287 protein-coding genes, 5 pseudogenes and 1 riboswitch (1 of these 293 cut by a window edge) are annotated in these 325,374 nt (G+C 47.3%); of the genes and pseudogenes, 191 read left to right on the top strand and 101 right to left on the bottom strand.

The window, feature by feature from the left end; translation table 11 throughout:
* The first annotated feature begins 584 nt into the window (after positions 1 to 584).
* The 16 genes and pseudogenes from rpmH to ACKKE8_RS31580 all read left to right on the top strand — a co-directional run bounded on the left by rpmH (position 585) and on the right by ACKKE8_RS31580 (position 15,781).
* Complete coding sequence (gene rpmH, locus ACKKE8_RS31655; RefSeq protein ID WP_007720125.1) at positions 585 to 719, top strand: 50S ribosomal protein L34; 135 nt, start codon at positions 585 to 587, stop codon at positions 717 to 719.
* 159 nt (positions 720 to 878) lie between these two features.
* Positions 879 to 1,847 (top strand): hypothetical protein, encoded by a 969-nt coding sequence (locus tag ACKKE8_RS31650; protein ID WP_409176475.1) that lies wholly within the window; start codon positions 879 to 881, stop codon positions 1,845 to 1,847.
* A 142-nt stretch (positions 1,848 to 1,989) separates the two neighbouring features.
* A complete protein-coding gene (rnpA, locus tag ACKKE8_RS31645; protein ID WP_015894104.1) occupies positions 1,990 to 2,370 on the top strand; it encodes a ribonuclease P protein component in 381 nt (126 codons plus the stop codon).
* Positions 2,371 to 2,374: 4 nt separating this feature from the next.
* Complete coding sequence (gene yidD / locus ACKKE8_RS31640; protein ID WP_205669431.1) at positions 2,375 to 2,599, top strand: membrane protein insertion efficiency factor YidD; 225 nt, start codon at positions 2,375 to 2,377, stop codon at positions 2,597 to 2,599.
* 38 nt (positions 2,600 to 2,637) lie between these two features.
* Positions 2,638 to 3,396, top strand: a complete 759-nt coding sequence (gene yidC / locus ACKKE8_RS31635) for a membrane protein insertase YidC (RefSeq protein ID WP_409176474.1) — start codon at positions 2,638 to 2,640, stop codon at positions 3,394 to 3,396.
* A complete protein-coding gene (jag, locus tag ACKKE8_RS31630; RefSeq protein ID WP_007720132.1) occupies positions 3,393 to 4,022 on the top strand; it encodes an RNA-binding cell elongation regulator Jag/EloR in 630 nt (209 codons plus the stop codon). Before yidC ends, jag begins: the two co-directional genes overlap by 4 nt.
* A 290-nt stretch (positions 4,023 to 4,312) precedes the next feature.
* Positions 4,313 to 5,689 carry a tRNA uridine-5-carboxymethylaminomethyl(34) synthesis GTPase MnmE gene (gene mnmE / locus ACKKE8_RS31625; RefSeq protein ID WP_047070294.1) on the top strand — a complete coding sequence of 459 codons (1,377 nt, stop codon included), beginning with the start codon at positions 4,313 to 4,315 and terminating at the stop codon, positions 5,687 to 5,689.
* A gap of 16 nt (positions 5,690 to 5,705) precedes the next feature.
* Positions 5,706 to 7,604, top strand: a complete 1,899-nt coding sequence (mnmG, locus tag ACKKE8_RS31620; protein ID WP_409176473.1) for a tRNA uridine-5-carboxymethylaminomethyl(34) synthesis enzyme MnmG — start codon at positions 5,706 to 5,708, stop codon at positions 7,602 to 7,604.
* An 11-nt stretch (positions 7,605 to 7,615) separates the two neighbouring features.
* Positions 7,616 to 8,332 (top strand): 16S rRNA (guanine(527)-N(7))-methyltransferase RsmG, encoded by a 717-nt coding sequence (gene rsmG / locus ACKKE8_RS31615; RefSeq protein WP_409176472.1) that lies wholly within the window; start codon positions 7,616 to 7,618, stop codon positions 8,330 to 8,332.
* Between the two features lie 214 nt (positions 8,333 to 8,546).
* Positions 8,547 to 9,206: pseudogene (locus ACKKE8_RS31610) on the top strand (MgtC/SapB family protein).
* Positions 9,207 to 9,842: 636 nt separating this feature from the next.
* Positions 9,843 to 10,700 carry a nucleoid occlusion protein gene (noc, locus tag ACKKE8_RS31605; RefSeq protein ID WP_409176471.1) on the top strand — a complete coding sequence of 286 codons (858 nt, stop codon included), beginning with the start codon at positions 9,843 to 9,845 and terminating at the stop codon, positions 10,698 to 10,700.
* A gap of 499 nt (positions 10,701 to 11,199) precedes the next feature.
* Positions 11,200 to 11,958, top strand: coding sequence for a ParA family protein (locus ACKKE8_RS31600; protein ID WP_015894094.1), 759 nt, complete (start codon positions 11,200 to 11,202; stop codon positions 11,956 to 11,958).
* Complete coding sequence (locus ACKKE8_RS31595) at positions 11,955 to 12,800, top strand: ParB/RepB/Spo0J family partition protein (protein ID WP_409176470.1); 846 nt, start codon at positions 11,955 to 11,957, stop codon at positions 12,798 to 12,800. Before ACKKE8_RS31600 ends, ACKKE8_RS31595 begins: the two co-directional genes overlap by 4 nt.
* A 15-nt stretch (positions 12,801 to 12,815) precedes the next feature.
* Positions 12,816 to 13,970, top strand: a complete 1,155-nt coding sequence (locus ACKKE8_RS31590) for an aminotransferase class V-fold PLP-dependent enzyme (RefSeq protein WP_409176469.1) — start codon at positions 12,816 to 12,818, stop codon at positions 13,968 to 13,970.
* Positions 13,971 to 14,000: 30 nt separating this feature from the next.
* Positions 14,001 to 14,714 carry a DUF554 domain-containing protein gene (locus tag ACKKE8_RS31585; protein WP_409176468.1) on the top strand — a complete coding sequence of 238 codons (714 nt, stop codon included), beginning with the start codon at positions 14,001 to 14,003 and terminating at the stop codon, positions 14,712 to 14,714.
* Positions 14,715 to 14,881: 167 nt separating this feature from the next.
* Positions 14,882 to 15,781, top strand: coding sequence for a diacylglycerol/lipid kinase family protein (locus ACKKE8_RS31580; protein WP_409176467.1), 900 nt, complete (start codon positions 14,882 to 14,884; stop codon positions 15,779 to 15,781).
* A 90-nt stretch (positions 15,782 to 15,871) separates the two neighbouring features.
* On the opposite strand, the gene yyaC is transcribed toward ACKKE8_RS31580, so the two are convergent.
* Entirely contained in the window at positions 15,872 to 16,477 is a 606-nt protein-coding gene (yyaC, locus tag ACKKE8_RS31575; RefSeq protein ID WP_409176466.1) for a spore protease YyaC, read from the bottom strand.
* A 214-nt stretch (positions 16,478 to 16,691) separates the two neighbouring features.
* Between yyaC and ACKKE8_RS31570 the strand changes: the two genes are divergently transcribed.
* The 4 genes from ACKKE8_RS31570 (at position 16,692) to ACKKE8_RS31555 (ending at position 18,964) form a co-directional block, all read left to right on the top strand.
* Positions 16,692 to 16,973, top strand: coding sequence for a DUF3343 domain-containing protein (locus ACKKE8_RS31570; protein WP_409176465.1), 282 nt, complete (start codon positions 16,692 to 16,694; stop codon positions 16,971 to 16,973).
* Positions 16,970 to 17,845 carry a mechanosensitive ion channel family protein gene (locus ACKKE8_RS31565; protein ID WP_409176464.1) on the top strand — a complete coding sequence of 292 codons (876 nt, stop codon included), beginning with the start codon at positions 16,970 to 16,972 and terminating at the stop codon, positions 17,843 to 17,845. Before ACKKE8_RS31570 ends, ACKKE8_RS31565 begins: the two co-directional genes overlap by 4 nt.
* 15 nt (positions 17,846 to 17,860) lie before the next feature.
* Entirely contained in the window at positions 17,861 to 18,070 is a 210-nt protein-coding gene (locus tag ACKKE8_RS31560; protein ID WP_007720174.1) for a DUF951 domain-containing protein, read from the top strand.
* Positions 18,071 to 18,184: 114 nt separating this feature from the next.
* A complete protein-coding gene (locus ACKKE8_RS31555) occupies positions 18,185 to 18,964 on the top strand; it encodes an Ig-like domain-containing protein (RefSeq protein WP_409176463.1) in 780 nt (259 codons plus the stop codon).
* 219 nt (positions 18,965 to 19,183) lie between these two features.
* Here ACKKE8_RS31555 and ACKKE8_RS31550 read toward each other — a convergent pair whose 3' ends face one another.
* The gene (locus ACKKE8_RS31550; protein ID WP_017246824.1) at positions 19,184 to 19,270 is read right to left on the bottom strand and encodes a YjcZ family sporulation protein; all 87 of its coding nucleotides are present in this window, start codon (positions 19,268 to 19,270) and stop codon (positions 19,184 to 19,186) included.
* Positions 19,271 to 19,627: 357 nt separating this feature from the next.
* Here ACKKE8_RS31550 and pepF point away from each other — a divergent pair, with 357 nt between their 5' ends.
* Entirely contained in the window at positions 19,628 to 21,538 is a 1,911-nt protein-coding gene (pepF, locus tag ACKKE8_RS31545) for an oligoendopeptidase F (protein WP_409176462.1), read from the top strand.
* A gap of 65 nt (positions 21,539 to 21,603) precedes the next feature.
* On the opposite strand, the gene ACKKE8_RS31540 is transcribed toward pepF, so the two are convergent.
* Positions 21,604 to 22,227, bottom strand: coding sequence for an NAD(P)-dependent oxidoreductase (locus ACKKE8_RS31540; protein ID WP_409176461.1), 624 nt, complete (start codon positions 22,225 to 22,227; stop codon positions 21,604 to 21,606).
* A gap of 214 nt (positions 22,228 to 22,441) precedes the next feature.
* On the opposite strand from ACKKE8_RS31540, the gene ychF reads away from it, so the two are divergent.
* The 10 genes from ychF to ACKKE8_RS31490 all read left to right on the top strand — a co-directional run bounded on the left by ychF (position 22,442) and on the right by ACKKE8_RS31490 (position 31,364).
* On the top strand, positions 22,442 to 23,542 hold the full coding sequence (gene ychF / locus ACKKE8_RS31535; RefSeq protein WP_376895160.1) for a redox-regulated ATPase YchF: 1,101 nt from the start codon (positions 22,442 to 22,444) through the stop codon (positions 23,540 to 23,542).
* 143 nt (positions 23,543 to 23,685) lie between these two features.
* Positions 23,686 to 23,973: a 30S ribosomal protein S6 gene (rpsF, locus tag ACKKE8_RS31530; RefSeq protein ID WP_007720183.1), complete on the top strand. Its 288-nt coding sequence runs from the start codon at positions 23,686 to 23,688 to the stop codon at positions 23,971 to 23,973.
* A 29-nt stretch (positions 23,974 to 24,002) separates the two neighbouring features.
* Positions 24,003 to 24,482 (top strand): single-stranded DNA-binding protein, encoded by a 480-nt coding sequence (locus tag ACKKE8_RS31525; RefSeq protein WP_016739386.1) that lies wholly within the window; start codon positions 24,003 to 24,005, stop codon positions 24,480 to 24,482.
* Between the two features lie 40 nt (positions 24,483 to 24,522).
* Positions 24,523 to 24,753 carry a 30S ribosomal protein S18 gene (gene rpsR / locus ACKKE8_RS31520; RefSeq protein WP_016739387.1) on the top strand — a complete coding sequence of 77 codons (231 nt, stop codon included), beginning with the start codon at positions 24,523 to 24,525 and terminating at the stop codon, positions 24,751 to 24,753.
* A 101-nt stretch (positions 24,754 to 24,854) separates the two neighbouring features.
* Positions 24,855 to 25,763 (top strand): DUF2232 domain-containing protein, encoded by a 909-nt coding sequence (locus ACKKE8_RS31515; RefSeq protein ID WP_409176460.1) that lies wholly within the window; start codon positions 24,855 to 24,857, stop codon positions 25,761 to 25,763.
* 4 nt (positions 25,764 to 25,767) lie between these two features.
* Positions 25,768 to 27,705: a DHH family phosphoesterase gene (locus ACKKE8_RS31510; protein ID WP_007720189.1), complete on the top strand. Its 1,938-nt coding sequence runs from the start codon at positions 25,768 to 25,770 to the stop codon at positions 27,703 to 27,705.
* Positions 27,706 to 27,731: 26 nt separating this feature from the next.
* Complete coding sequence (gene rplI, locus ACKKE8_RS31505; protein ID WP_409179235.1) at positions 27,732 to 28,175, top strand: 50S ribosomal protein L9; 444 nt, start codon at positions 27,732 to 27,734, stop codon at positions 28,173 to 28,175.
* A 24-nt stretch (positions 28,176 to 28,199) separates the two neighbouring features.
* Positions 28,200 to 29,549 carry a replicative DNA helicase gene (dnaB, locus tag ACKKE8_RS31500; RefSeq protein WP_048035469.1) on the top strand — a complete coding sequence of 450 codons (1,350 nt, stop codon included), beginning with the start codon at positions 28,200 to 28,202 and terminating at the stop codon, positions 29,547 to 29,549.
* A gap of 181 nt (positions 29,550 to 29,730) precedes the next feature.
* Positions 29,731 to 31,017, top strand: coding sequence for an adenylosuccinate synthase (locus tag ACKKE8_RS31495; protein ID WP_144618396.1), 1,287 nt, complete (start codon positions 29,731 to 29,733; stop codon positions 31,015 to 31,017).
* Between the two features lie 131 nt (positions 31,018 to 31,148).
* Complete coding sequence (locus ACKKE8_RS31490) at positions 31,149 to 31,364, top strand: hypothetical protein (RefSeq protein ID WP_020477510.1); 216 nt, start codon at positions 31,149 to 31,151, stop codon at positions 31,362 to 31,364.
* Positions 31,365 to 31,430: 66 nt separating this feature from the next.
* Here the strand turns inward: ACKKE8_RS31490 and ACKKE8_RS31485 are convergent, their stop codons facing one another.
* Positions 31,431 to 31,886, bottom strand: coding sequence for a hypothetical protein (locus tag ACKKE8_RS31485; RefSeq protein ID WP_409176459.1), 456 nt, complete (start codon positions 31,884 to 31,886; stop codon positions 31,431 to 31,433).
* Between the two features lie 173 nt (positions 31,887 to 32,059).
* Between ACKKE8_RS31485 and ACKKE8_RS31480 the strand changes: the two genes are divergently transcribed.
* The 6 genes from ACKKE8_RS31480 to ACKKE8_RS31455 all read left to right on the top strand — a co-directional run bounded on the left by ACKKE8_RS31480 (position 32,060) and on the right by ACKKE8_RS31455 (position 39,265).
* Complete coding sequence (locus ACKKE8_RS31480) at positions 32,060 to 33,556, top strand: peptidoglycan DD-metalloendopeptidase family protein (RefSeq protein WP_409176458.1); 1,497 nt, start codon at positions 32,060 to 32,062, stop codon at positions 33,554 to 33,556.
* A 207-nt stretch (positions 33,557 to 33,763) separates the two neighbouring features.
* Positions 33,764 to 34,474, top strand: a complete 711-nt coding sequence (gene yycF, locus ACKKE8_RS31475) for a response regulator YycF (RefSeq protein WP_409176457.1) — start codon at positions 33,764 to 33,766, stop codon at positions 34,472 to 34,474.
* Positions 34,471 to 36,294: a cell wall metabolism sensor histidine kinase WalK gene (walK, locus tag ACKKE8_RS31470; RefSeq protein WP_409176456.1), complete on the top strand. Its 1,824-nt coding sequence runs from the start codon at positions 34,471 to 34,473 to the stop codon at positions 36,292 to 36,294. Before yycF ends, walK begins: the two co-directional genes overlap by 4 nt.
* Entirely contained in the window at positions 36,291 to 37,673 is a 1,383-nt protein-coding gene (locus tag ACKKE8_RS31465; RefSeq protein WP_409176455.1) for a YycH family regulatory protein, read from the top strand. Before walK ends, ACKKE8_RS31465 begins: the two co-directional genes overlap by 4 nt.
* On the top strand, positions 37,660 to 38,433 hold the full coding sequence (locus ACKKE8_RS31460; RefSeq protein WP_106656840.1) for a two-component system regulatory protein YycI: 774 nt from the start codon (positions 37,660 to 37,662) through the stop codon (positions 38,431 to 38,433). Before ACKKE8_RS31465 ends, ACKKE8_RS31460 begins: the two co-directional genes overlap by 14 nt.
* Positions 38,434 to 38,476: 43 nt before the next feature.
* Entirely contained in the window at positions 38,477 to 39,265 is a 789-nt protein-coding gene (locus ACKKE8_RS31455; protein ID WP_015894070.1) for an MBL fold metallo-hydrolase, read from the top strand.
* Here ACKKE8_RS31455 and ACKKE8_RS31450 read toward each other — a convergent pair.
* The gene (locus ACKKE8_RS31450) at positions 39,260 to 39,496 is read right to left on the bottom strand and encodes a hypothetical protein (RefSeq protein ID WP_409176454.1); all 237 of its coding nucleotides are present in this window, start codon (positions 39,494 to 39,496) and stop codon (positions 39,260 to 39,262) included. The two genes, ACKKE8_RS31455 and ACKKE8_RS31450, sit on opposite strands and share 6 nt — an antisense overlap.
* Positions 39,497 to 39,776: 280 nt before the next feature.
* Between ACKKE8_RS31450 and ACKKE8_RS31445 the strand changes: the two genes are divergently transcribed.
* From ACKKE8_RS31445 to ACKKE8_RS31375, 15 genes are all read left to right on the top strand, one after another.
* Entirely contained in the window at positions 39,777 to 41,012 is a 1,236-nt protein-coding gene (locus tag ACKKE8_RS31445; protein WP_409176453.1) for a S1C family serine protease, read from the top strand.
* 572 nt (positions 41,013 to 41,584) lie between these two features.
* Positions 41,585 to 41,827 carry a CxxH/CxxC protein gene (locus ACKKE8_RS31440; RefSeq protein ID WP_409176452.1) on the top strand — a complete coding sequence of 81 codons (243 nt, stop codon included), beginning with the start codon at positions 41,585 to 41,587 and terminating at the stop codon, positions 41,825 to 41,827.
* A 4-nt stretch (positions 41,828 to 41,831) separates the two neighbouring features.
* On the top strand, positions 41,832 to 42,311 hold the full coding sequence (rlmH, locus tag ACKKE8_RS31435; RefSeq protein WP_409176451.1) for a 23S rRNA (pseudouridine(1915)-N(3))-methyltransferase RlmH: 480 nt from the start codon (positions 41,832 to 41,834) through the stop codon (positions 42,309 to 42,311).
* Positions 42,312 to 42,528: 217 nt separating this feature from the next.
* Positions 42,529 to 44,571 carry a DNA methyltransferase gene (locus ACKKE8_RS31430; protein ID WP_409176450.1) on the top strand — a complete coding sequence of 681 codons (2,043 nt, stop codon included), beginning with the start codon at positions 42,529 to 42,531 and terminating at the stop codon, positions 44,569 to 44,571.
* A gap of 1 nt (position 44,572) precedes the next feature.
* Positions 44,573 to 47,152, top strand: coding sequence for a DEAD/DEAH box helicase family protein (locus ACKKE8_RS31425; protein WP_409176449.1), 2,580 nt, complete (start codon positions 44,573 to 44,575; stop codon positions 47,150 to 47,152).
* Positions 47,153 to 47,502: 350 nt separating this feature from the next.
* Positions 47,503 to 47,994, top strand: a complete 492-nt coding sequence (locus ACKKE8_RS31420) for a hypothetical protein (RefSeq protein ID WP_409176448.1) — start codon at positions 47,503 to 47,505, stop codon at positions 47,992 to 47,994.
* A 1-nt stretch (position 47,995) separates the two neighbouring features.
* Complete coding sequence (locus ACKKE8_RS31415; protein WP_409176447.1) at positions 47,996 to 48,253, top strand: hypothetical protein; 258 nt, start codon at positions 47,996 to 47,998, stop codon at positions 48,251 to 48,253.
* Positions 48,254 to 48,271: 18 nt separating this feature from the next.
* Positions 48,272 to 48,424, top strand: coding sequence for a hypothetical protein (locus ACKKE8_RS31410; protein WP_409176446.1), 153 nt, complete (start codon positions 48,272 to 48,274; stop codon positions 48,422 to 48,424).
* 123 nt (positions 48,425 to 48,547) lie between these two features.
* Positions 48,548 to 48,733: a hypothetical protein gene (locus ACKKE8_RS31405; RefSeq protein ID WP_409176445.1), complete on the top strand. Its 186-nt coding sequence runs from the start codon at positions 48,548 to 48,550 to the stop codon at positions 48,731 to 48,733.
* Between the two features lie 119 nt (positions 48,734 to 48,852).
* Positions 48,853 to 49,350, top strand: a complete 498-nt coding sequence (locus ACKKE8_RS31400) for an HGGxSTG domain-containing protein (RefSeq protein ID WP_409176444.1) — start codon at positions 48,853 to 48,855, stop codon at positions 49,348 to 49,350.
* A 145-nt stretch (positions 49,351 to 49,495) separates the two neighbouring features.
* Positions 49,496 to 49,969 (top strand): DUF4365 domain-containing protein, encoded by a 474-nt coding sequence (locus ACKKE8_RS31395; RefSeq protein WP_409176443.1) that lies wholly within the window; start codon positions 49,496 to 49,498, stop codon positions 49,967 to 49,969.
* A 222-nt stretch (positions 49,970 to 50,191) separates the two neighbouring features.
* Positions 50,192 to 51,001, top strand: coding sequence for a recombinase family protein (locus ACKKE8_RS31390; RefSeq protein WP_409176442.1), 810 nt, complete (start codon positions 50,192 to 50,194; stop codon positions 50,999 to 51,001).
* Positions 51,002 to 51,030: 29 nt separating this feature from the next.
* Complete coding sequence (locus ACKKE8_RS31385; RefSeq protein WP_157696755.1) at positions 51,031 to 51,201, top strand: IDEAL domain-containing protein; 171 nt, start codon at positions 51,031 to 51,033, stop codon at positions 51,199 to 51,201.
* A 412-nt stretch (positions 51,202 to 51,613) separates the two neighbouring features.
* Positions 51,614 to 53,035, top strand: coding sequence for a hypothetical protein (locus ACKKE8_RS31380; RefSeq protein WP_409176441.1), 1,422 nt, complete (start codon positions 51,614 to 51,616; stop codon positions 53,033 to 53,035).
* Positions 53,036 to 53,187: 152 nt separating this feature from the next.
* Positions 53,188 to 54,876 (top strand): recombinase family protein, encoded by a 1,689-nt coding sequence (locus tag ACKKE8_RS31375; RefSeq protein ID WP_409176440.1) that lies wholly within the window; start codon positions 53,188 to 53,190, stop codon positions 54,874 to 54,876.
* A gap of 73 nt (positions 54,877 to 54,949) precedes the next feature.
* Here the strand turns inward: ACKKE8_RS31375 and ACKKE8_RS31370 are convergent.
* Together ACKKE8_RS31370 and ACKKE8_RS31365 are read right to left on the bottom strand one after the other, a co-directional pair.
* A pseudogene (locus ACKKE8_RS31370) lies at positions 54,950 to 55,273 on the bottom strand (zinc-binding dehydrogenase); the annotation flags it as partial.
* Positions 55,274 to 56,315: 1,042 nt separating this feature from the next.
* Positions 56,316 to 56,960: a hypothetical protein gene (locus ACKKE8_RS31365; RefSeq protein WP_409176439.1), complete on the bottom strand. Its 645-nt coding sequence runs from the start codon at positions 56,958 to 56,960 to the stop codon at positions 56,316 to 56,318.
* Between the two features lie 1,002 nt (positions 56,961 to 57,962).
* Here ACKKE8_RS31365 and ACKKE8_RS31360 point away from each other — a divergent pair.
* The 5 genes and pseudogenes from ACKKE8_RS31360 to ACKKE8_RS31340 all read left to right on the top strand — a co-directional run bounded on the left by ACKKE8_RS31360 (position 57,963) and on the right by ACKKE8_RS31340 (position 62,632).
* The gene (locus ACKKE8_RS31360) at positions 57,963 to 58,496 is read left to right on the top strand and encodes a hypothetical protein (RefSeq protein WP_409176438.1); all 534 of its coding nucleotides are present in this window, start codon (positions 57,963 to 57,965) and stop codon (positions 58,494 to 58,496) included.
* A gap of 576 nt (positions 58,497 to 59,072) precedes the next feature.
* The gene (locus tag ACKKE8_RS31355) at positions 59,073 to 60,746 is read left to right on the top strand and encodes a DUF6138 family protein (protein WP_409176437.1); all 1,674 of its coding nucleotides are present in this window, start codon (positions 59,073 to 59,075) and stop codon (positions 60,744 to 60,746) included.
* Positions 60,747 to 60,824: 78 nt separating this feature from the next.
* Positions 60,825 to 61,322 (top strand): imm68 putative immunity domain-containing protein, encoded by a 498-nt coding sequence (locus ACKKE8_RS31350; RefSeq protein ID WP_409176436.1) that lies wholly within the window; start codon positions 60,825 to 60,827, stop codon positions 61,320 to 61,322.
* A 165-nt stretch (positions 61,323 to 61,487) separates the two neighbouring features.
* Positions 61,488 to 61,978, top strand: a pseudogene (locus ACKKE8_RS31345) (DUF4303 domain-containing protein).
* Positions 61,979 to 62,209: 231 nt separating this feature from the next.
* The gene (locus tag ACKKE8_RS31340; RefSeq protein WP_409176435.1) at positions 62,210 to 62,632 is read left to right on the top strand and encodes a tetratricopeptide repeat protein; all 423 of its coding nucleotides are present in this window, start codon (positions 62,210 to 62,212) and stop codon (positions 62,630 to 62,632) included.
* Positions 62,633 to 62,789: 157 nt separating this feature from the next.
* Here the strand turns inward: ACKKE8_RS31340 and budA are convergent, their stop codons facing one another.
* Positions 62,790 to 63,647 (bottom strand): acetolactate decarboxylase, encoded by an 858-nt coding sequence (budA, locus tag ACKKE8_RS31335; RefSeq protein WP_409176434.1) that lies wholly within the window; start codon positions 63,645 to 63,647, stop codon positions 62,790 to 62,792.
* Between the two features lie 33 nt (positions 63,648 to 63,680).
* On the bottom strand, positions 63,681 to 65,705 hold the full coding sequence (locus tag ACKKE8_RS31330) for a methyl-accepting chemotaxis protein (protein WP_409176433.1): 2,025 nt from the start codon (positions 65,703 to 65,705) through the stop codon (positions 63,681 to 63,683).
* Positions 65,706 to 65,877: 172 nt separating this feature from the next.
* Here ACKKE8_RS31330 and ACKKE8_RS31325 point away from each other — a divergent pair.
* Positions 65,878 to 65,972, top strand: a pseudogene (locus tag ACKKE8_RS31325) (23S rRNA (pseudouridine(1915)-N(3))-methyltransferase RlmH); the annotation flags it as partial.
* Positions 65,973 to 66,123: 151 nt separating this feature from the next.
* Here the strand turns inward: ACKKE8_RS31325 and ACKKE8_RS31320 are convergent.
* A complete protein-coding gene (locus ACKKE8_RS31320; RefSeq protein ID WP_409176432.1) occupies positions 66,124 to 67,167 on the bottom strand; it encodes a zinc-binding alcohol dehydrogenase family protein in 1,044 nt (347 codons plus the stop codon).
* 125 nt (positions 67,168 to 67,292) lie between these two features.
* Here ACKKE8_RS31320 and ACKKE8_RS31315 point away from each other — a divergent pair, with 125 nt between their 5' ends.
* From ACKKE8_RS31315 to ACKKE8_RS31300, 4 genes are all read left to right on the top strand, one after another.
* Entirely contained in the window at positions 67,293 to 67,670 is a 378-nt protein-coding gene (locus ACKKE8_RS31315; protein WP_409176431.1) for a winged helix-turn-helix transcriptional regulator, read from the top strand.
* A gap of 345 nt (positions 67,671 to 68,015) precedes the next feature.
* Entirely contained in the window at positions 68,016 to 68,843 is an 828-nt protein-coding gene (locus ACKKE8_RS31310; RefSeq protein ID WP_409176430.1) for a helix-turn-helix transcriptional regulator, read from the top strand.
* A gap of 86 nt (positions 68,844 to 68,929) precedes the next feature.
* A complete protein-coding gene (locus ACKKE8_RS31305) occupies positions 68,930 to 69,913 on the top strand; it encodes an ABC transporter substrate-binding protein (RefSeq protein ID WP_409176429.1) in 984 nt (327 codons plus the stop codon).
* 20 nt (positions 69,914 to 69,933) lie between these two features.
* A complete protein-coding gene (locus ACKKE8_RS31300) occupies positions 69,934 to 70,260 on the top strand; it encodes a cupin domain-containing protein (protein ID WP_409176428.1) in 327 nt (108 codons plus the stop codon).
* Positions 70,261 to 70,466: 206 nt separating this feature from the next.
* Here ACKKE8_RS31300 and ACKKE8_RS31295 read toward each other — a convergent pair whose 3' ends face one another.
* Complete coding sequence (locus ACKKE8_RS31295; protein ID WP_409176427.1) at positions 70,467 to 70,832, bottom strand: hypothetical protein; 366 nt, start codon at positions 70,830 to 70,832, stop codon at positions 70,467 to 70,469.
* Between the two features lie 240 nt (positions 70,833 to 71,072).
* Here ACKKE8_RS31295 and ACKKE8_RS31290 point away from each other — a divergent pair, with 240 nt between their 5' ends.
* A complete protein-coding gene (locus tag ACKKE8_RS31290; protein WP_409176426.1) occupies positions 71,073 to 71,651 on the top strand; it encodes a TMEM175 family protein in 579 nt (192 codons plus the stop codon).
* A 780-nt stretch (positions 71,652 to 72,431) separates the two neighbouring features.
* A pseudogene (locus ACKKE8_RS31285) lies at positions 72,432 to 72,574 on the top strand (YdeI/OmpD-associated family protein); the annotation flags it as partial.
* Positions 72,575 to 72,872: 298 nt separating this feature from the next.
* On the opposite strand, the gene ACKKE8_RS31280 reads toward ACKKE8_RS31285, so the two are convergent.
* On the bottom strand, positions 72,873 to 73,106 hold the full coding sequence (locus ACKKE8_RS31280) for a hypothetical protein (RefSeq protein WP_409176425.1): 234 nt from the start codon (positions 73,104 to 73,106) through the stop codon (positions 72,873 to 72,875).
* Between the two features lie 261 nt (positions 73,107 to 73,367).
* Between ACKKE8_RS31280 and ACKKE8_RS31275 the strand changes: the two genes are divergently transcribed.
* The 5 genes from ACKKE8_RS31275 to ACKKE8_RS31255 all read left to right on the top strand — a co-directional run bounded on the left by ACKKE8_RS31275 (position 73,368) and on the right by ACKKE8_RS31255 (position 76,846).
* Positions 73,368 to 73,937, top strand: coding sequence for a hypothetical protein (locus ACKKE8_RS31275; protein ID WP_409176424.1), 570 nt, complete (start codon positions 73,368 to 73,370; stop codon positions 73,935 to 73,937).
* Positions 73,938 to 74,003: 66 nt separating this feature from the next.
* On the top strand, positions 74,004 to 74,474 hold the full coding sequence (locus tag ACKKE8_RS31270; RefSeq protein WP_409176423.1) for an SMI1/KNR4 family protein: 471 nt from the start codon (positions 74,004 to 74,006) through the stop codon (positions 74,472 to 74,474).
* A gap of 72 nt (positions 74,475 to 74,546) precedes the next feature.
* Entirely contained in the window at positions 74,547 to 75,572 is a 1,026-nt protein-coding gene (locus ACKKE8_RS31265; protein ID WP_409176422.1) for a hypothetical protein, read from the top strand.
* A 53-nt stretch (positions 75,573 to 75,625) separates the two neighbouring features.
* Positions 75,626 to 76,102, top strand: coding sequence for an SMI1/KNR4 family protein (locus ACKKE8_RS31260; protein ID WP_409179234.1), 477 nt, complete (start codon positions 75,626 to 75,628; stop codon positions 76,100 to 76,102).
* A gap of 18 nt (positions 76,103 to 76,120) precedes the next feature.
* Positions 76,121 to 76,846 carry a hypothetical protein gene (locus ACKKE8_RS31255; protein ID WP_409176421.1) on the top strand — a complete coding sequence of 242 codons (726 nt, stop codon included), beginning with the start codon at positions 76,121 to 76,123 and terminating at the stop codon, positions 76,844 to 76,846.
* Between the two features lie 31 nt (positions 76,847 to 76,877).
* Here ACKKE8_RS31255 and ACKKE8_RS31250 read toward each other — a convergent pair whose 3' ends face one another.
* Entirely contained in the window at positions 76,878 to 77,819 is a 942-nt protein-coding gene (locus ACKKE8_RS31250) for a YndJ family transporter (protein WP_409176420.1), read from the bottom strand.
* Between the two features lie 291 nt (positions 77,820 to 78,110).
* On the opposite strand from ACKKE8_RS31250, the gene ACKKE8_RS31245 reads away from it, so the two are divergent.
* On the top strand, positions 78,111 to 79,937 hold the full coding sequence (locus ACKKE8_RS31245) for an assimilatory sulfite reductase (NADPH) flavoprotein subunit (RefSeq protein ID WP_409176419.1): 1,827 nt from the start codon (positions 78,111 to 78,113) through the stop codon (positions 79,935 to 79,937).
* 33 nt (positions 79,938 to 79,970) lie between these two features.
* Entirely contained in the window at positions 79,971 to 81,692 is a 1,722-nt protein-coding gene (gene cysI / locus ACKKE8_RS31240) for an assimilatory sulfite reductase (NADPH) hemoprotein subunit (RefSeq protein ID WP_409176418.1), read from the top strand.
* Positions 81,693 to 81,782: 90 nt separating this feature from the next.
* Here the strand turns inward: cysI and ACKKE8_RS31235 are convergent, their stop codons facing one another.
* On the bottom strand, positions 81,783 to 83,162 hold the full coding sequence (locus ACKKE8_RS31235; protein WP_409176417.1) for an SMI1/KNR4 family protein: 1,380 nt from the start codon (positions 83,160 to 83,162) through the stop codon (positions 81,783 to 81,785).
* A 154-nt stretch (positions 83,163 to 83,316) separates the two neighbouring features.
* Here ACKKE8_RS31235 and ACKKE8_RS31230 point away from each other — a divergent pair, with 154 nt between their 5' ends.
* Positions 83,317 to 83,763 carry a DUF4375 domain-containing protein gene (locus ACKKE8_RS31230; RefSeq protein ID WP_409176416.1) on the top strand — a complete coding sequence of 149 codons (447 nt, stop codon included), beginning with the start codon at positions 83,317 to 83,319 and terminating at the stop codon, positions 83,761 to 83,763.
* A gap of 44 nt (positions 83,764 to 83,807) precedes the next feature.
* On the opposite strand, the gene ACKKE8_RS31225 is transcribed toward ACKKE8_RS31230, so the two are convergent.
* Positions 83,808 to 84,356, bottom strand: coding sequence for a hypothetical protein (locus ACKKE8_RS31225; protein WP_409176415.1), 549 nt, complete (start codon positions 84,354 to 84,356; stop codon positions 83,808 to 83,810).
* A 326-nt stretch (positions 84,357 to 84,682) separates the two neighbouring features.
* On the opposite strand from ACKKE8_RS31225, the gene ACKKE8_RS31220 reads away from it, so the two are divergent.
* From ACKKE8_RS31220 to ptsP, 7 genes are all read left to right on the top strand, one after another.
* Complete coding sequence (locus ACKKE8_RS31220; RefSeq protein ID WP_409176414.1) at positions 84,683 to 86,182, top strand: malate:quinone oxidoreductase; 1,500 nt, start codon at positions 84,683 to 84,685, stop codon at positions 86,180 to 86,182.
* Between the two features lie 215 nt (positions 86,183 to 86,397).
* On the top strand, positions 86,398 to 87,363 hold the full coding sequence (locus tag ACKKE8_RS31215; protein WP_409176413.1) for an ABC transporter substrate-binding protein: 966 nt from the start codon (positions 86,398 to 86,400) through the stop codon (positions 87,361 to 87,363).
* 201 nt (positions 87,364 to 87,564) lie between these two features.
* A complete protein-coding gene (locus tag ACKKE8_RS31210; RefSeq protein ID WP_409176412.1) occupies positions 87,565 to 88,320 on the top strand; it encodes a DeoR/GlpR family DNA-binding transcription regulator in 756 nt (251 codons plus the stop codon).
* A complete protein-coding gene (pfkB, locus tag ACKKE8_RS31205) occupies positions 88,317 to 89,228 on the top strand; it encodes a 1-phosphofructokinase (protein ID WP_409176411.1) in 912 nt (303 codons plus the stop codon). The genes ACKKE8_RS31210 and pfkB overlap by 4 nt, the downstream gene beginning before the upstream one ends.
* A 16-nt stretch (positions 89,229 to 89,244) precedes the next feature.
* Positions 89,245 to 91,152, top strand: a complete 1,908-nt coding sequence (locus tag ACKKE8_RS31200) for a fructose-specific PTS transporter subunit EIIC (protein ID WP_409176410.1) — start codon at positions 89,245 to 89,247, stop codon at positions 91,150 to 91,152.
* A gap of 18 nt (positions 91,153 to 91,170) precedes the next feature.
* Positions 91,171 to 91,431: an HPr family phosphocarrier protein gene (locus ACKKE8_RS31195; protein WP_409176409.1), complete on the top strand. Its 261-nt coding sequence runs from the start codon at positions 91,171 to 91,173 to the stop codon at positions 91,429 to 91,431.
* A 59-nt stretch (positions 91,432 to 91,490) separates the two neighbouring features.
* A complete protein-coding gene (gene ptsP / locus ACKKE8_RS31190; protein WP_409176408.1) occupies positions 91,491 to 93,218 on the top strand; it encodes a phosphoenolpyruvate--protein phosphotransferase in 1,728 nt (575 codons plus the stop codon).
* Between the two features lie 80 nt (positions 93,219 to 93,298).
* Here ptsP and ACKKE8_RS31185 read toward each other — a convergent pair whose 3' ends face one another.
* Positions 93,299 to 96,412 carry a S8 family serine peptidase gene (locus ACKKE8_RS31185; protein WP_409176407.1) on the bottom strand — a complete coding sequence of 1,038 codons (3,114 nt, stop codon included), beginning with the start codon at positions 96,410 to 96,412 and terminating at the stop codon, positions 93,299 to 93,301.
* Between the two features lie 231 nt (positions 96,413 to 96,643).
* On the opposite strand from ACKKE8_RS31185, the gene ACKKE8_RS31180 reads away from it, so the two are divergent.
* The 3 genes from ACKKE8_RS31180 to ACKKE8_RS31170 all read left to right on the top strand — a co-directional run bounded on the left by ACKKE8_RS31180 (position 96,644) and on the right by ACKKE8_RS31170 (position 100,310).
* A complete protein-coding gene (locus tag ACKKE8_RS31180; RefSeq protein ID WP_409176406.1) occupies positions 96,644 to 97,732 on the top strand; it encodes an ankyrin repeat domain-containing protein in 1,089 nt (362 codons plus the stop codon).
* A 385-nt stretch (positions 97,733 to 98,117) separates the two neighbouring features.
* Positions 98,118 to 99,593: an RtcB family protein gene (locus ACKKE8_RS31175; RefSeq protein ID WP_409176405.1), complete on the top strand. Its 1,476-nt coding sequence runs from the start codon at positions 98,118 to 98,120 to the stop codon at positions 99,591 to 99,593.
* A gap of 336 nt (positions 99,594 to 99,929) precedes the next feature.
* Positions 99,930 to 100,310 carry a hypothetical protein gene (locus ACKKE8_RS31170; protein WP_409176404.1) on the top strand — a complete coding sequence of 127 codons (381 nt, stop codon included), beginning with the start codon at positions 99,930 to 99,932 and terminating at the stop codon, positions 100,308 to 100,310.
* A gap of 49 nt (positions 100,311 to 100,359) precedes the next feature.
* On the opposite strand, the gene ACKKE8_RS31165 is transcribed toward ACKKE8_RS31170, so the two are convergent.
* The 8 genes from ACKKE8_RS31165 to ACKKE8_RS31130 form a co-directional block, all read right to left on the bottom strand.
* The gene (locus tag ACKKE8_RS31165) at positions 100,360 to 100,800 is read right to left on the bottom strand and encodes a hypothetical protein (RefSeq protein ID WP_409176403.1); all 441 of its coding nucleotides are present in this window, start codon (positions 100,798 to 100,800) and stop codon (positions 100,360 to 100,362) included.
* 124 nt (positions 100,801 to 100,924) lie between these two features.
* Complete coding sequence (locus ACKKE8_RS31160; RefSeq protein ID WP_409179237.1) at positions 100,925 to 101,140, bottom strand: hypothetical protein; 216 nt, start codon at positions 101,138 to 101,140, stop codon at positions 100,925 to 100,927.
* Positions 101,083 to 101,205, bottom strand: coding sequence for a hypothetical protein (locus tag ACKKE8_RS31155; RefSeq protein ID WP_409179233.1), 123 nt, complete (start codon positions 101,203 to 101,205; stop codon positions 101,083 to 101,085). Before ACKKE8_RS31155 ends, ACKKE8_RS31160 begins: the two co-directional genes overlap by 58 nt.
* A 703-nt stretch (positions 101,206 to 101,908) precedes the next feature.
* Positions 101,909 to 102,301 carry a VOC family protein gene (locus ACKKE8_RS31150; protein ID WP_409176402.1) on the bottom strand — a complete coding sequence of 131 codons (393 nt, stop codon included), beginning with the start codon at positions 102,299 to 102,301 and terminating at the stop codon, positions 101,909 to 101,911.
* A 53-nt stretch (positions 102,302 to 102,354) separates the two neighbouring features.
* On the bottom strand, positions 102,355 to 103,215 hold the full coding sequence (locus ACKKE8_RS31145) for a helix-turn-helix domain-containing protein (RefSeq protein ID WP_409176401.1): 861 nt from the start codon (positions 103,213 to 103,215) through the stop codon (positions 102,355 to 102,357).
* A complete protein-coding gene (locus tag ACKKE8_RS31140; protein ID WP_409176400.1) occupies positions 103,212 to 104,099 on the bottom strand; it encodes a TIGR01777 family oxidoreductase in 888 nt (295 codons plus the stop codon). Before ACKKE8_RS31140 ends, ACKKE8_RS31145 begins: the two co-directional genes overlap by 4 nt.
* Before the next feature lie 85 nt (positions 104,100 to 104,184).
* Positions 104,185 to 104,823 carry a GNAT family N-acetyltransferase gene (locus tag ACKKE8_RS31135; protein WP_409176399.1) on the bottom strand — a complete coding sequence of 213 codons (639 nt, stop codon included), beginning with the start codon at positions 104,821 to 104,823 and terminating at the stop codon, positions 104,185 to 104,187.
* Positions 104,820 to 105,389, bottom strand: coding sequence for a hypothetical protein (locus ACKKE8_RS31130; protein ID WP_409176398.1), 570 nt, complete (start codon positions 105,387 to 105,389; stop codon positions 104,820 to 104,822). The genes ACKKE8_RS31135 and ACKKE8_RS31130 overlap by 4 nt, the downstream gene beginning before the upstream one ends.
* Before the next feature lie 157 nt (positions 105,390 to 105,546).
* On the opposite strand from ACKKE8_RS31130, the gene ACKKE8_RS31125 reads away from it, so the two are divergent.
* Positions 105,547 to 106,143, top strand: coding sequence for a TetR/AcrR family transcriptional regulator (locus tag ACKKE8_RS31125; RefSeq protein WP_409176397.1), 597 nt, complete (start codon positions 105,547 to 105,549; stop codon positions 106,141 to 106,143).
* 139 nt (positions 106,144 to 106,282) lie between these two features.
* Here ACKKE8_RS31125 and ACKKE8_RS31120 read toward each other — a convergent pair whose 3' ends face one another.
* From ACKKE8_RS31120 to ACKKE8_RS31100, 5 genes are all read right to left on the bottom strand, one after another.
* On the bottom strand, positions 106,283 to 106,927 hold the full coding sequence (locus ACKKE8_RS31120) for a hydrolase (RefSeq protein WP_409176396.1): 645 nt from the start codon (positions 106,925 to 106,927) through the stop codon (positions 106,283 to 106,285).
* 148 nt (positions 106,928 to 107,075) lie between these two features.
* Positions 107,076 to 107,642, bottom strand: coding sequence for an NADPH-dependent FMN reductase (locus ACKKE8_RS31115; RefSeq protein WP_409176395.1), 567 nt, complete (start codon positions 107,640 to 107,642; stop codon positions 107,076 to 107,078).
* Between the two features lie 22 nt (positions 107,643 to 107,664).
* The gene (locus ACKKE8_RS31110) at positions 107,665 to 108,723 is read right to left on the bottom strand and encodes an LLM class flavin-dependent oxidoreductase (protein WP_409176394.1); all 1,059 of its coding nucleotides are present in this window, start codon (positions 108,721 to 108,723) and stop codon (positions 107,665 to 107,667) included.
* Between the two features lie 15 nt (positions 108,724 to 108,738).
* Positions 108,739 to 109,680 carry a ring-cleaving dioxygenase gene (locus ACKKE8_RS31105; RefSeq protein ID WP_409176393.1) on the bottom strand — a complete coding sequence of 314 codons (942 nt, stop codon included), beginning with the start codon at positions 109,678 to 109,680 and terminating at the stop codon, positions 108,739 to 108,741.
* 50 nt (positions 109,681 to 109,730) lie between these two features.
* Positions 109,731 to 110,174, bottom strand: coding sequence for a MarR family winged helix-turn-helix transcriptional regulator (locus ACKKE8_RS31100; protein ID WP_409176392.1), 444 nt, complete (start codon positions 110,172 to 110,174; stop codon positions 109,731 to 109,733).
* A 166-nt stretch (positions 110,175 to 110,340) separates the two neighbouring features.
* On the opposite strand from ACKKE8_RS31100, the gene ACKKE8_RS31095 reads away from it, so the two are divergent.
* Positions 110,341 to 110,811 carry a hypothetical protein gene (locus ACKKE8_RS31095; RefSeq protein WP_409176391.1) on the top strand — a complete coding sequence of 157 codons (471 nt, stop codon included), beginning with the start codon at positions 110,341 to 110,343 and terminating at the stop codon, positions 110,809 to 110,811.
* A gap of 61 nt (positions 110,812 to 110,872) precedes the next feature.
* Here the strand turns inward: ACKKE8_RS31095 and ACKKE8_RS31090 are convergent, their stop codons facing one another.
* From ACKKE8_RS31090 to ACKKE8_RS31075, 4 genes are all read right to left on the bottom strand, one after another.
* Positions 110,873 to 111,745, bottom strand: coding sequence for a LysR family transcriptional regulator (locus tag ACKKE8_RS31090; protein ID WP_409176390.1), 873 nt, complete (start codon positions 111,743 to 111,745; stop codon positions 110,873 to 110,875).
* Positions 111,746 to 111,760: 15 nt separating this feature from the next.
* Positions 111,761 to 112,969: an MFS transporter gene (locus tag ACKKE8_RS31085; protein WP_409176389.1), complete on the bottom strand. Its 1,209-nt coding sequence runs from the start codon at positions 112,967 to 112,969 to the stop codon at positions 111,761 to 111,763.
* A gap of 89 nt (positions 112,970 to 113,058) precedes the next feature.
* Positions 113,059 to 113,721, bottom strand: a complete 663-nt coding sequence (locus ACKKE8_RS31080) for a type 1 glutamine amidotransferase domain-containing protein (RefSeq protein WP_409176388.1) — start codon at positions 113,719 to 113,721, stop codon at positions 113,059 to 113,061.
* Between the two features lie 182 nt (positions 113,722 to 113,903).
* The gene (locus tag ACKKE8_RS31075; RefSeq protein ID WP_409176387.1) at positions 113,904 to 116,078 is read right to left on the bottom strand and encodes a serine hydrolase domain-containing protein; all 2,175 of its coding nucleotides are present in this window, start codon (positions 116,076 to 116,078) and stop codon (positions 113,904 to 113,906) included.
* A gap of 260 nt (positions 116,079 to 116,338) precedes the next feature.
* On the opposite strand from ACKKE8_RS31075, the gene ACKKE8_RS31070 reads away from it, so the two are divergent.
* Complete coding sequence (locus ACKKE8_RS31070) at positions 116,339 to 118,123, top strand: response regulator (protein ID WP_409176386.1); 1,785 nt, start codon at positions 116,339 to 116,341, stop codon at positions 118,121 to 118,123.
* Between the two features lie 29 nt (positions 118,124 to 118,152).
* Here the strand turns inward: ACKKE8_RS31070 and ACKKE8_RS31065 are convergent, their stop codons facing one another.
* Positions 118,153 to 118,311 (bottom strand): hypothetical protein, encoded by a 159-nt coding sequence (locus ACKKE8_RS31065; RefSeq protein ID WP_173623478.1) that lies wholly within the window; start codon positions 118,309 to 118,311, stop codon positions 118,153 to 118,155.
* Between the two features lie 258 nt (positions 118,312 to 118,569).
* On the opposite strand from ACKKE8_RS31065, the gene ACKKE8_RS31060 reads away from it, so the two are divergent.
* Positions 118,570 to 119,910 carry an erythromycin esterase family protein gene (locus ACKKE8_RS31060; protein ID WP_409176385.1) on the top strand — a complete coding sequence of 447 codons (1,341 nt, stop codon included), beginning with the start codon at positions 118,570 to 118,572 and terminating at the stop codon, positions 119,908 to 119,910.
* 55 nt (positions 119,911 to 119,965) lie between these two features.
* On the opposite strand, the gene ACKKE8_RS31055 is transcribed toward ACKKE8_RS31060, so the two are convergent.
* Positions 119,966 to 120,556, bottom strand: coding sequence for a DJ-1/PfpI family protein (locus ACKKE8_RS31055; RefSeq protein WP_409176384.1), 591 nt, complete (start codon positions 120,554 to 120,556; stop codon positions 119,966 to 119,968).
* A gap of 149 nt (positions 120,557 to 120,705) precedes the next feature.
* Here ACKKE8_RS31055 and ACKKE8_RS31050 point away from each other — a divergent pair, with 149 nt between their 5' ends.
* From ACKKE8_RS31050 to ACKKE8_RS30985, 14 genes are all read left to right on the top strand, one after another.
* Complete coding sequence (locus tag ACKKE8_RS31050; RefSeq protein WP_409176383.1) at positions 120,706 to 121,578, top strand: LysR family transcriptional regulator; 873 nt, start codon at positions 120,706 to 120,708, stop codon at positions 121,576 to 121,578.
* Positions 121,579 to 121,761: 183 nt separating this feature from the next.
* Positions 121,762 to 122,541: a DeoR/GlpR family DNA-binding transcription regulator gene (locus tag ACKKE8_RS31045; RefSeq protein ID WP_409176382.1), complete on the top strand. Its 780-nt coding sequence runs from the start codon at positions 121,762 to 121,764 to the stop codon at positions 122,539 to 122,541.
* 34 nt (positions 122,542 to 122,575) lie between these two features.
* Positions 122,576 to 123,439, top strand: coding sequence for a class II fructose-1,6-bisphosphate aldolase (gene fba / locus ACKKE8_RS31040; protein WP_409176381.1), 864 nt, complete (start codon positions 122,576 to 122,578; stop codon positions 123,437 to 123,439).
* A 29-nt stretch (positions 123,440 to 123,468) separates the two neighbouring features.
* The gene (locus tag ACKKE8_RS31035) at positions 123,469 to 124,560 is read left to right on the top strand and encodes a bifunctional phosphoglucose/phosphomannose isomerase (protein ID WP_409176380.1); all 1,092 of its coding nucleotides are present in this window, start codon (positions 123,469 to 123,471) and stop codon (positions 124,558 to 124,560) included.
* A gap of 1 nt (position 124,561) precedes the next feature.
* On the top strand, positions 124,562 to 125,506 hold the full coding sequence (locus tag ACKKE8_RS31030) for a 1-phosphofructokinase family hexose kinase (RefSeq protein ID WP_409176379.1): 945 nt from the start codon (positions 124,562 to 124,564) through the stop codon (positions 125,504 to 125,506).
* Positions 125,507 to 125,534: 28 nt separating this feature from the next.
* Positions 125,535 to 126,533 carry an ROK family protein gene (locus ACKKE8_RS31025; RefSeq protein ID WP_409176378.1) on the top strand — a complete coding sequence of 333 codons (999 nt, stop codon included), beginning with the start codon at positions 125,535 to 125,537 and terminating at the stop codon, positions 126,531 to 126,533.
* Between the two features lie 26 nt (positions 126,534 to 126,559).
* Complete coding sequence (gene ebgA, locus ACKKE8_RS31020; RefSeq protein WP_409176377.1) at positions 126,560 to 129,664, top strand: beta-galactosidase subunit alpha; 3,105 nt, start codon at positions 126,560 to 126,562, stop codon at positions 129,662 to 129,664.
* Between the two features lie 96 nt (positions 129,665 to 129,760).
* Positions 129,761 to 131,497, top strand: a complete 1,737-nt coding sequence (locus ACKKE8_RS31015; protein ID WP_409176376.1) for a sensor histidine kinase — start codon at positions 129,761 to 129,763, stop codon at positions 131,495 to 131,497.
* Positions 131,469 to 132,665, top strand: a complete 1,197-nt coding sequence (locus ACKKE8_RS31010) for a helix-turn-helix domain-containing protein (protein WP_409176375.1) — start codon at positions 131,469 to 131,471, stop codon at positions 132,663 to 132,665. The genes ACKKE8_RS31015 and ACKKE8_RS31010 overlap by 29 nt, the downstream gene beginning before the upstream one ends.
* A gap of 118 nt (positions 132,666 to 132,783) precedes the next feature.
* Positions 132,784 to 134,082, top strand: a complete 1,299-nt coding sequence (locus tag ACKKE8_RS31005; protein ID WP_409176374.1) for an ABC transporter substrate-binding protein — start codon at positions 132,784 to 132,786, stop codon at positions 134,080 to 134,082.
* Positions 134,083 to 134,139: 57 nt separating this feature from the next.
* The gene (locus tag ACKKE8_RS31000; RefSeq protein WP_409179232.1) at positions 134,140 to 135,060 is read left to right on the top strand and encodes a carbohydrate ABC transporter permease; all 921 of its coding nucleotides are present in this window, start codon (positions 134,140 to 134,142) and stop codon (positions 135,058 to 135,060) included.
* On the top strand, positions 135,057 to 135,869 hold the full coding sequence (locus ACKKE8_RS30995) for a carbohydrate ABC transporter permease (protein ID WP_409176373.1): 813 nt from the start codon (positions 135,057 to 135,059) through the stop codon (positions 135,867 to 135,869). The genes ACKKE8_RS31000 and ACKKE8_RS30995 overlap by 4 nt, the downstream gene beginning before the upstream one ends.
* 28 nt (positions 135,870 to 135,897) lie before the next feature.
* On the top strand, positions 135,898 to 136,554 hold the full coding sequence (locus tag ACKKE8_RS30990) for a YesL family protein (RefSeq protein WP_409176372.1): 657 nt from the start codon (positions 135,898 to 135,900) through the stop codon (positions 136,552 to 136,554).
* A complete protein-coding gene (locus ACKKE8_RS30985; protein WP_409176371.1) occupies positions 136,544 to 138,235 on the top strand; it encodes an amylo-alpha-1,6-glucosidase in 1,692 nt (563 codons plus the stop codon). The genes ACKKE8_RS30990 and ACKKE8_RS30985 overlap by 11 nt, the downstream gene beginning before the upstream one ends.
* A 65-nt stretch (positions 138,236 to 138,300) precedes the next feature.
* Here the strand turns inward: ACKKE8_RS30985 and ACKKE8_RS30980 are convergent, their stop codons facing one another.
* The 3 genes from ACKKE8_RS30980 to ACKKE8_RS30970 are packed head-to-tail and all read right to left on the bottom strand — an operon-like array spanning position 138,301 to position 140,507.
* The gene (locus tag ACKKE8_RS30980) at positions 138,301 to 139,023 is read right to left on the bottom strand and encodes an amino acid ABC transporter ATP-binding protein (RefSeq protein WP_409176370.1); all 723 of its coding nucleotides are present in this window, start codon (positions 139,021 to 139,023) and stop codon (positions 138,301 to 138,303) included.
* Entirely contained in the window at positions 139,020 to 139,673 is a 654-nt protein-coding gene (locus tag ACKKE8_RS30975) for an amino acid ABC transporter permease (RefSeq protein ID WP_409176369.1), read from the bottom strand. The genes ACKKE8_RS30980 and ACKKE8_RS30975 overlap by 4 nt, the downstream gene beginning before the upstream one ends.
* Positions 139,674 to 139,724: 51 nt before the next feature.
* On the bottom strand, positions 139,725 to 140,507 hold the full coding sequence (locus ACKKE8_RS30970) for a transporter substrate-binding domain-containing protein (RefSeq protein ID WP_409176368.1): 783 nt from the start codon (positions 140,505 to 140,507) through the stop codon (positions 139,725 to 139,727).
* 196 nt (positions 140,508 to 140,703) lie between these two features.
* Between ACKKE8_RS30970 and ACKKE8_RS30965 the strand changes: the two genes are divergently transcribed.
* Both ACKKE8_RS30965 and ACKKE8_RS30960 read left to right on the top strand, forming a co-directional pair.
* Positions 140,704 to 141,405 carry a response regulator transcription factor gene (locus ACKKE8_RS30965; protein WP_409176367.1) on the top strand — a complete coding sequence of 234 codons (702 nt, stop codon included), beginning with the start codon at positions 140,704 to 140,706 and terminating at the stop codon, positions 141,403 to 141,405.
* Positions 141,398 to 142,495: an ATP-binding protein gene (locus tag ACKKE8_RS30960; protein WP_409176366.1), complete on the top strand. Its 1,098-nt coding sequence runs from the start codon at positions 141,398 to 141,400 to the stop codon at positions 142,493 to 142,495. The genes ACKKE8_RS30965 and ACKKE8_RS30960 overlap by 8 nt, the downstream gene beginning before the upstream one ends.
* Before the next feature lie 76 nt (positions 142,496 to 142,571).
* Here ACKKE8_RS30960 and ACKKE8_RS30955 read toward each other — a convergent pair whose 3' ends face one another.
* On the bottom strand, positions 142,572 to 143,120 hold the full coding sequence (locus tag ACKKE8_RS30955; protein ID WP_007720322.1) for an NADPH-dependent FMN reductase: 549 nt from the start codon (positions 143,118 to 143,120) through the stop codon (positions 142,572 to 142,574).
* A 108-nt stretch (positions 143,121 to 143,228) separates the two neighbouring features.
* Entirely contained in the window at positions 143,229 to 145,121 is a 1,893-nt protein-coding gene (locus tag ACKKE8_RS30950; protein ID WP_409176365.1) for a serine hydrolase domain-containing protein, read from the bottom strand.
* A gap of 179 nt (positions 145,122 to 145,300) precedes the next feature.
* On the opposite strand from ACKKE8_RS30950, the gene ACKKE8_RS30945 reads away from it, so the two are divergent.
* A complete protein-coding gene (locus ACKKE8_RS30945; RefSeq protein ID WP_409176364.1) occupies positions 145,301 to 147,121 on the top strand; it encodes a response regulator in 1,821 nt (606 codons plus the stop codon).
* Positions 147,122 to 147,184: 63 nt separating this feature from the next.
* A complete protein-coding gene (locus ACKKE8_RS30940; protein WP_007720328.1) occupies positions 147,185 to 147,526 on the top strand; it encodes a zinc ribbon domain-containing protein YjdM in 342 nt (113 codons plus the stop codon).
* A 77-nt stretch (positions 147,527 to 147,603) separates the two neighbouring features.
* Here ACKKE8_RS30940 and ACKKE8_RS30935 read toward each other — a convergent pair whose 3' ends face one another.
* From ACKKE8_RS30935 to ACKKE8_RS30885, 11 genes are all read right to left on the bottom strand, one after another.
* Positions 147,604 to 148,608: a hypothetical protein gene (locus ACKKE8_RS30935; protein ID WP_409176363.1), complete on the bottom strand. Its 1,005-nt coding sequence runs from the start codon at positions 148,606 to 148,608 to the stop codon at positions 147,604 to 147,606.
* Positions 148,609 to 148,818: 210 nt separating this feature from the next.
* Positions 148,819 to 150,690 (bottom strand): glycosyltransferase, encoded by a 1,872-nt coding sequence (locus ACKKE8_RS30930; protein ID WP_409176362.1) that lies wholly within the window; start codon positions 150,688 to 150,690, stop codon positions 148,819 to 148,821.
* 26 nt (positions 150,691 to 150,716) lie between these two features.
* Positions 150,717 to 151,637 (bottom strand): MBL fold metallo-hydrolase, encoded by a 921-nt coding sequence (locus tag ACKKE8_RS30925; RefSeq protein ID WP_409176361.1) that lies wholly within the window; start codon positions 151,635 to 151,637, stop codon positions 150,717 to 150,719.
* 28 nt (positions 151,638 to 151,665) lie between these two features.
* Positions 151,666 to 152,478, bottom strand: a complete 813-nt coding sequence (locus tag ACKKE8_RS30920; protein ID WP_409176360.1) for a hypothetical protein — start codon at positions 152,476 to 152,478, stop codon at positions 151,666 to 151,668.
* A 35-nt stretch (positions 152,479 to 152,513) separates the two neighbouring features.
* Complete coding sequence (locus tag ACKKE8_RS30915) at positions 152,514 to 152,879, bottom strand: hypothetical protein (protein WP_409176359.1); 366 nt, start codon at positions 152,877 to 152,879, stop codon at positions 152,514 to 152,516.
* A 57-nt stretch (positions 152,880 to 152,936) separates the two neighbouring features.
* Positions 152,937 to 153,278 carry a hypothetical protein gene (locus tag ACKKE8_RS30910; RefSeq protein WP_409176358.1) on the bottom strand — a complete coding sequence of 114 codons (342 nt, stop codon included), beginning with the start codon at positions 153,276 to 153,278 and terminating at the stop codon, positions 152,937 to 152,939.
* A gap of 223 nt (positions 153,279 to 153,501) precedes the next feature.
* Positions 153,502 to 153,834, bottom strand: coding sequence for a hypothetical protein (locus ACKKE8_RS30905; RefSeq protein WP_409176357.1), 333 nt, complete (start codon positions 153,832 to 153,834; stop codon positions 153,502 to 153,504).
* Between the two features lie 212 nt (positions 153,835 to 154,046).
* Positions 154,047 to 154,349 carry a hypothetical protein gene (locus tag ACKKE8_RS30900; protein ID WP_409176356.1) on the bottom strand — a complete coding sequence of 101 codons (303 nt, stop codon included), beginning with the start codon at positions 154,347 to 154,349 and terminating at the stop codon, positions 154,047 to 154,049.
* Positions 154,350 to 154,370: 21 nt separating this feature from the next.
* Complete coding sequence (locus ACKKE8_RS30895) at positions 154,371 to 155,084, bottom strand: hypothetical protein (RefSeq protein WP_409176355.1); 714 nt, start codon at positions 155,082 to 155,084, stop codon at positions 154,371 to 154,373.
* 2 nt (positions 155,085 to 155,086) lie between these two features.
* A complete protein-coding gene (locus ACKKE8_RS30890; protein ID WP_409176354.1) occupies positions 155,087 to 155,788 on the bottom strand; it encodes a glycosyltransferase in 702 nt (233 codons plus the stop codon).
* Entirely contained in the window at positions 155,745 to 156,647 is a 903-nt protein-coding gene (locus ACKKE8_RS30885) for a class I SAM-dependent methyltransferase (RefSeq protein WP_409176353.1), read from the bottom strand. The genes ACKKE8_RS30890 and ACKKE8_RS30885 overlap by 44 nt, the downstream gene beginning before the upstream one ends.
* Positions 156,648 to 156,821: 174 nt before the next feature.
* On the opposite strand from ACKKE8_RS30885, the gene ACKKE8_RS30880 reads away from it, so the two are divergent.
* From ACKKE8_RS30880 to ACKKE8_RS30850, 7 genes are all read left to right on the top strand, one after another.
* Entirely contained in the window at positions 156,822 to 157,970 is a 1,149-nt protein-coding gene (locus ACKKE8_RS30880) for a glycosyltransferase (RefSeq protein WP_409176352.1), read from the top strand.
* A 214-nt stretch (positions 157,971 to 158,184) separates the two neighbouring features.
* Positions 158,185 to 159,153 (top strand): Fe(3+) dicitrate ABC transporter substrate-binding protein, encoded by a 969-nt coding sequence (locus ACKKE8_RS30875; protein ID WP_409176351.1) that lies wholly within the window; start codon positions 158,185 to 158,187, stop codon positions 159,151 to 159,153.
* 91 nt (positions 159,154 to 159,244) lie between these two features.
* Complete coding sequence (locus tag ACKKE8_RS30870) at positions 159,245 to 160,255, top strand: FecCD family ABC transporter permease (RefSeq protein WP_409176350.1); 1,011 nt, start codon at positions 159,245 to 159,247, stop codon at positions 160,253 to 160,255.
* Positions 160,252 to 161,235 carry a FecCD family ABC transporter permease gene (locus ACKKE8_RS30865; protein ID WP_409176349.1) on the top strand — a complete coding sequence of 328 codons (984 nt, stop codon included), beginning with the start codon at positions 160,252 to 160,254 and terminating at the stop codon, positions 161,233 to 161,235. Before ACKKE8_RS30870 ends, ACKKE8_RS30865 begins: the two co-directional genes overlap by 4 nt.
* An 80-nt stretch (positions 161,236 to 161,315) precedes the next feature.
* A complete protein-coding gene (locus ACKKE8_RS30860; RefSeq protein WP_409176348.1) occupies positions 161,316 to 161,831 on the top strand; it encodes an Ig-like domain-containing protein in 516 nt (171 codons plus the stop codon).
* A gap of 175 nt (positions 161,832 to 162,006) precedes the next feature.
* Positions 162,007 to 164,682, top strand: a complete 2,676-nt coding sequence (locus ACKKE8_RS30855) for a YhgE/Pip family protein (RefSeq protein WP_409176347.1) — start codon at positions 162,007 to 162,009, stop codon at positions 164,680 to 164,682.
* A gap of 141 nt (positions 164,683 to 164,823) precedes the next feature.
* Complete coding sequence (locus ACKKE8_RS30850; RefSeq protein WP_409176346.1) at positions 164,824 to 165,069, top strand: hypothetical protein; 246 nt, start codon at positions 164,824 to 164,826, stop codon at positions 165,067 to 165,069.
* A 25-nt stretch (positions 165,070 to 165,094) separates the two neighbouring features.
* Here the strand turns inward: ACKKE8_RS30850 and ACKKE8_RS30845 are convergent, their stop codons facing one another.
* Together ACKKE8_RS30845 and ACKKE8_RS30840 are read right to left on the bottom strand one after the other, a co-directional pair.
* Complete coding sequence (locus ACKKE8_RS30845; RefSeq protein ID WP_409176345.1) at positions 165,095 to 166,486, bottom strand: MFS transporter; 1,392 nt, start codon at positions 166,484 to 166,486, stop codon at positions 165,095 to 165,097.
* Positions 166,487 to 166,594: 108 nt separating this feature from the next.
* Entirely contained in the window at positions 166,595 to 167,020 is a 426-nt protein-coding gene (locus ACKKE8_RS30840) for a MarR family winged helix-turn-helix transcriptional regulator (protein ID WP_048035355.1), read from the bottom strand.
* 169 nt (positions 167,021 to 167,189) lie between these two features.
* On the opposite strand from ACKKE8_RS30840, the gene ACKKE8_RS30835 reads away from it, so the two are divergent.
* Together ACKKE8_RS30835 and ACKKE8_RS30830 are read left to right on the top strand one after the other, a co-directional pair.
* Positions 167,190 to 167,843 carry a glycosyltransferase gene (locus tag ACKKE8_RS30835; protein ID WP_409176344.1) on the top strand — a complete coding sequence of 218 codons (654 nt, stop codon included), beginning with the start codon at positions 167,190 to 167,192 and terminating at the stop codon, positions 167,841 to 167,843.
* Positions 167,844 to 167,977: 134 nt separating this feature from the next.
* Positions 167,978 to 168,631: a glycosyltransferase gene (locus ACKKE8_RS30830; RefSeq protein ID WP_409176343.1), complete on the top strand. Its 654-nt coding sequence runs from the start codon at positions 167,978 to 167,980 to the stop codon at positions 168,629 to 168,631.
* A gap of 40 nt (positions 168,632 to 168,671) precedes the next feature.
* Here the strand turns inward: ACKKE8_RS30830 and ACKKE8_RS30825 are convergent, their stop codons facing one another.
* The 7 genes from ACKKE8_RS30825 to ACKKE8_RS30795 form a co-directional block, all read right to left on the bottom strand.
* On the bottom strand, positions 168,672 to 170,321 hold the full coding sequence (locus ACKKE8_RS30825) for a M20/M25/M40 family metallo-hydrolase (protein ID WP_409176342.1): 1,650 nt from the start codon (positions 170,319 to 170,321) through the stop codon (positions 168,672 to 168,674).
* Between the two features lie 20 nt (positions 170,322 to 170,341).
* Positions 170,342 to 171,064, bottom strand: coding sequence for an amino acid ABC transporter ATP-binding protein (locus tag ACKKE8_RS30820; protein WP_409176341.1), 723 nt, complete (start codon positions 171,062 to 171,064; stop codon positions 170,342 to 170,344).
* Positions 171,061 to 171,762, bottom strand: coding sequence for an amino acid ABC transporter permease (locus tag ACKKE8_RS30815; protein ID WP_409176340.1), 702 nt, complete (start codon positions 171,760 to 171,762; stop codon positions 171,061 to 171,063). Before ACKKE8_RS30815 ends, ACKKE8_RS30820 begins: the two co-directional genes overlap by 4 nt.
* 19 nt (positions 171,763 to 171,781) lie before the next feature.
* The gene (locus ACKKE8_RS30810; RefSeq protein ID WP_409176339.1) at positions 171,782 to 172,651 is read right to left on the bottom strand and encodes an ABC transporter substrate-binding protein; all 870 of its coding nucleotides are present in this window, start codon (positions 172,649 to 172,651) and stop codon (positions 171,782 to 171,784) included.
* Between the two features lie 126 nt (positions 172,652 to 172,777).
* Positions 172,778 to 174,367 (bottom strand): aminomethyl-transferring glycine dehydrogenase subunit GcvPB, encoded by a 1,590-nt coding sequence (gene gcvPB / locus ACKKE8_RS30805; RefSeq protein ID WP_409176338.1) that lies wholly within the window; start codon positions 174,365 to 174,367, stop codon positions 172,778 to 172,780.
* Between the two features lie 16 nt (positions 174,368 to 174,383).
* Entirely contained in the window at positions 174,384 to 175,769 is a 1,386-nt protein-coding gene (gcvPA, locus tag ACKKE8_RS30800; protein WP_409176337.1) for an aminomethyl-transferring glycine dehydrogenase subunit GcvPA, read from the bottom strand.
* Positions 175,770 to 175,821: 52 nt separating this feature from the next.
* Positions 175,822 to 176,604 carry an SDR family NAD(P)-dependent oxidoreductase gene (locus tag ACKKE8_RS30795; protein WP_409176336.1) on the bottom strand — a complete coding sequence of 261 codons (783 nt, stop codon included), beginning with the start codon at positions 176,602 to 176,604 and terminating at the stop codon, positions 175,822 to 175,824.
* 263 nt (positions 176,605 to 176,867) lie between these two features.
* Between ACKKE8_RS30795 and ACKKE8_RS30790 the strand changes: the two genes are divergently transcribed.
* Both ACKKE8_RS30790 and ACKKE8_RS30785 read left to right on the top strand, forming a co-directional pair.
* Positions 176,868 to 178,622 carry a sigma-54 interaction domain-containing protein gene (locus tag ACKKE8_RS30790; protein ID WP_409176335.1) on the top strand — a complete coding sequence of 585 codons (1,755 nt, stop codon included), beginning with the start codon at positions 176,868 to 176,870 and terminating at the stop codon, positions 178,620 to 178,622.
* A 59-nt stretch (positions 178,623 to 178,681) separates the two neighbouring features.
* Positions 178,682 to 179,458: an arylamine N-acetyltransferase family protein gene (locus ACKKE8_RS30785; RefSeq protein WP_409176334.1), complete on the top strand. Its 777-nt coding sequence runs from the start codon at positions 178,682 to 178,684 to the stop codon at positions 179,456 to 179,458.
* On the opposite strand, the gene ACKKE8_RS30780 is transcribed toward ACKKE8_RS30785, so the two are convergent.
* From ACKKE8_RS30780 to ACKKE8_RS30770, 3 genes are all read right to left on the bottom strand, one after another.
* Positions 179,453 to 179,746, bottom strand: coding sequence for a hypothetical protein (locus tag ACKKE8_RS30780; protein WP_409176333.1), 294 nt, complete (start codon positions 179,744 to 179,746; stop codon positions 179,453 to 179,455). The genes ACKKE8_RS30785 and ACKKE8_RS30780 overlap by 6 nt on opposite strands.
* 101 nt (positions 179,747 to 179,847) lie before the next feature.
* On the bottom strand, positions 179,848 to 181,281 hold the full coding sequence (locus ACKKE8_RS30775) for a M56 family metallopeptidase (protein ID WP_409176332.1): 1,434 nt from the start codon (positions 181,279 to 181,281) through the stop codon (positions 179,848 to 179,850).
* A gap of 4 nt (positions 181,282 to 181,285) precedes the next feature.
* A complete protein-coding gene (locus tag ACKKE8_RS30770) occupies positions 181,286 to 181,660 on the bottom strand; it encodes a BlaI/MecI/CopY family transcriptional regulator (protein WP_409176331.1) in 375 nt (124 codons plus the stop codon).
* A 171-nt stretch (positions 181,661 to 181,831) separates the two neighbouring features.
* Here ACKKE8_RS30770 and ACKKE8_RS30765 point away from each other — a divergent pair, with 171 nt between their 5' ends.
* Positions 181,832 to 182,464: a class I SAM-dependent methyltransferase gene (locus tag ACKKE8_RS30765; protein ID WP_409179231.1), complete on the top strand. Its 633-nt coding sequence runs from the start codon at positions 181,832 to 181,834 to the stop codon at positions 182,462 to 182,464.
* A gap of 24 nt (positions 182,465 to 182,488) precedes the next feature.
* Here the strand turns inward: ACKKE8_RS30765 and ACKKE8_RS30760 are convergent, their stop codons facing one another.
* Positions 182,489 to 184,027, bottom strand: a complete 1,539-nt coding sequence (locus ACKKE8_RS30760) for a hypothetical protein (protein ID WP_409176330.1) — start codon at positions 184,025 to 184,027, stop codon at positions 182,489 to 182,491.
* Between the two features lie 565 nt (positions 184,028 to 184,592).
* Here ACKKE8_RS30760 and ACKKE8_RS30755 point away from each other — a divergent pair.
* The 9 genes from ACKKE8_RS30755 (at position 184,593) to ACKKE8_RS30715 (ending at position 197,866) form a co-directional block, all read left to right on the top strand.
* Positions 184,593 to 185,996, top strand: a complete 1,404-nt coding sequence (locus ACKKE8_RS30755; RefSeq protein WP_409176329.1) for a sigma-54 interaction domain-containing protein — start codon at positions 184,593 to 184,595, stop codon at positions 185,994 to 185,996.
* Positions 185,997 to 186,199: 203 nt separating this feature from the next.
* On the top strand, positions 186,200 to 187,549 hold the full coding sequence (gabT, locus tag ACKKE8_RS30750) for a 4-aminobutyrate--2-oxoglutarate transaminase (protein ID WP_409176328.1): 1,350 nt from the start codon (positions 186,200 to 186,202) through the stop codon (positions 187,547 to 187,549).
* A gap of 26 nt (positions 187,550 to 187,575) precedes the next feature.
* The gene (locus ACKKE8_RS30745) at positions 187,576 to 189,000 is read left to right on the top strand and encodes an aldehyde dehydrogenase family protein (protein WP_409176327.1); all 1,425 of its coding nucleotides are present in this window, start codon (positions 187,576 to 187,578) and stop codon (positions 188,998 to 189,000) included.
* Between the two features lie 262 nt (positions 189,001 to 189,262).
* Complete coding sequence (locus ACKKE8_RS30740) at positions 189,263 to 190,717, top strand: polysaccharide deacetylase family protein (protein WP_409176326.1); 1,455 nt, start codon at positions 189,263 to 189,265, stop codon at positions 190,715 to 190,717.
* Between the two features lie 32 nt (positions 190,718 to 190,749).
* The gene (locus ACKKE8_RS30735; RefSeq protein WP_409176325.1) at positions 190,750 to 192,063 is read left to right on the top strand and encodes a nucleotide sugar dehydrogenase; all 1,314 of its coding nucleotides are present in this window, start codon (positions 190,750 to 190,752) and stop codon (positions 192,061 to 192,063) included.
* Positions 192,064 to 192,089: 26 nt separating this feature from the next.
* A complete protein-coding gene (locus ACKKE8_RS30730) occupies positions 192,090 to 193,973 on the top strand; it encodes a glycosyltransferase (RefSeq protein WP_409179230.1) in 1,884 nt (627 codons plus the stop codon).
* A gap of 36 nt (positions 193,974 to 194,009) precedes the next feature.
* The gene (locus ACKKE8_RS30725) at positions 194,010 to 195,767 is read left to right on the top strand and encodes a polysaccharide deacetylase family protein (RefSeq protein ID WP_409176324.1); all 1,758 of its coding nucleotides are present in this window, start codon (positions 194,010 to 194,012) and stop codon (positions 195,765 to 195,767) included.
* A gap of 27 nt (positions 195,768 to 195,794) precedes the next feature.
* Positions 195,795 to 196,859, top strand: a complete 1,065-nt coding sequence (locus tag ACKKE8_RS30720) for a glycosyl hydrolase family 18 protein (RefSeq protein ID WP_409176323.1) — start codon at positions 195,795 to 195,797, stop codon at positions 196,857 to 196,859.
* 173 nt (positions 196,860 to 197,032) lie between these two features.
* Positions 197,033 to 197,866 carry an undecaprenyl-diphosphate phosphatase gene (locus tag ACKKE8_RS30715; RefSeq protein WP_409176322.1) on the top strand — a complete coding sequence of 278 codons (834 nt, stop codon included), beginning with the start codon at positions 197,033 to 197,035 and terminating at the stop codon, positions 197,864 to 197,866.
* A 43-nt stretch (positions 197,867 to 197,909) separates the two neighbouring features.
* Here the strand turns inward: ACKKE8_RS30715 and ACKKE8_RS30710 are convergent, their stop codons facing one another.
* From ACKKE8_RS30710 to efeO, 8 genes are all read right to left on the bottom strand, one after another.
* A complete protein-coding gene (locus tag ACKKE8_RS30710; RefSeq protein ID WP_017246671.1) occupies positions 197,910 to 198,377 on the bottom strand; it encodes an OsmC family protein in 468 nt (155 codons plus the stop codon).
* Between the two features lie 136 nt (positions 198,378 to 198,513).
* Entirely contained in the window at positions 198,514 to 200,202 is a 1,689-nt protein-coding gene (locus tag ACKKE8_RS30705; RefSeq protein ID WP_409176321.1) for a MerC domain-containing protein, read from the bottom strand.
* A 27-nt stretch (positions 200,203 to 200,229) separates the two neighbouring features.
* A complete protein-coding gene (locus tag ACKKE8_RS30700; RefSeq protein ID WP_409176320.1) occupies positions 200,230 to 200,670 on the bottom strand; it encodes a divergent PAP2 family protein in 441 nt (146 codons plus the stop codon).
* 23 nt (positions 200,671 to 200,693) lie between these two features.
* Complete coding sequence (locus ACKKE8_RS30695; RefSeq protein WP_409176319.1) at positions 200,694 to 201,050, bottom strand: SMR family transporter; 357 nt, start codon at positions 201,048 to 201,050, stop codon at positions 200,694 to 200,696.
* Between the two features lie 52 nt (positions 201,051 to 201,102).
* Entirely contained in the window at positions 201,103 to 202,032 is a 930-nt protein-coding gene (locus ACKKE8_RS30690; protein WP_409176318.1) for a decaprenyl-phosphate phosphoribosyltransferase, read from the bottom strand.
* 223 nt (positions 202,033 to 202,255) lie between these two features.
* Positions 202,256 to 204,040, bottom strand: coding sequence for an FTR1 family protein (locus ACKKE8_RS30685; protein WP_409176317.1), 1,785 nt, complete (start codon positions 204,038 to 204,040; stop codon positions 202,256 to 202,258).
* Positions 204,041 to 204,067: 27 nt separating this feature from the next.
* Entirely contained in the window at positions 204,068 to 205,345 is a 1,278-nt protein-coding gene (efeB, locus tag ACKKE8_RS30680) for an iron uptake transporter deferrochelatase/peroxidase subunit (protein ID WP_409176316.1), read from the bottom strand.
* 4 nt (positions 205,346 to 205,349) lie between these two features.
* A complete protein-coding gene (efeO, locus tag ACKKE8_RS30675) occupies positions 205,350 to 206,249 on the bottom strand; it encodes an iron uptake system protein EfeO (protein WP_409176315.1) in 900 nt (299 codons plus the stop codon).
* Positions 206,250 to 206,619: 370 nt separating this feature from the next.
* On the opposite strand from efeO, the gene ACKKE8_RS30670 reads away from it, so the two are divergent.
* The 8 genes from ACKKE8_RS30670 (at position 206,620) to ACKKE8_RS30635 (ending at position 215,152) form a co-directional block, all read left to right on the top strand.
* Positions 206,620 to 207,408: an HAD-IIA family hydrolase gene (locus tag ACKKE8_RS30670; RefSeq protein WP_409176314.1), complete on the top strand. Its 789-nt coding sequence runs from the start codon at positions 206,620 to 206,622 to the stop codon at positions 207,406 to 207,408.
* A 21-nt stretch (positions 207,409 to 207,429) separates the two neighbouring features.
* Positions 207,430 to 209,508, top strand: a complete 2,079-nt coding sequence (locus tag ACKKE8_RS30665) for a glycerophosphodiester phosphodiesterase family protein (protein ID WP_409176313.1) — start codon at positions 207,430 to 207,432, stop codon at positions 209,506 to 209,508.
* Between the two features lie 61 nt (positions 209,509 to 209,569).
* Positions 209,570 to 210,670: an ABC transporter ATP-binding protein gene (locus tag ACKKE8_RS30660; RefSeq protein ID WP_409176312.1), complete on the top strand. Its 1,101-nt coding sequence runs from the start codon at positions 209,570 to 209,572 to the stop codon at positions 210,668 to 210,670.
* Between the two features lie 25 nt (positions 210,671 to 210,695).
* A complete protein-coding gene (locus ACKKE8_RS30655) occupies positions 210,696 to 212,012 on the top strand; it encodes an ABC transporter substrate-binding protein (RefSeq protein ID WP_409176311.1) in 1,317 nt (438 codons plus the stop codon).
* 27 nt (positions 212,013 to 212,039) lie between these two features.
* Positions 212,040 to 212,927: a carbohydrate ABC transporter permease gene (locus ACKKE8_RS30650; RefSeq protein ID WP_409176310.1), complete on the top strand. Its 888-nt coding sequence runs from the start codon at positions 212,040 to 212,042 to the stop codon at positions 212,925 to 212,927.
* 13 nt (positions 212,928 to 212,940) lie between these two features.
* Entirely contained in the window at positions 212,941 to 213,744 is an 804-nt protein-coding gene (locus ACKKE8_RS30645; RefSeq protein ID WP_409176309.1) for a carbohydrate ABC transporter permease, read from the top strand.
* Positions 213,745 to 213,762: 18 nt separating this feature from the next.
* Positions 213,763 to 214,584, top strand: coding sequence for a sugar phosphate isomerase/epimerase family protein (locus tag ACKKE8_RS30640; RefSeq protein ID WP_409179229.1), 822 nt, complete (start codon positions 213,763 to 213,765; stop codon positions 214,582 to 214,584).
* A gap of 1 nt (position 214,585) precedes the next feature.
* On the top strand, positions 214,586 to 215,152 hold the full coding sequence (locus tag ACKKE8_RS30635; RefSeq protein ID WP_409176308.1) for a glycerol-3-phosphate responsive antiterminator: 567 nt from the start codon (positions 214,586 to 214,588) through the stop codon (positions 215,150 to 215,152).
* A 122-nt stretch (positions 215,153 to 215,274) separates the two neighbouring features.
* Here ACKKE8_RS30635 and ACKKE8_RS30630 read toward each other — a convergent pair whose 3' ends face one another.
* Positions 215,275 to 216,135, bottom strand: coding sequence for an S-layer homology domain-containing protein (locus tag ACKKE8_RS30630; protein WP_409176307.1), 861 nt, complete (start codon positions 216,133 to 216,135; stop codon positions 215,275 to 215,277).
* Positions 216,136 to 216,365: 230 nt separating this feature from the next.
* On the opposite strand from ACKKE8_RS30630, the gene ACKKE8_RS30625 reads away from it, so the two are divergent.
* The 5 genes from ACKKE8_RS30625 (at position 216,366) to ACKKE8_RS30605 (ending at position 220,871) form a co-directional block, all read left to right on the top strand.
* Positions 216,366 to 217,463, top strand: coding sequence for a nitric oxide synthase oxygenase (locus ACKKE8_RS30625; protein ID WP_409176306.1), 1,098 nt, complete (start codon positions 216,366 to 216,368; stop codon positions 217,461 to 217,463).
* Between the two features lie 102 nt (positions 217,464 to 217,565).
* A complete protein-coding gene (locus ACKKE8_RS30620) occupies positions 217,566 to 218,153 on the top strand; it encodes an RNA polymerase sigma factor (protein ID WP_409176305.1) in 588 nt (195 codons plus the stop codon).
* Positions 218,122 to 219,063 carry a hypothetical protein gene (locus ACKKE8_RS30615; RefSeq protein WP_409176304.1) on the top strand — a complete coding sequence of 314 codons (942 nt, stop codon included), beginning with the start codon at positions 218,122 to 218,124 and terminating at the stop codon, positions 219,061 to 219,063. Before ACKKE8_RS30620 ends, ACKKE8_RS30615 begins: the two co-directional genes overlap by 32 nt.
* A 228-nt stretch (positions 219,064 to 219,291) precedes the next feature.
* Positions 219,292 to 219,696, top strand: a complete 405-nt coding sequence (locus ACKKE8_RS30610) for a hypothetical protein (protein ID WP_409176303.1) — start codon at positions 219,292 to 219,294, stop codon at positions 219,694 to 219,696.
* 209 nt (positions 219,697 to 219,905) lie between these two features.
* A complete protein-coding gene (locus ACKKE8_RS30605; RefSeq protein WP_409179228.1) occupies positions 219,906 to 220,871 on the top strand; it encodes an iron-hydroxamate ABC transporter substrate-binding protein in 966 nt (321 codons plus the stop codon).
* Positions 220,872 to 220,941: 70 nt separating this feature from the next.
* On the opposite strand, the gene ACKKE8_RS30600 is transcribed toward ACKKE8_RS30605, so the two are convergent.
* Positions 220,942 to 222,564 carry a family 10 glycosylhydrolase gene (locus ACKKE8_RS30600; protein ID WP_409176302.1) on the bottom strand — a complete coding sequence of 541 codons (1,623 nt, stop codon included), beginning with the start codon at positions 222,562 to 222,564 and terminating at the stop codon, positions 220,942 to 220,944.
* Positions 222,565 to 222,804: 240 nt separating this feature from the next.
* Between ACKKE8_RS30600 and ACKKE8_RS30595 the strand changes: the two genes are divergently transcribed.
* The gene (locus ACKKE8_RS30595; protein ID WP_409176301.1) at positions 222,805 to 223,755 is read left to right on the top strand and encodes a lipase/acyltransferase domain-containing protein; all 951 of its coding nucleotides are present in this window, start codon (positions 222,805 to 222,807) and stop codon (positions 223,753 to 223,755) included.
* Between the two features lie 54 nt (positions 223,756 to 223,809).
* On the opposite strand, the gene ACKKE8_RS30590 is transcribed toward ACKKE8_RS30595, so the two are convergent.
* The 6 genes from ACKKE8_RS30590 to ACKKE8_RS30565 form a co-directional block, all read right to left on the bottom strand.
* Positions 223,810 to 228,744 (bottom strand): collagen binding domain-containing protein, encoded by a 4,935-nt coding sequence (locus ACKKE8_RS30590; RefSeq protein WP_409176300.1) that lies wholly within the window; start codon positions 228,742 to 228,744, stop codon positions 223,810 to 223,812.
* A 55-nt stretch (positions 228,745 to 228,799) separates the two neighbouring features.
* A complete protein-coding gene (locus ACKKE8_RS30585; protein WP_409176299.1) occupies positions 228,800 to 229,417 on the bottom strand; it encodes a class D sortase in 618 nt (205 codons plus the stop codon).
* A gap of 413 nt (positions 229,418 to 229,830) precedes the next feature.
* Entirely contained in the window at positions 229,831 to 230,463 is a 633-nt protein-coding gene (locus ACKKE8_RS30580) for a LysE family translocator (protein WP_409176298.1), read from the bottom strand.
* A 151-nt stretch (positions 230,464 to 230,614) separates the two neighbouring features.
* Entirely contained in the window at positions 230,615 to 232,378 is a 1,764-nt protein-coding gene (locus tag ACKKE8_RS30575; RefSeq protein ID WP_409176297.1) for an SH3 domain-containing protein, read from the bottom strand.
* Between the two features lie 14 nt (positions 232,379 to 232,392).
* The gene (locus tag ACKKE8_RS30570; RefSeq protein ID WP_409176296.1) at positions 232,393 to 233,328 is read right to left on the bottom strand and encodes a hypothetical protein; all 936 of its coding nucleotides are present in this window, start codon (positions 233,326 to 233,328) and stop codon (positions 232,393 to 232,395) included.
* Positions 233,325 to 233,474, bottom strand: coding sequence for a hypothetical protein (locus ACKKE8_RS30565; RefSeq protein ID WP_007724683.1), 150 nt, complete (start codon positions 233,472 to 233,474; stop codon positions 233,325 to 233,327). The genes ACKKE8_RS30570 and ACKKE8_RS30565 overlap by 4 nt, the downstream gene beginning before the upstream one ends.
* Positions 233,475 to 233,671: 197 nt before the next feature.
* On the opposite strand from ACKKE8_RS30565, the gene ACKKE8_RS30560 reads away from it, so the two are divergent.
* The 8 genes from ACKKE8_RS30560 to ACKKE8_RS30525 all read left to right on the top strand — a co-directional run bounded on the left by ACKKE8_RS30560 (position 233,672) and on the right by ACKKE8_RS30525 (position 247,888).
* On the top strand, positions 233,672 to 235,465 hold the full coding sequence (locus ACKKE8_RS30560; RefSeq protein WP_409176295.1) for a vWA domain-containing protein: 1,794 nt from the start codon (positions 233,672 to 233,674) through the stop codon (positions 235,463 to 235,465).
* A 13-nt stretch (positions 235,466 to 235,478) separates the two neighbouring features.
* A complete protein-coding gene (locus ACKKE8_RS30555; protein ID WP_409176294.1) occupies positions 235,479 to 238,868 on the top strand; it encodes a tubulin-like doman-containing protein in 3,390 nt (1,129 codons plus the stop codon).
* 34 nt (positions 238,869 to 238,902) lie between these two features.
* A complete protein-coding gene (locus ACKKE8_RS30550) occupies positions 238,903 to 241,251 on the top strand; it encodes a hypothetical protein (RefSeq protein ID WP_409176293.1) in 2,349 nt (782 codons plus the stop codon).
* Entirely contained in the window at positions 241,248 to 242,522 is a 1,275-nt protein-coding gene (locus ACKKE8_RS30545) for a vWA domain-containing protein (RefSeq protein WP_409176292.1), read from the top strand. The genes ACKKE8_RS30550 and ACKKE8_RS30545 overlap by 4 nt, the downstream gene beginning before the upstream one ends.
* A gap of 17 nt (positions 242,523 to 242,539) precedes the next feature.
* A complete protein-coding gene (locus ACKKE8_RS30540) occupies positions 242,540 to 243,175 on the top strand; it encodes a beta-mannanase (protein ID WP_069849893.1) in 636 nt (211 codons plus the stop codon).
* Between the two features lie 13 nt (positions 243,176 to 243,188).
* The gene (locus ACKKE8_RS30535) at positions 243,189 to 244,454 is read left to right on the top strand and encodes a TRAFAC clade GTPase domain-containing protein (RefSeq protein WP_409176291.1); all 1,266 of its coding nucleotides are present in this window, start codon (positions 243,189 to 243,191) and stop codon (positions 244,452 to 244,454) included.
* A complete protein-coding gene (locus ACKKE8_RS30530) occupies positions 244,454 to 246,952 on the top strand; it encodes a hypothetical protein (protein WP_409176290.1) in 2,499 nt (832 codons plus the stop codon). The genes ACKKE8_RS30535 and ACKKE8_RS30530 overlap by 1 nt, the downstream gene beginning before the upstream one ends.
* A 201-nt stretch (positions 246,953 to 247,153) precedes the next feature.
* Entirely contained in the window at positions 247,154 to 247,888 is a 735-nt protein-coding gene (locus ACKKE8_RS30525) for an MBL fold metallo-hydrolase (protein WP_409176289.1), read from the top strand.
* A 79-nt stretch (positions 247,889 to 247,967) separates the two neighbouring features.
* On the opposite strand, the gene ACKKE8_RS30520 is transcribed toward ACKKE8_RS30525, so the two are convergent.
* Positions 247,968 to 248,594 (bottom strand): cupin domain-containing protein, encoded by a 627-nt coding sequence (locus tag ACKKE8_RS30520; RefSeq protein ID WP_409176288.1) that lies wholly within the window; start codon positions 248,592 to 248,594, stop codon positions 247,968 to 247,970.
* A gap of 129 nt (positions 248,595 to 248,723) precedes the next feature.
* On the opposite strand from ACKKE8_RS30520, the gene ACKKE8_RS30515 reads away from it, so the two are divergent.
* Positions 248,724 to 254,639 (top strand): AAA family ATPase, encoded by a 5,916-nt coding sequence (locus tag ACKKE8_RS30515; RefSeq protein ID WP_409176287.1) that lies wholly within the window; start codon positions 248,724 to 248,726, stop codon positions 254,637 to 254,639.
* Positions 254,640 to 254,691: 52 nt separating this feature from the next.
* Here the strand turns inward: ACKKE8_RS30515 and ACKKE8_RS30510 are convergent, their stop codons facing one another.
* From ACKKE8_RS30510 to ACKKE8_RS30500, 3 genes are all read right to left on the bottom strand, one after another.
* The gene (locus ACKKE8_RS30510) at positions 254,692 to 255,048 is read right to left on the bottom strand and encodes a response regulator (RefSeq protein ID WP_409176286.1); all 357 of its coding nucleotides are present in this window, start codon (positions 255,046 to 255,048) and stop codon (positions 254,692 to 254,694) included.
* A gap of 194 nt (positions 255,049 to 255,242) precedes the next feature.
* Positions 255,243 to 255,605, bottom strand: a complete 363-nt coding sequence (locus ACKKE8_RS30505) for a carboxymuconolactone decarboxylase family protein (protein ID WP_088909948.1) — start codon at positions 255,603 to 255,605, stop codon at positions 255,243 to 255,245.
* A gap of 86 nt (positions 255,606 to 255,691) precedes the next feature.
* The gene (locus tag ACKKE8_RS30500; RefSeq protein ID WP_409176285.1) at positions 255,692 to 256,366 is read right to left on the bottom strand and encodes a Crp/Fnr family transcriptional regulator; all 675 of its coding nucleotides are present in this window, start codon (positions 256,364 to 256,366) and stop codon (positions 255,692 to 255,694) included.
* A 198-nt stretch (positions 256,367 to 256,564) separates the two neighbouring features.
* Here ACKKE8_RS30500 and ACKKE8_RS30495 point away from each other — a divergent pair, with 198 nt between their 5' ends.
* The 5 genes from ACKKE8_RS30495 to ACKKE8_RS30475 all read left to right on the top strand — a co-directional run bounded on the left by ACKKE8_RS30495 (position 256,565) and on the right by ACKKE8_RS30475 (position 261,314).
* Complete coding sequence (locus tag ACKKE8_RS30495; protein WP_409176284.1) at positions 256,565 to 257,329, top strand: DUF4097 family beta strand repeat-containing protein; 765 nt, start codon at positions 256,565 to 256,567, stop codon at positions 257,327 to 257,329.
* Between the two features lie 250 nt (positions 257,330 to 257,579).
* On the top strand, positions 257,580 to 258,533 hold the full coding sequence (locus ACKKE8_RS30490; protein WP_409176283.1) for an ABC transporter permease: 954 nt from the start codon (positions 257,580 to 257,582) through the stop codon (positions 258,531 to 258,533).
* Positions 258,530 to 259,468: an iron chelate uptake ABC transporter family permease subunit gene (locus tag ACKKE8_RS30485; RefSeq protein ID WP_409176282.1), complete on the top strand. Its 939-nt coding sequence runs from the start codon at positions 258,530 to 258,532 to the stop codon at positions 259,466 to 259,468. Before ACKKE8_RS30490 ends, ACKKE8_RS30485 begins: the two co-directional genes overlap by 4 nt.
* Positions 259,465 to 260,223 (top strand): ABC transporter ATP-binding protein, encoded by a 759-nt coding sequence (locus tag ACKKE8_RS30480; protein ID WP_409176281.1) that lies wholly within the window; start codon positions 259,465 to 259,467, stop codon positions 260,221 to 260,223. The genes ACKKE8_RS30485 and ACKKE8_RS30480 overlap by 4 nt, the downstream gene beginning before the upstream one ends.
* Before the next feature lie 104 nt (positions 260,224 to 260,327).
* Positions 260,328 to 261,314: a siderophore ABC transporter substrate-binding protein gene (locus ACKKE8_RS30475; protein WP_409176280.1), complete on the top strand. Its 987-nt coding sequence runs from the start codon at positions 260,328 to 260,330 to the stop codon at positions 261,312 to 261,314.
* Positions 261,315 to 261,409: 95 nt separating this feature from the next.
* Here the strand turns inward: ACKKE8_RS30475 and ACKKE8_RS30470 are convergent, their stop codons facing one another.
* From ACKKE8_RS30470 to ACKKE8_RS30440, 7 genes are all read right to left on the bottom strand, one after another.
* Positions 261,410 to 262,066, bottom strand: a complete 657-nt coding sequence (locus tag ACKKE8_RS30470; RefSeq protein ID WP_409176279.1) for a DJ-1/PfpI family protein — start codon at positions 262,064 to 262,066, stop codon at positions 261,410 to 261,412.
* A gap of 216 nt (positions 262,067 to 262,282) precedes the next feature.
* The gene (locus ACKKE8_RS30465; RefSeq protein WP_409176278.1) at positions 262,283 to 263,146 is read right to left on the bottom strand and encodes an ABC transporter ATP-binding protein; all 864 of its coding nucleotides are present in this window, start codon (positions 263,144 to 263,146) and stop codon (positions 262,283 to 262,285) included.
* Positions 263,147 to 263,322: 176 nt separating this feature from the next.
* Positions 263,323 to 263,616 (bottom strand): YxcD family protein, encoded by a 294-nt coding sequence (locus tag ACKKE8_RS30460; RefSeq protein ID WP_409176277.1) that lies wholly within the window; start codon positions 263,614 to 263,616, stop codon positions 263,323 to 263,325.
* Positions 263,604 to 264,035 (bottom strand): hypothetical protein, encoded by a 432-nt coding sequence (locus ACKKE8_RS30455; RefSeq protein WP_409176276.1) that lies wholly within the window; start codon positions 264,033 to 264,035, stop codon positions 263,604 to 263,606. Before ACKKE8_RS30455 ends, ACKKE8_RS30460 begins: the two co-directional genes overlap by 13 nt.
* Before the next feature lie 149 nt (positions 264,036 to 264,184).
* Positions 264,185 to 264,847 carry a methionine ABC transporter permease gene (locus ACKKE8_RS30450; protein ID WP_017246619.1) on the bottom strand — a complete coding sequence of 221 codons (663 nt, stop codon included), beginning with the start codon at positions 264,845 to 264,847 and terminating at the stop codon, positions 264,185 to 264,187.
* Positions 264,847 to 265,884, bottom strand: coding sequence for a methionine ABC transporter ATP-binding protein (locus ACKKE8_RS30445; RefSeq protein WP_069849864.1), 1,038 nt, complete (start codon positions 265,882 to 265,884; stop codon positions 264,847 to 264,849). Before ACKKE8_RS30445 ends, ACKKE8_RS30450 begins: the two co-directional genes overlap by 1 nt.
* A 42-nt stretch (positions 265,885 to 265,926) precedes the next feature.
* Positions 265,927 to 266,757 (bottom strand): MetQ/NlpA family ABC transporter substrate-binding protein, encoded by an 831-nt coding sequence (locus tag ACKKE8_RS30440; protein ID WP_409176275.1) that lies wholly within the window; start codon positions 266,755 to 266,757, stop codon positions 265,927 to 265,929.
* 102 nt (positions 266,758 to 266,859) lie between these two features.
* Positions 266,860 to 266,962: riboswitch (SAM riboswitch) on the bottom strand.
* Positions 266,963 to 267,254: 292 nt separating this feature from the next.
* Between ACKKE8_RS30440 and ACKKE8_RS30435 the strand changes: the two genes are divergently transcribed.
* From ACKKE8_RS30435 to fumC, 12 genes are all read left to right on the top strand, one after another.
* Positions 267,255 to 267,761 carry a hypothetical protein gene (locus ACKKE8_RS30435; RefSeq protein ID WP_409176274.1) on the top strand — a complete coding sequence of 169 codons (507 nt, stop codon included), beginning with the start codon at positions 267,255 to 267,257 and terminating at the stop codon, positions 267,759 to 267,761.
* A gap of 335 nt (positions 267,762 to 268,096) precedes the next feature.
* A complete protein-coding gene (locus ACKKE8_RS30430; protein ID WP_173610495.1) occupies positions 268,097 to 268,453 on the top strand; it encodes a Na-translocating system protein MpsC family protein in 357 nt (118 codons plus the stop codon).
* Positions 268,454 to 268,650: 197 nt separating this feature from the next.
* Positions 268,651 to 269,724 carry an ABC transporter substrate-binding protein gene (locus ACKKE8_RS30425; RefSeq protein WP_409176273.1) on the top strand — a complete coding sequence of 358 codons (1,074 nt, stop codon included), beginning with the start codon at positions 268,651 to 268,653 and terminating at the stop codon, positions 269,722 to 269,724.
* A gap of 187 nt (positions 269,725 to 269,911) precedes the next feature.
* Positions 269,912 to 270,841 (top strand): nucleoside hydrolase, encoded by a 930-nt coding sequence (locus tag ACKKE8_RS30420; protein WP_409176272.1) that lies wholly within the window; start codon positions 269,912 to 269,914, stop codon positions 270,839 to 270,841.
* Between the two features lie 26 nt (positions 270,842 to 270,867).
* Positions 270,868 to 271,689, top strand: coding sequence for an ABC transporter permease (locus ACKKE8_RS30415; protein ID WP_409176271.1), 822 nt, complete (start codon positions 270,868 to 270,870; stop codon positions 271,687 to 271,689).
* Between the two features lie 5 nt (positions 271,690 to 271,694).
* Positions 271,695 to 272,483 carry an ABC transporter permease gene (locus ACKKE8_RS30410; RefSeq protein ID WP_409176270.1) on the top strand — a complete coding sequence of 263 codons (789 nt, stop codon included), beginning with the start codon at positions 271,695 to 271,697 and terminating at the stop codon, positions 272,481 to 272,483.
* A gap of 15 nt (positions 272,484 to 272,498) precedes the next feature.
* Complete coding sequence (locus tag ACKKE8_RS30405) at positions 272,499 to 273,560, top strand: ABC transporter ATP-binding protein (RefSeq protein ID WP_409176269.1); 1,062 nt, start codon at positions 272,499 to 272,501, stop codon at positions 273,558 to 273,560.
* 18 nt (positions 273,561 to 273,578) lie between these two features.
* Positions 273,579 to 275,288, top strand: a complete 1,710-nt coding sequence (locus tag ACKKE8_RS30400) for an adenine deaminase (protein WP_409176268.1) — start codon at positions 273,579 to 273,581, stop codon at positions 275,286 to 275,288.
* Positions 275,289 to 275,525: 237 nt separating this feature from the next.
* The gene (locus ACKKE8_RS30395) at positions 275,526 to 277,010 is read left to right on the top strand and encodes a lytic polysaccharide monooxygenase (RefSeq protein WP_409176267.1); all 1,485 of its coding nucleotides are present in this window, start codon (positions 275,526 to 275,528) and stop codon (positions 277,008 to 277,010) included.
* 136 nt (positions 277,011 to 277,146) lie between these two features.
* Positions 277,147 to 278,502 carry an MATE family efflux transporter gene (locus ACKKE8_RS30390; RefSeq protein ID WP_409176266.1) on the top strand — a complete coding sequence of 452 codons (1,356 nt, stop codon included), beginning with the start codon at positions 277,147 to 277,149 and terminating at the stop codon, positions 278,500 to 278,502.
* 173 nt (positions 278,503 to 278,675) lie between these two features.
* Positions 278,676 to 279,353 carry an MgtC/SapB family protein gene (locus ACKKE8_RS30385; RefSeq protein WP_143276710.1) on the top strand — a complete coding sequence of 226 codons (678 nt, stop codon included), beginning with the start codon at positions 278,676 to 278,678 and terminating at the stop codon, positions 279,351 to 279,353.
* A 602-nt stretch (positions 279,354 to 279,955) separates the two neighbouring features.
* Positions 279,956 to 281,344 carry a class II fumarate hydratase gene (gene fumC, locus ACKKE8_RS30380; RefSeq protein ID WP_409176265.1) on the top strand — a complete coding sequence of 463 codons (1,389 nt, stop codon included), beginning with the start codon at positions 279,956 to 279,958 and terminating at the stop codon, positions 281,342 to 281,344.
* Between the two features lie 63 nt (positions 281,345 to 281,407).
* Here fumC and ACKKE8_RS30375 read toward each other — a convergent pair whose 3' ends face one another.
* A complete protein-coding gene (locus ACKKE8_RS30375) occupies positions 281,408 to 282,175 on the bottom strand; it encodes an SDR family oxidoreductase (protein ID WP_409176264.1) in 768 nt (255 codons plus the stop codon).
* A 199-nt stretch (positions 282,176 to 282,374) separates the two neighbouring features.
* Between ACKKE8_RS30375 and ACKKE8_RS30370 the strand changes: the two genes are divergently transcribed.
* The 5 genes from ACKKE8_RS30370 to ACKKE8_RS30350 all read left to right on the top strand — a co-directional run bounded on the left by ACKKE8_RS30370 (position 282,375) and on the right by ACKKE8_RS30350 (position 289,193).
* Positions 282,375 to 283,064: a response regulator transcription factor gene (locus ACKKE8_RS30370; protein WP_217366319.1), complete on the top strand. Its 690-nt coding sequence runs from the start codon at positions 282,375 to 282,377 to the stop codon at positions 283,062 to 283,064.
* Entirely contained in the window at positions 283,054 to 284,163 is a 1,110-nt protein-coding gene (locus tag ACKKE8_RS30365) for a sensor histidine kinase (RefSeq protein WP_409176263.1), read from the top strand. Before ACKKE8_RS30370 ends, ACKKE8_RS30365 begins: the two co-directional genes overlap by 11 nt.
* A 172-nt stretch (positions 284,164 to 284,335) precedes the next feature.
* Complete coding sequence (locus ACKKE8_RS30360) at positions 284,336 to 284,881, top strand: VanZ family protein (RefSeq protein ID WP_409176262.1); 546 nt, start codon at positions 284,336 to 284,338, stop codon at positions 284,879 to 284,881.
* A 394-nt stretch (positions 284,882 to 285,275) separates the two neighbouring features.
* Positions 285,276 to 287,051 carry a DNA helicase RecQ gene (gene recQ, locus ACKKE8_RS30355; RefSeq protein ID WP_409176261.1) on the top strand — a complete coding sequence of 592 codons (1,776 nt, stop codon included), beginning with the start codon at positions 285,276 to 285,278 and terminating at the stop codon, positions 287,049 to 287,051.
* 198 nt (positions 287,052 to 287,249) lie between these two features.
* Positions 287,250 to 289,193 (top strand): bifunctional metallophosphatase/5'-nucleotidase, encoded by a 1,944-nt coding sequence (locus ACKKE8_RS30350; protein ID WP_409179227.1) that lies wholly within the window; start codon positions 287,250 to 287,252, stop codon positions 289,191 to 289,193.
* 69 nt (positions 289,194 to 289,262) lie between these two features.
* Here ACKKE8_RS30350 and lplT read toward each other — a convergent pair whose 3' ends face one another.
* The 4 genes from lplT to ACKKE8_RS30330 all read right to left on the bottom strand — a co-directional run bounded on the left by lplT (position 289,263) and on the right by ACKKE8_RS30330 (position 294,709).
* Complete coding sequence (gene lplT / locus ACKKE8_RS30345; protein ID WP_409176260.1) at positions 289,263 to 290,453, bottom strand: lysophospholipid transporter LplT; 1,191 nt, start codon at positions 290,451 to 290,453, stop codon at positions 289,263 to 289,265.
* Position 290,454: 1 nt separating this feature from the next.
* A complete protein-coding gene (locus ACKKE8_RS30340; protein ID WP_409176259.1) occupies positions 290,455 to 292,563 on the bottom strand; it encodes an AMP-binding protein in 2,109 nt (702 codons plus the stop codon).
* A 108-nt stretch (positions 292,564 to 292,671) separates the two neighbouring features.
* Positions 292,672 to 293,310, bottom strand: coding sequence for a response regulator transcription factor (locus ACKKE8_RS30335; RefSeq protein ID WP_007724579.1), 639 nt, complete (start codon positions 293,308 to 293,310; stop codon positions 292,672 to 292,674).
* Between the two features lie 19 nt (positions 293,311 to 293,329).
* The gene (locus tag ACKKE8_RS30330; protein ID WP_409176258.1) at positions 293,330 to 294,709 is read right to left on the bottom strand and encodes a HAMP domain-containing sensor histidine kinase; all 1,380 of its coding nucleotides are present in this window, start codon (positions 294,707 to 294,709) and stop codon (positions 293,330 to 293,332) included.
* A gap of 199 nt (positions 294,710 to 294,908) precedes the next feature.
* Between ACKKE8_RS30330 and ACKKE8_RS30325 the strand changes: the two genes are divergently transcribed.
* The 8 genes from ACKKE8_RS30325 (at position 294,909) to ACKKE8_RS30290 (ending at position 303,032) form a co-directional block, all read left to right on the top strand.
* Positions 294,909 to 297,587, top strand: coding sequence for a sigma 54-interacting transcriptional regulator (locus tag ACKKE8_RS30325; RefSeq protein ID WP_409176257.1), 2,679 nt, complete (start codon positions 294,909 to 294,911; stop codon positions 297,585 to 297,587).
* 202 nt (positions 297,588 to 297,789) lie between these two features.
* The gene (locus tag ACKKE8_RS30320) at positions 297,790 to 298,092 is read left to right on the top strand and encodes a PTS sugar transporter subunit IIB (RefSeq protein WP_106839536.1); all 303 of its coding nucleotides are present in this window, start codon (positions 297,790 to 297,792) and stop codon (positions 298,090 to 298,092) included.
* 7 nt (positions 298,093 to 298,099) lie between these two features.
* The gene (celB, locus tag ACKKE8_RS30315) at positions 298,100 to 299,452 is read left to right on the top strand and encodes a PTS cellobiose transporter subunit IIC (RefSeq protein WP_409176256.1); all 1,353 of its coding nucleotides are present in this window, start codon (positions 298,100 to 298,102) and stop codon (positions 299,450 to 299,452) included.
* Between the two features lie 21 nt (positions 299,453 to 299,473).
* Complete coding sequence (gene chbG / locus ACKKE8_RS30310; protein ID WP_409176255.1) at positions 299,474 to 300,220, top strand: chitin disaccharide deacetylase; 747 nt, start codon at positions 299,474 to 299,476, stop codon at positions 300,218 to 300,220.
* Positions 300,221 to 300,231: 11 nt separating this feature from the next.
* Positions 300,232 to 300,558 (top strand): PTS lactose/cellobiose transporter subunit IIA, encoded by a 327-nt coding sequence (locus ACKKE8_RS30305; RefSeq protein ID WP_409176254.1) that lies wholly within the window; start codon positions 300,232 to 300,234, stop codon positions 300,556 to 300,558.
* Positions 300,555 to 301,877, top strand: a complete 1,323-nt coding sequence (locus ACKKE8_RS30300; RefSeq protein ID WP_409176253.1) for a 6-phospho-beta-glucosidase — start codon at positions 300,555 to 300,557, stop codon at positions 301,875 to 301,877. Before ACKKE8_RS30305 ends, ACKKE8_RS30300 begins: the two co-directional genes overlap by 4 nt.
* Positions 301,878 to 301,890: 13 nt before the next feature.
* Positions 301,891 to 302,730, top strand: coding sequence for a Cof-type HAD-IIB family hydrolase (locus ACKKE8_RS30295; RefSeq protein WP_409176252.1), 840 nt, complete (start codon positions 301,891 to 301,893; stop codon positions 302,728 to 302,730).
* A gap of 38 nt (positions 302,731 to 302,768) precedes the next feature.
* Positions 302,769 to 303,032 carry an HPr family phosphocarrier protein gene (locus ACKKE8_RS30290; protein WP_409176251.1) on the top strand — a complete coding sequence of 88 codons (264 nt, stop codon included), beginning with the start codon at positions 302,769 to 302,771 and terminating at the stop codon, positions 303,030 to 303,032.
* 65 nt (positions 303,033 to 303,097) lie between these two features.
* Here the strand turns inward: ACKKE8_RS30290 and ACKKE8_RS30285 are convergent, their stop codons facing one another.
* Both ACKKE8_RS30285 and ACKKE8_RS30280 read right to left on the bottom strand, forming a co-directional pair.
* Complete coding sequence (locus ACKKE8_RS30285; RefSeq protein ID WP_409176250.1) at positions 303,098 to 305,248, bottom strand: histidine kinase dimerization/phospho-acceptor domain-containing protein; 2,151 nt, start codon at positions 305,246 to 305,248, stop codon at positions 303,098 to 303,100.
* Complete coding sequence (locus ACKKE8_RS30280) at positions 305,226 to 305,918, bottom strand: response regulator transcription factor (protein WP_409176249.1); 693 nt, start codon at positions 305,916 to 305,918, stop codon at positions 305,226 to 305,228. Before ACKKE8_RS30280 ends, ACKKE8_RS30285 begins: the two co-directional genes overlap by 23 nt.
* A gap of 168 nt (positions 305,919 to 306,086) precedes the next feature.
* On the opposite strand from ACKKE8_RS30280, the gene ACKKE8_RS30275 reads away from it, so the two are divergent.
* Together ACKKE8_RS30275 and ACKKE8_RS30270 are read left to right on the top strand one after the other, a co-directional pair.
* On the top strand, positions 306,087 to 306,713 hold the full coding sequence (locus ACKKE8_RS30275; protein WP_409176248.1) for a class I SAM-dependent methyltransferase: 627 nt from the start codon (positions 306,087 to 306,089) through the stop codon (positions 306,711 to 306,713).
* A 17-nt stretch (positions 306,714 to 306,730) separates the two neighbouring features.
* A complete protein-coding gene (locus ACKKE8_RS30270; protein WP_409176247.1) occupies positions 306,731 to 308,512 on the top strand; it encodes a DEAD/DEAH box helicase in 1,782 nt (593 codons plus the stop codon).
* 58 nt (positions 308,513 to 308,570) lie between these two features.
* Here ACKKE8_RS30270 and ACKKE8_RS30265 read toward each other — a convergent pair whose 3' ends face one another.
* Both ACKKE8_RS30265 and adh read right to left on the bottom strand, forming a co-directional pair.
* A complete protein-coding gene (locus ACKKE8_RS30265) occupies positions 308,571 to 308,912 on the bottom strand; it encodes a DUF779 domain-containing protein (protein WP_409176246.1) in 342 nt (113 codons plus the stop codon).
* Positions 308,913 to 308,915: 3 nt separating this feature from the next.
* Positions 308,916 to 310,436, bottom strand: a complete 1,521-nt coding sequence (adh, locus tag ACKKE8_RS30260; RefSeq protein WP_409176245.1) for an aldehyde dehydrogenase — start codon at positions 310,434 to 310,436, stop codon at positions 308,916 to 308,918.
* 300 nt (positions 310,437 to 310,736) lie between these two features.
* Here adh and ACKKE8_RS30255 point away from each other — a divergent pair, with 300 nt between their 5' ends.
* Positions 310,737 to 312,464, top strand: a complete 1,728-nt coding sequence (locus tag ACKKE8_RS30255; RefSeq protein WP_409179226.1) for a sigma-54-dependent Fis family transcriptional regulator — start codon at positions 310,737 to 310,739, stop codon at positions 312,462 to 312,464.
* Positions 312,465 to 312,968: 504 nt separating this feature from the next.
* Here ACKKE8_RS30255 and ACKKE8_RS30250 read toward each other — a convergent pair.
* Positions 312,969 to 314,243 carry a helix-turn-helix domain-containing protein gene (locus ACKKE8_RS30250; protein WP_409176244.1) on the bottom strand — a complete coding sequence of 425 codons (1,275 nt, stop codon included), beginning with the start codon at positions 314,241 to 314,243 and terminating at the stop codon, positions 312,969 to 312,971.
* A 236-nt stretch (positions 314,244 to 314,479) separates the two neighbouring features.
* On the opposite strand from ACKKE8_RS30250, the gene ACKKE8_RS30245 reads away from it, so the two are divergent.
* The 10 genes from ACKKE8_RS30245 to ACKKE8_RS30200 all read left to right on the top strand — a co-directional run.
* On the top strand, positions 314,480 to 315,325 hold the full coding sequence (locus ACKKE8_RS30245; RefSeq protein ID WP_409176243.1) for a DUF6973 domain-containing protein: 846 nt from the start codon (positions 314,480 to 314,482) through the stop codon (positions 315,323 to 315,325).
* 60 nt (positions 315,326 to 315,385) lie between these two features.
* Positions 315,386 to 315,616 (top strand): hypothetical protein, encoded by a 231-nt coding sequence (locus ACKKE8_RS30240; RefSeq protein WP_007724549.1) that lies wholly within the window; start codon positions 315,386 to 315,388, stop codon positions 315,614 to 315,616.
* A gap of 421 nt (positions 315,617 to 316,037) precedes the next feature.
* On the top strand, positions 316,038 to 317,114 hold the full coding sequence (locus tag ACKKE8_RS30235; protein ID WP_409176242.1) for a tartrate dehydrogenase: 1,077 nt from the start codon (positions 316,038 to 316,040) through the stop codon (positions 317,112 to 317,114).
* A 20-nt stretch (positions 317,115 to 317,134) separates the two neighbouring features.
* Positions 317,135 to 318,559 carry an aldehyde dehydrogenase family protein gene (locus ACKKE8_RS30230; protein WP_409176241.1) on the top strand — a complete coding sequence of 475 codons (1,425 nt, stop codon included), beginning with the start codon at positions 317,135 to 317,137 and terminating at the stop codon, positions 318,557 to 318,559.
* Positions 318,556 to 319,326, top strand: coding sequence for an SDR family oxidoreductase (locus tag ACKKE8_RS30225; protein ID WP_409176240.1), 771 nt, complete (start codon positions 318,556 to 318,558; stop codon positions 319,324 to 319,326). The genes ACKKE8_RS30230 and ACKKE8_RS30225 overlap by 4 nt, the downstream gene beginning before the upstream one ends.
* Positions 319,327 to 319,388: 62 nt before the next feature.
* Complete coding sequence (locus tag ACKKE8_RS30220) at positions 319,389 to 320,444, top strand: TRAP transporter substrate-binding protein (RefSeq protein WP_409176239.1); 1,056 nt, start codon at positions 319,389 to 319,391, stop codon at positions 320,442 to 320,444.
* Between the two features lie 64 nt (positions 320,445 to 320,508).
* Positions 320,509 to 320,976, top strand: a complete 468-nt coding sequence (locus tag ACKKE8_RS30215) for a TRAP transporter small permease (RefSeq protein ID WP_409176238.1) — start codon at positions 320,509 to 320,511, stop codon at positions 320,974 to 320,976.
* A 7-nt stretch (positions 320,977 to 320,983) separates the two neighbouring features.
* A complete protein-coding gene (locus ACKKE8_RS30210) occupies positions 320,984 to 322,258 on the top strand; it encodes a TRAP transporter large permease (RefSeq protein ID WP_409176237.1) in 1,275 nt (424 codons plus the stop codon).
* Between the two features lie 16 nt (positions 322,259 to 322,274).
* Positions 322,275 to 323,639 carry an FAD-binding oxidoreductase gene (locus tag ACKKE8_RS30205; RefSeq protein WP_409176236.1) on the top strand — a complete coding sequence of 455 codons (1,365 nt, stop codon included), beginning with the start codon at positions 322,275 to 322,277 and terminating at the stop codon, positions 323,637 to 323,639.
* A 147-nt stretch (positions 323,640 to 323,786) separates the two neighbouring features.
* Positions 323,787 to 325,374, top strand: the 5' portion of a protein-coding gene (locus ACKKE8_RS30200; RefSeq protein ID WP_409176235.1) for a formate--tetrahydrofolate ligase. The gene runs 41 nt beyond the window's last position; the window shows 1,588 of its 1,629 coding nt (coding positions 1-1,588); it begins with the start codon at positions 323,787 to 323,789; the stop codon falls past the right edge of the window.

Below are 325,374 nucleotides of genomic sequence, written 5' to 3'. Positions count from 1 at the left end.
CCAGAATCCCTCCCTCTGGACCATCCGAAAAATTGATGAAGCACCGATCCATATTGATCGAGAAAAAGTGCAAAAACCTGCTATGTTGTGACCTAATTGTCAACACAGCCGTATGTAGCGACTGTGGATAAAAAAAGTCGAAATATAGGGATTCCGCTCGTAGAAGTGAAAAAAAGCAGACGGTTATCCTCAATCCTGTGAGTAACGACATACACATAGGAAAGAATCTGTCCACAAACTTATCCACACCCTGTGGAAAAACCGATTTACGTATCGGAGTTATTCACGCTTCAAAACAAAAACATAATAACAGATATAAGGCATGGTATCAATGGTTTTTTCATACTTATCCACAAACACAACTTCTGGTACTCCCCACATATTCACATCCCTATATTTTGTGTACAAGCTGTAGATAAACTTGTCGAAATCTGTTTTTGTGGATAAAATGATATCCACAGGTTCGGGAAATAGTTTTATGGGGATATTTGCCTTGGTAATGAAATTCCACTGTCACTTGACTTTTTAGGCATATGTTCTTATAATGCAAAAGAATATCTTTGCAAGACGGAGGTGTATACGTAATGAAACCATCTTTCAATCCTAACAACCGCAAGCGCAAAAAGGATCATGGATTCCGTAAGCGCATGAGCACAAAAAATGGCCGTAAAATTTTGGCTGCTCGTCGTCAAAGAGGTAGAAAAGTTCTTTCCGCTTAGGCCACACTTTTAGTGGCCTTTTTGTTTGCTTACATATGTCTGAAAATTCTTGTTCTTATAAAAGAGGAAGACCTTCTCCGATGTGGAAACCTTTTGAGGGATAATCGTTACCTAGCTACCGAAAATCCTGCTATTTATTGAAGAGACAGGAGGAGGCCGATGGAGCAAAGCAAGGACGTAACCAGCTTTTTTGTATCGTTGGCGCGCGAGTTTCTTGATGAATGGCCTTTAGGCAGCTTGGTATGTGCCTATGCTGGTGGATCTGTCGGGAGGGCAGAAGCGGACGCGTACAGCGACCTCGATTTACACATATTTGTGGAGGGAGAAGGTGATCCTTCCTGTGAAAATCGTCTGTTTAGAGGGCATGTGATACAGCTACAGGTCCAATCTGCTCCTACAGATGAAGAAGTATACGAGAATCCGTGGGCATGGCGTTACTTAAAGGAAGCAAAGGTTGTTCTGGACCCAGAGGATCGTTTCACTTCCTGGTTGAATGACATGTGTGCTTATATGGATTCACCGGCTGGAAAAGCGAAAATGTTCGCACAGGCAAAAGCGGAGGTAGATTCGTTCCACGAAGAGGCGCAGGCTGCCTTAATGGAAGGCTTTCCTTACTCCGCTTATTTGGCTGCATGGGCAGGATGGATTGGGGCGCTGCAAATGAGTGCCTTTTTCCTGGGGCATTCATTGAGTGATGCACAGTTGTATCAGCTGGTACAGAAAGCAAGATGTTCGGACGGTATGGATGGCTTTTTTCAGGAGACATACCAGAGTAATCAAGAGGTACAGGATGCACTCATGCTATTGGCGGACTATCGAGCTCATCTACGGTCAATAAATGAGGGGACCCGGTTTGCGCTGGTGGTTGAAAATGATTGGTTAGTAAAAAGGAAGGTTCAGAGATTACAGGAGAGAAATCAGCTTGATATGGCCGGGTTTTTATTATTTTCAGAGGCGATCTGGTTATATCATAGCGTGGATTCTGATGAATGGCTGGAGAATCATTGGGCGGAGCTGCCTGCCAAGCTTTCCTTGTCCCTTCAAAAATTGGGCTTTTTCCAAGCGGATGAGCAATTGCTCTCTGACTTGCGCTATGCCAGTGCAGAAATCATCGCGGAAATTGGCTGATAGCCTATATTTTTTCCGTTGAATTTTTGATTTTGTTCTAAACCGAGTATACTTAGGGGAAAAAAGTGAACGAAACAAGGATATACTGGTAGATGCTGTTTACGTTTTCTACTATAATTGTGATGTTAGGGGTTGTTTACCTTTGCATCGTTCACACCGGCTCAAAAAAAATGAGCAATTCCAAGCTGTGTTTCAACGAGGAAGTTCTGCTGCTAATAAGCAGTTTGTCTTGTATTCAGCAAAGCAAGAGGGACAAGCGGCTTTTCGCGCTGGAATTTCCGTCAGTAAAAAAATTGGCAATGCTGTTGTCCGCAATAGAGTCAAGCGGCTTATACGCGAAGCAGTAGCTCGAATGGAGTCTGATATTCCAGTCGGTCTCGATCTCGTCATCATCGCCCGTCCGGGTGTGGAAGCGATGACGCTTGAAGCCATTGAGCAATCTCTGTTACATGTGATGAAGCGAGCCAAAGTGATCAAACAGGCACCCGTACATAATGGAAAAAGAGATGGAAAAAGAGGGTGAAACGATGATGGTGAAGATCATGGTTTGGTTGATTCGGGGATACCAACTGATGATTTCTCCGTATAAACCACCTTCATGTAGATTCGCGCCCACCTGTTCCCACTACGCGATCGAGTCGATTCGTCGATTTGGAGCGTGGAGGGGAGGCTGGTTGGCCCTTCGTCGCATCTTGAAATGCCATCCGTTCCACCCGGGCGGGTATGATCCAGTCCCGGATCAGCACAAATAAGATTACCTCAATTGAAGCGGGGAAAAGGAGGATCACCCTTGAGTAGACGTACACTCAGCATTCTTATGCTGACTATGCTGGTTCTAGTTTTGTCGGGCTGTAACCCCCAAGCTGCTGCACCAATTGGCCCTGACGCAACCGGCATTTGGGACAAGTATTTTGTCTATCCACTGTCCTGGCTGATTAAAGAGAGCGCATTATTACTCGGGAACAACTACGGTCTGGGTATCCTGGTCGCTACGATCATCATTCGAATCATTGTACTTCCATTGATGATCAAGCAAATCAAGAGCTCCAAGAAAATGCAAGAGATTCAACCGGAGATGCAAAAAATCCGTGAGAAGCACAAGAATGATCCACAAAAAGCGCAAGTGGAAACAATGGCTTTGTTCCAGAAGAGCGGTGTCAATCCGTTGGCTGGATGCTTGCCAATGTTGGTACAAATGCCGATTTTGATCGCGTTCTACCATGCGATCATCCGTACGACCGAGATTAACTCACAAACGTTCATGTGGTTGACGTTGGGAGAAAAAGATCCGTACTACATTTTGCCGATTGTTGCGGCGATTACGACGTACCTGCAGTCCAAGATGATGGGTCAGGCAACTCAAGGAAATCCACAAATGCAAATGATGATCATCATGATGCCGCTGATGATTTTGGCGATTGCCGTCACATTGCCATCGGCGCTGTCTCTGTACTGGGTATACGGTAACCTGTTTACCATTGTACAAACCTACTTCCTGTATCGTGATAAAGGAAATATGCCAACTCCTAAAGGGGGAGCCTCCAAGTGAAAAAGGTGGTAGCTACGGCAAAAACGATCGACGATGCTGTGCAAAAAGCTTTGCTGGAATTGGGCGTGCCGCGTGAGCGGGCAACGATCCAAGTTCTAGAGGAACCAAGCAGAGGATTGTTTGGTCTTATTGGGGCAAAGGACGCCAAAGTGCAAGTAGAATTTCACTTTGATCCGGTTGCACAGGGACGTGACTTTCTTCAAGACGTTTTGTCGAACATGAAGGTGAATGCCAAAGTGGAGACGCGTACAAATGAAGAGGGCATGCTGTTTGACATCCAGGGAACCAATCTGGGAATCATTATTGGCCGCAGGGGACAAACTCTTGATTCATTACAGTATCTCGTAAACGTCGTAGCGAACCGTCATGCGGACAAACATGTACGTATCACTCTGGATGCCGAAAATTACAGGCTGCGTCGCAAGGAAACATTGGAGCAGCTCGCAGATCGTGTGGCGAAAAAAGCGTTATCGACCAAACGGGATGTACGTCTGGAACCAATGTCTGCTGCTGAACGGAAAGTAATCCACGCCTTCTTGCAAAAGAGAGCGGATGTGGTTACCTTCAGTGAAGGAGACGAGCCAAATCGTTATATCGTGATTGCACCGAAAGAAGCCTCTCGTTAGGCTTCTTTTTTTTGCCTGAATTTATGTGAGCAAGAGACGACATTTCGAACCAATCTCTCCAAAAAGTTGTCCACTGTGGATAATTGACCAAATGGTTGAGGATTTGCGAAAATGATTATACTGTGGATAACCAGAATGGACAGCAACCTTGGAGGTTAGGGTTGCTTTTTCCTATTCGGTGTTTAGCCATATAGATTGGCTGCACTTTCTTTTGGAATTTTTCTAGACGATCTGTTATGCTAGTAAGTTAGTGGCTGACTTGTAAGAGTGGAAAGCTTGAGGTGAACAGCATGAAATTCGATACAATAGCGGCGGTCGCAACACCGATGGGTGAAGGCGGTATTGCCGTGATCCGGGTAAGCGGTACGGAAGCGATCGAAGTTGTGGATAAGATATATAAAGGAAAGCAGCGGTTGTCCACTGTGGACAGCCATACGATCCATTATGGGCACTTGTATGAGCCAAACACAGGTGAACGAGTGGAAGAGGTACTGGTTTCCGTAATGAAGGCTCCCCGTACATTTACGAGGGAGGATGTAGTTGAGGTCAACTGTCATGGAGGAATCGTTTCCGTTGAAAAGGTTCTGGAGTTAATCTTGGATAATGGTGCAAGATTGGCGGAGCCAGGTGAGTTCACAAAGCGTGCGTTCTTAAATGGGCGTGTCGATTTGTCTCAAGCTGAGGCCGTCATTGATTTGATCCGGGCGAAAACAGACAGAGCAATGAAGGTCGCATTGAATCAAGTAGAAGGGAAGCTGTCCAGGCTCATTCGGCAGCTGCGCCAAAACTTGATTGAAGCGATGGCCCATATAGAAGTAACACTGGACTATCCAGAGCATGACGTTGAGGAGTTTACACAAAATTTCTTGCGCGGAAAGTGCCTGGAGGTTAAAGGTGAGATCCAACGACTGTTGCAGACCGCACAGCAAGGAAAAATTTTGCGTGAAGGCTTGTCGACCGCGATTATTGGACGTCCCAATGTAGGGAAATCCTCTCTATTAAATAGTCTGGTCCAAGAGGAAAAGGCGATTGTGACTGACGTTGCGGGAACGACACGCGATGTCATCGAAGAGTATGTCAATGTGCGCGGGGTTCCTTTGCGACTCATCGATACTGCAGGGATTCGGGATACAGAGGACATCGTAGAGAAAATCGGGGTAGAGAAGTCCAGACAGCTGCTGCAAAAGGCTGACCTCGTGTTGCTCGTGATCAACTACAACGAGCCTCTCTCCGCTGATGATTACGCGATTTTTGAAGCGGCAAAAGGGTTCCATGTGATTGTGATTGTCAATAAATTCGACTTGCCGCAAAAAGTGGATTTGGAAGAGATCAAGCGTCATTTCCCTCAGCAGCCGTTGATTATGACGTCTGCGCGTGAGGAGACGGGGATCGATCTTCTGGAGCAGGCAATTGGGGAGATTTTCTTCAGTGGCCGTGTGCAGCAGGATGACTTGACCTACGTGAGTAACGCCAGACATATTCAACTGCTTCGTCAGGCAGAACGAGCCATAGATGAAGCACTGGGTGGAATCGATGATTTGATGCCAGTAGACATGATTCAGATCGACATTAAAAAGTCGTGGGAGCTGCTTGGGGAAGTCATCGGAGAAAGTGTCGGCGAAGATTTGATTGACCAGATTTTCTCCCAGTTCTGTCTGGGTAAGTGATAGAGGAGGACAAAAAATGAACGTTGTACCTGCATATGAAGCGGGCTCGTTTGACGTCATTGTCATTGGTGCGGGTCATGCCGGTGCGGAAGCGGCATTGGCGGCTGCACGTATGGGCTGCAGTACATTGCTGTTGACGATCAACCTGGATGCTGTGGCGTACATGCCATGTAATCCTTCCGTAGGTGGTCCGGCAAAAGGCCACGTCGTACGCGAATTGGACGCGCTTGGTGGAGAGATGGGACGCAATACTGACAAAACCCATATCCAAATGCGTATGCTGAATACAGGAAAAGGACCTGCTGTGCATGCCTTGCGCGCACAAGCAGACAAATTTGCGTATCAGCATGAAATGAAGAAAACGATTGAAAATACTCCGAATTTGATCCTGCGTCAAGCGATGGTGGAAGAGCTGATCGTGAACGATGGAGTCTGTGAAGGGGTTATTACGCAAACTGGGGCGCGATACATGGCTAAATCCGTTGTATTGACGACCGGAACGTATTTGCGCGGAAAGATCATCCTCGGAGATCTCCAATACGAAAGTGGACCGAACAACATGCGTCCGTCTATTCGTCTGGCACATCATTTGAAGGAACTCGGTTTTGAAATGACACGCTTCAAGACGGGGACGCCACCACGTGTTCATAGCAGCAGTGTGGATTTCTCTAAAATGGAGATTCAGCCTGGTGATCCGGTACCGCGCGCTTTTTCTTATGAAACAACGGAATTTATTATGGACCAGCTGCCTTGCTGGCTGACATATACAAATGAAGAAACGCATGGACTCATCAATAGCAATCTGCATCGTGCTCCTATGTATTCGGGAATGATCGAAGGAACGGGCCCGCGTTATTGCCCTTCGATTGAAGATAAAGTAGTTCGTTTTAACGATAAGCCGCGTCACCAAATTTTCTTGGAGCCAGAAGGACGCAATACCGAAGAAATGTATGTACAAGGCTTGTCGACCAGCTTGCCAGAAGATGTTCAGCTTTCCATGCTGCGCTCCATGGCTGGAATGGAAGAAGTCAAAATGATGCGCCCTGGCTATGCGATTGAGTATGATTCGGTCGTGCCGACACAGCTCTGGCCTTCTTTGGAAACCAAAATCTTGCCTGGCTTGTTCACAGCAGGACAAATCAATGGTACCTCTGGTTATGAAGAAGCAGCGGGTCAAGGTCTCATGGCAGGAATTAACGCAGCACGTCGCGTTCAAGGGAAGCCACCAGTTATTTTGGGACGAGAAGAGGCGTACATCGGTGTCTTGATTGACGACCTTGTTACGAAAGGAACGCATGAGCCTTATCGTTTGCTTACTTCTCGTGCAGAATATCGCTTGCTGCTGCGTCATGACAATGCGGACTTGCGCCTGACGGATATCGGCCATGAAATTGGTCTGATTAGCGAAGAGCGCTACAATCGATTTAACCAAAAACGCGAGCTGATCGAGCAAGAAAAAGAACGCGTGGCAAACACACGCGTACGACCTGAAATGGCACATGTTCAAGAGGTTTTGCGAAACGCAGGCTCTCCTGAACTGACAGATGTCATCGAGCTGGCTCAATTGCTGCGTCGTCCGGAAATCAACTACAGCCACATTGCTCAAATGGTCCCCGCACCAGAAGCACTGCCAGAGGATGTGACCGAACAGGTTGAAATCCAGATTAAATATGATGGCTATATCAAAAAGTCTTTGCAACAGGTTGAGCGGATGAAAAAAATGGAGGAGCGCCGCATCCCAACGGATATTGACTTCCACCAAATCTCCGGTTTGTCCAAGGAATCCCGCGACAATATGACCAAAATTCGTCCGTTGAACATCGGGCAGGCGGCTCGTATCGCAGGGGTTACTCCAGCAGACATTTCCGTTTTGATGGTATATCTGGAGTACAAACGCGTGGGAGTAGCCGAGTAAGGAGAAAAGCTATGACGAAAGAACAGTTTGCCGAGGTACTTGCAGCCCAGGGGATTTCTTTGACGGATCGTCAGAAGGAGCAGTTTGATCATTTTTTCCGCCTGCTGGTGGAATGGAATGAGAAGATGAACCTGACCGGGATAACCGAAGAGGGGCAAGTGTACAACAAGCATTTTTATGATTCGATTACGCCGGCTTTTTACTTCCCATTTGACCAGGTGCAATCAGTGGTAGATATCGGTGGGGGCGCAGGCTTTCCGAGCATTCCTTTGAAAATTTGCTTCCCACATCTGAAAATGACGATCATCGATTCCTTGAACAAGCGTATGAGCTTTTTGCAGCATGTAGCAAAGGAACTGGGCTTGGAGAATGTGAATCCCGTTCATGGGCGTGCTGAGGATCGTGGGCAAGAAGCGATTTATCGGGAGAAGTTTGATCTCGTAGTGGCACGTGCTGTTGCGAGACTCAATCTGTTATCGGAGTTCTGCCTTCCTTTTGCCAAAGTAGGAGGACACTTCGTTGCTCTCAAGGGAGCGGAGATTACTCCAGAGCTTGCTGAAGCGAAAAAGGCAATCAAGACGCTCGGTGGAAAGACGAGAAAGATCGAGACATTCCAGCTTCTAGAGGAAGCGGGAGAGCGTAACATCGTTATCATGGAGAAAATAGAAGCGACACCGAAAAGCTATCCGCGCAAAGCAGGAGTTCCTGCGAAAAAGCCGTTAGTGTAGGAGTCAGTTATAAGAGAGGGTCGTAGCCACGTGCTGCGGCCTTTTTTTGTATGGAAAGTTTAAGTGAAACTGCCCGTTCCTGATGAAATGGAAAGTATGCCTTAAAAGTAGTCTCTCAGGTTTGCCTCTTTGGTCATGGTGTCTACAACTCGGCATATACATAGTACTAGCTCCTTCGAAAGAATGACATCGTATGAGAGGGTGATTAGACTATATGCAAGCAGCGGTACTTTCCTCCTTTTTTCCACCAGAACTCCCGACCATATTACTTCGGCTCTTTCTTGCTTTTCTAGCAGGTGCCATCATGGGATGGGAGCGAGAGAGATTTATAAAGGATGTGAGTAGGCAAAGAGGCGCTGGTTTTCGAACATATAGTCTCGTTTGCTTTGGTTCGTGTCTTTTTGGACTAGCTTCCATTTAACGTGAAAGAAAGTTTAAACTTTCTGGAGCGCATAAAAACTTTCCGCAAAAACGCGGTCGCTCCTCCATGAATAGGCTTCGATAGGAGTATTTATACGGTTTTTCTTCGAGCGGCGTAAATCATGATCCAGGGAGGGTAGCTGCACAAGTCGTGACGGGTATGGGATTTTTGGGAGCCGGAGCTATTATTAAATTCAATGGTACGGTGAAGGGCCTAACGACGGCAGCAGGGATGTGGGTTGCTTCAGCCATTGGTCTAATGTTCAGTGCAGGGATGTATGTCGCTGCGATCGTTGCCGCGATTTTTTCGTACCTGACGTTAGACTTTCATAGACTTTTTCCTCGATTGTTTTCTGTCACCAAGATTTCACATCCTACTGATGAGAGCATTGGAAGTGATGAGAGGCTAAAGCACCGTGATGATCGCGATTTTTATGACGAAGATCACGATTGATGTTTCACGTGAAACGTTTTTGGTTAGCAGGAATTGGGCGAATCTTGCAGAATTACATATATATAAATGAACCTGAAGAAAGCGTGTAGGGGAAGAAGATTAGGTCAAAGGCAATTTTACAAACCGACCGGATGGGCAAGAAGAGTCTGTTAAGCAGTATGTACGATAGGGCTTGTGAAGCTTTTTTAAAGTAGATGCATGCTGTCTTTAACGATGTAAGAGGAGGACCTATGTTAAAAGAGTAGGACTGGACTCACTTACGACACCAATATGCCATTTTTCCTTAGCAGCAACAATCAAAGAACTTATTCAATCTGTCATATCCAGACAATGGATGGGCGAAGGATACAAAATGTTTCGAGGGAGATTCTGTCGTTGATTGGACAGGACCTTTTTCAGTTTCAAGGACGTATTCAAAAAGTTGTCTTTTCAGCACCAAGAAAGTGGCGAGAAGCTGAAAATGGAGGGGCGAAATGTAGGGGAGCTACATGAGCACCGGGATTTCGAAGGTGAACGCTTGTTTCGTTGTTGCGCAATCTTTCAGGATTACTTCGTGATCAAAAATGACTTTTTGAACACCTCTTCAAAGACTTTAAAATAGCACGGATGGAACGGGTAGAAGTGGGGGATTTTTCTATGGCAGTTAAAGATTCATTTTCTCGGATTTTTGGCTTGACGGACAAGACAGATAACGAAGAAATCAAACAAATACCAGTTGAGGAGATTGTACCGAATCCATATCAACCTCGTACTGTATTTGATGACGAGAAAATTGATGAGTTGTGTCAAACAATACGAACTCATGGGCTTATTCAACCGATTGTCGTGCGGGTTCGCGATGGTCGCTATGAATTGATTGCTGGGGAACGACGTTTGCGCGCAACTAGAAAATTGGGCATGGAGAGGATTCCTGCGATTGTCAAAGAGTTTAATGACTCGCAAACAGCCTCTATCGCATTGATTGAGAATTTGCAACGAGAAGGTTTGACAGCCATTGAAGAGGCAGTCGCATATCAAAAGCTGATTGATTTGCACAATTTGACGCAAGAGAGTCTTGCTCAACGTTTAGGCAAAGGACAATCAACAATCGCAAACAAACTGCGCTTGCTCCATTTACCGCAAGAAATTCAAGATGCATTGTTGTCCAGAAAAGTAACAGAGCGTCATGCAAGGGCTCTGATTCCGTTAAAAGATCCAGAATTACAAAATAAAGTCCTGTTGGAGATTTTGGAGCGGGAATGGAATGTGAAACAGACGGAAGTGCGAGTGAAGCAACTTCTGGAATTGGCTGAGAATCCTAAATCGGAAAAAGATGCGAAGCCTCGCTGGAAAGCATTTTCAAGAGATACGCGGATTGCGATTAATACCGTTCGACAATCGATCGATATGGTGATCCAGACAGGTCTACCAGTAGAAACAGCAGAAGAAGATCATGATGAATTCTATCAATTCACCATTCGAATTCCGAAAAACAAGGAACAGGGAAATAGATGATGGTAACAAAAATGGCGACAAGGTCGCCTTTCTTTTTGGGCAAATACTGATTGTTTATAGGAAATGAGGATTTCTGCAATATTTAATTTCCAGAAATAAGCATTTCCCATGAAAAAGCTGGGAAAATCTGCATTTCTAGGACAAAAATCAGGCTTTTTTGTCTCACTATCTAAAAAAAACAGCGTACGACCAAGCTGCAAATCTGATAACATGGAGAGTACCAACCTGTGCATACTTGCGGGTTTACTCGATAATAAATGAGGATAACTTTGCAGAGACTTTTTCGTCTTATCATGTACAGGCCATGTAAAGGTTACTGAATGGCAGCGAACGAAGAAAATTGTATAAAAGACCATCGTTTACAAGAATACGAGCAAATCGTAAATAGACTCGAATGACTAACTAGATGAGGATACAGAAGATGACTTTGAAAGACGTACTGGAGAGTGTACTGGTCAAGCCACAAGCTTTCCTACACGACAAAAAAGAGGTGGAGATGTTGGGAAAAATCATTGCGGTTGCGAACCAGAAAGGCGGCGTCGGGAAAACGACTACGTCCGTCAATCTAAGTGCTTGTTTGGCCGCATTGGGGAAAAAGGTGCTGCTGGTTGATATTGATCCGCAAGGAAATGCAACCAGTGGGATCGGGGTAAATAAGGCAGATGTTAAGTACTGCATTTATGATGTCCTGATCAATGATATCAACCCCGTCGATGCGACTTTGCCAACTGAAATTGAAGGATTAATGATCATTCCTGCCACCATTCAATTGGCAGGTGCGGAAATCGAGCTGGTTCCTACGATTTCTCGTGAGGTTCGTCTGAAGAAGGCGCTGGAAGTAGTCAAGGACAAGTACGATTACGTCATCATTGATTGCCCACCATCCTTAGGGATTTTGACCGTTAATTCATTGACAGCATCTGATTCCGTCTTAATTCCAATCCAGTGTGAGTACTATGCGCTAGAGGGATTAAGCCAACTGTTGAACACCATTCGTTTGGTCCAAAAACACTTGAATTCTCAGCTTGCCATTGAAGGTGTCGTGCTGACGATGCTCGATGCACGTACGAATCTCGGTTTGCAAGTGATTGAAGAAGTGAAAAAGTATTTTCAGGACAAAGTATACAAGACAATTATTCCTCGAAATGTTCGCTTGAGTGAAGCACCGTCACACGGACAAGCCATCATTACGTACGATCCACGCTCACGAGGAGCGGAAGTCTATACTGATTTGGCGAAGGAAGTGGTAGGGGTATGAGTAGAGGATTGGGAAAAGGGCTGAATGCGCTTATTACCTCCAATCTCATCGAAGAAGGGGAACAGGTAAAAGAGGTTTCCATCAATGAGATTCGTCCTAACCCTTATCAGCCCCGAAAAGAATTCGAGCAATCAGCTATCGAGGAACTGGCACAGTCGATCAAAGAGCATGGGATCATCCAACCGCTGATTGTTCGGAAAAGCATCAAAGGTTATGAGCTGGTAGCTGGGGAGAGACGATTGCGTGCTGCAAAGGTAGCGGGGCTAAAAGAGGTTCCGGTAGTAGTAAAGGCGTACACAGATCAGCAATTAATGGAGATTGCCCTAATCGAGAACTTGCAACGGGAAAATCTGAATCCACTCGAAGAGGCAGAGGCTTATGACAAGCTGATTTCCTACCATGATTATACGCAAGAACAGCTTGCACAAAAGATAGGGAAGAGTCGACCGCATGTAGCCAATATGCTGCGTTTGCTGCAACTGCCAGAGAAGATCCGAAAAATGGTCTCGGCAGCTGAACTATCCATGGGACATTCGCGTGCTTTACTTGGGGTAACGGATAAGAAAGTACAACAACAGCTTGCAAATGACGTGGTGGAAAAAGGTTTGAGTGTTCGTCAGCTGGAAGAGCTTGTGAAGCAGCTCAATGTTTCACGTGAAACAAAAAAGAAAAAGCCAGCGAAAAACGAGCCAGTATTGATCGAGATGGAGGAACGGCTACGCAGTCGTTTTGGGACATCGGTCAAGATTAAAAAAGGATCGAAGCGCGGCAAGATCGAGATTGACTTCTATTCACAGGAAGACTTGGAGCGAATCATCGATATGTTGAATATAGAGAAGTAAGTCCAGGAGGTAGTCATGGCGATCATCTATTTGGATAACGCAGCTTCTACATGGCCGAAGCCACCAACAGTCAAAGAAATGATGGCGGAGGTCATCGAGGATTTTGCTGCAAATCCTGGCCGAGGTGGACATGCACTGGCGATGAAAGCGAGTAAAGCTGTGTTTCGGACACGGGTGCAAGTGTCGCGGTTGTTTGGGATTCAAAACCCGAATAACCTCTTTTTTTATCTTAATGCTACTCAAGCGCTTAATCAGGCGATAAAAGGATTCTTACAAGCAGGCGATCATGTTATTTCTTCGTCTGTTGAGCATAATTCGGTAAGACGTCCCATCGAGTACATGCGCAAAAACAACCAGGTAGAAGCTACTTTTGTTGAGCCGAGAGAAGACCATCAATTCTATGTAGAGGATTTTGCCAAGTCAATTACCCCCGCGACGAGGTTAATCGTTGTGAGTCATGCCTCCAATTTGACAGGTGTCATCCTGCCTGTAGCTGAACTGGGGAAACTGGCAAAAGAGCACGGAATTACGTTTTTGGTGGATGCTTCTCAGTCTGCTGGTGTTTTGCCTATAGATGTACAGGCAATGAATATTGATATGCTTGCTTTTCCTGGGCACAAAGGGCTGTATGGTCCACAAGGTACAGGTGGTTTGTACGTGCGTAGTGATATTGATCTCGAACCCTTGATTCATGGGGGGACAGGCAGTCAGTCTGAAGCGATCGATCAACCAACGACCCGTCCAGACCGATACGAAAGCGGGACACTCAATACGGTTGGTTTGGCAGGGCTGCAAGCAGGCGTTGATTTTGTCATGGAAAAAGGTGTGGACAATATTCGTCAGCACGAATGGGAATTGGTGAAACAAACGATCATTGGATTGCAGCAAATCGAGGGTGTACATGTCTACGGACCGGGGATTGAGACCGAACGTGTAGGTGTGGTTGCTTTTAATATCGGAGAAGTGGATGCAGCAGAGGTATCGTTTATCCTCGATCAACAATACGGGATTGCGACCAGATCGGGTTTTCATTGCACACCACTGGGTCACCAGACTGCCGGTACCGAACAACGTGGAGCGGTTCGAGCCAGCTTTGGACTCTTCAACTCAGAGAAAGATGTAGAAGCGCTTCATAACGCTGTTCGGGAAATAGCAGCAGCGTTTGTGTAAGGGTAAGGCATCTGTAGGGGGACAGCGCAAGTGATCTTGCTGGGAACATTGGTCAACGCCGGAGCAATCATCTTAGGGGCATTGTTAGGCAGAATGTTGAAGCGAATTCCGGAGTCGATGCGACAAACCGTCATGCAAGGAATTGCTCTGGCCGTATTCGTATTGGGCATTAAAATGTGCCTGGGTTCAGATAATTTTTTACTCGTGATTATAAGTATTGTGCTAGGAACGGTTCTAGGTGAATGGATTGGAATTGAAAAAGGCTTAAACAATCTGGGGAACTGGCTGGAGAGAAAAGTTGGGGGGAGCCAAGGCAGTATCGCCACTGGTTTTATCACGACGACGCTGGTGTATTGTATTGGAGCCATGGCTGTACTGGGTGCATTGGACAGTGGTTTGCGTAACAACCATGATGTACTGTTTATGAAAGCATTGCTAGACGGATTCTCTGCGATCATTTTCACATCGACGCTAGGAATCGGTGTCATCTTTTCGGCTGTGCCCGTGTTTTTATATCAAGGCATGATTGCGTTATTATCTACGCGCATTTACAGCGTGGTGAGCGAAACGATGCTGGATGCGATCCTGGTAGAAGTAACGGCGGTAGGTGGCTTGATGATTATTGCAATTGGATTAAATGTTTTGGAGATCAAACAAATAAGGGTAGCGAACATGATGCCAGCATTAATGATCGCAGCAGTCGGAGTTCCCTTTATAGATTGGATTTCAAAGCTGTTTTCATAGGTGGCACAGAGGCTCTTCCTTCGGGAGGAGTCTTTTTTTATGAAAAATCAACTATCATCGATAAAAATAGCATGCGATAATATGATACAAAAACTTGATTTGCGAGCAAGTATGGATAAGTGGGACGGGACAGTACAGTACGACAGCATGTTGGGGAGAGAATTACTATGTTGGGTGTAATCGTCAATCCTGTATCGGGCAATGGTACAGGGTTGAAAGTATGGAGGCAAATTGAGCCGACGCTACGACGTCTAGGAGCGCCTTTTCATGTCAGGTTGACATCAGGAGAGGGGGACGCCGAAAAATTATCAAAAGAGCTGATTCAAAAAGAGGGAGTAAAAAAAATCATTGCTGTAGGAGGGGATGGAACGGTCCGAGGCGTGATAAACGGGATATACGAATCGAATCAAGATTGTCGATTTGGATTGGTGCCGGCTGGTTCCGGGAATGATTTCGCTCGCGGACATGGAATTCCGATGAAACCGTTACAGGCATTAGAGCGAATTCTGTCGGAAAAAGGGGAAAAGCGAATCGATCTGATTCTATTGGATGGAAAAGTAGCTGTGAATTCAATCGGGGCCGGATTCGATGCACAGGTAGCAAAGATAACGGATCAAGCTGTGTACAAAGCTTGGCTGAATCGATACAAGCTAGGAGCACTCGCCTACATTATATCGGTGATTCGCGTCGTATGTACGTATCAGCCACGTGATATGATATTGAACGTTGATGGTCATGAGGATCGTTTAGAGGCTGTCTGGCTAGTTGTCGCTGCCAATATTCCGAATTACGGAGGCGGAATGCTGATCTGTCCCGATGCTATACCGGACGATGGCATTGCGGATATTTGTGTAGTAAGTGGTGTGAGTCGACTCGGATTGTTAGCTGCTTTTCCGAAAATATTTACAGGAGCTCACCGTCATCATCCGGGTGTCCGTTTTTATAGGGGCAAGCATGTAACGATACAAGCAGCGGGACAGCTGCCTGTCCATGCAGATGGAGAAAGCGTAGCGCCAACGCCGATCAGTGCCCAAGTGATCGAAAAGCGCCTGACGATTTTTGTATAAAAAAAATAGACCTGTCATCCGTTGAGGGATAGAACAGATCAAAAAGCAAGTTTTCCAAAGAGGGATGGAACCTTTTGCAGAAAGAAACGGTCAATCATATAAGACACTATCGAATCGACTAGGCGTAGAAGCCAGTGTTACGGCTTTTGCCAGTCCGGAAGCTATGATATCTGCCATGTTCATGACGATGGAGAGGCGAGTATTTTGAAGGACAAAATACTCCATGAATCCTCCTACGTTGACAATCCCGGTAATGTGGAAGGAACCGACAGGAGGCAACTCTTTTTTTACACCAGCCCCTGGTTTTAAAGGTCCATTAACCACATTGATGTTTCCGACGTGGCTAAATTGACCTAGACAGGCATCGACTGCAATGAGTGTAGCTGTCGGATGATTCGCGTGGATGAGCTCTAATTTTTCTTTAAGATTCATGGCGTGTACAGGGTCCTCAAGCGTTCCGTACACTTGCAAAAAACGAGGTGACTGTGCGATGAGCTTGGTTCCTACTAATGGGCCTAGAGCATCACCAGTAGAACGGTCTGTCCCAATACATACAATGACAAGGTCGTCATCGAACCGATTTAAGCGAAAGCGCTGTGCAAGGTGACCGGCGAGATGCTCGTCTGCGTTTTCACTGCGGTATTCCACTTTAAAAGGTGGCAAAGAATAATCCTTGCGATTATCGGATGTACTCATGGAAACCCCCACTCTTGCCGACTTGGCTTAAACCAACCTGTAAAAGGTTATATAAAAGTATTCACAGTATCGTACCGATATGACATTTTTATACCTGCTAATGGGAAAGTTACGTAGGTTTTGAAAACTCAGCGAGGCTGGCATGCATGAAAGCGAACAGGTAAAATAAGAGGAGCCTATGGCAGTTTGCGTGAAAAAGATGAGGGGGAGTGAAATGGGAGGAGAGACAGTGCTGATCGCGTTTGATTCCACGCAGCAAGCCTTGCGGGCAGAAATGCTGCTGGAGTACGAAGATATTGAGATCGATACAAGACCAACACCGAAAGAAATAACGGCAGGCTGTGCCCTTTCCATTGAGTTCCTACTGTCGGATTACTCACGAGCAAAAGCGATCATGATGGAACAACAAGTGGTAATACGAGGATACTTCCGTCAGTTTTTTGGCCAGTATAGCGAGGTTGACGAAAACGGGGAGCAGAAGGAGCGGGAGGAATGAACCAAGCTGGTTTTTTTGAGAAAATTTATGCCCAAGTATATGCGTATGTGACAGATGCCGATATGTGGGTAAATATAGGGATGGCTGTACTGAAAATCGCAGCGATCATCCTGTTATCGCGAATCGTCGTTTCCGTTGTGCAATCAGGCGTAAATAAAGTGTTTCAGCACCGCCATGGAAGCAAGATTCAAATGGATCAACGCCGAGTGGACACGATGCGGGTGCTCGTCAACAATGTCGTGCAGTACGGCATTTACTTTTTGGCGATTCTCATGATCTTGCAGCTGTTGGGCATTGATTTGCGCCCTGTTTTGGTAAGCGCAGGGGTACTGGGGCTGGCAGTCGGTTTCGGGGCGCAGAGTCTCGTGCGTGATATCATTACGGGATTCTTCATTATTTTTGAGGACCAATTTGCTGTCGGAGACGTCGTAACGATTAACAATTTGACGGGCACGGTGCAGGAGATTGGTCTGCGCATTACAAAGGTACGAAGCTGGACGGGTGAGGTACACATCTTTCCAAACGGCACGATTAATCAAGTGACCAACTTTTCTTTGCAAAATACGTTAGCGGTTGTCGACGTATCTGTAGCGTATGAAGAAGATCTGAACCAAGTTGAGACTGTGCTCAAAGAAGTGCTGGTATCGGCTCAAACGGAATTGACGGATATCGTAGCGGAGCCACAGATTTTGGGAGTACATGCACTGGGACCTTCCGAAGTCATCATTCGGGTTACGGCTGAGTGCAAGCCGAACACGCATCACGGGGTTAATCGAAATTTGCGTGCGAAGATCAGGACAGAATTAACCAACCGAGGCATTCAAATTCCGTATCCAAAAATCGTCGCGGTGTCTGGAAAGGGAACAGTGTAGAGAGGAGAAAGAGAAATGGAACGCAAGCAATTTGGACTGGGGGATGTCGTACAGATGAAAAAGCCACATCCATGTGGCACGAATGCGTGGAAGGTCATACGCATGGGCATGGATGTGCGAATCAAATGTACGGGTTGCGATCATAGTGTGATGATTGGACGACTAGAATTTGAACGCAAGCTGAAAAAGATACTGATTCGCGCGGAGGAAGAACCGCAAGCATAGACCATTTTTCTTTGATCAACCCATCTGTCTTTTTCTACAATGTCTGTAAACGATGAAGCGACCCGTTTATATGCTTCAGGGAGCGGCTTTGTCGTTTTAGACGGGAGGGGTTCGATGAAAAAGATGAGTGCTCGGTGGTTGCAATGGGTAGTGGTGCTTGCGCTTTTCCTACTTCCATCACAGGGAGTGTGGGCAAAGTCGGCAAACGAATGGGGAGTGAGAATATCCCCGGCTGACAAATCGGCGGAAATAAACCCGGATCAAATCATTACACTGACATTTTCGGGGCCGGTTTCGTTAAAAAATGGGCAAGAGCTCTCCGACAAGTCTGGTCTCTCGATCATTTCGCTCACGGATGCCAAAAAAAAGAAGGTTCGTTTTACGGCAAAATGGAACAAAACAGATCGAAGTATGACGATTGATCCGGTTGGAAATCTGGAAGCAGGGGCGTCCTATCGAGTAAGCTTGCTGGCTAAAAAAGTGAAGGATCAGCGCGGCAATTTGAATCCAGAGCTGACCAGCACGTTTCAAACGAAAAAACCTGTGGATAATATCGCTCCACAAGCAGTCATATTGCCCGGTCACGGGGCTAAAAATGTAGGGCTCCAGGATAAAGTGACACTCCAGTTTGCAGAAGAGATTGCTTTGGTTGGTGGTGGAGTCCTTTCCAGCAAAACGGCCGGGCCATTAGTTCGCGTGACAGATGAAAAAGGGGCTATCGTTCCGCATACCATTACGTGGAACAAAAGCAAGCGGATGTTGTCTGTGAAGCCAAAAGGAAAATGGCAGCCACATACGAGATATCAGGTAAGTCTCATTGCGGGTTTGGTTAAGGACACAGCAGGTAATGTAAATCAAGCGCAGTGGATAACTTTTCAGACAGGATCTAAATAATTCAAGTATGTGGGTAAAAAAAAAGGATGCAGCCAATAGAGGCGCATCCTTTTTCCTTTTGTACGATCAAATGTATCTCCCGGTGATGGTACTTTGGTTATGATTGATCATTATCCCTAGGCTGTATTGCCTTGGCTATGATCTATGTGGAATAGGAGAAGGTAAGGCTGCTGAGGATGCAAGCTTACCTTCAGATAGGCTGGATGGCAGCGGAGTAGGTTAGTCGCAGTCGCAACCTACGATAACGAGAAGGATGAACAGAACCAAGATCAGCGCGAAATCGTCGAAGCCATTAAAGATACCCACTTGCTAACACCTCCTACCGTAGTTTCAATACTCATGCTATGTAGGAACCTACTACGAGGTATAGGCGGATGCCCCAGTTCCAAAGAAAATAAGTTATTCACAGCATATCCACAGAAAATGTGGACAACTTTTTGCAGAAAAAAGGAGTGCCTGCAATCGATGTGGGGGATAAAAAGTTGTTAGCAAATACTTATCCACAGACTTATCCACAAAAGGGGATTTTCTCTGGATAAATCGACGGTTATTATTGAATATTTGAAAAATTTTTATTAGTAAGAAGGAATTTGGCAGGTGAAAATATAATTACACACTTATAATTTTGGCAAAAATAGATAGAAGAAAAGGGGCGATTGAGATTTGAAGAAGCAAGTATTTGCATCAGTTACGGCTTTGGCCATTGCATTGTCGACCGTATCCGTACCATTCATTCCTTACAGCACGCAGGCGGTAGCTCTTGCTGCTGAGAAGCCTTCTTATCAAACTCGCGCTGAGATCCCAGATGCGTACAAGTGGAAGCTGGATCATATTTATCCGACTGTTAAGGAATGGGAAAAGGATGTTGCTAAGGTTGAATCTTTGGCAAACGCTTTCACGAAACACCAAGGCAAGCTGGGTACATCTTCTGCTGCGATGCAGGCGGCATTCGATGACTATGTTGAATTGATGCGATTAAATGACAAAGCATACGTGTACGCAAACATGTCTCTCGATGTAAACTCCGCGAATCCTGATCTGCAAAAGCTGGGAGACCGCGCTGAGAAAATGTACACGCTGGTCACAGAAAAAACCTCGTGGGTACAGCCTGAAATCGTTGCGATTTCCGATGACAAAATAAAGAGCTTGCTGTCCGAAAAGGAGCTTGAGCCTTACAAGCTGTTTATCGAAGACATGCTGAGAACGAAGCCGTATTCACTCTCTGCGGATATGGAGCAGCTCTTGGCAAAATCGTCTCCGTTGGGCGGTGCACCGACCAACATTTACAGCATGCTGTCCAAAGATGTGAGGTTCCCTAAAATCAAAGATGAGACAGGCAAGGAAGTTCAGTTGACGCGTGCCAACTTCATTTCCTATCTGGAAAGCAAGGATCAAAATGTGCGCAGAGAAGCGTTTAAGGCGTACTATGGTGCACTGATCAATTTCCAAGACTCGTTTGCATCGACGTTGGCTGCCAAAGTAAAGGGCGATAATTTCTACGCAGCTGTACGTAATTACGATTCTGCGCTGGAAGCAAGCCTGACACCGAACAACGTACCGACGAAGGTGTATGATGAGCTGATTGACACGGTGAATGACAATCTGCCATTGCTGCATCGCTACATTTCTTTGAAAAAGAAAATGCTTGGCGTGAAGGAATTGCACATGTACGACATTTACGTGCCGATCGTTCCATCTGATGACAAATATATTTCCTTCGACGAAGGGAAGAAAATTGTTGTTGATGGGTTACAGGTGATGGGTGATGACTATGTAAAGGCAATGTCTGACGGCCTCGATGGGGGCTGGGTAGATGTCTATTCCACTGATGACAAGCGCACGGGTGCTTACCAATGGGGTGCTTATGATACACATCCATACGTACTGTTGAATCACCAAGGTACGCTCGATGATGTGTATACCATCGCCCATGAGATGGGACATGCGATGCAGTCGTATTACACGAACAAAAACCAGCCGTACATTTCGTCCAACTATCCAATCTTTACGGCAGAAGTGGCTTCTACCATGAATGAAACCCTGCTGTTCAAGAGCATGTACGCGAAGGCGAAGACGAAAGAAGAGAAGATGTATCTCTTGAATCACTATCTGGAAAACTTCCGTTCCACGCTATTCCGTCAGACGCAGTTCGCGGAGTTTGAGAGAGCGATTCACGAGAAGGAGCAAGCTGGGGAATCCCTGAATGCGGAAGCGATCAAGAAGATTTACCTCGACATAAACAAAAAGTACTACGGAAAAGACATGGTTTCTGATGAGGAAATCGGTATGGAATGGGCACGTGTGAGCCACTTCTACAACTATAAATACTACGTCTATCAATACTCGACGAGCTTTGCCGCTGCACAAGCATTAGCGAAGCAAATCATGGATGAAGGTCAGCCAGCAGTGGACCGGGTTCGCAAAAACTTCCTCGAAGCAGGTAACTCTGCTCCGCCTATTGAGGTACTGAAAGCAGCAGGTGTGGACATGTCCACGTCCCAGCCAATCGAGCAAGCGATGGAAATCTTTGAAGAGACATTGAATGAGCTGGAAAAGCTGGTAAACGAGAAGTAAAGAAACGCCAAAGGAAAACAGGCTCCCTTCCATTACGGATAGGAGCCTGTTTTTTCTTGTAAATATCAATAGGCAATGCCAACTCGCGCTCGTATGTATTCGGAAGTAGAAAGCTGCTGATACGTAAACTCCGCCGTATCCGGCACGGAAATTTGCATCCCATCTACAGGCAACTGGTGAGCCTCGACCCGGTAAGTACCTGTATACTCGCCATCAGGCAAATACGTCGGACATACAATGGTCCATTCGAGCTCGGACTGTTCCAAGAGCGAGTATGCCTTATGATGTTCCTCGGCAGCACGCGTCAATTTTTGTCGGGACTCACTGGATTGATAGCGGAGCAGGTCAGGAGAAACTCTGCTTTGCAAGATGCCGGCGGTTCCCACCGTAATAATGCGTGAAACGCCTTCTCGCTCCATTGCTTCAATTATATAAGGAGTTCCTTCGGATAATGTCGTCGCTTTATCTGTCCCGAGCGCGCTAATGACCGCGTCAACTCCACGCATGGCTGCGGCTACATCCTTTTGAGCGAGGACGTTTCCGGTTAGAACGTGCAGATTTTCAGCAGCCAGATGAAGGAGCTTGTCTGCTGAGCGAACGAGAACAGTTATTTCATGACCATCTTTTAATGCATAGTCGAGGATATGGCTTCCTACGCGACCAGTGGCACCGAGAAGTAAGAGCTTCATTTTTGTAGTCACCTCGTTACCTTTCATTTTACCGGAGCAAAGAGATTCTGTTTGTCTAGTCTAGCATTTCTTTTTTTGTCCCACCACTTAAAGCTATGATGAGCACAGAAGGAGACAAGTGAAACAAAGCTTCCACAAGGAGACAATTGTAATCTGAAAACCAAATCTATATACTTAAAAGGATATCAGGATGATGATAAGGGAGTGTATATAGATGGGTGCTTCTTGCGGGATCGTCGGTCTTCCAAACGTAGGGAAATCGACATTGTTTAATGCCATCACACAAGCGGGTGCTGAATCGGCGAACTATCCGTTCTGTACGATTGACCCGAACGTAGGGATCGTGGAGGTGCCAGACGAGCGTCTGGAAAAGCTGACACAGATCGTCGTTCCGAACAAGGTAGTTCCGACAGCGTTTGAGTTTGTGGACATTGCTGGCTTGGTAAAAGGCGCGAGCAGAGGCGAAGGACTCGGCAACCAGTTCCTTGGACACATCCGTGAAGTGGACGCGATTGCTCATGTTGTACGTTGCTTTGAAGATGAAAATATCACTCACGTAGCAGGCCGTGTCGATCCTTTGAGCGATATCGAGACAATCAACCTGGAGCTGATCTTTGCTGACCTGGACTCTGTTGATCGTCGTATTGACCGCATCGCACGCAAAGTGAAATCCGGCGACAAGGAATCCAAGCAAGAGCTGGACGTGCTGGAGAAATTGAAGGCAGCATTTGAAGAGGGTCAATCTGCTCGCAGTGTAGAACTCGATGACGAAGAGCGCAAATGGATTCGCGATTTGCATCTGCTGACAATCAAGCCAATGCTGTACGTGTGCAACGTAGCAGAAGACGGCATTAACGATGCAGACAACAACCCGCATGTGCAGACAGTTCGTGAGCATGCAGCGAGTGAAGGCGCAGAAGTGGTTGTCATCAGCGCGAAGGTAGAAGCAGAAATCGCTGAGCTCGAGGGCGAGGACAAAGAAATGTTCTTGGAAGAGCTGGGACTTTCTGAGTCTGGTCTCGACCGCTTGATTCGTGCTGCTTACAAGCTGCTGGGATTGGTAACATACTTCACAGCTGGTGTACAAGAAGTACGCGCTTGGACCATCCGTCAGGGTACAAAGGCTCCAGGAGCAGCAGGCGTGATTCATACTGATTTCGAGCGCGGCTTCATTCGTGCCGAAGTGATTGCTTATGACCATCTGGTAGATGCTGGTTCCGTAGCAGTAGCCAGAGAACGTGGGAAGTACCGTCTTGAAGGGAAAGAGTACGTAGTGGCAGATGGAGATGTTATGCATTTCCGCTTCAATGTTTAGTACGAAATTCTTGATTCGAACTAGGCGGTTTGCTATAATATGATAATGCGAGTATTTATGGAGTGCATTTTTTGTGCGTTTCGTTTTAGCACTCGCTCCTTGCCCGAACAGGGCCGCTAAAGTCCATAAGGAGGTGAAAAGGTATGCGCCAATACGAAGTAATGTATGTATTGCGTCCAGACCTTGAAGAAGAGAAAGTAAAATCCAATGTAGCTCGTTACAGCGATGTTGTAACTAACTATGGTGGCGAAATCTCTAAGCTTCAAGAAATGGGTAAACGTCGTCTTGCGTACGAGATCAACAAGTTCCGTGAAGGTTACTACGTTTTGATGAACTTCAAAGCGAACTCCGATGCTGTTGCGGAAGCTGAGCGTCTGATGAAAATCAATGACGACGTAATCCGCTTTATGTTTGTTCGTGATGAGAAGTAATCATTGTCGCGATCAGAGGGGGAACCAAGATGAATAAAGTCATTCTCATCGGCAACCTGACGAAAGATCCTGAACTTCGCTACACGCCAAATGGCGTTGCCGTTGCTACTTTTACTGTGGCCGTCAATCGTCCCCGCACCAATCAAGCGGGAGAGAGAGAAACGGACTTCATTAACATTGTCGCTTGGCAAAAACTTGCCGACCTGTGCGCAAGCTATTTGCGTAAAGGTAGACAAGCAGCCATCGAAGGACGTATGCAAACACGTTCCTATGATAATAAAGAAGGTAAAAAGGTATACGTGACGGAAGTCGTTGCGGAGAACGTTCAATTTTTGGGCGGTCGAGGCAATGAATCCGGCGGAGACAATTCAGGATACGATCCAGGACCGGGCATGGGTGGCGGTAACAAACCATCCGGTCAACGAAATAATGACTATGATCCGTTTGGTGATCCTTTCGCGAGTGCAGGCAAGCCGATCAACATTTCAGATGATGACTTGCCGTTCTAAGATCGTATAACTTTCACATTCCTAAGAAGGAGGGACTATCATGGCACGCAAAGGACGTCCTAATAAGCGTCGTAAAGTATGCTTCTTTAAAGTGAACAAAATCAAGCACATCGATTATAAAGATGTTGACTTGCTGAAAAAGTTCATCAGCGAACGCGGCAAAATCTTGCCACGTCGTGTAACTGGTACTTCTGCGAAGTATCAACGTGCATTGACAATCGCGATCAAGCGATCCCGTCAAGTAGCACTGTTGCCTTACACTGCTGAATAAGTTGCAAAAGCTATAAAAAGGGGGGCACAATTGCGTGGCCCTCTTTTTTCCATAGTTTTCTATGGAAAGTGTACATGAGACATGAATAATGAGGTGCTGACATGCCGTCCAAAACGAAACACTTGGCTGAAAATGCCCTTATGCTGGGTATCGCACTGGTGCTGCTGTTTCTCAGTACATATACCATACTGGGAGGACTCGTCAGTTTCTTGATGCCTCTGCCTTTTATCCTTTTGGCAGTAAATCGAACAGTACCTAACATGGTTTGGATCTCCCTTGCCTTTACGTTTTTGGGCTGGATCATTACTGGTCCGTTTGCGGCTACACTTGCTTTTTCAAGTGCGGTTTGGGGTTCAGTCATGGGGATTTTTTATGCGAAAAAAGGAGCGGCTCTTCCGGCGATTGTGGCAGGGGCAGGTGTTGCCTTTTTGAGTGTCGTTTCCATGCTGGCATTCATGGCATTCGGGATGAACGTTGATTTTAATGCCATGATTCAAGAAGTTGCTAAGCTGCGTCCAGCAATGATGCCAAAAGAGCAGTTTGATCAGCTCCTTGAACTGGGTAAAATCGTCTTGCCTACGAGCTTTGTCATTTTCAGCTTTTTATCGACCGCCATTATTCATGGATTGGCGAGTCTGATTGGACGACGTCTGCGCAGACCGATTCCAGCATTGAAGCCAATTCGGGAATGGAACTTCCCGCGTTCGTTAATTTATTACTACTTCATTGCGATGATCAGTCTATTGTTGTTTGCTGAAAGCATGCAGGGTACATTCTGGGAAATCGCCCTGATGAACCTGAAAGTCATGCTGGATGTTATTTTTGTTTTGCAGGGCTTGAGTTTTTGTCTATTTGCTGCCTTTTTGTACGGCTGGAAGAGATTGACTCCTGTGCTCATTGTCTGTCTATTTATTTTTCCACCCCTAAGTACTATACTTAGTCTAGTAGGGATATTTGACCTAGGAATTCGTTTGCGTGAAAAACTGGAAACAAGAGTGAAGAGGGGCTGAGGAAATGCCCAAGTTCCTGTTAAAGCGTTGGTACGGGATGCACATGGTCCTGGCACTCAGCTTTAGCTTGCTGTTGTTGGGGATTTTGACCTTGTTCCATTGGATGTACGGGGCAATCGGCATGATTTGCTTGATTGGCTTGGTTCTTTACGCTCTTCAAGCAGAAAAGGGGTTCCAACGAGACTTGCGCCTGTATTTGGCGACGGTTACCCATCGCGTGAAGAAGGCGGGAGAAGGCGTTATCCAGGAACTGCCGATCGGAATTCTTTTATACAACGAGGAAAAGGCAATTGAGTGGGTAAACCCGTATATGACGCATATGTCCGGGGATGAATCCATGATCGGGAAAAGCCTTCAAGAGGTATTCCCCCAACTGGTTTGGAAGCCGGAGCAAAAACGGCTGGAGTTTACTTATAACGAGCGGGTATACGAGGTCATTGTGCGGTCTGATGAGCGCCTTTTGTATTTCAAGGACATTACGGACTTCAAAGAATTGACGACTCGTTACCATCGAGAAAAGGCTGCACTTGCCATCATTCACCTCGACAATCTGGACGAGGTCGGACAAGTCATGGATGATCAGAGCCGTACGCTGCTCTCTACAAGCGTGGCTGGTGTGATTACAGAGTGGGCCAACAAACATGGCATATATCTTCGCCGAATCACGGCCGACAAGTTTTTGGCTCTGATGGAACGGGAAGCACTTGATAAATTGGAAGAATCGCGATTTGACATTCTTGATGTAGTACGGGAGATGACGGCTGACAACAAAATTCCGATTACGCTTAGTATCGGGGTTGGAGCTGCTGCTACTACTTACATTGAGCTGGGACAAATGGCGCAATCAAGCTTGGATATCGCATTGGGGCGCGGTGGCGACCAGTGCGCTGTCAAAATCGGCAACAAGCTCACTTTCTACGGTGGGAAATCGAATGCGGTGGAAAAGCGGACACGTGTCCGTGCTCGTGTTATTGCACATGCTTTGCGTGATCTCATTCATGAGGCGGAGCACGTCATCGTCATGGGGCATAAACAGCCTGACATGGATTCCATCGGGGCATCACTTGGTGTATTGAAGGCTGTGCAGCTGCACAACAAAACGGCTTATATCGTCATGGACGAAGGCAATCATTCTGTCGAGCGTCTGATGAAAGAAATTTATGCCAATGAAGAGTTGGCTGAGACCTTTATCACGCCAGAACAGGCGATCCGACTCATTTCCGGCCGCACATTGCTGGTGGTCGTCGATACGCATCGACCATCGCTGGTGATTGAGCCGAAGCTGTTGACGGAAACGAGCCGAATTGTGGTGATCGACCACCATCGACGTTCGGAGGAGTTCATTGAGCCAGTACTCTTGTATCTGGAACCATATGCTTCTTCGACGGCCGAGCTGGTTACGGAGCTCTTGCAATATCAGAGCGAGCGATTGAATATCGACAATCTGATTGCAACGGCACTGTTAGCAGGGATTGTGGTGGATACCAAAAGCTTTGCCTTCCGCACAGGTTCACGGACCTTTGAAGCGGCGTCTTTCCTTCGCCGTAACGGAGCCGATACCGCGGCTGTCCAGCGTCTGTTGAAGGAAGATTTGGGACAGTATGTGAAGCGGGCAAAAATTATCATGAACACGGAAACGTATCGCGACAACATGGCGATTGCTATAGGCGATCCGTCCGAGGATTACACGCAGGTACAGGTGGCGCAAGCTGCTGAGCAGCTACTCACTTTGTCAGGTATCCAGGCGTCGTTTGTTGTTGCAGAGCGATCCGACGATACGATCTTGATCAGTGGACGTTCTCTGGGCGACATCAATGTTCAGTCCATTATGGAACTGCTGGGTGGAGGCGGTCACCTTACTGGTGCTGCGACACAAATTCAAGGCATATCAATTAAAGAAGCTACACGTCGTTTGAAAGAAGCGATTGACTCGGTCGTATAGGCCAAAATATAAAGGGGGAAACGATGATGAAAGTCATTTTTCTTCAAGATGTAAAAGGCCAAGGGAAAAAAGGCGAAGTTAAGGATTTGTCAGAGGGCTACGTACGCAACTTCTTGTTGCCAAAGAAGCTGGTAAAAGAAGCGACAGATAGCAACGTGAAAACGCTCGACGCTCAAAAGCGCAGCGAAGATAAGCGCAAGGAGCAAGAAAAGCTGGATGCTCAGGAGCTGGGCAAAAAGCTGGAAGAGCTGACAGTGAAAGTAGTAGGAAAAGCAGGCGAAGGTGGTCGCTTGTTCGGTGCAATTTCCAGCAAACAAGTAGCGCAAGCGTTGGAAGATCAGTTTAAAATCAAAGTAGACAAGCGTAAGCTCGAAATGGATGCCATCCGTGCTTTGGGCGTGACACAAATCAAAGTAAAACTGCACAACGAAGTAACCGTGACGCTAAAAGTACACGTTGTGGAAGAATAATGTCTCAATTGTGGGGGGTGTGACGTGAGCGACCTGTTTTTGGATCGTGTGCCGCCACAGAACAAGGAAGCGGAACAATCGGTACTGGGTGCCGTGTTCTTGTCTAAGGAAGCTTTAATCACGGCCATTGAGATTCTCCGTCCGGAGGATTTTTACAAGACAGCGCATCAGCGCATCTTTCAAACGATGGTGGACCTGTATGAAAAAGGCGAACCTGTCGATCTGGTTACGGTTACAGCGGATCTACAGGACCACAAGCTGCTGGATGAAGTCGGCGGTGTTACGTATCTCACGGAAATCGCCAGCTCAGTTCCAACGGCTGCCAACATCGAATACTACGCAAAAATTGTAGAAGAAAAATCGCTGCTTCGGCGATTGATTCATACAGCTACGAAGATTGCCAATGACGGATACTCCCGTGAGGATGATGTCACGCAGATCATTGCGGATGCGGAGAAGTACATCATGGAGATCGGCCAAAATCGCAACAGTGGCGGTTTTACACCGATTCGTGATGCCCTCCTGGAAACGTATGAGCGGATTGAGTTTTTGAGTCAGCGACGCGGTGATATTACGGGGATTTCTACAGGATATACGGATTTGGACAAGATGACAGCAGGATTGCAGCGCAGTGACTTGATTATCTTGGCAGCCCGTCCTTCCGTAGGGAAGACGGCTTTTGCCTTGAATCTCGCGCAAAACGTAGCAGCCCGTGCAGGTGAGACCGTAGCCATCTTCTCCTTGGAGATGGGTGCTTCTCAGCTGGTTCAGCGTATGATTTGTGCGGAGGGCAATCTGGATGCGTCCCGGATGCGTTCAGGGACACTAGAGGAAGACGATTGGCAAAAGCTGACGATGGCAATCGGTACGCTGGCGAAAGCGCCGATTTACATCGACGATTCACCCGGGGTTACTGTACAGGACATCCGGGCGAAATGCCGTCGCCTTCAAACAGAGAAGGGATTGGGCCTGATCCTGATCGATTACCTTCAGCTGATTCATGGACGAGGCAAAGGAGATAACCGTCAGCAGGAAGTATCTGAGATCTCTCGTACGCTAAAAGGGATCGCGCGTGAGCTGAACGTGCCGGTTATCGCCCTGTCGCAGTTGAGCCGTGGTGTAGAGCAACGGCAGGACAAGCGACCGATGATGTCCGATATCCGTGAGTCGGGGTCGATTGAGCAGGACGCCGATATCGTCGCCTTCTTGTACCGTGATGACTACTATGACAAGGAATCAGAAAACAAGAATGTCATCGAAGTCATTATCGCCAAACAGCGTAACGGCCCGACCGGAACTGTGGAGTTGGCGTTCCTGAAAGAATTCAACAAGTTCGTTAACTTGGATCATCGCTTTCGGAATCAGGCAGGTTAATAGTTGGAATGGAAGAAAAGTCGGAGAAATTCCGGCTTTTTTTTCTATATTGAATTGCCGAACATATTAAGAATTAACTATATGAATGTTCGTATTTAGCGTTGACATGGGGAGTCTCGTTTAGTAAACTTAGATTGTTTCAGGCCCGAAAAGACATGATAATATCAGGAGGTGTTTTTCGATGTCAACAGTCGTTGTCGTCGGAACCCAGTGGGGCGATGAAGGTAAAGGTAAAATTACAGACTATCTAGCTGAAAGTGCAGAGGTAGTGGCTCGTTATCAAGGCGGTAACAACGCAGGCCATACCATTATTTTTGATGGTAACAAGTATAAGCTGCATTTGATTCCATCCGGAATTTTTTATAGTGACAAGACCTGCGTAATCGGAAACGGTATGGTAATCGATCCGAAAGCATTGGTAAAAGAGCTGGAGTACATTCACAGCTTCGGTTTTTCTACAAGCAATTTGAAAATCAGTGATCGCGCGCATGTGATTTTGCCGTACCACATCAAGCTGGATGGCGTAGAGGAAGATAGCCGCGGTGCTAACAAAATCGGTACGACCCGTAAAGGTATCGGACCTGCTTACATGGATAAAGCTGCGCGTATCGGTATTCGTATCGCTGACTTGTTGGATCGCGAAGAGTTTGCTCGCAAGCTCGAGCGCAACCTGGCAGAGAAAAACATGCTGCTGGAGAAAATGTACAACACAACTGGCTTTGAGCTTCAAGAAATTCTGGATGAATACTTGGCTCTGGCAGAAATCATTCGTCCTTACGTAACCGATACATCTGTTGTCCTCAATGATTCCATTGATAGTGGCAACCGCGTATTATTTGAAGGTGCACAAGGCGTATTGCTCGATATTGACCAAGGTACGTATCCTTACGTAACGTCCTCCAACCCAATTGCGGGTGGTGTGACTATCGGTTCTGGTGTAGGACCAACTAAGATTCATCAAGTAATCGGGGTTGCAAAAGCTTACACGACGCGTGTAGGTGATGGTCCGTTCCTGACTGAGCTGACAGATGCAACTGGCGACCATATCCGTGAGGTTGGTTTCGAATATGGTACAACAACAGGTCGTCCTCGCCGTGTAGGCTGGTTCGACAGCGTAGTCGTTCGTCACGCTCGTCGTGTCAGCGGCCTTACTGGTTTGGCGATCACCAAGCTGGATACCCTGTCTGGAATCGAGACCCTACGTATTTGCACAGCGTACAAATACAATGGAGAAGTTATCGAATCGTTCCCAGCGAACCTCAACCTGCTGGCGAAATGTGAGCCAGTTTATGAGGAGTTGCCAGGTTGGACAGAGGATATCACAGGCATTCGCAATCTGAACGACTTGCCAGAAAACGCTCGTCACTACATTGAGCGTATCACGCAACTGACTGGTATTCCAATGTCGATCTTCTCCGTAGGACCGGATCGTGAACAAACTGTCATTGTTCGTGGCATTTACGGATAAGCAATAGACTATATAATAGAAGAAAGCTGTCGATCATTCGGCAGCTTTCTTTTTTTTGCAGGGGACAGACACGAAACGATACCCTCTGGGCATATGGATAGACATAGGTAGAAATGGAGAGGTGAAAAGTGATGATGGGTTTTGGATTTGACCAAAAGGCCATGAAGCTGCTGGGCAAAAATGTACAGGTAAAGATGATCAATGGCGTCGTCATCAAGGGAACCATGACTCATTTTAACAATGGCTACCTCTGCTTTATCACCACATACAAACAACAAAATGACGCCGAGAAAACGAAAATACGCAGACTTGCGTTAAAAGACGTTACCTCGATGCAAGAGGTGTGAGTTTCAGATGCCCATAACGAAATAAGCCATCTTTCCTAGACATTTAGGAAGATGGCTATATTTATTTTAGATCATGCCTCCATACGATCGGATGATCTCAGTTGCTAGATCACCTTGTTCCTCTGGTACGACTGCCGTTAACAAGACACTGCGATTCAAATTGTCATCGCCCCGATCAGCCATGCCACTGGCGTCTGGATTTACTGCGGCCATGACGCTTGCATCCCTGCCGCTTGGGAAGTCAGCTGCCAGTGTAAGGTTGCCCAAGCTGGGAAAATCTCCGGATATGGGATTCAGGATTTGTTCATTCCCGTCACCAGGGAATTGTCCGACTCTGTCGATCTGAATGATGGAAAAACCAGCTTGTCGAAGTGCTTTTTCTGCCTTTTGGGCATCGTCTTCGGTGTGAAATCCTGCAAGAATGTTACGTTCCTTCACGTATATCAGCCTCCAGATATGATAAATGCTACCAATTGTTTGTACATATAGTGACTCTGTGTCTATTTTTTTATTCGACAGCAATTTACACTTGATGTTGTCGTTAATCTTATGGTAAAGTCGACATAGTTGGTTTCTTTAGGCAATTTGTCAGGTAAATGGAAACTAAAATATGGGATTTACGACCTAGTCAATAAATTAAAAATTTTCAGGAAATGGAACGAGCAAGTTGTATCTGTTTTCAGGAGGGACAAGTTATGCATTGGTCGGAATGGAAGGCCAAGCTGCAGGAACGGTCATCACGAATCGTTCGGGATTGCAGTGATCTGGCGAAACGTACAATGAAACGTACAAGCTCTTATATCCAGTCGCATAAAAAACAATCGCTTTCAATTGCGGCAGGTCTAGTATTGACGATTGCTGGTGGAGCATCTGCACAATACTATTACACAAGCAATGTCAACTCTGTCTACCATGTCAGTGTGAACGGCAAAGAGATTGGCGTGGTAAACGATCCAAATGTGATACATAACTGGACAGCAGCTAAGCTGGAAGAGGAAAAGTCAAAAACAGGCCTCAGCTTGCAATTGGCTGACTATATCACATTCGAAGAAGAGCGTGAATTCAAGGCACAGTTCAATAACGATGCCGCTGTACAAGCTCTGGCATCCGTAGCGGATCTCAAGGTTCAGGGCGTTAAGTTGACAATTGACGGCAAAGTAGTAGGGTACCTGCCAGACCAGCAATCGGCTGATCAAGTACTGGCTGAAGTGAAGCAAAAATATTCCGGAGTTCCTGCAGCGACAGGGAAAAAGGCTGTTGTAGCAGCAGCATCCGCAGTTCCAGTCAAACCAAATCCGGTAAAAGAAGTTGCATTTAAAGAAAATGTAGAGATGCAAACCGAAACAGTCGATGCATCTCAAATTTTGTCTGCCGATAAACTCGAGGAGTTGCTGGTAAAAGGCACCTTCAAGGATATGAAGCACACGGTTGTAGAAGGCGATTGCATCGGTTGCATCGCGAAGAAATACGGCATTACATCAAAAGATATTTACGCGAATAACCCGGGTGTTACGGAAAATACCGTCCTTCAATTGGGACAAGAAATTAATGTAACTGCAGTGCGTCCACTGGTTACTGTACAAGTCAAAGAGGAAGTAGATCAGCAAGAGGTTATTGCTTTTAATACCCAAATTAAAAACAATGACAAGGTTCCTAAGGGCGAAACTAAGGTCGTACAAGAAGGTAAAAACGGCAGTAAAACTGTTAAGTACGAAGTTGTGAAAGAAAATGGACAAGTCGTTAATCGCAAAGTCATCAAACAAGATGTAACTGTGCAGCCTGTAACCAAAATTATGGAGCGCGGTACAAAAGTTATCCCATCGCGCGGTACAGGCCGTTTGAGCTGGCCTGCTAGCGGGTATATCAGCAGCGGCTTCGGCAAGCGCTGGGGCAGCATGCATAAAGGGATTGATATTGCCGGTTCTGGTTCTGTCATGGCGGCAGATAATGGACGTGTCACATTCGCTGGTTGGAATGGTGACTATGGAAAATCAGTTATCATTGACCACGGCAATGGAATGAAGACATTGTACGGTCACATGAGCACAATTAGTGTGAACGTCGGCGATGTCGTTAGCCAAGGAAAGAAAATAGGCGTAAAGGGTTCTACTGGACAATCGACCGGCGTCCACCTGCATTTTGAGGTTATACAAAATGGACGAAATCAAAACCCGATTCGTTACTTAAAATAGACTAGTAATTTCTGGATAAGAAAGGGCAACTCTGAGGAGGGGCCCTTTTTTTGTTGGCAGGGATTGAATGCCAAGCCCTTCTTTACATGGCGTACATAGTGTATTGTAGAGGAATAGTGACGTTCGAAGTGGAATCCTTGAAGAGGCAGTTTGAGAGGAAACAGACGACTGTTGGAACACGTACTTACAGAAAAAGGAGGGCGCAGGATGGCAAAACTCCTCGTAGTTGACGATGAAAAACCGATTGCAGATATTTTGAAATTTACGTTTGAAAAAGAAGGATATCAGGTCGTATGCGCCTATGATGGTGATGAGGCAATTGTCCTGGTCAAGGATGAGCGACCAGATCTGATTTTACTGGATGTTATGCTTCCAGGCAGAGACGGAATGGACGTATGTCGAACTGTTCGTCAAACGTATGATGTTCCGATCATCATGCTGACTGCCAAAGACTCTGAACTGGATAAAGTACTCGGGCTGGAATTGGGCGCGGACGATTACGTGACGAAGCCATTTAGTACGCGTGAGCTGGTAGCCCGTGTAAAGGCTCATTTGCGCCGTAACCGCTCGAAAGTGGAGGAGAAGGATAGCCAGCATGTACTGCGCGTGCATGAGCTGGAAATCGATTTGAACTCATATACCGTCGAAAAGGTGGGAGAAGCATTAGAGCTGACGCACCGTGAGCTTGAGCTGCTGGTGTACCTCACTCGCCATCAGGGACAAGTATTGACGCGAGAGCATCTCCTGCAGTCGGTCTGGGGATTCGACTATTTTGGCGATGTGCGGACGGTAGATGTGACCATCCGTCGTTTGCGGGAAAAAATCGAGGATGATCCGAGCCAGCCGAAGTACATTATCACGCGGCGTGGTTTGGGCTATACATTACGCAATCCCGGCATGGGAGGCCAGCCTGGATGAGGCGGCTGTTCAAAACCGTTCAATGGAAAATGGTCATCATTTACATGCTGTTGATTTTGCTTGCGATGCAATTTATAAGCGCCTACTTTGCCCGGGAAGTCGAGAGCTACTACATCAACAACTTTTCCGAGGCCTTGAATGGACAAGCTAGTTTGTTAGCGAGTTTGCTGGAAAGCGATTTGCGCCCGCATGACGGGAAGGAATCCAACGCCGAACAAAACCGCCAGGACATCGACAACCTGATCAACAACCTGGTAAAAATCAATGGAGCGAATGTGCAGGTCATCGATCAGACAAGAACGGTGGTTGCGACGACAGAGGACAAAAGCACAATTGGACAGCGGACCTCGCAGCCTGAAGTGACAGTTGCCTTGCTCGGGACGCGCAGTGAATCGATGCGGATCGACCCGAAGACGGGGGCGCGGGTAAAAGTATTGGCACTACCTGTTAAGGGCGATCAGATCGTATACGGTGCGGTCTACATGATCGCTTCGATGGAAGGCACTTATGCGACGATTGGTAAAATGAACGGCATCTTGGGGACAGGTACGATGATCGCTATGGTCATTACAGCGGTGCTCGGGGTTGTGTTGGCCCGCACCATCACCAAGCCTGTGAAGGAGATGACTCGTCAGGCGCGATTGGTGGCAGACGGGGACTTTAACAGTAGTGTACGAGTCTATAGCGATGATGAAATTGGCCAACTCGGTATGGCCTTTAATCATATGACCTTGCGTTTGCAGGAAGCGATTTTGCAGCAAGAAGAAGAGCGTGAGAAGCTCGCGGGAATTTTGAGCAACATGACGGACGGTGTCATTGCCGCTAACCGAAATGGACAGATCATCCTGTTTAATCGGGCTGCAGAAGATATGTTGCAGGTGACGATGGCTGATGTCCTTCTCAAGAGACGCACCTTGTATGATCTGTTGGGTCTACCGCCAGAGGATGAGATGTCGCTCTATACGCAGGAAGAACCGCTTATCATTGAGATGACGCTGCCGAATAAGGAAGAAGTGATCCTGCGTGTAACGTTTACGCCCTTGCAGCATGATAGCAAAAAAATGGGCGGGATCATCGCTGTCGTAGCGGATGTGACGGAGCAGCAGCGACTGGAGCAGCAGCGCCGCGAATTCGTGGCGAATGTGTCGCATGAGCTGCGGACACCGCTGACGACCATTAAAAGCTATGTGGAAGCGCTGCTGGATGGCGCAGTGGAAGAGCCGGAGCTGTCCCAACGGTTCTTGAAGGTTACTTCGTCGGAGACAGAGCGCATGATTCGCTTGGTAAACGATTTGTTGCAGCTATCGCGTTTTGATTCGCAGGGGGTTCGTCTGCATTGTAAGGAAGCGGACATCAATCGATTGCTTCACTATGCTGCCGATCGTTTTTCCATGTTCAGTGAGCAACAAGAGGTTCAGCTCAGTCTGGATATGCCGAGCAAGCTTCCGCCGGTTTATATTGATCTGGATGCGATCAATCAAGTATTGGATAATCTTTTGTCCAATGCGATCAAGTATACGTCTCAAGGAGGCACCGTGGTTCTCATGGCAAAAGAGAATCACAAGCAAAAGCGGGTTCAAATCTCCATCACCGACACAGGAATCGGTATTCCCAGCCGCGATTTGAAGCGAATCTTTGAGCGCTTCTACCGCGTAGACAAGGCGCGTTCGCGCGGTCAGGGTGGAACGGGCCTGGGATTGGCAATTGCCCGCGAATTAGTACAGGCACACGGTGCAGATATCGAGATTACGAGCGAATGGAACGTGGGAACGACAGTCACGTTCTGGGTGCCATTTGCCCAAGGAGGAAAAACGGGATGAAGCGGATGCTAGAGCCTGCCAAGACCGTCTTACTCAATCTGCTAGTGCTAGCCAGCTTTGTTTTGACAGCGATGTTGTGGTCGAATCAACCTAACCTCCAATTTATTGAGCCGGCAGAGTACACGCAGTCAAAGCCAGTTCAGGAAAAACAACTCGAACAGCTCGTTACGCCGGAATCCGTTGTTTTTCACTATGGGGAAGATCGCCACACGAAAGCATCCGCAACCGATGCTCCTTACAGTTTGATCGTGCGAGAAATGTCGAAATGGATCTTCCTCGATTTTTCTCCGCTCACCATCTCCAATGAGAAATGGGAAGATATTGCCCGGGAAAAGATGGGTTTGGAAGTGCGCTTTCGGAGCACGGTTCCTTTGTCAATTGTAGGTCGGCTGGTAACCTTTCGGGATGAGTTTGACAACCGAATGAAAGGGATTGACCGATTGTGGTTGTACTACGAGAAGGACGAGGATGTCGTCTACGCGTTATTTTTGTCGACTGAGGAAGGTCGAATGATGCGTTCTCGAACATCGATCAGCCCTAAGGATTTGCGGGAATCGTACTTGGCTTCTGGTGATTTAATGCCTGAGCAAATCATGAAAATCGTCAAACCAGAGCGAAGCTTCGTAGATTTGGAAGGACCTGCGCTGATGTGGAGCACGTACTATTTGCCCAAGGATCAGATGCGCATGCAGCAATTTCGCTATAGCTACGTACCTGTTACGAATGAAAGACTAATCGAGTCCTACTTTATCGATCAATCGCTCGTCAGACAGATCATGGAGCGGGACAAAACGGTTATTTTTACAGATGGCAGCAGATCCATTCAATTGAGATCGGAGCAGCAGGCGTTCACGTTTACTGATCCGGCGTACCAACAGCGGGATCAGGAGCTGTCCGATGAAGAAAAAGTGCAGAGTGCCGTTACCTTCATGAATAAGCACTTGGGCTGGCTTGATGACTATCATTTTGAACGAATCAAGAAGAGCTACAATGAAAAAGACTTGATCACGTTCCGCCAGTACTTGGGGGCGTATCCCTTGATCAGCGATGGGGAGGCCAAGCAAATCGATACGATCCAAATTACATCAGAAGCAGGCCAGGTTGTGACGATGAGTCGTTCGCTGCTGGATTTGGACAAGTATATCGATAACAAAGAGTGGACAGTTATGTCTGGTCCAGAGCTGTATCAGTATATCCGCGACAAAAAGCTGGCGGACACAGAAAAAATCACCAACGCTTATTTGGCTTACCATACCAAAGTAGGCGAAGGAAACGTAGACCTGATGCCAATCTGGGTTGTGGAATTGGCGAATCAGGCGAACCTGTATATTTCTGCGCACACCAATCAGGGAGGAGGGAAGGCGCATGGATTGGAGTAGGACGAAGACGATTCTGATCTGGGCCTTTCTACTCCTCGATTTGTTTCTCCTGTATCAGGTGTATGTGACGCGCATAAGCCTGTGGAATGACAAGGAAGTCGCGCAGAGCGAGAAATGGAATACAGAGCTGTACTTGAATCAGCAAAATATCACATTGGATACAGAAGTGCCGCAGGATACACCGGAAATGTCCAATTTGGATGCGGAGTATATCGGAATCAATCCGATTTCCTTGCATGAGATATCAGGACTTCAGGCGACGGTAGAAAAGATGGCGCTGGCTGCCAAGCTGGACCCACCGATGCAGATTCGTGGTCAACTGAATCCTCAGGAGCTCTTGCGTCAAATTGGTCCGAGGCTGATTTATTCCGATCAATACGTAGCTGATCCTTATCAATCGAATCAAGCGCGGCTCTTGTATTGGCAGGTCTATGATAAAATGCCAGTATTCGTCGCGCCGTTGGAAATGTATTTGGACAACGGAACGATACTTGGCTACAGGCAGACCTTTTTCCACCTTCGTAAGCAGCAGGGAGAACGACAGGTGATCTCTGGTTATGCGGCACTACGCTCTCTGGTGGACAAGCAAATTATTTCACCAGGGGAACGGATTGAGAATGTGAGCCTGGGTTATTACGGTTCTTACGATGCGGATATTCAGACGCTAGTGCCTGTATGGCGTGTGGTTCACGATGGCAAATGGCATTTTGTCAACGCGATTACAGGAGCACTGGAGCGTCCGATGGTAACGCAGCGCTGAATAGATAGACAACCTGGGAAAGATACGGGAAGAGGGATGTTCGGTGAGATTTAGTGTGTTGGCAAGCGGGAGTACGGGCAATGCCATTTACGTGGCGACAGACCGTGTTTCCGTATTGATCGATGTAGGCATTACAGGAAAGCAGGCAGAAGCGGCACTGGAGACCATTGGTGTCAATCCAGCAGAGCTGAGCGCCATTCTCGTCACCCACGAGCACGTCGACCATATTAAAGGAGTCGGCGTCATGGCGCGGCGATATGGATTGCCGATTTACGCCAATGAAAAGACGTGGTCGGAGCTGGATGGGCAAATCGGGACGATCAAGGAAGATCAGCGACGCTTCTTTTCTGTGGGGGAAAAGAAAGAGTTAGAGGATTTGGGCATCGAGTCATTCGGAATCTCGCACGATGCCGCTGAGCCGATGGGCTTTTGTTTTTATGATGGCAAGAAAAAGCTCAGTGTCGCGACAGACCTGGGGTATGTTAGTGATCGGATCAAGGAGACGATTCGTGGTGCAGATGCGTATGTGTTCGAGTCCAATCATGACGTTGAACTGCTGCGCATGTCCCAGTATCCTTGGAGCATCAAGCGACGTATCTTGAGTGATGTGGGGCACTTGTCCAATGAAGCGGCGGGCGATGCTTTGCTCGATTGTCTAACAGGTGGGGCAGAACGTGTATACCTCGCCCACTTGAGTAAGGAAAACAACATGATTGATTTGGCCCGACTGACGGTCAAAAACATCTTGGAGGAGCGGGGGCTGTCTGTTGGTAACGATGTGCATCTGCGCGATACGTACCCGGATCGACCTACCAAGCTGGAAGAGCTATGAGATCGGTTTGATCCCCGCTTGACGACTGGTGATGCGCTCTGTGAGCTCCGTATAGGTATCGATATGGAAAGTTAATTGTGTATCGAGCTCATTCACTTTGGCAGTCAGCTCGTCATGTGTCAGCAGTCCTTTGGCAACTAGCAGCTCGATCAAAGCGTGCAGGACAAGCGTATTGTGGTAGTCTACTTCCTGAAGGTCAGCCAGCTTGGCGATGAGGTGGACTTCTTTCAAGTCTATCAATCCTTTCTATTTGGTCTGGCAGGTAAAAGCTTTTAATCTATCATATCCGTGCTCTCGGAGAAATATTCCGGGAGCTTTTTTCTATTCCACAACCTTTCCATAATTCTCACGCCATTTTGCCGAAAGCGGGTCGTATACTAAGGGTGTCAAAAGGAAATGACATCAACAAAATCAATCATGCACACCAATTAAGGCGCATGTCATTGTGTATACGAGCATGAAAAACCTGTAAAGCTAGTAATGGTAGAAGATAGAAAGGAGAGTATGAATCATGGGCTTTTATGATGATTTAACTCACGTAGAGCGAAAAAAGCAACGCGGTTCTAACATTGGACGTATGGTCGTGACGTCGGTAACGTCCGCGGTAATTGGGGGTATGGTCGTCCTGCTCACGCTGCCGACTCTCTCCAATGCGGGATATATTAATATGGTTAAGCCTAGTACAGAAAATGCGCTAAGCAGCAGCAATTCCTCCGCTTCTAGCCTGTTTGCTAAGCCAGTATCAGTAAGTGTGGGATCGGGTACAGTAGATGCGGTGAAAAAAGTGGAAAATGCAATCGTTGGTGTAATCAACATCGGTCAGCGCAGAAACAGTTGGATGCAGAATTCGATGGATGTCGAGCAGGGCCAAGGATCTGGTGTCATCTTTGAGAAAAAGGGCGGGAAAGCCTACATCGTGACTAACTATCACGTAATCGATAAGGCGCAAAAATTGGAGGTCGCCCTGCCAACAGGTGAAAAAGTTCCAGCGAAAGTGGTCGGTGCCGATGGTTACAACGACCTGGCGGTACTGGAAATCGACGCCTCCAAGGTTACGGACGTTGCTGAGTTTGGTGATTCTTCTACCTTGCAGGTGGGCGAACCGGCCATTGCCATCGGGAACCCATTGGGTATGCAGTTCTCCCGGACCGTCACACAAGGCATCATCAGTTCCAAAGAACGATCCATGCCAATGGACTTTAACGAAGATGGTCAGGACGACTGGGAGCTGGACGTCATTCAAACAGACGCAGCGATCAACCCTGGTAACAGCGGTGGTGCCCTCGTGAACATCGAGGGTCAGGTCATCGGGATTAATACCTTGAAAATTTCCAAAGCAGGTGTTGAAGGGTTAGGTTTTGCCCTCCCGATTAATGATGTCAAAGTGATCGTGGACCAGCTGATGGAAAAAGGCACACTGGAACGTTCTTACCTCGGTGTGCAACCACTCGACTTGGCTAATGTGCCACGCTACGAATGGAAAGAAACCTTGAATCTGCCTGACAATGTGAATGCTGGCGTCGTCGTGCAAACGGAGGTAGGCAAATTCTCGCCTGCGGGTGAAGCAGGCTTGAGACAATTCGATGTCATCGTGAAGCTGGACAACAAGGACATTTCCAACAGCGCTCAGCTGCGGAAGTATTTGATGATGAACAAAAAGCCGGGCGATACCATGGACGTTACGTACTATCGTGATGGTATCCAGAAGACTGCCAAAGTGAAGCTGACGGCTCCGCCACAGCAGTAAGAGGTACTGACCAAGCCATTTTGTAGGCAGGCATGTGAAGGAAACAAACTTTGACGGGCAATTCCGGGATGCATTTCGTCCCGTTTGCATATATGCAGTATCTGAAGTTCCCCCCTCTATCTATTTTTAAATAGATCCCTTCTTAAGAGCGCCGAGCTGATACGGCGCTCTCTTTTTTTGTTCGACCGGACTTTGGTGGAGGAGAGAAAAAAGAAGAAAACGCTCAAGTTCTTGGGCTACCTGCAGGGAGGCGGTTCTGCCCAGCTCCATGGAAAAAAAGAAACCCGCGTCCAAAGTCGCGCAGCTACGTAGTGTCTCAGAGGTGGATGCTAAAGGCAGGTTTCTTTTTTTCCATTGCGCTTCGGTTGGTATCCCAAAGACTTTCGCTTTTTTCTTCTTTTTTCTCTCTACAGCTTTAACTGTCCGTCGAAAGTTAAAAAACAAAAGCTATAGAATACAGAGGCTTATGTTTGTAAACTCATCGTTGTCTTTTTGGTCGATTCATTTGTTTTGTTGCGGTTCTGGGGTAGAATAGGAAGCGACATTAATTGTACGGAAAAGAGGTATTCGATATGGACATGAAGATGAAAAGCTTACAAATAGAAGGTAAAGAAGTTGAGTTGTTGGTGGAATATCCGGTGCGGTTTGCTTGCATGGAGCATTTGGAGCAGGAGTTGGATGATTACGTAAATGATTTTGAGGCGGCGCCGGATACGTATGCGGCACAGGCGATTGATGGCGATGGAGTAGACAAGCGTTGTCGGGAATGTGGAGAGCCTGGGCAGGTTGCGCTTTTGAAAGAGAAGGGAATGTAGGATCATGCAAATTTCGATTATTACGGTAGGGAAGCTAAAGGAGAAATATTTGCGTGAGGGCATTGATGAATACAGCAAGCGTCTGTCTGCTTACTGCAAGCTGCAAGTGATCGAGGTCAATGATGAAAAGGCACCGGAAGAGATGAGTGCGGCGGAGATGGAGCAGGTGAAGCGCAAGGAAGGCGAGCGTATCCTGGCGCAGATCAAGCAGGATCAGTATGTAATTACGCTGGCGATTGATGGGCAAATGTGGTCATCGGAGAAGCTGTCCGCGGAGATGGACAAGCTGGCTTTGCATGGGCGCAGTCAGGTGGCGTTTGTGATTGGCGGGTCGTTGGGGTTGGCGGATCAGGTGTTGAAGCGGGCCGATGCGTTGTTGTCGTTTTCAAAGATGACGTTTCCGCATCAGTTGGTGCGGTTGGTGCTGTTGGAGCAGGTTTATCGGGCGTTTCGGATTAGTCGGGGGGAACCGTACCACAAGTGATGGTACACAAAATTAAAAGGGAGATTATATTGGATAATCATTATATCAATAGGCTTAGAAATAACGGGTTTGACAATGGATAAGCTATTAGAGATGCTTTTTAAAGTTTCTAGATTTATGTAGATCGTTTATACTAAGTATAAAAACTTGATCAACATTATGTCTAGTAGACACATAAGTATATATTTTAATTGAATGTTTTATGGAGGATAATTCAATGTCAAAATTAAATGAATTTGAGATTCGTGATTTGATAAATCGCTTGCAAGAAGGTCAACAAATCCCAGAAGATTATAAATATAAGCTCTTCCCAACCACACATAAAGAATACGAAATTGTTTATGGCGGTAAAATGAGGAAAGAAGACGTGTTGGCCAATGAAGATGGTGTCTTTCCTGTACCTCTACAAATAGAAAAGGCTTTTAATAAAGCAGACGAGAGAAACGAAAGTGACTGGAATAACATGTTGGTATACGGTGATAATCTTCAGTTTTTAAAAACAATTTACGAAAATAAAGACCCACTTATAAAGGATAAAGTAAAGGGAAAAGTCAATCTTATTTATATTGACCCACCATTTGGAACAGATTCTGATTTTAATACGAGTCAAGGTTTAAAAGCCTATACTGACAAAACTAAAGGATCTGAGTTCTTGGAGTTCTTAAGAAGAAGATTAATTTTAGCTAAAGAAATACTAGCTGACGATGGTACTATATATGTCCATATAGATTCAAAAAAAGGGCACGAGGTCAAACTAGTTTTAGATGAATTATTCCCTGACTTCGAATTCGCGGAAATAGTTTGGGTTTGTGGTCTACTTGGGTCTGGGAAATATTATCCTAAGTCTCATGAGACTATTTTTTGTTATAAAGCACCAAACGCTTATTTCAATCCACCTAAACGTTTAGGATATTCTCCACGTATTACAAATGCTTTACAAAAAGATGATATTGGATGGTATTACACTAGGGGTAAAGAAAGTAGCGGCGGATCTAAAAGCTTAAAAACGTATATTTGTAAAAATCCTAATTTAACTAAGCAAGAAGCTATAAATGAAGCGAATGAAAACAGACCCCAGACAGCATGGAGTGTTTGGATGGGGAAAGAGGACATGGGGAAAGCTTTTAATGATCATGCTGTTGGCACTTATGCATATAGACAAACCGAAAATGTTGGTTATCCTACACAAAAACCTGAAGCTCTTCTAAAAAGAATCATTGAGGCTTCCACAAAACCAGGTGACCTTGTTCTTGACTTTTTCGGTGGATCAGGGACCACTGCAGTAGTAGCCGAGAAGCTCGGTAGGAAGTGGATAACTTGCGATATAGGTAAATTATCAATATATACCATTCAAAGAAGACTATTAAATGTAGAATCAAGTTTAAGTTTGGAAAACAATAAAAAATCATTCGATAAAAAAGCAAATAGTTTCGTAATGCTAAACACGGGATATTATGACCTAGAAAAGATATTTTCTCTAAATAAAGAAGAATATATTAAATTTGTGATGAATTTATTTGAAATTGAGTCTGTAGATAAAAAGATCAATGGAATTACTTTTGACGGTCAGAAGAAAGATGGGTATCATTGTATAATATTCCCTTATTGGAAATTTAGTAATGCATCAGTCGATATAGACTATTTGGAAGACTTACACTCTTATGTGGGTGGAAAGATAGGAAATAGATGTTATATAGTAGCACCTGCGAACTATGTGGATTTTATTAGCGATTACTATGAGATAGGCAATATGAAGTATTATTTTTTAAAAGTACCATACCATATTATTAAAGAACTGCACAAAGTACAGTTTAAAAAGTTCCGTCAGCCCCAAAGTAAAAAGAATATAAATGATTTAGATAATGCAATTGGCTTTCATTTTATGCGACAGCCAAGAGTATCATCTGAGTTGGTGGTTAATAAAGAAAAAGTAGAAATACACATAAATAAGTTTTACTCAGAGTTTACAGAAGAAGAAAGCGGAAAAGACATGGATAACTTTGAATCACTATCTATGGTACTAATTGATAAGAATTATAACGGTAAGGAATTCCAGATGGATATTTATTATTTTTCAGAGGAATTATTACCAAAAAAGGTTAAATTGACTGACGAGGAAGCACTGATAAGGGAAGAACTTAAGCAACAACCGAAAATTGTTATACCTGCATTTGATAAATCTAGCTGCGGTGAAAAGGTAATGGTTATATATGTTGATATTTATGGGAACGAATTTATCGAAGAATTGAAGGTGGAGTGAATTGCAGGAAGTTAAAACATATAAGACCAAAGACTTGATTTTAAATGTTAATAAATTATACGATCCGATAAAACTAGATCTATCCCAATGGGATAGATTTTTGGACGTATTATGTAGTGATAGGCAATATCAAAAGGAAGCTATCCAAACCGCAATAATTTATCTAGCATCAGGTAAGTATAATTCAATTGAAGATCTGGTAAAAGAAAATTGGAATGATAGTCGAAGAATCGAGCTAAAAAATCGCTACAAAGATATTGAAGAATATTTAAGAAAGATACAATTACCAAATAAATTAAGTGCGACTATAGATCTTGCTACAGGAACGGGAAAAAGTTATGTAATTTACGGTATTGCTCAAATTATGTTGGGACTTGGTTTAGTTGATAAAGTTTTAGTTCTTTGTCCATCACTCACTATTGAAAAGGGTTTAAAAGAAAAGTTTTTTTCATTGAGCGGAGATAGTAGACTTAAACAAACTCTACCTGAATCTGCTATATATAAAAATCCAGCTATTATTGATGCTAATAGTACTATTAAAAACGGCGATATTTGTGTAGAAAATATACATGCAGTATATGAAAATAATAGTTCTTCAATCATGGATAGCTTGATGTGGGTAGGTGAGAAAGTACTTATTTTAAGTGATGAAGCTCACCATATATTTAATATAGTTTCTGGTAGAGATCAACAGAGTCAAAATATTAAAAAATGGAAAGAGTTTTTACTAGGTAACGAGTATAATTTTTATTATATGTTGGGATTTACTGGAACAGCATATATTGAAGATGAATATTTTAATGATGTTATTTATAGATATTCATTACGCCAGGCTGTTGATGATAAAATGGTAAAAATGATTGACTACGTTAGTAAAGACGACAGCATAGATCAAAATGAAAAGTTTCAAAAAATATTAGACAACCATATACAAAATAAAGATACTTACAGGAAAGTAAAGCCTCTAACAATTCTAATAACAAAAGATATTACTAAAGCTAAGCAATTAGCTGAAGAATTGAAGGAATTTCTAGGGAATAAGCTTGATCTTCAAAAAGAAGAAGTAGAGAAGAAAGTGCTGATTGTTACTTCTCATAACGATCACAAACTGAATGTAGCAAGACTTTCAAGGGTAGATGATAAAGAAGATCCAACTGAATGGATAGTATCGGTTTCAATGTTGACAGAGGGCTGGGACGTTAAAAATGTATTTCAAATTGTACCTTGGGAAGATAGAGCATTTTGTTCAAAGTTATTAATAGCACAAGTTCTTGGTAGAGGTTTAAGGATACCATCAGAGTATCAATCACCACAACCAAGAGTTAGGGTGTTTAACCACGATGCTTGGAGTCGAAATATTAGAGGATTAGTAGATGAGATACTTGAAATTGAAATGAAACTTATAAGTACACCGCTTAAAGAAGGGGAGAGATCCAAATATCATTTTAATTTATATAATATTGAGTATGACAAAGAACAGCAAGAAAAAGAGTCTCAAAAGGAACATCAGGAATTTGACTATACAAAAGGTTACCTAGAGCTAATTGCTCAAGTTGAGGAGACAGAAAAGGAAACTGAGTATCTAGATCTGTCAGGAATAATAAGAGAAAAGAATACACTGGTACAATATAATACATACACAATAGATGAAATTGTAAATAAAATATTTGATGAATTTAGAACTCGTGAATGGGAAGGAAAGATATTAAGGCTTCCAGAGGGAACGTATACAAAGGAAAATTTACCACCAAAAGAAGAAATAAGAAAAATTATAAGGAACTCAATGGATAGGGTTGGCATCAAAGGGGATCGTCTTGTTGGTAAAAATAAATACAAGATAGAATCTATGTTTAGCACCCTTTTGAGAAAAAAGGGAAAAACAATCGTGAATGTATGGAAAGTTACAGAGCCTTATGAAATTTCTACGGTAGATACTGATCGAGAGACAATTGCTGTAGGTAATCTACGTCATAATGCAACGGTGTTTCATACAGATAATTTTGATATTGAACTTAATCAAGATATAAAAGAAACTTTGCAAGCGGTCTTGGAAGATGAAACATTCCCTAGGAGCTCATCAAGACAAATTAATCCATACTTGTTTAAAACCCCTCTAGATATCGTATTTACAAAGTATGAACCTGAAAGAAAATTTATTGAATCTTTATGTAAACAAAACAATGCAAGTAAGCTTAGCGCTTGGGTAAAGTCTAGGGATCAAGGATTCTATAGTATACAGTATTCAATTACCACAACTGGTGGTAAGCACTCCAAGCAACAAAGTTTTAATCCCGATTTTTTTATTAAGATCTCTGAAAACGATTATGAGTATTATATTGTTGTAGAGGTTAAGAGCGATAATGATGAATCTGATGAAAATAAGGCAAAATACAAATATGCGAAGCAGCACTTCAATGATTTAAACGAAAAGCTGACACAAAACAATATAAAGCAAAAGTATATTTTTCACTTTCTGAGCCCAAATAGTTTTGTGGAATTCTTTGACTACCTCAGGAATGGAAAACTGATAAATGGCGAGTTTAGAAGTGATTTAGATGATAAATTAGAAAAAAATAATTAATAAATCCTTATGCAGAGGCGCCGCTGCAGTTATCGCTGGGTTGGCGAGCGTGAGAGATTGTGATTCTGTCAATCAAAATCCATCATGTCTACAAAACCTCCTTATCAGGTATAATATTCTGTAAATCCTATTAATGGCGAAAAGGCAAAAAACTAGATAATCTTAAGCATCATTTTAAAAGGGTTTACTTATTCCATTGAAGGTCGTAAACTGTAAACAGTAAGTAGTATCTAAACACTTAACCACTTGAAAATATAAACTTGACCAAACACTTAGAAGGCTTATTCCACTTGTTGAAGATGGAGTGAGCCTTTTTTGCATGCAGAAAACAATAAGGAGATGGACAGATCATGGCAAAACGTGAGCAGGTAGTAACGGAAGCAGTCGAGGAAATGACAGAGGAAACGGTGCGTTCGATTGCCCAGGCGGAAGCAGACTATGAACAGCTTATGGACGAGATTCGGGGTTATTGGCAACGGGCAAGGGACTTGCGGGAGAAGGCGGCAGAGTTGAAACTGTCGGGGCGCACAGATGCACAGGTAGGAGCAGAGATCTGGCAGTTATTAGATCAAGCTGAACGGTTTGAATTGTTAGGGGATCAGAAAGACAGTCATGAAAAGCTAGAAGCAATTCGTTACATTGAAGATTTACGGCGTGAAGCATCTGCATTGAGGGGAACTGTACAGCACAACCAAAGCGTTTTAGCTCGTCAGCGTAAGGAACTGGAGGAAGCAAAGGAAGAAGTGGTGGCAATGGTTCAACGGGCAGAGGAACGAGTACAGGAAACGGAGCAGCTTTTAGCCTATGAGATGGCGAAGTTGGCAGAATTGGAGGCGAACTAAGATGCGTAACTCTGTTTCAAAAAAATGGCAGCAAGTGTTGAAAGACTTGCACGCACGATTCCCGGGAAAGGTATCCCATGAAATTTACACAGAAGACGGTGTATTCAAGTGGGGTAATTCCACTAAGGATGATGTTGTAATTGAAATTATCGATGATGAAGGCATTGAAATTGAGGGTGTACGTTCCGGAGAGGGCTTGAAATCAACCATTCGCGGCGCGGTAAAGGAAACACTCAGCAAGGCAACGGGAAAAGTTTAACGGGGAGGGAATACGTATATGGCAAAGTTGAGTTCTGAAGCACTGGAAGCTCGCCGCCAATATGATAAAGAATACATGCGTAAATGGCGGCAGAAACCAGAGAACAAACAGAAGGAAAAGGAATATAGCCGGAAATACTGGGAACGTAAGGCAAAGGAAGCAATGCATTAATACGAGCACCAACGAGAAGGGGGCAAAGATGCGTTGCATGTAACTTGCACCGTATATTCTAGCCCCCGAACACTGAAACACGATATAAACCAAATTTCACGGTTACAGGAGGGCATAACAAAGATGGACGAAATGACAGAGTATGAAAAATTCCTATGGGAAGAACTAAGTGCGGCGAACGATATGAATCTACGTAACGCATACCTGTTAGAGGACTATATAGATTACATCAATGCGGCAGGACTGCGTGAAGAGTTTGAAGCATTCAGGAAAGTAAAGGCACAGCAAGTAGCAAATACGAGTAATTGAAAAGCGATTAGTTGAAAAGTAACTGATAAACATTGATATAGATTGGGCGGCTGGGGGCGTGTAGACCTCCCCCCGGTCGGGGAAACGAACCCCATGATATGAGGTTAGGCGGTGAGAGAATGGAAAAAAAGCTGTGTGGAGCTAAGACGAGAAGCGACAGACCATGTAAAAAAGCCGCTTTAGCAAACGGGCGTTGTAGGTTACACGGGGGGAAATCCACTGGACCGAAAAACCCCAGCAAGCTAAAGGGTAACAAAAACGCATTAAAACATGGACTGTATGAAACGATCTGGGAGGATACATTGACGGAGGAGGAACGGGAACTGTTAGCCCAAGTATCAACTGACCCGAAGGCACAAGTTGAAAGTGAGTTAAAGTTATCAGAGATACGCATTCTTCGTATGATGCGGCGCATTAAACAAGAGGAGCAGAAGAAAAAGCCGAACCCTGCTCTAATACGAGCCATTGAGGAAGGAATAACGAGAATCGGAATGAACAAGGTAAGCCTTGTAAGGGAGAGCAGTAGGCTGTTAGAAGTGCAGGGGAACAAAAGTGATGGGTCTTTAGATCGACTGGTTGAAATACTCGATCAGGCCAGAAAGCAACGTATGAACTAGTAGAGGGCAAACAAGGCATACAATTCCTTTGTTTTGCTCTTTCTTTGAAATGCCATCGTATTTCCAAAATCCTCCTCGACTGATAGAATGAAAGTGGAGTAGTTAGATGATTGCCACTTTACAGAACATTCTAGGAGGAAAACACATGGAAAGAAAATATGAGTGGAGCAAGTTAAATCATTTACAATTGGGACGGTATGCCGAATATTTCGTTAAGATGGAATTTACCTTACTTGGATTTGAGGTATACACTTCTGAAGTAGACGACCGCGGTATCGATTTTGTTATTCGTAAAGACAACAAATATTACGATATTCAAGTAAAGTCGGCTAGAAATAACAACTATGTGTTTTTCGCCAAAAGCAAATTTGATTTGAGGGAAAACCTGCTGGCAGCAGTTGTCCTTTTAGAAGAAGGAGAAGCACCAAGGTTGTACTTGATTCCGTCAACAAGATGGCGAGAGTCGGATGCTCTTTTTGCCAGCAAAGATTACGAAGGATTGAAAAGTCAACCTGAATGGGGTCTAAACTTATCACGTAAGAACTTGCCGTTACTCGAACCGTTTACTTTTGATAAGTCAGTGGTGAATATTTTCAATCTTGGAGCTGTAGAAGTGTAGGACTAAACAAGGTTAAAGAACAGGGATCAATGATTATCAATGGAGCAGACAGGGTAACCGCCCTTGTTCGCTCCTTTTTTATCGCTGACGCAAAGGAGAACGAAAAATCAAAATGATGTTGGCTTACCACGATCTCGGTAGGCGAGTGGCAAAAAGTATAAAAGAAATTGTAATTTCCTTAATCTAGGTCGTATAGTGTTTACAAAAAAGGAGGCACTGGACATGGGAAACATGAAAATGAAGAGAGTGGTTGGCTACGCCCGAATTTCCTCAGATAGTCAGATAGAGAATACTTCGATAGCGGAGCAAGTGAAAAAGATTGAAGCGTACTGTATCAGTCAAGGCTGGGAATTGGCAGGAATATTTAAGGATGAAGGAGAAAGTGGAAGTACGACTGAACGTGAAGGATACAGAGACATGATGCAATATGTCCAGCAGGCTGAAAACGAAGTGACGGGAGTCGTCGTAGTGAAGGCAGACCGTATACATAGAAGGTTAAGAAACTTGATATTATTGATTGAGGATGAACTGGAGCCTAAAGGGGTTGCCTTCATTAGCGTGTCGGAAAACTTTGATACTTCCACACCGTCAGGGATGATGTTCCTGCAAATGATAGGCTCTTTTTCAGAATTTGAACGGAAGACCATTAACGAACGGACAAAAGGCGGACGAATCGCCACCGCCAAGGGAAATAAATATGCTGGCGGCGCTCCTGCCTTTGGGTATCAGGTACAAAATGGTATTATAATCATAAATGAGCAACAAGCACAAACGGTAAAGAACATATTTCAACTCTATGTAGAGGGGAATAATCCATACAAAATCGCTTGCAAATTGAACCGAGCGGGCATTCGCACTAAAACAGGGAAGGATTGGACTGTCGTACAGGTTCAAAACATTTTGAACAATGAGACGTATACAGGTTTCAATACCTACAACGGGAAAAAAGAACGGAACGGTATCAGACAGAAAGATGTTTTCCCTCGTATCATTAGCCGTCAGTTGTGGAACAAGGCAAGGCAAGTTAGCTAATCGTCGACTAACAATGGGAGGTTAGACAAATGAGCAAATTTCAAGAAGCAATGATGATGTGTTCAGAGGACTACGACGAAATGATTGACATGGCTCTAGCTTTGAAGGACAAGGAATGGTTTGAGGAACTAGTCAAAAAGCAAAAGTGGTTGCGTGAGCTGGAAATCCAAGCACGCCGTGAATTAGGCGTACTCGACTAGCACAGAGGGAACAAGTCAGAGACCAACGAGAACCGGGCGAGATAACGTTTTCAGTGGGTATTACCGTTAATTACGCCGCAGTAGGATAGCAAGCGGTGAGAGCGTGAAAGCTCGTTGGTGACAGTAAACAAAATGACTGACTACTATTGACTCCTGCCTGCCCAGATGTCATAATAACCTCACACAATATACGGATTTTTGTTTAGCAAGATTGACCAAACAAACTTGACACTCTTCCAACTTTTCAACTTTCAAACACTTGATTTGCCCGTCATGGGCGACAAGTGTTTTTTTACGTCTAAAGACCTGAAAATAGGCGAAAGCCTGATAATTAATAATTAGTCGAGTAAGTCTTAAAAAATACACAAGCATGGACAGTAACAAGCTAGTGAGAATGGGAGGGCAGCAAGTGATGAAAGCTAAAGTGTCCATCGACAAATTTGTGGTGGAATATACAGATGTTACGTTTGGAGCTTATTACGGCTTGGTGATTCGAGCGGCGAAAAGCGGCGAGCTATACAAACAGACGATGTACCATGGGGATGGATACAGTCATGAATTGCATCTGAGGAAGGCAGACGGAGCGTATTTGCATGTGTTTTATAGAAACTGGAGAGAGCCAGAAGGAAGCACGTATACATTGCGTTTAGAAACCCGCCCGGAATATTACTTTCACTTCAAGGGAGTTTTGGATAGATTGCGCCGTGTCGCAAACGGTATTTATTATGTGAACTGTGACCTAGCATATGATGTTCAAGCTTCTATGAAAGATGTGGTGGTTTTTCCTAATGACGGTCGGCGAAAGATGAAACATTACAAGGGAACACGTTATTTTGGGGATAAGCACCAACGTAAAACGAATGGTTTCTGTCGAAATTACAATAAGAGATTGGAGTTACTAGAGAATCAGAACGTTGTTATTGACCATGAATTAACCCGAATTGAGATTGTAGATAAGCCAGAAAAGAGGATACCAGTAGAAGAGTTACTCCATCACCCACCAAAACAGAACAAGCACTACTTTGCAGCGGTAGTTACTGATTGGGGTAACCTGCCAAAGAAGCGAGCACAACAGGCACGCCAATTAAGAGATGGAGTAGAGATTGAAAAGAAGAAAGATTGGTACACAAGGAAAGTAGTAAAAGAAACCCTTGCTCCTTCGTCTCAAGTGGATTTCAACGAGTTAGCAAGGGAAGCATGGGAGCCGCTATTAGAAGAACTGTGTGGGGTATTGCTTGGGCAGCAGGAACCACAAGTTCAAGAGCGACAGTTACAAATGGCAGTAACAAATACAGTATACGATGAACCGAGAGAAGAAAACGACAGCAAAAACGTAGGTTGTGCAGATTTTGGAAAATATCGTATACTTCGCAACAATACAGGAGTACGCAAACGATTAAACCAGCAAAGAATGACTGGGTTATTTGAGTTGAGAAAAAAGACAGGTGCTCGTTGGAGTGTGCCTTCTTCAAGAGCCCAACAAAAAAATTTCAACTTTTTTTATCCTCCACTTTATGAAAACGCTTTCTTTAATATATATAGGATGTCAGCAAATTTCTTGAAGGAGGAAGCGTTTATGAAAGACAAGCAAATCAAAGGACATTATGTGAGGGAAGAATACTTGAAGCAAAGGATTCAAGCGTTAGACGCTGCCATTGGGCATTTAGTTAGATTCAATGCTAAAGTTGGCGGTACAACTCTAAACCTCTGTGAGGTAGCCGATGTTGTAGACCTGTTAGACGAACAAAAAGCTAAAGCTGAGCAAGAACTGTATCATGTTAGACGCTGCATTCTCGATCTTCATATGAAGCAATCTACGAAAAGCGTTAGTTAAGGGGTGGCATTATGACTGGTAATCAAATTGTCAAGCCATCAGCAGAGAGCGTCAAGAGAACAGAAGTTGTTAGAGTTCTTGCTGAATTGATCAGAAAGTATGCTCATAGGAAATCGAAATAATTAAGTTTTTCAAAATAGGTAGGCGCACGGGTGTTTAGCGCTTACCTATTTTCTCATAAAAGAAATGCTGAGGTGAAAAATATGGGGAACGACAAGGCAGCCATTTATATTAGAGTCAGTACAGAAGAACAAAGGAATGAGGGGTGTTCCCTAGAAGCACAAGAGGAAGAGTTACGAGAATATGCTGCGTCAAAAGGTTATACAGTATTTGATGTGTACTGTGATGGAGGATACTCTGGCAAAGATTTTAATAGACCTGCAATACAACACCTTTTTCGGGATATGGTTCAGGATAAGTTCGAGGCGATCTTAGTGTGGAGGTTAGATCGTCTTTCAAGAAGCAATAAGGATATTCTGACTCTTATAGACAATGAATTAGAACCAAGAGATATGAAATTACTTGTAAAAACCTGTGACATCGATTCATCATCCACAAATGGAAAAATGTTTATTAGTTTGCAAGGAACTTGGGCTGAATATGAACGGAAGGTCACAATTGATAGGGTTAAGTCAGGGATGAAGCAGAAGGCAAAAAATGGAGAATTTAATGGTGGAATACTGTTTGGATATGATGTTATGGATAAACGATTAGTTATAAATGAACTGGAGGCACAGGTAGTAAAACAGATATTTGAATTACGAGCGCAAGGAATAGGCTATAAAGCCATTGCTAATACAATCAACTCTTCAGGATGCAAAACTAAGAAGGGCAACAACTTTGGTATAGACGCAATAAGACGTATCGTACACAACAAAGAGTATGTTGGAATCAATACATGGGGGAAAAAAGAAGACTGGAACATTAAGAGAAGAAAAGGGAAAGTAGAAGAAATGCCGGAACGGGAAGGTAGGCATAAGGAAATTATTTCCCTAGAATTATGGGAGAAAGTACAGGCAATTAACAATATGCATAAACAAACGTTTATGCCAATAAAGTCATACAGCGGGAATTTCTTTCTATCGGGAGTTATAAAGTGTCCACAGTGTGGGGCTGGAATGGTTATGCATAAGATCAAAATGCGAAGCAAGAATGATTACCACCGTTATTATATGTGCCAGAGTTATCATCAGAAAGGAAAGGTTGGATGCTCATCAAACTTGGTAAGAGCCGACTGGATTGAACAAGAAGTTCTGTACGTTTTAAGCGAGTCGATTAGCAATATGAATGTCGTAGATGATGTTCTAAAAAAACTTGAAGAGGATTCATTACAGGACAAAAGACCACTGGAACTTCAACTGAATGAGTTAAAGTTGCAAGCGGCCAAGCAAACAAAAAAGCTTGATTCGTTAGACAAAAAATATTTACTTGATGAATTGGATGCCAACACCTTTAAGAGACTTTCAAGTAAGTTACAGCAGGAAATAGACGAGACTAATGAAATGATGGTAAAGGTAGAAAGGGAGTTAGGTAAGCTTAATAACGGTACCCAGATTAACACTAAGATGGTAATCGAATTGCTCAAGGATTTTGATAGATTATTTGAAGTGGCTGACGAGCAGGAAAAGAAGGTATTGATTCGGTCTGTAATTAAAGAAATAAAAGTGTCGAAAGACAGAAAGAAGCTGGAACGTGTATCCCTTTGGATCGGTGAGGATATATGTTTACCAGCAAACAACGAGCGCAGAGCCGTATCACAAGTAAAGGCAAGCTTTTACAGAGTCTGGGGAGAAATTGTCTCGCAATCACATACCGTTGTACTCAAAAAGGCCCCATATTAGCAAGGGGCCTTTGAGTTGTCTATATACATCACCGCATTTTGGAACCAAACGTGCCTACTTCGCCTTCATAGTATCAGAAGTTTTCTAAAACAATTTTTCCAATGGTCTGTCCAGATTGCAACTTCTCATGCGCAAAACGTAGGTTTGCTGCATTGATGGGCTCCAGTCGCTCAGTCAGTGTAGTTTTTACTTTTCCATCATCGATTAAGTCCGCCAGTTCATTCAACAATTGGTATTGTTTGATCATGCCATTGGTATGAAACAAGGACCGTGTAAACATGAACTCCCATACAAACGTTACACTTTTAGAAAACAGCAAGTCCATTTTCAAGCTCCCTGCCCAGTTAGCCTTATTTGTAGGAACGATAGAGCAAATTTTACCTTGGGGGACAATGACTGGTCATATCTCGAAAGATCTGGCTGATACCCAACGAAAACAGACGGTGTTTGATTGTCTTAAAAATTTAGCCTGGCAAGGCTATGCACAAAATGGTTGCCGAACTCTGCACTTTTTACTTGCCAAATACACTTTAGAAAGACGTAGGAGATTGAGGTCCTTAAGAGCCTATTGGGAAATTCTTATACATGAGCGAAAAACAGCCGGTTACACCTTAGCGTGGTGGAAACCCTCGCATCCTGGTATGGGTTTTGTAGCCATTGCATGAATTCGGCCATTTCGTCTAGCCCTATTGCTCGATAATCCTTATTTGTTTGTTCTAGGTATTCGAAGAATAGCTTCATGTGGAAGCAGAAAGAACGTAACGTATTACGAGCTGCCCCACTGTTATCCTTGAACTTTAAATATTGCATGACTGGCTGGACTGGCTCATTATTATGATCGATCAGCATGTAACGAGTTTTTTCTTCTTTAGTAAGAAGGGTAGCGAATCACATAAAATCCCTTCTGTTACAATTATTTTATTTCTTCGATTCATTGAAAAAAATTGCTAGCTGCGCATGGTTTGGGGTACAGCTGAGATACGTGTAAAAATGGGTCATAGACTGGCATAAATCACCAATAATATGAGCCATTCACAGTCATTCTCGGGAGACCACCAGCATTCTCACTAGTTAAGTTAACGTCAAAATGTTGGCTTAATTGTTTACTGTGTCGATTACCAAGACATCTTCTACAGGTGTGTCCTTATCGATACCAAAAGTACAATGAATAAAAAAGAACACCAACTAAAGTGAATAGCTGGTGTCAGACTTTTTTTGTTTTTCCACAGTCTACTTGACAGGGGGCAGATCAATTTTCTAAGGGCTTTTTTGATTGTTTTTTTTATTCTTTGATATTAAGTCAACTATAAAAATCAAAATCACGATAATGATGGAATGAATTAGAGGTTTTGTAAGACCAGATCCATCATAAAAAAAACAAGCTATAACAAAATTAGCTATAAAAGTAATAAAATATCCAAGCATCTGAAAATCCTTCCTTAAAACCAAGCATCTATTACTGTAGATTTTCTTATATCTGTTTCAACATTACCCCCTGAATAATCGGAGTTTTTAGTTACTCTTATTTCTTTTTTAATCTGATAATCTCCTATAAAGTTCCCATTCATATCGAATTTACCAGGACCTAGTTCTCTATAGGAATATTTGATATAAAAATACAAATGTTCTGGATTAATAGGCGCTAAAAAATAATAAATACCAAATCCGCCAGCAGCAGCTACACCAATTTTACGTGGATCAGGTAAGCCTTTATTTTTTGCCCATTCAACGGTAGCTGAAGCCAAAGCAATTTTAGTTGCTGCTTTAAATCTGTCTGAAGCTGTATAATCATTCAATTTCATATGCACATAGGGTGTTGGATAAGAAACAGCAGCTTTAGCAATAGAGTTGAACTCTGAAGCAAGTAACTTATTGGATCTAGCTATAGATTCGGGTGAGGTATTCTCTAGTTTTAAATTACCATTTACAATTTGAAATTCAATATTGGCTCTTTTTAATAGTTCGACAACCCTTTCGTTAGGTACAGGCGAAGCTTTTTCATTACTTTCTGCGGAAGCAGTAAGAGGGATACTAAAGACTAACAATAAGCAAATGGAGAAAAATAGAGAGTAAATCCTTTTCATTACAAAACCTCCCTTTTTGGTTACATTCAAATACATTATATGTCAATTAAGAATGATAATGGAAGTGTTCTTTGAAAATAAAGTACTAGACTAAAAAAAGTTTTAGACTGGGACACCTTATCAGATAAGGCTTCCAGAACATTTAGGTCCTGTTGTTACCGCTGAGTACCATGTTCAGTCTACAACTTGGGGTAATACCAGCGTAGCTGTCATCACCCGCAAGCATTTGTAAAAATCCGGAATATTTTTGCTGAAAGCTCCTCAAATGGTGAGTCTCGGAACTAAGTCAAGCCCTACCAATGGCTCTTTTGGGGGTACAGCCGAGATACCAGCAAAATTAAGTCATGAGGTTACAATTTTTACCACATGCAACGAACTGTTACTGAGACGATGAAATGAACAACTCTATTTGAACAAAATCCTGCTTGATGATATTACTATTTGCAATGTTTTAGCAGGGTGTACCCAAAATGAACATAGCCAGTCTATACTACTTTGCGGCTATGATAGCTACGTTGGTGTAAATCCGCTTTTTGCTGGCGGCACTAAGACATCTGTTAGCGTACGAAATCCGCAAATTGCTGGTGGTCGCCCGAGAGTGACTGTGAATGGCTCATATTATTGGTAATTTATACTAGTACTTGACCCATTTTTACACGTATCTCGGCTGTACCCCGGTTTGGGGCAACACCCCCCATCATAAACACCTAACTCAATGTCCTATGAATACTATGAAAATGAGTATAGATATCTAGTTTTTAAAGAAACAAAAAGAATGGGCAACTCTACATTGAATACTGTAAAGTCACTCATCCTGACTAGTTAAGATAACCGCATTTTGTTGGCGGTACCCCTAAATGAATTAATATGTAATTAATTTGTTCATAAGATATGTGAATTTGAAGTGACGTAGTTTTATTGGCGCCTTTGCATTTTTGGCGAAAAATATACTTAAAGCAAGGACATTTGTTTATTTTTAATCAATATAATGGACGTGATAAGATGGCAAGGTTAAAGTTGAAGATCGGCAATAACGAGTTAGAAATTGAAAGCTCAGTCGAAGAAATTAACAAACAGTTGGATCGATTAGAGAGCCTCTATTTGATGCTTCTTAATGGGGACTTGAATGAAATTAATAAGGACTCTACTAAGGAAGAATTTCCCTCAGGTGGAGACATTGAACCTCTCAATAAATCAAAACCCGATAAGCTTACAATAGACGATGTTTTAGAAGTCGACTTCAGTCAATGGATAAAGAAGTTGAAAATTAAAACGGATGATGTTGTTCTATTTCTTATTGCTGCTTTCTATACTCAGAAAAGAAAGCAGGATTGTGTATTTACTGAACACGAAGTTATAACTCTTTTGGAACAAAATGGGGTAGAGTTCAAAAACCTACGCAAGATTATGCAGAAAAATGAAAAGACAGGATGGATGGCCGAGGTATTAAGGGAGAGGGGAATAAGTAAATATCAACTAAGTGAGTCAACAGAAAAAAGTGCTGTTGAGTTAATCACAAACCTGTTTAATTGGTAACAAAATATAAGAAGACCATCTTTAATAGAACAAAAATATCGCCGTTATGACCGTTAAAGTGAACCATACCATAAGTGACGGCCAAAAATCGTAAAAGCGAGTTAACAATGGCTATGGCTAATATATATTTTGTTCCATATGTTGAATATCTCAGATAATCAAAAGGGAGAACGACCTCTATGGCGTTCTCCCTTTTGCTCTGTGGGATGATAATATGTTATTTTCGAGCCCGATTCTACTCATATATAGCCTCCCTAATCTTCCATTTGTGCATAAGCCTCACCCAAGCCAATTGACTTATAATACCTCCCTCTCTACTTCCTGTATCTTTTTCAATGCATGTTTGTCTTCGGGTATAAACTCAAGGAGAATTGTCGTTACGGCATTCTCCCGTGCGGTATCACGCAGCAAATCTCCTCTACCCCGTAAACCGTATAACCACTGAAAACAAAGGAACGGACTAAGGATTGAGCTTTAGCCAACCCCAGGCAGAGGCATACAATTCCAACAAGCTTTCCCATTTCCATAGTATGATTATGTTGAGAAAAGATGGAACAAGCGGAAAGGCGGGAGACAATGAACGAACTACAAAAAGAAGCGCTGGAAGAGATGAAAACGGCGATTCATAAATGGTTTGACGAACAGGAGAATCGAAAGAACGCAGAGGAAGTGGTCTTACGCACCACACTGCAAGTAGGTATCTTTAACTTTGTCATGCTGGATTATCGGCCGGGCAGGACTAGGGTTGAAAGTTCGAAATCTGTGGGGAGTGCCGCAGGTAAAAAGTCGATGAAAGCTTCACCCTTTACGAGTGAGCAGATATTGCATGAGGTGCAGCCCCTGCTGGTAGAAATCGTAAAGGAGAGGCTGGACAAGCTGGAAACGTCCCCGTTGATCAACTACCGTTTTACCTTCCAAGGAACCTTCGCAACGATGGACGGGCTGGTGGAATTAACGGTGCTGGAAACTGTATATGAAGAGAAAAAGCGGCAGCTTCTGGAGCGAATTCAGTCCTATATGGAGGAAAAACTGGAGAAGGGCTCTTACCCGACAAACAGGCTGGAAACCTTCTTTTTGGCGCGTCATCTGCTGGATCCGCATTTGTTCCCCGAACCGGAAGCCGCAAAGACGATCGCTTTATTTGACCGGATTCAGGAGTTGAATAAAGAACAGGTTGAGGCTCTCGCGGAGCATCGAAGAGATATCATTAGGGCTTTGACCGACTGGGTCGAGAATGTATTTTTGCCGCGTTACTATGATGTCACCCGTTCCGAATACAGGACCAATGAGTATATGATCAAGCCGGATGCTGTTCTTGAGAATAAGGATGAGCCAAATCAGCCTATCGACCTTCTGTTGTACGGAGCGGTAATGATTATTCGTTACGAGCCGGAATTCAGCAAATTCATGGGCCAGACTTTTCTGGAGCTGGCGAAGCAGCTTGGCAGCGGTAAAGCCGCGCGTATGCTGAAGGATGGAAGCGATAGCTTCTCGCAAGAAGACGTCCATTTGCGTCATGAATTGGTCGAATGCAAAGCTAACGATGTTTTTTCCCTTTTCACAATCGTTATTCGCAAGGAAGAAGCCGGGGCGTACGAGCGGGCGATTTCGTTTATTCTCTCCCTGCTCCGAAAGGACTTCCCGAAAAGCTACAAAATCAAGTTAAAATCCAGCGTGAGAGAGTATTTGCCCATCAAGGGGCTAGCCAAATCGGACACGCACCGTTTTTTTGCGAATGCTCTGGCTTATTCCGAGCTGCATCCTTTATTAGAGAAATACGCTCGTGAGGCGATGGAAGAGTATGAATGGTACGAGGATACGGAAAGCGAAAGAAGCGTAATGCCGGGCAGTTATGCTGTGTTCGGGCTGGGGCTTTCATCCGAGCGGTATTTTCCGCTTGTTGAAGCTTACATGGACCTTGTGGATGATGAGCATCAGCTGGTGCATGACAAGTTCACAGCCGTTTTTGCCGAAACCTATGGCATAACGGAACGCTCGACTCCCACCTTGATCGCCTGCCTGCTGCGCTCCCACGATTCGCTAAAGCTGAAGATTCAGCAGGAGCTGGAAAGCGAAGACAAGCTGTCGCTATTCGTACAGCAAATAGAGACTCTGTCGGATGACGAGGCCGAGCGGGTATTGTACCCGATCTGGGGCAAGGCGGAGAAGCTGGCTGCATTGGCTCGCAAGGAGCGGGGACCACGCAAGGAGCTTATCATTCGTCTGCTAAAGGCTGCGGGTATAGCCTGACGGTGGCTCGGCGAAAGCGTCATTGATACGTATGCTTAATGGATAATTACAATGCGTAAAAGAAAGTGGGAGAAGAACATGTACATAAGCAAATGGTGGGGAGATTTAATTGGCGGTTCCGATGATTCGCTGGCATTAGTAGACTATTTGGAACAATTGGATTCAACGAATGTGACGCTCAATCAGATTTTAAAGGACTTGGGTCTGGATGTTCTGCTTTCCGAGGGAGACTTGAAAAGCGGCGGAAGTATTGGATTTGATATAAAAAATGCTAACGGCACGTTTCGAGCAGAACTTGATATTGCCTGCTCAGCTCTAATCGATCTTTCAGCCATTGTGTTGGAGTCTCAAAAATCAGGCTATGTCGATTTGCATGATTTGGATGAGGATAGGCAGCCGTGCAGAATTTATATAGATGCCTCCGAAGAAAAAAGGAACTTGCTTCGGGATGAATTGTACAAGTTTTCCCGTGATCCGCTGGCTTACGAATTAGCCGAGCTTGTTCCGGCCGATGATATGAGAGAGCTTGCGGAAAAGGCAAAAATGATCGCAGATGAGCTGGCACCGTTAAGCTGAACCATACCACAAGTAACGGCAAAATTTTTGGACTTAACCGCACATGGGGCTCGGAGAGTTGCCTCGAAGGCGGATGGTGGGGAGTCTCCTCCGATCCTGTCGTTGCAGGCTCGACTAAAGTAGGACAAAGGAGTGAACATGGATTTTCAAGTGCTGTAATTAAAAATCGAGGCGGCTGCGAAGGCTGCATTCGAGCAAGTAAGAAACAAATATTCAGGACAAAGCTTTTGCGGTTACGCCTTGTATTCCGACTCGGATGCAATCACCGTATGTCCGGCGGTAAACTCAACCGATCACTTGAACAAAATGATTGCCGGCGACCCTGATGATGCGATTTATTATCGCTGGAGTCCAGGGGATGGGATCATGAATTTGAAGGTGCTGAATGCTTTAAAGATATATCCAATCTATTGTATAACGAAGTGATTAGTATGCAGTCGGCGGAAAGACACAGGGACTATAAAGAGAAGGTTTATGAGTGTTGCGTGGCTGCGCTTGATGCACTGAAAAAGGAAGGTTTTTTCTCCGATATGAGCGAATCGGGAGTATTGGTCTTTACTGTATCGGATGACACAAATGTACTGGAATGTGATTGGATTGCCCGATTGAACCGAAATGAACTTGCTCAAGAATTTCAGAATTGGATTGGCAGTTGAAAGTTTGATTTAGTACGGTTCTTATCTGCGGCATAGAGGTGAGATATATGTGTAAAGGCTTGGCCATGTATGACACGATTTCACGAACCATATCATTTGGGCGATAGACTATTTGTCGGCGATACCAGACGCAATCATTTTTGATGAGGGACAAAAGACAATAGTGAGTTGCTGGTAAATGGGCGAATACCTACAGCGGCTTCAAATTGCACAGGATAGGAGAGAGTGACGGTGCAACTTTCAGATTACACCCATGCCGAAATTACCGTGCTGTGTAAACAAGGCGATGATTTGGTGAGAGCAGGCAATCTTGAGGAGGGCAAGAATAAGTACGTCGAGGCCCTCCGATTATTGCCGGAAAATCATCGAGAATGGGAGGCCGCAACGTGGATATATGTGGCTATTGGGGATGTCCATTTTCAAATGATGAATTATGATAAGGCATTCAAGTGTTTCTTTAATGCTGCACAGTGTCCGGAGGGGTTGGGGAATCCCTACATTCATCTTCGGTTAGGGCAATTGTATTACGAACAGGAAAACCTTGAAAAAGCGGCAGACGAGCTGACCCGGGCTTACATGGGTGCCGGGATTGCGATCTTTATGGAAGATGACCCAAAGTACCTTGAGTTTCTGGAGACAAAAATAGAGGTTTGAAGTTCCAGGATAAGAAAAACATTATTGGTACAGAGAAGGAGCACCAATTACCAGGCAGAAGTCTAAGCTGGCCGGGACTCCTAGACATGAAAAAGCTGGCACTATACAACAGGCCAGCTTTTTCATGTCCTCGCTAAAATTCTCGTGTGAGGCTGCTTTATTTTCTTTCTGACTCAGCTTGGTGCACTTGGCTAGTAGTAACTTGTGTCAGATCAGAGTGGGCAAAATCATCTGTGTGCGGCAATTGTACATCAAACTCATGGATCGGAGAAATTTCCAGATTAGCGTTGTCAAATTGCAGATTTAATACGTGTCCGCCACTTGTTTTATCCTCTGTGATGAAGTGGAGATGGAATCCGGGAACATTCAGCGCTGCTGCATAATTTGGCGTATAGAAGCCAATCAGGGTTCCCTTAACATTTTTAAATTCAAACTCGGATTGTTTTTTAGTTACTTCAGTCAGCTGCGGATAAGGTCTGGTTTGTTTTGGAACTGTTCTAGCCTTTACCATCTTAAAGGTACCGGTCAGCTTTACGGCATAAAAGACGTTCTTGTTTTCAAATTTCTCCTCAAGCATTTTTGTTAATTGATTGTAATCTTGCACATTGGTTAATGTAGTTGTTTCCTTCGGCTCGAAATGTGTAGTAACCGCAAATGGAGTTTTCACACTTTCTGGCAGCTCGGATAATTTTCCGGTGCTGTCGATTTGGTAGAATTTTGTACCCATCTGAATCATCTCTCCATCGAGATCATTGATGGTTCCAAGCCCCATATCGCCTCGCAGCTTCAAGTCTTTCAAAGTCAAGTCCCCTTCGAACTGTCCAAGCATGAGCGCATTGATCGTTGAGTATTGAAACAGTACATTTTTGGGTGCCGGATTAGCGGCAACCGCAGGTTTGGATTCCTGCTTGGCAGGTGGTGCTGGTGCAGTAGTCGTTGTAGCTGCAAAAGCAGTCAAAGACAGCCCGGCAACCAGAGCCAGAGATGTGATAGATGTGATGATACTTTTTTTCATGTTTTCCCCTCCACTTTTATATAAAATTTGTTGCTAACGAAGTTGGTAGTTTTGCACATTATTCCTGATTTGTTGTGCGGTATCCAGGACAATTTTCACTTGTTCCATTAATTCATGCAAAGATTCTTGTTGTTTTTCAATATTGGACAGAGTATCGCTGGAATCTCTGGAGTTGGAATTGGCAATATTCGAAAGATCTTCAACCGACGCGCTCACTTCCTCGGCACCCGCTGCAACCTCTTCCGAAATGCTGCTGAGATTTTGTATTTCATCATTGATTTTAGCCATATCTTCAATGATATCGGAAAGCAGGGTTTCCACTTTGGAGCTTAGGGCCAATCCGTCTTCAACTTCCTGCTGCACCATCGTCAACGATTCAACTGATTTTATGGTTTCTTTATTGATCTCCAAAATCAGATTGGTAATTTGTGTAGCAGAATCAGCAGATTGTACGGCAAGCTTTTTCACTTCTTCAGCAACAACGGCAAAACCTCTGCCATGTTCTCCCGCACGCGCCGCTTCTATGCTGGCGTTGAGAGACAAGAGATTGGTTTGATTGGCGATTTCATTAATGACAGTAGCAAAATTATCGATTTCCAGTGTTTTTTGCATGAGCGTTTCCACGAGATTGGAAGAGTGCAAAACAGCGGAATTGATCGTCCTCATTTGATTCAGTGAATCTGAGACAATCGAAGTTCCTTCTTTTGCTCTCTGATGCGTTTGTTCCGTAATTTCGCCGATTTCTGAAGCTACTTCGGCAAAATTGCTCACAGCAAGCACGCTTTCTTGCATCGTCCGGGATATCTCCGAAATTCCCTGGGCCTGATCCATCGAACCCTTGGTAACCCGGCTGTTCATTTCAGCGATTTTTGAGGAGGCATTGGCAACCTCAGTCACTTCTGAATTTAACACGTCCGTGACTTGATTAAGATTTTGCGCATTTTTCATCAGGTCTTCGATGAGTTGGCGCAATTGGAGGGCAAGAGAGTTGAAGGCTTGCGCCAAATCTCCCAACTCATCTTTGTTTTTCACAGAAATGTGGGTCTCTGCAAGGTTCCCGGCTGCCAATTGCTTGGATAAACGCGTCATTTGTTTTAGCGGGTGTACAAAAATCCGGTTGATCACGTACAAAATGACAAGCGACAATAAAATGGAGATGATAATCATACCAACTGTTTGTGTAATAATTGGCTTCTTCAGTTCGTCCAGTTCGCTGTCATAAAGCACGCCGGCGATTTTCCAGCCGGTTATCTTGTTCGTGGTAAAGACGATCCGGGAAGGTTTTCCATCGATTTGGGCTGACAGTACTCCCGATTGCTGCTCATAGAATGATTTGTAGCTGTCATCTTGGGGCACTTCTCCAGCAGCAATGGTTGGATGGGTAATAACCTTCTGACTCCCATCCAGGATAAACGCGAAACCTTGCGTCCCTACTTTTGCCGCATTAACGGTATCAGTCACATACTTTTTCAACGATAAATTTACTACGGCAACTCCATGGCCATCGTCAGTAGTTTTTGCTACCGATACCACAATATTTTTAGAGGCGGCTGATACATAGGGTTTGGAAATAATCACTTGACCCTTCTGTTCCATCGCTTTTGTGTACCATTCTCGCGTGCGAGCATCATACTCTTTTGATAATGGGCTTTGCGGCTCCATCGCAAAGCGTCCATCTTCGGTGGCAAGTCCAATCACTTCGGTATCATCGGTATGCACGGCTTTAAACTGCTTTAGGGTCGATTGCACCTGTTGATTTGACGCCAAATTCGTCTTTTCATCCTTTATCATGTCTTGATAAACGCTTTGAGGCAGTGATCTTGCCAGAACATCTGTGTCTTTCATGATCGGCACAACTACACGATCAATAATCGTGCTGAGGTTTTCGACCTGTTTATTAGCTGAATTGAGAAGTTGAACATCTAATGTTTGAGTAGCTGAACGATACGAGAAGTAGCCAATCAGAATACTTGGGACCAAAACCAAAATGAGAAAAACTGCAAATAATTTTCGGCCAATTTTCCACTGAAACCCGCTTTTAATGTTCACTCCAGCCATAATGAATTCTCTCCATCCAGATTTGTTTATTTATCTTTATATTTTAGTGTATCGGTATAGAAGTTTGATAAAGTTAGACTTTTTTGGATGGAATTTGAATTAATTGTTACAATGTACCAAATTGGACGTTCTCACTGATCTTTTGGTGAGGGTTCAAGGTGTAGGGAGAAAAAAACGAGCGCTTCCGAATAAGCTGGTGAGGCTGGTGCTGTTGGAGCAGGTGTATCGGGCGTTTCGGATCAGTCGGGAGAACCGTATCACAAGTAAAGGTAAGTTTTTACAGAGCTTGGGGAGAATTTGTCTCGCCAGCACATACCGTTGTACTCAAAAAGGCCCCATAGTAGCAAGGGGCCTTAGAGTTGTTTTATTCACATTACCGCTCTGTGGAACCAAACGCACCTACTTCGTCTTCGTAGTATCAGAAGTTTTCTAAAACAATTTTTCCAATGGTCCGTCCAGATTCCAACTTTTCATGCGCGAAACGTAGGTTTGCTGCATTGATGGGCTCTAGTCGTTCAGTCAGCGTAGTTTTTATTTTTCCATCATCGATTAAGTCCGCCAGTTCATTCAACAATTGGTGTTGTTTGATCATGTCATTGGTTTGAAACAAGGACCGTGAAAACATGAACTCCCATACAAACGTTACACTTTTAGAAAACAGCAAGTCCATTTTCAAGCTCCCTGCCCAGGTAGTTTTATTTGCAGGAACGATAGCGCAAATTTTACCTTGGGGGACAATGACTTCCGCCATATTTTCAAGATGTTGAACAGTATCATTCAAGCAAAGGATATAATCTACGGCGTCAATACCAACTTCCTTGAGTTGAGGGTGAAAAGGGTTGTTGTGGTTTATGGTAAAATCCGCACCGAGACCTTTAACCCATTGAATTGACTCTGGACGTGAAGCAGTACCGATGACGGTCAAACCTGCTAATTTTGCAAGTTGAATGGCAATCGATCCTACTCCTCCAGCTGCACCGATAATCAGTATGTTTTTGTTTTCGCCTGTATTTACGCTAATTCCTAAACGATCAAATAGGCCCTCCCATGCAGTTATCGAGGTAAGCGGTAATGCGGCGGCGGCAGCGAAATCCAAACTTCTCGGCATATTTCCCACAATTCGTTCATCAACTAAGTGAAATTCACTGTTACTGCCTGGTCGAGACACACTGCCCGCATAATAGATCTTGTCCCCAGGTTTAAACAATTGGCAGTCAGGACCGACTTGTTCTACGATTCCAGCGGCATCCCAACCAAGAATTTTCGGTGAATCGGCTTCGTAGTTATGACTTTCGCGGACGCCTACGTCTGCAGGGTTGACGGAGATTGCTTTTACACGTACAAGCAAATCGCGGCCTGTAGGTTCTGGTTTATCCAAGTGCAGATCAATAAGGCTTTCCGGATTGGATATGGGGAGATATCGGTAAGCACCGACAGCTTTCATCTTTTGGTGAGTATTCAAAGGGATCCATCCTCTCAAATAGGAAATGTTGTACAGTTGCATTGTAAATCGATTCAATTACTTTAAGTAAGTACGCATATTTTTATGGTATAGTATTAAAAATCAAACCATTGGGGGATAAGCTGATGGGAGACCGAAGAAAGAAATATGGAGTGAGTCCGGATATGCAAGCATGTCCGGTTGAAACAACGCTGGATGTTATTGGTGGAAAGTGGAAGGGGATCATTCTCTATCAGCTCCTGAACGGAACGAAAAGATTCAATGAATTCAGACGCCTCAATCCGGGAATAACGCAGTTTATGCTCACATTGCAGTTAAGAGAGCTTGAACGGGATGGCATCATTCATCGCGAAATATATAAAGAGGTTCCTCCAAGAGTCGAATACTCCCTTACTGATTTCGGAAGGACTCTGGAACCGGTTATTATGTCAATGAAAGTATGGGGCGAGTCTTATAAAGTGCGGCTTAGTGAAAATCGAACGATACAAGGGGAGGAGAGTTAAAGGCAAGACAAGGCGGTGAATGGAGGAAGGTGCTATAGAGATATGCTTACGATCGGGACGGGTGTCATCCAGCGACGAAACCACACCTTGCAACTGACGAGCTCCTATTCAATGAAACAGCCGCTATCGATACCGCAAAACCCTGGAAGGTGTGACCCCCCTATTATGAGAACATCTTGACCTGATGCCGCTACCCGGCGGTTTGAACATGAGCCGGGTGCGGCATTTTTATTGTTCATATATGTTGACAATGATAATCGTTATCAATAATCTGAAAATAGACGAGAGTCCTCATGATCAATCTCAGGATTACCGGCAAACTACTATTGAAATGAGGTATGCAATGTGAAAATCGACGTTGATCAGCTAGCAGAGCATTTGGCACACATTCCTTTTCAAGTAGAAGGAGTATATCGATATGCGAAAGATCCAGGTGTACCTTACGCTGAATATACAGATTCTTTTCCTGGATTTGTGTTTCCACTTACAGGGAAGGTACAATTTCAATTTAACGGCACGCCCTATATCTTTTCGCCAGGAAAAGTTGTGCATGGGGGGGCGAAAATGAAACTAGCTCAAAAAACGTTTGGTAACACCAACTGGGAGTATATTCTCGTATTATACCGGATATGTAACGAAGAACTGGAAGAGACAAGCTTTTCTCATCAGCATTTTGAATTATCAACCGGACAATCTCCTCGTCTTATCGAATTAATTATGCGTCTTTGGCATGTGTATAATCAGCGTGGAGGCCTTTCGATGTTTCAGACCGAAATGCTGTTTCGCGATGTGCTGAATGAAGCCTTATTATGTGTGGCCAATAGGCAAGATAGCTGTGAATCACATACTTTATTCGAACGGGTATCTACTTATATTCATGAATACTATTATCAAGGCCTTACGATAGCATCGCTTGCAGAACAATATAACGTGAATCGAAATCGACTTTCTTACGTATTTAGAAGACATGCAGGCATGGGACCAGCAGAGTATTTACTCAAATATCGGATAAACATGGCGCAAGAAATGCTATTTACAAGTGATATGCCTGTACAACAAATTGCGCAAACGGTTGGAATTGCTGACCCCTATTATTTTAGTAGAGTGTTCAAGAAACAACTCGGTATCTCTCCTACTGAATATCGAGAGAAGTTCATCAATAATCCATGCTAATTTCAACAGGCATCCATTCTAAACCAAAAATGGCTTTACTATACTAATGGCAAACAAAAGAAAACATCAAGTCGGAGGAATTGCGTATGCAAAAGGTTAAAGGCATGCTAATCTCCATGCTATTAGTAGTAGGCATACTAGCAGGTTGTAATGAAACACCTGCTGAAAATAAGGGATCAACTACCGAAGGCGCATCTACACCAGCAGTTCATGTAGATACAACCGAATGGCCAAGAACATTTAAGGATGCCCTAGGGAAAGAAATTGTTATCGAGAAAAAACCAGAAAAAATAGCCTCATTATGGTATTTTTATCCCGAAATATTAGTTGCATTAAGTGAGCCACCTGCTGCATCTACTGAAAAAGAGTATCTATCTACTTTATCCTATTTAAAAGGAAAGCTGGATTCAACTGAGGAATTGGGAGATAAAGTGTCTCCTAGTATTGAAAAGATATTATCTATTGAGCCTGATATTATTTTAGCAACAGAGCATCATGAAAAAATGTATGATTCACTTGAAAAAGTTGCGCCAGTCATTACGTTAAAATCCAAGGAAATCTATGGAGATTGGCAATATGGACTCCGTACAGTAGCCGAGATTATTGGAAAAGAAGAAGAAGCGGAAAAGGTAATTGATAAAATGATGAAAGAAATCACAACTGGGCGAGAAGAATTAAAGTCGATTCAAGGAGAGTCAGTGGCACTTATATTGTCGTGGGATGGAAAAACTTTCAATGTACTAGGTGAAGAAAATCCAGTCTATACACTTGCGTTTGATAAAGAAAAGGGACTCGGGCTTACACCAGATCATACATTTACAGGTATTACTAATAAATTTACTTCGTTTGAAGGAATATCAACTGTACAAGCAGACCATATTTTTCTTATCGGTGACATTACAAAAAAGGAAAATTTAATGAATGACTTAAAACAAAGCAATGTATGGAATAATCTCAATGCGGTCAAGAAAGGCAATGTTCATCTAATGGATTCTTCTGCTATTACTGGTGGCCCATTAGCTATCGAATACGCTTTACAAAATATAACAAGTGCTTTGCGTAAGCGCTAAAAAGTTATGGAGGGATTCATATGCATTACCAAGCGATTAATCTGAATGAGAAGCTATCTACACTCAACGATCTCTGGTCTCCGAAAGTCATTGCTGAATTGAATGACTATCAATTTAAGCTCGTTAAGATTGCTGGGGATTTTATATGGCACGAGCATCAAGGTACGGATAAGGTATTTATCGTTCTCGAAGGAGAGATGTTCATTGATTTTCGTGATGGTCAGGTGAAAATTTCAAAGGGTGAGATGTTTATTGTCCCGGGGGGAGCAGAGCAGAAGCCTTTCGCCGAAAAGGAATGCCATATCATGTTGGTGGAGCCTAGAAGCGTAGTAAACACAGAGGCTTAATGCAAAACATAAATAATAAACCAATATTCAAAAAAGGAGTTGACCGCCGCAGCTCCTTTTTTCATTTTTACTAATGGTTTAGGCATTTCCTGTAATTCTCCATGGACTTACTGGAATAACTGGGAAATACCCCGCTTTTTATAGTGTTCATGACGCTCGTTTTACATGACCTGTATGTGCAGATTTTTTTTCTTTTGAAGATTCATTTACATATCATTGGGGAATTTCCCTTGCAGGTAGGAATCCCATAGTTTATTGATAAATTCAATATTGACTTTGTTTTCAAACGCCTTGGAAATTAGACCAAAGTCGTCCGACGCATACCCTGCCAGTTCTGAATTCTGGGTTATCCGAAAAGTTTGCTTGAACACAAATTCCCTAATTTCTCTGATCACGGTATTTTCAGAGGGGGCAATTTCATCAACTTTTTTGTAACTAGAACTCCATGCCGTATCAAAATCAACAGCATCCCTAGCGTCTAATTTAGCGTCCCAATCAACATCTTTATGGAAGACATTCTCTAAAAAACTGTCATGACTGATTATCGAAAGTATCTCACTCGCTGTTTTCAACGGAATCCTACCTCCTTCCATAATATACTAACGGGGATTACTTTATAGCACAATGGAATGTGCCTCAGTTTTTGCAAACCTCTTTCTTCAGAGAGACGAGATGTATCGGTATGTGTCTGCGTTAAAACGATCCTGAATGAGGGAAAGGTTGTCCTTGACATCATGAAGAAAAGATAGAATAAACTATGGATATCTATTAGATCAATTCAGCGCGTAAAGCGGGAAATAGGTGATCACCAAATGAGAGCAAACCGGATGGAAGCGTTCAGCGATGGCGTGCTGGCAATTATCATTACGATTATGGTACTAGAATTCAAAGTACCAGAAGGCCACGACTGGCATTCGTTAATCGAACTAGGCCCAAAAGTTCTTAGCTACATCTTCAGTTTCGTTTATATCGGCATCTACTGGAACAACCATCATCATCTGTTGCACATGGTTCGCACAATGAACGGGCGGCTCATGTGGCTGAATTTGACATTGCTCTTTTGGCTATCCCTTATTCCGTTCACGACCGCGTGGATGGGGGAAAGCCAGTTTGCGCCCACTCCGATGGCATTGTACGGGATCATTCTTCTGCTTGCAGCGATTTCTTACAGAATGCTTCAGCTCGCAATCATTAGCCAGCATTCTGGCGATTCTGCATTCGTAAAGTCAATGGGCAGAGACTGGAAGGTGAAAATATCTCCTGTTCTCTATTTGCTCGCGATATTGACCGCGTATGTGGGGCCATGGGTATCCGGCTTCTTTTACGTTCTCGTTGCCGCGATCTGGGTCGTTCCGGAAAAGCGAATCGAGCACATTTTGAGAAGCGAATAATTGGACCTGAGAAAAGTATAGAAACGAAAAGAAGTCTCCAAACCGGAGGCTATTTTTTTCAAGAGCTTGTCGTTACAGACACGTTTCTCCAGCTCTGCAACAAATTCTCGACAGGATGGGGTTGAAACAAATAGAACAAGAGCTCGTTGCCTTAGCATGCGGGGTATGCAAAGGCGTGTATGGATGATTAAGGATTACAACGAGAGATTTCCAGAAAGAGATGGAAGAGAAGGTTATTTAGAGGGTTTTGAGATGTTTGGAGATCCTTACCTATTCAATTATCAGAACTGGCTATTTATCAGTGCTGGTTCACAGGGAAATATCGGCGTATGGGGACTCGTAAAACGAAATAGATAGTCAGTACCATATGCTCGTATATGGAGATTGGGACTTTCATAGGAATAATGCTTATGGAGGAAACATCCTGCTGCCTAAGGAGCGGATCGATGGATGGCTCAAGCAGGCGATGGAGAATAATCGTTATGAAACGATAGAGTAGTATGGTGAGAGTGTGAAAAAGGCTTAGGCGGTACCGAAATAATGAACGAATATTTAAGGAAGGAGCTGACCGACACAGCTACTTCCTTATTTTACATTTCATTCACATATACTCTAATTCGGGAATTTCCCATGCAGGTAGGAATCCCATAGGTTATTGATAAATTCAATATTAATCTTGTTTTCAAACGCTTTGGAAATTAGACCAAAGTCGTCCGACGCATACCCTGCCAGCTCTGAATTCTGGGTTATCCGAAAAGTTTGCTTGAACACAAATTCCCTCTTACGCCCGGGTACCAAAAGGATTGGGCTCGGTATGTATATAGTGCCGTACAAGAGGGGACACGGAAAAGCGCCGAGTTGAAATGATGGCAGTCTTGGCTGAGGGCTTTAAAAGCATCGATCTCTATCGCCGGAGTAAATGAGGCGCTGTTTGAAGTTGTGAGAAGGCCTCTATCGAATGAAATACATGAAGAGCCCGCGTCGAGCGTGGGCTCTTTGCTGTTTACATGAACTGAGGCGGCCTTACCGGCTAAGCAGCCTCCGCAACGTATCGTCAAGGTGCTTGTCTAAGGTGACGGGGTTGTAGTTGGCCCACCGGTCTTGGACGACATAGCTCTTGCCTTCCCGAACGGCGGACAGGCTTTTCCAGATCGGATGGCGCAGCACTTCACGGCCCTTTTCGACGTCTTCTTCCCGCTCGGGCAGGGCGAGGAAAATACGCTAGTGAGCGACAATCCGCTTGGGCGAGGTTGGAATCTCGACGGATCTGCCGAACGCGTCTTTGTAGGTGCGTACCGCTGGTTCACTGACTGCCGGGGATGCCGATTCCGTAACAGCTGGAGAAGAAGTCTGGGAACCGGCGTTATTGCCTGCTCCGCAGGCGGACAGCAGTACTGCCGACAATAGGATGATCAAGAAGGAGATCATCGGCTTTTTTGGGAATGAAGCTGGCATCGGGTGAATCTCTCCTTGTGATGATAATTATTCTCAATAGGAATTGAGTCGATTAACATCATACCCCCATCGATTTCGGGACGCAATGGACTTTTTCTCAGTTTTGGATAGACGGATTTTGCGAGAGGGTCAAATCTTTATCTCTACCTCGCAAATATCATTTGAAAAATTCAGGCGAAAAGTAGGTAGACTCAGGAAAGACCAACACTATAATGGAAATAACAACCATGCATGTAGAAAGCGATTTGAGGAGGCCAGCTCGTGGGAAGATCATTCGCAAATTTGCATATCAAATCAAAAAACTTGGAGAAGACAATCGAAGCATTAAGAGAGCTAACCGAAGCGCACCCCGAAGTACTAGGCAAGTCAAAAGATGAGGATCAAGCGATCAACGTTGTCATGTACGTAAGCAAAAGCAACGAGAACTGGATCAGCGTGCTCCACGACTATTTTGTATGGGGTACGGTGAAGAAGATCGGCAAAACATTGTCCCAGTTTACCGAGGAACCAGTGATGACGGTCGGGTATATGAACGAGGAAATATTCGAGTTGTCGTTTTTCGAGAATGGAGACATCCAAGCCGAAAGAATCTTTTGTGAACAGTGGACGAGGGATGAATATGAACTAAAAGAAGAGCGTCTTCATAATGACTACCTGCGAGAAGCTTTAGATATTCGTAATAAGGATTTTGAGGACTTCATCAGCATGACGAGTCCCTATCAAGCCGTTGATAAGCTGTCGGAACTCGTAAAAATGTCTTTATGGAGCGATGCGGAGTGGATACCACACGAAGAAACTCTCAGAGAACGATTCAAGAAATACGAATTTTGAAACTATATCGGCTGTACAGGCACGTCTCTTTGCTTTCAATATATGAAAAGTGGTGGTGAACCAGGAATGGCAAAGGATGTCTGGGACAACATTTTAAAACATATCCAAACGATATCACACCCGATTTTTTCTACAGTTAACCCCCCTACCACAGCGGAAGAAATAAACCTCTTGGAAAGCACATTAAACGTACAATTACCCATTCATTTCCGAAATTATCTATCTACATGGAATGGACAACAAGATCATGTGCCTTTTATCGGCTACAACTCCTTTTTGTCTATTCCAGCTATCATCGAAACATGGTCCATGCTGAATGAATTGTTTGAGGACGAAGAACAGGTGGATTGGATTGAGGAAGATCGAATAAACGGCATCTCGGGGCAACTCTTCAAATATCACCCCGGTATGAGTTATCAAGAAGTGATTGCAAACTCATTTGAAGAGTTCTCCCATGAAATTTTAAAGAGGTTCCAAGCCAACCAATTTTCATTTACAGACGGTGTTATTTCGTTTGAGGATCATTACTTTGTTTGATCGCGAGGGAACATGAAAACTCTCTACTCCATAAGAAATCAACGAAGGAGCTTGCAATAGGAGGATGTACGAGTGCGAAAAATATGGAAAAGAAGAATTCTGATCAATAATCCTGTTGAGCTGGACCGGGTTCAGATCGAGCAGGACTTGCGCGACGGCAACCAAGTGATTGTCCAGTTTTCTCACCCGGAGTTTTATGGCTCCATGTTGGAGGAAGTGGATGAGCTATGCGCGCGCTTGGATGAAAACTTCGGAGTGCGTTTCTACGGGCACTATTCTCTCTCGTTCGATGGGCATACTCTCCTGCGGATTCCCCATGTCAAAATGCTGCATCTCAACAGTCTTACCCAGGCTCATAACACCGAAGCATTGGCCACTCTGAAACATTTGCACAGTTTACACCTGGGCATATATGAGCTGGAGAATTCAGAGGTTTTGGGAATAGAAACGCTGCGCTCTCTAAGAGAATTATCGATTATCTCTGAGAAAAAAACTCTCAACCTGCAATATTTTAATGAGTTCTCTCATCTGGAACAATTGCATGTCGGGGGCAAGGTGAAAAACCTGGATGCGGTAGGCGATCTGAAGGATTTGAATTATCTCGCGCTGCATTCGATCAGCAAATTACCGTTACATTTTGTTAACCGTCTGAAAAAGCTGAAGCACCTTCGCATTTTGCTTGGAGGTCGAGAGCATATTCAGGAAATTGAAGAGAATGAAATCGACGACATGGAGATTTCCAGAGTCCGTGGTTTTCATGACCTATCCAATATCGCGAACTTCCGAGCGCTAACGCGTCTTGTGATGGAAGATCAAATTCAACTGCGTGAAGTCAGCTTTGATCGGGAGATGAAGGCGTTGGAGGAGCTATCTATTTCGAATTGTAAAAGCTTGGATCGTTTGACAGGGATGGAGCAATTACCTTCGCTGCGCAAGCTCCGCATTTTAAAAACAGCAATCGATTTTGATTCCTTTATCCATCAAAAGCTTCCAAGTGCTTTATCCACAGTGGAATTTGTGACTACCAAAAGAAAAGTAGACCAAGAGATACAAGATTCATTATTAAAGTTGGGTTATCAAAAATGGAGCAGCTCCTGATAAGGCTGCTTGCTCCCCGAATGAATCGAGTGTGAGGAGAGAGGGTGAAGCCCATGTATGAGCGTTTGGCAGAAAAACTAAAGGCGACTTCCGCTTTAAAATGGTTTCCTAATCGTGGAGCGGAAGAGAGCTGGATAGCCGAAGTAGAAGAGGAATTAGGATTCAGCCTGCCTCCGTCTTACCGCTGGTGGCTTGTTCATTACGGAAATGCCCGGTTGAATGGCGGGAATATTTTAACGATCGTTTCTCCAGAACACAGGGGGTATGGCGACACCGACCTTCTTTATATACATCGATTGAATAAAGCCGAGGAGTGGTGGGTCAGCCAGTTTCCCCACAGACTGGACTTGTTCGTTCCGGATAGTGACGAGCTTTATTTTTTTGATACGTCTTCCAGAGATGAACAGGGTGAGTTTCCGATCATGTGTTATGATCTCATGAATGAATTGATCGACACATATGCTTCGACTTTTGCGGAGTTTTTGGAACGGCTGATCGACGAGCACAGCGGAGGAAATTTCGATTTGTAAGATACAGGAGGAGCATTCATGTACGTAGTATCTCAGCCAAAGCGGCTGTCCGATGGCCAAAACCAAGCGCTGGAGAAGGAGAAGGCTGCCTTTTATCCACCGGGCTACCTCCATTTTTTACAGCAATTCGGTGCAGGGACTTATAGAGGATGGATGAATGTCTATTTGCCCGATACGGAGGTGCTTCAGCCTTTTGCCGAGTATGATTTATGGGAGCATGACGCAGACAGCCCGATTACGCAGCAGCAGATAAGCGAGTGTGTCGCTATAGGTACTACGGTGGACGGCGATTTTCTGGCTGTGCATCCCCAGACGGATCAGCTGCTTTGGCTACCGAGACATGCTGAGCGCTTGATGGCGCTATCGCTACAAGAGCAGGAAAACGATGAGAGGTATGCTAGAGTGTTGGACGAAATCTATCGCCAGGTATACGGAAGCGACCAAGAGGGAGCGGTTTATTATGAACCGTGGTCGGAGACGCGGAGTCACCTATTTTTACGCTTGCCCCCGGTGCAGGATGGGCTTTCGTTGCTGAAGCTGGCCAGCATGTGCCGAGAAGCTTTTCTCCCTGATCTGACGATTGAGAACGAATATGTTTGCCAACTGTTTTATCGGCAGCTAGGCGGCTATGTAAGGTTTAATTATGCCAACAAGCAAGAGGTGGCCATTATGTACGAAGAGGATGCCGAGCAGGCTTTTGTTGTTATGAAACAATGGCTTCTATCAAAAGGGTGCGAAGGGTAATTCAGAAACAAAGAGCAACACGTAGTGGTAATCACTCATGTTGCTCTTTCTTAAGAGAATCTATCATATACCCCCATCCAATCAGCCCACATAAAACAAACCCAAATGAATGCAGAAATCCGTAAATCGGAATGAAATCGTGTATGGTTAAAGAAAACATGTTCTTCAATAACGGATAGCAAATGGAAACGACGACAATCGTGTAAAAGGAAATGCAGGAAAGGACTAAAAAGAAGCTCGACTTATTCTGTAAAGAGCCTTTCCTCAAGTAAGCAAGCAGATAAGTCGTGTAAATCGCAATATTACAGGCGAACAAGGTGACGCCCATGTACTCAATCGGCTTTGAGAAAATAATCCCGACAGCGATCAGAATGGGTCCAACGATATCGACGGCAACGACCCAAGGATACCAGCTTTTCTTCGTCATGACCCGTCCCAGTAGACCGATAAAAATCGGAACAATGGCAGATGAGAAATGAAAGTGGAGCGAACTCAAGGCGTGCGTTGCGGGCTTAGCCTGGAAGAGGTCAAATTGATACTGATAGAGAGTGAACCAAATGCCCCCTATAAAAAAGTAAACGAGCCCCGCGCCAATCGCTATTTCCTCTGTTCTTCCCTTGCGATTCGCAATAATGGTCAGGCCATAGATGCAGAGCAGTAATGTAAACAGGAGCCACCCGAGGGAGAGGGTCCCTGGTATTGTCGTGCTTCCTATCCCCCACGTCTTGCTGCCCATTACAGAGGCTAAGGCGAGAAGCGCTGCGGGAAATTGAAGCAGCTTGATAGCAGCATAAATAACCCTTTGATGTTTATTCTTTTCGTCATAGCTCAAAAGTAAAATCACAAGAGGTACAATGACGAAAGCCGCAAACATGAGAAATTTTTCGACAAGGTTAAACTGGAAGTAATCCAGATAAAAGATCAGGATGGTTATGATTCCACCGGGAATCATTGCTACTATCAATGGTATCATCAAATGCCTCCATAAAGCCATTTATGGATGTTCGCTTCACATTTTTTATAGAGAAGTGCTTGTTTTAAGTAGTTTAACACATTGTGTGAGGGCTATTTTTCGATAAATGAAGAACACCCCGGTTCCTTACCTTGGGACCGGGCTTTTTAAGCTGTTTTCCAATGATTAGTAAAACTTATGATGACAATAACGAATCCCAATTGCTCGGGTTCTACTCACTGTGGTAGCTTAAAGTAAATAATCATATAAGATTACTCGGAATTAACTTTTTCTCGTGTGAGGTGTATATCGTTGGTACTTAAGGTGACAGACAGTCCTTTCAGTCAGGAACAAGTAGAGCTCCTAAATCGGTTACTGCCCACGCTTTCGGAGGTGCAAAAGGTTTGGCTGAGCGGGTATCTTGCAGCTCTCCACAAAGTGGAAGCACCGATGGCCGCTGGGTTTCAAGCCGTTTCAGCTGCAAATGGGGCAGTCATTTCCAAAGAGGTGACAGTGCTTTTCGGGTCTCAGTCCGGAAACAGCCAAAAGTTGGCCAAGGTGCTGACCGGAAAGCTTCAGGAGCACGGCTTCCACGTAACTCTTTCCTCCATGAGCGACTTCAAGACGAATGCGTTGAAAAAGGTTGAAAACCTGCTTGTTGTGGTAAGCACACACGGGGATGGTGAACCACCGGACAACGCCATCTCTTTCCATGAATTCCTACACAGCAAGAGAGCTCCGCAATTGGTGGGCCTGCGGTTTTCCGTGCTGGCATTAGGCGACACCTCTTATGAATTATTCTGCCAAACCGGCAAAGAGTTCGATAAGCGGTTAGAAGAGCTAGGCGGCAAGCGTCTTACTCCACGGGTCGATTGCGATGTGGATTACGACGAGCAAGTTTCAGAATGGATGAATCATGTTCTGGCCTCTCTCAGTGAAACTTCGGCAACCCAGGTTGCTGCTGCAAGCGCAATCGTGGGCGGTGCAACGATCGGGACAGGTGCACAGATTGAATTTTCAAGGTCGAATCCGTTTCAGGCTGTGGTCTTGGAGAACTTGAATCTGAACGGACGCGGATCGGATAAGGAAACCCGCCACTTGGAAATCTCCCTTGAGGGTTCCAATCTCGAGTATGAACCAGGTGACTGCTTGGGGATCTATCCCAAAAATCATCCTGACCTTGTCCGTGAGCTGATTGACGCGATGGGTTGGAAGCCGGAAGAGCTCGTTCCCATTCATAAAAACGGGGAAGAGCGCACGTTGGAAGAGGCCTTGTCCAGTCATTTTGAAATCACGGTTCTCACCAAGCCTCTCTTGGAACAAGCAGTCAAGCTATCATCAGGAAACGGGTTGCAGGAACTGCTTGCGGAAGGGCGAGAGCAAGAGCTTCGCGATTATGTTCGAAATCGGGATTTGCTAGACCTGGTGGAGGACTACGATTTGAAGGGAGTGCCTTCTAAAGAATTTGTCTCCATCCTTAGAAAGCTGCCGCCGCGTCTCTATTCGATCTCAAGCAGCTTAAAGTCCTACCCGGATGAAGTTCATCTGACAATTCGCAATGTTCACTATCAGGCTCATGGGCGTGAGCGGTACGGCGTTTGTTCGAGCTATATTGCGGATCGTTTGGAGACGGGTGATACGCTGCCAGTATTTGTGCAACATAACCCCAACTTTAAGCTTCCGGCTAACCCGGACGCCCCGCTGATCATGATTGGTCCCGGCACGGGTGTTGCTCCATTCCGCGCCTTCCTAGGAGAACGGGATGAGCTTGGGGCGAAGGGCAAGACATGGCTTTTCTTTGGCGACCAGCATTTCTCCACAGATTTTCTCTATCAGCTCGAATGGCAGCGTTGGCTCAAAAAGGGCGTACTGACGCGCATGGATGTCGCGTTCTCTCGAGATACAAGCGAAAAAGTGTATGTTCAGCACCGGATGCTTGAGAAGAGCAAGGAGCTTTACCAATGGCTACAGGCTGGGGCGCACGTATACGTATGCGGAGACGAGAAAAAGATGGCGCATGACGTTCACGCAGCGATGGTTACCATTCTCCAACAAGAGGGCGGACTCGATTCAGAGGAAGCTGTTACGTATTTGAAACGGATGCAGCAGGAAAAACGCTATCAGCGAGATGTCTATTGAGTTTCGAGAAAGAAGAGAGGGGAGATAGGAACCATGTCAGAAAATCATTTGCTTTCGCCAAACAGTGCTCCTCATAGCGATGTAGAGGACATTAAACGCAAAAGCGATTACTTGCGGGGAAGTCTGGTGGAAACACTGGAAGACAGGATTTCTGGGTCCATCCCTGAAGATGATAACCGCCTGATGAAATTTCATGGCAGCTACATGCAGGATGACCGGGATCTTCGTAACGAACGGAGCAAACAGAAGCTGGAGCCAGCCTATCAATTCATGGTGCGTGTGCGTGCCGCTGGTGGAGTTGTCACACCAGAGCAATGGCTCATGATGGACGATATCGCCCAGCAGTTCGCGAATGGAACGATTCGCCTGACGACTCGTCAGTCTTTCCAACTGCATGGCGTGATCAAGTGGAATATGAAGCAGGTGATTCAAGAAGTAAATGAGGCGTTATTAAGTACGCTAGCCGCTTGTGGGGACGTCAACCGCAACGTCATGTGCAACCCGAATCCGTACGAGTCAGAAGTTCATCAAGAGGTTTACGAATGGGCCAAAAAAATAAGCAATCATCTTGACCCTCGGACCCGCGCCTATCATGAAATCTGGCTGGATGAAGAAAAGGTTGTCGACAGTCGGGATGGGGTAGAGCAAGAACCGATTTATGGGCCTGTCTATTTGCCTCGTAAATTTAAGATCGGCATCGCCGTACCGCCTGCCAACGATGTTGACGTTTTTTCGCAGGATTTGGGCTTTATCGCCATTCATGAGGAAGGTCGACTGCTGGGCTTCAACGTTGCGGTCGGAGGCGGAATGGGAATGACCCACGGCGATCCCAAAACGTATCCGCAGGTGGCGCGGGTGATCGGCTTCGTAACACCGGAGCAAGTATTGGATGTCGCTGAGAAAACGGTCATGATCCAGAGAGACTATGGAGATCGCGCGGTGCGGAAGCACGCCCGGTTCAAATATACAATCGACGACCGCGGTATCGAATGGTTTATCCATGAACTGGAGCAACGACTGGGCTGGGAGCTGGAGAAGGCACGCTCCTATCACTTCGAGCATAATGGCGATCGCTACGGTTGGGTAAAAGGGAGCGACGATAACTGGCATTTTACCCTTTTCATTCAGAATGGCCGTGTAAAAGACGAGGACAACTACCTCCTGAAGTCCGGCCTGCGGGAGATTGCCAAGGTGCATACAGGGGATTTCCGTCTGACACCGAATCAGAATCTCCTCATTGGAAATGTCACTAGTGAAAAGAAGCCGGAAATTGAACAGATCATTCAAGCATACGGGCTCACCGATGGAACGACCTATTCTGCACTGCGGAGAAACTCCATGGCTTGTGTATCGTTGCCGACTTGCGGGCTCGCGATGGCTGAGGCAGAGCGTTATTTGCCTACACTGCTGGATGAGATCGAGCTGATTTTGGATGAGGCGGGTTTGCGCGATGAGGAGATCGTCATTCGCATGACAGGATGCCCAAATGGATGCGCAAGACCTGCACTCGCAGAAATCTCCTTTATTGGGAAGGCTGTTGGTAAATACAACATGTATTTGGGCGGCGGTTTCTCCGGCAATCGATTGAACAAGCTATATCGTGAAAACATCGGAGAAGCAGAAATACTGAATGAACTGCGGCCTATCTTAAATCGGTATGCGAAGGAACGTGAGGAAGGCGAACACTTCGGAGATTTCGTCATACGGACAGGGTATGTGAAAGAAGTCAGATCGGGACTCGATTTTCATGAGTAGTACGACATAGCAATCAGGGATGCGCCCTTAATTGGTTGAAATAAAAGAAGAGCCCGCGGCGACGTGGGCTCTTTGATGCTTGCATGTATTTTAGGCATCTCGCAGCTGTTGAATCACTTCCGATGCGAACTGATCTGTAAAACGGATGTGACCATTTTCCTGTACGATCCGACCTTCCTTTTTGCGATGGTCCAGCCATTCGCTAATCCATCCTGGGGCATAGCCGCCTTGACCGAATTCCCCGCCAAAGGCAATCATTTTCTCATAGACAGCCAGGTACTGTTCGCGAGTGGTATCGGGATATGACTTCGTATATAGCCAAAACTGCACATCATACATCAGATACGAAAGTTCATCCGCATGAAAAGAAAAAAAGCCTTTTTCCTCTACAACCCGTGTACAAATGCTGCGTATTTTCTGATCAATTTGTTCCACTTCCGATACTCGATTGCACAGCTCCTCAAGCAAGGAAGAGAATTTCCCGTGGGCTACTTTGTAAAGAGCCGCTTCCTTGTCCTCCTCGGAGGTATCGTATTCTTCTTCGCTCACCAAGCCGCTGATAAACTCCTCGAAATTTTCAGCCAGGAACGTAATTTCATAATCGCTTTCCTGATCGACGTGAATGACTTCGGGTTCACCATCTCTCCCGCATGCCCGGTAATCCAGCATGACTAGGTCATGTCCTGCTGAAGGACAGTCACAGATGACGACTCCAATGTCGGGATATCCCCATTCCTCAATCATAAACCGGCTGCCAAGATCCCCGCAGAGCGAATAGCTTTTCTCTCGGCCGATGCCTAGAATGCCTGTAATGGCAATATGATCCTCCGCCCAAGAGGTAGGGTCCTCTGTTGGAAAGCACGTGTTTTTCGGAATGCCGCCATTTTGCTGCTTCATCAGTGCAAGATAGGAGGCAGGGAGCTTGTATCCCAACTCTTCCTCGATCGATGCAATCAGTTTATCCGTGGGTGGCTCGGATAGATAGGCCTTTCTCGCGTACTCGCTATCATCCCAAAAGTCATCAAGCGACATGTTCGAAAAAGGAGCTTCCTCCGATGCTGAACCCTCAACAGCCGCTGCTCTTTTGGCAGCCATCCGAAGCTCTTGTCTTTGCTGCTTTTCCGCTTTTTGCAAGCTCCACTTTAACCATGATTCGGTATTCTGATTACCGGTTTCTAACTTGTCTGAGGTACGGAATGACTGTGTCGCCTCTTCATATCTTTTCAAATGATAGAGGGCAAAACCTACCCGAAAGTGCCAGACTGGATCTTGTTGACCTGCTTCAGCAATATCCTCCAATTGGTTGAGCGCTTCTTCATAAAGCCCCAAGTTGTTATAAGCTCTGCCCAGTCGGCTGATTGTCTCATAGTCTCGTTCCTCCTCGGGAACGCTTAACAGCAAGTCCACAATTCGCTGTTGTTCGTCTTCTTCATGCCAGCGATTCAATTGTTCGATAAGTACCTGATCCATTGCAACCTCCTAAAGGATTCTTTTTCTTAGATGCCAGCCACACGAAGCTACCACCATCTACCAAACGATTATGTATTGATATAAGATTAATTTATTTCGTATCGTTTGTGCACAGCTGATCTTGAAGGGATTAAACATGAAGGGGGCGTACAAGTTGAGTAAGATGGATATCCATGACGTATGGTTCGATTTTGCCTCGGCTTTTGTGCAGAAAAAGAATGCTTCTGGCTGGAACACACTGACCTCGCAGGAACAAGAGATTGCCGCCTTATGGCTGTTGGAAGCCGATGTATATAACGGCGGGTTTTTGCAGTTTTTTTGCAACTGGGGAGAAGAGGCATATATCTATGCGGTACGGGCCTTACAAGCCATCGGGGCAGTCCATGCACTCGAAATCGTCCAGTCCGGATATGCCTGCATCGAGCATTTATCAGAAGACAACCGCCTCACCCAACTCTGGGATATACCACAGTTCCTTACTGAGGAAGAGGCAGAACGGCTGGATAAGCTTGATCAGAGATTCTGGGAAGACCAGGATAACCTTGCAGAAGTTGCACATCGATATTACGTACAGCAGCTAGGAATACCCACCCCATCATAAGGTGACAGGGGTGGATATTGGGTATGATCAAAGATACTCCGAACCTATTCGACAGCACTAACCCCTTCTGATTGGAGTATAAGTAGCAGCTCCCGAATAGCAGGAGCGAGCTTATCATTCCCTTCCATAATCGCGGTGAAAACGGGTATAGCATCTTTTAGCAGCAAATAACTGAAAGAAAAATAGCTGAAGAATGCTTCCTGCTCATAGCCCCGCGGCTCCTCTTCTTCCCACCATAAATCATCGTCTTCCTCGTCCTCTGGCCATAAATACTTTTCGTCCAATAGCTCGTTCATGGTCTCAACCGCATTTTGTGAATCCATTTCGTCCACGTTTATAGCAGAAGCTACAGCCAGATACAACTGAATTTCCTGCGAAGAGACCTGCTCTGGTTTTTGTTTAGTAAGTTCCTGCAGGAGTATCAGCAGCACCCACGGCGTCGTCTGCCACAAGGTGCTTTGGTGCTCGATTAGACTGGCCAATTCCTCATATTGCCCAGTCTCTATAAGCCGCGGAATGTCCGTCCCTCTTCCATAGGCTGTCGTCAAACGCTGCCACGGAATATTGTTTGCCAGGTGGGTCAAAGAGTTCATCTCCATCTCTCCTTAGATATGAGATTTTACCAAGTTTTACCATAAATACAGCAAAATTTATAGGGTAAGCGCCTCACTGGTAACAACAAACCAAATCCTAAACTCCTGCAAGAAGCTAAGATAAGGCCATGGTTTTACGGAATCCTCCCTTTTTTACCAACATTAAATAGTTATTAATCCTCTAATTATAATAGATAATTGAATCAATAAATAATTTCTATGATATAGTTATAGTTGTGAAAGGTAAGATGTTTTCGTAGCGTCTTGCAACGGGGCAAGGAGCTACTACTTCTTTTTTACAAAAACAGTAGATAAGGAAGGGTAATATGAGCTCCATACAGCAAAAAACAGACGTTATTTTGATTGGTGCAGGGGTCATGAGCGCAACTCTGGGAGCATTACTGAAAGAATTGGCACCGGAGTTGGAAATCAAAGTTTTTGAGAAACTCGCAAAAGCAGGCGAAGAAAGCTCTAACGAATGGAATAATGCGGGTACTGGCCACGCGGCACTCTGTGAGCTGAACTATACATCCGAGAAAGCTGACGGATCTATAGATATCAGCAAAGCGATTAAAATCAATGAACATTTTCAGCTGTCCAGACAATTCTGGGCTTACCTTGTAAAAAACGATCTCATCCAAAATCCGCAAGACTTTATCATGCCAATACCTCATATGAGTATGGTACAAGGCGAAAAGAATGTAAGCTTTTTGAAAAAACGTTTTGAAGCGCTGGCAAACAATCCTCTATTTCAAGGGATGGAATACTCCGATGACCCTGAAAAACTGAAGGAATGGATTCCACTCATCATGGAAGGCCGCGCATCGAACGAACCAATAGCTGCAACCAAAATCGACTCTGGTACGGATGTCAATTTTGGTGCTTTGACACGTATGTTGTTTGATTACCTGAAGACGAAAGACGTCGCGATTAACTACAACCATGCTGTTGAGGATATCAAACGTACGAGCGACGGCATGTGGAAATTGAAAGTGTACAATATGGCTACCGGTAACATCGAAGACCATATTGCCAAATTCGTCTTTATCGGCGGTGGCGGCGGAAGCTTGCATCTGCTCCAAAAAACCGGTATTCCAGAGTCCAAACATATCGGTGGTTTCCCGGTAAGCGGATTGTTCATGGTTTGTAAAAATCAGGAAGTGGTAGAGCAGCACCATGCAAAAGTGTACGGTAAAGCAAAGGTCGGCGCTCCTCCAATGTCGGTACCGCATCTGGATACCAGATATATCGACAACAAAAAATCCTTGCTGTTTGGACCTTTCGCGGGATTCTCGCCAAAGTTCTTAAAAACAGGTTCCAATATGGATTTGATCACTTCCGTAAAACCGAACAACGTCATCACGATGTTGGCGGCAGGCGTAAAAGAAATGGCATTGACCAAATACCTGATCGAGCAAGTTATGTTATCGCATGAAAAGCGCATGGAAGAACTACGGGAGTTCATTCCGAACGCGAAAAGCGAGGATTGGGATATCGTGGTAGCGGGCCAACGCGTGCAAGTTATCAAGGATACACCAGCAGGAAGAGGTACCCTTCAATTTGGTACAGAAGTGGTTAGTGCCGCTGATGGCTCCGTAGCTGCATTGCTCGGCGCATCTCCGGGTGCTTCTACAGCTGTTCAGGTTATGCTTGAGGTATTAGAAAAATGCTTCCCACAACGCATGGCAGAGTGGGAACCGAAAATCAAAGAAATGATTCCTTCTTATGGCGTGTCACTCTTGCAAAACGAAGAGCTTCTTCAAGAGATTCAACGTTCGACAGACGAGGTGCTTGGTCTCGCCGAAAAGGAACTGGCTTATAGTTAATTAGTTAATGGCAATCTTACAGTGAACCTTCGATCCGTTTTTGGATTGGAGGTTTTTTTTCATAGGGGGCTAAAGGACAAAATTCAAAAGGAAAGTAGAGTGAAGAGTGAAAAGCTTGAAAGGATAAAAGGAAATAAATATACTATACTGTGCTATAATATACTGAAAATGATTATCATTAGCAAAAATAGGATAGGAACGGGAGACACTTATTTATGAAAAAGAATAGCACTTATTTGTTCGCAGCACTTTCTTTCATTCTGGCAAGCTGCTTGTTCCTCACTGGCTGCGGTGCTGGCCAGGAACAAACGTCTACTGCCGGTGACAAGCAATCATCCGCACAGCGGGTCATTGAACACTATTCCGGCAAAACGACCATAAAAGGGGAGCCGAAGAAAATCGCAGTGCTTGATTATCGGCTGGCTGATTCTCTCTACGCTCTTGGCATAAAGCCCTATGCCATGACATCCTATCAGGGAGAAACGAACCTGGAATACATGGAGGGAAATCCATTTGAAGGCGTGAAAAATCTGGGGGATGACCCGAATCTGGAAGCGATTCTGGAGGCAGAACCTGACTTAATCATAGGCAGGGAAGTCCATGCTAAAATTTATGATGACGCATCGAAAATAGCTCCCACGATCATTTTACCAGACCAGGATGATTGGCGACTTGCTTTCCGTGAATTAGCGAGCATGCTTGGCAAGGAAAAAGAAGCTGACACATGGTTGGCGGGCTACGATCAAAAAGCCGAGGAAGCCAAGAAAAAGCTGGCAAAAAAGGTTGGCAAAGACGAAACGGTGCTCTACATGCGGGTCATGGCAAAAGAATATCGGATTCACGGCCCGAATCAACTGTTTGGCGCGACGATTACCCACGATTTGGGATTGAAGCCGCTCCCGCAAGTTGAATCTATCAAAAAATTTGAAGCTATTTCAATGGAAAAATTGCCGGAGTTGAATCCAGATCATATTTTCATTCAGGTCGGAAATCCAGCCAAGGGTCCAGACAAAGAATCCGAAAAGAGATTCGAAGAGTTGACCAACAGTGCTTTATGGCAGCAGTTAAAAGCAGTCAAAAACAATCAGGTATATGTCGTTCCTCACTGGATCATCAGTGATTTCCCCCACATCAAGGAGAAATCGATAGAGCTCGTCCTTGAAAAAATGAAAGCAGAGTAAGTCATGGACGCGCTGATTCGGCAAGCTAATTTCATGCATAGATTCATAGGGAAGCCACTCCGATGATTTGGGGTGGCTTTGTCTATTGTCCGAAGGAGTGAACAATCCCTGACTGATTATGACTATTAATGATTGTTTTTGATTGGATTTGGATGTATAATCAAAATCAATCCTGGTGCAACTAGGAGAAGGGAGGATACAATGCTAACCCCTGAACGTCATCAACTAATAGTAGCTTTAGTGAAAGAAAAAGATATTGTGCGCATTCATGAGCTTGTGGAAGCGACTGGGGCATCGGAATCGACGATCCGGCGAGATTTAAGCGAATTGGAAGAACAGCGCTTGCTGAAGCGCGTGCACGGCGGGGCGTCTGTGCTCCAGAGCAAAATCGAAGAGCCGACGATTCTGGAAAAATCGGTCAAACATGAGCGGGAGAAACTGGCGATCGCCAAATATGCCGCCAGTTTGATAAAGCCACACGACTCGATATTCATCGATGCGGGCACCACGACGTATCAGATGCTGCCCTATTTACCTTACGACAACATCATGGTCGTTACCAACGGGGTGGACATTGCCCTTCAGCTTATCAAGCGAAACATCAGGACGATCCTGCTGGGCGGAGAATTGAAAGCGGCTACACTGTCGATGGTAGGGCGTGATGCGATCACTGCCCTCAGTCAATACCGATTCGACAAATGCTTTCTCGGGACCAACGGCATTGACCAGCATCACGGTCTGACCACACCTGACCCGGATGAGGCGTACGTGAAGCAGCTGGCCTTGCAGTTTTCCGACGAGCGATTTGTCTTGACCGACTCTGACAAGTTTTCCAGGGTCACCTTTGCCAAAGTGGGAGATCTGGAAGGCATCACGGTAATCACAGATGACGGTTTGAGCCAAGAGGAACAACAAGTTTACGGCAGATTATCAACTCTTAAAGTGGTGAAAGTATGATTTACACAGTAACCCTGAACCCATCGATTGACTACCACCTGTGGATTACTGCTTTGTCGCAAGGAACCATTCACGAGGCGCAAAAAGAGTGGAAGGTCGCAGGCGGAAAAGGCATAAATGTATCAAAGGTTCTCCGCATACTCGGGGAAAACAGCACGGCGCTGGGGTTTGTCGGTGGGTTTACGGGAGCGTTTATTCAACAGCAGATCGAGCAAGCCGGCATCTCTCATGACTTGATCCAAATCGGACAGGATTCCAGAATCAATTTAAAAATAAAGGCGCAGACCGAAACGGATATCAGCGGAGTCTCACCGGACATCCCGGAAGAAGCGCTCCAAAGGCTGATGCAGCAGATCGACAGCTTGCAGAGCGGCGATTATCTGGTACTCGCGGGAAGCGTGCCGAAAAGCTTGCCGTCTGATATGTACCAGACGATCATGAAGCGGCTGTGTGGCAAGGGCGTCCGTATCTTCCTCGACGCAAAAGGGAAAGCGCTTGAAACCGGTTTGTCGGAAGAGCCGTTTCTCATCAAGCCCAATCATCATGAGCTGGGGGAACTGTTTGGGGTGACGATTGACACTCCAGCAGAGGCGATTGATTTGGCACGTAAGTCTTTGCAAATGGGCGCACAGAACGTCATCGTATCGATGGCGGGGCAGGGTGCAGTATTTGTCAATCAGCATTCCGCCTATGTCGCCCAGATTCCGCAGCGCAAACCAGTCAATTCGATCGGTGCCGGAGACTCAATGGTTGCCGGTTTCCTTTATGGCTATAGGCAGGGTATGGATACCGAAGCGGCGTTTCGCTTTGCCGTCGCCGCGGGGAGTACGACTGCCCTGTCGGAAGGCTTCTGCACACATGAAAAGATACAAGCATTTCTTCCGGAAATCACAATAACCGCCATTTGATAAAGGGGGTTCAACGATGAATAACGAGATTCGCATTGCCGATTTGTTAAAAGCTGACACGATTCTTTTCCCTCTGTCTGCTTCCTCCAAGGAAGCGGTATTAGATGAGTTGATTGAAAAATTGGACGATGCTGGACGGCTCAACAGCAAGGAAGAGATGAAGCAGGCCATTCTCGCGCGCGAGTCACAAGGCTCGACCGGAATTGGAGAAGGAATCGCCATCCCGCATGCCAAGACAGCAGCGGTCAAAACGCCAAGCATTGCGTTCGGTTTTTCCAAAGAGGGCGTTGATTTTGACTCGTTGGACAACCAAAAAGCGCATCTGTTCTTCATGATTGCGGCTACTGAGGACGCCAATCAGGCCCATTTGGAAACGCTGGCGTTGCTTTCCCAAATGCTCATGGACGAAGCATTTCGCCAAGAGCTGATGAGCGCAGAAACGAAGGAACAGGTGCTGGAGATTATCACGCGCAAAGAAAAAGAAATCCAGGGCGAAAATGAAAGCATTGTAGAGAGCAAGGAGCTAGAACGATCGACAAAAGTAGTCGCGGTAACCGCTTGCCCGACCGGGATCGCCCATACGTACATGGCCGCCGATGCGCTGAAGAAAAAAGCAGCAGAGCTAGGGATTGCCATCAAGGTAGAGACAAACGGTTCCGGCGGTGTGAAAAACAAGCTTTCTTCGCAGGATATTGAGGAAGCGGCAGCGGTGATTGTAGCTGCTGACAAGCAAGTGGAGATGGATCGCTTTGCTGGCAAGATCGTCATTGAAGTGCCGGTAGCCGAAGGGATTCGCAATACCGAAGAACTGCTTCAGCGCGCAGTAGAGCAAAAGGGGAGCATCTACCGCGGAGGCGGGACCAGCTATCAGGACCATGTCCAAGAAGCAAAGGCGGAGAAAAAAGCGAAGCAGCCCGCTTTTTACAAGCACCTGATGAACGGTGTGTCCAACATGCTCCCGTTTGTCGTGGGCGGCGGGATTATCATTGCGCTGAGCTTTATGTTTGGGATCAAGGCAGTTGATCCAAACGATCCGTCCTTCCATCCGCTGGCTAAAGTCCTGATGGATATCGGTGGAGGAACTGCGTTCCAGCTGATGATCCCGGTATTGGCCGGGTTTATCGCCAAGAGCATCGCTGACCGCCCAGGTTTTGCTCCCGGTATGGTGGGAGGCTTGCTGGCGGCTACTTCCGGCTCGGGTTTCCTCGGAGGAATCATCGCAGGGTTCCTGGCTGGATATATTGTGGTCGGATTGAAAAAAGTGTTGGCTGGACTGCCAGAATCGTTAGAAGGCATCAAGCCGATGCTGTTATATCCGCTGCTTGGGATTTTGCTTACAGGCTTTGTCATGGTGTACGTAGTATCTGAACCGATCGCTGCCGCCAATACGGCGCTGGGTGACTGGCTGAAAAACATGGGCACTGGTAACGCCGTCATCCTTGGTGTGATTTTGGGTGCAATGATGGCCTTTGACATGGGTGGTCCTGTAAACAAAGCAGCATTTACGTTTGGGATTGCGATGATTGCTGAAGGAAACTATACCCCTCACGCAGCCATTATGGCGGCAGGGATGACTCCGCCGCTCGGAATCGCTTTGGCGACTACGCTGTTCAAGAAGAAATTTACCACGGAAGAGCGGCAGGCGGGTAAAACCGCTTACGTCCTGGGGGCATCCTTCATTACGGAGGGGGCGATCCCGTTTGCGGCGGCTGATCCGACACGCGTGATTCCTTCGCTCGTAGTTGGCTCTGCCGTAGCTGGCGGGTTGTCGATGCTGTTTGGGTGCACATTGCCTGCCCCTCATGGCGGAATATTCGTTTTGCCGGTAATCGGCAACTGGCCGCTTTACCTTGTTTCCATTCTTGCCGGAACAATGGTTACGGCACTCATGCTAAAAGTTTTGAAAAAAGATGCGGTAGAGTAAAAAAGGAGCTGGAACCAGATGTTGACCAAGACTTTCACCATTCAAAATCCGACTGGACTGCACGCCCGTCCGGCAACGTTATTCGTACAAAAGGCTACTTCGTTTCCTTGTGAGGTAAATGTGATCAAGGGCACGAAAAAGATCAATGGCAAAAGCATCATGGGCTTGATGACACTGGGTGCGAAGATGGGGGAGCAAATCACCCTTGAAATCAATGGAGAACAGGCAGAGCAAGCAATGGAGGAGCTTGGCAAATTGCTCGAGTCGGTTCACGGGTAACATGACAGGAAGCCCCCTCTGGACACCAGGGGGTGCGGCTTCGATAAGGAGCGATTGTAATGCTGCAAAAAGGGATCGCGGCAGCTCCCGGAATCGTGATTGGACGAGCTGTTGTGCAAAAGGAAGAGATGGTTCGGTATGAACGACGCATCCTTGACCAAGATGAGGTGGCCGCAGAGCTTGCGCGATTTCGGGAAAGTGTGAGAGCGGCAGATCTAGAGCTCGAACAGGTCAAGAAGAAGGTCCGCCACGAGATGGGCGAAGAAGAAGCGAGAATCTTTGAAGCCCACCAGCTTTTTTTGCAGGACCCGGAGTTTGTTGGTGCCATTGAGGAGAAGCTGGAATGCGAAAGAGTGAATGCGGAAGCAGCTCTGGAGGAGGTTCGTGACAGCTTTGTCGCCATTTTTGAAAGCATGGACGACGAGTACATGCGGGAGCGGGCGGCGGATTTGCGCGATGTCAGCCAGCGTCTGGTGAAGAATCTGCTCGGCATACACGATCAGTTGCAAGCGGATTTCGCAGAGCCGGTGGTGCTGGTTGTACACGATCTGACGCCATCGGATACGGCACAGTTGGACAGGGAAAAGGTAAAAGGATTTGCAACAAATATAGGCGGCCGCACGTCTCACTCCGCCATCATGGCACGCACCATGGAAATCCCGGCGGTGGTAGGTATGTCGGACATTACAGAGCAGATGCAAACCGGGGATCTGGTCATTGTCGACGGCCTTGAGGGCGAGGTACACATTCGACCGGACGAAGCTGTCGTCGCAGCCTATGAAGCCAAACAGCAGGCCTACTGGAAGCAAAAAGAGGACTGGGCTCGTCTGGTTCATGAAGAAAGTGTTACCGCAGATGGGCACCGCGTGGAATTGGCAGCCAACATCGGGAATCCGCAGGACGCCGTGCAGGCCGTTGAAAACGGCGCCGAGGGGATCGGACTGTTTCGTACCGAATTTCTCTATATGGGGCGGGAGCAATTCCCCACGGAAGAAGAGCAGTTTGCGGCTTACAAAGCGGTTGCAGAGACCATGGGCAAGGATCGACCAGTTGTCATTCGAACATTGGACATCGGCGGGGACAAGGAGCTTTCCTACCTCGATCTGCCGAAAGAATTGAATCCGTTTCTAGGCTATCGAGCCATCCGGCTGTGCCTGGACCGCGTGGAACTGTTTAAGACGCAGTTACGCGCTTTGCTCCGGGCAAGTATATACGGCAATATCAAGATCATGTATCCAATGATCGCCACTATAGCCGAGCTGCGTCGAGCGAACCAGATCCTGGACGAAGTGAAGGCGGAGCTGCGCAACCAAAGCATTTTGTTTAATGATTATTTGGAAGTAGGAATCATGATCGAGGTGCCAGCTGCCGCGATGATCGCAGACCAGCTCGCCAAGGAAGCCGATTTCTTCAGCATCGGGACCAATGATTTGATTCAGTATGTGATGGCAGCGGACAGAATGAACGAGCAGGTCGCCTACTTGTACGATCCGTACCATCCCGCCATTTTACGGCTGGTGAATCAGGTAATCAAGGCGGCCCATCAGGAAGGCAAATGGGTCGGCATGTGCGGAGAAATGGCCGGGGAGGAATTGGCGATCCCGATTCTGCTCGGGTTGGGACTGGATGAATTCAGCATGAGTGCCACTTCCGTTCTCCGGGCCCGCCATTTGCTGAGAAAGCTGGATTACAAGTCGCTACAGGAAACAGCACAACACGTCCTCACCCTGGAGAGCGGCGAAGAGATCAGAGCCTTTATCAAAGAGGAAATTTTGAATAAGCTGTAATGGCCGGTATAGTTGGCAAAATGATAAGGCTCCGCCATGCTGTGTGGCGGAGCCTTCATTCATCTAAACGTCATACCAAACTACTCTACTACCGCCTCCAACGCCACTTCCACCTTCACAGTCCGCGTAACCGACTCATCTTCCTTAGAAGTAATCGTCACGTAAAGCGTAACGGTCTCTTCCCCTTCGGCAGGCAGCTCCTTCAAAATCCCCTCATCGTCGATAAACGCCTCATCAGAGCTCTTTGTCACCTGATAAGTCACTTCATCGCTCTCTTCCGGCAGGGCAAGCACTGGTTGATCCAGCTCTGTGGTGTTCGCAATCTCAAACTCGAATTGCTCCTCGGCTTCTTCAACTACCTTGGACAAGACGGCGTTTTTATCAGATGCCTTAATCATGAAGGATTTCCAAGCCTCGTATTCTTTTACAATCTGCTCACCCTTCGGCTTGTTTTGGTCTACACTTCGACCGACGAGTTTCAGCTTGTATTTGCCTGGATCGAGCTTCTTCGCTACTTGGCTACCATCGTAGTAGGTACCATCGAGATTAGAGAAGGTGATAGGACCCGGTGCAATCAGCGCGTAATTATTGAACACGGATGCGAGCGTACCGACGTATTTATCGTCCATGTCCCATGCCTCAACAGAGATCTGGTTCACGTCTTTGGCTTGCAGCTCGGCTTCGAGTGTGAACGAATCCTCATTGCCATCGCCATCAGGCGTGATTGTCGTATCGGACAGCTTCAGGTTGTCGAAACCGAAGTTGGTATCCTCACGCTTGTCTCCCACGTGTACAGCAAACGGCAGGCGCAGGTCAGGGTTGCCTTTCGCTTTCAGCAGGACTTCCCCTTCATACACGCCGTCTTTTGCATCGGAGTCAACGGATAGGTTGAGTTCAAATGTGGTCGCATCGCCTTTTTTAGCGGAGATGGAATCCTCGGAGATTTCCACATCGATGTCATCAACATCTGGCGATTTGGAGCCTGGCTTGTACGGATCTGTCGTGACGGACGGATGCATGATCACTTCTGCTTCGTAAGAAACTTCTTTCTTGGAGAGATTTTTCAGCTGGAGTGTTTTCGTGACGGTATTGCTGCCAGCCTTCAGTAAGCCAAAGGAAACGTTATCCGCATAGTACGGAATGGTCTTCGGCTCAAAATCTTCGCCCAAAATGGTGAGCTGCTCGACTGTAGTCAGAACAGCAGGTGTTTTCGATGCGGCGTGGCCGTTCACGCGGCCTGCACCTTGGGAGTACACATCGTACAGTGTGCCGTCGGGGCTATACAGCGGTTTTGAGGTGTTCGCGAGCGCTGCCTTGATATCGGCAGGTGTCCAGTCAGGATGTGCCTGTTTCAACAGCAGGGCAAGACCGGAAACGTGCGGAGCCGCCATGCTTGTACCATTTAGACGGGCGTATGCCTTGTCGTACTTGGCGTCAGGGATCAGCTTGCTCCAAGATGGATAGCTGGACAGAACGGCTACACCTGGCGCAGCCAGATTCGGCTTGATGCTGTAATCGTCGCCCATGATTGGACCGCGTGAGCTAAATCCGGCGATGCGGTCGCCCGGATCATTTGTGCTTGGGTAGTTTCCTGAGAACGTAAACGTCAGTGTTTTTGCCTTTTCAGGGTCAGCCAGCAGCTCTTTTGCCAGTGTCCGGCCTTCGAGACCCTTCATGTCAAAGGTTGGAATCGCTTCGATCTGGTCACCCAGGATCGTGTTGACATAGCCCTCGCGATCACGGATATCCAGGTCGGCTTGGCCATCTCCGTCCGCGTCGTTACCGTTAAAGACCACGATAGCGACAGCACCAGCTTTTCGGGCGTTATCGATTTTTTCCGTGAAGCCGAGAGTACCACGAGAAACGAGAGCGACTTTGCCTTTTACATTTGCCTTTTCAAAATCGCTGCGAGAGCCAAGGTTGGCATAGACGACTGGCAGCGGTTTGGTTCCGATGATGGAGGCGAAGTTATCCTTTCTGACCTGCCATGCCATCACAGGGAATTCGTAATTGGCTCCGAAAGACGAGGTTGCTGAGCCGTCATATTGTACGGTAGGGGAGTCTACCGCTGCAACTGTGATCGGCAGCCTCGCTCCAGAAGGTGATCCCGCCGTGTAGTAATGTCTGCCGCGTTCATCGTCGGCTGAATTCCCACCTGATACGACCGTGATCACACCAGACAGTACCGCGTTATTCACAGCGATAGCATCTGGGGAGTCAGAGTTCTTCTCCATAGCGGCGCCAAGCGACAGGTTAATGACGTCCATGCCGTCTTTCACCGCTTTTTCGATACCGTCGATGACCTGAGCGGAGCTACCGCCACCTCGGCCCAATACGCGGTAGACGTAGAGGTCTGCACCGTAGGCAACCCCTTTTACCTGTACATCTGAGGTCCTGTTTTTGGCGCGTCCTACGATGGTGCCGGAGACGTGAGTTCCATGGCTGGAGCCTTCATATCCTTTTCCATCGCGGTCATCTTCCACAGGGATTGGTGCTTCTTCATAAGGGTCTTTGTCATTGTCAAAGGAGTCATATCCGCCTTTATAAGCATCCTTGAGATCAGGGTGCTTGTAATCGACACCCGTATCGATGACGCCGACCTTCAATCCTTTCCCTGTCAGACCTTCCTTCCACATATCGAGAACACCGATTTGTTGGAGAGGGGCCTGATCCCATTTGGTGGACGATGTTTTCTCGCTGACAGCATCAATCTCGGGGAGCTCATAATACGTATTTTGATAAATGCGTTTCACCTGTGGCAGTTCAGCCAGTTCTTCCAACTCGTCGGCTGACACCGTTACTTCCATCCCGTTGAATACATGCTCAAACTTGCGCTTTACCTTCAGTTTGACCTTGTTGTCTTTTGCTTCATCGAGGAAAGATTCTTGCTCCTCCTCTACTTTTGCTCGCAACGATCTAACGGAAGATTCTGAACCTTCTTCGTGTTTAGCTACGATCGAAGGCTCGCTGTTCAGCTCAATAATGACACTCACATTTTTGCTGGAACTGGTGTTCAACAGAGGGGAGATTTTTGAGATTTCGGAGCCAAGCTCTACTTCTGCGTTGGTATATTCGTTTACTTTTTCCCAATCCTGTTCGCTAAACTCCGCCGCTGCCAGTGCATTGTAGGGTAGGCCACTCAGCATGAGTGATGCTGCAAGCGTAAGAGAAGCGAGAGTACGCATCTTCTTCATCAGTCCACTCTCCTTAAAAATTATGTATAAGACGATTTGCTAAAGTATTTCTCTTCTCGTAAAATTACTCCTTTTATTGGGAAAAAACTTTTTATCGAGCAGATTCGTCAAAAATAGACATAATTGACTGTATTTTCAATCGAATAAAGGGGGATGAGGTAATAATTTGTTGTTTTTTGCCAATTAATTTTTTATATTTTTCATAAGACATAGTCTAGGAGAGGGTAATCGATGATCACGTTGAAAGATATTGGGAGGTTCGAAGAGCTGCCAGAAATCGCGATGCATATTTATCAAGGAAATGTTCCGGCTTTGCAAGATGCTATTGCGGCCGGCTGGGATATAGAAGAGGGCATCGTGCTTAGCAAATATACGACGATAAGCCCGTTGGATCTGGCGATTTTATCAGAGAAGCTAGAAGTTGTTAAGCTGCTGGTAGAGCATGGCGTTAATCTGAATGTCAAAAATAATCCAGCTTTTTTGATGGCAGTACGTTATTGCAAGGAAGAGCTCGTTCGTTATGTTGTTGCGCAAGGCGCCAAGCTGGACATGCTCAATCAGGTGCGCTCAGGTGCTTATTCGGAGGCTTACTATGGCAACAAAGAGAACATCCCGCTCATTCAAGAGCTGGGACTGGATATAAGACTGCATGGCGGCGATGTATTGCGTAAAGCCGTGTCGGATCATGACCTTGCGACCGCCGACTATTTGCTCGACCATGGGGTAGACATCAATTATAACAAACCGAATATGGTGTATCCGTATCAAGCGACCCCATTAACAGTTGCCACGCGCTTGGGGAATGCCGCCATGGTAAAGTATTTGGTTGAACGCGGTGCGGACGTTATGGTAGCGGAAAGGGGTGGCGAGCGCCCTTATACCATCGCGGTCAGCAATAAAGATACTGAGTTGGCTGCGTATTTGAAATCGCTGGAACCTGCCGAGCTGCATGATGTGGAGAACAGGAAGTACGAGCTGCAAAAATATAAACTGACTGAAGAACTGATTGGCTTCCTTACCGGAGAAGAGCTGCGTCTTGAGCTGGTTGAAAATGAATATGACATCAGGTACATCGACTTTTTCACATTGACCGATACGATTGAGATGAAGGTCGGTCGGCAAAAGCTGCTGCGTTTGTCTGCCGAAATCGACAACTACTCCCATCTGCACCTTGTGTGGAATCCGAAGAAAAAAGGGTGCATAGGCTGCTATGATGAGGAGCATCAGGAGTATGCGGATTTGTGCAGCTTTACGGAATTTCTCACGCAGCCGGAAGTGTATCTGATCAAGTTTATGGAAGGCGAATTAGACTCGATGTAAAGGGAAAGATCACACGGGCCCTCGATGATTCGGGGGCTTGACAGTAAAAATTATCCAATGGTAAGATCGTGAGCAAGAAACGAAAGGAGGAGGATTCAAACATGTTCGCATACGTACCCAAGCATGAAACAAAACAATGTAGCGATAGAATCCAATTCCATAGGTATGCCTTTTACGCAATTGCGCTGTTTAAGGGTGAGCCAACTCCGTCTCCCATAGACTGCGGATAACGCCCCTACGATAACCCAATAGTTCCAAGCGTAAAGGCTGCGATTCGATGCTGCATTTTTTCATCTAGGAATGAAGAAATGAGTATGAAGGCGGCTTTTTCTATTGGAAAATAAAGAACATATGTTCCTAAAAAGCAAATGAAGGTGGTTTTACATTGAGCAACACTTCGATTAAATATTTTATCAATCCAGAAGTAAAAGTGGAAAACAATGCGGTAGAGGAGCTTCATCGGCTTTTAGAGGTGAATGAAACCATTGCAACGCTGCAAAAGCATTCACCCGATTATTTTGACGATCCCAATGCCGGGGTTTTGGAGGTAGCCATTACGCCCGATTTTCACAAAGGGAGCGGCATTCCGGTAGGCACAACGCTGTTTACACGTGGGTTTGTACTGCCGCAAGCGATTGGCAACGATATTAACTGCGGGATGCGTCTGTATGTCACGGATTTGCACGAGGAACAGATTCGCACAAATCTGGATGCCATTGAACGGAACGTGCGCCATGTCTTTTTCGAAGGGGGCCGCAATATTCCCATGACGCGGCATATGCGCGAGAAAATGTTCAAGGAAGGCCTGATCGGCATACTGGACAGCCACAAGGAAGCGAATGGAGAGGGAATTTGGCGCTATTACAACGAGAAGCAGCAGGAGTTCGATCTGAACCATGTTAATAAAATGGGGTCTTTTATCGCGGAATCGACGATTGGACTCGATGATTTTCTCGGTCCTGCCGAGCTTTCTCGGGATGCACAAATCGGCTCGCTTGGCGGTGGGAATCATTTTTTTGAGATTCAGGTGGTCAAAAAAGTGCATCAGGGCTCTATCGCCAGCCAGTGGGGGTTGAAGGAAGGGCAAGTCGTCCTCATGATTCATACCGGCTCCGTTTCTATTGGATATCACAGCGGGGCATGGATCAAAGAGATGCTAAAAAAGATGTACCCGACTTCCTTGAAGCATCCGGATAACGGGATGTATCCACTGCCTCTTTCGGAGCGTTCCCTGCCGCAGTGGAAAATGTTTTGGAGTCTCCTGCACAATGCGGCGAACTTTGCATTTGCCAATCGATTGATGCTGGGGCTGATGATGTACAAATCGATTTCCGATGTGCTGGGCGATTTTGAACACAGGCTGCTGTACGATGCGCCTCATAATTATTTGTGGGAAGAGCAGCTGGGGCAGGTGGGCGGATTTTTGCATCGGAAAGGGTCGTGTACGGCGAAGTCGGCCGAGCAAATGATGGGCACGCCGTTTCAGTATACCGGTGAACCTGTGTTTATTCCCGGTTCCATGGGCTCGCACAGCTTTATTTTGGCGGGGCTCGGCAATCGGGATAGCTTGTATAGCGCAAGTCATGGCGCTGGTCGTGCACTCTCTCGCGGCGATGCTGTGAAAGTGGACGATGACAGATTTCGCGAGTTTCTTGCCAACTTCCGCGTGATCAATCCGATTGACCCGAAGCGTGCGGACCTGCGTGGACGGAGCGATATTTTGAAGAAATGGGAAGAAGAGCTGAAAAAAGAGGCGCCTTATGCCTATAAAGATATTACTCCGGTGATTCAATCGCATGTGGATCATGGGATGGCTGAGATTGTAGCCGAAGTGGCGCCGATTGCTACGGTGAAAGGGTAAGGAAATAGTAGCAGGGACTCCCCTTTTCACTATGTCCTGTTTCTCACTTCTTAGGCAGTGCAGTAATTTACACTCATGACTGATGAAGCAAGTGCTGCTTGTTTCATGTAAGATCCTATCATGTGTATATTGAGAAATAGCGTTTGCTTTTTTATTGAAGTGTAATTGAATGAACTGTGGAAATTGTACAAAGAGAGTAAGTTTGTTTTATTATGGTTTTTATTTCCATTTATTTGAAACTTTTTCCGTTTTATTGCGTCATAACAAATAAGTAAATACCTAATTGGTTACAAAAACTTACATGGTTACAACATGTCTTTATCAGGAGGGAAAATGATGAAAAAACTTTTGATATTCTGTGCTAATGGGGTCATAGCTATATGGTTCTTTTTACTTTGGTGCAAAATGATGCTTCTTTCCAGTGATATGCCTATAAACATTACTTATGATGAGATGAAAAGTGTAGTTCTTACCATTCTCGTCTCTACAACCATTACTATCTTTTACGTTAAAATAATTCCTGGCAACAAGTTATATTATTTGCTTTTCTTTCCTACACTTCTTTGGGGCTTTTCTATGACTCAATCATTAATCTACAACTATCACGTATACGATACCATTATTGCGATTACCGGATTTATTTGTATTGCATTAATTTTTTTGGTTTTATTTTTTGATGCTAAACGTACATCAATATCATCTAAAATACTTTCCTAATACGAAGAACGTTCACTTCCCAATAGAAGTGAACGTTCTTCTGATTTGTTTACATTCCCGGAAATGGGATTGTCACCATGGAACCCAGGGTATCAAAAAGTTTAGCTAAGTAATCCCAAAGTATACGGTTGCCGTCTTCGCTTCCTTCATTATCCTCCCCACAATCAATTACTTTTGTTCGACGAACAATGTCATCAAGTTCTCGAGTGACCCACTTAGGAGGATCGAACTCTGCCTTAACAAATTTGGCAACTTCACCTGGATATACGTGACCTAAAATTTCAATTGCGAGAGATTTCGTAGAAATATCAAGATTTACACCATACACATCGTAGTAAATATCTTTAATTTCTCTTGCGATTTTTTTCCCTGTCATAACCTCATTATCTAGTACAGTTCGAAGATAAGAGTCATTGTCAATATGAACGCTTCCTGGCTTCATTGTGAAGGTAATGTTTGTTCCTGGTACATAGTGAGTTTTTCGTGCCATTATACATTCTCCTTTTAGTTTAATAGATAAGCAACAGTGTTTGACCGGTCATTGTCGCTTTCATCTATCTAGGAAAAAAACAGCGGTAAAACGGAACAGTTTACAAAAAAATATTTAAAGATTTTCATCCCCTGAGTTTCTCAATAAACTGCATCGTAATCTCTTGGATCCCCTCTTCCTTTGAAAGTTTAAGAAAGCTTGCTAAGTTGTTAATTTCAGGTTCCATTTCTTCCAAGACCTTGAGTAACGCTTCGTTATCTCCACTTTTTGCTTGCTCGACCATTAAACTAAATGCGTGGTTAGATATTTGTGCAGCTTCTTTAGGCTCCGACTTTTGCATTGATTCACGCCTCTTTCTCCCATGTTTAATTCTTTTCCGACTTCTTTTGCTGTGAGACCGTCCAAGATAACCTTTCGGATGACATGCCTTTCCTTTGCACTAGGCAATTGTCCTAACAACTCTTCAATATAAAGATTGTCGCTGTGTTCGACCTTCCATTGTTGCTTGCCAAAATCGTCTAGGATTGGACATTCATTACGTAACCTCTTTCTTTCTCTATAGTTCAGGTTCCAAGCAATACGTCGTAAAATTTTTCTACATTCCTCTTTTGTCAAATGCTCACCGACCTTCCAATAGACTTAATGTTAAAAAAACAAGATCATACGTTCTGTTTTATTAACAAAAAAAATAAACGCACCAGATTCAAACTGGCACGTCTCAATTACTGAAATGATGACTCTTGCTGCACACTAAATTGTGAGAGGTTCTGTTATTACTTTTAATACTGAGAAATTTCGTATTTCATAGGTTTTCCTCCTTCTATAGATGTGTGTTTAACCAGCGAGAGACTCATGGAAATTACTGTAGTTAGCATGTTTTACTTCGAAGGACTGCAATACCCTTGCTGGCTGCTGGCGTACCCACTTCTGCTGTTGCCCGAGTGGATTAGTTCATGTTGTTGTTGTCTATTACTATTTTACCAAATCGTTGAATTTTACTAATTTAAATTCCTTTAATGTAAAGTTTTGTAATCAAATGTAATCAGGAGGTGATCTATAAACTAGAAAAAGGTCGCGGAATTTTTGGGGAAAATAAAAAAGAGACCGTTCAAAATGATACGGTCTCTCCTTGTACTTCACTCACGAAGGCATGCGTATTCTCTTCTGTGTCTTTGAAGAAGGTCATCCATGTTTCTGTTTGCCCCATCTTGGCTACGAGATGTGGCTCGTCGATAAACATAACGTCCCTTTTTTTAAAATCTTCAAAAGCGGTTTGAATGTCATCCACTTGAAAGTAAAGGACGGAGCTGGCGTGTGCAAATTGTTCTTTTTCCGGTAGGCTCAGCATGAGACGAAGTCCGTTACATTCAAAGAACGCCATATTGCCTGTCTGAAACAAAAGTGGGAGCCCGAGCTGCTCTTTGTAAAAATGGACGGCTTTTTCCAGGTTTTTGACAGGGATGCCGATTTGCCCTACTTTTTGAATCAGGTTCGTTTTCATGATAAATCCCCCTTTTGTTGGCGTTTCCTCATCAGCATAAACGAATCCATTGATTAATTCTTATCCAGAATCACTTTTTTTCTGAATGGCATAGGAGAAATGCCGACATGCTGCTTAAACATTTTGCTAAAGGAAACGGGGTTACTGAATCCAAGCTCAAAGGCGATGTCTGTCATACTGAAGTCCAGCTTGGCTAACAGCTGCTTGGCTCGTTGTATCCGGTATTCCGAAATATGCTGGTGGGGCGTTTTGCCGTACACTTGGGCGTATGCTCGCAACAAATGGTTGGGGGATAGACAAGCAATCTGTGCGATCTCATCGAGCCTGATTGGTTGATCATAAAAAGCTCGTATATAATCATGGGCAGTACTGATTCTTCGATACAATTCTTCGCGCGTCGATTGCCGAAGCGCGTGCAAAGCGTCCATTTCTTTTCTTACATCGAGATGTCCGAGCAATATGGTCCGCATAATCTGGTGAAATTGTTCTTCATGACCGATGGAGTCCCGATCAAGGAGGGTGAGACTCTCTTTCAAAGTCGCTAACTGGGAATTGAGTGTATGGCTTGTAGAATAGGTTTTTTCAAAGAAACCAAGAGAAGCTGTGGCTTTATAAGGATCGCTAAGTAGTCTATCCGTTGATTCCTTGAGCGTTTGAAAAATTTCCTCGGCAAAACCATGCTTGAAGAAAATACAAAACGATTCGACTTCCTCGGAATCATCAATCGAAATGGTGTAATCCCCTTCGTTCAGCAACAGATAACGATTTTCTTCCACAGCAAAAAAGCCTCTACTCGTCTTGTAATGTGCCCTTCCTTTACGGAATGTCTTGATGGAGAGTTGGCCCTCCCCTTCCCAGTAAAATTGCTTGCTTTTTGCATGCAGAACATAGTTGGTTGAGGTTTTACCGGTCATTTCAAAATATCCTGCAACGTCTTATCGATATGGGCAAAACGAAACTGGTACCCTTCACGCTCAAGCCTTTCAGGAATGACCCAGCGGCTTTTTAACACCAGCTCTGTTTCCGTTCCGATCATCATGGCCCCCATTTCCAGCATCCATTTGGGTGAAGGCAGGCCGAAGCTTCGATTCATCACGTTGCGAAAATGTTGCATGAATTCACGGTTTGTGACGGGATGTGGAGAAGAACAATTGAATACGCCGCTTAAGTCAGTTCGCTCCTTTAAAAAGAGAATGATCTGGAAGATATCTTCGACATGAATCCAACTAAAACGCTGATTGCCAGACCCTTGTACACCCCCGAGTCCAAAGCGAACGAGATTTTTATATGGATCGATAACCCCGCCGTTTTCACCCAGCACGATGGCCATGCGTAAGGCTACTTGTCTCGTATGCGGCAAATCAAAGGAAAAGAAGGCAGATTCCCACTCTTTGGCGACATCAACGGAAAAGCCTGTTCCAATCTCCCCGCCTGCTTCTGTCATGGGACGATCCTCCGCATGCCTATAGATGGTGGCTGTGCTGGAGTTGAGCCAGAGCGAAGGTGGGTTTTTGCAAGCCAAAACAGCATTGCCGAGTATGTGAGTGGTCTCTGTCCGAGATTTCAAGATTTCTTCTTTGTTCTTATCATGGTAACGACAGTTGACGGATTTGCCCGCCAGGTTGATGAGCAGCTCGGAATCTTCCAAAGCTTCCACGATTTTTGCGTGATTGTCCCACGTTATATGAGGGGAATTTCTTGCGATGATCCTTACTTCGTAGCCAAGTTGATTGAATTTGTCTGCCAGATACTTGCCGATAAAGCCAGTGCCGCCGGACAGGATGACTTTCTTTTTCATAAGATCAACTCGCTTCCTTCGGTGTGCGTATTTCTTACAATAATTGTAACATAATGCGGAGTGGCGGCAGCATGTATTCGTCATTCTAGCGATTTTTTTGATAGACCATACAATACACAGGGACATCATCGATTTTGGTTTGTTCTCGTAACGTAAATCCCAGTTTGCGATACAAACCGACATTCTCTTCCTTTTCCGTATCGAGCGCGATTCCTTGTGATTCGTGGTCATCCTCTGTGGTTTGAAACAGGTGTTGCATCAGGGTTTTGCCGATTCCCTTACCTTGAGCCTCCGGTATTACGCCAATCATAATGAGGTAGTGATGCTTCCATGGAGGAGCGGCAGAACGTGTGATGCGCATATAGGAATTAAGGAGTATGAGCGTTTTTCCAGACAGTTGAAAAACTAACGGAATCAACCTACCGATTAACAGGAGCCCCCCTTTTATATTCGAATGCTTGCTTGTTTGTGGCTTCTCGACGACGTAAGTGCCGAGTAAGCTGTCTTCGTCAAAAATGCCCCATACTTCCTCGTGAAACAGAAAGCTTTTATCAAACAGAAAAGACAGAAAAGCTGTTACGCTTTTTCTTGCTGTATGATCCAGCTCTGAATCCCCAAATACGTGCAGAAAGAAAGGATCACGCGAAAATGCCCTGCTCATGAGTGATACGAATGCGGGTTTATCCGACCTTGTGAGTTTGGATATGCGGTAGGAAGTCTTCATTTTTCTGTACCTGTGTCGTCGATTACTTTCCCATAATGATTGACAGCAAAGCTAAACAACACTTTTACCATAAAGAATAAGCAGGTGATCAACAGAAACGGATGCATGTCCGGGAGCAATGGTATCCAGCCAAGTCCAACAGAAAGAAGAATGCCTGCGACAAACAGCTGCGAACGATGCCCAAAAAGAGCATTCACAACAAAAGCTCCTACAATCGTATAAGCCCATACCCCTATGGAATACGCGAGGTTTTGCTGTAAGAGAAATGCGACGAGGATGATATGAACGTGAATGGCGATGAATACGATTCGATTTTTTTTACGTGCTGCATAAAAATTGCTGGTTGAGATCGTAAAATTCGCTAGGCAGCCAGAAAATATATCGAATACAAGCAATAATGCCAGCGAGCTGCGCCAAATGGGCAAGCTGTCCGTGAGTTCAGGGAATCGCAAATAGAGAGCAGTGGTCAGCACTCCGCCGAATAGCAGGATGGCTGCGATCGAGCCAATGCTCTGCTTTTCACCGAAGACGTCATGCAAAAAAGCGGGAATCCGTATTTGTTTCATGATAAATTCACTCCTACCCCTAATAAATATGTAGTAAATGTATCGTTTTACTACAAAACAATTATAACTATCGAAGTCAGTCCATTTCAATAATTTTGTAGTCGATTCATTGAATTACTCTAAAACCTGAGCTACACTACAGTAAGAGGTGGAGAAGATGAACGGATTCGAACGACGAAAACAGAACAAAATCGATCAGATATACAGCGCCGCCTTTCCGTTGTTCTCCAAGCATGGCTTTCAAAAAGTCAGCGTGAATGAAATTGCGCAGAACGCGAAGGTTTCCCCGGCGACCATTTATAACTACTTTGGGACAAAAGAACAGCTCTACGCGGACATGCTAATGAACTGGATGGACAAGCAGTTGGAGCAGTATGAGAGGATTCTCGATTCGGGGAGTTCTTTTCCTGAGAAGACAAAGGACATCATGCTGTTGGAAGCCAAGAATTTGCATACACTCACGGATGAGCTTCAGAACGCCCCCTTTTCTGAACTAAGTGGTTTGCTGCAACGAATCGAAAGCGAATACGAGCAAAAAATCAGGCATTTTTTTACGAAGTTTGTCGCGCTTGGGAAGCGGGAAGGTTATATTCAGCGTGATCTGACAGAAGAAATGATGATGATGTACCTCACGATGTACAAAAATGAGCTGGGCAGGCATTGGGAAGCATCGAATCGTGAGCGAGTCACGCTGAGTATGGAGCAATGGGTGGATATGTTTTTCTTTGGGTTGGTTGGACAGAAGCAGAAGTAGGACGATAGTAAAAAAAGCTCTTCACCCAAAAAATGGGGAGAGCTTTTTCTTTCATCAAAGATCGGAAAAGTCTGTATGCCAATCCGTTTTTCAATCGAGCTGTGCTTGGAAATAAAGTAGCGGGTAGTTGGACGGAAGGTTACTTAGCTGCCAGACCTTCTTTAAACGCTCTTTGGAAGCTTTCGATCAGCAGGCCGTAGTTTGGCATTACTTCCGCATAGATTTCTGCGAACTCTTGGGCATCTGGGCGGTTCCAAGTTTTTTGCAATTCAGACATGACAGCGAGTGTATCAATAGGAACTGCTCCTGCTTGCACGACGCGAGCCAGTGTAATATCTGTCGCCATCTTGCTCCAGTTACCCGATGCGTCAATAACTGTGAAGACTTTGTAGCCTTCTGCCAGTGCAGATAAGGTAGGGAATGCCATGCAAACGCTGGTGAGTGTACCTGCAATAATCAGGGTCTTCTTGCCAGTAGCTTCAACTGCTTTTACAAAGTTAGGGTTATCCCAAGCATTGATCTCACCGTTACGCGGTACGTACACGTTATTTGGCAGGATTTCGGCGATTTCTGGAATCAATGGGCCATTCGGGCCAGTTGGTACTGAGTCCGTTGTGAGTGTCGGGATATTCAGCAGCTTTGCCACTTTTGCAAGAGCAATCACGTTTCGGCGGAGTGTTGGCACATCCATATCCCCTACTGTTTGGAACAGACCGCTTTGGTGGTCGATCAACAACAGAGCTGCATCGTTTACATCAATTACATTGTGGTTTTTCGTTGTCATGGATAATTCCTCCTCGATTTGTGGGTTTTTGATTCAGATGGTGTCATGTATAGGCCGTCAGGTGTCTGCTACATGACAATCACCTCCTCACGCTTTTGGTAGATTCCTTTGTATGGAGTTTCTTTAATTTGAGATAAATTCGATTCGATTAAAAATCGTACTCCGCATCTTTTTGCTCCCGAATCCTTGCATAGGCATCGACGAGCAGTACCGTATCCTCGACGAGACGCTCCAGGCGGAAGTGAATATCGTCATTGATGATTTCTTTGCGGTTGAAGTCCTTCTCTTCGATAAAGACATAAGTGGGTACGATATGTGCCTTCATATAAGACAGAATCGGCTTCAACTGTTGTTCTGCCATGAGATAGTGCTTGGATGTTCCTGCCGTGACCAATACGCTGACCACTTTATCCCGGAATGCGTTGACGGGCAGCAGGTCAAAAATATTCTTCAATGTGGCTGGGATGGATGCTTGGAATGTGGGTGTTCCAATGATAAGCGCATCGGCTCCCATGATGGTTTCGGTCACGAACTTGGTGTCCCCTTCGTAATCTGTGTAATTCCGACCGTCGCTGAAGACGATATTGTATTCGGCCAGGTCAAGCAGCGCAAATTCTGCATCCGGATATTTTTCCCGTGCTTTTTTGAGTGTCAAATCCATCGCTGTTCTTGTTTTCGAGCCTACGTTAGAGCCTGCGATTCCGACGATTTTCATAGGTGCCCCACTCCTTTTTTGGTTAGGCTTTGGTGGTATGCTTTTTCACTTCTGGCAAGATTTTCGTTGCGATCAGTTCAATGTTTTTCGCAATTTTATCAAAAGGCACGCCGCCAAAGTCGATTTGCGCCATGAAGCGTTGTTGTCCGTACATTTCGTACTGGTACAGCATTTTTTCAATGATGACGTCAGGGCTGCCTATCATTAACGCATCCCGATAATCGACAGACTGCGCAAACTGTTGCTTCGGATAGCCACCGCCACGCAATGCGATAAACCCGCCATTTAGATGCGGATAGAACTCGCGAAGCGCATCCGAAGTTTTGTCGGCTGTATAAAACAAACTTGTTGTCGCTACTGGCAAGGTCGCTAGGTCAAAGCCATTTTGCTTCGCAGCCTCTCGGTAAGCATCGACGGAACCTTTGAAGTTGATGGCAGGACCTCCGAGTGTGGTCAGCATCATAGGCACGCCAGCTTGACCGGCTTTAATCGCGCTTGCAGGTGGTCCCCCTACTGCACGCCAGATGGGAAGACGTCCTTGTAATGGCTGCGGCAGGATCGTAGCGTTTTGTAGCGGTGCACGGAACTGCCCTTCCCACGTAACGCGATCCTCGTTATTTAGCTTGAGAAGAAGGTCCATTTTCTCTTCAAACAATTCCTCATAGTCGCGCACATCGTAGCCGAGGAGGCTATACGCTCCTACTCGGGAACCGCGTCCGGCAACAATTTCTGCACGACCATTGGAGATCAGATCCAAGGTAGCGAAGTCTTCGTAAACGCGGACCGGATCAGATGTGCTCAATACAGTGGCGGAGCTGGCGATTTTAATGTTTTTCGTAGCTTGTGCGATCGCGCCTAGAATGACGGTATGTGCTTGCGTTGTAAAATACGTCTGGTGGCTTTCTCCGACAGCGAACACATCAAGTCCTGCCTCATCTGCCAGCTTGCTTGCTTCGATTAATTCCTTGATGCGCTGTTCAGAAGAAATCTTGGAGCCTGTATGTGGGTTTGGGACATGGTCTCCAATCGAGTACAAACCGAATTCCAGCCCCTTCTTGGTGTCGATACGATATTGTTCCATGTTGATTCACTCCTTTTAGTCAATAGGTGTCAATTTCGCTTCAATTTCTGCACGGCGTTCTTCGAGGAATGGAGGTAAGTCCAAAGCCTTTCCGAGCTCCTCGACGGTTGAATCTGCTGTGAAGCCAGGACCGTCTGTCGCAATTTCGAACAAAATGCCGTTTGACTCACGGAAATACAAGCTTTTGAAGTAGAATCGATCCACAATCCCTGTTGAGCGGAAACCGCGTTTTCGAACGGCGTCATCCCAGTATTGCAGTTCCTCATCGTTGCTCACACGAATTGCCAAGTGATGAACGCTTCCACGACCCGGTTTTTCGGGGGTTCCCTCTTCCTGCTTGATGACAATTTCTCCGAAGGATTTGCCAGGGACGGATTGATAAATAGCTTCTTGCTCCGAGCGTGATACTTCGGTGTAGCCGAATGTGTCTGTTAACAGACTGGCTAATTTGTCCAAGGAGCGGACGGTAATCTCAACCGTGCCAATTCCCAAAATGCGATGCCTTTCTTCGACCACGGATTCGTCCCATGGGGCCCAATTTGATGGAACTCCTTCGCCGTTGTTATTGATTAGGATCATTCGCAAGCCTTCCGGGTCTTCAAAATGTAAGGCATCGCGGCCAGCGTACTTGGTAATGTCGCCATGGTGAACATTCAGTTGCTCAAAGCGTTTTTTCCAAAAGGTCAAGCTCTCCCGTGACGGAACGAGCAGTCCGATTCGACTGATGGCGTTTGTGCCGCGTACCGTTTTTCCTACCATCGGCATTTCAAAAAACGACAACTCTGTTCCAGCACTGCCTGTCAAATCTCCGTAAAACAGGTGATACATCGACGGATCGTCTTGGTTGACGGTTTTTTTCACTCTGCGCAGTCCCAATACGTTTTGATAAAAGTGATTATTCGATGGAGCGTGTTTAGTTAACATAGATACATGGTGATGGCCTGGAATGGTGTACATGGTAGTCCCTCCTTATTTAACTTGACTAATCAAGTGATGGTGTAAAAAAATTACTCAGGCGGTAATTCTTTTTTTTGGCTATTCTTATGGACGCGTGTCATTAGGGTGTAGAGTGTTTTTTGTTCTTCTTCACTCAGTACCTCATCGAAGAATGACGACTGAAACGCTAGTTGTTCAGGAAAGGCTTGTTCGAGTACGGCTTCCCCTTTTTCGGTAAGGCTGATCGTTTTCGTTTTCCAATCCTGCTTGCGTACAATGTAGCCCTCTTTTTCAAGTCTTACGAGCATCCGAGAAATACCACCTTGTGTAACGGTTACCTTCTCAGCTAACTCCGACTGGGTGAGAGGCTGGTAGACGCTAATTTGCATCAGGACATCGAATTGCGCTGTTGTTAAATCAAAGCGTTTGAGAAACTCATTTGACAGCTGGTTGCTTTGGGTGGTAAACCGCATCAAGCGTAACCAGATTAATGAGCCTATGGTGTTATTACGCATGTTAGTTTGCCTCCCTTCGCTGAGCTCATTATCACTTTACTACTCAATTGATAAAAAGGCAATATCTTAAACGATAGTCTAGAGGATCAAGCATTACATCAGTCGTATTAAAATATGGCAAACTCTTTATGAAATAGGGGATCATTTATGGAGAAAAAATCAGGAATTGGACTTCGGGAAGCAAATTGCACTAAACAACTTAAGAGAAATCCTATTTCACTATCATAATGAAAAAAATGCAGATTATGAGATTATCATTGATTGTAAAGAGTTTGATCCGAGAATCGAATTAGATTCTGAAATAATCGGATCATATGTAAAAAGAGAAGATATGGAAAAATTGAATATGAAATTGCATGGACTACCAGGAAATTTCCGTTGGTGCACATACACGCACTGGCATACCACTACAAAAATCAATGAAGTAAAATATGAAGCGTTTGGAAAGGAAACATTAGAGGGTGAACGGTTGCTAATATTAGAGGATTATACGGGAGAGTTGAATGAGCTCCGATTAAAAATATGCAATCTCCCGCATCATTTACAGTGGGTAACATTGAGGAAAAATAAAGATGGAACATATCCAGATATGCAAGAAAATCTTAGATCATGGTTAAACGAGATAGTACAGCATTAAATTGTTTGAAAGATTGCGCCGCTCCATTTGTCAGGAGCGGCGTTATCTTTATCTACCATTGTCATACCGTCTTTTTCAACGTTTCAATCAATGTCTTCAGATGGGGCAAATTCCGGTTTTTCACCTGGTACGCCAGGTACAGGTCGTTATGAACGGTACAGGACGGGTACATAATCTTTACCTTGTTTCTGGACAATTGGTCACCGAGCATGAATGTGGGCAACAGGCTGATGCCAGCGCCATGCTCGATCGCCTTCAGTACACTGTGCAAATCCGGTACGACGTGTGTCGGATGCGTTTGTGGACGCTTCTGGAAATGCTCGCGCCAAAAACGACGGATGATCGGCAAATCCAAATCATAGCTGATCCACGGCTGTGAGCATAGCCACGATTCAAAAGACTCCTTTTCGTCAAACATTGGTTCACTGTAATCGGGAGGTGCCACCAAAGCAAATTCCTCTTGCATGTAGGGAATATATTCGACGCCTGGCGCGGTTAGCTTCTGCGACATGACGATGAGGTCTACTTTTTCCTCCAGCAGGAATTCGAGTACTTTGGAAGCGACACCGAGATAGGCGATGACGCGCATTTGATAGCTTCCGATATGCGGAGCTAATTTCTCACGGAAAAACTCATGCGCTGACCCGATTCGAATCACGGGTAAAGATGTGGCCGCGTTCGTCTTGAGGGTTTGCGTGGTTTCTTCCAATGCCTCGATGAGCGGAACCACCTGTGTATAGAGTGCTTTGCCTCTCTCGGTAGGAATCATTTTTCGGGGAGCTCGTGTAAATAATGGCTCACCCACCTCTGCTTCCAGGGAGGCCAAATGCTGGCTCATGGCTGGTTGGGTCATCATCCTCGTTCTGGCAGCTTCCGATACGGAGCTATGCTTATAGATGCTGATAAAGCTTCGGTACCATTCAAAGTCCACCATGTTGGCTATCCTTTCTTAACTAAGACGTTTCAGGTGCTGTGCTCCCCATATCGTAAACAAAATTCCGATGACCGTCACGAGTGAAGCGATCCAAGGAACGGCAGACAGACCGCCTGCAAAGTTAAAATCGATGACAATGCCTCCGACATAGGCACCAAGTGCATTACCCAGGTTGAAGGCCGCGATGTTCAGTGTCGAGGCGAGCGTAGGTGCTTCCTTGGCCGTGTTGAGCATGTGGAGCTGCAAGCCAGGAACCGTACCAAACGCGGCAATCCCCAAAATGAATACGGTTAACAAGGTGAGAAGCTTATTTTGATCGGTAAAGCTGAACACAGCGAGAATGAGCGCCAGTACGAAAAGTATCCCGAGCAAGGAAGGAAACAGCTTGCGGTCTGCCAATTTTCCTCCGTAAATATTCCCGATCGTAATCCCTACGCCGAACAGAACGAGGATGTACGAAACAGAGCTGGGGGAGAAACCCGTGATATCCACCAGGATTGGCGAAATGTACGTAAACGCGGTAAATACGCCACCAAATCCGAATACAGTCATCAAAAGCGCAATATGAACCGCTGGGCGTTTGAGCACGCCGAGCTCTTGCCGCAGACTGGATGTTGCGTTGGCGACCTTCGGAACGAGCATGACAATTCCGATCAACGCAATGATCCCAATAATCGTGATCGCCCAGAAAGTAGAGCGCCAGCCGTACGCTTGCCCCAGAAACGTTCCAATCGGGACACCTAAAACATTAGCGAGTGTCAGTCCGGTAAACATAATCGCGATGGCACCCGCGCGTTTTTCCTTGGGAACCAGCTCAGCGGCAATGACCGAACCCACACCGAAGAAGGATCCGTGGGTAAGAGCAGCCAGGATGCGAGCCATCATCAAAACCGTATAGTTCGGTGCGAGAGCGGCAAGCGCATTTCCCGCGATAAATAGAATCATAAGAAACAGCAAAAGTGCTTTGCGCGGCATTCTGTGCGTAGCCATCGTGATGATGGGAGCGCCGATAGCGACACCCAATGCATATCCGGTAATAAGGAATCCAGCCATCGGAATGGAGACGTTCAGACTGGTGGCTACCTCAGAGAGTAGCCCCATAATGATGAACTCTGTCATCCCGATCGCAAATGCTCCGAGAGTCAGAGCGTACAAGGCGAGAGTCGATCCTGTGCGAGTGGCCTGATCTCGTTCATAGTGACGGGCCATATTTTCTGTTGCCATGGTAGTGAGTAGCCCTCCTTTAGGATAAAGAAAATGAAAAGATGAATAGGGAGGAGGCTGATATTTTTCGTCTATCAGCCTCCCGTGTATTATTCGCCTAATTTGCTTACTACTGCTTCTGTGACAGCGAGTGTAGATTGAGGATTTTGTCCGGTAATCAGGTTGCCGTCGACTTCTACATGGGTGCTCCAGTTTGGTGCCGCTACAAAAATGGCACCGAGATCACGGATTTTGCTCTCCAAGAGGAAAGGCAGGTAGGACCCCAAGCCTGTGGCTGCTTCTTCTCTGTCTGTGAAAGCATTCACGCGCTTGCCTGCGACTAGCGGCTGACCATCGGACAAGGTCGCACCCACGAGCCCCGCAGGACCGTGGCAAACAGCCGCTACGATTTTTCCTGCTTCATAAAACTCTCGCAGTAATTGCTGGAGTTTTTGGTTATCTGGCAGGTCAAACATCGTACCATGACCACCTGGGAGGAAAATAGCCTCGAAGCCATCTGCTGTTACGTCATCCAGCTTTTTGGTGTTTTCCAGATGCTTGGCGGCGTCCAAGATTTCTTGCGGTGTTTGGTCGTCCACGCTGCCAGGGTCAATCGGACCAGCTCCGCCCAATGGGCTTGCTGCTGTGATTTCATAGCCTTTGTTTTCGAAAGCCAGATAAGCCTCCGCGAACTCGGATAGCCAAATTCCTGTCTTTTTGCCTTCCTGCATATCTGTATGATTGGTGACTACCATCAAGATTTGTTTTGCCATCTATATTGCCTCCTGTACTTTTTGATTGGGGGTACAGTTGCTATTCTAAGGTCGAGTTATCGATAAAACAAATTATGTTTTATTGGTGTATCCATAAATAAATTTATATATAAAAATGATAGAAGGCTTATTGCTTTTGGAGTTCCCAAAGCAAAAGCCTTCTATCATTTTTCCTTTTTAACTCAACGGCTAAATTCCTTTTCGAAAATGGCATTATTAGCGATGACAGGTTCTGGACCGACCGCGTTAATGTTCGTCACCAAAATATTCTTCCCGCCTAAGGTACCACCCGCTAACGTTTCAAACCCATGAATGCCGCCTCCATGACCCCAATAGGTCTTTCCGTTTGGCAGTGTCACCTCATAAAGTCCCAGTCCATATTTCCCAAAAGGTGAATCCACACCTGTTGTCATCTGCTTCATCATCTCGTCATTTAATAGTTTCCCACCCAAAAGCGCGCTAAAAAAGGTGGTCAAATCTTTCCCTGTGGAGATCATTTCCCCCGCAGCATTCGCCCATGAAGGATTATACTCTGTGAAATCATACAGTTTACCTGCCTGATTCATGTTATAGCCTGTGGCATGTTGGCCCGGAATTTTCGGATTACTACCACTAAAGGATGTATCTGTCATCTGAAGCGGGTCGAGGATTCGTTTCTTCATCTGCACATCGTACGTTTCTCCTGTCACCTTTTGAATAACAAGACCAGCTAGCACGGTGTTTGTATTCGAATAGTCCCAGCCTGCTCCTGGTTGAAATACTGGCGGCTTAGCCAGTCCCATACGTACAAGGTCATCAACGGTATATTGAGGGAATGAGGTAGCGTACCGCATGTCTGTACTCGTATAGCTTGCAATCCCGCTCGTTTGGTTCAGTAACTGACGAATCGTGATTTTGTTGCCGTCATACCCATTGCCTTTTACCACACCTGGGAGCCATTTTTCTACCGAGTCATCCAGATTCAGCTTTTTCTCCTGAGCCAACTGTAAGACAAGAGTAGCAACAAACGCCTTTGTGACACTGCCGATACGGAAAGTAAAGTCTGGCTCCATCGGATTTTTATGATCGAGGTTGGCAACACCCGCTGCATAAGACCAGTATTCACCGTCTCTTAACCCAGCAGCAACTATGCCAGGGATCTCCTCGCTTTTTGCTTTCTGATCAATGAAGTTCTTCACTTCTTCCCCATGTTTTTGAGCTGCTTGATCCGGGGTGGATGGTTGCTTGGCTTGTCCCGAGAATTCAGTCATCTGGATGTTCTCCATATGAGGAACAGCACCTTCTAATACGTTGATACTCATCGCGATCACATGCTCGCCGTCTTTTGTTCCACCTGCGAAGTTGGTGAATCCAGGAATGCCGCCTTGATGACCCCATATGGTAGTGCCATTCGGCAATGTTACTTCCTGAATACCGAGTCCGAATTTCCCATGTGGAGTATCAACAGTGGTCACCATTTCTTTCTGCATTTCAGGTGGTAACAGTTTTCCACCCAATAAAGCACTGAAGAACGTAGTTAAATCTTGTGCAGTCGAGATCATACCCCCTGCCGCGTCTGCAAACGAAGGGTTAAGGTCAGTCATATCCATTAATGTACCGGCATTGTTAAAGTAGCCATTCGGGCTCCGTTCAGGCAAGGAAGTAGAGCCCCCGGGCAATCGTGTGTCTTTTAATTGAAGTGGCTCAATAATTCGTTTCTGAATTTGCTCTGCATATGTTTCTCCAGTGACCTTTTGGATAATGAGTTTCATAAGCACAGTATTCGTATTCGAATAGCCGCCCGTGGTCGGTTTTTGCTTCAATGCACGAGATATTAGCTGTTCAACTGTCAGCGTTTGAGTGGAGTTCGAAAGTAAACTTTCCTTGAGTTCACCATCTAAGTAGTCTGCAACTCCACTCGTATGATTTAATAACTGACGAATCGTAATTTTGTTACCGTCATATCCATTGCCTTGCACGACACCTGGCAGCCATTTCTCCACCGAGTCATCGAGGCTTAGTTTCTTTTCCCCAGCTAGTTGCATGGCAACTACACCGACGAACGATTTCGTTATACTCCCGATTCGAAAGGAATAGTCAGCTTCCATCGGTTTCTTACTTTCTATATTCGCTTCGCCGGAAGCATACGACCAGAAATCCGTTCCCTTCTTTACTGCAAAGAGGACGCCTGGAATGTTTTCGCTGGCAGCAGCTTTATCAATCGCTTCTTTTGTTTTGGCATGATCCGTTTTCTGTTGTTGCGTGATTGTCTGGTTCACACCTGCTTCCGCACAACCGTAAGTAGGAAGCACCAGCGCCCCTATTAATAGTGCAGATAACGTAAGGGACGCTCCTTTTTGCATATGGAATGGTTTCATTTCTCATCGCTCCTCAAAAAGTTGAAATGTGTTGTTCGTATCTCCACCTTATTTTCTGGGTTATAAAATCACATAGTGACAAAACCGTTCTATCTATGGATGACATCGTGCAAAACCGTCATATTTGCGGCTTGATATAATGTCATAGGAGCTATATGACACGGCCAATCTGCTTGACGAATCGGGAAATAATGATGCATGATGAGTCAGAAACATTCGGGGATTTCCTTACAATTCAAATGAGCAGGAGTACATGACTCATGTTATCCATGATGAAAAAATGGTTCTGGTACAATTGGGTGGTTTTTGCCTTACGAACGATTTGGCTAGGTATTATCGTCATAGCTGATGCCATGTATCCGGCAATGATAGCTGGTCCGTTCGGAGTCATCATCCTCATTGCCTTTTTGGTTTACGCCATTCCTTTGATCGTTCAATATAGGAAAGAAAACTGGTATTTGGTAATTGAAGTCGTAATGACAGGCTTTTTTTATCTTTATGTGGCCTATGTAGCGCCGCAATTGATTTGGACTTTCGTTTTACGGGCGATGCTTATTGGTGTGGCCAGTAGTCGGAGAACGTATATGTGGACGGGAATCTCTAGTGGGATCATTTTTCCGGCTTTGAACGGGTTGATTGCGAATCGTCCTCCGTACGAGTTCATGTTTAGTTGCAGCTTTGGTTTTGCAATCGGTATGGCGTTTAGCATATTAATTGAGTCTCATAAGCAAGCCCGAATCATTCAAGAACAGAAGCAATTATTGGAGCAGCATATTAAGCAAATCGAAGAGCTTACACTGATAGAGGAACGTAATCGGCTGTCACATGAGTTGCATGACACGATTGGCCATTCGTTAACCTCGCTGGTTGTTGGTGTTGAGTCGCTCCGATCCTCGGTTCCTGATTCACAGATCGAACGAGTCGATAAACTTGTCTCAATAGCACAAGGCAGCCTGGATGATATCAGAAAGCATTTGCATCAGCTCTCTCATGCTCGGTTCAACCAGTCGTTAAGTGAGGCGCTACTGGAACTGACCGAAGAATTTATGAGGTCAACAGGTGTAAGGGTCAACTTCCGTGTGATCGGCAGTGAGACGCTCGTTATGCAAAAAATGAGCTTTTGTTTATATCGTTGCCTGCAAGAATCGCTCACAAATGCGGTTCGTCACGGCCAAGCAAGTGTGATATCTGTTGATCTGTACTTCGAAAGTCAGCAACTCCGTTTACAAATTGAAGATAATGGCAACGGAATAGAATCCATCGAGTTCGGCTTAGGACTAAAGGGATTGAAAGAACGGCTTGAGCAACAGCAAGGTACGCTGTCCGTTCATTCACAATCAGGGCAAGGAACCGTTGTCATTTGTAATGTTCCTTTAGAGGTAGAAGCTGGACATGGAAGTATCCGCCTGCTTATTGTTGACGATCAGGTGATGATTGCCGACAGTTTACAGCAAATATTAAGCCAGCAGGACAACTTTATCGTTGTTGGTACAGCTAGTGATGGGCAAGAAGCATTAGAACAGTGTGAGCGACACCAGCCGGATATCGTGTTAATGGACGTGCACATGCAAGGGATGAACGGATTGGAGGCCTTCCTTCAAATGAAAGAACGCTGGCCGAACATGAAGGTAGTGGTCATGACAACGTTTGAGGATTCGGTACAGGCAGCAACAGCATTGGAGCATGGGGCGGAAGGATATATGCTGAAGTCTACTCGTCCAAAAGAGATGATGGAAGCGATGAAGCTCATCTATAGCGGGGGAACGTGGCTTGATCAGTCGATCGCCACGCGCGTATTCGAAGAGATGAAGCGCCAACGTGAGCAGTTAGAGAAGTACAGCCCGAATGATCCGTATGGATTGACGAAACGGGAAAGGGAGATTTTACAGCTTTTATCGAATGGGCTTCGCTACAAATCGATTGCCACCAAACTATATTTATCGGAGGGAACGGTACGGAATTACTGTTCCACCCTTTACTCGAAGCTCGGTGTCAGCAACCGAGAAGAAGCAATTGAACTGGCGAGAAACGAGAGTATCCTATAGATGAAAAAAAGACGGGAGAAATCCCGTCTTTACTCTTCCGGCGTTCGATCCAGGAATAGCCGCGTTACCTCTGTGTAATCCCCTTTTTTTACTTCTTCTTCCGTCGCCTTTTCTTCTAATGGATCATGACCGTACATACTTGGCGCAATCGTTGGATCGTGCTCAGAGGAACGCTTTTTATTATCCATGATTCACCACTCCTTTAGTAAGTAGGGTGCGATGGATGGCCTATTCTTATCCCCGATCGCAGCATATGACATTGGAAATGCTATTCCAAAAGTACCGATCTTCAAGATCCGGTGCTTTTTTTGATGACAAATTGTCATATGGGGTAGGGAGAAACCGTTGGTAACAGGGCGTTTGAAACTTATAACAAAACGTTACTTGTTGTACAGGCAGTGCCCAGGCCATACTTTGAGCAACGGAACTTTTAGGAGGAAAGAGAAATGACCTTTTACAGAAGTAGCATCATCGCGGCATCGATTTGTGGTCTACTCTTAACAGGAGCCCATTCCACGTATGCAGCTCCATTAACCGAAATGGACAGCGAACAACAAGGGAGGAAGGCAAAGAATCTAAGTCCAAAAGAATGGTTAGAGCTGAAATCTTTTCACTTGAATAGCGCTGAGCCTGGGACTGATCTTGAAGATATTGAACCGCTGCGCGAAATGATCGGTTCTGCTTCAATCGTAGGTTTAGGTGAGGCAAGTCATGGCAGTCGTGAAATTTTTACGATGAAACACCGGTTTGTTGAATTTCTCGTCATGGAAATGGGCTTTACCACCCTTGTATTAGAAGAAAACTGGGGCAACGCATTGCAACTCGATCATTACGTTCTCACAGGAGAAGGGAGTCCGAGTGAATATCTAATACCCCTATTTCAAACACAAGAAATCGTAGACATGCTGGAATGGATGCGTGAGTACAATGCCGATCCCGAGAACGAAGAGAAACTGCGGGTGGTCGGGATGGATGTACAAAATGTCAGCGAAAATGTATACGATGAGATCAGACAGTATATAAAAAAATATAAGCCTGACCTGCTGCCCCGTGTGGATAAAAAAATGAAGGAACTTGCCGAAGCTACGAAGGATCTGGAAGCCTATACAGCTCTGCCAGAGGCCATTCAGGAAAAACACCATGAGCAAGCGAAAGAAATCACGAAAATATTGGAACAAAACAAAAAGCGTCTGAACGGCCAATCCAAGGAGTTCGCAAAGATCAAGCAGCACGCCAAGGTCATTGAGCAATTTACTGGCATGTATTTCAACTTCTCGGAGAATCCATCTGAAGTATTTTTGAGGCATGATATCGCGATGTTTGAGAATGCGAAGTGGGCTCATGAACAGCTGGGAAAAACAATCGTATGGGGGCACAATGGGCACATCGCAAAGTACAATATGTTGCCGGATGTATACCCGAAGCTCGCTGGTCAGCATTTACTGGACCATTATGGTAAGAAATATGTAACGATTGGAACTTCATTCGGGAAAGGCGAATTCAACGCGTATAACCTTGAACATAAAATTGTTCCAGTTACCATTGAATCGAATGATCCAAAAACATTCAATCACACCCTAGATAAAGTCTCAAAGGATCAATACTTTGTTGATTTACGGAATGCTACAGGTCTCACCAAGAAATGGTTAAAGGAAGAACGACCGTTTTTGAACGGATTCGGTTCTGCTCATCCAAGCAAACCAAACATTGTAACAACTTCGCTTGGGCAATCATTTGATATACTCATTCATATAGACACAGTGAGCGCTGGCAAGCTTGTTCGTTAAATAGCAGAAAGAAACCGGCATTTACCCAAGAGCAATGGGCAGAATGCCGGTTTTATTATACAAGAAACCCCATCAAGCGTTTCACATTGTCGGTGTTTTCGCGGGATGTCAGCGACTCCAGCAAGGTGAATGCCACATCAAAAGCGGTCGAAGGGTTGTACGAGGTGATGACATTGTTGTCGATCACGATGGATTGGTCAGGGATGACATTGGCACCCATTGCTGCCAGCTGTTTTTGTCTCAATTGGTTGTTTAGATTATAGGTCGTTGCGTTTCGTCCTTGCAAAATCCCGCTTTTCCCGAGGGGCAGTGCGCCCACACAGATGGAGGCGATCACTTTGCCTTGTTTTTCAAATTCACGTATGAAAGCGAGAACGTCCCCGCGATAAGCATCTTCATAAAACCCCGCCTGCTCAAAACCGCCAGGCAGTGCCAGTGCATCGAAGTCATTTACATCCGCATCGTCGATCACCATTTCGGGGATTACGGTAAAATTCCACGTGCATTTCAGCTCTTTTCGCGTCCCGACGGTCACCAGCTCAGTTGTTCCGTCGCCCTCCTCCTTGTTCCAGCCGATTACATCTGTAAATACGCTAGCCTCCACTGCTTCAAAACCATTCGGTAATAACAAGCACACTTTTTTCATCGAAAATCAGCTCCCGTGTTCGAATCGTTCAAGCCGTACCGGTACTTACCAAGAATCATATGCTATCATTGGTTATTAGTAAAAATGAAAGTTCTGAAGATGATCTTCAGGATTTCTAATAATAAATATGTGGACAAGGGGGAGCGGGCATGGAGATTCGCCAATTTCAAACCTTTAAGGCAGTCGTCGATTTCAACAGCTTTACGAAGGCCGCACAAGCACTGCAATATTCACAGGCGACGATTACGTCCCATATTCAGCAGCTGGAAGAGGGAATGGGTGTCCCTCTGTTTGATCGACTGGGAAAGAAAATTCAGTTGACCGCCTATGGACGCGAGCTGTACACGTATGTTGAGGAGCTGCTGGTTTCGTATGCGAAGATCAAGGATATATCGGCGAATGAGCAATCACTGCAAGGCGAGCTGCGCATCGGGGCCTCGGAGACGATTACGATCTATCGGTTGGGTGACATTTTGTCCAAGTACAGAGCGAGCTACCCGGGCGTAAATATTTCATTTGTAATGGACGACTGCATTCGCTTGCGGGAAAAGCTGCATGAAGGTCTATTGGATATCGTGATCACGCTGGAGCCAAAGCTCGATGATCCGAATCTGGTCGTGGAGCCGTTCTCTACCGAGCGGCTGGTTTTTATCGGGGGGTGCGATCATTCGTTTGAAAAAATAGAGGATGCCGGCGAGGAATGTATGATTTTCAGCGGAGAGCATTGTGCTCTGCGGCGGTTTTTTCAACGTTTCTTGGAAAAAAGGGAGATCAAGCCGAAGCACCACCTGGAATTCTCCAGTATGGAAGCGATCAAGCAGAGTGTGGCGAACGGGCTAGGCGTGAGCTTGATGCCCTATATTAGCGTCGAAGCCTTGTTGAATGAGCAAAAAGTGAAAATGATAGCGTGCGAGGAAGAGCTGTTGTTTTATGCACAAATTGCCTACCATAAAAACAAGTGGCTTTCACGGGCGCATAAGAAGTTTATTGATTTCATGCTGGAAAGTCGGGATATCGGGTAAAGCGGCAACCAACCAGTCTGTTTTGGTCTAGAACCAGAGCAGGCTGTTTTTATTTTCGGAAAATTTCATAACTTGTTTGACATTCGTTTTTCTACAATGCTAAGATCGAAGTGAAAGTAAACGAAAGGTAAATAGGAACAAAACGAAACAATATAATTTATGATCGTAAGGAAGTGAAGTCATATGCTGGCAGCCGAACGGCACAGCAAGATCCTCGAACAATTGAAAGCAGAACAGAGCGTAACCGTCAGCCAATTGAGTCTGGCGCTGGATGTGTCTGAAGTAACGATCCGAAAAGATTTGATCAAGCTCGAAAACGATGGTCTGCTGACGCGCATTCACGGGGGCGCAACGATTACGAATTTCTTGCCATTGGAGCGCAGTTTCACGGAAAAGCTGGAAGAGAGAAGCGAAGAGAAGCAAGCGATTGCCCATCAAGCGCTGTCGCACATCCAGCCGGGTGATACGGTTATTCTCGGGGCAGGGACAACGATGATGGAGCTCGCCAAGCTGCTACGCGGCTTGAATGATCTGACGGTCGTGACGAATGCGGTCAACATCGCGATGGAGCTGAACAGTCAAGGCAAGCATCATGTCATCTTGATCGGTGGAGAGATGCGACACAAATCCTTTGCACTCGTTGGTTCTGTCGCAGCGGACAATTTGCGAGGACTGTCTGTCTTCAAATGCTTTATCGGGGCAGATGGGGTTCATCCGGAAAATGGGCTGACGACGCTCAATCTGGCAGAAGCGCAAATCAACCAGGTCATGATGGAACGCGCCAGAAAAGTCTACGTTTTGGCCGACCACAGCAAGTTCGGAGAGACGCATTTGGCGAAGTTCGCCGGGTTGTCCGATGTCGATCGGATTATTACGGATGCGGCGGCACAGCATCTTGTCAGTAAGTACGCGGAGTTGGGCATCAACCTGGAGCTGGCGAGCTTGCAGTGCGTGACCAGGTAAGCTACCAGATCAGAAAGGAAACGGAGGGATCGATATGGCGTTGGTATCATCGACACAGATGCTGCGCACAGCAAGGGAGCAAGGATATTGTGTGGGGGCATTCAACGTACACACGATGGAAATGCTCCAAGCAGTAGTGGAGGCGGCTTGCGAAGCAAATGCACCGCTCATTTTACAGACCACAGTTGGAACGGTCCGGCATCTCGGACCGGAGTATGTAGCAGCAATCGCCCGGGTAGCCTCTGATGAGGCCCGGGTGCCGATTGCCCTGCATTTGGATCATTGTCATGAAGAGGAGCTGATCATGCGATGTATCGAAGCGGGCTATACATCGGTCATGATCGATGCGTCGATGCATCCTTTTGCGGAAAATGCGGAGATGACGCGGCGTGTAGTGGAGCTGGCTAGGGAGCGCGGTGTCAATGTGGAGGCAGAGCTCGGCAAGGTCGGGGGCGTGGAGGACGATCTCGTCGTCGACGATGCAGATGCTGCGCTTGCTGACCCGATCGAGTGCGAGAGATTTATCGAGTTGACTGGCGTGGATACGTTGGCACCGGCCATTGGTACGGCTCACGGGATTTACAAGGGGGAGCCGCGCATTGATTTTGCTCGCATCGAAGAGATTGCCCGTCGTGTTTCTGTGCCGCTTGTGTTGCACGGCGGCTCGGGAATTCCCGAGGAGCAGGTGAAGCGGGCGGTTCAGCTCGGCATGGCAAAAATGAACGTAGCGACAGAGCTCCGTATCGCCTTTTCACAAGCGATCAAGGGTGTATTTGACAGCAACCCGCAGGAAAATGACCCGCGCACCTATATGAAGCAGGCCAAGCAGGCGGTCAAAGAAGTGGCTCTCGCCAAGATGGAGATGTGCGGTTGTGTTGGAAAAGCAAGTGTACGTTAATCCAAAAGGACAGGAAGGGACGATTTTACATGCGTATGAATCTCGATGATACAAAAGCACTGCGTGAACTGGATACGATTCGGGCACTGCAAGATACGGAAAGCTATGATGAGCAGTTTAAAACAGGATTACAATTATCTGATTATTTAGATGTGTCAAACATTTCTGTTAAAATTGAAAATATTGTGGTACTTGGCACTGGTGGCGGTTCGGCTGCGAGCGTCAATTTGATCAAGTCGTATTTGTTTGACGAACTGCAAGTGCCACTCCAATTAAATCAAGGCTACACCATCCCGGCTTTTGTAGATGCGAAGACGCTCGTCATCGTCGTTAGCCACTCCGGCAATACAGAAGAGGTCGTCAGCGGCTACGAATCGGCCATCGCCAAAGGAGCACAGACCGCTGTCATTACGGCGGGAGGAAAAGTATTGGAGCTGGCGCGTGAACACAATCATGCTTGCTTGATTGTACCTGGCGGAATGATGCCGCGGATCGTACTCGGCTACATTTTCCTGCCGATTCTCGCCATCCTGACGAAGCTCGGGCTGATTTCCGACAAACGTGCGGAGGTCGAGGAGACGATTGCCCTGTTCGAAAAGTGGAAGCACATCTACGGAACGGACTCTCCTATCGAGAAAAATGAAGCCAAACAAATTGCTATCGAGATGGATGGACTGATACCTGTCGTGTACGGAACGCTTCCGTTTTTCGATGCTCCTGCATGGCGTTGGAAAAACCAGCTCGGGGAAAACAGCAAGCTGATGGCATTTTGGAACGCCATTCCGAGTCTTCACCACGACGAAGCTGTGGGGTGGGACTCGCCGTCTGCACTGCTGAAGGGCGTACATTTTACACTCATTCGCGATCAGGAGGACAGCGAGAAGACGACCCAACGTGTAGAGATCAGCGCTGACATTTTGCGTGAGCGCGCTGGTGGGGTAAGGGTGGTTCATTCGCACGGCGTGTCCCGAATGGCTCGTTTGTTTTCCATCGTGTACTTGGCTGACTTCGTGTCGCTGTACGCTGCTCTGATTCGCGGCGTCGATCCAACCCCTGTAGAAGTGATCAATTTGTTCAAACAAAAAATGGGGCAGCCGCTCGTCACTGTGCAGGTGAGATAGCATGCTCGTAACGGTAACACTGAACGCGGCCATCGATAAGACGTATCGCCTCTCGCATTTTCGTTCTGGAGAGCTGCATCGTACGGCTGATGTACTGAGCTTGCCCGGCGGAAAAGGGCTAAATGTAGCGCGTGTAGCAAAAGCATTGGGGCAGGATGTAGTCGCAAGCGGTTTTGTCGCCGGTCACAACGGGAGGTTCATCACGGAAGGCTGCGAGCGTGAGGGGATTACGTCCTCCTTTATCGAAACGAGCGGAGAATCGCGACTGTGTCTCGCTTTTCTCGACGAACAGGAAAAAATGGTGACAGAAGTGCTTGAGCAAGGACCTGCACCCAGTGAAGAAGAGATCAGTCGCTTGCAAACGCGTTTGATCGAGCTGGCGGATCAGGCACAGTACATGGTTTTTTCCGGAAGCTTGCCAGGTGGCGTTCCAGCGGAAACATACGCTGCGCTCATCCGAGGTGTCGCCGGGAAAGGAACCGAATGCGTGCTCGATACGAGCGGCCAGGCCCTGCTGGAAGGAATAAAAGCAACACCCTCGCTCATCAAGCCCAATCGACCGGAAGCGGAAGCGATTCTCGGATTTTCGCTGGATAGCGATGATGCACGTTGCAGAGCGCTACGCGAGCTGCGTGAGAGCGGTGCCCAGCGAGTCCTTCTCTCGTTAGGCGAGGAAGGCGCGTGGTTTGGCGATGGCAAGGAGACGTGGCGTATTTCCGCGATCCCGTTAGCGGATACCGAAGTGAAAAATACAGTGGGCTGCGGTGATTCCATGCTTGCGGGTGTCCTTGTCGGAAGGCTGCGAGGCTTGGCTTGGCCAGATGCGATTTGGCTGGGGATGGCATGCGGCGCCGCGAATACACGGTCGTTTGGAGCGGGCATGATCGCGCCCGACGATGTGCAGAGGTTGAGAAGTCAGCCGATGCATGTGGAGCGAGTCGAGTAGAATAACGGGTTCAGAAGGGAGGAGTAGCATGCGCCATGTAATTGGCCTCGATGTCGGTGGTACGACAATGAAAGGGGCGGTCATGGACGAGAATGGGCGAATTCTCCTCCGGGCTGTCAAGGAGACAAAAGTTCATAACAACTTGCCCATCTTGATCGAGCGAATGGCTGCCTTGATTAACGAACTGCGGGATCAATCACCCGTTCAAATAGAGTCAGTAGGGATCGGATTTCCTGGTCCTTTTGATGCCGAAAATGGGATATCGGTTCACTCGCCCAACTTTCAATTGCATCAGGCAGACTTGCGGACACCACTCGCGAAGCTGGTGGAGCTGCCGCTTTTTTTTGAAAACGATTTACGGACAGCTGCGCTCGGAGAAGCCATATTCGGTGCGGGTCGCAAGGCAAGTCACCTCGTTTTCGTGCCGCTTGGTACAGGGGTGGGGGCAGGGATTGTAAACGAAGGCAAGCTGGTTCGGGGCAGTCACGGATTCGCGGGAGAGATTGGTCATGTGCGTTATCCAGGGCTTACGGCTCCATGTAATTGCGGCAAGCTAGGTTGTGTAGAGACAGTCGCATCTGCCACAGGTATTGCCAGATTGGCCCGTGAACGCTTGGACAAGGAGCTCGATGCAAATCCATGGCAAGCAAAAGCCTCTCCTCTGTTTACTCTGTGCGATGGACAGATTGAGCGGATTACGGCTGAGCAGGTGGCTACGGCAGTGGAACAAGGTGATGCGGTGGCGACCTGCGCATGGAACGAAGCGTGTGAAGTAACTGGCTGGGCTTTGTCTGTGTTGGTGAACGTGTGCAACCCGCAGCTCGTAGTGATCGGTGGTGGGGTTTGCCGGGCTGGGGAGCTATTGCTGGCCCCTGTACAAGCGAGTGTACAACGGTACGCCATGGAAGTCGTGCATCAACAGACTAAGATCGTTTTGGCCGAGCTCGGTGCAGATGCAGGAATGCTCGGTGCTGGTGCCTTGGCCCTGCAAGCAACGAGCAGGCAACAAGGAACCGTTAAATCGTGAAATTGTAAAAAGAGGAGTGTACATCGATGCATCAACGGTATGACTGGGCAAATCATCAGCTGCTAGAGCGAAATCGCTTGGCGGCGCGGGCTTACTTTTTGTCTTACCCGGAAGAATCGGGAGCACTGACATATGAAAGAGGCGCGACACCGTGGTTTCAATTGTTGAATGGGCATTGGCAGTTTGCATACGCAGAATCACCACTGCGTGTACCGGAAAACTTTTTTGCCGCCGATTATGATGCGACGGAGTGGGCCCGGATTCAGGTGCCGGGGCATTGGCAGCTGCAAGGGTACGGAAAGCCGCATTACACGGACTTGTACTATCCGTTTCCGGTCGATCCGCCGCATGTTCCGTCAGATAACCCGACAGGCTGCTATTTACGAGAGTTTACGGTAGCGTCTGCGTGGCAAAATCAGCAGGTAATCCTGCGATTTGAAGGAGTCGACAGCGCTTTTCATGTGTGGCTGAACGGGAAGGAAGTCGGCTACAGCCAAGGAAGCCGCTTGCCATCTGAGTTTGATGTGACGGAGCTGTTGCAGGAAGGCAGGAATCGCTTGGCTGTTCAAGTGTACCAATGGTCGGACGGTACGTATGTTGAGGATCAGGATATGTGGTACTTGAGCGGGATTTTCCGGGATGTTTCCCTGGTTGCCAGACCGAAGCTGCATGTGAGAGATCTGGCAGTCGTGACTGATCTGGATGATGAATTCCGCCATGGTGTGCTACGCGTACGTGTCCATCTAGAAAACAGTTCGGCAGCAGCTTATGATGGAGTGAGTGTGACGGCAAAGCTAATGGATCAATCTTACACGCTTGTCGCTTCGCTGACCGACACCGGAGCAGGCGAGCTGGCAGCCGGACAGGAAAAGGTCGTGACCTTGGAGCTTCCGGTGCAGGAGCCGAAAAAATGGTCGGCGGAGGAACCGAACCTGTATCACCTGCTGCTTGCGATTGAGCAGGAGTCGGGTGAAAAGACAGAAGTTATCCCGATTCGCGTGGGCTTCCGACGGATCGAAGTAAAAGGAAACAACTTCTTCGTGAACGGTGTAGCGATTCGCCTAAACGGCGTGAACCGCCATGATCATCATCCTGATCTCGGGCGTGCTGTCCCGTATGAAACGATGCGTGAAGACGTGCTCATGATGAAGCGGCACAACATCAACGCTGTTCGTACCGCCCATTACCCGAACGATCCGCGTTTTTACGATTTGTGCGACCAGTACGGATTGTATGTCATGGACGAAACTGATTTGGAGACACATGGTTTCCAGTTAACGGGCAACATTAGTCAGCTGAGCGATGATCCAGAGTGGGAGCAGACATACGTGGAGCGCATGGAGCGCATGGTGGAGCGGGACAAAAACCATCCGTCGATCATCATGTGGTCGCTTGGCAACGAATCCGGCTTCGGCTGCAATTTCCGGGCAATGGCCGCTTGGTGCCGACAAGCGGACCCGACTCGCCTCATTCACTACGAGGAGGATCGCGAAGCAGAGGTGTGCGACGTATTTTCCACCATGTACTCCTCAGTAGAAAAAATGATCCAGCACGGTGAAAATGAGCATCTGCAAAAGCCGCATATCATGTGCGAGTATGCGCATGCCATGGGCAATGGACCCGGTGGCTTGCGCGACTACGCCAATGTGTTTGACAAATATCAACGCTTGCAGGGCGGTTTTGTGTGGGAATGGATTGATCACGGCTTGCGCCAATATACGCCGGATGGGCGAGCGTATTATGCCTACGGGGGAGACTTCGGAGACTACCCGACGAATGGCAACTTCGTCATCGACGGTCTGATTCGTCCGGATCGCACCCCATCCCCTGGATTACTCGAATACAAAAAAGTGATAGAACCGATCGTCGTAGAAGCGACTGATTTGGAAAGCGGGCTCGTCACCATTACGAATCGCTATGATTTCCGCACGCTTGCGCACGTGAGAATGGTTTGGAGTGTGACAGCAGACGGACAAGTGGTGCAGAGCGGAACGCTGTCGCTGCCACATACAGAAGCAGGAAGTCGCACCATCGTAGTTGTTCCATACACCTTGCCTACGCAGGTACAGGATCGAACCGACTACTGGCTGACGCTCTCCTTTGTGCTAGCTCAAGATGAGAGCTGGGTACAGGCAGGACATGAGCTAGCGTGGGCACAATTTGCCTTGCCAGTGACCGCTGCCCAACAGGTTACGGGCGCTCCCTATCAGCCTGTGTTAGGCAGAGTGGATACGAAAGAAACGAAAACGGACGTCACCCTTACAGGAGCAGATTTTCAGTTCGTTTTTGACAAAGTGAGCGGTGTGCCGACGAGCTGGGTATTTGCAGGCAAGGAGCTGTTGGTGGCAGGACCTCGTCTCACGTTTTGGCGTGCTCCGATTGATAATGACATGTACGTAGTCGAAGAGTGGCGCAAGGTTTACCTGGATCGTTTGCAAAATCGAGTGGAGGAAGTAAGCATCCAGCAGGAACGAGAAGATCGGGTGGTCATTACCTGCGATGTACGGATTGCTCCGCCTGTATACGACTGGGGTTTTTCGTGCCGCTACACGTATACCGTGTTCGGAAATGGCGAAGTGCAAGTAGATGTTCAAGGCACACCCAAAGGCACCCCGCCAGCGATGCTGCCACGAATCGGCTTGAAGCTATTGGTTGCCAAAGAAATGGAGCGTGTCTCGTGGTATGGTCGTGGACCGGGAGAGGCGTATATCGACAGCAAGGAAGCCAATCGCATCGGGGTGTATCGCGCGAGCGTGGATGAGCTGTACACGCCGTATGTGTTCCCACAGGAAAATGGCAATCGCACGGACGTCAAATGGATGTCGATCACGGATCAGCGAGGCATTGGACTTTTCGCGATGGGTCAACCGACCTTGGAATTTAGCGCACTTCGCTATGATACGGACGATCTGGAGCAAGCAAAGCACACGACAGATCTCGTAAAAAGAGAGTATGTCACACTGCATCTCGATTATCGCCAAAACGGGCTGGGTAGCAATAGCTGCGGACCTGAGCAATCGGAAGAGCATGCCTTGCGTCCAGAGGAGTTTTTCTTCCAGATGAGGCTAACGCCTTTTTCGAAGGATACGATTTCTCCGGTTCAGTTATATAAGCGGAATTTGTGGGACTAACCGCTGATTGTTCTCGAAGGCATCGCCGAAACGTTGTACAATCTAGTTAAAGATTGAATAGTGCAACTAATCAAAATCCGGTGGTGGTTCTGTCACATGAAGTCATGGTCGCTCTTTCCGCGCAGAAGCATTCATGCCAAGCTGCTCGCTTTTATGCTGATTGCAGCCATTATTCCGCTGATTACGCTAGGGAGTATGGCGTATTGGAAATCGTCGATGGTCGTTCGCGAGCAATTTAGCAAGTCAGGCGAGTATATCGCGACACAGCTGCAAATCCAGATCGACAACTACCTGAGTCAAATGAGATACATGGCCTATGACATCAATACGTACGTGTCAGACCCGACATTGGTCGTCATGCGGGAGGAACAGCCGAAGACATACGCAGGTTTCCTGGAACAAAAAAACTTCGAGCGATACCTGGGGGCGCACCGCAACCTTGATACAAAAGGCATTTTTATCGTGACGCCCTCCGGTTACTTTTTCGGGGAAAATGTGATCAATGGACAGGAACTGATGCGGGAATGGTGGTGGAAGGGACTGCCCGCCAAGCTGGATGAGGAGCGATGGATCGGTTTTTACACACCGCGGCATTATGTCGGATTTCAGGATGAGGCGGAGCTGCGAAATCAGGAGAAGGTGCTCGGTCTAGTCGTTCCCGTTCTCAGCGGTTATGGCGTATTGAAGGATAGCCGGATATTGATCGAGATGAAAGCAGGCAAGCTGTTTCAGTTGTTTTCGCAGCTAGAAGAAGACATGAGTGCGTACGTGACGATTACAGCCAAAAATGGCGAGCTGATTTACCAGACCGCGGGTACGTTCGTCCAGCAAGAGAGCGATGTTGTCTGGAACAAGCCACTGGAGTCCAACAACTGGGTGATTCAGGTGCGCTTGCCGTACGAGCAAATGAACCGCTCTGCGGAAGTGATTCAATCCTTTTTTATCGCGGCCCTGATTCTTTCGGCTGTGCTGGCACTTCTTCTGGCGTATTTATTTTCCAGACGGATTACAGGCAAAATCAAACGACTTCAAGAAACGATGCGGCTGGTAGGAACGGGCGAGCTGCAAACGCGCGCAGAGGTAGACACAGAAGACGAGCTGGGGCGATTAGGGGTGAGCTTCAACCAAATGGTGAGGCGAATTCAGACGCTAATCGCCGAGGTGAGTCGCACCGAGCAGTTGAAAAAGGAAGCAGAGCTGCGAGCCGTTCACTACCAGATCAATCCGCACCTGCTGTTTAATACACTCAATTCCATCCAATGGAAAGCGAGATTATCAGGCGCCAATGAAATCGGCAATATGCTTTATCATCTCATCAAAGTGCTAGAGGGCAACCTCGACATCACGCAGGAGCTCGTCCCATTGGAAAAGGAACTGCAAACCGTTGAGCATTTTCTGCAAATCCAAGAGCTGCGGTATGGGCCTGTTTTTCAATTCCAACAGACCGGAGTAGAGGCTTCCCGTCGCTATTTGATCCCGCGAATGACTCTCCAGCCGCTTTTGGAAAATATCTTTTTCCACGCATTCGAAGACGGGCACGGAACGATCCGGATCAGTGTCAGTGAAAAAGAAGGGCTTGTGACGCTGTTGTTGCAAGATGACGGCGCAGGAATTGTGCCGGAGCGATTGGCCAAACTTCTCGATCCTGATCTGGAGCGTTCTAGCAAACGAGGACTCGGCGTGTACAACGTCGATCAGAAGTTCAAGCTTCATTTCCGTATGGAGCACGGCATGAAGATTTCATCTGTCAGAGGAGAAGGAACCACAATTCAAATCACATGGCCGAAAAGGGAGGAAATTCCTGATGAACATCAAGGTAATGATTGTGGATGACGAAGTGCTGGTGCGAAGAGGACTGAAGGCAATGGTGCCATGGAATCGCTACGGGATGGAAGTGGTAGCGGATGCACCGAATGGTCGCAAAGGCTGGGAGACTTTCCTGCAAATACAGCCCGAGTTGGTGATTACGGACATCGTTATGCCGGAAATGGATGGGTTGGAGCTGTGCAGGCGAGTGAAGGAGCACGCTCCACAAACAAAGGTGCTTCTACTCAGCTGTCACCGCGATTTTGCTTTTGCCCAGCAAGGAATTTCTCTCGGGGTGTCCGGATATTTGTTGAAGACCGAGTTCCAGGATGAGGAATGGGGTACGTTGTTGGAAAAGCTGCGGACTGAGCTGGTAGGCGAGAGTGCGAGACCTGAAAAAATTCGTGAACGCCCTGATGAATGGAAGCGGGAATTCGGTGCGTGGTTAACCGGTTTGAGCCGGGATTTCGAGCAAAGCTTGTCCTCCCTCCTGCAATCACACTGGTCGTGGATGAACGATTCCATGGGTGTATGGCTCTTGGAAGGGATGGGCAGCAGTGCAAATTGCGAGGAACAGGAGCGGGCATGGATTACACGGGAGCTGGACAGCCAATGGGAATGGATTGCATGCGGCGATATCCGTTTTTTGCTGACTCCCGCAAGTACTGGCAGGCAGGTAGAATCATTACTCGTGGAATGGAAGCTGGCTGGAAAGGTGACGAGCTGGGAGACAACCAGTCCGTTTGCTGGACTCGAACCGTGGATGCAGACGGTACGGATGCTTTACCAGCGCACGGAGCGGGCGCGCAAATACGGCGTCATTCAAGACCCGTGGCAGGAACCGATCAAGCAGGCTGTTCATTACGCGCTCGATCGTCTGGATACGCCATTGACGGTCAGTGAGGTAGCTTCACAAGTGGGACTGAGCCGCAGTCATTTTAGTGTGATGTTTAAAAAGGGAGTTGGCGAGAGCTTTGGCGAGTTCCTCGACAAGCGCCGGGTAAAAATGGCCCGAGCGATGCTGGGTGAAACAGCTCTGTCCATTCAGGAGGTAGCTGAGCGAGTCGGTCTTCCTGACGCGAAATACTTCAGCAAGTGGTTTAAAAAATGTACAGGGATGACCCCGAGCCACTACCGTTTCAAACAAAAGGAGGAGTCCAGTCGAACAATCGTCCACTCCACCGCCCAAACCTGAGCAAAGCGAAAAAAAGGAAACAAATTCACACACTATTGCGAACAGTTAGCGGTTTCACCGTTTTTTTCCCTTCATTACAATAAAGAAAACTGAGGGGCAAATCTAGGGGGGATCACAGATGAAAAAGGTTGCGTCAAAATGGATGGCAGCTGGCATGGCACTTCTTTTGGCCGTCGTAGCTGGTTGTTCACAAGCCCAGCCAGCAGGAACAGACGGCACGTCTAATAACACAGGTACGACAACGCCAGCATCGTCTGATAAAAAGGAAACGGTTACATTGCGTTTCGCGACATGGGATACGGACCAAATGCTGAAGATCCAACAAGATATCGCGAAACAATTCGAACAGAAAAATCCGGGTGTGAAGGTACAAGTCGAGGCATATGCAGATGGTTTTGATCAGAAGCTGGTAGCGGCATTCGGAGCGAAAAACCCGCCGGATGTCATGTACATGTGGGATTTCCCAACGTACCACGCCTCGCTCGAGCCATTGGATGAGTACGTAAAGAAGGACCCATCAGTGGCAATCGACGACTTTTACCAAGGCCTCTTAAACTATAATCGATTCGATGGAAAATTGTTCGGTCTCCCAGCGGGCTTCTCGACGCGGGTCGTATTCTACAACAAAAAGCTGTTTAACGAAGCAAATGTACCACTTCCGACAGACGACTGGACGTGGGATGATTTCAAATCGGCAGCCAAACAGCTGACCGTTCGCGACAAGAAGCAGTACGGCTTCGCTGTTCGTTCGGAGCCGGATACGTACGATTTGCAGCAGTTTGTGTGGAGCAACGGCAGCAGCTTTATTAGCCCTGATGGAAAAACCATCGAAGGCTACATGAACAGCAAGGAAACAGCAGAAGCCCTGCAAATTTTCAGTGATTTGACGAAAGACAAGAGCGCTTTGCTCGTCGGCGGCAAAAACCAGCAGAGCGGAAACGACTTGTTCAAAGCGGGCAAGCTCGCGATGTATGACAACGGCGTATGGTCGCTTGAGTCGTACAAGAAGGCGAATGTCGATTTTGGTACGGTCGTGATGCCGCAATTCCCTGGCAAGTCTGGTAAGGGTGTCATTGCAACCTCCTCTGTATCGATCGCCAAGGATTCCAAAAACAAAGAACTGGCTTGGGAGTTTTTGAAGTTCTTCGTTTCCAGTGATGCGATCAAGATGCGTACATCTGACTTGCCTGTGCGTATTAGTGTCGTACAAGAGAAGAAGCTCGATCAGGACCCGCTCTACGCGCCGTTTTATAAGACATTGGAGCAATCGACTGACACGCCAGCATTCCTGTTGAATCCACACTGGAACGAAATCAATCGGAATCTTTCCGCAGCGGTCAATGCGATCATGATGGGACAAAATGCCGAGGAGTTACTGAACAAGGCAGTCAAAGACTCCCAGAAATTCTTGAAATAACGGGAAGGGGTCAGGAAATTGAATACAGAGAGTGTCGTGACACACAAACAGTCTGCCATGACCGTTCAACCGAAAAAACTCAGGGGAAGGGCGTTTCTTACGCCCTATCTTTTTATCTTGCCTTGGATTCTCGGCTTTCTCGCTTTTACGTTGGGACCGATGTTGTTTTCGCTCGTCATGAGCTTTTTTGATTGGCCTGTCGTTGGTGAGGTTACGTTTGTCGGCTTGGACAACTACGTCAATATGTTTACGGACGATCCATTGTTTTGGCAATCGCTCTGGATCACGATTAAATTTGCGCTGTTGTTTGTACCGTTGAATTTGTTCGTTGCGTTGTTTTTGGCCATGATGCTGAATCAGAAGGTAAAAGGCAGCGGCTTTTTCCGCACAGTGTTTTACTTGCCGAGCGTGATTTCCGGTGTGGCGCTGGCGATGATTTGGGCGTGGGTGTACGACGGGGAATACGGTATTTTCAACTATTTGCTCAGTCTGGTTGGAATTACAGGTCCAGATTGGCTAAACGATACGTCGTGGGCACTCGTTGCCATGGTAATCGCCAGTCTGTGGGGGCAAGGCTCCATGGTATTGATATTCCTGGCGGGGCTCAAAAGCATCCCGGAGAGCTTGTATGAAGCGGCTTCGATTGATGGGGCAGGGGCGGTACAAAAGTTTTTCCGCATTACACTGCCGATGGTGAGCCCTACGATTTTGTTTAACCTGATTATGACGATCATTAGTGCGTTCCAGCAGCTGAGTCTAGCACTCCTGCTCACAGGAGGCGGACCGTTGCAGTCTACGTATTTCTATGCCATGTACGCGTATGACAACGCCTTCAAATATTTCAAGATGGGATATGCTTCGGCGAACTCCTGGTTTATGTTTGCGATCATCTTGGTATTGACCTTCCTCGTATTTAAAACGTCCGGCAAATGGGTGTACTACGAGGGCGACAATCGCAGGGGAGGGGAAGAAGCTTGATACGCAAAACGATCGCTTATGCGAGCTTGATCTTTTTCTCTTTCCTGTTTCTCGCACCGTTTTACTGGATGATCTCTACTGCGCTCAAGTCGGACGATGAGATTTTGCAGTATCCACCCAAATGGATTCCGGATGTACTGCATTGGGAGAACTTCGGGAATGCGTGGATGTCGCAGCCGTTTAATCTGTATTTGGAAAACTCGCTGACGGTGACGATCCTGACCACGATAGGTCAGTTGATATCGTCTTCGCTGGTCGCGTACGGCTTTGCCCGGTTTACGTTTAAAGGGAGAGACTTTCTGTTCATGGTCGTTCTGGCCACGATGATGATTCCGTGGGAAGTGACGATGATCCCGCTGTACATGGAGTTTAACTATCTTGGCTGGATCAACACGCTCAAGCCGTTGATTGTTCCTTCGTTCTTCGGGTCAGCGTTTTACATTTTCCTTATGCGACAGTTTATTTTGACCATTCCTCGTGAGCTGGATGAAGCGGCGCGTATTGATGGTGCTGGTTCGTTTCAGATTTACGTACGGATTATTATGCCGTTGATGATGCCTGCTCTGATTTTGGTGAGTGTATTCAACATCTTGGGCACATGGAACGACTATTTGGGTCCACTCATTTTCTTGAATGACCAAAGTCAGTACACGCTGACGCTGGGACTGGCGCAATTTAAAGGGATGTATGAAGTAGAGGCTACCGGGTTGATGGCGGTAACGTTCCTGATCTCGCTTCCGCCGTTACTCCTCTTTTTCCTCGCACAACGATATATCGTAGACAATTCAGCTGGCGTTGCTATTAAGTAGGAGTCTATCAAGTAAGGAGTGAGCAGAAGTGGGCAATCGGGCGAAGTGGGAAGGCTGGGCATGGTCATTTCATCAATTTGGTGAGCGATTGTTGCGGATGGCGGCAGCGCATCTCATGTGGGTGGTGTGCACGCTCATGGGAGGCATCGTCTTTGGAATCTTCCCAGCGACAGCTGCTCTACACGACGTGCTTAGCGGCAAATGGAATGACCGTGGGCTTCCGTCCGCCTTCTGGCATGCTTTTCGCCACTACTTCTGGAGGAGCCAATGGCTTGGCGCAGGGACGGTGCTAACGGGGGCAATTCTGTGGGTCGATGTGGTGTTTTTCCTTCGCATGGGCACGCTGTGGGGGCTCTCGATCGCGGCCGTTTTTGCGGGGATTGGATTCTTGCATGCGGCTACCTCTTGCCACGCTTTTTCCCTGCTTGTTCGGGAGGATGCAGACGTGAAGAGGATGCTCAAGCAATCGTTTTGGCTAGTCGCGGCTTTTCCGTTGCATTCGCTTGTCACGATGGGCGGCTTGCTCCTTCTCTTAATTCTCTTGCTGGCGATTCCCGTTTTGCCGATCTTGTTGGGAGCGAGCCTGCCTGTCTGGTGGATGAACGCCAGAATGAGCCGTCTGTTGGAAAAGCGCGATCGTAAAATATCGACCAAGCAACCCCGAGGTGAGACATATGCAGTTTGATTTAGGAATCGTTCCTTTTAGCCGATACGGGTCGTATCTCGTACTCTCGCGACTGGATAACGCCAAGCGAGCAGAAGGGCTGTATTTGCGCAATATTCGTGGGGGAGATAACCACGATGGCGCGATTTTTCGAATCGAAATGGTAGCCGATGGCGTGTCCATGCCTTTTGAGACGGAGGCTACACCAACCTTGCTACGTCTTTACGGGGAGAAAGGCGAAGTGAAGCTGTGCATGAGCGAGCCGCAGCTGGTGCAGGTACGTGGTCAAGGCGTTGGTTTGCGCCTGATGCTGGAATCGACGGCAGCAGATTATGCGATTCAAGCAGGAGCCGGATGCTGGGAAATCAATCACTTTTCCACGGAAATTCGTTTGCGAATGACTCCGCTTGCTGGAGCGCTGGTGGTCAACCCTACGAGGGCATCGCGTGAACAGCAAGTGAGCGTAACCTTTCTTCCCGACGAGGAAACTGGTGTCCTGGAAGGCGTTCTGGAGGAGTTCCACACTGTCTGGAAGGAACGCAGCTACCCTGGCTTTGCCGATGGATGGGCACAGGTAAAAAAAGAGTACGACGATTGGTTGGAACGGACACTCTCTGTATCTGAGGAGCATCGCGAAGGCTTGAACGAAGCAAGAGAACTCGCAGCATACATCACCTGGTCTTGTGTGGTGAGACCAGAAGGCTATCTGCCTCGGTCTGCGATGTACATGTCTAAAAACTGGATGACAAATATCTGGAGCTGGGATCATTGTTTCAATGCGATGGCACTGACGCGGGCAAGCTTGCCGCTGGCGTGGGATCAGCTCATGATCTTTATCGACAGGCAGGATGAAAGTGGTGTCTTCCCCGATTTTATCAATGATCGGTATGCGTTGTGGAATTGCTGCAAGCCTCCGATTCACGGCTGGACGCTGCGCTGGATGCTGGATCGGAACGATGCGATTACAAACGAGATGCTGGAAGAAGTGTATGAGCCGCTTTGTCGCTGGACCGATTGGTGGTTCCGTTACCGCGATGATGATCAGGACGGGATTCCGCAGTACAATCACGGCTATGACTGCGGCTGGGACAACAGCACGATTTTCCTCGATGGGGCGCCAATCGAAAGCCCGGATTTGCCTGCGTATTTGATTCTGCAAATGGATGTGCTGGGGGATTTGGCGAAGAGGCTGGCCCGTACCGAAGAGGCAGCGAAGTGGCAGGAAAAGGCCGAAATGACGCTGCAACGGCTCCTGGAGAAGCACTGGAATGGCGAAAACTTCTTCGCGACCCACTCGGGAAGCGATCAGCCTACCCAAGGAGACAGCTTGATTCGCTATATGCCTCTCGTGCTTGGCGAAAAGCTGCCGCAGGACATCCGGGCCAAGTTGATTGCGGACTTGCAGGAGCGATTCTTGACAGAGAATGGATTGGCTACGGAGAGTCCAACCAGCTCCTTTTACCGCGCTGATGGCTACTGGTTAGGTCCGATCTGGGCGCCAGTGACGATGCTCTTGGTCGATGGATTGAGGCGAGCAGGCGAAGTAGCATTTTCTCAGGAGATTGCCAGACGTTTTTGCCGAATGGCAGCACGCAGTGGGATGGCGGAAAACTTCGATGCGCTGACAGGTAATGGACTGAGGGACCGGGCCTTTACGTGGACGTCCAGCGTGTTTTTGATGCTGGCGCATGAGTATGTGTAAGTAGTTTCATTAGAAAAAACAAGTGGGCATGATGGATGAAAAATCGCATCATGCCTGTTGCTTGTTTACAGCACTTTACTGAGAAACGCCTTGGTTCTTTCATGCTGGGGATTGTCAAAAAGCTCGGCAGGCGTGCCTTCTTCGACGATATATCCGCCATCCATGAAAATCACGCGATCGGCTACTTCACGGGCAAAGCCCATCTCATGTGTAACCACGACCATCGTCATTCCTTCTTTGGCCAAATCCTTCATCACCTGAAGAACCTCTCCGACCATTTCTGGATCGAGTGCAGAGGTAGGCTCGTCGAACAGCATGATGTGAGGGTCCATGGCAAGCGCACGGGTAATGGCTACGCGCTGCTGTTGACCGCCTGACAGCCGATCTGGATACACGTCTCGCTTGTCCGCCAAATCTACTTTTTTCAGCAATTCCAGCGCCTTTTGTTCATTTTGTTGGCGCTCTGAATTTCTGACGTGCTTGGGCGCGAGCATAATGTTTTCCAAAACAGTGAGATGCGGGAAGAGATTGAACCGCTGAAACACCATGCCGACACGCTCTCGCAGCTTGTTAATGTCCACTTTGGGGGAGGTAACCTCCATGCCCTCAATGGTGACTTTGCCAGATGTCACCTCTTCCAACTGGTTCAGACAGCGCAGAAACGTACTTTTTCCTGACCCGGAGGGACCGATGACACAGACGACTTCGCGCTCTTCAATGGTAGTCGAGATGTCTTTTAAGACTTCCAACGAGCCAAAGCTCTTTTTCAAATTCTCTACATGAATCATTTCGCGAACCTCCTCTCAAGGGAACGGGATAGCAGACTGAGGATGTATATCATCAGGAAATAGAAGACTGCTACTACAGCCCAAATTTCGAATGAGCGGAAGTTGCTAGAAATGATAATCTCACCACTGTTCATCAGTTCACGGATACCAATGACCGTTAAGAGCGACGTGTCTTTTAGCGTCACGATGAATTGGTTGACGAAAGCAGGAATCATGCGGCGAACAGCCTGGGGCAAGATAACCAGGCGCATGGCTTTTCCGTGCGTGAGTCCCAGGGAGCGTGCAGCTTCCATCTGCCCTTTGTCGATGGAGAGAATCCCTCCGCGGAAAATTTCAGCCAGGTACGCTCCGGCATTGAGGCTGAGCGCAAGAATACCTGCGGTTGTCTCTGGAATTTTGATATCAAGGACAGGCGGTAATCCAAAATAAATAAAGAAGATTTGAACCAACAGCGGTGTGCCGCGGAGAAAGTCAACGTAAGCGGTTGCAATGCCGCGGAGAACCTTTGAGCGGCTTGTGCTCATCAACCCAAAAAGCAATCCGATTAAGAGAGCAAAAAACAGGGAAATAACCGTTATTTTTAACGTGACCACAGAGCCTTGGGCCAAGACAGGAAGTGCATCGACAATGACATCCCAACTACTGCTCATTTGGACAACTCCATTCTTTCTAAGGTGAAAAAAAGGCGCGTCTTGCGCCTTTTATTTCGTGCTCAGGTATGTGTTGATGATTTCGTCGTATTTCCCGTTCTCTTTCAGCTTTTTCAGACCGGAGTTGAGTTTGTCCTGCAGCTCTTTGTTCCCTTTTAAAACTGCGATGCCGTAGTGATCACCATTGAGACGATCGCCTACAATTTTTAGTTTGGATGCAGGGTCTACCGTAATTTTATACGAGATAACTGGGTAGTCCTCGATGGTCACATCAGCATTGCCGTTTTGAACCTCTTGGAACATGGAGGGGCTATCGTCGAAGTATTTGACAGTCGCTCCGTACTTTTTCCCGAGCTCATCAGCAAAGGTCGCGCCAGTCGTGCCTTTTTTGATGGCAATTGTTTTGCCAGCCAAATCTGCCTCTCCATTGATCGTTGTGTTGTCCTCACGTACGACCAGGGAAAGACCTGCTTGATAGTAAGGTTCAGAGAAATCTAAAATTTCTTTGCGCTTATCCGTGATGCTGATCCCTGCAATGGCACCATCCAATTGCTTCGCTTGAACAGCCGGGATGATTCCTTTGAAGTCCATCGGCTTAATTTCTACCTCAAAGCCTTCTTCTTTGGCGATGGCATTGATTAGGTCGATGTCAATTCCCACGTATTTACCGTCTTTTTCAAATTCAAAGGGTGGATATGTTGCATCTGTACCAAATACGTACTTCTTCGCGCCGGATTGCCCAGATGTTGTGGCAGCCTGATCCGTGCCAGTGCCACACGCACTTACCGTGAGTGCCAACAAACTAGAAACAACAGCAAACATTAGTTTTTTCATAAATTACCCCCAAGTATATTTATGATAGATATGATATGGACATGAATATAGTAATATAGAAAAGTCTGCAAAGTCAAAACAAACTGAAAGTAATTATTATCCATAATTGTATGATCAAGCGCTAAGTGCGATAACAGAAAAGTTTTTTCATACCTGCTATAATGGTAGCAAACGTATACAAGGGATGGGAAAAACGATGAAGCACGTCACCATATTGATCGCAGACGATGAAGCGGAGATTGCTGAGCTCGTTGCCTTGCATGTGAAAAAAGAAGGTTACCACACAATTATCGCAGCGGATGGAAAGGCAGCACTCCAAGCTGTGCAGACACATTCGATTGATTTGGCGATCCTCGATATTATGATGCCTGGGCTGGATGGCTATGAGGTCACCCGCCTCATTCGTGAACAGCACAATATGCCGATTATCTTTTTGAGTGCCAAGACGTCCGATCTGGATAAAATTTCGGGATTGGTGATGGGCGCAGATGATTATATGACTAAACCATTCAATCCAATGGAATTGGTCGCCCGTGTGAATGCCCAGCTGCGACGCTTTAAGCAGCTGAATCAAGCAGCAGTAGCAGTAGCGAGTAACAAGGTCTTAGAGGCAGGTGGACTTGTCATTTATCCAGAACAGCGAACCGTGAGCCTGTACGGAGAAACGATTGAGTTAACGCCGAAAGAGTTTGATATTCTCTACCTGCTGGCCAGCTATCCAAAGAAGGTATTTAGTGCGGACAACATTTTCCAGCAGGTGTGGGGCGAAGCGTACTATGAAGGCTGCAATACAGTCATGGTCCACATTCGCACCTTGCGAAAGAAGCTGGGAGAAGAAAAAACCAAGAACAAGTGGATCAAAACGGTCTGGGGCGTGGGGTATTCCTTTCATGGATAGTATGATACGAAGCTTTCGGTTCCAAATGGTCAAGCTTTTGGGCTTAAGTCTGCTTCTATCCGGTGCGGCTACCTATGTGATCTTTAAAGCGCTACAGCTTTACTATCGAACACAGGTAAAGTACGAAAGCTTGTTAGCAGCGATTCGCTATTTTATGCGAGAAATAGGGGACATTTACTTCTTTCTGATTATTTTTGTTCCACTAGCCATATTGTTTTTCTATTTGTTAACCAAACGGTATGCCCTCTATTTTCAGGAGATTTCCAGAGGGATTCATCATCTTGCGAGTGGTGACTTTACCCATCATGTCCACATACCGTCGGATGATGAGTTCGGGGATATTGCCAAGGACATCAATCAGGCGGGTGAAAAATTGCAGGAAGCTGTACAAAGAGGAGATTTTGCCGAAAGTAGCAAGGATCAGCTGGTTTTGAACCTGGCGCATGACCTGCGGACGCCGCTGACTTCTGTTTTGGGGTATTTGGACATCATTTTGCGGGACGAGCAATTGACGGTGGAACAAGCCAGGCATTACACGACTATTGCTTTTACGAAGTCACAGCGTTTGGAAAAGCTGATCGATGAGCTCTTCGAAATTACGAGAATGAACTACGGCATGCTCACTATCCAACAGAACCTTCTTGATTTGAGTGAATTACTCATGCAGTTAAACGAGGAGCTATACCCTTCCTTGGAGAAAAATCAGTTGGAAACCAGAATGAATGTGGCCTCACGATTGACGGTTCACGGAGATGGCGAACTCTTGGCACGCGTTTTCGAGAATATCATGACCAATGCCATCCGTTACGGACAAGATGGTCAGTTTGTTGATATCAACGGTTTTTTGGAGCGCGACGAGGTCGTTGTACAGGTGATTAATTATGGCAACGAGATTCCCGAGGAAGATTTGCCGCGTCTTTTCGACATGTTTTACACGGGAGACAAGGCACGCAGCCATCAAAACGGTAGTACAGGTCTTGGGTTATTTATTGCCAAAAATATCGTCGAGCGCCACGAAGGGACGATTTCTGCCGAGAGCAATTTGATCCGGACGATTTTTGAAGTACGGTTACCATACGCACAGCCCTGATCGGGTGACGAGCCAGGGTGGAACCTGCAAACGAAAAAGAAATGACTAGCAGATGTCGCTGCTAGTCATTTTTCTATTAGTCTCGAACTGATTTTAATGCCGTTGACCAACTAATCACTTGATTTAACATGTCGTTTACATGTGGGATGTGCAATTCGGATGGTTTAAACACCGTGTAATTTTCAAAATCAGTAAATAGATTGAAGGCAGGTTGTGTACGAACGTCGGCAACCTGCAATTCCCCCAGGATTCCACGTAAGTGCTCTGCTGCACGAGTTCCGCCTGATGAACCATAGCTGACGATACCAGCCGCTTTGTTGTACCATTCCTTGCGGGCGAGGTCGAGTGCGTTTTTTAATACCCCTGTGATGCTGTGGTTGTATTCGGCGGTAACGAATACGAATCCATCCAGGCTGGATAGCTTTGCTGCCCATGCGGCTACTTGTTGCTCACCACTCGGATCGCCAAAGAACGGTAAGTGAAAGTCCGCAATATCAACGATTTCATACGCTGCATCTCCTCGTTGATCGGCAACTCCTTTGAGCCACGCACCTACTTGGGGACTGACTCGGCCTGGGCGAGAGCTGCCCAGAATAATCCCGATTTTTAAGCTTGAAGTACTCATGGTTCGTTCCTCCTTATGCGGCTTAGTTTAATCGTAGTTCCTTGGATCAAACATTATGCTAAAAAAATGGCGCAACTGTAAAGCCCCTCCAGATGCGGCCTCGGAGTCTTATGAGTAATGAATCGAAAGAAAGTTCCAGTAAAATAAATAGCCAGTATACAGGATGGAGAGTACCGCTGCTGCACTATTCGCTATCTTCCAGCGATCGCGCTCCTTGACTGTTCCAATTCGCAGGAGCAAATAAGCGGCGACGGCCAACGAAACAATCGGCAGGGATGCGACAACCACTTGGTAGAAGGCCGGGTAGCCGTATACCAGTGCTCCGTTCGCATAGGTGAACTGGATGATAAAAAATAAGCTATGAAGCAGAGCCATAATCGGAACGATCGTCGAAATGGTGTACGATTGTTTGCGCCATTTGCGTAGCCCGAAACGAGCGATCCAGACGAGCGAAAGAAGGATAAACACGATTCCGGGAATCACATACAGAGCCGTTAGAACAGACGGACTTTCGATGAAGGAGATGCGAGGAAGCGAAAAGTTCATTGGTCCTGTCATATAAAAATTCCCTTGTTCCTCGTGAAAATATAGCTGTTCCTCACCGCCGATCTCTTGAAAGAAATGATCGTCTACCTGTACAAACTTTTTCTCAAGGGATTGCTGTCCTTCATTCTGGAACAAACCAGTCACGGAGATCGTCTGCGCGTCCAATGCCTTCACTGTGTAGGTGTAGCTGCTGAGCAGCCGAAGCCCTTTGCCCCAGCCATTCTCGGGCGTCAAGGTAAGCAGATATTGACCTTCCAGATTTTTTAACTCGTCTATGGTTCCATCAACAGGAGTTAGGGGCTTGCGGACTTGATCTGTCAGTAGCTTATCGGTAAATGCGTTCACGACCTTGCTGTGTAGCTCCAAGCCAGCATGCGTGGCGTTCACCGTAACAAAGATGCCGAGTGATTCTGAGGGAATCAGCACCATTTTCGAGGTAAAGCCATCAATCCCACCATTTGCCCATAGAGTAGGAATGCCGTTTTTCGTCTCTCCTTTAAAAAAGCCGTAGCCGATCCCATACATGCGTTTATGGGCTGCGAATTGCTGGGCATGCATAAGCTGGACAGTTTCTGGTTTTAGCAGAGATGTGCCGTTATAGCTGCCGCCCGAAAGATGGGCGATCATATAGGGAGCGAAGTCGATTGGTGTCATATTAGCCGCGCCACTTCCCGGAAAAATAATCCCCGAGTAAGGAATGGTTTGATAGCCGTTTCCGTCGTAATAATAGCTTTTAGCCAGATTGCTCCTGCCCTGCGGGAGATACAATTCGGCGGAATCCATACCTAACGGGCGGAAGATATTCTCCCGCATATAGTCATGCAAAGATTGACCGGAAGCTTGTTCGACTACACTTCCTAACAATCCGGTGCCCGCATTACTGTATTGAAATTTGCTGCCTGGTGTGAAAATCGTCTCCTGCGACTGAAGCGTTTCATTTACGGTCTCGGTCGAGAATTCCGGTATCACACTCTGGCGGTTGTCTCTTTTATAAATCTTTTCATCTAGGCCGGCTGTATGTGTGAGCAGGTGGTGGAGTGTGATCGGGCCGTAACGATTATTGGAAATTTTGTAGTCTTTTACTACGGTATTCAAATCTTCGCGTAAGGAAAGCTTGCCTTGTTCCACTAGCTGCATCGCAGCAGTAGCAGTAAGCGACTTGGTCACGGAACCGATTCGAAACACCGTACGCTCAGGATCAACGGGGATTTGCTGTTCGACGTCGGCAAAACCATAGCCTTTTCTAAAAATGATGCGATCTCCCTGGGTAATGACAATGGCTGCACCCGGGATATGCAGGTTGTTCATTTCATTTTTCATGAGGGGATCAACTACTTGCTCGATGGAAGGAGCAGTAAGCGGCGAGCGAGCATTGACCACAGATAGGGGCTGTATCAGCATGAGGCAGGATACGAGAAGAACGGCAAACCATTTTCGTAGAGCAAATAATGTCATGTTCATCACCTTTCGCGTTTAGCGTCAGTCAATTGTTGTAAGCCAGCGACAGGGATGAGTATAGGACGATGAGTATCACGGAGAGAAGTAACAGAATGTCATTGTTTATCGTGATAGTAGCTGGTCGTCATCTGATAATATAATGGAGGGAAAGTTAGGGTGTAGATGAGGTGTGCTAATTGCTTGCATTTGTTAAACGATGGTTATGGATCGACTGGATGATCTTCACAATCCACTTTATGTGGGGGGTGACGATTTTTCTCGGCCTTGTCCGCTATCAAGATCAATTGCCTGATCCGCTAGTGATTACATTGATCGTTTCGTTCTTGGTGCTTGTCGTCCCCAGTTGTTTGCGTCGATACTCTCGTAACCTATATTTGCTCGCTGAGATTATTTTGAGTGGAAGCTTGTGCATTGCCTTGAACTTCTTTTTTGAAGGAGTGAGGTGGCAGTTTATCCCCATCGCTTTTCTCATCGGATATCACAGTGTGGAACGATCCTATCGCTGGACGGGACCATTGGCGATATTGGCGATTCCGCTCCTTGTGGGGGTGGCAATTGGGCTGGATTTCGAGCCTACGTTCGTAATCGATCTGATTGTGTACCATTTCGGGGCATATGCTCTTGGTTTTGCCTTTCAATTGCTTAGCCGTATGCACAAGCAAGGCCTGATTATTCAACACCAGAACCAGGTATTGGAGCAATACGCTTCCCAGGTGGAGGAAATAACGCTGCTGGAAGAACGGAACAAAATGTCCAGAGAGCTGCATGACACAATCGGACACACGATGACATCGCTTATTATGGGTATGGAGATGCTTCGGCCTAAAATACCAGATGCGGAGGCTAGTCGGCTGGACATGCTTTTGCAGATGGCCCGGCAAGGTTTGGACGAGTCCAGAGGGATTTTCCACAAATGGGCTCATAATGGCTATGAATCTGCTACGACCATGGAGTCCGCCTTCGTTGAATTGATCGGGCAATTTCAGGTGGCTACAGGGGTGTCCGTCAAGCTGCGTATGTACGGCGCTGAGTATGGGTTGAGCCGTTCCATGAAGCTGACTTTGTACCGCTGCTTGCAAGAAACACTGACCAATGCTGTGCGCCACGGAAAAGCATCGCAAATTCAAGTGGGGCTTTACTTTGAAGAAGCCCAGATCCGGTTGCAGGTCGAAGATAATGGGGAAGGAAATGGGACGATCGAATTCGGATTTGGTTTGCAATCGATGAAGGAAAGGCTGGAAGCACTTCAGGGACGCTTATCGATCCATTGTATGGACGAAGGAGGTGTGACGGTCATTTGTAGTTTGCCAGTTATGCAGTCCGTACCAAGTGCAGGCATACGTATCCTGATCGTCGATGATCAGCCCTTTGTGAGGGAAGGTTTGCAACTCGTTTTACAGAATCAGCAAGATTTGCAGGTGGTCGGGGTCGCAGAGAACGGCTTGATGGCACTGGACATCATTCCAAAAGAAAAGCCCGACGTCGTACTTTTGGACGTTCAAATGCCCGTCATGGACGGGGCGAAGACGCTACAAGCGATACGTGAGCGGTGGCCGGATATGCGTGTCATTATGTTGACGACCTTCGAAGAAACAGCCCTTGCGACAGAAACGCTAGGGAGAGGCGCGAATGGCTACTTGTTAAAATCGGTTAGTCCGGTCGAACTCGTAGAAGCGATACGAGTTGTCCATCAGGGTGAAGCGTTGATTAACCATAAGATTGCGGATGTCCTTTTCAAAGAAATGCGCTTGCAGCAAGAAGAGCTGAATGGACTTCGCAAAAAGCAAGGACGCGAGTGTCCCTATGGGCTGACGGAACGGGAAAGAGGCATACTGGCCTCGTTAGTAGAGGGGCTTCGCATGAAAACAATCGCGGAGAAAATCTTTCTTTCTGAAGGAACAGTACGCAATTGCACCACAGTGATTTATGCAAAACTGGGTGTAAAGAATCGCGAAGAGGCCGTTAAAAAAGCACGGGACGAAGGGCTTACTGGTTAGGAGGGCAGCTTTTCAGGCTAGTTATGATAGAATGGACAGTATCGAATGGAGGTTATATCAAAGATGAGTCAATTGCCAAATTGCCCAAAATGTCATTCAGAATACACGTACGAAGATGGAAGCTCCTTGGTATGCCCGGAATGCAGCCATGAGTGGACGCTCCAAGCAGGCAACGATAATGGTGAAGATAATAAAGTCATCAAAGATGCAAATGGAAATGTCCTTAATGATGGCGACACAGTAACGGTCATTAAAGACCTCAAGGTAAAAGGAACTTCATTAGTTGTAAAAATAGGAACTAAAGTAAAAAACATTCGCCTGATTGATGGGGACCATGATATTGATTGTAAAATCGATGGTTTTGGCGCGATGAAGTTAAAATCGGAATTTGTGAAAAAGGTGTAAGCTGGGAATGTAACGGACAAGAAAAGCTGACTGCATGTTAGATTGCAGTCAGCTTTTTTCGTAAAGGAAAAGTCTTGTTAGGTGAGTCGATGAATGGACCAGACGATGCCCTCGCCGCCGCCTCCTAAGTTGAGGTTAATAGTCAATCCATTGGCTACATAGAACAAACCGAGCGTATCTCCACCATTGAGTTGAACGTCACCTGCGAGTGTGATTGTTCCAGTCCCCAAAATAGCTCTTAATGTGAGTACGAGCTCAATGTTTACGTTGAGGACAGGGAAATCACCAATAATGAGACTTGTTACAGCAGGGGTAAGTCTCCGAACTTCAAATGCAGGGGTGACTCCCGCGTCTAAACTAACGGAAATGGCTGCGCTCGTTTCATAGTTAATGGTTGCTTTGATGGCGTAAGTTCCAGTCGCTGGTACTGTATAAATGCCAGTTAGCGGGTTGAAACTTGGACTGCCATAGTAGGGGCTGGCTGTTGACCAGTTAATTAATTGGGACGATGCGCTAAGGGTTACAGTTGATAAGAAGCCAGAGAAGTTTTCAGCGGTGAAAGCAGGCCCAGTCGCGCCTGTTGCCCCGGTAGCCCCCGTTTCGCCCGTGGCTCCAGTAGCTCCAGTAGCTCCGGTAACGCCAACGCCCGTCGCCCCCGTTTCTCCGGTAGAACCTGTAGCGCCAACACCTGTCGCCCCCGTTTCTCCGGTGACCCCCGTCGCGCCAGTAGCTCCAGTAGTACCAGCGCCCGTGGCCCCTGTCGCCCCCGTTATGCCACCTGTGCTACTGGATGGAACAGACAGGATGTTGTCCAGTTTGGATTGCAATAGCATTTCTTTTTTCGCAACGTCTTGCAAGGTTTGGCGTACGCTTGCATTCACCAGAAGGAGATCGCTTAACGAAGCAGGAACAGTCAAGCCCGGTAGTGTACCAATGGCATATTGCAATTTTTCTGCTTCTGCATAAATTATATGCCCGAGGCTGAGCTCTTCGATGGCGATGGAAGTAAGGAGGAGATTGATAGCATCGTCTCTCGTTACAGTAATGGTGGGAGTAATATTGGGAATATTGGCTTGAGACATGGCATTCATCCTTCCTGTTACATTCAAAAACTTATCACTATGCTATGAGGTTTTATCTGTGGGCGTGCCTGACCGTATAGAAACAGAAAAAAGCCAATCTGATTTCCAGAGTGACTTTTGTTTTCACCGGTAAGCACCGTGCTCATCAAAAAATAGACCACCATTGCTTACCCACAGGGGTGGGTAACTTTTTCATGATCACGAGGGGAGTCAGGTCAGAGACTCAAAATATCTTTTGTTGTAGAGAATGCTAGGGTGAGTTGGGTTGTAGGAGTAGGCAATATCATTGTGGTGACGTGATTTCTCGTTATCCCCTATTTGAGAATAGCATAAGCAGAGTTGAAGATGAGGCAGCCACGTCCAGGAAACGTGGTCGATGTGTGCGAGCTTTTCAGCAGGTCGCTCCACTTTTGCTGCGAGATCATACCAAAAAATCGCCAGCAGCCAGTTTTTATCTTCGACGTGAAAGGCTCCGATCTGGCAGCACGCTTCAGCCCGTGGACGATCGTAGTTGAACGTACGATATAGCGACGACAGAACATTTTGTCTCTCGTACAGATGGGAATAGCAATTCGCCAGCTTCAAGCAAGCGTTAATGTTGTCCTCTACCCAGCCTTGTTGGGTGTTCAGGAACTTCGTGTAAAAAGTAATGGCCTCTTCATGATACTGATTGTCCCGTAATTCATTTGCATAATAGTACAAGTCCCGTGGAGAGAATTCTTCCCCTTTGGCATCCCTGCGTCGATAGATTTGCAGATTGCGGTCCGTGTATTCCTTCTGCTTGTTATGCGTGATGGATATGTCACTGTTGATGACGTTTCCGCTCACTTCCAAATACTCATGGACGGGTCCAATCCAGCGAAAACCGCGGTCGCGTTTTACGAGGCGATTGCGGCGAATGCTGTATGCCACATTCCCATTGCTGTCCACAGAAAGGTTGTAGTTCATGGTCACACTGTCGATGCTGTAATTCAACGTAAGCTTCAACTCGCGGAAGAGCTGCCGGTCTTTCTCCAGAAAGATATCGTCTGCATCCAGCCACAAAATATAGGGGCATGTTGCCTTGCTGAACGCATGGTTGCGGGCAGCTGAAAAATCATCAATCCACTCGAAATCATAAATAGTGCAGCCATAGTTGGACGCAATTTCTTTCGTCCGATCTGTTGACCCCGTGTCGACGATAATGATTTCATCGACGAGATCCGCAACGGTGGAGAGGCAACGCTCCAGAGCGTCTTCTTCATTTTTGACGATCATGCATAAACTGATGGATATCTGATTCGTTTTCCCCGCTGTCATGCCATTTTTTTTGCGATACTCGCTCACTCCTGCCAGATCCGACTGACGGTAGATATGGTACCCAGGAAGATGCGTATCCACATGCAAAGAAAAGCCCATAGCCACAGCCCGAACGCAAAAATGCCGATCTTCTCCCCAGAACGACAAGTTAGCTATTCGTTTAAAGCTGACGCCTGCCTCCAAGACCTTTCGATGGATTAACGTGCATGCACCGAGGCCTCCTACCTCATACACCCCCGGTTTCCGCAGTATTTCTAAAAAGTTTTGGTTCTCTGCTGATTCGGACGCGCCTTCGCGTGTCAACGTGTATTGATCCATCAGCCAAACTTGAGGAAGCTCTATCGAATCAGGCTGCCAACGTGTCCAGTAAATGTTGGAGATAATATCTTTATTGGCTTGAAGCAATTGTTGCAGGGTGTGAGGGTGTAAGACTAGATCGGAATCGATCAAAAACAAGTATTCGAAACCCTCTTTGAGCGCAAAGGAGATAATTGTATCTTTCATTTGCGCTACTTTCCAAATATTTCGTTCCGTCCAATAATGGGTCATTTCATTTCGGACATACGTGTCATCGTCTGTGTTTTTGAGGATGACTGTTCGTTTGTTCTCCTTCTCGAAATCAGCCAAGAGTGTACTGGATAGTGGGTCTTTGTTATCGTCAATGAACATGTAATGAACCAGTTCATTTTTGGTAGTCAGCTCCGTGAGGGATTGAAGGAATTCCTCCAAAATAATCGGGAATTGTTGAATGGGACTACCGATTAAAATACGTCTTTTATCCATGGTACACCCCCATATATAGCCTTTGTTCAAGTGGTTTCCGCAGGTTTACTGAATAGCAGTAAACCATTGTCCACTTTTGCGACAATTCGGTTCTCTTGCTGTAGTTCTTTTAAATAAGAGCGGATAATCGAAGTAGTCAAACCGTAGCGGTGCAAGTCATCTTCAAACTCATATTTCTTCATGACTTTCTGGACTACTTGTTCGAGAGTGCTTGGCTGCTCATGAATCCATGCTTCAAGAAAAGCTGAGGTGTCTTTCATAAGGGTGAGATGCTTGTTAATTAAACCTGTGACTGTCCTAAAGGGTCCGCCATGGTAAAGCACATAAGCGTTCAATTTCATCATCGAGAGCTTCTTGAAGCTTCTTCTGGCTGCCCTCAGATCATTAAAAAAAAGGAGACCCTGCTTGTTCAAGGTTTTGGGACCAAACAAGGCATCGCCGCAGTAAATGACATGATCAGGGGTAATAATGCCGACCATTCCCGGCGAATGTCCAGGTAAGGAGGCGACTTTGAATGGAATGGTATCGACGTGAAAGATACTATCGGTGGATGGAAGATGATCCGTTACGCGCGCACGTGCATTCTCTTTGTTTTGATCAGGCTTCGCATCAGGCCCTCCACCTGCGTCGAAAAAAGGCTCGAGATGTGGATTTTCAATGAGATGGGATGCCAGATGTGTCGCATAGATGCGAAGGTCGGGGAACCTCTTTTTCAAATAGAGATTGCCACCGTGATTAATAGCGTGACCATGTGTATGAACAACGGCGACGATTTGATACCCTCGATTACTAATTCTCGTGCATACTTCCTCGATGACAGTGGCATTCGGTCCGCTATCAATGCAAACAGCGGTTTTGCTGGACCTGTCAAAATAGACACCGATCCCGTATTTACCGGAGACCACATAACTGTTGCCGGTCACTTCGACTAATTTCAAACGATCCATATACCTTACTCCTTCATTAGATTCAGGTTCATATGTGGATGACCTTGGTGACATTGCCGATACGTACCTTTACGGAGTTCGGTACAAACGGAGGCCTTGCAGGTGCAGCCACTCGCTTCGCGAGCATTTTTTTCTTGCCACGCACTTTTTCCACGTTCGCCACAGGCTTGGAACGCACAGATTTGTTTCTGTTTTTATCGGGAGTAGGGATGGACGCAGCTTGTGTTAATAATGGGGGTTTTGAACGTAGTGATTTCCGGTTGTTGGCTGTATCGATGCGTGCGTCATTTGTGAGCAATGGAGGGGTTGGGAGAGGCATAGGTGGAACGTCAGTGGCTTTCGTTTGCTCACCCAGATCCAACTGTATCGGTTCGTCATGTGGAAAAACTCCTTCCAGCTCTAATTGCATCGGCTCTTCGTAGGGGGAATCCTCTTCCGGCTCCATAGACTTTGCTTGATGATGGGGATGGTCTTCTATCAAGTAAAAAGCTTGTAATTGCCGCAAATGATCTTCAATGAATGTCGCGATTTGTTTATGTGGGAACCTCCACGACTTTACCAACTCGGATAACTGGACAATCGAAGCAAGGACATGTGTGTATGTTTCGCTTGTGGGATGGAGAGGGTTACGCGATTCAAAAAGGAAGCTGTGAGTAATCTGCTTATTATGTATGTGGGTATGCAGTCTGACGAGCAGATTGATCATCGTTGATATTTGGTAGCCAAACAGCATAAGCTCGTAATCTTTGACATGATGAAAGCGGGATTCCAATCCTTTGACCAACTGGACGATGGAATAGGTCAGTTTTAGAACGGTGTCATCGATACCTCTGTTCTTCATAGCAATTGACCTCGAATTCCTAAAATGAACAATCCTTAATAGTCGATGGTGATGTCATCCAATTCATCCCCGAAATCGGATTCTTCCATCTCAAAATTTGATTTAAGTGCCACAGGGTACATGTGAATGGCTGCATCCAGCTTTTTTAACAAAAGCCACTCAGCCATCAGCACCGAATCCAGAATCGAAATGACTGTACGATTAAAGGTGATGATCTCATCGTTGGACGGGTTGTTGGGGAAGTCCAGATTTTTGCCAACGAAAGCAAGGGCTTTGTCAGCTTCAGCATTTAGCAATCTGGACAAGGCTTCTTCCTCAAGGGCAATCGATTGCAGCAAATGACTTAAAGCTTCTTCGCGTGTAGGCACATCATATGATTGAACTTTATCTTGTAAGGTCATCATCATCCCTCTTCAATAAAATTATGATTCCATGAGAAGCAGTGTGAGTAGTGAGGGTTATTCTTTGAAGCCAGGAAGGTCGGGCAAGTCAGGTAAGTCATCGTGATGATGTTCATGCAACTGCTCCAGCTTAATAATGTCCTCCAGCTTGAATTGCAAGAGCATCTCTGTCTTGATGACATTGCGCAGCATTCGTTCAACGCTATTGTTTAGGGCAAGTGCATCATTGAGCGAGAGGGATTGCTCCTTCACGATTTTTTGGATCTTTTGCCCCTCTGCATTAATAATGTGAGAAAGTCCGATTTCCTCCAGCGCAATGGAGGTAAGAAGCAGATTTAATACTTCGTTACGTTTCAATATGATTTCCGGTGTTATATTGGGGACCGTGGGCATTGACATCGTTATCTACATCCTTTGTTTGTATGATTTTGTATACAAAATCAGACTTACCCGAAATAGAAGGCGATCTGCTTCCCTTTATTTTGCACAGAACGCCTTCAGACAAGTTTCTTACAACGTACTTAAAAACGATAGGATCGTCATAGGATCGCGTGATTGATAGTGAAGAAATGGAAACTTCCTCGCAGTACATGTTATGTAACCGCGATCTTAATATGACAACTTAATCGTATTCATTGGATAAGGAAGTAGTGGTGCACGGGATAATGCTAACCACATTTTCCAACTTGAATTGCAAGAGCATTTCTTTTTTGATGACATCTTGCAGCGTTCTGCGAACACTGTTGTTAACGGCAAGAATATCAGAGATAGTGGGGACGACCTCAGGCGTAGCCCCCAATGTACCTACCACAAAGTGGAGCTTTTCTGCCTCTGCATTCATAATATGCACCAAAGCCATTTCTTCCAGAGCAATGGATGCCAGCAGTAAAGATACCGATTGCTCCATCGTAACGGAAATCGTTGGAGTAATGTTAGGGATGGTAGGTTGAGACATGTGATCACCTCTTTGAAGTAATGGGTAAACCCGTGAGCGCTAGCTATTCCCCCCTTCGTTTTACTACGGTAAGTGTATGCATAGGTGTGTGTCCCACTGAACTGTTTATTTGTACACATCCTCACGGGAGCGGGGAAAAGGAAAAGCCCAGATCGATTGACCCGGACTAGTGGTATTGTGATAGTTGAATGAGGTCTATTAACACGAAGAATCTATGGAAGAAGATTATCTACGATATTTTCCAATTTGAATTGGAGAAGGATTTCTTTTTTGATGAGATCCTGTATCGTTTGACGAACGCTTGCATTGACGAGCAGGATGTCGGAGAGTGTAGCGGGTGGTTCAAGCCCTGGAACAAGGGTGCCTAAAACAAATTGGAGCTTTTCAGCCTCTGCGTTCAGAATGTGAGCCAAAGCCAGTTCTTCTAAAGCGATGGATGCAAGCAAGAGCGAAGTGGTTTGGCCAAGAGTAATCGAGATAACAGGCGTAATATTAGGGATCGATGCTTGGGACATGATCATCACCTCATAGATTTATTAATCGGTAGCCGCCCATTCATTTTTGGTGCCCTGGAGTCTTACCAATACCCAGCGACGATTTCCAGCAATCTCTCGAAAAAGTTCTTCATAGTGATAGATTTTTCCGAGATGAGCCAAAAAGGGATAGTGATCAAAATCATCTACGAGAATAAGTGCATCTGGTTTGAGGGTGTCAACAAATAGTGGATAGGCAAGAGAGCGGCCGTTGCCATGCGGACCGTCCACTACCATGACATCTACTGAATGAATGGAAAGCGATAGTTGGTCCAAATCCGCGTAAAAGGCATTTTGAATGGAAAAATGATCAGATTGATTCTCGGGAACACGCTGTCCGATGGCAGGCCACAAGCTCCTGCTCTCTGTTGGATTTTCGAAGACCTTGTTCCATTCCTCTTCTGATAGTTGCTTCAAAGAGCTAGTCACCAAGGCGACATGCGGTACATCCCCTAGGCTCTCTTTGATTTCCTTCGCACGAATCGGATGATGCTCCATAATGGTTGCTTGAACCGGGAGTAGCTCAAGATCGCCAAGTGATTTCCAAAACAGAGCGGAGTCACCCCCACCCAACTGAAGCACCTGGCACTCCTCCTTTTCTTTGTTGATATGACGGCATGCATGTACGAGAGCCTGTTTGCTTACCGTGAGTGAGTTGTATCGCCAGCGATTACAATTGGACTGCTGCAAAGCCTTTTCAATATCGCGAATGATCATCTTCATTCCACCCATTCCAACAGATTGGGATGTTGATCCAAGATGGATTCATACTGTTCCTTCCAGCCATATCTGGCATCGGGGTCGAGGAGCTGATAGCGGTTGTATTTGCTCTGTCTGTCTTCTAGCCGGGCCCAGCCGAAATGTTTCACGCGTGATGGATGGCACAGGTATGGGAACTGGTTGATCGAGAGAGGGAATCTGCCACAATGCTGCGGGGTTTCTCTCCATATATATGGGAAGTCAGGGCGGTACTTGACCATAAAAGGACGGTAGTAATGATGGGCATTCCAATACGCATCTTCGCGATAATGCGTCTCGCTCCACATATCGTACAAACGAAAGTAGATCGCCTCGTATGTATGCTGTTCCAAAATCTCGGAAACTTTCGAGGGGAAGGAGCTATCTATGATTTCATCGGCGTCCAGATTCAGAATCCATCCCGGATCAGTCTGGATCGTTTCTTGCCATTGTTGTTTGCGCAAGGAGACCTCATTGGAAAACTGAGAGGTAGCGTTTTGAACCAGATGAAGAGGAATGCCCTTGAGAATCTCTCTACAGAGATCCACGGTATGATCAACACTGCCATCGTCGATGATGACGGCTGCGTCAATAAATTCTTTATGTGCTTCCAACGCTCGTCTCAAATAGCGATTGCCTTCATTTTTTACAATCATGGAAAGCGTCAGTTTGGCTCTGGTCATCTACGTGCTGCACCTCCTGCGCTTGTCGTGTTGCCATGCAGAAGATTTCATGGCCTTGGAAGGTAGACTGGAGGTTCACGGCTAGCTTCATGATGTCCTGGATCGGTAAAGGTGTTTGCGTGGTCTTGCGCAGATGGTTTTCCAATCGGTTCGTTTCTTCTCGAGAAAAGATGGAGAGAACCTCCCAGCCACCTTGATGAAGCAGTGAGATCAGATTGTCACGGGAGTAATGAAAGAGGTGGTCATTCTCGGTATACAGCGGGGAATACACCCCAAACAGTTTATTGGTGAACGAGTTTTTGTTCGGCACGCTAAAAATGATCTTTCCTCCTGGTTTAAGAAACCCCTTCAATTCTTCAAGGTATTGCTTCGGATGCGAAATATGCTCAAGGACGTGACAAAAAACGATGGCATCAAAAGTACCCATGTGTTCGGGGGCGAGAACGGAGGAGTTCCATAACGAATGAACCAGTTGTAAGCCATACCGGTCTTGGGCGTATGCGCATGATTGGTGTGACGGCTCCACCCCAACAACCTCCCACCCAGCCTCACGAGCAAGGAATAACAACTCTCCTGTTCCTGGACCAATTTCGAGTAGCTTCCCTTTTTCCGAAAACCACATATCGAGCAGCAATGTATGGAGGATCGCATGTTCCGTAAATGTATTTTTGGCGTATTGATCACGCATGGAAACCCAACTAGCATCATAGATGTCTGCAACCAGCTGTGTCACGTTGACATGATCGAGGTGAGGTTGAAAAACGAGATCACAATCTTTGCACGTTAGGAGCGAGAAGGTAGCGTACTGGTGGAAAAGCGCAACCTGAGAACTGTTGCACAAGGGACATGAATCATGCATGGATACGATCCCTGCTTTCTTTGTGATATCTGCCTACAACTACCTATGCGCTGCTCCAGCAAAAGGTTCGAGAACCAAGGAAATGGCGCCGTTCTGAAAGGAGCAGTGCGCTCATAAAGTAAAGGGGGGATAGACTACGGATCTCAGTAATGTGTGTAAAAGGAGAGAAGCAGCATGTCTGGGGCACCCAAAATTTCCTTATGTATGATTGTAAAAAATGAAGAAGAGTGTCTTCACAAGTGCTTGGAAAGTGTGAAAGATCTTGTGGATGAAATGATTATCGTAGACACGGGTAGTACCGATAATACGGTAGAGATATGCAAGTCATTCGGAGCGGTCGTGCACTCGTATGAGTGGCAGGATAACTTCGCAGAAGCGCGAAACTTCGGATTGGAAAAAGCAACGGGCGACTGGGTTTTGTGGATGGATGCCGATGAAGAAATGAATAAGGAAGACAGCAACAAATTGAAAGAGCTGCTTCGCGGTCAAGAGGATTCTCTTTTTTATATCCATCTAATAAATTACATTGGAGATGAAATAAATGAAGACGATGCTTTTCATATCGCTCACTCACGTTTGTTTCGCAATGGCATCGGTTTTCGCTTCCATTTTCCCATCCATGAAACGCTCAACGTAGAAGAGGTTCTTCCCAATCTGACCGAAGATCTCCACATTCAAATCTTGCCTGTACGGATATACCATTACGGCTACATGAATGAATTTACTGGCAGAAAGAACAAATTCGAGCGCAATATTCAGCTACTCATGAAGGAATTGGAAAAAGAGGATCACTCTCCATGGATTGAGTATCATCTTGCCAGTGAATTCTCACGTATCCAGGAGCATGAGAAAACGTTCAAGTTCGTGAATCTGTCTATTATCGGGTTTCTCGAAAACCATATGATGCCTCCTTCGCTTCTTTATAAGCTCAAATACTCTACGTTGATCTCGATCGGCAGTGCTGAGGGAGCGTGGCCAGGAATTGAAAAGGCAATCGAGATTTATCCTGACTACGTTGATTTGCATCTATACAAAGGGATCATTCAGTATTTGAAAAAGGACTATCAACGAGCATTGGTAACGTTCGATCACTGCTTGGAGCTAGGTGAGAGCAACATTCGTCATCTGACCTTGAAGGGATCGGGAAGTTTTCACGCCTGGTATTACAAAGGGCTTTGCTACGAAGGATTGGGTCAAGTGGAGGAGGCTGTGGCAGCTTATCAGACAGCGTTGGCGATGGCGGAGAACCATGCGCCTGCCAAGGAAGCATTAGAGAAGCTGAGCTCGACGACTGAAGTAAGTCTTACGCCAAACAACAAATAGCATCGTGGCGAAAAGCCGTTTACGTCGATGGTTCAGGCGTAACGGCTTTTTTTCGTAATGGCAGAGCATGAACAAAATGACGTTAATCACCTTTATAACGGTAAAAGGTTTAATAAGCACAATGTTTCATTTGCGGCAGCAGATTGTTACAATAAAAAACGCATTTCATCGGTAATAATAATCATTATCAATTACATCAAGTGAGGGACAAAAGATGAAGCGAACAAGCGGAATGAAGCGTCTCGGACATATGCTTTGGACGCTTGCACTGGCAGGTACGGTATTACTGACCGGGTGCGGCAGCGCAGAGCAAAAACAGCCAGCAGCAGGTCAAGATAGTGCGCAAACCGCACAAAAGCGCATCGTGAAACACGAGTTGGGCGAAACGGAAATTACTGGAGATCCAAAAAGAGTCGTCGCGTTGGAGTACTCTTTTGTAGACGGACTATGGGAGCTGGGAGTGACGCCTGTAGGAATTGCGCAGGAGAAGGATAAGGACGTAGAAGGACTGATCGGCAAAAAAATCGAGTATACCTCTGTGGGGACTCGCCAGCAGCCGAGTCTGGAAGTCATCAGCTCATTGCAGCCGGATTTGATTATCGGTGATTTGAATCGCCACAAGGACATTTACAAGGATTTGCAAAAAATCGCACCGACGATCATTTTGAAAAGCCGCAACTCGACGTATCAGGAAAACTTGAGCTCGTTTGCCACGATTGGGGAAGCGCTGAACAAGCAAAAAGAAGCAGAACAGCGCCTGATCAAGCACAAGGAGATCATCGCAGAGTTTAAGAAGAAGGTACCGGCTGAGGATTCCCGCAATGTCATGCTGGGTGTATTCCGCGCAGATTCGCTGTCTGCACATGGTTCGAAATCGTTTGATGGCGAATTGCTCGAAATGATTGGAATTAAAAATGCAATTCAGGATGCGCCAGAACCAACGGTAAAAATCAGTTTGGAGCAAATGGTGCAGTGGGACCCAGATGTAATTTTCCTGGCGGAGGCCGACGACGCGCTGTTGAACGAATGGAAGCAAAATCCGCTCTGGAACAATATCACCGCAGTTAAAAATCAGGAAGTACACAAAGTAAATCGTGACCTCTGGACGCGCTATCGCGGACTGAAATCTGCGGAACGCATTGTCGAAGAGGCAGTGAACCTTTTGTACAGTAAGAATAAATAAGAACACATACGATGCAAAATCTGGAAAGACCGATCGCTGATCTGGTCTTTTCGGTGTTCTTGCACGTGGTAGTTGATCGAGGTGGCTTGTATTGCAGAAAACAACGACACGACAACGAAAAGGTACCTTCATCCTCATTGTGATCGGTTTGGCGATCCTTTTGTTCATTGGTTTGTTGCTGAGCTTGTTTACCGGAGTAGCTTCGCTGCAAATTCGATCATTAGTGACGCATTGGCTATCGGGTGAATTCTCCAAGGAGCTATTGATTTTCCAAACCATCCGCGTTCCAAGAGCAGTGCTGGGAGCCATCATCGGGGCGAATTTGGCTGTGGCAGGAGCCGTAATGCAGGCAGTTACCCGCAATCCACTGGCTTCCCCGCAAGTATTTGGCGTGAATGCGGGGGCTTGTCTGGTGGTCGTACTCGCGATTGTGTTTTTACCGGATATCGGGAAAGCCAATCTCATTTATTTTGCATTTGCTGGAGCGATTGTCGGGGGAATTGTTGTCTTTGGATTCGCAGCTTCCCGTGGGATGACCAATCTCAAGATCGCTTTGGTAGGAATGGCCATTCACCTGCTGCTCACCTCCATTACGAAGGGAATTATCATCTTTAACGAACAAATATCGAATGTATTGTACTGGTTGTCTGGCTCCATTAGCGGGGTGGGTTGGACGGATGTGCAATTGATTTTGCCATGGTCGATGGCGGGACTCCTGCTGGGGATCTGGTTGTCCGGCTCATTGTCTGTGTTTCGACTGGGGGAGGAAGTGGCGATGGGGTTGGGACAAAAAATCGCCCGCGTCCGACTGCTGTCTTATGTTGTGGTCGTTATTTTGGCAGGGGCCTCTGTTGCTGTCGCCGGAGCTGTTGGGTTCGTCGGACTGATGGTTCCGCATATCGCAAGGAGGCTCGTGGGTACGGACTATCGGGTCATTATCCCTGTGTCTGCGCTTGGTGGTGCTGTTCTGGTGACAATCTCCGATGTACTGGCTCGCTTGATTTCCTATCCGTTTGAGTCTCCTGTAGGAATTGTAACGGCTCTTTTGGGAACCCCGTTCTTTCTTTACTTGGCGAGAAAAAAGGGGAGGGAAATGGTATGACTTCGCGAAAAAACACCCTGCTCCTGGTTGGCCTCGGCGGCTTAGTCTTAGTGGCAGCATTGCTTAGCATGGGGATCGGCCCGATCTTTATCGGCCCTGATCAAATCATCCGGGTGATCATGGGCGAACCTTCGTCACTTGCGTTTATGATTGAAAACTATCGATTGCCGCGGGCATTGCTCGCGATTCTTGCTGGAGCGGGCTTCGCGATCGCTGGTGTGATTTTGCAAGGAATGATCCGTAACCCTCTGGCATCACCGGATGTCGTAGGTGTAACCAAAGGCGCGGGCCTGTTCGCGGTTGTTGTCATCATTCTATTTCCGACCGCTTCACCGCTTCTTCTCCCGATTGTCGCGTTTTTGGGAGCATTGGCGGTAGCGATTGCCCTCATCTATTTCGCTCGGAAAAGCGGTGCACAGCCAACTACCTTTGCCTTGGTCGGCATGGGAGTAGGGGCGATCTGCCAAGCGTTGACGGAATTCATCATGGTGAAGTATCCGATGCAAGCCAATGATTCACTTGTCTGGCTGGCAGGGAGCTTGTGGGGGAAAGGCTGGGATGAGATTTACGCTTTGCTGCCGTGGCTGCTCGTATTCATTCCCATTAGCCTTGCCCTGCACCGAAAGCTGGACATTATCAGTCTGGATGAAGGGAGCTCTACCGGGCTGGGACTGAATGTCGTGCGAACTCGCTATGTACTCTTGCTGCTCGCGGTTGCATTGGCAGGCGCATGTGTAGCGGCGATTGGCTCGATCGGCTTTGTAGGCTTGATTGCTCCACATATGGCGAGAAAGCTGTTCGGTCATCAGCATCGGTATCTGTTGCCAGGTGCGGCGGTTTTGGGCGCGCTGATTCTCGTCATTGCAGATGCATTGGGGAGGGGACTGAATCCTCCGATCGAGATCCCCGCGGGTATTGTGACGGCGGTCATCGGTGTTCCGTACTTCTTGTATTTGGTGCGTCAAGAGAAGAAAAAGTAAAATGAAAAGCCATCTTTTCCTCTAGCTTTGGAGAGAAAGATGGCTTTTTTCTATTCCGGTTCTCCTTCGAAGAATTCGCCTTGTTCCACGGCATACACAAAATTTTGCAACCAATCATAACCGGATGGTTCTCGAACCGTACCGAGCAGGATTTGACTGATGGAGAGAGCGGAACTGTCTATGAATCTGACAACAGCAGCGTCACCGTGGATGAAAACGGCTTGATCGAGATTTCCGAGGATGCGCGACCTGGCAAAAAAGTTACAATCAAGGTGAGTAACGGAGAAAAATCGACCAAAGTGACGTTCACGATTGCAGAGGTTAAGAGTATCAACCTGTCCGCCAAAAAGAGTACAGTAAAGCCCGGTAGCACGGTTCAAATGAGCGTATCGGCTACCATGACGGATCGCAGCCGACGCGATATGACCAAAGAAAGCACAGGAACCACTTACAGTGTCGTGGAAGCGGAATATGCCGAGATTAGCGAGGATGGCCTGGTAACCGTCCATGAGGATACGCCGGACAAAACCACAGTGACGATTGTAGCGGAAAACGATGGTCATACAAGCGCGTACACGTTGAAAGTGAGAGAATAGAATTACTGATTTACTAGGAAGAGCCTGACCAGTGATGGTTGGGCTTTTTTCATCATAATTTACCGTGCAGCGGCTCATGCTACTACTGACAGCTCATTCCCGATCATTTCCTTCCATGGTAAACTGTCATGTAAGTGTAAAGCTTCATCCATTCTTTCTACTAGGTGGTACATACATGCGGTCTATATGGAAGATTTACAAAACGGACTGGATTAACATTTTCAAGGTCCCGACCGGGATTTTTCTGATCATCGCCATCATTCTCCTTCCTTGTTTATACGATTGGATCAACATCAAATCAGTATGGGATCCTTACGCCAATACGCAAGGTGTCAAGGTGGCGGTGACGAGCGAGGATCAGGGAGCCACGGTTGGCGATCACAAGATCAACATCGGAGACGAGCTCGTGAAGAGCTTGCAGAACAACCAGAAACTAGGGTGGACCTTTGTGGACAAAGAAGAGGCCAGACGGGGCGTGGAGCGGGGGGATTACTATGCTAGCATCCTGATCCCAGCTGACTTTTCCACAAAAATCACGGGAATTGTCCATGGCAACCTGAACAAGCCTGAAGTGATCTATACGGTCAACGAAAAAGTGAACGCCGTCGCACCCAAAATCACCTCGTCAGGTGTTTCAGCGATTGCCAAGCAGATCAACGAGAGTTTTACGGAAAGCGTCAGTGAAGCCTTGCTGACGAAGCTTACAGAGATCGGCATTAAAATTGAAGAGCAATTGCCGACCATCCGCAAAATCGAGAGTGGCGTTTTCCAACTGGAAAAAAGCCTTCCCGAAATTCGTGCCGCAGGGCAAAAAGTGTTGGAGATTGAGAAGAAGCTTCCGGAGATTCACGAGAAAGCGCAGATCATTCTGGAAGTGGAAAAAAGAATCCCCGAGATCAATCAAGCTGGGCAGGCAGTGCTCAAAATTCAGCAAAACTGGCCGAAAATCAATGAGGCGGCGTCTGTCATTATCGCGATGGAAGACAAGCTGCCGGTGATTGAGCAAGCCGTCGGACGAATTGAAGAGCTGGATCGAAATTTTGATAAAGTCGCAAACGCAGTGACTACGGCCACAGAAAAAGCGAGTCAGGCCATTGAGATCGTTTCAGCTGCTCAAGATGCGTTGCCGCGTATCGCTGATCTGACTGATAAGGGCGCGGCTGTTGCCGATCAGCTCAATAACTTTTTTACGAAGCATGACGGTGCCTTTGAAACGATTGCACCGCTGATCAAGCAAAATCTCATCTTAGCCCAGCAAGCATCGGATGCGCTCACACAACTCACAGACAGACTGTTGCAAATCAATCCGGATCGCCTGCCTACTGCGAGTGAGGTAAATGCCGTGAAAGACAGGTTATCCAGAGCCGTGAATGTTTTGGGGCATACCGCATCGCTTGTAGAGAAAGTAAACAGTTATATTCCCGGACAGCCATTGAGTCATTTCGCAGAGAGGCTGCGCACGATTGAGAGCAGAATGAACCGGCAAATCGAGATTCTCGGCATGATTGCAAGCGCGCTGGAAAAAGGCAAGCAGCCTGCGAAAGACTTGGTCGAGAGTCTGAATCAGTTCTCGAAAAACACCAGCGCGGAATTGGGAGACATTCTATCCCGTTACGATAGCGAAATCGTCCCGAAAATATCCGAGGGCATTGAAAGGCTGAAGGTGATCACAGGAGAATCTGCCGATCTACTGCATAAAGCTCAAGAAAAGCTTCCGGATATCGAAGCGATTCTCCAAGAGACAAAGACGGGCTTGGAGCTGGGATTGGCAGAATTGAAACGAATCCAGCAGGAGATGCCGCAAATACGGGCGCAAGTGCACGAGCTCGCGCAAACGCTCAGAAGCAAGTCGGATGCTTTTGCAAATGCCATTCGCGTAGCAGCTCCGTTCTTGAAGGGAAATCTTCCTACTATCGGGAAGAAGCTCGACGAGGCAGCGGCATTCGTCCAGAACGATCTGCCTAAAGCGGAGGCGAATTTGACCAAGCTGGCTGATTTTGTGCGCTACAAGCTCCCGGAGGTGGAGGCAGGCGTCCACAGAGTTGCCGCATTGGTTCGCGACGATTTGCCTAAGCTGGAGAGTGCCATTGGGCAGGCGGCTGACAAGCTGAGAGAAGTCGAGGCGAACAACAACTTCGCCGATCTTGCCAAGCTATTGCGCGGCGACATAAAAAAAGAGAGCGAATTCCTCGCAAGTCCCGTGCAGATCAAGGAAAACCGCCTATACCCGATTCCGAATTATGGTTCGGCCATGTCGCCTTTTTACGGTGTATTGTCTCTCTGGGTAGGTGCGACCTTGTTGATTTCCCTGCTGAAGCCAAATGCGGAAAATCCAGGCGGAGTGTACAAGCCGTATCAGTTGTACCTCGGCCGCTTGGGGACGTTTGCGACAATTGGGCTGCTTCAGGCGTTGTTCGTCACGCTCGGTGATATTTACATCCTCGGGGCCTATGTAGCGGATAAAGCTCCGTTTGTGTTATTCGGTATGCTGGTAAGCCTGGTATTCGTTACGATTACGTACACGCTAGTGTCCGTTTTCGGCAACGTGGGCAAAGGTATAGCGATCATCTTCATGGTATTTCAATTCTCCAGCTCGGGCGGTACGTTCCCGATCAGCATGACTTCACCGTTCTTCCAAGCGCTGAATCCATACATGCCCTTCACGTATGCGATCAGCCTGTTACGTGAAGGGGTGGGCGGCATCCTCTGGGAAACGGCCATTCGGGATATACTCGTACTATCCGGCTTTATCGGTATCAGCCTGTTTGTGGCGCTCGCGCTGAAGCGTCCGTTGAGCGGAATCATTGAAAAGTCGATGGAGAATGCGAAAAAGACCAAGATTATTGGGTAAAGGTTTCACGGAAGTCGATTTGCATGGAGCAGGGTGCCCCACGTAGATATCACTACTGGAGGGCACCCTTTTTTCAAGGGCAAGTAATTGTAGATTTTGGTAAAATATAGGTGGTTTGTGAATCGTAAAGGGGAGTGAACCATGGGGAAATGGTTTGGATACATTCTACTGACGACTTTGATAGGCGGTGTGTGCTTTTTTATCATTACTCCAGAAATCACCTTGATATTGAGTATGTTCGTCATTATCGGAACCCTGTTTTATATTGTACACATTTTGAAAAATGAATTGCCCAGAGTAGTCCAGGATCGGCTGGAAAGACGATTCCGCAAGACGGAGAAAAGCCTCGAAGAATTAAAAAACCTGTACAAGCAGGAGACTGAATAGGGATGTTTTGGGAGAGGACACCTTTTTAAGGTGTCCTTTTTTCTTGAACAGGTACGGAACGTGTTGCCAGTCGGGCAGCAGATGCCAGCCCCAGTAAGACGATGAACGTCTGAAGGAGCAGGGAAACGGTAATCCCGACTGAAAGTGAAAACTCAAATGCAGTCATCACAGATATGATGGCTCCTCCCACCCCTATGACAATCGCTGGTGTGAACGTATCCGCGATAGATATTTCAGCAGATACTTTTCCTTCTTCACCAGGTTTTGCAAGAGAAAACGCAATGGCGCCGCTTGTCGGGTGAGCCAAACCAATTCCGAAGCCCATAATGATCTGGCTACAAATCGCGACCACGATACCGAAAAGGTCTTGTTGAATCAACGTCAGCGGTACGGTGCAAGCGACTCCGATGAGCATAATAACGAGGCCTATGATAATTCGTTTTTTTCGACCAGCCCCTTGGTCTTTCTTATCCAGCTTTGCTTGTACATTGGCTGCCAGCGACCAACTGATTGCTGCGGAGGCAACAGCCAAACCAGCTTTGTCGGCGGTTAAACCTAAAATCGAGGTGAGTCCGAGGACGAGATACGTTTGTGTACCGTAATAGGCAGCGACAAAAAGACCCCGAGACGCGATGACAGCAGGTAAGCCTGAGCGTGCGAGGAGCGTTCCTTTCGGCATCAGCTTATATAATGGGACACTGAGGGTGAGCAAACCCGCGATGGATAGCAGGAAACCGTAGATGGAGGGAATTTTGCCGAGTCCAAAAAGCAAGGCACCCGTCCCTAGGGCCAAGAAAAAAGGCAGAAGAAGACTGCGATTGTTTGCCGCGCTTGCTTTTGGCGGTTGTAAGCCTCGGAAAGAGGGGGTGGTTAAGAGTGCAGACAAAAAGATAAAGGGAAGGATCAACCAGAAGACATATCTCCACGACAACTGTTCAGCAATAATCCCGGCGATATACGGTCCGAACAGGCCTGGAAGGATATAAGCGCTGGAGAAGACAGCAAGAATCTGAGGGCGAAGAGAATCAGGGTAACGCAAAGTAATCATGGTATACACGCAATTGACCAAGGCACCGGCTCCGAATCCTTGCATGACTCGCCCAAGCAGTAAAGTAAGCATATCTGGCGCGATTGCAGCAATTACAATGCCAACAGCAAAGAGCACGATAGTGACAATGAAAGGCTGGGCAGGCCCTTTTCTATCGACGAATTGACCTGTGACCACAGTTCCAATCAGCTGAGCCAACAAATAAGCACTGAATACCCACCCATAAAGATCCTCACCCTGTAGCTCTCGGGAAAGACCGGGGGCGATTGTCGTGACAGCCAAGCCTTCAAATGCTGTAGCAGTCACCACAAGAATAATACCAATTGTTAACGCTCGGTAATGCGTGCTCCAAATCCCTTCTGTGCTCATTATTCTCACTCCTTTTTGTATATATGTCGCTTTGAAAGTTGTTATAAAAACTGTTGCTATAACAACTAATTATATACAAAAAATGACATCCTGCAATATGTTTTGTTTTTACAAGTTTTTTACGTTCTCATAAATGATATTGAGTGTTCTGCGAAATTGGTTTACTTCTTCTTCGGTCAATCCTGCAATGGTTTTCTCGTACGCTTCAATGGAGGGAGGAAGGACCTCGTCTTTCAAAAGTCGCCCTTTTTCCGTCAGATAGACACGAAGGGAGCGGCGATCCTTTTTATCTGTTTCGCGATGAATAAACCCTCTTTCTTCCATGAGAAAGAGCATCCGCGCGATATTCGTTTTATCCTTGTAGGTGCGATCTGCCAACTCGTTCTGGGTCAAACCCTCTTCTTCCCATAACACGACGAAAATCATCCACTGATCGATAGTAATGTTATAGGGATTGCATACTTTTTGATAATAGTTGTTCAGTTTTAAATCCGTTCGTTTCACGATGACGCCGATATACTCATCCAATTTCATTGCGAAACCTCCTAGGTTAGGCAGTCAGGGCAACTGTTGATAAGACAACTATAAGGATGCTTCCGATATGTGTCAATTTGCAGGGCTGATGTATTGGACGCATGAAAAAGCCAAACTTGCTTAAAATAACAGCGGGATTGACTACTTATCAAAAAAGGAGAAGGAATAGATGACTCCAATGCTCAGGAAAGTAACATTGTTGATGATTTGCGTGGCACTACTTGGTGTGCCGGGAATGGCAGCTGCCAAGGAATCGCAAGGAAATGTACAGCAGAGAGAATGTATAAAGCCAAAAGAAGTAAAGCTGCAAGGGGATATGCGGAGGCTATGGATTGACCATTTGCTATGGGACCACACCTATATGGTAAGCGCCTTGGCAGGGCTGGAAGACAAAGACGCCGTACAGGCACGACTCTTGAAAAACCAGGTGGATATCGGGAACGCAATGAAGCCGTATTACGGAGAGGAAGCAGGTAAAAAGGTTACCGAATTGCTGACGGAGCATATTACGATAGGCGGCAAAATCATTGACGCAGCCAAAAAAGGCGATCAGGCTACTGTAGCAAAGCTTGATAAGGACTGGCACCGGAATGCGGATGATATCGCCAAGTTCTTAAGCAGCGCCAACCCCAATTGGACTGAGAAGGAACTAAAAGAGATGATGTACATGCATCTGAAGCTGCTCAATGATAATCTCCAGGCGAGATTGAAAAAAGACTGGGAAGCGGATATTGCTGCGTTTGACCAAGGTGAGGATCATATCATCTCATTCGCTGATGTGCTGACAGCAGGCATCATTAAGCAGTTCCCGAATCAGTTTTAACCAAAGGCGTGCAAGAAATGACCGGACACCAGCTAGTAGGGTGTCCTTTTTTCTGTGAAACGAATGAAAGAATCGTTTTGATCCAAAATAACAATGGAACCTATTACATACCGATAACAAGGAGAAGACCAAAAATGACTTCAATACTCAGGAAAGCAACACTGTTGATGATTTGCCTTGCTTTGCTAGGCGTACCGGTGATGGCTATAGCCAAGGAATCACAAGGAAACGGCCGGCAACAGGAATGCATAAAGCCGAAAGAAGTCAAATTGCAGGGTGATATGAGAAAGCTCTGGATCGACCATATGATATGGACGAGGAGTTATCTGGTCAGCGCTTTAGCAGGGTTGGAAGACAAAGATAAGGTACTGGAAAGACTCTTGAAAAACCAGACGGATATCGGGAATGCGATTAAGCCTTACTATGGTGAGGAAGCAGGCAACAAGCTTGGCAAGCTGCTAACCGAGCATATTGTGGTCGCTGGTAAAATCATTGACGCCGCCAAAAATGGCGATCAGTCGAGTGTGGAAAAATGGAAGAAAGAATGGTTTCGAAATGCAGATGATATCGCCAAGTTTTTAAGCAGCGCGAATCCGAATTGGCCTGAAAAAGATGTAAAAGAGATGATGTATACGCATTTGAAGCTGCTCTCCCAAAATCTCCAAGCAAGATTGAAAAAGGACTGGGATACAGATATCGCTGCATTTGACCAAGGAGTGGATCACATCCTTACGTTCGCTGATATGCTGACAGCAGGAATTATCAAGCAATTCCCCAACCAATTCTAAAAACAAACGCCAGCCCCTGCATTCGGAGCTGGCACTTTTACTATTTCAATAGCTGCTTGATAATCTCGTTCGTCACAGAGGGAACGACTTCAGTGGAATACGTAATCTCCATCCGTTCAAAACGGTTATGTGCATCGTACCCATACGGACCGATGTTGATGCAAGGTACGTTAATATCCCGAATGTCCTGATACTCGACGTAATGCTTGCTGCCCCAGCTCGGATTGTTCTCTTCGATCGCGAGAATGCCTTCCTCATCGTCTGAGAGTGCTACGCAGCTCATATCGCAAACGTACGGGAAAAAGTTGCGCGTCACGATAGGATGTGCATAATCCGGCTGGACGACTGCAACGGCTTGTTCCAATGCTTCTATCAAGTTTTGCTCCCGTTCGTCCTTGCCAACGAGCTCGATGCGGGGAGAGTAGAGTGAGGAATAGAACAAGATGATGGCGGGGCTTCTGTCCTTCATCCACTTGATCTCCTCTTCAACCACACGAGCCGAGAACATGCGTACATCCAAGGATTTGTCTTGCAAAAGCGCCTCTTTAAACTGCTTCATGTGCGAGAGGAAGGCGTCTCCATGCTCGGCAATCAGCTCTTTTTTCATATCCTCGTAGATCAAAACTCGCGTCTTCCAAGGGAGGGGAGTCCAAGCTTGACCGCTCTTCTCACAGAAGCGGCGGTGACGCTCATGCAATAGAGCCAGTGCGTTTTCAAAGGCGATCTCGGCTTGCTCCTTCAGTAGTGCCAAGACTTGCTTCGGAGACCAGGAATGGATGAAGAAATTATAATAGACGTAGGCCGACAAGGCGGTCTGGATCGTGTAGGTCGGCTTGAAGTCTGTCTGCTTCAACGAGACAGGAGGCACAGGTGTCTCGCCGAATGCTTCGTCGCACAGGTCAGGATTGTAGCTGATCTGGCGGGTCAACTCTGCGGCGATAAAGTTGGGATCAAGTCCCTCGAAAGCAGAGCCTGCATGCGTCTCGTAGCCCGTGATATAAAAGGAAGGCAGCAGCTTGCCGACAGTACCCTTATAGATATAGCGATTCGGGTCCCCATCGTAGCGCGGGGCGACAAAGTCGGAGTTGATCAGCGCGATATAGTCAAAACCGTGCTCCTCTCGCCATTTTTTCAAGTTCTTCAAGGAAGAGAGTACGCCATGCGAGCTGTCTTCTTCGTCGCATTCGGCAAGCAGCATGAGATTGCCCACCAGCTCTTCCGGGTGCTCGGAATAGTACTTCAGCAAGTAGACGTGGCTCGCTACGCCGCTTTTCATATCGAGCACGCCACGCCCAAAATGCCAATCACCTGACTCCAGCTGCTCACTCACCAGTGCAGGCAGTGGCTCATTTTTCAAGGCGTCCATGAGCGCAGTCGGATGGCAGGCTTTGTTCTTTAGGTGGTTGTAGTCCTCAATCCCGACGGTATCCGTGTGCCCCATCAAAATAACAGTTTTGGTGCTCGGCTCCCTGGTTCCTCTGACAAAAGCAAGGACGTTGTAGCGCTCCACCTCGTCGTTGACCGTGCGGGAGAGAATCAACTGATCTGGATGCTTTTGAAAATAGGGGAATGACTTTAGATGCTCATATAGATGGGTAGCAACGGCGATTTCTCCGGTGGTGTTCACGATACTTTCAATGCTGACTAGTTCATCGGTCAATTGCAGGATTGCTTCACGGCTTTGTAGCATGGGTTCCACCTCTTCTTCGCTTACAAAATTTGTTGTAAAAATCGTTTGGTACGCTCATGCTTTGGATTCGTGAAAAGCTCATGGGGATGGGCTTCTTCGACCATTTCTCCGTCCGCTAGCATAATGACTCGGTCAGCTACCTCGCGGGCAAAGCCCATTTCGTGCGTTACGACGACCATTGTCATGCCATCGCGAGCGAGGTCTTTCATAGTAGCGAGCACTTCGCCTACCAGCTCAGGGTCCAAGGCAGAAGTAGGCTCATCAAACAGCATGACATCCGGCTCCATCGCCAGGGCGCGGGCAATCGCGACACGCTGCTTCTGACCGCCGGAGAGCTGCTCGGGATAGGCGTTTGCTTTGTCTGTCAGTCCGACGCGGCTTAATAGCTCCATGGCTTTTACGGTCGCTTCCGTCTTGCTTTTCCTTTTGACGTAGATCGGTGCTTCGATCACGTTTTCCAGCACGGTCATATGCGGGAACAGATTGAAATGCTGAAAAACCATTCCGACATGCTCACGTATTTTGTTCAAATCACTGTTTTTGACATCGATGACCTGATTGTTGATCTCGATAACGCCTTTGTCTTTTATTTCCAGAAAGTTCAGACATCTGAGTAGCGTGCTTTTTCCTGATCCACTTGCCCCGATCAACACAACCACTTCTGATTTTTGAATCGACAGCGTGATGTTTTTGAGCACATGCAGGTTCCCGAATGACTTGGCCAGATTGCGTACCTTGATCATGCTGCCACCTCTTTTGGTTTCGGAGTGCTGATGGGCGTCCTGCCAGTATCGAGACGTTTTTCCACACGGTTTAAAATAAAGGAAAAGATGGCGACGAGTGCGAGGTAATACAGTCCGACGACGAAATACGTTTCAAAAGGCATGAAGTTCTCAGCTTGTGCAGACAAGGCACGGTTAAACAGCTCTGTAACAGCAATGTACGCGACGAGTGAAGAGTCTTTCAGTCCGATAATAAACTGATTGCCAAGCGGCGGAATGGCACGTTTGAAGGCTTGTGGCAAAACAATTCGGCGCATCGCCAGGCTGTACGGCATCCCGAGTGAACGGGCAGCTTCCATCTGTCCACGGTCAATCGATTGGATGGCTCCCCGAAAAATCTCGGCAATGTAGGCGCCGGAGTGAATGCCAAGCGCGAGCGCACCTGCCGTAAAGTCAGAGAGGACGATGACACTGGATATCCCGTAGTAGAGGAACATGAGCTGGACGATTAACGGCATGCCGCGCACGATGAAGATATAGGTGTCGGCCAGCTTTTGCAGGAAGAAAATCCCGGATACTTTAAAAAAGGCGAAGACGAGTCCGATCACAGAGGCCATGGCCAAGGATACAGCCGTGAGGGAAACGGTAACCCAAGCAGCCTCCAAAAATGCTTTTCCATGAATCGTAAAAATATCAATGATACTGGTCACAAAACCCATGGCTGCTCAACCTCCCACGTTATTTCAACAGGTTCGCTCCGAACCATTTCACGCTGATTTGCTCGTAGGTTCCGTCTTCAATCATGGCCTTGATGGCTTCATTGATTTTTTTGGTCAGCTCAGGGTTGTCTTTGGTTACGGCGATCGCGATGTTTTCTTTGTTCAAAACCTCGCCTGTAGCTTTGATTTTCAGGCCTTGATTCTTGATCGCAGAGGTGCCGACGACACGGTCTGTAATTACGGCGTCGACCCGACCTGGGACCAAATCCTGCAAGGCGTAAATATCTGAGGGATAGCCTTTTACTTTTGTCTTGTCGGTTAAGGTTTCCGCGACGTCTTTGTGCGTGCTGGCTTGAACAACACCTATGATTTTACCTGTTAGATCGTCCTTGGTTTTGATGCTCTCATTCGTTTCCGCAATAAAAATCTGCCCGCCGGAAATGTAGTACGGGTCGGTGAAATCTACTTGCTTGGCACGTTCTTCTGTGTGCGTCATGCTGCCAATAATGGCATCGTATTTGCCGCCCTTCAGCCCTTGCAGAATCGTTTCCCAAGGATTGGTCACCGGATTGGCTTCGAGTCCGATCCGTTTGGCGATCTCATTGCCGATTTCCACGTCGAATCCGGTCAGTACGCCGTTTGTGTCCTTGTAGTTAAGTGGTTTGATTAGGCCACTCATGGCAAAGGTCAGTTTTCCTTCATGGACGAGTTTGAGTTTCACTTCGGAAGCAGGTTGGGTAGGTGTAGTGGAGGGAGTAGAAGAATTGGTGGAAGCGTTTGCATTTGTTTGTGCAGGTGATGATGTTGCATTGGACCCGCATCCTCCCAAAATGGAGAATACGAGTGAGCTTACCAAAAGAGCGACAGGAAACAGACTTTTCTTCCTCATACGAGAATCCCCCTAACGGATATGGTGTGCAAAACGTCTTGCCGACCCAAGCTAGGAAACAAAAAAGTGTGCTGCCACTATAGGAAAAGGGGGAGGGCGTACGTGCCGCCCTTGCCCCTGCATGAACTAATTTTGTGCCGTCTTTTTCAAATAAGCTCTCCATGTGATGCACCATTGATCAGGATCATCGAGTACGGACTCAAGGACACGGTGTCCTGTACTATTGTGCGGCGCTGTTTTTACGATCTCAGGATTCTCATAGGCTTCTTGAGAGATATGCGTAAGTGCCGCGATGTATTCGTCGAGCTCTGCCATGGAATAGGACTCCGTCGGTTCCAGCGTAAACGGCTCCGGCACGACGTACGGGTGGTGACTGGTCCAGTAATGGTGGGCAAAGTCGACCATGCGGCGCTGAACATCGTATGTTGTGACGCCCGTATCTTCTTTTAGCTGCTGCCAGCTATAGCGAACCTGCTCCAGGCGTCGGCCTTGTATATAGGGCGCGCTCGCACCGCGGATTTGCAGGATTTTGTGATAGAGATAGTTGTTGTTGAGGCAAGCGATTTCGGCAACTTCTTTCAAGCCGTCAGCACCAAGTGCACGGACCCAAGCGTAGGAGCGCAGGACTGCAGGTGGTACGCCGTAAAAGCTGCGGACTTTCCCGATGCTGTTTTTCAAATCACGCTTATAGAAGTAACGCTCTCCGTCGAAATCTACGATCGGTCCGGGCAGGAATTGCGCAAGCTCGGAAGTGACACCGATGGCACCTGTTGCAGGTCCGCCGCAAGCGTGTGGGACGGAGAAGGTTTTGTGCAGGTTGAAGAAGCACATGTCAAAGCCTGCTTCCAACGCGCGGGTAATGCCCAGCAAGCCGTTGGCGTTTGCTTGGTCGTAGCAGCACAGCCCCCCTGCGGCGTGAACGACGTCTGTGAACTCCTTGATGCGGGAGTTGTAAATGCCTGTATCCTCTGGATTCGCTACGGCAAAGGCAGCGGTTCGCTCCGAGACGAGGTCCTTTAGCGCTTCCAGATCAGGGTAGCCGTTTTCGTCGGCCGGTACATAAATGATTTTGAAGCCTTTGACTGCGGCCGTCGCGGCTTGGGACGGGTGGGAAAAATGGGTGGTAATAAACTCGTTGCGCTGCTCTCCTTCGCCGCGAGATTCGTGGTATTTGCGCACGATAGAGGCTTGGGTAAACAATGCCTGTGTGCCGCTGCCCGGCTGGAACGAGAATTTGTCCATTCCTGAAATCTCGCGCAAGTATAGATCGAGCTGATACGTCATCTCCAGCATCCCTTGGACAGTGGACTCGTCTTGCAGCGGATGCAGCTCCGCCATTTTCGGCGAGCGCACGAAGCGTTCATTGATCTTCGGGGAGTATTTCATCGTGCAGGTGCCTTGCCCAATCTCCACGTTGAAATCCGACCCCAGAACCTCCTGCGAAATGCGGGAGTAATGACGAATCACGCGGTACTGACTGATCTCGGGAAGATTCGGCCGTTTTTTTCGGCGCAGGCTGTCTGGCAGCTGGGAGATGCCATCGCCTATGGTTTCCACGATTTGTGGCTCGACGGGTGGTACCTCGACGCCACGCTCGCCGGGCTGGCTCAGCTCGAAAATGACAGGCTCATCCCACTTTGCTTGGTGGAAGCGGCGTACCTTATGGTCCCTCGGAATCCGTTTCATTTTGTCGATTGTTCCTTCGGATGTTTTCATGGTCGGTTTCCTCCTTTTACACGATGTTTTTTACGGCAGCGACGAGCGTATCAATATCCTCCTGGGTATGAACCTCCGTGACGCAGTAGAGCGCACATTGACCCAATTCCGGGTAGTGTTCAGTCAAATCAACTCCGCCGAAAATTCCTTTAGCGAGAAGCGCAGCGTTAATGTCTTTGACGGTTTTACCTGTTTGCGAGAAGTCAATCACAAACTCCTTGAAGAAAGGAGCGGCGAATTTGGCCTCGACCCCGGGAATGGAAGAGAGCTGTTTGGCGGCGTATTGGGAGCGCTGCATGATACCTTGCCCGACTTCTTCCATGCCTACAGGTCCCATCGTCGCCAAGTACACACCTGCGGTAATGCCCCATAGCGCTGTTTGTGTTCCGACGGACTCCTTGCCTTTTTCACGTTTGGCAAAAGAGGTGCGGTCGTACGCGACATCTCCGAAGCCGTATTCGCCTTCGACCTCTGTTGGAGCGATTCCGAACAGGCGGGACGGATATTCCATGACGAAGGTCGGATCGTCATGCGTCGCGATAAAGCCGGATTGCCCACCGCCGTAATGCATGTGTACGCCAAGCGGCTGCAAATCTCCGCACACGATGTCCGCGCCGTAATTCGCCGGAGATTCCATCACGCCGAGAGAGATGGGATCGACGCCGACTACGCAAATGGCACCAGCCGCATGAGCCAAGTCCGCAATCATCTGTCCGTTTACTTCCACAGATCCGAGGAAGGTCGGGTTTTCGAAGTAAACCGCTGCTGTATCTATACTGAGCTTTGCTTTTAGATCATTCAGGTCAAGTATTCCTGTTTCGTTCTCAAAATCGATCAAGGTGACGGTAAGATCAGGAGACGTATAGTTTTTGATGATCAAGAGCTTGTCGGGATGGATGTTTTTCGAGACCAGTAGCTCTGTGCGTTTGGTGATACGTGCTGCCATGCGCAGAGCAGTAGAAGCAGCCTGTGCCCAGTCAAAGGTCGGAACGTTCACGACATCCATATCGACCAGCTCAGCTACGAGGCTTTGGTACTCGAACAACGCCTGAAAGCGCCCCTTGTCTTCGTAAGGCTCACCAGCATACGCCGTCACAAACTCGGCGCGGGAGTTGATTTCATCACAGACAGCCGGAACAAAATGCGGCCAGCACCCTGCGCCGAGGAAGCTGATATTTTCTTTTGTGGTTTGGTTTTTGTTCATCAGATGGTTGACGTGGCGCTCCAGCTCGTATTCGGTCAAAGCTTTCGGGATGTTCATTTTTTCTTTTAGGCGCAGCTCCCCGGGAATGTCCGCATAGATATCCTCGATGCTGGAAAAGCCGATTTCGGATAGCATTTTCTCTTTGATTTCAGGTGCAGAATTCGGAATATACGGGTGGGCATAACGTTGTACGCTCATCTCATGGTTCCTCCATCTCTTTGTTGGAATATTCAGTCTTAATAACGATACATTAAGCCAAACCGCCGCCGTCGACGACCAGAACGGAACCCGTCACCCAGGATGACAGATCGCTGGCAAAGAACAGGACAGCATTGGCAATATCTTGTGGAGAACCGAGACGCTCCAGTGGACGCCCTTGGGCGGAGGAGACAAGGAATGCCCCTTCTTCCTTTTCCAGCTGGCGCGCTTCTTCACGCAACAGAGGTGTGTCGGTATCGCCAGGTGACACGCAATTCACACGGATATTTTCCGGACCGTGGTCAATCGCCATTGCCCGCGTCAGGTTGACGACGCCTGCTTTTGCCGCGCAGTAGGCCGCAGCCTTGTCACCGCCCTTGATACCCCAGCCAGAGCCAGTGTTAATGATGCTGCCTCCGCCTGTTTTTGCCATGACCGGAATAACGTATTTGGAGAGGTTGTAAGCACCCTTCAAGGAGACATTGACGACCAGATCCCAATCGTCTTCTTCCAGCTCAACGACCGTCTTTCTTCTGATCACGCCTGCGTTGTTGAACAAAATATCGATGCGACCGTACGCTTCCTCGATCGCTTTCGTTACTTCACGACAATCCTGTTGGGAAACTACATTGCATGTAAAATAACGGGCTGACCCGCCCTCCGCTACGATTTCTTGCGCGGCCTTTTCCCCGAGCTCCTCGTTGATATCAAGCAGCATGACGTTTACTCCGAATTGGGCCAGTCGTTTCGCTGTTGCAAGTCCGATACCGGAAGCAGCACCTGTCACCAAGGCTACCTTTCCTTGCAAATGGAATACCTCGTTCGTGTTTACCATGGTTGATCACTCCCCCTAGATGAAACGTTTATAATGCAATCACTGTGCCAAGTGTGGAAAGAACCCCGCCGAGTAACATGCTCCTTGCTGGATCGTGAAAAAAGCCGATTTTACGAGGCTCCGACTGTGTTTCGAACCGTCATGGCGGTGACAAAAGTGGCAATGAGTTGTCATTATTGGCAAACATCAGTGGTAAAATGTTTGTGAACTATCTAAATATTTCGTAAAATAGGGAGCAAGGACAATAAGCAGGGAGGATATCCATGGTTTCGTTGGATCTGTGCAAACCAGCCATCGAAAAGGTCATTACAAGCATTTCAGATATATTGAACGTGGATGCTGCGGTGATTAACGAGCACGGCCTCTTGGTCGTGAGTACGGAGCGCTACTTGAAACAAAAGGGCGAAAATGTGCATGTGCCCTCGATTGAATTCGTGTTGGCAAAAGGACAGTATGTGGTAGACAAACCCGGCTCCATGGAAATGTGCAAAGGATGCCGTTTTCTTGACAGCTGCCCCGCCAAAGTCGAGCTGCTCTCTTCTATTAAGGTAGCCAATCATGCAATCGGGGTCGTTTCCCTCACATCTTTTACGAAGGAAGGCCAAAATCGACTATCCAAGCATACAGAGAGATACCAGCAAATCCTGACAGAAGTCAGCGAGATGATTACGGCGATTGTACAATCCCATGCGACGAGACAGATTGAATCGGCAGATGACTCGATTCGGCTGTTGGAGGGAGCACTGGATACCGTAGCCGATGCGTATTTCACATTTGACCGAAGTGGCAATGTCATTCACACGAATGCCAGCGCGCGTAGACTGCTGTCCCAGCATGAGCTGCTGCCAGCGGAGGTTTCACGGATGCTGCTGCCGTCATTATCCGGGATGGCCGCGCATTCCTTGCCGATCGCTAATTGTCTCGTTGACAAGCTAGATGCTCCAACCGAGGCCACGCCGATCATCGTCAACAATCAGCTCATTGGCGGCGTGCTTCGCGTGCAGAGGGGAGCGCTAACTGTTCCGCGTTTGAAGGATCATCAAGGGGGCCGTTCGTCTGGCAAAGCGGAGTGTCTGGCTCAAATCGTAGGAAACAGCCCAGCCATCAAGCAGGTCAAAGAAATGGCGATGAAAATCGGTAACAGCAGCTCTACGGTACTAATTACCGGCGAAACAGGGACAGGCAAAGGACATTTGGCAAAAGCGATTCACGAGGCAAGCACGCGAGCATACTATCCGTTTGTCGCCATCAATTGTGCCAGCATTCCGGAAAATCTGTTCGAAAGCGAATTGTTCGGTTACGAGGACGGCGCATTTACCGGAGCCAAAAAGGGAGGAAAGCCAGGACGGTTCGAAATGGCAGAGGGAGGTACGCTTTTTCTGGATGAAATCGGCGATATGCCGCTCTCGTTGCAGACAAAGCTGTTGCGCGTATTGCAGGAAAAGGTGGTGGAACGCATCGGCGGCACACGATCATTTCCCATCAATGCACGAATCATCGCGGCGACGAACCAAAACCTGGAGGAGCTCGTGGAGAAAAAGGCGTTTCGTGCCGATCTGTACTATCGGTTGAACGTCATCCCGATACACGTCCCGTCACTCGCAGAGCGCAAGGAAGACATCGAGCTCTTGGCTGTTTCATTTATGGAGAAGTACGGAGAGCAAGCAGGGCGTACCTTCTTCGGAATAGCACGAGAGGCGATCAACTTGCTCACGCACTATCACTGGCCGGGCAATGTGCGGGAACTGGAAAACGCCATCGAGTACGCCATGAACATGGAGCAAGATACGGTACTGACTGTCGACAGCTTGCCTCCGCGCCTTCGTGCTCGTCCTCTAATAGCTCCTTCACATTCAGGTCCAGCTATCAAAGCAAGGGTCGCCGATGCACAAGCGGACGCCATTCGCGCTTCGTTGCAAAAGCACGGCAGCGACCTGAAAGGGAAGCAGCGGGTGGCAGAAGAACTCGGGATCGGGCTTCGCACCTTGTATCGGAAGCTAAAGCTGCTCGGTATATAAGGAAATCGTGCTGGAACCTGTCTTATACTTGAGGAAGAACCTACTTAGGGGGAAAAAGCATGAGTGAGCTGAATGCCTTATTTCGGAAAAGAATCGGCATGCCAGAAAATGAAACGATTACCTTCGATACATTGGATCGCCTCCTTGATCTGACAGCATTGGCGATTCCTTTTGAAAACCTGTGCATTATGGAAGAGCGAACTAGCGTAATCTCCAGACAGTCTGTCATGGAGAAGCTACTGGTCAGAAACGAAGGCGGTCTTTGCTACGAGCTCAATCCGATGTTGTATTTCTTCTTGCTGGATAATGGCTTTGACGTCAATCTGATACGCGGAGTTGTTTACAGGCATGATGTTGGCGAGTATTACACGATTGGCCGAACACATGCCACGATTTTGCTTACCTATGAGGGGCAAACGTATTTACTCGACACGGGTTTTGGCTCGAATCTGCCGTTGAAGCCTGTTCCGTTAACCGGGGAGACCGTCTCTTCGCGCAATGGTGAATTTCGGATCAAGAAAGAGCAGACGGAGTATGGCGATTATGTACTCGAAATGAAGCTGCGGCACAAGGATACGGACTGGAGGATCGGCTATACCTTTGATTCGCAGAAGCTGGTGACGGATGAAACGGAATTAAACGAGATTCAGACGATTATCGTTGACCATGAACAATCTCCCTTCAACAAAAGCCCTTTGCTTACGCAGTTGACGGAGAGAGGCAATGTTACGTTGACGAACAGTTCTTTTACGCAATGGGTGGATGGTGTTATGAAGAAAGAGGAGATTGACGGAGAACGGTTTAAAAAGCTAGCGAAGCAGCATTTTGGGTTATAAGAAAAAAGCGGAAGCGATGGCGAGAAATGCTATGGAAATAAGGACTTTGCTCGCTCGAGGATGCAAGCTCTTTACTTCTTTCCCTTTGTACCAGCCACTAAACTGAAGTTTATTTCGATAGAAAACAAGGATAAAGATTACATTGGCAAACAATAAGAGGAACAACGGTGCTCCTTCAAGTGTGTTCATAAACAATCTGGATTCAACAAAAAACAGCAACGCTAAGCCCGCAAATAAGATGATGACCACTCGCACCAATTCTAGTAGAAACGTAAATATATTCATCATGGCGTACCTCCGAATTCTCCATTTCTCACTCGTATTATGGCACTTTTCTGGATGAAAACCCATCAGATGTTCTTAACCTGATGGGTTTCATCATTATTAGGTTACTCCTGTGTTTGCGAATTCTCTAGCAGCTTCATCGGATCAATGGGTATACCATTTTCGAGAACCTGAAAAGCAAGATGCGGTCCCGTGCTGCGCCCTGTACTTCCCAACAGACCAATGAGCTGGCCTTGGGTCACAGTGGTGCCAGCGGTGACCTCCAGCTTTTCCAAGTGTGAATAAATTGTTTGATACCCGCCTTCATGCTCCAGAATGACCTGGTTGCCTTTCCTTGTTTGTGTATCGTATTCAGCCTTGACGACCTTACCGGCCGCGGCTGCCTGAACTGGCGTATTCAGGTCGTTTAAGATTCTCAGGCCTATTGTTTGATCCATAGGGCTTTTGATTGTACCTTCTGCGGGGACGACGAATGTCTGCTCGTTCCCTAGCACTTTTTTTGCATCAGTCAAAGTGAAGACACCTAAAGCCAAGACGACTACGATACCAGATAGGGTCCACGTATAGGCCCGTTTTTGAAAGTGACGAATCATTTCTATTCTCCTTTTCACCTGTTTTTTGGAGCTGGAGAACCCGGCTGTGAAGCGAATTTGTTTGGGAGAGGCATACAGCTCGAGCATTTTGATCATGGTGTATCCGTAGCGAGGTACCTCAGTCTCCTGCAAATAAGTCAAAGCCAAGGCATCACAAGCCATTTCCTGATCCTGACGCATGCGGGAAGCAGCGTACCATAACAAAGGGTTGAACCAGTTGAGGATCAGTAGCACGCTCATGATGCTGTTCACAGGAATATCTCGTCTTTTCCAATGCGCCAGCTCATGCAAAAAGATGTGGCGCAGCTCATGCTCGTTGAGCTTGTCCAAAAGATTTTCCGGCAGCCAGATTTGCGGTCGCCAGATTCCCATCAAGGCTGGGCTTGTCATCTGATGACTCATGCGCAGGGGAATGGACTTGGTGATGCCCATCTGTTTTTGGCACTGGGAAAAGACGCGCAAAATAGCTTCATCCTGTACGAACACATCGTTTTTTAGCTGAGAGAGCAATCGGTATGTACTGCGAGTCATGGTGATAGCGAAAATGGCGACACCGCCGATCCAGATGAGGGAAAGCAGGCTAATCCAGGAAAAGCTCGCTTCGTTTGCTAGAGAGGCATCTGGTTGGAGGGCAGATTCATTTAGATGTAGGGCCTCAGTAACGAGAACAATCGATTCCGTAGGCGGGTGTGCTTCCTGCATGGATGTCCAGGACGAAGTAGGCAGCCAGTTATACAAACTGATCGTGCTGTCTATCGACCAAGGTACCGCGAGCTTCCAGAGAAGCAGGAACCATACGGCATGGTGCCAGCGGATGGGGAAATGCTTTTTGCCGAGCTGCTGGCAGAGCAAGATCAGGATCACAAGAAGGCTGGCCTCGATGGAGTTATACAGTGTCCACGTAAATGCTTGATTGAGGGTGAGTGTGAGCCATTGCCAATCCACCAGCTTATTTCTCCTTTTCGGAAAGGATTTTTTTCAGCTCGTCAATCTCTTGGGAGGAGAGCTTTTCTTCTTTTAAAAAGTGAACCAGCATAGGCTTTAAGGCCCCGTCGTACACGCGCTGCAAAAAGGATTGGCGCTCTTGGCGCTTGCATTCTTCCTCAGTGAGCACAGGAGAGTAATAGTAGACTCGATTGACCTGCTCATAGGTGAGAATGCCCTTTTGCAAGAGGCGACTGAGCAAGGTTTTGATTGTGTTGTCTTTCCACGTCTTGTTGTCTCGCAGGGCGTGGATGACATCGGCTGCTGTAGAGGGTGACTTTGCCCAGATGACCTTCATAATCTCCCACTCAGCATCCGAGATTCGCGGTTGCTCGTCCAAGTAAGACACCTCCATCGATTACATTTGTAGTCGTTGATTTTGTTTAAAGATTACACTTGTAGTCAATGAGTGTCAACTTCATTTTTCTAAATCGGTTCCAGGTGGCCGTGATTGGAAGATGACAAGTGAATTGGTACACTGAAGAAAAACTGGATAAGGGCTGTGATAGATATGAATCTGGCCGAGCAGTTTGGCGATATCGATATTTATTTGTTTGATCAGTTGTTAAAGGGACGGGTTACGAAGGAAATGCAGATACTCGATGCCGGTTGCGGTTCGGGGCGGAATTTGATCTACTTTTTGCGAAATGGCTATCAGGTGTATGCGGTTGACCAATCGGCAAAAGCCATCGAGGCTGTTCAGCGAATGGCATCGCAACTGGCGCAGAACTGGTCAGCGGAGCGCGCTCGTGTGGAACCGATTGAGAGCATGAGCTTTGAAAACGAAAGCTTCGATTTCATCATCAGTAATGCCGTTCTACATTTTGCTGAAAACGAAGAGCATTTTCGCCAGATGCTAGAGGAGCTATGGCGGGTACTGAAGCCAGGCGGCATTCTATTCATGCGTCTTGCTTCCTCGATCGGGATTGAGGATGCTGTACAGCCACTGGGAAACGAACGTTATTTGTTGCCGGACGGAAGCACCCGTTTTCTTGTAAATGAACGGACGATGGTGGGCATGACGGAAAAACTGCAAGGCTTGTTCCTGGAGCCAATCAAAACGGTGAATGTAGCCGGACAGCGTTGCATGAGTACGTGGGTAATCAAAAAGAATGCCTCAGCACAAAAAGCCGCCTTCCTGTAGGAGAGGCGGCGTCTTTTTTCTCACTCAAAAATCACGTGTCTGATCAAAAATAGCAAAAAGCTCGTCCACATCTACTTCCACACCCGCAGTAGCTAAATTCCGTTTTGCCGACTGAAGCAGCTCATCGAGCACAACGAAAATTTCTTCCCGCTCAACCGTTTCAATAAAGCCAGTCCGGCGATCCATTTTGTTGAAAGCCTCTGTGTACTCTTTGACCAATGCACGCAAAGCAGTTTGTATTTCTTCCGCATTCGTCGCGTCTTCGTTGCTTTGTTTTTCAAGCGCGCTGATCGCGGTGTTCATTTTTTTATAGAGACTGGCAGCCTTGTTGGCGTGGGCCTTTGAGATGTGCTCCCTGCCATCCCAATCGCGAAACGGATTGGTTAAATTATTGGCCAGCCATTCCGGCTTGCGCGGCTTGGTGATGGACAAATCCAGCCCATTTTTCACTTCTTTTTTGTAGGCGGCTTTAATGGTCTTGGCTGCTTCTTCCGGCAGGCTTGTCATCCAGAGACTGGAGAGCTTGGGACATTGATCTGGCGAAGGGAATTCGTCCCCTGTGAAGCCAAACAGGTCGTAGGTCGTAAACGTCAGTAGCTCCTTCAAGTGCTTGATACTGCCCAGATTGCTGAGGGTACCAGGCTTGCCCCACAGACGGATGTCCTGGAGCGAGGGATACCGCTGGACGAGTGGCTGCAAGTCCAGCTCCACCACATTACGCAGATGGAGTCCTCCTAGCTGGTCGAGTCCGCGGTGACGCGGCAGCGAATCTGAGAACGAGGCGGTCAGCCAATACCCATCCTGTTCGGCTTCTATGAACAGGTTAGGTGAAATGGCCTTGTCCAGTATGAGCTCTCGAAAGCCATCGTTCAGATGCAGTGACTCCAGCCCGTCCGCGTTTTGGAGAGAGAATTTACTGAGATGGCTTCCTGTCAGATCAAGAGAGGAGCCATTGGCCTTTTCCAGGTGAAGCTCCCGAATAAACGGATTGCTTTTGACAAAGGCAAGCAAGGAATCGGTAGGCTCCTCTGCATGGATGCTTGTCAGGCAAGGGAGCTTTTCCAATTCTGAGATGTCCGTCAGGCTTTGCAGGATGTCAGCATGAATGACGTTGTTAGAACGGCGCAGGCTCTTCCCGCCTAGCGAAATCATGGTGTCATCATTTGCGGCCTGTTTGAACTGCTGGCGACGTTCCTCGGGAATTTGATTCCATTTGTGTTGACGGTACAGGCTCCCTCCGACATCCCAACTGCCGTAACTCCTTGTCTCTTCTGTTACGAGAGGTGGTACATTCCCTACTTTTATGTAGCCTTTGGGCACGATACTATCTACATAGCTGTGCTCAAGCATGTTGTTCCAGAAGAAGTAGTCGCAATACAAGGGCTTCATCTTGTGCAGCTCCGATTCATCAGGCAGCGTACCACTGCTCCAGTCCAGCTCGAGGATACTGATGAGGTTGGATTTACTCGTGCCAGGCTCTTTTATCGATGTGACCTGACAAGCTGTGTACTTTTGCAGCTTCTCGACAAAAACACAGTAGATGTCTCCGACTGTGGGCGTCATTCCTACCATCCTTTCCATCTCGCAAGGCTTGTTATTATCGTTATTTTTACATATTTTTCAAAGGTTGTCGTTGTACTTGCGGTTTTTATTAAACACAAAAAAGAAGCTGGGATAAAACGAAACGGTTTCCCCTAGCTTCTTTGCTTTTCAATCATTTGCCTTTCCTTTGATTTTTATATTGAAGATAGGACATCCAAAAAACCAAAACGACTGTAATGCCTACGGTAATCTTTCTGTTTATTCCCATGTTGATGTCAAGATCAAAGAAACGGAATGCCAAAAGCCCAAGAATAACAACTAAGAGTATTCTAATGATGGTATCGCCTCCCTTTTTTTCTATTGGTAATGTAATAAAATCATTTGAAATAATGTTATAAATTGTAATTTACAATATGAATTTTTTGTGAAAATCATTTTCTGCTAGAATGAAGAAAGGCACGTGTATATTGATGGGTATATAGATGAACATTAGGGGGATGTTTGCAGGTTTTAGATGTGTCCCTCTCATATAAAATAGTCGTGAATGTTATGTTTTTAATCATAACCTACGAGAGGCGGCGAAGAGATGAAGACAGAAGAGAGCACACAGAAGTGGATGAGCCGCGTATTGGAGGCCATTGTTGAAACGTCTCGCGATCATCTGTTAATCACGGACCATGAGGGCTACATCCGGCTGGTTGGCGATTCGTCCTATGAAATGTACGGCATCGGGAAGGAAGAGCTCTTGGGCAAAAACGTCATCGAGCTAGAAAAAAGGAAGGTCTTTTCTCCATCTGTCACGCGAAAGGTCATGGATGCCAAGACGCCGCAGACGATCATGCAGGAAATACCCGGGGGTCGAAAGCTGATGGTGACGGCTTTTCCCGTCTGGAACGAGGATGGCAGCATGCATTCGATCATCAGCTATTCCCATGACCTGACGGAAATTCTGGAATTGAAACGGCGCTACGAGGGTCTTACAGAGCAGCTCAAGCAGTTTGAAACCGAGATTGAGGAGCTGCGCGAAAAGCACCAGGAGGGCTTCGTGGCAGTGAGCCAGCCGATGCAAGCCATTGAGCGTCTCATCAAGAAAGTTGCGGCTGTTGATTCGACGGTCCTGATACTCGGGGAATCGGGTGTCGGGAAAAACGTGATCGCGAAAGAAATTCATCGCAATAGCCGTCGTGCGGGTGGGCAATTCGTGGAGATCAACTGTGGCTCGATCCCGGAGGGCTTGCTGGAATCGGAGCTGTTTGGCTATGAGGCTGGTTCGTTTACAGGGGCCGCCAAGCAGGGCAAGCAAGGGATTATCGAGATGGCGAACCAAGGGACTCTCCTCTTGGACGAGCTGGGGGAACTGCCGCTGACCTTGCAGGCCAAGCTGTTGAAGGTGATTCAAGAAAAACGGCTGCAACGTGTAGGGAGTACACAGTACCGCGACGTGGATTTTCGTTTGATTGCCGCCACCAATCGCGATTTAGAGAAGATGGTGAAGGAAGGGAAGTTCCGGCAAGACCTGTATTTTCGCCTGAATGTTGTCCCGATCCACGTCCCGCCGTTACGAAATCGGCCAGAGGATATCGCGGCTCTCCTGAAGCGGGTCGTGCGCTCGCTCAATGAACGATACGGAATGGACAAGCGTCTGGACCCTGCCGTGACACATGCCTTGATGCAGTACGAGTGGCCCGGCAATGTGCGCGAGCTGGAGAACGTCTTGGAGAGAATGGTGGTCACAGCGGACGAAGATGTGATCACTTCTCAGCATCTGCCCGCGGAAATCAGGTTGTCAGGGGAAGAGCAGGCAGCCATGGAGCCGAGTCTGGCTACTTCCAAGATGTCGCTTCGGGAAGCACTGGAGCAGGTAGAGGAAAAATGGCTGCGCTATGCATCCGAGCACTGCCGGACCACGGGAGAAATCGCGGAGTTTCTAGGCATTAGCCAGCCCTCTGTCGTGCGGAAGCTGCAAAAATATCGGATTCGTTCCAGGTGATTCAAAAATGAATAGTTTATTCAAAAGTGAATCGAGCATTCTGGTGTTTTCGATTCATTTTTGAATAATCGGATGTGATTGGGGCGTCGGAAACGCGAATTCATCAAGCTCTGGCGTTTGGCATAGGTATTGCAATATATCGTGGTTGAGATTACAAGCAAGCAATCCAACCAATACCATCTCGAACGAGGAGAGGAAACGATATGTCCAAACAACGTCAATTTGTAAACGTAGCTGCTGGTGTGCCAGGTCCAAAGGGAGCGGCCCTGATTGAAAAAAGAAAGCAGTACGTTCCAAAAGGTGTCGGCAACAATACCCCCGTTTTTGTAGAGTCAGCTTCAGGTGCATTGGTTACGGATGTAGATGGCAATACGTACATCGATTTTGCCGGAGCGATCGGTACACTGAATGCCGGACACTGCCCGCCGGAAGTAGTTGAGGCGCTAAAAGCGCAGCTGGACAAATACATTCATCCTTGCTTCCATGTAGGGATGTATGAGCCATATGTGGCCTTGGCTGAGAAGCTGACGCAAATCACGCCAGGCAGCTTTGAAAAGAAGACGATGCTCGCAAACAGCGGGGCAGAAGCAGTAGAGAACGCGGTGAAAATCGCCCGCAAATACACAGGACGCCCAGGCATCATTTCCTTTAGCCGCGGCTTCCATGGTCGTACGCTCTTGGGCATGTCACTGACTTCCAAAGTGAAGCCGTACAAATTCCAGATGGGTCCATTCGCTCCAGCTACGTATAAAGCGCAGTTCCCGTATCCACTGAACAAGCCAGAATCCATGACAGATGATGAGTACGCGCAATTCTGCGTGCGTCAGTTCGAGGACTTCCTCTTGACTGAGGTTGCACCGGAAGAAGTAGCTGCCGTGATTATGGAACCGATTCAAGGAGAAGGCGGCTTTATCGTTCCGCCTGTGTCCTTCGTTCAAGGTGTCTATAACATTTGTAAAAAGCATCAAATTCTCTTTATTTCCGATGAGATTCAAACAGGCTTCGGTCGTACTGGCGCGATGTTTGCCTCTACCCATTTCGGTATCGAGCCAGATATCATCACCATGTCCAAATCAATAGCGGCAGGCTTGCCTATCTCTGCGGTTACGGGACGCGCAGAAATCATGGACGCGCCAAACCCGGGTGAGATCGGTGGTACCTATGGAGGAAGCCCGCTTGGCTGCGTAGCGGCATTGGCAGTCATTGAGAAAATGGAGCGCGAAGACCTGTCTGGCCGTGCGCAGGTGATCGGGGACAAGATCAAGGCACATTTCCACGCGTTGCAAAAAGAGTTCCCTGTGATCGCAGAGGTGCGCGGACTGGGTGCGATGTGCGCCGTAGAATTTATCGATCCAACAACCAAACAACCAGCGAAAGAGCTCGTTGCTGGCTTGACCAAAGGCTGCTACGAGTCTGGCGTCATCGTGCTTTCTGCTGGCGTCCACAGCAACGTGTTGCGCTTCCTGTCTCCACTGGTTATTACTGACGAGCAACTGGAAGAGGCACTGGATATTATGACGGATGTTCTGAAAAGCCAATACGTGACGAACTAAAACGCCCGAGGGGGTTCTCCATACTCATGAAAAAGCATCTCTACATCAACGGACAATGGAAAGAAGCAAAAGAATACGCGCCGCTCTACTCCCCTTATTCTGGGGAGCTGCTGGCGGAAATCGCTCAGGCAGACGATCATGACGTTGACGAGGCAATCAAGGCGGCCAAAGCAACAGCCAAAGTCATGGCGAAAATGCCAGCGAGTCAGCGCGCTTTGATACTGGAGAAGGCTGTAGCCATTATGGAAGCACGCAAGGAGGAACTGGCGGTCATCCTCGCACAGGAAGCCGCCAAGCCACTTCGCACAGGGCGTGTAGAAATTACCCGGACGATCCAGACCTACAAGTTCGCAGCAGAAGAAGCGAAGCGTATCCACGGAGAGACGGTGCCGCTCGATGCAGCACCGGGTGGTGAAGGACGTCTTGCTTTTACGGTACGCAAGCCGATTGGCGTAGTTGGCGCGATCACGCCTTTTAACTTTCCATTTAATCTCGTGGCACACAAGGTCGGGCCTGCCATTGCCGCAGGAAATACCGTCGTACTGAAGCCAGCGAGTCAGACGCCGCTTAGCTCGCTGATTCTGGCCGATATTTTCGCAGAGGCGGGATTGCCTGCCGGTGCGCTCAATATTTTGCCTGGAAAAGGCGCAGTCGTAGGCGAAAAGCTGGTCACTGACAGCCGAATTGCTGCGATCACCTTCACGGGAAGCCCTGCGGTTGGAATCGCGATGAAAAACAAAGCGGGACTCAAGCGTGTGACCTTGGAGCTTGGCTCCAACTCCGCAGTGATCATCGACCACAACGTGGAAATCACGCAAGCGTTGATTGATCGTTGCGTGACGGGCGCCTTCTCCTTTAGCGGTCAAGTGTGTATCTCGCTGCAACGCGTCTATATTCACCAGAGCAAGTACGAAGAGTTCCTGGAGAAGTTTAAGACTGGTACAGAAAAGCTCGTGCTAGGTGATCCGCTGAACGAAGAGACAGACATGTCCTCTGTGATCTCTGCCAAGGATCATGAACGCATGGAAGCATGGGTACAGGAAGCAGTAGAAGCAGGCGCACATGTAGTTACTGGCGGGAAGCCTGTCAGTGACAACCTCTTTGCTCCTACGATTCTGACGAATGTGGGCGCACACGTTGCCGTCTCCTGCCAGGAGGTATTCGGTCCAATCGTAGTCGTTACACCGTTTGAGACGATGGACGAAGCGATTGAGGCGGTAAATGACTCCCGATTCGGCTTGCAGGCAGGCATCTATACGAGTGACATTCACGCGGCTATGCGCGCAGCAGAAGAGCTGGAGGTCGGAGGCGTGATGATCAACGACATTCCGACGTTCCGCGTGGACAACATGCCGTATGGCGGTGTGAAAGACAGTGGTTTTGGCCGCGAAGGTATCAAGTATGCTGTCGAGGAACTGACCGAACTAAAATTAATCGCGATCAAGCTGTAACAGTGAAAGACGGGCCCGATGAGGCTCGTCTTTTTTTTGTAAATGGCGTCCTGTAGGCAATTCATAATAACCCCATAAATTGTCATAAATGAAACCGCTTCATATAGTTGTTTGGCATAAGTGGTTGTGTTAGTCTAGCGTGTAGAGGCAGACTATGTTCATTTTTGCGGAAGAGTGTTTGATTACACTTTACTTGTTACGCAGATGAAATAGTCGTTTTTTTATGCGTAAAGGGCATTTCTTACACGAAAAGGGGACAATCATGACGGGTCATAAAACAAGGGCAAGCGGGTTCCGATTATTCCAGTGGATTTCGCTTGTAACGATACTGGCATTATTAGTGGGATGTTCTCCATTTAAGGGGAATGACAGCAGTGCAGATGACAGCCTACAACCAGTCAAACCTGAAAAAATCGAGCCTTACCAAGGGGACAAGAGCAAGGCCGTGTCCATGGTCTACACGACGCAAAGACAGCTTGCTCTTACTTTTAATGGGATGGCAGATAAGGACACGATGAAAAGACTGCTAGATGAGTTGGACAAGTACCACATCAAGGCAGCTTTTTTCATGCCAGGAATGAGAGTAGCTGAAGAGCCTGACATTGCGCGAGAAATTGTCGCCAGAGGTCACGAAATTGAAAACAACACGTTGAACCAGTCAGAATTGCAGGGTCAATCTTACGAGAAAATGTACGAAGATATCAAATTGGCTAATGAGGTCATCAAAAGAGAGACCGACAAAACACCGCGGTATATCAGAACAAAGTCGGGCGATTACTCCGACGATCTTCGATTGGTAGCTGCTCACAATGGCCAAGAAGCGGTCGTGTCCTCCAGTCTGTTCCTGCACAATTGGCAAAAAGAGACGGAGGAGCAAAAAATTCATTACTTAAGAAAATATATGAATCGCGGCGGTATCATCGCGATGGATACAGAGGAGAACAAGTCTGTAATCGAGAACATCCGTCTTCTCGCAGAGGCAGCTACTGATGTCGGTTACAGATTCGTCCCATTGCACGAGTTGATTGCACAAGGCGGGGAGCGAAAGCCGCTGCAAGCAATTCCGGGTTTTGATGCAGCAAAAATGAATGCGGCGTATCACAAGTCCAAGCCAAATCTCATCTATCGAAAAGAAACAGACAAGAAGCTTGTCGCCCTGTCCTTCGATGATTGGGGTACGGATCAAACAGTTACGAAGATTCTCGATATCCTGGACAAAAAAGGAGTAAAGGCTTCGTTTTTCCTTCGCGCAGATGGTGTAGAGCGAAATCCAAACTTGGCGAGAGCGATTGCGGAAGCGGGACATGATGTAGCCAACCACACCTATTCTCATCCGGTGAATACCAAAATTGCGCCGGAAGAATTGCAAAAAGAGATTGTCAAAGCTCATCAGATCATTACCGAAGCGATTCAGCAGAAGCCGACGATGTATTTCAGACCACCAACTGGGGCGTTTGACGAACAGACACTCAAGGCGATTGCAGCGACAGGCTACGAGGATATTACGATTTATGATGTGACACCGTCCGATTACGACAAGAAACGGAATGCGGACGATATCGTCAAAGCCATTATGGAGCAGACGCGGAGCGGCAGCGTGATTCTGCTGCACATGCTCGATGACATTCACACAATCGAGGCGCTACCGATCGCAATTGACCAGCTTAGAAGCAAAGGATACACGCTTGTACCCATGACAGAGATGTTTGGCCAATAAAGCCAAAAACAATAGGGAGAGGGAGCCAGCTTATGAATTTGTACGAAGGGATTGTGGAGAGGAAAGAAAAAATTGCTGTCGTCGGTCTTGGTTACGTAGGCTTGCCGATTGCGATGGCACTGTCCAAACGCACTTCTGTGATTGGATTCGATGTAAACAAAGAGAAAGTAGCAGCCTATCAAAAGGGAAACTTTCAAGATGCTGACGTGGATCAGGAGCTGACGAGTGACGCTACTATTGCATTCACTTCAGATGAAAATAGATTGCAGGAGGCGCGATTTTTTATCGTGGCAGTGCCTACCCCGGTCAAAAGTGGGAATGTCCCCGACCTGAAATATGTAGAAAGCGCATCCCGTATGGTGGGCAGACAGTTGAGAAAAGGGGCAATCGTCGTATTTGAATCGACGGTTTATCCTGGGGCAACCGAAGATGTTTGCTTGCCAATCCTGGAGTCGGAGTCGGGCTTGCGTTGTGGCATAGACTTCAAGATCGGCTATTCTCCTGAACGCATCAACCCGGGAGACAAGGTAAATCGCTTGGAAAACATCGTCAAGATCGTATCGGGGATGGATGAAGAAACACTGGGAATCGTAGCAAGCGTCTACGAGCTCGTGATCAAGGCAGGTGTTTATCGAGCGGAAAGCATCAAGGTAGCGGAAGCGGCAAAAGTCATTGAAAATGCTCAGCGGGATGTCAATATTGCGTTTATGAATGAGCTGGCCATGCTGTTCAATCAGATGGATATTCCGACGAAAGCAGTATTGCAAGCGGCAGGAACCAAGTGGAACTTCCTCCCTTTTTCACCGGGCTTGGTCGGCGGGCATTGCATCGGTATCGACCCTTACTATTTAACGTACAAAGCAGAAGACAGCGGCTATCGCTCCCGCATCATTTTGGCAGCCAGACACATTAACGATGGCATGGGGAAATATGTCGCCCAACAAATTATTAAAATGGCCGTTCGCTCGAAGCTCGATCTCAAGGATGTACGGATTGGCATACTCGGACTGTCCTACAAAGAGGATTGTGCGGATATCAGAAATACCAAGGTGACGGATATCATTGAGGAATTGAAAGAATACGGCATTAATCCGTTGGTCGTAGATCCGATGGTGAATCCTCGGGAGGCATACGAGGAATACGGTATCGAGCTGTCAGAGATGAAGGCTCTCCACGATTTGGACATTGTGGTTGTAGCGGTACCTCATGCTCCCTTTGCCCAGATGGAAGTCGCTGATTTTGCCGCGATGTACGGGAAGAATGAAGTGAAAATCATGATCGATATAAAAGAAACTTATTCCAAAGCTGACTTTGAAAACAGTGGATTTTATTACTGGAGCTTGTAGGCAGTGGAGGGGAGAGAGCGACAGTGATGAAACAGTTGCTAGAGAAAATAAAGCCGAAAAAGAAAGAGAAAATTGAAGAAGTACTGACGGTTTCCAAAATGGAGAGGCGCGTGCTATCGAATGTGCCAGACCCGGAGAAAATTCGTGTCCAAGTGGACCGCCGCGGTGCTAAAGATACGAATGAGCCAGGAAAACTGGAGGACCCGGAATACCTGAATCGCATTCGGATGCTGAGTCTGCGCTATATGGCGGATTTCCCGGTGACGCTATTGACCAAAAAACAGCGGGTCAAGGATGGAATCAAGGCCAGAGCCGTCGACATTTCTTCGACTGGCCTATTAGTTGAACTAGATTCGGAGATGGCAGACATTCAGGTGGGACAAGTGTTTATGATCCATTGCACAATCCCGCCAGGTACAATGCCAGAAGGCTATGAGTCAACGGTGAAGCTGGATGCAACTGTCGTTCGATTGTTTACGCAGGAAGAGGACGGGCGTCAGAAGTTCATGCTCGCCTTCGAGTTTTCCAAGCCGCTGACCGAGTATTTTCGCAAAAAACGCTGGGGATACGCCATTTATATCGCCAGTTCTTCCCTGTTTGTCGCTGCGGCGTTTATCGTGCTCATGCGCGCGGAGAGCGTGATTTATTTCAAATACAACATTTACTTGTATTTGTACAGCTTGATTGCCGCTGCTTTTTTGCTGACACGGTATTTATTCGGTGCACTTTATCGGGAGGTTCCCGTCAATCCGGACTATACACCGGGCGTGAGCATTATTATCCCGTGTTTTAACGAAGAGGAGTGGATTCACCGGACGATTTTGAGTTGTGTGAATCAGAACTACCCGATTGATAAGCTGGAGGTCATCGTAGTAGACGACCGCTCGACAGACCGATCAGCAGAAGAGATTCAAAAGGTCATCGATATGATTCATAACGAGGCCGAGCGCTATATGACCCGCGAACGCGTGAGGATGCACATTCTTCCGGAAAACGGCGGGAAACGGGTCGCTTTGGTAAAAGGTGTGGAAATGGCCAAGCACGATTTGGTTGTCTTCGTGGATTCAGACAGCTTTTTGGAACCGACTGCGATTCGCAACCTCGTACAGCCTTTCCAAGACCCGAAAATGGGTGGTGTCGCAGGGCGTACGGATGTGGAAAACAAGTTCACCAACGCGATCACCAAGCTGCAAACGGTTCGTTACTACATTGCTTTTCGCATCATGAAGGCGGCTGAATCGTGGTTTGACAGTGTCACTTGCTTGTCTGGGCCGTTGTCTTGCTATCGTAAGGAATTGATTTTGCAGCATTCTGAAGCATGGCTGAATCAGAAGTTTCTCGGGCAGCCCGCCACTTTTGGTGATGACCGAAGCATGACCAACTTTATTTTGCGAACACATCGGACAGGCTATCAGGATTCTGCGATTTGCTCGACGATTGTGCCGTCAGACATGAACATATTTTTGAAGCAGCAGATGCGCTGGAAGCGTTCGTGGTTGAGGGAATCTTTGCGTGCCAGCGGCTTTATTTGGCGCAAGGAGCCTTTTATGGCGATCTTCTTTTACATCGGTCTGATTGTTCCTATCGCTGCTCCAGTCATCGTACTGTACAACCTCGTTTACGTTCCGCTCGTTCATCACATTTTCCCGGGTACGTTTTTAATGGGCTTGCTGCTGATGGCGCTCTTAATGAGCTTGGCCCATCTGTTTTTCCGCAAGAGCAAGCTGTGGATTTTCGGGATTGTCTTTTGTGTGTTTTATGAGCTGGTGCTGTTGTGGCAGATGCCTGTGGCTTGGGTGACATTCTGGAAATCTACTTGGGGTACGCGAGAAACACCGCAGGACGTCGAAGCGAGATTGAAAAAAGAAGCCCGAAAGAAGAACAAAAAGGGCTTTGGGCTGCCATTTTAAGAGGGAAAGACAAAGGGAGTGAGGGTGTCAGGAGTTATGGGGAAAACGACGAGCGATGTCTTGGACTATCGGAAAAAAGATCGCAATAAATTCATCAAGACGCTGATTCAGGTCGCTATCTTAGTCGTCTTGGGCGTCATGTTATTCAATGCCGTATTTGATTGGAAGAAGTACGAGGAACCGAATAAAGCAAACTGGACGAATGAAAAAGGCTTTATCGCCATCTCCTATTTTGGCGTAGGCCGTTCAGGTACACCGAAGCTGGTAGCCAAGAAGCAATTGGACGAGCAGCTGCAGGCGTTGTATGACCAGGGCTATCAAACAATCTCGCAACAAGATATCTTGGACTTTTACAAGAAAAAGAAGCCACTTCCTGACAAGGCCCTGTTCTTAGCCTTTGAAGATGGCCGCAACGATTCGAGCTTGTTTGCCCAGCCGCTTTTGGAGAAGTACAACTTCAAAGCAACGGCATTGTCTTACGGCAACAAGATGGGAAATAGCGAGAACAAATTCCTGCAGCCGGAAGAGTTGAAAAAAATGATGGAAAATGGCTTCTGGGAGCTCGGTTCCAACGGCTATCGGTTGACGTATATCAATGTGTTCGATGATCAGGGCAATTTCATCGGGGTAAAGGATGAGAGTGAATTAACGAATAAAACAAAGGTAGGCTACTATAACCACTACTTGATGGACTTTATCCGTGACAGTAATATGATCCCAATTGAAGACAGAAGCAAGATGGAAGCGAGAATTAATGAAGATTACAAGCTGATGAATGATACGTATATGGATCAATTGGGCTTTGTTCCGGGTGCCTATATGATCATGCATGCGAACACCCTGTATGGCGGCATGAATCGCCTGGTAGCGGATGTGAACGATGCGAATATCAAACAGTATTTTACGATGCACTTTAACCGGGAAGGAACCGCCTACAACGACAGCGAGGGTGATCTGTACAACCTGACCCGCGTGCAGCCAGAGCCTTACTGGTACACAAATCATTTGTTGATGCGCATCCAAAAAGACGCCGATGAGAAGATTCGCTTCGTTCGCGGCGATGAAGAGCAGGCCAAAGAGTGGGATCGTCTCGGTGGCGCCGCGCAATTTATGGAGAACCAGATCGTCCTGACCTCTCCAGCAGCCGGCTCTGGCATGTTATATTTAAAAAACAGCGACAGCCAGAAGGCTATCAAGCTTTCTGCCAAGCTGGAAGGGAATGTAATCGGCAAGCAGTCCATTTATTTGCGTTTTGATCGGGAAAAAGGCAGCTTTGTACGGGTCGTCCTGCATGATAATGAGCTGCGTGTCGAGCAGAAGAAGGAAAAAGGCGAAGTTCAGGAGCTCTTCAAGACGGAATTGAGCCAAGTGATTTGGAATCCTGAGGATTTGACCTTCGACCGTGCCTCTGTTTATACGAGAGAGCAAGGCGAGTCCGGTGCTCCCGAGCTGGAAAAATACCCAATTAACATTAAAAATACGCGTCCATTCGAAATGACTGTTCAAGGTGACCGTCTCAGTGTTTCCGTGGACAAGATACCGCTTTTGGATCAACAGATCGACCCAAGCATTAGCAGCGGTGGTGTCGCATTGGAAGCGGCCTATAGTGAAGTGAACAAAAAGGACGACATTTATGACGGGGTGTTTGCGGACGTAAAAATAGAGTCCTTGGCGCAACCAAATGGTGAGCAGCAGATGCTGTTCAGTAATGTGCAGACAGGGCTAGCAGGAGTCGTCAGTTCGATCAAGAAAGCTTTTTATGCCACAATGGACTGGGTCATCGACACCTTTTAAATCCGAAACAAGGGGGATCAGTGTAAGGTGTCAAACATCAAGAAACGATCGATCATTTTGACTGCTCTTCTGATAGTAGTGTGTGTCATCCTCGTATGGTACATGATGAAATGGAATGATACCGAAAGCTTGGAGAGTGCAGATGCAGCCAACAACACGATGGAATTGTCAGCGTGGGTAGTAGACTGGCAATGGGAATCCGGTTTGGAGGATTTCCGCAGGATGACGGATGGCTTGTCCAGTGTGCAGGTCTTCGCGGCGTATTTTGATGAAAATGACAAGCTGCAATTTACTGATCGCATGACCAAGGCGATGCCAGAGATCAAGGAAGCAGCGAAGCAGGGCAGCTATGTCGATCTCGATTTGACCATTGTGAATGATCGTCTTAACAGTGATGGTACGCAGGTTCAAAAGGACCCGTCGATTGTCAGCCGGCTCATGGCGACAGATGCAAGCCGTACCAAGCACATTATGGAGATCAAGAATGCCGTGATCCAGAATGGCTTTCATGGTTTGGAAATCGATTATGAGAGAATTGACGAGAAAGACTGGGACAACTTCCTTACTTTCATCCATACCCTGTATCAGCATATGGAGCAGGAAGGAAAGTCGCTTCGTATTGTGTTGGAGCCACGCGCTCCGATTGAAGACTTGGCATTGCCAATAGGTCCTACCTATGTCATGATGGCTTACAATTTGTATGGTACGACTACGGATTCAGGTCCTAAAGCCGATCATTCATTTATCGAGGAGCTTGCCCATCGCATGAAAAAAGTACCGGGTGACAAGGTCATGGCCCTATCTGTAGGCGGATTTGACTGGGCTAGTGATGGAAAAGTGACGGCAGTGACGGAAAAACAGGCAGCAGACCTTGCTGTGTCCAGTATCGAGCCGCCCAAGCGGGATAAAGCGAGCGGCAGTTTGTACTTCGACTATATGGATGAAGACGGCAAAAAGCACACAGTCTGGTATGCTGACGAAGAAACGCTATCGCAATGGATCGAAGTCGCAAAGAAAGCGGGCATTGAGAAAATCGCGCTTTGGCGACTTGGTGACATGGGGGAAGGGACATTGCAATATGTGAATCGGTAGAGATGGCTATCACTCTGGGGACAATCCATCCGGGATTTGCTAGAATGTTTTTCGATCATGATGTAACTTTGTACCGGAGATGAACGTTATAATGCTAGAAGCGGTAGTCTGCTCTTTTACAGGGCGGCTGCTACATATTGATTTTGGACATCATTCATAGGAGCGTGGAATTTTTGAGTCTCTGGGAAGCTTTTGTCGCGATTATGCTGGGGCTAGTAGAAGGATTGACTGAGTTTGCCCCGGTTTCCTCTACGGGTCACATGATCATCGTGGATGACTTTTTGTTCCAAACGAAGGAAATGTTTTCACCAGAAGTGGCGAACACCTTCAAGATTGTCATTCAGCTCGGCTCGATTCTAGCTGTTGTCGTTTTGATGTGGGATCGGTTCATGAGCTTGCTCGGCTTGAAAAAGCTGGCGGGTAAGAGTGAGATTCCGGCAGGACCTCGGCTGAATTTGGCTACGGTCATTGTCGGTTTGATTCCTGCGGGGATTCTGGGTGTTTTGTTTGACGACTACATCGATGAGTATTTGTTCTCCACGAAGACCGTGGTAATCGGTTTGGTGCTGGGCGCTCTGCTCATGTTGGCTGCGGATTGGTTCCGACCAAAGCGTGCCAAGATCGAGTCGGTTGACCAAATTACATACAAGCAAGCGTTGCTGGTCGGACTTATTCAATGCTTCTCCCTGTGGCCTGGCTTTTCCCGTTCGGGTTCCACGATCTCGGGGGGCGTACTGTTGGGCATGAGCCATCGGGCGGCGGCAGACTTCACGTTTATTATGGCTGTGCCGATCATGGCGGGCGCGAGCTTTTTGTCGCTGTTGAAGCGTTGGGATGCGATTACGATGGACAGCATTCCGTTTTTCGTCGTCGGTTTTATTAGCGCGTTTGTGTTTGCGCTTTTGTCGATTCGTTTCTTCTTGAAGCTGATTAACCGGATCAAGCTGACGCCTTTTGCGATTTATCGTTTGGTGCTGGCAGCGGTCATTTACTTTGTGTTTATGTAAAAATCAAAAATACGACAAAGGCTCCCAGGTTGGGAGCCTTATTCTAATCATTCGCCTTTATCTCGCTCGGTTTTTCAATAACAATTCCGTTTAATTTAAGCGTAACAGGATTCGCAATCGTATCTCCAACGGGGCATGTCTGTTCCAAAAATTCCACAAATGACTCTACTTGCTCTCTAGGAGCATCGGTTTTGATATGAAAGGTGTATCGGATTTCAGAATACCCACGTCGAACATCAGATTTGTTCATGAAGCCATCCGTATCGAGATCACCTTCGACTTCCACCCAAAAATCGTCGAGTTGAATATGAAACTTCCTGGCATATACTCTGGCAACGATAGATTGGCATGCGCCTAATGCGGAGAGTACCAGTTCAACAGGGTTCATCCCAGTATCCGTTCCTCCCAAGCTTTTCGGTTCATCGATGGTTATCTCGAAATTTCTGGAACTGGCCTTCACAACCATTCCCTTCTGTAGATGTGCAGTTGCTTTGAATGTTTCAACAGGCATAATGGACACTCCCTTCTGGATAATCAATACAAGTAAACTCTACCATAGTTTTCCAACTACTATTATGAATATTTTTACATAAAAAGGGGGTGTCTCAAAAGTCGATTTCCCGACTTAGAGACACCCCTTCTATCTTTTATTTCAACAGATAAACCGCACGCGTAGTCATAAATCCTTTGACATCTTCGCCTTTATCCAGCTTTTGCTCGACGAAAGGAATGCCCGCTTCTTGCAGACGAACTTTCACCGCATTGAAATGGTGGAAGTCTACAACCAGCGTTTTGTTGCTTGCCTTAATTTCTTCAAGCTGCTTTTTCACTAATGCATTGGCGCCAGACTGCCCAATGATATGAGAAGCATTTACCATCACCATATTGGCGAGTAAAATGACGACCAGAACCTTGCCTGCATGGCGTAAAAAGCCCTTCTGGACATCCCAGACTGCCAGCGCAATCAGGAGTGGAATTAACCAAAGCTGCGGAACATAGCGCGCCCACCAGCTTTCCGGATTAATGAGCACGGTCACGAAGAGCGCCAGACTAATCAACAAGAAAGGTGCTGCTTTTTTTCGATGAGTCCCCAAAAGCAAGGCGACGAGAATCAAGCATGTGACAATCACAGCTCCTCCGAAAAGCGGTCCGAATCCGGCTACACGCACGTCAGGAGAGTAGAATACTGCGAGCTCTTTCCATGTGACTGTAAATGGCACCTTCCATGCAGGGCTATGGGGTGTTGCGATGTTCTCCGATTTGGAAAATAAGGAGACAGCCAGGTTTTCTATGCTGGAATTGTCTTTAAAGCCATGCGGGCTGTTCGAGGTCATGATATCTACGGCACCTTTGCCCGCCAACGGATAAAACGGATGTCCCTTCGTTAGCGTGTTGGTGACATACGGATTATACCCAACAACCCCTACCGTGATAACCAGACTCACCGAAAGCCACACGAGCATGCTCTTGATGTGCTGACGGCGATCGTAGAAAAAGAAGAGTACGAGAATAGCCAAGCCGAGCAATCCGGCATACCCCAATGCTGTGAATTTGATCTGCGCCAGCAGCATGAGCGTTGCGCATAGCGTTAGTAGCGTCCAAACATGGTAGCGCTTGTACAGCAGATAGCCGAGAGCGCAGATGATGAGCACGAGTGAGCCGAGCTGTCCGTCAATATAGAAGGAAGTCGATTGCGTGATCACCGCGGGATTGAACGCTGCGAGCAGCGCGAAGGCAATCGCCGCCCCTTTTTTCTCTGGGAAAGCGGTTCGGATGGCAGCGATTGTCAGGAAAAAGGACGATGCAATCAACAACAGGTTAAATATTTTGCTAACCTCGATCTGACCAGTCAGTTTATACATGACTGCATCGAGCATCCAAGGTCCTTTGGCGTAATGATTGATCCAGAGGTGAAAGGCCGAGAGAACCTCTTTATTGTTCATCTCCTCGACTTCTTTTGAACCAGGAGGCTTGAGGATGGGCTGGTCATGTACAGGATTCCAGCCTTCCGTTATCTTCACGATTGCTTCTTGATGATACGTTTGCCCGTCAAAAGAAAGATCAAACGTATTGGCACTGATGTAGTAGCTGATGCCTGAAACAATCGCCAGTCCAGCCAACAGGGAGAAAAACCAGGCCCGACGACGTGAACTTACGAAGACCGACACCATCCCGACCATCGCAGCCAAAGCCGCAACGAGGCCAATCCAAAAGCTGGCGGCCGTCACGGATACGCCGAACAAAAATAAAACCGATGTGCTAAGCACAATCGTAGCCATAAACAATAGCAAAGCCGTCCCGAGCAGGAACGAGTACGTAGCTGTACGGTTATTCATGAACATAATCTCCTGTCTACGAATCTACTAGCCAATGAGGTTAGGGAGGTTCGCTGCCAGCAGATGCAATACGGTCGCAAGCAGTACCCCGAGCACCAGACCCCCGGCAATTTCCCATCTGGTATGTCCCATGCTTTCGCGCAAAGGCTTGGATGGAAACACGTCCGGATGTTCTTTTGCGAGCTTGTTGAGTGCCTCTGCATGTTTTCCTACCGCTCTGCGCAATCCAGTCGCATCGATGATCACAATAAACGTCACAGCCACACCCAGCCCGAATGCAGGATGCGTAAAGCCCTCCTGCAAACCAATCAAAAATACAGTCGTGACCATAACGGTTGTGTGTGTGCTGGGAAACCCGCCGTTCCCGACCATTTCTTTGGCCCGGGCCCCAAAACGGAGGTAATTAATCAAGAATTTGGTTATTCCGGACAGAAGCCAGCCGATAAACGGCGCTACCGCATATAGCATGATAAAACTCCTCTACGTGATGATTACGACTGTGAAATGACGACGACGCCCACGACGATAATCGCCAGACCGACAATACGTGTGAGGGACAGCGGTTCGTTGAAGATCAAGAAGGACATTACAGCTACCAACACGTATCCGAGTGCTGCCATGGGATAAGCATAGGAGAGCTGCACCTTTTCCAGCGCAGCAATCCAGATAAACGCAGAAAGTCCGTAAAGCGCAAGTCCCACCATAATCGGCAGGTTCGTGAAATAGTGCAGGAACTTCAGTAGCAGCATGTCATTGTTGCTGGTGAGCGAGGATGCACCCATCTTCATCGCGACTTGTCCACACGCACTGAGGACCACGGAAATGATGATTAGAACAATTGATGGCATAGCTTAATCCACAACCTATCTGCGCAAGTAACTTCGTGATCTTTGAACTTCCTTATTTAAATTCAAATGCGTAAATAATCCCGGCCACCATGACGACATACAGGCAAACGGTAATGAGAATCGGCTTGTCCTGCAACAAAACTTTTTCCGGACTGCCGCCCTTACCTGCGACGGTGATCAAATACAGATAACGGAAAATACCAAAGATCACGAGCGGAATGGTCCACATCAAGTGAATCGTGCGTCCTGATGTAAAAGTGAACAAGGAATAGCTGATGATTGTCATGGTTGTCACAATCGTATTCAACTGATTCAACAATTCGGACGAATAACTGTCGAGCACTTTGCGATGCGTTCCTTTATCCTGCTGCAACAAAATCAACTCATGGCGACGTTTGCTGATGGCCAAAAACAGCGCGAGCAGCATCGTACAGAGCAAAAACCACGGGGTGAACGGCGTTTGGATCATCAGACTTCCACCGATGGCACGCAAAACAAAACCGGCTGAGATAATCATGACGTCCAGAATGACCACATGCTTCAGCCTCAGCGAGTAAGCGACGTTAAGCACAAAGTAAACCAACAGGACGAGCGCGAATAGTCGGTCAAAGTAATAAGCACTGCCAAGGGAACCCAGTAGCAAAAACGCACCGAATGCTAATGCGAGCGCTGGCGGCAAAGCACCAGAAGCCATGGGCCGGAACTGTTTTTCCGGGTGATTTCGGTCATTTTTGATATCGACAAAATCATTGAGGATGTAGACACAGCCGGATACAAAACAAAACAGCAGGAAGGCCAGCACTGATTTTCCAATGACATCCGGACTTACTTTGTGCAAGGAAAATAGCAAGGCAGCAAAGACAAGCAAGTTTTTCGTCCATTGATGTGGACGAAGCTGCTTTACTAATAGATAGACCATATTTTGTCGAACGCGTGGCGTTGTTTTGACGTCAACTTTAACAGAATTTGATGTTGCCCCCATATCTAACTCCTATCCTAGTATCGAATCGTACCTTCTAATGACGGAAAATGTAAAAAGAAGGTTACACCTGTAATATGGTAACATAACTTCCCCCATAAAAATTTAAGGATAACAGAAAAAATGTGAACTTGCGATAAAGAATGATTGCCAAAAAATAATATCGGGGTTTACAAGAAAAACGCAGCTCTCATGAAGGAGCTGCGTTTTTCAGGTTTTCTCTCTTTTAGTTCACCCGCGGAATAGGAGTGGCTGCTTTTTTCCGCGAATACAGGAATAAATTAATGAGAACGATCACGAGTATGATCAATTGCGGGATTGTCGTTTCCCAGCTCGCGTAAATGCCGAGAGTCGGTGCGTACAACAAGTAATCACTGCTGTGTGCAGATAAGCTTCCGGTCACCTGCAGAGCGTGGATGCTGACGCCGACGAATTTAAACGCCATATAGTAGAGCAAGAGACTGGCTACAAAAAAGAACGGACGCACCGGAATGCGTGCACTGAGCTTGATGATGACAAGGCCAATCACGGCCAAGACGACAAGCGCGCTCAAAATGCCGATCGCCAGGTCTGTCATGGAAATCGTAGCGGCCATCCCCATATAGAAGATAATCGTTTCAGCCCCTTCGCGGGCGACAGCGAGAAAGGCCGTTAATGAGAGTGACCACAGAGCTCCTTTTGCCAAAGAAGAGCCGATAGATTTCTCGACAAATTGATTCCATGCCTGCAAATTGGACTTCTTATGCAACCAGGCACCAATCGTCACCATAAAGAAGACGGCAATCAGTCCGGTTACTCCCTCAATCGTTTCTCGCGAGTTGCCTGTGGAGAGGGTGGAGAAAACGAAACTGAGAATGACGGCAAGTATGGCGGAGGCTATAATCCCCGCAATTGACCCAGACCAAATCCATTTGCGCTTGTCGGCATTACCTGACTTGTTCAGGACAGTAAGCAGAGAGACGATGATCAAGATAGCCTCCAGTCCTTCGCGGAACAAGATGAGTCCCGCATCCCAAGCGGTGTACGAGGATGCTGTCGCAAATGGAGCAAGCTCTGTCTTCATTTCCGCAAGATGAGCCGTTGCCTTTTCCCATTGCGGGGGATTGGACAGGATGAGTGTCGGGACGGCGACCATCTTGGCCTCGATGCTGCTGTAGGTAGCAGGCGATTTGGTCATGACTACGCCTTCAACAGAGGGCCAAGAGGTGATAAAGGTCTCCATTTTGTCCGAAGCAGCGGTTGCATCCTGATTGGCGATATCTGTTTCTACCGAAGCAAGGAGTGTCAGTAGAGACGAGATCGACGGCTGCTCCGAAGAAGGATTCGCAGCTGCCTGTTGGACTGCCTTTCCTGACAAATAATTGTCCACCGCAGTAATGAGTGCCTGTACTTTCTCTGCGCTCTTTTTAGGATCGGGTGGTTCTGTGTTCAGGGCAATGCGCGCACCGCTGATTTTGATTTCCATATCCCCGTAGACTGCGGCATTTTCCGCTCGAACAAGACCCTCTGCCTTGTACCAGCCGGTGACGAAGCTATTGTACGATTGCTTGGCTTTCGACAGATCGCCTTCCGTGATGGCTGTCATGCTGTTTTGCAAGAGCGGTAGCAATGCCGCAATTTGCTTGTGTGCGCGTTCTTTTGGCTGACCGCCTTCTTCTTTGGACGAGACGTAACGATCCGTCGCTTTTGCCAGATTGGAGATGGCTGCTTTCGTAGTGTCAGGATTCGCCTTCGCTTGGGCAAGGGCTTGCTCTGCTTCCACGATTGCTTGCGTCAATGCTTGTGCATCTGCGGAGGTTTCTTCCGAATTGCCCTCCCAGATGCTCTTCATACTACTGATCGCTTTAGCGACTTCTTCCCAGTTGTTATCTCCACTGCTAATCAAGGCATCGCTGGAGAGGGCGATCATTTGCTTGAGCTGCTCTGGCACCAGCGGCGCGGCTACAGCGGCAGACAGAGCAGATGTCCATAGCAGCATGCAGGTACAAATGATAAACAGATAGCGTTTCAAGGTGTTCACTCCATCCCAGGTAGTTGGTTAAAATAGCGTGTCCCCGATGTATCCGCCCTCACTTGCACCAGGTAGACAGGCGTACAGTCCACTGCCGACATGGGTGATATATTCATTGAGCAGGTCGACGGATGCGAGCTTTTGCTGCATCGGAATGAATTGCTTGCGCGGATCACGATTGAAGCAAATGAACAAAAGTCCGGCATCGAGCTGACCAGTCTTGAGATCCATTCCACTCGAATAAGAGTAACCACGTCGCAAAATTTTCACCTTGCCTTCCATATGGGCCAAGGCGACATGGGAATCCACAGGAATAACGGGTTTGCCCTTGGCATCCTTGCGATCCAGCTCCAGCTCGTCGAACTCATTTGCTTTGCCCAGAGGAGCCCCGGTTAAACGGTGACGACCAAATGTATTCTCCTGATCGGTGAGAGAAGAGCGGTCCCACACCTCGATCCGCATACGGATTCGCCGCATGACCATATAGCTTCCGCCTGCCATCCACGCGGGACTTTCAGCAGTGTGAGCCCAGACGACTTCATTTGCGGTAGCGGGATCGTTCACCTGCGGATTGTTCGTGCCATCCTTGAAGCCCATCAGATTTCGTGGTGTAGAGCCAGTCGGGTCGGATGCGCTAGTACGCTGGAAGCCTTCTTGTAGCCAATGGAGGACAGCTTTGCCTCGAGCGATCCGGGCCAAGTTCCGCAGGGCATGGAAGGCGACCTGTGGATCGTTGGCACAGACCTGCACGACAATATCGCCATCCGACCATTCTTTTCGCATTTCATCGCTGTTGAAGCGTGGTAAATCGACCAAGGGAGCTGGGCGTTTGGCTGCTAGTCCAAAGCGCTCGTCGAAGAAAGAAGCGCCAAGCCCAAATGTGATCGTCAATTTCATTGGGCGCAGGCCCATGGCTTCTCCCGTGTCGACAGGAGGAAGAAGGGCGTTATCGCTCTCCTCATCGACATTTTTGCCGGCAGTCATGTGTGCTGCTGCCTGCGTCCAGCTTTGAAACAAGCTGCGGACATCCCCTAGCGAGGTCGTCGTCAAATCAAAAGCACCCATGCAGATAAAATCCTGCATAGGTGTAATGATCCCGGACTGATGCTTGCCATAAAAGGGAATGACCTCATCTGCACCGGTCGGAGTGGCACTTGTCTGCTCATTTTTAGGAGGAGAGGGCAAAAGGCTATTGACCCCAGTCGCCCCCAACAGCAGTCCAATCCCCCCGACACCAGCCAACTTTAGAGCTTCTCGACGTGTGAATTTGTTCGCTGTGGTGTTTGCGAGATGCTTGTCATTCATCTTGTTAGCCTCCTACGATCGTACCCATTTTGGACAATGGTTCAGCCAAGGCATCGAGGGACTGACTCAGCTTTTTCACCTGGTCTTCCGTAAGCTCGGTGTACAGCACATAGCCGTCACCTTTGCGGTATGGTGCGAGTGCTTTGTCCAAATCAGCGAAGCGAGCTTCAATTTCAGTTGCAAGAGCAGAGTCTTTAGCCGTAACAGCTGGCTTCAATACTTTGTAAATTTCGTGAGCACCTTCCACGTTCGCAGCGAAATCGTACAAGTCCGTATGGGAATAGCGTTCCTCCTCGCCAGTCACTTTGCTCGTCGATACCTCGTTCAAGAGCTCAACCGCACCCGTTACCAGCATCGGCACATCGATTTCGACGCTCTCTACCTTCACGCGGAGCTGCTTCACATCTTGCAGCAGTTGATCCGCCACTTTTCCTTGGTCAGCGACCGATTTGGTTTCCCAGAGTGCTTTCTCCAATTTGTGATAGCCGCGCCATTCGTTATCAGGCACATCGCCTTCGCGGGCATCGATCCACGGGTCAAAATCGCCGAGAGATTCAGCGATAGGTTCGATTCTCTCAAAGTAAGCACGGGCTGGAGCATACTCCTTTTTCGCTTTTTCCATATCGCCTGCTTTAACGGCGGTGGTGAAGCTCTCTGTTGCTTTTACGAATTGGTCGGTTTGGTCAACGACCCATTTTCGGTATTGATCAATAGAGGCTTGCAGCTCAGGAGACGGAGCAGAAGCAGTGCTCGCTGTCACAGACTGATCAGCCGCGGCAGGCTTGTCAGGCTGAGCAGCTTCCGGTTTTTTCTCTTCGGTTTGTGTTTGTGCGTTTCCACAAGCGGCGAGCAAGGAAGAGCCGAGAACAACTGCGGCAAGTGGATAACTCCATTTTTGAATCATGAAAAGACATCCCTTCATCTGATATGAGTGCATAATTATATGATTATATGTCGATAATGAATATCATTATCATTCACAAAGAATTTTACTCTTTCTTAGACAGTTTGCAATCTTTTTTTGGCTAACGATCACTGGTTAGTTTTGGCGTTGTTCACATAAAACGAAAAATAGCTCAACAATCCCTTAACAATGACTTGTTATGATTAAGCTATCAACCAAATGAATAACGTCTGTAAGTGGGTCGAGACGTGGAGAAAGCCCTCATACAGCAATAGATTCGAAAAAGACCGTTCGTTCGGTTTGTTTCTTTGTGCTATTGCCGTGTATGAGGGCTTTTTGTGTTTTCGAATGAAAGGAGCGAGCAGGAGATTTGCTAGATACAGATAGGTACGATGCGTATTTTTTTGATTTGGATGGAACGATTTTTCTCGGGAATGAGCTGCTTCCTGGGGTGGAAAAGACACTTGCCGCGCTGCGGGAGAAGCAGAAGAAAATCATGTTTTTGACCAATACGACGGTACAGACAAGAACAGCTTGTCAGACTCGCCTCCAGAAGCTCGGATTGGCTGCCGGGCGGGAAGAAATTATGACGGCTGCCTATGCGGCGGGATTGTATCTTCAAGAGAATGCGGAGCAAGCGCGTGTCCTGATCGTTGGCGAGCCTGCCTTGGAGGAAGAGATTGCGAGCTTTCATATAAAGCAGGTGCAAGATGCGGAGGAAGCTACGCATGTATTGGTCGGAATGGACCGCGCATTTACGTATGAAAAGCTGCAACAAGCTGCTGACGCTGTGCGAAATGGAGCCCACCTGATCGTAGCGAACCCCGATCCGTTATGTCCGGTGCCCGGGGGTGCCATTCCTGATACATGGGCGTTGGCGAGAGCGATTGAAACGGCTGGTGGAGCCTCTGTCTGGGCAATGACTGGCAAGCCGTCCCGGTACTACGCCGATCAGGTTTTTCAACAGCTTCAAGTGCAGCCAGAAAGATGCGTCATGGTGGGCGACCGTTTGGAAACAGACATTTTACTCGGGAAAAACAGCGGTATGAAAACGGCGCTGGTAATGACAGGTGTGACGACCAGTCGCGAACTGAAGGCCACAGAGATTCAGCCAGATTACATCCTTCCGACGATGGAAGCCATGGTGCAAGTCGAGTAGGAAAACGAGGAGGCAAGGGAGATGGACTTTGGAAAGAGCAGCAAAAAGTGGTTGTGGTCACTAATGGCAGCAAGTCTGGTGACAGGCAGTATACCCGCGATGGCGCAAAGCGCGGTGAGCAAAACCTTGCTCATCACAGAAGTTGTCAATGATCCCCTTTTTGATGAAAGCACAGGCGAGTTTATCGAAATCACCAATATCTCCAACGATCCAATTGATTTGAGCGGCTACATGATCGGCGACGAGGAAAAGCGTGGGGGAAACGAAGGGATGCATGCGTTTCCAGAAGGCACCATGATTGAGCCTTACCAAACGATTGTCATTTCTCGCTATGCCGACGGAATTGTGGAACGCCATGGCGCCACGCCTGATTTTGAATTGTTCGATTCCATGGAGGACGTCCCTGAGTTGTTGCCGACGGATTGGGCGACAGGCAGCATTTATTTGGCGAATGGCGGTGACCACGTCATTCTGATGGACCCTGAGTACAATGTGGTGGATTCGATGGCCTATATGGATGCGAAGGTTCCGGGAGTCACCTCTCATCCGGGAGTAGCTGGCGGACACTCGATGGAACGCCTGACGGAAAAGGATACGAATGATGCGTCCAGAGATTATGTCGATCAGCCCAAGCCGACCCCTGGTGAGTTGTTGTTTGGACCGAATGCCCAAAAAGACAAGATTCCGGTCTCTGATCTGAAAGACGACGTGCTGATTGTCCCTGAACCTAAGACTGGAATTGTCCTTCCGCCGACGGTGATTGCCATGTACGACAAGAAGTCCGAGATCGATACGATTCTGGAAGCAGAAGCGTCTTCCATTTTTATTCCGGTGAAAAAATCCGGGAAGAACGGAGTCGTCACCCAGGACGGTACATCGCTGGACGAGGTGCTGGACCAGATCAAGGGCAAGGCAATCCCGGTGATTCATATCGAGGACAAGAAGTTGGTAGCGGAGGTCGATCGCCTGCTCCAGAAAGAGAATCTCTCTGATGTGCACATTGTGTCTTCCCGACCGGAAATCGTCCAAGAGATGCGTGAGAAAAACAATGAATACCGTGGTGCCCTCGTGTATATCGACGGCAAGCTGAACGAAAAGAAGCAAAAGGAACTCGTACGCTCAGCCAGGAGCAGTCGTTCCAATGTGATCGTTCTCTCGCAAACTGCGATGACGGAGGATGTCATTCGCTACTTCCGCAATCGCGGGTTGTCCGTGTGGGGAATTGATCGGGCGAACAAGAGCCAAGCGAGTGAAATGATCGAGATGGGTGTGGCGGGTGTTGTCTCCCACGATCCAAAAGAGGTACATGAGCTGCTTGCTGCGTACCCGGAGAAAAGCATCACGCAACCTCCGATGGTCATGGCGCATCGCGGTATCCCTTCCTTAAAGCCGGAAAACACGATGTACGCCTTTGAAGAAGCGATGGAGCTGGGTGTGGAGATCATCGAGACAGACGTCCACAAAACAAAGGATGGCCACCTTGTCCTGATCCACGATTTTGATCTGGAGCGTACCACCAACGGGACAGGGAAGGTAAAAGATTTCACGCTGAAGGAACTGCGCGAATTGAACGCTAACAAGCTCGATCCAGCAAATCCTTCCTGGTACCAGCCTGAGATTACCGATGCTGTTATTCCTACTATGGATGAATTGCTGGAAGCGGCCAAGGGCAAAGCAGTACTCATTCTGGAAGCAAAGGGAATTGGGTACGAAAAGGAAATGGCGAAGGCCATCAAGGAGCATGACATGGTTGAAGATGTGATTGTCAGCAGCTTCAGCTCAGAAGTATTGGAGCGTTTCGCCAAGCTCAATCCGGAATTGGGACTGGGTTTTACCTTGAGCGGGACCAAGCCAAAGGAACAGCTGGAACAGTATGCCGAAAAGCAGGTAACAGACGCAGTTCAACTGAATGCCCAATACTTTATCAACCATCAGATTGTCACGCCAGAGCTAATCCGATTTGCCAAGCATCGGGGAATCATTTTGACCGTGTATACAGTTAACGAGGAAGCAGATATGAAGCGGGCAACCGAGGCGGGAGTCGGGGGGATTATTACCGACTATGCACAAAAACTTTACAATGCCCAAATATTACCTTAGTAAGCAATTGTTATAGTCGAGTGATACGTAAAAAACAGCGAGAGGTTCAGGGGGGAAAGTCGTGGCTGAAGTGGAATTGCGGCGCATTTCCAAGATGTATGGGAGCCAGAAGGTAGTCAATGAAGTGAGCGCTCGTATTCTACCGGGAGAATTTTTCGTGCTGGTAGGGCCTTCTGGTTGTGGGAAATCAACCACACTGCGCATGATTGCCGGGCTGGAGGAGATCAGCACGGGAGAGCTGTTGATTGGCGGCAAGCCGATGAACCAAGTCCCTCCGAGCGGGCGAAACATCTCCATGGTCTTTCAAAATTACGCACTTTATCCGCATTTGACGGTAAAAGATAATATTTTGTTTGGCTTGCAGGTTCGAAAAGTAGACAAAGCGGAGCAGGGCAAGCGGTTGGAGCGTGTAGCGGAGATGCTGGGCATCGCGCATCTTTTGCAACGCAAGCCGAAGGAATTATCCGGGGGACAAAGACAACGCGTTGCACTCGGACGGGCCATCGTCAGTCAGCACCCTATCTGCCTGATGGACGAGCCGTTGTCCAATCTGGATGCCAAGCTGCGCGGGCACATGCGCACGGAAATCCGTCGCTTGCAGCAAGAGCTGGGCATCACGATGATTTACGTTACGCACGATCAGGTGGAAGCGATGACGATGGGAGACCGCATGATGGTCCTGCGCGACGGCGAGGTCCAGCAAGTCGGAAAACCGCTCGACGTTTACAACCATCCAGCGAATTTGTTCGTGGCGGAGTTTACGGGGGCACCCCCGATGAATACGGTACCTGCCATTTGGCGGGCAGGCGATCAAGCAGGGATTGAGCTGGCAGGTCAGCATTTTTTGCCGCTTCCTATGTTTAACGGTATCAAGGACCAGACCCCGGTCGTTCTCGGTCTACGTCCAGAGTCACTTCAGCCCGCCCTTGAAGGGCAATCTGTCGATGCTTCCTGCGAGCTTCCTGTCACCGTGCAGGGAGTAGAGATTCTCGGTTCTGAGACCATTGTGGAATTCACCGTGGGAGACAAGCTGTGGAAGGCCAAATGGAACGGGCAATGGCACTGCAAAAGAGGCGAAACCATGCATGTTCGTTTTGATCCAGCTCAGGTGAACGTGTTTGATGGAGAAACCGGAAAAAATCTAGCGGTTACGACCAATTGAGAAAAGAAAAGGGAGAGGTACTGTGATGCGTAAAGTTGTCAAAAGCTTGTTTGCGGTCGTCATGAGTATGAGTCTGATCACGGGTTGCTCCAGTGGCAATTCTTCGTCCACGAACAACGCGGTGCAAGGAGCCAATTCGTCAGGTAAAACAGAGCTGTCCTTCTATTATCCAGTTGCAGTTGGCGGTCCTTTGACCAAGATCGTGGACGGAATGGCAGAGGAATTTAACAAAGAAAACCCAGATATCACAGTTAAGCCAGTCTATACGGGCAGCTATCAGGATACGACGACAAAAGTACAGGCAGCTGTACAGGGCAAGACTCCTCCCGACGTAGCGGTGATGCTCTCAACTGAGCTGCATACGATGATGGACATGGATGCAATCCTGCCGTTGGACGACTTCATTGCCAAGGATGGTGGCAGCGAATACGTAAATGATTTCTTCCCGGGCTTTTTGGCGAATTCTCAAGTAGACGGCAAGACATACAGCATTCCATTCCAACGCAGCACCATCGTGCTCTATTACAACAAGGACGCGTTCAAGGAAGTCGGGCTTGATCCGGAAAAACCGCCGACATCCTGGGATGAGCTGGTACAGTACGCTGCCAAATTGAAAAAGGACGGACGCTACGGTGTCGAGATTCCTTCCTCGAGCTTCACGTATTGGATGTTCCAAGCACTGGCCCTGCAAAACGGCAAGAACTTGATGTCCGAAGATGGGAAAAAAGTGTTTTTTGATACGCCAGAAAATGTAGAAGCCCTGCAATTTTGGGTAGATTTGTCCAAAAAGCATCAAGTGATGCCTGAAGGCGTCAACGAGTGGGCGACAGTACCTTCTGATTTCTTGGAAGGCAAAACGGCGATGATGTTCCATACGACAGGGAACCTGACGAACGTGAAGAAAAGCGCGAAGTTTGATTTTGGCGTAGCGTTTTTGCCGGCGAAAAAGAACTACGGCAGCCCGACAGGTGGCGGTAACTTCTACATGTTCAAAGGAACCGATGAAAAGAAACAAGAAGCAGCATGGAAGTTCATTCGCTTTATGACCGAGCCTAAACGCGCTGCTCAGTGGAGTGTCGATACTGGTTATGTTGCGACACGCAAGTCTGCTTACGAACAAGAGAGTATGAAGCAATACGTCAAGGACTTCCCGGCAGCAGCAGTGGCTCGCAACCAGCTGGAATTCGGTCATGCTGAGCTGTCCACACACAATAACGGCAAAGTGACAAAGCTCTTGAACGACACGCTGCAATCGGTGATCACTGGTCAATCCGAGCCTGCGGAAGCATTGAAAAAAGCGCAGGAAGAAGCGGACAAGATGCTGGCGCCGTTCAACAAATAAATCAAGCAAGGCAATGGGGGAGCGACAATGGGGGAACTACGCGCAAAATGGAAAGTGAACATGTACGCCTGGCTCTTGCTCCTTCCCTCCCTCATCTTCCTGCTGTTGTTTACCTTCTATCCCGTTATACAAACGTTCATACTCAGTTTTCATCAAGCGGATCTGGGTTCTCCAGAGCCGTTTTTTAACGGGATAGATAATTATAAACATATGGTGGAAGATGAAGTGTTTTGGAAGGTGCTGACCAATAATATCTGGTTTGCCATCGGAACGGTGCCGACGAGTGTGGCTCTCGCGCTAGCTATGGCTCTGTTCGCCAACAAGGCATTACGAGGAAAGAGCTTTATCCGCACGGCTTATTTTTACCCGACAGTTGTTCCGATGATTGCAGTGGCGAACATCTGGCTGTTCATTTACACACCGGAGTACGGAGCGCTTAGTCATGTGATGGAGTGGTTTGGAAAAGGCGACATGAACTGGCTCGGCGATCAGAAAAATGTGATGTGGGCGATGATCTTCATGGTCATTTGGAAGGAAGCGGGCTATTTCATGATCTTTTATTTGGCGGGGCTGCAAAACATTTCACAGGAGCTATACGAATCAGCCTCCATGGAAGGGGCATCGTCGTGGACGGTTTTTCGCCGCATCACCTTTCCGCTGCTTATGCCAACGACGATGTTTGTCAGTATTATCGCCTTCACCAACTCTTTCAAGCTGGTAGACCATTTGGTGATCATGACCAAAGGCGGGCCGGATAATGCCAGCAATCTCTTGCTGTACTACATATACGAGACCGCGTTTTCTTTCTGGGATCAAGGAATGGCTTCGGCATTGACGATTGTCATGGTCGTACTGCTGCTGTTAGTCGCTGCTTTTCAGTTTTTTGGTATGGATAAAAAGATTCATTACAACTAAGGGGGGATGGCAGATGCTTCGCAAAATCACAACGGTTGGAATGTACGGCTTGGCCGTTCTCTGGTTGTTTCCTTTGCTCTGGGCGGTCTGGACTTCCTTTCGCCCGAGGGAGCTGGCGACTTCGTGGTCGTTCAGTGCAGACTTTACACTCGATAACTTTGCGAAGGTGTGGGACGCAGCGCCCTTTGACCAGTACTACATCAACACCTTTTTGATCGTGACGGGTATTTTGGTGGCGCAAATGATCACAGCTACACTGGCAGCCTATGCCTTTGCGAAGCTGCAATTTTTGGGAAAGGATGTGCTGTTTGTCCTGTTCCTGGTCCAGCTCATGGTCCCGGCAGATATCTTGATTTTCCCCAACTATAATGTCCTGCGTGACTTGTCTTTGCTGGATACGAAAATCGGCATAATGCTGCCGTACTTCGCTTCTGCCTTCGGGGTCTTTCTGTTGAGACAAACCTTCAAGACAATCCCGCAAGAGCTGGAGGAGGCGGCACGGATGGAAGGCTGCTCCTGGTTCCAGATTTTGTGGCGGGTGTACGTTCCTTTAGCGAAGCCGACCTACATTGCGTTTGGTTTGGTCTCGGTCAGCTACCATTGGAACAACTTCATGTGGCCGCTGATTATTACGAATTCCGTGGAAAATCGCCCGTTGACGGTCGGTCTGGCGATTTTTGCCCAATCGTTTGAGACAGGGGCGCAGTGGGCCGAGGTAAGTGCAGCGACGGTCATGGTGATTTTTCCGTTGTTACTGGCATTTTTGTTGTTCCAGCGACAGTTTATCAACAGCTTCATCCACTCCGGCGTGAAATAAGAGGGAGGGTCATGAATGATGAGAGACAAAAGCTCGTTTGCCGTATCCACCTATGCGTTATTTGATCTGTCCTTGCGTGATGCTATTGTTCAGCTTTTGCAAAAAGACTGGAAGGGCATCGAGATTATGTGTGAAGAGAATCATTCCGACCTCTTGGACTGGTCCTGGGAGCAGTTGAAAGAGTTCAAGCGGCTGGGAGACGAGAGAGGGATTACCTGGTCGATTCATGCGCCGATCAGCGGCTGCAATCTGGCGGCGGACTCAGGACCAACCCGGGAGCAAACAATGGACACGATGAAGCGCTGCCTGGAGATTGCCAGTTTTCTCGACTGCACCCATGTTGTGATGCATGCGGGGGAAGTAGAAGACCGACTCGCGGAAACAGAGCGTGCCAGAGGTGTGGAAAATGTGAGTCAGGCACTTCACGTGTTGACCTCCGAGCTGTCCGCAGAGGGCAGAACCATACTGACGGTCGAGAATGTTCCCCCTTATCCAAAAGTGCTGGGGTGGAACGTTGAGGATCTCGTGCGTATATGCCGTCATGTAAACTCCTCTCGCGTGGGGAGCGTGTACGACGTAGGTCATGCCCATTTGATTCGTCCCGGTTATGCAATCGATGCATTGCAGGAGGTGCTTCCTCATTTGTCCGCTCTTCATCTGAGTGATAACTTTGGCAAGCTCGACGATCATTTGGCGATTGGCGACGGAACGATCCCGTTTACTCCTATCCTGTCACTTTTGAAAGACAACGGATTCGCGGGTCATTGGGTTGTAGAGACAAAGCAGCTTGGTTGCGCTGAGGTAAGTGTGGAACGGCTACTGCGGGCAGGAGGCGAATAACATGGACATGCAAACGATTTTGAAAACGAATCCGGTCATTGCAGCAACCGAGCAGGATCGCTTGGGAGAGGCGATGGCGTCCCGAGCTTGCGCGATCCTTTTGATGTACGGAAAGCTGACCAAGCTGATGGAGGAAGCCGAGACCATCCGTCAGTCGAGCAAGCCGATTTTTTTGCACACAGATCTCATGAATGGCTTATCCAATGACAAAGAGGCTTTTCGTTTCTTAACCACCTATATCCAACCAACGGGTATTGTCACTACTAAAGGACCAATGATTCGAGCGGCTAAAAAGGAAGGGATGCTGACGATCCAGCGAGTCTTTTTGATCGATTCAACCTCTCTCACGACGACCATCAAAAACGTCTTGGAAAACCAGCCGGATGCGATTGAAATCATGCCGGGGATAGCGCCGTCTATTATTTCGTATATTAAGGAGCATTTGTCGCAGCCGATTATTTTGGGCGGGTTGATTTGGAATATGGAACAGGTCAACGAAGCGTTGAAGGGTGGAGCAGATGCTGTTTCCTTGAGTAAGGCAGAGATGTGGAATCATATGATTGTTTAGGAAAAAGGGCAGGTGTGAAAGCACCTGTCTTTTTTCGTCTACATAAAAACACCTCCATGCCGGTTGAGGAAGTGGAGGGAGGACTGAGGAGGTGTTTTTATGGGAGTAACAAGTTTGTTCTTCTATTTGCTCGAGTATAGGTCTACATAGCCTGATTCCTTCATGCTCTTATACATTCTGTACAAAATCGTTACTGCTTCTGCGCGGGTTAGCATTTCGTTAGGCTCAAACTCTCCATTCCATGCAGTCATGACCCCTTTTTGTTGCAAGAGGGCGATTTTGTATGCTGTTTCTCCGCTGTAGATGTCATAGAAGCGGTGTTCGTCTCCTTTTTTCAAGACAAGAAGGGGAAAGAGTGTGTTAGTCTGGTTTTTCCCATCTTCATAGGAGCGACCATCTGAGAGAAAATCATCTATGGATGATAAATCCCTATCGGAGGTAATAATGACTGGAATATCTCGCAAGGTAGAAGTGATCTCAAAGATAGAGGTGTCGTCTGTTTCGTCAAGCGCTTCAAGCCATAAAACAGGGAGGACGTTAACTGTACCGATGCGATTCAATTTGGAGTCTGGATAGAAGGTGTAACCGTCCGGTGAAGGAAAAACTACATTCCGCCAATTCCTCGTCACGATTGAACTAATCTCCTGATAGGCCCAGTGGTTTTTTGGTACATCAGCAAAGTGCGTAATATGATAATAATCCGAAACGTAAAAGTAACCATTCGGATCGAAAGGTCTGTAGCGATCAAACAGGCGATAGATCATCACCGTCATTTCAGCTTTGTCCACCCATCTTCCGGGCTGAAAGCTTCCATCGGGATAGCCGCTGACGACCCCATTGTCTACCATGAAGGAAATAGCGTCCATTGCCCAGCCATATTGCTTGGGATCGACATCTTTAAATGCTGGTGCTGCCAGTGCTACAGGTTGTTGAAAGGTCGTTAGTCCTAAAATAAGTGCCAGTAAGAGAATGAAGCGTTTCATGTCCTTACCTTCCTTTCTTGGCATTCTCTGGGTGATCTTTATTTATTCATCGGCGAAAATACCTTGACGCTACAGTTAGGTTGAATGCTTCCGTGTTTCTTACAGATATGTGTCCATATGCCTACATGATTGGTAATCAAGCACGAGTAATTTTATAATGTAGGTAACAAAATTCTACGATGAAGAAAGTAACAGCGAAGAGACACCCTTCAGCGTGAAAAGAGGGTAATATGGAACCAATTCAACTAATGGAAGCGGCAGAGCAATTTATCCGGACATGCTATCGCGAACTGGACAAGGCAGCGGAAGAAACCGAGCAACGGCTGCAAGAAGTACGACAGCTGATTCATCAGCAGGGATACTATGAGCATACGGCCGAGGAGCTTCGTCACGGAGCAAAAATGGCATGGCGCAACAGCAATCGATGTATTGGGCGATTCTTTTGGGAATCGTTGATTGTGATAGATGAGCGGCATGTCGAAACAGAAGAAGAGATGGCGCAGGCCATGCTCCGACACATCGACTTTGCCACCAATGGCGGGAAAATTCGCCCGACCATCACCGTTTTTGCACCTGCTGTAGCAGGCAGAGCCCCCATGCGCATCTGGAATGACCAACTAATTCGCTACGCGGGATACGAGGCAGAGTACGGCGTACTGGGTGACCCGATTTCGCTTTCGTTGACGAAGCTATGTGAGAGCTTGGGATGGCAAGGGAAAGGCACAAACTACGACGTTTTGCCGCTTGTCGTGCAGATTGGAGATCGGACGCCGCAGTTTTTTGAGATTCCTCAGGCGCTGGTCTTGGAGGTGCCGATCGTGCATCCCGATTTGCCGGGCTTTGCTGATATGGAATTGCAATGGTATGGGGTTCCTATTGTTTCGAATATGCGTATGGAGATTGGCGGTATCGACTATTTGGCCGCGCCTTTTAACGGCTGGTACATGGGAACGGAGATAGGTGCACGCAATTTCGCTGACGAAGAACGATATAACCTGCTGCCAAAGGTCGCAGAGGTCATGGGGCTCGATACGAGCAGGGAAGCGACACTGTGGCGAGACAAAGCGCTCATCGAGCTGAACGTAGCCGTCCTGCATTCCTTCAAGGAAAAAGGAGTATCGATTGTCGATCACCATACGGCGAGCCAGCAATTCAAGCGATTTGAGGAAAGAGAAGAGAAATGTGGTCGAGCCGTTACTGGTGACTGGACGTGGCTGGTTCCGCCGATCTCCGGAACAGCTACACACATTTTCCACAGTCTTTACGACAACACTATTTATACGCCGAATTTCTTTTACCAAGACAAGCCGGAGCTCAGCAAAAAATAAGGCTTTCAAATGTCGCGAATTTGCTTCGCGGCATTTTTTTTTGCACGTGATGTCACATACAGGGTGATATGGTGCGTTATACCAGTTGGAAGGAGGGAGAGAGTGGACACGAAACAGATAGAAGAGCTCGTGGATGAGATCATTCAGGGAGCGGATGACCGCTACGCTGCCATCATGAAAAGCTACCAAACCCCCATATTTCACTACTGCTATCACATCTTGGGGAATCGATGCGAAGCGGAAGATGCCACCCAGGAGGTCTTCTTCAAGGCTTATCGCAACTTGAAAAAATACAGTCCAACCATGCCTTTTGCAGCTTGGCTTTATAAAATAGCCTATCACCATTGCATTGATCTCATCAGAAAAAGGAAATGGACAAAAATGCTGCCATTTTTGATGCAGGACAAAGAATCTCAATCAGACATCGAGCGGCATATTGAAAATGTTTATTTCAGTGAAGATGTATTTCTGGCCATGCAGACACTCTCGGTAGAGGAAAGAACGCTTCTCTTGCTGCGAGGCGTGGAAGAAAAGACGTACGAGGAAATTTCCTTGATCATGAACAAAATCGCTGCGAGTCTGCGCAAAAAATTCGAGCGTACGGCATCGAAGTTCCGATCCGCTTATTCTCCTTTAGGGAAGGGAGGGTCAGCTCACGATGAGTCCAAACAAATCGCACGAGAATATTAAGGACCTGTTCAACGACCCGCGCATCCCGCAGGAGATTGACATTAGTCATCAAGTGATGACAAAAATCAAAAGAGACAAGGAGAGATTTTTTGTGAAATACAAGGTAAGCATATTAGTCGCTATTGGTTTGATCGCCAGCCTGACAACGGGCTATGCCGCCGTGCAGTACTATCAATTGAAGAATGAGAAGGGCGAGGTACTGTATCAGGAGAAGGATGTCTCGGAATATCAAGGGAAATCAAAAATTGTGAAAGAGCTCGATTCCGAAACGGATGCTCTATACAATAAACGTTGGGAAATCGAGGATTCCTTGGAACCAGGGACCGCAGCAGCACTGTATATCGTTGCGAACAATCCGAAAAAACTTGTCTTCACGGTAACAACGCCGTTCTCCTATACCACTCTGGTTGACGTTCAAAAGAAAGTGGGAGAAGGAATCGTTGTACCGGAGACCATACCAGGAGGCTTTACCTTCTTGGATGCTCAAGTTGCGAATAACATCAAGAACGAGTATGACAAAGAGGCTTTGTATAAACAGGCCGAAAAGGAAAAGAAAGAATTCGTCATGCAGCCCCTGGAATGGACGCATGAGCTGGATTATTTGTATACGACATACAAGGATTCAGAGGGAAGCTATTTAAATTTTAACATCACCAATTACGAAGACGTTGAGGGCAGCACAACGTATGTAGTTGACCTGGATAAACAGAAAAAAGAGGTAATAAAAGTAGGCAAAACGGAAGTGCTGTATACAGAAGAAGCTAGAGAAGACCGGGTTAGCAAAAGAATTGTCTGGGTAACAGAGGCTTCCGGCAAGAAATTGCAGTACGAAGTATCGACAGACGGAGACAAATTGAACAAGGATACTATCAGCCAGTTCGTCAATGCTGTTGTCCCGAAAAACAAATAGCTCTTTCTTCAGAAATAGACCCCCCGAACTCAGCTGCTGATTCGGGGGTTTTGCCTGAGCAAGTAGATTCCTCAATCAGGTGAGTATAATCGGAGAACCGAGGATGCGAGATTTAAGGAAAATTTTAGTTTTACCCCACAATTTTATTTAAGATTTCTTCTTACCCTAGATTTAGCAAGTAAGAGATTTGCTTGCACATAAAAAAGGAAATGAAAAGGAGCGAGACAAATGAAAAAGAAATGGATGACAGCTGCATCAGCTTTGTTACTTACTGGGGTGATTGGTACTGTGATACCGTATGCAACCACAACAGTAGATGCAAAAGGAACGGTAGCGGAAAAAAGTAACCTAGACCTAACGATTTCATTCGTTTTTTCTAAGGACGGCCAGTCAGTAACCATTAAAGACAGTCAACTAGGTGAGCACAAGGCCACGGTTAAAGATCTCTCTAAGAAGTTAGGTATAACGGCAGAAGATCTTAATCTATCTTCACATATCATTGAAATGAGACCAAATACGACAGGCAGTAAGATTATTGTTAAAGAAACTTCCTTTAAAGGTGAAGTGAAAGAGTATGAGAGCAGCGATAATGATGTCCTCATGCTGTTCGGTCTTCACAAAGTAACGAAATAAGCCAATAAGGTAACTGCGGCATGTAAATGCCATGATGCCGAAAAAATAAAGCTATCAATGTCGCGAACATGCTTCGCGGCATTTTTTTGTGACCGATTGTAAATTGTATCTCGGAGAATGAAAAGATAGGCAGAGCAAGCTCTTTATGCTAAAATTCACGAGAATGATTATCAATTTCAAACTTTGCTGAAGGAGAGGTGCTTTTGAGAATGAGAAAATCAGGCTTATTTAAGATCATAGTCGTAGCCCTTATTATGGTCATGATCAGCATGTTATCAGCCTGCGGACAGACACCAGCCAATCCAACTTCTCAACCTGCGCAGGAAAGTTCAGGTAACGAGAGTAACAATGAATATATCACCTACGAGGCGTTTAATGGCACAGTGAGAATTCCGAAGGACCCAAAAAGGGCTGTGATACTTGCGGACAGCTATGTTGGACATTTTCTGACACTGGGGATCAAGCCTATCGGTATCACAGACCATGCTATGGAAAACCCGTATTTTAAAGGGAAGCTGGATGGTATCGAAAGCGTGGGCGACGGAACATCGGTAGAAAAAGTACTGTCGATGAATCCTGATTTACTTATCGTGTTTGAAGGGGACAAGAATATCGAGGAGTTCACCAAAATAGCTCCAACGGTTGTGATTCAATACGGTAAGAAGCCAATCCGCGAAGAACTGCGGGAGTTTGGCAAAATGACAGGAAGAGAAGACAAGGCGAATGAGTGGATTGCCGAATGGGACAAGAACATTGCTGAGGCAAAACCCAAGGTGCAAGCAGCAGTAGGAGATAAAACCGTTTCGATTTTGCAGCCATACGCCAAGGGGATCTATGCGTTTGGGCACAACTTCGGAAGGGGTGGAGACATCCTTTACGGCGAATTCCAGCTGAAGGCTCCCAATGCCGTACAAAAAGAAGCCATTGATAGCAATACCGGCTGGGCGGAGGTTTCGCTTGAAACACTGCCGGACTTTGCGGGAGACTACATTTTTACCAGTGCATGGTCCGGAGATGATGCCAATCCAGAGAGTGTATACAGTACAAACGTTTGGAATGGCTTGTCCGCAGTAAAAAATAACAAGGTTTTTCAGATCGATCAGAAAGGTTCCTATTTTAATGACCCGATCTCCTTGGAAGCGCAACTCAAGTTCATCGTAGAAAAATTAACGTAGAAGAAAAACCCCCGAAACAAATGTAGCAAGTATGCTTTGCTACTATGATTCGGGGGTTATTGTTATTTATCTAGCGGTTGTAATAACTGCTAAGAGCTGGGAGCAGACCTAATGGGTTTTTTCGCAAGTCCTTGGCACTAAAGAAAATGCTGCCCTGAACCTGAGGAACCATCGCGTTGTAATTCAACTGGTTGATAATCTCCTGGGCACTCTGCCAGCCAGCCTCAGCCGTTCCCAGCTTGTATGGCGAATGACCGATGTAGAGCTTGACGTTTGTCCCTTGTACTTCGTTTGCCCACCAAGTAACGAGCTTGTCGTATTGGGCAGGGGCGAAGGAAAAGCTCCAATAAATTTGCGGAGTCACATAATCAACCCACCCTTGTTGAATCCATGTGCGCACATCGGCAAACATGTGGTCATAAGCAGTAACGCCAGCTTTTGTATCGGAGCCAGTCGGATCGACATTGCTGTTGCGCCATACACCGAATGGACTGATCCCGAACTGAACGTGAGGCTTGACGCTCTTGATGGACTGATTCAATTGTTGAACAAACTGATTGATATTATCGCGGCGCCAGTCTGCTTTGGACATGATTTTTTTGCTGTTGTAAGCCTTGAATGCTGCATCGTCTGCAAAGGCGACATTGGAAGGGTAGAAATAATCATCCAGATGAACACCATCGATTTCATAGCGCTGCACGACTTCCATTACTTCATTGATAATTTGCTGACGTGCTGCCGGAATACCCGGATTGATGTACAGCTTTTTGTTGGCATTCACAATCCAGTCAGGATGTTGCTTGATCACGTGATTCGCTGGCAATTGGTCTGTTTTTGCATCCGTAGTGGCACGGAACGGGTTGAACCAAGCATGGAATTGCATCCCGCGTCTATGCGTTTCTTCTACCATGAAGGCAAGCGGGTCGTAGCCAGGATCTTTCCCTGGAGTTCCCGTCAAAAATCTCGACCATGGAGTGAGTGTAGAAGGATACAGAGCATCTCCAGATGGACGCACTTGCACGAAAGCAGCGTTCATTCCCATGGCTTGCAGCTCATCTAGCAGCTGTATGTATTCTTGTTGCTGTTTCGCTGGGTTTGCGTAAGAGCCGGAAGATGGCCAGTCCAAGTTGTAAACCGTAGAGATCCATACCCCGCGCAAATCTCCGTTTGTCACGACAGGTGTGCCTGGTTCCATTCCGCCATTTTCACTCAGTACATCCTGTGGTGGCGGAGTCATGGTAGCGACGTTGCCACCTTGCAGGCGAATCGTTTTGGTTTTGTCTTCCCAGTTTACCGTTAGGCCCAATTGCTCGGAGACAAAACGCAGAGGAACCATGATTCTTCCTTGCTTGTTCTGAACAGAAGCATCGAGTGGGACGCTGTTGTTGTTCACGAGAGCGTTCTTCTGATTAACCGTCATGGACAACAAGGTATCTTGCTTGCTGATCGTTGCGGTTTGAGACTTTGGCTCCCAATTTACTTCGGCTCCCAGATTTTCGCCGATCACTCGCATGGGGACCATCGTTACGTTTGCTTTTGGAATAATGTACGGAGCGACGTCACTTTTGATTTGTTGCCCGTCCAAATAGATGCTGATGCCAGAGGATGTCTGCGCGGCCTGCACGGATATCCCCATCGTTGGAATACATAGTACGAACATTAGCAAAAGCATAAACCACTTGCGTACCTTCATTTTTGCCAATCCTCCGACAAGTTTAGATTTGCTGTAAAACTTTATCCAATACTTAGACGCTTTATTATATCGCTTTGTTACGCTCCAGTGGGAAGATAATTGTAACGATTCGCTCCATTTTGGCAAAAAATGACAGACTCATCGAAACAAGGGAACCACCCAAGCTGCTCTGGCATAGGCAGAAGCATATGTTGTTTTCCTTCTGGTCATGGAACACAAGAGAGGGAAAGGAGTGCAAGCATGGGTTCTTTTCTTGCGCAAAAGGCACCGATTGTTTTTGTTCCGGGGCTGTTTGGGTCGATGAGTGATCAAATAATTCCGGGTACTGGTGACTGGGGCTTCGGGTTTGCCCGAACGGCTTACGAGCCATTTATCCGTTTGCTTGGAAAAATGGGTTACTCCCTCAATGAACAATTGTTTGTAGCTTTTTATGATTGGCGAAGGCAGATCGATATTTCAGCCGAACGCTTTTTGCTGCCTGTCATCGAGCGAGCGAAGCAAACGACAGGTTACCCTTATGTCAATCTCATTTGCCATAGCATGGGGGGCCTTGTTGCCAGAGCCTATGTCCAAAGCGAATATTATCAAAACGACGTGGATCAGCTGCTCATTTTTGCGACTCCCAACGCAGGATCGCCTGTCGCCTACAGCTATTGGGCAGGAGGGAAGCTGCCGCGCTCTGTTTCTGCCAAAAGAAATGTCGTGGAGCTATACATGAATGTATATCTGGCCTATTTGGAGCAAAGCATCCCTTTTCATCGTATACAAGCTATTCACAGACACTTTCCCAGTCTCCTTGATCTTACCCCGTCAGCAGCATATGGCGATTATTTGCTGGAGAAAAAACAAGGGGTAGAAGCCTTCGTACCTTATGAACAGATGGTCGTCAAAAATCAATACATGGACTACTTGAACGCAACGATGGGGATTATCGGAGCCCGGAATATTCGCGTCACGCTGGTAGCTGGCATCGGACACGAAACGATTCATTACCTGCGAACAGTTCCTTCACTGTCTCCCGATAAATGGGTCGATGGAAGAGTAGTGGGCTCGATCAATAGTGACGCTGGGGATGGGAGTGTCCTGGCAAACAGTGTATTCGCGCTGGAGGGTGAGCGTTATTACGTAGAGGCGACACATCTGGAGATTTTGTATAAAAGTGAACCGCTTCTCCGGCAATTGCTAGAGTAGGGGAAAAAAGAGGACCAAGCCGGGAAAATCCCTGGACTTGGTCCTTTAGATGAGCTACGCTTTCTTGTTTCTGCGATACATGATCGAAATACCGATCAAGATCGAAACGATACCTGCAACGATTGGGATTTGGTTAGCCTGCTCTCCAGTCTGAGGCAATACTTTGCCTGTAGATGGAGATTCGTTGCTGGTTTCCAAGACGTTGGAGTTATTGGCAGCTCCCGAATCGTTCGGTTTGCTCGTATTTCCTGTTTGATTCAACTCTCCTGAAGTGTTGGGGGTCGTAGTGTTGTTGTTTGCATCAGGAGTGCCCGGTTGATCTGGGTTGCCCGGTTGATCTGGGTTGCCCGGTTGGTCTGGGTTACTAGGTTGGTCTGGGCTACCAGGTTGGTCTGGGGTGTCAGGTTGGTCTGGGTTGCCAGGTTGATCCGGTTTGCCAGGTTTATCTGGTTTATCTGGTTTGTCTGGTTTGTCTGGTTTATCTGGTTTGTCTGGTTTATCCGGTTTGTCTGGTTTCTCTGGCTTTTCCGGCTTAGGCTCAGGTTTAGGTTCGGGCTTTGGTTCGGGCTTTGGTTCAGGCTTCGGCTCTGGTTTTGGTTCAGGTTTTGGTTCAGGTTTTGGCTCAGGATTTCCGCCTCCACCACCACCGCCGCCTCCACCGGAGGTCACGTCATTTTCGACAGTCACCAACACGTGGTCGCCAGCTACTTGGTTTCTTTTAATCTCGAACTCGATTGGCTTACTGCTTTTTACATAACCAGCAGGTGCCTTCGTCTCGATAAACTCATACTTGCCTGGATTCAGGCCTTCGACAATCAGCTCTCCGTTGCCATCCGTAGTCAGCTTTGTAAGCTCCTGACCGTTCATATCTTTGGCTACCTGACCATTTTCATCGCGGAGCGTAAATTCAGCTCCTTTGAGCTTATGATTTGGGTAACCCGTTCTTACTTTGGTCAGTTTCACAGATCCTGGGATCAATCTGTTGGTCAACGTGAGAGAGGCCGTGCCTTCGTCTGTCACTTCGAATTTCAGTGGTTCAGCGAGCTCATAATCAGCAAGAGCTTTTGTTTCCACGAGCTGGTAGAATCCTGCTTTCAGGTTCTCGAGGAGAAGGATACCGTCCTTATCCGTTGTGAGTCCACTTTGCAGTACTTTCCCGTCAGCATCTTGAAGCTCAAAGGTTACGCCAGGAAGTGGCTCTTTGGTGTAGTGGTCCACTTTCAGCAATTGAACGGACCCGATATTTTTGGCGTTCTTTTTCGTAAGGGTCACAATTTCTGTCTGGTTGGAGGCGATTTTGAATGAAATGGGAGTCGCATCCAGCTTGTATCCCTTCGGAGCTTTCGTTTCGACTAACTGATAGTTTCCTTCTGCGAGATCGCCTTTGGAGACTTTTCCGTCAGAACCGGTTGTCAGCTCAGCGATTGTTTCGAATGCTCCGCCCTTTTCAACCTGTAGATGGAAGATAGCGCCTTCCAGTGTTTTTCCAGCATTCTCCGCGTCAACTTTGGTTAACTCAAATCCTTGACGGAGCAGCTTGTTGTCGATGGTCATTTCGATTGTAACTGGAACAGCAGGGTCAGCACCTGCAGGAGCTTTTAACGTAATGTCTTTTCCGTTTCTGTACTCGTCTGCGATGACGTAGCCAACAGGAGCGGATAGTTCTTTTAACTTGTACGCTTTAAATTTGTAGCCTTTGAAGGTGGCAATGCCATTTTCATCGGTCACGACTGTTTCCAGCAAGGTTTTCCCTGCCTTGTCGTACAGACCAAAAGTGGCGCCTGCCAATGCCTTTTTCGTATCTGCGTCTGTTTTGACGATTTTCAAGTCGCCTTTACCAGGTGTGCCGGCTCCGCCACCAGCACCGGACAAGCTAACTTTGACACCTTCTTGTCCGTCTTTCCCTTTACCTACAACTGTTTTCCCTGCAAAAGAGGCTTCGTTTTTAATGATCTCTCCATTATCGGCATTGATAAAGGAACGGTATTCCAGGATGTAGGCAGTGTGCAGATCGTTTTTGAAAGTCAGTTTAAAGGTGTTGCCGACTACTTCTAATGTGTAGTCCTCGGAGGCCATTTCTTTTCCGATAGCCAAAGCACCGGATTCAGAGACGATTGTCGTAAAGAGTTTGAAGGAGTCTTTCATCAGAATTTGATTGCTGGACAGGGTATCGGTCAATACAGCACCTGCCGAAATATGAGACTGGCTCGGATTGATTTTTACTGTCCATGTTGCATACTCTGAGTCTGCTCCTGTACCTTGTACGCCTGTTTTGAGGACGTACTGCCCACCGTATGTCGGTCTGACGGTCGTCTTGCCTCTATAGAGTGGAGTGCCTGTTATGTCACTATCGTGCATAGTGGCATTGTTTTCGTACACTTCTCCGACAGGCAGATTAGCCAAAATGGTTTTATACGTGATGCGATAGGCCGAGTCGATCTGGCCAAGATGCAGCTCAAAACCGTTGTCCAGCTCGTCAAATTTGGTGGCGACAACTGGACCCTCGACCACTTTTACACCATCTGCTCCACCTGTGAGCAGCAACTTATGGATGGTTAACGATTCTTTCACAAAAGTTTGTTCTCCGGTATAAAAATCCCGGATGATCGCGTTGTTAATCTTGTGAAGGTTATAGTTCACATCGACAGTCCACGTGATTTCTTTTGTGCGGGCGTCGTATGTACCCGTTTTGTTGCCATTATTGCTGGTGTAGTTGTCTGGTTTAACAGTAGCGGACTTTGTGATAGGGTCTTGTGCTTTCCCGTTTTCCTTCCAGTTCAGTTCAGCCTTGTTTTTGTACACGGATGGACGGTCCTTGGAAGTAGGATCGAACTTCGTCAGGTACGTAATGACTAGACCTTTTGTGACTGGTTTGTGGAAGGTGATCTTCAATCCTTCTTCGTACGTTGGATTCGGAGAGAGGCTGTAGTCTTTGTCAGGACCTTCTTCCAAATCCTTTGTCCAATCGTTGATTTTTACTTTGTCAGGAAGAAGAGTCAGCCCTTGATTCGCATAACTGTCGGTAATGACGACTTCATCCATCACCTGATTGTCTTCGTTTAAACTAAGCGTCCATTCGATCGTTTTATCCAGGTAGTTCACTTTTTCTTTTTTTGCGTTTTTCCAGAAGATTGCTTGATTGATCTCTCTGGATGCATCTTTTTTGGTTCCATCATAGATCTCTACTTCATTTTTCACGAGGTAGCTGTCTTGGTGGACCCGATTTTTGGCTTTGGTTTGGTAGGTGATTTCGTAAGCAGCCGACAGGTCATGGTTAAACTCCAAGCGGAAGCCGGTAGCCGATGGGGTTACGTTGTACTCTGTGATGGCAGCCCCGTCTTTTGTTCCGTTTCCGTTGTCACCGATGGTCATTTTATGAACGGTAAAGGAACCATTTACGAGTTCTTGATGACTCGTATCGAAGCGATCCTCGAGCCACGCATCGCTTTGCTTGATCAGTTTTTCATTGTAGTTGTACTGAATAGCCCAGGTGATCGTTTGTGTGTTGTAATCGTAGTTAATCGCCTTTTTGTTCAAAGGCTGGCTGAATCGGACAGAGACATTCGCGGAGTTGATTAAATCCTTTGGAAGGTTCGTTCCTGTGACAGTGGCTTTATTCGTGTAGGTTGTATCTGTCGTACCAGTGACGTTTGTCTTGTACGCGACGCGATAAGCACCGTCGATGTCGCCAAAGTTAATTTTGAATCCATTTCCTTCTGTCAATTTCTCAGGAGTGAAGGTGGTTACTTCAGCCTTTGGATTAACAGAGCCATTCAATTGAACTTCTAATGGGAAGACCTTAATCGAGCTCATGTCGATATCCAGGCCGCTTGGAAGCTCATCCGTAAAAACAGCGCCTTTAATCGGATTTTCACTCAGATTAAAATCGACGGTCCAGTCGAGATGACTAGGATTCATACCCTTGTTTGCTTTTCCGTTCTTTTCGATTTCATTGTTGTTTTTGCCTTTGAAATGGATAGAGATTGGAGCGATGCCATCGAATTTGAAATCGATCTCCTGTCTCGTACCGCCCTCAAACTTTTTCTCATCGAATTCCCGCCACACATAGAACGTTCCGTCATTGATCTCTGCGCCGTCATTGATGGCATCACTGAAAGTGAAGGTGACGGTGCCGTCTGTTTTCACTTCATAGGTGCCGTAGCCTCCGTTCAGATCTCCGGTCAAATCGCGATCGGTCCGAAACTTGTCTGGGAGAGGGAAGGTAAAGGTGGCACCTTCTGAGTAAGGATGTCCGGCAGGGATTTGCCAGGTGAAATCAACTTGAACACGCGAGCCCTGATCGGGGCGGATGTCTTCAATGTTGTTTCCGTCCTTGTCCTTCATAACTACGCTGGTGATGATGCTGTCTTTGATGATGTTGGCGTCAGGGTCTGGAACGGGTACCGGTACCTCTGGTAGAGGAACTGGTGGTTCAACAGGTGGAGTAGTAGGAGTTCCTGTGTCCGGCGGAGTAGTAGGAGTTCCTGTGTCCGGCGGAGTAGTAGGAGTTCCTGTGTCCGGCGGAGTAGTAGGAGTTCCTGTGTCCGGCGGAGTAGTAGGAGTTCCTGTGTCCGGCGGAGTAGTAGGAGTTCCTGTGTCCGGCGGAGTAGTAGGAGTTCCTGTGTCCGGCGGAGTAGTAGGAGTTCCTGTGTCCGGCGGAGTAGTAGGAGTTCCTGTGTCCGGCGGAGTAGTAGGAGTTCCCGTATCCGGCGGAGTAGTAGGAGTTCCTGTGTCCGGCGGGGTGGTAGGAGTTCCCGTGTCCGGCGGAGTGGTAGGAGTTCCCGTATCCGGCGGAGTAGTAGGAGTTCCTGTGTCCGGCGGAGTGGTAGGAGTTCCCGTGTCCGGTGGATCAGTAGGAGTTCCTGTGCCTGGCTCCCCGCCAACGACAATCTCACCTTGTGTTTGGGCATACGAGGTTGTCGTGAAACCGAAAAAGTTTTGGATGATGAGCAAAAGTGCCACCACAACGATCCAAGATTTCCTTTGCATATGCTCCTCCTGTACTAAATAAAAACTAGCTCATTCCGTCTTTCAGTAGGAAGTGTTAGGGCTGAGATGAAGTCGTTTGTTTCCATTCAGCTTGAACGATCAGTCTGTCCTTCGGATCTTTTGCTCCAACAGGGGTGCATGTGACCAAGGTGATCAATGGCTTCTTTTGATCCTCTAGAACTTCTACTTGTGTACGATCTACGACAAAGGCTTTCACGACAACGAATTGGTAGGTTGCCGTTTTCGTCTTGATCTCAATCTCATTGTTAGGTGCTAGTTCGTCCAAGCGATTGAATTGCTTGCCATGAGTAATCCCGCGATGGCCTGCCAGTCCAACATTGTTCACACCGAATTCCTTGTCTGGCTCGATCAGGCCAACACCTTTACTCAAGGCATGCTTGTCCGCGCCTTCAAAAATCATCATTTCCAGATCAATCTTGGGAATCCGAATCACGCCTCTGGCACCTTCCAACATAGCGAGCGGTTCTTGAATCTGAGGAGCTGGTGTGTCCTCGGATGCAGCCGTTTCTATTTGCTCGCTGACGTTGCTCAGTTGTTCGAACGCTTCGATGAGCTGTTCCTGCTTTTGTGCAGATACCGCCGTTTCCCATTGAGGATAGAAAAGGAGGAATAAGCCTGCCAGGATAAACCCAGCACTTAACAGCACTCGCACATTCTTCAACTCCCTTTTCGCACCGTTAACTCAATTCATCGTTCCCCCCCTTGTTTCGTTTTTTAGATACACTAAACTTTTTTCGGCAAGGGCATTCTTTATTGTAAAAATCATGTTAGTCGAGAACAACAGATTCACTACTGTTCCAATTGTAAAAAAATGCCTAGAGGTATCATAATCTTTCGACCTAAACAATTTCTGAACATGAAAAAAGCCAGAGGAGAAAGAATCTCCTGCCTGGCTTTTTCGGTCTTCATTCTATGGTTAATAGGCGACGCTTTTCGAAACAAATCCAACTAAGACTTTCCCGTTTGCATCGATGGTGGAGCCGTAATACCAATCTCCCCGTTCACCGACTACTTGAACAAGTGCATCTCTGGCAGCGTAGCCCCTACCTGGACTTTCTGTCACTCCTAAGGATTCGCTTTCGCCCGCAACAGATTCAACCCCATCCCGATAAAAACAATCCCCGTCAGCTTGTTGAGAATGACAGAGAACTTCTGATTATTGCGCAGTTTTTGCGTAGCGAAGGAAGCAAACAGGGCGAGGAGACTGCACCAGATGCCACCTGTAACGGTAAAAGTAAGGCCGAGAATAAGGAAAGGGAGTGGTCCAGCTTCCGTCGCGCTAACGAATTGCGGGAGGAAGGCGATGAAAAACAGGGCGACCTTTGGATTCATGACACTTGTCAGAATCGCTTGCAGATAGACCTTTTCACCCTTCAGCTTTTTGGAATCGGCTGTATCAAAAGCTGGTGATTCCTTCGTCATGAGCATGCGAATGCCTAAATAGACGAGATAGGCGACCCCCAATATTTTGACGATGTTAAAAAGCACGATGGATTGCGCCAAAATGAGCGACAAGCCGAAAGCAGCCAAGAGCGTGTGAATGAGTGAGCCTGTCAAAATGCCGAGAACGGATAGAATACCTGCCTGTTTTCCTTGCGAAATACTGCGCGTGATGATGTACATTGTGTCTGAGCCGGGTATCAGGTTCAGCATGATTGCGGTCATCAGAAATGCTTCATAATGAACGATTCCAAACATCTCTTCTCACTCCTCTTTTGTCTATAAAATAAATATAAATTATAGAATAATCTGATACCTGACGCAATGCGAAAAATGAGGAAAAGCTCCTGACGCAGATCAAGGAAGGTGTGCCATGATCGCGAGGGGAGCTCCTAATTCAGCAGACGGATTACGGTGTCGATTCGGTAGCGCGTATCCAGCCTTCTTTTCCATCAAACACAATCTGGTACCAGCCATTCAGATCGGCGATGACTTGGAAGGAACCATCTGCTACTACCTGACCGATCTTCTCATATTCTTCACCGGGACCCGCAAAAACATCGATTTTTTGAGTGGCAGGGGGAGGTTGATTCGTCGCTGCTGTTGAGCCGTCAGCAGGGGAAGTCGCTTCTCCTGACTCAGTTCCCTCGGTCGTTTCCTCGGAACTCTCCTCCAAGTCCGCCAGCTTTTCAATGTAAGCCAAGCCATTGTCCTCGAGCTTGAACAAAGCGATTTCGTTTTCACCTTTCCCTACCGCATTTTTCATGATCACGTGCTCGGAGTCTTCTGCACTGAGTTCATCCGCCTCGACCGAAAAGCGCTTATCGAGTGACTCTTTTGTCAAATTCGGAGAGAGTGCCGTGTAGGCATTAGCACGCTCCTTACCGGATGCACTCACGATAATCACAGGCTTTTCTTTACTTCCGAGCGTATCGTCGATCTTAGCCTTTGCCGATTTTATGTCCACATCGAGTGACTGATCCAGATAGAGGAGCGAGTCATTTGGCATTTTCGCTGCGAAATAAAGTCGTTGATCTGCCTCAGAGAGTCCAAATGCGTAAAGCTTTGCTCCCCAGCGATCTGTGCCGGAGAGCATCTCGGTGAACGTTCTGTCTGGATATCTCAATTGCAATAAGCGTGCTGGATCGTATTCCAACCAGAGCTTTTCCAGATCGGACAGGAGTGTAGCCGTATCCTGGAGCGGATTCAACTGTTCGTACAATTCACGCGCTTTGGTGAACTCGAATGATTTGATGTATTGTTCTGCCTGTTTGAGCTTGCCTTCCAGATAGCGGGTGATCGAATCGAGAACAGGTGAATCACTGGAGAGCACATCCTCGATTTTGCGATAGGCGGCTGCCATGTCAACGAAGGCACTTAGATCCTTCGATCGGATGACTTCCTTAATTTCAGCTAGCGCATACTTTTCCAACTGGCCCACTAACCAATCTGTCTCGATACCCACTTTTTCGTAATGGCGTATGCTTGTAGCGGTTTTGGTGATGACTTCTTCAAAAGGAGCCGAAGCAATCAGCGCCCGCAGCTTCGTCTTTTCATAGTCCTGGAACAAGGCCGTAAGCTCAGCCTGCTTCTTCTCTTTGCCGCCGTAGTATTCATCTGGAATGGCAAGGAGTGTTTCAATGAAAGATTCGTCCTGATAGTTTTCCTTTTCGAGATTCGATTGTGCCTGAGCCTTCGCTGTTTGCAAGGCCTTCAAGTAATAATCGGAAAAGCTCTTATCCAGACCCAAATGAGCGGACAATTGCTGGAAAAACATCGTCGGTACGTCCTTTTGATTCTGGTATTTCTGTTTGACTGCTTGGTAGTGTTCATAGACTGCACCGATTTCTGCGACCTTCTTTTCCGAGATGGCAGAGCGCGAGTGCTGGTGAAGTCCTTCCAGTTCAGTACGGATGGAAGTCAGGTGGAACATGATGGAATTCCATTCGTCATCCCCGTACGAAAGGACAGCCATATCATGCGCACGAGAAAAGGTTTCCTCGGCTTGCAGCAGGTTCTTTTGTTCATAAAACGCCTTTGCCTGTTTATACAACGTAATCTGCTTGTATCCGAATCCGAGCTTGAACAGAACGGCGATCAAACCCAAGGCAAAGAGTCCGAGAAAAATATTACGGACCCAGAGGGACCTATGATAGGGAGAGATAGGCAACATAAAAGGCTCCTCCTTCACAGTAAGCCTTTGAAATCCGGGTCAAACGCGTAATGCGTATCCACCCTGTTTTTGGTAGAATAATATAGTTGTTCCCAACCTTCATCCTTATGGGTTTGTACCATTTTTGCCAATCGCAGAAGGCGCTCGCGGGGCAAAAAATCGATAAATTCGATAATCAGATCCTGATACTCTTCTACATAAGACTTCATGCGGAGCGCCGCACCTGCCACTTGACCGATGAGCTGATCCCCATTTTCTAGCAACAATATTTGATTTTTATAACGTCTGACATAATTGAGAACAGATTTTTTGACGAGCGAAGGCTGGACCTTGATGACTTCGCGGACATACTCCATGAAGTCCTTGTCGTACATAGACGGAATGAGCGTTTCGAGCTCCAGCTCCATGTCTTTGCGCAGGACGTAATGATTGAGGAACATGATCTTGCGTATCTTGATCGTATCGGAATCGATGAAATGCCCGATCTCTCTCGTTTTTTCATAAGCTTCCTTGAGATGTCCCTCTTTGACGTCGTTGCCCACTTCCTCCAAATGACGGAGGAGTGACTTCTTGAGCGTATCCAGTTCCTTCGTTAAAAAGTGTTGAAATTGTACGTCTCTTTCATAGGTGCCGTATTTTTTCTGCATCACGAAGAAAAGGACGAACAACACACAGCCAATACCTCCTGCAAGAGCTAATTGCAAAAGGGTCTCCGCAGAAAGGACAGCAAGACAGACGAACAAGCCCAAGAGCAAAAAGCGCGTCTGTACATAGCGGCGCGTCACAGCGTGGGAAACCTGGCGGATCGGTGTGTAGGCTCTCCCGCAGGTCTCACAATGTGTCTCCCACAGGACATGGTATGTATGGCATCGCGTGCACGCTTGTATTCTTTCGTACGTATGAGTAGTTTTACGGGTTTTGCGAAAATGGACGCCGATTCGTTTTCTCATGGTGAATCCCTCTTCTCATTCAGTAAGGCATGAAGATGCTGATCGATTTCGGCGTTGGAGAGATTGCGCCGTTTTAGTCGCAGCAGCTTGAGGAATCGGACCGCTAGCAGCAAAAAAGCCGCAAACAACAGAAAGTAAGTTAACATAAAATTTCTCCTAACGAAGTTGTCGAAATCTGTAACAAAGAATCATGTCGTATCGTATTACGAGTAAGGGGCAATCATTCTAGTACTTTTTTATCATCTGTCTTCTATATCTTGAATCTAGTGGTAATAGTGTCATAGTCTTACTTTCTTTGCAACACTTCACAAATTCTTTGTAACGAACCAGAAAAGGAGCACTCATGAAAATAATACGATTCCGAATGTTATGTCGATACGTAGTATGTCTTGCCCTGCTCTTGGTCAGTGTCCTCTCCGCCACTCACGCAGGCTTTGCGCAAACGAGCGGAAACAATATGGACGCTGTCCTGGTCGTGGACGTCAGCAACTCCATGACCCAAAGCGATAAGAACAAAGTCAGCAACGAAGCGATGAAAATGTTTGTCGACATGACGTCGATCCAAGCGAACAAGGTCGGTGTCGTCGCCTATACCGACAAGATCGAACGGGAAAAGGCACTGCTCGAGATCAATTCCGAAGAAGATAAGAACGATATCAAAGCCTTCATCGACAGCCTGCAAAAAGGAGCCTACACCGATATCGCAGTAGGGCTAACGGAAGCAGTGAAAATCCTTGATGCGGGACGCAATCCAAACAATGCGCCGATCATCGTGCTGCTGGCAGACGGAAACAACTATTTGAACAAGGCATCAAGCCGTACCCAAGCACAGTCTGATCAAGAGCTACAGCAAGCAGTGAAAGAGGCCAAAGACAAAGGCTATCCGATTTACACGATTGGCTTGAACGCAGACGGTCAGCTTAACCGCACGACCCTGCAACAAATTGCTGCGGATACAAATGGTAAATTTTTTGAAACAAGCACAGCGGACAAGCTCCCGCAAATCTTGAGCGAAATCTTTGCGAATCACCTGAAGCTGAAGGTTGTCCCGGTGAAAAGCTTCGTCGCAAACGGTCAAGCTCAGGAGATTCCGCTCCCCATCCCGAATGGCAGCGTCATGGAAGCCAACATCTCGATCATGTCGCAAAAAGCAGTGGAAGTGAAGCTGTATGACCCAGCAGGCAAGGAAGTACAAATCCCTTCCAACCAGGTCAGACTGTCGAAGTCCAATGCGTACACGATGATCAAGCTGGTCAAGCCACAGCAGGGCGATTGGAAGCTACAGGTAAAAGGTGCCCCGAAGGAAAAAATCGATATTAACCTCATCTTTAACTACGATCTGCAATTGGAGATGGAGCCAGTAACAGCCAAGAGCTTCAAGGCTGGTGATGTCGTACCGATCAAGGCTGCACTTGTTTCAAACGGACAAAAGGTAGCGAGTCCTGATCTATACAAGCAGATGAAGGCGACACTGATCGTCAATGACAAGACGGATAATAAGACAAACGAGGTCGTCCTTAACAACACAGGCAGCGGGTTCGAAGGCAGCTTTACAATCCCGGCTGACCATACGTACGAGATAAAAATCAAGGCAGAAGATACCAGCTTTTATCGGGAGACAAAACCACTCCTTGTAGATGCTGGGAAAACGGCAGGTTCTGGAGCGAACAAGTCGAACACAACCACTGATCCTGCGGCAGAATCGAAACCATTTCCATGGATGACCGTAGTAGGAGGTAGCGTGGTTCTCATCCTGTTGATCGGTGCAGGCTTGTACGCACTGTCGATCTATCGCAAGGCGAACAAGGGCTTCTTGGGCCAAATCGCCATCGAGATCGTGGATGAGGATACAGGCGAAAAGTCCAATCCGCAGTACAAGAAACTGAACGCATTCAAAGGAAAAGTGAAGCTGCACCAACTCTTGCAGCTCGCCCCTGAGTTTGCGGAGACAGAGAAAGTCATCTTTTTACCAGGGAAAAACGATACGCTGATCATCGAAAACCGTTCGAGCTGCCGAATCGAAAAGGCCGGACGTGTACTCGATGCGAGCAAAGGCAAAGAGCTGAAGAAAAACGATCGCATCAAAATTTCGTTAACGAATGTAAACAAGTCCTTATATGTAGATTACATCGTCTAGGAGTGAGTCAATTATGAAAGCAGTTGTGAGAGAACACATTCAACAATTGGACGTATCCCTCGGCGGAGGAATCGTCAGTGACAAGATTCGCGTAGATACAATCGATAACCCGATGCTCGTCATCGGTCTTGGCGGTACAGGAATTGACGCGCTTTTGCGCCTGAAATACCAAGTGAACAGACGCTTCAAGCTGCCGGTAGACCAGCTTTCCAAGAAGCGCAAGGAAAAGCCGGACAATATTGAATTCATCGCGTTTGAAACGAATGAGCATGACCGCAACAAAAAGTACAAGGGAATCGGACTCGATCCAGTGACGGAGTTCGTACTCCTGTCCAATCCTGAGATCGGCGGTGTGTTGCAGAATCGCAGCATTCTGGAGCCGTACATCACCGACTGGCTCTCACCAGAGCTGACGATTACGGACGGCATCAGCGGAGCATCGGGGGTACGCCAGGCAGGGCGACTTCTTCTGTTTACGAAAATTACGCAAGTCGTTCAAACGATTGAGAAAAAGATCAAGATGCTGTGCGAGGGCACGAACAAAAAGCTGACTGTATTCCTTTTGAGCGGTTTGTCCGGGGGAACGGGGAGCGGTTGCTTCCTCGACATCGCCTATATCGTACGAGGCATTTTGGAGCGCGACTTCGGCAGTGCGGGGGTAGACAAGGTGAATACGCTGGGCTACCTGTTCACGCCTGACGTCAACCTGTCGAACAAGAGTCTCAGCTCGCACACACGCGACTACATCATGAAAAACGGTTACGCGGCACTAAAAGAGCTGGACTACTGGATGAATGCGGATGAGCGCAATGAGCGTTTCCGCCAACAATACGGCAATGTGCTCACCGTACAGTCGCCAATGCCGCCATTCAACCTGTGTCATTTGATTTCTGCGACCAATCTGGAAGGCAAAGCATTGGAAAATGCCTACGATTACTGCATGAACGTAACAGCGGAGAACATCACGAACTTCATGGCGAGCGAAGAAAAGCGCTCGGGTGAAGAGTTTGCGATCCACGACTATATCAGCAACATTCGTACGAACATCAACCAGATGCCAAAAGCGTACGCAGCGAACTACCAATACAACGTCATCGGTGCTTCCTCTGCTGTCTTGCCGATCGAAGAGATGACAACCTACTTGGCCTATCGCTTGTTTAAAAAGATGGAAAAAATGTTCACGGTAGCACCAACGCAAGAAGATGCGGAGAAATTCGCCCGCAAGCTCGGAATCGACATCGACTCGATTTCCCGCAAGTTCGAGGAGCGCGTTCCTGAACCGTTGCCAGGCTATGAAAACAGCGAGCGTCTGAACTACAGCAACGTGATCACCCAGCAAGTCGTGAGCATCGACCATGAGCTGGAGCAAGGCTATCTCGCCAAAGCGCGCGAAGCGTACATCAAATGCAAGAAGCAAACACCAGGCGACATGATCTCCATTTTCGGCGAAATGATTACGCGCGTGTTCCTGCACCCGCAGCAAGGACCGTTCTACGCGTCCCGTCTGATTCATTCGGACAAAGGCTACTGCCTGATGAAGATGATTCTCTCCTACATCGAGAGCCTCAAGGCGAATCTGGAGAGCTTCCCGCGTGAGATTGAGGGTGCGCGCGAAAATGCGAATGAAAAGCTGGGCGATGCCCGCAGTGCTTTCATCTCCAAGGAGAAGAAGAAAAACAGCTACATCGAAGCGAAGATCAACGAATACCAGCTCCTGGCTGATCAAGAAAAGCTGGAACAAATGATCGAATTCTACGAAGAGCTGCACCGTTTGTTGAATGCAGAAAACAACCGCATTTATAGCGTATTTACTGAGATTTTGAACGCACTCAACCAAATTTTCGAGCAAAACGGCGATATCCTGATCAACGGCGGCGAAGAAAGCGACCGTACTGGCAACAAGACATACTACTGGAACATCGTCAGTGTGCCGGATATCTCCAAAGTAGTCAGCAACATCCTGGAACAAAAAGATGCGGATGACCTGATCCGCGATTTCACCAGCGAGCTGCTGCGACACTCTGATCAGTGGGTCAAAGAGCAGGAGCTGGATATCGTCAGCTCGATTTCCGAATTCCTTTCGGAGAAGTTCGGTGAGCTGATCACCAAGTCAATGGAAGAATTCCTCGTGATCAAATACGGTCAGGACGAGACACTCGATCGCATCGTAGAGCGCAAGATTGCAAGCAAGCTGGATGAGGAGGCAATTCCGGTCTTCCATCTGAGCAACAATCTAGGCAATATGCACTTCCCTTCCTGGGGCTTTGTATCCGTGCCGCTGAAAGCACCATCGATCTTGAAGGGGATCAAAAACTATCAAGATACCGCAATTAGCGGATCACGCTTTACCGTCAAAGAAAGCGAAGTCAAAAACCGCATCTTCTGGCTGAATACGAAAAACGGTGTTCCGCTGTTTGCTTACACACCGCTGAAGGTCTACGAGGAAAGCTACGAACGTACCATTCTGGATAGAGAGGGTATCGGACGCCACCTCGTTCAAACCGAAAAGAACAACTGGGCGTACCTCCCATCGCCGATTCCAGAAAAATCGTGGGGAGATACGTACCAAAACGGACGGATCAAGGCGTACAACGCCAAAGTACGCGAACTGTTTGAGCGTGCGATGCGCTACGGAGCCGTCCGTGAAAAAGGCAGCGACAGCCAGACCAGCAACCGCTATGAATCCATCGTGACGAAGCCGTTCTCGCTGGCCGCTTTCTTGGCGAAGCATCAAGCACAAGGAGACGCGACCAAGCTGAGCCCTGGCGAGATCAAGCGTGCATTGGTTGAGCTCAAAGGCTTCATGAAAGATGGCCTGGAGCAAGAATTTACGCGTGATGTGTTCGGCAGTATCAATGAAGAGATGGCAAAAGAAAACCTGATTCGCTATCCAGAGCAGATTCGCCTGATCGAACAAGAAGTGCGCAAATACGAAGAAATCGAGGCCAAAATCCAGGAGCTTGAGCAGATCGTAGGTGCCATCAAGGACGAAGAAGAGCTGGTGACCCGATTCATCGAAGCACTTTACACAGGCACCATCTGCAAACGCGGTGCGCTCTACGTCTACGACAAAGATGAGGAAGAAGATGCGTGGGAGCCATTCATCAACCTGATGAAGGTCAACAAGCACGTCGAATTCGCTATCTATGAAAAATACCGCGCATTGGATCACAAGAGCATGGCAACCATCCAGCGCAAGGCTGCAAAACGCAGTGACGCGATGACCTCCGCAGAGGATACGCAACAACTGTTGGTAAAACTCGATGAGATTGCGGCGACCTTCCAAGAAACGAAAAACGATCTGGAATACGACCGCGACGAATACGTAAACGGTGAGGAGCTGTTCCAGTTCTACAAAAAGGTTTGGTCAAAAGTAAACGATATGCGCAAGACGCTGCAATAAACAATCAGGATCGTTTGATAACCGAGGAGGAAGCATGAGGGATTTGATTGGAGAGTTCGCGACCCAATACGTTACGGAATTGGAAAGACAACTGGATAGCGGAAACGGACAGCGAAGCATTCAAAACCCCGTACTCTTCCTTTTTCTCGGGGATAAGAGCGTAGAGGCACTGCAAGCTGTTCGTGCTCACAACGAGCGCAATTGGCAAAATGGTCACGGTGTTCTTTATGTCCATGCGTATCAGGACAAAACGTGGGAGCATCCGCAAGTAATTGGTTGCCGCTTGCCGCAGGCAGATACCGACAAGAAAAAGATGCGTACATCGATTCACGAGCGTTTTTTACTCGATGAAGCGGTCACCATGGAATTGAACAAGGTGATGAAGCTGGCAAGCGTGCGGGTAGCGGAAATGGGCAAGTTGTTCACTGCTTTTCAGCAAGTCAATATTGCCGTCGTGGCAAGGGCGGATGACCCTGCCACGATCCTTTTGCCAGAGCTGACGCTGCTTCTCAAGGGCTACCTCAACGAGCTGTTTAAAAACGTATCCGTCGACCTGTATGTCCTGCTTCAGGAAAAGAACAACGGGGAAGCATTCGGGTTCTCGACAGCGCTCTCGGTCAGCTTTTTGGAAGAGGTCAATCGCTATCAGCGGAGCGACTACAGCTATCGAGCGAATCTCTTGGTAACGGAGGATCTCGTAAAACTGCCTGTGGAGCATGTGAACACACCGTTATTTTCACTGGCGTACCTATTGAGTGACAAGACAGAGCATGGCTTGTTTATCGAAGGCGGCATGCAGGAAAATTACGAGCTGATCAGCAAGCTGGTGCTTTTGAACAACAAAAAGGTAGAGTCAGAGTTCCATGAAAGCAATGAGGGCTATAACAAGCTGCAGTTTATGCGTAGCATCACAGTTGATCATGGGCAGACCAAGTTTGCGTCGGCTGGTCTATCCAAGATAAAGCGACCGACTCATGCAATTGCGCTGACGGTGCTATCCGCCGTATTTGACCGCTATTGGGAGCGACTTCAGGACGGCGAGGTGTTGCCGAAAACAAAAGCGAGAGAGAAGCTCGGATTGACGGCGCATGATTTGCAGCGAAAACTGGCTGGCATCCTCCCTGAGGATCACATCCTGGAGGAAATGACGGGGCTCATGACCTCTGGCATCAGCTACAGCGAGCTTTGCAGTATGAATATGCGTGAAGCGGAGCTGGCTTTGTTTGACGGTAGCAGCCAAGCCTTTTTTGAGGCGAATGTCGTTTCCGGGGCGCGTAAACGTCTGGAGCACATGCTGTCTCAGGAGTCTTTGGCTGATTTGATTCAGAAAGGAATTATCGAGGATGAACGGCTTGGGCTGTATGCGGCTTACTATCTCACAGCCGAACACGCCAATGGAGCAAACCTGCTGGATGAGCTGCGCACAGGAATTCGCGAGACATCTCGACAGGTTGAACAGATTAAAGCCGAGCTTGTCGATCTCTACCAAGAGCGAGTGGAGCGGCAGGACATTCGCGTAGGAGGGTTTTTCACACGGGATAAGGAGCGTGTGCGGACCTTTATTCGCCATTTGCTGGACGCTGTTTATGGCAAAAAGCTGGAGCTGCTGGATTGGGAGATGATGCTCTCAATCCTTGTGAGCTATGAGAAACAGGCAGAGCAGATTCACCGGCAGTTAGGTGAGCAAGTCGAGCAGCTGGAAGCCTTGCATAAGCAACTACGAGAAATCGCCCAGACGAGTGTTCGAGAAGCGACTGACTACTTGGGCAAAAACGTGGACGAATATTACGAATCGGTGGTCCATGAAACGATCCGGTCATTAGAAGCTTCACGCGGCAGTGATTTTTACATGGAACAACGGTATATTGGCAGCGGCGCTTTGCTCAGCGGGAATCGACTCGCCGGACTCGTGGAGAGGCTGTGTCAATTTTGCCGGAACGAGATTCTCACCCGTGCGCCATTTGCTTTATCTTTTGAGGCGGAGCTGCTTGCGCGTGCCAACGTCGGGGCTGCTTACGATAACCGCACCGTGCTGACGAAGGAGGATTTGTTCCTCGATCTGGCATTGGTGCTGGAAGAGCGCGCAGCGGTTCACATCGAAGTGTTCCATTTCTTGCAAAAGCATCGTTATGAGGAGAAGTATTTGTTTGCCGATATTCACAACGACTTTGTCCAGTATGCGCTGCACAAGGATGAGAGCACACGAACCTACAAGCTGGGCTGCATCCACGAGGAACAAAAAAGCGGGATAGAAAAAATGAACCTGATGGGTGGATTCGGCATGGAAGAGTTGATGTTTTACCGCAATAACAAGAAATACCATGCTTCCTATGAGGACAGCGGGTTTGTCTTTCGCCGCGTGGGAGGAGATGAGTCATCATGAGTCAGAGAAGGGTAAGCTTACTCATGCTAGTTTGTAGTCTGGTAGGTGGCGTGATCGGATTTTTGGTCGGGGAAGTCATGCTCGGCAAGCTGTCCGGAGAAATACCGCAATGGTTGTTAATGGGACTTTATTTTGGTCAATATGCCTTTTTCGTAGGACTGATGTGCCTCATTGCGGAAATGATCTCGCCACGACTGAATGGAGTCGGTTGGAAGCAGCGCTATCTGGGCTTTTCCTGGAAAATGCTCGTGCCCAGCACGTTTTTGATGGTGGGCGTAGTGGCGTTGCTGCTTCAGCTGCTGTACGGGTCATCATTTCAACAGGCCAGTGGGGCCAACAATATTGTGATGGTTCTGGATACGTCAGGCAGTATGCAGTCGTCTGACCCGGATAACCAATTGTTCAAAGCAGCAGCCGACATGGTGCAGCGTATGGACAGTGACATGAACATAGCAGTGGTTACGTTTCACGATCAAACGAATGTGCTGCAACCCCTCACCGAGCTGAGTAGCCAGTCCGCGAAGGATGAGGTTGTAAAGAAGCTGCTCCAATATCCGCGAACGGATGGAGGCACCCGGATCGACCTGGCTCTGCAAGCGGGGCTGGACCAGATGCAGGCCGATCAAATGGCAAACAGTACGGTCGTGCTGATGTCAGACGGCTATAGTGATCTGGATGTCCCTGCCGCACTTGCACCGTACAAGCAAAACCAAGTGATTGTCCATACGGTAGGCATGAGCCAAATCGATGCAGACGGAACGGCGCTGCTGCAAAAGATCGCTGCTGAGACTGGCGGTAGCTACTTCAATGTTGAACACGCTGACCAAATGTCAGGAATCTTTGGTCAGATTTACGATATGAGCCGAACAGACCGCAATATCGTTTCCGAGCGGACAGGAGCGACAGAAGAAAGCATGTTTTACGCGATTACCCGTGTGGTCAGTGTTCTGATCATCGGTGCTTTGCTCGGCTTGGCGCTGGGTCTGATTTTTGACAATCGCCATCTGGCCAAGAGCTTCACGATTGGCGGGGCGGTATCAGGACTGTTAGCCGGACTCGTTTTGGAAATGGGTCTGTCGTCGATCGACTTGCTCGATATGGTGGTACGTTTGCTGGCGTGTTCCTTGCTCGCCGTCATCCTGACATTGTTCACTCTCTTTGTGCCAACATCTACGAGTGGCGGATCGTCTTTTGCAAAGCGCAGACTGAACAACAGACAAAACCCTCGTGCGTTGGACGCCGGGAGCCAAAGCAGCAAGCGGTTTGAGTAAAGGGAGCATGATGAATCATGATTAATCGGGAGGAAACAACAGAAACCTTCATCAAGGACGTCACCTGCCAGTATCAAGGGAGCGAATACGTGCTCAATTGGCATTGGGCGCAGGATATTCCCTGCGTGTACGTGCACAAGTCGCAGTTTGGCGCCCCTTTTGACGTAAACGAGCTGGATGATCGTCAGTTCAAGCTGTATACCCGAGAGGAATACAAAGTCCACAAAGGGCTGCGGGAAAAAACAGACGGCATCGGCCGGTACACATACCGCATCTTTCCTTGCCGATTGGAAAATGGCAAGCCGATTCTGCTCATGCCAGACGGGGATGCCCATGTGATCCATGTCAGCACAGGAAAGGCCAAAATCTACTACTCGTTCAAACGGGGCGGAAGCTGGTTTAGCAAGCATCAATCGTTGCAGATTCGCATTTTTTCAGAGATTCCGATCGCGCGGGACGTACTCTGCTACGTAAAAAAAGAAGGCTCTCCTCCCGCCCACAAGGATGATGGTACCCGATACAATTTCATTCGTGATCTCGAGCCCGGTGTCAATCTGATGCCGGAGATCGAGGTCAGGAAAAAAGACGTCGTCCGCCTGTTTTTTACGGACGGGAAAAAATACGGAGAAATGTACGAACTGATTCCTGAATAGGAGGGGATGCGCCATGCTGTCGTTTTTGAAAAACATGTTTGAAAAGAAGCCGCTGGTCAAGGAACGGCTTCCTTTTTACGATATTGTCTGCCCGTACTGCTTCGCCAAATACGGACCGGACCAAGTTGTCTTCCGTGCCACACATCATCGCCAGGACGACGAAGACTACGCGTTGCAGGAGGATGAGATTCTCAATGCGTATCGGGATAAATTCGGACTGGATGCCATCGACGAGCTGGAGGCGGTGATCGATCCTGAATCCATCCCGGAGGAAAACTATTTGTACGTCGATAACGTCCTCGCAGGTGTGACCGACCGATATGGTGTGGTTTCCAAACGCAGATTATGCCCGAAATGCCACAACGAGCTGCCGATTACAGCGGGTAAAGCGCCGAGCAACATTATTTCGATTGTCGGGGCGTCCCAGGTCGGTAAGTCCGTTTACATGACCTCATTGATTCATACCTTGCAGAACACCACAGCGAATCACTTCAATGCAGCGTGTATGCCGCTCAATGCGCAGATTAGCCGCAAGTTCCGGGAGAACTACGAGGCACCGTTGTTTGAACGCGGACAGTTGCTTGATTCCACGCAAAAAGAAAAGCGTCAGGAGCCGTTCATCTTCCAGTTCATTTTCAAGGATAGCGACAAGGCACCGTTGATCCTGGTGTTTTTTGACGTAGCGGGCGAGGGAATGGTCGACCGCGAGTATTTGGAGCTGTATGCGGCGCATGTGAAAAACTCGTCTGGCATATTGTTCCTGATCGATCCGCTGCAAATCAAGACGATTCGCGATCGGGTCATGCTGCAAGCAGGGGATGAGCCAGGGGAATTCACGGCAAGGTACGACGAGCCGCGTGAGGTCGTTATTACGCTGTTCGAGAACTTTATCGGCTATCAGGAGCAGAGCAAGACACATATTCCGACTGCTGTCGTGTTGACGAAGAGCGACATGCTGCATCTGATCAAGGAAGAAGACGGTGAATACATCAAGTCGAACAGCAATGTTTTCCGCAATTTCGTCCATGAACAATATTTAAATACGACTGAATTCGAAAACATCGATGGTGAAATCCGCCGATTCATCGAAAAGGTGGACAGACCGTTTAAAGACGCGTTGGATGTTTACTTTACGAATACGGCCTATTTCGCTGTATCTGCGCTGGGGAGCAATCCAGTCAATCAAAGGGTGAGCGGTGTCGTGACGCCGATTCGCGTCGATGAACCGTTTATTTGGCTGATGCACCAGCTTGATTACATCGAGGGGAGGGAGCGGTAGTGAGCAACCGTCAGCCCATTTTGCAGCAGTACTACACCCGCGGGCGACAAGGGGTTTTCCGTTCGAACGAAGGATACGATACTGTCGCCAAAACGCCAGGGCTGGATAACCAATTCATCAAGAAGACGCTCCATCCTTTTTGCGTGTACGACGCGCCGAGACAGCTTCAAGAGCGGGCGGAAAGCAATCTGGCGCTCTTCCCCGAGGCGCTTGTCAGCTTCCAGGCCGAATCAGGTGAGATGGTTCTCGGTAGAAGTGTATTTGTCGGAGCGGACTTTACCGGGCAGCGCAATACGTTTTTCAGCCACAACTATATCATTCCGGTAGAGCGCCGGGATGAGTTTATCAAGAACCCTGGCAAGATTTTCGGAGTGCGTATTTTTGCAGATCGCCACGACGATGCAGCGGGCAAGGAGCTTCCTGCCGTCGATGACATCCCTTCAGAAAAAGGCTTGTCGCAAGATCGAAAACAGCTGCTTGGGCAATTGGGCGTCGATGAGCGTTTATTCAAACAGCTCCTCTTTGCCGTGATGTCCTCGCTCGCAGCGAAAAAGAAGGTGTTCATCAGCCTGGATGTGGATATTAGTGCCTCATCCAAGAGTGCTGCTCAATTGTTGGAGATTTTGTACAGTTGTCTGCCTTATGAGATGCGCAGACATTTTGGTTTTCTCACTTTTAGCAACGAGCCACAGAGCAAGAAGCATATCCACGTCACGTTCGTGGAAAAAGGAAGCATACGCCCAGGCGGGGGGCACAGTGACAAAGACTTTTTGTTCGACTTCTCCCTTGGTCGCGTTCAGAACGTCGATTTGCAGGACGGAGGACACGAATACCTCGACTTTGCTTGGGAGTATGTGAATGAGCTACGGAGTCTGGATGCGTTCCACGAATTTTGTGAGGAAGTGCTGGCTGGAGCAGACCATGCACTAGCCTTGAACATTCGTACGTACTATGAGCTGTGCGCACTGTATTTGATTGAAAAGGGACGAACGTCCGTGTATGAGAGCAAGCGGGCGGGTGTTTGGCAGGCGCTGAACAGCTATTTAGGGCACAGCAGCTTGACCCGCAAGAAACGGCTGATCGAGCTTCAGGAAATGCTAATGCGGATCGAGGTAGAGGCGCTTTCGTCCAAACAGCTGCCTGACGGAGAGACGATCAAGCAAATGATTGAATCCTACCGTGTCACCAGGCAGGAACGCCTGCAAATGGATTTGATCCGCTTCCTGATGGATGTGTTGATGAAGGCCAAGACCTCGAGACAAAGCAGCTACGTGGCAGAGGTGTACAAGCATTTGTCCAGCAACCGGGAACTGTTTGGCTTCATGATGCGGACGATTTTCGGCTATCCACAGTTGGTGAAGCCGCTCTTTGAGGACTATATGACCGAGCGGGTAGCCGCCGTGACCAGTTTGGACCAGATGCTAAAGGAAATCCGGTTTTGGACAGAAACAGAACCGCAAGCTATGCGTAATGCTGTCTTTATTACAACCACGACGGAAAAAGTTTTACGTCTATTTGCGCGTGAACGTCAAAAGCTCGCTGCCGCCATTACCATCCACCAGTTCTTTGAAAGCATCGATGGGGCACGCAGCTATGCCGATGAGCTGTTGGATGAGCTGGACAAGTCCTTGATGAAGCTCGTCGCGCTAGACACGCTATCCAAGGATGATTTCCAAGTTCTCATCGCCCTCTTGGAGGAGAAGCCACAGAGCTTTTTCGGAACGCTGGATATGGAGAGTCGCCACAAGCAAGAAATGCTCATGAATCTGGCGAAGCTGCATGAAGAGAGAAGCACGCCACACCCGGCAGAGTTTTTCCGAAAATGGGATCGGGAAGCGATTTCCGTGCAGCAAAGAATGATCCAGAATATGTTGAGTAAACCGCTCCATGCTGACGAGTTCCCACAAGTGCCGCTGGTCTTTTACCGGGAAGATCATTTTGGTCAGGAAGGCTTCCATTTTGCAGAATTGCTGGAGTATATTCAGCAAAATGGTGGAGAAGCCGTTACATTGTCCTTTATCCAATGGACGATGAGCCAGCGGATGTTTTTTGAAGGAAAGTATTTGCTGCCTGCATACAGACAAGCATTGAAGGCCTTCTTTCTTGAGGAGAAAGGCAGGAGATTGCGGGATAAAGAATGGCGAAAACGGTGGTATGCGATCCGGAATGCTGATTTCCGCAAGCTTTTGGACGAGGTGCGCAGCGAAACAGCCAATCCGCTCGTGAAGCTGTTTCGGCACAAAGCTACGGTGATATCCAGCGCAGTTGTCTTGCTAGGTGCCGGAGCGTGGGGAGGCTATATGGTTTGGGGAGGTACGAGTACGCACGTACAGCCACCTGAAACACAGCCTGAACCAATCCGCCCACCGGCTGTGTTCGTGCCGGTTTATCGGTTGATGGTGGACGAGCCTGACATCCAACCTGTCCGTGGCGTTCTTGGGGAGCGAAGCCAAGATGCATCAACGGGTGGGCAGCCTGTTCAGACAACGACACCTTAAGTTAATAAAACGCCAACGCGGTCTGCTATGGTAGGAGCGACCGCGTATTTCGGGGGTCTTTGTTGTACAAAAAGATGTCTTGAAAATATATTGACAAATATTTTTATTTGTGATATAATAAAATATTTTTCTGTTGAAATAACTCCTCGCTCCGTGATAAAAAAGTAGTTGTACGATGAAATGGTGTGAGGAGGAATAGGTATGAAAGCTAACACAGGTGTGAAAATGATTCCGTTACAAGGAGAGGCATTTGGCAAGCCGATGGTGATCTATCCCACCTTGCTTTGGGATGATGACCGAGCGGTATTGGTAGATACAGGAATGCCTGGTTCATGGGAGACCATTCGTCAGGAGATGAGCCGTGCTGGCATACCACCTGAGCGTTTACAGGCAATCATTTTGACACATCAGGACCTTGATCATATCGGCAGTCTTCCAGAAATCGTTCGTGAGCTTGGCGGACAGGTTGAAATATACGCGCATGAGCTAGATCAGCCGTATATTGAAGGCACACTCCCTCTCCTCAAAGCAAACCCCAAAAGCATGGCCCCTTTACTTGCGATGTTGCCTGAAAAGGAACGCGAGCACTTGCAATGGCTTTGTGAAAATCCGCCAAAGGCAATGGTGCACAAGACTCTGGCAGACGCAGAGATTCTGCCGTATTGTGGGGGAATTCGCATCATTCATACCCCTGGACATACGCCGGGGCATATCAGCCTTTATATACAAGATAGCAAGACCTTGATAGCAGGCGATGCTATGGTGTACATGAACAAAGCACTGCGAGGACCGATTCCCCAAAATACTCTCGATATGGAAATGGCAGTAAACTCATTAAAAAAATTCGAGAACTTGGAAATTAATAGTATTATTTGTTATCATGGAGGCATGTGCCAAAACAACGTGCAAGAGGAGCTTCACGCTCTGATACGGTGAAGTAGTTACACGAGCTTACACGATAAAACAATGTGTGGAGGACACCAAGCTGGAGTAATCCTATGGTGTCTTTCCCATTTTATCCTTGCATCGTCTTTTGCGCTGTTTGCTCGATTTCGGAATGGGAGACTGGTGCAGCTGGAGAGGTTTTGTAGTATTTTTCGAGCGACTTATCTGAGCCTGTCCAACGAGCCAGTGCAGCGAACACAGCGAACATGCCTTTTTGCAGGAAGCGTGGAATGATTGGGAGGTAAAACTGCCCCATCTGAAAGATCGTTCCCAAGAGGAGAATATTTTTCGGGATATACTGCTTGAGAATCGGCAAATAAAAGCTGCGCCCGTCTGTATCGAGCCCGTATCCACAGCGGACAAACGCTTCGAAAGTACCTGCCGGACGGATTTCGACATCGAAGCTGACGAATTCGTTGGAGGGGTTGTGGAACCCATGAACCTTGTCTGTCGGAATGGTTAGCTTCTCTCCCGGCTTCAGGATTACTTTTTTTCCATCAATGGTTACCTCTAAATTTCCAATTACACCTTCAAAGGTTTCGACAAGTTTTGTATGATAGTGTAGAAAAATCCCGTTATCCGGTGGAAGATCGGTACGGAATAACAAATATTCGCCATTCGTTTCTTCCGTTGTCTTTAGAAAGGTAACCACTTCATGATTGTGCGGGTTACTTACACTGCGACTTAAATTTGGCAAAACTATACCTCCTTGAAAAATAGTAAAAAGAGATTATATTAAGACAGAATATAGATTAAATATAGATTATTTGTTCCGGGGCAACAATTAAAAAGATAGGATGTTCTACCTAAAGATGGAGTGGATAGTATGAGCGGCATGATCGTGGTTCCAGGGTATAGGGTGGCAGAGTTTCTTTCCACTCATTCAAAATTGGGAATGTATCGGGGTTATAGAAATAACGACAATCTCCCTGTCTTATTCAAAGTACCGATGGAAGGACCTTCCCATAAAGAATCTCTGTGGAAACTGAAGCATGAATATCGCATTCTTCAATCATTGGAATCCCATGCAGTGGAAACGATCATCGAACTCGTTAATCACAACCGTGAGACGGTCATGATTACGGAAGATTTCGGGGGAGTGCCGCTCTCCTTGCTTATGAAAATGAAAGGACTGTCACTGAAGGAGATGCTCTTCATTGCGGTCCGCATGGCTACCTGCCTGAAGGAAATCCATCAGCACGGAATCATTCATAAGGATGTAAATCCCGATCATATCCTGGTTCATCCTGAAACCTATGAGGTAAAGCTTGTTAGCTTTGGGTTGGCGTCTAAATGCCACCAGGAATACCAAAGTGTGATGAATCCAAAAGAATGGAAGGGGAATCTTCGCTACGTCTCGCCGGAGCAGACGGGGAGAATGAATCGTACCGTCGATTACCGCTCCGATATTTATTCTTTTGGTGTCACGCTCTACGAGTTGTTGACTGGAAAGCTGCCCTTTTTAACTTCGGACATGCTTGAACTCATACATGCTCATATGGCGAGAAAGCCGCTCGCTCCCTCCAGTGTAAAACCATCCGTTCCAGAGATTCTATCGGACATTGTGATGAAGTGTCTGTCAAAAAATACAGAGGATCGCTACTTTAGCATGTCTGGCTTACTGGCAGACCTGCAGCGCTGCTACGACCAGCTTGAACAAAACGGTTTGATTACGCCTTTTCTGCTTGCTTTAGAAGACCGTGCTGATCACTTGCGGATTCCAGAGAGGCTGTATGGGCGTGAGCAAGAAATCCAGATGCTCATCGATGCATTTGAGCAAGTCACGAACGGCGCTACGAGGATGGTTCTCCTCAGTGGCTCTGCTGGCGTGGGTAAATCTGCTCTCGTGCTGGAAGCGCAAAAAGCGTTTTTGAGAGGCCGGGGCCGGTTTGTATCAGGAAAGTTCGACCAATATAATCAGGCCGTTCCGTATTCGGCCATCATTCAAATCTTTCAGGATTTGATCAAGCAGCTCTTGGCAGGCCACGAACGCGAGCTGCTTGCTTGGCGAGAGATGATACTTGACGCCATGCAAGGACTTGGTCAAGTGATCGTGGATGTCATTCCACAGCTTGAGGCAGTGATCGGCACACAGCCTGCAGTGCCTGAGCTGCCTGCGGCAGAAGCAAAAAATCGCTTTCAATGGGTGATGCAACGCTTTATTCGGATTTGGGCGCGATCAGACCATCCACTCGTCCTGTTCCTGGATGATTTACAGTGGGCGGATTCTTCTTCGCTTTTCCTGATCCGAGAGTTGGTTGCGGATATGCAGATCAGTCATTTTCTGTTGATTTGCGCTTATCGTGAGCATGATGGCAGTACGATGAATCCGTTGATTGCCCTTTTGACAGAGACAGGCATCAAGAGCCGCATTTTGCGCCAATTCACGTTATTGCCGCTTCGAGAACCCGAATTCAATGCGATGCTAGCGGATGCGTTGCATAGTGATCCGGATATGACGAAGCCGCTGGTTACGATTATTATGCAAAAAACAGCTGGGAATCCGTTTTATGTAAGAGAATTCATTAAAACACTGTATGATCGGAACTTGCTGTGCTATGTGAGAGAAGAACGGAACTGGCAATGGGATTTGACCGAAATCGAGAAGCTGGGTACGACGGAAAATGTGGCCGATTTTCTCGTAGAAAAAATGAGAAGATTGCCTGATTCCACTCAGCAGCAGCTCGGTTATGCTGCTTGTCTGGGTAACTCGTTTTTGCTTCATTTGATAGCCAAGTCACGAAATCAAACGGAGTCAGAAGCCATCCAGCATATACGGCCTGCGATTGAGGAAGGTCTCATCTATCCGATTGAAGGAGCCGAATATCTGAATTACGCTGCGCTCGTGGAAGAAGAAGTGGCGTCTCAGATGAGGATTCGTTTCCGCTTTGTGCATGATCGAATTCAACAGGCCGCCTATTCGTTGTTAGCAGAGGCAGAGCGCGGACAGATTCACGTCAAGCTGGGCAGGATGATGTGGGAAATGCCCCAAGGAAGCGAATCTGGCTTCCTGTTCGAAATTTGCGATCATATGTATCGGGGCAAAGATATACTGGCCGATCAGGCGGAGCGGATGCATGTAGCGCACTGTCATTTGCTCGCTGGACAAAAAGCGAAATCCTCTGCGGCATTTGAGTCGGCCTTGCAGTACTTCCAACGTGGTCTTGAGCTGGTCGGGGATGAGGGCTGGCAGCACAATCATGATCTGACCATGGAGTTGTGTGCGTTGTCTGCGGAGACGACGTACCTCTGTAACCAATTGGATGAGGCAAAACAATTGTTTGAACGCGGGATCCAGCATGCCAAAACAGACCGAGAACGAGTACGCATTTTGGAAATGGAAATTCGTATGTATACGCGACTGGCTGAATTTCCGCGTGTCATGGAGATCGCAAGCGAAGCCTTGGGGTTATTGGGTGTACCGATTCCCAAAAAGCCTGGCAAGCTCGATATCATTAAGGAAATGTTTCACATCAAACGCCGCCTCAAAGGCCGGAAAATAGATGAGCTGCTGTATTTGCCGGATGTTCCTGATGAAAATTATCAGATGGCGATGAGCATTATCAGCTACGCCGGGCCATCTGCTTACTATGTCAATCTCAATTGGTTTGCTTTAACGATTTTGCGTGCTCTGCATCTGTCGCTCGTGCACGGAAACGCGGTCGCCTCGGCAAACGGTTATACCGGTTACGGGATCGTACAAGCTGCTCAATTCGGAAATTATCGAGAGGCTTACGAATTTGGACAAGTGGCTTGCCGTGTAGCAGACAGCTTCGCCGATCCAATCGCCATGACAAAGGCGTATGGCGCGTTTGCCCTACTGATCAATCACTGGTGCGAGCATGCGCGGACGAATATCCCTCTCCTGAAAAAAGCGATTCAGCTCGGCTTGGACGGTGGCGGCAACATTTATGCTGCCTACAATGCCCATGGGCTTTTGGAGGCCATGCTTTATTGCGGTGTGCCAGTGGAGGAATTGGAGCAGCAAATCGAGGAATACAGCGATATGATTCAACAAATCAAGGTGGTTGATCACGATGATCGACTCCTGTTATTGCGCCAGGCGCTGCATACTTTTACACGGTGGTCCGACGATGAACGAACGGCGTTTTGCCATGATGGATTTGACGAAGCGGCATATGTAAGCAACCTGCAAAAAGAAGGAAACAGCTACAAACGGTACATGTACCACTATTATAAATCGATGGTTCATCTCATGTACGGGAATCACCTGGAGGCTGCCGAGCTGCTGGACGAAGCGGAGCAATGGATGGATTCGGTCAGCGGACAAGTTCTTGTCAGCCAGCAAGTTTTTATGCAAACACTGGCATTAACAGGGCTCTATGAGAACGCCAACCGTCAAAAAAAATCGAAGTATGGGAAAAAAATCAAAGCAAATATCAAAAAGATGAAGACGTGGGCAAAGGAATGCCCAGAAAATTTTCAGCACAAGTGGTTGCTGATGTATGCTGAGTGGCTGCGTGTCACTGAGAAAAAACAAGAAGCAGGTCCTTTTTATGAAAAGGCGGTTCAACTCGCCAAAAAAGATGTTTTTTTGCAAAACGAGGCAATGGCAAATGAATTGGCTGCCCAGCATTACTTGGCACTCGGACTCGAAACGATTGCGAAGGTATACATGACCGAGGCGCACGAGGTTTACATGCTTTGGGGAGCGGTCGCCAAGGCACGAGAGATTGGGGAACGTTACCCTTATCTTTTGCAACGGGCAAGAAGCTTGGGAGCTTCCGCAGAGATTGCCACGACTGACCAGACAGCAGACCTCGTCGATTTGATGAGTGTCATCAAGGCGTCGCAAACGATTGCTAGCGAGCTCCGCCTGGAAATGCTGTTGGCGACGATGCTGCGCACGGTGATGAGCAATGCAGGTGCGGAGAAAGGAATCCTCCTGCTGAAAAAAGATGGTGACTGGCTCATCGAAGCGGCAGGCTCTGTCGATTTGGACGTGGAGATCATGCAGTCTGTCCCGTATGAACATAGCGGGATGCTCTCTGTCGCCGTCGTGAATTACACCATTCGTACAGAAGAGATGCTGGTGCTCCACAACGCTTCGGTTGAAGGCGTCTTTTTCCGTGATACGTACATTGCGAAGCACGAGCCGAAATCGATTCTATGCTCCCCGCTGTGGCAGCAAGGCAAAATGATCGGTGTCATTTATTTGGAGAACAACGAGACGACACATGTTTTCAACGAAAAACGTTCAGAGCCGCTCAGACTGATCTTCTCGCAAATTGCGATTTTTATTGAAAATGCGAGGCTGTATCATCAATTGGAGCAGTGGAATCAATCCTTGGAAAAGATCGTAACAGAGCGTACCAATGAGATTCAGGCACTTTTACAGGCGAATAAAAATCTGTTAAACAATGCGGGTCAAGGCTTCCTGTCTTTTTCCAAAAACCTGCTGGTCCATTCCGAATACAGTCGGGAATGTCTACGGATTTTTGGCCGAGAACTGGCTGGGGTATCGGTCGCCGAGTTACTATACCCAGATCGTCCAGAAGACAGCGCGTTTATTGAATCCCTTTTGGAAAAGTACTTTGAAGCAAAAGACCAAGGGCAAAAAGAGCTGTATCTCAGTCTATTTCCTACGGAAATCCAGATCAATCAAATGCCGTTGAAGCTGGCATGTAAGCCGATTTATGAAGATCGGCGAGATTCGCCAGAGGGCTTGATGCTGATTCTGACTGATATGAGTGAGCAACGGGCGCTCAAATCCAAGATGGAGCGAGAATGGCAAAGGTTGAATATGGTCGTAACGGTAGCGATTAGTCTCCCGCTCTTCCAAAAGGTACTGCGAGCTTTTGACGCTTTCTTTGAGGATGGGTGGAAGCGGGTCCTCGGAGAAGAGCTGGCGGATTCCGAGAAACTATTCAAATTGGTCGCTCAGATTCATCAGTTTAAAGGTGACTTCAGCCAATTACACTTGATTCATACACCGCAAAAGCTACATGATTTGGAGTCGTGGTTGATTCAATGGGCAAAGTCCGAAGAACACCTGTCCGATGAGGATGTGCGGGCCCAGCACTCATTCGCAGAGGTTCGAGCTGCGATGCAACAAGATTTGTCGATCATGCAGCACAAGCTCGGGGTCCGATTCCTGGATCATAACGAGCATGTGTACACGATTGCAAAAGAGCAATGGGAAAGCTTCGAGCATGAGATCACTAGTCTGATACAGGGGGAAGCTCAGCAGGAGCTGCTCCACCGCATTCGCAAGCTTCGCTATCGTCCCATGAAGGACATGTTGTCCCGGTATGAAGACTATGTAAGTGAGCTTGCCATCCGTCTCAATAAGACCATCGATCCGGTAGAGTGGGATGCAGAAGAAGTACTGGTCGATCCGGAGCGATTTGAGAATTTTGCGAGGAGCCTGGTTCACGTATTCAACAATGCCATCGATCATGGAATGGAAGAAGAACAAGAACGATTGGCATGCGGAAAAGAACGTAGTGGCAAGATTCAATGCCGCATTTGGCAAGAGGATACTTCCCTGTGCGTCACGATTCGTGATGATGGGCGGGGCGGAGATATGGAAAAGCTAAAGTTGGCATTGGCGGAGCATGTCACGGTGCAAGAAAATGCGAGTCTCGTATCGGGCAGAGGAATTGGCCTGTCCATTGTTAAGCAAGAGGTTGAGCAGTTGGGCGGAACCCTTCATGTTCATACCGAAAAAGGAGAGGGCACCCGCTTTATCTTCCGAATCCCGTTGGAAGACATTCGCTAGACCCATAGAAAAAAACTGAGGCGACAATGCCTCAGTTTTTTTGATTGATCGACTAAAGAGAATTCGTAATGGAAGCCAAAAGTCGTTCTTCATCGATCGGTTTTAGAATATAATGGCGCGCTCCAGCGTTGATTGCTTCAAAAACGAGCGGCTTTAATCCGTTGGTGCTGACCATAATGATGTTGGCGTCGGGGAAGGTGCCGATGATTTTTTTGACGGTCTCTATGCCATTCATACCTGGCATATTGATATCCATCGTCACCACGTCGGGAAGGTGGGCCGCATACTTTTGATAGGCGTCCAATCCATTCGTTGCTTCTGCAATGACTTGATGGCCCGCCCGTTCCAAAATGATTTTCATGTAATCTCGTACTACAAGGGAGTCGTCTGCTATCAGTATACGAGCCATAAAACCTCCTGTTTCGAAACAGTTAGTAATTCTTGGTAAGTGAGCAGCCTACTTTTACCATAACACTGATAGGAAAAATATCGCAATCATTTGATCATAAAAAGTGTGCAAACATACAAAAAAACAAACGAATTCCAGCTTTTGATGAAACTGGATTCGTTTGTTTAGTTTTCCAGATGAGTCATGTATTTCGGTTAGCAAAAGCAATCTGGCTTGCCAGGAGCATCACGATAGGCGAGCAAGGCATTGACCCCATGACTTAAGATGGCACCAGAACGTGTCACTGCGGCAACGAGTAGAGCCTCCATAATTTCCTCCATGGTGCCGCCCAGTTCTTTATACTTTTTGACGTGAACATCGATGCAATAAGGGCAGCCAGTCACGTGAGCGACCACAATGGCAATCAACTCTTTCGTTTTGACCGGAAGCTGGTGGGATTGCTGGTAGATTTGCCGCTCGAAAGAAAAATAAGAAGCGGCAGCATCTGGCGCCAATTTCATCAATTCTGGGATGTGCGACAAATTTGCTGATTCATAATAGGAACGTGCTTTTGACATGAAACATCCTCTCCCTTTCATGGGTAGTCACTACGACTTTATTGTAGAGAGAGAAGATGGTTGCTTCTGTAACTTACTCACCAATCTCACCAATCACTAGGAAAAAGTTTTTCCTGTAGAATATCACGGCGTATAGCTGTGATACGGCCTCGGCCTAACTGAAGCCATCCGGTTTTTTCAAACTCCTTGAGTGACCGACTGATTACCTCTCTGGCAGTCCCGAGTTCTATGGCAATCGCTTCATGGGTGATGGAAAGATGATTGTGAGAATCTGTGGTACGACGTAGCAATAATTCGGCGATGCGGGCGTTGATCGGCTTAAACGCGATATCCTCGACCAGAGACGTGACGGAGACCATTCGGTTGATCATGTTTCGGTAAATAAACTGACGCAAGTCCTTGTAGCGATCCATCCAGTCTTTGAAGACATCTACAGGCAAAAGCAGCAGCTCAGTTTCCTCTTCTAGCTGTGCAGACGCTTCATAGCCTGTCTCACCTAAAATACTTGCCATCATGAGGACGCAGACTCCCCCGCGTTGTACCCGATATAACGTAACCTCACGTCCTGACTCACTGATGATATAGATGCGGACCTTGCCCGACAATACAAAAGCGGCGTGGGCAAACAGATGGCCCTGCTGCATCGTGAGCTGGGGAGAAAAGCGTTCCACTGTTATGTCAGGATGGCGCCATGCGGCTTCCGGAACAAGGGAAAAGCACGGAAAAGCATCCGTCACAAGTTGGATTCGATTCAAGTCCATTGTTTTACCCTCCGAGGCAACCTATTTAGAAAAATATTCTTACTTGTAGTGTAGGGAAAAGACGCGATCTCGACAATGGAATATCCGTCTACAGACTGACGAGAGAACAACGCTGTAGCCTGATTTCTCTTCTGCGCTGTTTTGCTACGATGTTATAGAACTTATCTTGTAAAAATAACCAGTATCGAGGGGAAACAGATGAAACAGATGAAGCAGTGGATAGGAGTAGGTCTAATTGCTGTGGGAATCGGCTTGGCCGGATGCACGATCAACGATAACGTGATCAAGATTGAAGAAGAAAAAAGACAGCTTGAATTACCTGCGGAGTCCATCGAGGCGTTGAATATTGTTATGGATTCAGGCGATTTGATCGTCAAAGGTGATGAAAAAGCAACCGCGATTCATGTAGAGGCTGATATCAAATCGAAAAGTGTCAAACCCGAAGAAATCATCATTACACTCGAGAAGGATGGGAATACCGCAACACTACGATCCGAAATGAACACGGATATCGGTTTTAACTATGTGGATATGACGCTAACGGTAATCGTTCCTGCCCAGCTGCCGATAGCCCTTACCGATGGATCAGGAGATATTGACATGACGAATCTAACAGGAAAGCTCACGATTGAGGATGACTCTGGGGATATTCGATTAACGAATACGAACGGAGAGGTAGAGATTCGTGACCAGTCCGGTGACATTAAGATCAAGGACGCTTCGGCCCTCAAACTGATCGAGGACGACTCGGGTGATATCTTCATGGAAAATACGGGTGGAAATGTAGAGATTCACGATCAATCCGGCGATATGGTTATTCGAAATCATAAGGGTGACATAAAGATATCCGACGAAAGCGGCGACATGGTCATTGATACCGTCGAAGGAAATGTACGAATTGAGAATGACGGGAGCGGAGAGCGAACCGTTCTAAACATAAAAGGCTCGTTCACATCTAAATAAATCAGGACCGTCAGGGTTTTTGCCCTGGCGGTTTTCTTGTTCTTGTCGGTATTTTGACAGGTTGAGGAAAAAATTAGCCGACTAATGAAAAAAAGCTTTCCCTTCCGATAAAGAAGTGCTAATATAACAAAGGTAGTTCTAATTGAGAATGAATCTCTTTATTAATGATCATGAGAATTATTCTCTCTCGTAAATACCCGAGTCAATACGGAACATTACTCCAGGAAAAAGTAAGAAGAGTAGGGACGCGATGAAAAAGAGATATTTGGTTGTAGCACTTATTTTGCTATCGTTCGTTTCACTTTTTATTGGCGTGAAAAATATATCTCCGTGGGATCTGTTCAATCTCACAGATGACAAAGTGCAAGTATTATGGATCAGCCGGATTCCGCGATTAATCAGTATCATCATCGCAGGGATAAGCATGAGTATCGTCGGTTTGATCATGCAGCAGTTGACCCGAAACAAGTTTGTTTCGCCCACGACTGCGGGAACAGAGGATTCCGTTCGCTTCGGAATATTGATCTCTCTCCTGGTTTTCGTTGATGCCGGTCCATGGGTAAAGCTGCTCGTTGCTTTTGCTTTCTCACTCTTGGGAACGTTTATCTTTATGAAGATCCTTGATCGAATCAAATTCAAGGACTCCATTTTCATTCCGTTGGTGGGATTGATGTTTGGGAATATCGTCGGTTCTATTACGACGTTTTTCGCTTATAAGTACGACCTGATGCAAAACATGTCTGCTTGGTTGCATGGAGATTTCTCCACCATTATGAAGGGCAGCTACGAGCTTTTGTACATAAGCATTCCGCTGGTGATTATCGCCTACCTGTATGCGAATAAGTTCACGATTGCCGGAATGGGTGAGGAGTTCGCCATCAACCTCGGGCTGAACTACAAGCAGGTCGTCAATATCGGATTAATCATCGTTGCATGTGTGACGTCGGTTGTGATTCTCACGGTAGGGGCGATTCCGTTTTTGGGACTTATCATTCCAAATCTGGTGACGCTGTACTTGGGGGACAACCTGAAGAAAAGCTTGGGGCATACCGCATTGCTTGGCGCGGTGTTTGTACTTGCCTGTGATATCCTGGGACGCCTCATTATCTTCCCATACGAGATTTCCATCGGCTTGATGGTTGGGGTCATAGGCAGCGGGGTATTCGTGTACTTACTCATGAGAAGAAAGGCATATGAACAATGAAAGCGAAGATAGGTGCCCTGTCGATTGTGGCCATTGCTTTAATAGCCATATTCATGACGATTAATGCCGGTGGCAACTGGGATTATGTCCTTCCACGGCGGACGAAGGAAATTCTCGCTATTATTTTAACCGGATGCATCATCGCCTTTTCCACGATGGTCTTCCAGACAATTACGAACAACCGAATTTTGACGCCAAGTATCATCGGCCTGGATTCGCTCTATATGTTCATTCAAACGTTTGTGATTTTTGTTTTTGGTTCGGCAACTTCTTTGATGAACGCCAATGTGAACTTCCTGATTTCAACAGGGGGGATGGTGCTTTTTGCAGGACTGCTTTATAAATTCCTGTTTAAAAGAGAAGGGCAAAACATTTACTTCCTGTTATTGATCGGATTGATCTTGGGTACGTTGTTTAGCAGTTTGTCCACGTTCATGCAAGTATTGATCGATCCGAATGAGTTTTTAGTCGTACAAGACAAGATGTTCGCCAGCTTTAACAACGTAAAAACAGATTTGCTGATCATAAGCTTTGTGTTGGTCATCGCGATTGCGATTTACTTCTGGCGTTACATCAAGTATTTGGATGTGTTATCGCTCGGCCGGGATCAGGCGATCAACTTGGGGATTCCATATGATTTTGTCATCAAGCGATTCCTCATCGTGATTGCGATCCTCGTCTCCATTGCGACAGCTTTGGTCGGACCGATTACCTTCCTCGGACTGTTGGTAGCGAATGTCGCCCATCAGTTTTTGAAAACCTATCAGCATAAACATTTGCTGGCAGGCTCTGCTTTAATCAGTGTCGTTGCTCTAGTTGGCGGTTCGTTGATTGTGAAGCACGTATTCACTTTTTCCACAACACTCAGTGTCATTGTCAACTTTATTGGTGGGGTTTACTTCATCTATCTTCTGTTAAAGGAGAATAAAGCGTGATAGAAGTCCGGAATGTCTCAAAACAATATGGTAGCAAATATGTCGTGGAAGACGTCTCTGTGAAAATTGCCAAGGGAAAAATTACGTCCTTTATCGGACCCAATGGGGCCGGAAAGAGCACCCTGCTGTCCATGATCAGCCGTTTGTTGACGAAGGATCAAGGCGAGGTTTTCATTGAGGGTCAGGAGATTGGTCAGACAAAGAGTAGTGAACTGGCCAAAAAAATATCGATTCTTAAGCAATCGAACCACATTACGGTACGGTTGACGATTCGCGAGCTGGTCAGCTTTGGTCGCTTCCCGTATTCACAGGGGAATTTGACAAAAGAGGATTGGAAGTATGTAGACGAAGCGATCCATTATTTGGAGCTTACGGACATTCAGCACAAGTATCTCGACCAGCTGAGTGGTGGTCAACGCCAGCGTGCGTACATCGCCATGGTCGTCGCTCAAAATACAGAATATGTCCTTCTGGATGAGCCGCTCAACAATCTGGATATGAAGCATTCCGTCCAGATCATGAAGGTACTGCGACGTCTGGTAGACGAAATGGGCAAAACGGTCGTCATCGTGATTCATGACATTAACTTTGCCTCTGTCTATTCGGACTATATTGTCGCTCTCAAGGACGGCAAGGTCGTAAAAGAAGGCACCACAGACGAGATCATCACACGACCTACTCTAAAAGATGTCTATGACATGGATATCCAGATCGAAGACATTGAACAGAACAAAATATGCGTCTATTTCGCGTAAGATCCATCTTCCTATCGTTAAAATTTTGATGGCCTGCAGGGGGGTTCATCAGCAAGCTATCAATAATTTTATATACTTTTAAATTCTATATAGAGGTGAGAGAAGTGAACAAAAAACTACTCGTGCTGTTTATGGCAGTACTGATGGCTGTATTCACAGCTGCATGCGGCTCCAATAGCGCTGCACCTGCAACACCAGCGACAGATGCAACAAAAGCACCTGAAGCTGCACAAACATCTGAAGAAATTACCATCAAGCATAAATTGGGTGAAGCAAAACTGAAAAAGAATCCAAAAACCGTTGTTTCTTTTGACTACGGTGTCCTGGATTCCTTGGATAAATTGGGTATCGAAGTAGCGGGTGTTGCACAGTCTTCCAACATTCCTCCGTACCTGGAAAAGTTCAAAGATGCGAAGTACACAAACGTTGGTGGTTTGAAAGAACCGGACTTTGAAAAAATCAACGCAATGAAGCCTGATGTGATCTTCATCTCCGGTCGTCAAGAGCCTGCTTATGAAGAGCTGAACAAAATCGCACCAACTATCTTCATGGGTGTAGACAACGAGAAGTACATGGAATCCTTCAAAGAGAACATGAAAACGTTGGGTACTATCTTCGGTAAAGAAGCACAAGTAGACGAAGAACTGGCTAAAATCGACGAGTCTATCAAGAAAGTGAATGAAAAAGCAACAGCAAGCGGTAAAAATGCATTGATCGTATTGGTCAACGAAGGTAAGTTGAGCGCGTATGGCCCAGGATCTCGTTTTGGCATGATTCACAAGGAGCTTGGTTTCACTCCTGTAGACAAAGACATCAAAGTAGAAGGCCACGGTCAAAGCGTATCCTTTGAATATATCATGGAAAAAGATCCAGACTACCTGTTTGTAGTAGACCGCGGTGTTGTGAATAAGAACCAAGACGCTTCTACTTCTGCACAACAAACCATCGAAAACGACTTGGTCAAAAACACCAAAGCGTTTAAAAATGGCAACATTATTTACCTTGATGCAAACTACTGGTACCTCTCCGGTGGCGGATTGGTTTCTACTGGCAGCATGTCAGAGGAAGTTATGAAAGAAGTTAAGTGGTAAGAAGCTAGAGATGAGAGAAGCGACAGTCCAGGGGAGTAAGACATTCCCTGGACTGTCGCCTTTTCATTTTTGCGAACGTGCTGATTCATTGTGATTTAGACACGGGGCTCCCGTTTTGCAAACTCCTGTAACATCCCTCTTATTTGTTCTACCAATAAAGCAGGTGCCTTCTTAGGTGAACCCGAGTCAAACGGTGGCTGGGGATCGTATTCCAAAATCAACTGGACTCCTTTACTCATATCTTCTCCCAATTCCCATGCAACTAATTGGAGTGCCATGTCGATACCAGAGGAAACGCCGGCAGCTGTAACGATTTTGCCCTGACGAACGACTCTTTCCTCTGTTGGAGTGGTTCCAAGGGATTGGAGCAGTTCGAAGGACCCCCAATGAGTGGTGGCTACAGCTCCTTGTAACAAGCCTGCGGCGCTTAAGATCAGAGAGCCATTGCAAACAGACGTAGTCCATTTCGTTGTTTCATGTATGTGGCGAATCCACTGCAGAGTTTCTTCGTCATTCATAGGGGTTTTATAATTGGGCGGACTGCAACCGGGAACAACAAGAATATCAGCGGAAGTAACTTCAGAAAAACTGTAATCGGCATGTAAATAGCCCATATGGGAGTCAAGCTTGATTAACCCTTTTTTCTTAGCGACAAACTTCACTTCACATTTCAGCGTAGCAGCGAATACATCGTATGGACCAATTGCATCTAAAGCGGTGATGCCGTCGAAAAGCAAGATTGCAACCTTCATGATGATCTCTCCTTTGAAATGGGATATTTTTCTTGCAAACAAATATTATCATACATATACGGGGTATGTGTATGTCGGAGATGTGACTAACTGTTAGGTTTTCTAGTCCCGTGTAACGAGGAGAGATAAACAGTAGGTATAGCAAATGTATAGCAAAAAGCCGGTTACACCGTAAAACGTGGTGAAAACCGGCTTTTTGCTGGCGGAATCTAAAAGTTATCTGGCTCCAACCAACTTGCGCTCTTCCGTGTGAACAGGTTGGGTAGTGTTTTCGTTTGATTGCTTTTGATCCATAGCGTGAGACAGCTCATAAGGGAGGCAGAGTGGTACACCCGTACGAGGATCAGTTAGAATGTCTGCTTCGATGTTGAATACCTTACGCAGCATTTCCGGCGTCATGACTTCAGCAGGGCTTCCCTCAGCGACAACGGTACCGCGAGAGATGGCAACCATGTGCTGTGCATAACGGGTAGCGTGGTTCAAATCGTGGACGACCATGACGATCGTACGATTTTCTTCGTCATTCAGCTTTTGCAGAAGCTTGAGAACCTCCAGCTGGTGAGCCATATCCAGGAAGGTCGTAGGTTCATCCAGGAACAGGATGTCCGTTCCTTGCGCCAGAGCCATGGCAATCCAGGCGCGTTGGCGCTGACCGCCCGATAGCTGGTCAACCGGACGATCATGGAAATCGGCCATGCCGGTCATGGAGATAGCCCAGCTTATGATCTCTTTGTCTTCCTTGGTCAAGGAGCCGAAGCCTTTTTGATGGGGGAAGCGGCCATAGGTAACGAGCTCAGACACGGTCAAGCCATCGGGTGCGGTTGGGTTTTGCGGCAAAATCGCCAGTTGCTTGGCGACTTCCTTGGTCGATTGCTGGTGGATCGATTTTCCGTCCAAAAATACTTGTCCGCCTGTTGGCTTCATAATCCGGGCGAGAGTTTTGAGGATCGTAGATTTACCAGAACCATTTGCACCGACAAGGGCAGTGATTTTTCCAGAAGGAATGCTGATGTTCAAGTCTTTGACAATGGAAAGCTCACCGTAACCGATGTCCAGCTTTTGCGTGTATAAGCGCTCCACAATGGGCCAACTCCTTTTTAAAAAAGTATGTACGTATATAATCAATCGTAGTAATGATAATCATTTTCACTAAAATAAAGTATATAACGTAATGAGGTCAAATTCAATAAGGAAAAAGCCAACCTGCTCACATGCGTGAACAAATTGGCCTTGGGTTAACAAATAATTATCCAGTGTTAGTAGGTGATGTGAGCGATGATCCCTTGTTCGTCGTCCAATACCAGCTCGATACCGGCGGAATAAGGGTTGCGCTGCATCTGGGTCTCCAGGTAGTAGCGAATCGCTTCAATCATATTCATCTCGACGAAGATTTGTTGGCGATCCATCCAGTGTACTTCAGCAGAAAAGCCGTATTCTTCGTCCCACATCAGTTCGACGGAGATGTCTTGTGGCTTGAGCTGCTTTTTGTAGGCTGCATGAATGCAGATCGCGTTAATGATATCTTGTTCGGAAAATGTTATCTTTTCCATGCGTTCAGTTCCTGTTCTTTCTCACGCTTGGTTTTGAAGTAGACGATCACTTTGCGGATCAGGATAATCACAGCGAGGATCGCCATCAGGTTGATCATGAAGCCAAGGATGGAGCCCAGAATACCCATGTCAGCGAACAGGGTTCCGAACAGCAAACCAGCCAGACCACCAATCATGAGACCTTTCATGAAACCGCCGCTTTTGCTTGCTGTAGCAGCAGGAGTTGTTGTACCTTTATTCGTTGAAGCATTTACATTTGTATCGGCTTTGTTAGGCGTTTGCGTGTTTGTAGGAGCCGTATTAGAGTTAAAAGATTTTTTCCCGGACTTATAGCCTTTCGCATCGGCATGATCAATGAATCCTCCGGCCGGAGCGAGTACGAGCATTACGGCAACCAACATCATGATGAGTTTTTTCATGTTATTTGAGTAGCCCCTCTCATTTAAATGACTTGTATATATAAGTCTACATGAATATCGGGCGGAATTCCAACGAACTTTCAGTGACGATCGGTCTAAATACCTACAAAAAAGCCCCTGACAAGCGATCATGTCAGGGGTTCTTCGTTTTACGCACTCTTTTTCAATTTTCGAGCTGCCCAGTTGCCCAGCGATTGAATGAGCTGGACCAAGACGACGAGGATAACGACAGTAATGATCATGACTTCGATGTCCCATTGCTGGTAGCCGTAGCGCAAGGCGAGATCGCCAAGTCCACCAGCACCAACTGCCCCGGCCATAGCAGTAGCACCAATCAAACCGATCGTCGCAATCGTCAGGCAGAGGACGATGCCAGGCCGTGCTTCACGGAGCATGATGCGAAAAATAATCTGCGTCCGGGATGCGCCCATCGCCTGGTACGCTTCGATAACGCCGCGATCTACGTCATGCAGGGCCGTTTCCATCAGGCGTGAGATGTAAGGCGAGGTATAGACGATGAGCGGCACAATTGCTCCTTCAATCCCAATCGAAGTGCCTACGATCAACTCCGTAAAAGGAATGATCGCAACCATCAGGATAATAAAAGGCAACGAACGCACAATGTTGATGATCGTATTCAGGGTGTGGTAGATGATTTTGTTCGGAAAAAGGTGATTCGCCTGTGTGATGACCAACAAAATCCCGAGTGGAATCCCGATCAGTGTCGCAATGAACAACGAAAACCCGACCATGATGACGGTCTCTTGCAGAGATTGCCCGAATACCGGAATCATTTCAATTAAACGCTCCATTAGCTCCGCACCTCCTCTGGTGACACAATATCTACGCGGTAGACGGATTCGCGCAAGAAGCGAATGCCATCTTGAATCGCCTGGTCTTCACCAGAAATGTGCAAAAGCAAAATGCCGAGCGCCGTTCCCTTAATGGTCGTAATCGAGCCGTACAACAGATTGGTGCTAATCGGAAAACGTGCAGAGAGTGTTCCTAGAACAGGATCGAGAGCGGCATCCCCGCGAAAGGCAACGCGAACAATTTTGGAAACGGGTCCGGTTTCTTTTATCTTGGACAAAATCTCCTGTGGTACCTGATCGTCAAAAACCGTTTTGATAAAATTACGGGTCGTTTGCTCTTGCGGATTGCTGAAAACATCCAGAACAGAGCCTTGCTCGATGACGACACCGTTTTCCATGATGGCTACCTGGTCGCAGATTTTTTTGATGACCTGCATTTCATGCGTAATGAGCACGATGGTCAGGTTGAACTTTCGATTGATGTCGAGCAACAGCTCTAGAATCGATTCGGTCGTCTGCGGGTCGAGAGCGGAAGTCGCTTCGTCACAGAGCAGGATTTCCGGATCAGTCGCAAGTGCACGAGCGATGCCCACCCGTTGCTTTTGTCCACCGGATAGCTGAGAAGGATAAGCGTTTGCTTTATCAGACAAGCCAACCAAGCCGAGAAGGTCTTCTACCTTGCGCTTAATGACATCTTTGGGGACGCGATTCATCCGCAAGATTTCCGCCACATTGTCAAAGACATTATAGGAAGAGAGCAGGTTGAAGTGTTGAAAAATAATCCCGATCTTTTTGCGAGCTTGCCGCAGCTCTTTTTCCTTGAGAGTCAGCATGTTCTGGCCATTGACGATCACAGAACCGCTGGTCGGCTTCTCCAACAGGTTGATGGTGCGGAGCAGGGTACTTTTCCCCGCTCCGCTAAAGCCGATAACCCCGTAGATTTGCCCTTTTTCCACCTGCAGGGATACGCCCTTCAATGCTTCTACCTGCTTGTTTCCTACTTGATACGACTTATGAATATCGGTTAGCTGTATCATAACGAGTTCTCCTTGTTGTTCTTGATGTTCCTGGCGTCGAGCTTACCAGGACGGCAGTACAGCTCCTTCAAAACGTTCGTCGATGAATTTTTTCACTTCTTCCGAACGGTAGATGTCTACCAGCTTTTTGACTGCTGGGTTGTCTTTGTTGGTTTCATTGGCTGCCAAGATGTTCACGTATGGAGAGTCGGCCGTTTCAGCGAAGATCGCATCTTTTTTCGGCGAGTAGCCAGCTTCCATTGCGAAGTTCGTATTAATCGAAGCGACTTCTACGTTGCTCAACGAGCGTGCCAGGAAAGCAGCCTCCAGCTCTTTGAATTGCAAATTTTTTGGATTTTCCACGATGTCCAGTGGTGTTGCATTATCGCCCACGCCATCCTTGAGCTTAATCAGGCCAGCTGCCTGATAGAGCAGCAGGGCGCGTGCTCGGTTGGTCGGGTCGTTTTGAATACCGACAACGCCGCCTGCCGGAATGTCCTCGACTTTTTTATGCTTGGTGGAGTACAGGCCCATCGGGTACGTCACCGTTTTTCCGACCTCGACAATTTTTGTTTTATGATCTTGATTGAACTTCGCCAAGAACGGGATGGTTTGGAAGCTGTTTACATCGAGATTACCTTTATCGAGAGCTTGGTTCGGCTGTACGTAATCGTTGAAAACGATGACTTCGACTTCGAGTCCTTTGCCTTTGGCGACTTCTTTCACTTTGTTGAGAATCTCTTCGTGCGGGCCGCCAGTGACGCCCACTTTGAGTGAGGTTTGTTCAGCAGCAGTGCCACCGTTAGCAGGTGCAGCCTCTTGTTTACCGCCGCAAGCCGTTACAAGCGATGCAGCGAGCAGTAGTGTAGTGAGTAGTAGACCAGTCTTTTTCATGAAAATACCCCTTTTCTCTGGATGTAAGATGGAAAAGAAAAAAGCCTCTTCCGACAGAAGAGGCGAAAACTGCGAGTATGTATCCACACTGCAACAATACCTCTCTTATCTGTCGGAATAAATTCCGCTGGATTTGGCACCATATCGTTTGCGATAGGTTGCCGAGGTGTCATAGGGCCAGTCCCTCAACCTCTCTTCATAAGAGATGTGCTATGAAATTTTAGCAAAAGAAAAACGTTAATCCTTATTCGAATAGTTGGATTATAACTTAGACCTATTTGGATGTCAAAGTTTTTTTCAAATGAATGTGATATTTGCGAAAAATGTGGTGATTCTACCTTCCTCTCGCATTACTCCTGTTCAACCACCACTCGGGCAGGATGAAAATCTATTGTGTTTCAAGTATTTACTATATTAATCCTTGAATTTCCATTTATTTCCATGTAATATACTTAACAGGGAGTTAATTCCAAATTACTAGTAAATGGAGGATTATTATGAAAAGATCTGTTAAAGGTACAATTGCAGCAGCTCTTTTACTTAGCAGTCTATCTATGGGATCTAGTGCTATGGCATCATCACCTGAAGCGGTTGTAAAACAAAAAAATCCAGAAAGTCACGTTACTGGAGACCAGGTTAAAGTTTCGGATACTTCTGCAAAATCTTTTTTAGAGTTATTGAAGCCGATGATTGCTAAAAGACCGATTGAAGACGTGCCTATTAAGAATGACAACACGGATTCTAAAAGCTTTGACATTCCAGAAGGTTACGGATGGGTTAAAGTGTATGTATATAATAGTGGAAGCTACGAGATCAAGGTGTCCGTTACTGATCCATCCGGTAAACAGAGAATGTTCTTTAGAGTACAACCTAATGGTGGGCAAAACTTTATGATTAGTAGCGAGGCTTGGGGAACTGGTTTGCATACAGTTGGGCTTTCGTCAGATGATAAAATGAACGGTACACTTGCAGTTAAAATAGCACAGAATCAGAATGAACTGTAGCATATAACTAAATACAAAAATCAATGATAAAACATCTCGTTTCACTGTCTAAGGTGAATCGAGATGTTTATTAATTTGCGTTCAATTCACCCGAAAGTGGGGATAGGAAAATAGTAAATTGACTTTTGTGACAGACCCAGTACAGAGAGAAACGTCCGCCGTGAGAGGAGTGAAGGGCAGTAGATATCGTATGTAATCCACTGTCCTGTAAATCCTAGAGTAGTTGGCGCAATTATATGAAATTGATCTAAATACGAATATTCTATTGAAGAATCAAAAAATCATATGTATAATGAGAGCGAATGAACCCGATGCCAGCTATCGCAGGTGATGACATGACTCTAGTGGACTCCAATGAAACCAGAAAAAAGCTGTCTGCCATCTATAATGAGATAGCAAAAGAGTTGTTCGGATTTGGAACGACTTTGCTCCGAGTCACGATTGAAAATCAGATGATTACGTTCCAAGCCAAGCATCGCCGCTCTCCACGCTCACAAGCGTTGGAAGGAGAAGCACCGGCCCTCAAGCTCGAAGTCGATTTTCGCATGTCCCTTCTTTATAAGAAGAAACTGAGAGAACGACTGGAAGAAGAGATGGGGTTGCCGTTGGAAGCTGTGCTGCGGGACTATGATGCGCCTACACAGTGGGCGATCACGAATGTTATTTTAGCTGAATCAGAACTGAATACCTGACGCAATCGTTCGGATTTTCTCTTTTGATCTATCTTAAGGGGAGACCGTAGACTTTGCGTAAAAACGGGTGTCACTTCTCTTTGTTTACGAAGAAAAGTGCTCTTGTTTAGAATGATACGTTCTAATCAAGGGTACTTTTCTTTTTATTGTTACACCATATTTTGTCATCAAATGAACCCAACTGGAGGAGAATTACGATGAAAAAATTACTTGCTGGAATCCTGTCTTTTTCTATGATGTCACTGGCTCTCGCTGGCTGTGGCAGCAATGATCAACCACAAGCGGGTGGGGCTGGCGGCGAAGCCAAGGGTGAGCCACAAAAGCTGGTCATCTCCACATGGGGCTTCTCCGAAGACTTTTTCCGCAAAGAAGTCTATGAGCCGTTTGAAAAAGAACATAACGTGAAAATCGTGCTGGAAATCGGGAACAACGCAGAGCGTCTGAACAAAATTCGCCAAGGAAGCTCCGATGTAGACTTGATCTACCTCTCTGACTACTATGCTCAGCAAGGGATTGAGAGTGGCGCATTTGAAAAAATCGACCGCAGCCGCATCCCGAATCTGGATCAAATTTACGATATCGCCAAAGCACCACTGGGCGAGGAGTACGGTCCAGCCTATACGATTGGCCAATTCGGGATTGCCTACAATCCAAAGCTCGTGAAAACCGAGATCAAGGATTGGAAAGACCTGTGGAACCCAGAGGTGGAGGGCAAGCTGACACTGCCAAGCATTACGTCCACAACTGGTCCGATGGTTCTCGACAGTGCTTCTGCGGTCGCGGGCAGCAAGGAATTTAATGAGGATCAAGCCTTCGCGAAAATGAAAGAAGTCAACCAAGGTGTAGTGAAGTTCTACGACAAGACCTCCGAATACGTGAACATGTTTGGACAAGAAGAAATCGGCGTAGGACCGATCATGGAAATGTACTTCAAAGATATCAAAGCGGCTGTTCCAGAAGCTGTTTTCGTACAACCTGCAAGCGGCGGATATGCGGTCATGAATACAGTTAACATCGTAAAAGGCTCGAAAAACAAAGCACTCGCAGAAGACTTCATCAACTACCAGCTGAGCAAGGAAGTTCAGGAAAAAACAGCAAAAGCAAAAATCGATTCCCCTGTAAACAAAACGGTTCAGCTGACAGAAGAAGAAGCAAAAGGCGTAACGTACGGGGAAGAAACTGTAAGCAAGCTGCGTATGATGGACATGAAATTCGTTAACGAGCACTCCAAAGCATGGATTGACCGTTGGAATCGTGAAATCACGCAATAACGAACGATAGAAAAACAAAGTCGAGGGTATAGACATTTGCGGATATACCCTCGTTTTTCAACGTATAGGAATTTATAAAATAAATTCCGGAGCGCATGAAAACATTCCGCTAAAACGCGGTCGCTCCACTTTGAATAGGCTTCGATAGAAGTTTTCTTATGAGGAATGAACGTGAGGAGGACCACTCGTGCAAAAAATCATTCTTGACGTGGATACGGGCATTGATGATGCGCTTGGCATTATTCTCGCTGTGAAGAGCGGGCAATTCGATCTGGTTGGCATTACTACGGTGAATGGCAACGTGTCGCTGCGAAAAGCCACAGAAAACACGTGCAAAATTCTCGATTTCCTGCAAGGCGGCGAGCAAATCCCTGTCGTCTGTGGAGCGTCTGAACCGCTGCTGCGGCCGTTGTTTTTCGAGCATGCCGTACATGGTGAAGATGGCTTGGGAGGTGCTCTGGCAGGCGTTCCGGTTTACAAGGAACCGACTGCTGGTTTTGCTCCTGATTTCATCGTGGAAAACGTACTCGCTCATTCAGGAGAGATTACGCTCATCATGACGGGGCCGCTGACCAATTTGGCGCTGGCAGTGAAAAAATGCCCGGAGCTTGTCCAACACGTCAAGGAAGTCATTTTCATGGGTGGAGTGGTCCGCGAGCATGGCAATGTGACGCCAGTTGCGGAGTATAACATGTACGTCGATCCAGAGGCAGCCAAGGTTGTGTTTCATGCCGGATTCCCGCAATTGACGCTGGTTGGACTGGATGTGACGCGAAGAGTGCTGCTGAACGAGGAGCATATTCGCGAGCTAGGAGATACACCGATGGGCGAGTACGTAAGACAGAGTACGTCAGATTACCTCAATCGCTATTTTCAGCGAAATGGCATCTATGCGTGCGCCATGCATGATCCATTGGCAGTCGCAGTCGCACTCGATCCGAAGCTGGTGAAAACGCAGAAGCTGTATGTAGATATTGAAACGAGAAGTGAGCTGTGTGATGGGCAAACGGTTTGCGACTTTCAAAACCGCCTGAAAAAAGAACCGAACATAAACGTCTGTCTGGACGTAGATGCAGATGCGTTCTTTGCGCGTTTTCTCGGCGCATTGAAAGCCTGACGATACCGTGAACAGGAGTTAATCAGATGAGAAAAACGGGTCTTTATTTATTGCTGTTGCCGGGTGTGCTGTTTTTGACGCTGTTCATGGTCATTCCGATCGTGATGACGATTGCATCCACCTTTTATCAAGATGGTAGCTTTACGATCCAAGGCTATCTTCAATTTCTTACCGACGCGTACTTCCTGAAAATTATGCTGACGACGCTGCAGGTCAGTCTGGTCACGACGATTGCGTGTGTTCTGATCGGTTTTCCTACTGCGTACTACATTTCCAAGCTGGGCCCACGCAAAAAGGGCATCTTGCTGGCATTGGCGATTTTTCCTTTGCTGACTAGCTCTGTCGTGCGGTCGTTCTCTTGGATGATTATTCTCGGAAAAAAGGGCTTATTGAACAGCTCGCTGCTTGCAATCGGGCTCATCGATAAGCCGTTGGAAATATTGTATACGCCGACTGCGATGATGATTGGTTTGATTCATCTGTTCCTGCCGCTGATCATTATTACGCTGGTAGGGGTGATGGAAAACATCGATCCAGATTTGCTGAAGGCGGCGGAAAGCTTGGGGGCTTCCAAGTTGACGGCCTTCTGGAAGGTCATTGTGCCGCTTAGTGTACCGGGACTCATCATCGGTAGCATCCTGGTGTTCGTCGGAAGCTTGACTGCCTACACCACGCCAGCCCTGCTAGGTGGAAAACAGCGGGTCATCTCCACGTTCCTGTATCAAAATGCGATTACGCTTAATGATTGGCATTTGGCATCTGTCATTGCCACGATCATGATTGTCATTACATTTGTTGTCATCTATTTCATGAACAAGCTGGCGACGAAATTAAATCCGAAGGGGTAGAAGCTATGCAGGAGAAAAATCGCGGGTTGGCCCTGTTTACCTCTCTCGTCTTTCTGTTTTTGCTAGGGCCGCTCATTATCATTTCTTTTACGTCGTTTGAGCCGGGGAACGTCTTGAAGTTTCCGCCGGAGGGCTTTTCCTGGCGGTGGTATGAAAATATTTTCAAGGTAGAAATGTTCATGACGACATTCAAGACGTCGATGTTCGTTTCTTTGCTAGGGAATCTCTTGGCGCTCTTGTTGGGGATTCCGGCAGCCTATGCGCTCAGTCGCTTTGATTTTCGCGGCAAGGGCATCTTGAATGGCATTTTCATCTCACCTGTCCTGATTCCGGGTATTGTTATGGGCTTTGCCATGCTGAAATACGTCATTGTCGTGTACAATTTGCCGATTTATGCGGGACTTCTCGTCGGTCATACGGTGCTGATGCTTCCGTTTATCATTCGCGTCATTGCATCGTCCTTGTCCAATTTTGACTTCGCCATCGAAGAAGCGGCGTTAAGCCTTGGGGCAGGTCGCCTCGAAACCTTTTTCAAAGTCGTCTTGCCGAATATTCGCTCCGGGATTATTGCTGCGATTCTGATCGCTTTTCTGGAGTCGTTCAACAACGTAGATATCTCTGTTTTCATGACGGGACCAGGGGTAAGCACGCTGCCGATCCAGATGTTGACGTACGTAGAAAACAACTTCGATCCGACGATCGCCGCGATTTCCGTGCTGCTCATGATTTTTACGGCTATTCTCATGTTCATCATTGAACGTCTGATGGGGCTTTCCTACTTTACAAAACGATAACGGAGGCATCAACTCATGGCATTGCTCACGCTGGAAAACGTATCGGTTGCCTATGACAATCAATATATTTTGCAAAACTTCAATCTCAATATTGAAAAAGGACAGCTCATCTCTTTGCTCGGTCCGAGCGGTTGCGGAAAGACGACGACGCTGCGTTTGATCGCGGGTTTTCTGGAAGCAAAAGATGGCCGTTTCATGTTTGAAGGAAAAGATTATACGCGCGTTCCAGTCAACAAGCGCAACTTCGGGTTTGTGTTCCAGAGCTATGCGCTGTTTCCACACCTTTCTGTATTCGATAACGTGGCATTTGGTTTGCGCCTGCGCAAGATCAATGAAACAGAGGTAAAGACCCGGGTGCAGCAAATTCTCGAAGTCGTGAGCCTCGGCGGCTATGAAAAGCGTTTCCCGAAGGAGCTGTCCGGTGGTCAAAGACAGCGCGTGGCGATTGCGCGGGCACTGGTGATTCAGCCTGACCTGCTCCTGTTCGATGAGCCGCTCAGTAACCTCGATGCCAACCTGCGGATCAACATGCGCGTAGAAATCCGTCGCATTCAGCAGGAGCTGGGGATTACGACTGTGTACGTATCGCATGACCAGGAGGAGTGCTTCTCCATCTCCGATCAGGTGGCGATCATGAACAAGGGTGTGATCGAGCAGCTCGACGATCCAGCTACGATTTTCAAATATCCGAAGACGGAGTTTATCGCTCGCTTTATTGGTTTTACCAATTTCATCGATTTCGCAGAGCGCGCTGAGCAGAACGGAGAAATCGCCTTGCGTGTCGGTGACCATCATTTTACCGCGTCCAAAAATCCGGGCACGGCGAATCCGTCCGGCAAGAAATGCGCAATGCGACCAGATGACCTCCTCGTGACGACAGAAGAGAGCGCCGAGCCGGGAATGAACCGTCTGCGCGGGACGGTAAAGGTAAGCACGTTTTTGGGACGCAGCTATCAATATGTCGTGGAAACAGAGTTGGGCGACTTCACGGTCAATCAGGAGATGGAGACGCCTTACAAGACTGGCCTAAACGTCAATCTGCTGTTTCCAAAAGACAAAGTGGTACTCGTGGACTAAAGACAGGAGGTTATTTTCGTGAAGGTCGATTTGTTGATTCAAGACGTTCAAGTGTTTAACAGCTATTTTAAAAAGTTCATCAAAGGAAACGTCGCTGTTTTGGATGAACGCTTCTTCTATATTGGTGAGCGCAGTACGGAAACGTTTGAAGCTGCCGAGATCGTGGACGGACAAGGCCGTTACATGATTCCTGGTCTGGTCGATATCCACTTGCATATTGAGAGCACGATGGTGACACCGGAGACGTTTTCCTATGGCTTGATTCAAAACGGAGTGACGACGATCGTACCGGAGCCGCATGAGATGGCCAATGTGTTCGGAATTGAAGGGATCAAAGAGATGATTCGTGCGAGCCGTGATTGTGTCGTTGATATGCTGTACGCGATCCCGAGCTCCGTACCAGCTACCTCGATGGAAACGACAGGTGGGTCTGTCGAGATTGCAGACATGGACGAGCTCTTGCGTTCCGAAGAGATCATTTGCCTCGGCGAAATCATGAATTACGTAGATATCATCAAGGACCCTGACTGCAAGACGAATCGCATCCTGGAGCATATCCGCAAGACGTATCCAAAGCTCGTCATCGAGGGGCATGTCCCGAAATTGCTCGATTTGGACCTGCATCGCGTCATTTATGCGGGGGTGGACTCTGATCATACGCACCAGACGCGTGAGGGCATGGAAGCGAGAATTGCAGCAGGCATGTTTCTGGAGATTCAAGAAAAATCGATGACGGATGAAGTCATGGACTTTTTTGTAAAGGAAGATGTTTCTGAGCATTTTTGTTTTGTGACGGATGATGTGATGACCGACTCTTTGGTCAATCGTGGACATTTGAACCATATCGTGAAAAAAGCCATTCAAATGGGCATGCTGCCAGAGCGCGCGATCTACGCAAGTACATTTACCCCAGCCAGACGTATGAACATGACGGATCGAGGGGCGATTGCTCCCGGCAAAATAGCGGACTTCCTGTTACTGTCTGATCTGCATGAACTCAAGATCGAACGCGTCTATAAAAATGGGAAGAAAGCTTACGACGTCAAGGAAGAGTACCGACAAGTGGTCAAAGAAAAGCAGTTTCCTGCGCATTTTTATGAGAGCATCAAGCTATCGCCGCTTACAGAGCAAGACTTCCACGTCACAGTAGATGTGCCGGACAATCGCTATCCATGTCGGGTCATGCTCGTTCAAAATGGTTCTACTTTTACAGAGGATCATCGTGGAATCGCTGAGGTGCGGGAAGGACAACTTTTGTGGGAAGAGAGCCCGTACGGCTTGATCGCCGTCTTTGAACGCTATGGCAAAAACGGTAACCGCGGCTATGGCTTGATCAGCGGCGATACGATCAAACGAGGGGCGGTAGCCACCAGCTATTCGCATGACAACCACAATCTCTTGGTTGTCGGACACAATCCGCACGATATGATGGTCGCAGCCAATGAAGTCATTCGCAACCAGGGCGGCTTTTACGTGGTGGAGGATGGCAAGGTGATCGCGAGCCTTCATTTGCCGGTTGGAGGCATTTTGACAGAGGAACCATTGGAAAAAACTGCAAAGGAAGTCGAACAACTTCGCCGTGCCATGGAGTCGCTCGGTTACGATCACTACAACCCGATCATGTCGATCAGCACGCATTCCTTACCAGTCAGTCCAGCCTTGAAGCTGACGGATCTGGGGTTGATCGATGTAAACGACGGGAAAATAGTTCCGTTGCTCTTGATGTGATAAAAGTTGCTTGCTGAGAATATTATTTTCGGCAGGCAACTTTTTTTGATCAAAAAGTCCCGAAAGAAGCATATAAATTTTTATGCATAGGTATACACTCCCGAATCATCTCCCTATTTTCTGACTGGAATTAGGGTATTTGGTAGGTTTTGGTTTAGGTATTCAGAATCTGTAATGCTGGAAAAATTTTCTGTAACATGGTATTCGATCCTAATCCAGAAAAGAGGAGATAAATAAATGGATAACGTAGGGTTGAGAAACAGACTGTTCAGTAAAGGGCTGTCGCTTTTGTTCATGCTGGCAATGATGCTGGTGGCGGGCGCAGCTACTCTCGTGTTCGCTGAGAAAGCCTCGGCTCACGGGTACATCGAATCGCCAGCGAGTCGCTCTTACTTGTGTAAGACGGGTCAAAACACAGGCTGCGGTCAAATCCAGTGGGAACCGCAAAGCGTAGAGGGAATCGGTTCGTTCCCACAATCTGGTCCTGCCGATGGTGAATTTACCGGTGCAGGCCGCTATCCTGAGCTTTACACACAAACAGCAGATCGCTGGACAAAGGTTACCTTGCAGGGTGGACAAAATGCGTTTACTTGGAATCTAACAGCCCCGCATAGTACAGCGGAGTGGAAATATTACATCACGAAAAAAGATTGGAATCCTAACAAGCCGCTTGCCCGAGCGGATCTTGAACTGTTCTGCTCGTTCCAGGACGGAGGGAAAAGACCGCCATTCACGGTAACGCATTCGTGCAATGTACCGACAGATCGTAGCGGTTACCACATTATTTTGGGTGTTTGGGAAATTGCTGATACGGGCATGGCCTTTTACCAGGCGATTGACGTGAATTTGATTAACACGGGAACAGGTGTCGTAGAAAAGCCTACTGTTCCAGGCAATGTGACTTCCGTATCGAAAACAGCTACAAGCATTGAGCTTAACTGGACGAAATCCGTGGCAACTGACGGAATCAAGCAATACGATGTGTATCGCGATGGCAAATTAATTGCCTCTACGAAAGAAACTGCGTACACGGACAAAGATTTGACGCCCGCTACCGCTTATAGCTACACCGTTGTGGCAGTCGATGGCAAAGGGAAAGAATCTAATGCTAGCAAAGCACTTACCGTTAACACAAAAGCAGAAGATATCGTGGATACAGAAGCACCGACTGCACCAGCAGGAATTATGACTCACCATCCAACAGAGACAGAAATCGACCTCATGTGGAGTCCTTCTCGTGACAATGTTGGTGTAGTGAAATACGAGGTGTACCGTGACGGTTCCCGCGTAGGGACAGTCGAGAAGCCTTCCTTTGTTGATAAAGGATTAACGGCAGGAACATCTTATACGTATACGATCAAGGCAGTTGATGCTGCAGGAAATATTTCCGAAGAGAGCGCACCTTTTGCTGCAAGCACAACGGAGAAAAAGCCTGAAGTACCAGGTGAAATCGCCGAGTGGGATTCCACTGCTGTGTATGTACAGAGCGACCGCGTCTTGTATGATGGACTGGAATTCGTAGCAAAATGGTGGGTAACTGGCGAACAGCCAGACCGTTCCGATGCGTGGAAACTGGTGAGCGAAGCCGTACTATCGTGGGATTCTGGCAAAGCGTATGATGGCGGAGCGCAAGTGAACTACGAAGACAAGGTTTATGAGGCAAAATGGTGGACCAAAGGCGAAGAGCCAGGGCAAGCCGATGTATGGAAGCTGGTTGAATAATGATGCAAAGCCCGGGTGATCTGCCTGGGCTTTTGTTTGTGTAAGTGCAACCACTATTTTGCCGATTCCTACTTGTTTTGATATACTTATAATTTGAACGATAAGCCCATCTTATAAGGTTAGAAGGAAATGAAAAATGAATGAAACCTATTCGCTAAAAGAAAAATGGCGACAGTTTTTGGCTGTTTTGCTTCCGATCTTGATATCACAGCTGGCGCTGTTTTCGATGACGTTCGCTGATACCATCATGTCTGGACATGCCAGTCCGACAGATTTGGCGGGGGTAGCGATTGGTGCTAGTCTATGGACACCTGTTCAAGCAGGCTTGACGGGGATTCTGATGGCTGTCATGCCGATGGTTGCACAGATGGTTGGGGCAGGGAAACGAGATCAGGTGTCTTACACGGTTATGCAGGCCTTATATTTGAGTGTGGGGATTGCGATCGGTGTCATCATCGTCGGTGGTTTGGTGCTTGATCCGATCCTGAACTGGATGCAATTGGAGCCTGAGGTGCGCACGATTGCTCGCGGCTTCCTGCATGCAATCGCTATTGGAATTATTCCGATGTTTCTTTATACGGTGCTCCGTTGCTTTATCGATGCATTAGGACAGACACGGGTAACGATGTTCATTACCCTGCTTTCGTTGCCGATTAACGTCTTTTTAAACTACGCCCTTATCTTTGGTAACTTTGGCTTGCCCAGGCTGGGTGGAATCGGTGCCGGGCTTGCATCTGGCATCACATACTGGTGTATTTTGCTGATTACTCTATTTGTCGTGAATCGCGTACACCCATTCGTTGAGTTCGGTTTGTTCTCTACATTTCACCGGATCTCGATGAAAGCATGGAAAGAGCTGCTGAAGCTGGGGCTTCCCATCGGATTTTCAATCTTTTGCGAGGTTAGCATTTTTGCGGCCGTCACTTTGTTTATGAGTGAATACAGCACGATTACGATTGCTGCGCATCAGGCGGCGATGAACTTCGCATCATTCCTGTACATGGTGCCATTGAGCATATCCATGGCGTTGACGATTGTCGTTGGCTTTGAGGTTGGAGCCAAAAGGTTTCGGGACGCGAAGCAGTACAGTTATTTGGGGATAGGTATCGCTCTAGGTATCGCCCTTTTGTTCGGAATCAGTTTGCTGATGTTTAGCGAGCAGGTGGCTGGTTTTTACACGACCGACATCGAGGTATTGGAGCTTGCCCAGCATTTCTTGATGTACTCGATCCTCTTCCTGATCTCTGATGCCGTAGCGGCACCTATTCAAGGGGTACTGCGCGGGTACAAGGATGTGACCGTTCCCTTTATCGTTGCGCTGATATCTTATTGGGTGATTGGCTTGCCTTTGGGATACATTCTGGCGAAATTCACTTCGCTTGCAGCATTCGGATACTGGATTGGTCTGATTACGGGATTGGCTGCTGGTGCCATCTTCCTTTTTGGACGTCTGCTGTCGTTACAGAAACGCATGATTCGCAGCCATTCATAAGGAAACAGATAAGCGGAAAATCCCTGATGTGGGGGTTTTCCGCTTTTTGCATGAAGAATGAAAGCCTCGTTTACACTAGGTGAAAGACGATATATACTTTCTATCATAGGTAATGGAAGATAACCTGACATCAAAGCAGATGGGGGGAGAAACTCATGTCACTCTCGGCATTCATGACGTATGATTTTTTGCTAAAACTAGGAGTCGCACTATTTCTGGGCCTACTGATCGGAATGGATCGACAGCTCAAGCACAAACCGCTTGGTGTAAAAACCAGTATGGTCATATCGGTAGCGAGCTGTCTCATTACGATTGTCTCCATTGAATCCGTGCATCGATTCTCCTTGCCTGGCCACACAAATATGGACCCACTGCGTTTGGCTGCTCAAATTGTGAGCGGTGTCGGTTTCCTTGGAGCGGGTGTTATTCTACGCCGGAGTAACGATGTGATTTCCGGGTTGACTACGGCTTCCATGGTGTGGGCTGCTTCTGGCTTGGGGATTGCTGTCGGGGCAGGGTTTTATTTTGAGGCAGTGACAGCAACCATACTCATCATTTTGGCGATTAATTTGTTCCCGATCATTCTTCGCTTGGTTGGTCCAGAATCGCTCAGACAAAGAGATTTGTCGATCAAGATTGTGGTCGAAGGCGGGGGCGATTTGGATTTGGTGTTCAAACAGATTAAGCACCTCGAACTGCAAGTGAAGCGGGTGAAGGTCAAAGACTTAGACAATAGTCTGCAAAAGCTGGAAATGATGATTACGGCATCGGAAAATACGTATACGACGGATATATACAGCTTGCTGAAGGCGGTTGATCATGTCGTTTCGGTAGAAGTAGAAAGCAGATAATAAGGAATACTAGAAGACGGAGGCCATGCGTGGCTTTCGTCTTTTTCATTTCAAGTGGCTGTCGTAAGGGAAGAAGCGCATTTCCAGTCTACGCTTCGGCCTACGCCCTGCAAGGGGGATTGACTGCACGCTTCGGAATAAATGGCGGGAGCGCTTCAAACGTAGAAGTTTCGAGGATGGGTTTCATAAGTGAAGCTGAAATTCCCCGCCATTTTTTCCTGCGCTAGGTAGGGCTCCAGAGGCGCTTGGACTGGAAATGCGCTTCTTCTACGCGGTTTTTTGTTAACTTCTTAGTGAACTCATGAAGTCTCCTTTAATTACTTACAAAACGTTGTAAAAGCTCCTACTACACATAAGTTGTACGTAAGCACTGTCACATGTCTGGAAGGAGACCGCCCGAACGAAGAGAGGATACAGGCGACTGGAAGACATGTGGCAGGGCTTCCCCCGACCACAACCGTTGGAGGGTAACATTATTTTTCCAGAAAAAACACTTCATTGCTTGATAACAAGAATGAAAATCATTATCATTTTAATGGAGAAGAACTGCTTCATTTCCTTTTTGACATAAGTAAAACGTTCGATATTGAGGAGGATGCGAGATGGAATTCAGAATTGAAAAGGACACGATTGGAGAAATCAAGGTTCCGGCGGATAAGCTGTGGGGCGCTCAAACACAACGCAGCTTCCAAAACTTTGAAATTGGCGAAGAAAAAATGCCACTTCCCCTGATTCGCATGTTTGCCATCCTGAAAAAAAGCGCTGCTCTGGCGAATCAAAAGCTGGGTAAGCTCGACGGTGAAAAGGCAGAAGCGATTGTGGCGGCCGCAGATGAAGTGATCCAAGGAAAATGGGATGAGCATTTCCCACTGGTTGTCTGGCAAACTGGCAGCGGCACGCAATCCAACATGAACGTCAACGAAGTCATTGCTCATCGCGCGAACCAATTGCTGCAAGAGAAGGGCAGCTCGGCTCGCATCCACGCCAACGATGATGTGAATAAATCGCAGAGCTCCAATGATACTTTCCCGACAGCGATGCACATGGCTGGGCTGGTCGCTATCGAGGAGCAAGTACTGCCTGCACTCCAGCTGTTAAAAGCAACACTGAAAGAAAAAAGCGAAGCCTATATGGATATCATCAAAATCGGTCGCACGCATTTGCAGGACGCTACTCCGCTGACGCTGGGCCAAGAATTCAGCGGTTGGGTACGCATGCTGGAAAAATCGGAAAAGATGATCAAGGAGAGCAATGAGTATCTGCGTGAGCTGGCGATTGGCGGTACAGCGGTAGGAACAGGCATCAATGCACATCCGCGCTTCGGTGAGATGGTCGCAGCAGAAATCAGCAAGGAAACCAACCACCAATTCGTGACCGCAGAAAACAAGTTCCACGCGCTGACCAGCCATGACGAGCTCGTTCATGTACATGGCGCCCTGAAAGCACTGGCTGCTGATCTGATGAAAATCGCTAATGACGTTAGATGGCTGGCGAGCGGCCCGCGTTGCGGAATCGGTGAACTTATCATTCCGGCGAATGAGCCAGGCAGCTCCATCATGCCAGGCAAGGTGAATCCGACCCAAAGCGAAGCGATGACAATGGTCGTATGCCAAGTGATGGGCAATGATGCTGCGATTGGCTTTGCTGCAAGCCAGGGGAACTTCGAACTGAACGTGTTTAAGCCAGTGATCATCTACAATTTCCTGCAATCTGCAAGATTGTTGGCAGACGCGATGAAGTCCTTCAACGACAATTGCGCAGTAGGCATCGAGCCTGATCTGACAGTGATCAAAGAAAACCTGAACAACTCGCTGATGCTGGTGACGGCCCTGAACCCGCATATCGGCTATGAAAATGCGGCAGCCGTAGCGAAGCTGGCTCACAAAGAAGGCATCACACTCAAGGAAGCGGCGATCAAGAGCAATTTGCTGACCGAAGAGCAATTCGATCAAGTCGTGCGCCCTGAACAAATGATTCATCCAAAAGAATAGGATCTTCATAAACAAAACCGATGGTCCCATGTTTGTGGCCATCGGTTATTTTTTTGAGAACCATTACAGATGCGAACCGCCACTTGCATCAATCAATTGACCCGTTACCCAACGGCTGTCCGAGGAAGCAAGAAAGGCGGCAATATCCGCTACATCATCAGGCTCTCCCCATCTGTTGAAGGTGGAAAGTCCGGCGGCGTACTTCTGCCCATCCGGATTATCTTGCAATGTGCCAGCATTCATCTCCGTGTTAATAATGCCCGGCAAGATCGCATTTACCGTAATATGACGGCTCCCCAGTTGTTTAGCCAGGGCTAGCGTCAATGTGTTAATTGCCCCCTTCGATATACTGTAAGTGAACACACTTGGGGAAGCTGCACGAGTCACAAAGGATGAGAGATTGATGATACGGCCTCCCTCTCTTAAGCGGGGCAAAGCTTGTTGGATCATAAAAAACGGCGCTTTGACATTGATGTTCATGACCTCGTCAAACGATTCCTCGGTAGCCTCTTCCAACGTTAAGATTTGTCCGATGCCTGCGTTATTGACGAGAATGTCAAAACGATGATCTCCTGTACGATTCTGCAGTGCTTCGTCCAATGTCGCATAGAAATCGCGAATGCCGTCAAGGGTGCGCAAGTCCGTACCGATTGCGAATGCTTGGCCTCCCGTTCGTTCAATCTCATGTACGACTGCTTCTGCTTCTTCTTGCCGTCTTCCGTAATGTACGACGACCAATGCGCCATCCTGTGCCAGACGTAATGCGATGCCACGACCAATCCCACGGCTTGCTCCGGTTACCAATGCAATTTTCCCTTTCAAATTACGCATGGTTTCATCTCCCTTGATTGAAATTCAAGTTAGTTATAACACAAGGGGATGTTTGAAATATTGCTCTCTCATTCGCCCGGTTGGTCTCGTGAACGGAATGGCGATAATGTTAGAGAACAATCACTTGCTTTACCTTTTCTTTAACAATTCTTGTTATAGTGATGCTATCTATATCTACCATGCACGAGTTCGGAGGTGTTTGTCCGTGAGGATTTTGATTGTAGATGACGACAAAGAGATTGTAGAGCTGATGGCGATATATTTGAGCAACGAAGGGTATGAGATCGAAAAGGCTTTTGACGGTCTGGAAGCGATGGAGAGGCTGGAGCAGAAGCCCATCGATCTCGTCATTCTGGATGTGATGATGCCCAATCTGGATGGGCTGGAAGTTACCAAACGAATACGAAAAAACTCGACCATTCCCATTCTGATGGCGAGTGCCAAAACGAATGATATGGACAAAATCCTAGGCTTGATGACGGGTGCAGACGATTATGTGGCGAAGCCGTTTAATCCGCTGGAAGTGATTGCGCGGGTCAAGTCTCTCCTGCGACGGTCGAACTACACGCAGGCAAGCAAACAGGATCATGTGATTGAGGCGGGGCCATTGATTATCGACAAGCAAAGTCACTTCGTTCAGACAAAAGAAGGCACCCCGATCAAGCTGACGGCATTGGAATTTTCTGTCCTGCATCTTCTGGCAAGTCATCCGAATCGAGTATTCAGCTCGGAAGAAATTTTTGACCGCTGCTGGAAAATGGAGAATTTCGTTTCCTACAAGACCGTGATGGTTCACATCAGCAACCTACGAGAAAAGCTGGAGAAGGCGACCAATGGCGAAAAGGTGATACAGACGGTCTGGGGGGTCGGCTATAAAATTGAAGCTTAGAGCCAAGGATTTTATCCGCATCCTTTTCGATTTGCTGCTTGGCCTCATGATCATCTACGCTGTTTTTCAGATGGCTGATTTTTTTGCCAACAACTATTTGTATACCATCCCGCAGATCAGAGAGTTCATCTGGAAATTGCGGATCAATTTCGATATCAACTCCTTCAAAATCCCGATCATTTTGCTCGCGACGGGTATGTTTGTAGCGTGGTCCGCCGTACGTATCCGCAAGTACCTGGAACAAAAGCAGATGGAGCAAATAATAAGTGAGCTGCATTATATTGCAAAAGGCAATTATCATCACCAGATTTCCATTCGTCCGAACGGCAGCTTGGGCCAAGTCGTCGATAGTATCCATGCTCTGGTCAAAAGCGCTTTGGATGCGATGGAGGAGGAGCGGCGGCTGGAGCAATCGAAGGATGAGTTGGTCACCAACGTTTCCCATGATTTGCGAACGCCGTTGACCTCCATTATTGGCTACTTGGGACTGATTGAGCAGAACAAATACGAGGACGAAGAGAAGCTCAAGCACTACGCCCATATCGCCTACGAGAAGGCCAAGCAAATGAACGTGCTCGTCAATGATTTGTTTGAATACACGAAGGTCCGGAATCGCGGGGCGTATTTAAACCGAACGGAGTTTGACTTGGTAGAGCTGGTTGAGCAAGTATCGGTCGGCTTTCGACTCGTGGCGAATGAGGCTGGGCTTCAGTTAATCGTAGATACGCCTGATCAAAAAATTGAAATGGCAGGAGATACCGACAAGCTCGTTCGGGTTCTGGAAAACCTCATTTCCAATGCCGTGAAATATGGACACGATGGTACAGAAATTATCATTCGCGTCTTCGAGCAAGGAGAAGGTGTCGCGATTTCTGTCGCCAATAACGGAGCGCCGATCCCGGCTGAATATTTGCCGAGCTTGTTTGAACGCTTTTTTCGGGTGGAGGCCTCACGATCGAAAGAGACAGGGGGCTCAGGCCTCGGTCTCGCTATCGCCAAAAGCATCATCGACCTGCACCATGGCAGCATTTCCGCCGAAAGCACAAAGGAATGGACGACCTTCACGGTTTGGCTCCCACGTACAATCTCAAGCCTTTGAGAAAAGCTTTACTTTTTCTTTACCTTTCGTTTCTGTTTATTTTAATCGAAAAGTCTATCCTGACTGCATGAAGGTTACAGCCTTTGTTTTTGCAGATGTAGGAGGGCTTTTTTTATGAGGAAAACAACATGGGCTGTCGAGATAAGAAAACTGATGGAGAGAGGGTTTGACAATGGATAACGTGCAAAAAATGGAGAGACCAACAGAACTGCTTGCTATTGCTGGTTATGCAGTGTTTGCCCTTTACTTGTTTCTCATCGTGAAAGTACTGCTGTTTAAATTCGGCAGTTTGGATAGTAGCTTGCTATTGGATCAGTGGAAAATCATTTGGAGCGATCCGTCTGTGATTGTGGAGCGGTTGCGCCACCGAAGTAATTTGGTGCCGTTTCATGAAATCGAAAACTATGTCAAAACCATTCGGTATAACCAAAGCTGGCACAGTGTAGTGAACTTCGTAGGAAACGTGATCGCCTTCATGCCGCTAGGCTTCCTGCTGCCACTCCTGTTTCCGAAAAAAGCCGGTTCCCTGGTCAGAGTCATTTTGCTATCCCTGATGCTTAGTCTCGGTGTGGAACTGGCGCAACTCCTAATGAACGTTGGAAGGTTTGATGTCGATGACCTGCTTTTGAATACAGCGGGCGGTATTATTGGGTATGTCGTGTACTTGTTCATTTGGCTTCTACAGAAAAAACGGTTTATTTATTCGGTAACTTCCTAAGCTACTTATTAGGGCACCCTTGTGGTGCTTTTTTGATAGTATGAAAAGGTATTGATCAACGACCAAAGCTGATGAGAAGAAAAAGCACAGGGCTCGCAGACCTTGACAACGCCTACCCAGTCGGAACTTAAAAAAGGGGACTACGCTTGTCGAACACTTCTTCTTTGAAATACTTCCGCCCGTAGGGTGGCTTTGGCTCGACGGTCCCCTTTTTTAAGTGGAGACGGACAGTCAATCCCCCATGCTGGCGTGTCAGAGTCGAAGAGAACTGTGCTTTTTCTTCTCCTCCACCATGTTAACCCAAACAAAGCAGTCCCCCTTGTTTTGTCCCAATGCCTATGTTTAAACTAGTAGAAAACCATTGAAAAACTGTCGAAAGAGAAGGTGATTCTCTTTGTTAGATAAAGCGCAAGAGATTTTACGAAAGTACTTTGGCTACGAATCATTTCGAGAAGGCCAGAAGAAAATCATCACGAGCCTGTTAGCTGGACATGACACCGTAGGCATCATGCCAACAGGTGGCGGGAAATCGATCTGCTATCAAGTCCCAGCGATGCTCCAGGACGGCGTAACCATCGTGATTTCCCCACTCATCTCGCTGATGAAGGATCAGGTCGACGTGCTGGTCAGCATGGGCATTCCCGCCACTCAAATTAACAGCTCACTCGATTATAGCGAGGTTCGCGATCGACTGCGTATGGCAGCGCGGGGAGAGTACAAGCTGTTGTATATCGCCCCGGAACGATTGGAATCCGAAACGTTCCAAAACCTGATTCAGGATGTACCCATCTCGTTTGTGGCAGTAGACGAAGCGCATTGCGTCTCGCAGTGGGGGCACGATTTCCGTCCGAGCTATTTGGCGATCGCCCGTTTTCTTCAATCCTTGCCACAGCGCCCGATCGTCGCAGCCTTGACGGCGACAGCGACACCGGAGGTAACCGAGGACATCAAGCGACAGCTAGAATTAAAGGACGAGCGCCTTTTTATCACAGGGTTTGGCAGAGACAATCTCATCTTGTCTGTACGCAAGGGGGAGAACCGTCGAGAATTCATTCAAGCGTACTTGCGGGCGAATAAGCAGCAGGCGGGCATTATTTATGCGGCAACGAGAAAAGACGTGGACGCCTTGCATGCCGATTTGGACAAGCGTGGCTTTGCCGTGACCAAATACCATGCTGGACTGACGGAGGAGGAGCGTGCGGCCAACCAGGAAGCATTCCTGTTCGATGATGTCCGGACGATGATCGCGACCAACGCATTTGGCATGGGCATCGACAAGTCCAATGTGCGCTACGTCATTCATTACAACATGCCGAAAAATCTGGAGGCGTATTACCAAGAAGCAGGCCGCGCGGGACGCGATGGAGAGCTAAGTGAGTGTATTCTACTGTTTCAGCCCCAGGATATTCAGACGCAAACGTTTTTCATCGAGCAGAATCAAGTGCTGGACGAGCGCAAGGAGCTTGAGTACAAAAAGCTGTACGCCATGATCGACTATTGCCGGACGCCGCGCTGCTTGCAGCAAAACATTGTGCAATACTTCGGCGAAACAGACGCTGTCGAGTGCGGACGCTGCGGGAACTGCACCGATGAGACTGAGCTGTCCGATATTACACTCGAAGCGCAGAAGATTTTCTCCTGCGTCAAACGTATGAGAGAGCGCTTCGGGGCCGCACTCGTCGCGCAGGTGCTGAAAGGCTCCAAGAATAAAAAGGTCACCCAGTTCTCCTTCGACCAGCTGCCTACGTACGGTCTGATGAAGGAATACAAGGAAAAAGAAATCGCAGATTTGATCCAGCTCCTCATTGCCGAAGGGTATTTGCAAGTAACGGAGAGCCAATACCCAATCGTCAAGCTGGGGGAGCGGGCATTGCCTGTTCTGCGGGGCGAAGAGCGTGTTGTGCAAAAAATCTCGATACGTCCTGTGCAACTGACAGAGGATGACGAGTTGTTCGAGCACCTACGCGCGTTGCGCAAGGAAATCTCGACGCGACAAAAGGTACCGCCGTACGTGATTTTCCCAGACAGTACCTTAAAGGAAATGAGCAGTGTTTGCCCGACAGACAAGCAGGCCATGCTCAAGATCAAAGGAGTAGGCGAGGCGAAATTTGAGAAGTACGGGGAACTCTTTCTGGAGTGTTTGCAGAACTATGCAGCGATCAAGTCGTGACATTTACGTCACGGCTTTTTTGCTATTTTTCCTTTCATATGCCTGCTATAGTTAGATAGCAACCCAGAATTTTCATACAAAATAGAATAGGAGGGCAATAAGAGCAACACCATCGAGGGGCATTGACAGATTAAGAGAGACAGAGGGGAAAACATGAAAAAACTAGCGAAGGGCTTATTAAGTGTAGCACTTACAACCATGGTGCTTGGCAGTGCGATGATGGGGATCGCCGCACCGGTAAAAGCCGCAGAAACACCTACCAAAATTACGTTGTTGGGTACATCTGACATTCACGGACGATTCATGCCGTGGGATTATGCTTTGGATGGCCCAAATCAAAATGGCAGCATGACGCAGCTGTTCACGATGATTAAAGAGGTTCGCAAAGAAAATCCGAACACCGTGTTGCTGGATGCAGGCGATTCGATCCAAGACAACTCGGCAGAGCTGTTCAACGACCAACCGCAGTCTCCTATCATGGTCGCAATGAACGAAATGAACTATGACGCATGGGCTTTTGGCAATCATGAATTTAATTTTGGACTCGATGTATTGGACAAGGTCAGTAGCCAATACAAAGGCGCTGTTTTGGCAGGGAACATTTACAAAGAAAATGGCGAGCGTTTCTTGCCAGCGTACACGATCATTGAACGCGCAGGTGTAAAAATCGGCGTCATTGGGATGAACACGCCGATGATTACCGATTTCGAAAAAGGAACCGATCATCTGGATGGCCTCGTGATCAAAAACCCGGTAGAAGAAACCAAGAAAGCCGTAAAAGAGTTGGAAGGCAAAGTAGACGTCATGATCGGTCTCATGCACATGGGCATCGAGAATGAAAACGGCATTCCGGGTACGGGCGTAGCAGATATCGCGAACGCCGTTCCAGAACTGACCGCGATTTTTGCCGGTCATATGCACAAGCTTGTGAAAAAGGAAGAGATCAACGGCGTCCTGATTTCCGAGCCGGACAAATATGCAACTCATATCTCCCGCATTGACCTGACTTTTGAAAAGAAAGACGGAAAGCTCGTGCTGACTGACAAGGAAGCGACTGCGCTCCCTGTAAAAGGCGCAGATGGCACACCAGCGGTATCCGATGCAGCGCTGGAGACCAAGCTCCAGCCCTTCCATGAGTTCGCACGTGCAGATGCCAACATCGTCGTAGCAGAGCTCAAAGGCATGAACCTGGTTCCGAAAAACGAGATAGAGGGCATCCCGACGGTACAAATTCAAGAGACGCCTCTATCCGACTTTTTCCATGAAGTGATGCTCTACTACAGTAAAGCAGACGTGGTTGCCCACCAGATCGACAACGACAAAGCCAAGCTGGATGTCGGCCCGATCAAGAAAAAGGATATCGCCTACAACTACCAATACGCAGGTGGCGAGATTACTGTTTACAAAGTAACCGGAAAAGACTTGAAGGACTATATGGAATGGGCTGTGGGCTATTTCAATTCCACGCGCCCTGGTGACGTGACAGTAAGCTTTGATCCAAAACGCCGCGCTTCCAAATACAGTACCAACGATTTCTTCGGTGGCGTGAAATACGAAATCGACCTGACGAAGCCATACGGCAGCCGCATCACGAACCTCCGCAAGCTAGATGAGACACCGATCAAAGCTGAGGATACCTTGAAGCTCGGAATGAACTCATACCGGATGGAAGCTTTGCAGGCAAAAGGTGGCGCGTTGGAAGGACGCAAGTTCGAACAACTGTGGTCTTCCAAGGACAATACGGCGTTTGGTGAAACAGGTGGAACGATCCGCAATCGCGCTATTGCGTACCTGAAAGAAGTGAAAAAAGGCGTTTACGAGCCAAAAGTACAAAACAACTGGAAGATTACAGGTGTGGACACCACAGCACCTGAACGCAAGGACGTCGTAGAGCTGATCCATGCAGGCATTCTGAGCGTTCCGAAAACGGCAGATGGCAAATACACCAATATCGCTTCCATCAATATCAAGGACGCGGTAACCAAAGAAGAAATCACCGAGCTGTCTGCAAAAGTAAAAGTCGATGCAGCGAAGTTCGCGACTGTCAAAACGAAAGGCGAATTTTATCATCAACTGAACGAAGCGAGAAAGGCTGCGGAAAAATCGGTCACACCGACAACCAATACGCAGCAAAAGAAATAACAGGGATGAACGCAAGAAAGCCGTGACGCTAGTAGTCACGGCTTTTTCTTTTTCTATGACGCCAATCTGTCAACGAACGATTCTTCTGCGATACTTCACCAAGTACAACAGGAACCCGAGCAGCAGCAGCCCTTGACCAACGATCGCACCGGAGATGGAGATGCCGATATAGGTGATCAGGTAGTAAATGCCGGAGCCTACTGCCATCAGCAGATTCTCGATGAAGTTCTGAATCGCAATCGTTTTCCCGGAACCAACCATCCGCTTGCCTTCGTCCTGCAAGACGGTATTCATCGGGATAATGAACACGCCACCCATGAATCCGACGAGAAGCAATAGACAGATGGCAATGAAGGTGATATTCGTCCAAGGAAATAGCACGATGATGAGAAACATTCCGAATCCGTATGTCAGCGATCGAGTGAAATGAGACAAAGGAATGAGTTTCGGAGCGAGAAAAGCTCCGGCGATAATTCCGATGGATGTTGTTGCGAGAATCAGCGATACAGAGAAGCTCTCCGGGTTAATCCCTAGCGCGAGGGGAATCCAGGCCAGAACGGCCACACGCAGGACAGCGGAGGACATCCAGAATGCTCCGGTTCCAATCAGGGCAAAGCTCGTTTCTGGGCGATTCATCAGGTGCTGGAAGTCAATGAAAAAGCGTCGTGCTTCTACCCCATAGCGAATCGATGCATCCCCTCTCATGCGAGGAATGAAGAAAGTCATACCGAGCGACAGCAGATAGATCAGCAGACAAATTCCTGACGAGATAAGCGGCGCTGTCATGTTTGCGATGGCTCCACCACCGCCGATTCCTGTGAGAATCGCAAAGATCGTATAGGCTTCGATGCGTGCATTCGCATGAAACAGTTCATCTTCATTTCGAGTTAGCTCCGGCAAAATTCCGTACTTGGCCGGAGAATACACGACCGCTCCGACTCCTACTGTGAAATAACACAACATCAGCATCATGATGCTCGACTGGTCAATGAAAAACAGCAGGACGACACCAAGCGCTTTAATCAGGTTGCCAATCACCAGCACGATTGACTTGGCGTGCTTGTCGGCAAAAGGCCCAACCAGTGGAGCGAGAAAAATGTAAGGGAGAAAGAATGAAATCGATACAAGTGCAAGCATCGCGGGAGAAAAACCATTCTCCCGCAGTAGATTCGCGATGACAAACAAAATCATGTTGTCGGCAAAGGCCGATAGAAATTGAGTGAAGTACAGGGCTTGTAGTGGTTTTAATCGTATGTTCACATCATTTTCCTCCCGTTTCGGCCAGCTGTTTCAGACTGACGTAATCCGTTTTGCCGCTGCCGAGAAGTGGTAGAGCCTTGATGATTTGCATCGTACCTGGTATAAGCAATGGCGAGTATTGTTTTTCCGTCAAATACGCGCGTAATTGGCTTAGCTGAACCGATTCATCTGTGGTAAATAGCAGGACACGCTCACCTTTTCGCGGATCATTCACTGTGATTGCTGCAAAACCGGAGTGTCCGAAGCATTGCATAGCCAGTTCTTCCACCAGATTGAGCGAAACCATCTCGCCGCCGATTTTGGCAAAGCGCTTCAGGCGGGATTGGATGCTGAGAAAGCCGTCCTTGTCGGCTGTAACCAAATCACCTGTGTGATACCATTCCTCAGCGGGAACAAAGCCTTTTCCGTGAATCATATAACCCTTCATGACGTTCGGACCCTTCACCAAAAGCTCTCCGCCAGCATCGATTCCTTCGACCGGTTCCAGCTTGGCGGACATTCCTGGCATCAAACGACCGACGGTTCCTGGTTTGTTAGCAAGCGGGGTGTTTAGTGACAAGATCGGAGCTGTCTCCGTTGCCCCATAGCCTTCAAAAATCCGCACACCGAATTTTTCCATCCACAGTTTGCGCACATCGTCCTTCAGCTTTTCTGCTCCTGCAAATACGTAGCGCAAGGAGTAGAAGTTGTAAGGATGGGCCATGCGTCCGTAACCAGCCATAAAGGTCGAGGTTCCGAAGAGAATCGTTGCGTTTTGATCATAGACCAATTCCGAAATCGCCTTGTAATGCAACGGACTTGGATACAGATAAACAGGGATGCCTTTGACGACTGGCACGAGTGTTCCTACGGTTAGTCCGAAGCTGTGGAACATCGGAAGAGCATTGAAAAATTTGTCGCGGCTCGTAATGTCGATTGCGCTGGTCACTTGCTGGATATTCGCGTACAGATTCGTATGCGTGAGTACGACACCTTTTGGCTTGCTCTCACTACCGGAAGTGAAGAGAATCAGCTCGTTATTCGTTGCAGAAGCTTTTTTCTTCTGCAAATAAGAGAAGAGTGCGGACACTTTGTCAAAAGCAGTTGCTAATGCTTTCAAATCCTCGAGATAAATGATTTTCATGCTTGGTGAAAGACCTGCGATGATGTGCTCCAGCTTCCCTTTTTCAATGAATACACGCGACGTCAGGATCGTATCGATATGGGCAGTCTCACAGCAATCCAGAAGCGAACGAATGCCAAGCGAAAAGTTTAGGATGGCTGGAGTGGTCCCGATGCGGAACAACGATAGCAACGTTATGAGATGTCCCACTGAATTGGGGAGGAATACACCGACAACGGGTTTTCCCAAGAGCATTGGCTGCAATTTGTTGCCGAGTAAGTAGCTGCCGATTAACAAGGTCTTGTAGTCGATCGCGGACGTCAAGTCCTTGGCGATCTCCATTTTTGCACCATTCAGGCGAGCTGCTTCGAGAACTTCATCAAACAGATTCACGTTTTGCTTCATCCGGCTCTCGAACAAGCCTTCTTGGAGAATACGCAGGATACGATCATTGGCCGTGGCTTTTTGTTCACGCATCGACATGTTTTGATCGCGCTCGATGGTGAACGGAGTGCCTACTGTCATGGTCACATCCGGGAACCAGGAGAGCTTCAGCTTTCCTTTCAAATACGAGAAGATCGAACGTTCCAGGCCATTAATGATGATCGGGTAAACTGTTACGCCAGTACGTAGAGCGAGATAGCCGACACCGCTGTAGATTTTCATGATGCCGCCCGTCGTCGTGATCCGACCTTCTGGAAAAATCACCAGCGTCTGCCCGTTGCGAAGGACGCGGAGCATGTGGCGGATGGAGTACGGGTTGAGCGGATCGATCGCGATATGCTTGCGGAAGCGGAGGAAAAACGCAAACCGCTTGGCGATCTCCGTGTTGACGACAAAGGTCGCTTCTTTTGGCAAGCAAAAGGATAGGAGTACCGCATCTAGCAAGGAGACGTGATTGGGAGTGATAAGAGATGGCTTCGACAAGTCGATTTTGGAAAGTCCAAGTACACGAGGACGAAACCACAGCATCAGTATCATTTTTACGAAAGAATAAATAAGGGCCATGTGGACCACACCTTTACAAAAGATAATTGCGTTGTTCTATAGCTTTCATTGTAAAGAGTGGAGCATGTAAAAAAAGTACCAACATTCATTGGTACCTGGTAATAAGACCTAGAATAGCTTTTTCTGGCTGGCTTTTGCGGCCGCTTCCTTGCTTGTTTTAACGCCCATTTTTTTGAGGATTCGGTTGATGTGATTTTTGATCGTACGCTTCGTGATATGGAGAGATTGTTCAATTTGCGTTTGCGTATGACCTTGGTGGATTAGTTGTAGGATGTCCCTTTCTGCGGGAGATAACAGCTTTTGATTTTCATCGTTTTTCAAACGCAAAAATTCGTTGCGCAGTGCCGCAGCTGCCGTAGGGTGAATGGCAGATTGGCTGTTGTGAGCAGCACGAATGGCGTCGGGTATTTCCTTGAAGCTCGATTTGCTGATGTAATTGACGGCACCCGCTGAGAAGGATTCCACGATCACTGCCTCGTCTGTCAGAGAGGTGAGCATGATGATTTTACTGTCAGCTTGGAGTGCCATGAATTCGATTGCCGTCTCGATCCCGTCCAGATTGTTCTCGGTCAAGTTAATGTCCATTAAGACGACATCCGCTTTGGCAGGCAAAAAGCGTTCGATTGCTTCTGCTTTGAATCCGGCTTCCCCTACTACAGTGAGATCTGGTTCTTTGTTCAGGAAGTCAATGAGACCTTTACGCCAGACGGGATCGTCCTCTACTAAAAATACCCTGATTGGATTCATGTTTGTGAGCGTCCTTTCGCTATTCTGAGTCGTTTATGATGACGCGCTTTTTCGGGAAGAACAGGAAAACGGTGGTTCCTTTTCCTTGCTCACTGTAGATTTCCAGTTGGCCCTGATGCTTTTGCATGACATTGTAGCAGTAGGAGAGCCCAAGACCAAAGTTTTGTCCTGTCCTTTTTGTCGAAAAAAAAGGATCGAGTACATGAGGCAGGTTCTCTTTGGTAATGCCTGTGCCAGTGTCCGCGACAGTGATGATGAGATGTTTGTGGGACAAAAATAGCTGAAGATGGAGCTTGCCGCCCGACTTCATGGCTTCCAGCGCATTCATGCACAAGTTGGTGATGACTTCGCGCAGTTGTACTCCATCGCCATATAAGCGAAGGGTTTCGTCCAATTCACTAACGACTTCTACCTGTTGTTTCAGGGTATAGGGCGTCAGATTTTGTGTGACTTGCCCGATGATTTGGCCGGGGTCACATGGTTCTTCGCGCAGCTCGACGTCCCGCAGCTGGTTTTGAATCCGATTCATCATGTCCAGCATATGCTGAGAGGATTGCATCAGGACAAGCGCGTCTTCTTTTAGCGACGGCTGGTTGGTTTCATCTGCATATGTCTCGATACGGTCGGCATACAGCGAGATTTTGCCTACTTCATTTTTGATCGTATGGTTTATGATTTGCGCACCGGAAGTCAAGGCGCGCAAGGTACTGTCCAGACGCCTTTTTTCTACGCGGAGACGGACGCCAAGGAAGCCGTATTTCAAACTGATGGCAACGATCAGGATAAACTGGATTGTGACTACGAGCATGTTGTAGCGCCAAGCCTCGTAATCATTCTGGATACGCATGATGTAGATGAAAATAAAGACGAAAAACAACGGAACGATGATGAGTACGTTCGTGAAGAAGCTGTTCTTTTTCACGAGTGGATCTTTTTCTCGCATGTACTGCACGACAAGCAGCGTACAGGAGAACAGAAAAAACGGAATCACCCATGCCACCATAATCCAATAGTTAAAAAGCAGCTCGGGATAAACGGGTGTAATCCAAAGCATCCCAAGTGGCAGGATGAGAGCAGCGTATTGTATCGTCAGCTTTATTCTGCGAGGCAAAAATTCAGCTGAGTGTACGGCAAACATGAGAAACGTGTAGGGTAAACCCGCTTGGCAAACAAAAGAAGAGATGCGGCTTACCAATATCAGGGTGTTCGTGGTCCCGGGCTTTACGGCCAGGTAATCTGCAAAATAGGGCATGATCGTCTCGTCAATCACGCCTGAGATAAAGCCCCCAGCCCCAACAAAGGCAGTCGCACAAGCCCAGCGGATCGACGTTCGTTTCGGGTCTGTGAACAGTACGAACAGACCTAATGCCCATATGGTAAACAAGATGAAAACCATCATGGATTTGCTATCTCCTGTCAATCATTATTTATCTATTATATCGTACACCGGCAAAAGGAGACGGAAAAATAAATCATCGAGACATAAACGGGGGGAGGAGGAGAAAAGCAGCAAGCAGGTTTTTCCAAATATTCGTGGAATTGAAAAGGATTGGTTGTGCATTTCGTGACTTTCTATCTATTCAACGGTGGGTGATAGAGTGAAACGATTAGATTTAATATTCCAGACGTTAGTAGACGCTGGTCCCGATAAAAAAGTAAGCGCTTCAGAGTTGGCTGAGCGGCTTGGTTTGAGTCGAGCGAATGTGAGCAGTGATTTGAACCGGTTGTGGAAGGAAGGTCGAATCGAGAAGGAAGAAGGGCGTCCGACGCTGTTTTTTGCCAAGCAAGGAAACGATTCGCTCTATTTGGCGGAGACATCGCTGGACAGGCTGGCGAAAACCAACAAGAGCCTGATCACGCGTATTGAGCAGGCAAAGGCGGCCGTTTTGTATCCGCCGCGAGGGATGCATTGCTTGATTTTGGGGGAAACGGGTGTAGGGAAATCGTGGTTTGCTGGGATGATTCACGAATTTGCCGTTGATATTGGACGCCTGGATAAGCATGCTCCTTTCGTGATTTTTAACTGCGCCGATTATGCCAATAACCCGCAGCTCTTAATCAGTCAATTGTTCGGAGTCAAAAAAGGGGCGTACACCGGAGCGGAGATGGACCGCAAAGGACTAGTGGAAAAGGCAGACGGTGGCATTCTATTTCTCGATGAAGTGCACCGGCTGCCAGCAGAGGGACAGGAAATCTTTTTTACCTTTATGGATAAAGGCATATTCCGTCGCGTAGGGGAAACAGAGATGGAGCGGACGGCTCATGTCCAGATTGTCATGGCCACGACAGAAAATCCAGAGTCGAGCCTCTTAAAAACGTTCATGAGGCGTATTCCCATGGTCATCAAGCTGCCATCTTTGGTTGAGCGTGGCTTGGAAGAGCGTTTTAGTATTACGATGGAAATTTTTCAAGAAGAAGCTTTTCGGTTGGGGAGAGAGATTCAGATATCGGCCAATGCTGTGCAGGCATTCTTGTGCTATCACTGCCCGAATAACATCGGACAGTTAAAAACGGATATTCAGCTCACCTGCGCCAGCGCCTATGCCGAATTCATTTCGTTAAAAAAGAACCAGCTGCACGTGTCGGTTCAGGACCTGCCGCATCACGTCAAGCAAGGACTGCTTTTGGTGAAGGATTACAAGCAGGAGCTAGATGAAATCATTGGGACAGAGCACAATTGCTTTGTCGTACAGCCATCAAAAGAGGGCATCTGGATCGGGCGAGAAACAGGGGATACGACGGACAGTGTCTATGAAAAAATCGAGCAAAAAATATATGAACTGCAAAACCTTGGTGTGAGTGAGGAAGAATTGGAGTTTGACATCGAGAATTATTTTACGACCTTTATCAAAGGTGTTCATCAACGCGTAAATAAGGGCGACATGGCCCGGATTATCGACCCGTTCATCATTCACCTCGTAGAAGAGATCGTTCGCTTCGCAGAGGCCAAGCTGGAGAAGATTTTGAGCCAAAAGGTGATCTTTGGTCTCGCGCTGCATATTCAGACGTCGAAGGAGCGCCTCGCACAAGGCAAACAGATCGTAAATCCGCAAATCAACCATGTGCGAATCAAATATAAGAAAGAGTTTGCTGTGGCGCTAGAGTGCGTGCGCATGATAGAAGAAGCGATACTCATGGATCTGCCGATTGGTGAGGCAGGATATTTGACCATGTTTTTCGTGCTCGACGATGTCAGCATGGAGGAAGAGCGGGAAACAATCGGGGTGCTCGTTATTACGCACGGCAGCGGCGGCGCGACAGCGATGGTCGATGTGACGAACCGTTTGCTGGTCACACAATATGCGAGAGCTATCGACCTGCCACTTGAAGAAGATTCCATGAGTGTTTTGGAAAAAGCACTGAAAGTAGCCAGAGAGATCGGGAGCAAGGCTGGACTGCTGTTGCTCGTAGATATGGGGTCCCTGCTCGGCTTTGGCGAGATCATCGAGCGGGAGATCGGCATTCCGGTCAAGGTCATTCCGATGGTCAGTACGCCACATGTGATTGAGGCCACTCGAAAGGCCATGCTCGGCCATTCGCTGGAGGATGTTTACCGAGATGTCGTGGGCATGTCGCTCTACCAGCGGGAAGAGCAGCCGAAAGAGCAGGTGCAAAAGCATGTTCCGGCGCTGACGATCGTCGCTGCTTGCCTGTCTGGGGAAGGCAGTGCCTTGTTTTTGAAAAAGTTGCTGGAATCGAATCTCAGGTACGATGATAACTTGCTCGAATTTGTGCCGCTGCAACTGATCGATAAGGCACAAGCCCGCAGTCAGCTTCGAAAAATCAAGGAGGAGAGAAAAATTCTCTTCGTGGTGAGCAATTACATTCTCGACCGTGAATTGCGCCATCATAGTATGGACGATGTTTTGAACGGAGAGGCGATGTCTGATATTCAGAAAGTGATCGATCTGGAAGAGGCCTATCTGAAGATGCAAGAGTCGCTGGGGGAGCACTTGCAAATGGTAGAGGGACAAGATATTCTCGCAGACGTGAGAATGTGTGTCGGCCGTATGGAAGAGCGACTGAACAATTCTTTGGTTTTTGACACGCGAATTGGAGCCTACTTGCATATCTGCTGCCTGGTAGATCGTTTGAAAGCTGGGACGCAATCCGTAGCGTATATTCAAAAAGAAAGCTTTTTGCTGGAGAACCGCAAGCTGTACAGCTTAATCCGCCATGAATTATTGCCGCTGGAAGACAAGTATGAGGTAGCGATCAGCGAAGATGACGTTTGTTTTATCATGAATTTTTTTATACACAACAAAACACTGGCGTAACCAGTGTTTTGTTTTTTTATTTTTCCACCTTCAAAACAAAACACTACAGCGCTTACATAAAAACACTAATGAGGATGACAGGCGAAGAGGCTGCGAAATATGCCATACCATGCGGTTTTTTTGGAAAGCGCATACATTTTTTGGTGTTTTGGCATGTAACTTGCTCTTACAAAAAGGCATATCGTCGAGAGGAGGGGGTACAATGAATATTTTATTGTGTTGTGCAGCGGGTATGTCGACAAGCTTGCTGGTTCAAAAAATGGAGGAGGCTGCCAGAGAAAAAGGGTTGGACGCTAAAATATGGGCAGTTTCCGCAGATGAAGTGAAGCATCATATTGATCAAGCAGCAGTGCTCTTGTTGGGCCCACAAGTTCGTTACAAGCTGACAGAGATGAAAAAAGAAGGGGCATCCAGAGGAATTCCTGTAGACGTAATCAGTACGGTCGATTACGGAACGTTGAACGGGAAAAACGTGCTTGAGTTTGCACTTCGTCTAAAACAGTAGGAGGGGGATGCGTGTGGGCGGATTTGTTTCTTTTATGGAAAACCGCATAATGCCGGTAGCGGGAAAAATTGCGGAGCAAAAGCATCTGCAGGCCATTCGTGACGGAATTATCCTTACTTTGCCTTTGTTGATCATTGGTTCACTGTTCCTCATCATTGGCTTCATACCGATACCTGGTTATGACGAATTCATGAGCGGTATTTTCGGCGAAAAATGGCGGACAAAGCTACTGTATCCGGTAGGTGCTACGTTTGACGTCATGGCGCTGATTGTCAGCTTTGGCGTCGCCTACCGACTGGCGGAGAAATACAAGGTCGACCCGCTATCGGCAGGAGCCATTTCTGTCGCATCCTTCTTGCTCGCTACTCCGTATAAAATCATGTTTACCCCGGAAGGAGCGAGTGCTGCCCAAGAGGTTGGCGGAGTCATTCCACTTACACTGATGGGCAGTCAGGGATTGTTTGTCGCGATGCTATTGGGGATATTGTCGACTGAGATTTATCGCAAAATCATTCAAAAGAAAATTGTCATTACCATGCCAGACGGAGTGCCTCCCGCAGTTTCCCGTTCCTTTGTGGCACTGATCCCAGCGGGTGCCGTGCTTTTGGTGGTTTGGTTGTTGCGTATCCTCCTTGAAAACACTTCCTTCGAAAGTATTCACAATATTGTGAAGGATTTGCTCGTCGGACCACTCAGCGCTGTTGGCAGCAGCTTGATAGGGGCCATTATATGCGTGCTGCTCATTCACATTCTCTGGGCTATTGGCTTGCATGGTGCGGCGATTGTCGGTGGCATTATGAGTCCCATCTGGCTGACGCTGATGGACCAAAACCGAGCTGCGTTCCAGGCAAATCCAAACGGTGAATTGCCAAACGTCGTCACTACGCAATTTTTTGACATGTGGATATTTGCTGGGGGATCGGGTGCTACGCTAGCCCTTGTCGTCCTAATGGTATTTCGGGCGCGCAGTGAACAGATGAAAAACATCGGCCGTCTCTCGCTTGGACCTGGTTTGTTTAACATCAATGAACCTGTCACGTTCGGTATGCCAATTGTCATGAATCCGCTTTTGATCATCCCATTTGTACTGGCGCCTGTCGTATTGGTCATTATCAGTTATTTGGCCATGTCATTCGGTTGGGTGGCAAAACCAAGCGGGGTAGCGGTTCCGTGGACGACACCATTGCTGATCAGTGGATATTTGGCTACTGGTGGGAAGGTATCGGGAATGGTTCTCCAAGCGGTGAACTTCGTGATTGCGCTCGCGATCTACTATCCGTTCTTCCGTCTGTGGGATAAACAAAAGGTAAGCGAAGAAAAAGCCAGCACTGTATCCGATAGTAAAGCTGTGCCTATGTAATCGCTAGAGGAGAGGCTAACTATGAAACTGATTGTGAATGCAGACGATTTTGGATATTCCAAAGGCGTCAATCTGGGCATCGTCGAAGCGCATCTGGAAGGAGTCGTTACTTCTGCGACCTTGATGGTCAATATGGAGGGGTTCGAGCACGCTGTAGGGCTGGCCAAAGAACATCCAACGCTCGGAGTAGGCATTCATTTGGTACTCACATGTGGATCGCCAGTTAGTCAGGATGTACCATCGCTAACGGATGGAGAGGGACGTTTTCGACGCGGGCAAGATCATTTGATTTCTGCTGCACCGGAGGAGATCGAGTGGGAGCTGCGGGCTCAATTGGAGAGGTTCGTGGCGTCGGGGCTCAAGCTGACGCATATCGACAGCCACCACCATGTGCATGCACATCCAGCCGTTTTGCCGATTGTTCTGAAGCTGGCAGAGGAATATAGAGTGCCAGTTCGCTATCCGTGGATGTCCGGGACACAGGAGCAGCGAGACCAGTCGAGTGTTCCTACGACAGAAGGCTTTTCTCATCATTTTTATGGAGACGACCTAACCGTACAATCCTTCGTCAGGATCGTAGAGGATATGGCAGATTATCCTGTAGTTGAGATCATGACGCACCCTGCTTATTTGGACGAAGCGCTACTGACAGGCAGTTCATACGCAAAGCAACGAACCACAGAATTGAAAATCTTAACAGCAGCAGAGTTAAAGCAATACATTCGTGATCAAAAAATACAGCTCGTGACTTTTAGCGAACTTGGATAGGTGGAGATAGAATGGACCATACAGACGTTATTTTTCAACTAATACTTCACGGAGGAAACGCGCGGAGTCTGGCAATGGAAGCGATCGCTCTGGCTAAAAATAGAGACTTGCCAGGCGCAGAGGATGCGTTGAAGCGTGCAGGAGAAGAGCTCGGTCGTGCACACCAAAATCAAACGGCACTTATCCAAAAGGAGATATCGGGAGAAAAGACTGAGATCAGTATGCTCTTGATTCACGCCCAGGATCATTTAATGAACGCAATAACAGTCAAGGATTTGGCTACGGAGTTTGTAGAGCTGTACAGCCAAATCCATGAAGGCAAGGAGGCAGGAGTATGAGCGGAATCAAAATTGTAACGATCGGTGGAGGGTCTAGCTATACACCTGAGCTGGTAGAAGGCTTTATCAAGCGCTACGATGAATTGCCCGTCCGAGAGCTGTGGCTGGTGGATATTCCGGAGGGCGAGAAAAAGCTGCAAACAGTAGGTGCCTTGGCAAAAAGGATGGTTGAGAAGGCAGGGGTGCCTATCGAGATCCAATTGACGATGGATCGGCGAAAAGCACTTGCGGGCGCTGATTTTGTCACGACACAAATGCGCGTAGGGCTCTTGGATGCGCGGATCAAGGATGAGCGTATTCCTTTGAAATACGGGGTGATCGGTCAGGAAACGAATGGCCCCGGCGGCTTGTTCAAAGGCTTGCGTACCATTCCGGTCATTATGGACATTTGTCGTGACATGGAAGAGCTGTGTCCAGATGCTTGGCTGATTAACTTCACGAATCCGGCTGGTATGGTTACAGAGGCAGTGCTGCGACATACCAACCGTAAAAAGGTCATTGGACTGTGCAATGTTCCCATTGGGATGAAAATGGGTGTTGCTACTGTTTTAGGGGTCGAGCAATCACGGGTTCATATTGATTTTGCCGGATTGAATCATATGATCTTCGGACTGGGTGTGTACCTGGACGGGGAAAACGTCATTTCCCAGGTAATCGATAAAATAACGGGCGACCAATCCGGCATTACGATGCAAAACATTTTGGACCTTGGCTGGGATAAAGATTTCATCAAAGCATTGGGGATTCTCCCGTGCCCGTATCATCGTTACTACTATCAGACGCGCACGATGCTTGAGCATGAACTGGAAGAAGCGGAGCAGAAGGGTACGCGGGCTGAGGTGGTCAAGCAGGTGGAAGCAGAGCTATTTGCGCTCTACGAAGACCCAGACTTGGATATCAAGCCTCCGCAGTTGGAGAAGCGTGGCGGTGCCTATTACAGTGAGGCTGCCTGCAATTTGATTTACTCCATTTACAACGACAAGCGCGATATCCAGACGGTAAATGTCCGCAACAATGGAGCGATTGCCAGCATTCCGGATGATTCGGCAGTCGAAGTGAACTGCGTGATTACAAGAGAAGGACCGATTCCTTTGGCTGTTGGTGATTTGCCTGTTCCCGTACGTGGACTCGTACAGCAAATCAAATCGTTTGAGCGAGTGGCAGCTGAGGCAGCTGTAACGGGTGATTACCATAAGGCGCTATTGGCGATGAATATTAACCCGCTGGTGCCGTCTGATGTGGTCGCCAAAAAAATACTCGATGAGATGCTGGAGGCGCACAAGGAGCATCTGCCCCAGTTTTTCAAGCCCGTCACATAAGGATGGGACTCGTGTGAAATACAAACTCCTCGCCTTGGATGTGGACGGAACGATTTTGATGTCGAACCATACCTTATCCAAAGTAACAGAACGGGCCATTACCCAGTTAGTGAAGCAAGGAGTCCACGTCACACTGGCAACCGGCAGGGCGTACCCATCCGCCAAATCGTTGGCGCAGCAGTTCCAGATCAGCGCACCACTCGTTTCTCATGATGGCGCATACGTCGCAGATCCCAAGACGGATCAGGTGCTGTATGTACAGCGTATTCCGTATGAGATAGCGGCGAGGATTACAGATATACTCGTATCGCATGGCTTGGATGTCATGCTGCTGCATGAGTCTTATGCTGTCACGAATCGCACGTGGAAGTGGACGGACTTGTTTCCGTTGTTAAATGCCTGGACACTGCGCCAGCTCTGGAAAAATCAATACCCGCTCAAAATCCAGGCTTCGCGGTTGATAGCCGGATACGTTCAAAAACATGAAGTGTGTGCTCCGAAAATATTCGTCACGGGCGACGAGAAGCGTCTGTTGGCAGCGAGACAAGAGCTGGAGAAAGCCGAGCTTTCGGGGATTCGCGTGACGGCATCGGGCGCGAATAATTTAGAAATATTGCCTGTGGGTATCTCTAAGGCAAGTGGTCTAGCGGTAGTGAGTGAGAGGCTTGCGATTCAGCCTGACGAGATCGTTGCTGTAGGTGACAATTACAATGATGCAGAGATGCTCCAATTCGCCGGAATGGGTGTGGCGATGGGCAATGCTCCTGACGATCTGAAACAGCTGGCGCGGCATGTCACGGAAACGAACGATCGGCATGGGGTGGCAGAGGTCATTGAGAAGTTTTTCTTGTAAGTGCATTGCAAGCACAAGGACAGGAAGGGAGGCGTGAAATGATCCGTATTAGTCTTGAAGTAGCCGTGAGTGGAGGTCTCCATGCTCGCCCTGCTTCTGTCTTGGTGAACCTGCTCAATCAATACAGCTCGACGGTCAAAATGATCTACAACGACAAGCAGGCCAATGGCAAAAGCATCCTCAGCGTAATGGCTCTGGGAGCAAAGACCGGAGATGAAATTATGTTTGAGGTGGAGGGTGCCGACGAGCAAGAAGTGGCTGAAAAGATTGAGTCCCTATTTGAAAGGAATTTTGCCATCTAACAGGGAGAAAAACACGTAATAAAGCCAGTGCCTGATGATCGGGCACTGGCTTTCCTATTTGATCCTTACGCGTGCTTGCGGAATACGACCATGACTTTGAAGTAATCGCCATCAATATCGATAGACAGCCTGCCGCCTTGCAATTCGACGATACTTTTTGCGATGGCCAAGCCGAGGCCAGAGCCTTCGGTATGACGGGATTGATCAGCGCGCTTGAACCGTTCAAACAGTTCCTGTGCATCAAAGTCGATTTCATAGGCGGAGACATTTTTGAACGTCAAGATTACTTCGTCCTGTGTCTCTGCCAAATGGATCAGGACACGCGTATTCGGCATGGAATACTTCAGGGCGTTGCCGATCAGATTTTCAAATACGCGCCACGTTTTCTTGCCATCCAGAGGAGCGACGATCTTAGGCTGCTCCGTCGTTACGCGGAAGGAAAGCGTCGATTGCTCGATTTTGTCACTGAATTCAGCGATGGATTGGTTGAGCAGGGAGGCTACGTTCACTTGCTCGATATTCAGTTCCACCGCACCGCTGGATATTTTGGCTGCGTCAAACAGGTCGTCGATGAGGACTCGCAGTCGGTCTGATTTTCGATCCAAGACATCGATGTAGTCCTTGCGTTCCTCTGGTGTCAAGTTCTCTTGTTTGAGCAGGGTAACGTAGTTGATAATCGACGTCAGCGGTGTTTTTAAATCATGGGAAACATTCGTGATCAATTCCGATTTCATGCGCTCGCTCTTCATTTGCTCTTCCACCGCGTTCTTGAGTCCCTTTGTGATGTTATTGAGCGAGTGGGCGAGATCAGATAACTTCCCTTTTTTCACCTTCTGAATGGTAACGTTCATATTACCGTTAGCCATTTCGGAGGCACCTTTCATGATGCGATTCATCAGTCCCAAGCGTCTAAGTGCGTATGGGAAAACCACCACCATGTAAAACACGCCATATAAAAAGCTTAAAATTAGTAAGCCGCCATGGCCTTCGATAAGAGCGACGAACCCAAAGCCTGCACTCATTCCAAATAGGACAGTCAGGATAAACAGCGTGGATACTTTAAAGAACATTCCTCGATTGGTGTAGCTTTCTTGAAGAAGGACACGCTGCCTTGCCCAGATACTCTTTTGCCACTGCTGCGTAAATCTCTCAGGTTGGTTGTACATAAGCCATGCCTCCATAAATTGTAGAAGCAGGTAAGCAGTGAACAACGAAACGAACGCAAGGGTAAAGAAATGCTCACCATCAAGTGGCAAGAAGAAGAAACGCAGGTTTGCTATCATAATCAAATACGTAATTCCGAGCACGAACACTAGCACCATTCGAATATCCAGCGGGATCAGTCGGAACAGTGCCATGCTTTTCGCTACAAGAGGTACTTCCACTGCTCTGCTTACTGGTAAGTACCAATAGCAAAGACCAATTATTAGGAGAGAGACAGCGAGCAAGATAGATTCAGCAAGCAGTCTTTCCCGAATAGAATCATAGTAGAGTGCATCGGCGTGGATCTGACTATACCCATTTGGGGCATGCGGGACATAAAAGATACCGCTTAATTCATTCAGTTGATAAGTACGATTGATGTAGAACTCTCCGTTGGTGTTCGGGATCCTTTCTACAAAGCGCGCATGCTTTTGCAATACTGTATCGGAAGGCTCGTAACCGAGATTGCTGTAAAATGTATCGTTCTTTCTATCATTGACATAGTATACAAAGGAACCGCTCCGAAGAAGAAGGCTGTTTTTGCGTTCCTTATAATCGGCATCCCTCTCGGCAATTTTTTGGTTGATGTGGTCTTCATAACGAGATATTTCCTGAGAGATTTCTTTATGCAGACTGCGTGAATGTTCTTCGGTTAGTCTGGCAACTTCCTTGGTGTCACCCTCATTCTTGGCAGCCTCGATCATATCTTCGAGCCGGTTATTCTCCTTAATCGACCGGAGATTCTCTTCATGTTCTTTCTTTAGTTGATTGGCCGTCTCCTCGTCGAGCTTTCCCGGGGTGTAGTCTGCATAATCAACATGAACGACTTTCACCAGCTCAGCAAATGTCTGTAATTCACTTTGAAATTCTGCGCTTTGAAAGTAATTGTTCACTCGGAGATACTCGCGCTTATGGTACAAATCCGCCATGGTCAAAAGTGATAGCGAAAAACTTACGAGCATGAGGATTAGCACGGGCACCGCAAAGCGTCTATTTTTCGATTTTGTATCCAATTCCCCATACCACCTTCAAATATTTTGGTTCCTTCGGGTTGATTTCTATTTTTTCCCGAATGCGTCTCACATGGACAGCCACTGTGTTTTCCGCGTTCATATAAGGCTCTCTCCAAACCCGCTCATAAATTTCCTCGATCGAAAATACCCGACCTTTGTTTTCCATTAACAGTTCCAAGATTTTGTACTCGGTAGCAGTCAGACGCACCTCGTTGCCGTCAATCGCAACATTTTTTGTGCTTTTGTTCAAGGTCAAGCCGCGTACCTGAATCTCATCTTCTGTCATTTGAGCGCTTCCCAGGTTGGTAAAACGTCTTAACTGAGACTTGACTCTGGCGATGAGCTCCAAGGGATTAAAAGGCTTCGTCACATAGTCATCTGCACCGATGTTGAGCCCGAGGATTTTATCGGTATCCTCTGATTTGGCAGAGAGCATGATGATCGGGATATTTTTTTTCTGCCGGATTTGAAAGGTGGCGGTCATCCCGTCCATTTTGGGCATCATGATGTCCATCAGGATGAGGTGGATATCTTCGCGCTCCAGTACGTCCAGCGCTTCCTGTCCGTTGCTTGCCTTGAATACGGTCATGGATTCATTTTTGAGATAGATTTCAATAGCATCGCGGATTTCTTCCTCGTCGTCGACTACGAGAACTTGATATTTGGTCATGATTCGTCCCACCTTATGAATGCATTCATGGTACTATCTTAACGCCCAGCTCTAACAAAACAGTAATGAAATGTCTTACAAATTTCTTAATAAACCACGTTCAGGAAATGCTAGTTGATAGGATCGAGCCGATAAATAAGGTAAGATGTGAGGAAGAATACGAGAAAATTGGTGATTGCTTTGCTGGAATGGACAGGGGAGAGAATTATCCCCAAGTTATTAAAACCTACGAATGGTATGCTGCTGGAGCATATAGCCCGATATTATTTTGCCGCGCCTTATGTAAAGGGCAGGGTGCTGGATATCGCTTGCGGTACAGGCTACGGATGTCATATGATCGCAAAGGATCGAAAACGAGAGCTGACAGAATTGATCGGAGTAGACAACGATGAGGTGACGATATTTTACGCTAATCGGGAATACCATCATCAGAAGATCACGTATCAGCAGGGTGATGCTCTCGATCCGACGCTTCCTGAGCGATTGGGGCAGTTTGATACAATTTTGAGCTTTGAAACGATTGAACATGTCGCAGATGATTTGCTGTTTATGGATAACTTGTATCAGATGCTGAAACCAGGTGGTACGCTTGTGCTGTCCAGTCCCTTTGGCAGAGGGCGGGGCATGCAGACGAGCGAGCCCTTCCATGTTCATCAGTTGACGCCGGAAGAGTTCGCGGAGCTGTTTGTACGCTATTCTGACGTGGATATGTACTATCAGAGAGGCGTTACGTTTGAAAAAACACCCCGCGATGGCGTACGGTACTTTATCGGCATGGCAGTATGTACGAAGTAATAGTGATTGATTTATGAATGGAGATGGCGAAACTGGCTGATTTTTGGAGATTGGGAATTCGCAAGGAATTGATACATGCCCTGCAAGAGAACGGGATTACCGAACCGACACCGATTCAGGAGAAAGCAATCCCTGTCGTACTCGAAGGAAAAGATGTAATCTCGCAAGCGCAGACGGGAACAGGTAAGACGCTTGCTTTTGTCCTGCCGATCCTGGAAAAAGCTGATCCGCAAGCGACGCATGTTCAGGCGTTGATTCTTACCCCTACGCGGGAGCTTGCTCTGCAAATTACGGCAGAGGTGAAGAAGCTGACGGAGAGGTTGGAAGACATCCGTGTACTCGCCGTCTATGGTGGACAAGATGTGAATCAGCAGTTGAGAAAGCTGGCAGGAAACATTCATGTGGTAATTGCTACGCCAGGGCGCTTGCTGGACCATTTGCGCAGAGGGACGATCGATCTGTCGCAGGTATCGATGTTTGTCCTGGATGAGGCGGATCAAATGTTGCACATGGGGTTTTTGCCTGAGGTAGAAGATATTATGGCGAACACGCCGTTCGACAAGCAGACGATGCTGTTTTCGGCCACAATGTCGGAACAGGTGCAATCTCTTGCGAAGCGTTTTATGAAAAAGCCGGAAAATATCCAGGTGCAGGGCAAGCGTATTACGTTGGAGGATATTCGTCAAATTGTAGTAGAGACGACAGACCGTGCGAAGCAAGATACTCTGTGCAGTCTGTTGGATGAACAACGGCCGTTTCTCGCAGTGATCTTTTGCCGAACGAAGCGTAGAGCGAGTAAGTTGAATGCTGCGCTGCAAGGTCTCGATTATATGTCTGATGAGTTGCACGGTGATTTGTCACAGGCAAAGCGTGAGGATGTCATGAAGCGATTCCGAGAGGCCAGGATTCAGTACTTGGTCGCAACGGATGTGGCAGCGCGTGGGCTGGATGTCGAGGGAGTCACGCATGTGTTTAATTACGACATTCCGGAAGATGTGGACAGTTATATACACCGGATCGGCAGAACAGGGCGAGCCAAGGAAAAAGGAACGGCTTTCACGTTGGTGGCGGGGAAGGATTGGGGGCAACTCAGGGAGATTGAAGAAGGGATCAACCTGTCTCTGGAGCGGCGTGAAATGGATCGCGGGGAATCGTCTGAGCAGAAGAAACAGACGCGACAGCAAGGGTCTGAGAGGGAGCGGTTCGGGAAGGACGAGCGTCGAGGGGATAAGCAAGGTAGAGGCAAAGGAAAGTCAGCTGGGCAAAGACAGCAAGGCTCTGGGGAACGCCGAAGAGATGACGAAGGGCGTCAACAAAAGAGCGGCGGTTTTGATCGCAAGCCGAAGGTTCGAGGCAGCGCAGCGGGCGGATTCGGGCGTAAGCCGAAGGAACGTGACCAGACAGCAGGCGGTTTCGAGCGCAAGCCGAAGGAACGTGACCAGGCAGCAGGCGGTTTCGAGCGCAAGCCGAAGGAACGTGACCAGGCAGCAGGAGGTTTCGATCGTAAGCCGAAGGAAGGAAACCGAGCAACAGGCGGTTTCGAGCGCAAACCGAAGGAGCGCGACCGGGCAGAAGCTGGTTTTGATCGTAGGCAGAAGGACGGTAGCCGAGCAACAGGGGGTACTGGACGTAAGCCGAAGGAAGGGAACCGTGCAGCAAGTGGTTTTGATCGCAAGTCGAGCAGCTCTGGCAAGAAGCCGGTAACTGCGCAACGCAGCTCGGCTCGTCCGAATGCAAAACCAGGCAATCGAACAAGCTCTGCTCCTGCAAATCGTACTTCTCGCAAAAAATCCAGATAGGAATCCAAGCAAAAAAAGACCGTTCCAGCCAACGAAAGGCGGGAGCGGTCTTCCTTTTCTACGATTCGGGAAATACCCGTGAACGTGTGAGGAAGCGTACCCCCTCAGGTCCTTCCAGCGAAAACATTCCGCCACGCCCATTTACGACGTCAATGATGAGCTGCGTATGCTTCCAATACTCATACTGCGCTTTGCCCATGTAGAACGGGCAGCCACCGATCTCGCCCAACAGGACGTCCTGGTCACCCACGAGAAATTCTCCAAGCGGGTAACACATGGGGGAGCTGCCATCGCAGCAGCCCCCTGACTGGTGAAACATCAGGTCACCGTGTTTGGCACGAAGCCGTTCAATTAATGTCAGTGCAGCATCTGTCGCGAGCACTTTTTCTGGCTGGCTCATTGATCAAAAGAAGCCCAGAGCTTGATCGCTGTAGCTGACCAGCAGGTTTTTCGTTTGTTGGTAGTGAGACAACATCATTTTGTGTGTCTCGCGGCCAATACCGGACATTTTGTAGCCGCCAAACGCTGCGTGAGCCGGGTAAGCATGGTAGCAATTGGTCCATACGCGACCAGCCTGGATTTCGCGGCCCATGCGGTAGGCTGTGTTCGTGTCGCGTGTCCATACACCAGCACCCAAGCCATACAGCGTATCATTTGCCATGGCGAGCGCTTCTTCTGTATCCTTGAAGGTCGTTACGGAGACGACCGGACCGAAGATTTCTTCCTGGAAGATGCGCATCTTGTTGTGGCCTTTAAAGACAGTTGGCTGGATGTAGTAGCCGCCCTCGAGATCACCTGCAAGCTGTGCACGAGCGCCGCCAATCAGGCATTCGGCTCCTTCTTGTTTGCCGATATCCAGGTAGGAGAGAATTTTTTCTACCTGCTCCAAGGAAGCCTGTGCGCCGATCATCGTATCCGTATCGAGCGGATTTCCTTGCTTGATATTAGCTACGCGCTGCAGGGCACGCTCCATGAATTGGTCGTAAATGCTTTCGTGAATGAGCGCACGGGATGGGCATGTGCAAACCTCGCCTTGGTTGAGCGCAAACAGTACGAATCCTTCAATCGCTTTGTTAAAGAAGGCATCATCTTTTGCAGCCACATCCGAGAAGAAGATGTTTGGCGATTTGCCGCCCAGCTCCAGCGTCACCGGAATGATATTTTGGGAAGCGTACTGCATGATCAAGCGCCCTGTCGTCGTTTCACCCGTAAAGGCGATTTTCGCGATGCGGTTGCTTGAAGCGAGAGGTTTACCCGCTTCCAGACCGAAGCCGTTCACGACGTTGACGACACCAGGAGGGAGCAGGTCGCCGATCAGCTCCATCAGCACCAGGATGGATGCAGGTGTTTGCTCCGCTGGCTTGAGGACGACGCAGTTGCCCGCAGCCAAGGCCGGAGCCAGCTTCCATGTAGCCATGAGGAGCGGGAAGTTCCACGGAATAATTTGACCAACGACACCGAGTGGCTCATGGAAATGATAAGCGACCGTATCGTTATCGATTTCAGCAAGTGTACTTTCTTGAGCGCGGATCGCTCCGGCGAAGTAACGGAAATGATCAATCGCCAGCGGGATGTCGGCCGCGAGTGTTTCACGAACAGGCTTGCCGTTTTCCCACGTCTCTGCGTTTGCCAGCATCTCCAGATTGGCTTCCATCCGATCCGCGATTTTTAACAAAATATTCGCGCGTTGTGCAACAGAGGTACGACCCCACGCGTCTTTTGCCTCATGGGCAGCGTCCAGTGCCAGCTCAATATCATCGGCTGTCGAACGGGCTACCTCGCAAAAGACCTTGCCATTTACAGGTGATACGTTTTCGAAATACTCACCTTTCACTGGCGGAACCCAATTACCCCCGATGTAGTTTTCATAACGATTTTTGAACGTCACCTTGGAACCGGTTTGGCCGGGTTGAGCATAGATCATTGCGAGCGCCTCCTCATTTATCACATATTTCTTTACAGCCCTCTCTAAAAGCAAGTCTCGTACCAACGTGAAAAAGCTCGAAATGACAGCGTTTTCTTGCGTGGAAGAGGGTAGAAATTGTTCCATAATGGATCATGTCGTGTTCCGTATTGGGACAAAAGAGTGGATATCTGTCGGAAAATGACCGATGACGGCTAGCAGCCAGTCGGACAAATGTGCTCGTGGTTCGACTGGTTTTTTCTATAGCAAAGACTCTCATGTTATACTGAGAGGGAATGATTTTTGGGGGAGGGAATCGTGTTGTCGACGATTGTTCAGCAATCTTGGAAGCGCTGTCAGGAATCGAGCCTCAAGGTTACGGAGAAGGCCAATGATCAAATCATTTCTGCCCGACGAATCAAAGAAATCATTCAGGATAATCACCCTCTGATTCGTGAAAGTCTCCCGCTTTTTAACAAGCTTGCTCCCTTTTTGTTATCGACAGAGCACATCGCACTCTTGTCTGACCGGGAAGGAAATATTATTCAAACGATTGGGGACCCGGTCTTCGCCAACCAGGCACAAAAAGTACAGCTGCAAATCGGAGCGAATTGGACAGAAGACTACAAAGGAACCAATGCGATTGGGACAGCACTGATCGCACAACAGCCGATTCAGGTACAGGGAGAGCAACACTATTTCTTGGAAAATCGCTTTCTTACATGCTCAGCGGCACCTGTTTTTTCACCTGTGGGTGAGCTGTTGGGCATCATTGACATTAGTACGCGTAAAGAATATTCCCATCCGTTTGCCCTAACAATTGCTTGCATGATCGCAGAGGCTCTGCAAAACCGCTTTTTGTTATCAGATGCGGAGCGCGTGATAGCCTTACCCGCTTCATCAAGCCGAGGAGACGGTCGAGGAAAGCTGGCACTCGTCGGCTTGGATCGGGACGAGCGTATCGTGGGTCTAAATGAGGCCGCGCAGCAGCAGCTCGGAGCGGAAGCTTTGGGAACAAGAGTAAGTGCGGAGCAAGAACATGTTGGTCGTAATGTGAAAGATCATCGCCCGCGTTTTTGGTCTGCGGCCCCCAAAGCGCAGCTGAAACCATTTCCGCGTCTAGCTGGTTCATGCCCGCTCTTTTTGCAGGCAAAGATGCTCGGACAAAAGGCAGCGCAGGTAGACTTTCCTGTGATCATTTTGGGGGAAAGCGGTACGGGAAAAGAGCTGTTCGCTCAAATGGTCCATGAGACAGGTCCGCGTGCGCATGAGCCTTTCATCGCAGTGAACTGCAGTTCAATTCCTGAAAATTTGATCGAGAGCGAATTGTTTGGATATGAAAGCGGATCTTTCACAGGGGCACATCGGGAAGGAAGAATCGGAAAGTTTGAAGCGGCGAAAAAAGGCACGATCTTTTTGGATGAGATCGGGGATATGTCTTTGCGTGCGCAAGCGGCACTTCTGCGCGTTTTGCAGGAAAAGGTCGTCACCCCAGTGGGGAGCAATCAATCCCGCCCCATTTATGCGCGGATCATTGCCGCTACGCATCGAAACCTGTCAGAGGAGATCAAGGCGGGACGTTTTCGGGCTGACCTGTACTACAGGCTCAAAGGGGTCTCCATTCATTTGCCGTCGTTGAAAAAGCGTAGTGATATCATCCAGGTGGCGGAGCATCTATTGCAGCAGATCAACACAGAACAACCGTACATACTGACCACCGAGGCGAAGGATAAGCTGTGTGCGTATTCGTGGCCGGGCAATATCCGGGAACTGCAAGGCGTGCTAATTCAAGCGGTGTTTTTGGCAGAGGGGGACATCATTGATTGCGAGCACATCCAGCTGGAGGGATTGATGGAAGCCGATACGCCTGAGTATTCGGACCATGCTATTCCTTCGTTGCGTGAAACAGAGAGAAAAGCGATCAAAAAGGCCCTCGAGAAAAGTGGCGGTAATGTCAGCAAAGCGGCCAAAATGCTGCAAATCGGTCGAAATACCTTGTACCGCAAAATAGAAGAATACCAGATAGGGGCACCGATTAATCAGGAATAGTCATAATGGGGTACATCCGAGATACGAGTAATTCTGGGTCACACACTTACAAAAAATGGTGATTGCATCTATTTGGAGCAATTTCAAAAAGCATGCTTTTTGAGGGCGACCGCCAACATTTTAACGGAAATATACGCTAAAGACGTTAAGCCGTATAAAAAGCCGATTTCTCTTACTCTAAGCGAATGACCGCTAAACATCATTATCGGTCATCAGCATGCCAGAAAACGGCCAGTTACGTCCGCTAAGGTCATCAGGAACGACGAAAATACATGTCCGCTAATGCTAAGCGTATAAATGGGGCAAACTGTTGGCGCTACCCCTTTGAACACAAAAAAACCCGACCGGAGTCGGGAGCAAATTGGCTTACCATGGGTCAGGATAGTGTTTTGCAATCGGAGGTTCTTTACTTAACGTATCTACCCCAACTGGTACGACAAATAACGCGGATAAAATACATAAAGACATCATCAACTTTTTCACGAGTATCACCCCCTTGCGGGTTTAGGTATTATGTACAGTATACAACATTTCCATTTTTTGGAGTATGCCGAAAGGTAAATTTTCCTTGTTAGCTGTATAGTACTCAAATATATACCCAATGCTTTTAATCGCTTCTTCCAATTTCATCATTTTCTTATAATACATAGCACTTTCTAATAAACTGGCACACCCCATATCTAAATCGCCTTTTTCAATGTAAAAATTCCCTTTTGCGCGAAAATATAAACCTAGATGAGTACATTGGTTCGGTGTACCAACGTTAGTCGGCAAAAATGACGATTCTGACCGAAAAATATCTACGACCCCCAACTCATCACCTAATCTTATATAAATATCCAGCAGATCATTTACCACTGGTAACTTTTCGTTTTGCGGGCGCATGTGCAAGCAATCTAATAATAATGGTACTGCCTTTTCAATATCATCCGTAGTCTTTGCGTATAATATAGCTCGAAGATATTGAGATTCTTTCTGTACATTTAAACAATCTAATTGTTCATACGCATCCAAATATACTTTAGCAAGAATATAGTCCCTTAACTCAATGTAAGCGATGATAATAGCTAGGTACGCTTTTGCTGTCAGCTCATCTCGCTTATGATCTTCATTAATACCTTTCTTACATAGATGAATGCACTCTTCATGACATCCTCGAAATAACGCATGCGAACCCAACTTATAGTAAGTCATAACCCTTTCATCCACGTGTAGATACGAAATATAGTGCAATAACTCCATACCTTCTATATACGACTCGTCCAATTTTTTAAAGCTATCACGTTGAATAAGATATTTCTGATATAACGACCTGGCTAAAAATACAGGAATACCATGTTCGCGCGAATACTGAGAAATCACACCATATATTAAAAATCGAAATTCTATATTTTCCGTGTTTCCCGCCAATTGATAAAGATAATCTAACGAAAGAAACGTGTTGCTCTTAGGGCATTCTAATAGCTTAGATGCGATTTTTTGCGTAAGAACGGCATTCCCCTGATTGATCGCCGTTTCCAGCAATAATTCAAACGTTTTAGTCCTTTTAATCTTATCTAAATATGGCATAACCGCCTCGTACAAAGATATATCTAGCGTTTCAGCTAATCGAATTACATTCCGCATATTTGGCAAAGTGAGAGAGTCTGTTTCGATCTTACTGATCGTGCCAGAGGATATGTCTGTTTTTATAGATAACTCCGCTAAAGTCAGCCCCGCCTCTTCTCGATACCTTTTCAAAACGCAGCCAAACGACGATCTCATTTCCGCCACAACCACAGCTATTAACCCCCAATGCAATTTCCTTTTTATGGATACTACTATAACACGTAATTCTATCGAGAAAATAATTTTTCCAGTTTTTCTATATTTTCTACAAAAAGGAAGTAAGGTAATTTTTAGAAATTATGTTACAATTTGGATAATCTACTAAGGAAGAGCTTTCACAACGGGCAATGCCCATTATAGTCAGAAGCGTAAAGATGTAGAAACATGAAAAGAGGGATAGAGAAGCTATGAAGAAATTTAAAAGAGTATTAGTGCCTTTTGTCGTGTTCTCATTATTAGTTGCTCCAGTGTCAGTCTTGACGCCAGCATCTGCTAAAAGTACAGAGAAAATCGCTGAAAGTATTGCCGAGGAGAAAAAGAAATACGAAAAATCTTATGAGAAAGTTGACTTTAGATTTTCAGAAAAAATTTTAGAAGAGTTGACTCAATATGAAAAGGATCACCCAAAAGCGACAGAAGATGAAATTAATGAACATTTTTTGGAACTGTGCGAAATATACAACAAGGATAACAAAAATATAAAGAACCTGGCTTCAAGCTCTGATGGTGATTGGGATGATTTCTATGATTATGCTGATGGAGTAGTTACACTGAATCCAAAAGAGCAGGCATTGTATGATCAATCGCCGTCAAAAGGATTTAAAGCTCTTATGGCAGGGAAAGGGGCATGGAATTATACAGAATTAGCTTTCGGTAGAAATGGTACTGATGAAGAATCAGATGCTTTTCGACATGCATTATGGAATATGTGGATAGTATGGGCAGTGAATGATAGTTGGGCAGAAAAGTGGACGAGTGCACACGAAGATGGTGCTTCCTATCAAAACAAAAAATCTTTAACATATAAAATGGATATGCACAATAATGAAGAAGGACGATACAAAGCAGCACAAGAGGGGATAGACAGTGATAGCAGTCGTTCAGACGTTAAAATTGCGATTGATGAGTTATACAAAAGCGGAAAGCTTAAAAAAATAAATAAACCAAACAAAAAAGAGAGTACCTGGACACTAGAGAGATTTACAGGTAAAGAAGAGGATTATGCAGATCAAGATCTTCCCCCTATTACGTAAGAAAAAAGAGAATCAGGAATAATCATTCCTGATTCTCCTTTTTGAAAGAAGGTGATATTTATGAAGAATAAATTAATCGTGTCTTTGGCTGCAACAGCAATAGTTGTGGTGCTAGTATTTGGATTTTTATATGTGGGGACTGGAAATGATTACTATAGATTTTCTGATGGAGCATCCTCAGAACAGATAGAAGCTTTAAAGAGTAATAAAATAGATTATATGATCAAAGAAGACGGATCTTTATGGATAAGAAGAAGTGATGAATTGAAAGTAGCACAATGTTGTACATAGTTATGTTGAGTAATGAGAGATACAACAGCAACCGGATTTATGAATGGTTGCTGTTTCTTTTCCATCAAAGGAAAGCCGTAGCACATCTAGGGGTACGGCCGAGATACGAGTAATTTTGGGTCGCAATCTTACAGAAATTGTAATTTTTTGAATGAAGTTTGTGGCATGGCAGGAGAATTCAATAAAATCATCATTTGGAAATAAAAGTAAGGCTATGTAGCTTGGCGTGAACAAATGTTGCAATGTGTGTTGCAACATTTTGTTGCGTTGTTTTGCAATGTCACCGGACGGGCGATGCATAGAGAGGAACGGATGGAAGACTTTTATCCGGTCAGGGCCATGATACGGAGCTTGGCATTAATCATGCAAGTGAATAGTGTTGCATAAAGTCAAAAAATTTAGATTTTTAGGAGGGAGACTGTTGCTCCACTATTCCATTGCAGTAATTCCAGGAGACGGAATCGGTCCCGAGGTCATGGAAGAAGGCCTGAAGGTGTTGGGAGCCATAGAAGAGAGTCACGGCGGCATTCGGTTTGCTCGTGATGTCATGGATTGGAATTGTAGCTACTATCTCCAACACGGCAAAATGATGCCGGAGAATGGACTCGATATTTTAAAAAACTATGATTTGATTCTGCTTGGTGCAATTGGTGCGCCCGAGGTTCCTGATCATGTTTCTGTGTGGGAGCTGATCTTGCCGATTCGCCGGGCATTCCAGCAGTATGTGAACCTTCGCCCGGTCAAGCTGCTCAAAGGTCTGGAAAGCCCTCTTCGCTATAAGGGGCATGCCGATCTCGATTTCGTCGTGGTGCGGGAGAATACAGAGGGTGAGTACTCCAATATGGGCGGGCGCATGCATCAGGGTACACCGTACGAAATGGCGGTGCAAAACAATGTATTTACCCGGTACGGCACAGAGCGCATCCTCAAGTACGCATACGCACTGGCGGAAAAACGTTCGAAAAAGAGCGTGACCGCGGCTACGAAGTCCAACGGCATCAACCACTCCATGCCGTTCTGGGATGAGATCGTCAAGGAAGTCAGTCAGGAATACCCAGGTATCCAGACCAATCTGTATCATATCGACGCGCTTGCTGCTTATTTCATCACGCGGCCGGAAACGTTTGACGTCGTTGTCGCGAGCAATTTGTTTGGGGACATTTTGACCGATCTCGGGGCGGCGATCGTCGGTGGTTTGGGCTTGGCCCCTTCTGCAAACATCAATCCGGAGCGCAAGTACCCATCCATGTTTGAGCCCATTCACGGCTCTGCGCCAGATATCGCGGGCAAAGGAATCGCCAATCCGATCGCACAAGTATGGAGCCTCGCTATGATGATGGATCATCTCGATCTGCCAGAGCTCAGTGCTGTCATCATGAACGCTATCGAAAACGTGTTGCAAGATGGCAAGGTGCTCACTCCTGATCTTGGGGGGACGGCGACAACAAAAGAATTGGGAGACGAAATCGTTCGCCACATCTATCAAACAACGCGATAAATATAAGGGAGGAAGAGGACATGGAAGCGAGATCGTATGATTTGTACATCGGTGGGGAATGGGTGAAAGCCGAGAGCTACATTCCCGTCCTTCACAAGTACACGGGCGAGTGCATCGCGCGTATTGCCAAGGCCTGTCAGCACCATGTAACAGAAGCGGTGGATGCTGCGTGGGAGACGTTTAAGGCAGACAAATTGACTCCTTTTCAACGATATAAAATCTTGCTGAAAGCCTCTGAGCTAATGGAGGAACGCCGGGACGAAATGGAGCGATCCTTGATTCGCGAAGTGGGCAAAACGCGCAAGGACGCGATGAATGAGCTGGATCGGACGATCAATACGCTGCGCTTGTCGGCAGAGGAAGCCAAGAAAATTCACGGGGAAATGATTCCGCTGCAAGCAACAGAAGGCTCGGAAAACCGTCTGGGCTTTACCATTCGGGTGCCAAAGGGAGTGATTGGTGCCATTACGCCGTTTAACTATCCCTTGCTGCTCAGCACACACAAGATCGCGCCAGCGCTAGCCGCAGGAAATACGCTGGTGGTTAAGCCAGCTACAGTCACGCCTATTGCAACCTTTCTGTTGGTGGAGATCCTGGAGGAAGCGGGCTTGCCAAAAGGCTATGTAAATATCGTGACAGGAGCAGGGAGTCAGGTAGGGGAATGGCTGCTGGATGAAGAGCGCATCGCCATGTACACCTTTACCGGGTCAGGAGAAGTCGGTCGCCGCATCAAGGAGCGGAGTGGCATGCGTCCCGTTGCGCTGGAGCTGGGCAACAACTCCCCCAATATCGTGCACCTCGATGCAGATTTGGAGCTGGCAGCCCGTCAAACAGCCGCCCGCAGCTTTCATAATGCGGGTCAGGCGTGCATTGCTGTCCAGCGCATTTACGTGCATGAATCGGTTGTGCAGGCGTTCAGTGACTTGTATATCTCGCATGTCCATCAGTTGAAGGTAGGGAACCCGGAAGACCCGGAGACGGATGTCGGACCGATGATCAGTGAAAAAGAGGCGAGCCGTACTGAGGAATGGGTACAGGAAGCGATTAGCCAAGGAGCCAGATCGCTATTGCCTGTCAAACGGGAGGGAGCTCTCTTCTATCCGGCTGTGTTGGTGGATACAAGGCCAGAGATGAAGGTGGTTTGCCGGGAAGTGTTCGCGCCCGTTGTTACGATCATTCCGTACAGTGACCTTGAAGATGCTTTTACACAAGCCAACGATTCGGAGTACGGGTTGCAGGCAGGGATTTTTACCCGTGATTTGAACGTCGCGATGAAAGCGGCACGGGTGCTGGAGTACGGTGGCGTGGTGATCAACGATGTATCGACCTATCGCAATGACGTCATGCCATACGGCGGAGTCAAAAACAGCGGACTGGGCAAGGAAGGCCCGCGTTACGCTGTCGAAGAAATGACGGAAGAGCGAATGGTGGTGATCAACCTATGAGTGGGCAAATTTTGCAAGGAAAAACGGCGATTGTAACAGGGGCCGCGTCAGGAATGGGCAAGGCCATTGCGAAGCTTTTTGCGGACGAGGGAGCCAATGTCATCCTGGCTGATTTGAACAAAGAGGCGGCAGTAGCGGTCGCGGAAGAACTACCACAAGGGAAAGGTCATGCGGTTCAAACGGATGTGGCAGACGATACGAGCGTCGCTGCACTCGTGAAGGAAACGCTCGAAGCGTACGGCTCGATCGATGTCCTGGTCAACTGCGCGGGTGTTCCCCAGGCGTTTACCCCCATTGAGGAGCTGACATTGGAGCAGTGGGATCGCATCATGTCTGTGAACACGAAGTCGATCTTTTTGACGACAAGGCATGCGGTTCCTCACATGAAGGAGAAGGGGAAAGGCAGCATCATCAATATCGCTTCGATTGCCGGGATCAGAGCCCGTCCGGGGCTGAATGCGTACTGCGCGTCCAAGGGGGCCGCAATCATGTTGAGCAAGGCACTGGCGATTGAGCTCGCTCCTTTTCAAATCCGGGTCAATGTCATCAATCCAGGTCCGGCAGAGACGCCGATGCTGGGTAAGTTTATCAATGGAGATGAAGCGGAAGTAGAGGCTGGGAAAAAAGATATTTTCATCAACAGTGTTCCATTGGGCATGTTGATTCAGCCGGAGGATATCGCGCAGGCGGCTCTCTATTTGGCTTCTGATCTATCCAAAATTGTCACGGGTGAGGTCATGAATGTAGACGGTGGAAGAGGGATCTAGTAAAATGAACTAAATTTTCATATTATTTAAAAAACAAAAGAATCAACAGGGGGTACTACCGCATGTTTCGGAAGAAGGGGAGCTTCGTGCTAGCGAGCATCATATCTGTGTCTTTATTTCTGGCGGCGTGCGGAGGAGGAGGCGGTCAACAGACTGCCCCGCCTGCGGGACAAGCCGGGGGGACAGAAGCACCGAAAAGTGACGGCCAAAGCTATGTATTCAAGGCAGGGCATTCATTGACGGAGGATCATCCATATCATTTGGCATTGAAAAAAATGGCCGAGGATGTCGACAAGCGCTCGAACGGAAAAGTGAAAATCGAGGTGTATCCGCTGAGCCAGCTAGGAGCAGAGCGTGAATTGACAGAGGCACTGACCTTTGGAACGGCGGATATGTCGATTACCTCGACGGCGCCCGTGATGAACTTCCATCCGAAGCTGGGCGTGCTGGATCTCCCGTTCTTGTTTGATAGCCGTGAGCAGGCATACAAGGTACTCGACGGACAAGTCGGGCAGGATCTGCTCAAGGATTTGGAAAACGCCAATCTGGTCGGGCTGGCATGGGCTGAAAACGGCTTCCGCCATATTACGAACGGTTCGAAGGTGATCAAGAAGCCGGAGGATGTGGCAGGGTTGAAGATACGCACGCAGGAAAACCCGATCCATCTGGCTGCATTCGAAGCATTGGGCGCGAAGCCGACCCCAATGGCTTGGACAGAAGCGCTGACGGCGCTGCAACAAGGAGTCGTCGATGCCCAGGAAAATCCGGCGATTGTCGCACAGACCTACAAGCTATATGAATCCAAGCAGACGCAAATGGCCTTGACCGGGCATGTCTACTCAGCGGCGATGATCTTGTTCAGCAAGCCTGTATGGGGTAAGCTCCCGGCAGATGTCCAGCAACTTCTTGCCGAGGAAGCCAAAAAAGCGGGTCAGTACGAGCGTGAGTTGATGATCAAGATGGAAGAAGAGGCGATCTCGAATATTAAAGCAAAAGGTGTAGTCATTACCGAGGACGTTGATAAGCAAGCTTTCCGCGATGCGATGAGGCCTGTCTATGACAAATTTTCCGGGCAGTTTGGCAAAGAGCTGGTGGATCAAATTGTAAATACAAAATAAACGGCAGAAGGGAGACGGGCCACTCTGGCTTTTCTCCCCTTTTTCCTGCGAAAGGAGATTGTGTGTGGGCAACCTGGTTTCCAAAATAAACAGCACCCTTCGTTTTTTCATCATTGCCCTTCTGGCTATTATGGTGATCGCTGTCTTCCTGCAGGTGCTTTTCCGTTTTTTGCTCGACCAGCCCTTGGCCTGGACGGAGGAATTGGCCCGGTATTTGCTGATCTGGATCACGTTTCTGGGATCAGCATACGCGATGTCGATCAAGGCACACATCGGTACGGAGTACATTCAAAAGTACTTGTCGCTTCGCATGAACAAGGTGGTACTGGTTATTGCCGCTTTGTGTAGTCTGGTCTTCTTTCTCGTTATGGTTAAGCAAGGCTACTTGTTATCTGCGAGAAGCATGACACAAACCTCACCTACTCTGCTCGTTCCCATGGGCTATGTATACATGGTGATTCCGATCAGCGGTGCCTTGCTCATCATGAACGTGATCCATGTGACGTGGAAAGACATTACCGGGAAGGAGTGACCAGATTGTGGGTACGATTTTGTTTTTAACACTGTTGGTGCTCCTGATCCTGAACGTACCGATTGGGGTGGCACTGGGGTTATCCGTCGTTGTCGTGTTTATGCTGGAGGGAAACATCCCTCTTCTGGTTGTCATTCAAAAAATGTTTAACGGGACAGATTCCTTCCCGCTGATGGCGATCCCGTTCTTCCTCTTGGCAGGAAAGCTGATGGAAACAGGCGGAATCTCCGCTAGGCTGATTCGCTTTGCGAATACGATTGTCGGGAATCTGCCTGGAGGATTGGCTATCGTGGCGGTCATGGGTTGTACTTTTTTTGCAGCGATATCGGGTTCTTCTGCCGCGACAACGGCAGCCGTAGGGGGAATTTTGATCCCGCACATGGTCAAAAAAGGGTACAATGTCCGGTTTTCTGCTGCCTTGCATGCAACAGGCGGAACAATCGGTGTCATGATTCCTCCGAGCGTGCCAATGGTTTTGTACGGGGTAGCAGCGAGTGCTTCGATTAGCGACTTGTTTATTGCCGGGATCGGGCCGGGCATTCTCGTAGCCATTTCGTTGATTCTGTACTCGTATTGGATCAGTAAGAAAAACGGCTGGGGTGGCGGAGAGAAGCATACGCCCAAAGAGATATGGGAGGCATTCAAAGACGCTATTTTGGCGATACTCATGCCGATCATTATTCTTGGGGGTATATACGGCGCCATCTTTACTCCGACAGAAGCAGCAGTGGTAGCCGTGATTTACGGTCTGGTTGTCGGGCTTTTCGTATACCGGGAGATCAAGTGGAAGGACTTGGGGGAAATATTCGCGGGCTCTGCCAGTATGACAGCGGTCATTATGCTGATTATCGCGACCGCCAATGCATTTGGCTATCTGATGACGAGGGAAAACATCCCGCAGGAAATTGCGCAATTTATGCTGGGGATTACGGACAGCACGATCATTACGTTGCTCATTATTAACATCCTGCTGCTCATTTTGGGGACGTTCATGGAAACGGCGGTTACGATCATTCTCCTGACACCGATTCTGCTGCCGATCACGAATTCTTTGGGTATTGATCCGGTGCTATTCGGGGTGATTATGGTCGTCAACTCCGCTATCGGTATGCTAACTCCACCGGTTGGGATCAATTTGCTGGTAGCAGGAAATATTGCGAAGCTCCAGAATACGGAGATTGAGCGAGCGGTGATCCCGTTTTTGGTCATCATGATCGTCGATTTGCTGCTCATCACCTACATTCCTGAAATCAGCTTATTCCTTGTCAACTTGAGCAAGTAACGGAGGGGGAACCAACGTGGATTACAAGCAAGCGTTAGTGGGACTGCTGGGGGAAGAACGAGTATCGACCAACCCCACAATACTGGAGCACCACAGCCATGATGAATCGTATCATACCCCGCATCTTCCGGATGTGGTCGTGTTTCCGCAGACGGCAGAGGAAGTCAGTCAAATCATGAAGCTGGCCAACGAAAATCGCATTGCGGTAACGCCGTTTGGCATGGGGACCAGTCTGGAAGGCCACGCGATTCCTTATGCGGGCGGTATTAGCATGGATTTTTCCATGATGAACCAGGTGCTGGAGGTGCGACCGAAGGATTTCCTCGTGAGAGTCCAGCCAGGCGTGACGCGCACCCAGCTCAATAAAGAATTGAAAAAGCACGGATTGTTTTTCTCCGTCGATCCTGGCGCGGACGCGACTTTGGGTGGGATGGCTGCTACAAACGCCAGTGGAACAACCTCTGTTCGCTATGGCGTGATGCGTGATCAGGTGCGCGATCTGGAAGTCGTAACGGCGGATGGGCGTATCATCCGTACAGGGAGCATGACAGCCAAATCCTCCTCAGGCTACCACCTTACTGGACTGTTTGTCGGGTCAGAGGGAACGCTTGGTGTGTTCACAGAGCTGACCTTGCGTGTTTACGGCATCCCTGAGGCGACAACGGCGGCGCGTGCCAGCTTCCCTTCCGTGCAGGATGCCGTCGATACCGTCGTGGATATTCTTGGAGCGGGGATTCAAGTAGCGCGAATCGAGCTGGTTGATGAACGTTCCATCCAACAAGTGAATCTGTACAAGGAAACGAGCTACCCGGAAGCACCGACGCTGTTTATCGAGTTCCACGGCAGTGAACAAGGGCTCGCGTATGATATCGACTTTGCGCAGAGCATTGCCGATGGACATGGCTCCACGCAGTTTCTTTTTGAAACCGATTCAAAGGCGCGGACGCAGCTCTGGGATGCTCGTCATAATCTGGCGTATGCCTTCCTGCACAAATCCCCAGGGAAAAAGCTGATGGTAACAGATGTTTGCTTGCCGATCTCCGAGCTGGCAGGAGCTGTTGTGGACGCGCGGCAAGCCATTGATCGCGCTGGGCTGGATGGAGCGATTGCAGGGCATGTCGGGGATGGGAACTATCACGCTATCCTGATGATCGACCTGAATGACCCCGAAGAAGTGGTGCGTGCCGAGGAAGTAAATGCCCATCTGGTGGAATACGCATTGAGTCGGGGAGGAACCTGCACCGGAGAACATGGTGTGGGTGTGGGGAAAATCAAATACCAGCGCAAGGAACACGGAGAAGCACTGGACGTCATGCAAGCCATGAAACAAGTGATGGACCCAAACGGCATTTTGAATCCGGGAAAAATTTTCGGGAAATAACAGAGAGCCTGCATTCTGAACGTTTGTCGGAATGTGGGCTTTTTCTTTTGCGTAATGTGTCGAGGAGGAGAGGAAAAAGGACGATTATGCAGAATGTAGAAGATTGGTAACTGGTGCATTACATTCTGGTGTGGCAGGGAGGCAAAAATGAGGTCTATTGTTGAAATTGCCAAGATTGCAGGTATCGAAGAACAGCATTTGGAGCTATACGGAAAGTATAAGGCCAAACTATCAGATGAGCTATGGGAGCAAGTGAAGGATCGCCCTGATGGCAAACTGATTCTTGTTACAGCGATGAATCCTAACCCGGCGGGAGCAGGCAAGACGCTCACGACGATTGGTCTGTCACAATCATTAAATTATCTCGGGAAGAAAACAATGGCAGCGCTTCGCGAGCCGTCCTTGGGCCCTTGCATGGGGATCAAAGGAGGCGCAACCGGAAGCGGCCAAGCACAAATTCTCCCGGCTGATGAAATTAACTTGCATTTTACAGGGGACATTCATGCGATTACAGCTGCGCATAACTTGTTGGCAGCGATGATCGACAATCATATTTTCCATGGCAATCCGCGTGGGCTCAATCCAAAGAAAATCGTCTGGAAACGGGCAATGGACATGAACGACCGCGCACTGCGTAATATCGTTGTTGGCCTTGGTGACGGCAATGGGATGACGCGTGAGGATGGCTTCATGATTACGACCGCGTCGGAAATCATGGCGATTTTATGCTTGAGTGAGAATCTGGCAGACTTGCGCGAGCGGTTGAACCATATCATCATTGGCTACGATTTCGATGATCAGCCTGTACGGGCAGAAGAAATCAACGCGGTCGATGCGATGTGCGTTCTCTTGAAGGAAGCGATTAAGCCCAATCTCGTACAGACAATCGAGGGAACTCCGGTCATCATTCACGGCGGACCTTTTGCCAATATCGCGCATGGGTGCAGCAGCGTGATCGGAACCAAGATGGCCTTGAAGCTGGCGGATTACGTTGTAACAGAGGCGGGCTTTGGTGCCGACTTGGGGGCCGAGAAGTTTTTTGACATCAAGTGCAGAAAAGCAGGTCTGACTCCATCGGCTGCGGTCGTGGTCATTACGGTTCGCTCGTTGAAATACAACGGCGGGGTAAAAGTACCTGATCTGGCAGTGGAGAACTTGTCTGCTCTGGAAAAAGGCTTCGAAAACGTCAAGCGCCATCTGGAAAACCTGCAAAAGTTCGGTGTGCCAGCAGTGGTGGCGATCAATCATTTTGCGACAGATACCCAAGCAGAGATCGATGCCGTCATTGCGCTGTGCCAAGCGGCTGGAGCCGAAGCGGCGCTCTCTAAAGTTTGGGCAGAAGGAGGAGCTGGCGGTGTCGAGCTGGCTGAAAAAGTGACGCGTGCAGCAGACCGGTCTTCCTCCTTCCGATTCCTGTATGAGGAAGACCTCAGCATTAAAGACAAGATTGAGACCGTCGTGAAAGAAGTATACCGTGGATCAGGGGTTGTCTTTTCGCCGCTTGCATTGAAAACGATGCAAAAGGTAGAAGAAATGGGCATGTCCCATCTGCCTGTGTGCATGGCGAAAACACCGTACTCCTTTACGGACCGCGCTGATCTGTTGGGGGCACCTGTTGACTTCACGATTCAAGTGAGTGAAGTGCGCATATCAGCAGGAGCTGGTTTTATTGTGGCACTGACCGGAAGCTTGGTTACGATGCCAGGCCTCCCGAAAAAGCCGGCCGCGGAATCGT

This window comes from Brevibacillus fortis, assembly GCF_046196545.1.
Classification (GTDB): Bacteria; Bacillota; Bacilli; order Brevibacillales; family Brevibacillaceae; genus Brevibacillus; species Brevibacillus fortis_A.
This window is presented reverse-complemented; position numbering and strand designations above follow the sequence as displayed.

Coding starts and splice junctions, on each gene's coding strand:
- rpmH (WP_007720125.1), top strand. CDS start 585: ATGAAACCATCTTTCAATCCTAACAACCGCAAGCGCAAAAAGGATCAT.
- ACKKE8_RS31650 (WP_409176475.1), top strand. CDS start 879: ATGGAGCAAAGCAAGGACGTAACCAGCTTTTTTGTATCGTTGGCGCGC.
- yidD (WP_205669431.1), top strand. CDS start 2,375: ATGATGGTGAAGATCATGGTTTGGTTGATTCGGGGATACCAACTGATG.
- mnmE (WP_047070294.1), top strand. CDS start 4,313: ATGAAATTCGATACAATAGCGGCGGTCGCAACACCGATGGGTGAAGGC.
- mnmG (WP_409176473.1), top strand. CDS start 5,706: ATGAACGTTGTACCTGCATATGAAGCGGGCTCGTTTGACGTCATTGTC.
- rsmG (WP_409176472.1), top strand. CDS start 7,616: ATGACGAAAGAACAGTTTGCCGAGGTACTTGCAGCCCAGGGGATTTCT.
- noc (WP_409176471.1), top strand. CDS start 9,843: ATGGCAGTTAAAGATTCATTTTCTCGGATTTTTGGCTTGACGGACAAG.
- ACKKE8_RS31595 (WP_409176470.1), top strand. CDS start 11,955: ATGAGTAGAGGATTGGGAAAAGGGCTGAATGCGCTTATTACCTCCAAT.
- ACKKE8_RS31590 (WP_409176469.1), top strand. CDS start 12,816: ATGGCGATCATCTATTTGGATAACGCAGCTTCTACATGGCCGAAGCCA.
- ACKKE8_RS31580 (WP_409176467.1), top strand. CDS start 14,882: ATGTTGGGTGTAATCGTCAATCCTGTATCGGGCAATGGTACAGGGTTG.
- yyaC (WP_409176466.1), bottom strand. CDS start 16,477: ATGAGTACATCCGATAATCGCAAGGATTATTCTTTGCCACCTTTTAAA.
- ACKKE8_RS31570 (WP_409176465.1), top strand. CDS start 16,692: ATGGGAGGAGAGACAGTGCTGATCGCGTTTGATTCCACGCAGCAAGCC.
- ACKKE8_RS31565 (WP_409176464.1), top strand. CDS start 16,970: ATGAACCAAGCTGGTTTTTTTGAGAAAATTTATGCCCAAGTATATGCG.
- ACKKE8_RS31560 (WP_007720174.1), top strand. CDS start 17,861: ATGGAACGCAAGCAATTTGGACTGGGGGATGTCGTACAGATGAAAAAG.
- ACKKE8_RS31555 (WP_409176463.1), top strand. CDS start 18,185: ATGAAAAAGATGAGTGCTCGGTGGTTGCAATGGGTAGTGGTGCTTGCG.
- ACKKE8_RS31540 (WP_409176461.1), bottom strand. CDS start 22,227: ATGAAGCTCTTACTTCTCGGTGCCACTGGTCGCGTAGGAAGCCATATC.
- ychF (WP_376895160.1), top strand. CDS start 22,442: ATGGGTGCTTCTTGCGGGATCGTCGGTCTTCCAAACGTAGGGAAATCG.
- rpsF (WP_007720183.1), top strand. CDS start 23,686: ATGCGCCAATACGAAGTAATGTATGTATTGCGTCCAGACCTTGAAGAA.
- ACKKE8_RS31525 (WP_016739386.1), top strand. CDS start 24,003: ATGAATAAAGTCATTCTCATCGGCAACCTGACGAAAGATCCTGAACTT.
- rpsR (WP_016739387.1), top strand. CDS start 24,523: ATGGCACGCAAAGGACGTCCTAATAAGCGTCGTAAAGTATGCTTCTTT.
- ACKKE8_RS31515 (WP_409176460.1), top strand. CDS start 24,855: ATGCCGTCCAAAACGAAACACTTGGCTGAAAATGCCCTTATGCTGGGT.
- ACKKE8_RS31510 (WP_007720189.1), top strand. CDS start 25,768: ATGCCCAAGTTCCTGTTAAAGCGTTGGTACGGGATGCACATGGTCCTG.
- rplI (WP_409179235.1), top strand. CDS start 27,732: ATGAAAGTCATTTTTCTTCAAGATGTAAAAGGCCAAGGGAAAAAAGGC.
- ACKKE8_RS31495 (WP_144618396.1), top strand. CDS start 29,731: ATGTCAACAGTCGTTGTCGTCGGAACCCAGTGGGGCGATGAAGGTAAA.
- ACKKE8_RS31490 (WP_020477510.1), top strand. CDS start 31,149: ATGATGGGTTTTGGATTTGACCAAAAGGCCATGAAGCTGCTGGGCAAA.
- ACKKE8_RS31480 (WP_409176458.1), top strand. CDS start 32,060: ATGCATTGGTCGGAATGGAAGGCCAAGCTGCAGGAACGGTCATCACGA.
- yycF (WP_409176457.1), top strand. CDS start 33,764: ATGGCAAAACTCCTCGTAGTTGACGATGAAAAACCGATTGCAGATATT.
- walK (WP_409176456.1), top strand. CDS start 34,471: ATGAGGCGGCTGTTCAAAACCGTTCAATGGAAAATGGTCATCATTTAC.
- ACKKE8_RS31465 (WP_409176455.1), top strand. CDS start 36,291: ATGAAGCGGATGCTAGAGCCTGCCAAGACCGTCTTACTCAATCTGCTA.
- ACKKE8_RS31460 (WP_106656840.1), top strand. CDS start 37,660: ATGGATTGGAGTAGGACGAAGACGATTCTGATCTGGGCCTTTCTACTC.
- ACKKE8_RS31445 (WP_409176453.1), top strand. CDS start 39,777: ATGGGCTTTTATGATGATTTAACTCACGTAGAGCGAAAAAAGCAACGC.
- ACKKE8_RS31440 (WP_409176452.1), top strand. CDS start 41,585: ATGGACATGAAGATGAAAAGCTTACAAATAGAAGGTAAAGAAGTTGAG.
- rlmH (WP_409176451.1), top strand. CDS start 41,832: ATGCAAATTTCGATTATTACGGTAGGGAAGCTAAAGGAGAAATATTTG.
- ACKKE8_RS31430 (WP_409176450.1), top strand. CDS start 42,529: ATGTCAAAATTAAATGAATTTGAGATTCGTGATTTGATAAATCGCTTG.
- ACKKE8_RS31420 (WP_409176448.1), top strand. CDS start 47,503: ATGGCAAAACGTGAGCAGGTAGTAACGGAAGCAGTCGAGGAAATGACA.
- ACKKE8_RS31415 (WP_409176447.1), top strand. CDS start 47,996: ATGCGTAACTCTGTTTCAAAAAAATGGCAGCAAGTGTTGAAAGACTTG.
- ACKKE8_RS31410 (WP_409176446.1), top strand. CDS start 48,272: ATGGCAAAGTTGAGTTCTGAAGCACTGGAAGCTCGCCGCCAATATGAT.
- ACKKE8_RS31405 (WP_409176445.1), top strand. CDS start 48,548: ATGGACGAAATGACAGAGTATGAAAAATTCCTATGGGAAGAACTAAGT.
- ACKKE8_RS31400 (WP_409176444.1), top strand. CDS start 48,853: ATGGAAAAAAAGCTGTGTGGAGCTAAGACGAGAAGCGACAGACCATGT.
- ACKKE8_RS31395 (WP_409176443.1), top strand. CDS start 49,496: ATGGAAAGAAAATATGAGTGGAGCAAGTTAAATCATTTACAATTGGGA.
- ACKKE8_RS31390 (WP_409176442.1), top strand. CDS start 50,192: ATGGGAAACATGAAAATGAAGAGAGTGGTTGGCTACGCCCGAATTTCC.
- ACKKE8_RS31385 (WP_157696755.1), top strand. CDS start 51,031: ATGAGCAAATTTCAAGAAGCAATGATGATGTGTTCAGAGGACTACGAC.
- ACKKE8_RS31380 (WP_409176441.1), top strand. CDS start 51,614: ATGAAAGCTAAAGTGTCCATCGACAAATTTGTGGTGGAATATACAGAT.
- ACKKE8_RS31365 (WP_409176439.1), bottom strand. CDS start 56,960: ATGAAAAGGATTTACTCTCTATTTTTCTCCATTTGCTTATTGTTAGTC.
- ACKKE8_RS31360 (WP_409176438.1), top strand. CDS start 57,963: ATGGCAAGGTTAAAGTTGAAGATCGGCAATAACGAGTTAGAAATTGAA.
- ACKKE8_RS31355 (WP_409176437.1), top strand. CDS start 59,073: ATGAACGAACTACAAAAAGAAGCGCTGGAAGAGATGAAAACGGCGATT.
- ACKKE8_RS31350 (WP_409176436.1), top strand. CDS start 60,825: ATGTACATAAGCAAATGGTGGGGAGATTTAATTGGCGGTTCCGATGAT.
- budA (WP_409176434.1), bottom strand. CDS start 63,647: ATGAAAAAAAGTATCATCACATCTATCACATCTCTGGCTCTGGTTGCC.
- ACKKE8_RS31330 (WP_409176433.1), bottom strand. CDS start 65,705: ATGGCTGGAGTGAACATTAAAAGCGGGTTTCAGTGGAAAATTGGCCGA.
- ACKKE8_RS31315 (WP_409176431.1), top strand. CDS start 67,293: ATGGGAGACCGAAGAAAGAAATATGGAGTGAGTCCGGATATGCAAGCA.
- ACKKE8_RS31305 (WP_409176429.1), top strand. CDS start 68,930: ATGCAAAAGGTTAAAGGCATGCTAATCTCCATGCTATTAGTAGTAGGC.
- ACKKE8_RS31300 (WP_409176428.1), top strand. CDS start 69,934: ATGCATTACCAAGCGATTAATCTGAATGAGAAGCTATCTACACTCAAC.
- ACKKE8_RS31290 (WP_409176426.1), top strand. CDS start 71,073: ATGAGAGCAAACCGGATGGAAGCGTTCAGCGATGGCGTGCTGGCAATT.
- ACKKE8_RS31280 (WP_409176425.1), bottom strand. CDS start 73,106: ATGCCAGCTTCATTCCCAAAAAAGCCGATGATCTCCTTCTTGATCATC.
- ACKKE8_RS31270 (WP_409176423.1), top strand. CDS start 74,004: ATGGCAAAGGATGTCTGGGACAACATTTTAAAACATATCCAAACGATA.
- ACKKE8_RS31260 (WP_409179234.1), top strand. CDS start 75,626: ATGTATGAGCGTTTGGCAGAAAAACTAAAGGCGACTTCCGCTTTAAAA.
- ACKKE8_RS31255 (WP_409176421.1), top strand. CDS start 76,121: ATGTACGTAGTATCTCAGCCAAAGCGGCTGTCCGATGGCCAAAACCAA.
- ACKKE8_RS31250 (WP_409176420.1), bottom strand. CDS start 77,819: ATGATACCATTGATAGTAGCAATGATTCCCGGTGGAATCATAACCATC.
- cysI (WP_409176418.1), top strand. CDS start 79,971: ATGTCAGAAAATCATTTGCTTTCGCCAAACAGTGCTCCTCATAGCGAT.
- ACKKE8_RS31235 (WP_409176417.1), bottom strand. CDS start 83,162: ATGGATCAGGTACTTATCGAACAATTGAATCGCTGGCATGAAGAAGAC.
- ACKKE8_RS31225 (WP_409176415.1), bottom strand. CDS start 84,356: ATGAACTCTTTGACCCACCTGGCAAACAATATTCCGTGGCAGCGTTTG.
- ACKKE8_RS31220 (WP_409176414.1), top strand. CDS start 84,683: ATGAGCTCCATACAGCAAAAAACAGACGTTATTTTGATTGGTGCAGGG.
- ACKKE8_RS31215 (WP_409176413.1), top strand. CDS start 86,398: ATGAAAAAGAATAGCACTTATTTGTTCGCAGCACTTTCTTTCATTCTG.
- ACKKE8_RS31210 (WP_409176412.1), top strand. CDS start 87,565: ATGCTAACCCCTGAACGTCATCAACTAATAGTAGCTTTAGTGAAAGAA.
- pfkB (WP_409176411.1), top strand. CDS start 88,317: ATGATTTACACAGTAACCCTGAACCCATCGATTGACTACCACCTGTGG.
- ACKKE8_RS31200 (WP_409176410.1), top strand. CDS start 89,245: ATGAATAACGAGATTCGCATTGCCGATTTGTTAAAAGCTGACACGATT.
- ACKKE8_RS31195 (WP_409176409.1), top strand. CDS start 91,171: ATGTTGACCAAGACTTTCACCATTCAAAATCCGACTGGACTGCACGCC.
- ptsP (WP_409176408.1), top strand. CDS start 91,491: ATGCTGCAAAAAGGGATCGCGGCAGCTCCCGGAATCGTGATTGGACGA.
- ACKKE8_RS31185 (WP_409176407.1), bottom strand. CDS start 96,412: ATGAAGAAGATGCGTACTCTCGCTTCTCTTACGCTTGCAGCATCACTC.
- ACKKE8_RS31180 (WP_409176406.1), top strand. CDS start 96,644: ATGATCACGTTGAAAGATATTGGGAGGTTCGAAGAGCTGCCAGAAATC.
- ACKKE8_RS31170 (WP_409176404.1), top strand. CDS start 99,930: ATGAAAAAACTTTTGATATTCTGTGCTAATGGGGTCATAGCTATATGG.
- ACKKE8_RS31165 (WP_409176403.1), bottom strand. CDS start 100,800: ATGGCACGAAAAACTCACTATGTACCAGGAACAAACATTACCTTCACA.
- ACKKE8_RS31160 (WP_409179237.1), bottom strand. CDS start 101,140: ATGCAAAAGTCGGAGCCTAAAGAAGCTGCACAAATATCTAACCACGCA.
- ACKKE8_RS31150 (WP_409176402.1), bottom strand. CDS start 102,301: ATGAAAACGAACCTGATTCAAAAAGTAGGGCAAATCGGCATCCCTGTC.
- ACKKE8_RS31145 (WP_409176401.1), bottom strand. CDS start 103,215: ATGACCGGTAAAACCTCAACCAACTATGTTCTGCATGCAAAAAGCAAG.
- ACKKE8_RS31140 (WP_409176400.1), bottom strand. CDS start 104,099: ATGAAAAAGAAAGTCATCCTGTCCGGCGGCACTGGCTTTATCGGCAAG.
- ACKKE8_RS31135 (WP_409176399.1), bottom strand. CDS start 104,823: ATGAAGACTTCCTACCGCATATCCAAACTCACAAGGTCGGATAAACCC.
- ACKKE8_RS31130 (WP_409176398.1), bottom strand. CDS start 105,389: ATGAAACAAATACGGATTCCCGCTTTTTTGCATGACGTCTTCGGTGAA.
- ACKKE8_RS31125 (WP_409176397.1), top strand. CDS start 105,547: ATGAACGGATTCGAACGACGAAAACAGAACAAAATCGATCAGATATAC.
- ACKKE8_RS31120 (WP_409176396.1), bottom strand. CDS start 106,927: ATGACAACGAAAAACCACAATGTAATTGATGTAAACGATGCAGCTCTG.
- ACKKE8_RS31115 (WP_409176395.1), bottom strand. CDS start 107,642: ATGAAAATCGTCGGAATCGCAGGCTCTAACGTAGGCTCGAAAACAAGA.
- ACKKE8_RS31110 (WP_409176394.1), bottom strand. CDS start 108,723: ATGGAACAATATCGTATCGACACCAAGAAGGGGCTGGAATTCGGTTTG.
- ACKKE8_RS31105 (WP_409176393.1), bottom strand. CDS start 109,680: ATGTACACCATTCCAGGCCATCACCATGTATCTATGTTAACTAAACAC.
- ACKKE8_RS31100 (WP_409176392.1), bottom strand. CDS start 110,174: ATGCGTAATAACACCATAGGCTCATTAATCTGGTTACGCTTGATGCGG.
- ACKKE8_RS31090 (WP_409176390.1), bottom strand. CDS start 111,745: ATGGTGGACTTTGAATGGTACCGAAGCTTTATCAGCATCTATAAGCAT.
- ACKKE8_RS31085 (WP_409176389.1), bottom strand. CDS start 112,969: ATGGCAACAGAAAATATGGCCCGTCACTATGAACGAGATCAGGCCACT.
- ACKKE8_RS31080 (WP_409176388.1), bottom strand. CDS start 113,721: ATGGCAAAACAAATCTTGATGGTAGTCACCAATCATACAGATATGCAG.
- ACKKE8_RS31075 (WP_409176387.1), bottom strand. CDS start 116,078: ATGAAACCATTCCATATGCAAAAAGGAGCGTCCCTTACGTTATCTGCA.
- ACKKE8_RS31070 (WP_409176386.1), top strand. CDS start 116,339: ATGTTATCCATGATGAAAAAATGGTTCTGGTACAATTGGGTGGTTTTT.
- ACKKE8_RS31065 (WP_173623478.1), bottom strand. CDS start 118,311: ATGGATAATAAAAAGCGTTCCTCTGAGCACGATCCAACGATTGCGCCA.
- ACKKE8_RS31060 (WP_409176385.1), top strand. CDS start 118,570: ATGACCTTTTACAGAAGTAGCATCATCGCGGCATCGATTTGTGGTCTA.
- ACKKE8_RS31055 (WP_409176384.1), bottom strand. CDS start 120,556: ATGAAAAAAGTGTGCTTGTTATTACCGAATGGTTTTGAAGCAGTGGAG.
- ACKKE8_RS31050 (WP_409176383.1), top strand. CDS start 120,706: ATGGAGATTCGCCAATTTCAAACCTTTAAGGCAGTCGTCGATTTCAAC.
- ACKKE8_RS31045 (WP_409176382.1), top strand. CDS start 121,762: ATGCTGGCAGCCGAACGGCACAGCAAGATCCTCGAACAATTGAAAGCA.
- fba (WP_409176381.1), top strand. CDS start 122,576: ATGGCGTTGGTATCATCGACACAGATGCTGCGCACAGCAAGGGAGCAA.
- ACKKE8_RS31035 (WP_409176380.1), top strand. CDS start 123,469: ATGCGTATGAATCTCGATGATACAAAAGCACTGCGTGAACTGGATACG.
- ACKKE8_RS31030 (WP_409176379.1), top strand. CDS start 124,562: ATGCTCGTAACGGTAACACTGAACGCGGCCATCGATAAGACGTATCGC.
- ACKKE8_RS31025 (WP_409176378.1), top strand. CDS start 125,535: ATGCGCCATGTAATTGGCCTCGATGTCGGTGGTACGACAATGAAAGGG.
- ebgA (WP_409176377.1), top strand. CDS start 126,560: ATGCATCAACGGTATGACTGGGCAAATCATCAGCTGCTAGAGCGAAAT.
- ACKKE8_RS31015 (WP_409176376.1), top strand. CDS start 129,761: ATGAAGTCATGGTCGCTCTTTCCGCGCAGAAGCATTCATGCCAAGCTG.
- ACKKE8_RS31010 (WP_409176375.1), top strand. CDS start 131,469: ATGAACATCAAGGTAATGATTGTGGATGACGAAGTGCTGGTGCGAAGA.
- ACKKE8_RS31005 (WP_409176374.1), top strand. CDS start 132,784: ATGAAAAAGGTTGCGTCAAAATGGATGGCAGCTGGCATGGCACTTCTT.
- ACKKE8_RS31000 (WP_409179232.1), top strand. CDS start 134,140: ATGACCGTTCAACCGAAAAAACTCAGGGGAAGGGCGTTTCTTACGCCC.
- ACKKE8_RS30985 (WP_409176371.1), top strand. CDS start 136,544: ATGCAGTTTGATTTAGGAATCGTTCCTTTTAGCCGATACGGGTCGTAT.
- ACKKE8_RS30980 (WP_409176370.1), bottom strand. CDS start 139,023: ATGATTCATGTAGAGAATTTGAAAAAGAGCTTTGGCTCGTTGGAAGTC.
- ACKKE8_RS30975 (WP_409176369.1), bottom strand. CDS start 139,673: ATGAGCAGTAGTTGGGATGTCATTGTCGATGCACTTCCTGTCTTGGCC.
- ACKKE8_RS30970 (WP_409176368.1), bottom strand. CDS start 140,507: ATGAAAAAACTAATGTTTGCTGTTGTTTCTAGTTTGTTGGCACTCACG.
- ACKKE8_RS30965 (WP_409176367.1), top strand. CDS start 140,704: ATGAAGCACGTCACCATATTGATCGCAGACGATGAAGCGGAGATTGCT.
- ACKKE8_RS30960 (WP_409176366.1), top strand. CDS start 141,398: ATGGATAGTATGATACGAAGCTTTCGGTTCCAAATGGTCAAGCTTTTG.
- ACKKE8_RS30955 (WP_007720322.1), bottom strand. CDS start 143,120: ATGAGTACTTCAAGCTTAAAAATCGGGATTATTCTGGGCAGCTCTCGC.
- ACKKE8_RS30950 (WP_409176365.1), bottom strand. CDS start 145,121: ATGACATTATTTGCTCTACGAAAATGGTTTGCCGTTCTTCTCGTATCC.
- ACKKE8_RS30940 (WP_007720328.1), top strand. CDS start 147,185: ATGAGTCAATTGCCAAATTGCCCAAAATGTCATTCAGAATACACGTAC.
- ACKKE8_RS30935 (WP_409176363.1), bottom strand. CDS start 148,608: ATGTCTCAAGCCAATATTCCCAATATTACTCCCACCATTACTGTAACG.
- ACKKE8_RS30930 (WP_409176362.1), bottom strand. CDS start 150,690: ATGGATAAAAGACGTATTTTAATCGGTAGTCCCATTCAACAATTCCCG.
- ACKKE8_RS30925 (WP_409176361.1), bottom strand. CDS start 151,637: ATGGATCGTTTGAAATTAGTCGAAGTGACCGGCAACAGTTATGTGGTC.
- ACKKE8_RS30920 (WP_409176360.1), bottom strand. CDS start 152,478: ATGAAGAACAGAGGTATCGATGACACCGTTCTAAAACTGACCTATTCC.
- ACKKE8_RS30915 (WP_409176359.1), bottom strand. CDS start 152,879: ATGACCTTACAAGATAAAGTTCAATCATATGATGTGCCTACACGCGAA.
- ACKKE8_RS30910 (WP_409176358.1), bottom strand. CDS start 153,278: ATGTCAATGCCCACGGTCCCCAATATAACACCGGAAATCATATTGAAA.
- ACKKE8_RS30905 (WP_409176357.1), bottom strand. CDS start 153,834: ATGTCTCAACCTACCATCCCTAACATTACTCCAACGATTTCCGTTACG.
- ACKKE8_RS30900 (WP_409176356.1), bottom strand. CDS start 154,349: ATGTCCCAAGCATCGATCCCTAATATTACGCCTGTTATCTCGATTACT.
- ACKKE8_RS30895 (WP_409176355.1), bottom strand. CDS start 155,084: ATGATCATTCGCGATATTGAAAAGGCTTTGCAGCAGTCCAATTGTAAT.
- ACKKE8_RS30890 (WP_409176354.1), bottom strand. CDS start 155,788: ATGACCAGAGCCAAACTGACGCTTTCCATGATTGTAAAAAATGAAGGC.
- ACKKE8_RS30885 (WP_409176353.1), bottom strand. CDS start 156,647: ATGCATGATTCATGTCCCTTGTGCAACAGTTCTCAGGTTGCGCTTTTC.
- ACKKE8_RS30880 (WP_409176352.1), top strand. CDS start 156,822: ATGTCTGGGGCACCCAAAATTTCCTTATGTATGATTGTAAAAAATGAA.
- ACKKE8_RS30875 (WP_409176351.1), top strand. CDS start 158,185: ATGAAGCGAACAAGCGGAATGAAGCGTCTCGGACATATGCTTTGGACG.
- ACKKE8_RS30865 (WP_409176349.1), top strand. CDS start 160,252: ATGACTTCGCGAAAAAACACCCTGCTCCTGGTTGGCCTCGGCGGCTTA.
- ACKKE8_RS30855 (WP_409176347.1), top strand. CDS start 162,007: ATGCGGTCTATATGGAAGATTTACAAAACGGACTGGATTAACATTTTC.
- ACKKE8_RS30850 (WP_409176346.1), top strand. CDS start 164,824: ATGGGGAAATGGTTTGGATACATTCTACTGACGACTTTGATAGGCGGT.
- ACKKE8_RS30845 (WP_409176345.1), bottom strand. CDS start 166,486: ATGAGCACAGAAGGGATTTGGAGCACGCATTACCGAGCGTTAACAATT.
- ACKKE8_RS30840 (WP_048035355.1), bottom strand. CDS start 167,020: ATGAAATTGGATGAGTATATCGGCGTCATCGTGAAACGAACGGATTTA.
- ACKKE8_RS30835 (WP_409176344.1), top strand. CDS start 167,190: ATGACTCCAATGCTCAGGAAAGTAACATTGTTGATGATTTGCGTGGCA.
- ACKKE8_RS30830 (WP_409176343.1), top strand. CDS start 167,978: ATGACTTCAATACTCAGGAAAGCAACACTGTTGATGATTTGCCTTGCT.
- ACKKE8_RS30825 (WP_409176342.1), bottom strand. CDS start 170,321: ATGCTACAAAGCCGTGAAGCAATCCTGCAATTGACCGATGAACTAGTC.
- ACKKE8_RS30820 (WP_409176341.1), bottom strand. CDS start 171,064: ATGATCAAGGTACGCAATCTGGCCAAGTCATTCGGGAACCTGCATGTG.
- ACKKE8_RS30815 (WP_409176340.1), bottom strand. CDS start 171,762: ATGGGTTTTGTGACCAGTATCATTGATATTTTTACGATTCATGGAAAA.
- ACKKE8_RS30810 (WP_409176339.1), bottom strand. CDS start 172,651: ATGAGGAAGAAAAGTCTGTTTCCTGTCGCTCTTTTGGTAAGCTCACTC.
- gcvPB (WP_409176338.1), bottom strand. CDS start 174,367: ATGAAAACATCCGAAGGAACAATCGACAAAATGAAACGGATTCCGAGG.
- gcvPA (WP_409176337.1), bottom strand. CDS start 175,769: ATGAGCGTACAACGTTATGCCCACCCGTATATTCCGAATTCTGCACCT.
- ACKKE8_RS30795 (WP_409176336.1), bottom strand. CDS start 176,604: ATGGTAAACACGAACGAGGTATTCCATTTGCAAGGAAAGGTAGCCTTG.
- ACKKE8_RS30790 (WP_409176335.1), top strand. CDS start 176,868: ATGGTTTCGTTGGATCTGTGCAAACCAGCCATCGAAAAGGTCATTACA.
- ACKKE8_RS30785 (WP_409176334.1), top strand. CDS start 178,682: ATGAGTGAGCTGAATGCCTTATTTCGGAAAAGAATCGGCATGCCAGAA.
- ACKKE8_RS30780 (WP_409176333.1), bottom strand. CDS start 179,746: ATGATGAATATATTTACGTTTCTACTAGAATTGGTGCGAGTGGTCATC.
- ACKKE8_RS30765 (WP_409179231.1), top strand. CDS start 181,832: ATGAATCTGGCCGAGCAGTTTGGCGATATCGATATTTATTTGTTTGAT.
- ACKKE8_RS30760 (WP_409176330.1), bottom strand. CDS start 184,027: ATGACGCCCACAGTCGGAGACATCTACTGTGTTTTTGTCGAGAAGCTG.
- ACKKE8_RS30755 (WP_409176329.1), top strand. CDS start 184,593: ATGAAGACAGAAGAGAGCACACAGAAGTGGATGAGCCGCGTATTGGAG.
- gabT (WP_409176328.1), top strand. CDS start 186,200: ATGTCCAAACAACGTCAATTTGTAAACGTAGCTGCTGGTGTGCCAGGT.
- ACKKE8_RS30745 (WP_409176327.1), top strand. CDS start 187,576: ATGAAAAAGCATCTCTACATCAACGGACAATGGAAAGAAGCAAAAGAA.
- ACKKE8_RS30740 (WP_409176326.1), top strand. CDS start 189,263: ATGACGGGTCATAAAACAAGGGCAAGCGGGTTCCGATTATTCCAGTGG.
- ACKKE8_RS30735 (WP_409176325.1), top strand. CDS start 190,750: ATGAATTTGTACGAAGGGATTGTGGAGAGGAAAGAAAAAATTGCTGTC.
- ACKKE8_RS30730 (WP_409179230.1), top strand. CDS start 192,090: ATGAAACAGTTGCTAGAGAAAATAAAGCCGAAAAAGAAAGAGAAAATT.
- ACKKE8_RS30725 (WP_409176324.1), top strand. CDS start 194,010: ATGGGGAAAACGACGAGCGATGTCTTGGACTATCGGAAAAAAGATCGC.
- ACKKE8_RS30710 (WP_017246671.1), bottom strand. CDS start 198,377: ATGCCTGTTGAAACATTCAAAGCAACTGCACATCTACAGAAGGGAATG.
- ACKKE8_RS30705 (WP_409176321.1), bottom strand. CDS start 200,202: ATGAATAACCGTACAGCTACGTACTCGTTCCTGCTCGGGACGGCTTTG.
- ACKKE8_RS30700 (WP_409176320.1), bottom strand. CDS start 200,670: ATGCTATATGCGGTAGCGCCGTTTATCGGCTGGCTTCTGTCCGGAATA.
- ACKKE8_RS30695 (WP_409176319.1), bottom strand. CDS start 201,050: ATGCCATCAATTGTTCTAATCATCATTTCCGTGGTCCTCAGTGCGTGT.
- ACKKE8_RS30690 (WP_409176318.1), bottom strand. CDS start 202,032: ATGGGGGCAACATCAAATTCTGTTAAAGTTGACGTCAAAACAACGCCA.
- efeB (WP_409176316.1), bottom strand. CDS start 205,345: ATGAATGACAAGCATCTCGCAAACACCACAGCGAACAAATTCACACGT.
- efeO (WP_409176315.1), bottom strand. CDS start 206,249: ATGATTCAAAAATGGAGTTATCCACTTGCCGCAGTTGTTCTCGGCTCT.
- ACKKE8_RS30665 (WP_409176313.1), top strand. CDS start 207,430: ATGGACTTTGGAAAGAGCAGCAAAAAGTGGTTGTGGTCACTAATGGCA.
- ACKKE8_RS30655 (WP_409176311.1), top strand. CDS start 210,696: ATGCGTAAAGTTGTCAAAAGCTTGTTTGCGGTCGTCATGAGTATGAGT.
- ACKKE8_RS30650 (WP_409176310.1), top strand. CDS start 212,040: ATGGGGGAACTACGCGCAAAATGGAAAGTGAACATGTACGCCTGGCTC.
- ACKKE8_RS30645 (WP_409176309.1), top strand. CDS start 212,941: ATGCTTCGCAAAATCACAACGGTTGGAATGTACGGCTTGGCCGTTCTC.
- ACKKE8_RS30640 (WP_409179229.1), top strand. CDS start 213,763: ATGAGAGACAAAAGCTCGTTTGCCGTATCCACCTATGCGTTATTTGAT.
- ACKKE8_RS30635 (WP_409176308.1), top strand. CDS start 214,586: ATGGACATGCAAACGATTTTGAAAACGAATCCGGTCATTGCAGCAACC.
- ACKKE8_RS30630 (WP_409176307.1), bottom strand. CDS start 216,135: ATGAAACGCTTCATTCTCTTACTGGCACTTATTTTAGGACTAACGACC.
- ACKKE8_RS30625 (WP_409176306.1), top strand. CDS start 216,366: ATGGAACCAATTCAACTAATGGAAGCGGCAGAGCAATTTATCCGGACA.
- ACKKE8_RS30615 (WP_409176304.1), top strand. CDS start 218,122: ATGAGTCCAAACAAATCGCACGAGAATATTAAGGACCTGTTCAACGAC.
- ACKKE8_RS30610 (WP_409176303.1), top strand. CDS start 219,292: ATGAAAAAGAAATGGATGACAGCTGCATCAGCTTTGTTACTTACTGGG.
- ACKKE8_RS30605 (WP_409179228.1), top strand. CDS start 219,906: ATGAGAAAATCAGGCTTATTTAAGATCATAGTCGTAGCCCTTATTATG.
- ACKKE8_RS30600 (WP_409176302.1), bottom strand. CDS start 222,564: ATGAAGGTACGCAAGTGGTTTATGCTTTTGCTAATGTTCGTACTATGT.
- ACKKE8_RS30595 (WP_409176301.1), top strand. CDS start 222,805: ATGGGTTCTTTTCTTGCGCAAAAGGCACCGATTGTTTTTGTTCCGGGG.
- ACKKE8_RS30590 (WP_409176300.1), bottom strand. CDS start 228,744: ATGCAAAGGAAATCTTGGATCGTTGTGGTGGCACTTTTGCTCATCATC.
- ACKKE8_RS30580 (WP_409176298.1), bottom strand. CDS start 230,463: ATGTTTGGAATCGTTCATTATGAAGCATTTCTGATGACCGCAATCATG.
- ACKKE8_RS30575 (WP_409176297.1), bottom strand. CDS start 232,378: ATGTTGCCTATCTCTCCCTATCATAGGTCCCTCTGGGTCCGTAATATT.
- ACKKE8_RS30570 (WP_409176296.1), bottom strand. CDS start 233,328: ATGAGAAAACGAATCGGCGTCCATTTTCGCAAAACCCGTAAAACTACT.
- ACKKE8_RS30565 (WP_007724683.1), bottom strand. CDS start 233,474: ATGTTAACTTACTTTCTGTTGTTTGCGGCTTTTTTGCTGCTAGCGGTC.
- ACKKE8_RS30560 (WP_409176295.1), top strand. CDS start 233,672: ATGAAAATAATACGATTCCGAATGTTATGTCGATACGTAGTATGTCTT.
- ACKKE8_RS30555 (WP_409176294.1), top strand. CDS start 235,479: ATGAAAGCAGTTGTGAGAGAACACATTCAACAATTGGACGTATCCCTC.
- ACKKE8_RS30550 (WP_409176293.1), top strand. CDS start 238,903: ATGAGGGATTTGATTGGAGAGTTCGCGACCCAATACGTTACGGAATTG.
- ACKKE8_RS30545 (WP_409176292.1), top strand. CDS start 241,248: ATGAGTCAGAGAAGGGTAAGCTTACTCATGCTAGTTTGTAGTCTGGTA.
- ACKKE8_RS30540 (WP_069849893.1), top strand. CDS start 242,540: ATGATTAATCGGGAGGAAACAACAGAAACCTTCATCAAGGACGTCACC.
- ACKKE8_RS30535 (WP_409176291.1), top strand. CDS start 243,189: ATGCTGTCGTTTTTGAAAAACATGTTTGAAAAGAAGCCGCTGGTCAAG.
- ACKKE8_RS30525 (WP_409176289.1), top strand. CDS start 247,154: ATGAAAGCTAACACAGGTGTGAAAATGATTCCGTTACAAGGAGAGGCA.
- ACKKE8_RS30515 (WP_409176287.1), top strand. CDS start 248,724: ATGAGCGGCATGATCGTGGTTCCAGGGTATAGGGTGGCAGAGTTTCTT.
- ACKKE8_RS30510 (WP_409176286.1), bottom strand. CDS start 255,048: ATGGCTCGTATACTGATAGCAGACGACTCCCTTGTAGTACGAGATTAC.
- ACKKE8_RS30505 (WP_088909948.1), bottom strand. CDS start 255,605: ATGTCAAAAGCACGTTCCTATTATGAATCAGCAAATTTGTCGCACATC.
- ACKKE8_RS30500 (WP_409176285.1), bottom strand. CDS start 256,366: ATGGACTTGAATCGAATCCAACTTGTGACGGATGCTTTTCCGTGCTTT.
- ACKKE8_RS30495 (WP_409176284.1), top strand. CDS start 256,565: ATGAAACAGATGAAGCAGTGGATAGGAGTAGGTCTAATTGCTGTGGGA.
- ACKKE8_RS30490 (WP_409176283.1), top strand. CDS start 257,580: ATGAAAAAGAGATATTTGGTTGTAGCACTTATTTTGCTATCGTTCGTT.
- ACKKE8_RS30485 (WP_409176282.1), top strand. CDS start 258,530: ATGAAAGCGAAGATAGGTGCCCTGTCGATTGTGGCCATTGCTTTAATA.
- ACKKE8_RS30470 (WP_409176279.1), bottom strand. CDS start 262,066: ATGAAGGTTGCAATCTTGCTTTTCGACGGCATCACCGCTTTAGATGCA.
- ACKKE8_RS30460 (WP_409176277.1), bottom strand. CDS start 263,616: ATGGAAAAGATAACATTTTCCGAACAAGATATCATTAACGCGATCTGC.
- ACKKE8_RS30455 (WP_409176276.1), bottom strand. CDS start 264,035: ATGAAAAAACTCATCATGATGTTGGTTGCCGTAATGCTCGTACTCGCT.
- ACKKE8_RS30450 (WP_017246619.1), bottom strand. CDS start 264,847: ATGGAGCGTTTAATTGAAATGATTCCGGTATTCGGGCAATCTCTGCAA.
- ACKKE8_RS30445 (WP_069849864.1), bottom strand. CDS start 265,884: ATGATACAGCTAACCGATATTCATAAGTCGTATCAAGTAGGAAACAAG.
- ACKKE8_RS30440 (WP_409176275.1), bottom strand. CDS start 266,757: ATGAAAAAGACTGGTCTACTACTCACTACACTACTGCTCGCTGCATCG.
- ACKKE8_RS30435 (WP_409176274.1), top strand. CDS start 267,255: ATGAAAAGATCTGTTAAAGGTACAATTGCAGCAGCTCTTTTACTTAGC.
- ACKKE8_RS30430 (WP_173610495.1), top strand. CDS start 268,097: ATGACTCTAGTGGACTCCAATGAAACCAGAAAAAAGCTGTCTGCCATC.
- ACKKE8_RS30425 (WP_409176273.1), top strand. CDS start 268,651: ATGAAAAAATTACTTGCTGGAATCCTGTCTTTTTCTATGATGTCACTG.
- ACKKE8_RS30415 (WP_409176271.1), top strand. CDS start 270,868: ATGAGAAAAACGGGTCTTTATTTATTGCTGTTGCCGGGTGTGCTGTTT.
- ACKKE8_RS30410 (WP_409176270.1), top strand. CDS start 271,695: ATGCAGGAGAAAAATCGCGGGTTGGCCCTGTTTACCTCTCTCGTCTTT.
- ACKKE8_RS30405 (WP_409176269.1), top strand. CDS start 272,499: ATGGCATTGCTCACGCTGGAAAACGTATCGGTTGCCTATGACAATCAA.
- ACKKE8_RS30395 (WP_409176267.1), top strand. CDS start 275,526: ATGGATAACGTAGGGTTGAGAAACAGACTGTTCAGTAAAGGGCTGTCG.
- ACKKE8_RS30390 (WP_409176266.1), top strand. CDS start 277,147: ATGAATGAAACCTATTCGCTAAAAGAAAAATGGCGACAGTTTTTGGCT.
- ACKKE8_RS30385 (WP_143276710.1), top strand. CDS start 278,676: ATGACGTATGATTTTTTGCTAAAACTAGGAGTCGCACTATTTCTGGGC.
- fumC (WP_409176265.1), top strand. CDS start 279,956: ATGGAATTCAGAATTGAAAAGGACACGATTGGAGAAATCAAGGTTCCG.
- ACKKE8_RS30375 (WP_409176264.1), bottom strand. CDS start 282,175: ATGCGTAATTTGAAAGGGAAAATTGCATTGGTAACCGGAGCAAGCCGT.
- ACKKE8_RS30360 (WP_409176262.1), top strand. CDS start 284,336: ATGGATAACGTGCAAAAAATGGAGAGACCAACAGAACTGCTTGCTATT.
- ACKKE8_RS30350 (WP_409179227.1), top strand. CDS start 287,250: ATGGTGCTTGGCAGTGCGATGATGGGGATCGCCGCACCGGTAAAAGCC.
- ACKKE8_RS30340 (WP_409176259.1), bottom strand. CDS start 292,563: ATGGCCCTTATTTATTCTTTCGTAAAAATGATACTGATGCTGTGGTTT.
- ACKKE8_RS30335 (WP_007724579.1), bottom strand. CDS start 293,310: ATGAATCCAATCAGGGTATTTTTAGTAGAGGACGATCCCGTCTGGCGT.
- ACKKE8_RS30330 (WP_409176258.1), bottom strand. CDS start 294,709: ATGATGGTTTTCATCTTGTTTACCATATGGGCATTAGGTCTGTTCGTA.
- ACKKE8_RS30320 (WP_106839536.1), top strand. CDS start 297,790: ATGAATATTTTATTGTGTTGTGCAGCGGGTATGTCGACAAGCTTGCTG.
- celB (WP_409176256.1), top strand. CDS start 298,100: ATGCGTGTGGGCGGATTTGTTTCTTTTATGGAAAACCGCATAATGCCG.
- chbG (WP_409176255.1), top strand. CDS start 299,474: ATGAAACTGATTGTGAATGCAGACGATTTTGGATATTCCAAAGGCGTC.
- ACKKE8_RS30305 (WP_409176254.1), top strand. CDS start 300,232: ATGGACCATACAGACGTTATTTTTCAACTAATACTTCACGGAGGAAAC.
- ACKKE8_RS30300 (WP_409176253.1), top strand. CDS start 300,555: ATGAGCGGAATCAAAATTGTAACGATCGGTGGAGGGTCTAGCTATACA.
- ACKKE8_RS30290 (WP_409176251.1), top strand. CDS start 302,769: ATGATCCGTATTAGTCTTGAAGTAGCCGTGAGTGGAGGTCTCCATGCT.
- ACKKE8_RS30280 (WP_409176249.1), bottom strand. CDS start 305,918: ATGACCAAATATCAAGTTCTCGTAGTCGACGACGAGGAAGAAATCCGC.
- ACKKE8_RS30270 (WP_409176247.1), top strand. CDS start 306,731: ATGGAGATGGCGAAACTGGCTGATTTTTGGAGATTGGGAATTCGCAAG.
- ACKKE8_RS30265 (WP_409176246.1), bottom strand. CDS start 308,912: ATGAGCCAGCCAGAAAAAGTGCTCGCGACAGATGCTGCACTGACATTA.
- adh (WP_409176245.1), bottom strand. CDS start 310,436: ATGATCTATGCTCAACCCGGCCAAACCGGTTCCAAGGTGACGTTCAAA.
- ACKKE8_RS30245 (WP_409176243.1), top strand. CDS start 314,480: ATGAAGAAATTTAAAAGAGTATTAGTGCCTTTTGTCGTGTTCTCATTA.
- ACKKE8_RS30240 (WP_007724549.1), top strand. CDS start 315,386: ATGAAGAATAAATTAATCGTGTCTTTGGCTGCAACAGCAATAGTTGTG.
- ACKKE8_RS30230 (WP_409176241.1), top strand. CDS start 317,135: ATGGAAGCGAGATCGTATGATTTGTACATCGGTGGGGAATGGGTGAAA.
- ACKKE8_RS30225 (WP_409176240.1), top strand. CDS start 318,556: ATGAGTGGGCAAATTTTGCAAGGAAAAACGGCGATTGTAACAGGGGCC.
- ACKKE8_RS30220 (WP_409176239.1), top strand. CDS start 319,389: ATGTTTCGGAAGAAGGGGAGCTTCGTGCTAGCGAGCATCATATCTGTG.